A 333,475-nucleotide genomic window follows, 5' to 3' on the forward strand; every position below is an offset into this window, starting at 1 on the left:
CCGCCTGCGCGGGAATGACTAAGGGGAGGCGGGCATATGCCACAACATAGTCATCGCCACGGAGGTGGCGATCTCTAGGCTTACCTCGTACCCTCGTCATCGCCACGCAGGTGGCGATCTTCTTGGTGTACTTTGTCTCTGTTGTTTATTGATCCTTGTTATGCGCTTACAAAGGTTCCCGCCTGCGCGGGAATGACTAAGGGGGCTTTAGGAATGGCTATGGGGGACTTTAGGAATGACTAAGGGGACTTTAGGAATGACTAAGGGGACTTTACGCATGACTAAGGGGGTTTTAGGAATGGCTATGCGCGGGAATGACCAGGGCGGGGGTAAAACTACATAAGTGGCTTTTTACCCGAACGCTTCTCTTAATATTTCGCGGGTAAATTCCTTACGTAAATAAAATCCTCGGGGCCGCGTTCTAATTCTTTCGCCTTCTGGTCCAAATGCATCAGTGAGCACACTGCCATCAGCGGCCTTGGGACGCAATTGCATAACTTTTCCGTGCCGGGCGGTAATGCGTTCTACTTCGCCCAATACAATCATTTCAGTAATTTCTTCCCAGTCTTGTTTAAGGGCCGCATCCTGTTGTGCACTGGGTGTCCACATAACCGGCATGGCTATTCTGCGTTCAGCCACCGGGATTTGGCGTTCACCCTCAACTGGCATCCACAATACCTTGGATAATTTATTGCGTACATTGCAATTTTCCCACGTGGTGCCGGGGGGGATGAGTAAGGGCGCATAGCAGGCATAGGTGGTTTCAAGCGGCTCTCCGGCTGCATTGATAGGAATAGTTTTCAATTCTATACCTAACTCAGGAAAATCCTGAGTGGGTTTAGAGCCAGCACTGGCCCCAAGCCAAGTTTCGATCAATTGACCAGTCCACCCCTTGTGGCGCTTAAAATCAGGCGGAATGTGAATCCCTGCCAAAGTCGCTAACTCGCCAAGTGTCAGCCCTGCGATGCCCTGGCAGCGCGCGAGTAATTCCTCTGCGCTAGCGGGTGAAGTGGTAGGAGGGAGCACGAATATATTGTCCTTTTTCCGTCTGTGAAATATTAATACTTTGAAAGGGCTATAGTTTATGGAAGAATGCAGGAATAGAAAAGTTTATCGTGCCCGGGAGTCTAAGTGATAGATGCCGATGGATTCCGTGCGAATGTGGGTATAGTGATTTGCAACAGAATAGGACAAGTATTTTGGGCAAGGCGTTATGGTCAGCATTCATGGCAGTTTCCACAAGGCGGAATTGATGAAGGGGAAACTGCAGAACAAGCTATGTATCGGGAATTGCACGAAGAGGTAGGGCTAAATCCTGAAGATGTCTCTGTGCTGGGGGTAACACGCAATTGGTTACGTTACAAATTACCAAAGCGGTTAATCAGACAAGGTAGCAACCCTGTTTGTATAGGGCAAAAACAGAAGTGGTTTTTACTACAACTGGAATGTCCGGAAAAAGATGTTGATGTGCTTAAAACCGGTCATCCGGAATTTGATGATTGGCGTTGGGTGAGCTACTGGTATCCCATCCGCAATGTGGTCTCGTTTAAACGCGATGTGTATCGACGGGTGTTAAAAGAGTTCTGTCCTGTGGTAATGGCACCGGGACGAGCGCAGCCTGCCCACCACAAGCGTTCGCGTAAAAAACGCAGAAGCGGTTAGGTTATGTAGTCGGTCAGGCAACACAAGGTGGCAACAATGCAAAGCGGCAGTATGCTGACAACACTCAAGCGCATCGTCCAGGAAATGATTCAAATTCCTGTGCTTGATGAAGCATTGTTCCGCCTTACCACTCGGGTCAAACAGACAACGAGTGTCGATTCCTGTTCAATATATCTGGCTGATTATGACAATCAGGAGTTTGTCCTAAAAGCCACAGACGGCTTAGCCCGCGAGTCTGTGGAATTGGTTCGCATCGGCTTTTCCGAAGGCCTGATTGGCCTGGTGGGGCAAAGAGAAGAACCGCTCAATATTGAAAACGCGCCGGGGCATCCTCGTTTTAAACACTACCCTGAAGTCAAAGAAGAAAATTATCTCGCCTTTCTAGGCACGCCTATTATTCACCAGCGCCGTGTGCTAGGCGTAATCACCATGCAGCAAGGGGAAATGCGTCGCTTCAGCGAGGATGAAGAAGCGTTTTTAGTGACGCTGGCTGCTCAGGTAGCATTGGAAATAACTAATGCAGACATCCGAGGAGCATTGAGTAATACGTCGGTAGATGCGTCACCACGTCAAAAAAATGTGCGGGGCGTGGCAGGATCGCCAGGGCTGGCCGTGGGTAAAGGCTTTGCGTTTGACGCCAAGATTGATTTACGCAACTGGGTCGCGAGAAAAGCGCGCGGCGATATCGATGAAATTAATGCATATCGGACAGGCGTTGAGGCCACTCGAAAAGAAGTGGATAACTTATCAAAAGGGTTGGACGAAGGTATCCCGGAAGACGTGAAGTCGATATTTCAGCTCTATCACCATTTACTGGATGCAAACAGTTTAGGGCGAGAGGTTGAAGCAAAAATTCACCAGGGATGGGATGCCGCATCATCGTTAAAAATGGTAGTAGAGGATTATGCGGCGCGCTTTCAGAACATGGAAGACCCGTATATGCAGGAACGAGCCATCGATATTATTGATCTTTCTAATCGTATATTGACCAACATATTGATTACGGTAAAAGGGCAAAAGGTCGAGCGAAAAACACCACAGGAAGACAGTATTCTCATCGCGGATGAAGTCTCTGCATCCATGTTAGCCGAATTTCCTGCGCAGTATCTGAAGGGCATTGTGTCGGTCCGCGGGTCTAACAATTCACACGCTGCTATATTGGCCAGAGCGATGGGCGTACCAGCCGTTATGGGTTGTCAAAACGTCTCGCCAGGGTTACTTGATGAAAAAGAAATATTACTCGACGGTTATGCAGGCGAAGTAATTGTTGCACCCGCGCCCAGTATTCGGAGTGAGTTTTTACAGCTTATTCAAGAAGAACAGGTGCTGGCGGAGCGTATTGCTGAAGAAGCCGATCGCCCCTCAGAAAGCCCCGATGGCTGGAAAATGTCGCTCTACGTAAATGCAGGGTTATCCACTGAAACAGAAATGGCGGGCAATTCGCTAAGTGTGGGGATAGGCTTATATCGAACTGAAATTCCCTTTATGTTGCGCGAGCGCTTCCCGTCGGAACAAGAACAAGTGGTGCTATACCGACAAATCCTCGAATCTGCTCCCAACCTGCCTATCACCATGCGTACCTTGGATGTGGGTGGAGACAAACCCTTGCCATACTTTCCCATCAGCGAAGAAAATCCATTTTTGGGTTGGCGGGGAATACGTTTAACCTTAGACCATCCGGAGATTTTTCTAGTCCAGGTAAGGGCAATGTTGCGCGCCAGTCTTGGATTGAATAATCTGCAAATCATGTTACCCATGATCACCTCAGTAAGCGAAGTAAAGGAGGCTAACCGGCTCATTGATCAGGCATTTTATGAAATTGGGGATGAAATTAAAGGGCAGCAGCTGGTGCTAAACCGACCACAAATTGGCATTATGTTGGAAGTGCCATCGGTGCTTTACCAATTACCTCAATTGGCTAAGCACGTGGACTTTTTCTCCGTGGGCAGCAACGACCTGACCCAATATTTACTTGCCGTGGATCGCAATAATTCACGGGTGGCTAATTTATACAACTGTTACCATCCGGCCGTACTTAGCGCTTTGTACGATATTGTTAAACAGGCTGACAATTATAAGGTGCCGGTGACAGTGTGCGGTGAGATTGCCGGCGAGCCCGGGGGCGCGATTCTGTTAATGGGAATGGGCTATCGAAAATTGAGCATGAACGCTTACAATTTGAGAAAAGTTAACTGGCTTATTAGAAACGTATCGTTAAAAGAAAGTAAGCGTTTACTATCTTGTGCCTTGACCGCCACCAGTCATGAACAAGTTTTTCAGCACATCAACGAGTTTTTGGAGCAAAAAGGCTTAGGCGGGCTGATCAGGGCAGGGGCGTAATTCCTGCTCAAGGCGCAGGAAAATTGTGATAGGCTAAGTGCAATTTTTTTGGTGGTGGGAATGACATGGATCCGGCAGCAATAATTTTTGCTTGTTGTTTGGTGATGGGCTTAGTGGTCGGATTTCTGGCTGGGATGTTTGGGATAGGTGGGGGATTAATCATTGTTCCTGCGCTCACCTATTTACTCATCAGCGTAGCAGGGTTACAGCTTGAGCAAGTCATGCCTATGGCAGTGGCCACCTCGTTATCGACTATCATCTTCACTGGGTATTCCTCGGCCAGAGCGCATTATAAACTGGGAAACCTTAAGCGGTATATTGTACTCTGGTGTGGTATTGGAATTTCGCTGGGAGCAGTGTTAGGAGCGCAGGTCGCCAGTGCAATTTCCGGCGCGCTGTTAAAGAATGTGTTTGCCACCCTGATGATTGTAATTGCCTTACAGATGATTTTCGGTAAGCGTAATTCATCTTCTCATTATGCCTCCCGCAGTACGCTAAGTGGCATCGGCGCTGGAAGTGGCTTCGTCAGTGCGTTGATGGGAATTGGTGGGGGCGTGTTGTTGGTGCCCGCGCTGGTGTGGTTTCGCGTAAATATGCGCCAAGCTATAGGGTGCGCGGCACTTTGCGGTTTGGTCGTAGCTATTTTTGGTACGGCGAGCTTTGTCATTGCAGGACTGCACCAGACACATTTACCGCCGATGACGTTGGGATACGTGTACCTGCCAGCAACATTTGGTATTGTAACTACATCTATCTTTACGGCTGGTGTCGGCGCGCGTGTGGGGCAGAAAGTAGATACAGGTTTATTAAAAAAGTTGCTGGCAGGATTATTGATATTAGTCAGCATTAGAATGATTGTAGGAATTAATTAAAACATGGTAGAAAGCAGTTATCTGGTATTTCCCAGTATTGACCCGGTTATCTTCAGCGTAGGACCATTAAGTGTGCGCTGGTATGGTCTGATGTATCTTATTGGTTTTGTCGCCGCGTATATTCTGGCGCATAAGCGCTTGGAGCGCACGCCCTGGAGCAAAGACCAGTTAAGTGATCTATTATTCTGGGGGTTTTTAGGGGTAATTTTAGGAGGGCGCATCGGGTATGTGTTGTTCTACCAGTTTGGGTTGTTCTTAGACGACCCGCTTTACTTGTTTAAAATTTGGACAGGCGGCATGTCATTCCACGGTGGATTGGTAGGTGTCATTATTGCCCTGGTTATTCAGGCGCGCCGCATGAATGCGTCGCTTCTACAAGTGGGAGACTTTGTGGCACCGCTGGTTCCTATTGGCTTAGGCGCCGGGCGTATCGGAAATTTCTTAAATGCAGAACTGTGGGGAAGAACCACCGATGTTCCTTGGGCGGTAATATTTCCAGATGCTGGACCGGAACCCCGTCACCCGTCGCAACTGTATGAGTTTGCCCTTGAAGGCGTAGTGCTTTTCGCCATTTTATGGATTTACTCGGCCAAACCACGTCCGGTAGGGGCTGTGGGGGGATTGTTCTTGCTAGGCTATGGGGTATTCCGCTTTATTATTGAATTTTTCCGTGAGCCCGATGCCCATATAGGTTTGTATCAAATGGGATTCAGTCAAGGCCAATTGTTGTGTATACCCATGATCCTGATTGGTTTGTTCCTTATGCTCAGAGCGTATAAAAAGGGTAACTATCCACCCGCTACTGCGCAGGTGAAGTAATTATGAAAGAGTATCTTGCACTGATGCGCCATGTGAAAGAACATGGTTTTAAAAAAGAAGACCGAACCGGCACTGGCACTTTAAGTGTATTTGGTTATCAAATGCGCTTTAATCTGGCGGAGGGCTTTCCCCTTGTCACGACGAAAAAGTGCCATCTTAAATCCATCATTCATGAGCTTCTATGGTTTTTGAAAGGTGAAACCAATATTGCCTATTTGAAAGAGAATGGCGTTTCAATCTGGGATGAATGGGCGACAGAAGCGGGTGAACTGGGCCCTGTGTATGGGAAACAATGGCGCAGTTGGGACGCAGGTGACGGTAACAGTGTGGATCAGATCCAAGCCGTTATTGAAGAGATTAAATTGAATCCCGACTCTCGAAGGTTAATTGTCAGTGCGTGGAATCCGGCCGTGTTGCCTGACACCACGTTTTCACCCAAAGAAAACGCCGCCAGGGGTAAGCAAGCCTTGCCACCGTGCCACACGATGTTTCAGTTTTACGTCTTAGATGGGAAGCTATCCTGCCAGTTGTATCAGCGTAGCGGCGATGTATTTTTAGGAGTGCCCTTTAATATAGCCAGTTATGCATTATTGACCATGATGGTGGCACAAGTGTGTGACTTAAAATTAGGTGACTTTGTTCACACACTGGGTGATGCTCACCTATATTTAAATCATCTTGAGCAAGCGGAAGAACAATTGCGTCGTGAGCCCTATGCGCGGCCGCAAATGAAACTAAATCCAGCGGTGAAAGATATTTTTGGTTTTACCTATGATGACTTTACACTAACCGACTACCAGGCCCATCCTCACATTAAGGCACCGGTAGCGATATAATAAAAAAGGATCAGGAAAACGTTATGAGCACGCCAGTTCTTATATGTGATGACTCAGGATTTGCGCGAAAGCAAATGGCGCGCTCTATTCCTGATGGGTGGGATGTCAGTATTTCCTACGCAGAAAATGGACAAGAGGCACTGGAGTGCATCCGTCAAGGGAAAGGCGACATCATGTTTCTTGATTTGAATATGCCCATCATGGATGGATATCAAACCATGGAAGCGATTCGCAAAGACGATCTGCCGTGTCTGGTGATAGTGGTATCTGGCGATGTGCAACCGGAAGCGCGCGAACGCATGGTAGCGATGGGGGCCTTGGATTTTATCCGCAAACCCATCGATAACGATAAGCTAACCACGTTGCTGAAGCAGTACGGTATCTACGATGGCGAGGCCACAGCATCCAGCCGCCGGGCCGATGCCAGGCTTTCTCATGCTGCATCACAGGATGAACGCTTAGACGCTTACAGAGAGCTGGTCAACGTAGCGATGGGAAGGGCCGGGGAAAATCTGGCTAAATTATTAAACGAATTTATTGATCTACCTATTCCCAACGTCAATGTGATTGAGTCGAATGAATTGCACATGGCCATTGCGGAGATCAATCATAATGACAGCGTTTCAGCCGTTTCGAAGGGATTTGTAAGCGCTGGCATTAATGGGGAAGCCCTGGTTATTTTTAGTGATGCCAACACCGCTGATATGGTAAGGATGTTGCAATACGACGATGAAGGGGATGAGCTGCTACAGCTTGAAGCGCTAATGGATGTGTCTAATATCCTTATCGGCGCATGCCTGAACGCGCTGTCCACCCAACTAAACGTCAGTTTTAGTCATAGCCATCCCATTTTATTAGGACGTAACCGCGGGCTCGACTCCCTGTTGCATGATTCTATCTCCCGCTGGACCAAAATAATGGCGGTGGAAATTGCCTATTCTATCAAGAGTCGTGATATCAGTTTTGATTTACTTCTGCTATTTCCAGACAGTGCAATGGAGAAAGTTTACACTCGTCTGGTCGACATGACGGAGAACAACGCATGATGGACAGTGAAGTAGCCCAGTTGCACTGGCAGTATCATTTATTAAGTTCGATAGAAGTAGGAATTGTTGTACTGGATAACGAATTCAAGGTGGAAGTGTGGAACCAGTTCATGGAGAACCATTCTGATCTACTTCCTGGCACAATCTGCGGCACTTCCCTATTTGCTCACTTTCCGGAAATAGACGAGAAATGGTTCCGTGCCAAAGCCGACCCCGTGTTCACCCTTGAATCACCGGTATTTTTGATATGGGAGCAGCGACCCTATCTATTCAAGTTTGGTAGTAATCGCCCGATTACGTCTGAATCTGAATTTATGTACCAAAATGTCACCATGTTTCCATTGACCTCGCCTTCGGGGAAAGTGGAAAAAATATGTCTGATGATTTATGACGTAACAGACCAGGCAATGAGTAAACAACGCGCTGAACGGTTGAACGAAGAACTGAAAATTATGAGCCGGGTGGATGGCCTGACCGGGTTATATAACCGACGTTACTGGCAAGAACGCTTCGATATGATATTTAAATTGGCGAAACGTCGGGACAAAGCGGTCTCCGCAATGATGTTAGACATTGACCATTTTAAAAAGGTAAATGATACCTATGGTCATCAAGCGGGGGACAAAGTTATTCAGACGCTGGCGCAGGTGATAACCCAATCGGTGCGCGAAACCGATTTGGCGGGCCGCTATGGGGGCGAAGAGTTTGCTATCGTGCTTACCGATACCGACGCCAACAACGCGCGTATCGTCGCAGAACGAATTCGGTCTGCCGCCGAAGCCACCAAAGTTCAGCACGAAGGCAATACGATTACGTTTACCGTCAGCATCGGCTTGTCTGAATACGGTAGTCACTGTCAATCAGCCCTGGGATGGCTGGAAATGGCCGATCAGGCGTTATATGACGCTAAAGTCAGCGGCCGTAACCAGATTATTACTAAAAATACGCCAGACTAGTGCTAATACCAAACCGTACTGAAGTTTGCTCACTCAGCGCTTAAATTTTTATCCGTTTGACAAGCCACTGGCGTGAAGCTTTAGTGGTGCTGAATCGAACGCAGTTAAGGCCGCTGAAATGTGGAAAACGCCGCGCCTAAAGGAAGATAAAGGCGGTTATCTGTTCCGCGTTACCTGGGCGTTAAAGGCTCCAGCCTCATATCACATATCACTTATCACCAAAGCGTCTTTGTTAGATTGCTTTCTCTATCTCTAAGCTGAACCATATCATTGTGGTTTAGTATAACCGTTAACCAACGGCTTGCTTTCAAGCCGTTGAATATCACCTTTGATGGCACGTAAAAAGAGCAGGCTGGGGATCACCATGGCCGCAGTCAACATAAAAAAGAGGCTCCAGTTTCCACCCAAACCATCCACCATGATGCCACTGGAGGAGGCCACTAGTGTTCTGCCCAGATTACTTAAAGACGCCATCAGCGCATATTGAGTCGCACTAAAGGATCGGTTACACAATAACGAAATAAAGGCGACCATGGCCACCGTACTCCACGCAGCGGTGAAGCCATCAATAATTACGGCGGCGGCGAAAAGTGACTTATCCGGCCCCACCTGAGCTATCCATGAAAACATCAAGTTACTGCTCGCCATGGCAATCCCTGCAACCATCAAACCTTTGTAAATCCCGTAGCGGATATTCACCATGCCACCAATGATAGAAAACACGATGGTAACCCACCAGTTGAGTAACTTTGACAGGGTACCAATTTCAGCGTTGGAGAAGCCTATTTCTTTGTAAAATACGATACTCATTCTACCTAAAAATGCTTCACCAATTTTAAAGAGAAAAATAAATAGCAGCAGCGAAAGCGCTAATTTCACGCCATTGCGTTGAAAGAATTCGCGGAAGGGTTCGACTACGGTAGCAAGCAACCATGCGGTCGTCCTCGCCAGCAAGGTGTTGTGGCTATATTGACTCATCTGTGCCTGATAGCGTTTTTCGGCCGCTTCCAAGGCGGCGGTGTTATCCACTTTGGGCTCTTTGGCGAAGAGCGTAGCGATGGTCAGTGCCACCATGATACAAGCAAGAACAGCATATATCTCAGGCCAGGCCCAGCCGTTCATATCTGCCATAAAGAAGGGGATCGCACCCAAACCGCCATACCCGGTCCACCACCCTGCGGTGGCCATGGAAGAGCCAGCAGAAAGCTTTTCTTTTTCGTTTTCGTCAATGACATCGATACGGTAGGCGTCGATAGCGATATCCTGGGTGGCAGAAAATATCGCAATAAATAATCCGGTCAGCGCAATCAGAAACAACTCATTTTGCGCACTATGCAAGGACATCAGGTAACAGCATGCCGCGATAGCTATCTGCATGGAAATAATCCAGCCGCGGCGTAAACCCAACCAGGGTAAATGAATTTTATCCAGGAAAACGGACCATAAAAAATTAATCGAGTAGACGGCGAAAATCGCGCCAAACAAGCCGATTGATGACCGCGATAAGCCCTCGTCTTTTAACCACGCTGATAACACCGAGCCAATCATCACCCAGGGAAAGCCACTGGAGATGCCAAAGATAAACACACTGAATAAGCGACGGTCAAAAAAAGCTTTAAATGATGCGTGCAAGGTTAAGACTTATTTGAAGAGCGATGGTGCTATTGGATCATGAAATACACACGAGTGCAATAAAAGTAGTGTTAGGGGCGGATACCTACACAATCAAATGGGCACATGCCTTTACCCTCAAGAAAGACCATGCAGTTGGCCAGTTCCTCTACCAAATACGTATCGTGGGTGAGTTTATCTTCCGTCCAAAAGTGAATTTGGTGAAGTAAATGCCAAAATACCCGTTCCTTTTGAGAGTAAGGTTGATCCAGGGGGTAATCGACCTGAGACCACTCTTCCATGGTGTCCCAGAAAAACAGCTCTAACTCCGCATGAGGCAGATCACCCTGCCAGAAGGAACGAAGGTAGAAACATAGCTGTTTAGCCTTGGTGTCGATAAAGGAGGTTACTTTCACTGTACTGCCGTATTATTCTAATTCGCCTTAAGTATAGTCTTTTCTTTTTCTTTTTCTCGCGATTCGCCAGAAGATACAGCAGGTACATGAATTTAATCAAAAAATATTTTTGCCTGTGATCTTTTTTGGCGATGACCGCAGCAGTACGCCTTTACCAGCCCAGATAGCTTGTCCAGCCATAAATTTCTTTGCTCAATCGCGTCACCTGAGGTGAGACTGAATCAATATAGGAATGGGAGGGAAAATCGTCAGCCTGAATTGAACGCTGCCGATAGTGTAATTTTAGCGCATTAACTGCATCCTGTTTGCGTTGACGATACGTCTTAGCGTTCCACAGATTGCTCTGTATGAGATTAATGTCTAACACAGGAAATGCCGTTTTCGCCAACGCTTCACCAATCGCCAGATTTTTTCGACGATCGGGCCAAAAGGGCGAGATAACCACCATGCTGTCGGGAGAAGCAATTTGATTGTCGGCAGCCAGCTCTATTAAATGCGCGGCGGTCATACCCTGACTAACAACTATCTTAAATCCTCGATGGCTGGACGCGTGGTTGTATAATGCCGTGATCAGCAGGGACAACTGCGTTTTGGTGCGATCATAGTCAAACCACGCCTGTTGACTGGAGCTACGTGGATGAACCATCGCGTTTTCGGCTTGTTCTGTGGCCACCAGTGAGACATCGAGCAGCGAAGGCGCAATAAGAGTATGCCAACCCCATTGATTAAGCTGCGTGGCTAACTGTTGCGCTGCCGACAACCTTAGCCCCTGATACCCAGAATCAACCAGCAGAATGGCAACCCCGCGGGATAAGGGGATCGCCGACTCTTGCGCGAGCACCGACAGCGTTAACTCCCCGACCAATACCTGCTCTAGTTCTTCGGCATGAAAGCGACGTTCTAAATCTTCCGATAACGTATTCGCCTGACCCCAGACCATCGGCGTCAGGATCGCTAACAACAAACCAAAGATGGGAGTGAACAGCTTCAGCATGGAACACCTCTTACAATGCCGACAATTGATAAATGTTTTATCGGCATAAGAACCAAAATATTAACTATAGAATCAGTATAGATTAAGTAGACGGGTCCATTGAAAAAGGCGCGGGTTGATAGTCACCAAACGGCAGCGCACTTTCAAAAGACTGCCACTGATTGGTCACAGGATGAAACAACTGCAATGTGCAGGCATGTAATTGCAGGCGTCCCGCTGCCTGGCGACTTTCCTCTGAGCCATATAGCCTGTCCCCCAATATGGGATGTCCCAGCGATAACATATGTACCCTCAGTTGATGCGAGCGTCCGGTAACAGGGTACAGGGCGACCAGGCTTTCACGTTGATTTTTACGGATAACCTGATACTGGGTTAACGCAGGCTTGCCTATCTCAAAATCGACTTTTTGTTTGGGTCGGTTTGGCCAGTCGCAGATGAGAGGTAAATTGACCTCGCCCTGTTCTTGCGTGACCTCGCCGTATACCCGGGCAAAATAGCGTTTGCGCGTCTGACGCGTCTCAAATTGGCGCGACAAATGACGATGGGCAGGCTTGTTTTGCGCTAATACCATCACCCCTGAGGTGGCCATATCCAACCGGTGAACAATTGTGGCCGCGGGAAATACCCGGTTAACCCGCGTGATTACGGAGTCGTGATGGGCTGGCGCTTTGCCAGGCACACTGAGTAATCCACTAGGTTTGTTTACCACCAGGATATCATTATCCTGATATAAAAATTCAAGATAGGGATGTTGCGGGGGATCATAGGTAAATGCGGGATTCGCCATCAGGGATTATTCACTACTACTCGCAACGCATCCAGTCTGACATCCGCAGACGTTAAGGCTTTTTCAAGAGCGGTCTTTTGTTGCTCAACAAATGCGATTTCTTCATCGCGAACCGCAGGATTGCGCTTCTGCAGCGAACGTAAACGTTCAGCTTGATCGGACAAACTCTCGCGCATCGTGGCTAATGCGCCTTGCAATACCTTATTGGCTTGCGAATGCGCTAACGCACTGGCTTGACTGATATGCTTTTCCAGTTGGGGTTTTAACGCCCCTACCAGTTGTTGAGCCACTTTTCTGCCAGTGGGGCGCACATCTTCGAAGCTGACTTCAGAAGGTAAGCCTTTTGCATCCATACAGATGCGTAGTGGCGTGGGGGGAAGATAGCGACCGACCTGTAACGATTTTGGCGCACTGCATTCCAGTACAAACAAAGCCTCCAGCCAGTAGATACCAGCAGGTTTGGTGGCATCTGAAATAAAGCCGACACTGCTTTTTCCTAGTACTTCGGTAAGCACCAGCTCTATGGCACTGTGCACGAGAGGATGATCCCAGGTCAAGAAATGGACATGTTCTAACGTCGTGGCAATGCGGCGACGATACGTCACTGTCATTCCTTCGTGATCGAAGCCAGGAAGATGGTTGACCATAGATTCGGTCGGCGTGAGGATAAAGCAGTCGTGGCCTTTTTCTTCCTGATGAATACCAATCGCGTCAAACACCCGGCTCATAAATTTGGGTAACGCCAGTGACGTATCTAATGCCACCATATCTTCAAGAAGTGTATCGACTTTGCCCACGCCCGAGGCATTTAACTCAAGTAAGCGATCGCGACCCTCATCAAGTTGCCTTTTTAAGGTAGCATTTAACTGCTGTGACGTGGCGATGAGAGCTTCGTTTAGCTGTGTATCGGCCGGGGTGTGGCAAGCGGCCAGCAACTGCTCGGCGACCTCTTCGAATACACCAGAGCCAGTAGGGCAGGTCTGACAAAAAGCATCCAGGCCCTGATGATACCAGTCCAGCAATACCTGTTGCGCACTACCGATTAAATAAGGCACATGAATCTGCACATCGCGCGTCTGCCCGATACGATCCAGACGCCCGATACGCTGCTCTAATAAATCAGGAGTTAACGGTAAATCAAATAAAATCAGATGATGGGCAAACTGAAAATTACGCCCTTCACTGCCAATCTCGCTACATAAAAGGACCTGTGCGCCCACGTCAGGATCGGCAAAATAGTGGGCAGCCTTATCGCGGTCAACAATGCTCATGCCCTCGTGAAACACACTATGGCGGATACTGGATTTCGTACGCAATACTTCGGCCAACTGCTGCGCCGTCACGGCACTGGCACAAATTAATAACACTTTTGCCGGTTTAATAGCGGTAAGAAATTCGATTAACCATGCAACCCGTGGATCGAAATCCACCCAGGCCTCAGACACCGCAGGATGACGTTCGGGAAACAGTTTGTCGGTGAGGTCTGCGCTGCTTATTATGTCAGCATACTCGCCTGGTAAGTTCAGTGGGTGGGGATTGAGGGCCCGCGCCGGAAACCCTTCAATACTAGCGCGCCGGTTTCTAAATAGGATTCTGCCTGTGCCATGCAGGTCGATCATCTTGTGGGCCATTTCAAGGCGCTTTGCTTCGCTGGCAAGATCGTCTATGGCTATCTCTACTTCAGGAGCAAGGGCATGTAACGCTGCGAGTTCATCATCAGTTAACGCTCTGTCTTCAAGCAGCGGAGTAACCGTCTCGGCAACTTTAGCGTAGGTGCTTTCTTCAGCAAGGAAGCTTTCATAGCTGACAAAGCGGGCAGGATCGAGCAAGCGTAAACGGGCAAAATGACTTTGATGCCCCAGTTGATCCGGCGTAGCGGTTAATAATAAGACGGAGGGTACGACGTTCGCCAATGCCTCTATACGTTCATATTCGGCAGAGGGCTGGCTCTCAGACCAGCCCAAATGGTGCGCCTCATCTACCACCAGCATGTCCCAGTGGGCATCAAGCGCCTGTTGATGGTGTTGCGGATGCTGGACCAGAAAATCCAGGCTACACAATACCAGCTGTTCATCGTCAAAGGGGTTACCGCCTTCCTGAGCCGCCGCGGCACAGCGGCTTTCATCAAACACCGAAAAGTGTAAATTGACTCTGCGTAACATTTCTACCAGCCACTGGTGGACCAGCGTGTCGGGCACCACGATCAGCACACGCTGTGATCGGCCGGTTTGCAACTGTTGATGAATAATGAGCGCCGCTTCGATGGTTTTACCCAACCCGACTTCATCCGACAGCAGTACCCGTGGTGCATAACGTTTACCCACTTCCGCGGCGATATGCAACTGGTGGGGAATCAGCTCAATACGAGCGCCAGCTAGTCCGATGGTGGATGATTGCTGATAAGCGTAATCATGTTCCAGCGATTGCAGTCTCAGCTCAAACCACTTGGGCAAATCCAGTTGATTGTTAAACAGGCGCTGTTCCGGTTCGTTCAATTGGACGAGCGGGCTCAGTAAGGCTTCAGAAATTGTCACCGTTTCTTTAGTGTCTTCGCGAATGCCTTCATAAATAAGCACGCCTTGTTTTTCTTGGACGTCCGTGACCGTTGCCTGCCATTCTTCGGTATGGGTAATACGGTCACCGACAGCATAAGTTAGACGCGTCAACGGAGCTTCGCTTTTAGCATATCGACGGATTTCGCCGGTAGCGGGAAAAAGAATCTCTACGGTTCGAAAGTCTACGCTGACGATGGCACCCAAGCCCAGTTCAGTTTCCGTGTTGCTCAGCCAGCGTTGTCCAATATGGAACCCGTCGTTTTTCATGTTTTTCCGTCTGCTCATTTTAAAATGGGGGCGGTATTGTACAGACTGGCCGCGAACTTATAAAGTCAGCAGCCGTGGGATGTCCACAGCTTTTTTAATCTTTGGGTTGGAAGCGCTTGATCGTTATACTTTTTAATTTGTCTCAGTACTCTGCAAATTTCCTCTTCAGCCGCCTGAATTTGGCGTTCTTTGGCGGCTTGAGTAGCCGCTTTATCTTTTAGTACCCGAAGAAGATTTTGTTGGTGTGTATAAACTTCAGCACTCAGAGTATGAAGAAGTTCGTCATCGATCACCGCCTCTACTTGTTTAGTGCCTATTTTTAACGGGGTATTGCCACGTTTCTCTGCCGCCCTCACTGTACCGGGAGGAATAGATTTATCTTTATCCTTTGCACTATAGTACGCCTGGATTAACGTGCCCATGGCACTAATACCTGCAATTATAAGCCCTGCTAAGTCCATACTGGTGTCCTGCACTGAGAAGGATTCTACCTTAAATAAAAAAACCTGCTTAGCGCAACATAATCAAAAAAGAATATCATTTCTTTTTTTAAATTAACGCGGCAAACAATAAAGATGTATAGCTAATTGCATGAAATTAATATGGTTATATTAATCTGGTAAATATTTTTAAGTAAACTACAAAAAATTGAGTGATTCTGTTCGCAAACTGGACTAAGGTGAAAGTGTAAGTCGAAGAGATGGAGTGGCAGTCCTGTTCGACCGCCCTCAATGTCATCTTGACTGGTGCTCGCGCATGAGTAGTTGAGCGAGTCTGGTGTACATTACCGGAGCGACGGATGCCAAGAAACAATCCTAAAGAAACCAAAATTTACGTTTTAGATACCAATATTCTGCTTCACGAGCCTCACGCTTTTCTCTCTTTTAAAGAACATGACGTAGTCGTCCCGATGACGGTACTAGAAGAACTCGATTACATTAAAGACAGCAAAAAGGATGTGGCGCGGGACGCGCGCGTGTCTATCCGGTCAATGGAAGATTTACTGCATGATGCCACCCCGGAAGATATGATCAACGGCGTATCCATGGAAGGCCTGGCTGCAGGGGAGAATAAGCCCACGGGCTCGCTTTCTATCTTTACCGATTTGAATATGGCGGAGTCGCAACAGGTCTTTACCAGCAACGAAAATGATAATCGCATTATCAACGTTGCCTTGCAGCTGCAAAAAACCTTTTCCCGTCGTCAGGTAGTGCTGGTTACCAAAGATTTAAATATGCGTCTAAAGGCAAAGGGCGCGGGTTTGGCTCATGTTGAAGACTATCGAACCGACCAGTTGGTTAGCGATATAAAATACTTATCGAAGGGCTATCACACCTTTGAGGGCAATTTCTGGGAAAAAGTAAAGTCGGTAGACAGTCGCACGGAAGGGCGAGACACCATTCATACCGTTTCGCGTGAACTGCTTCCCAATGCCTTTATCAATGAGTTCTTGTTAGACGACACCAGCCAATTTGCCGGTCTTGTAGAAGCCATAAACGTCGAAACGCTGGAAGTTCTTGATCTTGGCTACGAGCGCTTAATGGGGCGACATGCGTGGGGGATTAGCCCGAAAAATATCGGCCAGGCAATGGCACTGCATGCCTTACTCGACCCTCACATTGACCTGGTTATATTAACCGGCCCCGCCGGTAGCGGGAAAACGTTACTCGCGCTGGCTGCAGCCTTGGAGCTGGTGGTTGAAAAGAATATGTACGAGAAAATCATCGTCACCCGGTCAACCCCGGAAATAGCTGAATCTATAGGCTTTTTGCCTGGTACTGAAGAAGAGAAGATGTTGCCCTGGTTGGCGGCTATCACTGATTCGCTGGAGGTATTACACAAGCACGATGAAAATGTAAAAGGCTCAATGAGTTACATTATGGAAAAAGCCAATATTCAATTTAAGTCGGTGAATTTTATGCGCGGCCGCAGTATTCAGAACTCTATTGTAATTTTAGATGAGTCACAAAACCTGACCGCAGCACAATTGAAAACCATTATTACCCGCTGCGGTGAGGGCACAAAGTTAATTTGCAGCGGAAACCTGGCTCAAATTGATAGCAATTATCTGAGTCCGGTCACCTCCGGACTAACGTATCTGGTCGAAAAATTTAAGAATTTTTCTGGTAGCGCCACCATTAATCTCGACGGTGTGGTGCGCTCTCGCTTAGCGGAGTTTGCAGAGGAAAACCTTTAAGGTGGCTGCCTCTCTTAGCCCTAAAGTGCGAAGCGGCTATGGCAAAAGTGGCGTCATTTAACGATCGTAGGCTCGATACCATATTTGGTAGCGAGCCTTACGATCTCACCCGATTCCTTTAAAATGGCGTAACCCCGGTTGAAGGCGTTCAGTTTCTCCTGGGCATTGTCTGCCTTGCGGGATATTACCAGGTGCTGGTTAATTAACGCCAGGCTGGGTTCAATGAAAATAATATCATCTTTGTGTTCAGGGTAGAGGGATAACAGGATATGCCTGCCCACTGCTTTGTCAGTTAAAGCCATGTCAATACGCTGCTTCAGCAATTTCGCGATGTTTTGTTTAAGATACGTAACCTCTTCCACCACTGCACCGGCATCTTCAAGTTCAGGTGGATAAATAACCCCCCTTACGGTACCTACGCGGGCAGAGGCTAAATCATCAACGGAATTAAAGGTGAACGGGGAATCCACATGTTTGTAAAAACCAATTTCATTTGCAGGTAAGGGGTTTGAGAACAAAAACCATTGCTCCCGACGTTGGGAATGCCACATGGTTAGCAGGCCATCGAAGCGACCGTTCTTGGTTTCTTCGACGCTGCGCTGCCACGCCGGTAAATACACGAGTTCCACCTCGTAGCCTGACAAGGCATAGGCTTTCACTACTATTTCGCTGATAAACCCCTCCCGATAAAGTCCGCGACCGTAATAAGGTGGATATTCACCATAGGCCAGGATAACGGTCGGTTGGGTGGAAGCGGTGGAAGGTTCGGCATCGGCGGTGCCTATCCAGGCTATCAGGAAAAGTAAGAAAACAAACGGCACAAGCACTCCTCGACAGTGAGGCCTACTGAATTCGCTCTAACGTATACTCCCCATTGGCGAGAAATTGATAAGTTGTAGGTGCAACCTGACCAAACGGAAGCAGGGCAGGACCAGTAGGCTCCATTAATATATATGTTGTACCCCTATCCATTACCGTTAGTTCATTTCCTTTTGGAGGAAGTGCTACCCCCAGCAGGGCATGTTCCGGTAACAATACCATCACCATCGCAGTGGTCGGTAAAAACGCCCGCACAATAGCTGCGGTAATAACGGTTTTACTATCACAGTCGCCTTTATTCTGTGAAAGAACCTGCGCGGGTGGGGAGAAGCCGGAACCGTTACTTCCCGTTCTATCTTCCAAGGTATCGTATGGGATACTTTGAATCCAGCTGAGAAGCAGATTGAAATATTCCCGGGCATCCGAATCTTCTTCGAGTTTTTCGTAAAATGCTTGTGATAACGGAATCAATGCATCCGTGGTTTCTAATACATATCGTACGTGGTCTGGTTTCACCGCTTGTTCGTTACGTGGGGTGACAAATTGGGTGTAGTAGTGCTCACGCAGATACTCCTGGTAAGCTTCTTCCCGGCGGCGTTGCAATTGTTGCTGAATGATTTCAGCTTGTTGCTGACTTCTGGCACGCACTTTCACCTCAATGGCTTCATTGCGCGGGACAATATTAATGCGCGCACTTTTGGGGTCAATTTCGCGGGCCTCTTTTAACAGGGCTACCGTGACGTACCGTTGTGCTAAAGCCGGTTGAAAAATACGTTGCAGATTCGGCGTTTTGGCTAGTTGCTGGTTTTCCAGCGCAAACTGTAATGCTTGCTCCGTGCCGTTATAGTCTAACCAGCGATAGAGGTAATTAACGTTTTCGGGGGTATGTTCTCTTTTAAACGCGATCTGTTGAGCATGCGAAAGCATGCTTAACAATAAAAAAGTAATGATGACTAACCCACGTACCACGCTGCTTCTGCCTATTTACCAATGCTTATGCTAATTTGCATTGACGGATGTGAATTTCATCGCAAATTAGGATTATTTATCAACCTAGGGTGGTTAACCTACCAACTAACTTTATCAGTAAAGTGGAACACACACTACTATTATGGTTGAAAATTAGACACTTGTGAGTTGTACCAGTTCAAACTGCCGTGCAGGTTTACCACACTGCCAACAATAATAAGAGATGGAGGCTGAATATCAGCATGGTCAGCAAGGTGTTCGATATTACTCAATTTACCCGTGAGGACGCGTTGCTCGGGGAGGGTGGCATTTTCTATCAACGCTATTGGCGTATCGCTGCTCAGTCCATGCTCAACCAGCTTATGACAAATAATAGGTAAGCCAGTTAAGCCCATGTAAAAAACGATGGTCTGATTAACGTGGGCCAAAGCCGGCCAATTTAAATCCACGGTACCATCTTTTAAGTGCCCGGTGGCAAAGACTACCGACTGCGCATGATCCCGATGGGTTAACGGTATGCCTGCATAGCTGCTGGCGCCACTGGCCGCTGTTATTCCCGGCACGACCTGAAAATCTATCCCGGCATCGACCAGAGATGCAATTTCCTCACCGCCACGACCGAATATAAACGGATCTCCGCCTTTTAAGCGAACCACACGTTGACCTTGTTGGGCCCTTTGCACAATTAACGCGTTAATTTCATCCTGCGGCACGCTGTGTAGACTTTTTGCTTTCCCTACATATAATTTTTCTGCATCGCGTCGGACCAACTCAAGAATCTGCGCTGATACCAGACGATCGTAGATGACGACATCTGCTTTTTGCATTAAACGCAAGGCCCGAAATGTGAGGAGATCCGCATCGCCTGGCCCAGCGCCGACCAGATACACCTGACCCGCGTGCTGTTGTTCTGTTGCAGCCAGGCTAAGGGTTTGGTCAAATAACCGTTGCGCCTTTTCGTCCTGATTTTTTTCTATCAGTTCGGCGACATCACCTTCAAAAATCGTTTCCCAAAAGTTCCGCCGGGCTGTTACCCCCCGTAATACCTGCTTCACTTTATCGCGCGCGCGCTGTGCAAAATCCCCTAATTTACTAATGTGCTGTGGAATAACGCTTTCGAGCTTTTGGCGTAGGTGGCGCAGCAAAACAGGGGCCGCTCCCCCGCTACTAAGCGCGATCGTAATGGGCGAACGGTCAATAATTGACGGTGTGATGAACTGGCATAACGGCGTGTTATCCACGACGTTGACCAAAATATTTCGTGGTTTCGCCAATCTATAGATATGTTCGTTGAGCTGGGTGTCCGCGGTGCAAACAAACACCATCCCCACCTCGGCGAGATCGTGCTCGCGAAATTTTCGTTGATGTAGCTTTACGTTAGGGGATTGCGCCAGCTCCGCTACGGCAGGGCTGACGTGGTCGGCTACAACAATGATTTGGGCCTGGGTTTTTAAGACCAATTCCAGTTTACGCGCGGCCACATTACCTGCCCCGACGATGAGACAGGTTAACGAAGTGGTGTCGATAAAAGCGGGGAAGTACTGCATAGCCTTAAAAATTGCTCATAAAAACGCTATTTTGCCAGTACCCGAAGGTAAAATTAAAAAAGAAATAACCATGCGTTATTTCTTTTTGGAATAAAAAAATTACTTCTTACGCTTTTTAGGTGGAGCGTCCTGCCACTCCCGCAACGACAATTTTTGGCCGGCCACGCGGGTATTTTGTAAGATGTTGCGCGTTTCTGGGGGCATACCCGCTGGTAAATCTACCGTACTGAACTTGTCATAGATTTCAATCGCGCCAATGTGCTTACTTTGCATATTCGCCTCGTTAGCGATAGCGCCAACGATATTACCGGGTTTTGCACCGTGGGCATGGCCTACGTCAATTCTAAAGCGTTGCATGCCTGCTTCCGGTTTACGTTGGCCTTTATTGGGGCTCTTGCGCTCTCGTCCTCCGCGACCATCGCGACCATCGCGACTGTCTCTGCCGCCTCGACTATCCCGACGCTCGCCGCGTTCGTTTTTGGGCGGTTTACTATGCAGGTCAGGGCGATCAGATTCTTTCAGCATTAAAGGTTCATCACCCTGCGCAAGTTGTACCAATGCGGCCATTAATACCTCTGGTGCGGCTTCTGTTTCCTTTTGCAGCATTTCTACAATAGGCATCAACTGCTCTAAGCTTTTCCCATCAATGGCTTGCGCAACAGACAGTTTGAATTTACTTAAGCGAGTTTCGTTTAACTCGCTGACCGAAGGAATAGGCATCGGTTCAATCTGTTGTTTAGTGGTTTTCTCAATCGCAAACAACAGTCGTTTTTCGCGGTGAGAAATAAACAAAATGGCATCACCGCTTCTGCCGGCACGGCCGGTTCTGCCGATACGGTGAACGTAGGATTCGGTGTCATAAGGAATATCGAAGTTGATCACGTGACTAACGCGTTCCACATCCAGTCCCCGGGCCACCACGTCAGTTGCCACCAGAATGTCAATGGTTCCATCTTTTAATTTCTCGACGGTACGCTCACGGGCATTTTGTGGGATATCGCCGTTTAACGGCTCAACATCGTAACCGCGAGCAGCCAGTTTATCGGCTAACTCAACTGTGGCGGTCTTGGTACGCACGAAAATAATCATGCCATCAAATGGCTCGACTTCCATGATACGGGTGAGGGCCTCTAATTTATGATGACCGGCCACCTGACAATAACGTTGGCGAATGGTGCTGGCAGTAGAAACTTTTGACGCAATTTTTACATGCTTGGGGTCGTTTAAATAACGCTGGGTTATTTTCTTGATTGGACCAGGCATGGTGGCTGAAAACAGCGCTGTCTGACGCTCTTTCGGGGCGTGCGATAAAATGGTCTCCACATCATCGATAAAACCCATGCGCAACATTTCGTCTGCTTCATCGAGCACAAGAAATTTAAGTTCACTGAGATTCAAAGTCTTACGATTGATGTGATCGATAATACGGCCGGGCGTGCCCACTACCACTTGAACACCACGTTTCAACTGTCTAATTTGGTTGTCATACGACTGACCACCGTAAACAGGTAACACTTTTATGGTTTTTGAAAAACTCGCATAAACCTGAAACGCTTCGGCTACCTGAATGGCCAGTTCGCGCGTGGGGGCTAACACCAGTAGTTGTGGAAGTTTCGACTCAGGTTCAATTTTGGCGAGCATAGGTAAAGCAAACGCAGCTGTCTTGCCTGTGCCGGTTTGAGCTTGACCCAACAGGTCATGTCCTTCCAGTATTAACGGAATACTTTCCGCCTGAATAGGCGAAGGTTTCTCATAGCCAACTTTTTCAAGTGCTTGCAAGATAGGTTGTGGTAAATTAAGGTCTTTAAAAGTCAGCTCGACATTATTGGTCATTCATGATCCTGAGAAGTAGGGGGGCGCGGCTAGGGATAGAAGCCGGCAAATTGTTGCAAAACGCTTATTATATTCCATTAATAAACATGTATCCAATTAAATGGCAAAGGGATTTAACAATTTCCGCCAATAAACATAAAAAAGCCACAAAGAAGTGGCAAAACATTCAAAGGTAGGACGTAAAATGAATAAAGCCAGCGTGGGTTCGTTGATACTACTAGCCGGTCTTACAGGGTTGTACGGATGCGGACAATCCTCAGTTGATGAATATGTGAGTGCTGCTCGTCAGTATCAGGAAGCAAACGATATTGAAGCGGCGATCATCGAGTATAAAAATGCCGTACAACTGGATCCCACTGCGCCCCTGCCAAGATTCGAGCTTGGTCGACTGTATTTGGAAAAGGGGAATTATGCTGGCGCTGAGAAGGAACTTAATCGCGCCATGGAGCTTGGCCACCCTGCTTCCAAAGTATTGCCTCACCTCAGTGTTGCCTATCAGTATACCGGCGCGGAGAACGCGCTGACCGCGCTGGATCATAATGCGCAAGGGATGACGGCGGTTGAGAAAGTGAAGGTGGGTTTTTATAAGGTCGAAGCGCTGATCAAACTGGATAAAAAAGAAGAAGCTCGAAAGCTCATTGATGAACTAACGAAGTTGGACACCTCATCGGTGTATGAGGGTTTGCTTCAATCTTTGCACGATATTCTCGAAGAAAATTATGATGCCGCGCTAACTAATACGCTCGCACTACGCGAGCAATCACCGGCGAATAAGGATGTACTTTTGCAACTGGCAAGGTTGTATCTGGTTAAGGGGCAACAGGCAGAAGCGGCCCAGGTTTACCAGAAGTATGTAGAACATTTTCCAGCAGACTTAACTACCAAGTTCTCGTTAGCCGCGTTACTTATAGAACAGCGTCAATTAGAGCAGGCCGATCCACTCGTCACAGAACTGCTCTCACTCGCGCAGGATAATGGCGTACTAAATCAGTTTAAAGGGATCATCGAAGCTTCAGCAGGAAACTATGAACTCGCGCTGACCCATCTTGAACGCGCTATCCAAAACGGCAGGAACGAGCCGGCAGTGCGCTTGTTAGCGGGGCACAGTGCGTATCAACTTGAGGATTTTCCTGCCGCAAGTCGTCACTTATCAATGATTGCGTCAAAACTTCCGGACAATCATCCGGGGCTAAGAATGCTGGCTGACAGCCTGCTACAACAGGGGTTAAGTGGTGACGCCACAGATGTACTTAACCGGTTGGAGGGGGAAATGCAGGCCGACGCCGCCTTGTTTTCAAAAGCGGGGTTTGAGCTATTGCGAGAAGGCAACGTGGAAGATGCCCGAAAGATGGTGGAAAGAAGTAGCGAGCTGAGCTCGTCCGCAGAAGATTTGGCGCGAGTAGGTTTGCTGCAGTTATCGCTAAATGATGTAGATGGCATCGTTAATCTTGAGGCGGCGGCAGAAAAAGCGCCAGAGTCAGAATTGACGCAACAAACGTTGTTAGCCGCTTACGTTTCAACGGATCAGTTGGATAAAGCCAAAGCGCTGGCCAAAGAGTGGACCACAAAAGATGAAAATGCCCTGCTTCCATGGTTAGCGTTAGTCGATATTGCGATCAAGGAAAAACAATTAGAAGAAGCCCAGCAGGCTATTCAGAAAGCGACTGAAGTTTCGCCTGACGATGTAAGAATAAAGCTGTCACAGGCTCGCCTCTATGTTCAGCAGGAAAACCTCAAGCAGGCCAAAGCCGAGTTGAAGCAAGTGCTCAACGATGATCCGGCAAACATCGCTGCATTATCATTTTTATTTGCCGTAGAGAAAGAACAGGGTAACGAGGAAGCCTCTTTAAAACAGGTCGAAAAGGTACTGCAAGGCAACCAGGAGAATGTGCAATTAAGGCTGTTGTTAGCTCGCATGCAATTTTCTTTGAACAAAGTCGATAGCACATTAAAAACCTTAAAACCTCTTGAGAAAGAAGAAGACTTACCCAAACTGTACTGGCAGTTACGCGGTCAGTCATTGCTGAAAAGTAATCAAATTACCCAGGCCCAGGAGCATTTTGAAAAATGGAACAAAGCTTCACCCTTAAATAAAAATGCTATTCTTGGTTTATTGTTGATTTATGACGCGCAAAATAAGTACGACGATGGCCTCAAAGTGTTAAAACCGTTTTTAAAAACGCGTGATGACAGACAGCTTTCGGTAATAAAGGCGTACTTCCATGCCATGCTGCGCCAAATCAGCGACGCGCGAGCAATTATTGAACCGCTACCTGAAAATGTGCAAGCCGTGCCCTTCGTACGCGGAATAAAAGCGCGTCTGGCTCTGCAGGAGGGCAAAGCAGAACTCGCGGTTGAAGATGCAGTAGCGGCATACAATGCATTACCGAATGCGAAAAATTTGGTGTTGGTGCTGGCGAGTTATGAGGCAACCAATCAACATGAGAAAGGGTTTAGTGTGCTAAAGCAGCATATTGATGAGAACCCAAATGACGTGCGCGCCAATATGCTTTATGCGGAGCGCTTGATTGGGAAAGATGCAAAAGAAGCACAGAAAGCCTATGAAAATATCCTCAAGGTTACCCCCGATAATTTCGTGGTGCTTAACAATTTGGCATATTTGTATTTCGCAGAAGATAAACTTGACCGCGCTGAGCAGTTATCGCGTAAGGCGGTAGAGTTAAAACCTGATAATGCTGACGCTATCGACACGCTAGCCCAGGTATTGATTAAAAAAGACCAACCTGAAGAGGCGCTAGCGCTATACGATGGTGTGATCAATAAGAATACCCGTAACGAAGAAGTTTACTTAAACTACGTGGAGTTGTTGTTTAAGCAGGGTAAAACGGCGTTAGCTGAACGTAAATTGGCCAACCGTGAATACAAACGCCAAAGTGCCAAAGAGCGCCAGCAGGCCCTTAAGGAACAGTACCTTTAAGTGATAATGCACTGATGTGATAGGTTAAAAGTGAAAAGTGAAACGTGAAAAATCAAGAAAGCGGAAGTCTAGTACTTAGTACTTAGTACCTAGTACCTAGTACTTCCCACCTATCACTTTTCATTGTCGTTGATTCACACTAGTCGCATGAGACGTCTTCCATAACCATTCTGCTCTTACGTGAAGAAAGACGTTTTTTTGGTAAAATCGGGCTAAATTAACCTCAACCAAGGGTTATTTTTAGTGGCGCTACGTGATTACAAATTTTTTAGAAACCTACTTTTGACAGATTAAGTTTGCATTAAATTAATCGATCTCGTTAATCCACTACCATTCAAAAAGAGCGAATTGCAGGCTTTTTAAGCAGTTATATGCAACATAAAATGTGCCAGTTACAGCAAAGGTATTCGGCAACAAAAGCGCCAGAATTTCCTATATTCTGAAATGTTCTTTACCGCTTAACGTCAATAAATTAACCGTCTAACCGCTTACTAGCGTAGTGATTTTTTTTCCCTATACTCTCACTATTGTTAAATGCCTGATGACGTTATGGCCTCTGGTGTTAGCAATATAAGTTGTATGATGTTGTTTTGTATTTTTCATTTTTGAGGAAATTTATTATGGCGACAAACCAAGACAAAAATAAGCAGCAACAGCAAAAGGATCAGTATAAGGATTCTCAGCGCAGCCCATCAAAAAATAAACCTTCTGGGCAAGAACCAAATCGTTAAGTCTTAATTTTTTAGTTATCTTTTAATAGGACAAATAAAGGGGAGTACGCTCCCCTTTCTGGTATCTGTGATCAGCGCTGGCCGTTTGATTGTTGTTCTACCTTCTCCCGCAGACGGACTAACTCGTCCATCAGATCATGCATGGTCGGTTCATTACTGGCTTCTTCTTCCAACTTGCGTGCCTTTGCGCTTTCCTGCTCCATAACGTTCACTACGATCCCAATAACCATATTCAAAAAGGCGAATGCGGTAAAAAAGATAAAGGTCAAATAGAAAATCCAGCTTAAGCTATAGACTTCCTGGGTTTCATACATCACATCCGTCCAATCTTCGAATGTCATGATTCTAAACAGGGTAAGCAATGAAATGGTAATATCTCCCCATAAGACGGGGTTGATTTGTTCAAATAAGGTAGAGCCAATGGCCGCGTAGATATAGAAAATAATAAACATCAATAGCATCACGTATCCCAGCTGGGGCAAGGCCTTAACGAGTGATACCAGCAATACGCGCAGTTCGGGAATAATCGAAATCATCCTAAGTACCCTGAAAACCCGCACTAAGCGAGCCACTACCGCAAGTTCAGCATCGTCTGCCGGGATAAGGCTGATCAACACTATCAAGGTATCAAACCAGTTCCAGAAGCTTTTGAAAAAGTAGCGCTTATTCGGTTCGGCTAAAAAACGAATGCTGATTTCAGTAAGGAAAAACAAGCTGATAAACCAGTCAAGAATAAGCGTCACGCTGGCGAAAGAGGGTGGCATATCGTATGTTTTAGCCCCAACCAATAACGCGGATATAACGATGACTGCTATGACAAAGCTCTCGAAAAGCTTGTTAGCGCGAATTTTTTCAAATTTGTCGTGAAGCTGGGTAACGTTCATTGTGCTAAGGTTGGTTACGACTGGGGCGCGGATTATAACAACGGTGAGCCGGATTAGGAAAATGCTTTTGCTATCAGGTTCACTTTTCGCTATCCAGTTAACATTTTTTAGATCGCGTGCGTGAATCTGCCACTCACGTGGGGGCTAACCGTTTTGCTATAGCGCGTTTATAACAGGTGCGCTTCATCGCGCTGCGTCACAAACTGCTTGCGTTTGGTCTTTAGAGTTAGCTAATATACCCGGCTAACTCTCACTCTTTATAAAAAGGCGAGTTCATGGAAGAGAAAATTCAATTGATACAAGGCAAGTGTGTGCAATTATCTAAAGAGCTGGAGCATTACAACATAGCAAAGGGGAACGTGTCAGAACTAAAAGAAAAACTGGCAGGTTTTCTGGAATTGTTGGAACAGTTCGATAACTGCTCAATAAATGACTCATTGTGAATTGAAGTAGCCAAACGTCTAGTCGTCAGACGTTTGGCAGTTCACTTTTCACATTTCACTTTTCGCTGTTTGCTTTTATTCTTCCACTACCGGCTCTAAGCCTTTGTTAATCATTTCAATATCATTTTGCGTTAAGTTTCCTGCCGCCCGTTTCAGATTCACTACAGCCTGAATGAAATCATAACGAGCACTTGAAAGGTTTCGGCGGGCATCAAACAGATTCCGCGTACTGGTCAGTACGTCGACAATGGTACGAGTACCCACATCGAAGCCCGCTTCCGTGGCTTGCAATGCGCTGCGTGCTGACACAACAGCCTGCTCTAACGCGCGGATAGTCGAGATAGATGCTTTGACATCGTTATAGGAGCTGCGCACAGATTGCACCGTTTGGCGGTAGCTGAATTCTAAATCTTCACTCGCTGATACATAAAGGTGACGAGCTTGATCAGCTAAAGCCGACGTTCTGAAGCCAGAAAAGATGGGAACTGAAAGTTGAACCGTTGCGCTGTAGCTATCTTGATAAGGCGTTTCATATGCGTCAACGAATGGCTGGCCAGATTCTGTCACACCTTCCGACTCCACATCATTTTTTGATTTACCTGCATTGGCAACAAACCCTAAAGTAGGTAAATGACCAGCACGCGCATTAGAAATATCTTCTTTGGCGATATCAACCGCTAAGCGATTGGCCAGCAGGGTTAAATTTTTGTCTTCTGCAATGCTTAGCCATTCGTTCACATTTTGTGGCGCGGGGGGCTCAGCTGAGAAGTTTTCGGTATCCAAGCCGTATAATTTATCGTGATATTTTCCGGTTATCACCCGCAACGATTCTAGCGCAAACTCTAACTGGTTCTCGGCCTGGATTTCCTGTGCCACAGTGTTATCAAAGTTGGCCTGTGCTTCGTGCACATCAGTAATCGCGGTAAGACCCACTTCAAAGCGCTGGCGAGTCTGCTCTAACTGGCGCTCAATCGCGCGCTTTTCAGCGCGTACAAAAGTGACATTGTCACGGGCACGCAGCACATCAAAATAGGCAGTCACCACGCGCACAATAAGCTCTTGCATCGTTGCGGCATATTGCGCATCACTTTGTTCCGCTACTTTCTCTGCTCTGTTTAGGCCAACCCAGTTAGCGTGATCGTACAGCGACATCGATAGGTCAAGCCCATATGATGACGTATCGGCGTCAGTGTCGAGAGTAAACGTCTGACTTCCAAGATTCTGTGTACGCTCCCCACCTGACATGGTGTAAGAAACGTAGCCGGACAGTTGCGGAAGTAAATTGGCGCGGCTCACCGCAATACCTTCGAAAGAAGCATCACGCTGTGCCTTTGCCCGGTTAACTAGCGGATCATTCGCTTTGGCCTGTTGATAAACTTGTAATAAATCATCAGCAAATGCAGACGTTGACAGCCCCATCCCAATGATCAGCGTCAGTAAAGTTTTTTTCATGAATGCGCCTTCCAATTTTTAATCTTTGGCCGATTTAGGCCTAACAATGTGCCAAGTGTATGAAATTTTTTTACCTGCAAACAGCAACTTGTAGTAACAGTCAATGTTTATCTGTAACAGAATATGTATTTTCGTTCGCGTTTCTCATTCTGTTATGGCTGCTTTTTACGATACCATGCTACAGTGAATTAGTATTCACGATAAAGATGATAACGGTTTTATCAACGGAAGTGACGGCAGATGAGCAATGAATTTCTAACTTTCACCTCAAAAGACATCGAAATTATTGATAAAAAACGGGTTTATGACGGTTTTTTCAAAATGGTTCGGTACGACTTTAAGCACAAACTTTTTGCGGGAGGCTGGAGCGATGTGGTGCGGCGCGAAATATTCGAGCGTGGTCACGCTGTGGCTGTGTTGCCCTACGATCCCGACCATGACGAGTTTGTGTTAATCGAACAAGTCAGAATTGGCGCGCAAGCCACCGCTGACACACCTTGGTTAATGGAAGTTATTGCGGGCATTATTGATGAAGGCGAAACCGAAGAAAACGTGTGTCACCGTGAAGCGCAGGAAGAAGCGGGTATCCGTTTAACCAAGTTAACCAAGGCACTCAGCTATCTGGTTAGCCCGGGAGGAACGACTGAACGGGTACACATCTTTGTGGCACAGTGTGATGCTTCATTAGCCAAGGGAATACATGGCTTAGATGATGAATCAGAAGACATTAGAGTGCATAGAATAAGTTCGACCCGCGCGCGCGAGTGGTTGGAAAGTGGCATTATCGACAACGCTGCCGCCATAATTGCGCTACAATGGTTTTTTATGAACCGAGAATCTTTACTTCAGAAATGGCGCGAATGTGAGTAGTAAAAGTCGTAAATATGTCCCTCCGTTGGCGAGCATGCAGGCTGTGTGTGAACACAACTACAGTCGTTTTCTGCGCATGCTTCCTGACTGTGATACCGAAGAATTGAGCTATCGTTTTACCATTGCGGAAGGACTTGCGTATTGTATTACTATTCTTGACTCAGCACGTTACACTAGCACGGTTGCCATCGAACAGGTAAATCAGCGCGCTCCCGCATTTATGAAACCCTGTATGGTGGTCAGACTGTATCACGATGCAAAAATGGCGGAAGTGGTAAGCAGTCAGAATACCGGAGCATTAGCTGCGTCTTATCACTATCCAAATGCAAAAATGCATGCCAAGAATGAAAAACAGATGGTCAACGTATTTTTAGCCGAATGGCTGCAATTTTGTATTAAAAGTCGTCCGCAAGTTTTAGATGAGGTGTGATGCGCCTTATTCAGTTATCAGATTGCCATTTGTTTGGTGACTGCAGCCGCACAGGTTATGCCTCGGTTAATCCTTATCAAAGTTTAAAAGCGGTGTTAGACCAAACCGCCTCTTTGCTGCCTGACCTGGTGCTGGTAACCGGTGATATCAGCGGTGACAGCAGCGAACAAAGTTATCAGCACTTTTTAACATTAATTCAACCTATCCTGCCCAACGTCGAGGTCAAAATCATTGCCGGCAACCACGATAGTAATCCTTTCTTTGAAAAATCATTAAGTGAGTATTCACTTGTTGCAAGTCACCCTTGGGTAAAGGATAACTGGGTGATGCATGGGCTGGATAGTCGACATGAGCACACCTTGGGAAAAGTTTCTGACTTACAGCTTGACCTGCTTCAAGCAGCGCTAAACCATCACCCCAGTGCTAATCATTTTATAGCACTGCATCACCATCCTTTGCCTGCAGACAGTTGGATGGATAACCACCCGTTAGTGGATGCTGAAGCGTTTATTAGTCTGGTTAACGCCAACCCGCAGATTAAAGCAGTGGTCCACGGGCATGTTCACTTCCCGCTTCAGCGTCAGATAGGGACGACTCCAGTACTGGGTGTTCCCTCGACGTGTTGGCAATGGGAGATGACGACCGACTTTGCAATTTCATCTGAACGACCCGGCCTGCGGATTTTTGATCTTCAGGACAACGGTTCATGGACAACTCAAATCAGGAGAGTGTAGTGCGAGAGATTTTATACTTGCATGGGTTTTTAAGTTCCCCACAGTCACAGAAGGCCACACAGGTTAGAGAATACTTCGCGAAATATCACCCAGATGTCACCGTCTATTTCCCCACGTTGCCAAACATTCCGAATAAAGTGAGTGAGTATTTACTTCAATATGTGGAGAGAAACCTGAAGTCGGTTGAGAACGGACTGAAGGTGATCGGCAGCTCTATGGGAGGCTATTTAGCCACCTGGCTGGTAGAAAAATACGGCGGTAAGGCGGTATTAATTAATCCCGCGGTTAAACCGTTTGAACTGTTGCAAGACTACCTGGGTGAGCACGTCAACCCGTATAGTCGGGAGACCTTTACCCTCACAGAAGAAGATATTACCTTTCTAAGACAGCTTGATACCCCGACATTAACCCAACCTGATCGTTACCGGGTGATGCTGCAAACCGGCGATGAAACCTTAGACTATAAAGAGGCCAAGGCGAAATATCAGCATAGCTTGTTAGTGGTAGAGGAAGGGGGCGACCATAGTTTTCAAGGGTTTGAGAACCACCTGGATGAAATTGCCAGTTTTCTGGTAGCAAGTACCTAGGATAAGCAATTGCCGGGAACTTACACCCCTGATAACATCCTCTAACGACTTGAACATTTGTAGTAAGTGTGAGCCTGTTTCTGCAGGCTACCCAGCATAAGGCACATAATAAAATGTCAAACCAATACAACGCCGAGGCAATTGAAGTATTAAATGGCCTGGAACCGGTCAAACGTCGACCAGGCATGTATACCGACACCACCCGTCCTAACCATTTAGGGCAAGAAGTCATTGATAACAGTGTGGATGAAGCCTTAGCGGGCCACGCCTCCAACATCAAAGTGATCTTGCACGAGGACCAGTCGCTCGAAGTTATCGATGATGGTCGTGGGATGCCTGTGGATATCCACCCCGAGGAAAGAATTTCCGGCGTTGAACTGATCATGACCAAACTGCATGCGGGTGGCAAATTTTCCAATAAGAACTACGAGTTCTCGGGCGGCTTACACGGTGTGGGAATCTCCGTGGTTAATGCACTTTCTACCAAAGTCGAGGTGGTTATTCGGCGTGATAGCCAGGTCTACCAAATTGATTTCGCCCATGGCGACAGAACCGAAGATTTACGCGTGATTGATAGCTGTGGCCGCAGAAATACCGGCACCAGAGTAAGATTCTGGCCTGATCCTCAGTATTTCGATACGGCAAAGTTTTCTGCCACCAAATTGATGCACAACCTGCGCGCTAAAGCTGTTCTTTGTCCGGGCCTTCGCATTAAATTTGAAGATAAAGTCTCCAAACACAGCGAGGAGTGGTTCTTCGAGGATGGCTTGCAAGATTACCTTTATCAGTCAGTACAACAATATGAAACCCTTCCTCAGGATACGCCATTCGTGGGCGCATTTAGCGGCAATAAAGAAGCGGCTGACTGGGCCGTCATGTGGCTACCTGAAGGGGGCGAACTGACCACCGAAAGTTATGTAAACCTGATCCCAACCGCCCAAGGGGGCACGCACGTTAATGGACTACGCCAGGGATTATTGGAATCAATGCGTGAGTTTTGTGAATTTCGCAATTTGATGCCGCGGGGTATTAAGTTAACCCCAGACGATATCTGGGATCGCTGCGCCTACATTCTTTCGACAAAAATGCAGGATCCCCAGTTTGCCGGACAAACCAAAGAGCGCCTTTCATCGCGTCAGGCCTCGGCCTTCGTCTCAGGAGTGGTTAAAGATGCCTTTAGTTTGTGGCTAAACCAACACACTGATATTGCTGAGGCATTGGCCGAAATGTGTATCAGCAATGCACAGCGTCGCTTAAGGCAAACCAAGAAAGTCGCCCGTAAAAAGGTCACTCAGGGGCCCGCGTTACCCGGTAAGCTTACAGACTGTTCATCGCAGGATATCAGTTATTCCGAGTTGTTCTTAGTCGAAGGGGATTCCGCTGGCGGCTCGGCAAAACAAGCGCGCGACCGCGAGTTTCAGGCCATTATGCCGTTGCGCGGAAAGATCTTAAATAGCTGGGAAGTAGATTCGTCGCAAGTACTAGCCTCACAGGAAATTCACGATATTTCTGTAGCGCTAGGAATCGACCCTGACTCTGATGACCTCAGTGGCTTACGTTACGGAAAAATTTGTATTCTCGCGGATGCCGACTCCGACGGCCTGCACATCGCCACCTTGCTCTGCGCCTTGTTCGTCAAACACTTCAGAACCCTGGTGGACAAAGGGCACGTGTACGTGGCGATGCCTCCGCTATTTCGTATTGATATTGGCAAAGACGTGTATTACGCACTCGATGAAGGCGAAAAACAGGGCATATTGGATCGCATTGAAGCTGAGAAAAAACGCGGCAAAGTAAATGTGCAACGTTTTAAAGGATTAGGTGAAATGAACCCCATGCAGTTACGGGAAACCACCATGGATCCGAATACCCGGCGTCTGGTGCAACTGACCATTGATGATGCAGAAAGCATGCTTGAAATGATGGATATGTTGTTGGCGAAAAAGCGCTCTGGCGACCGTAAAACCTGGCTGGAAAGTAAAGGCAATATGGCTGAGGTGGTGTTATAGCCTCAATCCAGACATTGTAGGAGCACTAGCAATCTCAGATTGTTCACTGGCAGGCGCGGAACACGTATACCGTTCATCGCCTGCTGGCTAAAGTGCTGCTTAATTAGACAAAAACTCCGCCTCGTCACGCATTAGCGCCAGTTGCTGCCTGACATCTTCCAGGTTGGCATTGGCGACTTCATAGAATCGCGGTGATAAGTTAATTGCCCGTTCAAAGAAGTGTTCTGCCTCCTCGTAACGCTTTTCCAACATCAGAAAGTAACCTAGGTCATTGTACGCCTGTGCATCCGACATGACTTGGTTCAGAGTTTGGTAGGCTTTGTTGTATCTGCCCATGCGCGTGTATACCAGCCCCAGATTGGTCCAAGCGCGCTTATAAGCCGGTGTGGAATCAATGGCTTCACGAAAGCGTTGTACGGCAGCTTCATAGTTGCCCGACAGGTATTCGGAGTAGCCAAAGTTTGTCAGTACCACCGGGTTGCGCGGGAACGATTGCAGACACAGCGCATACACTTCTCTGGCCTGCTCATATTTGCCCATTAAATCGTAGGTCACCGCAAGCCCGTTATAGGCAAGGAGAGGGGAGTCGTTATCTAACGCAACATAATGACGGCTAAGTGACGAAGCGTTACCTAAGCGTTCCTGATCCTCAACGGTCGCCTGTAATAGATGGGTAGAGGCCTCCGTGAGTTGTTTGTTTTCCAGAAAAATCAGACCGGCTTCAGTCAGGGCTTTTGAGTGGGCAGGATCAAGTACCAACACCCGTTTCAACATTTGTAGCGCAAAATCGTTCTTACCCAAACGTTTATTAAGATCAGCAATTTGATACAGCAGGTTAATATCGTCAGGGGTATTTTCCAGCGCTTTAAGGTAATAAATCAGCGCTTTTTCCAACTCCATCGCGCGTTCATAGTGTCCGGCCATGGTAAGCATTTGCTCGTCTGAGGCCTGCGCCCTTTCTTCGAGGTCGGCGGTACGGGTAGCACTGCAGCCTGCAAGTAACCCAGTAAGTAAAAATAATACGAGCAAATATTTCATAATCATTCCTTTAAAATGCGAGATCCCACACCTGCACCACTTTTATGACGGCGGGTCCAATTGCGACAATAAAAAATGACGGCCATATACAGACCATCATTGGAAAAACCATTTTCACCGCTACTTTAGCGGCCATTTCTTCGGCAGCCTGTAGCCGCTTATCGCGATACTCTTCTGCATAGACACGGACGGTTTCGGCTACGCCCGTGCCTAACCGGATGCTTTGTACAATGACCGAGTTAAGCCCTCTGATATCATCCAGGCCGGTGCGGTGGCCAAACTCTTCGAGGGCTTGCGCCAAAGGAATGCCCACTTTGACTTTTTTTACTACCAGCGAAAGTTCTTCAGCAAGGTACGGATGTACCGCGCGTAACTCTTTGCTAACGCGCTGGAAAGACTCGAGCAAGCCTAAGCCGGACTCACAGCAAACCACGAGCAGATCGAGCGCATCGGGAAAGCATTTTCGTAACTTGCCCATTCGGCTTGCGGCCAGTTTGCCTAATACGATGCCCGGCAAAATGAAAAATCCACCTATCACCGCCAGAATCAGGTAAAGCGAAATCATCGTGCTGAGATCGGTAAATTGCGTATTGATTAAAAAGGCCACGCCCACGCCCAACAACAATGAGAACAGGCGGATCGCATAATAGACTTTAAGGGCGTTTTCAGAATGAAATCCCGCATGGATCAGCAACGTACGTGTGGCTTTGTCTCTTTTCAGCGCGCTGGCAAATACCTTGCTGTTCCCTACTTTAGTCAGGGTAGATTCCAGATAAGCATGATAATTGGGTTCGCCCGCTGCCGCGGTGGTTTCGTTACGCAGGGTATCCACCTTACGTTTAATTGGCGAGTACATGCCACTGATAATGTAAAACAAGGCGATGGCAAAGGTCAGGCCGGCAAGCAGAGCAATACCCAGTACGGCATAATTGATGAGTTGTTCATCGCGAGTGAAGGTTTGCACAAAGCTAAGCAAGGATTCCATTTTATACCTCCAACTCAAGCAGTTTTTTGATCCAGACAACGCCCGCCAGCATGCCGATCAAGCCCCATTTTAGTAAGTCATGGCCTGCTTCGGTGGTAAACAGTTCACTGATATAGGTGGGAGAGGTCAGGTACAACACGGCAAACAGCACAAAGGGTAACAGCACCAGTATCCAGCCACTCATACGCCCCTCGGCCGACAGGGTTTTTACCCGGCGGCGAAAACGAAAGCGCTGACGAATCAACACTGACAGTTTTTCAATATTTTCAGCCAGATTGCCCCCGGTTTCCTTCTGAATGTTCACCGCACTGGCAAAGGCCATGGCGGAAGTACTGGGGACCCGGCGCACAAAGGTCAGCATCGCAACTTTCATATCCGCGCCAAGGTTAATTTTCTGAAACAACAGCTTAAGTTCGTTACTTAAGTCCCCTTTGAGTTCTTCGAACACCAGCTTTAACGCTTCATTAAAGGCATAACCAGCCTGCAGTCCCCGTTTCAACACATCCAGCGCTTCCGGAAACTGTTCTTCAATGCGCTCCATGCGCTTGGCAATGTTACGCTGTAATTTAAGGTGGAAGCCAGATAGCACCAGCGCAAGCACAACTAATACCACCGTAACATCCCGGGTCAGGGCATAAGTGGGAACGGCGGCAATAATGCTAAAAAGTAAGGCAAGGGCTATATATTCATGCCCTAACATTCGCGAACCGCTTAACTCCAACTTAAAGGTGATGCCTTTTATAAATGGACTTTCTTCTAGCGCTGCTCTAAACGACGACAGCTCGCGCAAGCGGGAATTAATCAGTAACTGCTTAGGAAAATAGGTGTCCTTTTCAATCATCTCATCAAGCTGACGCTTAAGCTCGCGGCTATCGGCTTTTTGTGGACTATTAACCGACACAAACAGCAACTGCGAAAGCAGTAACACCGCCATAAATACCAAACCCAGAAATGCCAGTTGAATACTCATTTTTGACTCCTAAAAAGTCTCGCTGGCATCCACGCCATAGATTCGATGGGGAACTTCCAGCCCCTTTGCGACTAGTTTACGCTGAAACAGCGGCACCACCCCTGTGGCCCTGAACTGACCGCGCACTTTGTGGTGCTCATCCAGCCCTTGACGGTCAAATAAGAAGATTTCCGACATGGTAATGGTTTCACCCTCCATGCCGGTCACTTCCTGAATGCTTATCAACCGTCGACTGCCATCCTCAAGACGTTGAGTCTGGACCACCAAATCAATGGCCGAGGCAATCTGCGCGCGGATGTTACGCAAGGGCATGTCAAAGCCACCCATACAAATCATATTTTCCAGCCGACCCAGTGCATCACGAGGACTATTGGCATGCAAGGTGGCCAACGAGCCTTCATGGCCGGTATTCATCGCCGCCAACATATCGATGGCCTCAGCACCACGCACCTCCCCAATCACGATGCGGTCGGGTCGCATACGCAGGCTGTTTTTCACCAGGTCACGCTGGGTGACCTCCCCCCGACCTTCAATATTCGCCGGGCGTGTCTCCAGCCTTACCGTATGGGGTTGTTGCAGTTGTAATTCGGCCGAATCTTCAATGGTGATGATGCGTTCATCGCTGGGAATGTAGCCTGACAAAATATTAAGCAGTGTGGTTTTACCCGAGCCGGTACCGCCAGAAATCAACACATTCAGCTTGCCTCGTACAGCCGCTTTGATCAGCGTATCCATATCTTCGGTCATAGAGCCATACTCAATGAGCTGGGCGACATCCAGTTTTTCCACGGTAAAGCGGCGAATTGAGATCGATGGACCATCTAATGCGAGCGGGGGAATAATGGCATTCACCCGGCTACCGTCTGCCAACCGTGCGTCTACCATGGGCGAGGATTCATCTACTCGCCGCCCAATTCTGGAAACAATGCGATCAATTATGCTCATCAGGTGTTTGTTGTCGTAAAAGCGTACGGCCGCACGTTCTAACTTGCCGCGGCGTTCCACATAAATATTGTCGTAATTGTTTACCAGGATGTCAGCGATGGTTGGGTCTGCCATCAGCACTTCGAGTGGCCCTAATCCTAAGATTTCATCCAGCACCAGTTTAACAATGATCTGGCGAGTGGGCAGGTTAATTGGCCGCGGATATTCCTCCAGCAGACGGCGGCAACATTCCATAATTTGCTGACGGGCAATATCGTCTTCAATGGTTTCCAGCACTGACGGATCGAGTAAATCCAGCACCTTGTTGAAAATTTCCTGCTTAGTATCTACGTCTTCGGATGTCAGTAACTGGTATGGGTCTTCAAAATGGGCATCATCCAGCATTACCCTCTCCTTAATAATCGATGTAAAAAGCCCGCTTTCGCCGACGAGGCCGGGGGCTTGGCTAATGACGAAGCGAAGCGAAGAATATGCGCTAATTCACTGGCCATGACTTTGTGATTGGCAACAGAAGCAAGGGGCTTACCCAATTCGGTGCGCTGGTTGGCTAATGCAAAGTTATTACTGATGGTGAACAGCGTGTCGACTTCCAGCACTGTTTTGATATCACTGAGTTTTATTTCTTCCTTATCTTTGTGATACCGATTCACCACAATGGCGACTTTACATTGATGAAAATCGATTAGCGTACGCATTTCTTTGAGCATCGCTTTAGTCTCGCGCAGGCAGGCTACGCTCATTTGCATCACAATTAAAATGCAGCTGCTTTGCAGCAATAACGGTAACGTCTGCGATTCCAGTCCCTTGGACATATCCACCAATACCTGATCATAGGTTTGGCGGATTTTCCAGCTCAGACTATTTAGCTGGGTAGGGGTGACTGAGTCTTCATGTAAGCGGGCAAACGGGCTGTTGCCAATAAGATGTAGCTTATTTTTGCCACTCATCATGGTGCGAACCGCCGCTTCATCCAGTTTATCCAGTTCTTTCACCGCTTGATTAATCGAATATCGGTTGTTCAGGCCCAGCCCATAGGCCAGCGATGAGAAATTAAAGTCTGCGTCGATCAAGGCAATATCCGCATCGACCTGTTGGGTGAATAATTCAGCTAACCCGCAGGTAATAAAGGTGGCGCCCGATCCCGCTTTTCCATTCACCACGGTAATCGATTCAGCCATCTTGGCATGCTGTTTCAAATTATCGGCAATGATCGCCAGCGCAGGATACAGGCCGTTGTGAATGTCGCTGCTCAGGATAAGGTCTGACACTTTAAATTGTACCGCCAAACGCGCAATGTCGGCGGTAAGGATGTCAGGCACCAAAATGATATGCGCAAGCGCTTTAGCTATCTTCGCAAGGGTAGCAGCGTGACGTTCAGGCTCATCGTTAATGCCTATAATCGCTGCCTGGAAGGGCGTTAGATCGTCAGGTAAGGTTTGTTTAACCGTGACTTCCAACATTTTGTCACTCGCTAACGTGGTTTCTGCGATAGTGGTAAGGGGTGCTTCATGCGCAATAACCAGTAGGCGTACACGGGTGGATAGCGGCTGTTTTTTTACTGCCGCGGGAACATGACCGGGATAATCAATCACGCAAGATACTTGCTCTGCTTTCATACTGTTATCCTTCTCCATTGACTCGCTCCTTGGCTAAGCGTTCGTACACGCGGTGTAACCCCACCGGGTCACACCCAGACTCTCCCGCGGTAATACTGAGGCAAAGGTGGGCGAGTCTACGGTGAACGAAAACAGTGGCACTAAGAATTGATGTTGATAATTGGTGATTTCCGCCCTGACTAAATCAATATCGCTAAAGGCACTGGCATTGGCACCGGTTTCATCCAGGTACGTGACGCTTATATTGGCGTTGTCCAGATTGGGGATCAGCGGGCGCAAATCCCCCAGGGCGTAAGTGATAGCATTGTTATCGACGATGCGATTGGTCTGGTCAAAATCACATACCACCGCCAGGCGTACCACGCGGCGAGATGCTTCGGTTAACACATTCCAGGTAAAAAATAAGCGGCCGACTTCAAATACGCTGAATAAAAATACAAAGAACAATGCCCCTACAATGGCAAACTCGACTGTATAGACACCTTGTTGTGCTTTCATTATGAGGCCCTCATTGAATAGGAGACCACCATAGGAAAATTTAGTGAAATGGCGGGATTGTTGTAAAAACTGAACAGGGCATCGGCAAATATGGGTGTCCAGTCGTAGCTCACTGTGATGGTGACTATCTCACCGCTTAAGTCGTAGGTAATTGCCGCAGTGGTCAGGCCTGGCAACATTTCCCCTTCATTGGTGGTGCCCCCGGCAATAATCAACTTAGTGGTGTCGGACTTAAGCTTGTCAGACACTTTAGGGATACCGGTATTATCGCTCATCGCCTTATCGCTCATATAACGGCTGGCATCGCGCACAATATTGGTGAGTGCATTGTATTGATACAACAGCCTGCCAAATTCTGCGGTAGCAAAGATAAGCAACAGCATAAAGGGCGCGACCAGAGTGAATTCGATGGCGGCTATCCCACGCGCTTTTGCAAAACTGGGTAGCTTAGGCATCGGTCACCCCCGCATGATAGAGCACGATTTTATAAGGGCCTGGCAAATCATCCGCGGTGCCAGAAGGGGTGCCCTCACTGGTGCAGGCTGCCACATATTCCCCCACCACATAAGCTTCTTTCCCTTTTTGGGTAACGGCCTGAGTAAGAAAGAAGCACGCAGAACCGAAATAACCTAACTGGGATGCACCATTGGTCTGGCCATCACAATCGCCCACCAGTATCTGTAAAATACGGCGTTCAGCGCGCGGGGGCTCGGGCGTGACAATGTCACCACTTAAATTCGTGCTGCTGCAACTGGCACTGCCGCCTGCGGCATTTTGGGTGTCAGTCTCATAAGTGGGATAACGATAAGCCGCGGCATACTCAGGCGACGCTGTGTCCAGCTCGCCCATTGTATTAAGTGGGATGTAATCACCTGCACAATTGTTTAAATCCCGGGGATGGTCGATATTATTCACCTGGCCGCCTTTCCACTCGCCCATGCGGGTGTTGAGCCCCTGTACTACCGGGCCCACGGTATTACCGGGTTCAGTGTCAATCTGGTCATCAGTTGTGCCAGTGGCGCTAAAGCACATTTCGCCGTTGTAATCCTCGCCGGCCATTGCCTTACGTATATCAGCGGCACCGGCGGCGCCTTCCAGGCGAACCAGCTGGAAGTTGCCTGGGCCAATCGGCGAATCAGGTTCAGAGCTGATTTTTAACAATTGCAACTCATTGATAGGTAAGCCAAAGTTGTCATCGGGATCGTTATTTGCGCCGCATACCACCATTGGCACTAAATTGCTGTAACACTCTTCCAACACAGTGCTTGGGCCAGCCACAGAGGTGGCATCGACTTCTTTACTGATGCCCACCACCTGCGCGAGAAAACTGGCCAATGGCAAGTCATTTAACGTCACGCGAATATACTGGGCGGTGGTATCAGCGGTGACCGTGAAGGGGTCGGGTCGCAAGGAAAACTCAATTTTCAGTTGTTCCGTGACATCATTGTTATAGGTATCCGCCATCGACAGATCCAGCTCGTCTGCTAATTCTGAAAATTCTTTGAAGGTCAGGTTCTGATTAATCATGTCGACGGCAGCCTGACGGGCAGCCGGATGGTCGCCTCCTTTTTGCAGCTGCGTGGCCGCGCTTAGCGCGGCGGCATCTACCAGCAACTGTAAACGTGATTTACTTAACAGTAAGTGACCGCCATCTAAAGCCATTGAGGCGGTGGCAATCATCGCAATCAGGCCAACACAAAATAACACCAGTATGTTGCCCTGCTGCTTTTTTTTCGCTGTGTGGTTTAGCCTTGCCATGATGTTTTACCTTTTCATATCCTAATCAATATTACTGGTTGTCTTTTGCTTCGACATTGCGCCCTTCTTTGCCGCTGTATATGCTGTTGCGATAGTTCTCTGCGGCGCGCTTAGCGTAATCACCTTGTAATTCGCGGGTGATGCCGTCGTTATTAACGGGGGCTTCACTATCCAGAATCTGCAGGTTAAATATCTTTTCGGAGGCTTGTGAAAGCCTGTATTCACTGGTTTGTGCGCAGCCTGTCAGCAGAATGAGTGCACTTACTAAATAACTGAACCGCATGCTAGTTCTCCTTATTTGCGAATATCGTGACCGTAGCGCTCGTCAGTACCGCCATTGGTAGGCAATAACATCATGGGTTCTTCCTGATAGGGAGTCCCCGCATGCGCGCTTCTCACCTGGCGGGTGGGTTCACCCATTAAGTAAAAGCGCAAGTCGGATGCCGGAACCAAACCGTCGGTGGGTAACCGCACATTGGCTTTATTAAAGGGTCTGACTAAGCGCGGTGTCACCATGATCACCAACTCTGACTGGCCGTTGATAAAACTCTGACTGCGGAACAACTGGCCTAAAATCGGAATATCGCCTAATCCCGGGAAGCGCTCGATATTTTCACGCAAGGTGTCAGACAACAGTCCACCAATGGCGAGAGTCTGGCCATCACCCATTTCCACGGTGGTTTCTGAGGTGCGTTTAATAATGGATGGGACCACGAGTAGTGAATTGGTACCGGCAGGATTTACCCCCACAGTATTGGCGTTAGAAATTTCACTCACCATCACCTTAAGATTAAGGTTAATTTTACCGCTATCCAGTACCGTAGGAACAAAACCCACGCCTACCCCAAAATCACGAAACTGAATGGCGATGCCATCATCGCGCGGCACCGGAACGGGAAATTCACCACCGGACAGAAATTCCGCTTTTTGCCCGCTGAGCGCAGTAATATTCGGTTCTGCTAGAATTTTCGCCATGCCATTTTCCTTGGCAATATCCAACGCTACGTTGAAAAAGATATTGCTATCCAGATAGCTACCGATAATGCCATTAGAAAATTCGTACGGCGTGCCCTGGGTGACAAAGTTGTAAAAGTCGGCACCACGAATAATGTCAGCATTCCAGTGGTTGTCGTCAAGCAAACCCAGCAGGTTGATATCCACATTAAATGAGCGGCTGACCTCGGTACTCATTTCGGCCACCACCACTTCTAACATCACCTGATGGCCACCCCCTACGCTTAGTAAGTTCAACACCTTACTTGTGCCGTTCTCCCCTCCAGCAGCATCAGCGTAGGCGGTGGCAAGGTCAACGGCTTTGTTCATCTGAATAAGCGAAGACACTTCTCCGCTTAGCACTAACTGGCCTTGCGACGAGTGAACGTCGATGGCTTCTTCAGGCATAAAGGTATGCAAACGCGAACGTAAATTGGCCAGATCGTGGGTAATTTCCACATTCAGCACATCCACCAGGGCGTCTTCTTCATCCCACACCATGACATTGGTGGTACCCAACTGCTTACCCACCACATACAATTCGCGCTGACGTAAAATCAAAATATCGGCAATCGCCGGGTTACCCACCGACACCCGCTGGGCATTGCGGTTCAAATTTAAGTTGCGCGACTGATGAATAGGCACATAAATAATCTTTTCAGTATTGTAAGTGGGCCCGCCAGCATAGGAGTCCGGCGTCACCAGTACCAAATAGGCAATAAACGCAATGACAGGCCAAAGCAGCGACTTGAATCTGAATAATGTGGGTATCATGGTTATTTTCCTCCTGCGCTCTCTGCTTTAATGGCAATCACTTCCTGATGACTGCCGCGGATCAAATGAACTTTGGGTGAGATATAGGCGCGTACAGGGGGGGGCGGAACCACTTCTGCGGCTTTTTGCGCTTCTGCCGCCAGCGCCGCAGAATGTTGGGCAATCTCTACCTCGGCATTATCAATCGGGTTACGCAGGGCCAGCTGTAATCCCCCTCGTGAGCGTGCATTCATCAGTTCCTCGGCCTGCTCTAAGGTAACCTCGACGGTCACCGCACGTACTACCCGCGGACGATTCTCGTTATTCTGCGCGGTTTGATCGATAGCCAGTATTTTTACATTGGCCAGCACAATTTCGGTGAGATTGGTTTCCCCTTTTTTAAAGGTGTTTAAGATGTCCACCTTGTCGCCGGGCAGTAAGAAACCTGCCACTCCCACCACATCGTTAACCCGTATGGTCAGCGCGCGCTTGTTTTCCCCAATCAGGCTGGCTAACGAGCCGCCTTCGCCCTTCGCAATTACCCGTTCAGCGCGAATTACATCGCCGCTATACAGGGTTTCCTTGGTGACTTTACCCACCACTTTTTGCAAATCACTAAAGGTATTTTCCGGAGCCAGGTCGGCGGGATACTGGCGCGTACGAATTTGTTTGGCACTGATGATACTGCCCACCGGAATGGTCTGGGCTGCTTCTACCACGGCCACCTTGTTTTTGTCGGGTTCACTGGCATTGGCATTTAGCCAGTTATTCGCCAGATACACGGCGGCCAGGCCAAAACCGATGGATAACGCCAGAAATAATAATGTGTTCTTAGTCATCGCTAGTCTCCTTAAACGGCGTTAACAAAATAGTGTCGCCATGCATTATCAAGTAAGTCAGTGGTTACCACGTGGGGCAAACTGTTGTAACGCACTGCGTCCCTGACAATCCCGAGCAAATCGCGCGGGTAGCATGGCAAAAAGGGGATAGATCTGGCGGCATGATAGGTAGTGACCAGATAATCGAATTCATCTGTCGCGCAGCGTAAGCCGTATTCGCCACTCACGCGCTGCCATAGCTGCTGATACTGCTGCTGCGAGAGCGGCTGCATTTGAATTTTGTAACCTAACCGGCGTAAAAAGGCATCATCCACCAGTTCGGCAGGGTTTAAATTGGTAGAAAACAGCATGACCAGCTCAAACGGCACCTCAAAGTGCGCGCCGCTGCTTAGGGTTAAAAAGTCTTTACGCTCTTCCAGTGGAATAATCCAGCGGTTGAACAGGGCGGCCGGCGAGACCTGCTGACGCCCTAAGTCATCGAGTAACAAAATGCCGTTATTGGCTTTCATTTGCAGCGGCGCTTTGTAAAGATGACGGATGTTGTCGTAGCTGACTTCGAGCATATCCAAAGTCAGTTCGCCACCGGTGATCACCAGTGGCCGTTTGATCAGTTGATAGCGTGTGTCCTGCAGCGTCTCGGTGGGGTGCAAGACAAGTTGGTGTACTTGGGGGTCGTAAAGCTGAATGATCTGATTATTCACTTCTACGGCATAGGGCTGCATTACTTCATCATCAAACACCTTGATAAGCTGGCGGCATAAGTAGCTTTTACCTGAGCCGGGTAAACCATACAGTAAAACCGGTTTATTCGAATTTAATGCCATGCCCATTGCCTGCAACGCATCGCTTTCAAACGATTCACCGGCTAAGCGTTCTTGCATAAAAGCCTGGGTTACGCGAATATTCTGATGGCTTTGTGCCTGCACCACCTGGGTGTATTGGGACAAGGGCACGGGCACGGGTCCGATATACCCGCTTTGCAATAATAGATGCTCGGCACATTGTCTGCCGCTACCGCTTAAGCTAAACCGGGCTTGCGCGGTACTGGCGCGATTTTCTACCCACATCATCTGCTTGGCTTCGGCTAACAATTCTAAAATAAGCTTGCCCGGTATGCACAGTGTCGCCACCAGGCTTTCCAGGGTCGCCACCTGTTGTTGCAATATATGTTTCAGTAATAAATCCAGCAGTAACGGGCGGCCTATACCAAGGTTGCTCAGGTTAACGGGCTTGGTAATCCCCCCTAGGGCGGTGGACGGGGGTGCCGCATCGGTTTGGCTGGCGCTAAAAAGGTTCAGCTCACTTACGTTGGTGGGCTCAGGCTCGTTGTGGTCGATTTGTACAGAAGACATGGTCATACCCAGTACTCAAGTGAGGTGAACAAAGCCCGCAAAGCGCGACTTAGCTCGGGGGTGGAGTAACAGGTGTAGATAAAGCCTAAGGCCAGCGCAGGCGCATAGGGTACCGAAATGGCGCCTAGTTCATCCGCATCAGGTTTAAAATATGTGCGAATGATCAGGCAGTGGTAATAGCGTTTAAACGTTTTGGCTACGCCACTCACACCTGTTTTAAAAGCACCGAAAAGAATCGCCAGCACACTGCCAAAAATAATACCCCAGACCAGGGTAAGAAAGGTGGGCAGGGTACCCATAATGGCCCCGACGGCCATCATCAGTTTAACGTCGCCGGCGCCAATCAGGCGAAACGCAAATAGGGGAAACATAATTACCAGTACGCCGAAACCGGTGGCAAACGCGATAGCAGCCTGCAGTGCTCCGAACAATACAAAGTTGGCGAAGATGCCAATGCAGAAAAATAGTAAAGTTAACCAGTTAGGAATCGTAAATGCGCGAAAATCCCACCATACCGCGATGGCAAAAAGGAATAATGTAATGAGGGTGAGCGTTAGCATGTTTATTCCCTTTAAAATAGGGGGGGAATCCCCCCTGTTCGCTAGTACATTAATTCTATGGCGTAGTGGTTGTACCGCCTGGAGCTACACAGTCACCCGCACCTGCGGTAGACGCAGTACCGTTGACCGCTTCGCACAAGTCATCGATACGAGCTTCGGCAGAATCACCTAAGGTGATGAACGCGGTGACCATGCCACCTACCACCAAACCACCGGCGATGGCATATTCCACCGCAGTTAAACCGGACTCATCCTCGATGAACTCCTGTAACAAACAAGTTAGTTTTTTCATTCCAATATCCTCTAATGTAAAAGATTACTCGCCAGCCAATCCTGCTAGTCGCAGCAACGTGATTAGTTGGTAGAGGGAGAATAGAAGAGAAGTCACGCATAAGGCTTATACCTAATTGCGAAGGCTTGCCGTTATATGCGTTTTTTATCCATTGCTTGCGTAAAGCTGGTACCTAATTGCGTGGCGTCTAATTGATAGATATCGGGATACCAGACGAGTTGGTCGCGTTCGGCGCGCACGGTCTGATAATTAATATACACGGCCAGCGGCGCAGGCAGTTTAACGGTGCGAGTTGCCGACACGGGGCGCTGCGCGAAACTGCTTAGTAAGGTTTCGGCCAGTTTATCGGCCTCCAGCAGGCGAATACAGCCGTGACTGAGGGCGCGCTGGGAGTGGTCAAACAAATGCTTTACCGGGGTATCATGTAAATAAATCGCCTGATTGTTGGCAATGTTAAAGCGCCAGCGCCCCAGGGCGTTAGCTTCACCCGGGCCCTGCTCGAGACGGTAATCCCGTAATTGTTGCGCAAGTGGCAGGGTGCGCTGATTAAGAGGCATTACGTCGTCGCGGTTAGTGCGACTGCGCCAGTAAAAGCGCTGAGAACTAAGGCGAAGCGGGTAGTCAGTCAGCTGTCGTTGCAGCTCCTTATTAATGATGCTTGCTGGCGGTCGCCACACGGGGTTGGCGGTCACCGAGTCAATTTGGGTGAGCATAATGGGTGTCGGCGTAGTGGGGTGGCCGACGATCACCGGCATACTCAATTGTTCCCGCTGATGGTGATGATACGATAGCCGGTAAGCGGGAATATTTACCATGATATAGTGCGCTGGTGGGTGGGAGGGCAGCGATAACCAGCGTTGTAAATTTAACTGCAATAATCGCAGGCGCTGGGCCGGTGACCGCGTCAGCATGGTGCGTGTGGCTGCATCTATTTTTCCGCTGGCAACGAGCTGATGACGGCGTTGAAAGCGTTTTAACGCTGTTACCACGGCGGGCGAAAAGTCGTAGTAGGCTGGCTGATACGATGAGGTGAAGTCACCCAGCTGCCTGAGCATAAAAACGAGCTTGTTTACTTCTTTATGCCGTTGCCCTAAACGTGGCATAAACTGCGGATCCAGTTTGGGCCAGGGCTGGTAGCTAAGGGTGCGCATACGGGCAATGTGTTGTCTTAATTGGCTCACCTGAGCAAATTTGGGGAGTTGCGCATCAATCAGTGCGGCTAGACGCTGTTCCCAAAAGGCCTGCTGAATTTGCTCTTCACTTAACGCGGGTTGCAAAAGTTGATGATTAATCGCCACGGCACTGATCTCAATCAAGGCTTTGGTAAGCAGCGTGGCGGTTTTATCCTGTTGGGCGAGCTGGTCAGCACTTAGCTCCGCTGAATCCAGGTATCCTAAGTCGGCCAGCAGACTCACCAGCTCTACGGCTGAGTTGGTTAACTGATTGTCAACAAACCATAGGTTTTTATGCGTAAACGTAAAAGGTTCTGCCAAGCCGTGGCCGCTGAACCACAACAGACACCCGCAAAGCAAACTTCTACCGCGCATTGTCTAACCTATGCTGTGCAGCTGCGTACGCTCTACCGGCACCCGTTGACGTGCTGTGGCCTGCATAGCGGGTAAGATATTCAGGCGCAAATTCTGATAGCGTTTATACACATCGTTGAGCACAAATTCCCGGCACCCTTCCATATATGCACGTGGGGTGAGGCCAAACTGTTCTTTAAAACTCCGGCAAAAGTGTGACGGGCTGGAAAATCCCAGCGCAAACCCCACAGAGGTAATATTGGATTTGGGATTGTCCAGTAGCATTTCAGCCGCTTCGAGGCGGCGACAGGTAAGGTATTGGCGAAAACATAAGCCGCAAATATCTTTAAACAGGTGACTTACCCGGCTGGGGCTTAAATTGAGCTCGTTAGCCACTCTGGCCAGCGTTAGTTTGGCGCAGAAATGTTCTTCAATCAGTTGAATAATTTCTTCAATATTAATTGAATTTTGCGCCGAACAGCCCAGCTCCAGTTGCTGTATCTTTGTGATATGCCTGGTGTCGTGAGACGGGGCCAGGCGCGGCAGAATAGAGTCCTGTAAACGTATACAATCTTGCGGATAACAAGGCAGTAATACGACATCATCCACATGCAACCGCAGCAGTTCGCACAAACTGGGCAGGGTAAGATGCTGCGCGATGACGACTAAAAACCGACACCCTTTGGTTTTCAGTGAATCAATGTTATACGCATGTTTTGAATTCAGATTTGACATGACATACGCCACCAGTTCAGGCGCGGGCTGGTCGTTCAGGGTGAACTGGGAAAACGCCGCGGTGCTGACAGGCAATACGTTGTCAAGCGATGAACATACTTCCTTCATCAGTGCGGGTTGCGTTCCAGTGAGCACCAGACACGGTTGTTCAGAGTACATGACGCGATTCATCCTTTGATTACTCAGCGGTGACTCCATTGCAAATGCTACGCATTTTTTCACTGAGTATATTGTTTATTTTGTATTGTCTTTGTTATGCCGCGGAGGGAACGTAAAAAATCGACCGACCACGGTGGAAATTTTTCTTGCTGATAACATTTAGTTGATAAACGCAGGAACTGTCAAATTATAAATAAATTAAATCTAATAAAGTAGATGAATAAGTTTGGTGGTCAAACCACTGAAACTGCGGAGTGGAGGTATCTCATTGATATGTATGCTTTATTATGGGGTTGTGAGTGCTTACTTTCCGTTTCGGTGTCCGTATGCGGTTATTTAAGTTATTGATAATAAACTGACTTTTATTCATAAAATGAATGGGATCCACGATAAATGAAAAAAGTTTAATAAAGTGGCGTGATCTGATTTATCTATTTTACATTTTCATCTGCTTAAAGTAGCTTTTTAAAACCGTGCTCAGCTAAAATGGGTGGGTAGAAACCGGGTAATGTTGATTAGTTAAAGGATACCGATGCAGTGATGTGGATGCGAGGCTTGGCGTTGTTATTATTCAGCATTATCGTCTTTATTGCTGGGTTTGCAGTTCTCGCGATAGACAGCGAACCCTCTGTTAATGTGGACGTTTCCGAACAGATCCGTAACGCGGATGAGGTAAAAAACCTTTTACGCCAGATCAGCGACTCATTACAAAAACGCACCCGTGAACAACAAATTGATGTATCTGAGGAGCAATTATTAAGTATCGTCGGTCTGCTTCAACGCGCGAAGCCCGCTTTTCATGGGGATATCGCGGTGACAGAAGCGCGCACCTTGATTGCAGCCAGCGTGAAATTACCCATTAATCTAGCCTCCCTGTATATCAATGTCGAAATAGAGGTATTACCTGCGGCGGGCTTAGATGTGGGGTATGTCAAAGTGGGCAGTTTGTACCTGGCGGGCAGTGCGGCGGTGTTTTTGGTTGAAAGTATTGTCAATAAATGGACAGATAGCCAGATTGCAACCCAAGCCAGACAACAAATTACCCAGGTAAATATGACCGACGAGAAGGTGGTGGTTCACTTAAAGCCACTAGAGGCATTTCTTAATTATTTAAATGAACTGCAAAGTGGGATCAGTCCGGATACCAATGATGAGCTGAAAGAACTTACCGCCTATTATTTACGCTATGCTTCTTATCAGGATATTGCACTGAGCAACGAGCCTCAGTTGCTGGTGGATTATTTACGCGCGGTGTTCAGACGTGCCGCCCAACGCAGTGAACCGGACTCGGTAGTGCTGCATAACAAAGCTGCCATCCTGGGCCTGGCCATTTTTATCGGCCATCATCGTATCGCCAATTTTGTTGGCGATGTGCACCCCGACGCCCAACGCGCATTGAAGCCCGCTGCTCCCGCTTTGTTAGGAGGACGCAACGATTTGGCGCGACACTTCATTATTTCCGCCGCCCTGAAGGTTTTAAGCGAACAAGGGGTGTCGCTGGCAATCGGCGAATTTAAAGAATTAATGGATCGCGCGATGGGCGGAAGCGGCTATAGTTTTGTCGATTTAATGGCCGATATGGCGGGAGTGAAATTTGCCAATATTGCCACCGAACCGTCCACCGCTACCCAACTGCAGGAAATTATTGCCGACATTGCGGATGATAAAATGCTGCTTCCATCCTATGAGGCGTTGCCTGAAGGACTCAGCAAGAAGCAATTTGAAGCACAGTACCAGCGCGTAGACAGTGAAGCGTATCGCAAACGCGTTAACGAAATCGAGCGTCGGCTCGCTGAATTGTCACTGTACCAGTTAGATCCCGATTTCTCATTTTCGCAGCGTTGACTGAAACTGGTTGATGGTGGTCAGTAACTGTTCAATTTTTTGTACCAATGGAGGGAGCTGCTGCTTAATCGTTTCTTCATCTTTTTGTTGCAGCGTTGTCCACTCATTAGCCACTTCTTCTACATAGGGGCCAAAACGTTTCGCCTGCGTGGTAAAGCCACTTTGCGCGGGGAAAATCGCCTGAAACTTACCTTTTTGTTCACGTTGCAGCGCTTCCAGCGCAGTATCTGCGTCTATGGCTTTGCGATATAAAACTTGCAGGGTTTCCTGCAGGGCATGACTGATATTTTGCATAGGGTATCTATTCTCCAATAAAAACGGCGGCATAGTAGCGTAATTACTGCTGTCTCTCCACTGCTGAGACACGCTCAATCCTCCACCACGATGCGGTACGCCCTCTGCTCAGCAGTAGTGAAAAACATTTCATCTACCTAATTTACCTGAAATGGGCAGCCTTCCTGAAAGTCCTAAGTCTCTGTCTCTGAGCTGATTAACCTTCAATGGGGTGTGCTCTAAACTAAAGATCAGCTGCAGGGAGTCGATAAAGATAAAAGCGGGTAATCCTGCTCGCTTTTGTAATGCTTAAGCAAAGAGGAAATGGTATGGATCTACAAGGTGTAAGTGCCTCGGGAACCGGTGCGGCGCTTGAGTTGGCATCTCTTAAAATGGCTAAAAACCAGCAAAAACAAGAGGGTCAGGCGACGCTTCAACTACTGGAGTCTTCAGCAGTTGACGTACCTAAATCTTCATCCGCAAATCCAGCCGTAGGGGCCAACATTAATACCTACGCGTGATTTGAAACTGGTGAAAGACCAGAGATTACGGATGTAAATGCAAGTCCATAGGCGTTTTGCCAGGCTGGCCTCCAATTTCTCGTACGAGTTTTGGGACCAGAAAACCTGGCTGGCGCTTTATCAATTCTGCCATCAGCTTTCTCGCCTCGTTATCACTCACCGCATAGTGTGCGGCCCCCTGGACTTTATCTAACAGGTGTAAGTAATAAGGTAATACACCCGCAGCAAACAATGCTTCATGCAGGTTTTCAAGTACGTCGGCGTTGTCGTTAATTCCCTTGAGTAAAACGGCTTGGTTTAATAGGGTCACACCGGCTTGTTTCAGGATTAACAATTTATCTTTTAACAATGCACTCACTTCGTTGGGATGATTGGCGTGGATCACCAGTATTTTTTGCAGCGGAGACTGCGTGAACCAGTTAACAAAGTCACTATCTACTCTATTCGGAATAACCACGGGAAGCCGTGTGTGAATGCGTAAGCGTCTGATGTGAGTAATCTGTGCTATTTGCTCTGCCATCCAGGCTAACTGACTGTCCTTTGCCATTAGCGGATCACCACCCGAGAAAATAACTTCGTTAATCTCTGTATGACTTATTAAGTAAGTGAGTACTTGCTCAAAGTCGCGTCTATTGATGGCATTGTCACTGTAAGGGAAGTGGCGACGGAAACAATAGCGACAGTTGACCGCGCATCCGCCACGTACAATTAACAGCACACGACTGCGGTATTTGTGCAGGATCCCCTGACCCGCAGTATCGTGTTCCAGCAGGGGATCGTCACTGAATCCCTCGCTCAAGGTGAATTCCTGCGCCATGGGAAAAACTTGATTCAACAAGGGATCGCCAGGGTCCTGTGGCTTCATCAGCGCGGCAAAAGAGCGCGGCACGCGCATAGGAAAAAGCCGACGTGCTTCAATATGCGCCGCGTAATCCTCGACTGGAAGATTCAGATAGCGGAGTAACTCCACCGGATCGGTAAAGCTGCTGGCTAACTCTTTTTGCCAGTTATGCTCTACACTGGCAATAATTTTAGGTATTATTTGCGCCACTAACTTTTTACACCTTTTATTCTGTCAGAGGAAATATGGCTAATTACAGTACAAACGAGTTCAAGGGCGGCCTGAAAATTATGTTAGACGGCGAACCTTGTAATATCCTTGAAAATGAATATGTCAAACCAGGCAAGGGCCAGGCCTTTAACCGCGTTAGAATTCGTAAGCTTATTTCCGGCAAAGTGCTGGAAAAAACCTTTCGTTCCGGTGAAACGGTTGAAGGTGCCGATGTACTCGACACTGAACTGGCTTACCTGTACACAGACGGTGAATTCTACCACTTTATGAATAATGAAACATTCGAACAAATCGCTGCAGACGAAAAAGCGGTGGGGGATAATGTTAAGTGGTTAAAAGAAAATGATATTTGTACAATTACGCTATGGAATGGTACGCCGATTACCGTGACTCCGCCTAACTTTGTCGAGTTAGAGATAACTGAAACGGACCCTGGACTCAAAGGTGACACCGCCGGTACTGGAGGCAAACCTGCTACGTTAAGCACTGGCGCCGTGGTTCGCGTACCTTTGTTTGTGCAGACCGGTGAAGTCATCAAAGTAGATACCCGTTCTGGGGAATATGTTTCGCGCGCACAAAAGTAGGCATTAATCGCGTCAGTGCCTCACTGGCGCGGGTCTGATCTTATGCACCAAACCTGGCATCCAACCGCTTCAGCCGCCAATATCAGAGCGCGCGCGGACCTATTGCAGTCAATCCGGCGCTTTTTTGCGCAACGTGAAGTGATGGAAGTAGAAACCCCTCTGCTTTCTCACGGTAGCGTGACCGATATTCACCTGAGCGCTTTTTCCACTCAATTTGCGCATGCCTCAGATGGTAAAGTAAAAACATTATACCTGCAGACGTCACCCGAATATGCGATGAAACGCTTGCTGTGCGCGCAGATTGGGGCATGTTATCAAATTAGCAAAGCGTTTCGCCATGAAGCGGAAGGCCGCTGGCACAATCCCGAATTCACTATGCTTGAATGGTATCGTCCGGGGTTTGACCATCATCAGCTTATGGATGAAATGGATGAGCTACTGCAGCTCACGCTGGAAGTGGAAGGTGCTCAGCGTAAGAGTTACCAGCAGGTTTTTGAGGAAGTATTAACGATTGATCCGCTTTGCGCTTCGGATAACACCCTGCGACGAGCGTTAAGCGAACACGATATCGATATTCATGGCGACGCCCCATTAGACAGAGATGCCATGTTGCAGTTGTTATTCAGTTTCAGAATTGAACCTGTTATTGGCCAGAATGTACCGTGTTTCGTTTATGGATTTCCAGCCAGCCAGGCTGCACTAGCCAAATTAAACGAGCAAGACCCGCGGACTGCTGATCGTTTTGAGGTGTACTTTAAGGGAGTGGAACTGGCCAATGGCTTTAATGAACTCAGCGACGCTCGCGAGCAACGGTTACGCTTCAACAATGACATTGAACAACGAGCAGCCTTGCAGCTACCGCCAGTAGAACACGATGAGCGTTTTTTACAGGCACTTGAACACGGCCTGCCCCAGTGTGCTGGGGTGGCGCTTGGCGTAGACCGTCTGCTGATGCTTAAAACGCAATCCGATCATATCAATCAAGTGATCAGTTTTCCCATTTGCCGTGCATAACCCTTTTCTGTGTCAGCATAATGCTGTATGCCTGGTTTCAGGTGGCAGGGTTTACCGATTGAAAAGGATGATGTTAAGCGAGGTAGTAGTGTTTTATTCTGTGCAGCTTATCTCAAGTTTGAACATAGTCAGTAAAGTGAACGCATGACCCCTTCGTTTGTTTTACGAAAACTGCGGCAAGATGATAGCCACTTTATTATCAGGCTATTAAATGATCCTTTGTGGTTACAGTATATTGGCAACAGAGGGGTTTACCGTGAACAAGACGCCCAAGCGTATATTCAGCAGAACCTTGAACATTTTGACAAGTATGGGTATGGATTATGGGTGGTGGAGCTTGCGCTAACCGGGCCGGTTGGTTTGTGCGGGCTGCTAAATCGTAACGTTTTTTGCTGTCCCGATTTAGGCTTTGCTTTTTTACCAGAGGGTAGAGGCAAAGGCCTGGCCTTCGAATCAGTAAGGCACACCATTGAGCGGGCAAAAAATGAATATGGTTTCTCTTTTTTAACAGCCGTAATCGATCCTGATAACTACCGCTCAGTATCTCTTCTGGAAAAACAGGGGTTTACTTACTATGGTCGTTACTTTTTCCCGAAGAAACGTCATCCGGTAAAGTTGTTCTGGCTGGATTTGCGCTCCACTTAAACTGCAAACGCATTTGGTAAGCTTGTATACAAGAGATAAGCTTTAAACCGAGTAAGGCGGATAGATAATATGACGCGGAAGGTCTCAAATGCCTTACGCTGGCTGTCATCCCAAACCATTCACTGTGGGAGGAAATTGGCAGACGCTGGCCGAATTATCGAATGCTGGTCTAATTAGCCGCTGCCTTGAAGCTGGCTGATTCTCGATGCTTCAAAGGCTATCAATGACAAATTGAGCGTGGGATTACCCGTGCAGAAACGAACTGCTTCGGTCCTTACACTGCAGGGTGACTCGCATCCTCTTATACAGCTCTCTGGCTGATGCGCTGCTGTGGACTCCGCATCAATTCGATAAGCGGCCTATGGTCAGACGATAGCGTTGACAATTCTGCTGGCAAAATTGGGAAGCCACACCCGTGACAAGACCGATTGATGCTACTCGTTTATTACTTTACTCACTCCCCCGGACAGTCGCAGATAAACTATTTAAGCTTGTTGATTTTTTAATCAGCAAAGTTCGGCTATTCTTAAAATAAACGCAGGCGTAACCCTTATAAAATATAGAACCTCAAGCAGTTGATCGCATTCCACTGTTTTAAATAAATCTGAGCAAAGGTGTAACCAATGAATAGCGCGGTCGCGGAGAGTCTAAGGGACACTCGATACCGCAGAGAAACGAGGGAAGTACGGCTTAGTCTACTTTGCCTGGTGGGTTTATTTGTGCTGGCTATTAGGGGCTGGGCTGCTGAAGAAGAAGAACCGGACGTCATTCGAATCCCCAAATACGAGATGACCAGCGAACTGTTCGATTACTACCATGGCCTGTTAGTTATGGCGCTGGAAGTCACAGAGGAAACCTACGGCAAAACATTGGTTGAAATTGAAGATATCCCCACGCTGCAAAAACGTCAGCAGCTAGGTTTAAAAAGTGCTACCACCGATGTCATTTGGGGAATTAATACTATCGTGCAGGAAGAGGAGTTCATTGCGGTATCGTTTCCGCTTTCTGCTGACTTGTTCAGCTATCGACTATTGGTAGTTAATGCGGACGACGAACGCTTCAGCAAACCGTTATCCGATGCCCAATTAAAAAAGATGAAAGCAGTGCAGGGACGTGACTGGCGGGATTACGAGGTACTGCAACAAAACGGCTTTAACGTTTCCGGCGCCGATCATCACATGACCTACAGGCTATTAGAAACTGGTTTTGTCGATTACTTTCCCCGGTCAATTATCGAAGTGTGTGAGGAGTTAGATAGTCATCCCAATGTGGTTATTTATCCAGAAGTGGCGTTTTACTATCCAAATGTGATCCGCTTTTACATTAACAAGGAAAGAGCTGAATTAGCGCAGCGATTGCAGGAAGGGCTGGAAAAGGCTTACGCAGATGGCACTGTGTTACATAGGTTGATCTCGCAACCATTCTTTCGTGATTTTTCCGCCCTAATTTATGAAAAGCGCATTATTGAATTAGCCTCGGATACCAGTGAGCAAACTCTCGCTTTGCTCTCCCATCCGTTGATTAACGAAGTTAAGGATGTCATCCACGCGCTCCCAGACGAGTGGTATCAACCGCACCCTAATCAACGATGTGATTGGCGTGAGAGTAATGTACCCCCACCCGAAGACACTAAAACAAAAGCCAAGAAATAGCCGTTAGACTGCTCTAGCAGACGCTATCGGCGGCATCAGTCCTGTTTTGGCTAGCCGCTAAAGCGGCGGCAGGACGCTAGCCTTTTCAAGAATGATCATTTCCTTAGGGGCGTTTTGTTCACCCAAGGCAACTAAGTATTCCGTTTCGACGTCAGCCATCTTATCGGCGATTTCTGATCCTTCTACGATCATACCAAACACAGCATAACCCCAGTTGCGACCTGGGTTAAGGCTTTCATTATCGTTGACGTTGAAGAAGAATTGACGGGTAGCGGAATGGGGATCATTCTGACGCGCCATTGCGATGGTATGCAGATCATTGGTAAGGCCGTTACCCGATTCATTAAAAATGGGGTCATAAGTGACCTTTTCATCCAGGTCAGGGGTGTAGCCACCGCCCTGCACAACGAAGCCGGGTACGGTTCTATGAAAAATCGTGTTGTTATACAGTCCATTTGCCACGTAGCGCAGAAAATTATTCACGGTTATGGGCGCGCGACGTCGATCCAGTTCTACTACAATATCACCCATCGACGTTTCCAACTTTACCCGCGGGTAATAATTATCAGGCTGTACTTTTGCGCCATCATCAATAGGTTTGGCAAGGGTGTGTCCCGCCGTTAAAACACTGAGAATGAGTAAACAGTTAACTATAATGCTTTTCAACATGGGTATTCCTTAGAGGTTAACGCTTTGCAGCACATAAAATGACAAATTTGTGATTACTGGCGATAAGCTTAACGCCCCCGAATAGTCGCTTCAACTTAGCATGATAATCCAGATGACGATTACCAACTACGATCAGGTGTCCGCCCTGAGTTAATAGCCGCTTGGAGTCGTGAAACATCTGCCAGGCGATGTGGTCGGTGATAGCACTTTGTTGATGAAAGGGGGGATTGCACACCACTTTGGTGACGGGAGGCAGGTGTGTCTGTTCAAAAAGTTCTTCTAAACAGTTACTGGCGATGAAGCGACAGTCTGACAGTTGGGCAGGGAAGTTATCCTGCACATTTTTTTCGGCAGATGCCAATGCCATGAAAGATTCGTCTACAAAGCTAACCTTGACGCCTGAGGCAGAAGAGAGGGCGCTGAGGCCTAAAATACCATTGCCGCAACCTAAATCTACCACATGATCTGACGGCTCAACCTGCAAATGCTCGAGCATTATGCGCGCCCCAATATCGAGGGATTGGCCCGAAAATACATTTGCATGATTGCTGACACTAATACGCTGTCCGTCAGGCAGCGAATGGTGCCAGACAATAGGAAACGGCGAGCGCTGAACGGTGGCCAATTTTTCTTGCGTTGGGGTGGCGAAAATTAAACGCGATTTCTTTTTTGCCAACGAGGTAGTCACTGGTCCAACATACTTTTCGAACAGGTTAAGTACATTACGGGTAATGCTTTTCACTTTTCCCGCGGCGATAATGGTGGTGTGTGGAGTGGCGACTTTCATCAATTCAATCAACTGATGTTCGAGTAAGTTGAGAGTACGTGGTATTTTAATCACCACAACTGATGGACTCTCGGGCATGGGGCTCATACCGTTAGTTGCCGTAACCGGTAGCCGAACCAGTTTTTCTTCTGTTTCTTGCACTGCTTGTCCGTTGGCTAGCAGATTCTCTCGTAAAGAACGATGGGCAATCCAGGAGTCTGAAAGCCAATGCGGTGACACCTCTGCAAACCAACAACCTAAGGTGCCAAAATCATCGTTGATAATCACCATATTGTGCAGCCGTGCAGGCGTTATCGATTCCGTGATATAGTCAATCAGTAATTCATCTGCGCTGTCCCATGCCTGCAAACTCACATGTTGCGATTGCGCGGGGTAACGAATTAAATGCAATTCACGTTCGCGGAATAAAAATGTTGTATTCAATTTTTTATCATTCATTTGAGGTGCAAATTTGAAGCAGCAAGGTTTATTTGAAAATTCAACTCATAAGGGCGAAAGTTTACCTCTTCCCGATGCAGATGTAACTTATTATGCAAATTGGCTTGCTGGTAGTGAAGCTGACCTCCTATTGCGAACTCTGCGAAGCCAGATAAAGTGGCAGCAGGAAACTATCAGTTTATATGGTAAACAGCATTTGGTGCCACGACTTCAGGCGTGGCACGGAGACCCCGACTGCATTTACCAATATTCCGGCTTAACCATGCAGCCACAGCCATGGATAGCGCCCTTATTACAGCTTAAGGAGCGCTGCGAAGCCATCGCCGGCAACGCCTTTAACAGCGTTCTGTTAAATTGGTATCGGCATGGTCAAGACAGTATGGGATTACACGCCGATGATGAACCTGAGCTTGGCCGGGAACCGGTGATCGCTTCACTGACGTTAGGCGCTGAAAGGCCATTTATTTTTAAACACCGAACCTTGCCAAAACGCCACACGCTTACACTTCACCATGGCAGTTTGCTTCTCATGGCAGGGCGTACGCAATTAAATTACCTACATGGTATCAGCAAGACCGTAAAGGCCGTTGGTGATAGAATTAATCTTACCTTTCGTTATATATACCCACAGGAATGACAAATGCAGGTGAAATCATTCATTGAGTCGGTGCTTAATGAGCATCTTCAGCCAGTTAGATTAGACGTGCTTGACGAGAGTTATATGCATAATGTGCCCAGTGGTGCACAAAGCCACTGGAAAGTCACCATTGTAAGTGACGCCTTTACGGGGCTTCGGCTTATTCAACGGCATCGCAGAGTAAACGAGTTGCTTAGTGAAGCGCTGGAAGGGCCAGTACACGCCTTGTCGCTGCATACCTTTACCTCTGAAGAATGGGAAAAGCGCGGAGAAAGTGTCGCTGCCTCGCCTGAATGCCGTGGTGGGGAATAGAAGTCGCTTGGTTGCTGATCACTTTGCCGGTGTATGGGGTATTAACCATAAAATAGTGAATTAGAACAAGGCTATGGTGACAGACAGAACAACTTTATTTGCCCCCCGCACATTGCTTGTAGTGTGGCTATTCAGCGGACTTTGCTGGGGCTTCTTGCAGTTAGCAATGGTCATTATGGCTGGAGAAACATTTCAGATCGACTCCACCATCATGTACGCGTTACGCAGTGCTGCAGATTTGTCCGATCCCATCGGACCGAGCTGGTTAGAAGAGATAATGCGAGACGCTACTGCACTGGGGAGCAATTGGTTATTGGTGGTCATCACCTTTGTTGTAGCCTGTTACTTACTGTTAATCGATCGCAGGCGCATGGCCATATTCCTGGTGTTCGCTATCCTTTCCGGCATCGCGGTCAGCTTTGCTTTAAAATTTGGTTTTTCCCGTCCGCGGCCAGATTTAGTGCCCCACCATACCCGAATTTATACCAGTAGTTTTCCCTCCGGCCATGCGATGATGTCTGCGGTGACTTATCTGACGCTAGCCGGTCTATTAGCGCAAGTTCAACATCGCCGTGCGACAAAGGCGTTAGTATTCTTTGTGGCGATATTTACCATGCTGCTAGTGGGAGCTTCTCGCGTTTACCTGGGCGTTCACTGGCCCAGTGATGTGGTGGCAGGCTGGTGTGCGGGCGCCTTTTGGGCAATGATGTGTTTTCATATTGCTAAATTTTACCGTTTACGACGAGCCGATTAGCACTGCGGGTCAGTCGACACCGGTGAATGCTTGCGCAAGACTTCCGGATGCCCATCTACTTTCGCTTCTTGTAGTTGCCGTTCGCAATGCCAGCTGTGGGTGGGACGTTGAACGCAATTTCTGCCCGAGCGCTTGGCCAGATACAGCGCGGCGTCCGCACTTTTCACTAATTCACCACCATCAGACGGGGTGGTCGGATGTAGACAGGATACCCCGAAACTGGCGGTTACCGCGACCTGCTCACCGTTCTCAAGTTTAAACGGTGTATCGCTGATGTGCTGGCGAATTTCTTCTGCTAACTCGAAGGCTGCCTGCTCAGAGGTGTCGGGTAAGAGTACTGCGAACTCCTCCCCCCCATACCGGGCCGCCACGTCAGCCGGGCGGCTAACTACGTGACGTATACTATCAGCGACTTGCACGATACATCTGTCACCTGCTTGATGGCCGTATGAATCATTGAAGGATTTGAAAAAATCAATATCAAGCATGATCAAGCTTAAAGGCTTTCTTTCGCGAATGGCGCGCCTGATTTCCTCGTTAAGTCGTTCGTCAAATTCTCTACGGTTGGAAAGCTGCGATAACTTATCGATAGAAGCGATCTTGCGTAACTCTTTGTTTTGCTCGATCACCTTTAAATAAAGCGCCATGGTGTCCAGCAAGAGCGCTAGAAACACAGCACCAGACGAAATAAGACTAAATATTCTGGCGGCGTACCAGCCGACACTAAAGCGTGAGCCGGAGTAAATGGAGACCAAGCCTTCGCACAATGCCGCAAGCATCGCCACCGCTAACCACGCATAGATATCGGTACGAAAACGGCCCTTGAATACCACCATAAACAGCGCCGTCCCACAGGTAAATGCGACCAGGGGACCGATTATATTTTTGAGAATATTACCAAACTGATTGTCCTGCGACACCATTTCCGGAAGTGTCACCCAACCAAACAGAGAAAGGGTCAAAATAATTGCTACCACGATGATTTCTGCGGTGAATAGATACCAGGCCCAGAACTTCGGTCTGTCGGTTACTATCGGGTTGGCACCATTCAAACCCAATGCGATGGCGATGATGATGGGGAAACCTATATGCCAGAACGTCCACAGCCAGGCGGCTTCAGTACCGCCTGCTTGAAAGGAAGGGGTGAGCGTGATTGTTTCATGCAATAACATGATCTGTACTGGCGAAATAAGAGCAACCCACAAGTAAGCCAGAGAAAGAAATGCGTAAGTAAAGCGTCCCGTACGTAAGAATTGGGCTAACAGCAGCAAAGCGGTGATAACTTCAAAGATGAAAACCGCGGTGCCATAGGAACCCAGGAAAGTGGGGGAGACCGAGCCTTCTTCAGCGCCGTTCACAATGGCCCAGCCACTGCCGACGAGGAGTATTAAGCTGACAATAATAATACTGACGAACTGCTTTTTGCCTGGCTGAATATCAAGTTGTCTTACGGGCATCTGATTTTATTCACGCTTAATTGTTGTTCTAAAGACGGCTAATACATTTTCTTAAAGCAAAATTAAGCAAGAATTCTGCCTAAGACCCTGATAACGAGCGGTTTTTCATAAAGTCGTGGAATTACTACCTATAAATTAGCTACTTAACGCTCTACTTGATACGAAAAACGCCGAGTTTTCGGTTCAGTCGGAAAAGCGTGACTGGTACAAACAACCCAGAAATATACAGAAAAGTGCTAAGGCTTCGAATAAAAGACTCTGGTTGATATGCCAAAACTGATAGTTTCCAGGTTGCCGAGGGGCTGCGGCCGGGAATCTATTTTGATTAACATTCTGTTAAAAGATTTTGCCGCGCTCACGTGATAGTATTAGCGCCGCTAAATTTCGAGAATAATCAAGTGAAAAGACATGTTTGATATCATTACCCGCCGCGATGGCAACGTCAAAAATGATGTACTGTCGGGGATTACTGTTGCCCTGGCATTGGTTCCTGAAGCTGTGGCCTTTGCGTTCGTCGCAGGCGTTGAGCCAATGATAGGCTTATATGCAGCCTTTATGATGGGGCTCATCACGTCTGCCATTGGCGGTAGGCCAGGCATGATTTCCGGTGCCACAGGCGCAATGGCCGTGGTGATGGTGGCGCTGGTTGCCGAGCACGGTGTGCAATATTTGTTTGCCGCAGTTGTGCTGGCTGGTGTACTGCAAATACTGGCAGGGGTATTTCGCCTGGGCAAGTTTATCCGGCTGGTACCCTATCCCGTTATGCTGGGCTTCGTAAACGGCCTGGCAATAGTGATTTTCCTTGCCCAATTGGGTCAGTTTCAAGTGCTCAGTCCTGCTGGCACGGTAGAGTGGATGCAGGGAAGTATGTTAGCGTGGATGGTAGGACTAGTTGCCTTAACGATGGCAATTATCTACTTCTTACCCAAACTCACCACAGCTATACCCGCCTCTCTGGTCGCTATTGTCACCGTTACCTTACTGGTGCATGGTCTTGACCTGGAAGCCCGCACCGTCATCGATTTTGTTCGCGACCTCCTTCCTGCCGAGCAGCGTGAAAGCGCGACGCTGGCCGGTGAGTTACCTAGTTTTGCTATTCCCATGGTGCCACTGACCTGGGAAACCTTTATGATTATTCTGCCTACATCGATCATTTTATGTTTAGTTGGACTTATCGAGTCACTCTTAACGCTTTCCCTGATTGATGACATGACCGATACCCGCGGACGTGGCAACAAGGAGTGTGTGGGGCAAGGTGTGGCCAACACTGTAAACGGATTCTTTGGTGGCATGGGGGGGTGTGCGATGATTGGACAAAGCATGATCAACATCAATTCAGGTGGCAGAGGACGTTTGTCGGGGATTACGGCTGCATTAGTCCTGCTTGGGTTTATCTTGTTCGCGGCGCCTTTGATTGAGATGATTCCGCTGGCTGCTTTAGTCGGGGTGATGTTTGTGGTGGTAATAGGTACCTTTGAATGGGCGTCATTCCGTATTATTCGTGGGGTGAATAAAGAAGACGCGTTTGTACTTTTCCTGGTTACTGCTGTCACCGTTATCGCCGATTTGGCCATTGCTGTAGTGGTGGGGGTTATCGTCTCAGCACTGGTATTTGCCTGGAAACACGCTCGTCATATTGTGGTGCATTCGCATATCGACAATGACGGTTGGAAGGTCTACGAGCTAGACGGCCCGTTGTTTTTCGGTTCGGTCTCGCATTTCCGCGATTTATTTGACATTGAGGGAGATCCGGAACACGTGGTTATCGACTTTAATAAAAGTCGCATCTGGGATTCCTCCGGCATAGATGCCCTTGATTCACTGGCTGACAAATATGAGGCCAAGGGGAAGAAGCTGCATATCCGCCATATCAGTTCCGAATGTCGCGGCTTATTAAATAACGCTGATAAGTTTGTGGAAATCAATGTGCATGAAGATCCCCGTTACCGCATCATGTCTGACGAGCTGGGATAAGTAGAATCCTTTTTAACTTCATTCAGTAAAAGCTGAACAACAAAAAAGGCGCGATTCAATTCAAATCGCGCCTTTTTGATTCCAAAGTAATTTTACTTTTTACTTTTTACTTATTACTTTTTAGAAGATAACCACACCACCAAATCAACCATATCATCAGGTGTCATATTGCGATTAAAAATAGGCTTGTATTTACCATTGATGATAAAGGTAGGTACACCTTTTAAATATTCACGATAGATATCAACTTGCTGATTATTTTTCTTAAGCATACTGTTAACGCCAAAGCTGTTAGCCAGCTTGTCAAACTCTGCTTTATCAACGCCATTTACGACAAAGATATTTTTTAAATCATTCAAGCCAGATACCGTGGCACGTTGTTTGTGAATATACGCGAAAATAGCCTGATTTAATTTGTCTTCCTGTTTCACCGCCTGGGCAATCATCATCGCGCGGGTGGCATCATCCTGAATATCAGAACTGGTGAAACCCATGAAATTAACGTGCACCTTATTGAACTTAACATCTTCGGGTAGTTTTTGCTTCATTTGATCCACTAATGGTTCAAAGCTAAAACATGCCGGACACCAAAATGAGAAAAACTCTTTTACTTCGGGTGAAGCGGTGGCTTCTTCATCCAGCACCTCATAATGTTCCCCTTCTTGCCACTTTGCTTCCTGCGCACATGCCTGCAAAGGAACCATAAACGCCATTAATAGTAATAGTGCAAACTTTTTCATGTTGTATTTACCTTTATACAAAAAACCGTTAAAGACTATCATAGCCAAATTAGCAGGCAAAGCGCCATGCCATTAATTAATCGACACTTTATGCACTTTTAACTGGTCTCATACGATGTCAGTTATTGTCTGCATAGGTAAGTGTGAAGAGTACACTGCGTGATTCACCTGTAAAGCCAACGATATCCTCAAATTCATGATCTAACGCATTTTGTACCCTGAATGATGTTTTCCAGGCCGGCGTTAAGTCGTAGCTAATAGTAAACGACAATAATGAATAAGGCCTTAACAGCACCGTATGTGATGCGAACATGGGGGGAGGGAAAAATGCATCAACCTGGCTGCCGGTATAGCTCCACTTTAGATAGGCAGCGAGCTTGTCAGTAAATGTACCCGCTAGCGTCAGACTCCCAGAGTGACGAGGACGCCGCAGTTCAGCCTGATTCAGCGTATTCGTTTGTTCTGTGGCTTCCAGATAACTATAAGCGCCGCGCCACTGTAAGGTACCCCAATCCCAGGTGAATTCGCTATCCAGCCCTCTGCGTTCACTTTTGGTCTCGGCATTTTCTGCGGTCATCAGTCCGCTTGAAGGATCAAAAACAAAGCCTAGAATTTCATCTTCAAAATCAGACTCATAAATGCTCACTTGTGCGCGCAAGGACGAAGAATAGCGAGCGCGAATACCCCACTCCCATTCCTGAATATGTTCTGGTTGCAAGTCTGGGTTGCCTAAAAAGGTACCGGGAAAATAGCCGAAGCGTTCGGTAAACGATGGATTTTTAATAGCTTTGCCTAAACTGACAAACGTTGTGTAGTTCGGGGTAATTCGCCAACTTAGACCATTGCGGTAGCTCACGGCATGCTCAAACTCACTGTTGCGGTCAAAGCGCGCGCCCAGCGTATACTCGACGGCAGCAGATAAACTTGCTTTCGATTCGAAAAACACACTGGAGGTCTGATCATCCTGGTTTTGATTTGGATCTGCAAAGCTCACCATGCCGCGTTGACGATACCATCGTTGCACATATTCAGCGCCCACCACGGCGCTAAGGTGTTCCCAGTTAATTGAGTGAGTGTTGGTAAGTTGGAAACGCTCTGATTCAGCCGCAGAAAAGAATTCGCCAAACTCATAATTGTGGTTTTCGTGGGCTGACAATGTTGTCGTCAAAGACGTGGCGTAATTGGTCTGGTGAGGGGAGTAGGTAATACTGGCTTTCGCTGACGCTTTTTGGGCGTCAGTAAAATGCGTAGCGTCCACCGGTAGACCAGAAACGAGGTAGTCAATTCCATCGTATTCGTTGGTCAAACTAGCGAAATTTGCGGACACATCTGCCTCTATATCAGAGACAGTGTAGGCGTAGTAAGCATTTACTGCGTTGCGTTTGTAGCCATCTTTTTCGGGGCCACTACGTGCGATATTGTCCCCTTCAGTTTGCATATGTTGAGCGGAAACTCTATATCGATGGCCCAGATACTGGCTGCTAATTCTGGCTGAGGCGTGTTGGGTATTTTTATTTCCAACGGCGATGGAAGCGAATAAATCCGAGGTGTCAGTCCTGGGTGTATACGTTTCGATATGCAAAACACCCCCCACAGCACCACTACCCCAAGCTGCAGCTTGGGGGCCACGATGAAGCTCAATTCGTTTTATCTCGTCAGTGCGAATATGGGCCAGGTCAATGAGCCCGCCCTGACTATCATCGTTAATCACTATACCATCTAAAATGACAAGTAAGTGGTTACTTTCATTTCCCCTTAGCCTGATCTCTGTGAGTGCGCCGCTAGACCCGGAAGTGGAAATTGCCACGCCGGGCAAACCGCGTAGGATGTCTGCTAACTGGTTGGCAGCGGAGAGTTGAATTTCATCCCCACCAATGACCGAAACCGAACCCGAAACATTCTGTAACTGGGTAGGGACACGACTGCCCGTGATGGTTATTTTCTCGATACTTTCTGCTGCGAGTGCGGTAAAAGAATAAAAATGAGCGACTGCAATAACGCTGCATAAGGCTAGCAGCGACTTAGGGGTGTATAAATCCATTATAATTATCCAATAAAACGCTCCCACCGAGCGTAATTGATGGGTAATGTCAGCATGAAACCAACGGCGAAGATCAGGCCGGTATCCGGGCTTACTCATATTGCCAGAGCAATACCATTTTCCTTCCCATCCTTACTGCATAGCAGTTAGTGACAGTGGCCGCGCAATCATGCGCAGATAAATGAAATGTTAACGCAAGGGACGTTAATCTCGAGTTTACCGTTGCGGGGGCAGCGTCAGCATTTCACTGACTTCCCGTTTACCCTGCCGAAGCAGGCACCAAATCTCAGACGAGTATACCTATAACTCCTCATCCGAAAAAGAGGCTTTATATAACGAAGTGATACATGGTAATCCCCAGATTGAAACTAATAAGAGATCAGTTTAAGCGGAGGTTCGTTAAGTACCGAAAGCTGCTCTTTAAGCGCTAGAATTTGCCCTTCCCAGTATTTTTGTTCGGCGAACCAGGGAAAGGCCCGGGGGAACGCAGGGTCCTGCCAGCGGTTGGATAACCATGCCATGTAGTGGATCATCCGCATTGCGCGTAATGGCTCAATCAGTCTGAGTTCGGCAGGATTGAAGTCACTGAATTCTTCATAGGCTTCCACCAGTGTCTCTAACTGCAGTTGTTGTTGATGGCGGTCACCACTTAACATCATCCACAAGTCCTGAATGCCAGGGCCGCTGCGACAGTCGTCTAAATCGACAAAGGTAGGGCCATCTCGCCAAAGTATATTGCCTGCGTGGCAATCACCATGTAGACGGATTGCGCTGGTCGGGGTGTATTGCTTTTTCACGGCATCAATGACCGGTTCCAGAATAGCAAACAGTGCAGTGTGCAGATTCTGGGGGACTAATTCGCTGACCGCAAGTACTTCGCGGGGCCTATCCAGATATTCTGTTACTGAAATAGTGGGGCGATGGGCAAATTCTTTTGCCTGTGCCACTTGGTGTATGCGCCCAATAAACCGTCCCATCCATTCCAGCTGGTCCAGATTATCCGCTTCAAATTGTCGGCCACCGACCGATGGGAAAACACTAAACCGATAGTGCTCGTGGGTTAATAACGTACCTTTCGCAAACGCGATAGGGGCCACTACCGGAATGTCGGCATTAGCAAGTTCGTGTGCAAATGCATGTTCTTCCAGAATGGCTTCGTCACTCCAACGCTGCGGACGATAGAATTTGGTTACCAGGCGCCGCCCATCATCGTCTTGGAACTGATAAACCCGGTTTTCATAACTGTTCAACGCCAGCAAACCAGTGCGAGGAAAGATCCCCACCGTTTCCAGCGCGTTAAGTATGGTATCAGGGTCGAGGCCACTGAAGTCGAAATCTGCCATGCATAGAGCCTATCGGTACAAAAAGTTGGTGGGTTCCAGTACAGTGACCATATCACCTTCTTCGGTTTGCGTAGAAACCTTAAAGTGAATCTCTGTAACAGGCGCGTTGAGGTTGTAAGCGTCAGTGGCGATTGACACGGGTATGCTGAATATTTCTCCCCCTTTTACACTTATCTGTTGTTCACCAGTAAATCGGTAATCAGGCAAGCCCTCAATGTCAATGTGATACTGACGTCGTTGTTGCGATTTATTGAGAATTTTTATGGTATAGACATTTTCGATCAAACCGTCATTGGTTTCCCGATAAAGCGAGTTCCGATCCCGGATAATATCTACTTCCAATGATGAGCGCAGGAGAAAATTAGCAATTAAAATACCGAGCATGACCACTAACACGAACGCATAACCCACCAATTTTGGGCGCAAAATCTTGGTGGTGCCACCCTGTAATTGCGCTTCCGAAGAAAAGCGGATTAACCCTTTAGGGTAATTCATTTTTTCCATTACCCCGTTACATGCATCCACACAAGCCCCACAGTTAATGCACTCATACTGAAGTCCGTTACGAATATCGATGCCAGTAGGGCACACCTGAACACACAAATTACAATCGATACAGTCACCCAATCCTTTACTGGCCAATTCGCTGTGAGGAATTTTACGCGGCCGCGGACCGCGTCTTTCACCACGGCTTACGTCATACGCCACGGTGAGGGTGTCTTTGTCGAACATAACCGACTGAAAGCGAGCGTAAGGACAAATATGAGTGCACATTATTTCGCGCATCCATCCTGCGTTGCCGTAGGTACATGCCGCAAAGAAAATTACCCAGGTAGTCGTCCAGAATCCCGTGTTAAAGGTAAAGAAATTAGTAAACAACGCTGCTATGGGCGTGAAATAACCTACAAAGGTCAGTGCGGTTAGCAGCGCTAATAGCACCCACAATAGATGCTTGAATGTCTTACGGACGAATTTGTCAGTATCCAGCGGCCGTTGATCTAGTGCCATGCGCTGGTGCCTAGAGCCCTCCACTTTTTCTTCTATCCACGTAAACATGTAAGTCCAGGTAGTTTGGGGGCACATAAATCCACACCAGACCCTGCCGGCGAAGGTGGTAACAAAAAATAGCGCGAATGCCGCAACAATAAATATATACGCGAGCAGTGTTAAATCTTGCGGCCACAGCGTTAGCGCGAATAAGTTAAAGCGTTGTTCAGCAAGATCGAACAAAATGGCTTGCTGATTGTTGTAGGAAATCCACGGCAGTAAAGCGAACAACCCCAGAAAAATAAAGCCAAAATAGCGACGGAATGTCTCGAGTGGGCCGGAGACGGAGCGCACGTAAATTCGGTTGTTCGACGAATAGCGAATTGACTGATTAGAGGAGTCGGGTTGGTGGACTTTAACCGGTGTGACGTCTTTTACCGGAATTCTTTCGCTCATTCAAAGGCCTCGACGAACAGGAAAAATGCTTCAAGAGTATACCAGTTGATAACTATCAGGGGTAAATTGAATTCCATTAAAAAACCACCTTTTTAAATTAAAGTAATAATTGCTTAGTTTTTGGATAGTTACTGAAGCAGCAGGGCTGCTGAAGATATAAAAGCTAATATTAAGGTATAGATTGACTTATTTATTTACTGTGCGGGCGCGTCTATTCTCACTATCGGAAAATTGTTTTCGGAGCGTAGTGGAGGTTTTGTTATGTTTCGCTCTTTAATTGTGTTGGCAGAAATAGCGTTGTTGATAACGGTACTACAGACTCCTTTTGCCCAATATTTGTTTAAAGATATTCAAGACACCTTATCAGACTGGTTAGTGGCCTTGGCTGAGATTCCGGAGAAACGCGAGTTGTCGTCCATTCGCCATGACGCAAATAGCCAGTTGTCGGCCCTGCGTCCCTTTCAGTTAGATTATCTAAATGAGATTACGCAAAGTCGTACTTCGCTAAGTCATTTCCATCTTCAATATTGCAAGGGTAAAGAAATCAACCCGTATATCAACGGTCCGCATTTGCATCGGTTCTGCTCGGTGATCCAAAAGTCAACGCTGCTGGACTTGCATACATAGTATTTATTTACACGTGCGTGAAACCAAGTCGTTGCAGAGGGTTCACACTCCTCCTCATTCCCCATTGGGGCGAGCAAGAGGGAAAAAGGTACGGCAACGTTAACTATTCAGGTTTTATTCATTTGTCATTACTATACTCATAATTGAAACTAATCAAAAAGTATTGAGGTGGAAAATGCGTAATATCTGGTTGGGAGCTATTCCCGCTTTAGTCATGCTAGGTGCTTCGCCTGCCCATGCCGCTGAGTTAACGGTTAACTGGGATGCGCCTGAAGATTTCACCGATGTTAAACCCGTCAATGAAGGCCGAAAACACTTTCGTGAACGCACGTTACAAACACTTGAAACGTATTTATCTGAACTGGCTGCCACCCTTCCACCTCAGCAAAAACTAAGCCTGACTGTCACTGATCTGGATCTGGCAGGTGAAGTGTGGCCTTCAAGTTTCGTGGGTTTGGGAAACTCCAGTGCTGATGTTCGGTTGGTAAAACGGTTGTACATCCCCAAGATGACATTTCGATACACGCTTGTAGATGAAACCGGTGCGCTGGTGAAGCAGGCTGATGTACGTCTGAAAGACATGGGATTTATGGACGGGGTGTCTTCACGAATTAAAGAAGAGCCTCTCGGATATGAAAAACATATGATTAAAGAGTGGTTTACAGAAGAATTCGAACCACAGCTTTCAGCAAAATTGTAAACTCGTTTTTACGTATTTCGCTGTCAAATGTCGGTTATTTTAACGCTGACATTTGGTGGCGTTTCTGACTTAGTACTTATTTACTAATAAGTTATCGGTTTCCTCCCGTTTAATAACTGTCAGAATAATTTACAAATCATCCCTTTTATCTACACTTTCAAACACTTTCGCTTCTAAAATCGTTCAAATTTAGAACATATTTTAATGTTGTATAACATTTGACCTGTATTAAAAAAACTGTCACAAAGTACAGGTATTTTAGTACACCCGACACTCACCCATCAGCAGAACTGGGATTACAGGTTAATTACAATGAATATTAAATACCCTGCATTGCTATTAGCAATTACAAGCACATCCACGTTTGCCACGAACATTTTTATCAATGAATTTCATTATGACAATAATGGCACCGATACCGGTGAATTCATTGAAGTCGTTGCACCGGAGAATACCGATCTAAGTGATTACTCATTAGTTCTTTATAATGGTTCTAATGGATTAAGTTATAACACTACCGCGCTCGGTGCGGTGGCCAGCCTGGGCAATGGCTATGGAGCCTATTCCGTCAGTTACCCTTCAAACGGTATTCAGAATGGTTCGCCAGATGGAATCGCTCTGATCGATGGTGGGGGTGCGGTGGTTCAGTTCATTAGTTATGAAGGAACATTTACTGCAAACGATGGTCCAGCTGCTGGTTGGGTAAGTGAAAACATTGGGGTCGCGCAAGAGTCATCAGCGGCAGTGGGAAGTTCGCTGCAATTAGGTGGTGAAGGCCAGTTTTACTCGGATTTTGTCTGGCAAGTCACAGACAGTAACACGCAAGACGCGACCAATACTAACCAAACATTTGTGACTGACGCTGCTCCGTTTATTAATGAAATTCATTATGACAACGCGGGCGCTGATGAAAATGAATTTGTAGAAATTGCGGCGCGCGCAGGGACGGATTTATCCGGTTATAGTCTTGAATTCTATAACGGCAATGGTGGCAGTATTTATGGCACGTTAAATTTATCAGGGGTCGTAGCGGATCAGCAAGGTGGCATGGGCACGATCGCTTACGCTTACGCTGGCATTCAAAACGGTAGCCCAGATGGCGTTGCGCTTATCTCTCCTGACGGGGAGGTGCTGCAATTTTTAAGTTACGAGGGCCAGTTTACGGCTACCAATGGAAGCGCAGAAGGTATCCAGAGCACTGACATTCTGGTATCTGAGGAATACAATTCACCTGTCGGCTATTCACTTCAGCTAGGTGGCCAAGGCGCCAATTATGCAGAGTTTGCCTGGCAAACCAGCAATGAAGCCACGGCGGATGCAGTTAACCTAAACCAGGTTTTTGGTAATGGTAATGATGGCGGAGACGGTGGCGATGGTGGCGACGGCACAGGCCACAGTGCGCTGTTTATCAACGAATTCCATTATGATAACGATGGTTCAGATGTAGACGAAATGGTCGAAATCGCGGGTCCGGCTGGCACAGACCTGACGAACGTCTCTGTTGTATTGTATAACGGTAACGGCAACGCACCGTATCAAACGATTAGTTTATCAGGCACGATTCCTGACCTGCAAAATGGCTTTGGAACTGTAGTTGTGTATCACGCTGGTATCCAAAATGGCGCGCCCGATGGGATTGCGCTGGTAGCGGGCGATGAGGTTATCGAATTTATTAGCTACGAAGGTACCATGACAGCCGAGTCAGGCCCTGCGGCGGGAATGACCAGCGAGGATGTAATTGTCAGTGAAACGGGCAGTACTCCAGTAGGTTTTTCGCTGCAACGCACAGGCGAAGGGAACAAACGTTGTTCGTTTAGCTGGCAGGAACCTGCGCTAGCCACTGCCGGACAAATTAATGGCGGTCAGTCGTTTACCCTTTCTGATTCTGCCACGTGCGGTGGAGACGATAGTGGTGGCGACAATTCTGGTGAATTGGGGCAGTGCGGCGCGCCAGCCACGCTAATAAGTGCCATACAAGGTAGTGGTTTGGTTACACCGATGCCTAACGCTGCAATCATCGCTGAAGCAGTTGTTACGGTACGTACGCCGGGCATGAGCGGCTTTTTTGTGCAGGAAGAAAGTAACCACGAAGATACCAATCCGGCTACTTCGGAAGGGATTTTTGTCTACGCGCCGGCCTTAGTCAATAGTGTCAGCGAGGGCGAAGTGATTCGCTTAGCCGCTACGGCAAAAGAATTTTATGACAAAACTCAACTCACCGATGTGACTGCACACGTAATGTGTGGAACCGCTTCAGTGACGCCCGCTGTGGTAAGCCTGCCAATGGAGTCCGCATCCAGTTTCGAAGCGTACGAAGGTATGTTAGTGACGTCGGACCAGGAATGGGTCATCTCCAGTAATTATAATTACAACCGTTTTGCTGAGTTAGTGGCATCCACAGAACGATTGTACAACCCAACTCAACTTCACCAGCCAGGCTCTGAAGAAGCCATAGCGCAGGCAAATGCAAATAAATTAAATCAAATCCTGGTGGATGATTTGGCCAATGGCTCTAATGCTGAACATTATTTGCCAGCGGGCGGATTTGGCCCCCATAACCCGGTCAGGTCTGGTCAGACGATCGTGGGTGTGACTGGTGTGGTGGATCATGACTTTGGCGCTTATCGTATTCGCGTAGCCCAAGCGCCTGATTTAATTGACACGAATCCTCGCGAAGCCAATCCGGTGGTGGCGGAAGGTAATCTGAAAGTCGCCAGTTTCAATGTATTAAACTTGTTCAATGGAGATGGCGCCGGCACAGGATTTCCAACGTCGCGGGGCGCTGACTCGCCTAGCGAGTATCAACGCCAGCTAAGCAAAATTGTTAATGCCATTGTACGCATTGACGCTGACATCGTGGGCTTAATGGAAATTGAGAACGATGGATTTGGACCTGACAGCGCGATAGCGCAGTTAGTGGACGCCCTGAACACCGAATATGGTGAATCCACTTATGCCTATATTGACCTGGGCGGCCCAGTAGGCACTGATGAAATTACCGTGGGTATTATCTATAAGCCTGCTACCGTGGTACCGGCAGAAGCAGCTAAAATACTAACCGAAACCAACAGCCCTGCAGACGAAAACGGTGTTCTATTTGATACCTCACGAAACCGTCCTTCGGTTGCACAGCTGTTTAGTCATCCGCAAAGTCGTCAACAATTTGTGGTGGATGTGAATCACTTCAAATCGAAAGGCTCCCGTTGCGGCGCAGGTGACGATGACACTTCGACAGGGCAGGGCAACTGCAACCTCACTCGTCTGCGGGCAGCGCAGGGCGTAAGCCAGTGGTTAGCTAATGAATATCCCCAGACTCCGGTTATGTTGATGGGCGATTTAAACAGTTATGCGATGGAAGATCCTATTCGTTCGTTAGCCGATGCCGGTTATGTTGATGCCGCAGGAGTAATGATTGGTGATAAGGCCTATAGCTACACCTTCAGAGGCGAAGCCGGCACGCTGGATTATCTGATGGTGCAGGGTAGCGCGAATGACTGGTTAGTTGACGCAACCGAGTGGCATATTAACACTGATGAGTCGGTGGCGTTTGACTACAACGAAGAGTATAAGCCTGCAGACTGGTTGAATACGCTTGTTTACCGTGCATCTGATCATGATCCTGTCATTGCTAGCTTTAGCCTGCCGCGTCTTTATATGCCGGGTGATATTGACCGCGATGATGATGTAGATGTGGATGATATGGTGCGTTTAATTCTTGCTATCGTATTGCGCCGTGAATTAACCGAAGACTATGATGTAAATAAGGATGGTGAGGTTAATTTTAAGGACGTAAAAGCGCTACGTAGTCTTTGTACTCTTAAAGGATGCAGACGAACCTGATCTATACGCTCGTCACCTATGTGAAAACCAAAGGCCCTGTCTGAACAGGGCCTTTTCATTATTGCTTACTGGTAATCAAACTCTGCGCCTTTTACCGCTAATACCGAGTCAGCGCCGGCTTTGAACGCTAGGCGGTGAGCATCGCGCCGCCCCAGTATGCGTGCTTCATAGAACGCACACGTTTTACGCTTCGATTCCGCGATCGCTTTGTTATCCGCGCGTTGAGCACAATCTGCCATGCTATACCACAATACCCCTAACAGTGAATACGCGGAAAAGGCCAGATAATCACACGCAGCGGCGGCCACATCTGCGGCGCTCATACCTAAGCATTCCGCCGAGCTGGCACGCCAGTCATCGAGTAAAGCCTGGGCGCGGGATTGATGCTCGGCATCCTCAATTTGGGTGACCAGGTCTGTAAAGGCAGCATAGGTTGATTGCAACATTTTTCCGCCGTCGCGGGTAAGCTTACGGCCAATCAAATCAAGCGCCTGAATACCGTTGGTACCTTCGTAAAGCATGGCAATGCGGACATCACGCATTAATTGTTCCATGCCCCACTCACGGATATAGCCGTGACCGCCAAATACCTGAATTCCCAAACTGGTGACTTCCAGCCCCATATCAGTCATAAACGCCTTACAAATAGGAGTCAGGAACTGCAATACGTCTGCGGCTTGTTGGTCAGCAGGGTTGGTACGCTCTTTATCCATATATTTGGCATACAACAAGGAGAGTGCACGACAGCCTTCTGTCAGCGATTTCTGGGTTAACAGCATACGTGCCACATCAGGCTGAAATAGTATTGCATCGGCTTTTTGACCAGGTTGCTGCACGCCTTGGGGCGCACGCGATTGCAAACGCTCACGAGCGTAAGCCAACGCACCCTGATAAGAGGCTTCGGCCGCGCCTAGGCCTTGCAGCCCCACCTGGAAGCGGGCATCGTTCATCATGGTAAACATACAAGCTAAGCCCTGATGCGGTTCGCCCACCAAATAGCCTTTTGCGCCGTCATAATTCATCACGCAAGTCGGGCTGGCTTTGATTCCCATCTTATGTTCAATACTGCCCACGGAAAGAGCGTTCGGGGTAGCAGGATTACCTTCGTCATCTAGCAGCAATTTGGGCACTAAGAATAGACTAATCCCTTTTACACCCTTAGGTGCGTCAGGTAACCGCGCTAACACCATATGAATAATGTTGTCGGTCCAGTCGTGATCGCCCCCAGTAATGAAAATCTTGTTACCCGTGATGGCGTAAGACCCATCTTGCTGAGGCTCGGCTTTCGTATTAAGTAATGCCAGGTCGGTGCCCGCATGGGGCTCTGTCAGGTTCATGGTACCTGTCCACTCGCCACTGACCAGCTTATGCAAATATTTTTGTTGCAGGTCGTCAGAGGCATGTTTACACATGGCAAGCACAGTGCTTTCTGTCAGCATTGTGGTCAACCGCCAGCTTAAATTTGCTGAGTTAAGCATTTCATGAATAGGCACCGCGATGGTGTAGGGCAGCGCTTGGCCCCCAAACTCGTCAGGGCCTAGCATGGCGTTCCAGCCATTCGCTACATATTCCTGATAGGCTGCGGCGAAACCCTTGGGGGTGGTGACTTTACCATCCTGCAATTGACAGCCTGCTTCGTCGCCGTCGCGATTAAGGGGGGCGACCACATCAGTGGCAAATTTAGCCCCTTGCGCAATAATTTCGTTTGCCAGTTCAACATCAAAATCGGTTAACCCGACTTCCTGATAGTGTTTGTCTAATTTAAGCCAGTCACGCAAAAGAAACTGAAAATCAGCAAGAGGGGCATGATAAGAAGGCATGGAAAACTCCTATTTTCAAACGAGCGTTTAAATTTTTTTGTATTATAGGCATAAATTGTTATTCAGGAGTATAGGAGAGCTAAAAAATTGTGGGGTGTGAAGAAGATGAATTTTCTCTGTACAAGATAAAACGGATAAATATAGCGTCGAATGTAAACTGTAAGCGCTTTAAGTAACGTAAAATACAAAACCTTATTAGGTAATTTACTTTTTACTTTTTACTTTTTACTTTTTACTTTCACATATCACTAACCTCCAGCTTAACTTAGGAACTCGTCATGTCCCGATTTGTGCTTTCGCCGCTCGTCATTGTTGTTGTGCTACTAGCGGGGTTATTGGCATATTTATATTACCCATCACAATCGGAAGAACGTAAAGCAACCCCTTCTGCGACCCCGGTAAAAGTGGCGGTTGTTCAGGAACAGCCATTCCCAATTACAGTTGAAGCATTAGGTACTGCTAAGGCGAGCGAATCTATCACCATCACCTCTCAACAAACAGCAGTGGTTAGCAGCATTAATTTTGATGATGGCGACAGAGCCGAAGAGGGACAAGTGCTCGTGCAATTGAATAATAGAGAAGAGCTGGCACGGATCACCGAACTAGAAGGCAATATTGCCGAAGCAGAGCGCCAATTTTCTCGCGTCAAAAATCTGGCCCAATCCAGCTCGGCCTCTGAACAATTGCTGGATGAACAGCAAGCTAGAGTACAAGCTTTGCAAGCCCAGTTGGAAGTGGCGAAGGCCCAATTAAATGAATTGTCGATAAAAGCGCCGTTTGCCGGATGGTTAGGCTTACGCCAGGTCAGTATCGGCGCCTTAGTGCAACCGGGAGATGTGATTACTACCTTAGATGACACCAGCGTGATTAAAGTGGATTTCAGTGTTGCGGAAGCACATCTTGCTTCCCTCGCTAAAGGCCAAATGGTGACGGCTCTGTCTTCAGCTTATCCTGGAGAAACATTTAAGGGGGAAATTGACACTGTCGCTACGCGGGTTGATCCCATCTCACGCTCCGTTCAGGTGCGTGCATTGATAAATAATGCTGACAGAAAATTACGCCCGGGTATGTTACTCCAGATTACTTTACAAAAGCGCGTACTCAACACCTTAATTTTACCTGAAAAAGCACTGGTGCCGGTTGAAGAAAGGCAATACGTGTTTGTCGTTGAAGGGAATAGTGTGCGCCAGCAAGAAGTAAAAATCGGCGTAAGAAAGCCTGGTAAAGTGCAAGTGCTGGAAGGTCTTTCGGCTGGTGATAAGGTTGTGACCGAAGGCACACTTCGCGTGCGGGATAAGTCGGTGGTGAGAATACTGAACGAAACGGCAGGAGAATAACCATGTTACTCTCTGATATTTCAGTTAAACGCCCCGTCTTTGCGTCGGTCATAAATTTATTGCTGATCATTTTCGGGATAGTGGCTTTCACCTCACTCTCATTGCGCGAATATCCTGACATTGATCCACCTATTGTGTCGATCAGCACTAATTACGCCGGGGCCTCCGCCAATATTGTAGAAACGCGCATAACCCAATTGTTAGAAGACAGAATCAGCGGCATAGAAGGGATTAAAAACGTCACCTCTACCAGTAGGAATGGACGTTCTGATATTACCATCGAATTTAAGCTTTCCCGCGATATTGACGCGGCTGCGAATGACGTTCGCGAGCGGGTGAGCAGGGCGCTGAACAATCTACCGGATCAGGCCGATCCCCCCGAAGTCGCCAAGGCCAGTTCCGATGAAAATGTCATCGTCTGGTACAACTTGCGCAGTGACAATTTGGATGTCATGGAACTGACTGATTATGCTGAACGCTTTCTGGTAGACCGTTTGTCGGTAGTAGATGGCGTGGCCCGGGTTCGTATTGGTGGTGGGCGTACCTACGCCATGAAGGTGATGTTAGATCGTAACGCGATGGCGGCCCGTGGGGTTACCGTCACCGATATTGAACAAGTGATCAGGTCAGAAAATATTGAGCTGCCTGCGGGCCAGATTGAGTCTGTGGATCGTAATCTTGAGGTACGTGTAGCCCGCACGTATCTGACTCCCGATGATTTTTCCAAGATCACGGTGGCGGTGGGCAACGATGGCTACTTAGTCAGGTTGGGAGAGGTTGCCGATGTACAGCTGGCTTCTGAAGACGATGAAACTGAATTCAGAGGTGATGGTGCCAATATGATTGGCCTGGGGATCGTTAAGCAATCGAAAGGCAATACGCTGGAAGTAGCGAAAGCCGCGCAAAAACAAATGAAGTTAATTGAGGCGACGCTTCCAGACAACATATTTATTGTTCCCAGTTACGACTCGTCGGTATTTATCGAAGAATCCATCAACGAGGTATACAACACACTCGCCATCGCCATTACCATGGTGGTGATTGTGATTTACTTGTTTCTAGGAAATGTCAGAGCCACCCTCATCCCCGCTCTCACTGTGCCCATTTCGCTTATTTCAGCTTTTATTGTGATGTATGTATTAGGGTTTTCTATCAATTTGCTAACACTGCTGGCGATGGTACTGGCGATAGGCTTGGTTGTGGATGACGCGATTGTGGTGCTGGAGAATATTTACCGCAGAATTGAAATGGGTGAGCCGCCCATTCTTGCCGCTTATCGGGGCGCGAAGGAAGTGGGCTTTGCAGTTATTGCCACTACCCTGGTGTTGGTCTCGGTATTCGTTCCATTGGTTTTTCTGGAGGGGAATATCGGGCGGCTGTTTACTGAGTTCGCGTTAGCCATTGCTGGGGCTGTGGTTTTTTCCAGCTTTACGGCCCTTACGCTGGCGCCAATGCTGGCATCGAAAATACTCACAAAACGCACCAGAAATGGTGGCTTTGGCGCCTGGGTAGATAAACGGTTTGCAGGGATAGAGCGCAGCTATTTCAATAGTTTAAATAAAACACTGCATCAGCCCATTATCATGGCGCTATTACTCATAGGATCGGTGCTGGCTATTATTAAGCTGTCCGAACGTGTACCTGAGGAGTTTGTACCGCAGGAAGACAGAGGTAATTTCTTTATTTTGATGCAGTCACAGGAAGGGGCGAGTTTCGAAAGTAATGCAGAAAACTTACGTCAGCTGGAAGCTATTTTAATGCCTTACAGAGATGAGGGTAAAATAAGCCGTCTGTTGGTGCGAACCCCAGGTTTTGGAGGGAGCGCGGGAATTGCGATAGTAGGTGCGGCGCCCTGGGATGAAAGAGATTACAGTACGTTTGAGCTGATGGAAGAAATCAGCGAAAAACTCAATGAACTGCCAGATGTACGCGCCTTCGCCATTATGCGTAGTGCCCTGGGCGGCGGTGGTTTTGGCCGACCAGTGCAATTCGTGTTACAGGGCGACACCTATGAAAATCTGGTCAGCTGGCGGGATACGGTTATGGAAAAAGCCAGTGAAAATCCCAACCTGGTGCGGATGGATTCTGATTATAAGGAAACTTCTCCTCAACTACTGGTAAAAATTAATCGCGATCGCGCTGCTGACTTAGGTGTGTCCGTCAGCGATATTGGCCGCACCCTGGAAGTCATGCTGGGACAACGCCGCGTTTCAACTTACCTGGATCGCGGTGAAGAATATTATGTGATCATGGAAGGTATTGAAGAGGATTATCGCAGCCCACAAAGTATTGATAACCTCTATGTACGTTCGCAACGCACAGGCGAATTAATCGCTATGGACAATCTGGTTTCGTTTTCTGAACAAGCCACCTCTGCGCAGTTGAATCGATATAATCGCATGCGTGCGATTACGATTGATGCCAATTTAGCCCCTGGCTATACAGTAGGAGAGGCCTTGGCCTATTTGGAAAATATCGTAAAAACTGAGTTACCCGATGCGGTTTCAATTGATTATAAAGGTGAATCGCAATTGTATCAGGAAGCGGGTAACTCATTTATTTTTGTGTTTGTGCTGGCATTGGCCGTTACTTTTCTAATCCTTGCCGCTCAGTTTGAAAGTTGGGTCCATCCCCTGGTGATTATGTTAACGGTGCCGCTGGCCTTATTAGGTGCCTTCATTGGTTTGGATTTAGCAGGAATGAGCATCAATATTTACAGCCAAATTGGATTGGTGATGTTAATTGGACTTGCGGCGAAAAACGGTATTCTAATTGTGGAATTTGCCAACCAGCTGCGTGACGCAGGCTTTGAATTTGAAGAAGCACTCAAGCGCGCTGCGACGCAGCGTTTACGTCCCATCGTAATGACCGGGTTTACTACAGTTTTCAGTGCATTACCTTTAGTGTTAGCGTCTGGCCCGGGCTCAGAAAGCCGCATGGTTATTGGGGTGGTTATTTTCGCCGGGGTGTTAGTCTCAGCGTTCATGACATTGTATGTGATCCCCACGGCCTATGCATGGCTGGCACGCAAAACAGGTTCGCCCCTTGAACGAACAAAACTGGTGGCTGAACTAAGTGAAGAAATTCCGTATAAGAAAGGACAGATGCACTAGGTATCAAGCTAACAGTGTGAGTAGGGCAGGCAGGGATAAACACAGCGCAATTAACCCTCCTGCCCAGCTTATTAGTAACACAGCTTCTACCATCGATAACCCTGTGACAGACGGCAGCGTCGTCCGCTTCGTGGAAGTAATTCGCGAAACAAATACTGCGCTGCAGATACAGGTCAAAAAGCCGGTTACATTCCACCAGAACCAGAATAATTCGCTTCCGCCCAGCCATAATCCCAGGTTTACCGCTACCCCTGTCAACAAGCCTATGTTAACTCCTTTGGCACTAACTCGGCGGCTGTGTACGCCAAGTAAAAAAGTAGCCAGAACAGGGCCGTAAAAAACCGAGCCAATTTTATTTATTGCTTCAATAATAGTGGGTGCAATCTCTCCCGCAAACAATGAAAGAGTAAGGGTAATTATTCCCCAGATGACCCCGGCGATACGCGCCCGTTTGAGGTACTGGCTATCAGAAAGCTTGATTTTTCGTACACGTTGAATATCTTCGGTAGTCACTGCTGCCAGACTGTTAATGGCAGAGCTTAAGGACGACATGGCTGCCGCCATGATGGCTACGACCAGAAGCCCGAGCATCCCGCTCGGTAGATAGTGAACGATGAAGACTGGCATCATCCAATCAGGATTATCCGCGGGAATAAGTTGCCTTAGTTCGGTATTGGTCGTTACCAGTGCACCGATGACAAGCCCCGCCAGACAATAAATGAGCACAATGGGAAAACGCAATACAGCCACAGCAAACAGCATTTTTCGCAGGTTTGCTACAGAGCTATTGGAAAGTGCCCGCTGCGCTTCCGATTGGTCGCAGCCATAGTAAGAAGCATATAAGATAACGCCGCCAAACAACATCGGGAGTAAGCCAAAATCATTCCCCGTTACCCCAAAACTTGACGTGTTAACGGCTTGCAAGCGGGCGGGATCAACTATCGCTAATACGGGATCCCAGCCACCGATAGCATCAAGGCCTAGCCATAAACAGCCAGCTGCGCCCATAACAATCAGAAGCATTTGAATCACGTCCCCATACACCACCGCTTTCATTCCGCCCATCGCTGAATAAATTAATGTGATAAAGCCAATCGCCAGCAACGAAACGTACTGGCCAATGCCCATCGTACTTTGCAACAGAATGGAAACAGCGTAGATCATTATGGCGGTGGCGAACGATCGACTCAACTGGAAGACCGCACTGATGAGTAAACGGGTGAACCGGGAAAATCGCTGTTCTAGGAAATCATACACGCTGACCACGCCAATTCGATGGAGGGTGGGCATGAGCTTCCATAACATGAGTGCGACCGCAACAGGTAAGGCAAGCTCGTAAGAAAGCCAGAGTAAGCCACCCCCTTCGCGAAGCCCCACAAATGCAGGTGCAGAAATAAAACTGACCGCAGAGAGTTGGGTTGCCATGACAGAAAGGGTTAATGCGGGCCAGGCAAGGTCGCGTCCAGCAAGAAAATAGTCTTGTCGATTGCGCTGGTGCCTGAGAACAAACCCTAACAAAAGTAAACCTGTCAGGTAACTCCCTATAATTATGTAATCTAAAGTACTCATTGCTCGCTCACAAAAGCCTTCATTCAGTTGAGCATGAGATCTGGATGTTTTCAAGTCGATGTGGTGTGGTGTAACGCGCGAGTTTGCCTGACCGGGAGCCTACGACTATGCATGGTTTTAATTTTTTAATGGTTGAAAAAGTAATGCGCTGAATGACGACCCAATATTACGAGTTGCTATCACTAGTGGGGGTGACTATAAGTTTCCTGTAAAGGTGTGTTAGCATCGCATACCAATAGTGGTTAATCGTCGAATTATCTTAACCCATGCAAATGATCAATTCTTACAGTGCAGTCTCGCTGCTGCAAATGCAAACAGATACCCTTGAACGACTCGGTGCGGCCCAAACCCTATACATTTATGGTGCGGGGGGAGCGGGTAAAACGTTACTCCATCTGTTGAAGAAAAACGCTATAAAAATATCAGGATTTTTGGATAGTAACGCGGCACGAGATGGAAACGTCGTGGAAGGCGTTGTTGTACAACATGTGAAAAACGTGAATTTGACAGGCTCTGTCGTAATCGTCGCCAGCATGTTTTATCGTGAAATAGTTAAGTCTTTTCAGACAGAGTTGAGTAACGCTAAAGAATTACTATTCTATTTTAATTATATTGAGCATGAGGAACACTTCTTTTTAGCCAAGGAGGAGTTGACAAAGGCTGATACGCTGCTCTCCAGACTGGCCGATGATGAGTCGCGTCAGATACTGAATTCCCTGCTTTCATACCGTGCCACGTTAAATAAATTCTTCCTTGATTCGATTGTATCTGCGCCGCAATATTTCTGTACGCTACCAGCAGCGGTTGATTATTCCATTTTCTATGATGTAGGAGCTTTTACCGGCGATACACTTGAGTCAATGAAGCAACAGTATATATTTCCTCGGCAGGTAATTTGCTTCGAGCCTGATCCCAAAAATTTTGGTGTATTGTCAACCCATGCTGCTGACCAAAATGTTGAATTACACAAGCTTGCCGTGGGAAGCCAGAACGGGGTAATTCAATTTGCCTCGACTTCACTTGGCTATTCATCAAAAGTATCCAATGCTGGCAGCGAATGTGTAAACCAAGTTACCCTTGATACGTTTTGTCAGGGCCAAGCGCCTCTTCCTACTTACCTTAAAATAGATGTGGAGGGGAGTGATTTAGATGTACTGGTGGGTGCTACAGACGTACTATCCCGGTGTCGACCTACCATTGCAGTATCGATTTATCATCTTCCTGAGCATTTATATACTATCCCACTGTGGATAATCGATAATCTGACGGATTACTCGGTATACATTCGCCATCATCGAGATTCAATCTATGAAACAATATGTTATGCCATCCCCAATGAAAACGTAAAAAAATAAAGAGACCATAGATGCGTTGAAAAGGCCTGACTAATTTTTCTTCTGCATCTCACCATCCCTACATACTATGATGAATAAGAGCCCGCGTTCCTTTCCCGCGGTTTGCGCTACCTGATAGGTGACGGTTACATATTTCGCAACAATTTAGTGGTTTACCCTGAAACAATGCCTGCTTATCTTTTATGTTCATAGCAATTTTGAAGGTATGCATATTTTGCAAAGGGCTAGAGTGAAATCTCATATTATTCTTTTTGCGGGAGTGATGGCGCTTACGAGTTTCGGGGCTTACGCGGCCAAACTCACCATTGCGCCTGAGTCTCACTGGTTATCCCATATGGGCGCAGCTATGCTTTTATACGCTCATATTGGTGCTGGGGTAGTAGGGATTCTTACCGGATTCATGACCAGCTTGACTGTAAAGGGGGGCCGCATCCACAAAGTGAGTGGTCGCGTTTTTGTTGTCGCCATGTTTGTTTGCTATTTGCTTGCCGCCCTTGTTGCGCCTTTCCTGGATACGCAACAGAGTACCAATTTTGTCGCAGCCATATTGGCATTATATTTACTTATCACTGGCACCAGCGCCGCAATACGAAAGGAGTTTATAGCCGGCGTAGGTGAAAAGTTTGGCCTAGTGCTAGCAATCCTCATCACTTCCCTGGGCGTTACCTTTATGGTGTTTTCTTATCAGAGTCCGAATGGTTCCTTCGATGGCTCGCCAGCGCAAGCCTACGTACTGTTTGTCGTTGTGGGCAGCTTAGCCGTGGTGGGGGAAATAAATGTACTTGTCAGAAAAACGCTTTCTACCAAAGCGCGGATAAGACGACATTTGTGGCGTATGTGTATGTCGTTGTTTATCGCATCAGGCTCACTTTTTTTCGGCCAAGCACAAATGTTTCCAGAATGGTTTAATGCCAGCCTGTTACCGATGGCTTTCGGTTTCTTCCCCTTTGCAATACTGCTTATCTATATTGTTAAAATGAGTATACCCACTCGCTTGTTGCGACGACGCATAGAAACGGTGTGAAGTCATTATACCAAGTCACATTGATGTTTTATCAGCCAAGAGATAAAGGCGGGTTGCTATACAAGGCGCTTGGATGACAAGTGAAGTAGAACGAGCGTTTTTCAAACCAATGTAACGGGGAATAGATATCCGCTTCTATCTCCCCTTAGGCGCAGCTCTTTACACTCTAGCGGCACTGATTGTGTTCCAATTAAATCTACTAAATCTTCACATAATTGGCTTTCAAAAAGTGCAAAAAGTCACGCGCTGAGGGAACAAAAAATAGTGCGAATTGAAATGATCTCGAGGCTTTTTAAGTCATAAAAAAACCGGCTGAGAAGCCGGTTTTCTAATTAATAAAACATTATTCGTCCAAGAAACTGCGCAATTGCTCTGAGCGACTTGGATGACGAAGCTTACGTAATGCCTTAGCTTCAATCTGACGGATACGTTCGCGGGTTACATCAAACTGTTTACCCACTTCTTCTAAAGTATGGTCAGTGTTCATATCGATACCGAATCGCATACGCAATACTTTTGCCTCGCGCGCCGTAAGGCCTGCTAACACTTCCTGCGTGGCGTCTTTCAAGCTGCCGCCAGTGGCTGAATCGAGGGGCTGGATAATGGTGCTGTCCTCGATAAAGTCGCCAAGATGTGAATCTTCATCATCACCGATAGGGGTTTCCATCGAGATGGGCTCTTTGGCAATTTTAAGCACTTTACGGATCTTGTCTTCCGGCATTAACATGCGTTCTGATAATTCTTCAGGAGTAGGTTCACGGCCCATTTCCTGAAGCATTTGACGAGAAATACGATTTAACTTGTTGATGGTCTCGATCATATGCACGGGGATACGAATAGTCCGAGCCTGATCCGCAATTGAGCGGGTGATCGCCTGACGAATCCACCAGGTTGCATAGGTGGAGAACTTATACCCACGACGATATTCAAACTTATCCACTGCTTTCATCAAACCGATGTTACCTTCCTGAATCAAATCAAGGAATTGTAAGCCACGGTTGGTGTATTTTTTCGCAATAGAGATAACCAATCGTAAGTTGGCTTCCACCATCTCTTTTTTCGCACGACGGGCTTTTGCTTCGCCTATCGACATGCGGCGGTTGATATCTTTAATATCAGCAATTACCAAGCCGGTTTCCTGCTCGACTTGATTCATTTTACTTACGCTTCGTTCAATATCTTCTTGATATGTCTTAAGCGGCTCTGCGTAAGGGGCATTAGATTCGAGAATCTCAAATAACCACTTAGTAGATGTCTCATTGCCCGCAAAGGCTTTAATGAAGTCTTTCTTTGGCATCTTTGCGTTCATCACGCAGTTTTTCATTACCAAGCGTTCCTGAATGCGCACTTTATCCATCATGTCGCGCATGTTTCGAACTAAACGGTCAAACTGTTTAGGCACTAAACGGAACTCTTTAAATACTTCACTTAGTGCTTCAATTTGTTTGCGCGAGTCTTTATGCGCTCGGCCTTTCTTTTCAATTACTGCACGTGTGATGGCGTATTGGTCACGAAGCTTGGCGAATTTTTCACGCGCTTCTTCTGGATCAACACCGCTATCATCTTCGTCACTGGAATCATCGTCGTCATCGTCTTCGTCTTCTTCTTCCAGCTGCTCTTCGGTTAACTCAGAACCAATATGGGTGGCAGTAGGCGCTAAATCCTGCTCATCGTCAGGATTCACAAAGCCAGAAATAATATCACCTAAACGAATTTCTTCCGCTTCGTATAAATCCCACTGCTCAAGCAAATAGGTGATAGCTTCGGGATACTCTGCAACGGAGCACTGAACCTGATTAATGCCATCTTCAATTCGTTTAGCGATTTCGATTTCGCCTTCACGAGTCAGCAGTTCAACCGTACCCATTTCTCGCATATACATGCGTACGGGGTCGGTGGTGCGGCCAATTTCACTTTCTACTGTGGCAAGTGCCTGGGCTGCTGCTTCTGCCGCGTCCTCATCGGCAGTGGCTTCTTGCATGAGTAATTCATCAGCGTCCGGAGCGGATTCGCCAACCTGAATACCCATATCATTAATCATGCGGATGATATCCTCGATTTGATCAGAATCGACGATATCCTGGGGCAAGTGGTCATTTACTTCTGAAAAAGTTAAATAACCTTGCTCTTTACCTTTTGCAATCAGGAGTTTAATCTGAGACTGCTTGCTTTGCGCCATATACCCTACACTTCTCACATTCAATTATTTAGCAAAAAAAAGCACGCCATGCGAAGGATTAACTTGCTATGACATACTTGCTATGATTTATTACTACTCTCATCCGGCTTATATTTTCTTACCAGTATGAAAAATGTGCCGCTATTGCTTCTTTATATCCGAGCTTACTTGTATTTGTAGCGAATTAGCCAGTATAACAGTAAAGGTACTGTTTTGACCAGATAAGCGGTTCACATTTTGCTCAAATTTAATCAGTTCTTCCGTTCTTTCATCAGTAGTGTCAGTTCAGCTTTCTCTTCATCGCTTAACTTTTGAATACGTGCCCGCGACAACAAAGTTTCAATACGACTGTCAAAATGCCAGTCTAATAATTTGGCGAAACTCCCCCGATACACTTTCTTTGCATCGGCATCGCTGACCAGCTGCTCTTTAACCAATAATTTATTGATAACAGAAGAATGGGGGTGATCACGGAAATATTCAATGATCTGAGCAGTACTCTTAACCTGTTGTTGGTGGCAATAATTAAAAACTTCGATTAACAAATCGATACCGGACAAGCCACTTCCCTGAAGAACTACCGGGTTAACATCATTACACTCACGGGAAAAATGCGGGTTTTCCAGCAACAGTCTAAGTAACATCCGCGCTGGAGATTGCTCTGTTTTCGCCACATTTTGAAAGCGACTGCCTTGAGATGGCGCAGCGGATTTACTATTTGCCAGTCTGATATCTTGTTGTAAGCGGAATCGATCGTATTCGCCAGTATGTTTAGCTAGTTCTTCTTCCAGCAGGGCTCGTTGATTATCGCCTAATACCTTTTCTATGTAAGGTTTTACCGCTGTCTTGAGTGCAAGCTTTCCTTCTGGTGTGCCTACCTGATGCTGTTTTAGCATGCTTTCAAAGAAGAAGTGCGAGAGCGGTTGTGCTTGCTCAATTAATGCTTCTAATGCGGTTTTACCTACTTTGCGCACCATCGTATCGGGATCTTCACCGTCAGGAAGAAACAGAAATTTCATGCTAACACCGTCCTTTAACACTGGTAACGCATTTTCTAAGGCGCGCCACGCAGCATCACGGCCAGCCCGATCTCCATCATAGCAACATACTATGGTGGAGGTGCTGCGCATTAATAAAGACAGATGTTCAGGCGTAGTGGCGGTGCCCAACGCCGCAGTGGCATTATTAATCTCAAATTGGCTAAGCGCTACTACGTCCATATAGCCCTCCACCACCATGACATAATCCAGATGGCGAAGCTTATTCTTAGCCTGATAAAAACCAAAAAGTTCCTGGCCTTTGTGGAATATCCGGGTTTCCGGCGAGTTCAAATATTTCGGCCCCCCATCGGAGAGGACCCGACCACCAAATCCCACTACTCTTCCGCGCCGGTCCCGAATGGGAAACATGATGCGGTCACGAAAGAAATCGTAGCGCTTGCCATTGTCATTCTGTGTAATCAGTTTTAGATCCAGTAACTGTTGAATGCGCTCGTTTGACGTCCCGAATTTACTGAGCACACCATCCCACTCAGAAGGGGCATAACCAATTTCCCACTGTTTAACGATTTCTCCGGACAGACCGCGCTGCTTTAGATATTCAATGGCGTTGGGGCTGTTGGTGTGATGTTTAAGCTGGTGCTGGAAAAAGCGGGTGACCTGTTCCATTACCGCAAAGTCATCCTGTTTTTGTTGTTTGGCTTGTTCGCTAACGAATGGACCGGATGATTTTTCTCGGGGAACTTCTACACCATTAATTTTGGCTAGCTCTTCAATGGCTTCGACAAATTCCATGCGGTCGAACTCCATTAAAAAGGAGATTGCATTGCCGTGCGCGCCACAGCCAAAGCAATGATAGAACTGCTTTTCCTGGCTGACTGTAAAAGAAGGAGTTTTTTCGTTGTGAAAGGGGCAGCAGGCCTGATAATTTTTACCCGCTTTTTTTAACTGCACACGACTGTCGACGATGTCTACAACGTCAGTGCGTGATAACAGATCATCAATAAAATCGCGCGGGATCTTTCCTGCCATTTAACTCAACATCTAAGCGAACGAATATATTTTACTGTATCAGGATATGCTGTGGTCAGCGATGCTTTTATGCTTAGCCTGCCAGCTTGGCTTTTATCGCTTTGCTAACGGCACCCATATCGGCACGACCCTGCATTTTAGGCTTCAGTATGCCCATTACTTTGCCCATATCCTGCATAGATTGCGCTTGAGACTGCGCAATAGCATCATCGATCAAAGTATCAATTTCTGCTGCACTTAAGGGCTGAGGAAGGAATGTTTCCAGTTCGACGATTTCAGCGCGTTCATTACTGGCAAGGTCGTCACGACCGGCAGCATCAAACTGGCTGGCAGCGTCCTGGCGCTGTTTGACCATTTTGGTTAAAATGGCCAGTACCGCTGGATCGTCCAGAGTAATCTGCTCGTCAATCTCACGTTGTTTAATTGCAGCCAACGCCATTCTAATGGTGCCTAGACGAACTTTATTTTTAGCTCGCATAGCGTCTTTCTGGGCTTCTTTTAACGTTTCTGTTAACGACATAGTCTGTTCCACAATAACGATACTATTTAATTCTTACCTGACTCCGGGAATGCGTTTTTACTGCACCCAGAAACAACAAAGGTGTCTCAAGGACACCTTTTGCCACGTCAATCTTAGTAGAGTTTTACGCGACGTGCGTTTTCACGAGCAAGCTTCTTAAGATGACGCTTCTTAGCAGCCGCTTTCTTGCGCTTGCGCTCCCAGGTTGGCTTTTCAAAGAATTCGCGACGACGAACTTCTGAAAGGACACCTGCTTTTTCACAAGAACGCTTAAAGCGACGAAGAGCGACATCAAACGGCTCGTTTTCTCTTACTTTAACGATAGGCATTAAATTCTCACCTCAAAATTTTACTGTCTTTCCGGGATAAGATTGCCTGCAAAAACGGCCCCGGGTTAAAAATGGTGCGAAATTCTAATCATATCTGCAGCGAATGTAAAGCCAGAATTGATAAAAAATAACCAGTTCCGGTGAAATTTACCACTTTCAATTCGAGTTTGATCCGCTGGCAGGTAAAAAGTAAACTTGCGGCCATTAATCGGAGCGTATTGACCTTTGTGGTTCGTATAGTGTTCGTGCTGAGTTTGGCCACGCCATAGTGAGATATCAGCAGGGTCGTTGGCTAAGTGAACGGCTAACAACGAATATAAAGAAGCATGCAGCATGGATTTTCTTAGTGCGTTACTAAGAAACGCGTTGGCGCACATTTTTACTCCATCGCACACTGACTATATACCTTGAAGCAGTGCGCTTTTTACCGCTACTAACTGACGTGAAGTCATGCCAGCGCGGTAAAATTGGACTGAAAAGGTCAACACGCTCTAGCATTTCAACTAACGAAAAGAATAGTGGTGTGTAACTATGCGAGTGCTAGGAATTGAAACATCCTGTGACGAAACGGGTGTGGCGGTCTACGACGACAGTCAGGGTCTGCTTTCTCACGAGCTTTATAGTCAAGTGAAATTGCATGCAGACTATGGCGGTGTGGTACCTGAGCTGGCATCCCGAGATCACGTGCGTAAACTTATCCCACTTATCGATAAGGCGCTTGCTGATGCCAACACGCTTCCGCAGGAGTTAGATGGGGTTGCCTTCACCCAAGGCCCGGGGCTGGTGGGCGCATTACTAGTGGGCTCATCAGTGGGACGCTCACTGGCCTATGCCTGGAATCTGCCTGCCGTAGGGGTGCATCACATGGAGGGTCACCTGCTGGCCCCGATGCTGGAGGCCAACGCGCCCGAATTTCCCTTTGTGGCTCTGCTGGTTTCTGGCGGTCACTCTATGTTGGTGGAGGTAAAAGGCATTGGGCAGTACACCGTTTTAGGCGAATCTATCGACGATGCGGCAGGCGAAGCATTTGATAAAACCGCTAAATTGTTAGGGCTGGATTACCCCGGCGGCCCCTTGCTGGCAAAGCTGGCAGAACAGGGCGAGGCTGGCCATTATCAGTTTCCGCGCCCTATGACCGATAGGCCTGGTCTTGATTTTAGCTTCAGTGGGTTGAAAACCTTTGCAGCGAACACCATCCGTGCCTGTGACAATGCCCCCCAGACACATGCCAATATCGCCTATGCGTTTCAGGAAGCGGTGGTGGATACCTTGCTTATTAAATGTCGTCGGGCATTAAAACAAACAGGCTTAAAGCGACTGGTTATTGCAGGTGGTGTTAGTGCTAACACCATGTTACGAACAAAATTGGCAGAACTGATGAAATCGTTAAAAGGCGAAGTGTATTATCCAAACTTAGCCTTCTGCACGGACAACGGTGCGATGATTGCCTATGCCGGTTTACAGCGCTTGAAGGCGGGACATACCTGTGAATTGACCGCGCAAGCTAAGCCCCGGTGGCCTCTAGATTCTCTCGAGCCGGTGTGATCGGTTCATAAGTCAAACCGCACAGAAGTGTAATCAGCTCAGAGATAGAGACGGGTAGCAGTCCACTACTGTTTAAGTTTACCTTTATTCCATACTTTGCTTTCTTCCCCTTTAATGAGTCGCGCAATATTGGCGCGATGGCGAAGAATGATGAGGACTGAAAGCATGGCAACCGGAATGGTGTAAAGCGGTTTGATAAACCAGGTAAAGAGCGGGGCCAATCCCACAGCGATGATGGCACCTAGAGAAGAATAACCCCAGAAGAAAATGACGACTCCCCAGGTCAGTATGAGTAAGCCCGCTAAATCTAAACCAATCGGTAACATCGCCCCAAACGCTGTCGCCACCGCTTTGCCACCCTTAAACCCGAAATATAGCGGGAAGATGTGACCTAAACAGGCGGCAATGGCAATGAAACCCAGCCATAACGGTTCAATACCCATAAAATAGCTGCTATAGACAGGAATCGTACCTTTAAGGATATCGACCACTAACACCAGGACGGCAGGGAAGCGTCCCCCTAATCGATAGACATTAGTGGCACCGGGATTTTTCGATCCGACGGTGGTGGGGTCGGGTAAGCTAAACACACGGCAAACGATGATTGCACTGGAAAGTGAACCGCACAAATACGCCACACAAACCATAAGAATTATTTCTGCAACCATGTATTACTGACACACTTCACGTTAAACTTCTGTCCACACTACTAAAATCTGGCAACATACGCTATAGCTGGCGCAATGTGTTTGTAAAAAAGGCTACTGGTCTGATGTGGCGAAAAGGTTCTCTCCAATGGAAACGATATGTATTCAGGGTTTGCAGGTAAATACACTAATTGGTGTATATGACTGGGAACGCAAGCAAAACACCACATTACTATTCGATATTGAATTGGATGCTGATTTAACAGCCGCAATGTGGTCAGATGATGTTAATGAAACAATTGATTATGCAAAGCTGGCCATGTTTATTCAGCACACCGCAGCCGAATGTAAATTTGAACTATTAGAAGCCTTGGGCAACAAAGTGATGGATGCGGTCTTGGCCAACTATCCTGCGCAGGGCATCCGGCTGACCATCACCAAACCCGATATTTTGCCTGATGCAAAGCACGTGAGCGTGAGAATGAGCAGAGTAAAAGTAAAATGATGCACACCATCCTGATCAGCATAGGAACGAATATCGATCGGGCAAACCATGTCAGGGCTGCCAAACATGCATTAGAAACAGCTTTTGTAGACGTTAAGCTGTCAAAAGTTTACGAAAGTGAGGCGGTAGGGTTTGAAGGGCAGGCCTTCTACAATTTAGTCGCGTCTGCAAAAACGCACTGCGATTTAGAAACGGTGTGCAACATTTTAAAACAAATTGAAACGGACAACGGGCGTCAGCGCAATGAGAAGAAATTTTCCTCGCGTACGCTGGATCTTGATTTGCTTACTTACGACGATGTATGTACAGAAAATCCAACCGTTTTACCCCGAGAAGAGATCCTTTTTAATGCGTTTGTGTTATTACCCTTGGCTGAATTGGTTCCTGACTGGCAACATCCTCAACAAAAGCAATCGTATCAGGCGCTGTGGAAGGCATTCGACCAATCCAGCCAACAGCTTAGGCCGATTAACTTTAACTGGAGTCCATAGTAAGGGATGACACTTTTTGAAATTATAATTCTTGCTGTAATTCAAGGTATTACTGAATTTTTGCCGATCAGTAGCTCTGCACATCTTATCTTACCTTCAGCCCTGTTTGGGTGGCAAAATCAGGGGTTGGCGTTTGATGTCGCCGTGCATGTTGGCAGCTTATTGGCAGTGGTAATTTATTTTCGTGAAGACATTGGCGAAATGACGCAGGCATGGGTCATGCGAGGTTTCACTTCTCAACAAACACCGCAAAGTCGATTAGCCTGGTGGGTTATATTAGCCACAATCCCTGCAGTGATTGTGGGCTTTCTGTTTAAAGACTGGATCGAAGACTACGCAAGAAATGCCCTGATCATTGCCGCTACCACCATTTTCTTTGGTCTGTTGCTATGGGTAGCAGATATTTCAGCCAGCCGTCATAAGCATTTAAATTCCCTTAACTGGTGGCAGGCACTCATTATCGGTCTGGCTCAAATACTGGCCCTGGTGCCGGGCACCTCGCGTTCTGGTATAACCATGACAGCCGGGCTGTTTTTAGGGTTGGATAGAGAAAGTGCCGCCCGTTTTTCATTTTTATTATCGATTCCCGTCATTTTGGGCGCGGGGACACTCGCGACGTTTGATTTATTAGCATTGAACGAAGCGGTTGACTGGCAGGCACTCCTATACGGCGCGGCTTTTTCTTTTGTCAGTGCGTACCTGTGTATTTACCTGTTTTTAAACTGGATAGCCAGAATTGGCATGCTGCCCTTCGTCATCTACCGCTTACTGTTGGGAGCTATCCTTTTAGTATTTGTGCTTTACTAGCTCTATACTCATAGCCTTCAATGAGGCGAAAAAGGAAAATTATGTCTGAAACTATTTTTACCAAGATAATTAATCGGGAGATTCCCGCCGATATTCTTTATGAAGACGATGTGTGTTTGGCATTTAGAGATGTAAATCCTCAAGCACCCATTCATTTTTTGGTTATTCCCAAGAAAGCAATCGCCACTATTAATGATATCAAAGAAGAAGATCGTGAAGTGGTGGGCCACTTGTCAATGATTGCGGCAAAAATAGCTGATGATCTCGGTATTGCGGATGAAGGGTACCGCACGGTTATGAACTGTAACGAGTTTGGGGGGCAATCAGTTTATCATATTCACTTACATGTACTGGGTGGTAAGTTACTGGGATGGCCTCCTTATACCGATAAGCCGAAAAATTTGGAGTAAAAAACGGAAAAAGGAGCGCCTCTAGCGCTACTCTTTTTACACCATTTTGCGCCCTCAAGGATCCAAGAGGGCGCGTTGGCCTTATATCATTGCAGCCCTAATACCTCTTTTCCTTGCTCAAAATGAATATCCACTGGGATGTTTGCTTTTTCCAGTTTGGCCAAGTCTTTGGCAAGTTGAGGCTTGATAACGCCTTTTTCTTCTACCAGCTTTGACACACCTTCATAGTCACCGTCGCCTTGCAGCGTTAGAATGGTCTCTGATAAGGTTTTAATTGCCGTGTCCATTTTTTCCATGTTAACGCTGTACAAGCCATTCTCATCTTTTTCGAATGCCCCCATTTCGGCAAAGACATTAAAGCGTATCATATTGGCTTTACCGTGTGCGCTCGAGGCACCAAAGCGAACCGACCGGAAAATACCCGCCATAAAGGTAACGTAATAATCTTCTAGTGTGCCTTCAGTGATTTCTCCTTTTTCAAGCAGACTTTGCACCATGTATAAACCTAGTATATCTGCTTTACCTTCTTCTAACGCAGAAGCATGTTCTTTCAGCGCCGCCCTAACGGTTCCCGTACCTGACAAGGTGTTTTTAATTCCTAAGCCATGCGCTACTTCATGGAACATCGTGTTAGCAAAGAAGGCATCAAACGTGATGTGGTCACGTTGATCTTCGGCAATCAATACTTCGGCGATGGGTTGCAGAATGTGGTCAAACTTGGCTCGCATGGCATTTTTTAACTGCAATCGACGCGTACCTTTTTCCAGCTGAACTTGTTCGTCATTAGGCAGGTTGATAGCAATAGTTTTACTTCCTGCATTAGAGTGGCCGGCATAATAAATAACATCATAGGCATTTAAATCTGCGTCTGAGCCGGGTATTTCGGCTTTGTATTCTGCTGCAACAGGTAACCCTTTTTGTAATTCTGGTAAAAACTGCGCGTACTTCGCCAGCTTCTCACTCCACTTTAAATCTTTCAGCAGAACATAGGATTCAAACGCCGTACGATAGCCAAACAGTTGATCTTCATAGGTTTCGATAGGACCAATTACCACCTCTACGGGGTTGCTTTTCATATCCATCCAAGCCATATCTGACTTCTGATAGTCATCAGACAATAACGCCTCTGCACGCATCAACAAATAGTTGCCAAACTCGCGGTTCTCAGCTAATTCAGAGGCATGACGGAGGAGTTCAGCAGCCTTGGATAATTGTGCTCTGTAGGCTTCAGAATAGGGAACGGCTTTGAGGTTGCCTTGCTCGTCTCTGCGAATTACAGAATACAGGCCTTTGGCATCATCTAACGCAGCATTCTCTAATTCTTCTTTAGTCATATCATGGGGATAAAATTCTGCCCCAGCAGGTTTATCTGCATAACCTGACAGAAACGGAGCGTCCCCATTTAACCTGTCCCATGGGCCGTAATTGATAGTGGCGAAGTGGCGAATTTCTTCATCTTCGATGGACGCAAGAAACTCATTTTTATCCTGGTAAAATGCTTGTTTCCAGAACAGGTCATCCATAATGACAGAGGCATCAATGAGTAATGCGACCATTTTTTTCTGGTTACTACTTAGTGCAGACAGGTCCGCTTCAAGGGTAACGGGATGATAGATTTTAAGCCTATCCCTATCTACCAGTAACTCATGAGCGCTGTCCTGAGTTATTTGCTCAGATGTCGCTTCATCTTTACGTTCTGTTTGGCTAGAGGTGTTATCACTACATCCCGCTAAGATTGATGAGGCAATCAACGCAACCAGCGTTAGCTGCTTAAATGGTACCGTTATCTTCATATTCTGTATCGTCACTGTTGTTATTCAAATGCCACAATAAGCATCTAATCTTTATTTTGTGTCTGTTAGCATAGCGAAGGAATACGCTAACTTCTATATCTTCGTTAACATACCCAGATAAAAAATCATTGATCGTTTTGTTGATAATTTAAGTTAAAAATCGGCAGGTTACTTGCGAAACCCTAAGTTTTATAACTACTATTTGCAGTAGGTATCAATCTTTAATGCGACTTGTCCGAGACATAAGTATATTTTGTATACGTTGTAGTTTTTTCGGCCAGCCCTTTGAGGCCCTTTTAAGGAAGTATTCATGCTGCATCGGCCAGACACAAATAAGGCCACTAAAGGTATTGTTTGTTGCGGTAAAGTAAAAAATTACTCAGTAGGAAGTTGGTTATGTCTACCCAAAATGCACTATTAACTATTTTAATCGAAAAAATTAATAACGATACGTTGGTCTTACCAACCTTACCTGCCATTGCTTTAAAAGTACGGAAAGCAGCAGACGACCCTGATATTAACTTGAATCAGATGGCCGACGTTGTAGGTAAAGACCCATCGCTGAGTGCCCGCATGATTAAAATTGCCAACAGCGCTTATATGGGGCGAACCGTAAAAGTGAATTCAATTGGCCAGGCTGTAACACGGATCGGACTGGTGCAAATTAAAAACATCGCGACTGCACTGGCAATGGAACAGCTTTTTGTTTCAAAAAATGAGGTGGTAGCCGATTTCATGAGAAGAGAGTGGGACAGAACTGTTCTGGTTGTGGCTAACTCAATGGCGATGCTACAAACTTATACTCAGCGCACCAAAAAGCGCGAAATGAGCCTCGATACGATGACCTTAGCTGCACTGGTTCACAGTATAGGCGTGCTGCCCATATTAACTGAGGCTGAACGACATGAGGAGGTTTTCGCTAGTCCAACGTTTCTGGAGGTGGCGATAGATAAATTGTCAGGGCCCATTGGTGGCAGCATTACCCGTGAGTGGAGCTTCGGACAGCCTTTCGTTGATATTGCTGAATATTGGAATGATTTATCTGTTATACCAGAAAATATCACCTATATAGACTTTGTCAGGGTCGGTGCCGCGCTGGCAGGGAAAATGGAAAGTCAGAAAGATGCGGTGCTCAATTTGGCGATACAGCGTGGCGTACTTGAAGATGTGCATGAGTTGACTTCGGATGAGTTCATTGAGATGCGCGATGCGGCTAAACAAATTTTTGCCTGATCCAATACTCAAGCCTCGGCTTAATTTATCTTCACCTCAGCTAGGAACATCGGGCAGTTACTAGCTGGTTTTCTCTCCCCTATAATAAGCTACTTCAGCATCACCCCATGACATCCATTCTTTTTACATGCTCTTAACGACCCCTTTACAAAATGCCTGAAAGCGCTTACATTTCGTTTATTGATATTTTTATAACCGGCTAAGCGAAGAGGGTTTACTATGAAAAATAAACATCAGCGGGCGACGATGGCAATGCTAGGTGTCGTTGGTGGATTAACGTCGACGGTAGCAGTGGCAGCAACGTGTCAAAATCCCGTTCCAATCTGGCAAGACGAATTCGAGGGAAACTCCCTTGATACCAGCAAGTGGGAAATCATGCTAGGCGATGGTTGCAGCTACGGAATATGTGGCTGGGGGAATAACGAGTTACAAAGCTATCAAGCTGAAAATGTAACAGTAAGCAACGGCAAATTGACGATTACGGCTAAAAAGCAGCGAGTGCGGGGCAGTCAGTACACCTCTGGTCGGATACGCACAGCAAATATGCCTAATGGGGGAGAGTGGACCCATGGTCGTTTCGAAGCCAGTATCAAGTTACCCAAGGGGACCGGCATGTGGCCCGCATTTTGGATGCTGCCCACTAATCCGGATGTGGGTTGGCCAGTGAGTGGTGAAATTGACATTCTGGAAGCCACCGGCCAGGCCGATATGATTGCCTTTGGTACGATTCATTACGGCCAGCCTTATCCGAATAATGAGTGGACGAGTGGAAGGATTATAAAGCAACCTGATCGCTGGTCAGATGGATTTCACGAATATGCCGTAGAGTGGGAGCCAAACGAGATTCGCTGGTATGTGGATGATATTCTGTATTCTGTAAAAACACCTAATGACCTTAGTGATCCCTCGTACTGGACATTCGAAAACTATTCTTATCATTTTTTATTGAACATGGCCGTGGGGGGCAGTATCGGGGGCGTAGTAGATGATAGTCAATTGCCTCAAAAGATGGAGGTAGATTACGTCAGAGTGTACGATTTTGGCCAACCCTCCCTCACCGGACCACATATCGTTGAACCTAATAGTACGGCAACCTATCGCGTTATCGACGAAGCCGGAACTAACAGTAACTACAATTGGAGTGCGCCAACAGGGCAATCTTCTACCACTAATTCTCTTGTGGTTAATTGGCAAGATCAGGGTGGGATTGTAAGCGCTAACATTTCCAATAGTTGTGGTCAGAGCACTGTTTCGATGAATGTACACGTGTTGCCGGAACTTGTTGAAACGACCGTACTGGAAAATTTCGATACCAATGGTGCGTTGGCGATCACTTATTGGGATGGGCAATATACTGAAGTAGCAAACCCGGCAGCCGATGCAGTGAACAGTTCTCCAACTGTATTGGAATATGTGAGAAATAGCGCCTCTCTATATGATGTTATTGCTGGCAACACTTCCGCGATTGCCAGTGCAGCCGAGCTTATCGCAGGTTCGAATGCGTTTTACTTAGATGTGTACATGCCTAGTGCTTCTAAACAGGAAATATTGGTCCAATTGGAAGATGGCTCACGGGCCACCCCTGATAACTATCCCACCGGCAGACATTCAAAATATATTGCTCACACAGAAGCCGTGGCTGGATGGCAGCGATTAAAGTTTACCCTGGAGGATAGAATTGATGGTGGCACTGCAGATACAGACGTCTCCGATATTGTACTGTTGATTGCGCCTAATTCTAACGATGGAAGTACATACTATCTTGACAATTTCAGTCTATATACAGCTACCACTGGGCCTGAAACAAACCCAACCGCTTTAGTCGTTAATAGCGTTTCTACTTCCGTAGTGGGGGCGGGTAAAGGAACGAAAAAGGCGCAAGCAACGGTTACCGTAAACGACAATACCGGCGCTCCAGCCACAAACGCAGTGGTCTCGGGTCAGTTTGGCGGGGATTGGAGCGAGTCAGTGAGTGCTAATACAGACTCGAATGGTGTGGTGACTTTTGAAACCACTAATGCACTGTCGGGTAATGTAAATGCCACCTTTTGCGTAACCGCAGTAAATGGTGCATGGCCCCTGGATACGGCTGAAAGTCAGGGACTGTGTCAGTGAGAGAGAAGAAGCGGTGGCCCAGTTGGCACCGCTTCATTCTGAAATGAAAAACCGAATCGCGTTGCTGTGTTGCTCCTCTACTTACACTGAGTTGACACACATCAATGCATTTTGGAGTTAATCAGCTTGAAGGTTAAGCTTGTCCCGCATATAAGATACAAACTGTGCCAGCTCAGCCGACATCAATGCAAATTCCGCATCTAACCGCGCAGCGACTTGATCTTTTGGTATGTCGTCGGTTTCCTCTTTAATGCGATCAGTAAACTTGACTCGTTTAAATGAGCCATCCTCAGCGATTACTGCGGTCAAGGTATCCTGATACTCAAAGCCTACCTTTTGCACCAATTTACCAGCATCCAGATGCATTTTGATTTCATCACTATCTAAGGGCTGGTTTTTGCATCGAATTACACTTTCCAAATCATCGGTGGATTTAAACTCGGCTTCTTCAAGTAGTGAAATACCTTCGGGGGTGCCGTCAGTTAACCAATGCGTCAATTCTGATTGCAGGCTGCTGCGAGCTAGGGGCACTACTGGTAGCGATCCCAGCGCTTTTCTGATCAGCGCAAGATAGCCTTCTGCTTTGCCATCGGCAGAAGCATCAATAATTACAAGGTTTTCGGGAAGCGAGATAAACCCATGAATGAAGCTGTTTTTTGTAAAGGCTTGCGGCAAAAGTTTATGGATGATTTCCTGTTTAATATCCTGCTGTGCTTTTTTTCCAACCGGCGAACCTGTCTCTTGTTCAATTTGTGCCACTTTACTTGCCAACTCTTCGTTAACCACTGACGAGGGTAATAACTTTTCCTGCTTTTTAACAGTGATCCAGTAACGTTCTCCTACATTGTGGAACATCATTGAACCCTGACCAGTCTGTTCAAAGGGTGAAGAGAAACCCATGGTGGCGGTTTCCTGATTGCCACAGGGACGAAATGCGTTTTCAGTTAATGCCTGCTGCACGTCATCATCACTGAGTGACATAGGCTGGGTGATTTGATACGCCTTAATATTTTTAAACCACATAACTTTTTATTACCTGAATCTTTGAGGGCGGCAAGCGTACCAACCTCTGAGGTATCAGGCAATGCCAGGTGGATAATATCTGTGATTAGTCATCAAGGTTAGCGGGAAAACGAATGCTGTATCGTAAACCATTCCCTGGTTCGCTTTCTGCTTCTATCTGGCCTTTAAGTGTTTGTGTAACAAGGTTATACATAATGTGCGTACCTAAACCGCTGCCTCCTTTACCCTGTTTAGTGGTAAAAAATGCATCGAATAGTCGGTCCAGACTTTCAACGTCCATACCGCGGCCATCATCAGCATAATTAATAAGAACATCGTCGCCTTCTTTTTCGACATTTAGCACGATATGACCACTGTTTTCATTTTCAAACCCGTGCACTATCGAATTCATGATCATGTTGGTGGTGATTTGTGCAATAACACCCGGTGCGCAACGGATGTGTAAATCATCAGGACAACTGATATCCACCCTGAAATCGCCCTTGCGAAAGGTAGGCTGTAACGATTGTAAAATTTCATGCAGATAATTATTCAGGTTAAACACGCGCTCGGCTTCGCTGGTCTGATCCACCGCAACCTGCTTGAAACTCGCCACCAGTTCTGAGGCTCTGTTTAGATTCGTCAATAAGAGCTTGGTGGTCTGCTCGGCTTCATCGACAAAGGATGCCATCGATTTATTGGTCAAACTTTTGTCTTCAAACGCCTGTTTTACAAATTGTAGTCGTTCAGTAAGAAAGCTCGCTGCCGTCACACTCACGCCCAACGGTGTATTCACATCGTGAGCAATGCCCGCAACCAACCCACCCAGGGAAGCCATACGTTCTGACTCAACGAGTTGGTCCGTGGCTAACTTTAACGAATTATTGGATTGTGCCAGTTCCTCATTGCGCTTGCGTAACTCATCTTCAATATACCGCCTGTTCTCGTTTTCTTGTCGTAACTCCCGTTGATTGGTAATCAGTTCATCTTTTTGTTGCTCTAAGTCCAGCATGATCTGAGAAAGCGAAGCGGTTTTTTTAGCGACTTCCTGCTCTAAAATCAGGTTTTGATCATCCAGCTTTTTATTCGCGAGGGTTAATTCTTTTTGGGCGCTATGTAACTTATGTTGAGAAGCGATAAGGTCGTCTATAACCTGATTGTAGGACTGCTGAAGTTGAAGTAATTCGTTGTCGTCTTCAATACTGACATCAATTTTCGAATCTTGCGGATGCTCTGGATCAAACGCGCTCATCTGATTGGTAATTTCAGATAAGGGTTCGGATAACATACGTCTGAAAGCCGTCATGAAGAGGAATACCAAAAAGGCGGTTTTGACGATGGCGTTGCCAATTAAGAAAAATACGCCTACTTCGATACGTCCAAAGATGATGTCAAAACTGGAATACAGCGTGACGTCGCCGACATTCGACGCTCTTCCTGAAAATTCAAAGATAAGTGGAAAGCTATAACCAAATACCCCCCCACTGTGATCTTTCATAATCCCCGTTTCAACAGGCTCACGCGGTTGCTCAATGGTTAAACCCAAATCAGCAATATAGTCGCCGTTTTCATCCCGAATTTGCACTCCCTCAACGATAGGGAGTTCCATCAAACCTTCAGCGATAGAAATTGCCTGTGGGGTGTTCAATTCCCAAATGGCGCGGGTTAGAGAGGTAGAAAAGGTATTCTTCAGAGTACGAAGCTCACCTTCGATGTGACTTTTGGTGCTTAAATATTCTGTGAAAATCTGGCCTATCGTGACAATGAGAGTCAGTACAAAATACACCGAAAGAACGCGAGTTAATAACTTTCTCGACAAACCTGTCTTCACGGTCGTCATCTATACTTAACCTTCTATCACCATGATTTCACATATAATGCCAAGAATATGCGTTATTTGGTTAAGACACAAGCTGATGAAAGAATTGGCCGCACTTTTTGTGACGTTGTCAGCTAATTAAACACGACGCTGAAAAACAAAAGTGATAATTTTAACGCTTCTTTTTGAATAAACTTATGCACTTAGGGCCTAAAATAGGTATTTATATAAATTTTCTCACTATTAATAATGGTAACTGGTCACATTTATGTAATCATTTTAATAAAAGTGTAATAGTCCACATTAATAATAGCGTCGATTCAATTAAAAGCAGGAACCCCCTATGCCTCGAACGGTTTTATTAGTGGAAGATGAAGCGCCGATCCGGGAAATGCTAAAATTTGTTTTAGAGCAGTCTGGATTTGATACGGTGGAAGCGGAAGACATAGATGACGCGCAGCGTAAGATTTGCGAACCCTATCCCGATCTCATCCTGTTAGATTGGATGCTACCAGGCGGTAGTGGTGTTCAGCTTGCGAAAAGCCTTAAGCAACACGAATATACGCGTGACATTCCGGTCATTATGCTCACCGCAAAGGGTGAAGAAGAGGACAAAGTCCGCGGCCTGGAGGCGGGGGCCGATGATTATGTCACCAAACCTTTTTCGCCCAAAGAATTAGTGGCCCGTATTAAAGCTGTCATGCGCAGAGCCAAACCCACCACGAACGAAGACCCTATCGAATTTAATGGTTTAAAATTAGACCCAATCTCGCACCGTGTTACCGCGCACGCAGAACAAGTAGATATTGGACCGACAGAATTTAAATTACTCCATTTTTTTATGACTCATCCCGAGCGGGTGTACACCCGTGAATTGCTCCTGGACAATGTTTGGGGTACCAATGTATACGTAGAAGATCGTACTGTGGATGTGCATATCCGCCGATTGCGTAAAGCTTTATCAAAACACGATCACGCGAAAATGATTCAAACCGTACGCGGGGCGGGCTATCGCTTTTCAACAAAAAATTAAACAGGTGCTATGCGTGCGTGAGCTGACACGCTAGCATAGCTTGTCTAAAATTTAGCAACTGTGCTGTAATTTTTATGTATTATCCTTTTTCCTGGCTTCGTATAGCCGGTACCCTGTTTGTCTATTTAGCGCTGTTTGCCCTAGTAGGTCTGGTTCTTGATAAATTTGCCCTCACCATGTGTTTAGGGATTCTTGCGCTATTATTTTACCATTATTGGCAACTTTTTCGGCTAAATCACTGGCTGTGGCACAGCAAAAAAATGAGCCCTCCTGCGGTTAAAGGCGTTTGGGAGCGAATTTACGAAGGCATTTACTTTTTACAGCGCAGAAATAGAAATAAGCGAAAAGAGCTAGGTGCGCTGGTCAACCGTTTTCGAGAGGGGGCCGAGGCACTCCCAGATGCGGCGGTGGTGATCGATAAAGTGGGCGCAATAATCTGGTGCAACCGGCTGGCTCGAATTGAATTAGGCTTTAAATGGCCCGGGGATGCAGGACAAAGATTGAATAATCTTATTCGACATCCCAAATTTAATAGTTATTTTCACGCGCGCGATTTTACCTTGCCCATAGAAGTACCTTCGCCGGTAAATCCAAATAAGATCCTTGAATATCGCATCATGCCTTATGGCGAGGAGCACCTTTTGTTAATTGTACGCGATGTCACGCGTTTATCGCAGCTTGAAGCAATGCGAAAAGACTTTGTCGCCAACGTCTCCCATGAATTACGCACACCGCTTACTGTGATTAGTGGCTATCTTGAATTAATGACAGGGGTGGACACGACCGACCCGATGGTGAGCAAAGCCGTTACGGAGATGGAAGCGCAGTCTAAGCGGATGAAAAACTTAGTTGAAGATCTGTTGGTACTGTCGCGCATCGAAGCGAGCGCAGAGCGAATTTACGAGCGTGTTGTCAATATGCCTGAAGTGCTCCGCCAGATTGAGACCGAAGCGCAAACCTTGAATAAGGAAAAAGGTCATACTATTCGCTTTCATATAGAGCCTGATCTTCGGGTGTATGGGATTGAAACCGAACTGCGAAGTGCCTGTTCAAACCTTATATTCAATGCCATTCATTACACGCCAGCCAATGGTGCCATAGATGTCTACTGGAAACGTGTCCACAATGGCGTGAAATTCTCCGTAGTCGATAACGGGTGTGGCATAGAGCAGGCGCATATTTCGCGCCTCACCGAACGATTTTATCGGGTTGATAAAGGCCGCTCACGTAGTACCGGTGGCTCTGGTCTCGGCTTGTCAATCGTGAAGCATGTGCTCAGCCACCATAACAGTAAATTAGAGATAAAAAGTAAACTCGGTCAGGGAAGTGAATTCTCTTTCAGACTAGCTGAAGAAATTATAGCTGAGAACAACAAATCATGAACTGCTCTGACAAATTAGCGGGTGCCCTGGTAGTGTTGATGATACGAGTAATCCGTATTGACTAGCTACCTGCCTCTATCTCTAACCAGATAACACACTAAAGCGGTTTAGTGTAAGAAGTACAGAAGTGTCCGTCTCATTCAAGCTTATTGAAAGCAGCGTAGGGGGATTCCGCTATCTCGCTTTGGGGCGACGTTTTCAAATTCTGCACGGCTCCCCCCTATGTTTGGATTAGCCTGCCAACCTTCACAAAATTGGCTTGTCAAAAATAGAAAAAGTTCACGCGCCTCCTGAGCGCATATCATTGCTCAGGGGGGTTACACATGCTTTGTAACAAATGGCATATTGCGATGAAGTTGGTCTCGCCCTACGCTCATATAATACTGACATTATCTTACCATTCATTTGTCTACAGTTCGCTTTATCCCATTGACGACAAAAATAAATTTAACGAAACGAGATTATTAGACTTTTGTATGTTATAAAAAATTAAGCCACGCAGTGCCAGTGGTGCCAAGAAACTAGAACCACCCGATAAAAAATTGGGGAAATCTTAGGGAAACGATATGAAAAACAACAAATATGTGCAGTTAGGATTATGTGCAGTTGCGGTTAATCTTGCTTTAGGCACTTCTTCAGCTTTCGCTCAGGAAGAAGAAAATATTGAAAAGATCCGTGTTACCGGCTCAATGATTAAGCGTACTGATATGGAAGGGCCATCGCCTATCACTTCCATTGATGCGAGCGAAATTGCCAACACGGGTGTCACAGATTTAATCGGTTTATTTGCGAAAATGCCTATCTCCGGCCAGGGTACATTTTCGACCCAAGGTAACAGCAGTGATGACACGGCTAATGGTGGTTCCAGTGTGTCACTTCGCGGGTTAGGTGCCGATTCTACTCTCATCTTGGTAAACGGTCGCCGCGTATCGGTGTCACCTTTTGCTAAGGGTATAGATACCGCCTTCGTTGATATCAACAATATCCCGATATCGGCGATTAAACGTGTGGAAATTTTGAAAGACGGCGCGTCAGCAACTTATGGTTCCGATGCAATTGCTGGCGTAATCAACGTTATTTTAAAGGATGATTTTGAAGGCGTAGAAGTCTCTGCCAAGTACGGTGACACTGCAGATGGTGGCGGCGAAGAGCAGAATGTCAGCCTGGTTTGGGGATCACAGTCTGATCGAGCTAGTCACACGTTCATCCTGGATTATTTTGACCGCGAAGAAATCTTATATGGCGATCGTGACTATTCTCGCTCAGCGAATCAGGCAGCATTGCGTCCAAACGACCCAGATGCAGTAGACTTCCGTAGTTCGTCAGGTATTCCCGGAACTATTGCACTACGCGCAGACCCCACCAACCGTATCATTGATACCTTCGGTAACGACACCTGCCCGCCAGCAGATCGTGATCCAGCGAATGCATTGTGTCGATACGATTATGCACCAGTGATGACCATGTTCCCAGACTCTGAGCGTTTCAGTTTTAATTACATGGGTAAATATGAAATTGCGCACGATCTTCAAGCATTCGTAGAGTTAAACGGACAAAATTCAAAATCTATTATCCGTGGCGCGGGTAGCCCCAGCTTTAACGAGTTGTTTATGGATGGCGATAATCCCAACCATCCCTTCGCTGATATGCCAAGCCATCCGTTTTATCAGCAAGACCTAACCATGCGTCGTCGTACGGTAGATATTGGTAATCGTGAAAAGCGTGTGGATACTGACTACTATCGCACGATTTTAGGTCTGGAAGGTGAGCTGGGGGCATGGAACTGGGAAGCTGCATACAGTTACATTAAGAGTGAATCGGTTGAACGTGGTGCAGATGGTTTCCCTAATTCACGTCGAACCCAGGAAGCGATTGATTCAGGTTTATGGAACCCGTTTGAACCTTCTGCCAACTCACAAGCTGCACTGGATTTCATCGAAACCCAGACAACCCGTGTGGGTAAATCTACTAATAAATCGTTCGACGTGGTTTTCTCTGGTCCGCTTATGCAAATGGGCAGCGGTGACTTAATGCTGGCGGTTGGCGGCGAATATCGCGAAGAGAAAATCTCTGACAACCCGGACGATCAGTTCCTTCGCGGTGAAGTGTTCGGTACCGAAGCCACGCAAGCAAATGGTCAGCGGGATTCAACTTCTGTTTTCGCAGAGTTAGCTATCCCAGTTCTGGATGAGTTAGAAGTTCAGCTTGCGGTAAGACACGAAGATTACAGTGATTTTGGTACTACTACCGATCCTAAAGTGTCGTTCTTATGGACACCTTTGGATAATTTATCGGTACGTGGTTCTTATGGTACGGCATTCCGTGCCCCCTCCTTACACCAGATTGGTCTAGGCCGTACCGACGAGTCGCCAAACCTGGTTGATACTGTACGTTGTAGTGCGGTTGGCCTGGCATGTGATCCGATGGAATACACCGCCGTGTTTGAAGGTAACCCGGATTTAGGACCAGAAGAATCGACCAGTTATAACTTCGGGTTTATCTACGAAATCACAGACGATCTTGATTTCTCACTGGATTACTACTCGTACGATATTGAAAACATTATCACCTCGGATACCCAGTTTGTGTTCAGCACATTCGGTACCGACCCGTCTGTTGTACAACGTATTCCGACTGGCATCAGTGGTGATCCTGGTGAGGTTGTACGAATCTTTGATTCGTTCCAGAACTTAGGTGATCTGGAAACCTCAGGTCTTGATTTAGATGTAGGTTATTTACTGAAAACCGGAGCCGGCGATTTCCGCTTTGGCTACGTCATGAACTATGTGCTTAAGTACGAAGAATTTCGTCCCAATGCGACAGGTGGCAAACGCCTGTTCTTGCAGGAAGGTGAGTTCGAGCAACCTGAACTGCGCTACACCTTGTCAGCCGATTGGATGATGGATGTGTGGTCTGCGGCGGTTGCGCTTAACTACATTGGTGAATTTGATGGCAGTGCAGATGCAGGCTTTGGTGATAAAACGGTAGATTCATTTGTAACCGTTGACGCCACGCTTAACTTCACGGGTATTGAGAACACTACGTTAACACTAGGTGCCACCAACCTGTTTAACGAAGAACCTCCGTACAGCCATCATGACTTCTTTGGTTATGTGAATACGGTACACAGTGGTCAAGGACGTTTTGTGTACGCTAAAGCATCGTACAAGTTCTAAAAATAAACGCGCTTGATATGACGTAAACGGGGCTGAAAAGCCCCGTTTTTATTTCCGTCAATACTGAGGCAAATAAAAAAGCATCAGCGTGCAAACTGAGGACAGTGAAAACCCCTTGATAAAGCGTTGTTGAAAAAGGGGCTTATGCAATCACTTTCAACCGTAGTGAAATACGGCGTCAACGCAGCATCCCCGGCCTTTACACTTAAAATAACTCAGGGAAGGGCCACCAACGAAGCAAAAAGTCGTCAGCTTACTGAATCGAAGGCATCCAGCATAGGTGGTTTTGTGCGGATAAACTGCTCAGGCTGTGGTTTCTTACCCGCTACGTCTTTGCGAACCTTTATAAAATAGCTTCGCGAAGGTTAAGCCACCTATCGCCCCCGACAAGCATTGCAGGGCAAACCCTAACGGCTCCCTGGCCCCGGCAATCAAGGTCACATCCAAGATGGGTTGCATGGTAATGAGTACAGTCAAAACAGCGGTAGCGCCACCAATAAAGGCAAGCAGTTTTGGGGCTATAATAAACTTTGCAAAAAGCACCACCACAAGCATGGCGATAAACAGGGCAAACGCAATAACAGGCGCATACGTGGGTAACAGCCCCCATATATCCTGAAACGACGTGCTTAACCAGTTGGCTACACTTATCTTCACATCAATGTCGAGTAAGCCAATTAACACCATTTGCGTATGCATTATTGAAGCAAGAACAAACGCTACGGTGGAGCCAATGAGCCAGGCTTTAAGAAACTGAATAGAATTAGCCATATCAAGTTTACCAAGCGATAATTGTTCTATCATTCCACGGTGTTTGGGTAATCACAAGTTTTTAAGAAGGGACGAATGAGACGATTTAGCGAAGTGACCAGATCAATGCAAATATTTTTGCTGCTTGCCAGCATGTTTAGCGGAATGCAAGCCTCTGCAGATGGCGTCGTACACATTAGCCCGATTGCAGATAAACTTCACCGCCCCTGGTCGATGGTTCAGCTGCCCGATGAAGGATGGCTGATCACGCTGCGAGGAGGGCAGTTAGTAAAAGTTAGCGCTGAGGGGGAAAAGCAAACAAAAATTGATTTGAATTTGCCCGGCTTATTTGCTGAAAGCCAAGGGGGATTACTGGACTTTGCTTTAGCGCAGGACTACGCGTTATCAGGCACGGTGTTACTTACCTATAGCCAGGGTAATAAAGATGCCAATCGGCTAGTCGTGGCGCGCGCAAAATTTATCAATGACACCCTCTCTGATCTTAAAATTATTCTTAAGGTGACGCCAGACAAAGATACGCCTGTGCATTATGGGGGCAGGTTGCTGGCACTGCCTGATGGAACCTGGCTGGTGACCTCTGGTGACGGATTTGACTATCGAGAACAGGCACAAGTCAAAGACAGTTTGCTGGGTAAAGTGCTGCATTTTAGAGAAGACGGCTCTGCTCCGCAGGATCCCCCTTTTTCCACATCACCGCTGGTGTTCACGTTGGGTCATAGAAATCCTCAGGCACTGATTTATGATGAGCGGACGGGGAATATTGTTTCGCATGAACATGGCCCTGATGGGGGGGACGAAATTAATATTTTAACCAAAGGAAAAAACTATGGGTGGCCTGTCACTACCTATGGTAAGGATTATTCAGGTGCACGAATTTCGCCTTTCGAAACCTATCCTGGGATGGAGCAACCCGCCGTTAATTGGACACCTTCTATTGCCCCGTCCGGCATGGCACTTTACCGAGGAGAGCAGTTTGCTGAATTAGAGGGAAAAATGCTGGTTACCACCCTAAAGGATCAATCTTTATATGCGGTAGATTTAGAGGCTCAACCACCTACCTCTACTAAAATATTTCCGCAGCTTAAACAACGCCTGCGAGATGTAAAGATTGACAATAAAGGGGCTATCGTCATTTTAACGGATGGTGCCAACGCCCAGCTGCTGAAAATTCAGCGGCGCAACCGTAAAAGTGATTAATAAGTAAGCGATACATACGCTGAATAGCGGCTATAAAGCGCATTAAATGGATTCAAATTTAACTTTGGCGGATAACCCGTTATAATTCCGCCGTTTTATTGAATTCCTGTAGCAAGACCGACATTTACACAGGATTAACCATGAGGAAGATATCGTGTTAGAAGATTATCGCAAACACGTTGAAGAACGTGCTGCTGAGGGGATCCCTCCTAAACCATTGAATGCAGAACAGGTCGCAGGTTTAGTTGAGTTGTTGAAAAACCCTCCCGCCGGAGAAGAAGAAACTTTATTAACCCTTCTTTCCGAGCGCGTTCCTCCAGGTGTGGATGAAGCCGCGTACGTTAAAGCTGGTTTCTTAAGTGCTATCGCTAAAGGTGAAGATAGCTGCCCACTGATAAGCAAAGAAAAAGCGATCGAACTGTTAGGCAACATGCACGGTGGTTATAACATTGCCACTATGGTTGAACTGTTGGATGACAAAGAGCTAGCACCATTGGTAGCGAAAGAGCTTAAACATACGTTGCTCATGTTTGATGCGTATCATGATGTGGAAGAAAAGCATAAAGCCGGTAACGAACATGCTACTGACGTAATAAAGTCATGGGCAGAAGCTGAGTGGTTCACTTCACGCAAGAAGATGGACGACAAAATGACCTACACCGTGTTTAAAGTAACCGGTGAAACCAATACTGACGATTTGTCGCCGGCTCCCGATGCATGGTCACGCCCTGACATCCCACTGCATGCGTTGGCCGCATACAAGATGACTCGCGATGGACTCGAGCCAGAAGAGCATGGCGTTAAGGGGCCGATGAAGCAAATTGAAGACATTAAATCTAAAGGCCACCCCGTTGCCTTTGTGGGTGATGTTGTAGGGACAGGTTCATCGCGTAAATCTGCGACGAACTCAGTTTTATGGTTCTTTGGTGAAGACTTACCAGGTGTGCCTAACAAGCGTGGCGGTGGTGTGTGTATTGGTAGCAAAGTTGCGCCAATTTTCTTCAACACCATGGAAGATGCGGGTGCTTTAGTATTTGAAGCAGACGTAGAAAAAATGGAAATGGGCGATGTGATCGACATTTACCCCTACGAAGGCAAAATTACTAACCATGAGACGGGTGAAGTATTAGCTGAGTATAGTTACAAATCAAAAGTTATTCTGGATGAAGTTCGCGCGGGTGGCCGGATTAATCTGATCATCGGACGAGGCCTGACGGATAAGGCGCGCGAAACATTAGGTCTGGGTCCCACAGATTTATTCCGTAAGCCTGAGCAACCCAAAGACACAGGTAAAGGCTTTACCCTGGCCCAGAAAATGGTAGGGAAAGCGTGTGGGGTCGAAGGCATTCGCCCTGGCACTTACTGTGAACCTAAGATGACCACAGTGGGTTCTCAGGATACCACAGGACCAATGACACGTGATGAGTTGAAAGATCTCGCCTGTCTTGGCTTTACCGCTGACTTGACGATGCAGTCTTTCTGTCACACCGCAGCCTATCCTAAGCCGGTGGATATTGAAACTCAGCACACACTACCCGATTTTATTATGAATCGTGGCGGTGTCTCGCTGCGTCCTGGGGACGGTATTATTCACAGCTGGCTAAACCGGATGTTGCTTCCTGACACCGTTGGCACAGGTGGTGATTCGCATACGCGCTTCCCATTAGGTATCTCATTCCCGGCAGGTTCGGGTCTGGTGGCTTTTGCAGCCGCTACGGGTGTTATGCCATTGGATATGCCAGAATCCATCCTGGTTCGCTTTAAAGGTAAAATGCAACCGGGCATTACCTTACGTGACCTGGTCCACGCCATTCCGCTGTATGGCATTAAACAAGGTTTATTGACTGTCGAGAAGAAAGGTAAAATTAACGCCTTCTCTGGCCGTGTACTTGAAATCGAAGGTCTTGAACACTTAACTGTTGAACAGGCATTCGAATTATCAGACGCGTCTGCTGAGCGCTCTGCAGCCGGTTGTACCATTAACTTGTCTGAAGAGTCTATCGCTGAGTACTTAAGATCGAACATCACCATGCTACGCTGGATGATCAACGAAGGTTACGGTGATCCACGTACCCTTGAACGTCGAGCGCAAAAGATGGAAGAGTGGTTAGCAAAACCTGAACTGATGCGTGCTGACGCGGATGCAGAATATGCAGAAGTCATTGAAATTGACCTTGCTGACATAAAAGAACCTATCGTATGTTGTCCGAATGATCCAGATGATGCGAAAACTCTGTCAGAAGTAGCAGGTGATAAGGTTGATGAAGTGTTTATCGGTTCGTGTATGACTAACATTGGACACTTCCGTGCAGCGGGTAAATTGTTAGAGCAATTTAACAAAACCTTACCAACGCGTCTGTGGATTTCTCCTCCTACTAAGATGGATAAAGCACAGTTGATGGAGGAAGGCTATTACAACATATATGGCCGTGTTGGCGTACGCACCGAAATGCCGGGCTGTTCATTATGCATGGGTAACCAGGCGCGAGTAGACGCAGGCACCACGGTATTGTCAACTTCCACGCGTAACTTCCCTAACCGTTTAGGTGACGGAGCCAATGTTTACCTCACATCAGCTGAATTAGCTGCAGTGGGTGCAATTGTTGGTCGTATCCCAACGGCTGAAGAGTACATGGAATATGCGAGTAAAATCGATTCGATGGCGGGTGAGGTGTATCGTTATCTGAACTTTGACAAAATTGAAAGCTTTAAGAAAGCCGAAGATGATGCCAAAGCGAGGATCATTCCCACCCTGAATGTTGCGTAACTAGCCCTATAACGTAGCGCAACAACACATTTAAAGAGCCGGGCCTTAGGGTACCGGCTCTTTTTATATCAGCCGGGGATGATGCTACGCTTATTAAATTGATAGGCTATATAGTAAGTAGAAATCAGAATTCGGACAGGCACTTCACAAAGTCTTAAGCCAGTTGCACCATTAAAAATTGCAACGGTGTTGCGCGGCGTAAGTCTGCTTTAATGCAAAGTCCGATATTGGAAAGCAAAAAACCGATGTGTATCGCTAACTTGGACTCTGTTGGGCGCTGCCACATGATGCTCGCAGGATGACATTCCTAACGCCCGGGTTAAATGGGTGCACTTACAAAACAGTGCGAGCGGCAATGGCTTTTTTCTTTCGACTGCACTGGAAAATACTATGCTGAGGTATTCGATAAAATGAGAAAGAATAATATGGAAAAACGGTCATTTTTCGCTATTGTGCTAGTGGCAATGCTGGCGGTGGGGATCCCACAGGTCGGTGCTGACAATGTTCAGTTTGATACCGCCACAGTGATAATTTTCGGCGAAAGGTTTGCAGTAGAATATGCGCATTCGCCAGCGCAGCGCGCGCAAGGGTTGATGTTTAGAAAATCCTTATGTGAAGATTGCGGGATGTTATTTTATTTTACCCCTCATCGAAAGGTGGGAATGTGGATGAAAAACACTTACATTCCTCTGGATGTGGCGTTTATCGATGAAGAAGGGGTGATCACCGATATAAAAGCAATGCAGCCTCATGATTTAAATACAACCATGTCATCTAAGAAGGTCGCTTATTCACTGGAAATGAATCAGGGATGGTTTAAGCAACATAATGTCAAAGTAGGCGACACGATTAAGATTGATATTTCAGGCGCACAATAGCGTGCACGCATATAGGAGAAAGTGGTGTCAAAAGCATTAACCATAGCGAAATTTGGTGGAACCAGTGTGGCTAATTACGAGGCAATGCAAAATTGTGCACGTATCGTCACCAACAATTTATCTACTCGAATTGTGGTCGTAAGTGCGGCTGCAGGCGTCACCAATTACTTGGTTCAGCTCGCTCATACACCTTTGACTCAGCAGCAAATCGAAGAGGTTTGTGCGGCAATCACTAAAATAGAACTGACTATCCTGGAAAAGTTACCCAACGCGGTGTCTATTCAACCCAAGCTGGATGACTTATTGGCAGAATTACGCATGCTAGCTTTCCATGAAGAGATTTTGAAGCGAGACGATCTAAAAGATCAATTATTGTCGCTTGGTGAACGTATGTCGTCTTTATTGTTTGCCGAAGTGTTATTAGAGCAAGGCAAGCATGCGATTAATTTTGATGTAAGAAAAGTACTAAGAACGGATAGCGAATTTGGCCAAGCCGCACCCAACCTGGAGAAAATTGCTGAGCAAGCAGAAGCGTATCTTCGTCCTGAATTAGATAATGCTATCGTCGTCACCCAAGGCTTTATTGGTGCAGATGAAAAGGGCAGAACGACCACCTTAGGACGGGGTGGATCCGATTTTACCGCGGCTTTACTGGCAGAAGGAATGCGCGCTGAAATCTGTGAAATATGGACCGATGTTAACGGCGTCTTCACTACTGATCCGCGCATCACTGCGGCCGCCAGACCTTTACCAGAATTAAGCTTTGAAGAAGCGGCCGAAATGGCTACCTTCGGTGCCAAAGTACTCCATCCGGCAACAATGGAACCCGCTTTACGTAAAAATGTGCGAGTTTTCGTCGGATCCAGTAAAGAACCTGAGAAAGGTGGCACCTGGTTGGTGAAAGATTGCCAACAGGAGCCGTCATTCAGAGCAATTACCCGCCGCAAAGAGCAGGTGATGGTAACGGTTAAAACACCTAAAATGATGTATGCCCAAGGCTTTCTACAACAGGTGTTTGCGATCATTGCAAAACACAAGTTAAGCGTAGACCTGGTCACCACGTCTGAAATTGCGGTGTCCTTCACACTGGATAATCCGGCCAATTCGGTGGCCCATCGGCTTAACAAAGAAACTATCGCTGAGCTGGAAACAATCTGTGAAGTAAAAGTGGAAGAAGGTTTCGACCTGGTCACTGTGGTGGGTAACCATATGCACTCAGCGAAAGGTGTATCCAGTCAAATCTTCGCAGCGGTTACCGATTTTAATCTGCGCATGATCTGTTTTGGGGCGAATCCTCACAACATTTCATTTCTTGTCAATGAAAATGACAGTTCAGAAATTGTGAAGGTGCTTCACCAGGCGCTGTTTGAAACGGAACGATAAAATACGTAAATGACGCGCGGCTTTTACTCACCCTTGGCTGCGCTATTTTCTTCCATTATAGCCAACCTGCGTTTTCCTGATATGGCTTGTCAAACGTGATCGCTTTCACCACAGTTTAATTCAAAAGTTGGCAGGGCTATGTAAATGCTAGAATTGGGATGAAAGGTTAGATGTGCTTGTTCGCCGGAAGTCAGAAGTTTGTAATCGACGGCCGTTAAGGCGAACTATCTGGGCAAAGTAGTATATGCCACTTTGCCCGGTTTAAATGCTTACACTTTAAATTGGCGAATAGACTGTTGCAGTTCCTCGGCAAGGCGTGCAACTTCGTGGCTGGAATCTGACGTTTGCTGGGCGCCTGCAGTAGTTTCTTCCGCAATCCCGACAATCGTTTCCAGCTTCTCACTGATCTCTTGTGAAACCGTATTCTGTTCGCGTGCCGATTGCTCGATTTGTGAACTGACATCATGAGCTTTATGCACGGCGTCAGAGATGACATCCAATGCCTTGGTTGCGCGTTCCGTTTGCTCAACACACACAGCCGTTTGTTCTTTACCCTGGTTCATTACAGCCACCGCTTTTTCAGCGCCCGCCTGCAATACTTCAATCATGGAGTTGATTTCCTGGGTAGATTCCTGCGTACGGCTGGCCAATGTTCTTACTTCATCAGCAACTACCGCGAAGCCACGACCCTGTTCACCGGCACGAGCAGCCTCAATGGCGGCATTAAGCGCAAGCAGGTTAGTTTGATCGGCAACGCCTCTAATCACATCCAGAATACCCCCGATGCTGGCACTATCTTGATGAAGCTTATTAATCACGTTTGCCGCTTCTTCAACATCTTTGGCCAATATTTCGATAGTATTGCGGTTATCAAGCGAAATCTTACGTACATTTTCTGCTTCTGCATCAGCATGGCGAATTTGATTTAAGGTATCTTCGGCATTATGCATGACCAGTTGTGAGGTTGAATGCATTTCCGTAGTGGCAGTGGCAACTTGGGCAATCTGCGACTTCTGGTCCTGGATGGAATGGGTGGTTTGAGCGGTAACCGCTGAGGTTTGCTCAGACGCTGCCGCTAACTGCTCAGCGCGCGTATTAATACCCGCGATCAGTTCCTTTAAGTTACTGATGAGTTTATTTATATTGAATGCCAGTTGACCAAATTCGTCCTTTGAACGGATATCAAGCTTCTGGGTGAGATCGCCCGATGAGGCGACGTTCAAGAGTTCATTAACGCGGTTAAGCGGTCGCGTAATCGCAATAACCGTAAAGTAACCAATGGCAGCACCAATAGCTAGCGCTATAAGCACTACGATGATGACAAACATGTTGCCCCTGGCTACCTCTGAATTAACCCGCTCTTCAAGCTCCGAGGCTTTTTCTTCTGCTAACGAAAGCAATTTGGCTAATTCAACCACGGCCTGTTGAATATTCTCATCAGACTTGTTCAACGCCACTTCTGAAGCGTTTCTGTTTTCGATACGTTCTACATGAAGCTTCAGTACACCATCAGAGCCGGTTACCGCATCAAGCGCATTGTTCACCAGATCGTTAATCTCAGCTAAGGAACCATCAGCCTCTTCACCCTGCGCAGCGGCATTCATGGTGTTTAAGCGCTCTTTTACATTGTCGACTACAAGATTTACTTCGTTACCCAGCGTTTGTGCTCTGATCAACGTGTCAGTTTTGATATATTCTGTAGTAGCGGTTAACAGTGACAGCAAAGATGTTTCAAGAGTACTACCGATTTCTGCAGCAGCTGAAAGGTTTTCGCTGTTGCGAACGGAGTCCAAATCGCTGAAGTCCAAAATATAGGTGGCAGCATCATCGGCGCCATCTTCGGCATCGCCCATTTTGTCAGTAATTCTATTTCGCAGTGTCATAAAGGCACGACGATTATCGTACATAGTTTCAACATTACTAACGTAGTTGTCATAAGACGCTTTTACATTGGTTAATGTCGCTCTTAGCGCTTCATCATTTGCTACGGCCGTAGCTAACTGGGCATATTCTTCCTCAAACTCTTCTTTCCCCCGGCTGTATGCCTGGTACTTCTCTTCAAGTTTGTCGAGACTTTCTTCAATATAGGCTTCGAAGGTGATTCTGCCCATATTTAAAAAACTGGCCTTTAATGAGTTACTGCCATCCAGGGTGGGAATAGCAAGCGTGTTGACTTCTTCAGTAGCAGAGCCAACCGAGTTGAGGTTATACAATGAAGATATGCTGATAACGATCAACAGCAAACACATGGTAATAAAACCACCGATAATTCGCATTGCAACAGTAACTTTCATCGACACCCCTCTGTGGCCTATTCTTCGTTGGCATTCATAGCCAACGGGCTTCTTAAATTAAGTTCAATTCTGACAAAAAAAGACGAAAACTTCACTACTTCTGTTCGCTTATTTTGACAATTAGGTATGGAACTTGAAAACTCCCACACAATTTATCGACATTCCCACGGCATACTTTACCAATGACTGGATAAAAAAAGTTATCTTTATTGATATCAAATTAAGATTTATTGCTGGTTTCTATACCTACGCTGCATTTATCGCGATAAATTCGGCCGTTTCCAGACGTAGTGCTGTCATTTTTTTGCCCCAAACATAACCCGTGTCTAAACCAATATATTGAGTAGACGAAGTTTGACCGTTTAATGCAGCCCAATGCCCAAACACTATTCTTTCCGTGGTGAGCGAGCGGTTGTTAAGCTTAAACCATGGGGTTAATTCCTCAGGCGCATCACTAGGGTGCCCGCTGTTTTCAAAATCAAGCTGATTTGACGCATTGAGATATCTCATTCGCGTACACGCATTCACGATAAATCGTTGTCGCTCTACGCCAAAGAGAGCAGAGGACCATTTGCGAGGTTCGCAGCCATACATATTCTTTAGCAGTGAACGCCAGTCTTCGCTACACAAAATTTCACTAATCTCGTCACTGTGGTTAAGAAGATCATCCACTGACCAGAATGGGTATAAGCCGGCATGGACCAACACGGTATCGGGGTCCAGTCTGTGTGCTAAGGGAAAATGACGAAACCAATTTACAATAGCGGGCAATTTTGGGCTATTCAGCAACGGCCCAAGTTTGTCACTTTTCCTGGCTTGTTTCAGGCCTTGTGATACGGCTAGAAAATTCAGATCATGATTGCCAAGTACAGCGTGAAAATGGTCGCCCAAACTCATTAAATACTCCGCGGTGCCGAGGGAGTCAGGCCCTCGCCCTATAAGATCCCCTACCGCATAAAGATGATCTCGATGGGGGTTAAAACCCGCTTCGCTGAGTAACTTTTTTAAGCCAGGCAAACATCCCTGAATATCTCCCACTATTAAACTTTGTCTCGTCATAATTAGAGTAAACTTTTAATTTTTACTTTAGTGGATGGATGTATTGTCAATTGAGAATATTCGGCACAGCAAGGCTAAAAACATCAATCGGTACGCGGAATAATGATTTATCTTCCCGTTGCATTTCATAATAACCCTGCATACTACCGACGGGACAATCAATAATAGCTCCGCTGGTGTATTCAAATTGTTCACTGGGTTTTATTAGCGGTTGTTTTCCCACCACCCCAGCGCCTTCTACTTCCATTGACTTGCCGTCAGCATCACAGATTAGCCAATAGCGATTTAATAACTTAACCGGTTCGTTACTTAAATTAGTGATGGTGACGTGGTAAGCGAATGCATATTTTTGCTCATCGCTGGCAGGGTGATCCGGCAGATAATGCGCATGCACCTTCACAATGACCGTGGGCTGAGAGATATCGTCCATTACATCTCCTTGTTGTATACGAAATTAGCTAGCTGACCGAAGTCCGCTAATGAAAGCGTTTCGGCTCTGGCGGTTGGGTCCAGTCCCAATGACAGGATTTCTTCTTCAGTCACAGAGTCCTTCAGACTATTACGGATGGTTTTTCTTCTTTGGTTAAACGCCTGTGCACAAATTCTCTCAAGAATATTGACCGAATTAACTGATATTGGTGGAGTCCGGTGAGGAATAAGTCTCACAATAGCGGAGTCCACTTTCGGTGGAGGAACAAATGCATGGGGTGGAACCTCTAATACCGGCATCACCTGGCAATAATACTGCGCCATTACCGATAAGCGCCCATAGCTTTTAGAGCCGGGCCCCGCTGCTAAACGATTGACGACTTCCTTTTGCAGCATAAAATGCATATCGGCGATGCAATTCGCAAAATCAAAAAGGTGAAACATCAACGGCGTGGAAATGTTATAGGGTAAATTGCCGAAAACTCTTAATGGCACGGATGGCTCAGGGAGACTGGAAAGGAGCGCTTCAAAATCCAGTGTCAGCGCATCTTGCTCCACTACATTCAATTTGTTGGCATGAAAAGGGTGGTGACGTAAGCGTTTGGCGAGATCGCGATCAAGCTCTACTACGGTTAACGCAGAAACCTCTTCACACACTGGTTCGGTGAGTGCACCTAAACCGGGACCTATTTCTACTAAGTTTTCACCTTCTTTGGGAGCAATGGCGGCAACAATTTCGCCAATGACATGCTCATCATTCAGAAAGTTCTGGCCGAATCGTTTGCGGGCGGTATGCCCTAAGTGTGTTTTGTTCATTTTTTCTGATTAGCTAATTCAATTGCTTTGCTTAAAGCTTGTTGGAAACTTCCTGTATCTGCCTTTCCGCTACCCGCTAAGTCTAGCGCTGTACCATGGTCTACAGAAGTGCGAATGAAAGGTAAGCCTAGCGTAATGTTTACCGATGCACCAAATCCTTTAAATTTTAAGACTGGCAGACCTTGGTCATGATACATGGCAAGTACTACATCGGCCTGTTCGAGATACTTAGGTTGGAAAATCGTATCCGCTGGCAAGGGGCCGCTTATCAACATGCCTTGCTCCCTCAACTCATCCAGTGCCGGAGATATGACATCAATCTCTTCCCGCCCCAAGTGCCCATCTTCACCAGCATGGGGGTTTAGGCCGCAAACAAACAAGTGTGGTCGCGGGACACCAAATTTCGTCCTGAAGTCGTGGTCAATAATGCGGATAACATTGTGTAAACGGTCACGGGTAATTGCTTTAGAGACATAGGCAAGGGGTATATGGGTCGTCGCGAGTGCTACATTGAGCCCAGTGGTGGCGAGCATCATAACGACATCAGCCGTGTGCGACTGGTGAGCAAAAAATTCTGTGTGCCCACTAAATGAGATGCCGGATTGGTTAATAATGCCTTTATGTACCGGTCCTGTCACCACCGCATCAAAATGCCCCTGCATATTGGCTTCACAGGCCAGACGCAAAGTTTCGACCACGTAGTGACCATGCTCGGGATTTAATGTACCCGGTTGGACGGTCCCTACGAGGGGAACGTCGTGAATTATAAGCGAACCGGCTGCGGCCGGCGTGACATCATCAGTGTCATAAGGGAGAAGCGTTAAGGGTAGGTCAAGCTGCCTGGCCCGTTCGCGCAGCATAGTGGCATTTGCAAAAATAACAAGCTGTGCGGGCCAGGCTTGCTGCGCTAATGCAATAATAAGATCGGGACCAATTCCTGCTGGTTCGCCAGGGGTGACCGCAATTCTCAATGGTTTCATAAGCCGTTTACGCTCTACTCAACCACTTCAATGTAGGCTTGGTCGCGCATCTCTCTTAACCAGGCTTCGGTTTCTTCCTGGAACTTACGGTTGTAGAGAAGTTGATACGCTTTGTCTTCTTTACGTTTCTCTGTGGCATCATCAATTCGGCGCTCAAGAAGTTCAATCAGGTGCCATCCATGTACTGAACGAATGGGATCACTCATTTCATTCGGTTCAAGCGAAGCAAGCGCATCCCTAAATGCGGGGACGTAAATAGTCGGGTCAGCCCAACCCAAATTACCGCCTTTAAGCGCTGAGCCTGGATCTTCCGAATGCTCTTTGGCAAGGTCGGCAAATGTTGCTTCGTTGTTTTCGATTTGACGTTTGAAATCAATCAACATCTTCTTAGCTTTATCTTCACTTAAAATAATAGAGGGCTTGATAAGAATGTGACGTGCATTGACCTCTTCAACGGTAACCGTCTCTATACCGCGGGTATCCAGAATTTTTAAAATATGAAAACCCGCGCCACTGCGGATAGGCCCTATCAATTCGCCTTTCGCTTTACCTTGTACCGCTTCTGCGAAAAGTGTTGGCATGGCATTAATATTCATCCAGCCCATGTTACCGCCTTCTAAAGCATTCGTGCCTGAAGAAGAGGCAATCGCAATTTTGGCAAAATCAGACCCATTGTTGAGAAGCTCTAACACCCTATCAGCTCGGTCTCTCGCCGCCGCCACATCTTCATCGGTGGGCTGTGATGGGAAACCTATCAATATATGACCAAGTTCATATTCCGCCTGCTCGGCACCTTGTTGATCTATCAGTTTGGTTAATGCTTCAATTTCCTGAGCAGTAATGTAAACCCGACGGCGCACATTCGCACGGCGCACTTCACCCATGATCAACTCTTCGCGTACGTTCTCACGGTAGCTATCATAACTTATTCCATTTTGTTGTAGCTGCTGGCGTAAATCAGCCAACGTGGCATTTTGATCCTTGGCGATGTTTTGAATGGTTTGTTCCAATTGGGGATCACTAATTTGAATACCCATTCGGTCAGCCATCTGCATTTGCAAACTTTTCATGATCAAACGTTCGATTGCCTGGGTGCGTAAAGCCAGATCAGAAGGAAGTGATTGGTTATTGGCTTCGGCATTTCGCTTTACTTCGTTGACCAATGCATTTATTTCACTTTCCAGAATAACTCCCTTATCAACGATAACGGCAACTTTATCCAGCGGCGTTTCCTGTGCTATTGCAGCAGTAATAAAAAACACACCCGCTAAGAGCACTTTACTGATGAACTTCATAATTTCTCTTTTCGTTGGTTAACTTTACAGCGTCCTAACCTGTGCGGAAGCTACGTAAAAACTAATTTAAACTATATGGCTGGCGATAGCCAAACATGCCTTCTTCAAGCATGCTTTTTGAGGACTTCGAAGACCCCATACCTTTAAAAATAAATTGTAAGGAAATTCCAGAATCAAACTCGCCGGTGGTACGGCTCCCATCCACGGTCACGCGATTACTCAAGTGTCGTTGCCCTACCAGTCTGACTGCCCAACAACACGACTCATACTGAAGGCCAAAAAAGCTCTCCACACTTCGATCAAGGGACAAGTCACGGTAGGTTCGTCCTACCCAATGTAATGTATCGGTAATTGGCCAACTGGCCAGTATGCCAACCTGGTCGATTTGCTCGCCAGACAACTGACGTATATATCGATGGGTGAGCTGCACGACACTTTTGGCATCGCGTCGGTACTCAATACTGGTGCTATTGCGTTCAACTTTGTCAGTTTGCGTGGCAATTTGAACATCTGTATGCATAAACCAGCGTGAACCTAATTGCCAATCCAATTCTGCTGCCAGCGCAGAGCGGTTTTTATCTTTCACCGCCGCCAACACTTTATTTTCGTCAAGATAGAATATCTGACCTACGCTAATCACAAATTGTTCCCGGTCAGCCCCATCAAGTATTCGTGAGGTTAACCCTACAGTAAACTGATTATTGTCACTTATCCTGTCAAGGCCGGTGAATTCCTGTCCTCTGAATAAGCCATCCACATCAATCAGAAGAGGAGCGGTATCATATCGACCGATCATCGTTTGATCTTCATAAGACGTGTAAAGATACTGTAATTTTGGTTCGAGCGTCATTGTGGTGTCTTGATCAAACCACTGCTGCTGGCGTTCAAAATACAGCGCCCCAAACATTCTAAATTGCCCCAGCGTACGGTTTACCTCATCCTCTAAATCGGTATTGTCGATATTTTCTTGCTGATAGTAGGTATTAAGCAGCGTTGCTTCCGCACTCAATTCTCCCCACACTTGCCTATATGGCAGGGTCAGGGTAGGAGCCACATGCCACCTGAAAGCTTCAGGTCTTTCCTGAGCCGTACTATCAAAATACGCCAGTTCTGAATCAAATGAAAATTCAAAAAAAGGGCCTAGTTCTCGCATATAGTTAAGACGGAATTCTGGTAAGGCTCGATAACTGTCCCCGCTATCTCCTAGCGTAACAAAATCCAGTACACGGAAATCCATGAGTAAATTATCGGAAAAGTAATCCAAGCTGGCTGTTCGATATAAGTGGGTATCTGCACGGGTATAAAAATCAGAGCCAAGGTCGATAATGTAGTTATCATCGCTCACACCATTGATATCAGCGTTGAGTATCCAGTTTTCGGTTAACTCACCCTGATGATAATAGCGGTAAAACCACCTATCTGCCGGGATGGTCAGCTCATTGTCGTCAGCTAAATATTCAACATTTAGCTGACCATAGCTTTGCGACGTCAAATACCGAAATTCATTTTTTAATTGCACTCCCCTGCGCGTCATGAAGCGTGGAGAAGTGGTCAAATCGTAATTGGGAGCAATGTTCCAATAGAAAGGTTGTTCATAATCAAAACCTGTTCTGGAAGAACTGCTTATCTCGGGAAACAACAATCCGGTTTGGCGCTGATCGCTCACCGGGAAGGCAAAGTAAGGTAAGTAAAGTACAGGTATGCCACCCACATAAAAGCGTGTACTTTTTGCCTGCCCCCATGCAGTGCCTTTTTCAATACTGATTTCTGACGCTTCGATATGCCAGTCGGGGCTTCCCAGAGGACACGTAGTAAAGCTAACGTCGGATAGTATCAGCCCGCGCCCACGGTTTAACTGAATTTGTTGAGCTGCACCGTGACCAGGTTGTCCATTTAGTTGATATTGGCTGTTTTCAATTTGCAAAGATTGCTTGATAGAGTCTATCGATATGGCATCACTGGTTACGTTTAAATCCATATCCTGATAGGTAACATCGCCACTGGCTTCAAGCATCCTGCCATTCTTACTCACCTTGGCTTGCTCTGCATGTATTGCTGCACGATCCGAATAAATACTGACATTGCCAGTGAACTCAGCTAACTGTTTACTAACGATTTGCGCATAGTCCGACTCCACTTTGACATGCCCTTGCGGTTGGAGTATTAGCGGCTCAGAGGGTAAAGTAGAGACAGGACAAAGTGTATATTCCTCGCTATTTTCATCTAAAGACGTATTTGACTGTGCGAATACGGGAGCCTTTAATAAAAAAGTGAGCAAGATTATTGGACGAAGAATATTCATGTAAAGGTGAGTGGCCTGCATTAACGCCGTAACCTGAGTATCAAGTTACATTCTTTTTATTCATTAAACGATACTAAGCGCCAATTCTAAGCACTTCTTTCACAATTACCAACCATCTTTGCTTAAAATTAGGCGTAAATACTGAAATAGTTGGATATTAGTGAAATATTACGATGCAAAGTCTGAAGAATAAGAATTTGGCTTGCTTATCCTGTTTTGGAACTTTATAACAGCTAACTTAAAGAAAGTACGAAATATAGAGTAGGAGAGTTATTGAATGCCGTATTGGGGAAAAATCCTTGGGTTAGTGTTTGGGTTCATGTTCTTAAAAATTCCTGGTGCCATCCTTGGATTACTCATTGGCCATTTTTTTGATCGCGCCTACAGTCAAGATTTCAGTCAATTAGGTGGTTTTGGACGTTTTTTCACTGATCAGAACTCATTAAAACAACAAGCTATTTTTTTTCACAGTCTATTTGCTTCGTTAGGACACTTGGCAAAAGCGGATGGCAAAGTCACCGAGCATGAAATCCAAGTTGCCACTGCCTTAATGGATGAAATGCAATTAACCGGGGAGGCGAGAAAGGAGGCTCAACAAGCCTTTAGAGAAGGTAAGTCAGCCGACTACCCCATCGTCGACACCTTAAAAAGCCTATATGAAAACTGTCACGGCAGACGGGATATTTTGCAGGTTTTTCTGGAAATCCTGATTCAATCGGCTTTTGCCGATGGTAATCTGACCCCACAGGAATACCAGGTATTAGAAAAGGTAGCCAAACCTCTTGGCTTTAAAAGAAGAGATCTGGAGTACCTGGTATCAATGTTTGAGGCTGAAGTCAGATTCAGGCACCGGGGCGAAAAGCGTCAACATCAGCATCAGCCGTATACGGAACAGCAATCGGTGGAGGATGCCTATCGCATTCTAGGGGTGTCTGCCAGCGACGACGAAAAAACCATTAAGCGGGCATATCGTAAACGTATGTCGGAACACCACCCTGATAAGCTGGTTTCCAAGGGATTACCACAACAGGCTTTAGACATTGCAAAACAGAAAACCCAGGATATTCAGCAAGCCTACGAATTAATTAAACAGAAGCGCGGATTTTAACAAGATGCGGGAAAGGTCTTCACTTACAACAGCCAACGAAGCACATATTACTGAATTCATAGATATGTTATGGCTGGAAAAAGGATTAAGCGACCATACTCAGCAAAGTTATCGAACCGACTTAACTCAGCTCGCTTTATTTTGCCAACAAAAGGGATTAGACGATATCACCATCGTTGAACAGCCACACTTGCAGGATTTTTTACACTTTAGAGAGCAGCAGGGCATATCCGCAAGAAGCAGACAAAGAAGTTTGAGTGCGATGAAGGCTTTTTTTGTTTATCTGGTGACTGTGCATAAGCGTGCTGACAATCCCCTGTCCCGAACGCGTGGACCTAAGCTACCGCAAGCATTGCCGCACACCCTAAGCGAGCAGGAAGTTGAGGCGTTGCTGGATGCGCCTGAAACGGAAGATCCCATTCAATGCCGGGATCGTTGTATGCTCGAAGTGCTTTACGCCACAGGGCTTAGGGTAAGTGAGCTGATCGGTCTAAGAATGGGCCAGATCAGTACCCAGCAAGGAGTCGTTCGAGTAACGGGAAAAGGCAACAAAGAGCGTTTGGTTCCGCTTGGGGAGGATGCGGTGGATTGGTTAGCGACTTATTGTAAAACTGCGCGGCCAGAGTTGATTAAACATGCGACAGACTTGTTGTTCGTCAGTTTACGCGGGGGACAGATGACGCGCCAGACATTTTGGCATCGGGTTAAATATTACGCTCAAAAAGCAGGGATCACATCACGCCTTTCACCCCATACGTTAAGACATGCATTTGCCACCCACCTTCTTAATCATGGCGCAGATTTACGAGTGGTGCAGATGTTATTAGGCCATAGCGACTTATCAACCACCCAGATTTACACCCATGTTGCCAAAGAACGCTTACAAAATCTTATCCAACAACATCACCCCAGGGGATGAACGTCATTTAGTGCTGCACGCGACTGTGTTACTATTTGGAAAAGAGCTGAATGAAACATTCATTTAAATATCTGACGTCCCCGTCAATAGGAGAACATGTTTGAAAACGGTAATTAGCTTAATAGCGGCAATGTTTGCATTGGTTAGTTTAGCTTCATTTTCACAAGACGATGGTGTTAACGCTGTAACTGAAAAAGTTAAGAGTATCGGGCTTCAGGTAGAAGCTATTGCGGACGCACCTATCGAAGGGTTACTGCAAGTTACCACTGATCGCGGCCTGTTCTATATCACGCCTGATGGCAAGTATCTCATCCAGGGGCGCATCTTTAATGTCGATGAAGGCATGAAAAATGAAACAGAGGTTGCCCTGGCGCAAATGCGCCTGCAAGGTGTAAAGGAATTATCAGACTCTGTTATTGAGTTTAAGGCGAAAAACGAAAAACACGTGATTTACATTTTCACTGATACGACTTGCAGCTATTGCCGGAAGTTGCACAGTGAAATGGGACAATATAATGATGCGGGTATTACAGTTCGCTATTTAGCGTTCCCTCGAGCTGGATTAAATACCCAAAATCATCAGGATATGGTGTCGGTGTGGTGTGCTAAGAATCCACAAAAGGCCATGACCGATGCTAAGTCGGGCGATCCGGTAGCCAGCAAAAGTTGTGATAACCGGGTTGCGGAACATTTTGAACTTGGCCAGAAACTGGGGGTGACCGGGACACCCGCAATGATCCTGCCGTCAGGCATGTTAGTGCCAGGGTATCAACCAGCAGGCATATTAGCCCAAGCACTTAAGCAAAGTGAAAGTAAAAAGTAAAAAGTAACTCACTCCTTGTTATTGGGCGCAATGAAGTCTGTAGTAAGCGAAACCGAGGCGGCAAGCTTCAACCATTGAACGTGAAAAGTAAAAAAACTATATGAGTTTGTCAGTAGTGCGTCGCGTGAGCGAGCGTAAACCGTTAAGTGCCTCCCTGCACCCTGTCATTGACAGGGTGTATCGCAATCGAAATGTATCTTCCATTGACGAACTTGAAGTGGGTTTAAAGGCGTTAGCGCATTTCAATCTGCTAAAGGGTATTGATGATGCAACCTCGTTACTCAGTGCGGCGTTTAAAAATCAAAAGAAGGTAACGATCGTCGGTGATTTTGATGCAGATGGCGCCACCAGTACCGCTGTTTGTATGCTTGCCTTACGCGACATGGGGCTGGAAAATATTGATTATCTCGTGCCCAATCGCTTCGATTTTGGTTACGGATTGAGTGAGCCACTGGTTGAATTAGCAGCCCAGCAAGGTACCCAAGTCATTCTTACGGTGGATAGCGGAATTGCCTGTCATGCAGGGGTTGCCAAAGCGAACCAGTTGGGTATAGAAGTTGTGATTACTGATCACCATCTACCTGGTGATTCGTTGCCAAACGCTGCTGCCATTGTCAATCCCAATCAGCCTGGGTGTGCATTCCCATCGAAATCATTGGCAGGAGTGGGCGTAGCGTTTTATCTTATGCTGGCGTTGCGAGCCAGACTGGCCGATGACGAATGGTTTAACGGTCAAGGCATCACGCCGCCAAATCTTGCTGCGCTCCTTGATATCGTGGCGGTGGGAACCGTCGCCGATGTAGTGACGCTGGACAGCAACAACAGAATTTTAGTGCATCAGGGGTTACAGCGAATTCGCAGCGGACATTGCCGAGAAGGCATAAAGGCTCTGGTCGAAGTCGCCAATCGACAATTGAAGATATTAAATGCGTCTGATTTAGGGTTTGTGGTAGCACCCAGATTAAACGCTGCTGGCCGCTTAGATGATATGGGGCTTGGCATTGAATGTTTGCTTTGTACTGATGCCACGACCGCACGCATAGCCGCGGCGCGTTTGGATGAATTAAATCATGAGCGCAAGGCCATTGAGCAATCGATGCGTCAGGACGCCGAAAAAATCGTTGCTTCTTTTAGCCTTAATGAACAAATTCAAAAAGATGCGTTGGTTATTTTCCAGGAAGATTTTCACCAAGGTGTCATAGGCATTGTCGCTGGTCGGATAAAAGAACAGTTTGCCCTGCCTACCATTGCCTTTGCTAGACAGGACGAGGAAACCTTAAAAGGTTCGGCACGCTCGGTAAATGGTTTCCATATTCGTGACGTACTGGAAGAAGTCAGTTCGCGTTACCCTAACTTAATCAGCAAGTTTGGCGGCCACGCCATGGCGGCAGGCTTGAGTTTACCCTCCAAACACTTATCAGCATTTACCGAAGCTTTTCAGGCAGTGGCTCGCCCTTATATAGCGGCGCTACCAAAGAAGGACAGCATTTATTCTGATGGTGAATTAAGTGATAACGATTTTGATCTGTTGTTCGCGCATGAGTTAAACCAGGCCGGCCCATTTGGCCAAGGATTCGAAGCGCCACGTTTCGACGGGATCTTTGATTTGGTAGCACAACGACTGGTGGGTCAAAAGCATCTTAAATTTACGATACGTTTATCATCTGGACGGGAAGTGGATGGTATTGCGTTTAATATCGACTCGCAAGTATGGCCCGATAATAAGGTGACCAAAATACAACTGGTTTATCAACTTGATATCAATGTATTTAGAAATCAGGAGACGGTTCAGTTACTCGCGGAGCACATTTTTCCATATGCGTGATCCAGCTGAAAAATTATTAGCAAAACACCAGACACTAAACCATCTTCAAGACGCAAAGGTTAGCTCTCATGTACAACGGCAAGAGGACGACTGGTTTCGTCATACCCTGATGTTGGATGGATACGATGTGCCGTTTGTGTTTAGACGAAAACAAGGCTATGCCAGTTTGAAAGGGGCGAGAGTCAATTTAACTTATTACCGCCACACTGAAACGGTAGCTGGGATGGAATTTGAGATGATGAAAGTGGTACGGGTAAAGCGTAGCTAATGATAATGAGCAAAGATGCCTGCACCCAATTGGCTTAATGCCTGTATTTTACATCGAAGACCGTATCGAGAAACCAGCTACCTGGTTGACTTTTTTACGCTTGAATACGGCAAAATGTCGGCAGTAGCAAAAGGTGTACGCAACTCACGAAATGAGCGCAAAAGCTTACTTCAACCTTTTCAACCGTTACGAATTCAACTGACCGGTAAAAGTGAACTAAAAAACCTCACCCAATTAGAAGGGGCTTCGAAGGCTTTCTCACTTGGTGGATTTAACCTATTTTGTGCAATGTACTTAAATGAGGTGACAAACCGGGTATTGCAGCCCGAGTTGCCGGTCGGGGATTTATTCGAAGCCTATCAAAATGCACTGCAAGCATTGTCGGGCTTAAGTAATACGCCAACTGAAGAAGCGCAAATTATTTTACGAGAGTTTGAGTTTGCGCTACTCACCGAAATGGGTTTGCTAGTAGATTTGAGTGTGACTACCGATTCAGGTTTACCGGTACATTCGGCCGATTTTTACATGTTTGATGCAGAAATGGGCCTTACATTGGCCCCGCTTGGGTACCCTCATCGACTACCCGGTTATCACCTGCTCGCCATTATGCAAAGAAAATGGAGCGCTGATAGCTTGCGCATCGCAAAATATATCAATCGCATCGCTTTGCGTCCGCTATTGGGCGATAAGCCGCTGAAAAGCAGAGAGCTTTTTGTAGTAAACACTTCCTAAAATTGTTCCGCGATAGCCTGTAATAGCACTTCTGTTTTCCCTTTAAGTTGCGGTGAAACGTTAAGATTCTCATTAGGGCCAGCGCTAAATTTCTGATAAACTTTTGCCATTATTTCGTATTGATAGCTTTTTTATGAGTGAACTTTTTTTAGGTGTAAATATAGACCACATCGCCACCTTACGAAATGCGCGAGGCACTCAGTATCCTGATCCTGTGCATGCTGCTGATATTGCAGAGCGAGCGGGAGCTGACGGCATCACCGTGCATTTACGTGAAGACCGCCGACACATCACCGACCGTGATGTGTATTTGTTAGCACAAACCCTCAACACAAGAATGAATCTGGAGATGGCGGTTACCGACGAAATGCTGAGTATTGCAGAAAAAGTGAAACCTGCGTTTTGTTGTCTCGTTCCGGAAAAGCGTCAGGAATTGACCACCGAAGGGGGGTTAGACGTGGTGGCCAACGAACAAAGTATCAAGGAAGCTTGTAAGCGGCTGGCGGATGCAGGGATTCAGGTTTCGCTATTCATTGACGCCAAAGTTGAGCAAATCGATGCAGCCGTGCGCTGCAAAACGCCTTACATTGAAATTCACACCGGGCAATATGCAGAAGCCAAAAGCGAATACGAACAGCGGGAAGAATTAGAAAAATTAAAACATGGAATTGCTTACGCCCATCACGCAGGCTTGAAAGTGAACGCAGGGCACGGCTTACACTATCACAATGTGAAGCCTATAGCTGCCATTCCTCAACTAGTTGAATTGAACATCGGACATGCCATTATCGCCAGAGCGGCGTTTGATGGTTTGGCGAAAGCGGTGACAGATATGCGTACGTTAATGCTTGAAGCCAGGCACGCAACGGTGAATGGATAACCTGTATGGCTATTTTAGGCTTGGGTACTGACATTATAGAAATTGCGCGACTAACAGGAAGTGCGAATCGAACGGAAAAATTAGCGCAACGCGTATTAACGGACACTGAACTTGCAATCTTCAATCAGCATACGCAACCAGAACGCTATCTCGCCAAACGTTTTGCAGCCAAAGAGGCCGCGGTCAAAGCGTTGGGGACGGGCATTGGCCGTGGAGTGGGCTGGCACCAGGTGATTATTAGCAATAACTCGCTTGGTGGTCCAGAGCTAACTTTTATTGGCGAAGCGCTGCAGATTAGTCGAGAAAAAGGGGTCACCCGAATCCACCTTTCAATTTCTGATGAAGCCAGTTATGCGGTGGCTACCGTGATTTTATCTTCCGATTAGAGTAGCGTTTTATGGTTAAGTTTTATTCTCCGAAACAAGCCAGACCCAAATTAACCCAACAGGTTAAATCTTTTCACATTGATGCGATGGATGTCTATGGTCAGGGCGTGTGTCGAACTCATCAACCCGTGGCGTTTGTCGAGGGGGCGCTTCCAGGCGAAACCTGTGAGGCGGTTGTGACTTCAGCGCATAAAAATCATGTTCAGGCGTCAGTAAAAAAAATCCAGCAACCCGTCGCGGCGCGCACACAACCCTTTTGCCCGGTTTACCAGCAATGTGGTGGATGTCAGTTACAGCACGTTGAAACCTCTGCAGCGCTGGACGGACGCCGCCAGGCAATTGAAAGTTATTGGCGCAAACATTTAAAACTATCCCATATTCCTTGGCAAGCTGCCATTGTAGGCGATAAGCCGGCGTATCGTCGCAAAACACGACTGGCAGTGGATGCCAGGGATCCGGACAAATTTAAACTTGGCTTCCGTCAGCAATCCAGCAATAAGGTGATTGCCATCGATGACTGTCCTATTCTGGTAGCGTCGCTTTCTGTATTAATTAAACCCTTAGCAGAGTTATTCAGCACTCAGGTATCGCGCACTAACATTGGACATGTCACCTTGTTGGCAGGGGAACAAATCCAGCTGGTTCAGGTAAAGCTTACGCGTCAGGCTTCGAATGAATTAACCAAGGGATTAATGGCGTTTGCTAAGAATCATCAGGTGAATGTGGCGATAGAATATGCTGATGGTAAGGTGATCCCGCTCGTGACCCATCAACCCCTAAAATGTCAGTTGGAAGACATGAGTTACATAACACCTGAGGCCAATGATTTCGTACAAATTAACGATTCGGTTAATCGAAAAATGATCAATCAGGCGATAAACTGGTTATGTCTAAGTGACACAGATACGGTAGCCGACTTATTTTGTGGCCTGGGTAACTTTACCTTACCTCTGGCACGACGAGTAACCCGTGTGTTGGCGATTGAAGGGGTGGCAGAAATGGTACAGCGCGGTCAATCTAATGCGCTCGAACAGGGCATTAGCAATATTCAATGGCAGCATGGGGATCTTGGTCAGACATCAACAGTGGAGTCGATATTGGTGGAACCGCTTGATGCAGTGGTACTCGATCCTTCGCGAGAGGGAGCGATGGAGGTGTGTAAAGCAATCAGCCAGTCGACCATACCAAAGATTTTGTACGTTTCATGCAATCCCACCACCTTTGCACGTGACGCGGTAATACTGTTGGAACAGGGCTACCGAATGGAAAAAGTCAGCTTGATAGAGATGTTTCCATATACTAAGCATCTGGAGCTTATGGCATTGTTTTCTTTACCAACGAGCGAATAAGGTAAGTACATGGTAACGACCCGGAAAGTGCATGAACCTGAACGCCCCGCCTTCGATAGCTGGCTTGAAAGCCTGGCATTAGCTCAGGAGACTAAACGCAAGCTAAAAAATGTCGCTGCCCATCCGGAAAAACTATTGGTTGGTCAGGAAATGGTGGAAATCCTACACCAGCTTAATATGGATGACACGACCCTACAAGCAGCACTGGTTTTTCCCTATTGTCAGCAGAACGAACTGGCTAATGATGCTATTCAAACCGAATTTGGACAAGACATCGCGCGCCTCATTACTGGCGTAAGACGCATGGATGCGATAAAAGTGCTGCACGGGAGGCGAGGGTCACAATCCCCACTTCAACCTAGTGAAGGTCAAGTGGACAGTATCCGGCGCATGATGCTTTCCATGGTGGAAGATGTACGGGCGGTCATTATCAAAATGGCCGAACGCATTATCGCCTTACAAAAGGTCAAAGAGGCCGACGAAGAAACGCGGGTAATGGTGGCCCGGGAATGTGCAACGATCTATGCGCCGCTGGCAAACCGGCTAGGCATGGGACAGTTGAAATGGGAGCTGGAAGATCTAGCGTTTCGCTATTTGCATCCGGCTACTTATAAACAAATAGCTAAACAACTGGATGGCAAAAGAAAAGAGCGCGCGCAGTACATTGATGATCTGGTGCAGTCGTTGCAAAGTATGCTGGATGAAGAACACATTCAAGCCGAAGTGTATGGCAGACCTAAGCATATTTTCAGCATCTGGAAAAAAATGCAGAAAAAAGGCCTCACCTTTGAGCAATTATTTGATATCCGTGCGCTGAGGATTATTGCCCATCGTTTGCAGGATTGTTATGCCGCTTTAGGCACGGTTCACGCACACTTCAAACATATTCCCAACGAGTTCGACGACTACATTGCTACCCCAAAAGCAAATGGTTACCAATCTATTCATACGGTAATTCTTGGACCGCAGGGCAAGCCCGTGGAAATTCAAATCCGCACCCAGCAAATGCATCAGGATGCGGAACTGGGAATCGCTGCACATTGGAAATATAAGGAAGGAGCCAGTGGCAAGCAATCCAGCTACGACGAACGTATTAACTGGCTTAGAAAAATACTGTTGTGGCAGGAAGAAGTGGCCGAATCAGGTGATTTGGTTGAAGAGCTGCGCAGCCAGGTATTTGATGACAGAGTGTATGTATTTACGCCCAAAGGCGATGTCATCGATTTACCGCAGGGCGCGACACCGCTGGATTTCGCTTATTATATCCATAGTAACGTAGGTCATTCGTGTATTGGTGCAAAAGTAAACGGTCGTATCGTGCCCTTTACCTACCAATTACGAAATGGGGATCAGGTAGAAGTGACCACAGGACGTGAACCTAACCCTAGCCGAGACTGGATGCATCCTGGATTAGGCTACGTGCATTCATCCCGTGCCCGCGCCACTATTCACTCGTTTTTTAAGAAGCAGGATCGTGACAAAAATCTACATGCCGGAAAAGAACTCCTCGAACGGGAGCTGGAGCGAGTTGATTTGCCGTTAAAATCGGCGGTTAAAGCGTGTGAAAAATTTAATTTAAATCAGGTCGATGATTTGTACGCTGCAATAGGTGCTGGTGATGTTCGGGTCATGCAAGTAGTAAACTATCTTGCGCACTTACAGGCTCATGCGCCAGGAAAATCCGCCAAAGAGCCTGAGCCTGATATAGCCTCACTGGTTAAACCGAGAAAATCAGCGGTTAAAGGTAAACAAGACGCGGTGGTGGTGGAAGGAGTTGGTCATCTGCTTAGCCAACTTGCAAACTGTTGTAAACCTGTGCCAGGCGAACCTATCGTAGGGTATATCACGCAGGGCAGAGGCGTGAGTGTGCACCAAGACGGGTGTGAACAATTACTGCACTTGCTCGACCAACATCCTGAGCGCGAAATCGAAGTAAGCTGGGCGAACCAGTTAAATGCAGGCTTTGAAGCCGCGATTGACCTTTTCTGCTCTGATCGCTCAGGCATTTTGCGGGATATTACCACCGTACTGGCCAACGAGAATGTTTCTTTGCTCAGCGTCAACAGCTATAGCGATAAGACCAAGCAGAGTGTCGTTATTGCCATTTCGGTGGAGGTAAGAGACCTCAATACCCTTTCAAAAGTCATCGCTAAGTTACGTCAGTTAAACGGAGTGGTTGATGCCAAACGAAAAACCGGGTGATATCAGTACTCTTTTGCAGATAATGGCACAACTTCGGCATCCACAAACTGGCTGTCCGTGGGATATCAAGCAAACTATGCAATCACTCACTCGCTATACGATCGAAGAAGTCTATGAAGTGGCTGACGCCATAGAGAAAGAGTGTCCAGACGACATCCGTGATGAATTGGGGGACCTCTTATTCCAGATCGTGTTTTACGCCCAGATTGCGCAAGAGCAAGGGACTTTTACGTTTGATTGTGTGGTGGAAACGGTTTGCGCGAAGATGATACGGCGCCATCCTCACGTGTTCGCAGGTAAATCGGTCGCACAGAGTGAACTGGAGCAACAGTGGGCCAGCATTAAACAAGATGAAAAAACGCCATCCCATACAGACACCAGTATTTTAGATGATATAGCCAAAGGGCTGCCGGCGTTAATGTACGCTCAAAAAGTTCAGCAGCGTTGCGCTACCGTGGGCTTTGACTGGGACCACCCTCGCCACGTGCTTGAAAAAGTAAAAGAAGAAGTGGACGAAATCAATCAGGAATTGAATGTCGACGAAGTGGATCAAGCCGCGTTGGAAGAAGAAATCGGCGATGCGTTTTTTGCACTCGTCAATTTAAGTCGTCATTGTAACGTAGATGCGGACACCGCTCTACGCAGAGCAAATCATAAGTTTATTTCGCGCTTTCATAGAGTTGAGCATTTGGCGCGACAACAAAATCGGCAACTCAATGAATTAAATTTAGATCAGCTGGAAGCGCTGTGGCAAATCGCAAAAAAAGGGTAACGTGCCGCTGGGTGGCTAAAAAATAACCATTTCCAATAACCGTTTATACCGCATTACCCGTTTCTCATCACACAAAAGTGTCCGTTTATCCCCTCACTATTATTTATTGCATTAATTCAGTATATTAAAGTTGCGCAATGGATAGGTGTAAGTGCGCGATTTATAAAGAAAATAATATATAAATGGAAACCTCATAGATGAAAAACATGCCTTTTAAACACACGTTATTAAGTACTGCCATTTTCGCCGCAATCAGTTCATTTTCCTTCCAGGCGCATGCTCAGGAAACCGAGGCGGAAATAGCCGCTACTGAAAATTCATCGATCGAAAAAGTCACCGTTACGGCCCGCCGTAAATCTGAAACGCTCGTCGAAATTCCGATGGCCATTTCCAGCGTATCAGCCATGGAAATTGCCGACCGTAATTACACCAGTGCCACAGATTTATTTAGAACTTTAGCGGGTGCAGCGATGCCCAGAGGGCAACTTATTCTGCGGGGCTTAAGTGGCGGCAATGACACAACGCCAGACACCACAGCCACTTTTGTTGATGACATACCATTTGTATTCAATAACTTATCAGACGTAGAACGGGTGGAGGTTTTACGCGGTCCACAAGGGACGCTATACGGCTCTAATGCAATTGGGGGGACCGTACGAATTATTACGAAAAAGCCTGTGCTTGACGAATTTGAGCTTTTCGGATCAATGCAAGCCGGCGCTGAACAGGATGTAGATGGCTATGATAGCAATATTTCATTAGGCGTAAATATACCGCTGGTGGATGAAACCTTAGCACTGCGGGTGAATGGTAATTTAGAACATGATGTATTGCCTTTTGTTAATATGAATAGCGGCCTGCAGTCGGATATTGACAGAGGCTTTTTGCGCAGCCAATTGTTATGGCAGGTCGCCGATGACCTAAACGTTATTTTCGGATTCGCCAGAACCGAATATCGGGACAGAGGCGCAGCACTGGGAGATAGGTCTAAACCGGGCTATTATTATGATTACAATTTAACTGAAAATGTCGATGCACCACATGGGTATGATGTTGAATTTTTCACTGTCGATTGTGATCCCAATGCAGAGAGACCTGCATGTATGTCTGGGTCGGCCCCTATCGCAAAGTCAGGAGTACCTGAGAAGTATCAGATTTGGGAGCGCCTGGATCCGTGGTACGAATCTTCGAATAACCTTTATACTTTAAATATCAACGACGATAACTTCTTTAATTTTGCGTCGCTTGCGTACGCGGGTTCGTTTCGGAAATTTAAAACTGACTCATTGGACAACTGGACTCGCTTAGACGCTGACGACATGTTCCTTACCTGGATCATTAATGATGATTACTATGAAGAAACAACGCACGAGTTACGTTTTCAGAATATTGATGCCACAGATCCTCTTAGCTGGACAGTAGGCGTATTTTACGATGAAGTTGAGTCCGAAAATAAACCTAATTTGCAAAATCAGTATCATGAAGGCGGCGACCGTGCAGCAGCTATCGCTTACAACTGGTGGTGGGGAATTGACGTGGCTGCTTTGGGGCAAGAAACGTTCGGAAATCCTCAGCATAATTGGAACTATGGCGTAATCAGAGACTATTACCGCGAACTGGCGTTATTTGCCGATGTGGCGTATACCTTCGATTTAGGTGCTGGCGGCGAACTGGAGTTAAATGGTGGGGTACGACGTTTTGATTTAGAAGACGAATTTGTCGACACGGATGCGGGTATCTGGACAACATTTTATGGTCCATGGGAACGTCAGACTTCCACCACTGGCGGACAAGAAGACGGAAACCGATATAAATTAAGCGCTTCCTGGCGTCCGCAAGACAATCTTTCCGTATACGGTTTATATTCTGAGGGTTATCGTCCAGGGGGGAACAACGGGCCGCTAGCTGGATCTTGTGTTGATGACCCTAAAGCCGGTGAACGAAAAGCACGTTATACCTCTGATTCGATAGAAAACTACGAGCTGGGATTAAAGGCTTCTGTGTTAGACAGAAAATTTGACTTTGCTGCTGCGGTTTATCAAATCGATTGGACTGATATAAAAACCAGTATTTACATGGATACCTGTGGATTCTCTTATACTGCTAATGCGGGAGAGGCGGTGTCACGCGGTTTTGAATTTGAGTCCACGGCATATATCACTTCAGATTTGAAGGCAACGCTAAACACCTCCTACACGCGTTCGACAATTGAAAAAGATAACCCAGCTATCGGTGCGGAAAAAGGTGATGACATGACCATGGTTCCAGAATGGAACGCGTATCTGGCCCTCGATCAAGGATTCGAAGTGTTTGGTAAGCAAGCCAGCGTTCGAGCTGACTGGACCTACTATGGAGAATACAAAACGCACTTCAATACTCGTCCGGAAGACGTGGTCCCATCGTACAATTATTTTAATGTTTCAGGCCGTTATGAGGTGTCAGATGACGTTCGTCTGAGTGTGCACTTAAATAACGTGTTTGATAAAGAAGCGGTTAAATACAAAAATGCGCGTAGCCGTAGCGTAGACAATACCACGGCTCAACAGTACATTGAGTACCTCGAAGGACGCAATATTACCATCAGAATGGATTACACCTTCTATTAAACTTTCCCGTAATGTCAGCCCAGTCACTTTAGCCTGGCTGGGCTTTTTCACATTGACGCCCACCGCCGATAATATTCAAGTGGTTGAAAAAAAGGTTCGCTTTTTGTGCAAATGCTGTATAATTCGCGCCCTGCCCAGTTACGCCCACCTGTGGGAAGGTGGAAGAATCAATGAACTCGAAGGGGTTAATAAATTGATTTTCGATGGCTTTCAGGGGTTCTGAAAGTAAGTAACGACGAATTATTTCGGGTGATATTAAATGAAAACTTTTGTTGCTAAGCCAGAAACGGTACAACGTGACTGGTACGTGGTAGACGCCACAAACAAAACACTTGGCCGTTTGGCTGTTGAAATCGCAAGACGCTTACGTGGTAAGCATAAGCCAGAGTATACGCCTCACGTAGACACTGGTGATTACATTGTTGTTATCAATGCTGAAAAAGTAGCGGTAACAGGTAATAAGTCGAAAGACAAAATGTATTATGCTCACACTGGCTATCCAGGTGGTCTTAAAGAGACTACCTTTGAAAAGCTGATTGCGCACAAGCCAGAAATGGTGATTGAAAAAGCAGTTAAAGGCATGTTGCCAAAAGGTCCTTTGGGCCGCGCAATGTTCCGCAAGATGAAAGTGTATGCGGGTGCAGAGCACAAACATGCTGCGCAACAACCACAAGTTTTGGACATTTAAGGAGCAATTGACATGGCAGATACTCAATATTACGGCACTGGCCGTCGCAAAAGTTCTACTGCTCGCGTGTTCCTGCGTCCAGGCTCAGGTAAAATCACAGTAAACCAACGTCCTCTTGACGAGTACTTTGGACGTGAAACTGAGTGCATGGTAGTGCGTCAACCGCTAGAACTAGTAGAAATGACTGAAAAGTTTGACCTGTACGTTACTGTTAAAGGTGGCGGTTCAAATGGTCAAGCGGGTGCAATCCGTCACGGCCTGACTCGTGCCTTGATGGAATACGATGAAGCGTTGCGTTCTTCGCTACGTAAAGCCGGCTTTGTTACTCGTGACGCACGTCGCGTTGAACGTAAGAAAGTGGGTCTTCATAAAGCACGTAAGCGTCCACAATTCTCAAAGCGTTAATTTTATACGCTTTATATTTCAAAAACCCGGCTTCGAGCCGGGTTTTTTATTGGCCCGAATTTTTAGTTGTGCAAACGTATCCCGTTCAGTAGCCATTGAGATGGCGTCGTGCTGACACGTACACTAACGCTATGCCACAAATCTAACCGTCGTGCCAGCAATAACAGTATTGTGATGTATGGTTACACAGCACAACGATATCGAGTCGATTGCTTTGCGTCTGTCTCATTGCAGCATCAATTTTTACTGGTTCCAGAGAGCCCAATGGCGATTCTTAAGCCGCTAACTACTTATCTGATTGAGATATTACAGCTGTATCTCTCATCCGCGGATGAACCCATATCAGTGCGGACGAGGATAATATTTTCGCAAATTTACTATGTGATTGAATAATTCGTGATTAAATTGAGTAAAACCTTGTGTTTTTAAGGGCTTTTCCCTTATCATTTCTGGTCGAAAAATATAAGAATCGTGAATTTCGTCCAAAAGACCGTTCGCTATTGGCGGAAATTCTAAAAATACGATTGTGGTATCAGGTCAAAAACAAACATAACGATTAATTTTTACCCGTTACCATCAGTATCCAAACCTGGAGAAATGTGGATGAGCAATGTATCAGTAGATGCAAACCAATCTGCACCAAATGACAATCAGCCGCAAGATAATACTCGACGTCGCTTTCTTACTGTAGCGACTTCTGTAGTAGGTGGTGTAGGTGTAGTTGGCGCAGCGGTACCTTTTATCGCGTCGTGGAATCCCAGCGCTAAAGCCAAAGCGGCCGGTGCCGATGTCGAAGTTGATATCAGTGGTATTCAACCTGGGCAGTTGATCCGAGTCATGTGGCGTAGTAAGCCGGTGTGGATTGTACGCAGGACCCCCGCAACCCTAGAAGCTCTGGCAACACATGAAGATAAGTTAAAAGATCCTAACTCTGAAGCCGAGCAACAGCCAGGATTTGCCCAGAATCGTTATCGCTCTTTAAAAGAGGAATACTTGATACTGGTAGGTATTTGTACTCACTTGGGCTGCTCTCCCCAACATCTTAAAGATGGTGCGTTTGAAGAGATCGTCGAAGGCGTGCCAGATGGCTTCTTCTGTCCTTGTCACGGCTCAAAATTTGATATGGCAGGTCGGGTGTTTGAAAATGTACCCGCGCCATTAAACTTAGTGGTGCCGCCGTACCAGTTTGTAGATGATAATACCGTTATTATCGGCTCAGAAGGGGAGGCAGTATAATGCAAGGTTTCTTAGCCTGGATTGAAGAACGTATCCCTATGATGCGGGTGGCAAATATGCATGCCATCCAGTACCCCGCCCCCAGAAATATGAACTTCTGGTATGTGTTTGGCTTTTTGGCCACCATAGTATTGGTCAATCAGATTATTACTGGCATCTGGTTAACCATGAATTTTGAACCTTCAGCTGAGCGTGCTTTTGCTTCAGTTGAATTTATCATGCGGGAAATCGATTACGGATGGATCATCCGTTATATGCATAGTACTGGTGCTTCCGCTTTCTTTGTGGTTGTTTACCTGCATATGTTTCGCGGCATGATATACGGTTCTTACCAAAAACCACGCGAACTGCTGTGGGTATTTGGTATGTTCATATACCTGGCGCTAATGGCTGAAGCGTTTATGGGCTATGTTCTCCCGTGGGGACAAATGTCATACTGGGGCGCGCAGGTAATTGTTTCGCTATTCGGAGCCATTCCAGTCATCGGTCCGGACCTGGTAGTATGGATTCAGGGTGATTACGTGATCTCTGGTGCCACACTTAACCGCTTCTTCGCGTTACACGTTATTGCATTACCACTGGTTATCGTGATTTTAGTCTTCTTACACATTGTGGCGTTACACGAGGTGGGTTCTAACAACCCAGATGGGGTAGCAATTAAACACAAAAAAGGCAGCTTACCGGAATCTGAGAAGACGCCTTACGAGATTCACGAATACTACACAAGCAAGTACGATATCGCGGATGATGTAGTACCGTTCTTCCCTCACATCGTATTAAAGGATCTGGTCGCGTTTTGTGTGTTCCTATTTGCGTTTTGCTACATCATGTTCTTTGCGCCAGAAATGGGTGGTAAGTTCCTGGAGCATCCCAACTTTGAGATCGCTAACCCATTGAAGACGCCTGAACACATTTTCCCAGTGTGGTACTTCACTCCATTCTACGCAATCCTTAAAGCGGTTCCGGATAAGCTATTCGGCGTTATCGCTATGTTTGGGGCCATTGCTGCCCTCTTTGCCTTGCCTTGGATTGATCGCGGCCGTGTTAAATCCTGGCGTTACCGCAGCGGGTTGCATAAATGGAACCTGATTATTTTTGCTATTGTGTTCATTTTCCTAGGTTACTTAGGCGGAACGCCGCAGGAAAACTGGAAAATCGTGGCATCTCAAATCGCAACAGTAATGTATTTCGCATTCTTTGTAGCCATGTTCTTGTACAGTAAAAACGAAACAACAAAACCTGTACCAGCGAGGATTCCGAAATGAAAAAATTGATGTGCATAGTAGCGTTGCTGCTACCAGGGATAGTTTTTGCTGCAGGTAGTAACGTCCCTCTGGACAAAGCTGAGTACGATTTAACTGACAAGGCTTCGCTCCAACGCGGTGCGCAACTCTTCATGAATTACTGTTTAGGCTGTCATTCAATGAAGTACCAGCGCTATCAGCGTACGTTTGCTGATTTAGGTATACCTGATGAACTGGGTGAAGAGAACTTGCAATTTACCGGTGAAAAAGTCACTGATTATATTACGGGTTCTATGCCAGAAGAGTCTGCAGCTACCTGGTTTGGTGCTGCGCCTCCTGATTTAACCTTGGTAGCGCGGGTGCGCGGGGCTGACTGGTTATACACCTATTTAAGAAGTTTTTATGTGGATGAAAGCCGCCCCTTTGGTGTGAACAATAAGGTTTTCCCCGATGTTGGCATGCCACACGTGTTACAACCATTGCAAGGAACGCCTCGCGAAACGAATGAACGCGTGATGATAGATGGTGAGATGACCGAACGTTATGTGGGTATTCGCACTGACGGTAACGGTAAACTATCTCCAGAGGAATACGACCAGGCTGTGCTTGATCTGGTTAACTTTCTTGAATACACAGGTGAGCCTGCACGCTTAGAATCTGAGAAGATTGGTAAGTGGGTATTGGTGTTTATTATCGTTCTGTTTATCTTTGTTTACTTATTGAAGAAAGATTATTGGCGAGAAGTGCACTAATCGAACAGATTTATGTATAATACTCCAAGGGGGCGTTCCGCCCCCTTTTTTAGCAATGAAATTCCCGATTTGTAATTTCTAATGTGATTGTCAGTCGCTCGACGGAGGAAATTTAATGGCCGTAGCCGCGAATAAGCGCTCTATCATGACGTTGTTCTCAGATACAATTGATATTTATAGTCACCAGGTACGTATAGTTCTGGCTGAAAAAGGGGTGGGTGTAGAGATCAGCTATACTGACCCTCAAAATTTACCTGAGGATCTGATTGATCTGAATCCCTATGGCACAGTTCCTACACTGGTTGATCGTGAACTGGTTCTTTACCATTCCCATATTATTATGGAATATTTGGATGAACGATTCCCTCATCCACCACTAATGCCGGTTTACCCTGTTTCACGTGGCCAAAGTCGCCTGATGATGCATCGTGTTGAACAAGACTGGTATTCGTTGGCTGCAAAGATTTTCCGTGGAGAAGGTGACGTGGATGCTGCTCGCCAGGAACTAAAAGAAGCATTATTGGCGCTGGCGCCAGTGTTTTCAGAAATGCCTTACTTCATGAGTGAGGAATTCAGTTTAGTAGATTGCTATCTGGCTCCACTTCTTTGGCGTTTACCCGCCCTTGGAATTGAGCTTACAGGTACTGGCAGTAAAGAAGTAAATGCTTACATGAAGCGCATATTTTCACGGGCTTCATTTAAAGCGTCATTGACTGATCAGGAACGTGAAATTCACAATCCACTATGAATCAAATAATGACTTCTAATCAACCTTATCTGCTCAGGGCTTTTTTTGACTGGATAGTTGATAACAACTTGACCCCTTATATCGTAGTGGATGCCACCAAGGAATCGGTGGACGTTCCGCAGGAGTTTGTTAAAGACGGCCAAATTGTACTTAACATTTCTCCCTCTGCATGTGTTAATTTCTCATTAGATAATGAAATGTTAGCATTCCAAGCGCGCTTCGGTGGTCAACCCAGAAGGCTTTCCATGCCCTGTCATGCGATATTGGCTATCTATGCCCGTGAAAATGGCGCTGGTACCGTTTTCGCTACAGAAGAAGAGCTTTCTACCCCAGCAGAACCTGGAAGTCAGCCTGCGGTGCAGGATGCGGATAAAGCGTCAGTGGATACGCAAAAGAAACCACCTAAGAAGGGTAAGCCCACCCTGAAGGTAATAAAATAAGAGAACCCGCAAATATGCGGGTTTTTTTATAGTCAATTGTATTATCCAGTTTTGTACAAACAGTATATTTTCTTGAATTTTCTTGCGCCGCTCTAGCCATTCCTTTATGTTGTGCCCGCTCGAGGTTTTGAGTAATTTTATTAAGGATAAGAAATGATTAAAAAGAGAGTTCTTTTCGCACTTGTTGGTCTTGTGGGAACAAGTGCTACGGCAGTGGCTGATGTGGAACCCGATTTCAGCTTTGTAGACGTAGGTTTCACAAAGATGAATATTGATGACACTGACTTCTCGCCCTCAGGTTTCACGGTGGGCACTAGCGTAGTTTTTACTGACATGCTGTTCGGGGTGGCTAAATTTACCTCCACTTCTGATGATATTGCTAATAATGATGTTGATTTGACACAGGCCACTATCGGTTTGGGCGCTCGCTACACGCTTTCTAACTCAACCGCAGCGTATGCAGTGTTGGGTTATGAAAATGCAGAAATTAAAGTGAGTGGTTTTTCTGAAGAGTTCGATGAAGATGGGTACTCATTGGCAGTAGGGCTGCGCTCTAACCTCTCCGAAGCTTTCGAGTTAGATGGAACAATCGGCTATATGAAACTTGGCGACGAGAGCGATACTGAATTTAAAGTAACCGCAAACTATTACTTTATGTCTACCTTCGCAGTGAATGCGAGCTATTCAATGGTTGATGACATTGATTCTTTTACTGTAGGGGCTAGATACTCTTTCTAGTGTCTGACAGCAGCCTGGCATCGCCAGGCTGACTGACAGGAAATCCTTTACAATAAAAATAATGTGGCGGTGCCTAAGAAAGCAAATATCCCGACCACGTCAGTGATGGTAGTCAATATGACACTACCCGCTAGCGCGGGGTCTATTTTCAGCTTCTTCATCACAATAGGTAGGGTGGCGCCAGAGAGGGCAGCCGCAATCATGTTTACCATCATCGCAAACGCAATAATGATCCCCAACAACAGGTCTTGTTTCCACAGCGCGATGACGGAAGCGATGAGTACCGCCCAAATTACGCCATTAAAAAAACCCACTGCCAGCTCTTTGCTAATCAGCCACCGCGAGTTACTCGAAGTTACATGGCCCAGCGCCATCCCGCGTATTACCAACGTCAGTGTCTGGTTACCCGCCACCCCTCCCATACTCGGCACGATGGTATTTAAAATGGCAAGTACGGCTAATTGGCTGAGTGTCGCTTCAAACAAATCACTCACAGCCGCTGCCATAAGGGCAGTTAGTAAATTGACCCCCAACCATATGGAGCGACGTTTGGTACTTTTTAAAACAGGAGCAAACGTATCCTCTTCATCATCTAAACCAGCCATACTCATCATGGAATGCTCAGCATCTTCACGGATGATATCTACCACATCGTCAATGGTGATGCGGCCAACAAGACGATGTTTTTCGTCAACAACAGGCGCAGATAACCAGTTATAGCGTTCAAACAAGCTCGCCACTTCGTCGTCTGGCATGTTAACAGGAATCGCCTCGGATTCTTCATCCATTACCTCAGCCACTTTGTCTTCAGGCGCAGCGGTAAGTAATCGCGCTACCGGTACTAATCCCACCAGGTTATCTGTCCTGTTTACCACGTAAAAGGTATCGGTATTTTCTGGGAGGTCACCTTTAAGCCGCAGATATCGCAGCACTACATCAACCGTCACATCTGGGCGAAGGGTGATGGTATCCGTGTTCATTATGAAGCCGGCAGTTTCTTCGCCGTAAGACAATGCTTGTTCTGCCCGTAACCGATCCTGTGAGTCCATCGATTGCAGGATGTCTTGTAAGACCTGATCTGGAAGACTGCTGAGCGTTTCGGCTAAATCATCGGTATCCATCTCTTCCAATGCATCGACAACATTGGCGGGTATCATCTTACCTATAATACCGTTACGGACATCTTCTGAAAGCTCCTCGAGCACGTCACCATGAAAGTCTGCATCCAGCAGTTCCCACAAATCATCTCGTGTTTTGACCGGACTAGATTCCAGGATGAGAGCGGTATCACTGGGCGGAAGCTCGTGAAGGAGCTTTCGCACAGATACGAAGCGGCCATCTGCTAAAGCAGCATTCAGTTGTTTTAACTGACTTTGAGCAAATTTGCTTTTAAGGGCTTCGGCCACGGCAAGGAAACTTTTTTGGTTAGATTAGTTAACCCAAATTATCGCATACACATGCGTAAAAGCGCTAATACCAATTCTATTAATATCAATGATTAATGTTGAGGAACACGCATCAATCATCTATTAAGAAAGATATCGAAAGGGTTTTACCGGTCCCTGACTGTAGTGTCTTACCCAACCAGTAGTGTATTTTAAATTTGATATTGGTAAACCCGTCACAAATGATAATTATGACTCACATATTCACTTTGAAAATCCGCCTGAATGGCGAGTGATTGTTTAAAAACTTCTTTAGCTTTATCTTTTTGGTCATTGCTAAAATATGCATACGCAAGGCTGTCATACACTTGGGGTGCATCCGGGAACAGGTGGACTAGATACGCAAAGATAGCAAAGGCCTCCTCCCATTTACGCGCTTTTATCAGCTGCATACCCAAAACGTTAATCGTTTTGCCAATAAATTGGGTGTACCCGTGATGGTTATATTCTGCATCAAAGTCGTTATAAAAATTTGCGCTGTCGAGCTGTTTAAAGCGGCTATAAGCGAAATTTTCCGGTGGAAGCATGATGTCAGCGTAGTCAGTGGATTGAATAAACTGTTTAATTCTGCCGGATATACGCTCTGCGACTAATTGGTCTGTGTTTGCCAGAACGATGACTTCGACCTGATTTTTTAAGTCGATTTCAGCCGCAGCACTCACACCCAAACCTCCTCCATAAGATGCCCACGCTTCACCATTCATTGCAAATGCTGCGCGTACTTGCGGATTCTCTGGATTGAGTAACTGATTAGTGTAAAAAAGTGCGCGATAAAAAGTCCGCAGATCAAATATATTCGATTGAATGCCACCATCTGGGCCGGGATGTTCTGTTACGCCCACATGTTCTAGCGTGTTGTTATAGAGAAATGTGTAGGGGATAGATTGCGTCTTATCCTCTTTGCTGGCATATAAAGATGTAGCCCGTAATTTTAGCGGTTGAAAAATGTTGTGCTTTAGTAATGTTTCGTATGATTGCCCGGTGACTTTCTCGAGTACTGCGCCCAGCACAATGTAACCATAATTAGAATAACGCTGCTTGGTTCCTGGTTTGAAGAGTAAGGGGTCATCTAATAAGAGTTGCAATTTTTTTTGCAGGGAATCAAATTTAAGCGGGTTCTGTCGGTATTCTGCATTAAAAATGTCTGCAAAACCTGAGCGGTGATTCAGCAAATGGCGAAGTGAAATTTGCGAGGCAATACTGTGCGGGAAGCCCAACTTAAATTTTGCCAGCTTGTCATCCAGACTTAGGTTTCCTCTTTCAATCTGTTGGAAAACAAGAACTTTTGTAAAATCTTTCGCAATAGAACCCAAGTTGTATTTCGTTTCGGGAGTATTAGGTTGGCTTGCCTGAATATCCTGATAGCCCAAAGCATCCTGATAAATGACCTTGTTATGGATTGATACGAGTAAACTGCCTGAAAACCAACCCATTTTCGCATAGCGAGAAGCAATGGATTGTGCTTCTTGCGCAATCGCTTTTTCCATTTGGAGAGTGGGATCTGGTGGCGAGGCCTGGCTTAAATCACCAATAAAAAACATCAGTAGGGTGAATATTATAAGCGGTTGTTTTGCCACAGTAGCGTCCTTATATATCCAAAACCCGGTAATCTTAACTATTCGTCTTCGTTGAATCGCTCAGCAATCAGAGCGGCGATGGCATCCACCGCTTGCTGGGCATCTACTCCTTCACCCACCACTTGCACCTGTTCACCCTTGTGGCTTTCCAGCATCATCAGGCCCAGCACACTGTTGGCATTAGCCGCTTTATCGCTTTTCTGCAACGTCACCGTGGCTTTGAAATTGTTAGCCAGTTGCACCAACTGCGTAGCCGCGCGAGCGTGCAGACCGAGTTTATTTTCGATGGTGACGGTCTTTTCTACCCGTTGATTCATTGATTCAGTTCTCGATGTCGAATTTGCACATCAGGGTGTATGTCGCCGAAAACTTTAGCTAATGACTCGGCAACATATACTGAGCGATGTTGACCGCCAGTACAGCCAATCGCGATAGTAACATAGCTGCGATTGTTTCGTTCAAGGTGCGGTAACCAAGTGGTTATCAGGTTCTGAATTTGCCAGATAAACTTTGTCACAATAGGTTGTGAACCCAGAAAAATTTCTACCGGTGTGTCTAATCCGGTCAGATGTTTTAAGTCAGGTTCCCAGTGCGGATTAGGTAAAAAACGGGCGTCAAACACATAGTCGGCGTCTTTTGGAATGCCATGCTTAAAACCAAAGGATTCAAATACCAGAACTAACCTGGAACTCTTTTTCCCCAGAATTCTTTCACGAATCAGTTCTGCCAGTTGGTGCACCGACAAAGAGTCTGTATCGATATATAAATCCGCCCGTTCGGCAATAGGAGCAAGGAGGTCGGATTCAGCCCGAATGGCTTCTGACAGCGATTTATTTAATTTGGTTAATGGATGCAGACGTCGCGTCTCGCTAAAGCGCTTTACCAATATATCGTCACTGGCATCGATATAAACTATCGTCATCGACCAGGAGGAGGGGAGATAATCCAGTATTTCTACTAACTCTGCAGGATCTCGAGGTAGGTTTCGAACATCGATACTGACTGCGACTTGATCATACTCATCCACAACTGTGTGAGTGAGGGTGGGAAGCAGATTAACGGGGATATTATCTACACAATAGTATCCCAAATCCTCGAGCGCACGCAAAGCAATGGATTTGCCGGAGCCGGATCGGCCGCTGATAATAATAAGCTTCAATGCGTTTCTCCCACGTACGCGATTATTTTTAAATCATTATTTTTTACGCTAACGCAGTTAAGATATCATCACTGCTGGTGGCATTGCGAATGGCTTTTACCGTTTCTTTATCATTAAGCTTACTCGCGACCATTGCCAAGGTTTGCAAATGTCCGTCCGTTTGCTCCTCAGGAACAAGTAGCGCGAAAAAAATATCTACCGGCTTATTGTCAATGGCATCAAAATCTATTGGAGGCTCACTGGTTACGACAATTGCAATAACTTTTTCAAGACCGGGTAACCTGCCATGAGGAAGTGCGATGCCGTTGCCGATACCGGTGCTTCCCATCTTTTCCCGCGAAAGAAGACTGTTGAGGACCTCGTCTTCTTCAATAGACGAGTTCTGCTCGGCCGCAGTTCTGCTGATGATTTCCAGAATTCGCTTTTTACTATTACATTGAACCGCACATTTCGTGCGGTCCAAACTAATTATGGTTTGAATATCCATCGCGGGCATTAATGTCTCTTCAGTTTTTCCTTGTGCTTCAACACCTGCCTGTCTAATTTATCTACCATGCTATCTATCGCTGCATACATATCCGTGTCTTCAGAGGAGGCAAACACATCTGCGCCACTAAGGTGAACGGTCGCCTCGGCCTTTTGAGTCAACTTCTCCACGTTCAGTATTACGTGAACGTTCGAAATATGATCGAAATGTCTTTCCAGTTTACTAAATTTAGTATCGACATAATTACGCAACGATTCAGTAATTTCGACGTGATGACCAGTAAGGTTTATTTGCATATTTCGTCTTCCTTATGTTTTACCGCCTTAATTATTTGTCTTAAATAAGGCTTTTGCGTTGGTTAGACGGTGGGATCGATAGAGACTCCCGGTATTTTGCTATTGTCCGCCGAGCAACTTGTATGCCTTGTTCGGCCAACAACTGAGCAATTTTGCTATCACTTAATGGTTTACTTGGCGTTTCAGCGGCAACCAATTTCTTGATCAAGGCTCTGATAGCGGTTGATGAGCATTCTCCACCGGAATCTGTCGAAACATGGCTGGAGAAAAAGTATTTTAGTTCAAAGATGCCGCGTGGCGTATGCATATATTTCTGGGTGGTGACCCGCGAAATAGTGGACTCGTGCATATCAACCATTTCTGCTACATCGTTAAGTACCATCGGTTTCATCATTTCTGGACCATGCTCAAAAAAGCCCATTTGCTGCTGTACAATACAGTTTGCGACTTTTAAGAGTGTGTCATTACGTGATTCAAGGCTCTTTATAAACCACTTTGCCTCTTGCATATGCGAACGAATAAACTGGGAATCGCTACTGTTTTTAGCACGCCTGCTCATCGCGGCATATTGCTGGTTCAAGCTTAGCTTCGGAAGGCTATCGGGGTTGAGCTCTACCACCCAGCGACCATTCTTTTTCGCTACCGAAACGTCTGGAATGACGTATTCAGGCTCTTTGGTGATCAGGGCACTACCAGGCCTTGGATTCAGGGTTTGCAGCAATTTCATTGCCTGACGGAGTTGATCTTCTTTCAGACGAGATTTGCGCATTAGCGTGCGATAGTCTTTGCTGCCGAGTAAGTCAGCGTAATCTTGAATTAACAACTTAGCTTCTTCTAACCAGGGGGTGCTAGGGTCAAACTGCTTCAGCTGTACCATCAAACATTCCTGGGGCGAACGGGAGCCAGAACCGATGGGGTCAAATAGCTGAATACGCTTTAATACACATTCAACTTCGTCCTCTTCAATTGGTTCTTCCATGTCTTCATCGTTCACTGACTGCAATATATCTTCAACCGTGACAGTGAGATAGCCCGATTCGTCGATTGAATCAATAATCGCCGTTGCAATCATGCGGTCTATTTCAGAAAAGTGGGTGAGACGCATTTGCCACAACAAATGATCCTGAATATTTTCTGTGGTTTCACCTTGGAAAATTTGTTCGTCATCATTTGTCGACGACATGGGGGCAGGTGCAGAAGAGGCTGAGTAATATTCATCCCATGTACTGTCAATGGGCAGCTCATCAGGCAAACCGTTGCTTTCAAGCGCTTCGCCGGAATCTAAATTATCACCAGTGGCCGTGGCTGATTGATTAGAATCGTCATTGTCGAGGTTGTTTTTTTCCGCACCATCAGCCTCTGAACCTTCATCGATCTCTAAAAGCGGGTTGGAATCCAGTGCTTCCTGAATCTCTTGTTGAAGGTCAAGTGTAGACAATTGCAGCAATTTGATTGCCTGCTGCAATTGTGGAGTCATGGTTAACTGTTGACTAAATTTTAATTGTAAAGATGGTTTCATCTACGTCTTATAAATGCTCTTGTACCGTTGCAACTCAAAGATGAAGCGTTAGTGAAAAAATGTTCATGCTTTAACTATAGCCTGAATTGTTCACCAAGGTATACATCGCGTACTTTTTGATTACTTAATACTTGCTGTGCGTCGCCTTGCGCAATGAGCTCGCCGTGACTGACGATATACGCCTTTTCACACACATCAAGCGTTTCCCGGACATTGTGGTCAGTAATAAGTATTCCTATACCACGGTCTCGTAAATGTTGAATAATCTTTTTTATATCGTTTACCGAAATTGGATCAACCCCGGCGAACGGCTCATCAAGCAGAATGAACTGCGGATTAGCCGCCAGCGCCCTGGCAATCTCGACCCGACGCCTTTCCCCACCCGATAAACTCATGCCTGTACTATTACGTATATGGTTAATATTAAATTCATCAAGTAGTGCATCTGCTTCTTCTTCCTGTTGAGCAGTAGTTAAATCTTTACGCGTTTGCAGTATCGCCATAATATTTTCATGTACGGTAAGTTTGCGGAATATGGAAGCCTCCTGCGGTAGGTAACCAATTCCTTTACGAGCGCGTTCATGCATGGGTAAATGCGTAAGTTCAACATCATCAATATGAATTTTTCCTTTATTTGAGGATACTAAACCCACAATCATGTAAAAAGTGGTGGTTTTGCCTGCACCATTTGGACCTAATAAACCCACAATTTGTCCGGTTGAAACACTCAAGCTGACGTCCAATACCACTTTCCTGGATTTATAAGCCTTAGCCAAGTGTTGCGCTCTTAATGTCGCCATAAATTATGGTTGTTCCTTATCTTGCTTTGACGCTTCTTCTTCGTTTTCTTCATCCTTTTTTGTCACCGTCTCGGGTCGGAATACGGTGGTTACACGTCCTTGCGAATTTTCCTCGTTACTGGTGGCTAACAATTGTTCTTTATTCATGTCATAGCTAATCGTATCACCCTTAACCGAACTGGTATCCTGCTGCAGTTCCGCATTACCCGTTAACGATATCGTGCGCTTGTTCACTTCGTAACGAATTTCATTGGCTTGCGCTTTCACCAGGGTGCCATCTTCCATTTTTTGCTGGTAATGGGCAGGATTTCCACGAGCTATAAATACTTCTTTTCCTTCACCTTTAGACGCGTTTACTTCCACTTCGCTGGCGTCGATTTGTAGTGTTCCCTGAGTAATTCGAACTTCGTCTTTAAATAGCGAAATTTTGTTCTTACCATCTACAAACTGCGATTTGGCGTCAACCTTAATTGGCTGTCGGAAATCCTTTGGACCTGCCAGACAGATGCTGGAAAGCAGGCTCAGGCTAATCAGTAACAGTAGCTTGTGGGGCAAACGTAGTTTGGACATGATCAATCAACTCATAATGTTTAGTACGTAAATTAGCATTTAATCCATTGCTTTCAATAATATAATCAATACCTTGAATAGTAACAGGCTGGTCTGAAACCATTTGCCGCGTCTCAAGATTAAGCTGGATAAACTCAGTAGTAACAGATTTGATAAATTCATCAGGACCCTGGCTGGTTAACTCCACATTCTTATCGAGTTGAATAACATTGCCATTATAAAGGGTTCCTTCCGCCGCTTTAAGCTGCCACGGTGTTTGATCGGCATCACCGTAGATGGAATACTCAGGCTCTGCAAACGTTACAAAGCCTAACAAATCATAGTGTTCCATTGTTTTAGCAAATACCTGATGGTGAATGTTGCCGTTATCATCATACAGGGTGGTGGTAATATTTTTGGCACGATAAGCCGGTTTATGCGCATTTTCTTTTTGCAGGTTTGCACTTTGCGGTTTCTCATTCATCCACGTAGGAAGATAGACCAATAGCGCTAAACCGAACAATGCACAAATGCTGAGCGTCAGGCGGCTCATACACTCGCCCCATGGATAGCGTGCAGCTTATCATTGGCTTGTAATAACGTATCACACACTTCACGCACTGCACCAAAGCCGCCGCGAATGCTGGTTACCCAATTTGCGTTGTGTTTGACGAGGGGATGGGCATCTGCCACCGCTATTCTAACGGCCGCATTGGCAAACATACCTAAGTCTGGCATATCGTCACCGATGGCTGCGACTTCGTTTTGCGAAAGGTTTAACTGCGAAACGAGGGTGTGTGCTGCCGATTCTTTTTCTTCGCACCCTTGAATAATGTGGGGGACGTTTAATGCTTCCATACGGTGTTGGACGATTGCTGACTGCCTTCCAGTAATTACAGCAACACTTATGCCAATTTTTCCAAGCGCTTTAATCCCGTAACCGTCACGGGTGTGAAACGCTTTTAACTCTTCCCCCTTATTGCCCAGGTATATGCGCCCATCCGAAAATACGCCATCGACGTCACACAATAGCAATTTAATGTTTTTCAATTGCTCGAATAAGCCTCTATCAATAGGGTCATATAGGGTTTTAACCTTTTCCATTAGAGCACCCCTGCCTTTAATAGCATATGCATATTGAAGGCGCCGACCGGTTGTTGGGAGTCATTGACCACCATCAGCGCGCTAATTTTATGTGCTTCCATCAGATTTAGTGCCTCAACCGCCAAATCGTCAGGATGCACCGTTTGCCCCCCTGAAGTCATTACTTTTTGTACTTCAGTATGATGAATATCTATTTGGGCATCCAAGATTCGTCGCAAATCCCCGTCAGTGAATATTCCGATAAGCTGGTTTTTTTCGTCAACCACACCAGTCATGCCCAGGCCTTTTTTCGATATTTCAAGCAAGGCATCAGTTACCTTGTCGCTAGGAGAGACAAGTGGCAACTCATTACCACTAAGCATAATGTCACTGACTTTCAATAATAGCTTGCGGCCCAGACTGCCCCCTGGGTGAGAAAGTGCAAAATCATCTGAGGTGAACCCTTTTGCATCAAGGAGAGCAATCGCGAGGGCGTCCCCCAAAACCAGGGTGACCGTGGTACTAGAGGTAGGGGCGAGTCCTAAAGAACATGCTTCCTGTTCAACAGAGATATCCAGTACGACATCCGCATGACTTCCCAGCGAACTTGAGGGGCTGTTGGTCATCGCCACTACTGGCACCCCTAAGCGTTTGACGACGGGTAATATATTGAGTAATTCGGCCGTTTCACCACTATTTGATATGGCCAGCAGTACATCTTCGTCGCCCAGCATCCCAAGATCACCATGATTCGCTTCACCCGGGTGCATAAAAAAGGCAGGCGTACCTGTGCTGGCAAGCGTGGCAGCGATTTTATTGCCAATGTGGCCTGACTTACCCATGCCACTTACCACTACTTTTCCCTTGCAATTTAACAGTAGTTGACAGGCACGTTCGAAGGCTTCACCCAGCCGTGATCCCAATTGCTCGATGGCCTGTTGTTCTATCTGAATGACTTTTTTTGCCGACGAAATAAAAGAAAGTTCTGTCATCGTTTATCCAAACAACCAGTATTGATACAACAAAAAGCTTAACAGTAATATAGAGCCTTCTACTCGATTGATTTGCCGGCGACCTTTTAAGTCGAAACTGAATAAAAACAGCATTAAGGTCAATCCTAGCATCACGTACATATCACGCTGGTATGCCCCTTCTTCAAGAAGTCCCGGCGCAATTAAACCAGGCATTCCCAGTACGGCTAATAAGTTAAAGATATTTGAGCCGATAATATTGCCCAATGCCAAATCGTCTTCGCCTTTTCTCACCCCTGCAATACAGGTGGCCAATTCGGGTAAGCTTGTACCCAGAGCGATGATAGTCAGGCCGATCACCAAGTCACTTATACCAAAATGACGCGCAATGAAAACAGCTGAGTCTACTAAGAATTGTGCGCTCAATGGTAATAATATGAGGCCCACGCCAATCCATAACACCGCAGCACCGGTATTCACATCTTTAGGGATTTCATCGGCGGTTTCCGCCATCAGGGGGTCACTCTTATCGACTTGCAAAGAGAGCCAGGCCATGCCGGCTAACACAAACACAAACAAGCCGATAAGTACCATACCTTCAAAGCGTGCTAGTTCACCATCATACATAAACACCATGGCAATCAGCGTAATCAAAATGAGTACGGGCATCTCACGTTTCAAGGTAATCGATGAAACCACCAATGGTTTTACCAATGCGGTAATACCTAGCACCAACGCAACGTTAGTAATATTAGACCCCAACGCGTTGCCCACCGCAGTGTTCATGTTGCCGTTAGCTGAAGCGATAGCGGATACGACAATTTCAGGGGCGGAAGACCCCATAGCTACAATTGTCAAACCTATCATCATAGGCGATACGCCGATGTTGCGGGCTAAGGCAGAGGCTCCGTATACGAAGCGGTCGGCACTCCAACCTAACACGATCAATCCAAGAACGAAGATAGTTATTTGTAAAAGCACTCTATTTCACTTCTCACGTATTACAGCATGTGATTTTGTTAAGATTGTCGCAAAAACATAGGCTTTTGCCTAATTTAATTAACCAATCCATGTTTTATTACATTAATTTTACATTCGAAAAAGTAGAACATACCTTGTAACTTTTTGCTTTTGCCACATCCACTTGAAAAAGCGTACAATAAGCCATACTTACCCAACTGCATTTCTTTAGCTGTTGAAGCGTAGCATAAAATCGGCTCGTCAATTGCTTACCATGCGGTTGTTTTTTGTTCTCGTTGAAGAGGGTATCTCGCTCAGCGCTTTTTTTATTTTTGCACACGTCAAGGATCGTATTGGTAAAAATGGATAATCTGGTAGAAATTGATAACATTACCTTTAGTCGGGCAGACCGTGTCATATATGATGGGATCACCATCAACGTTCCTAAAGGCAAAATCACAGCGGTGATGGGCCCCAGCGGTATCGGGAAAACCACGCTGCTACGCTTAATTGGAGGACAGTTGCTGCCGGATAAAGGTGACATTCGTTTCGACAATAATTCGATTGTTAAGATGAGTCGCGGACAGCTGTATGAAACGCGCAGACGCATGAGCATGCTTTTTCAAAGTGGTGCCCTGTTCACTGATATGAGCGTGTTTGACAACGTCGCTTTCCCATTACGTGAGCACACCAAGTTAAATGAAGATCTTATTGCGACAATTGTTGCTTTGAAGCTACAGGCCGTGGGATTGCGAGGCGCGGCCTCCCTCATGCCCTCAGAACTGTCGGGGGGAATGGCGAGGAGAGCCGCACTGGCTCGCGCCATAGCGCTTGATCCCGATTTAATCATGTTTGACGAACCCTTTGCCGGGCAAGATCCCATTTCTATGGGCGTGTTAGTGAAACTTATCCGCGAATTAAATGATGCTCTTAATTTGACCAGCGTGGTGGTTACCCACGACGTGACAGAAGTGCTTACCATAGCTGATTATATTTATATTCTGGCGGATAAGCGGGTAATAGGTGAGGGCACCGCCCAGCAGATCCGCGAAAGTGATTCAGAATTAGTCCAGCAGTTTTTGAAAGGCAAGGCGGACGGCCCTGTTCCTTTCCATTATCCAGCGCAGAAGCTGGAAGACGCGATGTTTGGAGCAATCTCATGAATGCTATCCACGCCTTAGGCGTAAAAACCATCTCGCGTTTTGCAGCAGCGGGGCGCGCGGCCTTGATGTTGTTCGGGGCTTTGTTTGCCATTCCGCGCATGAAGAACGTTTATCTAACGGTAAAACAGATTTATGTGGTGGGGGTTCAGTCCCTGTTAATTATTCTGGTGTCAGGCTTATTCATTGGCATGGTAATGGCACTTCAAGGCTATACTATCTTGGTGGACTATGGCGCTGAAGCCAGTCTTGGACCGATGGTTGCTTTATCTTTGCTAAGAGAACTAGGGCCGGTAGTCACTGCTTTGTTATTTGCAGGCAGAGCGGGCTCAGCGTTGACCGCTGAGATTGGCTTGATGAAGGCCACTGAACAATTGAGTAGTTTAGAAATGATGGCAGTTGACCCGCTCAGGCGAGTGGTGGCGCCCCGTTTCTGGGCGGGATTAATTTCCATGCCTATGCTCGCATTATTGTTTAGCGCGATAGGTATCCTAGGTGGTCATCTGGTGGGGGTAGACTGGTTAGGAGTGGACAGCGGGAGTTACTGGTCAATCATGCAGTCAACCGTTGATTTTGATAAAGATGTGATAAACGGCGTAATCAAAAGCCTTGTTTTTGCCATAGTGGTAACCTGGATTGCCATTTTTAAGGGGTATGATTGTATCCCTACCTCTGAAGGGATAAGCAAAGCGACCACCGAAACCGTGGTGTTTTCGTCGTTAGCAGTATTGGGTTTAGATTTTGTTTTGACCGCACTGATGTTCGGGATTGAGTAAGGAGTAGCAATGAACAAGTACAGAGTGGAACTGATGGTGGGTGTGTTTGTCCTGTTAACTATAGGGGCAGTGCTCTTGCTAGCGCTAAAGGTGGCTAATCAGACTATTACCAACCAGGGTGATACATATACCTTGTTTGCAAAGTTCGATAACATCGGTGGTTTAAAAACGCGTTCGGCGGTCAAGGTGGGGGGCGTTATTATCGGGCGAGTGGCATCAATTAAACTCGATCAAGAGGACTTTACCCCGGTAGTTGAGCTGAGCATTCTGCAGGAATACAATGAATTTCCAGAAACCAGCTCAGTGTCTATCTTGACGTCGGGTTTGCTTGGTGAGCAGTACGTTGGCTTTCAACCTGGCTTCGCCATTGATGGCGTGGAAGATTTAAAAGATGGCGATTATTTACAGGACACGAAATCAGCCCTTGTCCTCGAAGATTTAATTGGTCAGTTCTTATTTAATAGAGGTAAAAGTGAGTAGTGGGCGCTCACTTTACACTTTTTATCGTAGTTTAGATTCTTAGGAGCACAAGAGTGAAAAAGTTAACGGTGATCATTGGCCTGTGGGTATGTGCCCTGTTTGGCGCAAACGCAGCACAAGGGATAAACGAAGATAACCCGTATGAATTGGTGCAAGACGTGGCCATGAAAACCTTCGACAGAATGAAGGCTAACCAACAACAAATTAAAAATGATCCTGAAGTATTACGCACTATAATGGAAGAGGAACTTCTGCCTCATATTGATTATCAATTTGCCGCTTTTATGGTGCTTGGCAAGCATTTTAAATCAGTTCCGAAAGCTAAATTATCTGAGTATGTCAGTGTGTTCAGACAATATTTGATTACCACGTACGCAGTGGCAATGGGCTACTACGATAATCAGGAGGTGGAATTTGAACCTGCCGGTTCGTTTGCTGATAAGAAGAGTGTCACCGTCAGAGCGATTGTAAAAGACCCGCAAAGACCGGAAATTAACATTGCGTTCAAAGTAAGAAAAGACACACGTACTAATGAATGGAAAGCGTATGATATGGTTGCTGAAGGTATCAGTATGCTCAATAGTAAACGCAGCGAATTTGAGTCAATATTACGCCAACAGGGGATAGATGAAGTCATCCGGTTAATGAATGAAAAAATTTCCCAGCCCGTTGAGCTTAAAGAACGCGAAAAAAGCGCAGAATAATTGTGAATCCCATTTTTCAAGTAAACGGCGATGGAACGGTAGCGGTTAAAGGAAACCTTGATCGCGATGTGTTAAATAAAAATTGGTGGGAGATGCTTGACGCCAAGCAGCGTGAAAATCTTATCACCTCTAGCCAGTGTGAGTTTGACTTGAGTAGTGTTGAGCGGGTAGATAGCGCTGGCCTTGCTTGGCTGGTAAATGCAGTAAGAGATGGCCGCACTCATGGAGTGAAGCTAACGCTTACCGATGTACCCACAAAACTCGTTAAGCTGGCAAAAATTAGCGGTTTGGACACACTGTTACCCTTGTCTAACAGTGAAACCGCCTAAACGAAATAATGTAAAGGTTATTAATGGAAGCAAAAGAAATTGAAGCAGTATTGTCAGCAGCTCTGAATTTGGCTGAAGTGCACGTTAAGCAAGATGGCTCACATTACACCATAATTGCTGTGAGCGACGAACTCAGTGAGTTAAGTCGGGTGAAACGGCAACAAGCCATTTATGCCCCGCTTTCAGATAAAATTGCAGATGGCACTATGCATGCCATTTCGATTAAAACTTTCTCTGAAAAAGATTGGCAGCGTGAGCGTCAATTCCATTTACCTTCTTAAGTAACAGGGTATATTTGTGGAAAAACTCATTATAACTAAAAGTCCTCCTCTACGAGGTGAAGTCTCAATTTCGGGCGCAAAAAATGCTGCGCTGCCACTTTTAATGACCACACTGCTGACAGACCAGCCGTGTCATTATGCAAACGTACCGGCACTACGCGATATTAATACCACTGTTGCGTTACTAAAAGAGCTGGGTGTGCGGGTGGATAAACACGAAAATAACCACGTCCATCTGTGTTCCGACGCACTGACCAGTGTCACCGCTTCCTACGATTTAGTTCGCACTATGCGGGCATCTATTTTAGTACTCGGTCCCTTGCTGGCCAAACAGGGAAAAGCGAATGTCTCTTTACCGGGAGGCTGCGCGATAGGGGCCCGACCGGTAAATCTTCACTTATCCGGGCTGGAAAAAATGGGCGCTAAAATTGAGGTGGAAGAAGGGTATATTCGCGCCAAGGTGGATGGCCGACTTAAAGGTGCCAGAATCTTTATGGATATGGTCAGCGTTGGGGCTACCGAAAATTTGATGATGGCGGCCACCCTGGCGCAAGGTACCACAATTCTTGAAAACGCCGCTAGAGAGCCTGAGATTGTCGATTTGGCAGCGTGTTTAACCAGTATGGGGGCCAAGATTACCGGTGCCGGTACTGACAACATCACAATCCACGGCGTAGATGCACTGTCGGGCTGTGACTATAGTGTGTTACCTGACCGTATCGAGACAGGCACATTTCTTGTTGCTGCTGCCGTAACAGGGGGCAAGATAAAGTGCGTGAATGCTGCACCGCACACGCTGGATGCAGTGCTGGATAAGCTTGAGCAAGCTGGTGCTCATGTCGCTGTCGGCGACGATTGGATTGAACTTGATATGGAAGGTCGCACACTGAAAGCGGTGCATGTTAAGACCGCGCCCCATCCAGCCTTTCCTACCGATATGCAGGCACAGTTTGTCACCTTAAATTGCGCGGCTGGGGGCACTGGGGTAGTCACTGAGACCATCTTCGAAAATCGATTCATGCATGTGCCCGAACTACAGAGGATGGGTGCAAGTATTTCTTTAGAAGCCAACAGCGCGGTGACCAATGGTAGCTCGAAACTAAAAGGCGCTCCAGTAATGGCTACCGATCTGCGTGCATCGGCGAGTTTGGTGATAGCGGGATTAGTGGCTGAAGGGGAAACCCATGTCAATCGTATCTATCATCTTGATCGGGGCTATGAACGCATCGAAGAAAAACTAAACAATCTTGGGGCGAGTATTCGGCGGGTGAGTGTTTAAAGGATATAAGCTAACTCGCGGTAGCTTAATAAAGTCATTTGGAGAAATTGAGCTGCACGCAAGTCAGCTCTAACTGCACATCTAACCATTTGGTTGGCTACCACGACAACCCTTTAGTTCTAATGGTGTATTGGCAGTCGATAGCCCCAGTTGATAGCCCACTGAAAATCGAACCTCAAGTTATCCCAACGTTACATTAACTAATGGGTAAAGTTTTTACATAATATGGGTAATCTACACTCTCATCTGTGGATAAATCCGCAGTTAGTTAGTATTAAAATAATTTAACTTTTTCATTCCGCTTCTTAATCCTTGCCTATCTTACTGAAAATTATATTTTTTTCTAATTTGACGTGTGCAAGTGTTTAAACTTTAAAATGACGCACGAGCAAACTGGTTCATCCATTGCACCCTTGATGAAGCGATTATAATTTTTCAAAGGAGGCAGGAATGCTTATCGCGAAAAAGAGTAGTTTAAGAACCTCTCTCATTGCCGCGCTAGGATTAACGACCCTGGTGGGTTGTGCGGGCAACGGAGATAATACAGACCGGTATGCCGCGCAGTGTGATGCTAACACTATCAACGAACTCAAAGAGCTAAACGAAACGTTGACCGAAGCCATTCACAAAGAAGTAGTGATATGGGAGCCAGCGGAAGCTATCGTTATCCAAAATGAGTTAGAAACCGCAATAAACAATTGTGATCCTAACTCGTCGCCAGCCTTAATCGCTAAGGCTGAAAAAGAAGTGGAAACGTACGAACGTAAGGTTAAAGAAGCCGAACAAGAACGTCTTGCTAAAGAGCGTGAGCAGAAGGAAAACGAGCGCTATTTAGAGATGGCCAAAAAAGAATGGAACAAAGTTGAAGAGTACGACAACTTAAGCGACGATCATCAGGAAATGAAGGCCGAAGGAAAGACTGCCTTAGAAAATGACAAAGGCCGGGAATCGTATAATATTCTCACCAGTCTTCATAATGAGTTACGTGATCGTATGGAAGAATACGTTGTTAAAGAAGGTGATACGTTATGGGATATCGCAGCCCGTAACCAAACGTATGGAAACCCTTGGCAGTGGCCAGCTATTCACGATGAGAATCGTGAGAAAATTGACGATCCCAATCTGATCTATCCCGGTCAAAAATTAATGATCGATAAAAATGCTGGACCAACACAATTAACTGCAAAAGCAAAACGGAATAATCTGATGTAGGGTTTGACGGAACCTGAACATTCACGTTTATTGACTCTAAGAGGCCTGAATACGTATTCAGGCCTTTTTGTATTTATTGTCACGTCCTAAATTACGGTGACATAAAGAGGAATTCTTTATGGCAACTTATCGAAGGGGGGCATATTAATTTAGCAGAGATGCGATAGGACAAGAATCTGGTTATGCGCCCCGCATTCATTGTCACTTACCAAAGGCATACAAACTAGGGAGAAAAAGTAACTTAACAAATAAGGAATACCGCAGTTCGCTTATGCCCCAAGCTCGGCTACCACCACTTTAAAGGTGATCAGCTCCTCGCCGCGGCTAATTTCCAGTTCTAACTCCGTGCCTGGTGCCGTTTCTGCAATCATATCCAGTGTTTTCGATGCACTCTCCAAACGCACACCATCAATGGCCAGGATCATATCGCCGGCTTTTAAGCCCGCCTTACCCACAGGACTATTATTGGATACTGCTGTGACCACAATCCCTGGGCCGCCACGATATTCCTGACCTATAAAGCCTAATTGACCACGGGTCACTTTACCTTCAGTAATGATTTCATCCATTACCCGCTTCGCTAGCTCATACGGCACTGCAAAGTTAATTCCGTCTACATTTCTGACCCGGCGGGAAGAATCGCGAACCTGAAAATTGGCATTGGTGATGCCGACCAGGTAACCATTACTATCAACCAGCGCGCCACCGGAATTACCTTGGTTTAATACGGCATCGGTTTGAATAAAATCGACATAGTTTGAAAGTCCATTGCGTCCTGCCCGACTGACAATACCATGCGTAATGGTTTGACCCAGGTCGTACGGATTGCCTATGGCCATGACCAGATCGCCAACCCTGAGGTTAGGCTCTTTTAGTTGCGGAATAACATGTAAGTTATCAGCGTTAACCTTTAACACAGCCAAATCTGTAAGGGGGTCGTTACCGATAATCTGTGCTTCTAATACGCGTCCATCCTGTACGGCGACGAAAATGCTGTCAGCGTTTTGCACCACATGGTGACAGGTCAACAAATAGCCGTTTTCGGTCATAATGACGCCCGAGCCCAGGCTAGTGCGCTCGCGGGGTTGATTCCTGAATAAACCGGTGTCGTTTTCGATACTAACGCTATAAATGTTGACGACGGCTGGAGCAGCCTGGCTTAACGAACTGAAATAAGACTCGCGCACAGGCGACAGTGGAGATTCACTGAAGAAATTTTCTGAAAAGCCGCTGCCTTTACGCAAGTCGGGTACCAGCAACAAAATCAATACAGCAACGATTAACCCTAAAAGGACTGCTTTAAATAAATAGGTAAGAAATCGAGTACTGGACACGTTAGCGCATTCTCTGTCTTGGTAAACTTAGCGTGATGTAAATATCATTCTAAACTTTGAAAGTTAAGTCAAAACAAAGAATAACACTGTTGAAAGTGATCGCCAACGGAAATGAAAAGAGGGCAGCAACAGCAGTGCCGCCCAGATTGCAGATTATCGGATAACTAAATAGAGAGTAGAGTTACCGCGTCTTACATTCAGTGCGATGACACCTGTGGCGGAATCTAACGCTTCACGAAATTCGCTAACGGTGGTGACACGGTTACGATTAACCCCGATGATGACATCATCTTCTTGCAAGCCGATACGCGCTGCCGGACTATTTCGTTGTAATTCACTAACCTGAACACCTGCATTCCCTGCTCCATCGTCACCGTTCATTAGGGTAGCACCTTCTAAAGCAGGATGAATCTGCGCAGCGGTGACTTCTGACTGGGTGGCATCATCTAACACCACTTCTACGTTCTTCTTGTCGCCCTTACGCAATATCGTTAACTGCACTTCTGCGCCGGCACCCATACTGGCGATTTTGGCGCGCAGTTCGGCAAAACTATGTAAATTTCTACCATTGATCGCGGTGATAATATCACCAGCTTGCAACCCTGCTTTTTCAGCGGCAGAGTCGGGCTGGACCTCGCTGACAAACGCACCAATATTAACTTTGGCGTTCATCGCTTCGGCCAAACCGGCATCAACATCGCTGCCTAATATACCCAGAAGGCCACGGCGTACTTCACCAAATTCCGCGATTTGATCAACAAGACTTTTCATCATATTACTGGGAATCGCAAAGCCAATCCCCACGTTGCCGCCATTGGGGCCGAAGATAGCGGTATTTATGCCAACTAACTCACCTTTTAGATTTACCAAGGCGCCACCCGAGTTACCACGGTTAATCGCGGCATCGGTTTGGATGTAGTCTTCGTAGCCACCAATATTTAAGCCTGAACGGCCTAACGCACTTACAATGCCTGAGGTGACAGTTTGGGATAGACCGAAGGGATTACCCACCGCAACCACAAAATCACCCACGCGTATTTTGTCGGAATTGGCGATAGGCAGGTCAGTCAGGTCATTGGCGTCTATTTTAAGTAAGGCAATATCACTCTGTTGGTCTTCACCGAGCTTTTTGGCTTTAAAAACTCTGCCGCCCGTGAGCTTCACAGTGATTTCATCCGCATTGTGGACCACGTGAGCATTGGTGACCACGTATCCTTTCTCAGCGTCGATAATCACGCCAGAGCCCAATCCTCTGAAAGGTCGCTCTTGCACTTGTTCCTGAGGGCCGCCAAAGAAGTAGCGGAACATTTCCGGTACTTGCTGACGCGCAGTTTGGGTACCTTCGACGGCGATACTCACAACAGCAGGGGTGGCCTTTTCTAGCATGGGAGCCAGCGAAGGCACTTCGCTGTCTTTATCATTGCTAAAAAACGGTAATGCTGCCGAAGCATGCAACTGAAGACCAAAGGTGCCAACAACGAGACCGGACACCATCAACATCTGGCGAAAACGCTTATTCATACTCGCTCACACTCCTTACAAAATTATGCGATATATGTGGTTAACTCAGAGACTGAAGGGAAGAGTATAAAGTTCCCTTAGCGAGGCTTTTCCTCGGTAGACTGCCCAGCAGAACCGACGAACAACCCGGAACCTGTGTTAGCAAAATCAAGGGGCTGTGCTCCAGCAACCTTAGATGCTTTACTCTTTTCTTTACCTTTTAGATTATTTCTTAAATATGAAGTTGCCTGTTCCCCATAAAAAGGAACGCGAGGCGAATCATCGTCATCATTTTGCTTCAACAACATTTCATATTCTTCTAATTGCTGTTTTAGCGCGTAACACTGATTTTCAATGTCTTCAATGGTGTGACGCGTTTGGTGAATATGGTGTTCAGCCTGTTGCGCCATCAAATCTTTGACTGATTGCTCAGCACGTTGTTCAGCAATGCTGTTATCCGACCCTGTATACATATGACGAGCCACAAAAAATCCTATAATCAGGCCTGTAGCCAGTAATGCTAGAGGAATTAATACATCCATCGACATCTCCAATCAGTTTCTTGGGTAATAAGGGTGGTCATTATAAATACGTTTAATAGCGACATTAAGTGCGGTTGTTACGTTGACTATAGCAAGTAACCGTCACCAATGCGCGCGAAATTATGCTACAGTCAGCAGGGTATAGCGCACCGTGGTTTCACTAAATTTACTATTCACCGTGATTTCCCCTTAGATTAGGGTCATAATGACATATTTCAAGCGGTCAACAAGAAAATCAATTTATTACCATGAGTTCAGTAGTAACAACGGCGATTACCCCCTGGCAAAAATATCAAGATGACCTGACCTTAGCAGATTTTCATTACGATGCCGCGCAGGAAAATGCGGTAAAAGAGTTACAACGTTTATATGATGATCTAACCCGCACTCAGCCGGAAAAAAAATGGTCCAGCAAATTTAAGTCCTGGTTTGGAAAGCCTGATGTCGCGCCTGACGTTCAGGGGATTTATTTTTATGGGGGCGTGGGAAGGGGGAAAACGTATCTGGTAGACACCTTTTACGAATGCCTTCCTTTTGACAACAAAATGCGGGTGCACTTTCACCGTTTTATGCACCGCATTCACGATGAACTAAAGCAGTTAAAAGATGTATCTGACCCGCTGCAAACCATCGCCGCAAAAATTGCCAAAGAAGCGCGCGTTATCTGTTTTGATGAATTTTTTGTCTCTGATATTACCGATGCCATGATATTGGGCACCCTAATGGAGGCGCTTTTTAAGCATCGTATTGTGCTGGTGGCTACCTCTAATATTGTGCCAGATGATTTATACAAAAATGGCCTGCAGCGGGCTCGTTTCGTGCCAGCGATAAGGTTGATAAATGAGCATACTCGCGTGGTCAACGTAGATAGTGGTATTGATTATCGTTTGCGCACACTCGAACAGGCTGAAATCTATCATCATCCGCTGGACGAAGCGGCCACCAGGAATCTACATGAATATTTTATGCAGTTGGCACCTGAAGTCGGTACTGAACACGAAACCATTGAGATAAATCATCGCCCCCTTATCACCACACGCAATGCTGACGGCGTGATGATGATTGATTTTAAGACACTGTGTGAAGGTCCTCGCAGCCAAAGTGATTACATTGAAATTAGTCGCCTATATCACTCTGTTTTGCTTGCAAATGTAAAAGAGATGGGCCACCACAATGACGATACGGCGCGGCGCTTTATCGCCATGGTAGATGAATTTTACGAACGAAATGTGAAGTTAATCATGTCGGCGACGGTCCCGTTGGCTGCGCTGTATAGTGATGGAAAACTTAGTTTTGAATTCAAACGGTGTTTAAGTCGGTTGAAAGAAATGCAGTCTCACGAGTACCTGGCACTTCAGCATTTGCCTTAGGGGCTGTTATCGCACCAATTATCGGGTAGAATCGGGCTAATTTTTTATCCCTGTATCAGGGGTAGTCTGTGAATCAATACAGTTAAAGCAACGAGAACGTTAAGATGGGAAGAGCATTTGAAGTAAGAAAGGCGGCGATGGCTAAAACCGCTGGCGCAAAAACCAAGGTTTATTCTAAATACGGCAAAGAAATATACGTGTGCGCGAAAAACGGCGGCACAGATCCAGACACGAATCTGTCGCTCAAACGCCTGATGGAAAAAGCTAAAAAGGATCAGGTGCCCGGCCATGTTATCGATAAAGCCATCGACAAAGCTGCGGGTGGGGCTGGGGAAGATTTCGTACCAGCACGCTACGAAGGTTTTGGCCCAGGAAACTGCATGGTGATCGTTGACTGTCTAACTGACAATAACAATCGTACCATTACCGATGTGCGCAACTGCTTTACTAAAACCGGCGCTAAGATTGGCGCCCCTGGCGCGGTGTCCCATATGTTTGACCATCAGGCTGTTTTTGTCTTTGCCGGTGAAGATGAAGATGCCGTGTTAGAAGTATTGATGGAAGCTGACGTGGATGTGACAGAAGTAGAAGAAGAAGACGGAAAAATCACCGTGTACGCACCGAACACCGAGTTTTTTAAAGTAAAAACGGCGCTCACGGATGCCTATCCCGACATCAACTTCGAGGCAGAAGAAATCAGTTGGATCCCGCAAACGGAAACAGATATCAGCGAAGACGATTTACCCATGTTTGAGAAATTCATGGAAATGTTAAACGACTGTGATGATGTGCAGGATGTTTATCATAATGCGAATCTGCCTGGGTAAATATTTGTTATAAAAAGGTAGTTTATCCCTACCGATTGAACGTTGAGAAGCTCTGCCTTGTGGCGGGGCTTTTTTTTGCACAGACGAATGGTAAGCAGTTGAGTAACCTTACGGCGTAAAGCCGTGAAGTGGACATTCATACTGTTAAAATACGTCAGGCTAGATTCGATAAAGCGGACGACTAACCCCCCTGAGCACCTTAACGAAGTCCATGCGTATAGATTTGGGTTGTGATCACATCACTAGGGCTTAGTTGAGTTTAACCAGTTGGGTTATCTGCTCGCCCCTGTAGTAAATGGGTGGTGAATGAACTTCGGAATGTATGCGGGCCTACTTGTGTTTATCTGAGCAAATCATCAAGGAGTAGGGTGCTATATACATTTTACTAAAGTCGCCGCAATACGGTGCAGAAGAGTTTCCAAATTATACAAATTCCATTAGCATCATTAGTATTAAATTAGCGGACTGGGCAAAGGCACCGTCCAACATGGTATTTACCGGCATGAGAAGCATGCCGGCAACATTCTAAGACGTTAGGTGAACAAGGAAGTCCTTTGGTTAATAGGTTTTTAACAATATTCGCGGCGCTCTTTTTATTGTCAGCTTGCACAACAGGACAACTGTATTACACGGAAGCTTCTGGCGCACGAGTTTTAGCTTGTGATGTTGAGTTTGTCGGTTTACCGAGCGTGGACAAATTTGCGGTTGAGTATGCGCTAAGCCTTTGCGCGAAGAGTTCTGTGAAAAAAGGGCATTCTCTAGATAAAGAAATGGAATACCTCCTTACCCTAGACCTTCAAATTCCCAAGTCAAAATGTGGTGAATCATGGAACCATGAATCTGTTAAAGAACAGTACAAAACTGGCAATTTATCGAAAAAAGAATATGGGTATATCGTGGCTCACATCGACTTGGGCTTAGCGATTGTTAACGAATGTTCCCCTATCAAGGTAAGTGAAGGAATTTGAATTTTTGGCATGATGTCAGTTATGCGGGTATGAACTGGTTCTGGATTAAGGAGTACTCATGAAATTTGAAGATGCACAACAAGATATGAACTTTTCGTACTTTGGTGGTGGAACAGGAGTGTTGGTTTCTGGCTTAATTTGGTGTACCGCAGGCCTGGTGGCGCTGCTATATTCAAACCAATCGAGTATGTTGACTCTTTTCCTTGGTGGTATGTTTATCCATCCGCTAGCTATGTTGCTATCGAAAGTCCTCAACAGATCCGGCCATCATGCTCCCGACAACCCTCTAGGTAGACTTGCTTTAGAAAGTACAATTATCTTATTCGTTGGTTTGTTTATAGCTTTCTATGTAGCTAAGTTACAAGTGGGGTGGTTTTATCCAATCATGCTAATGATCATCGGTGTACGTTACTTAATTTTTAATACACTATATGGGGTAAAAATTTATTGGGTGTTAGGCGCTACGCTTATGTTTTCTGGCATGTTATGTATTTTACTCGGCGCCAATTTTGTCATCGGTGCATTTATTGGTGGGGTAACAGAAATTGTATTCTCGCTAGTAATTCTTAATCAATCTAAAGGCATGGTTGTAAAAACCGCATAACAAGAGTGATGGCGCAACTACTCAGCTAAACCTCCGCAGCGCTGCTCTGCGCCTGTACTTCAGCCAATATTTGGGGGTGGTAAATGTTTGCTTCGCGATAACGGTAACTTCTCTATTCAACAAGCATCACCGTTTGGTTCTGGCACGACAGCGTCACACGCTATTAATAAAAGGTGCTCGAAATATCGTCTCTAAATTAACCAGCAATTTGTTTAAACGACCTGTTTCTCAAAGATCCATGACGAAGTATCAAAAAATTATTCGCGGTTACTTCACTTATTTATCGCAAACAGTTGCTGTTTTTCCGGTTGGAGGTAACGCTCTCTATTGAAAGGCTATTTTTTCTGTGGAAAAGTCGTCTTTGGGTGTACGCAAAAATTTAGCCAGCCTAAAGTCAGAATTTCACTACACGCAAACTGGCGGATTGGGTTGGCAGGTCCATTTTCTTTAAGATGACGTATAACGAAGAATATATGGCGGTTTACAGGGCGATCTTCACTCCACTGAAAGGACTATCGCTGATTAATTGAAGCCTGCATTATCATATTAGAAGGAATAGAAAAGTAATTGGCGAATAACAACAATCAGATGAACACGTCCTCCGAACCTGGCGATAGCCTGGAAAAGCAGGCAGGGATTTCACTTCGTGAAGCAAGGCAGACACAACTGCTAAAAGTGTTTTTGGTGATGTCAGTCATCTATACCCTCTATTTGGCGAAAACGCTATTTATTCCACTCGTCTTTTCTGCATTCGTCGCTTTACTACTTAGCCCGTTGGTGGCATTAGGCAGAAAGATTTATATCCCTCGCACCATTTCAGCGTTTGTGCTTATTGGGTTACTGATTGCACCGTTTTCGTTTCTAGGGGTGGAACTAGTAAAGCCAGCCGAACGGTGGATGGAAACGTTGCCCAAAATTTCTGCCCAGATAACCGAACAGATCAATGAAATCAGTGAAAAGTTTGAGCAGGAGCAGAACCAGGCCGAAATACAAGCCGAAGCAGAAAGGAAGCAAAAAGAGGCGGAAGAGGCTTCTTTTTTTGATAATTGGTTTAAAGACGATGAGCCTGAAGCCAAAGTAGAAGAAGTAAAAGAAGTAAAAGAAAATGTGGTCACAGGACAAATCAAGCAAGGCAGTATTGAAATCTTCTTGTCTTTGCTAGCCAGTGCCCCGTTTCTCATCGCACAGATGTTTGGCAGCGTTATTCTAATTTTGTTTTTGCTTATCTTCGGGCCAGTCCTTTTTAAAATTTTTATTCAGGATTTCCCGGTGGTGGTAGATAAGGAGCGCACAGTTCAATTGGTGGGGCAGATTCAAAAACGTCTTTCGAATTACATCATCACCATCAGCATGATAAACGGATTGTTAGGCATAGCGACCGCCACTGCATTTTACTTTCTTGGCGTGGAAGACGCTATCCTATGGGGCGCGCTGGTGGGAATGCTGAATTTTGTGCCTTACCTAGGAGGGCTAATAAGCTGTACGATTTTACTGATGGTGGGGGTGGTGCAGTATGGTTTAGTCTCTGCAGCGTTTCTGCCGCCCGCGGTATTTTTGGGTATCAACATCCTCGAATCGCAATTTATTACTCCCGCTGTACTGGGGCAGAGCTTTAGACTTAATCCGCTAATTATCATTCTTTGGCTGGCAGTAATGGGTTGGCTGTGGGGGGTAATAGGGGTCTTACTTGCCGTGCCAATTCTGGTGTGCATCAAAATTATTCTGGAGCATTTAGATGTTTTACCGCACTGGGTGAAATTACTGGAATCTGAGGGCTGAGAATAACATCAGGAAAATTTGCAAAATAATGAATAGTCTGTAAGCGCAATCTGCTGGGATTAGGGAACGATGAACTTTAATGGGTGAACCACGCTAAATGTATGGTTAAATTACAAACAGCGGGTTGTTGGCACTAAGAACGGGATAGCTCACCCAACACAGTTAGCCATCAGGCTAAAACGGTTTAAAACATATTCCACAACTCCCACAAACGGGTAACAGGATGCGAATTAAGCATCGCATCTCTGTACTATCTCATGTAAAATCCCCCGCGGAGTTGGCCAGGCAATCGCTGCCCTCGCAAGAGGGGGGAGGAAAGTCCGGGCTCCACAGGGCAGAGTGCCAGATAACATCTGGGCGGCGTGAGCCGACGACAAGTGCAGCAGAGAGTAGACCGCCTAAGTATACCGTAAGGTATGCCGGTAAGGGTGAAAGGGTGCGGTAAGAGCGCACCGCGCAACTGGTAACAGTGTGTGGCACGGTAAACTCCACTCGGAGCAAGACCAAATAGGATCCCGCTATATGTGGCCCGCGTTGGGATCGGGTAGGTTGCTTGACCTATTTAGCAATGAATAGGCTAGAGGAATGATTGTCCTAGACAGAACCCGGCTTATCGGCCAACTCCACTCCCCACTTTCTGATTTGACGAACCGGTGATCCGGGCTGATGTCAGTCTGTTTCCTATTGCGAGTAATACCACAAAAAATGCCGGTAAATAGAAGGCCGAAATATTGACGTCAAAACTGGACTGCACCAGATAAGCCAGCAGCCCGGTGTGGACACCGTACCTAACCAAACTGATTTTATCGTCTCTTCTACGTACTGTTCCATAGGCCAGTGAAAGTAGGATGCAAAGCAAGAAGAATGCGCCGATATATCCCTGCGTAGCAATCGTTTCCAGATAATCATTGTGTGCGCGTTTAGACATCGCACTGTTGCCAAGTCGAGGGTCTTTAAAATGATGCTGCACAAAGGGGTAAGTGCCGGGGCCAGTACCTGCAGGCCCAAACTCTGATATTACTTCTAACGCGGTTTGGTGCAACATAATCCGACCATTGTCCGCAAACCGGCTTTCAGTAAAACGCTTAAACACCGATGTTTGACTAAATACTGCCATTGCTACGCACAATGCTAATGCGCCCATCCCGATAATCTTAGGTTTGAAAACCAGGCGGCGAAAACGTTTATTGATCAGAAACGCTACTCCTACTATACAGCTGGTGGCAAGCACCATTGAAACCAGCGCCCCGCGCGAACTGGTATTGAGCAAGGTAAAAAGAAGAATGGCTATACAAATTAACAGGCTCAAATTTTTCGGCTTGATGAAAATAAATGCGTTTGATCTTTTACCGTGATGCTGGTGCGCCCGCCGACCAAAATCAACAAGCAGGCCAACTGCTATGGATAGCGACATCACCAGGTACAACGCGTACTGGTTCTTATAACTGAAAGTCCCCCTTACTCCTTCATCCCACCCTAAATTCCACGGGGGGATCGCTTTGCTTAACTCAAACGCTCCGCCGCTGGCGAAGTTGAGTAAAGAATATAGGGCCGTAACGGTGGCGCTGAGTACCAATATGAAAAGGAGGGCTCTTACTTTTTGTAATGAATCACATACGCGGTAAACACTGACAAAAAGTGCAGCAAGACTGGCATACTTGATTACCTCAATTAACGAGATTTGCGGATACAGCGATAAAGGCAGATACGTTCGTCCACCGTTAATTGCATGCCACTGGAACGTCGCTGGCGCAATATGCTCAACCCAATGGGCGGGCAGCGGAATAAGGTATAGCGACATCAGTACTAACCAGATAAATAGACAGGTGCTTGCGATTTTGAGGGGGAGAGTGGTGTTAAGTTGAGGCTGCCAGGTCACCACGCTCAATAATAAGGTCGCAAAAATAACTCCACAAAAAAAGAGTTGCTCCCATAGCAGCTCTGCGCCATGTAACCAGGGAAACAAGCAGAGTGAGGCAGCCAGCGTAATGAATGCAATGCGATGAACAGGGTGTCGAAATTGTTTAGCGTTATCAGAATTCAAACGTATTACCCCCTTTCCTTTTGCAGCTTTTTGAGCAGCGTGGAGGTTTTGCGGTTGGGTGAAAATTTTGCGAAAGGCCGATAAAGTTTTGCTTTATGCATTGCATTAAATAGCACCTCTCTAACATCCGCTTCAGACAGCATGCTTTTGATCATCGGCCCCGCGAGCTGTTGAAGTTCCTGCGGCAACTGTTTCCAACTTTCGACAACAACGGGACCGAGGATTAGTTGACTCGTTTGCTCCAGTCCACCTGACTTTAGCGCACGATGTAGATAATATTCGAAATGCTGGGATAAGGCAGGTTGCCGTTGTGCCAGCACCACCATTAACGTATCCGCTTCAAAATGTGTAGGTTGTAATGCTTTGACCGTTCGCACCAAATTATGCGCGGTTTGCAAATAAGCGCCAGAGTTATGCGTTTGCGCCAGCAAGATATACAATTTGGCGAGGGAAAGCTTAGTCCGAGCATCAGATAGCAATATATCATCTGCTTGCTGCAATGCGGCGAGAGGCTCCACCACATCTGTATGGAGCGGTATATTGCCCTCAGCAAACCAGGTATCTACCTTTTCCTGCGCCTGCTGACTGGAAAAATACGCGGCACCATAGTGAAAAGAAAACAACAGCAGGAAAGCAGCCAAAAAGATGACCATCGCTCGCATTGTGGCAAATGCCCACAACCTTTGTTTTACGTCAGAAACCTGTCCGTCCATCATGCCATCATATGTTGTCATTTTTTCCAAAGCCGCACCCTAATTGCCACACCAGCAGCAAGAATCAGGATTGATTTTAAAGTGAAATACGGTTTAAGCAATTATTAGCTAAAGAGATTGTAGCGTCTTTACTAAATTCTTTTAGTGTAGAAGGAATTAAATGGTATTCCCCCTGCTTTTTCTTACTTAAGCAACTAAGCTTACTTTTATTTGGCAAGTTAAGATCCGTTATAGTATGGTCCCTACGATTTTAGATATCGAAGCGAGCGGTTTTGGTGCGCATAGCTATCCTATTGAAATAGGGGTGGTTACCGGAGAGGGCGAAAGATATTGCAGTCTCATTAAACCCTTTAGCGAATGGCAGCATTGGGATGAAGAAGCAGAGCAAATTCATGGAATTCCACGAAGCGAGTTGATACATAATGGTCAGCAGGGCAGAGAGGTCTGCTTGACATTGAATAGGTTGCTGATGGGACAAACGGTTTATTCTGATGGTTGGGCTGTGGACTATTCCTGGTTGAGAAAGCTGTATGCAGCATCGGGTTTAGCTATGGGATTCTCGTTATCTCCCATCGAAATGATATTGAATGAAAAACAGCTTGAAGGTTGGTCTATTATCAAACAGGGTGTGCTCGCTAAAATGAAAACACCGCGTCACCGCGCCAGTGCTGACGCACAAATGATCCAGACTACCTATGCACTTACCGTGCGCGCCGTGCTTTAACCCTCATCTGGTCTTGATTAAAATGCATACTGCACACCCATCATCAATGTATTGATATCGACTTCACCCACTTCCCTATACTCGAATTCTAACGCCATACTTAAAGACTCAGGCTCACCTAACTGCCAGCCAAAGCTTGCTGCATTGCCTGCGTTAGTTGGCAGCAATAAAAATGTATCATCTACATCAGAATGGTTGCTGCTTTGTACGGCGGCAAAGAGGCGTTGCGATGAGTTAGATGAGATTAATCTGCTGGCAGAAATTCTCACCGACTCGATGGGCGAGCGTTGGTCAATGGTGTCCAGCCAAATACTCTGATCCGGCAGCTGTCGGTCAAACTTTAAATCGAATGACCATTTTGGCAGAAACTCTGTTTGATAAGAAATCACCGACTCGACAGGGTTCGCCGCGTTGGTACTTGGTCGTTCATCAGCAATATAATCAGCAGCCATTGCGTAGCAGGGACACATCAACAAACAGATTAACGTTGTTTTATGTAGTGCATACTTCATTGTGTATTCCAAAAAACGAAAAGTGAGAGCGTTACTCTGCTTTTTAAAAAAGCAATGTTGTTTTAGTTAAAGTGTAGACCTCAGATTGAAAGAAAAATAATTTTTTGAAGAATTATTTTATCTTCCCTATCTTTTCAGATAATTACGTAACGGAGGGGATAATGATCAGGTGTGAAAGGATAAATATAGGCCAGTATGCTATGCAAAACTGGCCTTTATAATATTAAATGGCGCTTCTTAACACCTCGGCCTTGTCGGTTTTTTCCCACGGAAAGGGATCCCGTCCAAAATGCCCGTAAGCAGCCGTGGCGCGGTATATTGGCCGTTCAAGATCGAGCATCTTAATCAGACCATAAGGACGCAAATCAAAATGTTCGCGCACCAACTCTACCAGGGTGCTTTCTTTTACGGTACTGGTACCGAACGTCTCAATACTGATAGAGGTAGGCTCGGCTACCCCTATGGCATAAGAAATTTGTATTTCACAGCGTTTTGCTAATCCTGCCGCCACAATATTTTTGGCCACATAACGTCCGGCATAAGCAGCAGAACGATCCACTTTCGAAGGATCTTTTCCTGAAAACGCACCGCCGCCGTGGCGCGCCATTCCGCCGTAGGTGTCGACAATGATTTTACGCCCAGTCAAGCCACAATCACCCATGGGGCCACCAATTACAAATCTTCCCGTGGGGTTGATGTGCATGCGGGTATTTTTGGTGATCCATTCTGCGGGTAGCACAGGCTTGATAATCTCTTCCATTACCGCTTCACGGACCGTATCCGTACTGACGCTATCGCAGTGTTGCGTCGATAACACCACAGCATCAATACCTACAGGCTTGTCGTTTTCGTAAATAAAGGTCACCTGACTTTTTGCATCGGGGCGTAACCACGCTAACTGACCTGTCTTACGCACTTCTGCCTGACGGTGAACTAATCGGTGTGCATACGTGACAGGAGCCGGCATCAATACATCTGTTTCATCACTGGCATAGCCAAACATCAGTCCCTGATCACCCGCGCCCTGTTCTTCTGGAATGGTACGATCCACGCCCTGATTGATATCGGGTGACTGCTTGCCAATGGCATTCAGCACAGCACAGGAATTTGCATCAAAACCCATGTCCGAATGTACGTATCCGATTTCTTTGATGGTCTGGCGGGTAAGCTCTTCAATATCTACCCATGCTGTGGTGGTAATTTCACCGCCCACTAAAACCATGCCTGTTTTAACATACGTTTCGCACGCAACGCGTGCTTTAGGATCCTGTTCCAGGATGGCGTCAAGCACTGCATCTGAGATCTGGTCGGCTATTTTGTCCGGATGTCCTTCGGACACAGATTCAGAAGTAAATAAATGCGTAGCCATAGTTTCTCCAACTAATCATTAATCTGTCGTAATAACGCGGATTGTACTTTATCCAAATAAAAAAGCCAGCTTTACGTCTGGACGTCTAAAGTAAAACTGTTTCGTTTAATTGACATAAACCTTGCACGAGCTTTAAGCCGTTAAAATACACAAAACACATTGAACTGATATTTCGCATGGGGGAGAATACCCGTCTCAATTTTACTGACACCCAGAGTCCGCAATCAAAGCAAGCTTAGGTGCTTACTTGTCGATATGCAAAATTGATGCTCTGACGCTACTCAAAATTCAGGAGATAACATGCCCACTCGTCGTGAACTTGCCAATGCTATACGCGCTTTAAGTATGGATGCTGTCCAACAAGCTAATTCCGGTCACCCCGGAGCGCCGATGGGTATGGCTGATATTGCACAGGTGCTATGGTGCGATTATATGTCACACAACCCGGTCAACCCTGAATGGGCTAACCGAGACCGTTTCGTTTTATCGAATGGGCATGGTTCGATGCTGCTTTATTCGTTGCTGCACCTAACGGGTTACGATCTGGCGTTAGAAGAATTAAAGAATTTCCGTCAGTTGCATTCAAAAACCCCAGGGCACCCTGAATATGGCTACGCACCCGGCATCGAAACCACGACCGGCCCGCTTGGGCAGGGCATTAGCAATGCGGTAGGGATGGCAATAGCTGAAAAAGTACTGGCGGCACAATTTAATCGCCAAGGCCATGATATTATTGATCATTACACCTATGCCTTTATGGGCGATGGGTGTTTGATGGAAGGGATCTCCCATGAAAGTTGTTCATTAGCGGGAACCCTAGGTTTAGGAAAATTGATCGCATTTTGGGATGACAATGGCATCTCAATAGATGGGGAAGTGGAAGGATGGTTTACTGACGATACACCTAAGCGGTTTGAATCCTATGGCTGGCAGGTAATTCGTCATGTGGACGGACATGATCCAGAACAAATTCGTAACGCCATAGACGAAGCTCGCGCCAATACTAGCCAACCTACCTTGATCTGCACTAAAACCATTATCGGTTTCGGGGCCCCGAATAAACAGGGTACGGAATCTTGTCACGGCGCTCCTTTAGGTGACGATGAAATTAAAGCTGCGCGCGAAGAGCTGGGATGGACATATGGTAAATTCGAAGTTCCTCAGGATGTCTATGCAGAATGGAGTGCAAAAGAAAAGGGCCAGCACGCTGAACAAAACTGGAATGAGGCATTTTCTGCCTATGAAAAAGAGCATCCAGCGTTAGCCAAAGAGTTAAGCCGCCGCTTAAGCGGGGAGCTGCCGGTTGATTTTGCTGAGAAAGCAGATGAATTTATAGCCAAACTACAAAGCAACCCTGAAAAAGTGGCCACGCGTAAAGCCTCACAAAATGCCTTAAATGCGTATGGCCCCATTTTGCCAGAATTGTTAGGGGGGTCTGCTGATTTGGCCGGGTCTAACCTGACTATCTGGTCAGATAGCAAAGGCGTGACAGCCGAGGATGCCAGCGGCAACTATGTGTATTATGGTGTGCGTGAATTTGGTATGTCCGCCATAATGAATGGCATTATGCTACATGGTGGCTTCCGACCTTATGGCGCCACCTTTTTGATGTTTATGGAATATGCGCGCAACGCGGTGCGAATGGCTGCGCTGATGCGTATTCCGGTGTTATTTGTGTATACCCATGATTCCATCGGTTTGGGTGAAGATGGGCCTACGCACCAGGCAGTTGAGCAACTTGTGGCCTTACGGTCAACGCCTAATCTGGACAACTGGCGTCCCTGTGATCAGGTTGAATCCGCCGTCGCATGGAAAGCGTCGCTTGAACGTAAAGATGGCCCCTCAACATTAATTTTCACCCGCCAAGGAGTGCCTCAGCAAGAGCGAACGACAGCACAACTGAAGCTGATTGAACGTGGCGGTTACATTCTAAAAGACTGTAGCGCCACGCCTGACATCATTTTGTTAGCCACCGGTTCTGAAGTATCCCTGGCCGTTGAAGCCGCTGAGACACTTAGTGCGAAAGGGAAAAATGTGCGCGTAGTTTCGATGCCGTCCACTGACGTATTTGACCGACAGGACGCTGAATATAAAGAGTCTGTATTACCGCTTGCGGTAACTAAACGCGTGGCTGTGGAAGCTTTGGCGAAAGACAGCTGGTATAAGTATGTGGGATTGCAAGGGGCAGTCATCGGCATGGACACCTTCGGTGAATCCGCTCCAGCGGGAGACTTATTTAAACATTTTAATATCACTGCAGATGCCGTGGTTGCCGCTGCACTTGATCTGTAATTACTAAGTAGTAGTCAAAAAATGGTAAAAATAGCCATTAATGGCTTCGGCCGCATCGGTCGAAATGTTCTGCGGGCGCTTTTTGAAAGCGGCCGCAGTGATGAAATTGAGATCGTCGCCATTAACGATATTGCCAAGCCAGAAGGTATTGCACATTTATTGAAATACGATACCGCCCATGGCCGGTTCGGTTACGAAGTGCGCTTAGATAAGGGTGATCTGCTAGTCGATGGCAAACCTATAAGGTTGTTAGCTCAGCCACATATTGAATTGTTACCTTGGGATGAGTTGGCAGTCGATATTGTTCTGGAGTGCACAGGCGTGCATAGCGATCGCGCGGCAGGGTTAGCCCATTTGGCAGCTGGAGCGGGCAAAGTGCTTTATTCACAGCCCGGTAGCAATGATCTGGATAACACTATCATTTTTGGCAGCAACGAACATACCTTGACGGCAGCGCATAAACTGGTATCAAACGGCTCGTGCACGACCAATTGCATTGTACCTGTCATTCAGGCGTTAGACGATGCCTTTGGTGTGCTAAGCGGCACTATCACGACGATTCATGCGTCAATGCATGATCAGCAGGTTATTGATGCTTACCATGATGATTTGCGCCTGACCCGTGCAGCCAGCCAATCCATTATTCCAGTGGATACTAGGTTAGCCAGAGGCATTGAGCGGATTCTGCCTAAGTTCGCTGGAAAGTTTGAGGCCATCGCGGTACGCGTGCCGACTATTAATGTTACCGCAATGGATTTAAGCGTTTCTCTGGCCACTGAAGTGACAATTAAAGAGATTAATAGTGCATTAAAGGCCGTTCGTAAAGGGCGACTAGCGGGCATCTTAGATTACACCGAAGAACCTTTGGTATCGGTCGATTTTAATCACAATCCACATTCGTGCATTGTGGATGGTACCCAAACCCGGGTCAGTCACCGCCAGTTGGTTAAAACGCTGGTGTGGTGTGACAATGAGTGGGGCTTTGCTAATCGTATGCTTGATACCGCATTAGCAATGCATACCGCAAGCTAACAAGTTTGAGAAAATAAGGAATTAACATGGCAATACCCAGCATGCATGAATTTTCACTTGAAGGAAAACGGGTTCTTATCCGTCAGGATCTCAACGTGCCCGTGAAGAATGGTAAAGTCACGTCCGATGCACGTATCGAGGCATCTATTCCTACTATTAAAGCGGCCTTGGATGCGAATGCTGCGGTTATGATCATGTCCCATCTTGGCCGCCCTGAAGAAGGTCAGCCTGAGGATGAGTACTCACTGCAACCGGTAGTAGATTATTTAATTGAAGCGCTGGATGTGCCGGTAAAACTGGTTAAAGATTATCTGGGTGGATTATCAGTCTCCCCTGGCGAATTGGTCGTATTAGAAAATGTTCGTTTCAATAAAGGCGAGAAAAAAGACGACGAAGGTCTGGCAAAACAATATGCGTCGCTGTGCGATATTTTTGTTATGGATGCATTTGGCACCGCCCATCGCGCGCAAGCCTCAACACATGGGGTAGCCAAGTTTGCACCCAAAGCTTGCGCTGGGCCGCTACTTGCGGCCGAATTAGATGCCCTGTCAAAAGCACTGGATAATCCTGCTCGACCTATGGTTGCGATCGTGGGCGGTTCTAAGGTGTCCACCAAATTAACCGTGCTAAAAACCCTGGCCACTAAGGTTGACCAACTCATTGTTGGGGGCGGTATCGCCAACACGTTTATCGCAGCCAAGGGTCACAATGTGGGCAACTCGTTGGTGGAAATGGATTTAATCGACGAAGCAAAACGCCTGATGGACGAAGCGAAAGCCAACAATGCGGATATCCCCGTGCCGACGGACGTAGTAGTAGGGAAAAAATTTGCAGAAGATGCAGAGGCAACTTTAAAATCTGTAGAGGATATTGCTAGCGATGATATGGTGTTTGATATTGGACCTGATTCTGCCTCCAGCCTGGTAGAGATACTGAAAAATGCAGGCACCATCGTCTGGAACGGTCCGGTAGGCGTATTCGAATTCGACCAGTTCGCAGACGGAACCAAGGCAATTGCTAATGCTATTGCCGAAAGTGCTGCATTCTCTATTGCGGGAGGGGGAGATACGTTAGCGGCGGTGGATAAGTATAATATTGCTGATAAAGTGTCGTATATCTCCACCGGAGGCGGTGCTTTTTTAGAGTTTTTGGAAGGTAAAACCTTGCCCGCAGTAGCCATATTAGAAGAAAAAAATAAATAAGGTTGCCGCGAAAGTTATACTCTGACTCAACATCAAAAAGGGGTCGGAGTCATTTAAATCCCTACATCTGCACATATGGCAGAATATTAAAATCGAAAGGAGTGATGCACATGGCTTCACAAGCTCAACAAGCTATGCTGGATAAAATGAAAACGCAGAAAGGCTTTATCGCTGCGTTAGATCAAAGTGGTGGTAGTACACCAAAAGCACTTCGTTTGTACGGTATCGATGAATCAGCTTATAGTGGTGATGAAGAGATGTTTAACATGGTGCATCAAATGCGCACCAGAATTATCACCAGCGACGCATTTAGCGGTGAACGTGTATTAGGCGCTATTTTATTTGAAAATACCCTAGATCGAGAAATCGAAGGCATGCCATCAGCGCAATATCTTTGGCAGAAAAAGCGTGTTGTGCCTTTCTTAAAAGTAGACAAGGGGCTGGCTGATGAAGCGAATGGCGTACAGTTGATGAAGCCTATGCCAGGATTAGCTGAATTGCTTAAAAAGGCCAACGCGCAAGACGTGTTCGGTACTAAAATGCGTTCTGTTGTTAAGACGGCAAACCACCAAGGTATCAAAGCCGTGGTTGAGCAGCAGTTTGAAGTAGGTAAACAGATTATTGCCGCTGGTCTGGTGCCGATAATTGAACCTGAGGTGGATATCAACAGCCCCCAAAAAGCCGAAGCCGAAGCGCTGTTAAAAATCGAAATTTTGACTCAGCTTAATTTATTACAAGAAGGGCAGGAGGTGATGTTAAAACTGACCCTTCCTAATGAAGCTAATTTTTATAAAGAGCTTATTGATCATCCTCGTGTGATCAAGGTAGTTGCACTTTCTGGAGGCTACAGCCGTGATGAGGCGAATGAAAAACTTGCCCAAAACAAAGACATGATCGCGAGCTTCTCACGTGCGTTGACCGAAGGTATTTCTGCTCAGCAATCCAAAGAAGAGTTTGAATCGACGCTAGATACCTCTATCGAAAACATCTATCAAGCATCGATTGCCTAGAAGAAGCTATCTACTCACAGAATCACTGTAAATCTTTTCAGGTCGACACCTTGGTGTCGATCTTTAAGATGTCTGACCAGTTAGTTGAACCCCTATGGACTTTCCATTATAATTTGCCCGCACATTTCCAATAATGCACGAGCGGATCTTGTGGAATAAAGGTCCTAGTATTTACTTCATACCACACGTAGTTACCCAAAGCGCCAAGCGAGGCACTTTGCAGAAGTGGTCGGGGTACTCTCGGTGAGCAGTTTCCAGTTACACATTTTTCAAATTTCCCTATTGGGATTGATGACCCTCGTAGGCATGTTGTTTACCTTCATGCTTCCCATGCCATCACAAAAGCATAAGGCACGTTCTGCCTACTATGCACGATTATTTTTAATTACGATGTGGGCGGGCCAAGCCAGCCTGTCACTTCATTATTTACAACTTCCCCTTGTCGGGATAGTAGGCCACGCTTTTTTTATCACCTTAAGCGCGTATTTACTCTTTATTACTGTAGTTAAACGTTACGGTCATGCGCTGCGCATTCAAATGTTGTCAGGTATCGTCGCGCACCTGTTGGCGATAGTTATTTTGAGCCTTACTACTCACCTATTCAAACTCAATTCAATGCTGGGAGATGCGATACTATTAGCCAGTGTTGCCACACCCCTGGTATTCACTTTCCGTTATATTCAACTACAGGGCGGCGTGAAAAATCCCGGTGACCGCGTGCTGATTGCTGTGGTACTTTCTGCCTTATCCGCCATACTGGTGGGGGCTCCCTTATATTGGATGTGGTTTACCCCCAACGAATTGCAACAAACGTTAGTGAGTTTTAGTCTCTATATAGTCATGATGTTGACATTTATGCTGGGCTTTGCGGTAAGTATCATGCATTCGTTGGTGTCGCGATTGAAATATAAGATTTACCAGGATCCCCTTACTAACTGTAAAAACCGCCATTTTTTTTATGAAATGGCGCCTAAGCTCCTCGCCCATGCGAAACGTAATAACGAGCAGATGTCGGTGGTTATTTGTGACATAGATCATTTTAAGTCTATTAACGATAAATTCGGTCATATGGCCGGGGACCGTGCTCTTCAACAGATTGCAAAAACACTATCCACTGAGCTACGTGATGAAGATTCACTCATTAGAATGGGGGGAGAGGAGTTTCTAATTCTGTCCCCTAAGTGCGATTTAGACCAGGCTGAAGCGTTTGCAGAGCGGCTGCGGCATAGCATTGAAGCCCAACCCTTAGACTTGAGTGGGGCAAATATTTCGCTTACGGCTTCGTTCGGAGTTGTAGAGATTCACTCAGACAAAGATATTTATCATGGCTTAAAAGCAGCGGATTCAGCCATGTATAAAGCCAAGTCAGCAGGGCGGAATCAGGTTATTACGGTTAACGCGTAAAGGATAAAGCGCTATTTAATCATTAAGGTGAGATCAAGCACCTGCCAATACTGTTGCTCTTGTTCAAGGTCCGCAGCGATGATAGGGCGATGTACAAACCAGTGCTGGGGAAACTGTAACGTACAGCTTGTTTTTCCAGCGCTAATATCGATTTCAGGCAGGTAGTTCAGCTGTCGTTTTATATTTAAAATAACGGCCAGACGCAGCAGCACAATAAGCTTGCAAACTAGCTCGCTGTCATATTGATTAAATTCCCCGAAATCTTGTGCGCGTATTTTTTTTCTATGATTGCCTACGAGGGTGGCTAGAAGTTCCTGTTGCTCCTGGGTAAAACCTGGCATATCAGCGTTGGCGAGGATATACGCGGAGTGTCGTTGTACTCCGCGCGAATTTATTTGCAAGCCTACTTCATGTAACAACGCAGCCCATCCCAACATACTTTTATATTCAGACCCTTTTAATTTCCAGCTGTTTGCGCAGGCGTCAAATAACGTCATCGCCGTATTGAAAACCAGGTTTGCCTGTGCGGTATCGACGTCGTAACGGGATGCCAGACTCGTCGCGGTTCGCGCGCGGATATCCTGGTGATGCATGGTATCTTCCATTTCGTAAATAACACCTTCACGGAGCGCAGCAGATGAATACAGCAAATTTTCTATTTTCAACGTTTTAAAAATACCGATAAGTATCGCTAAGCCGGCGGCAATCACAGGTTTTCTATCTTCACTTAAACCGGCAAACGATAACTTGTCGGCCTGCCCACACTCAACAAACCGCTTCATCAGGTTTTTTAAACTTTTTAACGTTACCGGGATATCGTGTCCATTTGGACGCTCAATCTGGGCCAGCCGAAACAGTGTTTTGATCGTGCCGGACGTGCCAATACATAATTCCCAGCCCATTGCCTGATATTTCCCTTCAATTAACTCCAGTTCCTGTTCAGCACTGGTGATAGCCTTTTCAAAAGCCTTTCCATTAAGTTCTCCATTAGCAAAAAAACGTCGCGTGTAGCTGACACACCCCATTTGAATACTACGACAAAGCTTTGGTTCAAACCCTTCACCAATCACAAATTCGGTAGAGCCGCCCCCAATATCGATAACCAGCCTTTTACCTTCATGGTGATGAGTATGCGCCACGCCCGAATAAATCAAGCGCGCCTCTTCGGTACCAGAAATTACTTCGATGGGGTAGGGGATGACGGCTTTGGCTGCTTTAATAAATTGTTTAGCGTTAGCGGCCTTGCGCAGAGTATGGGTAGCGACAATCCTTACACTATCAGGTTCAAAACCTTGCAGCGTATCGGCAGCAATGCGCAGCATTGCCAGACCCCGCTCGATAGCTTCAGGCGACAGCACGTCGTTTTCATCTAATCCCTGCGCCAGCCGTACTTTCTGTTTCACTGTATGTAAGATTTGTACTGAACCTGCCACAATGCGAGCGACGACTAAGTGAAAACTATTCGAACCAATATCTAATGCGGCCACTTTAGTGACTTCTCTTAATTCCGCCTCTTCAAAGGCAGTACTTTGCGAAACCTTTTGTTTGTTCACTCAGAGCCTTCTTCACCGGTTTTCAGGTAGTCATAAATGGCTTCCTGAGAACGGATTTTCTTGCGGTTACCGCGGTGCACATATTGGTTAACCTGGTCTTTGTCAATGATGCGTGCTTTGAGGGTGTCTTTGAACTGCAGCTCAATAATATCTACCAGTTGTTGTTGTAGCCGTTTGTCATAGATTGGACAACCCACTTCTATTCGATTATCCATATTACGAGTCATCCAGTCAGCGGAAGAAATAAAAACTTTGCGCTCGCCTCCTCCTGCAAAAATCATCACCCGCGGGTGTTCAAGAAAACGATCGACGATAGAGATAATTTGTATGTTATCGCTCAAGCCTTTGATACCGGGTACTAACGAACACATTCCACGAATGATCGCGCGAATTTTAACCCCCGCCTGACTGGCGCGGTAGAGATCATCAATTAACGCTTTATCCACCAGATTATTTATCTTAATCGTTATCCCAGCTTTAGCACCCTCCTTCACGTGCTGAATTTCCTGACGAATAAGCGACTGGATTTTAGTGCGCGCGTTTAAAGGCGAAATTTGCAGGTGTTGAAACTTATAGCGCCGATATGGGTATTGAATTAAATCAAACACACCTACCGCTTCTTCGGCTAAATCCTGATTACGCGTGAACAGGCTAAAGTCAGTGTAAATTTTAGCAGTTTTCTCGTTAAAGTTTCCGGTGCCAAAATGGGCGTAATGTACCATCGAACCCCGCTCTTCTCGTGAAACCACGCACACCTTACTGTGTATTTTTAACGTCGGTACGCCCAAAATAACGCGAATGCCCGCATCCGTCATTTGTTTAGACCACTCGATATTGGCCTCTTCGTCAAAGCGTGCGCGAAGTTCGACCACTACGGTCACTTTTTTGCCATTATCTACGGCATCTATTAATGAGTTGATAATGCGTGAGTTGGAGGCCACTCGATAAATATTGATCCGAATCGTCTTCACGTTGGGGTCAAAAGCCGCCTGGCGGACAAATTCGGTGAAATGTAAAAAGCGATGGTAAGGGTAGTATAACAGTACATCGTGGGCGGTAATCGCATCAAAAATAGTATTAAAACGGGAAAAAATACGACTGTTCAGTGCAGGGATCGGGGGGTGTTCAAGATACTGTCTGCCGACGTTAGGAAACCCGATAAAATCTTTAAAGTTGCGATAATGACCTGCGGCGTGCATGGTATCCAGCGAAGTGATTTTGAGTCGTTTGCGCAGGTCTGACACCATATCTTTGGGCATCGATTGGTCGTGGATCACGCGTACGGGTTCTGCAATGAGTCGTTGCTTCATACTCTCCGACATTTTTTCGACGTAACTTTCATCGATTTCATCGTTTATGTAATACTCAGCATCGCGGGTCATCTTAAAAGAAAAGGCTTCCAGGGAGTCAAATTTGACGAAGCCTCTGAATATCTCAGCCAGACACAACTGGATGATGTCATCGAGCAAAATAATGTGTTTTTTCTTGCGGCTTTTTTCAGGGGGAATGAGCACAAAACGTGACATTTCCGTTGTGGGTACCTGCACCGCAGCAAAGCGCGGATTCCTGCCTTTACGCCTGATTGCCACGTACAGGTAAACAGCGGTGCCGTTTAAGCGACTTAAGAGATCCGTTTTTTTATCTATCAGGATGGGCGCAATATGTCGCAGTACCTTATTGACAAAAAAATTGCGCACCCAGGTTTTTTGATAATCGTTTAAATCATCTTTGCGTAATATGTGAATATGATAACGTGCCAGAGATTTTAAAACATCTTTGTGAATGTCATTAAATTTAGCCGATAACTCAACGACCTTGGTTTGAATCTGCTCCATCAGCAATATTTTCTGTTCAGCTTCCATGTCATTGCCATCGTTTTGCGCGATGGTAATTTGGCGTTTCACATCGGCTGCTCTGACTCGGAAAAATTCGTCCAGGTTATTTGAATAAATCCCCAAAAAACGTAGTCGTTCTACCGCGGGAGTGCTCCGATCAGCTGCTTCCTGCAGGACGCGCTCGTTAAAAGATAACCAGCTAAGCTCTTTGGGATAATATAATTCGATGGGGTCCATATTTTCTTATAATGTGTTGATGAAACGAATATCAACAAAACCAAGCCCCTGCCGCTGGCATGACTTCTTTGTGACACTGCTAGTTTCCACTCAGTTGGCGTTAGCAATATCTACGACCAGATCGTTAGAGCGGTTCTCTAACGCCGCTTGCAGCGCCGCTTCATCAAAGTTATCCGGAACCGAAATGACTGCGCGAGCTTTAAACATTAAACTCCCCCAGGCAGGAGCGCTTTCGCAGCGGGATTCGAAAGATATAATATTCAAATTGAATTGATTAAATACGCTGGTCAACTCTTGTACAATTCCCTGCTTATCATTCCCCATTACATCTACGGTGAGTGTATTGGCAAATTCTGTCGGGGCACTAGCCACAGAGATAGAATGGACATCCAGCTCAGGAATTTTACTCACCGATGAAACCAGTTCATCGACATTTTCTTCACTAACCTGAACCTCGACAAAACCTGTGAACATGCCAGCCATATGTGCAAAACTACTTGAAAGCCAATTTCCATTGCGCTGGTATACGTTTTTGGCTATGGAATCAACAATGCCTGGCTTGTCTTTTCCAATTACCGTAATAATGAGTGACTGCATAGTTTTCCTTTGATAACAAGTAACCTAAGTGATATTTCAAAGATAGATGGGTTATGCCTAATTTTAAAGATGCGTTATTGATTTGATAGCAGAAAAAATTTTTTTGGTGCACAATATTTGTTCAGCCTTGGTTCGAAAATGTCACCACATTTAGGAAGGGAATAAAAATGAAGAACTTGCCAGCTGTTTCAGACGAAAACTGTATGAAGGATTACCCTGAGATCCGGGCAAATGAACGAGATAGGTTGCTGCAGTACGTACGCATACGTCCTCACTCGAATGTGTTGGATATTCAAGCTGCTGGTGGTTATTTGTCTGACAAGGTTTACCGTAATCTGCAAGGGCAGGTAACCTGTTATTGTCTTGAGCCAAGTGATATTCATCGGGCGCGCTTAAAGTCATACCATGTTGCCGTAAACGATGAAGTAGAATGCTTTCCGCAAATTGCTACTGAATCGATGGACGTTGCAATCGGTCTGGCTGGTTTACACCATAGCGATTGTCATCAATCTACTCTAAACGAGGCGTACCGCTCGTTAAAATCAGGGGGCCAACTGGCTATCTGTGATGTGGTAGTTGGTTCAAATATAGCGCGCTGGTTAAACGAATATGTAGATGCCCATTCGGCCTCTGGCCATAAGGGCGTGTTTATAGAGGAAACCAGCCTGCGAGCCCAGTTAGTGAAAGCGGGTTTTAGCAACGTTCGTTTATCTCACGATGATGTTCCCTGGGTTTTCCCATCTATGTCGGTATTTGTAAACTTTTTTAAAGGACTCTTTGGCTTAGAGACCTCACTACACGAAATCGAAAACGCAATTTTTGATTATTTCACTCCCCAAATTCATGCCGAACAGGTTATATTGCCGTGGCGTCTGCTCTATGCAACCGGCCTGAAAACGTAAAAACTATCGTCTTTAGAATTTCGAATAGTCAGCTATTCGTGTTAGTCTGTTTCGCATTTTATTTCGTTTAATATAAGTCGCAGCTGGCGCAGCACTCGCTGCTTAATAGACATCACAATATGACATTGACCAGGATATAATGAATGCAGCAGGAACAACCGCAATTTGCTTTTGATAAATGTGAAAACGAGCCGATCCACATTCCAGAAAGCATTCAGAGCTACGGCTTTTTAATTGCGTTCAATATCACGGATAAACGTGTCGCTATCATCAGCGAAAATGTTGACAGTTTATTTAAGGCTGACGAATCCATTATAGGAGAGGACTTCTTAAGCTTACTGCGTCCAGAAACGGAAGAAAAATCATTTTTGGAACTTACCCTTAAGCGGGTCCAGGAAAATAAAATTCGCCTGCCAATTCGCCTGACTCTTAATGAATCCTTGCTGGCCCCTGATGCAGATATAGAATACCTGGCCGTTGTTTACAGCAGTGGTGAACACTTTGTGGTGGAGTTAGAGCCTTCGACTGAGTTTCGCGATACTTACAGTGCAGAACAATTCATCAAGCTTTACGCGATGAGTATTGCCCCGCGCTTTAAACACCTTACCTCCCTGAAAGAAATGGCGCAGGAGATGGTGGCGACGATCCGCTTTCTCACTAATATGGACAGAGTGGTTCTGTACAAATTCAATGAAGATTTTTCAGGTAAAGTCATTGCTGAGGCCAAAGCGGATGATATTGATTCTTATCAGGATCTGTACTTTCCGGCATCCGACATACCCGCACAAGCTCGGGAACTGTATAAAACCAACTGGGTTCGTTTAACGCCAGACACCGAACTCGATGCATCGCGGTTGATACCCTCCATTGAAAAAACCGGCCGCGAGCCACTTGATCTGACACGTTCCCTGTTACGCCGTTTTTCACCTATCCACTTGCAATATATTCGTAACCAGGGGCTTCGCGCATCGTTTAGCGTTTCTTTGGTAACTGATGGCGAGCTTTACGGCATGATTTCCTGCCATCACCGAGAACCATGTTACATTCCACAGGATGTACGTTTGCAGTGTGAGAATTTAAGCCAGTTATTTTCCTGGCACTTATTAGCGAAAGAACAGGAAATTGCGAAAGCAAAAAAAACAAACATTGAGCGCGCGGTTGACGAAATGCTGGATAAGATTGGACCGTCAAATCCAATCGGTCGGGTAGTCAAAAGTGGTGAAAAAGCGTTTCTAGATGCCATGAATTGTGATGGGTTCATTTACTTTTCGCAGTACGAAACCATTACGCTGGGTAAAACCCTGCCAATTGATTTAGTTAAAACAATTTTTTCTGCAGCCAGTCGTGCAGATGCCTTCCCCTATACCAATGATAATCTTTCAGAAACCTGGCCGGAAGTGAAGGAACATGGTTTAGCAGGGATTATGATAATTCCTTTATTTGAGAAAAAGCGCTATTTCACAGCCTGGTTTCGTAAAGAATCCGTGAGGGTTCAAAAGTGGATTGGGGCCGAAAACGAGAAATCCGAAGATGCGCCTAAAGAAGAGCGTTTAAAACCGCGCACCTCCTTTGCCATTCATGAAAGGAAAATAATTAACCACTCAGCGCCCTTTGATAGTGCTGATATCGACACTGCCTACCGATTAAACCGGATGTTTTTAGTGTACGCATTGGATGTGCAGGAGCGCATGCACATCAGCATTCAGGAGCTGGAAAAACAAGACCAGTATCGAAACGAATTTTTAGCCACGCTTGCTCACGAATTGCGTAACCCGCTAGGACCGATTATGTCGGGCGCCAGTATTTTAGAATCCACTGATGATGAGGCAACCAAAAAAAGGGTCAGTGCGATCATCAGTCGCCAGGCAGAGTATATGTCTAAGCTGGTCAATGACCTGATGGACGTATCTCGCATCACCCAAGGCAAAGTGAAGTTGGAGTTCGAACGGCTGAATATACAAGATATCATCGCCGAATCACTGGAAATGGTCAATCAGCATATTAAGTCAAAAAATCACGATGTGAGTGTAAAGTATCTTGAAGACGGGGTGCCCGTTTTTGGTGATCGAGCTCGCTTAAGTCAGATTTTTTCAAATATTATTCACAACGCGGCGAAATATACTGACGAAAACGGAAAAATCTCTATTAGCGTCAAACAGGAAGCCAGTTTAGTCGTCGTCCGCATTACCGATAGTGGACTGGGAATTCCCCACGAGCGATTGTCTGATGTATTTAATATGTTTACCCAGATTGAAGCACATTCAACCCATACCAAAGGTGGGCTGGGTATTGGATTAACATTAGTTAGTAAACTAGTCGCCCTTCATCACGGAAGCATTTCTGTAGAAAGTGAAGGGGAAGGAAAGGGCAGTACCTTTGAAATTCGTCTGCCTGTTTCGCAATCTGCCTATGAGCAGACAACATACACGGTGGGGGAGCACAAAACGGTGGCACAAAAAAAAGTAATGTTTGTTGATGATAACGCAGACCTGGTGGATACCTATTGTTTATTGTGCGAAGCCATTGGTTTTGAAACCTGCGGGGTATCCGAGCCAAAAGAAGCGGTTGCTGCCTTTAAAACGTTTAAACCAGACTGCGTGTTCCTCGATATTGGCATGCCAGAACTGGATGGTTATGAACTATGTAAGCTGTTAAAGGTATTACCCGAAGCCCAAGGCGTAAAATTTTATTCGCAAAGCGGCTGGGGGAGTGACAAATACATTGAAGAATCTAAAGCTGCAGGATTTGATGCACATTATGTAAAGCCACTTACCAAAGACACTTTGGAATCGATATTAGCGAAATAAAGGGACGAGCAAGATAAGGTTATTGAGGTTTTTAATCTGTATGCTAGATTAAAAAGGTCTTTTCTAATCATAAGAATTAACTATGAAATGGCCTAACCTCAAACACCTGCATTATTTGGTAACCCTGCACCAAGAACAAAACTTTCATAAGGCCGCTCAACGTTGTAACGTAAGCCAGTCAACGCTGAGCACGGCAATTCAAAACTTAGAAGATCATTTTGGCTCGCAGTTGTTGGAACGCGAGCATAAAACCTTTGTATTTACTTCGTTAGGACTCGACGTAGTCGATAAAAGTAAAATGCTGTTGCAGGACGCAAGTGAACTGATTGATTTTGCCCAAAACGCAGGCCAATGGGACAGTGGTGCCGTCAAGTTAGGCGTTATTCCTACCATCGCCCCATTTCTCTTTGAGGGTATGCTGGGTGGCTTCAAAACTTTCCTTCCCAAACTTAGCGTAGAGTTGCAGGAGGACACCACCGACAACTTGTTGCAACAGCTGACCGATGGCGAATTGGATTTGCTGATCTTAGCGCTTCCTATAGAAACACCTGGGTGCAAACAGATGATTCTCGGCCATGATCCTTTTCACCTTATCGCCCACCGCGAATTAGCCGCCACCTTACCTGACCCTCTGGATATACAACTATTACCAAAGCGCAGTATTTTTTTATTACAACAAGAACATTGCATGACGGGTCATGCTGTGAGTGCCTGTGGCTTGCAGCATCGAGAGCAAGTCAGTAATTTGGCGGCAAGCAGTCTGTATACATTGGTAAAGTTAGCTAACAGCAAACTGGGCTATACTTTTTTACCAGAATTAGCGCTAAACCAACAAATTCTCGATAATACCAAGCTAGTCGCAATGCCAGCCGAACAAGGCGCATGGCGCGAAATCGGGCTGGTATGGCGTGCAGGCACAACGCGCATGCAACTGTTCCGCCGAATTGGTGAAATTGTAGCCCCCTTATTACCTCTCCCCATCCTGGGATAAAATTTTTTAATTTATAGCAAACTTTTTTATGCAATGGCTCGACATTAATCGGTAAGCAGTGACAACTCAATAACAATAATGAAGAGGACACAAGGTGTTCGAAAAACGGGACGAACAACTGGTTGCAAAAGCGCGTAATGGCGATAAAAAAGCGTGGTTTACATTAATCCAGCGTTACGAGCAGCCAATTTATCAATATGGCATAAGAATGACCGGCAATACGCATGACGCCGCCGATCTTATGCAGGACATTTTCGTGTCGGTGTTTAAAAGTCTTTCGAACTATCGGGGAGAAGGGGCCTTTAGAGGATGGTTGTTCAAGATTGCGCATTATCGTTGTATGGAATTTTATCGCCGTAAACGTCCGCAGCAATCTTTGGATGAATGTCCAGAGCAGATATCCGAAGAGGATACACCAGAAATTGGAATGTTATCAGATGAATCGAGCAAACAGGTGTTAAAAGCAATGCAAAAGTTATCCGTGGCTCAAAAGGCGGTGGTAGAGCTTAAATTTTTTCATCATTTCACGTTTGATGAAATTGCCCAGCAGCTAGGACTTTCTTCCAATACGGTTAAATCCAGACTGTATAGCGCGTTAAACAAGTTAAAACTGGATTTGGAGGTGGAAAATGCATAATCCCGAGTACGAATCACTTATCACTAAATGGTTGGATGGTGAGCTGTCTGTCGAGGAAAGACAACGCTTTGAACAACTTTGCTTAGAGGATGATGAGTTTGCCGCACAAGTGGAAACAGCCAATCAGTTTACTTTAGCTGCCGAGCAATTTGAGCAGGCTCCTGTCCCTGCCTGGAACAAAGAAGCAACGTATTTTGATTTACAATCTAACGCACCATGGTGGCAGTTCCAATGGCTGCCGGTCGCTTCAATGGCTATGTCTGCAGCGGCCATGGTGATGGTGTTATCCGGGTTTCATGTGCAAGTGAATGATGGCCAGATGACGCTAGGCTTCAATCGAGGGATAAGTGAAAAAGACATTAATCAAATGGTGGCGAGTCGTTTGGATGAATATAAAGAGTCCAATCAATTACTGCTAACCCAATACATGGACGCCATGGCCAAACAGCAGCAGGAAAATGGCGCTCAGCTAACCCAATATCTACTGTCTTCAAGCAGACAGGAACGAAGAGAAGATTTTGCCGAGTTGGTTAAATTTATCAACCAACAACGTAGTGACGATCAGCACTTTTATGCTCGTCAAATTAATAACCTTGAACAGGAAATTGATGCAATAGGCAGTACCTATTCTGGCCTGGGCAGACCTTTGGAGACAACTCATGAATAAGTTAAAACGTAATTCAATCGCCGCCCTTATGCTGGCCACCAGTTTCGGCTTTGTAGGGGCGAGCCAAGCGGCTTCAAAAAATTATGTTGAATTAAACAAAGAAATAGAAATTATGACGGGGGTTTTGGATACCGCTTTAAAACAAAGCAGTGGCGAACGCAGCATTCGTTACCGTTCACTTGATGCTACCTATTTGGCTGAGCAGGGGGTGGTGTACACCGTCTCGACTCGTAGTACTGGGATAGGCTTACTAAGTGGGTTGAGGGATATTTTTATCAGCGTACCTGACGCGCCTGCGCCACCAGATGTATTTATTTCAGGAGAGGATGGGATAGAAATCGATTTTGATCACGATTGGGAAAGTTTTGCCGAAGAAACCGTTCACCATTTTGAAGAAGCCTTCCGAGAGCAACGCGAAGAGATGCGCGAGTTGCGCAGTAAAGAGAGAGAACTGGCGTGGGAGCAGCGAGAACTAGAACGTGAGCACCGAGATTTGAAATTTGAATTGCGGCAGGCTGATCGCGAAAGAGAACAGGAGCTAAAAGAAGAGCTGCAAGGCGTGGAACAGAAAATGAAACAATTTGAGCAGCGAAAACAGGAGTTAACGAAACAAGCGCAGGAAATTGAACAGGAACAAAAACAAAAGCTTAACAAGCGAAAAGAAGCACAGCAAAAAGCTTACAAGCAATTTTTGGCAAACTTTGAATCGAATATAGGTGATGCATTATGTCGCTTCGGAAATGGTTTACGTGGATTACCAGAGAGTGAAAATGTTAGCTTTGTTCTGAAGGACTTCAGCCGCAACGATAATAATCAGTTATTGGATCGTGTGTACGTCTTCTCACAGGATAAAATTAAAAGTTGCGTCAGGGAAAAGATTAACTCCTCACAGTTGCTTTCGTCTGCTTCTGTGTATGATTTTTAACAACTCGTTTGATGCTTAAAAGCTCCAGCTTAAATCATCGACTGACCTTAGGATAAGGTCAGTCAAAACACCCTCATCATTTCCAGACTCGTAGCAGAACTAAAAAACCGTCATTTCTACGCAAGTGGGAATCTCCACACTAGAGAGGACAGTATGAAAGTGGCGTGTAATTTTATGTGGTGAGAAATGAGCTCCTTCGCCTCTGCGGAGGATGACGAATGAGGCGGAGGATGATGGATGGGGCGGAGGATGACGACTTGGCGCGGAGGTTTCCCCCTGTAAGAACCATCACATAGGTAACATTTAAATGTCACCACATAGGTAACACATTAGGTTGGCCGTATCACTCGGCCAACACGCTCATCCACGATACCTAATGGATGGTTGTAGAAGTATAGTTGCCATTGGTCGTTGCCCACCGGTTTCTCGAATGCGCTAGTCTAGTGAAAACAAAAAAAGCCACAGTTGCTCGCGCAAATGTGGCTTTAAAAAAGATTATACTAAGTCAGTTGTTAACTGTTTGCCCCAGAAAAATCACCGCCGCTATGCAACCAGTCGGCATGTTTTGGTGCTTGTTTGGTCTTAGACCACTCTTCAAGCATATCGGGTGCCACCCGCTTTAATTCTTCCAGCATGCCAGGTTTCGCAGTATTCGCTGCTAACTCAATGCGATGCCCATTGGGGTCGAAGAAATAAATAGACTTGAAAATTGTGTGATCCGTAGGCCCCAATACTTTAATGCCATTGCTTTCTAACTTTTCTTTAGCAGCCAGCAATTCGTCCATGCTTTCTACTTCAAAGGCAATATGTTGAACCCACGCTGGGGTATTGGTATCACGACCCATTTCAGGAGAGTTAGGAATTTCGAAGAACGCCAACACATTTCCCATCCCCGCATCTAAAAATACATGCATGTAAGGATCCGGCTCCTTCGTAGAAGGAACTTCGTTTTCCGCAATCGCTAACTGAAAGTCCATTCCTAACAGATCACGATAGAAAGTGACCGTCTCTTTGGCATCTTTACAGCGATATGCCACATGATGAATACGTTTAATCGCCATTAAGCAACCTCGTCTTTTTTCTTGATAACACCACGGTTTAACTGATCGCGCTCAATTGACTCGAACAACGCTTTAAAGTTACCTTCGCCAAAGCCTTCGTCTTCTTTACGCTGGATGAATTCAAAGAAAACCGGCCCCAGCATATTTTCAGAAAAAATCTGTAGCAATAGACGTGGTTTGCCACCTTCGGTCGTGCCATCAAGCAGAATGCCGCGCGATTTTAGTTCTTCGGTGGGTTCACCATGGCCCGGTAAACGTTCTTCCAGCATGTCATAATAGGTTTCTGGCGGAGCTGTCATGAACTTCATGCCGCGTTTTTTCAGGCGATCCCAGCACTCGAGGAGGTTATCACATGAAAACGCGATATGCTGAATGCCTTCCCCGTTGTACTTCATTAAATATTCTTCAATCTGACCACCACCACCGGCGGCTTCTTCATTCAGAGGAATGCGGATCTTTCCGTCTGGTGCAGTCATTGCTTTGGATAACAAACCAGTATATTCACCTTTGATATCAAAATAGCGAATTTCACGGAAATTAAATAGTTTGGTGTAATAGTCTGCCCAGTAGTCCATGCGTCCGCGATAGACATTATGGGTAAGATGATCAAGGGTATGGAAACCACAGCCTTCTGGTTTACGATCCACTCCTTCAATCCATTCAAAATCGATATCGTAAATGGTCTCGCCTTCCTTGTAACGGTCTATTAAGTAAAGGGTTGCACCACCGATTCCTTTGATAGCAGGCAAGCGAAGTTCCATTGGACCCGTGTGCACTTCAACAGGCTGAGCACCTTTTTTTAATACTTCTTGATAGGCATAATGGGCATTCTTCACGCGGAAAGCCATTCCACATGCGCCAGCGCCATGTTCCTCAGCATAATAAGCGGCATGACTTTTAGGCTCATAGTTGGTCACAAAATTGATGTCACCTTGACGCCACAATTCCACTTGCTTAGATTTATGCACAGCAACTTTAGTGAAACCCATTGCATCAAATACAGGTTCTAAAATGCCTTTCTCTGGAGCAGAGAACTCCACAAATTCAAATCCATCCAGTCCCATTGGGTTTTCAAATAAATCGGCCATACCGCTCCCCTTTATGTAATTATATGTGTTCACCATAGCCGCCACTGAATAAAAAAGTGTAAGAGTGGCTTATAGCTAATAGTTGCAATACCAACCAATTTAGTTGCAACACCAACTATTGTCAAATATGCTCATCTCCAGGTGTAAAGCGAGTGGAAACATAATAGGACACTGCATGTCTACCGATACTAATGCTTCGATTTTGAAACTTGAGCGTTTTTTGCCTTACCGTTTGTCTATTTTATCAAATAAGGTCAGTAGCTTAGTGGCCGATATTTATAAAGACAAATTTGCCATATCAATAACGGAATGGCGGATAATGGCCGTATTAGGTGAATACCCAGACATCTCTGCCGACGAAATCAGTACCAAAACACAAATTGAAAAATCGATTCTAAGTCGTTCCGTCAGTAGGCTGCTTAAACGAAAGCTTATAGAAAGGGAGTTGGCAGAAGATGACCGGCGACGGTCGGTGATCCGCCTTTCTGCGACGGGAAAATCCGTTTACGATGAGATTGTCCCGCTGTCATATGAGTATGAACGAGCGTTACTTCAATGTTTCAGTCAGCAGGAACAAGCACAGTTCAGCGCGTTAATAGACCAACTTTATGAACATGCTAATTCTCTGCAAGTATAACCGTTCAAAAAATCCGAACGAATATTACGATATTTCAAGATGCTCGGGTATCACTCCTTAACCTAAAATTCTCTCGCATTAACGCAGAAGAATTTTATGCGCAATATTGTGCTTACCTAGAAGTGCAGGAGCACGCAGCGTTCAGTCACTTTTCCGTTAGCGATGGGAATGTATCGGTAAGCACATCTTCAGCATTTACTTGCCAAGAGCATTTGCAGACACTCACAGAGAGTACTGAACTTGAAAACCCTATCGTTTTTACCAGCACAAAGCTCACCTTCGCAATGTCTCAGTTATTTACTCGACTCTCCTAAGTCGGGTATTAATAATTGATGACTGGCTGACAGCAGAATCAGCTCTATACTCGGCGTTCAGTGCAAAAAAAAGGCCCCAAAACTGGGGCCTGAAGAGTGAGAGATAATTAGTACACGTGTTTGCCAGAGAAGCCACCCACAACGGTCTTAAGAATGATTTTCAAATCAAACCACACCGACCATCTGTGCATGTAATCCAAATCGTATTCCACGCGCTTAGCCATTTTGTTAACCGTTTCCGTTTCACCACGCAGGCCGTTGATCTGCGCCCAACCCGTTATCCCAGGGCGAACCTTATGACGTAGCATATAGCCTGTAATCAATTTACGATATTGCTCATTGTGAGCAACCGCGTGTGGGCGTGGTCCTACAATGGACATTCTGCCTTGAAGTACATTAATAAACTGCGGCAACTCATCTAGCGACGTGCGACGTAAGAATGCACCCAATTTGGTAACCCGTGGGTCATTTTTCGTTGCTTGTTTAACTTCCGCGCCATTTTCCTGGGTAGTCATAGAGCGGAATTTATAAACCGTGATTTCCTTACCATCCAATCCGTATCTTTTCTGCTTAAAAATAGCTGGTCCCGGTGAGGTTAATTTAACTGCCGCCGCAATAATCAGCATAGGGATGGCTAAAACTGTCAAAATTGCTGTGCTCACTACCACATCTTCGATACGTTTGAACACGTCGTTAGCACCCTGAAACGGGGTATCATATACACTTAGTGCCTGCACGTTACCCACTGTTTGCCAGCGTGAATTCAATAGTGAATACATGAAGAAGTTAGGGATTAAATACACATTGGCAGTCGTATCGCTGCACTTCTCCAATATGGCCTTAATTCTGTCTTCAGCTGACGTAGGTAACGCGATATAAATATAATCAACTTTATGATTCTTAGCCATTTCAATCGCTTGTTCGATATTACCCTTGATCTGATCCTGGAAGTTTTGCGCGTCGCGGTCTTCAATGCGGTCATCGTAAACCCCTTTGAAGTGAATACCTAACTGGTCGTTTTCGACCATTTGCATCGCCATATTGTAACCCACCTGGTTAGCACCGATAATTATGGCTGTACGAGTATTCATACCACTCTTGCGAACCTTAAACAGAATCTGGCGCATGCCGATTCTCCAGGTTAATAGCAGAATTAGGGACGTTCCAAACCACACCGATACCATTTCAGGAGAAAGTGTTAGGCTGTAGGCGAGGAAATAACCAATAGTCAATGTTGCCACACAACTTACTAACCAAGTCATTGCGCTACAACGAAGCATTGAGGTGGTGTGGCTACTACGCCAGGAACGGTATAAGTCGAATCCTTCAGCAGTTAACTGGAATGTCACCACATTCACAAACAGCAAAATAAGCGCTGTTGTGCTGATACCTAGCTCATAGTAGAACATCGCCAAATAGAAGCAGAAGGTGATCAGGGATAGATCAATCAACCGATATAAAGTAGAAAAACTACTTTGGTAGTAACCCTTAACACCCTTGTCATCGACTTTTTTTGCCATTGTGTTGCTAATTAGCGTCTGACTATTAAGTAAGTTAAATTTCATTTCTCAAGTGCTCCGCGTGGATAAACCAGATAATCCGTGGTCTGGAAAGAAACAAGCATTATTTCCGAAGACTTCCAATTTCATGCTTGGCTTATATGCACGCAACAACTATTCCAATTTTTCAAAGAAACAGATAAAACGCTAAAAATAGGTGTTTGGCAATCAAATTTTTTCATTGAAATTTCAATAGTTACCATTTCATTGCAGAAAATTAATTTTTCAACAACGAAAAACAGCAGCTTTCTATGCGACGTAATGCAGCGAATTTCACTGTACGAAAATTACCCGGCCCTGTAACTTTGGTGTCTGGCATATTATTCGCATGCTTCTTTAAAAATAAACATATAAAAACGTTTCATTCCACATGGCATATTTGTGATAGGCCGTGGAATTAAATGCTTCCAGCTATTAATTGAAATGTGCGGAGATAACATGATAAGACGGACTTCCGGCGTAGTCGCCCTTTCCTTTGTAATTGCTTCACCCGTTATGGCTCAGGATGAGGGTCGTATTCAGCTTGGGAAAGTTGATTTACTTCCTGAACTCAACTCACAGTTCTTGTATATTGATAATGTGACTTATGCGAGTGACGCTGATCCTAACATTTCAAGTTGGGCCAGTATCATTGCTCCGCAATTAAAAGCAGTTACGCGCTTTAGTACGCATGAAATTGGGTTGGCTTACCGCGTCGAGCGTGGTGACTATTTCGATAGTAGTGCTGATAATTACACCGATCACCTGCTGCACTTACAGGGTGATTTCGAATTCGGTAGCCGCCATCGCCTTGATGCTAATGCCACCTATGAAGCAGGTCATGACGAACGTGGACGCAGATATTCAAATGGAAGTGGGAGCTCACTTACCGAAGTGGATACCTGGAAAGAGTCTGGTGTAAACGGTACTTACTCCTTTGGCGCGCTGTCCGCGCGCGGTCGACTGGACCTTAGTGCAGGACATGCTGCTCTGGACTACGACCACAACCTTGGAGCGTATCTTTTTAGAGACAGGGAATACTCCGACCTAAGGGCTGCATTCGCGTATAAAATAGGTGGACAAACACATGCCGTTATTGAAGTGGAATCTACCGATATCACATACGATTTGGCGGCCGATCCCACCAACCCGTTAGATAGCGTTGAGAACAGTATATTGGCAGGAGTAACCTGGCGCTCAAGTGCCACGACCAAAGGCTTCGCCAAAGCGGGTTACAAGCAGAAAAATTTTGACTCTGCTGAGCGAGAAGACTTTTCCGGCGCAGAGTGGGAGGTGGGTATGGTATGGAGTCCGCTTACCTATTCTCACTTCGAAGTCGCGACCAGTGCCGATACGCGTGAAACTAATTCTGATGCCGACTTTATCGAAACCCGGGATTATCGTGCAAGCTGGACCCATGAGTGGGTTGAACGTTTTTCTACCGAAGCGGCGGTAGTTTATTTTCAGGACGAATACATCGGCAGCCCCACTGAACAGCGCACCGATGATGTCAAACGCTTCGATTTATCTGCAGATTATCAATTCAGACGTTGGCTGGCATTGGGTATTTTCTACCAGTTTAGTGATCGCGATAGTGATCGTCAGGAGGTTACTTTCGATAGAAACGTATATGGTGTAAGTGCAAAGGTCACCCTGTAATGCAAATTGTAAAACCTTGTCTGGTGTGGTGCGTTGTGATGCTCTGGGCGTTCGGAGCATTCGCACAGCAAGGTAATCTAAACATGAGTCAATATCGGCTTGGGGTCGGCGATAAAATCTCGATTAGTGTGTTTGGTCAGCCGGATCTTTCCATGGAGACCCGTTTGCCAGACATAGGAAAAATCAATTATCCCTTTTTAGGGGAACTCGAACTAGTTGGATTGACCCTGTCTGAGGTGGAAAATCTGATTTATCAGGGATTAAAAGGAGACTATCTGGTTAACCCGTCGGTAGCGGTTACGATTGTGGAATATCGTCCGTTTTTTATAGATGGAGAAGTCAAGCAACCAGGTGGATACCCGTACCAACCTGGATTATCAGTGAATAAAGCCGCAGCGCTGGCGGGAGGCTACACAGAACGGGCCTCACGGTCAGATATCCAAATCGTTCGTTACCAGAATGGACGGCAAGTCACACTGGAAGTGAGTGTGAGTGAGCTTATTCAACCCGGCGATGTGATCACCGTTCAGCAACGTTTTTTCTAGCCCTGCTTAACATTAGCGGGGCCGCGCAGGCATTCGCAAAATGACGAGGATAAATTGAGTATGTCAATAAAAATGAGGGATCAGATTCAAGCTACGATTCTTGATGATGAGACCATAGATTTTGCTCACTATTGGCAAGTCTTTAAGCGCTATGCCGGACGTATTATATTACTGGCAATATTATTTACGATACTGGTGGGATTGATCGTGATGAGGATGACGCCGCAATATACCGCTTCAGCGTCGCTGCTGATCGAGTCCCAACAAGCCAATGTGATGTCGATAGAAGAAGTTTATCGCACAGATACTACGCGCAAAGAGTACATGCAAACCCAGTACGAGATCCTGCAGTCACGTCAAGTGGCCGAACGTGCTGTGGAAGAACTGGACTTAGCCAATAATCCCGAGTTTTTACCGATTGAGAAGGAGCGATCCGTTCTGCTTGACCAGCTTAAGGCGTGGGTAAAAAAGAATATTCCTTTTATCCCTCAACGGGAAAAGCCCAAATTGTCTGATGATGCTCGCGCGCTGAAACGCAAAAATGCGGCGATAAATAAGTTGATGAATTCCGTGTCCTTGTCGTTAGTGGAAAATACCCAGGTTATCGAAATTCGCGCTATCAGTTCTTCACCAACCCTTGCGGCACAAATTGCCAATACCATGGGAGACGTATACGTCGAAAACTATCTGCAAGCAAAAGTGGATATGACAGCGAAGGCAACGTCCTTCTTAAATGAAAGCATGGAAGGGTTGCGCGACAAACTTACCGCCGCAGAAAAGAAGTTGGCAGATTTTTATGAGAAAAACCAGTTGGTTAATCTTTCAAACGGGGTTGTAGGGCTTGCTGCGACAGAGTTGGAAGAGTTGAGTAACCAGCTGATTATTGCACAAGATACCCTTAAGAAGAACCGTACGATCTACAACCAAACGCAGCGCAATGGAACAGATTACAATGCGCTCGCACGCCTGCCAGAAGTGCTTAACCATGCCAATATACAAAATGTTCGCAAGCAGGAAGCGGAAGCACTGCGACGTGTGTCCGAATTGAATAATGTGTATGGGCCAAAACACCCGAAAATGGCGGCCGCTAATGCTGAGTTAAAATCGGTGCGTGATACGTTGCAAAGCCAGATCCACGATTTAATTTCAAGTATCACAACCCAGTATCAGGCCTCGCAGGATAGAGTGGCAAGCCTGCAAGAAGAAGTGGCAAATGCCAAAGCAGAATATCGTCGCTTATCCACCCTGGAAAATAGGCGTCGTTCGTTGCAGCGGGATGTGGATATCAACCAGCAACTTTATGAATCCATGTTTCAACGCTTAAAAGAAACCAGTGAGTTAAGCGGGTTCAAGTCAGTGAATGCGCGCATTCTTGACCCGGCTATTCCCCCAAACAATCCGACCAAGCCGAATAAAAAATTACTAATCAGCGCAGCCTTTATTATTAGTTTTGGCTTCGGCATATTGCTGGCGTTCATGCTCGAAGCCCTTAACAGTGGGGTGCGCTCGGTAGACGATGTAGAGAAGAAGCTTGGACAGCGCATGCTTGGACTGATCCCGCTTATTAGCCGCCGGCGGAAGCAGGACATTCCGTTACGCTCCTACTTCGACAACAAATTTCATCAATTTTCAGAAGCTGTCCGCACGTTGCGTACCAGCCTGTCGTTGATGAATATTGAAAAACAGAATCAGGCCATATTGATCACGTCAAGCGTGCCCAAAGAAGGTAAAACGACGGTTTCTGTCAATTTATCTTTTGCATTAGGGCAACTGGACAAGACCATCCTCATCGACGCTGACTTACGTCGCCCAGCGATTGGCAAACGCTTTGGAGTACCTAATTATCAGCCTGGCTTATCAAATTTGATTATGAAAACTCACTCATTTAAGGAGTGTCTGGTGCACGATGAACAATCTGGTGTAGATTTAATCTGTGCCGGTACTATTCCGTCGAATCCACAGGAACTTTTGGCGGGGGATGGCTTTCGTGCTCTGATAAATTACCTTAAAAAACACTATAAATATGTTGTGGTGGATACTGCGCCTACCCAAGCGGTAAGTGACGCGATGGTGGTATCAAAAGCATGCGATTCGGTTATATACGTCGTGCGTGCTGACAGTACCAGCGAAAAAATGATCACCAATGGATTGGGACGATTCCTGCAAGTCGGGCACAGGGTGGATGGTGTGGTGCTTAACCAGGTGGATCTACGTAAATCTGACGTATCTGAGCGCTACGGTGGTTTCTATGATCAGTATGGATACAACAACAGTCAATAATAGGGAGGACGCGTGATAGATGTTCACAGCCATATAATTCCCGGCATCGACGATGGGGCCAGAGACATGGAAATGTCACTGGCGATGGCCCGCCAGACTGTCCAGGCGGGCGTAACGCATTTGGTTTGTACCCCTCATATCCACTGGGGTTACTTCAATAACACAAAAGATATTATTCATTCTGGTTTCATTCAGTTGGAACAGGAGCTTGCCAAAGCGGGGATCGCTCTCAGTCTTTCTTTCGCTGGAGAGGTGAGGGTAAATGAAATGATCCCTCTTTGGCTTCATGAGGACAAATTACCCTTTATCGGGCAGTGGAACGAGCGCAACGTATTATTGCTAGAAATGCCTCATAGTCACGTTCCCGGCGGCTTAGACCAATTGGTAAGATGGCTGTTAAGTGAAAATGTGCAGCCCCTGATCCCTCATCCGGAACGCAATCGTGATATCTTAAATTCTCCTGAAAAAATCCAGTGGTTGAGAAATCTAGGATGTTTGGTGCAAGTTACCGCAGGCGCTTTAACGGGAAGGTTCGGTGAGAGAGTAGAAAATCTGGCGTTCAAAATGTTAGACAATAACCAAATAGACCTGGTGGCGTCTGATACCCATGATACTACCCGGCGTCCGAATGAGATGGGTGAAGCCCGAAGGCTGGTAAAGCAACATCTTGGGGAGGATATTGCGCAACGATTGTTTTGCGACACGCCGGCGGCAATTGTATTTTCGCATTAAAGTTCGAAACAAACTGTCCTGCTTTAAGTCACCTTGAAGACGGTCTCATTCTTCTCACTTTCAACGCCATAAAGACACCATTATCATCATAGCGAAATGTTACTCGAGCTAGTAGGACTTACCTAGAATACAGTTCATCAGTAAGACGGGAACTATTAAGTGAGTAATCATCAAATAAACAATTACAATGGCTAGCAATGTCGAATAATTGATACATTCGTCATTGCCTTGGGAACAAAAGACAAAGCAGATACAAGCAACGTCAGTGGTTGGCTTTTGGCCCGCTCTGGAAGGAGACGGGTGAGCAGGTGAATAGAGATTTCACTTCGGGAATCAGTAGGGAAGAATTTTCGTTTAGACAAGCTTCCAGCCTTTCCACCAGACACCGTCAAGTAACAGGTATTAAGTATTTGGGAAATATGTTCTCGCCTCTGTTAAAAAAGTTACCGCACAATCCCAATTCCCACCGCTGGTGCCAGTTAACAAGGTAGCTAGCAGCGTGTTATGTGTAGCGCATTTAACACAAAAATCGATTTCATTATTGATTAAAGCTAGACTAAGATAAACATGTATACATGTCTATGTTAGCGTGGATACCTGACTCATTGAAGATGTCGCCATCATTTACGCTTTTTTGGCACAAAACATGAATAGGTTTCAATGTAGTAAAATTGTTTACGCACGGTGGTTAAGCTGTTTGGAACACATTCTAATGCAGCTTTACGTCCCCAACCGCCACCGTTTGCGTATTCAATCTTGATGTAGCAAGTCTGATAGGGAAAGTCTTCATGCCTCACACTTCCAACCGCGTCGCGTTTATTATCAATTCATTGGAGGGTGGGGGAGCTGAGGGAGTAATGTGTCGACTGCTAGGCATCATGGCGTCCTATTTTCAGCGCCACCAGACGAAAGTATTTTTAGTGTTGCTCGATGACGTCCCACAGGATCATCATGCACCTGACTATGTTGAAAAAGTGGTGTTAGATTCACAGGGTAGTTTGCTAAAAGGATACACACTTTTACAGTCCACTCTGAAAAAAATACAACCTCAATTTTGTTTTAGTTTTCTCACTCGTGCGAATGCCCTCAATGTGATGTTATCCAGCCAAATCGGTTATCAGGCTTTTATATCTGAACGGGTGGCAACCAGTAGTCATTTTGCTCATGGACTAAAAAGTATCATCAGTAAAGCATTGGTGCGCTTTATCTACCCAAGAGCGGATAAAATTGTTGCGTGTTCGGCCGGCGTAGAGGCAGATTTAGTCGCAAATTTTAATGTGCCCAAACATAAAATGGTCATCTTGTACAATCCCTACGATATGGATGCTATTCAGGCAAAAGCCGCAGAACAGGTTGCGGGGCTACCTCAAAATCCTTATATAGTCGCCACGGGAAGACTGGTTGAAATTAAAAATTTTGCTTTACTAATTTCGTCTTTTGCCAACTCAGCCACGCCGTATGATTTGGTCATACTGGGACAAGGGGAATTAGAAGGGAGACTGAAAGCGCAAGCTGCAAAGCTAGGTGTAAAAGAGCGCGTGCATTTTCCGGGCTTTAAAAAAAATCCTTATCCCTATATCAAACAAGCGCAATTTTTTGTGGCAACGTCGAATGCAGAAGGCTTTCCAAACGCAATTGTAGAAGCAATGTGTTTAGGTAAAGCAATTTTGGCCACCAATTGTGATTCCGGACCTGCGGAAATTATCGCTGATCAATACCCGCTAACTTTAACCGGTTTCACCCCGCAAAAATTTGGCTGTCTAAGCCCAGTTAATGATATACCCAGCTTCACACAAGGCCTCAACTTCTTAAGCAGTGAGGATAAACAAGCCCACTATGGCGCTTTAAGCCAAATACGTGCAAAGGAGTTTAGTAACGCGGTATTTGAGCGTAAGATAATAAGTATTATTGAAAATCATAATGCGAAAGAGGCTACAGCTAATGTTCGCGCTGGTTAAAATCCTGTTTGCGCTCATCAGCGCATTTTTTGTATATAAAACCATATCAAAGCAGTGTAATAAATATTTAGCATTTGTGATCATCGCGCTGTGGTTACGTTTTACGTTATCTGCGTTTCACAATCTAACCTACGACCCCATTTTCGCAGGGTTTTCAATCAACGCGCTAGCTTCCATCGGCATTGCGTTTGCCGGTTTATTGTTGCTTCCACCTAAAGTCATTGCACTGCGCTCACTGCTTTGGTTGTATATCTTTCTAGCGTGCATTGTGATTAGCGGGCTAGTGAATATGCGCCTTATGGGTCTGATAAACGTCATGGTTAAATGGTGTGTGTTCCTGGCCATTGCAGGTGCGCTTTTCATGGCAATCAGAAAAATGGGCAAAGATCTGGTACTGCGCAAAGTATTGGTTGCTTTTTTGTTACCGGTTTCACTGCAGATTATGTCGGTGATAATGGGCGAAGTAAAAGCCACCGAGGCTGATGGTTCAGCGAGCTATATTGGTGGCTACAATCATGAGGCCGCTTTCTCAATGATCATTGCCAGCTTTACCCTGGTAGTGGGACTGGTATCCTCGAAGGTGATTCGTTTCCGTGCAGCCCTTTTCGCATTAGGATGCGTGCTAGTGATTTTAGCTAATTACCGCACGTCAATTCTGGCTATTTTGCCTATGGCGGCGATGTTTGCTTTTTCGCTGGTGGAAGGAAAAGTGGCAACAAGACATAAACCCGTTTTCTACGTGCTGTCTCTTTTTAGTATCGGATTAGCCTTTTTAGGGTTGTCTTACACCATGCAGGATCGGTTTGCAGATATATTTGTTTTTTTAAGTAGCTGGCAGGATTTGATAAAAGCGCCTGAATATTATTCTGAAGCAGAAAAAGATATTTTTTCAGCCAGGGTTTACATATGGAGTTTGTATATTCACGCTTATGTGTTAGCCGATCCAATTAATCAGATATTTGGCATGGGGCCTGAAGCGTGGAATGGCGTTTTCAAAAAATATGCTCACAATACGTATGTTTCCTATTTATACGAGTATGGCATCGTAGGCGTGCTGGCGTTTTTCACGGCGGTGGGAAGTTTTCTCGTGCAGGCATTTAAAACTAACGATCGTAAATTTGCCTGGCTACTCTTCTCATCCATGATTGGCTTTTTAATTATGAATCTTGCCACTATGCCATTATGGAATATTGAAGGACTGCTACTGTACGCAGTATTAATTGGCGTCACCATCTCCCCTGTACATGATGCTAAAGAAGTGTCATTAAAAACTTCACCCGTGTCCTCAAATCTGGCGCGGAATTAGCAAGCATCTATAAATATGAAAAAAAGTTAAGACTAGTCGAAGTCGGGTAGTTGAGCGGGGTCAAAATATGAAATTGTGCGCAGTGGGTCTAAGAGGTATTCCGAATGTGATGGGCGGGATCGAGTCTCATTGTCAGCAACTCTATTCACGAATGGTCGATGAAGGGTTTCAGATTACCGTGATAGGACGCTCACCGTATTTACCGCCCCAGCCTGAACCCTTTCAAGGCATTGAGGTGCGTTCAGTGTGGGCGGTTAAAAGTAAATTTCTTGAGACCATTTTGCATACGTTGCTGGCAATCGTATACGCACGTTTGTTCGTTAAGCCCGACATTTTACATATACACGGAATTGGACCAGCACTTTATACCCCATTGGCAAAGTTATTAGGTTTTACTGTGATCGTTACGCATCACGGGGCTGACTATGATCGGCAAAAGTGGAATGGATTTGCCAAAACCATGTTAAAACTGGGTGAGTCACTGGCAGTACGCTTTGCGGATAAAACGCTGGTGGTAGGCCGCTCACTCACCTATAAACTGAAACGACGCTTCAACAAGCACGCCGCTAAAATCGTGTTTGTTCCTAACGGGGCCCTTACAGGAGTTGATCAAACACTCAGCGAAGATAAATTGCCGCGTGATTTGGGCGTCAAAGCAGGGAATTACATACTGGCGGTTGGGCGTCTTGTGCCAGAGAAAGGGTTTCACGATTTGATCGATGGCTATCGCAAAAGCAAATCACCACTTAAGTTAGTGATTGTGGGCAATGCGGATCATGAAGATGAATACTCCACTAGTCTAATGGAACAGCGTTCAGGTAATGTGATATTTGCTGGCAGACGACAGGGAGACGAACTCCATGCGCTATACAAGTTTGCGCGGGTGTTTGTGCTTCCCTCTTACCACGAAGGGCTGCCCATCGTCGCTTTAGAAGCCATCAGTGCAGGTACTCAGGTATTAGCCTCTGACATTGATCCAAACCTGGATATCGGTTTGCCTTCTGATTGTTATTTCCCCGTCGGAGACATTCATGCATTAGCCGACAAACTGACCAGGCTTGACAGGTTAAAATTAAAATTAGCCAAGGATGCCTTTCTTGCGCGCTTTAACTGGGATGATATTGCGCAGGAAACCAAGCAGTTAATTGAGCAAACGCTGGCAAGACCCAAAACCCAAAAACAAGCGGTGAATGAATGAGTGACAAGCGTCATCTGTATCTGTATCCGTTCGAACACAGCAATGCCTTCGTGGCCCGTACTAAACAGGCATTTTGTGAACTGGGCTATACTCCCCATTCATTTAAGAAATTGTTTTCTTTACGTAACCTGAGTACGCGCAAACATAATGCGGTGGTACTTAACTGGTATGAAGATCAACCGTTCAGAAAAGGGTTGAATGCGTTTACGCGTCCATTGTTTATCATAAAATTTTTTATCACATTAATAGGTATGCGTTTATTTAGCAGTAACGTGGTGTGGGTACGGCATAACTTTAAGCCACACAATGTACCTAAAGCCTCCTGGTTGTATCGCTTAGTAATCAGTCTGTTACAGGTGGTTGCAAACAAAGTGGTGACATTGGAATCTACACCCGAAATCAGTGCTGCGGTAGTGAAGCATCCTCTCTATAAGGATGATGCACAATTATTGTCTACTATCCATGCCCCCCAACCCCAGCCTAAATCGATTGACTATCTGTATTTTGGCTCCATCAAACCCTACAAGCGTCTCGATTCGCTTTTGGCTGTATGGCCACAAGATAAAGCGCTCGTCATCGCTGGCTATTGTGCTGACCATAATCACGCTGCAGAATTACGCCAACTTATTCGCGCCCGCCACTTACAAGTGACATGGAGAAACGAATTTATCAGTGACGAAGAGCTGGAAAATACGGTGGTCAGCAGTCGCTTTGTTATCTTGCCTCACGATGATAACGCAATGATTTCATCGGGAACGTTTTATTATGCTTTAGGGCTGGGAGCGAATATCATTTGTTTTGATTCAGCGTTCGCTAGAGAGAAAGCCCGTGCGTTTCCTTTCGTGAAAATTATTCAGCGTGAAAAGCTTGCTGCACAGTTAGATGCAATTGACTATGTCAACGCCAGCGATGTGTTAACAAGCGCATATCATCATTATAACGAGAAGGCGGTCGCCGATTCTTGGCGACCAGTATTAACTTAGCGCATTGAAAATATCGTAATCAATTTTACACAGTAAACGAATACGTTCCATGGCCTCAGGATTCGAAGTGATGTCGCGGTAAGCTTGTTGATTAGGACTGGTATTCTGACTGGCAATGTTAATTTTTGTAGTAAATGTTTGATTAAACTTCTGCTGCCAGCGCGGCATGTCTTCAAGTGTCCCACACACCGAAAAATTACGTAAATTGGCTATGGCAGCGTCCACCACAGATTGCGGATTAGCGCGTATAGCATGGCTATCTTTTTCTCCGGAAAAATAGCGAGCGTAGGTCAGAGCAGACGAAACCGCTTTGTCAGATGCAAGGTACTGCTCCAGATCATCTTCATGTTTTTGCCATTCGGAAGCTTTAAAACGGTTATAGACGTATTCTGAAATAAACCGTTTTACTGGATCGCGCAAGATCGTGATAAAGTGCCAGTCGTTGCAAAATTTACTGACCACCTGGGGATGGGCTACACAATGACCGTTGGTGTAACGCATTTGCGGATCATTAAGTTGAAACACCAGCTGTGTCTCGCGAGCGGTCATCATATCAACACCCAGTAATTCTGCCGCGGTTTGACTACTTTTTAAATCAATGTAGCCGGTAAATCGGGTGGCTTTTAACCACATAGGATAGGTTGAGGAGAAAATTGCTTTGGAAAGGGAAACTCCTGCACATTTGGGAACATGACAAAAGAAAATTCTGGGATAACGCGCTAAATAACTTTCTGCTCGGCGTTTCAACATTTCTTGCATGATTCTTGCTCCATTTTCTTATTATTTCCAATATGATGTGTCGAAGTCGACCGTAATGTAAGCTAACAAATTAGGGATGCTATGAGTTTTACCGTTAGCGTTGTAATAACTACCTTCAATCGTCCAGCTGAACTGAAAGAAGCATTGGATGGTGTCTTCACTCAAATCGAACAGCCAAAAGAAGTGATTGTCGTTAATGATGCATCTTCCTTGCCATATAAGGATATTATCAGCGAATACGGTGAGCGGCCGGAATTTGTTTATAAATTTTTATCGACGTCCTCTGGAGCCAATAAAGCGCGTAATATTGGCGTTGATGCAGCCACAGGCGACATCATTGCCTTTTTGGATGATGATGATATTTGGATGCCAGACTATTTGCTTGAACATATAAAAGCGTATGAGAATGGCGCCGACGCAGTAGTTAGCGGCTATCAAAATTTAGGTTCTGAACGCGATGTATATGTGCAACCCACAGAAATTGTGGACGAAAATATTCTACGCACAGGCAATCAATATTGTGGCATGAGTGGCTTTAGCATGAAACGCGAACTGGCGTTAAAAGAGCGCTTCGATGAAAGCCTGCCTAATGGCCAGGATTGGGACATGTACGTCAGGCTGCATCAGGCAGGGTATAAGCTAATGAATATTCCCAAAGCCATCTTCTATTACCGCTTTCAGAATATGGACGGCATTGGCGCCAAGGTAGCCAAAATGACGCCGGATGAAGCCGTAGTGCGTTTACGTTCGGCCGACAAGCATCGGCAGTTTTTAGGCGACGAGTATTACCGGCGGCGGGTGGCGGCACAGTTGTTAGTTTATCTGCCGCTGAAAAAGCAAAAACTCAAGTGGGTACTAAAATCAGTCCATTTAGCCGGCTTAAAAGTGACCCTTTCTCACTTGTTAAAGGTAACCACTAAGAAAATGCGGCAGCGCGCTTCTTCCTGAAAATTAATTTAAGGATTTGAATGAATTATTACGAAGAGCAGTTTCAGGAAAAGTTTCACTATCCGGTCGAAACAGACATCACTAAAACTCTGATTATCGCTTCTACCGTGCGTTCAGGGAGCCACATGTTAGGGCATGCACTGCACGAGACGGGAGCCTTCGGCTTCCCATTGGAATATGTAAACGAAAAAAACCTAACACGTTGGAAGCAAATTTTTAATACGCGAACGGTTGGCGATACGTTAGCGCAGTTGCAAAAACACCGTACCTCTCCTAACGGTGTGTTTGGGATTAAAATTCACTATTCTCACCTGCATCAGTTCGGTGGTTTCGACAAGCTGTCATCGTATTTCGTTAACCCTTCCTTCATCTGGCTTACCCGCGAAGACATAATCGCCCAAGCAGTTTCCTTATCCATCGCTAAACAAACGGGTGCATGGATATCTCAACAGAATGTAGAAAACGAGGATGTCACATACGATGCCAAGCAAATTGATGAGGGATTACGACGGATTATTTTCGAAAATGCGTCATGGCAATACGTGTTAAATGCGTCCGGAAGTCACTTTATGCACGTTAACTTTACCGATGTAATATCCAATACAGCAAACGTCATTCGCAAAATAGCCGATTTCATGCAAGTAGAGGTAGATATTTCTAACGTGCCTGATAAACCTGTTACCAAAAAACAAAGTAAACACATCAATCAGCAATGGATAAAAAAATTTCAGCAGCAATTTGATGGTACTACGCCGCTAATCAGTCTGAAAAATGAAAGTATTTTTCAAAAACTTTCTCGAAAACTTACGTAAACCCTTTGTCTTATCCGCAGAACTGTATTTTTACAAGGAATAACTATGCTATACCAATGGGCAGAAAACATCATACGCAAGCACCGAAAAGAGCGAGTGTTCTGGTGGGAGCCTAAGGACCAACGTCCTAACATTGGGGATTATGTGGCTTACGACCTGGTATCTCGCATTTTATCGATGAAGGGCCAGTTCATAAAAGATAAGAAAGACAGTAAACATAAATTAGTGACGGTGGGCTCAGTTCTACACTTTGCTAATACGGGGGATACGGTATGGGGAACCGGGCTGAACAAAAAAATGGCCGATGAACGTAATCGCTTTAATGACCTGGATGTGCGTGCTGTCCGCGGCCCGCTCACCAGAGATTACCTTATTAAGCGTGGGATTGAGGTGCCCGAAATATATGGTGATCCGGCTATTTTGTTGCCCTCATTCTACCCCAAGTCCTTGATGCGAAACAGTAAGCTCAAGCGTGACTTTATCGTTATCAATCATATGAATGATGATATGGACAAATACCGAGGGTATGAAAAACATCTGGTTACGCCTATGCAGTACCCGGGTTCGTTTATCGAACAAATAGTCAATGCCGGACGGGTGATTTCCAGTAGTTTACACGGCGTTATCATCGCGGAAGCGTACGGCATACCTGCAGTTTTTTATGACTCAAATAGCGGCGAGTCCATGTTTAAATATCAGGATTATTATCTTGGGACAGGCAGAACGACTGTCCCTAAAGTGAGCAGTATTGCCGAAGGGTTGAGCTTACCGGTAATGGCCCCCCCTGACTTTACCCCTATCGCGAAGAAACTCTACTCCGCCTTTCCTTTTGATTTATGGTTGTAATGGTGTCCTCGACGACCCTACTCATCGCTTCAACGTAAATGGATAGACAGGGTAAGTCATGCTTTTAATATAGGTAAGTCAAGCGGTTATTGATTTCTCTAAACAAAGCATAATAGGTGCGTGCGCGCCGCTACTATCGCGCTCTGAGCTCTGTGTGGTAGCGCATTCTCTTCGATTGGCTATCGCATAACCCTCTGCGACGTAACTTCGCACCCAGTGAATAATTGTCAAGCCAGGCCGTCTTATCACATTATGGCTGTTCAGGATAAACAGGTTTTGGCGTTTTTAGCTTCGTGCCTTTTAATTCGTTTAATGTTGCCAGAGTCGGCTTGCGGTAAAAAATTAACAGCAGACCCGCGTAAATCACGGTACCTATCACTACCAAGGCAACTAATTCTAAAAATACGTTATCAAGGGCTAGTGAATTGAAGCGTTCAAGATAGAGTACACTGGCAAACATAACAAAACCTGCAATCGAAAAAGGCCAGGTGGGCTTCAGTGCAGCCATCAGTCCGATACCCATGTGCTTTTTTACCACAGCGAACTTCATTATTACGGTGACATAGTTAGCAATGACCCAGCCAATGATGACGGCCACCAGGCCCCAAGGAACCATGATTAGCGGTATGAGTAAGTTGACCACCAGGTTGATAATGTTCAAAGTAAATGCCTGTTCTGGCAAGCCTCTTGAAATGAGCAAGTTCGGCAGATAATACGCCATAACCTGAGTAGGCGCGATGAGCGCCAATATGGAAAGTAAGTACGCACTTTGCTCCCACTTTTCACCAAACACAATTTCGATAAAGGGATGTGCGACCGCTCCAATACCAAAATAGACTGGAATAACAAACAGTGCTGTCAGGCTGACAATTCGATGAAACGCTAAATTTAGGCGGTTTTCTTGCACCCGAGCAAGGCTCGCCAGTGCGATGCGGTTTAATGGCTGAAAAGTCAGATTGTTGATCACCGAGAAACCCTGCTTAGCTACCGAGGCATAGGCGAACGTTGCTGCGCCTAAGAAGGAAGCAATGATGATGTTAGACGAGCGTGCTGAGAAAAAGTTAATAAATGACATGGCAATAAGCGGCTTAGCAAACCGAATGATTTCCGGCAAGTGGCGCGTGTCATGTACTTTATGCGGTGAAAAAGAAGACTTGTAGCAGGTGAGGGCAGTGGAGATAACACTCTGAATAACCTTACCGAAAATGATGGCCCACGCGCCAAACCCCTGCAATGCTGTCACCACCGACACCACCCCGCCAATCAATACCCCCGCCATGTCGTAAGCTGCTAATTTTTTATTTTCGAACTCCCGCTCAAGCTTAGCTTTATGGACTAACCGAAAGCCATTCGCGACAGGGATGATCGCAAGCGCAGCAATTAGCTGTGCGGCCAGTTCCGAATAGCTGAAATAGGCAATGGGAACAGCAATTAAAAAAATTAATACGGCGATAGCCCCCGACACGGCTATCAATATCCAAAAAGACAGGCTGGCAAATTCATCATCCCATTTGTCTCGTTGAATAAGGTTCTGGCTGATGCCCACGGTCACAAACAGATTACAAAAATCGACCACCATCAAACAAATGGCGACAAGACCGAATTCTTCCACACCCAGCAATCTTGCCATAATGGCATAGACCACGAAATTGATGAGCTGCGCAAAGCCATTGGCGGAAAGGTTAAAAAAAGCACCCGTGACAGATTTAGCTTTTAAGGACATTGAAACCGACGTTCCTTGTATACTTCATTAAGCGAGAGCAGGCATGCAGCCTGCCATTCTTTGTAGCTATTGTTGCATTAAGTGATAAGTGAGTACATTGATACTCATTACGAAAACTAACGGCAACAGATTATACTAATCCTTTACAGGAATTATCCCATGTATAAATTGGGCACCCCTACGTTGGCTGAAGTTGTCAATTTCGTACCTATCACACTTTGGTAAGGTAACCGTAGTGCTGCTGCTTTTATAAATATCAGAAGCGCGCGGCCTGTTGAGCTGTTCGCTAAATTGGTAAGGCTGGGTGATACTCCCTTTGACTTTAGCCTTGCCTGCATTCAGGTTGAACAGGTAATCATTGAATGACTGATTGCCTGAAAATCCCTGCGGATCATAGATGTTAAAGCCCACCTTGTTGGCATTCTTGTGCGTAATAATAACGTTATTTTGGGAGTGCATCCAAAACGTCTCGTCGTCTTTAAATCGAGAAGCTGTAATACCGTTGCGGGAGACCGTGATCAAGTTGTGATAAAGGTTCACCTGTCCTAACGGCTTACTAATGAGGCCTCCCACTTTTATCGCTGCCCACTGTTTGCCCCGTTGATCGCCTAAATTATGGATATAGTTGTTGAAAATAAAGCTGGGCCCCACCCGCACAGGGGCCGCACTTATTCCTGAATAGGTATGGGAGATATCATTGTTGTATACCAATACATTATGCTGTCCCCCATCTATCTCAATAGCATCATCATTCGCATAGGCTAAAGTGTTGTTATAAATGGCCGAGTCTCTGACAAACCCGCCGAGGGATTCCGCATTTTTGCGCCCCTCAATAACATCGTTGAAACGATGCTCAGCGCTCGCTTTAAATGTATTATTGCGTAAAATGATTTGCCCCTTAAAGGCGGGGTCGGGGTGGTTGGCATACGCTAGAAACGCATTGGCTCCGTTCGGGTGGCCGTCTGACCAATCATTGGCAAAGGGGGTAGGATCGTGTACATAGCAGTTCTCAATGGTAATAACGCCAGATTGTTTAAAGTACAGGGCTGAATCGTAATTGATGGGTTGCGCGTCTTGTAATTCATACGCTTTTCCATTTTTAATAATATTCGGTTGTCGGCCCCACTTGGCAATATCACATTGATTTATCCAGATATGATGAGCATTTTCCGCATAAACAGCGTGGGTGCGACCGCCCCTCACCGTAATATTTTCAAAATAAACATAACTGTTATCGCCGATGAAAATAGAGTTTTTATCCCCTTTCCTCGCTTCTATTACGATCGATGGATCGCCTACTATTTTGGCCCATCCCGTGGCGGTTCCTTCAATCCCGAGGGCTTCTAAATCTAATGTTCCGCCTGTATAGATATCGCTCAGCTGATATATTTTATCTGGGTCGATAGGGGGCTTATTCGGGCGCGTTTCAAATTGAGTTTGCATCACTTCCGTAGCTTGGTTCGTATCCGTCAGGGTTACTTTTACCTCGTACGAGGTCTGGGGTTGCAGAAATACAATGGGGCCGGTAAGTATTCCCTGCACGGGTTCCCAGCTTAATTGGCGTGCTTGGTGCCAGCATTCATCGCCATGTGTTTTACGATACTCAACGGTCGCTTTGACGTTTTTATTTTGATTGAACACACTGATATTGGCCGATTCTATTAAAGGAACAACATCAATAGTGCGCTGTGCATCATTGGCTACAGAATGGTTCACAGCCTGCGGCACATATAAATCAGTTTGCTTAGCCCAAGTGTCCAGAGACTGTAAATTTATATCCGGTAGTTTTTTCAGATACCGGTATAAATCGTATCGTTCTATAGGGAAGAGCACTAGCGCAGCTTTGACGTAGCCCTTCGTGTTTTCTGAAGAACGGGCAATGAGTTTTTCCACCGCATAATTCAACCCAGCTCCCTGGCGCAGTTCAATAAGTAATTCAGCTGCTGGCTTAAACGCACTATCAGGTAGCGCTTTTAATTGACGACGATATTTATTGGCATCGGCCATCCGCTGCACCAATGCGGCGATTTCTACTACGGTTGAAAGATTCTGCTCTTCTATTTTAGTTAACGCAGCAGAGCCCGGCTGACCTAAAATCGGGGAGGCGGTAGGCGGATCTTCTGACTCCACCTTGGTGCAGCCAGCAAGGGATAACCACAGCGCAAAAGTTAATATTTCAAACGTCCGTTGTAAAAGAGTAACAAAATAGTGTGTTCTCAAAACCACTCACCTTAATATTCGAGAGTTTGCTGCAAACCGAATACTTGATAAGGCAACATTAATGCCATGCTGCAAAGAGGTGGTTTAGTGGTGAATGCAAACAAATTGCGCCTGTTGATGTCGCTTTTGAAAGACGCAAGCCGCATGTTTATATCAACACGGGTTGGTATTTTTCAAAGCTGGCGTGACAATTTAGCCGATTCACCGAGTTGCTCAGCCCAGCGCCGCTCGGATTGGGTGAGATGTCGACATCGGGGAGCATCTAGTCGATGAATAAGGCGGTAACTATCACCGGCAGACAGCCCTTGATAGTGACAAAAAGCCAGGACTAACAGTAAAGAACGTTTACAGTTGCTATCGCAATGAACATATAAGAAAGATGACTGATTAAGGATTTTTTTAAAGGAAATTAAATATTGTTGTAAATAGGCCTGTTCTGCTTCGGCGAGCGGGGTGCGTATGTGAAGAGGCATCCATAACCACTTTAACGATGCGTCTAGCATCGCGGTTTGTAATCCAGCCTCCATCTCGTCTTCAGTTTGTAATGTGACTAAATGAGTAACGCCGCACGAGGTGAGGCTATTAAGATCGCTAAGGGCAGGCAGTGGACCTAAGCCTACTTTACCATTTAATAGTGAAACAACAGAATGGTGAACAGATGCTTTGACATCATCATTGGTTTCAGACATGTATCTTGCTACACCACATTAAACTACGTAGAAGTAAATAGAAAAATAATGACAACTGCAACCGCCAAGCACGAAAAGATGCCAGATTGCATGGGTGTATTTTACTTTCTTAGCCACGTAAAAAAACACCCCGAAACTATAACATAAACCACCGGCTACGATAAGCCACAAACCCGCACCCGGTAACGCCATATAAAGAGGATAGATAAGACCTAAGGCTATCCACCCCATCATCAGGTAAGTTAACAGCGACACCTTCGGAAACCGATGTTGGGCGATAAGTTTAAATACAATACCACCCATAGCCAGCGCCCACACCACCGCAGTCATCGTAATACCTAACCATCCACCCACGGCAACCAATAAAAGCGGCGTGTAGGTACCCGCGATTAACAGGTAAATTGCGCTGTGATCGAATAACTTTAGCCAACCCTTGGCTTTTTGGTGAGAAATGGCGTGATAAAGGGTGGAACTCAAAAACATCAGAATAAGTGTGGCACCATAGACGGCCCCAGCGGTAATGGCCAGTGGATCTTCGGCGCGAATCATCATTAGAACCAGACCTACCACTGCCGCGACAAACCCAATACCATGAGTAACGCTGTTGAGCCTCTCTTCCACTAGCGAATATGCTTTTCCTTTGATTGAATCCACTTAAGATCCTCCTGCCACTATATTCACTATAGTAACGTTTCAGCGTACACGTGTACACTTAAAAACACTTCACTATACTGATGCATACAGATTCAATAACTATTTAACCACAGTCAGCAGTTTATAAAAAAATAATCCACAGGGGAGCAACGAGATACACCTATCTTATTAAACGGCCTGCGAAAAATTATACGTAAGTGTGTAGAAATAGACTTGAGCTAAGCCGAATATATGGTAGTTTGAAAGTTAAAATGCCCAGTAGACAGGTTGTTGTATGTCTCGTTGCCATGGCTAGCGGAAAAATAACAAATATAATGCGTACGTTGAAACTTTTTTATTTACTTATTCTTTGCACCTCCATTCCAAGCATGGCAGAGCCTTCTGTTAATGTTTCAGGTTTTGGGGCGTTGGGGATCGTTGTCAACGATTCTGATCAATTCGGCTACCGCAGCGACTTCTCTAAACCAGAAGTGGTCACTGCTGATGACATCGATATCAAACAAACCAGTAAATTAGGTGTGCAAATAGATTTTATTGCCTCCCCCACTGTTGATGCTGTGTTTCAGGCGATTTATCGGGATCAACATGATGTATCGGTCGATAACCTGGTTAATCTGGCATTTGTTCGATATTCACCCAATGCGGATTGGTCATTTCGGCTTGGGCGAACGGCCTATGATTTATTTTTATTGACTGAATACCGAGATATTGATTTTGCGTTGCCTTGGGCGCACGTCCCCAGCGAAATTTATGCAATGATTCCTCACCGCTTTATCGATGGCGCCGATATCACCCATAGTCGCAGATGGGGAAACATGACCTTGTCAGGCAAGATTTTTGCTGGTGAGAGTGAGTACGGCGTAGCGGCATATGATACTGACGACGTAGTTGACTTAAATCTGGATAATATTATTGGTCTCGCTTTGGATGCACAAACCATCGACTGGGATTTAGCGCTCAATCATACCCGGGTAAAATTTGACTCATCTTTGATTTCACCCTTATCCAATGGTCTTTTATTGCTGAATCAACAAGTACCTATGGCTTCAATGCTTTGGCCCACCATAACCGCTGTTGCTCAAGGTCTTGAAATTAACAATAGCGAAGGTCGCTATACGTCAATTGGTGGTCAATACCGCTTCGATACAGTTACGCTCATGTCTGAGCTGGCTCACACAGAATCTGATAATTTGGTAGTAGACAATATAAGAAGTGGCTATTTTAGTGCTATTTATCATGCGGGCAACCATAACTGGTTTGCTACGATCGCTGCGAGCAGGGCAGGTAAATTCCATTTCGGCATGGTCAATGAAGCGGCACTGAGTCAAATACCCGGAGCTGCTGAAGCCTTAGCTAACGCACGTTTTTTCCTGAACTTTTATTGTGTTAATCAGACTACACTTAGCTTAGGGTGGCGCTGGGATTTTGCTGAAAATGTCTCATTGAAAATGCAGTGGGACCATACAAAAATAGTGGAAGGGGGAAGTTCATTAAGACACTCACCGGTCATCGGCGCTCACTCAAATGCACCACGTGGCCATGTTAATACGTTTTTTTCAAATGTGAGTGTGGCTTTCTGATGTTGGGATTATCACTTTTAAAAACCATGGTATTGGTTGGCAGCCTAAGCGCTTCGAGCTTGGTTCACAGTTCTGAGTTGGTAGTGGTAGTGCATAAAGACAACCCAACTGAACACCTGACACGTTCTCAACTCATCGATCTTTATATGGGTAAATACGTGGCCTTTCCAGATGGCAGTAAAGCTCAACCACTCGATATAGATAATGATGAAACCACTAAAGAACAGTTTTATCAGGCTCTTGTCGGAATGCCACTGAACCGGGTGAATGCGTACTGGTCCCGGGTTAAATTTTCTGGGCGTGCCAGACCCCCAGTGGTGCAACAAGATCAACAGGCCGTGTTAGCGTATATCGAGTCGACTGGCTCGGCTATCGCTTACATCCATAAAAATAACCTCACTGACAAAGTGAAAGTGGTCTATCGGTTCGATGAATAAGAGTGGCCTCCTCGTCAGACTCGCTGTAGTTATTGGATTTGCCTCCGTAGCCATAGGTTTTTTGTCCACCCAGCTTTTTTATCGTCTTACGGTAAATCAAGAGATTGAGATTGCCAACCAGAGCATCGAGAGCTTGTTTAAAACGGTTCAGGCCACCGCTGCCACCGCAGCCTACTTAGCGGAACAAGATTTAGCTCAGGAGGTAGTAGACGGTCTGAGCACCAATGAAGTGGTTAAAAATGTGGTAATGACCTTTGAAGGAAAATCCGTCAAAGCGAATAGCGAGCCCATGCACAATTCCATGATATTTCCCATTGCTTCATTATTTGACCCCGATCAATCCATCGGCCAGATAGCGATAACCCCCAATATTGACTACATCAAGACGCGGGCAGAGCAGTTGGCAAGAGAAAATTCCAAAGCGATGATTATGCAAGCTTTCATCGTGACGCTGGTGGCAATTTTTGTCGCCTTTTACCTAATCACCAAACCCATGATATCGATTGCGAAGGCATTACATAGAACCACGCCGGGAGATGGGAGCAGGTTAAGGGTACCTGAGTTTCATGGTAATAGTGAGTTAGGCGTGTTAGTTCACGATATTAATAAACTATTGGATAAAACAGAAAGTCAGTTTTCCGAAGAGCGTAAGTTGCGGGAAGAAATAGAAGCTTTGGAAAAAAGGTTCCGTATGCTTTTTGAAAAGTCCATTTCGCCTATTATCTTGATGGAGCCACGCGGCAACATCCTGCTTTATAACAGCGCCTTTGAGCAAACATTGAATAAACTGGGCCGTAATTTTCAAAAAAGTTTTGGTCCACTGTTGAGTGAATTATTTGTCGAGCCAGAAACACTGGCCAACGCGGTGGAAGTAGCCTTCGCCAATGACGAAATTGCCACGGGAGAATTTCGACTATCCAGCATTAACGATGCTGAATCTGTGTGGGTGCAAGTCATTGTGACGTCTATCGTTAGTGAAGATTTGCGTGAATATTATCAGGTTACTCTTCACGACATATCAAAGAGAAAGCGCGAACTGGATATGCTCGCCTATCAGGCTGATTTTGACAAACTGACGAAACTTAACAACCGACAGGGCCTGGAAAAATACTTACATAATCTTATTGAAGCCGAGAGCCCTTTTACCCTGGTGTTGATGGATTTGAATTGGTTTAAGCAGGTTAATGATATTTATGGCCACAAATCCGGCGATGAAATACTTATTTTCGTCGCGGATAAGATAAAGAAAGCGATTCGCCCCACCGATGTGGCGGGCCGTTGGGGAGGCGACGAATTTGTGTTGATCCTTAACAATGCTGATCAAACTCAAACTACCCAGGTAGTTGAAAGGCTGGTCCATCTTATTTCTAAACCTTATTATTTACGTAAATACGACCAGAACGTTACCATTGGCGCGAGTGCCGGTGCAGCCTCGTTTCCTACCGATTCCAGCGAACTGCAGGCATTATTGCATTTAGCCGACCAGGCGATGTACCAAGCCAAAAAAGTGAAAGAAAGTAACCCTAGCGATTTCTTACGTTTTGCTGAGTCTCTTATTGAGGAAGATAATGCCTAGTTCGCTCAGCTTATGGCATGCTATAAGCGCGTTATTGTCATTAGAGGATATCAAGTCACGGGTGGTGCAGGTTAAAGCTGTGATCGTTGTGTTCATTTGCCTGTTTCTTCTGATGGGAATAAGCAGTGCGCTGCATTTACAGGGCGAATGGGTAATTGAAAGCCTCGCTATGGTCGCTATTTTACTGGGACTGAATTGGTTTTTAACCACGGATACCACCAACATTGTGGCAGGAATGATGTTGTGGACCGTAACGATATTTGCTGTGTCGAAAGCTTTCTATTTTGACGGCCTATACGATACCGCATTGCTGCTTTATCCCTTTGTGGTTATTTTCGCGGTGTTTTTAGGCAGTCGCGTAATGGTTGTCCCTCTGGTTGGCTTCATGTTATCCAGTTATTACTTTATCGCCTACGCTGTTTCCACGGGCATGATTCCTCACAACGTGTCTTCCACTTATTCCGCCTGGGCCAAAGCCAATGATATGGCGATTTTAATGCTTATCTACGGTTTAGGTATCGTGGTCATCGGAAAATTTATACGCACCCTGATAGCCAAGTTGTCACTGCAAAAAGAAGCCAATCGGCTGGCCAAGGAAGAGTCAGAAAAACGCGTGTTATATAACGATCTAACCGGGCTTCCAAATGCAGCTAAATGTCAGCAGGATATCGAATTTTTTCTGCAGAAAAATTCTAAAGATGGCAGTCTGTTGGGGTTTATTAGCCTGCATTTAAATAACTTTAATTGGATTAATTCAACCCTAGGTCACACCTATGGTAATCAGTTACTTCAGATGTTAGCAAAGCGATTAAAAAACTTAGAAGATGAACAAACGGTGGTGTATCACACTTCCAGTATTGAATTTTCGTTTATTAAGCGGGTTCCAGATTACGAGAGTTTGAATGACTTTTGTAACCAAATTATCCGCTTGACCATTATGCCCGACGCCATGCCTGATTATGGCTACGAGATAAGTTGTTCGATCGGCGTAGCCGCGGCGCCATTTGATGGCAACAACTACACCGATTTGCACCGTAACGCGAGCTTTGCGGTATATCGAGCAAAAGAAGACGAACCTAATTCGTACCACTTTTATGATAACGAAATGGAACAATCTATTGTCCGCAGATTAAATATGATCAGCGACCTTAAACATGCGATCGAGCATGACCAATTTGAACTGTTCTACCAACCCAAGGTTCATCTTGCCTCGAATACTATTGTCGGGGCTGAAGCACTTATACGGTGGCATAAAGACGGCTCGCTGATCCCGCCAAATGAGTTTATCCCTGTAGCCGAAGAATCGGGTCTAATCAACGAAATTGGTAAATGGGTCATTGAAACAGCGTGTAAAGAATGCGCAAAATGGCAAAAAATAGGGATGAAAGGTCTCACCGTCGCAGTGAATCTATCCCCGGTGCAATTTAAACGAGGCAATTTACCCACGCATATTTTTAGAGCCTTACAAAAGTATAATCTCGATCCCAATTTACTTGAGCTCGAAATCACTGAATCCCTGTTTATTGATAATGCAGACCACGTAAAGCAGCAAATTCATATCATGGCAGAAAAGGGAATTAACTTTGCTATTGATGACTTTGGTACCGGTTATTCAAACTTGAATTACCTGACTACGTTCAACGCTTCTACCCTTAAAATTGATATGTCGTTCGTCCGCCATATGTTAAATAATCCCCAACAGCAACATATCGTAAATGCCATCATAAAAATGAGTCGCGTAATGGATTTGGAAAATGTAGCAGAAGGGGTAGAAGATGAACAAACTGCCCAGGAGTTGCTGGCTAAAGGCTGTGTTTACGGGCAGGGTTATTTTTGGTCCCCCCCTGTTCCCAGTGACAAGTTTTTACGCTTACTTAAACAGTATGCGAACGCGGCCTGAGATTTGACCGCAATGCCAATATATTAAACATTAGCACCCTGACTTCAGCGCAAAACTGGGCGTATTTGCCACCCGATATTAAAAATTTTCCGAGCGGGAAAATTCAAAAGTTGCGTCGTTAAGTGTTCATGTTACTCTTTGCTATAGACACATTTACAAATAGAGCGCAATGACATCGCAACAACCTCTCACTGTTAACCAGAATCTGACGATTAGACTGTTAAGAGTATTGCGCTATAACAAGGCTAGAATTGAGCGTTCAGTGTCATTGCTGTCGGAAGAACACCGTCCACTGTTTCACGTTTTGCCCTTTCTACTGCATGTGAATCATCCCAGCCTACCTGGCTATATTGACAATGATAAGACTCCGTACGGATTAAATAATTATTCCTATCGCGACCAGATAAAAGCTGCTTTGCTTGAAGTGTTCCCTGATTTACACGGATTATTCAGTGAAATCAGGCAGCTATGGCCTCGCTCACGTTCCATAGATGCGCTGGTGCTTATGGGCAGTATTGGCACCATCGCACAGTCAGCTGACTCGGATTTTGATTATTGGGTATGTATTAATGGTCGTGCATTATCTACGGAAGCCCAAAATCTGCTGCAAAAGAAGTTAACCGCGATTGAGCAGTGGGCAGAACAAGAGTATGGAATTGAAATACACTTTTTCCTGTCAGATATCGAAAAGGTTAAAGCATGTGATTTTGGTGTGGCAGAAGGGGAAAGTGCCGGGTCGGCGCAAGCTGTTCTGCTGAAGGCTGAATTTTATACCACCAATATAGTCGTAGCGGGTAAAGCGCCATTCTGGTGGTTGGTACCGGAGACATTTACGGAGCAACAGTATTATTCGGTGATGGAGCAGCTAAATGAAGGGCACTCACCTGATCCAAAATGGTTTATGGACCTTGGTCATCTAGACAAGCTCGATCCGAATGAGTTGTTTGGTGCCGCTATTTGGCAATTGGGTAAAGCCATGGACTCACCCTTTAAGTCAGTACTTAAAATGGCTAAATTGGAAGTTTTCCTGGAGAACCTTGATCATGAGCAACCTCTCTGTAATTTGTTAAAAAAACGCGTGCATAATGGAGACGAGGCGCCCGGTTCAGTAGCGATTATCGATCCTTACGCACTGATGTTTGACCAACTGATACAGCATTATGAAGCGCAAGAGCAATACGAGGTGGTTAACCTGCTTAGAGAGTGTCTGTACATTAAATGTGCGCCACGCTTGAGTTATCCGGTAAGAGAAGGGCAGGCGACCTTTAAACGTCGAATTCTGGCGGGCTATGCAAAACAATGGGGATGGATAAAATCGGAAATACGACACTTGGACGAATTAGATAACTGGTCATTCCAGGAGTTGGTTCAACTGTCTCGCCGAATACACCGCTTTCTGATTCAATGTTATCGCCGGATGTCGCGGAAATTGGATACAAGCCATCAGCTGGTTAGTAAAGAAGACATGACGGTTCTAGGAAGGCGACTTGATACCTTTTATTCGAAAAAAGAGAACAAAGTTGTTTTTTTACGAAGTGGTTTTGACAACCGGGTATATTGCCCGAAGGTGACCCTTAAATTAACCAAAAAGAAAAACAATAAAAAGATCTGGAGTGCGTATTCTGGCGATTTATTAGGTCAGCACGGGGAAGCTTTGGCAGAGACTAAAATGATTCAATTTTCGTCTCCCGTTCGCTTTGTCATGTGGGGAGTGAGCAATCGCATTGTGAACGAGAATACCCAAATCTTTTTGGATTATGATACTGATCCCATCAGCGAAGCTGACATGCACGACTTGATAAAACACACGTTGGCGTTATTCCCGCCGGTAAAAATTAACGCGCTGCCCAGAGACCATTTACTTGCACCACAACAAATCAAAACCTGTCTGGTGATAGTGAATTTCACCACGCCGCGTTCAAGAGCTTCCCTTGAAGAAGTGCTGGTAGCCTACTCGACTACCTGGGGTGAAATGTTTGTGGTAGAGGGCATAGAGGCACTAGATAATTTATGGTTTGAGCTGCAGGAAGCGGTTCCACGCCCTCCTTGCTACGCTTTTATTCCACAGTGCAAACATAAGAAACATATTTTTGATACGTTTTTGGAAAAAACAGAGTTACCGTTCACGCTGTTGGAGTAATAGTTAATGATTCAGCCGTAAACTTTTATTCATCTACAAAAAAAGGCGCTAATGCGCCTTTTTTTGTGGGGATAGTGTTTAGAACTTATGTTCCATGCCTACTGCCAACCAGTTTTTATCTTCGCTATTGTCTAGTGCTCTATCAGTGTACCAGACAAATGCTTTAGTGTTCTTGCCAAGCTTATAATCAGCACCGATTGATGTACTTGAGTCATCTTCAAGCGTTTGGTGCTGAGCTTTAAATTTCCAGTCGTTAAAGCTGTAAGATGTGCTGAGGGTGAAACCATTTTCACTCTTACCATCAACTACGGCTTCCTGGTGGTGCAGGATACCGCCTACTGTCCACTCCTCAAACTTGGCAAGTACGATGGCACGCTGTGCGTCGTAACCTTTCACTTCGCTATCGATAGCGATTGCAGCATAGAGGTTGGTTTTCTTTAACTTTTTGTCGCCAAATGAAAGGGCGGCTGATACTGCATCTGTGCCATTCACTTCGTCTTCGGCAATATAGGTAATCGCGCCGGTAAACCCTGAGATGGTCGGACTAATATAAGTAACAGAGTCACTCATACGGTTCTCACCCTTCCACAGTCCTTTCAGATCTGCTTCATAGTCATTAAATAAGTCTACTGGCTTACTCAAGTCTTTTAACACGGTATCTTTGCGGCCCACCAAAACGGTACCGAATTCACCCTTTAGGCCCACATATTGATTACGAGACTTAAGGTTGTCTGAATCTGATGCGTCTGTCACATCAACCTGCCATTCTAATAAGTAAACGGCTTCAAGGTTTTCAGTTAATTTGTAATCCCCTTCAATTCCCACGCGAGAAGCATTACTTTTAAGCTCAGTGAAACTCCCTTCGCCTTCATCCGCCATTTGGCCGGATACATTTACTTTGCCATAAACGGTTAACGGATCGGCTGCAACCGAAGAGATTCCCAGCGCTGACAAAACAGCGAATGAAAGAGGTTTAATTAAACGCATAATACTAATTTTCCTAAAAAGGCCTCAACATGGCGTGTACGATATGCCATGTATATTACAGTTTTGTGACAGTGTGAAACTTTTAGCATGGTTTTGTTATTTAAACGCTGGCCATGCGATGTAGTGCCGCAATCAATAGTTGTTTTAGCTAAGTTTCAATATCCACTTTTTAAATGGATAAATCTAACGTATTGCTTAAATACCAACATTACAGGCTATTAGCAAGAAAAGAAGAAAAGGGGTCGGAGTCATTAAATCTTTAATTAAATGACTCCGACCCCTTTTTCTGCCCCTTCATATGGTTAGAGAACCCGTGCTAGGAAGCCCAAAAATAATAGCAGTACCAAAACTGCAGTCATACGTTTAGTTAACTGGGTAATGGAGTAGCTGCTTGACGATCGGTTATCAGGCAGCTTGGCATACCAACTTGAGAATAATTCAGCTGACTGTGCGTTAAGACGGCTAAGCTTCACCGCAATTCTCGCACTGAGTGCCGGCATTGCCTTACGGTAAAGCCAATCCACGTCCAAGTTCACCGAGCGTAGCTCAGGTGGGTACAGGCCCTGTTTGTTCAACCATACAAATGCAAGAGCCGAGAAGAACAGCAGCTGCAATTGTGTCAGAGTATGGGTGATATCATAAGGTTGATAGTCATGCTCCCAAGGTAGCAATGAGTACAAGATGGCTGGATAGCTGCCTATAACAATACACAACACAGATGCAATAAACATTGCTGCCAACATATTTACCGGCGCTTCTTTGGGGCGTAACCCCGAATCGTGGGCGAAAAATGCAAAAAACGGTATTTTTATCCCGGCATGATGAAATACCCCAGCGGAAGCAAAAAGCAACATTAACCAAAGGTATTCATGGCCCGCTTCAATCATGGCAGCCATCACCATGCTTTTCGAAACGAACCCGCTAAATAGAGGGAATGCGGAAATTGACGCTGCACCCACGATACAGAACCAGGTCGTTTTCGGCATGGTCTTATATAGTCCGCCCAAGTCAGAGCCATTCACATGGCCCACACGGTGGAGCACCGCGCCCATCGTCATGAATAACAACCCTTTGAAAATTACATCGTTAAATGCATGAGCCACCGCGCCGTTTAACGCCAGAGCGGTACCAATGCCAATGCCGCAGACCATAAACCCAAGCTGGTTAATTAAGCTATATGCCAGCACCCGACGTAAATCGTTTTCGATTACGGCATAAAAAATTGGGAAACAGGTCATTGCTGCCCCAATGTAAACCAACAATTCGGTACCCGGAAAACAACGGGCTAACGCGAACACCGCCATTTTAGTTGTGAAAGCGGATAAAAAGACCGTACCGGTTGGGGTCGCTTCCGGGTAAGCGTCGGTGAGCCAGGTGTGTAAAAACGGAAAAGCGCACTTGATCCCGAAAGCCAGGAACAGTAGCCACGAGGCCAACCCATCGAGACCAACATAATCAAACGCAAGACTCTGGGTTTGCTGGTAATGAAGCGCTGTACCTGCAAGTAAAAGTACACCAGAAAGGACTTGATAAATAAGGTAACGTAAACCGGCGGAAGATGCTTGCGGGGTGCGTCTTGCCCAAATTAACCATACCGAAGTAAGAGCCAGCATTTCCCAGAATAAAAAGAGGGTAATCAAATCTCCCGCAAAGCACGCGCCTAATGCGCTGCCTGCATACACCAGACCGGATACTTGTTGCAGCAGATCTTTCACATGTAGACAAAACAGTAAAGCCAGGAAGGCCGCAATATGAAAAAGATAGCCAAACATGAGGCTTAAGCGGTCAATGCGCATCAGTTCAAGTTCGAACTCCATGAACGTAACTTGAATAGCGTGAAAACTTTCATTGTTGAGATAAAGATTCAACCCGCTGATAACTGGCACAAACAGGACCAGCCAACGCGCCTTTACAGGCAGTAAAGGTAATAGCAACGCTGCCGCGTAAAACGGGATGAAAGGGGGCAACTCAGCCAGCCACATCAATGTTCACTCTCCTTATTATCTGGATTTGGTGAAGGGGAGTGGGACGTTTCTGCAAAATAATCTTCGTTACGCATCAACACTTTTCTCATCAATTTGGCAATCAATACTAAAACCACACACGCTACAAACCCATACAGCGCATAGAAAGTGGGAACCGATTCAAAATAGACATAAATATGTCGATGTACAAAAAAATCCAAGATAAACAAGACCACACACAAAAAGTAAAAAACACGCAGGATCAAGCGAACGTTTTCTGGCTTATCGAAAAAGTAGACTCGATCTTCGGTGTCCGGGGGAGTGACTTTTTTCATTCGTTTTGCGCTCCACTGGATCCTGGTTCCAAGCCGCCCTGCGAACCGATCTGGGCGAGGCTATAAAATGGTTCTGGATGGAAAAAAAGATATATACAAAGCGCCGCAGGTATGGCTAAACCCACCAAACAAGGTAAAGGGGCTTCTTTAATACCAACACTGGGCTGAGTATCTTGCGAGGTACCGAAATAACCCTTCAATGGGATAATACCCAAATAATAAATGTTTAGCAGTGAGCTTATCAGTAACGTGCTCACGATAGACCAGCGAATAAACTCTGCACCGGTAAATTCAATACCGCCCATTATCAAGTACCATTTACTCCAAAAACCAGCTAACGGCGGCAACCCAATTATACTTAATGTTCCTATCGTGAAGACGCCGAACGTGAAGGGCATTTGTCTGCCCAATCCAGCAAGCTGACTTATCTGGGTTTTATGTGCAGTAATTAAGATGGCGCCGGCAGCAAAAAACAAACTGATTTTTGCAAATGCATGCATGGCAATATGTAACGCGCCCCCAAACATGCCGATAGAATTGACCATCATAATCCCTAAAACGATATAACTAAGCTGACTGATGGTGGAATATGCTAGTCGTTCTTTTAAGTTATCTCTGGTTAGCGCCACCAATGAAGCCAGTAAAATGGTAAGCAAGGGCAGAAAAATCAACCATTGGTACCAGAACGAGCCTTGCAAAAGTTCTGGGCCGAAAATAAATAACGTCACCTTTAGAAGGGCAAATACCCCTGCTTTTACGACCGCCACCGCATGTAAGAGGGCGCTAACGGGCGTGGGTGCTACCATAGCTGCGGGTAACCAGCGGTGTATGGGCATGACGGCAGCTTTACCTATGCCAAACAGGAACAATAAATACAACCCAGCTATCCATCCAGAAGAAATATGCCCCTGCAGAACGCCACCTTCGGTAAAGGTGAGGCTACCGCTAAGTTGCCAGACAATAAGTATTCCAAATAGGAACAAACCTATAGAGGTGCCCATTAAAATACCGAGATAGACGCGCCCACTGCGTTTGGATTTTTCATCTCCCTTGTGTGTCACTAGCGGATAAGTAGATAAGGTCAGCACTTCATAAAATATAAACAGGGTAAATAAATTATCTGAAAAGGCTATTGCCATTACCGCCGCTATAGCAATGGCAAACATGACATAAAAACGGGTCTGGTTCTGTTCCTCATGACTACGCATATAGCCAATGGCGTAGATTGAGGTAACCAGCCATAAACTACTGGCAATTAACGCGAACATTAAGCCAAGCTTGTTTATCACAAATGTCACCGCTAACCCTTCAGCAGGCTCCGCCAGTGTCCAGGGTATAATGCTTGATCCCTCAAAATTTAAATAAAGGTTAAGCACAACCACGAATAGGCTGGTCGCGGTGGCGATGGTGACCAATTCCCTTACATTGGGATGATTATCCAGTCGAGAGATAATGATTGCCCCGAAAAAGGGGATAAGGAAGGTGAGTAGCATTAACATTTGGTCTGTCATGGCAGCACTTCCCGTGTGGCAAACAAGGCATCTACGGCAAGTTGTGCACCTTGCAGCGTCAACTCGGTGTTAAAACCAAAATAGATGCACAGCAGTGCCATACTCCACAAAGCTACAATCATACCGACAGGCATTCTCGCTACACTGTCACCGCCTTGCTCAACCTTACTTATTCGTGATTTAGTGGCAGGTTGAAAATAAAGTATCTCTATCAATTTCCAGCAGTAAATCACCGCCATCAGAGAGCCAACAAGTAAAGCAACTACCACTATCCATTGTTGCTGAGCAAGCGCGGCCTGAGCTAAATTCCATTTACTGATAAAGCCCACGGTCCCCGGTACACCGATCAGACTTAATGCTCCAATAATAAGCGCTCCAAACGTAATAGGCATACGTTTACCCATCCCGCTTATCGATTGATATCTCGTGCTGTTGAGGCGATACACTAAGATACCGGCTACCATGAACAGCATTCCTTTCATCAGCGCATGATTGAAAATGTGCACCAGACTGGCTCGCAAGCCCGCATCACTTAACAAACCGATACCGATAACGATATATCCAATTTGCGCTACGCTGGAATAGGCCAGCATTTTCTTAACTTCACTTTGTCCAATTGCCAGCCACGAACCATAGATAACGGCAACCGTTCCGACCAATAGCAGTGCCTGGGGCAGCCAGCTATCGAGCATATAGTTAAATGAAAAGACATCGTAAAGGCAGCGAATCAGTGCATATAACGCTACCTTAGTAGAAGTCGCTGAAAGAAAAATGCTGACTGTGCTGGGTGCATAGGTATAAGCGTTAGGTAACCACAAGTGTAGAGGAAAGACAGCTGCTTTCAGTGCCAGCCCTACCACGATCAATGCGAAGGCAGTATGTAACAGTGGACGGTTTTCCACCGCAGGCAGTAGCATTGACAAATCTTGCATGTTCAGTGTGCCCGTAGCGGCTAGCAGCATGCCAATGCCTAATAAAAAGAAGGTTGCGCCCAGTGTGCCTAAAATTAGATAGTGAAAAGAGGCAGTCAGTGCTCGGCGATTTTTACCCATTCCAATCAAGGCATAGGAGGAAAGTGAGGATATCTCTAAAAAAACAAACATATTGAATATGTCGCCGGTTAAACAGATACCCACTAAACCTAAGAAACAGAGTAAAAAAGCGGCATAGAAGAGGGGGATCACATGCGAATCAATTTCCCGTTCCACACTTTTGCGGGCGAAAATAATCGTGGACAGTGCAATAAGACTAACTATAAAGGTAACCAGTCCATTGAGTGGATCAATCAAGTAGGCTATGCCCCAGGGGGGTGCCCACCCCCCCATCGCGTAGTGTACCTCGCTGCCACGCTGTATATCCGTCATCAAGATGTAAGCTAAATAGGTACAGACGAGGGTGACTCCTAAACTCACCAGCCAGCTGAATTTAGGGCTATTGATGATTACCATCAATGGTGCTGCAAGGAGAGGAATAATGATGAGTAAAACGCTTATATGCTCAGTCATCCTTATGATCCATAGTGGTTATTTCGTCCTCTTCAATTGAGCTATACGCTTCTCTTATTCTGACAATCAACGCAAACCCTAACGCGGTAGTTGCCACACCGACTACAATGGCCGTGAGCATAAGAACCTGGGGCAGGGGGTTGGAATAAATGGAATACCCTTCGGCAACGATAGGGATGGTCCCGCCCTCAACCTTCCCTAAACTGACATAAAATAATATTGCGCCGGTTTGAAAAACACTCAGACCGGCAATTTTTTTTAATAAATTACTACAGCTCATTAACGTGTATAGCCCTACCATCATTAAACAGATGATAAGCCAGTAACTAATATGGCCGGCGACAAACGTCATCATCGGATAACCATCCTGCGTGCAAAAGTAAAGAAAATCAATAACATGGTTGACGCCACCGTCATCCCTACACCGAGCTCGATAAGAATGATTCCGATATGCTGACCGGCTACAGGGTCGTCAGCCAAGACATTGTAATCCAGATAATTCCCACCAAGTAGCAGCGACGCTACGCCTACACCGGCATAGAGAAGAACACCGCCACTTGCCAGTGCAATTAACACCCGATCAGAAAGTACATCAGCGGCTTTGTCCATCCCAAAGACCAATGCATACAGCAAAATAGCAGTACTGAAGATAACCCCTGCCTGAAAGCCTCCACCTGGACTAAAGTCGCCGTGAAACTGCACGTAAAAGGCATATAGAAGGATTACTGGGATTAATGCTTTTGCAATAACCCGCAATATCAAGTTATCGCGCATGGGATTTTCCTCTTACCACAGGTTTTCTTCGGCGCTTCAATAGCAATAACACCCCCACCCCAGCAGTAAACACAACGGTTACCTCACCAAGCGTATCAAAACCTCGATAGCTGGCTAATACCGCCGTTACCAGGTTCGGTACGCCCGTGTCCTGTTGACCTTGTTCAATAAATCTTCCTGCCATCTCGGTATGCAGAGGCGCTTGAGGATCACCGAAATTGGGAAGATCTAAGGTTCCGTAAAACAATAATGCGGTGGTGGATAACGTTATAATAAGGGCGCTGGGGGAGAATCGCTGACGGGGCTTTTCACTACTCCTCCTGGTTGCAGCCAGAGTTGCGAGCATCAGAACGGTCGCTATGCCAGTACCGACTGCGGCTTCTGTAAAGGCAACATCAGGGGCATCCATCAGCAGGAACAAGCTGGCCACCAACAAACTGTATAAACCGAACATCATTGCCATGGCAAAGAGGTGTCGAGTCCTTAGTATGCCTATGGCAGTGGCGATTAAAAACAGTAAGAGGAAAATATCAATTGTCAGTGCCATCGTATTATTCCCTCACCTTTATTTTTGCGGATGGCGCGTGGTCTTCCACTCCTTTAGGGTTAAGTCCCCATTTCCATGCACTATGAGAGAGGGAGTAGGAGGCGGTTGGACTTGTAAACAATAGGAATACAAAGATTAAAAATAATTTTACGCTGGCAAGGGACAGGCCCGCCTGAAACGACAACCCGCCTAAGATAAGAAAGCTGCATAAGGTATCGGTAATGCCCACCGCGTGTAAGCGGCAGTAGAAATCGGGCATCCGGTGAAGTCCAATTCCGCCAATAACGCTTAGCAGTGCTCCAGCTGCGATGAGGGCCGCGCTTAACCAGTCCAATATCACAGTTTTTCTCCTGGTTTAGTTTTCACATGTACTCGTTCGGTAGCATAAAAACTACCTCGCTCGACCAACCTGAGTGCCGCCGCCACCCCTACAAAATTAAGTAACGAATAAAGCAGCGCGATATCAAGTACATCAGTGCGACCCGATATAAATGCAACTACTGCCACTAATAACACGGCTTTGGTTCCAAACATATTTACCGCTAAAATTCGATCAAATACGGTTGGGCCAGCAAGCGCTCTGGCTAGGGCCAGCGCCATGGTAACCAGTATGGAAAAGCCAATAACGTACAAAAAAATAGTCATTGCGTTTCCTCTTTTTTTACGCCACTCGTGACTGGAAATATATTGGCTATGTCACCTTCAATAAGTGCTTGAGCGCCTTCTTTGCTCAAGGTGTGAACCAAAACTGAGTCAGGATAAATTTCAATGCTAGCTGAGCCCGGGGTAAGCGTTACCGAATTAGCGTAAATGACTTTGCTTAAATCATCTTGCTCAGGGAAGGGAATGCGGATCAGCTGAGGTTCAATTGGACGTACTCCCACTATCCGCAAAACCACATCGACATTGGCTTGAAAGATTTTGTACGCTAAGGCGAACCAATACTTAACAAGATTACCGGAAAGGTGGATGGGATGACTTTCCGCATCAATAATATTCATTCGGAAAGAGAGCCACAGGGTTAACGCTACTGAGATAACGCCAAACCCAATCATGAGTGGATTATAGTGTCCTGAAAGCAACAACCACACAATCATTAATAAGCTGGCTAAACTAATATAGTGCTTCATCCTTTATTCTTCTCCAGCTCGATGCCTCTTTCAGTTAGAAAATTACTCGAAAGTGATATCTACCTTAGTCTACCTGTTTAGTCTTTGGCAAGAGAAGAGTGTTCTAACTGGTTAAAATAGATACAAAATAAAGACGGTTTATGCACCCAACTGTGCCGTTACGACTGCTTGTGAAGATGTTTAGCGGTGATTATGAGTGAGGGAAAATGATAGAAAGCAACGAAGCGCAGGACCTGGTTGAAAATTATTCTGTATGTGGGGATGTCCACTTAGGGAATGAAACTGCAACCTTAATCCCCCTGCGTGGGGGCGGTTTGCGATACAATAACCAGTGTCAGCGGAACCAGCGCGACAGTTATGCCGCTTCCCCTTAGTAAGCTATTCAAGGAGCTGTAATAAACCTTCTCCCTATGTATGATTTTAAAATCATACCATTGTAGCCCGACCATTTTACTCACACGAACTGGGTAGTGGCATTCGTGCATCTGCAAACGAATGGCATTAATGGCGATAAGTAATACGTGCTCGAGTCTCGCTGTACACGCTTTAATGCCATTTTTGTTAAGCAGTTCGGCCTCTAAATGAAATGGCGTGAAGATAAGTAAGTAACTGATTAGAAAGGCTAAAGCCTCCTCGCTTCGAGGAGGCGATTTCCATATTTACGCGATCAGTAGAGCATAATAGACCCGCTACCCTGTGAACTGGAAAAATATAACCGGGTGCGAACAATATATTCCCTTCCTCTGTGCAGGTGCGCTTTAATTTTTGAATTAAAGTCAAACCCACTATCATCATCACCGTCTATATATTCTTCGAAACCGTCTCTTAACTCAAACAGGACCATTACCGTATCCATGCGGCCAAAGGTTTGGATGGTATACTTTCTTGATAATGTCGGTTTAATGACAAAATCTACCTGCTCACCCGGCCCGATAGTAATTCGCTGTGATTCATACTCGAATAAAGTGGGAATGGAGGGAGCTAACGGGGGATACAAGGTCTGGATAGTTTGAATATCAGTTTGGGACAACCCTGGAGATGGAATAAGGGGCGCATTTTGATATTCAGGTGGGTTTAAAATAAGTCCTGCTTCAAATTGGTAGTGCATGATGGAATCTTTATCCCACTCGGAGCCGTCTACCGTACTCGCTGGGATTTTTCGGATAATATTCCAGTGAGTCTGTTCCCGAGACCAATAATTGGGATAGCCGCCTAGGCTCTCATATACTTTTTCTTCATCCCAGACGATTCCCGCGCGTGGGTTTTGATGCTCGTGGGGAAAACCTAATACGTGCCCAAGTTCATGCAAAGCGGTATCTTTTCCATATTCGGTGGTCAAATCCCAGCCAAAATTGGTGGTTCTTTCGGAAGGGCTACTGGCGTAATCTATACAGTCTCGTCCAACATACGACCATGAACCTTCAGCATGATCAAATCCGATACGAATGGTAGCTTCTTCTGGTGAATCAACCTCTCTAAAAATTAAACCAATGCCAATATTTTTCCAAATGGCAAAAGCATCTCTGACCGCCTGTTCCTGTTCACTTCCTCCTCGCCACTGAGCAGGCTGCTTGAAAAAATAGTAGGTTAACTGGGTGCCATTCACCCACATCCGGTCTAATTTTGCGATGAGCCTAAGGCGGTATCGGTCGGCAATGTGACTTAAGTCTCTACCTTGCACTTCCGGTAAAGAACAATAGTGATTGGGAACGTTTTTCGTTGCAGTGGATTTTTTGGGCTTGGCCATAATTAATCTCCCTAATAAAGTAAAATATCAACTACATATGTTTAACTCCTAAGCTACTTAATAAGCGACCCGTTTTATGTCACTTTTGACTATAATTTAAGCAGTGCGTTTCTGCGAATATCCTGCGAAGGTTTAATAAAAGAGGGCATGGCGATTACGTTGGCAGGCATAAGATATTTTTTAGGGGCCCGAACCGTTTCCATCTCTGTCTTTGTTATGAAAAATTCAAGCGTGCTACAGGGGGAGGCAATAAATTTCGCGGCAGTATTAAGCCTCAGACTGTATGCTGGCAAAGGGAAAAAAAGGAGCTCAGGGCTCCTTTTTTGGGGGGGTTATTGGGTCAAATATTGCTGATCCTACGTTCAATCTCTTGCAGACTGGTATGTCGCACGTCCAATCCTTTCACCAGGAAAATAACATGTTCAGCGATGTTACGCGCGTGATCGCCAATTCGCTCTATCGCTCGTAAGGTCCATAAAATGTTCATGGATCGAGTGATAGCGCGCGGATCTTCCATCATGTAGGTGACAATTTCGCGCATTGCTGATTTATATTCGCGGTCGACTTCTTTATCAGTGCGGGCAACTTCCAGCGCCTGTTCCACGTCAAAACGGGCAAAGGCATCCAATACAGTATTCACCATTTTTTGTACCAGTGCGCCTATGTGACGGGCCTCTTCGTAACCTTTCGAACCTGACTCTTGCAATGCAATCGCCATTTTGGCCACTTTTTGAGCCTCATCGCCCATGCGTTCGAGATCTCGGGTCATCTTGGTAATCGCCAAGACCATACGCAAATCTGACGCTGCAGGTTGACGACAAGCCAATACGCTAGTGCAGGCTTCGTCTAATTCGACTTCTTTTAAATCGACTTCATCTTCCACTCGGATGACTTTTTCAGCCAAATCACTGTCTGCGGTTTCGACGGCTTTCACTGCATCGGCAATTTGCTGTTCGACCACACCACCCATCTTAAGCACCATGTTTTTGATCTGCTCAAGATCTTCATCAAATTTGTGCGAAATATGTTTTTCCATACTCTTTTTCTCCATTGCTTACCTACGCAATTAACCGAACCGACCTGTAATATAAGCTTCAGTAAGCTTATGCTGAGGGTTGGTGAATACTCTTTTAGTATCGTTCACTTCTACTAATTTACCCATATGAAAATAGGCAGTACGATGAGATACCCGCGCGGCCTGTTGCATGGAGTGGGTAACAATAGCGATAGTGAACTTTTTGCTTAATTCAGCAATTAACTCTTCAATTTTTGCTGTCGCGATAGGGTCCAGTGCCGAACACGGTTCGTCCATCAGGATCACCTCCGGACTGACTGCAATCGTTCTTGCTATGCATAACCGCTGCTGCTGACCACCCGACAGCCCTGTACCGGGAGAGTGCAGGCGATCTTTAACTTCTTCCCATAGACTGGCGCGGCGCAAACTGTTCTCAACGATTTCATCTAAATCAGTTTTACGTTCAAACAAGCCGTGAATACGCGGACCATAAGCGACATTGTCATAAATCGACTTCGGAAATGGATTGGGTTTTTGGAATACCATTCCTACCCGCGCACGAAGTGGCACCACGTCTTGCTTGGGATGATAAACATCCAGTTCTTCAAGCTTAATCTCGCCCTTCACTTTGCAGATATCGATAGTGTCATTCATCCGGTTCAGACAACGCAAAAACGTTGATTTTCCACAACCAGACGGGCCAATCATAGCAACAACTTCGTGCTTTCCAATGTCCAGACTAACATCATAAATTGCCTGCTTGTCACCATAAAAAACATCTACATTACGCATGGTCATTTTAGGGTGCTTCGCAAAAGGTTTACCCACCGTCTCTCCTACGTTTGCATGAGAGCCATTTATCGGGTCAGTTTTGGGTTTTTCCCGTGCCACTTTATCACTTTTGGCGTTTAACTTTTCATTCTCTTGAATGGGGGTATTGACTACTTGCATATTATTACTCCTATTAGCTTACCAACGACGTTCTAAACGTCGACGAAGCCAAATGGCGAGGGTATTCATGGAAATTAAGAAGGCCAAAAGCACCATAATGGCCGCTGAAGTTCGTTCAACGAACGCGCGTTCAGGACTATCTGACCAAAGAAATATTTGTACCGGCAATGCCGTTGCTGGGTCGGTAATGGCACCCGGGATATCTACCACAAAGGCGACCATACCTATCATTAGCAATGGTGCGGTTTCACCTAATGCCTGCGCAAAGCCTATTATCGCTCCCGTGAGCATGCCGGGCATAGCTAGCGGGAGAACATGATGAAGTACCATTTGCATCTTCGATGCACCTAACCCCAGTGCCGCATCACGTACCGAGGGTGGTACCGCTTTTATGGCGGCGCGACTTGAAATGATAATTGTCGGTAAGGTCATCAGCGTTAATACTAACCCTCCAACCAGGGGCAATGAACGTTGCATTTCGAAAAAGCCAATAAATATCGCTAAGCCTAACAGTCCAAAGATTATTGACGGCACCGCAGCTAAATTATTGATATTAACTTCGATAAAATCGGTGAACTTGTTCTGCGGTGCGTATTCCTCCAGGTAAACAGCGGCTGCGACCCCTATAGGAAACGACAGCAGGATGGTGACTACCAGTGTCAGAAGTGAGCCCACCAATGCACCCAATATACCGGCTTGCTCCGGTTCCCGGGAATCCCCAGAGGTGAAAAATGTAGTATTAAAACGGCTTTCAACCTGGTTGTTGTCAATGAGGGTATCGACCCATCCCATTTGTTTCTCGCTAATCCGCCCAGCAAAGGTATCGCCTTGGGCATCGTCACGATGTTTGACATAGGTATCGATGTCGTCATCAGCGAGCATCCACATAGGGACAGTCTGATTAAGTAATTGAGGATTTTCTTTCAGCTGTTCACGCAAGGTAAACGCCGCGCCGTTACTCACCACCGCATATAATGCTCTGCGGTCACGACGACCAGAGGCTTCAGGAAATTGCTCTTTCAGCGCATTCCTGATCAAACTGTCATAATCCGCCGTCGCCAATTGATTGGCATCTGTGGGGTCATCCACTCCCATTTCTGTGGGATCAAAGGTAATATCTAACTTTACGTATGTTTGAAAAAACGCACTATGCCCTTTGGAAATAATATCGGTAAATAACACCACCAGACATAAAAGACCAAAGGCAATGGCACTGATCCCATACGCTCTGAAGCGCTTCTCCGCACGGTAACGTTTTTGCAAACTTTTATTCACTTTCTCTGCTGTAGACAGAGTTCCATTCGAATTGGTCACTGTATTTCTTCCCATTTCACTTATTCGTACTGTTCGCGATATTTTTTCACTACTAACAGTGCAACGTAATTAAGCACCAGGGTGATAGTGAATAGCATTAAGCCCAAGGCAAATGCGGAGAGAGTTTTCGGACTATTGAATTCCTGGTCTCCGACCAGCAGGGTGACAATTTGAACCGTCACGGTAGTCACCGATTCAAGAGGATTAGCGGTAAGATTCGCTGCAAGGCCGGCCGCCATCACTACAATCATGGTCTCACCGATAGCGCGCGACACCGCTAACAAAATGCCCCCTACGATACCAGGCAATGCCGCTGGAATAACCACTTGTTTGATGGTTTCTGAACGGGTGGCCCCAAGACCGTAGGCGCCATCTCGCAACGACTGCGGCACCGCGTTGATTACGTCGTCCGATAGCGAGGAAACAAAAGGGATAATCATAATCCCCATTACCAAGCCTGCTGCCAGCGCACTTTCCGATGATACACTCAAACCTATCAGGCCACCGGTATCACGAATAAAGGGGGCCACTGTTAATGCTGCAAAGAAGCCGTAAACCACGGTCGGAATACCGGCGAGGACTTCCAGTAGGGGTTTTACCGCACTGCGAACAGCGGGGCGCGCATATTCAGATAAGTAAATCGCCGCCATCAAGCCGGCAGGGACCGCAATTACCATGGCGATAGCAGAGATTAATAATGTTCCCGCGAATAAGGGCACTGCACCAAAGGCTCCGCTGCCGCCAACCTGATCGGAACGAATAGCCATTTGCGGGCTCCATTCCAAGCCGAATAAAAACTCTGTTAAAGGAACTGATTGAAAGAAACGGATAGACTCAAAGAGTACTGAAAAGACAATTCCTGCCGTAGTGAAAATAGCAATAGAAGCACATATCAGTAATAGCCATTTAAAGCCTTTTTCTACCTGGCTGCGGGCGCGTGTCTTAGCTGACATTTTGGCCCAGACGACCAGCATAATAACTAAAAACAAGGACGCCAGACAGGCAATAAGCGTTAGCTGACTGGTCTCACGTAAGCTTTGCAGTCGTTCAGCCGCGGCCACCATGTATGGTTCCGCCCCAGCTCGGGCCCCATTTTCAGCGGTGTTACTGATCATATTAAAGATCAGGCCACGCTCATTCGTTGGAAGCTCCAGCACCGCTTGAGGTAATTCCTGCATTATCGCCTGGCTTATGATGACATCGTCAAACATCATCCACAGGGCAAGTAGAATAAAGCATGGGATACCACACCACATCGCCATTAGTGAGCCATAATAGGTGGGCAGTGAGTTAAGTGACTTTCTTCCGCCCGTGGCCTGGCCAAGCTTTAAAGCACGGTATCGACCCAGAAAAAAAGTCATGGCAATTGTCGCAGCCATCACCATAAATATCTGCGAAAAATCCATAGTACCTCTAATATATCTAGCGTATTTCTGAAACAGCCGCTGTCTTAGTGAAAGCGTCTCATTGTTTATAGCGCTCAAAAGCCAGTCTGTGAAGACTGGCTTTTACCAATACCAAATCACCTGAATTTGGTAGGGCGTATTGCAAAATTCTGTTAAAGGGTGGTTAGTGATTCAACCTTTTCTCTTACTGCGTCGAGTTTATCCTCGCTAAGGGGGATCATTCCTTTATCGGTAAGATAACCTTCTTCACCTGCTGTCTTTTTGCTGGTAAATTCGGCCAAATATTCGCGAATACCAGGGATCATACCCACGTGGGCTTTCTTTACATAAAAATAAAGAGGCCGGGAAACAGGATATGCTCCATCCGCAATCGACTCGAAAGTAGGGGCCTGCCCATCAATGGCTGAGCCTTGAATCTGATCGATATTTTGATCCAGGAAACTAAAGCCAAAAATGCCTAATGCGTTGGGGTTTGCATTTAATTTTTGGACGATAAGATTATCGTTCTCGCCCGCTTCAACAAAGGCGCCGTCTTCGCGAACAGTATGGCAAATACCTTTAAACTTGTTTTTAAGTTGTTTGGACTTTGTAGCATCGCTTTCAGCTTTGGATTGTTTCTCAATATTTGCGATCCAATCGATTTCCTTACAGCCTTCTTCCATTACCAGTTCTACAAATGCATCGCGCGTTCCCGACGTAGGAGGGGGTCCCAACACTTCGATTTTACGCTTTGGAAGCGAAGGGTTTACCTCGCTCCACATCTTATATGGATTTTCAATTAATGTTTCGCCGCCTTTAGGGTCCGGAACCTCTTTAGCCAGCGCCAGAAATAAATCTTTTCGGCTTAAATCCAACTGCTTTGCGTTGGCCGAATTACCAATGACGATGCCGTCGTAGCCAATCAAGACTTCAACTATGCCCTTCACACCGTTCTCTTTACACATGTCGACTTCGCTGGACTTAATTGCACGAGATGCATTGGTGATATCAGGGAACTGTACTCCGATACCCTGACAGAAAAGCTTAATGCCGCCACCCGAACCGGTAGCTTCTACCTTCGGTGTTTTAAACTGTGTGGATTTACCAAAACGCTCTGCAACCACGGTGGAAAAAGGGTACACCGTAGATGAGCCTACAATGTTGATGTAATCACGGCTTTGAGCGTGAGCCTGCATACCAATGGCCGATGTAGCGGCAAGCATAGTAATAGTAGAAATCAATTTTTTCATAACGTCCTCACAAAATCCTTAGCGGTAGCTTTAAGTGATGCGTGGAGTATAAATGCCCAATGTGACACTTTTATGACAAATATGACAGTGAAGTGTAGTACAGATTAGTGAGAAAAGAAGTTCAGGCTGGAAACGGTCCAGCCTGAACGGATAGTGCAGAATTAAGCGCCGAAGGCCGCTTTGATAAGATAGAAAAAGATAATTGAAAGACACGCACCAGCAGGCAAGGTGATCACCCACGACACAACGATATTGCGTACCACGCCTAAGTTTAATGCAGCAATACCGCGCGCCATACCTACACCTAAAACGGCTCCCACCAACGTCTGCGTTGTTGAAATGGGCAAGCCGGTGCCCGAAGCAATGACCACTGTACAGGCCGCAGCGAGTTCAGCAGCAAAACCACGACTTGGGGTCAAATGAGTTATGCCTTTACCAATGGTTCGAATGACTCGATGACCAAATAGTGCCAGACCCGCGACAATACCCAGGCCACCTAATGGCAGGATCCACCAGACCAGCGAAGCCTTAGCCGCAATTTCACCCCCACTGGATACTATGCTGACCACTGCCGCTAGCGGGCCAATGGCGTTAGCCACGTCATTCGAGCCGTGGGCAAATGCCATACAGCAAGCGGTGACAACCATCAATATTGCAAATACCTTTTCTACATTGGCAAACTGTGTGCCTTTATCTGCGGTCACTTCAAATTTGATTCGTCTAATCGCAAAATAACCCACTATGCCTATTAGAATGGCAATAGCGATAGCAATCATATATCCCTGATCAGCAGGAAGATCTAAACCAACGTGTTTTAAACCTTTCTTGATGGTTACCAACGCCATCACGAAGCCCGCTAGCGCCATATAAAAGGGCACATATTTTTTGGCATTTTCAAAAGGTCTGTCGGTATCGAAAATGAGCTTCTGCGCGCTTTGGAAAATCAGGTAGGCAATGAAGCCGGATATAGCCGGGGTAATAATCCAGCTGCCGACGATGCCGCCAACCTTACCCCATGAGACTGCGTCCATACTCACGCCTACTGCCGCAAAGCCTACGATCGCGCCTACGATTGAGTGTGTGGTGGACACGGGCCAACCTAAGTATGAAGCAAAAGCCAGCCAGATACCCGCAGCCAGGAGGGCGGAAATCATGCCAAACACAAGCAGTTCTGGTGTATCGACAAAATAACCGGAATCAATAATGCCTTTTCGAATGGTAGAGGTCACTTCACCACCCGCTAGATAGGCACCGGCGAATTCAAACACCATGGCGATTAAAATAGCTTGTTTAATGGTGAGGGCTTTTGAGCCCACCGAGGTTCCCATTGCATTGGCAACATCGTTTGCACCTATACCCCAGGCCATTAAGAAGCCCACGCCGGCAGCGATTAGAATGAGTAGCGTGCCGTAATTCGTTAAAATATCCATCAAATATTACTCTTTAATTCGCTAACATTAGTTCTAGACGCGAACCAACGCGCTCTGAAGTGTCGGCTAATCCGCCAACCCATTCGATAATGTTGTACAAGAATACGACATCAACCGGGTTAAGTTCGGACTCGATTGCCCGCAGCTTGCGTCGAATTGCGACCTGCATACCATCGGTTTCATCTTCGATACGATCAAGGTGTTCAATCATATTTTCCACCAGGCGGACTTCACGACCTTTGAAGCCCGTCTCTAACAAATCATCAAGCTCATTGATAACCTTTCTGGCCTGTTCGGTGGCGTCGAGGCAACGCACCAAATAGGTCATGAAGTCATCTTGAAGTTGCGAAGGAATAGGCAGTTCACGCCCTAAAACACGCCCAGAAATATCTTTGGCTTTGTTTGCGATCTTGTCCTGCTGGGTCAGCAGGTCGAGCAAATCCTGACGCTGAATAGGCATGAAAATGCCACTAGGTAAACTAATGCGTAACTCGCGTTTGATTACATCCGCTTTTTTTTCTAGTTGGGATATCGACTTTTGTAACCTTTCCGCTTCCTGCCAATCTTGTTTAAAAACGGCTTCAAAAAACGGTAACAATTGCTGGCTACAATCGTGCACCACGTTGATGTGGTCTTCGAGTGGCTTAAGGGGAGACTTTGCAAACACCCCTAAAAATGAATTTCCAGGCATAATGTCATTCACTTTGTTAGTTAAAATTTATCTGACAGAAGGATAGTGTAGTCTTTTACACTTGGATTTAGCTTATCCTGTCTGAATCGAAATTCTCTCGCTCGATCCATCGAAACGGCGCGCATCATACACTAACCTTTCGAAGGTTTCGAAGTTTTCAATTCCATTCTGCCGATTGAAAAATGAACTATCCGCTTTTTGCATATAAAACGCAAACCTTAACTGTAGATAAAGTCTCACTTTTTTCCTAGCTCAACTCAAAGCCAGATAAGACCTTAGGGTATATATTTTTTACAGTTTGAGTGTTTTTTAAGCTATGGAAGGGCTGCCTAGCTAGGGCAAACCCTACCTTATTAAACCACGACTCGCATAAATCATACTCGGCAGGACTACCTATTACACAGTGAACTTTCATTTTTTATGAATAACGACACCTGCCCGCATCTTTCGGCGTGAGCTTAAATAGCAACGAATACATCACCGGCACCACGCCTAATGTCAACAGCGTTCCAATCGCTAATCCAAAAGCAATAGCCGCTGCCATCCCGTAAAACAGCACATCGCCGCTAAGCATTAGCGGCACAAGACCTAAGATTGTGGTGAAAGCCGACATAAGTATCGGTCTTAAACGCCTGACACTGGCTGAAACAATCGCTTCTGATTCAGCGGGGGGGGGGTGGTTGCCGGAACGAAGCTCTTCTCTTTCCGTATCAATTCGTTCGATTAGAACAATGCCGTTGTTAACGATTATTCCAGCTAGCGCATACAACCCTAAAATGACCATAAAGCCCAAATCGGCCCGCATAATCAATAATCCAAGGGCTGCCCCGATGACAATAAGCGGGATCGTGAAAACAATAATTAATGTTTTTCGATACGAACGAAATTGCGCGATGAGCAATAACACAATCAGTCCCAAGCATAGGGGCAAATACTTATTGAGGGATTGCTGGGAATTTTGGGATTCCTCGATGACGCCGTCATATTCAATTTCATAACCATAGGGTAAGCTGGCCCGCAGCTCGTTGATTTCTTTTGCCAGGATGGGTTTTAGCTCCTCTGCATTATGCACGTGACTTTTCCCCTCCACCGTGATGGTGCGAAACAAGTTCTCGCGGGCAATACGTGCGAACCCTGTTTCGAACCGAATCTCGGCTACCTGAGTAAGGGGGACGCTGACTTGTCTGGATTGTGAGTAAATATTCACGCTCTTAATGCGCGCCAAATTATAGCGTTCATCTTCTGCCGCTTGCACCACAATCGGCAAAATGTCATCGCCTTCATAAAACTGGGTGATGATCCGGCCGGAAAAATAGGTGTTCAAGGTTTGTGCGATATCGCTTGAACTCACCCCGGCGCGTCTGGCTTTTTGTTGGTTGATATCCAATTTGATTTGGGTGACACGGTTTTCCCAATCATTTCTGATATCGTATGCCCCAGGCTGACTGGCCAACAGTTGCTCAATTTTTTGCGCCGTTGCGAACAACAAATCTTTGTCTGGTCCTTTAACTTGGATATCTATTTTACTGGAGTCGGAAGGGCCTAAAAACATTTTTGAAACCCGGGCGAAGACCGCTGGGAAATCATCGGCAAACATTTTGCGTAATGCATCAATGGTGGGCGTGGTATGTTCCCTTTTTTCCACATCGATCATGATAAAGCCTTTCGATGGTTCCGGATCAATCGGGGTGAGCGAGAGCACAAAGCGCGGCCCGCCAAACCCGCCATAGCCCACATGTTTTTTCACAAAGGGAAACTGTTCCTTATTATCCAGGCGCGCAAAAATCTCTTGCATCGTTGCTTCGGTGTCTTTAATCGAACTTCCTGCGGGCATGTCTAAATAAATCAGAATCTGGGAGCGGTCAGAGTCGGGGAAAAACTTTGTCGGAACTTGCATCATCGCAAATACCCCCAACCCGAACAGGACGAGCATTCCCAACATAAACAACCCGCGACTATGGAGCACCTTACGTAACAGGGTCTCATAAAAAGGGTTTAAGCGGTTAAACAGACGGCTTAAATTAAATGACTCACGTTGCGGCGCTTTTTTAACGGTGTCAAGAATAAAGTGATAACACAGATAAGGGGTAATGGTTTGCGACAATATCCACGAAATGATCAGTGAGATTAGAATAATCAGGGATACTGAGCGGGTATACTCCCCAGAGGGACTCTCTGCCAGCATCAATGGCAGAAATACCAAAATCGTTGTCAGCGAAGAGGTTAATAAGGGGAATGCCAGTTGTCGACTACAGTCATGCATGGCTTGATCGCGGGTTTCGCCCAGTTCCAATCGTCGTTTGAAATCTTCAGCTACGACAATACCGTTGTCTACCAGAATACCCAGAGAAATAATTAAGGTTGCCAGTGACATCCGCTCTAAGACCATGCCGGTTAATGCCATCACGGCAATGGTTAGTAAAATCACGCCAGGAACGATAGCGCCCACAATCAAACCTGCACGCACCCCAAGAAAAAGTATTACTATGGCGCACACAATGGCCAGGGTTTCCAGTACATTTATGCTCACCCCGTTCACTGCCAATTCCACGACATCGGCTTGACGAGTAATGGTTTCTAGCGCAATTCCTGCTGGTAATGTATCGTTCAGTTCAGCCATAAGCTGTTCCATGGCGGGGGTAAATTCGAGCACATCGGTAGTATCATTTTTGGCAATGGCAAAGATGATCGCGCGCTCCCCTTTGTAGAAGGCGGTTTGACTGGGGGGATCCACTAAGCGTCGGCTGATTGACGCTATATCTTTTAGTGGAACTGTCTCTTCTTGTCCCGGGACGGCAACCAGCGCCTCGGCCACAGCTTGTACCGACTCGAAATACCCAGAAGGTTGAATAGTATAATTGGTGCCGTTAGCCTCTACGGTCCCCCCCGGCTGAATCACATTTTGTTGTTGTAGATTCTCGACTAACTGAGCCGGCGAGAGCCCCATCTGGGCCAGCTTACCGTTGTTAAATTCAATGGTGATTTGCTCAGGGATGACGCCAAGTAAATCAATCCGTTTAACTCCATCCACTTTAAACATGGTGTCGCGAATATGCTGAGCCATATCAAAGCGTTCGCCAAGGGGGTAACTTTTATCTGCTACCAGTGCCACCGTTAGTACGGCCACATCACCAAAGTTATCGTTTACTAACGGCGTTGAAGTACCTTCTGGAAGCTGGTTTCTGACCTGCTCTAATTCATCGCGCAGGTCGTCCCAGATCTGCTCTAACTCAAAAAAACGGTCCTGAATCTGCACATGTAAAATTGACTGGCCGGTCATTGATACAGAACGAATTTCTTTTACCTCGGGTAACTTACGCGCCGCTTCTTCAAGGGTTTTTGTTATCAACAACTCTACTTTATCAGCCGGTAAGCCAGGGTATTGCGTTTTAACCACCGCTTCGCGAATGGTAATGCTGGGGTCTTCCTGGGCCGGTAAGTTAAAGTAACTGAACAGACCATACAACATCATCGTAACGATCACGGCCAACATTAAACGATTGTGAACCAGACTAAGCTCAGATAAAGACTTCATCGCTTAGCTCCTTATTCGTTAAATAATCGCGGTTTGCCAGTGTCAACGTTTACCCTCTGGCCTTCTTTTAAGAACTCTACGCCGGCGCGAACAACTTCCAGTCCGGCTTGGAGCTCCCCTTGCACCAACGCCGTATTAGTATTCAATTCAAGTAACCTGACCTGTTTTTGCCTGACTATCTGGTGTTCGTCTGTGGTGTGAAGGGTCCATACAAAATGGGTATGTTTATCACCTGCTCCTAAAGCGGTAAGCGGAATGATAAACGTATTGGCGGGTTGAGACTGCTCACCATAGGAAAAGGTGACTTCTGCACTCATGCCAGGCTGTAATGATTCAATCTGCGTGTTGAGTCTTACTGTGACAGGAAATGCATTCGCACTTTGTGCCTGACTGCCAATTTCGAATATGGTGCCTGGGATTTCAGTGTCGGTAACCGCAAACACTTTCACCTTCGTGGCATCACCGGTATGTAGATGGTTAACTAAGTTTTCGGGTACCAGCACGGAGACTTCGATACCCGCCGTCCCCTGGATGGTAAATATAGGCTGAGAAGGGGTTATACGCTGCGAGGGCTCGATATGTTGTTCAGCTATCTGACCGGGGTACGGGGCAATTAATTGTGTGTCGGCTAAATCTTCCTCAGCCAATTCCAGCTGGGCTTTCGCAATTTCAACCTGGTCTTTTAACGAATTAACCTGAGTTTTTGCTACGTCTAAAGTTGCTTCGGATACCGAGCCTGACGAGAGTAATTGTGCCTTACGCTTAAGATCCGTTTCCGCTTCACTTAAACGAGCTTGCACTTCAGATAGCTGGCCTTTACGCTGTTTAACTGCCAACTGGAAGACTTTGGGTTCGATGGTGGCAAGTACATCACCTTTTTGAAAACGATCGCCCAGGTTCACTTTTACGCTGTCGACTACTCCTGGAATTTCGAAGCTCAACTGGCTGGTTTCAGCGGGTTGCGTCACTCCTGACAGGACGTGGTGATACGTACCATCAAATTTTTCCACGGGCGCGGTAACGACCGTTCTAATCAGTTCAGGTTTTTGTACCTGCTTTTGGCAGCCAGAAGCGATGAAAAGGACGCAGAAAAAAAGGCTGACAAAGCCGAGTGTATGCATAGCTCGCGTTTTCCTGATAGTGACTGGTAAGACCTTATTACGTCATCTGACCAGATTGAGATTGAAGAATTGTACCTCCAATGGGACCCAGAATTGCAGCTAACGCATCTCGCGCGGCAGTTGGAATCGTCACAGTTAAGGTTACCTCATTGGAGTAAGCAACATTATTAACTACCCCGGCGTGCTGCTCAAGCCAATGACGAATATACTGCTCTTGAGCAAAGTCGACCACCACCACAACATTCCAGACAGGAACGTCGTGTTTCAAGCTCAGTTCGTTCATTCCGGCTTGAGCCGCGGCGGAGTAAGCTCGTACCAAGCCGCCTGCGCCTAACTTGATTCCCCCGAAGTAGCGTACGACAACCATCATTATGTGCCCCACCTGTTTATGTTGCAGTACATTCAAAATAGGCCTACCAGCAGTACCACTGGGTTCACCATCGTCAGCCATCGCTGCCAATTCAGGGGAAGCCGGATGGCCGATAATATAGGCCCAGCAATGGTGACGTGCATCAGGATACGTAATTTTAGCCTGTTCAAGGAGGTCCATCGCCTCTTGGCGAGACGACGCAAAGCCGGCGAGGGTGATAAATCGACTTTTTTTGACTTCAAACTGGGTGTGTACAGAATTCGCTGGGACAGGAAAACTCATTGCAAACCAAATTATACAAAGTGGATTTTTATATTGTAACAAGGATTAGATTTACCCCGCAAAAAAGTTGCGAACACCTACATAGTGGGCGATATTTAATCATTAAAAGCAACGGGGAGCCCCCCCCAACTATAAGGATGTAGCTATGCGAAATTTAATTGTTTGTTGCGATGGCACTTGGAATGATCCCGCCAATGTAGATGAGGGCGTCCCCGCCCCCACTAACGTGCGAAAACTGTTCGAGGCCATCGATCTGAATAGCGATCAGCCGGCTCAGTTAAGCCGCTATCAGTCGGGTGTGGGCACAGGTGGTCCCATCGATCGGGTGGTGGGGGGATTAATGGGGGTAGGGCTCAGTCAGGATATATGCGATACCTATCAATGGCTGGCGGATAAGTACCAAAGTGGCGATAAAGTATTTCTATTTGGTTTCAGTCGGGGCGCGTTTACCGCTCGAAGCCTGGCTGGCATGATCGGTAAATTTGGCCTGGTGGATTTTTCCAGGCACGCCGATGAGAGTCGCCAACAGTTGGTGAAGAAAATTTACATGCAAGGATATCGCGAAGGTATCAAACTCGCTGATGTACGTTTTCATAAAGATTCAGCTTCAGTTTACTTCATTGGTGTATGGGATACTGTGGGAGCACTTGGCATCCCCGATGATAAGGTTATTCTGGACTTATTTGATAACCCGGCACGTTATCAATTTCATGACACGCGCCTAGGAGCGTATGTTAACTATGCACGGCATGGGGTGGCAATGAATGAAAAACGCGGAAGCTTTTCGCCCACCTTGTGGAAACGTCCCCCTGCTGGGGTAGATATGAAACAAATCTGGTTTCCAGGGGTGCATTCAGATGTGGGAGGGGGATACAAAGAAACAGGGTTGTCAGATGGCGCGCTGAAATGGATGATTGATGAGGCATCCCAAGTACCTGATGGAATCCGGTTTCATGAAAAAATGGTGACCCAGATAAGACCGAACGCACAAGACAGATTGCATGATTCCTACACCGGCATTATGAAAGTCTTGCAAACTGCGCCACGCGCGATCCCTAACTTAGATGGCAGCTCAACTGATTTACATACCTCCGTGCAGGAACGTCGAGACCTCCCTCCGATTAATCAGGGGCGTTATTTCCCCACTCGCACATTCGTGCAAAATAAAGTAGAGGTAGATATCTACGCCAAACACCACTGGTATTGGACGGGTGTTTATTTGCAAAAAGGCAAAGAATATACCTTCAAAGCCCAAGGAGAATGGAACGATGGGGAGGTAAGTACTGGGCCCAAAGGTGCCGATGACGGTAACTTTCAAATCGGCGAGATAGCGCACTTGGCAGGAAATTTGATGGGCTATGTGGAGAAAGGCTGGAAATTTCTGAGTAAAAAAGAAATGGCGGACTTCTGGGGCTCAAAACGGGTGGAGGAAGCTGAGTGGTTTTCACTCATCGCCGCCGTGTCATTTAATGGAAATCCACAGCGGGATGGAACTCATCAGCCATTGGATATGTATATTATTGGTGCCGAGGCAAAAATCAAAGTGAAACATTCGGGGTATTTATATTGTTTTGCAAATGATGCATGGGGCTTTTACCACAACAACAGGGGTTATGTATCGGCCACAATCACGGCGCATTAGATGGTTTAACATGGTGAGAGCCTGGCCATAAGAATTTATATGCAGAGCTATCTCTGCCTGCAAGTGTAGCGGGAGTGCAGGGAATGAAAACGAAAGAATGTGCGGCTTATTTAAAGGCAAATAAAGAAGCAATTTTTTCCGAATGGGAACAGATTACTAACGAAAAGGTACGTGCAGCTGCGAAAACACCTGATTTGGTGGTACGTAATTATTTGCCTTATTTTATGGACAACTTGATTAATACATTACAGGAATATGATGGGTTGGCAGATGAGCAGGAATTTGCTTATATCAATTTTAACGCCAAATACAGCCATGAACATGGCCGCTCCAGAGCGTCGGTAAATCACTACAATTTACGTCAGGTGATACACGAATACTCGCTCCTCAGACAGGTGCTGCGTAATCGGTTATTGAACAACAATATTCTTTGTTTTACTTCACTGGAAATCATTGACCGTTTCGTTGAATGCAGCAGCATGGAGGCGGGACAGCATTTTGTCGATTCAATTAGAGAGGTTCAAGATAAACTCACCGGGATTATTGCCCACGATTTACGTAATCCAATTTCTGTTTCCTTGTCCTATTTGGAAGTGGGGGAGCTGGGTATTTTACCATCTGAAACTGTGTATGCGGCCTTGAAAAAAAGCCTGAACCGCTCCATTGGGCTGATACAGGATCTGCTTGATACCGCCCAGGTGAAGGCTGGCAGTGGTATGACCTTTCGCTTCGAGCGCACGGATATTATTCAACAAGTACGCTCTGCCACCGAAGACGCTGATGAAATTTATGAAAATCCTATTTCATTTTCGGCGCAAATTCCCAATGCGGAAGGCATCTTCGACCACACTGCTATCCAGCGCGCGGTGGAAAACCTCATTTCTAATGCTATCAAATATGGAAAGGTGAGAGCCCCTATTACGGTGGTTATGGAGGGGAGCAAAGACAGCGTTTTGCTAAGTGTTCACAACGAAGGGTCGTTCATTGAAAAACAAAAACAGGAATCAATTTTTAATTATCTTTGCCGGGATGAGGATAAATCAACCAAACAAAAAGTAGGCTGGGGGCTAGGTTTATTCCTGGTCAAAATGGTGGCGAAAGCGCATAAGGGCAGAGCGTGGGTAGAAAGTGATGAAAACCACGGGACCACCTTTTATATTGAACTGAATCGTTATTCGCAGGATGAAAATACTGCGTTTTCTCAAGTGATGATGTAGAAACTTTCACAAATGTAATGCACTTCCACCTCAGAGCAGGTTATATAATTTAATGGTGCCGCGAACCTCCCCAGCCAAAATTATAATCCAACTCAGCCCCCTTCGAGCTCCTAGAGAATTAACCGAACCTGATAATGCTATTCTATTAGTGGTATGACTCAAACTGTATGCGACTCTACTATCCTTACACAGTACAGACCAGTAACAAATAAGATTATCCTCGTGCAGGCATGTTTCTTGTTCCCTTTGCATTGTCCAATCTCCATATCATTACGTGTCTACCATCTAAAAAATAGATAAAGTTTCCTGCTGTATGCTCTAAACTAATTTTTAAAGGGTAATGACGCCACGCGTTTGGGGGTTAAGGTTTGAGCGATGTAGAGTGCCAAAAATGAAGATATTATTATCCACCGCGTCTGTAGCACGAGGATACCGTCTTCTTGCCGTGATCCTTGTATGCGGTTTAGTGGCTTGTAATGATGAAAATAGCGCTGTACCTTTTCCTACTCATGATGATGTAGAACCCGCTAAAACTAAACACGTCATTCTGATGATTGCTGACGGAGCGAGTGATGGAACATGGGATGTCGCCAGTTATTGGTCGCATGGGCAGGCCCTCAATAAGGTGAAACCCTACAGTGAGTTTCCTACCCGTTTAGCCATGACCACCTACGCGCTCTGGCAACGTTCCACTCCCGTTTCCTGTACCCAAAAAAAAGTCCAGGAAGATGGCTACGAAGCAGAGAAGGCTTGGGATACTAGCCCCATATACGAATCGCAACCGCGCGAGGGTAGCGGCCCCGACTCCCCTCCCTATATCAGGCCCTTCGCCGGCTACAGTTATTTAAATCGCAACTATACCGATTCTGCAGCGGCAGCCACTGCTTTCGCAACGGGCCAGAAAACGTATATAGGTGCTTTGGGGGGCGATTATTGTGGCAAAGCACTCACCAACATTGTGTCAATCGCAAGCGCTGAAAATTGGGGGACAGGACTGGTGTCCTCGGTTCCATTTAATCATGCTACCCCTGCAGGATTTACTTCTCACAATATTTCCCGGACCAACTATCACGACATTGCTCACGAAATTTTATCAAAGGGGGAGCTCGATATTATTATCGGAGCAGGCCACCCTTTTTATACAAACGACAATGAGGTTCGCGAGACTCCCGTATTTAACTACATTAGTCCAGACGATTTTGCGCCTTTAGCAAGGGGTGAGTTTGTCGCCCACAAGCGGTCTCATCCCTGGCTGTTAATAGAGCATTTACACGACTTTGCTGCGTTGGCAGCTGGGGACGTCTCTTCTATCGAGGTTGGACAACCCGTCTTGGGATTGGTGCAAGTCAGCTCCACGCTGCAAGCAAGGCGTGCTTGCAGTATGACTAACCCTGTCGCATTCGCCTGCCCGTTCAATACAGACGTGCCCTCGCTATCCACCTTGGCAAAGGGGGCGCTAAACGTGCTGAGTCGACATGACAAGGGGTTCTTTGTCATGATAGAAGGAGGCGCTGTCGATTGGGCTGCACACGCAAACAACCTTAGCGGAATTATTGAAGAGCAAATCGCATTTAATGAAGCTGTCGCCACCGTCGTTAAATGGGTGGAAGACAACAGCAATTGGCAGGAAACGTTGTTAATAGTCACCACCGATCATGGCAATGCGTTTGTTTTGGGTGAAGATTCTGCTCTGGTACCTTTCGCTAACGTGCGTAACCCGGGTATCTATGCTATGCCAAGAGTGAAATTCTATAGTCAAAATCACACTAATGAACTGGTTAGACTGTATGCGAAAGGGAGCGCCCGAGCTGAATTTGAACAGTACATAGACGGCGTAGATCTATTGTACAAAGAAAACTACAACCACCTAGGGACGACGGGTGAATTTATTGACAACACTGCCATTTTTAAAATTTTACGGGATATTATTGAACAACGTTAATTGCGTCCAGTTTTAACGATTACTCGCTCGCACACCGATGTGAATTCGCGTTTCCATTTTTTAATTACGAGATGCTGACGTGCTAGCGAGAAGTAGGCGAAAAAGGTTGGCATTGTAAATGCTAGGCGAGTTCATAACACATTTTGAGACTACGTATGTTAGGTTGGGAAGGCTGGGCTGCATCTATTATCACACTTAGTGTGTTGATTTTACTTATCACCTCGAAAATAGCGCCACATTTGATCTTAATGGGGGCATTGGTGATGTTGAGTGTGAGTGGGATCCTGACTCCTGAGGAAACCCTGATCGGATTTAGTAATTCAGGGCTGATTACTGTCGCTGCCATGTTTATTGTCGCAGCAGGGATACAAGCCTCAGGCGGGGTAGACTGGCTGGTTAATCGAGTGATGGGTAAACCAGCAAGTGTACCTGGCGCCATGGTGAGGCTTTTTCTCCCTGTAACATCACTAAGCGCATTTTTAAACAATACCCCTGTGGTGGCAACCATGATCCCTGCCGTTAACGCATGGTGCAAAAAAATCAATGTTAGTCCATCCAAGTTGATGATACCGCTGAGCTACGCCTCCATCCTTGGTGGAACGCTGACATTAATTGGAACCAGCACTAATCTCGTAGTCAATGGGCAGTATCAGCAGCTTACCGGCAGCCCCGGTTTTTCTTTATTTGCCATTACGGCGGTAGGATTACCAGCAGCGGCTGTGGGACTTCTCTTTTTATACTTGTTTGGACCAAAGTTGCTCCCTGATAGTAAGCGCGAGTCACCGTTCGATAATATTCGAGAATTTACTTTTGCCCTGGTCGTAGAAGCGAATGGACCTCTGGTGGGCAAATCAATCAAACAAGCTGGCCTGCGTGAGCTTAAACGTCTGTTTCTGGTAGAAATCACGCGTGGCGAACGCACCTTGCCTGCCGTGGCGTCAGATGAAGTTCTGCAGCCCAATGATGTATTGATATTTGCGGGTGCCACCGATGCTATCGCTGATGTGCTCAATATCGCTGGGCTAAAAAGTACGCCGATTAGCGACGAAATGGCAGGAAGTGCTAATCTTCAACGCTTAGTGGAGGTAGTGGTTTCTCCCCATTGTGCTGCCGTGGGTAGTGCACTTAGAGAAGTCAATTTTCGCAAACTCTACGGCGCCGCCGTGGTGGCAGTCGCGCGAAATGCAGAGCGAGTATCAGGTAATTTAGGCGACACGGTACTGGCGCCAGGTGATACATTATTGCTTGACGCCAGGCCCTCTTTTATCGCGCGCCAACAATACAGTAAAGATTTCTTGCTGATCCACGAGATACCCTTCGAAAAAATGCATCACGAGAAAGCCCCTTTAGCATGGGGGATCCTTATCGTGGCTGTCGTTGCCGCAGGCTTAACGATTATTTCCATGCTGAACGCGGCCCTTTTAGCCGCCGCCGCCATGTTGCTGACGCGATGTTTATCGCCGGCGCAGGCTGAGAGAAGCCTGGATTTACCGGTTATCATCACCATCGCGGCTTCATTTGCTTTGGGCATGGCATTGCAGCAAACGGGGGTCGCCTTAGTGTTAGCGAACCAGATTGTCGCCTTTAGTGCGGGTGAAGCACTGTTATTACTTATATTGACTTATATTACCGTCTCGTTGTTAACCGAAATCATCACCAATAACGCTGCTGCCCTTTTGATGATGCCCATTGTTATCGAAATAACCAATAGTGCCGCACTCAATCCCATTCCTTTCGTATTCGCCATTATGATGGCGGCGTCGGCGAGCTTTGCCACGCCGATTGGTTATCAGACCAATCTTATGGTGTACGGCCCTGGGAACTATCGTTTTAGCGACTTTCTCAAGATCGGTATCCCGATGAATATTCTGGTTGGCGCGGTTACAGTGGTTACGCTGGTGTGCCTATATCCATTAACCGCATAAGCAAAATGCTTTGTATTGCGACTTTTCTTCTGCTCACACTGAACTAATCTGTAATCAGGAGGTAAAGGTAGTGATGGCAAAATCCGATCCGACAAAATTAATTGTGCCTATTTTTTCAGGAGGCGGTACACGTTTTCCTGCGCATATTGGATGTTTAAAAGCACTTGAGGAAATGGCGCTACAGTTTCCCGCCCTGGTCGGTGTGTCAGGGGGCTCCATAATTGCGGCCCTGTATGCCTGTGGTAAAACGGTGCCAGAAATGAAAACACTGGCCGAACAGACTGATTTTAAACAGTTTGCTGATTTCTCGATTATTCGACTTATCCGAGAAGGTGGGTTGTCTAACGGTAACAAATTTGAACGCTGGTTTGACGAACACCTCAATGGCATCACCTTTGAACAAGTTCCTGTCCCACTACATATTTTAGCTACCGACATTAATGGTGGGGGACCGGTATTATTTAATAACCAACGTACACCGAGGCTAAAAGTGGCTACTGCAGTACGTTACTCGATGTCTATTCCATTAGTTTTTTCGTTTAAGGAATTTGAAGACCAGGTGTTGGTAGATGGTGCGATTTTGTCAGAGGATGAATTGTTTAAAGACTGGCTACAAGATGGTACTCCTTCAGTTTGCTTCCGGTTAAAAAGTGAAACGCGAAAACAGGTTCAGAAAAAACGGTCCCGTTTTCCCCTCCCCATATACTTACTGATGTTGATTCGCACGTTTATGAACGCACTAAGCCGGGAGTATGTACATGCAGAATATTGGCAGCACACTGTAATTATTAATACAGGGAATATTTCTGCAATTGACTTTAAGTCCAATCATCAGGCCAAGGAACAACTTTTTAACGTTGGCTACAATACTACCCGAACGATACTGCCTAGAAAGCTGGAGCAGATGCTCCAACCCAACCACTAGGCTGACCTGTGATTGTTTTCAACACTGTTTTGTTGAGGAATTTTCACATCCATAGAAGTTAGCAGTAACGTGCTTAACTCGTATGCTTTTCGCTCTTCTTCGGTAGGGAGACGTAAAATATGTATGGCTGATGATTGAAAATCCTCATTGATTAAACCCAAATCCGCGAAGCGGAACAACACATCCTGGCACGGATAATATCCCCACTTTTGATAGAACAGCTCAGCGTTGCGGACAAAATCAACCAAATGATTGATGGGACACTGATAATGTTCGCGGTTAGGAATAAAAGTCACGACATCTACATTTTCAACGGTCAAGTCAGCATCAAGACACGTTTGAAAAAAATCTTCATCGTTAATTCCAAAGCCACTGTAATTTTCGTCAAAGCCACCAATGGTATCGACATCGTGTTTGGCGATAAAAAACATTGAAGGGTTATGATTAACGCTGAAGGTTTTGCGCTCCCCTATACAGCCAACGCGATGATAGTGAGTTTCAATCTCAGCAAAAGGTAAATCGAGTAACGATTTTTCCACACAAAACACGCGGCTGGTTAACACGTAACTTTGTGTCCAGGCTTTCGCGAATTGTTCAAGTAACAATGGGGAAATAACGCTTTCTACATTTAAGTAGAGACAATGGGTGCTGGTAGCAGCAGTCAGGCCCTTGTTACGGGCGCGCGCTATTTCCAAGCCACCGCTTGATTCGAACTTATGTAGAACCGGGAAGTGATCACTTTTGAGTAACGAAAATTCGGATGGAGAGCCCATCCACACGACTACCATTTCATCAGGACGAAGCGAACTTTCTTCCAACTGTTTTATTAACCTTACAAGCTGCTGCGTTCTGGTCTTAACGATCACCACCACGCTAATGGATAGCTCGCTTTTCATTTAGTCACTCCGCTATACGTATATTGTTATAAACAAATACTAATGAGCAAGAACGGAACCACTTTGTTAAAAGGGTAAGTCAATGATTGTTAGCACTAACTGTGGGGTGGTGGGCAACACTATGCTGCCCAGCGAATTGCCATCGAGTAGCTTCTACATAAGCTAGAAAAAAGTTACATTTATTAGAATTACCTCACGTTTTTGTTAAAGAGGCTTTAACGCTAATAATGCCAGGTGTTTTTGCATAATCATATCTGCCAGGATGGACGCGCCATGGACAGACGGATGGTTATCATCCAGATAGAGAGACTTGCCAGCGTCCACCGCATAACACGCTTTACGTCCGCAAAATGCGTCGCGGGAATTGATAAACACCACATTATCCGGATATTCTGCGTTTTTAAAGTGTTCTAAAATCACTTGGTTGCGGCGCTCATAATACTCAGTGTCCGTGCCTTTTACCTGGGTCATATCCGCACTATCCGCATGAGCCTGAGTAAGTAACGTACGCAGCTCTTTGCGAATTTCTGGCACAGGTAGCATCACATAAACTGTCTCTTTCTTTTTTGCCAGTTGGATGATAGCTGCATCCAGTGAATTTAGAATGCGATTAACCCGCTCCATATTTTCCTGCGGAGGCACGTCCGGATAGGTCTCTGTATGATCACCAAAAAGTGTCCATGAAAATCGGTGAGACATCACCACATGCTCAATGTTGGTATCATTTTGAATATCGGCAAACGCTTCCTGATACCAGCGCGTGCACTTACTCATGCCAATTTCCTGTAACAGGGAGGGAGGGCAGCCGGAGAAACTATATTGGCGTAATCCTTCGTTATGTTTTTTTAATCGCTGTGCCAATGCGTACGATAATTCCACCGAATGGCTATCACCTAATACTGCCCATTTGGCCTTTTTATCGACAAAATCACAGGCTGAATTAGCGGGCGGCTTATATTCGTGCAAGTGGCACTGATCGCGATACGGGCTATGTTGCGCGGTTTTGATAGTTTCAATCGTGGCGGGATCAAACCGGCTTATCAGGCCATTTTGGGCTAATACCACTATTCCAACAGCGCTGAGTGACGCAGCAATCCACAACGGTTTAGCTTTCCATAGATGTTTAAACTGGCGGATCGAAGGCCAGTCAAACTGTTCGATATACCTGAAACTGAGCCAACCCAATAGGATCGATAAAGGGATACCTATTGTCCACCAGTGTGAAATTTCGTACTGATAACCGAACACAGCAATAGGCCAGTGCCACAGATAAATCGAATAAGACCATCTTCCTACTGCCTGAAAAATCCTGTTGTTAGTGAGAAAAGTAGACTGAACATTGGCCCATATCACCAACATCGTCCCCCCTACGGGAAGCAGTGCTGCATAGCCAGGCCAGGCCATTTTGCTATCTACAATAGCGTACCCCATCGCGATACAAATCAAACCAGCGTAGTTCACCCAGCGTGCGGACGAGTGAGAAAGCGGTTTGGCATAAAGCGCCACCACACCACCGATGGTAAGTTCCCAAGCCCGTGCAGAAATGAGGAAGTAAGAGGCGTTTGGCCATTGGTAAGATGAGTAAACACTAAATATAAAAAAAACCAGAGTAAGCAGAACAACCAGTTGCTTTAATCGCTCAAACGATAAAATCGGTTTAAGTGCTAGTAAAATTAATGGATAAAAAATATAGAACTGCCACTCTACTGCCAGCGACCAGGTGTGCAATAACCATTTTGAATGAGAGGAGCTATCAAAGTAACCCGACTCCAGCCAATACATGAAGTTAGAGATAAACGTTACACTACCAGCGGCATGTTTTCCTAACGCAGTGTAGGCGGTTGGCAACAAATAAAACCAGCCAAAAATCATTAATACGGCACACAGCAACGCCAGCGCGGGTATAATTCTATTGGCTCTGGCAATGTAGAATTTGGTCAGACTGAATGTATCTTTTTCCATTCCACGAAAAATGATACTGGTCATTAAAAAGCCTGATATAACGAAAAATACATCAACACCAGCGAAACCCCCGGGGAGTAGTGCCGGGGCGAAATGGAAGATTACCACCGCGATCACGGCGATGGCGCGCAGGCCATTGATGTCATATCTAAAATTCACAGGCGTCACTTTGCTTAATAAACCGCAAAAATATAAGCAATAAGCGCACCGAGGCTAAATTTAGGCCGAGGGGGGGATGGTGCTAAGGCAGAAACGAGTATTGACACCGCCGCCATTACCCTTGTACATGCTGAGTTTGAACCGCGTTAATCACGCGATAATTTCACTCGCGCTGCGGATAGTTTATTGTGAAGCGTTGCGTCGAACTAAAAAGTTAATATTTTGCATCGGCGAGGGGCAGCATAATTTCTTCAAAAATGTGAATGATAAAGAGAAATTAGTCAGGTTTGCAAAGACGAAGATTGGCCATCGTTGCACTTCTTTGTGAAGTTAACTTATTGGGATGATTAAACAATAAGCTCAGCGCGATGTTAATATTCTCATCGGTGCATGTGAGTGTGTACAAAGCAATTCAAAACTCTTTGTGGTGCGTCAAAAGAATAAGAATGGAGTTGAGTGAGGCTAGTGCACTGGTCATACGTTATAAGCCAAGTAGGCGGCTTACTCAATCTCCAATTTCAGGCCGTAGTGGTGCATCTGCCATCACAGACTGACATTATGCACAATGTTTCTACCAGCAACAGACTCACTTTGCTATCCATCGGTCAGGAAAAGAGAGACAAAGTGAGTATGAGGGTAGTTTCCTACAGGGCAGGGGAGGCTATAAATGGTTTAACCCCAATTGCCTGATAGATTTCTTCAGGCTTGAAAACCTGCTGACCTTTGGTAACCAGTGCAGCATTGCGCAATGCGTGGATATCTTTGATCGGGTCACCGTCTACCAATACTAAGTCGGCCACTTTTCCTTCTTTAATGGAGCCTGTCTTGTGCGCTACTCCCATTAACTTGGCGCTATCAATGGTAGCCATATTGAGCACATCGGCAGCGGGAATGCCCGCATCCACGTATAAGGCTAGTTCTCTTATTAAGGTAAAGCCGGCAATGCTGTCGGTGCCGGGTACAATGGGAACGCCGGCATCGTAAAGCTTTTTAAGCATCTTTTGCATCGCTTCGCCAGATTGCTGATAACTGGTTTTAAAATTCTCTTCAATATGCATCTGGGCTCCCTTCAAAGCACGGGTAAAGTTAACCGGCATATGAGGGGCAATATCTGCAAATTCCCCATCAACTTTTTGGTTTTCGGCCATTAGCAGGCTTCTAAATGTTGATACTGTAGGGTCGACCACCACCCGCTCATCAGCAAGTAACTTGATGAACTGGTTCATCTCGGGACTATCCATAGACAATTGTGAGGCTTGCTCCCCCATTAGTGAGAAACGTTTTTTGGTGCGCGTATCAACTTCATCACCGGCTAAAAAGTTAAGAAATAGCATATTGATATGCTGAATTTCGTCATAGCCATTTTTTACTGCCTGTTCAGCTGTCATGAAAGCGGGTACGTGTCCGCTTAATCGCAAGCCTCGACTGTGCGCCCGTTCAGCAATTGGCTTAACCCATGACGGGTCGATAGATGAATAAAGTTTAACCTGCACGTAGCCGTTGTCGGCGAAAAAATCGACGGTATCCAAGGCTTCTTCAAGAGACTTGACACTTAATCCCGCTGAATTGTCACTGTACTGGTCCATAAACCCCGCCCGATATACACGAGAACCCAGCACTTTGTTCGAATCAAACAGCGCTTGAATTTCCATGATGTTATCGTGCTTGTTTCCCATATCCCGCACACTGGTCACCCCGTTTGCAATGTTGAGAATGCCGTTATTTTTTGACAGGTGGCCGTGCATATCCCAGAGACCAGGAATTAGCGTTTTACCTTTCCCATCAACCCGCGTGTGTTCAGAGGATTCGTTTATTTGCTGCGCAACTTTTGCGATCCTGCCATTTTCTATTAACACATCCCGGTTTGGCAGAAGTGATTTCGTTTCACTATCAAAAACGGCTACATTTTCAATAAGCAAAGAAGTGGGGGAGTGGGTTAATTTTTTTGCCAATCCCTCTAAAAATGTCTGCTCGGCTTCTTCCTGAATTTCTTTTAGTTGGTCAAACTGCTCTTTTGCATAGCCGTCACGAAGCACATACATTGCTCCAAAGTTTTTAGCGAAAAAGTTACCATCCTCGTCATACCATGCAAAATTTGGCGTTAATCCTAGGCCACTTGTTGCCACCAAATGGACCGTTTGATTCTTCACCTTTCGGGTATCTAATTTTTCTATCAACATCTGCCCTTGCGGGTACACGTCTAATGTGGTTTGGCCGTTGTGAAACGCATAGCGCATGGTGGCGTTATCCAGGGCAAAATTGATTGACGAAGGAGAATAAAAATCAACTGACTCATCCTTTTTCTGACCAGCTTCGTTCAAGCTTTGCCATTTCGCGACACCCTCCTCATACTTAAACATTTCATCTATGGGCGCGCCGAAGGGCGAGATACCCTTAAGCGTTATTTCAACGGGCACTCCCTCTGCGTTAAGGGTAAGATTTTCGTCTACAGCAACCCGTCGATTATTCCAGCCAAATTCAATGGTCGCTGTATAATTTTGCTCGTCAATTTTATGCTGGGTAAGTGTACCTGCCAGTCCCTTTTCAGAATAAATGTTGTTGGTGATTGTTTGCGCCTGAAGGAGAGGGGCGTGCAAGCTTACCGCCCCAATAAACAGTGCTGATTTCAGAATATTCTGTTTGGTCATTGTCTATACTCTATTTTTGTCTTGTGTGCGTTGATATTACAGTAATTTTTTGGTCGACATAGTAAAAAGCGGGTTATAAGCAAGCTACTTTGTTTCAAAATATGTACTTGTCGAAATACCAAAAGTTAGACTAAAGTATAATAAAATTTCGCTAAATGCGATTTGATGAGTATACTCCGTGGCGGGTTCATATAGCGGGTTGGTAACGGTGAAGTTGTTAAAAGTTTTACTCCTTTTAAGTTGCGTAGTCACCACATCGGTGGTTGCTGATGAATGCACTGAGATGCTCGAACTATATATTCAGGAGCTCAAAGAAAGCCTTGATGAACGCGTCGATTATTCTCAGCCTCAGGCCGTTACGAATTCAGTCATCGAATTAGCGTTCATTGAAAAGAACCGTCACCTGATTTCCGACTGTGAACTGGCGAACGGTATTTTAGTCATCGAACCTAAAAATGAAGACAATCCAGACTCTTCCACAATCAGTCGGTCGCGTTAAAGAGGACTGACACGGAACTTAGCCGCATTTACCCTATATGGGATAAACCTCATCCATAGCGTCAGAATGTCGTACAAAGAATTAATATTCATTCTTTATGGAGACATTCCATGCGTACCTCCGGCGAATTGAGTAATCGTAGCGAATACGATCAGGTTATTCAGGATATCGCAGATTATGTAATAAATTATGAAGTATCCTCGGATGAAGCATTAAGTACCGCGCGTTATTGTCTGATGGACACCTTAGGCTGTGGCTTGCTGGCACTTCGATTTCCTGAATGTACCAAGCACCTAGGGCCATTGGTTCCAGGCACGGTGGTACCTAATGGTGCGCGTGTTCCTGGCACCCAGTTTTCTCTCGATCCAGTTAAAGCTGCATGGGACATTGGTTGTATAATACGCTGGCTAGATTACAACGATACCTGGTTGGCGGCAGAATGGGGACACCCTTCTGACAACTTAGGGGGTATCTTGGCGGTCGCTGACTATCTTGCACAGACGCAACTTTCACAAAATCAGTCTCCACTAACTATGCGAGATGTACTGGTCGCTATGGTTAAAGCGCATGAAATTCAAGGTGTGATAGCACTTGAAAATAGTTTTAACCGCGTGGGGTTGTGTCACGTACTACTTGTTCGCATTGCTTCTGTGGCGGTTATTACCCACATGATGGGAGGCACGCGGGAGCAAATAATGGCAGCCCTCTCTCAAGCCTGGGTAGATGGGTCGGCGCTACGAACCTATCGGCACGCCCCCAATGCTGGCTCGCGTAAATCCTGGGCAGCCGGCGATGCAACTTCCCGCGCGGTGCGTTTGGCGGATATAACGATGCGGGGAGAGATGGGGATTCCCAGTGTATTGACCACACGCCAATGGGGATTTTACGATGTGGCGTTTAGTCATACCAATCACGATCTCAAACTAAAGCCCGAAGCACAGCGCAAATTCTCTTTTAACCGCGACTACGCAACTTACGTGATGGAGAATATTTTGTTTAAGCTTAGCTTTCCGGCAGAATTTCATGCACAGACAGCGTGTGAGGCGGCGGTTCAGCTTCATCCCAGTGTAAAGGAACGTATTGACGAAATTGAGCGCATCGAAATAACCACACATGAATCTGCCATTCGAATTATTTCCAAGCACGGCGAACTGGCTAATCCTGCTGACCGCGACCATTGTCTGCAATATATGACTGCGGTGTCATTACTGCTTGGTAAATTAGAAGCAGAGCATTACGAAGATAATTTTCATGCCAGTCATCCTCAAATCGACAGCTTGCGTGACAAAATGGAAGTGATAGAGGAAAAACGCTACAGCGAAGAATATCTTGCACCTGACAAACGCTCAATCGCGAATGCCGTGCAAGTATTTTTTGAAGATGGCACAAGTACTTCCAAGGTAGAGGTAGAGTATCCAGTAGGGCATCGCCGCCGTCGTCACGAAGGCATTCCTTTGCTTCAAGAAAAATTTGAGCGTAATTTAGCCACACGATTTCCTCCACAGCGTTGTAAGAAAATCATCGATTTGTGCAATGATCAACGATGGTTGGAGTCAACTTCGGTTAAACACTTTATGGATTTATTCGTCATTTGACGGCGAAAAACTCAGACCATTTTTTCGTGAAATATTTTGTGAAAATCTATTTTTAGCTGACTATCTTTAATTTGCCGAACGATTTTTATACCGCTTACCTTGGCAAGGTCGATTTCTTTTACCGACAGGTAGTGCTTGGATTTTAGCGAATAGAACGGCTTTATTTTTGGGCGTAGCGGGTTGGCTCTATTTTCCTGACACACCATAGCGACATGTCCATTGGATAATTCGACCAGTGTACCTTCGGGAAAGATGCCCGTACATTTGATAAATTGTTGAACCAGCGTGCTATCCAGCCTCGATTGACTATCAGAAAGTAAAATCTTTAAGGCTTGCTGGTGGGTCATGCCCGCTCTATAGGGGCGATCTGCTGTAACCGCATCGTACACGTCAGCAATGGCGACCATCCGTCCAAACTGATGAATATCGTCGCCGACAAGTTTTCTTGGATAGCCGGAACCGTCCAGTCGTTCATGATGCTGAGCTACAATGCTGATAATTCTTTTTGAATATCCTTGCTGGGCTAAATATTCTTCGCCAAGTCTTACATGCCCTTTAATGATATCCATTTCTTTTTGGGTCACCTTGCCCGGTTTAAACAAGATTTCATCGGGTAAACAAACTTTGCCCACATCAATTAAAAAGCCGCCGAGCCCTAAATCCTGAACATCGTTAATGGATAGTTTCATATGTTGACCCAATTGGATCAGATGAATTGACACATTAAGTGCATGTTCCAAGAGATAACTGTTTTTCTTTCGGATCCGGGCCGCGCACGCAAGAGCAGTAGGATTGGATTCCATCATATCCACCATTAAGGCGGTAAATTCTTCGGCGTATTTTGGGTCCAGGGGACGTTGTTTTTTTACGCTGTCCTGAATCAGCTTCTGTAATGAGACGCCTCTACTATGAATCTGCAGTGCATCGGAGAGCTCCATCTTTGAGGGCTTGGGCGTCCCTGAGGAGTTTTCATCCAACTTCTGCTTTTTCACTCCAGTATTATGATGGGCCTGGGAACGGAGCGGATCAATGATTAACCGCTTTACACCACTCTTGGCAAGATGTTTGATGGTAGAGGTATTTGGAATGGTACCTGAGCTTTTGACCGCAATTTCACCTTCCTGACGGACAAATTCAACAACGTACATTCCTACTTTTAGCTCATCTATATCAATTGCTTGTAAACTCGACATGATAATTTCCCTGATAGACACCTTTACTCTTTCGGTGTGCGTAAATAGGATTAGTGAGTCGACCTAGTGTCAGTCCGTTACAACGAATAACCCTAATATAAGCTCAACTTCATCCCTTTATTATTTAGCCCGCTCGCTATTTCTCAAAACACTATTGAAAGTGGTGCCTCGTTATCTATAAATTCCGGCAAAGCGCCAGTGAAATAAGATGGACAACTTTTTTAGATCAGTAAAGCATAACATATGCGTATAGGTAACAAAGCGGGGCAAATGCTACCGTAAATTGATTAAATCGTACATCTTTAACAAAGAAAATTTGTTATCTGAAATGCTAGGTAAGAGGAGTAGTATCTTTTTCTACAGCGTTTACGCCCTCACATTAATGCGTATATTTAACTTTTACCATTAATCGTTGATTGCGGCAAAAGTCGGCCAAACCCAAACAGTGCTTTATCAGTAGCATTTATATCACATACGCAAATCGTAATATTACCACATTACGTTTATTTCATACGGTAGCAATAGAATAGAGGAAAGACCAGGTGATCGTGGGTGGTGCCTAGGTTATTCCATTCTCCAACCTAGTTAGTATTGCCAGCGTAAACTTTTCACTATATTGAAGATACAAAGTGAAAGAATTTGTCCGTACCTTTAATTAGACATGAACTATGCTTGTTCCAGACTCAAAAAACAATATAGAGGCTATCAGCGTGGTTGCCGGTGGCGGAGGGCACGGCCAGCTCCACTTTAACTTTTAACTAAGTAAGGCCTTCCCACTTCGAAATTGCATAGATGAGGTCCGTTTGCTGGATAGTTAGTATTTACTACAGTTGAGGTGTGATAACAGAACAGTCAATGGTGTAGCGCCAATCAGATTACGATCACTAAGTGAGGGATACATGAAATTACTGGATGAATTCAAAGAGTTTGCCATTAAAGGAAATATGATTGACATTGCTATAGGGGTCATCATTGGTGCCGCCTTTAATAAGGTTATTGATGTATTGGTAAAAGGTATTTTTCTACCTCCGCTTGCTTACATTACAGACGGACAAAAATGGGAAAACCGTAAATTTGTGCTTCGGAAGGCATCAGAGTCAGGTACCACGAAGATAGATGAGATAGCGTTGGAATATGGGAAGTTATTGGAAACAACGGTCGATTTTATTGTGATCAGTATCACCGTATTTATCATCGTTAAGATGATGAACTCACTTAGAAAACGGGCTCAAGATGTTAAAGACACGTCGGTTTCGACCCCAAAGGAAATTGAACTTTTGAGCGACATAAAGTCGTTGTTGGAAAAACAGAATAGAAGTTAATTCTTTACGAGTGCGCAAGATAATAGGGCAAAAAAAGTTCGCGATTTCACTGCAGTGATAACTGGCCGTAAACATCGGTTGTACAGAGCTGCTCTATCAATGAACCTGACGCAAAATTTCGGTGTCTGCTTGGCAATCTTTTTCTTGATATGGAAATTTTTCTATAAAAGGCATATCGTGGGCATAAGAATGGGGAATTATCACGTGACGTATAGGCGCACGTAATGAATATGGATATATAAATATGTATAAAATGCTCAGACAGAAAATCACCGCGAGTCGATTCAAACGGCATGACTTAGGAATTATCGAAAATATTCCGGCCGATGTTTTTCAGCAAATTATTGATAAGCATATTGCTGAAGGATGGGAAATAAGCGGTTCCTTTCACCAGTTTGATTGGACCAAAAGATGGGAAGTTAAATTAAGAAAAGGAACCAGCGAGCTTCAGATGCAATGGTATCCAGCGTTACAGGGAAACATGGTGGGGCTACGGCGAATTATGACCGGAGTGGCAAAACAATTTAGCCTTACTGTGCTCACTTGTCCTTCCCGTCAGTAGAGCGTATCGATGAAATTTACTGTGTCACGTAATTGGCTCAGGAAACCAGATTAGCAGTTACCAAACCACTTTCACAACGAAAGCTAGCGGCCAACGCTACTTTGCCCCGTGTCGCAACACGTCCTTCCTGTTATCTTCCTTAAATAAAAAGGCCTGAACGCTGGTTCAGGCCTTATGCGGTTGAGATCAACACTTAGCAGCTATTAATCTCATTAAGTAGTCAATGCGCTTACGGTTGATAAGACGTATTTAAGGTAACTCCGGAAAAAGTACTGTATGCACGAATTCCGATGTGCCAAGTCCCCGCTTGCGGATTATTGAAAGAACAGGTTTCTTCGTTCCCTGTTTCGTACGGGCGGCAATCGTACGTGCTGGTAGTGGGCTGGCTACCGTAACGGATGTATAAATCAGCATCACCTGACCCACCTGTGATGGTAAAGTCCAGGGTCGCCATTCCTGCCGGCACATCCCATGTGTAATACTTCCAATTGTTAGTGGTTGCAGAAATATTGGTTACCTGTGCTGTTGAACCCTGCCCACTGCTCGCTGTATCGTAATCAGCCACAAGCTGCACGCCGGAGAACGCTGAATAGCCGATCACTTTTACATAGTAGGTGCCGGTTGAGGGCGATGCAAAGTCACAATTTTCGACATTCCCTGATTCCCAAGGACGGCAATCATAAGTGGTGGTAGTGGGTGCACTAGCAAATCTAACATATAAATCTGCATCACCGGTCCCGCCAGACATGGCAAAAGATAGGTTCGATGCGCCTGCCGGAACATCGATAGCAAATTCAAGTTCCTCGTCTTTTGCGCCAGCAAGGTTGGTTTGTGCCACGCCCTTAGTCAATGCTACAGGACCAGTGCCTGTGCCAGAACCACAATTCGCAGCCATGTAGTCAGAGGCTGCTTGTGTTTGAACCATACCGTAACCGGTACGGTCATCACGACCTGCGACGTCCAGATCATCGGCGGTTGCCGTCAGAGCAGTACGTACTTCTGCTGCTGTACACGTTGGATTTTTACTCCATGCTAGCGCGGCGACACCGGCCACATGAGGCGTCGCCATCGACGTACCATTGTAGTAGGCGTAATCAGTATTAGCGGCTACCTGTAACGTAGCAGACGTACCCGCGGAAGCTGCAATTTGTTGACCTAGCGTACGGTTAACCGACACAGTCGGTACCGACACGGCACCTGTTCCATCCACCAGGAATGGGTTTTGTAGCCCGGGGCGTGCCGCGTTACTGTAAACAACGACACCTGCCGCACCCGCATCAGCACAGGCTTTAGCTGGATCCACTTCAGGGTAGGTGCTACCAACCTGGTTGGCATGACGTTCTGCGACACAGATTTTACCACTCATGTTGCCGCAGCTGTAGGTGCTGCCTGAGCGTGAACACGCACCGATTACGCCAGATACAGTGCCATTGACGTTGGTAACCACATAATCCGCACCACTTTGAACATAACGTGTTTGCGGTAATACGCGGTCGTCGCCTGTGGTGCTGCCGTTAAATGTTATATAACCCTGTCTACCGTCGTTCACACCCACGGGAGACAGTATGGCTTCACCCGGACCAGCGATTTCCACTTGATTGGTGAATTGAGAAAATTCAGCGTGCTGACCTGATTCATCGACCGCTGCAACTGACATCACTGAATCGTATGAGGCTGGGTAAGAGTGAGTTGAGTCACCTGCGTTACCGGCAGCAGCAACCAGTAGGATACCGCTGTCATAAAAACCCTGCAGTGCATTTTGTTCGGTAACTGACGAGCCCGCACCACCTAATGACATATTCACCACGTTTGCGCCGGCGTTATCACAGTTTTGAATGGCTGTAACCAGGTCACTACTGTAACCCCAGCCTGATTCGTTAAATACTTTAATGATATGCAGGTTGACGTTTTGATTAGGCAATACGCCCACCACACCTTGTGTGTTATTAATTGCTGCAATGGTACCGGCTACGTGGGTACCGTGCGACCCTCCTGGTGTAGACCAGGAGCCAGTACCACTGTCGCTGGTACCGCTAACCATATTGCCACTTAGATCAGGGTTGTTGATATCGTAACCTGAGTCAATGATACACACGGTCATATTGGCCGCTTCATTGTCTGATACTAAATCAGCCTGGACTGCGCTTATCCCCCAAGGCTGCGTCTCTGCCATCAGATAACGAATAGGATCGATCTCAGCAAACTTAACCTTTTTATTCTTTTTCAGTTTTTTTACAATAGCGTTGGCCGCTTTGTGGTCTAATTTTTCATCAAGCTTCAGGGTCATCTTAGCCTTGCCAAGCGCTTTGCCCACTTTTAAATTTTTGCCTGCCGCGACTTCCAGCTCTGCTAAAACAGAACGAGATTTCCCACGTGCCTTGCTATTGGAATGAGCTGAATTTTCTGAAGCATTAAGTGCCTCTTTGGCATCCGTTTCGTTCGCAAATTCTACGATTATTTGGTCAGTGACTGCGGCATAGTCACGTTGTTTTTTTGCCTTATACCATGAAGCGAATTCCGGGGTGGTATTGCTGGCTGATGAGGTGTTTTGAGCTTTTACTTCTTTAATGGGTGAAGTTTCTGCTGCAGAGACACTGGACAAACAGGCCAGCGCAATCGCACTGGCACATGCAGTGAATTTGAATTTCATATTGTTTGATTCCTTCGAAAACAACTGCCTATGTTGGATTTAGATCCAATCTTGTAAGGCGATAGCGTTGTTTATTTTTACTTGTTGAGTTGAGTGCTGAGCTCGTGTGAACTTCCTACTACTGCTTGGAATGTCAGTGACGACTAGTAACATAAGGTTGCTAACACAGTACTGATTAATATTAGAAAAACTTTATCTAACATCTAATCCTTGAGAAGAGAAAAGCATTTTTCAGGTCGATTTTTAGTCGACGCTGCCTACTATTACGTGAATGAAATTAAATTTCAACATTATTTTAACTTATGTGAAGGGGAGGGGTTTTTAAGCAGTGGAATGACAATGGGTATATTAAAAAAAATGCATTTTTATGTGTACAGTGTCGGTAGGGCGTGAAAGCGTTTTCATATTGGTTGAGGGTTATAGGATAGCTTAATCTGTAAAAAAATTCTGTCATGACGTAAATCAATATATAAAATCTGATAGGCCTATAGCTTTCTTATATGCACCGTTTATGCAAATCCGTGATCTAACACCGCAACGCAGCGTGCGCTGGTTAGCAGTCAATTGTGCACATTCCAACCCAGCTTTGTTTGCGAGAAAAACGCGACCCCACCATTTTAATAAAGCGGGCAGGATTTATCAGCAAAACTGCCCACAGAATTGAAAAGTGAGATGTAAGAAACGTAACGTGAAACGCCCTCACATCACCTCACAAATTAGTCGTTTTTACTCCACTTAAAATCCTTAAAAGGGTCATCAAGTGGCGTTTTCGCGAGATTGTTAATGTAGTTGCTCATGATTTTCTGACACATCACACAGACGATTTCTAAAAGGTGCTGATGGGTAAAGCCTGCCTTGTAGAAATTTTCACGTTCGCTATCCGAAATATTAGAACGGTTTAATAAAATCGAACGCGTGGTTTGTCTTAACGTTTCTAACTTTTCGTCCGGTAACTTCTTTTCCTCTCGCAAGGCGGTAATGATTTCGTCATCTACGTCCATCTTCTTGGCAATAGCAGTATGGGCGGGGACGCAATAACCGCAGCCATGTTCCACGCTAACGCTTAGCCAAACGACGGTGAGCTCTGCTTTACTGAATGCGGTTTCCTGAGCCAGCCTATGAAGCGTTTGATATGCCTCCAGCGTGGCTGGAGATTCAGCCATTATGCCGTGAAGATTCGGGATCATTCCCATCTCATCTTCAGATTTTTTGAGTAAAGGCTTGGAATCTTCTGGCGCAGAATCTTTTGTATGTATGGTAAAGGTAGTCATTAATCGTATCCTTTTTGACGTGTTTTTTGTAAACATCGAGTAACGATGTGGAAAAAGTAGATACGGCGTAAATTTCAATAAAGGTGTTAAATTATTTTAAGAAAACCATAACTAATAATCGTTTATTTGACATAAGAATGGGCTAGAAAAAAGCTGGGTAAGGGGGAAGTATCCGGCCATTTAGCCATGCATTAGTACATCCTGTGTAGGGACTGTTTAAATAGCCGCTGTTCCCTTTGGTCCTTAACCTGCTATTGCGTTCCCCATGGAGCTGGAGGTGTTTCCACAGGCTGCGTCAGGTCAAAATCTACTCTAAATTCCCGTCCTTCACGAACGAGTTGATAGCTGAAACTGTCAGGGTAAACGAACATTTTCCAAATGTTGCCTATGGATTGTGGCAATCCTTTTTCAGCAAACATCCACTGCGTATAACTATCGGCGGGGAACGCCTGCACCTGCTCGAATCCAGGCCCGCTGGTGATACCGCCATACATAGTAACCTCATCTTCACTACCATCTTTATGCCGATGATCATGTTTTAAACTTAAGCCACTACCGGTTCGGGTAATAATCCAGGTACGAGAATGATCTTTACCCACATGGAAAGGAATGAAAATCTGACGATCGTTACACTTGCTCACATGCATGATTAATGTTTTATTCTGAAAAGCAGCGGAGGGGGCGGTATCCGTTACGATGCGACCTGCAAATGCTTTTCCACACAGCGAGGAGAGCGCATCATAAAAAGCTTGTTGATTAGGGTGAGAATTCAGTGAAGGAAGCGCGGCGAGGCTTTGCATCGAGGCCAGCGTTAATCCAGCGAAAAGGGCATAAAACTTCATTGTGTTTATTCTTCATGGACACGTGATTTCGTTACTATACCTTAACAGGTGAAGATCAATAGTGGTTTTTAGCACAGCTTACAAAGTGAAAGCTCATATATAAAGGACACGCCATCAGATCGCGGCGAAAGTTAAAAAGGCGCGCCCCCGGACAGCCCCTTCCGTAGACTTTCTGCGCAAAGCGGCAAGGACATCCCAACCCCTGACATCTAGACGTCCTATGATTTCCTAATCCATGCAATACGTTTTCTCAGGAGTCAGTCGTTGCTATGCACATAAGAATCTTTCGCGGCTTCAAGATAAGGTAACGCAGAGACGCGTTCAAATTCGGGAGACGCATCAAACAGATAATTCAGTATATTCAGGTGGCCCGCACCATAGATAAGAATAATTTTGTCTCCTGGTTGGTAAGGCAATCGTTGTAAGTTTCTGAAGATACGCAGGTTTCGATTAAACCAGCGTCCGCTTTCGAAGTCGGCGCCAAAATAGGGCTGTGATGCAGTCTCGTACTTAAAGTGACCCACCAAGTAATTCCCGAGGGATTGACGGATTCTGTCAGCTTGGTTCAGCCTGATTAATTCCTCGGCAATACCTTGCTCCTTATAAACCGGCGTCCCGGCGGATATTTTCAATGCCTTGTCGGGTGGGTGAGTATAGAACCGGCTAAAACTACTTTTAGTTTCATCGACAGCCAGATATTCAGCGGTTGTATCGTATAATTTTCCCCATGTATCCACACCGTAAACCGTGCTTAATGACAATGATTTTGCGATCCTGAATCCTAACTGATAAGTCTCAGAACGGCCGGGAAGTTGGTTAGTGTTGAGATAACTGCGATAGGCCTCGTGCAATTCCTTCGCGTGGTCGATTTTGTGCTCCACCACCACGTAATCGGCGTTAAACCCACGCAAACTTTCAACTATCTTTTCGATCTGCTTTTGATAAGCCGGATCTAACACATCAATTTGATCGCTGCTTGCAACTTGCTGAGTGTCAAGATTAGGGAATTCGAAATGAAAGGTTCCCACCGGCAGTATTTTTACCGAGGCGTCAATGGGTAACGACGCTGCTAACATTGTCCAAAATATCAACGCTTTTTTCATCAGTCTCACCTTTATTATGATGACGGGCAGGCTAGCAAAATTTGTGGTGTCCTTCAGTTCCTATTTGTAACAGCCAGTTAATGGGGAAAATACAGCAACCACCGCACTCTTCCATCCGCCGTTCTAACGGAAACGAGAAAGAAGGAACAGCATAGCGTGAGAGCCGCGAATATCTCAGGCAAAACCAATCTGTGCAGTTCTGATCCATTCTGACCATTCTTAGCAATACACTTAATATCCGATAGCTACGCGCAATGCTAACCTATAAAAACAAATAAGTTGCGACCAGGCTCTTTAATTTGAACACTCATCCAGGGCTCACTGAAGATGGACAATGACAATCAGGTGTTAGGGGTAATTTTCCACACCCAGCGTGAGCAAGTATGGGCAGCAAGTTTTTATCCATGCAGTAGAAGGTTAACCTGCATTCCCCGCCAGTCGTGGTAATGATTATGATGAGTTAAACATGACGATACTTACTTCCATCGCAGTGTTTCTGGCTGCAGCTGTGATTGCTGTCCCTCTTTTCAAACGTCTGAGACTGGGGGGCATCCTAGGTTATCTAGTTGCCGGGGTGATTATTGGTCCCTTTGCATTAAATATTATTGGGCACCCTGAGACAATTTTACATTTTGCTGAACTAGGCGTGGTGCTCTTATTGTTTATCATTGGCCTGGAGCTTGAGCCACAAAAACTTTGGCGGATGCGTTATCACATTTGTTTAAGTGGAGGAGGGCAGTTAATCACAAGCGCCGCCGTCCTTGGCGTAGCCTGCTTTGCACTTTTATCTTTGTCCTCTCCGCATGCCTTAGTTATCGGACTGGCAGTGGCTCTTTCGTCTACCGCCTTTGCAATTCAGCTTATGAAAGAACAACGCATCTTCACTTCCCCCCCAGGCCAACTGGGTTTCGCGATGTTGCTGATGCAGGACCTGGCTGTCATTCCTATCTTGTTGCTGGTAGCGGGACTGGCCAAAGGAACAAGCGCTACAGATTCGCCCTGGTGGCTCAGCGTTATGGGCATAGTGAGCGTGTTAATCGCTGGACGTTATTTATTAAACCCGTTTCTTCGTGTCATCGCTCGCTACGGTAGTGAGGAAATTATGACGGCAGCATCTTTACTCATTGTCGCCGCCACCGCACTCGCAATGCAGCAAGCAGGACTCTCGATGGGCATGGGCGCTTTCGTGGCCGGCATGTTACTGGCAAATTCTAATTTCAAACACCAGCTGGAAGCTGAAATTGAACCGTTCAAAGGCTTATTGCTAGGTTTATTTTTTATCGCGATTGGCATGAATTTAGATATGGGCTTGTTGATAGAAAAACCCGCTTTTATTGTTGCGTGCAGTATTGCGCTGATTGTGATTAAGACATCAATCATTTTCGTAATTTTAAAATTTAACAAGCAAACGTCCACCGACGCACTGCGAATTGGGTTGATGTTGTCTCAAGGCGGTGAGTTTGCGTTTGTGGTTATGACGCAAGCCACCGGGAACGGGTTGTTGGATGCAACCATTGCTAATCAGGTGACCCTCGTTGTGGGCATATCCATGGCATTGACGTCTCCTATGGTCATTCTCTACAGTAACTTATTTCATAGTAAGCACTGTCCCAGAGTGTATGACGATCATCGTGCGGAAGAAGAGCCTCGAGTCATCATCGCCGGTTTCGGCCGCTTCGGCCAAATTTCTGCCAGAATATTAGCAGCCAATCATATTCCGTTCACTGCCTTGGACATCAATGCTGAACATATCGAGTTCGTCAATAAATTTGGCAACAAAGTGTTCTACGGAGACGCCACCAAACGCGACCTCCTTAAAAAAGCCGGCATAGAAGAAGCGCGGGTATTGCTTATAGCGGTGGATGATCAAGACGCTGCCATCACCATAGCTAAAATGGTCAAGGAGCAATTTCCGGATATTCACATTGTTGCTCGCGCGCGAAACCGAACCATGGCGATAGAGCTGCACCGATTAGAGGTGAGCTATATTGTTCGTGAGTTATGGGCAGGTAGTCTGGAGGCGGCAGATTTCCTTTTGCAGGCATACGGATATAGCGAAAACGAAGCCGACAGAATGATCTCAATATTTTCACGGCATGATCAGGAACTTTTGGACACGGCGAAAAAGCAACAAATGGGTGAGCGGGAGTTAATTAAACTAAGTGGCAAAGGACGTGCCCAGCTGGAGTCATTGTTTAATGAGGACGCGGAAAATCTGAAGTAGCTGCATTAGCACATCATCGATTCAACTTCTTAAATTGTCGTCTGTTTGCTTAGGCGTTTAAATTCGGTAAACAATGTCATCAGATCAGAACGTTCTTCAGCACGAATGGTCTCTATCACTTAATATGTTTTAAGATCTCTTTGAAGTGCACGTTATCGCTGCTCTGCATCATTTCAAACAAACACATTTCTAAGCCCGTGATATTCGCCCCAGCTAGTCTCATATTTTCAATGGCCAGATTAACATTTGCCGGCAACCTGGACGCAATACAATCAGCTACTACTTCAACCGTCAAACCTTTGGCCAATAACCCTTTAACCGTCTGATACACACAAATGTGTGCTTCAATACCGGCAACCAACCAAGTGGGTTTATTAAGCTGGGAAATGTGGGTATTAATATGTTGTTCATTTAACCCATTAAAGTGCGACTTTTCGAATGGTTCATAACTGAGTAAGCTGTTCAGGATTATCGGGTGGGTTGCACCTAAACCATCTGGATTTTGTTCCAGTACCACCACCGGAATCGAAAGCACCTGACAGCATTGGATCAGCGCGCGTATATTGAATAGCATGGTTTGGCTATTGCACACCAAGTTTGCCAGTTTTCCCTGAACATCCACCACCAATAAACCACAGTTTTCAGCTTTAATCATTTCATCAATCCGATAAGTAAGGGGGGCTTATCCAGCAAATTTCTTCTTATACGTGATCCGGCTTAAGTCCCTCAATGAAAATATCCTTCTTTGCCAGGCTTTGCAATTAACGGTGCCTTGTGCTTTGCCTCGCTGCTGTTGTTTGCGGGTAAGAATGTAATAGCAGACAGAGACTAATCATTCCCATACCAACCCAACCTAACATATCAAACTTTTCGCCCAGCAAGAGAATAGCCAATAAGGTTGCCACCACCGGTTCGAATAATGTGATCAAGGTAGCATTGCTGGCATCTACCGAGGTCAAGCCATAGCCGAACAGCAAATATCCTGCATACATAGGAACAAGTGCCATGTAAACTGAGACAGTGATATGTATAGGCGTTGCAAACAGATTGTCTCCGGTCAGCAACAGCGAAGGAACAAGAAGGCTGGCGGCGCCACCAAACAATGCCGCCATGGACGATTGCGCCTTTACCCCTCGATTTATTAGTTGCTTCCCTACCCAGGAATACCCTGCATAGGTTAATCCGGCAACCAGTCCCAGCAGGATCCCCAACTCTTGCACATGCCCCTGACTTATTGTTAATGGTCCAGGCATCTTTCCGTGCGCCAATAAGGTTATTCCAATAGCGCCGATAAGAAATCGAAACCACCAACGAGACGAAATGCGCGTTTTACTATAAAGACACTCTATTACGGCAGCAAAAAACGGCGCGCTGGCAAGGGAAATCACAGTGCCAATCGCTACTCCTGAAAGACGCATGGAAGAATAAAAAGCAAGCGGATAAATTGCCACACATGCGCTTCCTACTATAAAAAGAAATGGGTAAGCCAGCAATTTAGCTTTATCTTTTTTCAGCCCAGGCCACGCCGTTATCAGCATCAATATGCCACCAAATCCCGTTGCGAAAGCGCCAATAGCAAGCGGGCTGACATCGGCTGAGTAACTTGCCGCAGTCCCTGTGGTGCCCCATAGTACGCTTGCCAAAACAATGGCAAATATTCCTTTCCTCTCAACGGTATGTAATGACATAGACAGCTCTTCAAAATGCATCCTTAAGAGATGCTATAGTAAAGCTTTGTTTTTCGTATGACTTGACAAAAAGGCCGGTTTATTTGTCAGGTGAGGCGAACATTAACGGTTGAATTTAGTGGGCGCGAAGCCACAATATTGGGAAAACTTCCGACTGAATGTGGAAAGGGTTGGGTAGCCCACCTGCTCCCCAATTTGTTGTAGGGGATAATCGGTATGTGTCAACAAAGCCTGAGCCTTTTCCATACGCACTTTCGTCACATATCGCATCGGTGTTAACCCGGTGTGCTGCTTAAATAACGATTTAAACTGTGTAGGACTTAAACACGCCTGCTGCGCTAGCTGCGTGATACTGAGCTTGTCAGCGAGGTGCTGGGCGATAAACAAAATAGATTTTGCGATACGACTGTCAATCCTTGGCAGTAGTGTCTGTCCATCGAGCAACTGATAAAAGGTGCTACACATTGACTGCTCTAAAGCAGGATTAATTTGCTGCTCCAATTGCTGTTCGACAAAGCTCAAATAATAGCTTAGCGGGGCACTGAGAGAAAAGACCACCCCCGGGTAGGCTAGAATATTATCAGGAAGGGTAGGCAAATCAGCGACCACAAATTTCGCCAAGGAGTCTGCTGTAAACAAGTGGGTTGCGGTCCGTCTTACCACCACACATTCGCCAGGGGAAACTTTGCCGTTAAAGCATTCTACCTGAATGGAAATAACGCCCCGCAGCGGCATGACCAACTGATGAAACTCGTGCGAATGTTGAGTCGGCTTGGTGCTGTAAGAACGAATGGATAAGCTGGCTTTCATGAAATGCGATTGAGGTATCAGAAGAAACATTATTATTATGCATGAGGGGCATCTTAGCTTAAAGTGCTAATCATTACAGCCTCAGGAATTCCCGCCCTTAGAAAGGCTTTGCCTTAACCAGGCATCGACAAATAAGTCATTAGCAAGGTAAACAAGCGCGCCTCTCCACCAGCACGGTGAATGTAGACGTATTACCCAGCGAAGAGGTGGAGCATATCGGTGCGGTCAGCGGGTAAACGTTGTTTCTCGCTGAGGGCTCGGCAAGATACAACGTGGCGGCCCTGTCAATTGTCGTCCAGACACACTCCCTTACTCTCTTTCTCCTATTTACCATGAGACATGATTTGTTATGCAAACTAGTCGGCGTTAATCGTCGGTCGGCCAAAACTGTGATAAGTGTCTTTCCGCAGTTTGTGTTACCACATCTTGGTTAAGCGCAAACTGTTCCCCCAAAAACACATGGGCCAGTTCATTGTCGGCAAGCGCTGTACACACAATATCCAGCGCATCATCGATATTTTTACCTCCTTCGCAGTAACGCACATGATGTTCCACCTTGCCGTAACATTCTGTTTGTTGGGTAAACCACTTTTTGATGATCATCTTTCCCAGTTGTTTATAGCGTGCCTGGTGCGACCCAAAAATAATAAAAAAGGTTTTATCTAACGGTAAACTAGCCTGAGAGTTGATTTTATTTAACACCGCCACCGTTTTCTCAATTTCTTCCTTAGCCACGGTATCCATGGCCCTAGCGAAAAGAGGAGCCAAAGTGGACTTCAAGGTCGTCAAATCGATAAACTCATTGTGCTGGGGGTTGACTGCCCACTCCTCAACCACACAAAACAATTCCCGAATAACTGACATATGCGCTTCATCTTTGTGCGCGCGAATAAAATCGAGAATCTCGCCATAGTTGTCTGCGTACATCAATAGTAAAGGTAAGTGGGCTGCGGCTTTAATGTCATGATAATGTGGGCCCACTACCTCATGCTCATCCACCTCTTTTCCACACTGGGCGATAATACGGTCATCCATGCGGATAACGAGCTGATACTCGCCTCCTAGAATCTGTTCCCTGAAGACGTGCTTCCTTTTTGCATAGCGCTCATGAAAGGTAAGATTAACGTGATGCAATGTGCCTTGTGAAGGGAGCTGCTGGGTATCTTTTAGAGAAGTCATTGGCATCCTTTTGGCTAAGGAAAGTATTGTCTATACCTGAAAATTAGTACTTTTGTTCAATGGTAATACTGCAAAATAGATATTTAATAATATGTAGGAATAGATAATCTATGCTTGAGATATAAAATGACGAAAAACGAGCAAAAAAACGTGGTTTCCAGCAGACACCAGTATCGTTTATTCACCGTTGACAACGTGTTATTTGATATACCCAGTAATGTATACGACGAAAACGCTGTGAATGGGTGGTTTGAAGCGATAATCCAAGAAGGAAGAAAATTCGATAAATGGGTGATCTTTTCGATCCCTGATAGCAGTTTAACCATATCCGCCAGTGCTGCAACAAATCTTGGGGAACGCTTACCCCAGTTACGCCAGCACGGTTGTATCGGGATACTGTTGCTGGCGACTCATACCAATGCAAAAATTTTCCATCATAGTGTGAAAGCCACTCCTGCCGACTTTGATTTCATCGTAAGTGAATCCATGGAATTTCTGTGTCAGCAAGCTGAACAGCTATTGGGTGAGCAAGGTAGGCTAAACATTTTTAATGTTCATCAGCGATAGATGGGGAGTATTGGAATCGAACGTTTTCACAAGTTTACTGGCGATTTGACGGTTTAAGCGATCGCATACATCCAAACCGGGCAGCGCTGCGTGGTGAGAACGCTGATGAGGGGAGCCGACGTAAAGATGCTCATGCGAGGTCAGTGATCCCTCACTAAGGGGGGGCAGTCTGGGCGTTCGCTGCTTTAGTGGAGGAGGGCTAATACCCCTGCAATCTATTGTAAACGTGTCGCTACTATCCTGAGAGCGGCTTGGTGGTATGAAGCATCCTCGCTCTACGCGCAGAACTTCGCTTTCTAAAAGCGCCCACAACTTGTATGCATTTTCCAGCGGCAAAGCGCCGAGCGCTTTAGCCACAAGCGAATGCGGAAAATCTTTAAACTCACTATGCCATGCATAAGCGACATTAGCGTAAAGCGTTTCAACCAGGCTAAGGAAGGCGTCCAATATTTCCTGCCAATGCCAATGCCAATACTGATCATGTTTGGCCCGGCTGTATGCAACCAGTTCACACTGTAACTTGCGTTTGGCGTCACACTGTGAAGAGGTATTAGTCAAAAAAGCCAGGGCTTGTTTGAACTTCATTGATGCAATTTGTTTGTATACCTGTGGGCAATAATGAGCGAAGGCGGGCTCACATACGGCTTCATAGAGCGCTTCAAAGTGCTCGAATTTAGCAGGCAGCTTTGATTTCATGAATGCCATAATGCGCGCCTGATGGGAGCTGGGATACCATAAGCTGGGGAATACGCCTGACGGAGAAAGTACCTTGATAGTGTATTCCCGATGAGGGGAATAAATTACCTGTTTTGAGTTGTCTGTAAAGTACCCATTGAGGTGAGCGATGGTCAAAATGGAATCCACCGCCGTTAGCGAACTGCCGAAGATAGTATAGTGAGACTTGCCCGTGAGGCATGCGGGCTTCAACGGATAAGGTGATTGGCTCATGGAATTAGTTAACCCCGCGTTATTGACGATGGCCCTATATCCAATGTACCAAACTCCACCAGTTTGTAGCTGACACCCTTTCTCTGATTCAGAAATACGCGTGACAGGGTTGTCCAAATGTACGGTGACACGCACATTGCGCTGCCACAGTATTTCTATCAACGCATTAAAATTAGCCTCTAAAAATTTCCCCACTAAGGCTCGGGGTAATACAGTAAGAAGAGGGTAATTCCGATGGTCACCGCATGTATGGTTCCATTCACCAAAGTCTAGCAATAGAGGAGGTATGTCATCTGGGTGCAAATTAGAAAGTAAGCCCGGAAAACTGGTTTCGTGACTAAACGCATGCCCGCATCCTACCTGCGATGACGCTTCAAAAATGTCGAGTTCCACATCTGAAAGCGCCAGCATGTGCAAATGATAAAGCAAATAGACGGTGGCAGGGCCCGCGCCTATTACTGCTATCTTGGGTTGTCCTGCCGCGTGAAGTGAAATGCTACCCATGGGAGTGTATACCGCAATGTGCCCTTATGGTAAATGCTCCCCACCTGTCACGCCAATAATTTCAGCGGTCATGTAACTGGACTCTTGCGACGCCAAAAAGACGTAAGCAGGGGCAAGTTCAATCGGTTGCCCGGGTCGTCCCATCGGGACATGTTCACCAAACCCATCTAATTTCTTAGCCGGCTGACCACCGCTTTGCTGTATCGGCGTCCACACTGGGCCCGGCGCCACACCGTTCACCCGTATGCCTTTTTCAATCAGCATTTTGGCAAGACCTTGGGTAAACGCAGTAATTGCTCCTTTCGTCGACGCGTAATCCAGCAGACCGGCGGAAGGCTGATACGACTGGATTGAAGTAGAATTAATAATAGTTGCCCCTGGTGGCATATGCTTCACTGCGGCCTTGGTAATATAAAACATCGAGAAAATATTGGTTTCGAAGGTGGTGCGAAACTGCTCGGAAGATAATTCTTCAAACGACTCTGTATGTTGCTGTTTGCCCGCATTGTTCACCAGAATATCTATTCCGCCTAGAAAGTCGACAGCTTGCTTCACCAGCGTTTGGCAAAACGTTTCATCTTTAATATCGCCGGGTATCCCTTTTATTTTTTTTCCTTCAGAGGTAAGTAATTCAATAAGGGTATGAGCGTCCTTTTCTTCACTGGGGAGATAATTGATCACCACATCGGCCCCCTCCCGAGAATACGCAATGGCAACCGCGCGGCCTATTCCGGAATCGCCTCCCGTGATCAGCGCTTTTCGTCCGCTGAGCCTATCTTTACCTCGATACAGGCTATCGCCATGCTCAGCTTGTGGTTGAAGTATTTCGTCTAGGGCGGGATCGGGCTGGTTAGAATTTTTGCCAGTATCCCCTGGAGGATATTGATAGCGGGGATCTTGCATCGTAAATTGATTGTTTTCACTCATGCCAGTGTCCTTTTGCGAAAGTAATGCAGATATCATTCATGTCTACACAAATGGGATCGCGCCGGTTTAGTGTCTATAAGCATTTAATGTTTATTTAATATGCAGAAACAGTTGCCGTGAGCTGACGACTATTACTGTTTTTTCGTCATGACTAACCTTAAGAGCTTTTTTTGATAGCTCGCTACTACCGCCGAGATGGCAATCGAAAAACCTGAAGGAAGTACAAAGTTAAACCCTATTTGGGACAACCCACGCGCATAGCAGGAGTGCGGGTTAACTTTGTTCTAGCATCATTCCAATGACACCAACAGTGAATCCGATGATGGCCCCCATAGGAGGGAACCAATGGTTTTTCATAGCTACCTGAGGGGCCATGTCCTGAAACAACGTGTATAAAATACCGCCTGAGGCGATTAACATTATCGCGGCCACAAAGAGCGGCGAATCGACCGACCATAAATAACCTATAATCCCCCAAGTAAACTTAAGTACAGTGCTGAGGCCCACCCCAGAGATTCTCATTACATGGCGGGTTGTATGGCATTGGCTCACTGGACGCGCTGTCCCTTGTCACTTTTCACTTCTTACTTGTCATCTGCTATCTATCATGTGGTTCGTCAACGCGTGTACCGTTGCAGCCATATTAAAATTAGTGAACACTATCTGTCTCTCCTCACACCCTGCAGTCATTCACTCTGAACAATCCCGCCTGAGCCGTTTTTCGATATTTACTGAGTGATCATCAGCTTTAATCACACTAAGCTCACCGCACGCTTCCAGCACGACCGCGTCCACATCTTTCTCGTCACAATAGCCTCTTTGGCGAATCGCACAACGCACTTCCGCCGGCGTAACCCGATGGCGTACCAACGCCGAATCAATTAATTCACCATTTAACGCTAAAACAGAAGGTGCATGTTGAGTGTATTTTCTAAAAACGCGCGAGTGGACAGATAAGAAGGTAAATACATACTGGAGGACGAACAAACAGCATATTGCCGTGGCGCCTTCCCAGATCGACACGGATCTATTTAATGCCGTCGTGCCCAATAATGCGCCCATGGCAACGGTGACGATCCAGTCAAAATTATTAAGCTTTGCACTGGCTCTTTTGCCCACGATTAATATCAGCAACACCACCACAAAATATGCCAAAGAGGTCGCAGTGACTACTTCCAGAATAGATACACTCTTTTCCATACGGTCTATAATTACCAAGGTTTTGATAAGTCGAAGATAAAGTATAGTCAAACTCACCCAAGATAGTTCATTAAAGGAAGTGATCTAAAATCTCACTTACTGCTATATATGATGAAACCAACTTATTGAACTCTAGGCTTTTCTCTGTGGAGCTTTCCAGGTTCAAAGGTGCTGTAGCACATGTTTGCGTAGTCTGTGTTTCCTCTCTGGTTAGATAGAAAAAGGCGCTATGAGTTAGCTTATGAAAAAGGATTAACTTATGCGTAGAATATTTCTTTCAGCAACAGCCATGGCCACGCTTTTGTGCTCCAATAGCGTGTTCGCACAAACAAATTTTGAACTGAGTAATTCCCTGGCAGGGCACTTTTTCATTAGCCTTATCGCTGGAGTAATGATTGCCGTAGGGATTCAGTTTTTATTAAGCAACTTAGCTATTGCCCTGGGAATTACCGCGATAGGAGATGTGAGGGACTATGAAAATACTTCAGGTTCATCCTCATCCTCTTCGTCATCATCTAATTCTGATAGCTCCAGTTCCACTAAGTCTATGGGCCGAAAGGTAACAGCGGGATTAGGCCTGTTTACCACCATTACCATGTCTATCTCGCTTTTTGTGGCAGTGTGGCTGGCAACTGACCTCAGTATGGTGAGCAGCGCATTAAACGGCGCTATTTTGGGGTTAGTGGTATGGGCATTTTTCTTTTTGTTGGCACTGATGGTGGATGTGAAACTAACCACTGCAATTTGCGGCAACCTGGTTTCGTTGATCCAAAAAGGGTTGGCCGGTACCTCCAGCGCGGTAGCGGGTGTATTTTCTACCAGCGATGAATCAAAAGCCCGTTCATTTGCCAAAGAAACGGTTAAAGCCATTCACGATGAGGTGAAAAAAGAATTCGATACCAGCGACCTGGATAGCAAAATTAAGCAGTATATTGACCGTGCTACATCTGATAGCTTTTCAGCCAAAGATTTTAGGAAAGAATTAGAAAAGCTTATAGATGAAATTGAAGTAGAAGAACAGTATGTAACTGATGATCCCAATACAACCAAAAAGTTGATTTTGGATATAGCAAGTAATCGCCCTTCTTTAAATGAAGAGCAGAAGAAGCAATTGTCCAGTTCGTTAGACGACATAAAAGCCTCTATTCGCGAAAACGACTCCCATCAGGCTAGAGCTACCGCTGCATTTGATAAATTGTCGCCGGGCGATGAAGAGCAGGGGCGTAAATACCGTGAACAAGTCCGTGCCTATCTTGATAAAACAGGGAGGGAAGAACTTTCTTCCGAAGAAATCGAACGCGATCTGGAAACCATCTTTGATAATCCAGCCAGTGCTCAGCGCATATTAAGTAATCGTCTAAGTCAGCTAGATCGTGACTCGATAAAAGCGATGTTGGCAGCGCATGACAGTATGGATGAATCGAAAGCGGAAAAAGTCCTCTCAGCGTATGACAAAATTTTGTCAAAGTTTGCCAACAATACGTCAGATTCAAGTTCAGGTAGCGCTACCCCGAATCTGCCAGCGAGAAGAAGTAAGGCCGAACAGCGGGTACAGCAATGGTTCGACCGCATGCAGCGTCCTGAGCTCAGATATCGCGACCTCAAGAATGATTTCATGGCCATTCTTAACGATCCTTCCATGGCACCTCAGGTCCTATCAAAACGGTTGAGCAGAATGGATGAGAAAACCGTTAGAGCATTGTTAACCAACAATGATCAAATCGACGAAAAAGATATTGACCAATATATGGCAAAATTTGAGGAAGCCAAAGCTGATCTCCTTGATCGGATTAACAAGATGCAGGCAGAGGCTGAGAAGCGTATTAACGAACTTAAACATATGGCGTTTGAAGAAGCAGAGGCGGTACGAGCTACCGCTGCGTCTGCGGCCTGGTGGTTGTTTGTCAGTGCGTTAGCCAGTGCTGGTGCCGCCGCACTGGCCGGCGCCCTTGCCAGTAATTTAATTTAATCGCTAACCTACAAAGCACGCATGTACGCATGCGTGCTTCCTCACCGGAGGGCTCATGTTCATTGCAATCGCCGGTAGTTTTATCATGACCCTGATGGTAATCGCCTTTCACTATTATACCCTACGAGCTGTTACTTCTTTGTCCGAGCAATTCAGTAAGGGCTTTAAACGGAATGTGACGGTGGTGAGTTGTATCTTTTGTATCCATTGCGTTGAAATTGTCTGGTTTGCGTTTGATCTCTTTATCGCTTATGAAGTAGTAGGCCTAAGGGGATTTGAGGAAGATTTTAGCGGCTCCGTTCAGGCGTATCTGCACCTCTCCGCAAGCAGCTTTACTACCTTAGGCGCGTTTGTCTCAACACCTAAAGAAAACATCGCACTTGTACTCGATATGATTTCGTTAACAGGCTTTACGATGCTTACCTGGTCGGCCACTCATTATTACAGTATATTCTCTCGTTGATTTGTTATAGACCCATAGGTGTAAAATAAGGAAATTTTTCGTTGCCAGCTTAATGGTAAAAAGGGATATTCGACTCCTGTTTGAAATGGTTATAACCTCGGAGACGACCCTCCCTAAGTGGTCTTCACTTGAGAACACGCGGTGGTCGGTTGATTCGTATTTCAAATGAAAGAATGACTTTGTAATTTTTACTCTAATTATTACCAAAACCCCCTATCGCATCTCCAAGTCGCCTCGGTTCTAATCGAAATTAACGCCTTACAAAAGTTTAATTTTTCGCCAGCCTAATTTCGTACTTCCATTTTTCCAAGTTAATTTTTTGATTTTTATACATAAATTGAATTTTGTAACTGGTGAAAATTGATTGTATTTCTTCGCAGCTGTCAAACCAGCAAGTACGTCGGTTTGCATATTGCTGTGAATAAATGAATTTTTCTTAAACCATCCATAAGGAGGCGTTATGAAAATTAACCAAGACAAACAGGCCCTGAAACACGTTGGACGTACTCACAGTGTCGCCTGTGCAGTAACTCTCGCGCTTGGATTGGCATTTCCGACTGTCGGATTGGCACAATCTGAAGTGGAATCAGAGAAGGCTGAAATAGAAGTCATAAAGGGTGAGACAGATGTAAAAGTTAAGCAACCAGCACCGAAGGTGGACGTAGCACAGAAAGATCCCCAGGTAGATGTAGAAGTCGGGGAAGCAACGGTAGATGTGGCCTACGAAGAACCTGAAATTGATATTGAACAGCAAGAGCCGGAGGTGAATGTTGTTCAGGCTGAGCCACAAGTTACAGTAAAAGCTGCGGAGCCCGAAGTAACCGTCAATAAGGCAGAGCCTGAAATTCATATCGAAAAAAGCGAGCCTGAGATTGCAGTAGTGAGAAAGGATGAACAAGGTGAGTTGCGCGAAGATAGCGATATAGCCTCAATTAATCATCTGACCCTCGAAGAACTTGAAGGTAAAGACGTGAAAAACCATCAAGGAGATGAGATAGGTAGTATCGAGGAAATTGTTAAATCGAATGATGGCGAGCTCTCTCTGGTCATCGAGTCGGGAGGAGTGCTAGGCCTCGGTTCAGAAAAAACCATTCTGTCTCTAAATGAGGTGGAGCTTCAAGGCGAAGAGGTGGTATGGATGACCAATAAAACCGCCGATAGTTTACCACCATTTAATGAAGAGCTTTACATTGAGCTGTCACGAAAAGACCAGCGAGTAGATGAGTTGATCAGTATGAATCGATAGCCACTGTCAATCTGATAATCTTGAATTAGAAGGAGACATTATGAAAAGTTTTACGTTAACTTCACTTAGCATGGCTGCGCTAGCCTTTGGGGTGGTGGCCGCCGACGATAAACTTTCCACGGGAAAGAATGATTCTACAGTGTTGTCACCAAAGTCTGACTACGAAGCAGTGTTAGATAAATATGACATCAACCGAAACGGTGAGCTCGATAAAACAGAATTAGCGCGCTATTTTGAAGCGAATCAGGGCAAAGATGTCGCCGCCAGTGATGCCCCGAAAGGGGATAAAATAACGGTAACTCAAAAGCCTGCGCAAGTCACCGTTAATCAGAAACCGGCGCAAATTACTGTGCGTCAGCCAAAACCTGAGGTCACCATTAGCACACAGGATCCCGATATTACTATCGATCAACCTGAGCCTGAAGTCGAAGTCACTCAGACAGAACCGCGGGTAAAGGTTAAACCTGGAAAGCCAGCTGTGGATGTCGCCCAGGAGCAACCGAAGGTTGATATAGACCAGCCTGATCCAGAAGTAGAAGTGGAAGAAGCAGACATGGAAGTAGCGGTGAATAAGAAACGCTAATTTTAAAAAGAGATTGGTAGGCGGTGTGAATTTTTCATCGCCCGCCACTCCCTTTAAGCCAGCTCAGAAAACTATTAATTTCACCTATCCGTATTATGGGAAGGAAATAATTATGCGATAGCTTCAAACAATACCGAAAAATCTTCCTCGCCCTTTCCCAAGCACAATGTCGGGTGGGGATATTTACTTACCGCAGCATACCAGATCCGAGCAGACACACAACGGGCGTTTAGCCCCATAAATTCACAACCTTTGCGCTCAAACTCACACAGCGAATCAGCGAATAACCTTGCTACGCCAGGCGTTACCCCGAAACACGGGCGAGGGTTAAGCAATAGTTGCCATTTTTGCCAGTTGTTAGTCTGAGAAAGAATTTGGGCGTGCCATTGATTATGGTCACGCTGCGCCCAGCTTCCGGCTGGAGAATCAATGATCGTATAACCTTTAGTTTCTAAGTAAAACCGTTTATCACTAGGGTTCATCTTAATTGTAACCTAATAGTTATCTTTTACTCGTTCACTATAGCGCTAAACCCTACCTATCCGCTATTAGACAAACGGATGAAATTTGTACAGCACTCAATTTGTGAACGATTTTTAATGCGCGAAGTATCAAAATAGAAGGAAGCGGTAAACCGAATAAGCTCATCGTTAACGATCATAATACACCTCGTTAAAAGGAATGAGGTGAGAGAGCGTTCTGCCAAAAACCAGTTTGACATATGGATGGTTAAACGCTTTATTTTATTAAAGTATTTAGAGGAAGCACCTTGTGGCTAATGTATTACGTACCTTTCACGATATTGTCACCAATCAATCGTTAGACTTCGAAGGTAAAGCGAGAGCCCTGCTTCAATATGGGCTGAAATTATTTGCGCTTGATATGGCGATCATTAGCTGGATCCATGATGGTATTTATACTGTCACCGTGTTTGAGTCAGAGGGGAACGAAATTGAGGAAGGAACTGAGTTTCCTTTGGGGAATACTTACTGTGTTCATGCACTTGACGCTAACAAAGCGATAGCATTTCATCACACCGGTAAGTCGTCAATTAAATCTCATCCTTGTTATCAAAATTTTAAATTAGAAGCCTATATTGGCGCACCCATTTATTGTAACGGGCTAATTTACGGAACGGTAAATTTTTCCTCTACACGGCCCACAAGTCCTTTTTCCAAAGAACAACTCGATTACATTGAACTATTTGCCCAGTGGGTAGGCTCGGAGATAAGCCGTGAAGTGACGGTTAAACAGCTCAACAATAACAACCAAATGCTCGCCCGTCTTGAACAAGTGGCCAAAATAGGTACGTGGGAGCTGGATATGCGTACTAACGAGCTAAGCTGGAGCGATCAGACCAAAGTGATTCATGAAGTTCCCCAGAATCATAAACCAGTGTTGGAAAAAGCGATCAGTTTTTACAAAGAAGGGGAAAGCAGGGACAAAATTGTCAATGCGGTAGAGCATGCGATAGCCACGGGAGAGAGCTATAGCGTCGAAACCCAATTGGTTACCGCGAAAAATAATGTGGTGTGGGTTAAGGCTATAGGAAGCGCTGACATTGTTGAAAATGAATGTCGCCGTTTGTATGGCACCATTCAGGATATTACCGACACGGTATTACAAAGACGCCAAATAGAAGAAGAACGAGAAGCTGCAAAACGGTTACTTCATCAGCGCAGCCAGCTTTTTGCCAAGATAAGTCATGAACTTCGCACCCCTTTAAACGGCATTATCGGTATGCTAAACGCGGCGCTCGACAATAAAAATGATAGTGAACGGATGGAAAATTTGAAAGTGGCTTTGCGATGTTCAGATGTGCTGCTGGACATAATTAACGAAGTGTTGGATTACACAAAGCTTAATCACGGCGAGATGAAACTGGAACCCTCCGCTTTTTCTCTTTCGTCACTCCTTGCAGACCTTGTTTCGCTTTATCATCCGGTGTGTGACGCCAAGTCTATTACGCTTACTAACGAAAGTAATATTGCGTCCGATATCTGGGTATATTTTGATGCTACCCGCTTGCGTCAGGTTGTCTCCAATATCCTGGCTAACGCCATTAAGTTTACCGAGCAGGGCGGTGTGACCCTGAAAGCCAATGCCGTAAGTAAAGGGGACGCTACCTATTTGTTAAAAGTCATCATCCGTGACACGGGTATTGGCATGACCGATGAAACTCTGGATTCCTTATTTTCGCCCTTTTCCCAAGGGCCAAAAGGCATTGCATCCAAATTTGGCGGCACAGGTTTAGGGCTGGCTATTGTCAAAGAGCTGCTCGACCTGATGGACGGGAAGATTGAATTTTCGAGCGAAAAAGGGGAAGGGACGACAGTGATAATAACGCTGACGCTACCTCGCGGCAATGCTCAGCTCGTTACTGATGAAGATAAATCGTTACCCGACTTTTCCCAAGCTAAACTGAAGGTGCTGGTTGTCGATGATGTTGAAGTTAACCGCATGGTGATGGATTCAATTTTACAACGAGTTGGGGTTCACGCAGACTTTGCCATTGATGGCAAAGACGCGGTATTTAAATGTCAGCGCGATAAATATGATCTTATTTTCATGGATTGTGTCATGCCAGAAATGGATGGTATGACCGCATCCAGAACCTTGATCAACGAGTCGATCATTTCGCCAGACTGTAAAATTATCGCGCTAACTGCCAATACCTCCGATTTAGATAAAGTAGAGTGCAAAGAAGCGGGTATGCACGGGTTTCTCGCCAAGCCGGTAAGTGCCCATGAAGTGTTTAAAGTGATGAAATTGGTAGCAGAACCGGAATACAACATCTAAAAGATGTTACCTATTTTTTATACGCTCCCTAAGTTTATCCAACCATCCACTGGGCTATTCTCCTTACACAAAAACCAATCATCTATAAGGCACTTCTGAAAAATCTACACGTTGTGAGCAGGATTGCCACAACCTAACGTCTCTAAGAATTTTAACCTATTGATTATTTTAGTTTAATTATTGGTGGCGCACTCTTTGCACTTTTCAGACACTTGAAATTTTTAACAGCGACATGGCCTTTAGCAGACTAAATGAATGAGACGCAATCTGGTAGCGTAATCAGGGTGATTAATGGGGAAATGGGTGCACGTCATCCCCTCGCACACTCCCTTCTGATTCGAGGAGCGTGTCTATACGATTTGTGGTTACGGCAAATAGTCCTCGCTGTGAAAGCACTGCTTTACCGAGCGACAATGATTTTTAATTTGCACCGCCTTTGCTCATGTAATGGGGAAACTCCTTCTATAGAACGGACAAGGTGGAACGGCGCGATGAGGTGTCATTGTTGTGAATTATCAAAGCGATAAATGGTTGGCGATAGGGCCAGCTTAATCCAGATGACATGAGTGTATATGAAACTGACGCAGGTATAAGTAGTTCTGCCTTGCCCTTCACGGACAATATTGATGAGTTGCAGAAAACCGTTTATTGAAGATGAATTGATAGATTTTGTTAACGAAGATGCGTTTCCCTGTGTCGGAGCGAAGACCGCGTTAACTAAAGAGAATATCCACATCAATTGCTATGGTGATATCTGCGCAGAGGATAACACCGGTGATATATTAGGGGACCTGTATCACTTTATTGATGAGTTCGACATTTCCCGCTCCATGTATTCTTCATTTATCAGTGTTTTTGAAACCACGGATTATCTTGATGAGATTGAATTTGAACAGGCGCTCTGGAAGAAATTACAGGCGATGCATAATTTAGATAGTGCACTATGCAAATGGGATCCTGATGTTGCGAAGGATCCTGACCACGCACACTTTAGTTTTTCCATCGGCGAACACGGGTTTTTTATAATTGGTCTTAATCCAAATAGTTCCCGTAAAAGCAGACGGTTTGGATATCCCGCCATCGTATTTAACTTACATGCGCAATTTGAACACCTACGTGAAATGGGACGGTTTGACCGGCTGCGGGATACTATTCGTCAACGGGATGAGAAGTATTCTGGTTCGCCGAACCCCATGTTGGCCACACACGGGGAAAGCTCTGAAGTTTATCAGTATAGTGGCCGACAGATTGAAGCAGGGTGGAAGTGCCCGTTTAAACATAAGGAATAATATGGAAACCACAATTAAACCTCGCAGTGGAACAGCATTTATTTTAAGGAAAGGTCAACGCCTGAAGGTTATCGATCCCGAAGGTGAGCAGGTTTCGGACATTTATTGTTTTAATTTGGACAACAAAGAAGAGTTTTTATCTTCAGGGCGTTCCCTTGACTACAATGAAAGCGTGGCCTTCGGAAAGGGGTCAAAGCTCTATTCTAACCAAAGTAATATTATGCTGGAAATTGTGGAAGATACCGTAGAGCGACACGATTTCTTACTCACACCCTGCAGTAAAGATACGTTCAGACACTTTTATCCCGATGAAGAGCCAGTGCCAGGATGTTATGGCAATTTAGTCCATGCATTTAGTGAATTTAATATCCCGGAGCATTATGTGGGGACCACCTTTAACATTTTTATGAACGTCGAGATAGATAAAAACGGTGGAATTTCAGTCTTACCGCCAACGAGTAAGGCGGGCGACTACACCACCTTTGAAGCGAAGATGGACCTTATCGTGGGTCTTACTGCATGTTCAGCGGGAGAATCCAACAATTTTAAGTATAAACCTATCCATTATTCGGTATTAGATCCCCTCTGAAGGAAAAGGCGTGGCAACCCTCCTAGGCATAGTACGCCTCTTTACGGATGTGTCCGTAAAACCTGGGGAGAACCCCTAAAGGGTTAGACAGCCGGCGTAGGCTCGCTTATTAAACTTGGCTGTGGCAAACCGATAGTGACTATGAATTTTTTATTTATCGCAGAGGCCCAGTCGGCAACTCCTTATCAATAAGAGAGTTATTCGGTATGGTAGAGAAACTCACAGCACATAATGCTTTTGTATGAACAGCGAAGGTGCAATCGGATGCACGCAGACCTCACAGGCTCGAATCATGGCCATACTAGAACATGCGCAGAAATAATCGTTTTTAATGTTGCACAAATAGCTGTCATTTTTTAGCATTTTACCTCTTTAAAATTACGAAAATGTATCTATATTTTGGGATAAAGGCATGGAATTTGAATCACATTTTTAGGGACGTAAGGGTTAAGATTTAATTTATTTAACTGATGTAATATTGCTTTGAATGGGGAGGGTAAGGTGAATACTTTAGTTACTCAAGGCTATTTAAACCCAGGCTCCCACGGTACCTTTCAAAATTACGTGGGCTACATTCAATCTATTCCCTTTCTCACTGCAGAAGAAGAAAAAGTTCTGTTTAAAAAATATCATGAAGAAAATGATATGCAGGCAGTTAAAGCCATCATTCTTTCCCATTTACGCTTTGTATACACCATAGCCAAAGGGTATAAAGGCTACGGATTACCTCTTGAAGATATGGTGCAAGAGGGCAATATTGGCTTAATGAAATCGGTCAAAAAGTTTGACCTTTCCTTTGAATGTCGTTTAGCAACCTACGCTGTACACTTTATCAAAGCGGAAATTCATGAGTATATTTTAAACAACTGGAAGCTGGTAAAGGTCGCCACTTCAAAAGCAAAGCGAAAACTATTTTTTAATTTACGCAAATTCAAACAATCCTGGAATTGGTTAACCCACGATGAAGCCAGCGCCATCGCGGACGAACTTAATGTGGATAAAGCTACCGTACTAGAAATGGAATCACGGTTACATTCGCAGGATCATTATCTGGGCGTGCAGATCTATGACGAAGACGAAGAAGGGTATTCGCTTAACAAGACAACCGCACTCGCTTTAACCGATCACCGCATGGAGCCGGCACGTCAAAATGAAAGTGATGACTGGTTATCCAAGCAATCCACGCAGCTACATTCTGCCTTACGCCGCCTCGATCAGCGCAGCCAGGAGATCATTCGTCAGCGTTATTTGGTGGATAGTGATCAACAGGCCAAACTGCAAGAATTAGGTGATCACTATGGCATTTCTGCCGAGCGAGTTCGCCAAATAGAAACGCGCGCGCTGCAAAAGTTAAAATCAATGCTAGATACAGAAATAGTGTTCGACGCTTAGAAAAGAAGGCTGGCCAGAGGGATAGATGGGCAAAGAGAGAAGGGGCGCGAGCATTACTTTTTGAGGTTTTACTGCCTCTATAGCCCCATCAATAAATGTATGTGTGGTGGCAAAAAAGGTTTGGGTTATATTGTTCAAAGCCGCTAGAATCAGATGAGATGCTCGCATTAAGTGTACACCTTAATTTCATCACCATTCTAAAACCCTTTTATTTTTTAACAGAAATTAGGGCTAAACTCTTTTGCCAATGTTGATAAACAAAGCAAGCGCAGCGGCCAAAAAAAAACAGTAAGGACGGGTTTATTTTTTAGAGCGGTGAGACCGCTAGCAGGCAAGCAAAAGAAACAAGTAGCAAAAAAGTGTATTGGTCTAACCTCGAGCTATAATAGGGAAATTCAGCCACATCCTGTAGCGCAAAAAAGCGCACCACCTGGTTTATAATGTAAGTAATTGAATAGTGAGAATGTACATGTTTGTATCCGATACAATAGTAGAAGTCCTTTTGCGCGGCACGGTGTTAACTACCCTCGCCATGCTGTGGGTTGTGTTACTGGTGCGGGTCAACGGTTTACGTTCGTTTTCAAAAATGACGAATTTCGACTTTGTGATGACCATAGCCGTGGGATCGCTGCTTGCCAACACTAGTCAGTCCACTTCTTGGGAAAGTTTTTTCCAATCACTCATTGCGTTAGCCAGTCTCTTTTTAGTGCAGTATTGTTCGGCTAGGTTGCGCAAGTCGTCAGATACCGCAGAATCGATTATGCAGAATCAGCCTGTTATATTGATGCTCGATGGAGAAATTCTTTACCCCGCACTGGAGAAGACGCGTGTCGCCGAGAGCGACCTATACGCTAAGCTCAGGGAAGCCAATGTTCTGGATGAAAAAGATGTCAGGGCGGTGGTATTGGAAACTACCGGAGACATTTCAGTCTTGCACGGCAGTACCTGTTCTAAAACGATCTTAAAAGGAACTAAGGTCGTTGGTTAGGTAAGCGAATTTGCATTGAAATTATCACCCATTAAAGTAACCGCTTAAACTGCACGGCACCTTTTTGTTGAGCTGAACCTCTGCTCGTTTCTATCTTCACCTCTGCATGATTGACTACCCCCTTACCGCATTCACAGGGCGACCTTACTGGTGTAAGAAATCGGTTGTTTTCCTGTTGTGGGTATCCCCTTCCAGCTCGCTGAGAGATATAGCAAACTAGGCATTATAGTTATCGTTTCCGCGCCGAACCTTTTTGGCGCGCACACTCCAGACTTATAATTGATCAGGGATATTTTTAATGTCTTCCAGCCACACAGTTGCCTCGGCATCACTTGGCGCACGCCAGTCACCCCGTGGCGATAGTGAACCCCCGGAGCCAACTTTGGGGCCATCAGGAAGGGCAGAGCGCTTAAACTGACTTATTTTGAAAAAGCGATAACAAAATACTTCCAGCCAGTGCTTGATATCCGCCAAGGTGTATTGATTACGATTTTCCGCTGGTACGGTACTAGGCCACTTACCTTCGCTCGCATCATGCCAAGCATGATAGGCTAAAAAGGCGACTTTAGAGGGACGAACGCCAAAGCGGGTTATCCAGTATAGGTTGAAGTCCTGTAACTCGTATGGGCCTACTTTATCTTCGGTTTTTTGAGACGGCTCTTCAGTATCGGATTTACCCGGGACTAATTCAGGTGAAATCTCGGTGTTGACGATATCTGTTAACACATCCCTTGTTGCCTGTGAAAATTCATCTCGCTCTGCAATCCAGCGAATAAGGTGTTGGATCAGGGTTTTTGGTACGCTGCAATTTACATTGTAGTGCGACATATGATCCCCCACACCATAGGTCATCCACCCTAACGCAATTTCTGATAAATCGCCCGTCCCCAATACTAATGCGTGGTTCTGTCCCGCTAATCTGAATAGATGCGATGTACGCTCGCCAGCCTGTACATTTTCGAAATTGACATCAAACACTTCCTTTCCTTCTGCATAGGGATGCTGAATATCCTTAAGCATTTGATCGCACGAGGGCTGAATATCGATTTCTCTGGATGTGACCCCTAAGCTCTCCATCAGGATATGAGCATTGTCCTTAGTTTTTTTGCTCGTCGCGTATGCCGGCATGGTATACGCCAATATATTCGCCCGTGGTAACCCCAATTGGTCCATGGTCTTTGCCGCCACGATTAACGCATGGGTGGAATCTAATCCACCCGATACGCCAATTACCAGCTTTTCAAAGCCTGAAGCTTTGAGGCGTTTGGCCAACCCATGAATTTGGATATTAAACGTTTCGTAACACCGCACATCTAAGTCCTCTGTCTTAGCTGGAACAAAAGGAAAGCGATTCGCCTGCCGCTGCAGGGGGAGGGCGGCGGTGGGGGGATTTAGGGTGAAATCAATCCGGCGTACTTGTGCCACTAAGTCTCGATAGGCAGTGACCGAATCGTGAAAGCTGGTCAATCGCATACGATCCTGGGCAAGGCGTTCAAGATCGACATCGGCAAGGAGTAAATCTGCCTGCGGCGTGAAACGGCCAGATTCAATCAATAATTCATCATTTTCGAAAATCATTCCATGACCGTCCCAGGCCAAGTCAGTAGTCGACTCTCCGGGGCCTGCGGCGGCATAAAGATAAGCGGCAACACAAGCGCCTGACTGGCGTGCACAAAGGTCGCGGCGATAACGCGCTTTATCCACCGTGATGTTGCTCGCAGACAGGTTCGTCAATATTGTCGCCCCAGCGAGTGCGGCATAAGTACTGGGCGGAATGGGTGTCCATAAATCTTCGCAAATTTCGGTGTGAATGCGTAAGTGTTCTACATCGGACGCGTTGAAAATGATATTGGCACCAAACGGCACCTTTTCACCCAACAGCGCAATTTCTTCTAATAAACAATCGCGACCGGAGCAAAACTGCCTTTTTTCATAAAATTCTCTATAGTTTGGCAGAAATGACTTAGGGATAACGCCTAATATACTCCCGTTATGAATAGCCAAGGCGCAATTGTAGAGGGCTCCTTCGATTTTCAAGGGCGCACCCACCAACAAAAATGAGGGGATTTTTTTCGAAGCCGACTTAATCTTATTAATCGCCGCTAAGCAATTGTCCAGCAACGCATCTTGATGAAACAGGTCGCCACAGGAGTAGGCGCTTATACAAAGTTCAGGAAATAAGCAAACCGCTGCATTATTCTTACCTGCCGATTTGGCCAGCGCAATTATCTGGTCACTGTTGTAATCGGGGGCGGCCACTTTAACTTCTGGAATACATACGGCCACCCGTACAAATCCGTGCGAATAAATATTATTAAAGGTTTGATCTTTCTTCACAATAAGCTTTCCAAATCTATTTCATCAGAACAGGGCGTTTTAGCCTTGCAGGTCTGCGTCAGCTGTTTAAGGGCGGTTTGTTTAGTTTCCTCGTCTTTACATACGATCAGGTCAGGAGGAATGATGAGATTAAACCGTCTCATGTACGCGTCCTGGGCGGTAAATTGAACACAAATGTCACCTGTCATCCCCGCTAAGATAAGCGTCTGCGCTTCCAGATGGTGTAATAAAATCTCCAGGGTGGTGCCATAAAACCCAGAGTGACGGGTTTTGATAACAAAATAGTCCTCTTCACCGGGTTTTAAAAGTTTAGCCACCGGCTCACCACGCACATTATCGTGCAAGGTGTGGTCGACTAACTGGCGAAAGTCAGATCGCCACTTACCGAAATTATCATTGACGTAGATGGTGGGAATAGCATTATCGGCCAGACGTTGTTTGAATCGTTTAAGGTTTCGCGCAGCATCCAGGGCTGGCTTGAGCATTCGCTCACCGTCGTCAAATTCTAAATCGTTAATCATGTCGATAATTAACAACACAAGTTTGCTTTTATCTGGAAAATCATCGGGTTTGTTAATTGGTTCTTCCCCCCTGTGCAGACGCCGATTGTTATCGAGGAGCTAACAAACAATTGCGTTTTTCAATGGCCCAAAAGCGTGTGAAATTGGTTATGACGCTTGAAGATAATCGGATCAGTATTGAGTTTGCTCCTGCGCTAATTTATTCACTTGGGGAGCGTATCGTATGGGGAGAATTGACCAATGCGAGTGAAAATTAAATTTTTGATAGATGTAAACATTTTGAAAATCGGCAGCATATGAACAGTTGGCAACCATTAAAACATGACGAGGAATAACACTATGCCCAGCAAAACCACAGTACTGTCAGAACTTTGCCATCTTGATTATGACGCAGTGGCGGCGTACGAAGCGACCTTAGAGAGAATAGAAGATGACACTCTAAAAAGAACGATTGCAGAATTTTGTAAGGATCACCGCGATCACATTACCAAATTGAACGAATTATTGCTTCAAAATGGCGAGAAAGAAGTTAACGGCACTGACCTTAAAAAATTTCTTACCAAGGGAAAAGTGGTGATTGCAGGGCTTATTAACGATAAAGCTATTCTTGAAGCCATGAATATGAACGAAAAAGTGACCGAAGAAGCCTATGAAAAAGCGTTGAAAAACGATGAGTTAACGGTGAGTGAACGGTCAGTGTTAGAAAAGCATTATGCTGATGAAAGACGTCATAAGCAATGGTTCTCAGAGATGGCTGATAAGAAGTAGCGGGTGGGTAAATTACTCGCCCCTAATTTTATAGTACTTTATTCAGGGGACACAGTGCGGGCTTTACTTTATAACATTGCATGGAGCTGTATTTGCTCATCTACGAATGCCATGTTTGATAGTAATGCCCCGTAGTGTGATAGTAAATGCCAGCGCTCCCTGCTGGCATCGTACTTTATTCAATTACAATAAACAGTGAGCCGCCTTGGCGTTCCACTCGCAAAAGAACAGTAGAACGACTCCTTGCCAGCGCTTGATTCAACTCTTTCAAATTTTTCACCCGTTGCTGGTTTACCGAAACAATTAAATCGCCTGGCCTCAAACCACTGTAAGCGGCCGTACTGTTGGGCGCGACGTGAATAACCCGAACCCCGGAATTATCCCCTTCAGCCTGAAGTTGGACCCCACTCAATAACTTATGCTGTGTCTTTGAGGTGACGGAAACCTCGTCAGGAGACTGGACTTTGACGTCAACGTTCAATTCACGCCCGTCACGTAACAGCGCCACTCTAGCTTTCTGACCGATAGCTTTCATCCCTATCTGACTACGCAGGATGCCCGTGGAAGTGGTGGGCTTGCCATCTATCGCAATGATCACATCCCCTGTTCTTAGCCCTGCTCTAAAGGCAGGGGAATCTTCTACTACTTGGGTAATTAACACGCCGGTACGTCCGTTCTCCAATTTGAAGGCTTCACGTAAATTTGGGGTGATATCCTGAATGCCTATACCAATCTGGCCGCGTTTTACCTCCCCGCTATCAACAATCTGTAACATACTGGCATACGCCATGTTAGCGGGTATGGCGAAGCCTATGCCCACATTGCCTCCAGCAGGCGAGATAATGGCGGTATTGATGCCCACCAATTCGCCAGCTAGGTTGACTAATGCGCCGCCTGAATTTCCGGGGTTGATGGAGGCGTCTGTTTGAATAAAGTTTTCATACCCTTCGATGCCTAATCCTGTTCTGCCCAGAGCACTAATGACCCCGGTAGTGACGGTTTGGCCAAGCCCAAAGGGATTGCCGATCGCTACCACAAAGTCCCCCACTTCCATCACATCAGAATCGGCAAACTTGACCGCCTTCAGATTGGACGCCTCTACCTCTAAAATGGCAATATCCAGCTCGCTGTCAACACCCAACACTTCAGCGATAAAATCACGCCCGTCAGAAAGGGAGACCAATACTTCATCCGCTCCCTTTATGACATGATGGTTGGTCATAATATAGCCATGTTCAGCATCTACAATGACCCCTGATCCCGCGCTTTGTTGTCTTTTTAGCGGGCGTTGTTCATAGTATCTGGGATCAGGAAGATTAAAGAAACGGCGAAAAAACGGATCGTTCAGCAATGGATTTTGGGTATATTTTTGTTTTGAATAGGTGGATATATTGACCACAGCCGGATTGACTTCCTTTATCATGGGCGATAGCGAAGGAAAAGGTTTGCCGTCAGGGGTTATATTAGGCAGTGCCGCCAGAGCTGTACTTATTGTTAGAGCATATAAAAAGATGGTGATGAATAGTTGTCTGTTCATGGCTGATCCCTCTTACCGGGTATACAACATGTACCTACCTGAGCTGCAAAAATTGAATAAGAAAGGGGCGAATACCTACATTCGCCCCCGAAGCTTAGTTACGCAACTTTTTCAGCTTTCTCCTTGCCCTTCTCATTTTCCTTGTCCTTATCGGACTTATGTTGAAGGATATTACTACCACCGTTAATCGAGATAGTTCTAGGCTTCATCGCCTCAGGGATTTCCTTGACTAGTTCAATAGTAAGCAAGCCGTTAGATAAGTCGGCACCGGTTACTTCTACGTAGTCTGCCAGGTTAAATTTGCGCTCGAAAGAACGGTTAGCAATACCTTGATATAGATATTTACTTTCGTCTTTAGCCTCCTTATTACCTTTAACTGTGAGGACGCCTTTTTCAACTTGTAACTCAAGGTCGTCCTGAGAGAATCCAGCTACCGCCACGGTAATAGCGTACTTATTTTCATCTAACACTTCGATGTTGTAGGGGGGGTAGCCACCAGAAGTTGAATCGCCGGTCAACGCACTGTTAATTAGCGATGCAAAACGGTCAAATCCCACACTGTTTCGATATAGTGGTGATAAATCAATTGTATTCATGGTTATATCCTCCATTGAAGCAATATAAATAAAAAACAATTAATTTCGAAAGGCTCTGGATAGACATCCTTTCACTGTATTTTTTAGGGTTTGGAAAAAGAGATTTCAAGAGCAAAAAAATAAAATTTTTTTATAATTTTATTACTACCAGGAATAAAAAAGAGCACGTGCTGTTCACGGTGCTCTTTGAGTAATCCATCGCTTCCTCTATTCGTTTTCGCTAGACATCTGTGAAAGATATAGGATGTGCTTGCGTACCGAAATGAGGCTAAGGAATATGCGCAAGTGAAGCTTTAATTTCTTCTGCAGTAGGTTTAAGTTGGGCTTTTCCCTTTTTCTGACGCTGCATACCTAACCAATACATCAAAGAAGAGGTGATAAACAAAGTAGATGAGGTGCCAATCACCACAGCAAACACCATAGGCAACGCGAAGCTTTCCACAGCAGTACCGCCAAGCCATGCCATCGGCAGCAACGCCAGTAAAGTAGTTAGCGATGTAAACACGGTGCGACTGAGGGTGCTGTTAACTGCTTGATTAATGATAACAGACAAAGGTTTACTTGCATCCAGCCGCAGAAGTTCCCGAATACGATCAAGTACCACCACTTTGTCGTTAATGGAATAGCCGATAAGTGCCAATAAGGCGGCCACTGCGGTCAGATTAAACTCTACCCCACTCACGACAAAAAATCCGATGGTTTTGGTTAAATCCAGGATCACTGTCAATAAAGCGGCCATGGCAAAATGGGTCTCGAATCTTATCCATAGATAAACTAGCATTCCAGCGCCCGCAATCAGCAAGGCGAGAATAGACAACTCGGTAAAACCATCGCTGACTTTGGGCCCCACCATGTCGACTTTTAAAAATGTAACTTCATTATCTGTCAGTGAAATAACTTGTTTCAGCTGTTCAATTTGTGCAGCGTTATTATGTTTGGCTCCTTGCGCAGCATTATCAGCACTAATAGGAGCGCGCAACAGATAACGATGTTGATCGCCGTATTCCTGAATCGCTATATGACTAAAACCCTCGTCTTGGGTGACCTGTCTAAGTTCGTCGATGGACAAGTTGGGGGCTGTGACTTCGATTATTGTGCCGCCGGTAAAGTCGACGCCGTACTCTAATCCCGGCTTGATAAACAGCGCGATGGATACCACTGTGAGCACCACTGAAATAAAAAATGCGATCTTACGTTTTGCTATAAAGTTGAAACCAACGAGCTTGTCACTGAGTCGTAGCAAAGGCGAGGTAAAATCTAATGGCGTGTATTCGCGTGCGGACACCTGTTTAGCCTTGGCGACCTTAAGCATTATCATTTTGGTAAGCGCCACGGCGGTAAATACCGATGACACGATCCCAAGTGCAATGGTAATGGCGAAGCCTTTAACCGGCCCGCTACCAAACATAAACAGTAAGCTTACCGCAATCAGAGTGGTAAAGTTAGAATCGACAATGGTGGCTAACGCTTTGGCAAAACCGACTTCAATAGCACTGACGGGCGGCCGGCCTTTTTTGCTTTCTTCGCGAATACGTTCATTTACAAGGATATTGGCATCGACGGCCATCCCCATGGTTAGAATTAATCCTGCTATACCGGGTAAGGTTAGGGTGGCATCAAATAGGGTCAGCGCTCCAAACAATAGCGCCATATTGATACACAGCGCAAAACTGGCAATGGCCCCCCATCTACCATAAATAGCTACCATACACATTAATACCAGAACCGCGCCCGCCACACCACTTTGGATACCTGCTTGAATAGCGTCACCGCCTAAATCGGGCCCAACTGTGCGTTCTTCAATAATGGAAAGTGGGATTGGCAAGGCACCGGTGCGCAGCATCAATGCGGTATTACTCGCTTCAGGCAATGTGAAATTACCCGTGATCTCACCGCGGCCCCCAGGAATTGTGCTATTAATAACGGGGGCTGTAATCACCTTATCGTCTAGCACAATGGCTAATACCCGGCCGATGTTGTCGCGAGTCATGGCGGCAAACTGCTTGGCGCCAGCACTATCCAGTCTAAAGGTGACCACGGGCTGGCCGGTTTCACTACTTAGTTCGCCCGCCGCATCGGTAATATGTTCACCTTTTAAAGCGACTTTTTGTTCAAGACGGTAAAGGTTGCCAGCTTCGTCTATTCTGGTCATCGACGGGCCTGAGCGACTGTCAGCCTGCCAATGGAAAGTCATCTGCGCAGTAGTTCCCAACAAACGTTTTACAGACGCAGGATCAGACACGCCAGGCATCTGCACTAAAATAGCCTCTTTCCCCTGCAAGGTGACGGTGGGCTCCGTCAGTCCGGTTTCGTTTAGTCGTTTACGAACAATCTCTACACTTCTTCCCAGCGCATCCTTAAGCAATTGTTTAGTGTATTGCTCGTCCAATGTCAGCGTCACTGTGTGCTGCTTTATCTTGACATCAAGTGCACTGCCACCAGAGGGCTGCGCAGAGACAGAGAAGGCGGCTGCGGCGATCTTTCTGGCATCTATTTCATCGCGGAATGTAAACACCCGCTGGTGCTCGCCATCCTTGTTATTCACTATGTGGCTGTCGGAATAGCGGATATTTTGGGCGCGCAATTCGCTGAATAAGTCGGCTGCCAAACTGTCTAATTGTTTAGCAAGGAGTTCGTGAGTGTCGGCGGCCAGCAAAAGATGGGAGCCGCCTTGTAAATCTAACCCTAACAATAAGGTATTGGAGGTATACCAGTCAGGTAGCTGTTGTTTCAGCGATTGAGGCAAAATATTGGGAGCAGCGCTAAACAGCCCCAGTAATACAATGAGTACGTATACAAAACCACGCAATGAAAATCGCGCCATTTTTTTAATTCCTAAACAAAGAAGGGGTAAGGCGAAAATATGCACCTGCACATTGACACCGATTAATTGTGCTTAGGGCAGAAGAATGGGTGGGCCGCGAGGGATAGGACGATAGTGTTTTTGTATATGGCCGTGGAGCAATGCCTCCAACGCGAGTGTTGAAACCACGGTAGTCGCTTGTACTAAAGCCCACGGAGGTATTAGATCGGGTGTATCGGCCTGTTCAATCCCATCCAGCGTGGTGCCCGTCCAACGAAGGGAGTGACTTTTACTTGTGTAGTTATACTGGACTACCGGAGAAGATTTAGAAAATGCTGGCTGCTCAGACACATTATCAGTGGCAAAACTGGCATTCATAATAAGACACGAGAACACCCACGCCATAAATACTGGCATAAAACACGACATTTTCTCACGCAAATTCATCGGGTTCACAGTAGTCATTCTATCATCAGGCCAGGTGCAGGACAGAAGTGATCTCATAGGGGGCGACACTACAAATATGATGCTGAAACGGTAAAATAACAAGCGCCTGAGCAAGAATATTTTTTATTGATTTGGTTTAGCTTTTGGGTACAAAAAATAAAGTACATCCAGCCATATATAGAGCTGTGTAAAGGGCTTTTAAAAGCTTACAGAAAAGGTGATGGCAGCGTTGCGTTCTCTGAGATGGTAACGAGTCCGAACGCTTTATACTTGTTCGCTATCTCATGTAGCTGTTCCGTCTGGTTAATCGACTTCAAGCCGGCTAACCTTATAGCCAGTTGTGAATTAGAAGTAGATAGCTTCATTTTCAATATTTTGGTTGGCAAATAGACTGTTCAATATGAACAGAAAAGGACAAAACATGAGAGCAATGATTGTTGAGCAGTACGGTGATAACGGTGAATTTGTGCAGGCCGACGTGCCCAAACCAGAGGTAACTGCTAACCACATATTGGTGCGTATTGCAGCCTCGAGTGTGAACCCAGTGGATACCAAGATTCGAGCAAATGGTGCTAGCCTGCCTTTTGCGCCAAAGCTTCCGGCGATATTGGGCATGGACTTTGCCGGCACAGTGGAAGCCGTAGGCGAAGGAGTAACAGAGTTTAGCGTGGGCGATGCAGTCTACGGTTGCGCCGGTGGCCTGGGTGATTTGCAAGGCACGCTCGCAGAATTCATTAATGCGGATGTGCGTCTGGTGGCAAAAAAGCCAGCCAATTTAAGTATGCGCGAAGCGGCCGCACTACCGTTAGTAAGTATCACCGCATACGAAGGCTTAACGCGCGCAGGCATGACCGCAGGGCAAAAGGTGCTGGTACATGGCGGCAGTGGCGGTGTCGGCCATATCGCATTACAGCTCGCGAAAGCATGGGGGGCAGAAGTGTATGCCAGCGCAGGCAGCCAGGAAAAACTCGACCTGATCCGCGAACTGGGTGCTTCCCCAATAAACTATAAAACCGAGTCGGTATCGGATTACGTGGATGCCCACACCGATGGAAAAGGGTTTGACGTGGTATTTGACTCGGTAGGCAGTGAAAACATTGCACCATCGCTGGAGGCGGCAACGCTCAATGGTCAAATTGCTACCACAGTGTCAACGGTCGAAGTCGACCTGTCTCAAGCACATCTGAAGGGCTTATCCCTCCATGTGGTATTTATGCTGATCCCCATGATCCACAATGTGGGCCGAGAAGCCCACGCCATCATCCTAGAAGAAGTAGCTAAACTCGCTGAAAGCGGCAAGCTCAAGCCCGTGCTGGATGAAAACCGCTATTCATTGGCTGAAGTGGGCAAGGCGCATTCACGTTTGTTAAGTGGCGAAGGTATGGGTAAGGTGGTGATTGATAATGAGTAATTGAAAACCCAGTTGTCTTTGAAAGGTGACTCGATAGCATTACCGCAAGATATGTATTACTTGGTTGAGAAAAGGCTGACTCAGCTTAAATCTAGTCATGAATATTCTAACATTTACTCCTATCTACGAGGTGAGGAACAGGTCATCGAACACACTTTGATGGACATTGGGTTGTATTGCATCAAAACAGAGAAGCGACGATGAACTATGTTATAAAAAATGGGGAGTTTTTTAGGTACTTTACTTGTAGACGAATACTACATTATTCTGACTTTTTTCAGCTCTCATGGCTTAAAAAAACAACGAGCAGTCCACCAATAATTTATCATCAAACCATTCAAAAGTGGATAAGACAAGGTCAAAATTGGAGAGCTAAATAACCTAATGTTCTCCTCATTATAGGGCCATTAAACCCCAATAGTGGAGGGTAGTAAATTTAAAAAAATTTCGTAAAAAAGGAAGTGGTGGCCCCACCCTGACTTGAACAGGGGACCTGCCGATTCTGGGCTTCCACCGCTTTCGCGGAGGCATGGACTATATCATCACCTTCGACTTATTTCGTTAAGGTGCCGGGCGCTAATAGTGTATTACACAGCAGGAACGTGCTGAACCACTTAGTCTCTGAACCTTCTCCTCACGCCTGAAGAGCTTGGCTGCTGATTGGCTTACGATCACTCGCTTAGCTTTCCAGCAATTCACCCGGTTTTCCATCAAACATTTCTGCTTGTGGTCACAATTTCAGTTTATGAGTCGGATGCTCTAACCAACTGAGCTATGGGGCCTTCCTTTTTTGATTTACTTGCGCGGCTGCACAACTTTATGTAAATCGGGCGGTATTATATGGGCATTTTTTTAAGATGTCATTACTTCTATTGACTCAAACGTTTTAACTGGCTGCTTTTTAACCCAATAGCTAAAAATGAGAAGTTATTTATGAGGCAAGTGCCAGTATCCAGTTGAATAATCTTAGTGAAGAAAGCTGATATTGTTGCGAGTCACAGGTACAGCGTGCAATCAATCTTGTGAAAAAAATTGCATAACGTGCTTTAAAATTTGCTGACATTTCAACAAAAAAGACTGGATATGCTTCGATAAATCCGAAAACCACGGCAAAATAATCCTGCGCGTCTGGTATCGTTAAAAGGTCATAATTCGTAGATATCTCTGGCCCACGAAACGAGGTGCCGGCAAAATAATTTCTATTAAAACCGGAAATTTCCGATAACCACGCTTTTCAAAATTTTCCTGATAATCCTTCCCGAATTTAAAATTATTAGGAAATATACAGATGAAAAAGAACACAATTACTATCGCATTAGCACTTACCACTACCACCACTTTTGCTACAGATTTACAACCTAATGGTGCGCGCTTTGCTGCGCAAGGCAGTACCATGGTCAGCGCTGCCAAAGACAGCTTCGCGGTGATGGTTAATCCCGCCAATTTGCTAACACATTCTGACTCAGAGTGGGTAGGCGAGGCTGCATTAAACTTCATTCAGCGGGATAGCAGTTCGGCTGTTGAACAAGACCCAATTAATATGCTTGGTGGGTTCGTTGCGAAAGGCAACTTGATGGCAGGATTGGTCTACAGTGGAACCGCTGGTTCTGAAAGTGCACCTTACGATCCTGCCAATCAGCTGGGGTTAGAAACTTCACAAAGCGCTATCGCAATAGCTTATGGAAATGAACTTAAAGAGGGAGATGTATTCACCTATGGTGCAGGAGTCGTACTTAATATAATTGACCTGAAGCCTTCGCAAAGCCCTGCATTCTTTGGCTCAGGTTACACCGCTTCATTAAAAGCTGGGTTAAATCAGGATATATCCCTTGCGCAGCAGGCAATATTGTTTTCGGTTGATTTCGGTGCTGCGTACAGTAATGAAATCGAACCAGATGACGTCAAACAACCCGAGTTCACACTAAGGCCGGAGATTATCCGTTATGGTATTACTACTCATATTACGCACCTAAACAGTTCGTTAAGTTGGGATTTAGCGCTAACCGCTGAACGGGTATCTATTACACAGACAAAGGACACTATTTTTCCTATCTATTCGGCCGGTTCTGAAACTCGGCTGGGGAGTGAGCTGTTATTGATCAATCCAATGTCACTCTCGGGCGATTTTGCACTCAGGGCAGGGATGCGTTATTTCGATGAAGAACAAACCCGTGAATTATTCAGCGGTGGATTAGGCTGGACTTCTGGTAGCTGGTCGTTGGATTTCTCAGCCGCAGAAGACGCGTTTACGGAAAACGCAATGATATACAACGCCTCTGTTACTTATTTGTTTTAATCGGAGGTAAGAATGATAAGAGCCATTTGTTTTGTTTTACTATTCGCTTATCTGCCAGCATCAAGCGCCTCCTCGGGTGACGAGAAGGCGCTTGCGCTGTATTTAAACGCTGAGGAAGCTTTTAATAGTGGAAATTTAGTCGAGGCAAGAGAATTTGCCACAGCAGCAATCGAGTTAAAGCAAACAGATGGTATTGCGCAAATTAATGTACGTAAAACATTTAAAATTAATCGGGTTGGTCGTCAACGTCACACCACCGAGCAGGTTGTTTTTGATAAAGAAGAATATTATCCAAATAAGTTACTTTCAGAGATCGAGCGCACACGTATTCAACGCGTCGCAAGAGCGCAACTATTAGAAAAAAGAAGTGCTCCACCAAAGCTCGCGCTTACCTATTCGCATATTGTTGATGAAGATAACGACAATACCTTGTCTGGGCTAGAAAAAGTTCGTTTAACATTTGAGCTTACCAATGTCGGGCAAGGTGTGGCTGAAGATGTCACAACGGTAATCAGCCTTCCAGGAATCGAAATCGAGCAAAAAGAACTAACGATGCGTATCGGTGAACTGTTGCCGGGCCAACGCACCCAATTTACTCACAAAATGCAGTTGCCTCAAAAGGTGTCATCGCGTTTTCAGGCATTTTTTGTATCCGCTTCTGAAAAAGATGGGTTAGGAGAGCTTGATAACGTACGCATTCCTGTAAACGCACAAAATTGGTTGGCCCCCGTTTTAAAAACCCAACTACTCGCAGAGCACAGCGATCCCTTACAACCACAAAGGCCATCTGTATTGCGTTACAGGGTTACCAACGTTGGAAAGGGAACGGCCAGAGATGTCAATCTGTCACTCAATTTCGGTAACGTACAAAGCTTCCATATATTGGATGATATCGACCTGAAATCTATCAGCCAGTTAAAAGTGGGGGAAAGCCGAGATATCACCTTCAAAGTGCAAGCTGAAAAAGATATTTTTAGCCAACTTGAATCACTACTTTTTTTGGATTACGCCACCAGAGGCATTGCGCGCTCAAGTATTCCGTTAGAGCTTACCGACAAATCGCTCACATCGTCATCATCGGCATTAACTCAATGGCTGGCGAAACGTGCTTCTCGAAAAACAAAGCGTGCAAAATTACAAAACAGAGCAGAAGCCGCTGTGCTTACTACTATGCAAAAACCAGCCACAGGGCGGCTCAATAATACATTGATAGCCAGTCAAATATTTACTGACGCAATGGGTGTCAGTGAAACAAACGTGCAGCAAAGAACGATCACCGGCAAATCTCAATGGTATGCCTATTTTACTCAGGAACTCACAAACAGGCTTGTCAACAAGGGCAGCGAACAGTTTTATTTGCATTTGAGTGTGGAAAAGGTAGTTAACACAAAAAACCGTATTCATTTGCAAATGCGGAATAGCACCGGCAGTGAGTACCAAATTCCACTGACCGACCTTTACGCGCATCTGGCGCAATTGCCGGTAGCAAATGTGGTGTTGTTCCTTGAAGCGCCATTTTTACAGTCTGAGGCAAGTCCTGTCTTGATCATACAAACATTTCCGATGCCACCGCCAAAAGTGCGCGTGTTTGCATCTGCTATGAAAGGGAGCGACGCTCTTGCTGATAGCTTTACTGGCGCAGGTCTTTTTACCGCAATGATTTTGGAAGGGTTGCAAGGTGAGGCCGATCAAAACAATGACGCGGTCACAACAACTGAAGAACTTCACCAATGGCTGTCAAATAGCATCCCCTATGCGACATCACTTAATAATCAGCAAGCGCAATACCCAGTTTATTCTGGAAGCCATGCCCTGCTAAACACATTTGATAAATAGGAAAATAATTAATGAAATATCTGTTCGCTGCAACCATCAGCATGTTTGTTATTTATGGTCAATCTGCAAGGGCCGAGGATTGTGCAAAAAGCCCTTATACACCTGCAGCAGGGCAGGTGATGGTTTCTGCGTTTGCAAAAACAGAAGCGGAGTCCGTTGAACTAGCAAGAATGAATTTAAGTGCGCAAATCGCAGATAGCCATGTCACAGCGCAATATATTTCTACGCAAACTAATGATGCGCTACAACTATATGATTCAGCAGCCATCGCTTACCAAAAAACGCTGGTAAAGCAACGGCTCTCAATTCACTCAACGGTTTGTCGTGGTGGCGTTAAAACGTGGGCGATTTACGATACGCGAAGCGCTTCCAGCAAGATTGCCAATTACCTTGCTGCCACAAAGCAGCGCTTAAGCATACCCCATTATCTTGGCGGACTTGCCAGCATCGCCCTCCCAGCGCACTACGCGCAATCAAGTCCAGTGTTAAGTGCTAATGCCGATGCGTTACTTGTACAAATTAACCATGAGCAATTCGTTCTGAGTGAAACAGATGTAGCGGAAATTGTTACCCCACCCGAACTTAATGGGTTAGGTATTACGGCCCGACATACGGCAAAGCCCTTTATTTTGAAACAATTAACGACGCTACATTCTACTGATATCGATGCATTTTATTGCACCGACACCGGACGATGTTTTCTTCTTTATTCAGGCGCCATTAATGCAGACAAGCCACTTGAGGTTGCAAAAGCACGGTTTGATCAACCAACCCGAGGGCACATTGTTATGGTTACAAGAGATACATTAGCCGATGCTAGTACCAACACTCCCTATCAGCTTTATATCGCGCTTCTGCGCCAAAGCGAAAGCATACCAGAACAAATATCCTGGCTACCAATAAACAGTTAATAACTTCACGAATGATTTTTCAAATTAGCGGAAATTTCCGTAAAGCATCAAATTCAATTTTTCCTGCATCATAAGCACGTAAACTAATTAAAGGAAAAATATTGATGAAAAATACAAATACTAAATTAACCATTGCAGCAGTTGTCACCACATTTTTAGGCGCGGGGTGTGCGAGTAACCCTGAAATTGTCACTAAGTTTGAACCCGGGAGCTGCCGCTTCGACCAAGGGCAAGAGCAAGCGCCAGATTGGTACTGTGCACCAGACAGGTTATTCGATCAGGACTTCGTGTATAAACGAGGGGTAGGCGATGGCACCATTCAAGATCTAAATCTACGCTACACTGCCGCCATACAAAACGCGCGCGTGTCGCTGGCGCGATCAGTCAATCAACACGTTCTGGATGATTTTAACCAGCGTGCAGAGTCGGTAATAACAGACGGTAACCGGCGGGAAAAAATAGCAACCGAAGTGGTGTCAAACATCAAGACTGACATCGATTTGCCGCCAACTGAAAAAGAAGCGGAGGTATACGATGCGAAGGGAAATCTGCATGTATTAATGCGCGTAAACGCAGGCGAATTGAACGAGCGCATGGAAGAAAAGCGCAAACAACTTATGCAACATTTCTACGCCAAGCTTGAAGCTATGGAAAAACAACCAGCGAACAATACCGCTGAACACGATAAGGAGCCGGTGACGATGCTTGAAATGCTAGACCAGTCAATCGCTAAATAACAAGTTTATAAACGGTAGCTACGGATAGCTAGCCGGTTCATAGAAAAGGATTTCGCTCTCACCCTAAGTTAAAACCATATTGACTAAGTAGCGTAAAGCCGTATGCTTTGCTGCTCAAAAATAACAACAATACATACAGACAATTGCTCACACAGCGGTAGGCAAGTAAGGAACCACAATGAATCAAAATACCCCTAAGCAAGCCCAGTTTTGGTTTGTCAGTCGACATCAAGGAGCGGCGGATTGGATCAAGCAACAAGGGGTTCACATTGATCATTTTGTTCAGCACCTGCCAGACAATTCATCGCTTCACGCAGGTGATGTGGTCATCGGCTCTTTACCGCCAGCCAAAATAAACGAACTAAACCGCAATGGCATACGTTTTTTCCAGCTCGATGTGGACCTGCAAGAAAATGAACGAGGAAATGAGCTCAATGCGGATGACTTAATTCTTAACAATGCTCGATTAACGGAATATACATCACAACGTTTCAGTTCAACAAACGGTTGCGAAGTGATAAAAGGTTTACAACAGCAACAACGGCAAAGTGCACCTGCTACCCATTGCTTTATTGTTGTTTCAACCTTTCAAAATGCCGCCAATTTACCGTTAATTTTAGAGCATGCTTCGACGAACGATGAACTGTTACTCTTGTTTACTCAACAAGTGAAAGTGCAAACAGAGCGTTTACAAGAAGTGTTAGCCAGGCACGGCTATAGTAATGTACACACTTTGCCTGTGCCCGACTCCTATAAAATGCTTCGAGAGCATCTACTCAATAAGTTAGCGCAAATTAATGCGCGACAACTCTGCTTTATTGGCAATGGTGGGCCAAAGCCTTTATCACAAGCCATAGAAGACAGTGTTCGACACTTACCCCACACCACGTATTACTGTGAGCAACAACCCTATTACCAAACATATAACGGTTCTATTTTTGAAGCAGCGGGGCCACAGTATTTTGCCGCTGAAAAATTAAGTCTGGAAGACATTCTGCGTCTGCAGGGCTTCACCATGGAGGGGGTAAAAGATAAAGGTGTACAAATCTGGCCGGCAAATGCCGCACCCTCGGTTAAAAGCCAGTATGGCATCGATAAAAATGTGACTGGCAACGCACATAGCGTAAATTTTATAAAAAATCACATAAAAGAACAAAAAGCCTTACCCTGGTATGAAACAAAAACGTTGTCACCAAGTTTTTATCAGCAGTGGCAGGCTAAGGTGCAAAGCCTGCTGGACTTTTTAATACAAGCAATAAATGAATATCAAAACTTCACTATTACCGCCTTGCCTGTGTCCGAAGCCTTTGATAAATATCTGTTTGACGCGTTCAGCCGGGTCGGTTTGCATAAACCGGAGTATGCTTACTTCACTCTTGATGAGTGGATGAAAAAATCAAAGCACCAGTTAGATTTATTAACCAAAGCGATCATCAGTCAGCTCAGTACACAGTTTCATGAATTGGGGCTTGAACACCTTGTGCAAACCGTTAACTCTAATAGAGCTGAACTTTTAAAAAAACTGCAGTCTTGTGATCAACTCACTCAGCTTCTTGGCAGTTACCAAAATGAATTAAAAAAGCGCAGAAAAAAAGGTTATCCCGAACATAAGCTAACATTCAGTATGGGGTTTGCCATGGAAGACATTGTCACGCAACGGGTATATCACTTTTTAAAAGCCAACGAAGCGTTAGCAAAAAAAGTACTTAACTCTGCATGGGTTGGTGTACGTTCCATGCCTTCATCGCCAGATGCCCGTAAACTGGTTACGGCTGAATTTGATATTCTGTTAGTTACCAAACACGCATCGCTGATTCATCTGGAATGTAAAGCCGCCGCATCTACGGTTAAGGATTTATCAGCAAGGCTTACTACCATACAGCAAGCCTCGTCTTCATTGGCAAAAATGTATGTGGTCGCGCCGCATTATACCGACTTTCCAGACGCTTCCTGGACAGCGATGCATCAACGTCTTGCCGAGCAGCAGCGGCAAACTCGAGGGCAGGACTTTATACCGTTCACCTTACCGGACCAGCCCGAGCGCTTTGCAGAACATGACGAAGCAGCGGTGCCAACATTTGAGCTAAGTCTCGAAAAACTACTTAAATCAATGCTGATTAACTAAAGGCGGAAATTTCCGTAAGCTAGTAAAAAAGTAAAAGTGCTTACACTGATTAGGTATTTAAAAATTAACTAATCAGGAGCACTTATGCTTAATACACTATTTAAAAAAATTCGTTCTACCTTCTTTCGTTCAGCGGCCCAGAGCGCCCCAAAAGCTGAACACATTTTTACCCCCGTTCTGCGGGCTGTTAGCCAAAGCCGCGGTCAGCTGGTGGCTGTGCCAAAACAACATAGCCTTAACGCAAAGCAGGTTCACTCGCTTTTTACCTGGCTGGGGTACGCAGTATCGCCCGCTAAGTATTGCAATGGCTTTCTGATCCAAAAAAACGGCGACACGGCACTGGTGTGTCTGGCACTTAACCCTACAAATAGCGCAAGAAGAAAAGGGCTCGGTGAAAACGATATTAAGGCCGCAAGTGAAATAGCAAAACTGGAAGGAATAGGGCAAATACTGTTAGCAACAGGCGGCAGTTACCATCAAAATGCCGTAAAACAGGCAAGAGGCGTGGGCATGGTGCTACTGGATGGGATCAGTTTGACCAGAATGTTGATGGCACATCGCCCACAAGGGGCTGTTGCAGCGACAGGAGCAAAAGTTTATGCATGTTGATATTGCAGGCAACGACATGTGCTTAACATTAACACAGCATAATGTGATGAAAATTGCGCAAACTACCGGGGGATCGAGAACGCTGCCAGTAGACAGTATCTCTGGCTTGCAAATAAGCCAGAACACATTAGTGGACATACAATTAATCACGGTATTACTGAGTAACCAATGCGATATTGTTGTGCAAAATAAAAAATCCCACCCCATAACGCTATCGGCTTTTAATCCAATGGGCGGTAGTGCAAAACTACGGGTAGTTTGGATGAACTGCCTTGCTGATAATGCATGTAAAATGGCCATAGCGAAAAAACTCGTTGCAGCGAAATGGCATAGCCAGCGTCACACCATTGCCAGGCTCAATGGCAATAACGTTACAATGGATACATTAGCAGTATTATCACCAACGAACCCATTTGATAACACCGAGCTTTCCATCACCTCATTGCTGGGTATAGAAGGGGCGCTCAGCGTTAAATATTTTGCAGCGTTAAAACAGTATTTGCCGCCATGGTGTCACTTCGACAAGCGCCGGCGACGCCCTGCCACCGACCCATTTAATGCACTGATTAGTCTCACTTACACATTGGCAACGGATGTGATCACCCGAACACTTATTGAAGCTGGGTTTGACCCTATTTTTGGCGCGCTACACACACCAGATGGTTATAGACCTTCACTTTCATGTGACCTTATCGAGCCCTATCGAGCATATTTGGATTACTGGGTAATCACGCAGTGTTTACCGCAGTTAACAGAGTCTCATTTTAATTATGTAAATGAAGACGGCAGCTGCAAACTCACTAAAGAAGGCAAACAAATCTATTACCAACAATGGGGAAAAAAACGAAAAACATTTAAGCAAGGGCTTGCAGCAAAAATTCTCATGCTTAAAAAACGGATGATAAACAATGCATAAAGCGACCTATTTAATTGCATACGACATCGCATCAACCCCAATACGGAATAAAGTATTTAAGCTTCTGAGTACCTCAGGGTTTGCTCTTCAGGCTTCAGTGTTCGTGATGTGGGATTATCGCCAAAATATGGTAGCAACAATAAATAAAATTAGTGAGGTGATTAACGAAAACGAAGATAAATGTTTGTGTGTTACGCTGAACAGTGCAGGCTATACACATAGTCAGGTGCCTGAATTTGCTGGCATTACCCTAACGCACTCCCAAGCGTTGGTTGATGTGTTACTTAATGGCTCGAACAAGAGCAATGAGAAAGTTGATCAGTGATTAAATGGGTGGTAAATTTGCCCGACATAGTGAGAAAATAGTCAACCATGCATAGATACTCAGAAAGTCAACGCGAATCAGAAAAATATTTTCTGTTCAATGAGTTTTTCAACTCTTTGAAAATATGGCTTTATTATTTGTTGTTGACGGTCAGAGGCTATGTGCCCCGACAGAGGGGATTAAGACTTATTGAGCCAGTGCGTCAGCCTGAGTATTCACGTCAGAGGCTATGTGCCCCGACAGAGGGGATTAAGACTTTGCCCATCCTTAGTAACAGTAGGCAGCGATATAGTCAGAGGCTATGTGCCCCGACAGAGGGGATTAAGACGCGCACTGATAGCGTCTCCCAGTGCGCCTAAACCGTCAGAGGCTATGTGCCCCGACAGAGGGGATTAAGACTCAGCGGCCTTCCACGTGCCATTTTGCTGATAGGTCAGAGGCTATGTGCCCCGACAGAGGGGATTAAGACTGTTAGGCATTTTAACTGGGTCGAAGGTGACTTTGTCAGAGGCTATGTGCCCCGACAGAGGGGATTAAGACGTAGACCGATGTATAAGGTTAATCTTATTTGCTGGGTCAGAGGCTATGTGCCCCGACAGAGGGGATTAAGACTTACGCATCTGTTCGAGTTGTTCACAGGTGTAAGTCAGAGGCTATGTGCCCCGACAGAGGGGATTAAGACGCAGGGTATCGGATATGAACAGCGCGAGTACGTTAGTCAGAGGCTATGTGCCCCGACAGAGGGGATTAAGACTCTTCGATAAAGATACCTTGTTTTTTCGTACTCAGTCAGAGGCTATGTGCCCCGACAGAGGGGATTAAGACCCAATAGATAAATTCAGGCAACACTATTGGCAATGTCAGAGGCTATGTGCCCCGACAGAGGGGATTAAGACTTCAACGCACGGATTGTGCGCAACGGCCAACAACGTCAGAGGCTATGTGCCCCGACAGAGGGGATTAAGACTAATAGCTATAGACGCTTTATTTTTTATGGCAAAGTCAGAGGCTATGTGCCCCGACAGAGGGGATTAAGACCAAGGTAACCCGCGCAACCTACGCGCGGTGCCTGCGTCAGAGGCTATGTGCCCCGACAGAGGGGATTAAGACCCACTGCCTTTGTGACCGTGGAAGCCAAGTAATAGTCAGAGGCTATGTGCCCCGACAGAGGGGATTAAGACGATAAACGCTATGCCACACTTTAATAAAGTTAACGTCAGAGGCTATGTGCCCCGACAGAGGGGATTAAGACTTACGCCGCGTGAATCTGGTTTTAGTATCTAGGTCAGAGGCTATGTGCCCCGACAGAGGGGATTAAGACTAGTTGCGGTTGTTTACCTGCATCCAGTATCTCTGTCAGAGGCTATGTGCCCCGACAGAGGGGATTAAGACGAAACGGGGCAGATGGTGCGCGTCGAGCGTGACCGTCAGAGGCTATGTGCCCCGACAGAGGGGATTAAGACTAACGGACAAAAAGTAACCAGCAAATAAGCTTAAGTCAGAGGCTATGTGCCCCGACAGAGGGGATTAAGACAAATTGGTCAACAGTATTTATCAAGCGACCGCTAGGTCAGAGGCTATGTGCCCCGACAGAGGGGATTAAGACTTCAAGCGGTTCATTGTTGACCGTGCCAAAAAAGTCAGAGGCTATGTGCCCCGACAGAGGGGATTAAGACGGTTAGCATGTGCTGCAGTTTACGTTGTGCATAGGTCAGAGGCTATGTGCCCCGACAGAGGGGATTAAGACAAATCTTGGTCATCTAGTACATTTTCCAACCTCAGTCAGAAGCTATGTGCCCCGACAGAGGGGATTAAGACAGTAGGCTTTAATCGAGGCGGGGAACCGCATATGGTCAGAGGCTATGTGCCCCGACAGAGGGGATTAAGACCGAATAAATTCAGCATCATTTTCAATAGCGTTAAGTCAGAGGCTATGTGCCCCGACAGAGGGGATTAAGACATATGGGTTATATGTAGCGCAAATGAAGCTATCGTCAGAGGCTATGTGCCCCGACAGAGGGGATTAAGACCAACATAATCCTCAACATATTCCAGAATCGGCGTCAGAGGCTATGTGCCCTGACAGAGGGGATTAAGACTCATCCTCGTCCACTTTTGCTCGTTGGTGGCTTTGTCAGAGGCTATGTGCCCCGACAGAGGGGATTAAGACTTTATTATCTTTACGTTTGTCTTCGCATACTTAAGTCAGAGGCTATGTGCCCCGACAGAGGGGATTAAGACTTAATTTTTCTACGATACTCTCGCTTAAGGTTTCGTCAGAGGCTATGTGCCCCGACAGAGGGGATTAAGACACTGTTGAAACGTCTTTATGGTAGATAACATAAGTCAGAGGCTATGTGCCCCGATAGAGGGGATTAAGACGAGACGCTTTCAGTATTCTGCCAATCTCGCTCAGGGCCTAAGACTATGTGCCCCGACAGAGGGGATTAGGACACAAAAATCAGCATTACATAAAGTGCTTGTAAAAGTCAGAGGCTATGTGCCCCGACCGAGGGGATTAAGACTCAGAGCCAGGCACTTTTAACTCAATTGTCTCGGTCAGAGACTATGTGCCCCGGCAGAGGGGATTAAGACTATTGATCTCGAAGTCCGATAGTTCGTTGTAGGTCAGAGGCTATGTGCCCCGACTGAGGGGGTTAATGCAATCGCCTGCAAGCGTTATACATAGTTCTTAATGTCAGAGGCTTAGTGCTTCAAACGAGAAATAGAATTGAGAAACGTTTGTCTCGACGACGCTAATAGCTCATTGGTTATATTCTTCGCTAAGTGTCGGTGGCGGTAGCGCAAAAAGTAAATACTGCTATGTAATAGCAGGGTGGGGATAGGATTCAATGTTTAGTAACTTTAGTCATTCTTCGCGTAGATTTTGAGATCTTTAACAGCACCATTCCGCAGGACTTTTTCTATATTTTTATGCATAGGATACATATAGAGAACTGCCAACCAGTCAGCATGTTTAGTGGTTTCTATTCTATCCCCTCCAATTTCTGTTTAACCGAATACCGCGCAAAATAAAAGCTGATAACGAGCGATAATTTCAGTAGTTGAAGAATATGGGCGGGGCAATCTAAGCTGAAAAACACTAAATAGGCACAACAGAGATACACATAGATTAATGTGGTAACGTTTGAAGTGGTTAACTGCATCTAATCTTCCTTGCAAAATGATTGGTCGCCGACAGTGCTTTCATGCCTGACACTTCTTGTTTAGAGTGAATGCTAAGTAAGCAAGTGATCAAATTTCTTTATCCAGCTTTGAAAATTTGCGTCTTATGAATTGCTTTGCAAGCCAATAGCTAATAGCGAATGATAGTGCCAGGTTGCCCAGAATCATCATTGTAAAGTCCAGTGTTAAATAAAGTATATATACGCCAGCAAGGTACAGGCACAGCGCTGTAGCCACAGACAAAACAGTTAAATACATGTCGCTGCTTCCGAACCAAAATTGTGTTGGTGTCTGTTGGCATAAATGCTTTTGTAGAGGTCGTAGTAACACAGACCAAACAGGTCATTCTCTCTGATATAGGCTTTGTCAGCAGAGCATATCTTGCCCACGCATATAAAAATGCCGATGTCGGCACGCAATGCCCGTACATCGCCGGTTAGTTGTTTGAGCTGGCTCTCACAGTTTGTCTCTTCGCCGTATAGCACACTTTCACCGTTCTCAATCACCCGAATTAGTATGTTTTGTTTGTCCCTGACTGCATAAATGTCAGTCTCATTTTTGTTACTTTTAACAACATCGTAACCAAGCTCAGCGAAGAAGGTGATGACTTCCTGACGAAACCGCGTTTGGCCAAGCGCTTCTGTCCACGCAGCAAACTTGTTTAAGTCGCTCCGGTAAACGCGTTGACTGTGATAGCGTTTACTCAGATTCATCAACGGATAACAGGCCCGCATGAATGACGAATAGTTTGATTTGTTCGGGGTAAATAAGCCTTTAATGTTACTAACTAGAATATTAATCATATTTTGTATCTCCTCAATAATGTGAGGATGTAGCATACGTAAAAATTTGCCATTGATATGAAGTGGAAATTTCCAGTTAAGGTATGCACCCAATCTGGCTGTTTAAATAGCGTTTTTAATTGATGGAAGTGTTATGTTTTATATTATGTTAGTAGCAACAATGTGTTATTTAGCTTTGATTGCCACCCTTTATACCAAATTATGCCAATGGGCGGATAAAAGAAGCAAGTTGACACGTATTGTATGCAAGTTAGCCGGGTTAAGTGTAAGTGCTGGTGGCCCCGTATTTTGGAGTATCCTGCGACCTACACGAATTGATGAGCAGATGAACATCTTTATATTGGCTGCAGGGCTTCTGGGGATTGCGCTGATAATTGCAATAGCCATGCAGATCAGAAAGGATATGCTCAGTCAAAAACTGACGTTCAAACAGTGGTTACGGCAAGAGTTTTAAATTAGTAGCATGAAAATTGATCCGCTAAATAATGAGTAGTACATTTGCCCAGCATAGCGAGAAAATAGTCAACATGCATAGATACTCAGAAAGTCAACGCGGATCAGGGAAATATTCTGCATTAAACGAGTTTTTCAACTCGTTGAAAGTATTGCTTTATTTTTGGTGTTGAGGTCAGAGGCTATGTGCCTCCGATGGAAGGGATTAAAGCACGTATATTTCAATTTCAGCTTTGCTTAGCATTGGTCAGAGGCTATGCCCCGACAGAGGGGATTAATACGTTGTTTGTTCATGCGGCTTGCTCCTTCTTAACGTCAGAGGCTATGTGCCCCGACAGTGGGATTTGAGACTCAAAATCACTAATGTCGGCGCAAATCTTATTAACAGCAGAAGCTATACGCTCCGTTTTCAAGGAGACGTGTTCGTCACTTTTTACTTTTAAATAAAAATTTTTCTTTGATATGAGGTGGAAATTTCCTGTTAAGGTATGCACGCTATCGGGATGATTTAATAGCTTTTTAAGTTGAAGGAAGTATTATGTTTTATCTTACGTTAGTGGCAACATTTTGTTATTTAGCTTTGGTGGTAACCCTTTTTGCCAAATTACGCCAATGGACTGATGAAGGGAGTAAGTTGACTCGTATCCTGTACAACCTGGCCGGATTATGTGTATGTGCCAGTGGCCCCGTATTCTGGGGTATTCTACAACCCACGCAAATTGATGATCAAATAATCAGCTTTTTAATAGCAATGCCGCTTTTGATGATAGTGTTGGCGATTCTAGTAGCCATAAAAATCAGAAAGGACATGCTCAGTCAAAAATTGACGTTGAAACAGTGGATCCGGCAATAGCTTTAAAACAGTAGTGTGAAAATTGATCCGTTCAATAATGGATGGTAAATTTACTCGGCATAGTGAGAGAATAGTCGACCATACATAGATACTTAGAAAGTCAACGCGGATCAGAGAAATATTTTGCACTAAACGAATTTTTCAACTCGTTGAAAATATTGCTTTATTTTACGATGTTGAGTCAGAGGCCATTTGCCCCGACAGAGGGGATTAAGACGTTTTTCTCCTATTTGTTTACGATGTTAGTTAAAGTCAGAGGCTATGTGCCCCGACAGATGGGATTAAGACAAAGACGCCAAACTGTGGATAACTGTAACTTATTAGGCCTGAGGCTATGTGCCCCCATAGAGGAAATAAAGACAACACACCCAGTTCATTAAATAACTCAGTTTGCGTCAAAGGCTATATGCCTCGACAGAGAGGATTAAGACTTGACGCGTAGTGTTCTGCTAAATCTTTCATTACGTCAGAGGCTATGTGCCCCGACAGAGGGGATTAAGACGGCACTTTTAGTTCTATTGTTTCGTAGGTAAAATGTCAGAGGCTGTGTGCCCCGACCGAGGGGATTAAGACGTAGGAGAGGCTTCGGTAGAATACCCTGTTAAGTCAGAGGCTATGTGCCCCGACAGAGGGGATTAAGACTTCCACATCTGCGTCTAAAGCATTCATCCGACCGTCAGAAGCAATGTGCCCCGACCGAGGGGATTAAGACGCTGTTCATTCTCTGCTAGTAGGTGGGATAGTGGTTGAAGGCCTGCACCCTGATAATGGGGATTAAGACTCATGTTCACTTTCCAAGCTGTTTGCGTAAACTGATAAACTGTCAGAGGCTATGTGCCTTGATAATAGGGATTGGGAAAGAGGCTCCCGCTTTCGCGGGAGTGACAAGTTAAGTGAGCACGTGATAGAAAAACTTCTGCTTAGCTTCTTAATCGAGAGTTTTCACGCCTATACGTTGCGAACCCCAATAGGCTAAAAGCCAGCAATACCATAGCACTTGGTTGCGGCACATCACTTTCCACCACCGTATCGGTGGATAGGTGGCGCGTTCAAGTTTCACCTATTTCGCCCAATAACAGAGGGGTGTTGTTGGTGCATTTATCAAAATGCAGAAAGCTGCAAAGCCGTTAATTGAGCCTGCTCGCATGATAAATGCTGATGAGAGTTGGCCAGTGCCGGCGCCTACGTTTTCATAGTTTACTTGAATATTATTTGAGTCTTCGAAGAAAACGAGCTGCGCGCTACCCGCCACGTTTCCAACCGTGTCGAGTAAGAAATCGCTCCACTGCACGATGGTATAACGGTCTCCTTCGCTACCGAAGTTCTCGACGAATATGCCTCAATTGTTGTAATCGTTAAGCATGGAATAATTCGTTTCATATCTAAACGGCATGAGTGACACGTTTTCAACCGTCTTATCGCTGTATGCGCGTGTATATCCTTCTGAGTGTAATTCGAATTTATCCAGCGTTGTACCCTGATAGACAAAGTCGAACCCGAGATCAATAAACGCAGGGATTCTGTAGAAGCTTGTGTCTGCATAAAATTGCAAACCTAAGCTGGAATTATCCTGAAATGCGAAGTCCATTTCATAAGATAGGTAACAGCCATTGCTTTTAATTAGATCCGCCGATGCCGAAAACGCACCATGGATTACTTCACTCCCTAAAATAAGTCTCTTCATTCTTTCTTACTTCAATAATGTAAAAATCTTTGGTCAAGCGTGATTGGCTCAAGCTTTTGCCATGACGGGCTTGACGGCGTGAATAATATTGAGTGGAAGAAAAGTGATGAGAAGTGGAAATTTCCAGTAACCTTAAATCAGTTTGTGTTCTTCATAATGCACCGCATCGGCAAAGCCTGCACTGATGAATACCTTGAAAGTTGTGAGGTTGGGCTTTGCGCTATGAGTTTAATTTTGGAGAAACATATGAAAATTGTGAATAAAGTAATTTGTGGTGCAGTATTGTCTGGCGTATTTTTGGCAAATCTTGAGGCTAAGGAGTACCTTTCATTTGATATTGGTAAGGTAAATAAACAAGAGGTGGAAGCGCAACTTACCTCAGGAGAGGCAGCGTTTGAAACTGGCTATGGTTACAAAGGATATCGGGACTTGCCGATGTTCAAAGTGAGTCGTTACAGCACGTTTGGTCAGTATGGAGAGGTTGAGTCTGCGTGGTTAAAGTTTACGCCAGATAATACGCTGTATCACCTTGAAGTGAGTTATTTTGATGCGGGTAAAACGTACACAATGTTCCGGGACGCACTAGGCAGCAAATATACATTGATAGAGAACAACAGTTTTGGTTTTAATTCGTCGCACACTTACCAAGACGGAGAATTCGTCATCACCTTACAGCGAAACGAATTTGGGTTTGGTAGAGATAAAAAAACAACCTTGATCTATCAGTACCAGCCAGCATTGAGCGATGTAAATATAATGCAGGAAATTATTGAGCAAGATATTCGCGATAAAAATGCGGCCAAAGCGGGTGATCTGTAATGGATAAAGTAAAAATCATATCGCCGACCAATCGCTTTTGGTTTGTTGGGCGGCACAAGGGGTCGGCTGATTGGGTAAAACTGCAAGGCATACACATAGATTATTATGTTGAGCATATAGATGTCGATAATGGCCCGCAACCGGGTGATACGGTAATCGGCACATTACCCGTGCATCTTATTGCTCAACTAAATGCTATGGGAGTAAGGTTTGTTCATCTACAACTCTCATTATCTAATGAAGACAGAGGAAAAGAATTGTGTGCGCGGCGTTTACTGAGTTTAAGACCTAAATTAGTTGAGTATTTAGCGTTAAAAATTCAACAGGTTAAGTCAGAAAATGTATAGTATTAAGTTTGTAATTTTTAATCAGGTATAAGGTTATGCAGTTTTACTCCCCTGAGCCACTTTTAATCGCCGTAATTGGTACTTCACCAGCGGTTATTACTGAAACACTGTTCGGGCTACATCAGGCCAAAAGAGCGCATCCAAAACACATCAGAGTGATTACCACATCTGTAGGGAAAAGCGCGTTTATTAACAGTGATATGTTAGGAGAAGACGGAAAAGTCAATCAATTTTGCCGTGATTATGGTTTACCTGAAGTTGATATGTCTGAAGACGATATTTGGGTAGTTAAAGATGACGACAATGTGGCATTGGCTGATGTAAATACTATGGCGCAACATGCTGCGCTAGCAGATTTAATTATAGAGAGTGTGCGGTCGCTGACAACTGCTGTTACTGAAACTGAGATGGTTGCCAAACTTCCTGACGAGTTATTGGCTTCATTAGAGGATGAATTGTCTGAAGATGAATTTACCCCAGAATTAGTGAGAGAAGCGCTCGAAACTTTGCATGCAAATAGACCTGGGTTTTTATCACTTCGTGAACAAAAGCGTGACGGATTGAGCTACTTTTCAGCGGAATATGAAAAATACCAAATTCATGCTTCTATTGCAGGAGGCAGAAAATCCATGACGTTTTTGCTTGGCTACGCGATGAGCTTATTTGGTCGTGAAAACGATACCTTAAGCCATGTATTGGTCAGCGATCCCGACGTTGAGCGGAGTGCCGAATTTTTCTATCCCACCATTTCATCACAAAAACATAGGATTGCCGATAAAGAAGTTGACTTTGCTAATGTGGAAGTGATGCTGGCTGATATTCCTTTGGTGAAAATGTCGATGAATATGCCCGATGATATCAGGCAATCAAAAATGACGTATTCAGAAACCATCAAGCAGTTCGAGAAGAGTCGCAACGTTGCCGACATCCGCTTCTATCCTGATTGCTCTCGCCCTGGGCCGCGCGCGCAAACAGAGTTTAAAGTGGTGTGTTCAGGCGAGGAAGTCTGGTTAAAAACTACCTATTTCGCCACGTTCTGGGGCTGGGCAGAGTTTCATAGGCCGGTGGGAAGGAATGTGAGTAGTGGTTTAGCGTTAAAGATTGTTGAATGTTATTTGTATTTGCTCGGTGCAAAGCCTGAAGGACAATTTGCAGACTTAGCTTCAGCTGCGCGATTTATTATGTCGCAAGATATGCTGGACTATGACGAAGATTTCTTATTTGGTAAGGCCAAAAATTTAACCATGAACGAAATTGTGGCAAAACTGGAAGTCTTAAATCCTACAGAGCGATTAAGAGGTGGCGTGATGGGTAAAAACACTGATCGTCAGCGCCATCGATTAGTTGATGCGCTTAAAAAAGCTTTTGGGAAAAACTTTGCTGAACAACATGCGCCCAGTAAACCTAAAGGCGAACAGCATTATGTCTTCCCTGTTGGAAAGGATAGCATTAAAGTTATTTATGACAAATAGTGAGCGGTGTCGTCGTTATTAAAAGCCGAAGGGTCTTGAAGTTAATAGGTTTTTAACCTTAATGCTTCAGGACTCGGAACAAGCTAACGACCATTTAAATTGACCAAAGCCAAACGTAGTTTTATTGCCCACACCAACAATTTCGCCAAGGGCTAGCCAAGGAATGAAATTTGCCATATCGCCTTGATAACACCACTGGCCATTTAACGTTGGGAAATGGATTTTCCTCGCATTTGACTTTGAGAAGCGCGGCAGTTTATCGAACGTGGTAAACTCTTTAATCAGTTTCGTTTCCCTATCTAATACAGGTTCAGCTAATGGCATGCTCACTGAAGAATGCAACTGTGCCAATGTGTTGATGCGGCCATGGATAAGGTTCATGAGCTTGCAAGCAGCTGGCGCGTGTTCTATTGCCACTCCCTTTTCTTTGACGTGCCAGGGGCTTGTGCACTCTATCCACACACAATCCGCGGGCTCATTGCCCGCTCTTTGCTGAGCATGAAGTAACTGGTCTTCTAAAGTAGACGGCAAGGGTACTTGGTATTGTCGCTTATAAGCATAAATACCGCGCGACTGTATGCCAATTAAACTAATTGTTTCAATGTTGAACTTTGCCCGGGCACTGCCTAAGCCAAGCTCTTGCCAAATTAATAATGCTGCCACTATTTGCGGTAAGCTGGCAGTCGCATTGCCCAATAGGGTTAATCCAAATTGCCAGGTGTCACCCGGTTCGAACTGTCTCTTAATTAAAGGGGAAACCTCGAAAAGATAGGGCTTGATTAATTTAGTACCTGCTGTATCTGTCGGGTCGAATACGCTGGCAAACGTATTTTCATCAGCAGCCATCAAAGCATGACCAAAGCCACCATGTAAGGTAGAGCCGGCAAATTGAGGCAGCTCACTGCGCTGGGTGAAGCGAATAGCGATTTTGAGCCGATAAAAAGGGAGCAGCAGCGCGTTTTGCGCACTGCTGCTTCCTAACTCAGTTATCTCTTCTTGCACCAAATTACCTCATCTTAAGAGCAGTGAAAGCCGGAAGGGCAAAGCCATTAGATTTATTGTATTTACTGTCATTGGCTTTTGATTGAGCATGTGCTTTCAATGGCATGTACTGATTGTGCGCAGCTTTTGCATCTGTACCTTTTGCCATTGCACATAACTCTTTAAGATACGGCCCTTTACGCCAGCCGCCGGGAGAATTCAGTTTGGGATTTTTAGCTACGGTTTCCATCATCGAAACGAATTGCTCTTGAAACTCACCACTTTTGCTGGTGACATTATTCCAAGCGCCAGGATGAGTATTTTCTTCAACCATCAAGCGATCAATTTTGCATTTAAACCTTCCGTAACCATAGGGTTTGGCCATACCAATATTGTGTGAAAGTGTCTCATCTTCACCCCACGTCAAAATCCACAAGATTAACCCTAGTTCCTTTGGCGTGACATTATGCAGGCGGATCTTCCCGCTAAACTTCGCGCCCTGTTCCATGGGTTGTATCTTTGTCGACACATTCGCGTATTCTTCAATAGGTTTTTCTAATTGTGACATGGTCGGTTGTAATGGCACATTGGTTTGAATGGGATAGCGTTTGTAACCGCGTAACTGTGGAGCTTCACTGTCGTGAAATCCCTTTTGGCGGCTGCTTAGCTGACTTTCTGTGTTACCTTCTGACTGAACCAAATAGGCCGGATTAAAACTTGGACTTGGTTGTCCCAATATTACTGTAATGGGATCTTTTACAAGATGTCCGGATTGGCAATAAAAGTCAGCAACACTAATTCTGGACTTCAAGCTAGGGTACTCGTGTATCGCCTCATCAGTAGTGCGTCCAAATAGATTCTCGACAATATCCACTCTTTTGTTCGTTGTCTTATTGCTTTGCGGATGCAAATCGCCAATTGAAAAATTCGGGGGAATTTTCATCATTTGTGTTAAGCCGAGATATTCTATTTCTCGCGAACTATTTCGAGTAAAGAAAACAGGTATACCGGGAACGCGGTTTTTAGATTGACGTTGTAATCGTTTTAATTCAGCAAGTGGAGATTTGTCAGCAACGTCTTTGTCATAAATAGCCAGAAAAGCCGACATTACTTTTTCAGGTATTTGCTCTTTATTGCCTTCGTTATAAAAGATAAATTCTTTCTTTTTGTTAAACGCATGACCAGTCATGACTGGGTAGCCAGTAAACTCATGCCCTGTTTGTGCAATATTCTCACCTGTGCCTGAGCGTCCTGAGACGGCAAATTCGATGGACTGGCCTAACCCTCCAATTGCATGGTACTTTTCTGAAAACGACCCCATTTTCGCCAGATTTCTCGTTCTAAACGCTTGCTCAAGCATAGAATAGCTTGCTCTGGCATATTGACAGGTTTGAAGGATATAGCGATTAGAGTCAGGATCAAATACAAGCCAGCCCGCCTCTACTTTAACTTTGTTATCTTCTATTAAAGTGTTTTTGTAATTGTCACTTCTTATATCACGTAATGTCGGATATCTGTTGTTTAATTCAGGCATTTTAGAGAAGGTAATGATCTCAGCTAAATTTCTAATCATGCCTCTTAATGAACTTCCTGGGATCACAGGCTGGTCACTAATGGTAAAGAAGGGGACAACGCCATTGGACAATTTTTCTGCCCCGATCATCATGGGTGACAGGCTATCAATGGTAACTTCTATCTCCGCGCATAAGCCAATTTCCATTGGCACGTCAATTGATGTTTTTGGCGCCCAACCAGGAGGAACGTATGCACTGGAAACGGGCACAAAATTATAGGGAGCATGTACGCCATTAAATGCAGGGGTATCTTTTTTGTTCCTGCCCGCATTTCTCTGATTAACGTTTCTATTTTGCATGAGTGTCTCCCTTAGTCTTCTCAATTCCTTTTAAAAATTGTGCGACAGGCCGCAGCTGGTCATTTTTTTGTTGCCACACAACCCAATAACTCACTTTATGATTTGTATGTTTTGGAAACCGAAGTGCATCTATGGCAAATTCATGCGGCAGTGCTATTGCGTCACTCTGGTTTGAGTTTGCAAGCGAAGTAAGTGAAACTTGCCAGGCGTTATCTTCATAATAAACGTTTATACAGTTGTTCTGATGAGTTAACTCGGCTGCGAGTAAATATTTATCATTTAACGCAGTGGCTAAACTTTCAGTGCCGTCCATCAGTAATTGTTCAGACTGACAGGTTATCCAACCAACAGGATTCTCGGTTTCTAGCTTCTCAGAAAGTAGCGATATAAGTGCCGCTAAAGATGTAACGGTTTCACTTGGTTCCTGATTAATTGCTACAGGGATCGCTTTGGGTAAGTAACGAGAGAATTTTGACTGTAAGGTTTCGTAATTAGTTAAAACTGACATTTTAATTTACCTCGTAAAAATAGCCGCAGCCGTTATTTTGCCCTGCACCCAAAGCCAGACGGCCGGATTTGAGGTCACGCAGCGTAAGTTCGAATGCCTGATTAAGATCGCGTATTGTTTTTTCGTCCATTTGCTCAGAAAAGGCAGGGTCGATAACGATCTTTACGCTTATCTCATCTAAATAAATCCGCTCTTCTGAGAACAACGCTTTGTCTATCGTGCCTCCCGTCAGGCGATCAATTTTATTTCGCGTGCGTGATTTGGCTTGATACTTGTCTTCAACATAACTATTGTAAAAGTGAATAAAACCGCGCTTTGACGAAGTATCATCAGCCCATCCGAATAGATGTTTTATGTCAGTATCCCTGTAATCATATGACTCATCCTTTTCATGCCATATTTGCACTAATCTGCGGTAATGAAATTCCATTCGGTGCGAGAAAGCGCCCTTCACTGATGAACCTGGCAGTACTAGCGTGTGAGGCTTCAATGTGGCGACATCGTTAGCCCATTTAATGGTAAACTCAGTATAGGGTAGGATATCCGAAGCCTTTGCCGCCCCTGAAAGACTTGCTGAACCGCCGCCAATACGCCAGCCATTTTCTGGTTTTAAGCGCATTGTGTGGGCATCACTGGCAATGAGTTTTAACGCTTTGTTTTTTAGCTCATCGATATCCATCGTTCGCGCATCAGGCATAGCCTTAGTTAGCGTTTTTGGTAGTGCTTTAAATTGTTTTATTTGGTCGTTCAGAGTTAAGTCTAAGCTGCATGTTTCAACCTTGACAACGTCAAACGTACCCTGCCCAGAGGTTCTTCCGCCACCCAAATGAAAGAGGGGATGACAAAATAACGCTACTATTTCATGCCATTGGTCTGACATTTGTGTTGATGACCATAGCGATAGTTCGAAAGTAAAGCGTGTGCCTTTTGGAACCATCGTTTTATCAAATTTTGCGCCACCTTTGGCTACACCGTAGATATCGATGGCCACGCCATTGCGTTGAACGGGAGCTGTCTCAGCTAGTAAGTTAAGCACGGCATCATCTACTTCCGACTTGTGTGCTTCCATGACCCTGTCATCTTGATTATGGACCAAGCCACAGGAAATAAGTAAATCAGAAAGCATGCTTTCTTCTGAAGTAGCTCTTCCAAACACGCTAGTTAAATCACGATTACTTCTAGCCACCAGTTCTCTAAGAGCGCCAGCGATACTGGTACCGGGTATCATCGGCCAGCCGTTCTCGTCACGAACAATATCGTTATCTAGCTGATTGTTGGCTTGGCCAGTAGCAATCATCATAGGCGCTGTTAGCTCAATTTTAACTCTGGCTCGGTTCAAAATATGGTTATCTAAAATCATGCTTGCGCTACCCCATATTCAAATTTTTCGGACATCATTATGCGTGACACTCGCTGCAGGAAAGGGGATAAAGGAACAGTGCTTTTTTCAACATGGTTTGTAAGTTCAACTTTGAACCACTGCGCGATGGAGATGAAATTTCCATTCTCGTCAAGCACTTCACTCTGCCACGCGTCGCCCGCTTTCGCTTTTTGGATGCTTTCGTTGACATATATGAGTGGCTGGTTGCCTGAAAACAACTTATTCATCAGAGTAGGTGTATCTTCTATTTGTTTAGCCTGTTCAAGGATGGCCGCCCAGGCATGTGTGTTAGGTCCCCAAGTATCGTCGTTACCCACTGAGGCCAATGTTCTACCTGTCTGATACTGTTTTTTAAGCTCGCTGACTAATTGCTCTGCAAGTGTTGGTAGAATCGCTTTCCAAGCTGATGCGCTCGCTTTTTTGACCAACCAGTTAATCAGTTCACTAGGCTCACTTTGTGTGGACTGTTCTGCAATTAAATTGCTCTGCTTCGTTTCGATAGGATAAGTGTCTAGTGATATTTCACCCAAACCCGACTCTCGAAATAGCCCAATACCACTGTTCAATTTACGCTGAATTGAGACAAGTTTTTCCGAAGATAAATTATTGCAAGAAAAGGTGAATACACTGCCTTTTTCAATCACTAATCTCTCTTGATCGTAGGTTTGCCTGGCTCCGTTGTACGCTGAATACTGGCGCGTTCTGACAAAACTTTTTTCTGGTATAGGAAGTAGATCGTGCTCATCTAATCCTAAATGATGCCAACGAATGTCGTAACACGGTTGACCGAATTGGTCTTTTAACGCGATGTCAGAAATGCATTGAATGCTAAATGTGTCACTGATGTTTGGCTGATTACTATCTGGCAGTTCAGCTAATTGAATGCTTAAACGTCCAAACTCAGCACCTTTCGCACGGCCCACTCGCAAGGTTTCATCAGTTAAAATCTTGAGCACTTTTGTTACTAATTCAGGCGCTGTTTGTTCGAGATCGTCATCCCAACTAATTTTGCCTGTAAATACTTGACCTTTTGCTAGTGTTTCATATCCAAAAAGTTGACCTGATTTGACAGAGCCCGTGGAATAATCAATAGCGGACTTCATTTGATAACTTTTTTCACATTGTGTCACCGTGCCGTCAGAACTGACATAGCCGGAACGCATTTGTGAAAATTGTATATGTTGAGGCGCATCATTGGCGCGCATATCTACAACAACAGAATGATCTAATTTAGATCCCATCACAGGTGATGAGTTTTTAGGGAAGTGAAAGCTAATGGGCAGCGGCCAACTGAGTTGTTGAGCATTTGTCGATGGATAGCAATTACCAAAGCGAAATTTACCGCTATGAAATACTTGCCATTGCTCATGTGAATCACCTAGTTTGGCATAAAGTTTTGCTGCTATGGCACCTAGCAGCACGCTTCCAGGAATATAATCCAGACTGTGGTGTTCACCGGTAGTGTTTGTGCTACCGCTCAAAACTACTTTATCTTTAGTCGTTATGCTTATTAGTCTAGTTGGCATGACGAACCTCCATATTCAACGCTACTCTGCCTAAACCTCTTGAGCGCTTCGCACCAATATTCTCAATAAGGCTTAATGACTCTTTAAGGACTGAATAAATATGCTCAGCGTTGCCATCAACTTGTTGCTCATCAATTTCCAAGGACGCGTGTAAACGCAGTGGAATGGTAACTTCCATCGCGCGCAAACTGCCATCGATTGCTGTGCCAGATTCTTCACTGATTGCAGTAGAGCTAAGTGTTCGGTAAAGGTTGTTTCGGGCTTCAGCAAACTCTGGCTGCGCCAGCGTTTTAGCGTCTTGGTCGTTTAGTGTTGCACTTGAAACATACAGGCAGCCTGCTTTGGTTAAGCGATTTTCTTGCGAGTCTAAATGAGACGTTCCAAAGATTGTTTCGAGAATGCTGGGCTCTTGTTCAAACCAACCCAATTGCAACGCCTTTTGCGTTGCATTGCGTAGTAAGCCCTTAAGCGCTTTACCGGGAAAATAGGGCAAACCGTTTTCATCTTTTTGTACTGATGCATCATGTGCTGCACCCTCTCCTAAACCTGTACCCACATGCCAATAAGAGAGAAAGTTTACAGTGAGATCAATTTGCATCGATTTGCTCCTTTTCATCGGATAACGTCGCCAAAGATACAATATCTAGAAGTGGTGATACTGCGTAGTCTTCAAACATGAATTCGATACCGTAGCTGACTGAACCAGACTTGGCTTGCCACAGTTTTTTAAGTTGACCGCTCATTTCATGAATGAAGGAATGATCAGTTTCCTCCATTCGTTCAATCAGCATTTGAGCCTGATGAGGTACAGTTTTAAGCTCGCCAGCATACTTCCTAAGCTTTCCTGTTTTCTTAGCTTGCTTAACAAAATTGACGGTATTGAGAAGCTGAGTAAGTTTTGGTAAGTGCCCTGAAGCTTCGTTTACAGCGTACGCTCCAAGGCTCAGCGTCATAGATTTTCCACTAACTTCAGTTGCAAGCTCTTTGTTATAAATTGCGTCAGCTGTAGCAATTGAAGATGTAGTCACTTTATGCCAAGAGAGTGAACTTGGCTTGGGTTGCGCTTTATCTGAACGGTGTTCGGAAGCTTGTTTTGAACGCTGACACAATTCTTCGGCTAGCTTTGCAGCGGACGAAAAGGGGTAGGAGGATTTAACAAATGCAATCCCACCGCACGCGGTAAGTTTTTTAGGAAGCGCATTGCACAATGAAGAGTGATGCGAAAATTGCTGTTTCAAACTTTCTAGTTTTTCAGCTGAATGACTTTCAAAAGCGTTAATAAATGCGATTGAAAATTCCATCGCTTTTGATGCCGCAACGATAATTGTGAGGTCATCACCACCCAGGATTAAGGGACGGGCAGCGACGGTAGCGTTGCTTGCAGGAGCAAGTACTTTATCAACCGCCTCTCTGGCAGCAGTTTGGGTTGCTTGCGTTATTGCTTCAGAGAAAGATAAATATAGTTTGGAATAATCTTCGCTAGCTCTACTTGCTATTTCAGATAATGCAATGAGTAATTGACCAAGCCCATTTCCATCTATGTGAATGACAGCCATAAATCTGTTGTCATCTAAAGGAAGTACTTTTTCTGCTTTGATGCCATCCTCAGCGGTTAACGCTGTGGGCCAAACTAATGTGGTGCCATGTGGAGTAAACTTTTCAGCTAAATTATCTTTTAAGGTATTCCCTTCGAGACCATGAATAGCGAATTTTCTTTTTTGCTCTGTAGCCAAATCAACGATTTCAGTGGTATCGCCGTTAATCGAATACTTACCAAAAATCGCCCCGCCGCCCGTTCTTTGCGCGCGTTGAGCAATAGGTGGGATAGTGGGCAACTGGGGGGCCGGATAGTTACGCTTGATTTTTAATTCTGCAAGCGCAGCTCTCACGGCTAAATAATCATTTTCGCCATGATTTAAGCTGGTGAGAATTTCTAAATTGGGCGCAAAACCATTTACAACCAATGGCCAAACACTGGCCAAATTCTTGATGGATGTTTCGTTATTGCTAATAGCATAAAATGCGCCACCCGCTCGGCGAGAGAAGCGTATGTCGTCAGTAATTCCTAATTCATCTAAAGTGGTTAAAAGAATTTGATCAGTGAGTTGGTCGACCAAATTACTCGCTGCAACGATGTCGCGTAGCTTGCCACCTGCGAACACATAATTTTGGATAGACCTTGCCTCAAATGCATAGGCATATGTTGTCATTATTTATCCCTGCTTAGTTATTATCAGATTTCCATTATGATTGAATGCAATTAGAAATGTTTTAACTGGAAATTTCCAGTAAAGAATGGGTGAAAAGCAGCGAAATGTTTATATCTTTATAATTTTAATGGCTAACAAAAAATTGCAATATCAGCTACAAGCGAATCTTAAACGGCTTCTTCCAATTTCTAGAATCAGAAATTTCCATCAAGCTTAACGAAATTTAGATGTGTGAAAATTAGTCCAGTTACACATTACCTGAAAAGACAGCAAACAAAATTAGTAACTGAATAGCAAACTAATTTATGCATTGGAGAAGTATATGCAGTTAACACAATTTGAATTTTTTTATGAAGATATTACCGCCAACTTTTTTTGGGCATTAGTTCCAGCGGCAGCACACCTTATATTGATGGTGATGTACTATCCGGCAATTGTAAGACTGCTGACCACAGAGGCTAATGCAGCAATGAAAATACTATTTGGTGGCCTGGCAATCTCATTAATTTTAAGCTTCAGTATCATTGGTTTCGTTGACCATCAGGTAGATGCAAATTATGCAAAGGCTATAAAGGATTACAAAATCTGGCTATCGACCCTTAATGCTGACACCGTTAAAAAATTAGCCAAGAGCGCGGAATTAAGTCAGAAGTCGAAAGAGGTTGTTATCGAATATCTGAATGAAAACCATCCGGGCTGGTCATTGGAGTAAACTTCCCCGCATAGTCTCTAGTAATTTGTCAGGCATTAGCTGGTCATCGCTCTTTCTTCTTTGACAATAAGGATGAGTTGCATGACCTTTTCCCTCCTTTTTCGATGCCTAATAAATATGCTGTAAATAGCTGTTAACGCCAAGCCATCTCTGATTATTGTGATAGACAGCCACTTACAAAAAATAGCTTATAGTCTGTGATTGGAAAATTTTAGCAGAATCCTCCTACTTACTCATTTCTCTAGGAGGAATTTTCATGGTTAGTTCATAGAATTCGTCAATCTCAATCGAATTTATAGGGTCTATCTCTGAATCAAACCGGGTTTGTCGGAGGCTAATTATCTTGAGAGAATTAGCCAATGAACAAGAGAGTAACGTATTCCCCA

The 333,475-nt window shown here is 45.7% G+C and carries 288 protein-coding genes, 1 other RNA gene, 1 pseudogene, 1 CRISPR repeat array and 1 riboswitch; of the genes and pseudogenes, 147 read left to right on the top strand and 143 right to left on the bottom strand.

From position 1 onward, the window contains the following. Nucleotides 1–351: 351 nt before the first annotated feature. Complete coding sequence (gene mutH, locus OPS25_RS12515; RefSeq protein ID WP_265618074.1) at nt 352–1,026, bottom strand: DNA mismatch repair endonuclease MutH; 675 nt, start codon at nt 1,024–1,026, stop codon at nt 352–354. Nucleotides 1,027–1,131: 105 nt separating this feature from the next. Between mutH and rppH the strand changes: the two genes are divergently transcribed. The 7 genes from rppH (at nt 1,132) to OPS25_RS12550 (ending at nt 8,531) form a co-directional block, all read left to right on the top strand. Further along, the gene (rppH, locus tag OPS25_RS12520; RefSeq protein ID WP_265618076.1) at nt 1,132–1,662 is read left to right on the top strand and encodes an RNA pyrophosphohydrolase; all 531 of its coding nucleotides are present in this window, start codon (nt 1,132–1,134) and stop codon (nt 1,660–1,662) included. A gap of 51 nt (nt 1,663–1,713) precedes the next feature. Beyond that, on the top strand, nt 1,714–4,002 hold the full coding sequence (ptsP, locus tag OPS25_RS12525; RefSeq protein WP_265618429.1) for a phosphoenolpyruvate--protein phosphotransferase: 2,289 nt from the start codon (nt 1,714–1,716) through the stop codon (nt 4,000–4,002). Nucleotides 4,003–4,067: 65 nt separating this feature from the next. Further along, complete coding sequence (locus tag OPS25_RS12530; protein WP_265618077.1) at nt 4,068–4,874, top strand: sulfite exporter TauE/SafE family protein; 807 nt, start codon at nt 4,068–4,070, stop codon at nt 4,872–4,874. A 3-nt stretch (nt 4,875–4,877) separates the two neighbouring features. Further along, nucleotides 4,878–5,693, top strand: coding sequence for a prolipoprotein diacylglyceryl transferase (lgt, locus tag OPS25_RS12535; protein WP_265618078.1), 816 nt, complete (start codon nt 4,878–4,880; stop codon nt 5,691–5,693). Between the two features lie 2 nt (nt 5,694–5,695). Then, on the top strand, nt 5,696–6,529 hold the full coding sequence (locus tag OPS25_RS12540) for a thymidylate synthase (protein WP_265618079.1): 834 nt from the start codon (nt 5,696–5,698) through the stop codon (nt 6,527–6,529). Nucleotides 6,530–6,552: 23 nt separating this feature from the next. Then, on the top strand, nt 6,553–7,575 hold the full coding sequence (locus OPS25_RS12545; protein ID WP_265618080.1) for a response regulator: 1,023 nt from the start codon (nt 6,553–6,555) through the stop codon (nt 7,573–7,575). Then, complete coding sequence (locus OPS25_RS12550) at nt 7,572–8,531, top strand: sensor domain-containing diguanylate cyclase (protein WP_265618081.1); 960 nt, start codon at nt 7,572–7,574, stop codon at nt 8,529–8,531. The genes OPS25_RS12545 and OPS25_RS12550 overlap by 4 nt, the downstream gene beginning before the upstream one ends. Nucleotides 8,532–8,798: 267 nt before the next feature. On the opposite strand, the gene OPS25_RS12555 is transcribed toward OPS25_RS12550, so the two are convergent. The 6 genes from OPS25_RS12555 to OPS25_RS12580 form a co-directional block, all read right to left on the bottom strand. After that, complete coding sequence (locus OPS25_RS12555) at nt 8,799–10,163, bottom strand: AmpG family muropeptide MFS transporter (protein ID WP_265618082.1); 1,365 nt, start codon at nt 10,161–10,163, stop codon at nt 8,799–8,801. A 71-nt stretch (nt 10,164–10,234) separates the two neighbouring features. Beyond that, the gene (locus OPS25_RS12560) at nt 10,235–10,558 is read right to left on the bottom strand and encodes a hypothetical protein (protein ID WP_265618083.1); all 324 of its coding nucleotides are present in this window, start codon (nt 10,556–10,558) and stop codon (nt 10,235–10,237) included. 151 nt (nt 10,559–10,709) lie between these two features. After that, nucleotides 10,710–11,552, bottom strand: a complete 843-nt coding sequence (locus OPS25_RS12565; RefSeq protein WP_265618084.1) for a DUF3530 family protein — start codon at nt 11,550–11,552, stop codon at nt 10,710–10,712. Between the two features lie 82 nt (nt 11,553–11,634). Then, nucleotides 11,635–12,339 carry a bifunctional tRNA pseudouridine(32) synthase/23S rRNA pseudouridine(746) synthase RluA gene (rluA, locus tag OPS25_RS12570; RefSeq protein ID WP_265618085.1) on the bottom strand — a complete coding sequence of 235 codons (705 nt, stop codon included), beginning with the start codon at nt 12,337–12,339 and terminating at the stop codon, nt 11,635–11,637. Then, nucleotides 12,339–15,161, bottom strand: a complete 2,823-nt coding sequence (gene rapA, locus OPS25_RS12575; RefSeq protein ID WP_265618086.1) for an RNA polymerase-associated protein RapA — start codon at nt 15,159–15,161, stop codon at nt 12,339–12,341. Before rapA ends, rluA begins: the two co-directional genes overlap by 1 nt. Nucleotides 15,162–15,226: 65 nt before the next feature. Then, the gene (locus OPS25_RS12580; protein WP_265618087.1) at nt 15,227–15,622 is read right to left on the bottom strand and encodes a hypothetical protein; all 396 of its coding nucleotides are present in this window, start codon (nt 15,620–15,622) and stop codon (nt 15,227–15,229) included. A gap of 338 nt (nt 15,623–15,960) precedes the next feature. Here OPS25_RS12580 and OPS25_RS12585 point away from each other — a divergent pair, with 338 nt between their 5' ends. Further along, complete coding sequence (locus OPS25_RS12585) at nt 15,961–17,358, top strand: PhoH family protein (protein ID WP_265618088.1); 1,398 nt, start codon at nt 15,961–15,963, stop codon at nt 17,356–17,358. 53 nt (nt 17,359–17,411) lie between these two features. On the opposite strand, the gene OPS25_RS12590 is transcribed toward OPS25_RS12585, so the two are convergent. The 4 genes from OPS25_RS12590 to OPS25_RS12605 all read right to left on the bottom strand — a co-directional run bounded on the left by OPS25_RS12590 (nt 17,412) and on the right by OPS25_RS12605 (nt 22,526). Further along, on the bottom strand, nt 17,412–18,179 hold the full coding sequence (locus OPS25_RS12590; protein ID WP_265618089.1) for a substrate-binding periplasmic protein: 768 nt from the start codon (nt 18,177–18,179) through the stop codon (nt 17,412–17,414). Between the two features lie 22 nt (nt 18,180–18,201). Next, a complete protein-coding gene (locus tag OPS25_RS12595; protein WP_265618090.1) occupies nt 18,202–19,146 on the bottom strand; it encodes a hypothetical protein in 945 nt (314 codons plus the stop codon). 140 nt (nt 19,147–19,286) lie between these two features. Beyond that, the gene (gene cysG / locus OPS25_RS12600; protein ID WP_265618091.1) at nt 19,287–20,693 is read right to left on the bottom strand and encodes a siroheme synthase CysG; all 1,407 of its coding nucleotides are present in this window, start codon (nt 20,691–20,693) and stop codon (nt 19,287–19,289) included. Between the two features lie 99 nt (nt 20,694–20,792). Further along, nucleotides 20,793–22,526, bottom strand: a complete 1,734-nt coding sequence (locus OPS25_RS12605; protein WP_265618092.1) for a DEAD/DEAH box helicase — start codon at nt 22,524–22,526, stop codon at nt 20,793–20,795. A 184-nt stretch (nt 22,527–22,710) separates the two neighbouring features. Here OPS25_RS12605 and prsT point away from each other — a divergent pair, with 184 nt between their 5' ends. Further along, the gene (prsT, locus tag OPS25_RS12610; RefSeq protein WP_265618095.1) at nt 22,711–25,464 is read left to right on the top strand and encodes an XrtA/PEP-CTERM system TPR-repeat protein PrsT; all 2,754 of its coding nucleotides are present in this window, start codon (nt 22,711–22,713) and stop codon (nt 25,462–25,464) included. A gap of 802 nt (nt 25,465–26,266) precedes the next feature. On the opposite strand, the gene OPS25_RS12615 is transcribed toward prsT, so the two are convergent. Then, a complete protein-coding gene (locus OPS25_RS12615; protein ID WP_265618096.1) occupies nt 26,267–27,079 on the bottom strand; it encodes an ion transporter in 813 nt (270 codons plus the stop codon). Between the two features lie 275 nt (nt 27,080–27,354). Between OPS25_RS12615 and OPS25_RS12620 the strand changes: the two genes are divergently transcribed. Further along, entirely contained in the window at nt 27,355–27,522 is a 168-nt protein-coding gene (locus OPS25_RS12620; protein WP_265618097.1) for a hypothetical protein, read from the top strand. A 75-nt stretch (nt 27,523–27,597) separates the two neighbouring features. Here the strand turns inward: OPS25_RS12620 and tolC are convergent, their stop codons facing one another. Further along, nucleotides 27,598–28,974 (bottom strand): outer membrane channel protein TolC, encoded by a 1,377-nt coding sequence (gene tolC / locus OPS25_RS12625; RefSeq protein WP_265618098.1) that lies wholly within the window; start codon nt 28,972–28,974, stop codon nt 27,598–27,600. Nucleotides 28,975–29,214: 240 nt separating this feature from the next. Here tolC and nudF point away from each other — a divergent pair, with 240 nt between their 5' ends. From nudF to parE, 5 genes are all read left to right on the top strand, one after another. Then, nucleotides 29,215–29,844, top strand: coding sequence for an ADP-ribose diphosphatase (gene nudF / locus OPS25_RS12630; RefSeq protein ID WP_265618100.1), 630 nt, complete (start codon nt 29,215–29,217; stop codon nt 29,842–29,844). Nucleotides 29,845–29,878: 34 nt separating this feature from the next. Further along, entirely contained in the window at nt 29,879–30,274 is a 396-nt protein-coding gene (locus OPS25_RS12635) for a DUF1249 domain-containing protein (RefSeq protein WP_265618430.1), read from the top strand. Next, entirely contained in the window at nt 30,274–31,008 is a 735-nt protein-coding gene (locus tag OPS25_RS12640; protein WP_265618101.1) for a metallophosphoesterase, read from the top strand. The genes OPS25_RS12635 and OPS25_RS12640 overlap by 1 nt, the downstream gene beginning before the upstream one ends. Continuing rightward, a complete protein-coding gene (locus OPS25_RS12645) occupies nt 31,008–31,595 on the top strand; it encodes a YqiA/YcfP family alpha/beta fold hydrolase (protein WP_265618102.1) in 588 nt (195 codons plus the stop codon). The genes OPS25_RS12640 and OPS25_RS12645 overlap by 1 nt, the downstream gene beginning before the upstream one ends. 113 nt (nt 31,596–31,708) lie before the next feature. Further along, nucleotides 31,709–33,604: a DNA topoisomerase IV subunit B gene (gene parE, locus OPS25_RS12650; RefSeq protein WP_265618103.1), complete on the top strand. Its 1,896-nt coding sequence runs from the start codon at nt 31,709–31,711 to the stop codon at nt 33,602–33,604. A gap of 99 nt (nt 33,605–33,703) precedes the next feature. Here the strand turns inward: parE and OPS25_RS12655 are convergent, their stop codons facing one another. The 16 genes from OPS25_RS12655 to OPS25_RS12730 all read right to left on the bottom strand — a co-directional run bounded on the left by OPS25_RS12655 (nt 33,704) and on the right by OPS25_RS12730 (nt 48,623). Next, entirely contained in the window at nt 33,704–34,642 is a 939-nt protein-coding gene (locus OPS25_RS12655; protein ID WP_265618104.1) for a tetratricopeptide repeat protein, read from the bottom strand. A gap of 10 nt (nt 34,643–34,652) precedes the next feature. Then, complete coding sequence (locus OPS25_RS12660) at nt 34,653–35,627, bottom strand: type II secretion system F family protein (protein WP_265618105.1); 975 nt, start codon at nt 35,625–35,627, stop codon at nt 34,653–34,655. Nucleotide 35,628: 1 nt separating this feature from the next. Further along, nucleotides 35,629–36,597 (bottom strand): type II secretion system F family protein, encoded by a 969-nt coding sequence (locus OPS25_RS12665; protein WP_265618107.1) that lies wholly within the window; start codon nt 36,595–36,597, stop codon nt 35,629–35,631. Nucleotides 36,598–36,606: 9 nt separating this feature from the next. After that, nucleotides 36,607–37,926 (bottom strand): CpaF family protein, encoded by a 1,320-nt coding sequence (locus OPS25_RS12670; RefSeq protein WP_265618108.1) that lies wholly within the window; start codon nt 37,924–37,926, stop codon nt 36,607–36,609. After that, entirely contained in the window at nt 37,926–39,158 is a 1,233-nt protein-coding gene (locus OPS25_RS12675; RefSeq protein ID WP_265618109.1) for an AAA family ATPase, read from the bottom strand. The genes OPS25_RS12670 and OPS25_RS12675 overlap by 1 nt, the downstream gene beginning before the upstream one ends. 33 nt (nt 39,159–39,191) lie before the next feature. Next, a complete protein-coding gene (locus tag OPS25_RS12680; RefSeq protein WP_265618110.1) occupies nt 39,192–39,656 on the bottom strand; it encodes a TadE/TadG family type IV pilus assembly protein in 465 nt (154 codons plus the stop codon). Further along, entirely contained in the window at nt 39,656–40,111 is a 456-nt protein-coding gene (locus OPS25_RS12685) for a TadE/TadG family type IV pilus assembly protein (RefSeq protein WP_265618111.1), read from the bottom strand. The genes OPS25_RS12680 and OPS25_RS12685 overlap by 1 nt, the downstream gene beginning before the upstream one ends. Further along, nucleotides 40,104–41,414: a TadE/TadG family type IV pilus assembly protein gene (locus OPS25_RS12690; protein WP_265618112.1), complete on the bottom strand. Its 1,311-nt coding sequence runs from the start codon at nt 41,412–41,414 to the stop codon at nt 40,104–40,106. The genes OPS25_RS12685 and OPS25_RS12690 overlap by 8 nt, the downstream gene beginning before the upstream one ends. A 31-nt stretch (nt 41,415–41,445) precedes the next feature. Beyond that, nucleotides 41,446–41,697, bottom strand: coding sequence for a hypothetical protein (locus tag OPS25_RS12695; RefSeq protein WP_265618113.1), 252 nt, complete (start codon nt 41,695–41,697; stop codon nt 41,446–41,448). 11 nt (nt 41,698–41,708) lie between these two features. Then, entirely contained in the window at nt 41,709–43,181 is a 1,473-nt protein-coding gene (locus OPS25_RS12700; protein WP_265618114.1) for a type II and III secretion system protein family protein, read from the bottom strand. 2 nt (nt 43,182–43,183) lie between these two features. After that, entirely contained in the window at nt 43,184–43,999 is an 816-nt protein-coding gene (gene cpaB / locus OPS25_RS12705) for a Flp pilus assembly protein CpaB (protein ID WP_265618115.1), read from the bottom strand. Nucleotides 44,000–44,010: 11 nt separating this feature from the next. Beyond that, entirely contained in the window at nt 44,011–45,351 is a 1,341-nt protein-coding gene (locus OPS25_RS12710) for a P-loop NTPase family protein (protein ID WP_265618116.1), read from the bottom strand. 2 nt (nt 45,352–45,353) lie between these two features. Continuing rightward, entirely contained in the window at nt 45,354–45,911 is a 558-nt protein-coding gene (locus OPS25_RS12715; RefSeq protein ID WP_265618117.1) for an A24 family peptidase, read from the bottom strand. 55 nt (nt 45,912–45,966) lie between these two features. Continuing rightward, nucleotides 45,967–46,203 carry a Flp family type IVb pilin gene (locus OPS25_RS12720; protein WP_265618118.1) on the bottom strand — a complete coding sequence of 79 codons (237 nt, stop codon included), beginning with the start codon at nt 46,201–46,203 and terminating at the stop codon, nt 45,967–45,969. Nucleotides 46,204–46,334: 131 nt separating this feature from the next. Then, the gene (locus OPS25_RS12725; RefSeq protein WP_265618119.1) at nt 46,335–47,750 is read right to left on the bottom strand and encodes a L,D-transpeptidase family protein; all 1,416 of its coding nucleotides are present in this window, start codon (nt 47,748–47,750) and stop codon (nt 46,335–46,337) included. A gap of 3 nt (nt 47,751–47,753) precedes the next feature. Continuing rightward, complete coding sequence (locus OPS25_RS12730) at nt 47,754–48,623, bottom strand: helix-turn-helix transcriptional regulator (RefSeq protein ID WP_265618121.1); 870 nt, start codon at nt 48,621–48,623, stop codon at nt 47,754–47,756. Between the two features lie 537 nt (nt 48,624–49,160). Between OPS25_RS12730 and OPS25_RS12735 the strand changes: the two genes are divergently transcribed. Next, complete coding sequence (locus OPS25_RS12735) at nt 49,161–50,468, top strand: hypothetical protein (protein WP_265618122.1); 1,308 nt, start codon at nt 49,161–49,163, stop codon at nt 50,466–50,468. On the opposite strand, the gene OPS25_RS12740 is transcribed toward OPS25_RS12735, so the two are convergent. Further along, the gene (locus OPS25_RS12740) at nt 50,451–50,762 is read right to left on the bottom strand and encodes a hypothetical protein (RefSeq protein WP_265618431.1); all 312 of its coding nucleotides are present in this window, start codon (nt 50,760–50,762) and stop codon (nt 50,451–50,453) included. The two genes, OPS25_RS12735 and OPS25_RS12740, sit on opposite strands and share 18 nt — an antisense overlap. A 308-nt stretch (nt 50,763–51,070) precedes the next feature. On the opposite strand from OPS25_RS12740, the gene OPS25_RS12745 reads away from it, so the two are divergent. After that, nucleotides 51,071–51,262 (top strand): putative motility protein, encoded by a 192-nt coding sequence (locus OPS25_RS12745; protein ID WP_169210929.1) that lies wholly within the window; start codon nt 51,071–51,073, stop codon nt 51,260–51,262. 25 nt (nt 51,263–51,287) lie between these two features. On the opposite strand, the gene epmB is transcribed toward OPS25_RS12745, so the two are convergent. After that, nucleotides 51,288–52,313 carry an EF-P beta-lysylation protein EpmB gene (epmB, locus tag OPS25_RS12750; protein ID WP_265618123.1) on the bottom strand — a complete coding sequence of 342 codons (1,026 nt, stop codon included), beginning with the start codon at nt 52,311–52,313 and terminating at the stop codon, nt 51,288–51,290. A gap of 35 nt (nt 52,314–52,348) precedes the next feature. Here epmB and efp point away from each other — a divergent pair, with 35 nt between their 5' ends. The 4 genes from efp to OPS25_RS12770 all read left to right on the top strand — a co-directional run bounded on the left by efp (nt 52,349) and on the right by OPS25_RS12770 (nt 56,229). Next, nucleotides 52,349–52,918: an elongation factor P gene (gene efp, locus OPS25_RS12755; RefSeq protein ID WP_265618125.1), complete on the top strand. Its 570-nt coding sequence runs from the start codon at nt 52,349–52,351 to the stop codon at nt 52,916–52,918. Nucleotides 52,919–52,960: 42 nt separating this feature from the next. Next, entirely contained in the window at nt 52,961–53,932 is a 972-nt protein-coding gene (epmA, locus tag OPS25_RS12760; RefSeq protein ID WP_265618127.1) for an elongation factor P--(R)-beta-lysine ligase, read from the top strand. Nucleotides 53,933–54,076: 144 nt separating this feature from the next. Beyond that, on the top strand, nt 54,077–54,577 hold the full coding sequence (locus OPS25_RS12765) for a GNAT family N-acetyltransferase (RefSeq protein ID WP_265618128.1): 501 nt from the start codon (nt 54,077–54,079) through the stop codon (nt 54,575–54,577). Nucleotides 54,578–55,200: 623 nt separating this feature from the next. Continuing rightward, complete coding sequence (locus tag OPS25_RS12770; protein WP_265618130.1) at nt 55,201–56,229, top strand: type 2 periplasmic-binding domain-containing protein; 1,029 nt, start codon at nt 55,201–55,203, stop codon at nt 56,227–56,229. Between the two features lie 57 nt (nt 56,230–56,286). Here OPS25_RS12770 and OPS25_RS12775 read toward each other — a convergent pair whose 3' ends face one another. Together OPS25_RS12775 and OPS25_RS12780 are read right to left on the bottom strand one after the other, a co-directional pair. After that, nucleotides 56,287–56,898 carry a peptidylprolyl isomerase gene (locus OPS25_RS12775; RefSeq protein WP_265618131.1) on the bottom strand — a complete coding sequence of 204 codons (612 nt, stop codon included), beginning with the start codon at nt 56,896–56,898 and terminating at the stop codon, nt 56,287–56,289. A 16-nt stretch (nt 56,899–56,914) separates the two neighbouring features. Beyond that, nucleotides 56,915–58,108 (bottom strand): methyltransferase, encoded by a 1,194-nt coding sequence (locus OPS25_RS12780; protein WP_265618132.1) that lies wholly within the window; start codon nt 58,106–58,108, stop codon nt 56,915–56,917. A 28-nt stretch (nt 58,109–58,136) separates the two neighbouring features. On the opposite strand from OPS25_RS12780, the gene OPS25_RS12785 reads away from it, so the two are divergent. The 3 genes from OPS25_RS12785 to OPS25_RS12795 all read left to right on the top strand — a co-directional run bounded on the left by OPS25_RS12785 (nt 58,137) and on the right by OPS25_RS12795 (nt 59,826). Next, nucleotides 58,137–58,760, top strand: coding sequence for an alpha-ketoglutarate-dependent dioxygenase AlkB family protein (locus OPS25_RS12785; RefSeq protein WP_265618133.1), 624 nt, complete (start codon nt 58,137–58,139; stop codon nt 58,758–58,760). Nucleotides 58,761–58,763: 3 nt separating this feature from the next. Continuing rightward, nucleotides 58,764–59,072 (top strand): BolA family protein, encoded by a 309-nt coding sequence (locus OPS25_RS12790; RefSeq protein ID WP_265618135.1) that lies wholly within the window; start codon nt 58,764–58,766, stop codon nt 59,070–59,072. A gap of 73 nt (nt 59,073–59,145) precedes the next feature. Continuing rightward, entirely contained in the window at nt 59,146–59,826 is a 681-nt protein-coding gene (locus OPS25_RS12795; RefSeq protein WP_265618136.1) for a phosphatase PAP2 family protein, read from the top strand. Here OPS25_RS12795 and OPS25_RS12800 read toward each other — a convergent pair. Continuing rightward, entirely contained in the window at nt 59,823–61,283 is a 1,461-nt protein-coding gene (locus tag OPS25_RS12800) for a sensor domain-containing diguanylate cyclase (RefSeq protein WP_265618137.1), read from the bottom strand. The two genes, OPS25_RS12795 and OPS25_RS12800, sit on opposite strands and share 4 nt — an antisense overlap. 408 nt (nt 61,284–61,691) lie before the next feature. On the opposite strand from OPS25_RS12800, the gene OPS25_RS12805 reads away from it, so the two are divergent. After that, a complete protein-coding gene (locus OPS25_RS12805) occupies nt 61,692–63,257 on the top strand; it encodes a SulP family inorganic anion transporter (RefSeq protein WP_265618138.1) in 1,566 nt (521 codons plus the stop codon). Nucleotides 63,258–63,370: 113 nt separating this feature from the next. On the opposite strand, the gene OPS25_RS12810 is transcribed toward OPS25_RS12805, so the two are convergent. The 4 genes from OPS25_RS12810 to ccoG all read right to left on the bottom strand — a co-directional run bounded on the left by OPS25_RS12810 (nt 63,371) and on the right by ccoG (nt 68,824). Beyond that, a complete protein-coding gene (locus tag OPS25_RS12810) occupies nt 63,371–63,997 on the bottom strand; it encodes a thiol:disulfide interchange protein DsbA/DsbL (RefSeq protein ID WP_265618139.1) in 627 nt (208 codons plus the stop codon). A gap of 118 nt (nt 63,998–64,115) precedes the next feature. After that, nucleotides 64,116–66,137: a TonB-dependent receptor plug domain-containing protein gene (locus OPS25_RS12815; protein WP_265618141.1), complete on the bottom strand. Its 2,022-nt coding sequence runs from the start codon at nt 66,135–66,137 to the stop codon at nt 64,116–64,118. After that, nucleotides 66,098–66,337: riboswitch (cobalamin riboswitch) on the bottom strand. It overlaps the preceding gene by 40 nt. A 69-nt stretch (nt 66,338–66,406) precedes the next feature. After that, nucleotides 66,407–67,381: a serine/threonine protein kinase gene (locus OPS25_RS12820; RefSeq protein ID WP_265618142.1), complete on the bottom strand. Its 975-nt coding sequence runs from the start codon at nt 67,379–67,381 to the stop codon at nt 66,407–66,409. Between the two features lie 9 nt (nt 67,382–67,390). Beyond that, complete coding sequence (gene ccoG, locus OPS25_RS12825) at nt 67,391–68,824, bottom strand: cytochrome c oxidase accessory protein CcoG (RefSeq protein ID WP_265618143.1); 1,434 nt, start codon at nt 68,822–68,824, stop codon at nt 67,391–67,393. A gap of 261 nt (nt 68,825–69,085) precedes the next feature. Between ccoG and OPS25_RS12830 the strand changes: the two genes are divergently transcribed. The 3 genes from OPS25_RS12830 to OPS25_RS12840 all read left to right on the top strand — a co-directional run bounded on the left by OPS25_RS12830 (nt 69,086) and on the right by OPS25_RS12840 (nt 73,991). After that, the gene (locus OPS25_RS12830) at nt 69,086–69,451 is read left to right on the top strand and encodes a hypothetical protein (RefSeq protein ID WP_265618145.1); all 366 of its coding nucleotides are present in this window, start codon (nt 69,086–69,088) and stop codon (nt 69,449–69,451) included. Between the two features lie 175 nt (nt 69,452–69,626). Then, the gene (locus tag OPS25_RS12835) at nt 69,627–70,151 is read left to right on the top strand and encodes a DUF3016 domain-containing protein (RefSeq protein WP_265618146.1); all 525 of its coding nucleotides are present in this window, start codon (nt 69,627–69,629) and stop codon (nt 70,149–70,151) included. 312 nt (nt 70,152–70,463) lie between these two features. Continuing rightward, nucleotides 70,464–73,991 (top strand): ExeM/NucH family extracellular endonuclease, encoded by a 3,528-nt coding sequence (locus OPS25_RS12840; RefSeq protein WP_265618147.1) that lies wholly within the window; start codon nt 70,464–70,466, stop codon nt 73,989–73,991. 65 nt (nt 73,992–74,056) lie between these two features. Here the strand turns inward: OPS25_RS12840 and OPS25_RS12845 are convergent, their stop codons facing one another. Next, nucleotides 74,057–75,811: an acyl-CoA dehydrogenase family protein gene (locus OPS25_RS12845; RefSeq protein WP_265618148.1), complete on the bottom strand. Its 1,755-nt coding sequence runs from the start codon at nt 75,809–75,811 to the stop codon at nt 74,057–74,059. Nucleotides 75,812–76,089: 278 nt separating this feature from the next. On the opposite strand from OPS25_RS12845, the gene OPS25_RS12850 reads away from it, so the two are divergent. Then, nucleotides 76,090–77,148: an efflux RND transporter periplasmic adaptor subunit gene (locus OPS25_RS12850; protein WP_265618149.1), complete on the top strand. Its 1,059-nt coding sequence runs from the start codon at nt 76,090–76,092 to the stop codon at nt 77,146–77,148. A gap of 2 nt (nt 77,149–77,150) precedes the next feature. Next, a complete protein-coding gene (locus OPS25_RS12855; protein ID WP_265618150.1) occupies nt 77,151–80,261 on the top strand; it encodes an efflux RND transporter permease subunit in 3,111 nt (1,036 codons plus the stop codon). Between the two features lie 3 nt (nt 80,262–80,264). Here the strand turns inward: OPS25_RS12855 and OPS25_RS12860 are convergent, their stop codons facing one another. Continuing rightward, complete coding sequence (locus OPS25_RS12860; RefSeq protein ID WP_265618151.1) at nt 80,265–81,830, bottom strand: sodium:solute symporter family transporter; 1,566 nt, start codon at nt 81,828–81,830, stop codon at nt 80,265–80,267. Nucleotides 81,831–82,096: 266 nt separating this feature from the next. On the opposite strand from OPS25_RS12860, the gene OPS25_RS12865 reads away from it, so the two are divergent. Next, nucleotides 82,097–83,185, top strand: a complete 1,089-nt coding sequence (locus tag OPS25_RS12865) for an FkbM family methyltransferase (protein WP_265618152.1) — start codon at nt 82,097–82,099, stop codon at nt 83,183–83,185. Between the two features lie 229 nt (nt 83,186–83,414). Further along, nucleotides 83,415–84,209, top strand: coding sequence for a hypothetical protein (locus tag OPS25_RS12870; protein WP_265618154.1), 795 nt, complete (start codon nt 83,415–83,417; stop codon nt 84,207–84,209). Nucleotides 84,210–84,552: 343 nt separating this feature from the next. On the opposite strand, the gene rpoD is transcribed toward OPS25_RS12870, so the two are convergent. From rpoD to OPS25_RS12895, 5 genes are all read right to left on the bottom strand, one after another. After that, nucleotides 84,553–86,388, bottom strand: a complete 1,836-nt coding sequence (rpoD, locus tag OPS25_RS12875) for an RNA polymerase sigma factor RpoD (protein ID WP_265618155.1) — start codon at nt 86,386–86,388, stop codon at nt 84,553–84,555. 251 nt (nt 86,389–86,639) lie between these two features. Continuing rightward, nucleotides 86,640–88,418 carry a DNA primase gene (gene dnaG, locus OPS25_RS12880; RefSeq protein ID WP_265618156.1) on the bottom strand — a complete coding sequence of 593 codons (1,779 nt, stop codon included), beginning with the start codon at nt 88,416–88,418 and terminating at the stop codon, nt 86,640–86,642. Between the two features lie 73 nt (nt 88,419–88,491). After that, a complete protein-coding gene (locus OPS25_RS12885) occupies nt 88,492–88,938 on the bottom strand; it encodes a GatB/YqeY domain-containing protein (RefSeq protein WP_265618158.1) in 447 nt (148 codons plus the stop codon). Between the two features lie 113 nt (nt 88,939–89,051). Beyond that, nucleotides 89,052–89,267, bottom strand: a complete 216-nt coding sequence (rpsU, locus tag OPS25_RS12890) for a 30S ribosomal protein S21 (RefSeq protein WP_012517258.1) — start codon at nt 89,265–89,267, stop codon at nt 89,052–89,054. 65 nt (nt 89,268–89,332) lie between these two features. Further along, nucleotides 89,333–89,644 carry a hypothetical protein gene (locus tag OPS25_RS12895; protein ID WP_265618159.1) on the bottom strand — a complete coding sequence of 104 codons (312 nt, stop codon included), beginning with the start codon at nt 89,642–89,644 and terminating at the stop codon, nt 89,333–89,335. Nucleotides 89,645–89,798: 154 nt separating this feature from the next. Here OPS25_RS12895 and tsaD point away from each other — a divergent pair, with 154 nt between their 5' ends. Beyond that, complete coding sequence (gene tsaD, locus OPS25_RS12900; RefSeq protein WP_265618160.1) at nt 89,799–90,812, top strand: tRNA (adenosine(37)-N6)-threonylcarbamoyltransferase complex transferase subunit TsaD; 1,014 nt, start codon at nt 89,799–89,801, stop codon at nt 90,810–90,812. A 65-nt stretch (nt 90,813–90,877) separates the two neighbouring features. On the opposite strand, the gene plsY is transcribed toward tsaD, so the two are convergent. Further along, nucleotides 90,878–91,480 (bottom strand): glycerol-3-phosphate 1-O-acyltransferase PlsY, encoded by a 603-nt coding sequence (gene plsY / locus OPS25_RS12905; protein ID WP_265618161.1) that lies wholly within the window; start codon nt 91,478–91,480, stop codon nt 90,878–90,880. A 127-nt stretch (nt 91,481–91,607) separates the two neighbouring features. Here plsY and folB point away from each other — a divergent pair, with 127 nt between their 5' ends. Genes folB through OPS25_RS12925 form a run of 4 tightly spaced genes read left to right on the top strand, consistent with a single transcriptional unit; the run spans nt 91,608 to nt 93,672 of the window. Beyond that, nucleotides 91,608–91,964, top strand: coding sequence for a dihydroneopterin aldolase (gene folB, locus OPS25_RS12910; protein ID WP_265618162.1), 357 nt, complete (start codon nt 91,608–91,610; stop codon nt 91,962–91,964). Beyond that, nucleotides 91,961–92,455 carry a 2-amino-4-hydroxy-6-hydroxymethyldihydropteridine diphosphokinase gene (folK, locus tag OPS25_RS12915; RefSeq protein ID WP_265618163.1) on the top strand — a complete coding sequence of 165 codons (495 nt, stop codon included), beginning with the start codon at nt 91,961–91,963 and terminating at the stop codon, nt 92,453–92,455. The genes folB and folK overlap by 4 nt, the downstream gene beginning before the upstream one ends. A gap of 6 nt (nt 92,456–92,461) precedes the next feature. Next, the gene (locus OPS25_RS12920; RefSeq protein WP_265618165.1) at nt 92,462–93,262 is read left to right on the top strand and encodes an undecaprenyl-diphosphate phosphatase; all 801 of its coding nucleotides are present in this window, start codon (nt 92,462–92,464) and stop codon (nt 93,260–93,262) included. A 41-nt stretch (nt 93,263–93,303) separates the two neighbouring features. Continuing rightward, a complete protein-coding gene (locus OPS25_RS12925; RefSeq protein WP_265618166.1) occupies nt 93,304–93,672 on the top strand; it encodes a histidine triad nucleotide-binding protein in 369 nt (122 codons plus the stop codon). 86 nt (nt 93,673–93,758) lie between these two features. Here OPS25_RS12925 and OPS25_RS12930 read toward each other — a convergent pair whose 3' ends face one another. Then, a complete protein-coding gene (locus OPS25_RS12930; RefSeq protein ID WP_265618167.1) occupies nt 93,759–95,465 on the bottom strand; it encodes a dipeptidyl-peptidase 3 family protein in 1,707 nt (568 codons plus the stop codon). 396 nt (nt 95,466–95,861) lie between these two features. Here OPS25_RS12930 and OPS25_RS12935 point away from each other — a divergent pair, with 396 nt between their 5' ends. Next, nucleotides 95,862–96,698 (top strand): HDOD domain-containing protein, encoded by an 837-nt coding sequence (locus OPS25_RS12935; RefSeq protein ID WP_265618168.1) that lies wholly within the window; start codon nt 95,862–95,864, stop codon nt 96,696–96,698. A gap of 219 nt (nt 96,699–96,917) precedes the next feature. After that, nucleotides 96,918–98,813 carry a family 16 glycosylhydrolase gene (locus OPS25_RS12940; RefSeq protein ID WP_265618169.1) on the top strand — a complete coding sequence of 632 codons (1,896 nt, stop codon included), beginning with the start codon at nt 96,918–96,920 and terminating at the stop codon, nt 98,811–98,813. A 117-nt stretch (nt 98,814–98,930) separates the two neighbouring features. Here OPS25_RS12940 and rdgC read toward each other — a convergent pair whose 3' ends face one another. Next, nucleotides 98,931–99,836 carry a recombination-associated protein RdgC gene (gene rdgC, locus OPS25_RS12945; RefSeq protein ID WP_265618174.1) on the bottom strand — a complete coding sequence of 302 codons (906 nt, stop codon included), beginning with the start codon at nt 99,834–99,836 and terminating at the stop codon, nt 98,931–98,933. Between the two features lie 85 nt (nt 99,837–99,921). Further along, nucleotides 99,922–101,655 carry a sensor histidine kinase gene (locus OPS25_RS12950; protein WP_265618175.1) on the bottom strand — a complete coding sequence of 578 codons (1,734 nt, stop codon included), beginning with the start codon at nt 101,653–101,655 and terminating at the stop codon, nt 99,922–99,924. Nucleotides 101,656–101,977: 322 nt separating this feature from the next. On the opposite strand from OPS25_RS12950, the gene phoB reads away from it, so the two are divergent. The 3 genes from phoB (at nt 101,978) to OPS25_RS12965 (ending at nt 107,225) form a co-directional block, all read left to right on the top strand. Then, complete coding sequence (gene phoB, locus OPS25_RS12955) at nt 101,978–102,667, top strand: phosphate regulon transcriptional regulator PhoB (protein ID WP_265618176.1); 690 nt, start codon at nt 101,978–101,980, stop codon at nt 102,665–102,667. Nucleotides 102,668–102,741: 74 nt separating this feature from the next. Beyond that, nucleotides 102,742–104,049 carry a phosphate regulon sensor histidine kinase PhoR gene (phoR, locus tag OPS25_RS12960; protein WP_265618177.1) on the top strand — a complete coding sequence of 436 codons (1,308 nt, stop codon included), beginning with the start codon at nt 102,742–102,744 and terminating at the stop codon, nt 104,047–104,049. Nucleotides 104,050–104,615: 566 nt separating this feature from the next. After that, complete coding sequence (locus tag OPS25_RS12965; protein WP_265618179.1) at nt 104,616–107,225, top strand: TonB-dependent receptor plug domain-containing protein; 2,610 nt, start codon at nt 104,616–104,618, stop codon at nt 107,223–107,225. 318 nt (nt 107,226–107,543) lie between these two features. Here the strand turns inward: OPS25_RS12965 and OPS25_RS12970 are convergent, their stop codons facing one another. Continuing rightward, nucleotides 107,544–107,996 (bottom strand): hypothetical protein, encoded by a 453-nt coding sequence (locus OPS25_RS12970; RefSeq protein WP_265618180.1) that lies wholly within the window; start codon nt 107,994–107,996, stop codon nt 107,544–107,546. A gap of 75 nt (nt 107,997–108,071) precedes the next feature. On the opposite strand from OPS25_RS12970, the gene OPS25_RS12975 reads away from it, so the two are divergent. The 4 genes from OPS25_RS12975 (at nt 108,072) to lysC (ending at nt 114,221) form a co-directional block, all read left to right on the top strand. Next, nucleotides 108,072–109,193 (top strand): PQQ-dependent sugar dehydrogenase, encoded by a 1,122-nt coding sequence (locus OPS25_RS12975; RefSeq protein WP_265618181.1) that lies wholly within the window; start codon nt 108,072–108,074, stop codon nt 109,191–109,193. 154 nt (nt 109,194–109,347) lie between these two features. Next, nucleotides 109,348–111,960, top strand: a complete 2,613-nt coding sequence (acnB, locus tag OPS25_RS12980) for a bifunctional aconitate hydratase 2/2-methylisocitrate dehydratase (RefSeq protein WP_265618182.1) — start codon at nt 109,348–109,350, stop codon at nt 111,958–111,960. Nucleotides 111,961–112,370: 410 nt separating this feature from the next. After that, nucleotides 112,371–112,838 carry a DUF192 domain-containing protein gene (locus OPS25_RS12985; protein ID WP_407080237.1) on the top strand — a complete coding sequence of 156 codons (468 nt, stop codon included), beginning with the start codon at nt 112,371–112,373 and terminating at the stop codon, nt 112,836–112,838. Between the two features lie 24 nt (nt 112,839–112,862). Beyond that, complete coding sequence (lysC, locus tag OPS25_RS12990; protein ID WP_265618184.1) at nt 112,863–114,221, top strand: lysine-sensitive aspartokinase 3; 1,359 nt, start codon at nt 112,863–112,865, stop codon at nt 114,219–114,221. 269 nt (nt 114,222–114,490) lie between these two features. Here the strand turns inward: lysC and OPS25_RS12995 are convergent, their stop codons facing one another. The 7 genes from OPS25_RS12995 to OPS25_RS13025 all read right to left on the bottom strand — a co-directional run bounded on the left by OPS25_RS12995 (nt 114,491) and on the right by OPS25_RS13025 (nt 123,417). Next, entirely contained in the window at nt 114,491–116,515 is a 2,025-nt protein-coding gene (locus OPS25_RS12995) for a HAMP domain-containing methyl-accepting chemotaxis protein (RefSeq protein ID WP_265618185.1), read from the bottom strand. Nucleotides 116,516–116,761: 246 nt separating this feature from the next. Next, on the bottom strand, nt 116,762–117,574 hold the full coding sequence (locus OPS25_RS13000) for a symmetrical bis(5'-nucleosyl)-tetraphosphatase (RefSeq protein WP_265618187.1): 813 nt from the start codon (nt 117,572–117,574) through the stop codon (nt 116,762–116,764). Nucleotides 117,575–117,620: 46 nt separating this feature from the next. After that, the gene (gene apaG / locus OPS25_RS13005) at nt 117,621–118,004 is read right to left on the bottom strand and encodes a Co2+/Mg2+ efflux protein ApaG (protein WP_265618188.1); all 384 of its coding nucleotides are present in this window, start codon (nt 118,002–118,004) and stop codon (nt 117,621–117,623) included. Further along, the gene (gene rsmA, locus OPS25_RS13010) at nt 118,004–118,819 is read right to left on the bottom strand and encodes a 16S rRNA (adenine(1518)-N(6)/adenine(1519)-N(6))-dimethyltransferase RsmA (protein WP_265618189.1); all 816 of its coding nucleotides are present in this window, start codon (nt 118,817–118,819) and stop codon (nt 118,004–118,006) included. Before rsmA ends, apaG begins: the two co-directional genes overlap by 1 nt. After that, nucleotides 118,816–119,799, bottom strand: a complete 984-nt coding sequence (gene pdxA, locus OPS25_RS13015) for a 4-hydroxythreonine-4-phosphate dehydrogenase PdxA (RefSeq protein ID WP_265618190.1) — start codon at nt 119,797–119,799, stop codon at nt 118,816–118,818. The genes rsmA and pdxA overlap by 4 nt, the downstream gene beginning before the upstream one ends. A 14-nt stretch (nt 119,800–119,813) precedes the next feature. Then, nucleotides 119,814–121,094 (bottom strand): peptidylprolyl isomerase SurA, encoded by a 1,281-nt coding sequence (gene surA, locus OPS25_RS13020; RefSeq protein ID WP_265618191.1) that lies wholly within the window; start codon nt 121,092–121,094, stop codon nt 119,814–119,816. Nucleotides 121,095–121,155: 61 nt separating this feature from the next. Continuing rightward, a complete protein-coding gene (locus tag OPS25_RS13025; protein ID WP_265618192.1) occupies nt 121,156–123,417 on the bottom strand; it encodes an LPS-assembly protein LptD in 2,262 nt (753 codons plus the stop codon). A gap of 256 nt (nt 123,418–123,673) precedes the next feature. On the opposite strand from OPS25_RS13025, the gene djlA reads away from it, so the two are divergent. From djlA to OPS25_RS13125, 20 genes are all read left to right on the top strand, one after another. After that, on the top strand, nt 123,674–124,504 hold the full coding sequence (gene djlA, locus OPS25_RS13030) for a co-chaperone DjlA (RefSeq protein ID WP_265618193.1): 831 nt from the start codon (nt 123,674–123,676) through the stop codon (nt 124,502–124,504). Nucleotides 124,505–124,508: 4 nt separating this feature from the next. Further along, nucleotides 124,509–125,423: a site-specific tyrosine recombinase XerD gene (xerD, locus tag OPS25_RS13035; RefSeq protein WP_265618195.1), complete on the top strand. Its 915-nt coding sequence runs from the start codon at nt 124,509–124,511 to the stop codon at nt 125,421–125,423. Between the two features lie 100 nt (nt 125,424–125,523). Continuing rightward, a complete protein-coding gene (dsbC, locus tag OPS25_RS13040; RefSeq protein WP_265618197.1) occupies nt 125,524–126,246 on the top strand; it encodes a bifunctional protein-disulfide isomerase/oxidoreductase DsbC in 723 nt (240 codons plus the stop codon). A gap of 100 nt (nt 126,247–126,346) precedes the next feature. Continuing rightward, nucleotides 126,347–128,071, top strand: coding sequence for a single-stranded-DNA-specific exonuclease RecJ (gene recJ, locus OPS25_RS13045; RefSeq protein WP_265618199.1), 1,725 nt, complete (start codon nt 126,347–126,349; stop codon nt 128,069–128,071). Next, entirely contained in the window at nt 128,064–128,339 is a 276-nt protein-coding gene (locus OPS25_RS13050; protein ID WP_265618202.1) for a hypothetical protein, read from the top strand. Before recJ ends, OPS25_RS13050 begins: the two co-directional genes overlap by 8 nt. A 15-nt stretch (nt 128,340–128,354) precedes the next feature. Next, entirely contained in the window at nt 128,355–129,071 is a 717-nt protein-coding gene (gene recO / locus OPS25_RS13055) for a DNA repair protein RecO (protein WP_265618205.1), read from the top strand. A gap of 133 nt (nt 129,072–129,204) precedes the next feature. Beyond that, entirely contained in the window at nt 129,205–129,951 is a 747-nt protein-coding gene (pdxJ, locus tag OPS25_RS13060; protein WP_265618208.1) for a pyridoxine 5'-phosphate synthase, read from the top strand. A gap of 5 nt (nt 129,952–129,956) precedes the next feature. Beyond that, nucleotides 129,957–130,337, top strand: a complete 381-nt coding sequence (gene acpS, locus OPS25_RS13065) for a holo-ACP synthase (RefSeq protein WP_265618210.1) — start codon at nt 129,957–129,959, stop codon at nt 130,335–130,337. A gap of 11 nt (nt 130,338–130,348) precedes the next feature. Further along, nucleotides 130,349–131,686: a 23S rRNA (uracil(1939)-C(5))-methyltransferase RlmD gene (rlmD, locus tag OPS25_RS13070; RefSeq protein WP_265618211.1), complete on the top strand. Its 1,338-nt coding sequence runs from the start codon at nt 130,349–130,351 to the stop codon at nt 131,684–131,686. A gap of 9 nt (nt 131,687–131,695) precedes the next feature. Next, nucleotides 131,696–133,888, top strand: coding sequence for a GTP diphosphokinase (relA, locus tag OPS25_RS13075; protein WP_265618212.1), 2,193 nt, complete (start codon nt 131,696–131,698; stop codon nt 133,886–133,888). Continuing rightward, entirely contained in the window at nt 133,866–134,660 is a 795-nt protein-coding gene (mazG, locus tag OPS25_RS13080; RefSeq protein ID WP_265618213.1) for a nucleoside triphosphate pyrophosphohydrolase, read from the top strand. Before relA ends, mazG begins: the two co-directional genes overlap by 23 nt. 197 nt (nt 134,661–134,857) lie before the next feature. Continuing rightward, on the top strand, nt 134,858–137,266 hold the full coding sequence (locus OPS25_RS13085) for a TonB-dependent receptor (protein ID WP_265618214.1): 2,409 nt from the start codon (nt 134,858–134,860) through the stop codon (nt 137,264–137,266). Between the two features lie 259 nt (nt 137,267–137,525). Continuing rightward, nucleotides 137,526–137,954 (top strand): 50S ribosomal protein L13, encoded by a 429-nt coding sequence (rplM, locus tag OPS25_RS13090; RefSeq protein ID WP_265618215.1) that lies wholly within the window; start codon nt 137,526–137,528, stop codon nt 137,952–137,954. Between the two features lie 12 nt (nt 137,955–137,966). Continuing rightward, nucleotides 137,967–138,359, top strand: a complete 393-nt coding sequence (gene rpsI / locus OPS25_RS13095; protein ID WP_169210995.1) for a 30S ribosomal protein S9 — start codon at nt 137,967–137,969, stop codon at nt 138,357–138,359. Between the two features lie 603 nt (nt 138,360–138,962). Beyond that, nucleotides 138,963–139,595: a ubiquinol-cytochrome c reductase iron-sulfur subunit gene (petA, locus tag OPS25_RS13100; RefSeq protein ID WP_265618216.1), complete on the top strand. Its 633-nt coding sequence runs from the start codon at nt 138,963–138,965 to the stop codon at nt 139,593–139,595. Then, a complete protein-coding gene (locus OPS25_RS13105; RefSeq protein WP_265618220.1) occupies nt 139,595–140,860 on the top strand; it encodes a cytochrome b in 1,266 nt (421 codons plus the stop codon). Before petA ends, OPS25_RS13105 begins: the two co-directional genes overlap by 1 nt. After that, entirely contained in the window at nt 140,857–141,591 is a 735-nt protein-coding gene (locus OPS25_RS13110; RefSeq protein ID WP_265618221.1) for a cytochrome c1, read from the top strand. Before OPS25_RS13105 ends, OPS25_RS13110 begins: the two co-directional genes overlap by 4 nt. Nucleotides 141,592–141,706: 115 nt before the next feature. Further along, nucleotides 141,707–142,339 (top strand): stringent starvation protein SspA, encoded by a 633-nt coding sequence (gene sspA / locus OPS25_RS13115; protein WP_169210999.1) that lies wholly within the window; start codon nt 141,707–141,709, stop codon nt 142,337–142,339. A gap of 8 nt (nt 142,340–142,347) precedes the next feature. Then, complete coding sequence (locus OPS25_RS13120; RefSeq protein WP_265618222.1) at nt 142,348–142,779, top strand: ClpXP protease specificity-enhancing factor; 432 nt, start codon at nt 142,348–142,350, stop codon at nt 142,777–142,779. A gap of 153 nt (nt 142,780–142,932) precedes the next feature. Next, the gene (locus OPS25_RS13125) at nt 142,933–143,517 is read left to right on the top strand and encodes an outer membrane beta-barrel protein (RefSeq protein ID WP_265618223.1); all 585 of its coding nucleotides are present in this window, start codon (nt 142,933–142,935) and stop codon (nt 143,515–143,517) included. Nucleotides 143,518–143,564: 47 nt separating this feature from the next. Here OPS25_RS13125 and mgtE read toward each other — a convergent pair whose 3' ends face one another. The 13 genes from mgtE to OPS25_RS13190 form a co-directional block, all read right to left on the bottom strand. Beyond that, on the bottom strand, nt 143,565–144,923 hold the full coding sequence (gene mgtE / locus OPS25_RS13130) for a magnesium transporter (protein ID WP_265618224.1): 1,359 nt from the start codon (nt 144,921–144,923) through the stop codon (nt 143,565–143,567). Between the two features lie 215 nt (nt 144,924–145,138). Continuing rightward, on the bottom strand, nt 145,139–146,539 hold the full coding sequence (locus OPS25_RS13135; protein ID WP_265618225.1) for a serine hydrolase: 1,401 nt from the start codon (nt 146,537–146,539) through the stop codon (nt 145,139–145,141). A gap of 38 nt (nt 146,540–146,577) precedes the next feature. Next, nucleotides 146,578–146,856, bottom strand: a complete 279-nt coding sequence (locus OPS25_RS13140) for an HPr family phosphocarrier protein (RefSeq protein ID WP_265618226.1) — start codon at nt 146,854–146,856, stop codon at nt 146,578–146,580. After that, entirely contained in the window at nt 146,853–147,698 is an 846-nt protein-coding gene (gene rapZ / locus OPS25_RS13145) for an RNase adapter RapZ (protein ID WP_265618227.1), read from the bottom strand. The genes OPS25_RS13140 and rapZ overlap by 4 nt, the downstream gene beginning before the upstream one ends. 43 nt (nt 147,699–147,741) lie before the next feature. Then, nucleotides 147,742–148,185 (bottom strand): PTS IIA-like nitrogen regulatory protein PtsN, encoded by a 444-nt coding sequence (ptsN, locus tag OPS25_RS13150; RefSeq protein WP_265618433.1) that lies wholly within the window; start codon nt 148,183–148,185, stop codon nt 147,742–147,744. An 8-nt stretch (nt 148,186–148,193) separates the two neighbouring features. Further along, nucleotides 148,194–148,481 carry a ribosome hibernation promoting factor gene (hpf, locus tag OPS25_RS13155; protein WP_265607620.1) on the bottom strand — a complete coding sequence of 96 codons (288 nt, stop codon included), beginning with the start codon at nt 148,479–148,481 and terminating at the stop codon, nt 148,194–148,196. 40 nt (nt 148,482–148,521) lie between these two features. Then, on the bottom strand, nt 148,522–150,000 hold the full coding sequence (locus OPS25_RS13160; RefSeq protein WP_265618228.1) for an RNA polymerase factor sigma-54: 1,479 nt from the start codon (nt 149,998–150,000) through the stop codon (nt 148,522–148,524). Between the two features lie 74 nt (nt 150,001–150,074). After that, on the bottom strand, nt 150,075–150,800 hold the full coding sequence (gene lptB, locus OPS25_RS13165; RefSeq protein ID WP_265618229.1) for an LPS export ABC transporter ATP-binding protein: 726 nt from the start codon (nt 150,798–150,800) through the stop codon (nt 150,075–150,077). A gap of 3 nt (nt 150,801–150,803) precedes the next feature. Next, a complete protein-coding gene (gene lptA, locus OPS25_RS13170; RefSeq protein WP_265618230.1) occupies nt 150,804–151,370 on the bottom strand; it encodes a lipopolysaccharide transport periplasmic protein LptA in 567 nt (188 codons plus the stop codon). Continuing rightward, complete coding sequence (gene lptC, locus OPS25_RS13175) at nt 151,327–151,902, bottom strand: LPS export ABC transporter periplasmic protein LptC (RefSeq protein WP_265618231.1); 576 nt, start codon at nt 151,900–151,902, stop codon at nt 151,327–151,329. The genes lptA and lptC overlap by 44 nt, the downstream gene beginning before the upstream one ends. Then, the gene (kdsC, locus tag OPS25_RS13180; RefSeq protein ID WP_265618232.1) at nt 151,899–152,453 is read right to left on the bottom strand and encodes a 3-deoxy-manno-octulosonate-8-phosphatase KdsC; all 555 of its coding nucleotides are present in this window, start codon (nt 152,451–152,453) and stop codon (nt 151,899–151,901) included. The genes lptC and kdsC overlap by 4 nt, the downstream gene beginning before the upstream one ends. After that, nucleotides 152,453–153,424 (bottom strand): KpsF/GutQ family sugar-phosphate isomerase, encoded by a 972-nt coding sequence (locus tag OPS25_RS13185; protein ID WP_265618234.1) that lies wholly within the window; start codon nt 153,422–153,424, stop codon nt 152,453–152,455. The genes kdsC and OPS25_RS13185 overlap by 1 nt, the downstream gene beginning before the upstream one ends. 3 nt (nt 153,425–153,427) lie before the next feature. Beyond that, nucleotides 153,428–154,384, bottom strand: coding sequence for a calcium/sodium antiporter (locus tag OPS25_RS13190; protein WP_265618235.1), 957 nt, complete (start codon nt 154,382–154,384; stop codon nt 153,428–153,430). 341 nt (nt 154,385–154,725) lie between these two features. Here OPS25_RS13190 and OPS25_RS13195 point away from each other — a divergent pair, with 341 nt between their 5' ends. From OPS25_RS13195 to OPS25_RS13230, 8 genes are all read left to right on the top strand, one after another. Beyond that, entirely contained in the window at nt 154,726–155,526 is an 801-nt protein-coding gene (locus tag OPS25_RS13195; protein WP_265618236.1) for an ATP-binding cassette domain-containing protein, read from the top strand. Beyond that, complete coding sequence (gene mlaE / locus OPS25_RS13200; RefSeq protein ID WP_265618237.1) at nt 155,523–156,299, top strand: lipid asymmetry maintenance ABC transporter permease subunit MlaE; 777 nt, start codon at nt 155,523–155,525, stop codon at nt 156,297–156,299. The genes OPS25_RS13195 and mlaE overlap by 4 nt, the downstream gene beginning before the upstream one ends. Before the next feature lie 9 nt (nt 156,300–156,308). Further along, complete coding sequence (gene mlaD, locus OPS25_RS13205; protein ID WP_265618238.1) at nt 156,309–156,779, top strand: outer membrane lipid asymmetry maintenance protein MlaD; 471 nt, start codon at nt 156,309–156,311, stop codon at nt 156,777–156,779. A 53-nt stretch (nt 156,780–156,832) separates the two neighbouring features. After that, complete coding sequence (locus OPS25_RS13210) at nt 156,833–157,483, top strand: MlaC/ttg2D family ABC transporter substrate-binding protein (RefSeq protein ID WP_265618239.1); 651 nt, start codon at nt 156,833–156,835, stop codon at nt 157,481–157,483. A gap of 2 nt (nt 157,484–157,485) precedes the next feature. Beyond that, complete coding sequence (locus OPS25_RS13215) at nt 157,486–157,812, top strand: STAS domain-containing protein (protein WP_265618240.1); 327 nt, start codon at nt 157,486–157,488, stop codon at nt 157,810–157,812. A gap of 23 nt (nt 157,813–157,835) precedes the next feature. Then, nucleotides 157,836–158,093, top strand: coding sequence for a BolA family protein (locus tag OPS25_RS13220; RefSeq protein WP_265618242.1), 258 nt, complete (start codon nt 157,836–157,838; stop codon nt 158,091–158,093). 16 nt (nt 158,094–158,109) lie between these two features. After that, nucleotides 158,110–159,372 carry a UDP-N-acetylglucosamine 1-carboxyvinyltransferase gene (gene murA, locus OPS25_RS13225; protein ID WP_265618243.1) on the top strand — a complete coding sequence of 421 codons (1,263 nt, stop codon included), beginning with the start codon at nt 158,110–158,112 and terminating at the stop codon, nt 159,370–159,372. Between the two features lie 450 nt (nt 159,373–159,822). Next, nucleotides 159,823–160,584, top strand: a complete 762-nt coding sequence (locus OPS25_RS13230; RefSeq protein WP_265618244.1) for a LysM peptidoglycan-binding domain-containing protein — start codon at nt 159,823–159,825, stop codon at nt 160,582–160,584. Between the two features lie 269 nt (nt 160,585–160,853). Here OPS25_RS13230 and OPS25_RS13235 read toward each other — a convergent pair whose 3' ends face one another. The 3 genes from OPS25_RS13235 to OPS25_RS13245 form a co-directional block, all read right to left on the bottom strand. Next, nucleotides 160,854–161,918: a trypsin-like peptidase domain-containing protein gene (locus OPS25_RS13235; protein ID WP_265618245.1), complete on the bottom strand. Its 1,065-nt coding sequence runs from the start codon at nt 161,916–161,918 to the stop codon at nt 160,854–160,856. Nucleotides 161,919–162,071: 153 nt separating this feature from the next. Continuing rightward, nucleotides 162,072–163,418, bottom strand: coding sequence for a DegQ family serine endoprotease (locus OPS25_RS13240; protein ID WP_407080242.1), 1,347 nt, complete (start codon nt 163,416–163,418; stop codon nt 162,072–162,074). Between the two features lie 98 nt (nt 163,419–163,516). Then, nucleotides 163,517–163,960, bottom strand: a complete 444-nt coding sequence (locus OPS25_RS13245; RefSeq protein WP_265618247.1) for a ZapG family protein — start codon at nt 163,958–163,960, stop codon at nt 163,517–163,519. Nucleotides 163,961–164,232: 272 nt separating this feature from the next. Between OPS25_RS13245 and zapE the strand changes: the two genes are divergently transcribed. From zapE to rnpB, 6 genes are all read left to right on the top strand, one after another. Beyond that, nucleotides 164,233–165,330: a cell division protein ZapE gene (gene zapE / locus OPS25_RS13250; protein ID WP_265618434.1), complete on the top strand. Its 1,098-nt coding sequence runs from the start codon at nt 164,233–164,235 to the stop codon at nt 165,328–165,330. A gap of 104 nt (nt 165,331–165,434) precedes the next feature. After that, the gene (locus OPS25_RS13255; protein ID WP_265618249.1) at nt 165,435–166,157 is read left to right on the top strand and encodes a YebC/PmpR family DNA-binding transcriptional regulator; all 723 of its coding nucleotides are present in this window, start codon (nt 165,435–165,437) and stop codon (nt 166,155–166,157) included. Nucleotides 166,158–166,711: 554 nt separating this feature from the next. Further along, a complete protein-coding gene (locus tag OPS25_RS13260; RefSeq protein ID WP_265618251.1) occupies nt 166,712–167,125 on the top strand; it encodes a hypothetical protein in 414 nt (137 codons plus the stop codon). Between the two features lie 58 nt (nt 167,126–167,183). Next, nucleotides 167,184–167,729, top strand: a complete 546-nt coding sequence (locus OPS25_RS13265) for a DUF7010 family protein (protein ID WP_265618252.1) — start codon at nt 167,184–167,186, stop codon at nt 167,727–167,729. A 567-nt stretch (nt 167,730–168,296) separates the two neighbouring features. After that, nucleotides 168,297–169,508 (top strand): AI-2E family transporter, encoded by a 1,212-nt coding sequence (locus OPS25_RS13270; protein WP_320411960.1) that lies wholly within the window; start codon nt 168,297–168,299, stop codon nt 169,506–169,508. A 273-nt stretch (nt 169,509–169,781) separates the two neighbouring features. Further along, nucleotides 169,782–170,137, top strand: an RNA gene (gene rnpB / locus OPS25_RS13275) — RNase P RNA component class A. A 236-nt stretch (nt 170,138–170,373) separates the two neighbouring features. Here rnpB and OPS25_RS15985 read toward each other — a convergent pair. After that, a pseudogene (locus OPS25_RS15985) lies at nt 170,374–171,309 on the bottom strand (O-antigen ligase family protein); the annotation flags it as partial. A 248-nt stretch (nt 171,310–171,557) separates the two neighbouring features. Continuing rightward, entirely contained in the window at nt 171,558–172,286 is a 729-nt protein-coding gene (locus OPS25_RS13280) for a hypothetical protein (protein WP_265618253.1), read from the bottom strand. A 214-nt stretch (nt 172,287–172,500) separates the two neighbouring features. Between OPS25_RS13280 and OPS25_RS13285 the strand changes: the two genes are divergently transcribed. Next, nucleotides 172,501–172,989 (top strand): hypothetical protein, encoded by a 489-nt coding sequence (locus OPS25_RS13285; RefSeq protein ID WP_265618254.1) that lies wholly within the window; start codon nt 172,501–172,503, stop codon nt 172,987–172,989. A 17-nt stretch (nt 172,990–173,006) separates the two neighbouring features. Here OPS25_RS13285 and OPS25_RS13290 read toward each other — a convergent pair whose 3' ends face one another. Together OPS25_RS13290 and metK are read right to left on the bottom strand one after the other, a co-directional pair. After that, nucleotides 173,007–173,501: a hypothetical protein gene (locus tag OPS25_RS13290; RefSeq protein ID WP_265618255.1), complete on the bottom strand. Its 495-nt coding sequence runs from the start codon at nt 173,499–173,501 to the stop codon at nt 173,007–173,009. Between the two features lie 223 nt (nt 173,502–173,724). Next, nucleotides 173,725–174,870 (bottom strand): methionine adenosyltransferase, encoded by a 1,146-nt coding sequence (metK, locus tag OPS25_RS13295; protein ID WP_265618256.1) that lies wholly within the window; start codon nt 174,868–174,870, stop codon nt 173,725–173,727. Between the two features lie 300 nt (nt 174,871–175,170). Here metK and tkt point away from each other — a divergent pair, with 300 nt between their 5' ends. The 5 genes from tkt (at nt 175,171) to OPS25_RS15950 (ending at nt 181,810) form a co-directional block, all read left to right on the top strand. Then, on the top strand, nt 175,171–177,162 hold the full coding sequence (gene tkt, locus OPS25_RS13300; protein ID WP_265618257.1) for a transketolase: 1,992 nt from the start codon (nt 175,171–175,173) through the stop codon (nt 177,160–177,162). A 21-nt stretch (nt 177,163–177,183) separates the two neighbouring features. Then, complete coding sequence (gene epd, locus OPS25_RS13305) at nt 177,184–178,194, top strand: erythrose-4-phosphate dehydrogenase (RefSeq protein ID WP_265618259.1); 1,011 nt, start codon at nt 177,184–177,186, stop codon at nt 178,192–178,194. A gap of 26 nt (nt 178,195–178,220) precedes the next feature. After that, entirely contained in the window at nt 178,221–179,396 is a 1,176-nt protein-coding gene (locus tag OPS25_RS13310) for a phosphoglycerate kinase (protein WP_265618260.1), read from the top strand. A gap of 110 nt (nt 179,397–179,506) precedes the next feature. Further along, a complete protein-coding gene (locus OPS25_RS13315) occupies nt 179,507–180,406 on the top strand; it encodes a fructose bisphosphate aldolase (RefSeq protein ID WP_265618262.1) in 900 nt (299 codons plus the stop codon). Nucleotides 180,407–180,649: 243 nt separating this feature from the next. After that, complete coding sequence (locus tag OPS25_RS15950) at nt 180,650–181,810, top strand: GGDEF domain-containing protein (RefSeq protein ID WP_265618263.1); 1,161 nt, start codon at nt 180,650–180,652, stop codon at nt 181,808–181,810. An 11-nt stretch (nt 181,811–181,821) separates the two neighbouring features. On the opposite strand, the gene ppx is transcribed toward OPS25_RS15950, so the two are convergent. The 3 genes from ppx to OPS25_RS13335 form a co-directional block, all read right to left on the bottom strand. Next, nucleotides 181,822–183,363, bottom strand: coding sequence for an exopolyphosphatase (gene ppx / locus OPS25_RS13325; RefSeq protein WP_265618265.1), 1,542 nt, complete (start codon nt 183,361–183,363; stop codon nt 181,822–181,824). Continuing rightward, entirely contained in the window at nt 183,360–185,435 is a 2,076-nt protein-coding gene (gene ppk1, locus OPS25_RS13330; RefSeq protein WP_265618266.1) for a polyphosphate kinase 1, read from the bottom strand. Before ppk1 ends, ppx begins: the two co-directional genes overlap by 4 nt. A gap of 90 nt (nt 185,436–185,525) precedes the next feature. Then, nucleotides 185,526–186,032 (bottom strand): glycine cleavage system protein R, encoded by a 507-nt coding sequence (locus OPS25_RS13335; protein WP_265618267.1) that lies wholly within the window; start codon nt 186,030–186,032, stop codon nt 185,526–185,528. A 167-nt stretch (nt 186,033–186,199) separates the two neighbouring features. Here OPS25_RS13335 and OPS25_RS13340 point away from each other — a divergent pair, with 167 nt between their 5' ends. From OPS25_RS13340 to OPS25_RS13365, 6 genes are all read left to right on the top strand, one after another. Beyond that, nucleotides 186,200–186,934, top strand: a complete 735-nt coding sequence (locus OPS25_RS13340; protein WP_265618268.1) for a class I SAM-dependent methyltransferase — start codon at nt 186,200–186,202, stop codon at nt 186,932–186,934. 143 nt (nt 186,935–187,077) lie between these two features. After that, nucleotides 187,078–189,741, top strand: coding sequence for an ATP-binding protein (locus OPS25_RS13345; RefSeq protein WP_265618269.1), 2,664 nt, complete (start codon nt 187,078–187,080; stop codon nt 189,739–189,741). An 82-nt stretch (nt 189,742–189,823) separates the two neighbouring features. Then, the gene (locus OPS25_RS13350; RefSeq protein WP_265618270.1) at nt 189,824–190,732 is read left to right on the top strand and encodes a hydrogen peroxide-inducible genes activator; all 909 of its coding nucleotides are present in this window, start codon (nt 189,824–189,826) and stop codon (nt 190,730–190,732) included. A gap of 94 nt (nt 190,733–190,826) precedes the next feature. Beyond that, a complete protein-coding gene (locus tag OPS25_RS13355; protein WP_265618271.1) occupies nt 190,827–191,369 on the top strand; it encodes an RNA polymerase sigma factor in 543 nt (180 codons plus the stop codon). Then, nucleotides 191,362–192,036: an anti-sigma factor family protein gene (locus OPS25_RS13360; RefSeq protein ID WP_265618273.1), complete on the top strand. Its 675-nt coding sequence runs from the start codon at nt 191,362–191,364 to the stop codon at nt 192,034–192,036. The genes OPS25_RS13355 and OPS25_RS13360 overlap by 8 nt, the downstream gene beginning before the upstream one ends. Continuing rightward, nucleotides 192,029–192,961, top strand: coding sequence for a hypothetical protein (locus OPS25_RS13365; RefSeq protein ID WP_265618274.1), 933 nt, complete (start codon nt 192,029–192,031; stop codon nt 192,959–192,961). Before OPS25_RS13360 ends, OPS25_RS13365 begins: the two co-directional genes overlap by 8 nt. Before the next feature lie 512 nt (nt 192,962–193,473). On the opposite strand, the gene OPS25_RS13370 is transcribed toward OPS25_RS13365, so the two are convergent. Both OPS25_RS13370 and hppD read right to left on the bottom strand, forming a co-directional pair. After that, nucleotides 193,474–194,022 carry a VOC family protein gene (locus OPS25_RS13370; protein ID WP_265618276.1) on the bottom strand — a complete coding sequence of 183 codons (549 nt, stop codon included), beginning with the start codon at nt 194,020–194,022 and terminating at the stop codon, nt 193,474–193,476. Then, complete coding sequence (gene hppD, locus OPS25_RS13375) at nt 194,022–195,110, bottom strand: 4-hydroxyphenylpyruvate dioxygenase (RefSeq protein ID WP_265618277.1); 1,089 nt, start codon at nt 195,108–195,110, stop codon at nt 194,022–194,024. Before hppD ends, OPS25_RS13370 begins: the two co-directional genes overlap by 1 nt. Before the next feature lie 175 nt (nt 195,111–195,285). Here hppD and OPS25_RS13380 point away from each other — a divergent pair, with 175 nt between their 5' ends. Further along, nucleotides 195,286–195,747, top strand: a complete 462-nt coding sequence (locus OPS25_RS13380) for a MarR family winged helix-turn-helix transcriptional regulator (RefSeq protein WP_265618278.1) — start codon at nt 195,286–195,288, stop codon at nt 195,745–195,747. Between the two features lie 421 nt (nt 195,748–196,168). On the opposite strand, the gene OPS25_RS13385 is transcribed toward OPS25_RS13380, so the two are convergent. Beyond that, nucleotides 196,169–197,581, bottom strand: a complete 1,413-nt coding sequence (locus tag OPS25_RS13385; protein WP_407080243.1) for an undecaprenyl-phosphate glucose phosphotransferase — start codon at nt 197,579–197,581, stop codon at nt 196,169–196,171. Nucleotides 197,582–198,058: 477 nt separating this feature from the next. Between OPS25_RS13385 and OPS25_RS13390 the strand changes: the two genes are divergently transcribed. The 8 genes from OPS25_RS13390 (at nt 198,059) to OPS25_RS13425 (ending at nt 208,260) form a co-directional block, all read left to right on the top strand. Continuing rightward, nucleotides 198,059–199,258 carry an outer membrane beta-barrel protein gene (locus OPS25_RS13390; RefSeq protein WP_265618280.1) on the top strand — a complete coding sequence of 400 codons (1,200 nt, stop codon included), beginning with the start codon at nt 198,059–198,061 and terminating at the stop codon, nt 199,256–199,258. Nucleotides 199,259–199,296: 38 nt separating this feature from the next. After that, nucleotides 199,297–199,803, top strand: a complete 507-nt coding sequence (locus OPS25_RS13395; RefSeq protein WP_407080244.1) for a polysaccharide biosynthesis/export family protein — start codon at nt 199,297–199,299, stop codon at nt 199,801–199,803. A 60-nt stretch (nt 199,804–199,863) separates the two neighbouring features. Continuing rightward, complete coding sequence (locus OPS25_RS13400) at nt 199,864–202,083, top strand: GumC family protein (protein WP_265618282.1); 2,220 nt, start codon at nt 199,864–199,866, stop codon at nt 202,081–202,083. A 12-nt stretch (nt 202,084–202,095) separates the two neighbouring features. Then, nucleotides 202,096–202,815, top strand: coding sequence for a tyrosine-protein phosphatase (locus tag OPS25_RS13405; protein WP_265618283.1), 720 nt, complete (start codon nt 202,096–202,098; stop codon nt 202,813–202,815). Nucleotides 202,816–203,603: 788 nt separating this feature from the next. Next, nucleotides 203,604–204,773 carry a glycosyltransferase gene (locus tag OPS25_RS13410; protein ID WP_265618284.1) on the top strand — a complete coding sequence of 390 codons (1,170 nt, stop codon included), beginning with the start codon at nt 203,604–203,606 and terminating at the stop codon, nt 204,771–204,773. Next, nucleotides 204,757–206,079 (top strand): O-antigen ligase family protein, encoded by a 1,323-nt coding sequence (locus tag OPS25_RS13415; RefSeq protein WP_265618285.1) that lies wholly within the window; start codon nt 204,757–204,759, stop codon nt 206,077–206,079. Before OPS25_RS13410 ends, OPS25_RS13415 begins: the two co-directional genes overlap by 17 nt. A gap of 67 nt (nt 206,080–206,146) precedes the next feature. Next, complete coding sequence (locus OPS25_RS13420; RefSeq protein ID WP_265618286.1) at nt 206,147–207,277, top strand: glycosyltransferase family 4 protein; 1,131 nt, start codon at nt 206,147–206,149, stop codon at nt 207,275–207,277. After that, nucleotides 207,274–208,260, top strand: coding sequence for a glycosyltransferase family protein (locus tag OPS25_RS13425; RefSeq protein WP_265618287.1), 987 nt, complete (start codon nt 207,274–207,276; stop codon nt 208,258–208,260). Before OPS25_RS13420 ends, OPS25_RS13425 begins: the two co-directional genes overlap by 4 nt. Here the strand turns inward: OPS25_RS13425 and OPS25_RS13430 are convergent. Continuing rightward, complete coding sequence (locus tag OPS25_RS13430) at nt 208,252–209,019, bottom strand: sulfotransferase family 2 domain-containing protein (protein ID WP_265618289.1); 768 nt, start codon at nt 209,017–209,019, stop codon at nt 208,252–208,254. The genes OPS25_RS13425 and OPS25_RS13430 overlap by 9 nt on opposite strands. 81 nt (nt 209,020–209,100) lie before the next feature. Here OPS25_RS13430 and OPS25_RS13435 point away from each other — a divergent pair, with 81 nt between their 5' ends. From OPS25_RS13435 to OPS25_RS13445, 3 genes are read left to right on the top strand one after another with little or no spacing between them, the layout of a single operon-like run. Then, nucleotides 209,101–209,967: a glycosyltransferase family 2 protein gene (locus tag OPS25_RS13435; RefSeq protein ID WP_265618290.1), complete on the top strand. Its 867-nt coding sequence runs from the start codon at nt 209,101–209,103 to the stop codon at nt 209,965–209,967. A 20-nt stretch (nt 209,968–209,987) separates the two neighbouring features. Further along, nucleotides 209,988–210,779, top strand: a complete 792-nt coding sequence (locus OPS25_RS13440) for a Stf0 family sulfotransferase (protein WP_265618291.1) — start codon at nt 209,988–209,990, stop codon at nt 210,777–210,779. Between the two features lie 45 nt (nt 210,780–210,824). Further along, nucleotides 210,825–211,625, top strand: a complete 801-nt coding sequence (locus OPS25_RS13445) for a polysaccharide pyruvyl transferase family protein (RefSeq protein WP_265618292.1) — start codon at nt 210,825–210,827, stop codon at nt 211,623–211,625. Nucleotides 211,626–211,875: 250 nt separating this feature from the next. On the opposite strand, the gene OPS25_RS13450 is transcribed toward OPS25_RS13445, so the two are convergent. The 4 genes from OPS25_RS13450 to trhA all read right to left on the bottom strand — a co-directional run bounded on the left by OPS25_RS13450 (nt 211,876) and on the right by trhA (nt 216,911). Continuing rightward, nucleotides 211,876–213,348 (bottom strand): lipopolysaccharide biosynthesis protein, encoded by a 1,473-nt coding sequence (locus OPS25_RS13450; protein WP_265618293.1) that lies wholly within the window; start codon nt 213,346–213,348, stop codon nt 211,876–211,878. 135 nt (nt 213,349–213,483) lie between these two features. Then, on the bottom strand, nt 213,484–215,568 hold the full coding sequence (locus OPS25_RS13455; protein ID WP_265618295.1) for a right-handed parallel beta-helix repeat-containing protein: 2,085 nt from the start codon (nt 215,566–215,568) through the stop codon (nt 213,484–213,486). A 173-nt stretch (nt 215,569–215,741) separates the two neighbouring features. Next, entirely contained in the window at nt 215,742–216,257 is a 516-nt protein-coding gene (locus OPS25_RS13460) for a hypothetical protein (RefSeq protein WP_265618296.1), read from the bottom strand. A gap of 18 nt (nt 216,258–216,275) precedes the next feature. Continuing rightward, nucleotides 216,276–216,911, bottom strand: a complete 636-nt coding sequence (trhA, locus tag OPS25_RS13465; RefSeq protein WP_265618297.1) for a PAQR family membrane homeostasis protein TrhA — start codon at nt 216,909–216,911, stop codon at nt 216,276–216,278. 314 nt (nt 216,912–217,225) lie between these two features. Here trhA and OPS25_RS13470 point away from each other — a divergent pair, with 314 nt between their 5' ends. The 5 genes from OPS25_RS13470 to OPS25_RS13490 all read left to right on the top strand — a co-directional run bounded on the left by OPS25_RS13470 (nt 217,226) and on the right by OPS25_RS13490 (nt 224,544). After that, nucleotides 217,226–218,491, top strand: a complete 1,266-nt coding sequence (locus tag OPS25_RS13470; protein WP_265618298.1) for a hypothetical protein — start codon at nt 217,226–217,228, stop codon at nt 218,489–218,491. Then, on the top strand, nt 218,491–218,928 hold the full coding sequence (locus OPS25_RS13475; protein ID WP_265618299.1) for a type 2 periplasmic-binding domain-containing protein: 438 nt from the start codon (nt 218,491–218,493) through the stop codon (nt 218,926–218,928). Before OPS25_RS13470 ends, OPS25_RS13475 begins: the two co-directional genes overlap by 1 nt. Then, the gene (locus OPS25_RS13480) at nt 218,921–220,504 is read left to right on the top strand and encodes a sensor domain-containing diguanylate cyclase (protein ID WP_265618300.1); all 1,584 of its coding nucleotides are present in this window, start codon (nt 218,921–218,923) and stop codon (nt 220,502–220,504) included. Before OPS25_RS13475 ends, OPS25_RS13480 begins: the two co-directional genes overlap by 8 nt. Beyond that, nucleotides 220,497–222,404, top strand: a complete 1,908-nt coding sequence (locus tag OPS25_RS13485; RefSeq protein WP_265618301.1) for a putative bifunctional diguanylate cyclase/phosphodiesterase — start codon at nt 220,497–220,499, stop codon at nt 222,402–222,404. The genes OPS25_RS13480 and OPS25_RS13485 overlap by 8 nt, the downstream gene beginning before the upstream one ends. A 169-nt stretch (nt 222,405–222,573) precedes the next feature. Continuing rightward, the gene (locus OPS25_RS13490; RefSeq protein WP_265618302.1) at nt 222,574–224,544 is read left to right on the top strand and encodes a class I adenylate cyclase; all 1,971 of its coding nucleotides are present in this window, start codon (nt 222,574–222,576) and stop codon (nt 224,542–224,544) included. A gap of 78 nt (nt 224,545–224,622) precedes the next feature. On the opposite strand, the gene OPS25_RS13495 is transcribed toward OPS25_RS13490, so the two are convergent. The 11 genes from OPS25_RS13495 to OPS25_RS13545 all read right to left on the bottom strand — a co-directional run bounded on the left by OPS25_RS13495 (nt 224,623) and on the right by OPS25_RS13545 (nt 233,297). Beyond that, nucleotides 224,623–225,531: a porin gene (locus tag OPS25_RS13495; protein ID WP_265618303.1), complete on the bottom strand. Its 909-nt coding sequence runs from the start codon at nt 225,529–225,531 to the stop codon at nt 224,623–224,625. Nucleotides 225,532–225,833: 302 nt separating this feature from the next. After that, on the bottom strand, nt 225,834–227,513 hold the full coding sequence (locus tag OPS25_RS13500; RefSeq protein WP_265618436.1) for a Na(+)/H(+) antiporter subunit D: 1,680 nt from the start codon (nt 227,511–227,513) through the stop codon (nt 225,834–225,836). Next, nucleotides 227,513–227,830: a hypothetical protein gene (locus tag OPS25_RS13505; protein WP_265618304.1), complete on the bottom strand. Its 318-nt coding sequence runs from the start codon at nt 227,828–227,830 to the stop codon at nt 227,513–227,515. The genes OPS25_RS13500 and OPS25_RS13505 overlap by 1 nt, the downstream gene beginning before the upstream one ends. Beyond that, the gene (locus OPS25_RS13510; protein WP_265618305.1) at nt 227,827–229,341 is read right to left on the bottom strand and encodes a proton-conducting transporter transmembrane domain-containing protein; all 1,515 of its coding nucleotides are present in this window, start codon (nt 229,339–229,341) and stop codon (nt 227,827–227,829) included. The genes OPS25_RS13505 and OPS25_RS13510 overlap by 4 nt, the downstream gene beginning before the upstream one ends. Beyond that, nucleotides 229,338–230,846 (bottom strand): monovalent cation/H+ antiporter subunit D family protein, encoded by a 1,509-nt coding sequence (locus tag OPS25_RS13515; RefSeq protein ID WP_265618306.1) that lies wholly within the window; start codon nt 230,844–230,846, stop codon nt 229,338–229,340. Before OPS25_RS13515 ends, OPS25_RS13510 begins: the two co-directional genes overlap by 4 nt. Then, nucleotides 230,839–231,201 (bottom strand): cation:proton antiporter subunit C, encoded by a 363-nt coding sequence (locus OPS25_RS13520; RefSeq protein WP_265618307.1) that lies wholly within the window; start codon nt 231,199–231,201, stop codon nt 230,839–230,841. Before OPS25_RS13520 ends, OPS25_RS13515 begins: the two co-directional genes overlap by 8 nt. Then, complete coding sequence (locus OPS25_RS13525; RefSeq protein WP_265618308.1) at nt 231,198–231,620, bottom strand: Na(+)/H(+) antiporter subunit B; 423 nt, start codon at nt 231,618–231,620, stop codon at nt 231,198–231,200. The genes OPS25_RS13520 and OPS25_RS13525 overlap by 4 nt, the downstream gene beginning before the upstream one ends. Further along, a complete protein-coding gene (locus OPS25_RS13530) occupies nt 231,610–232,167 on the bottom strand; it encodes a DUF4040 domain-containing protein (RefSeq protein ID WP_265618309.1) in 558 nt (185 codons plus the stop codon). The genes OPS25_RS13525 and OPS25_RS13530 overlap by 11 nt, the downstream gene beginning before the upstream one ends. A gap of 4 nt (nt 232,168–232,171) precedes the next feature. After that, nucleotides 232,172–232,507, bottom strand: a complete 336-nt coding sequence (gene mnhG, locus OPS25_RS13535; RefSeq protein ID WP_265618310.1) for a monovalent cation/H(+) antiporter subunit G — start codon at nt 232,505–232,507, stop codon at nt 232,172–232,174. Continuing rightward, a complete protein-coding gene (locus tag OPS25_RS13540; protein ID WP_265618311.1) occupies nt 232,504–232,812 on the bottom strand; it encodes an MrpF/PhaF family protein in 309 nt (102 codons plus the stop codon). Before OPS25_RS13540 ends, mnhG begins: the two co-directional genes overlap by 4 nt. After that, complete coding sequence (locus OPS25_RS13545) at nt 232,809–233,297, bottom strand: Na+/H+ antiporter subunit E (protein ID WP_265618312.1); 489 nt, start codon at nt 233,295–233,297, stop codon at nt 232,809–232,811. The genes OPS25_RS13540 and OPS25_RS13545 overlap by 4 nt, the downstream gene beginning before the upstream one ends. A 206-nt stretch (nt 233,298–233,503) precedes the next feature. Here OPS25_RS13545 and OPS25_RS13550 point away from each other — a divergent pair, with 206 nt between their 5' ends. Then, on the top strand, nt 233,504–233,671 hold the full coding sequence (locus tag OPS25_RS13550) for a hypothetical protein (RefSeq protein ID WP_265618313.1): 168 nt from the start codon (nt 233,504–233,506) through the stop codon (nt 233,669–233,671). 293 nt (nt 233,672–233,964) lie between these two features. On the opposite strand, the gene OPS25_RS13555 is transcribed toward OPS25_RS13550, so the two are convergent. From OPS25_RS13555 to OPS25_RS13605, 11 genes are all read right to left on the bottom strand, one after another. Continuing rightward, nucleotides 233,965–235,044, bottom strand: coding sequence for a matrixin family metalloprotease (locus OPS25_RS13555; protein WP_265618314.1), 1,080 nt, complete (start codon nt 235,042–235,044; stop codon nt 233,965–233,967). Nucleotides 235,045–235,384: 340 nt separating this feature from the next. Then, nucleotides 235,385–236,080 carry a phosphate signaling complex protein PhoU gene (phoU, locus tag OPS25_RS13560; protein WP_265618315.1) on the bottom strand — a complete coding sequence of 232 codons (696 nt, stop codon included), beginning with the start codon at nt 236,078–236,080 and terminating at the stop codon, nt 235,385–235,387. A 30-nt stretch (nt 236,081–236,110) separates the two neighbouring features. After that, the gene (gene pstB / locus OPS25_RS13565) at nt 236,111–236,857 is read right to left on the bottom strand and encodes a phosphate ABC transporter ATP-binding protein PstB (RefSeq protein WP_265618437.1); all 747 of its coding nucleotides are present in this window, start codon (nt 236,855–236,857) and stop codon (nt 236,111–236,113) included. Nucleotides 236,858–237,028: 171 nt separating this feature from the next. Next, on the bottom strand, nt 237,029–238,339 hold the full coding sequence (gene pstA / locus OPS25_RS13570) for a phosphate ABC transporter permease PstA (protein WP_265618316.1): 1,311 nt from the start codon (nt 238,337–238,339) through the stop codon (nt 237,029–237,031). Nucleotides 238,340–238,344: 5 nt separating this feature from the next. Next, nucleotides 238,345–239,730 carry a phosphate ABC transporter permease subunit PstC gene (gene pstC / locus OPS25_RS13575; protein WP_265618317.1) on the bottom strand — a complete coding sequence of 462 codons (1,386 nt, stop codon included), beginning with the start codon at nt 239,728–239,730 and terminating at the stop codon, nt 238,345–238,347. A gap of 152 nt (nt 239,731–239,882) precedes the next feature. Beyond that, on the bottom strand, nt 239,883–240,959 hold the full coding sequence (locus OPS25_RS13580; protein WP_407080238.1) for a PstS family phosphate ABC transporter substrate-binding protein: 1,077 nt from the start codon (nt 240,957–240,959) through the stop codon (nt 239,883–239,885). Between the two features lie 161 nt (nt 240,960–241,120). Further along, on the bottom strand, nt 241,121–242,389 hold the full coding sequence (locus tag OPS25_RS13585) for an inorganic phosphate transporter (protein WP_265618318.1): 1,269 nt from the start codon (nt 242,387–242,389) through the stop codon (nt 241,121–241,123). Nucleotides 242,390–242,402: 13 nt separating this feature from the next. Next, entirely contained in the window at nt 242,403–243,080 is a 678-nt protein-coding gene (locus OPS25_RS13590; protein ID WP_265618320.1) for a TIGR00153 family protein, read from the bottom strand. 418 nt (nt 243,081–243,498) lie between these two features. Further along, a complete protein-coding gene (locus OPS25_RS13595; RefSeq protein ID WP_265618322.1) occupies nt 243,499–246,615 on the bottom strand; it encodes an efflux RND transporter permease subunit in 3,117 nt (1,038 codons plus the stop codon). An 11-nt stretch (nt 246,616–246,626) separates the two neighbouring features. Then, entirely contained in the window at nt 246,627–247,736 is a 1,110-nt protein-coding gene (locus OPS25_RS13600; RefSeq protein WP_265618323.1) for an efflux RND transporter periplasmic adaptor subunit, read from the bottom strand. 37 nt (nt 247,737–247,773) lie between these two features. Further along, nucleotides 247,774–248,388, bottom strand: coding sequence for a YigZ family protein (locus OPS25_RS13605; RefSeq protein WP_265618324.1), 615 nt, complete (start codon nt 248,386–248,388; stop codon nt 247,774–247,776). A gap of 145 nt (nt 248,389–248,533) precedes the next feature. Here OPS25_RS13605 and OPS25_RS13610 point away from each other — a divergent pair, with 145 nt between their 5' ends. The 5 genes from OPS25_RS13610 to OPS25_RS13630 all read left to right on the top strand — a co-directional run bounded on the left by OPS25_RS13610 (nt 248,534) and on the right by OPS25_RS13630 (nt 256,039). Continuing rightward, the gene (locus OPS25_RS13610; protein ID WP_265618325.1) at nt 248,534–250,030 is read left to right on the top strand and encodes a DUF2235 domain-containing protein; all 1,497 of its coding nucleotides are present in this window, start codon (nt 248,534–248,536) and stop codon (nt 250,028–250,030) included. 83 nt (nt 250,031–250,113) lie between these two features. Further along, nucleotides 250,114–251,247: a sensor histidine kinase gene (locus tag OPS25_RS13615; RefSeq protein ID WP_265618326.1), complete on the top strand. Its 1,134-nt coding sequence runs from the start codon at nt 250,114–250,116 to the stop codon at nt 251,245–251,247. Nucleotides 251,248–251,638: 391 nt separating this feature from the next. Continuing rightward, nucleotides 251,639–253,189 (top strand): alkaline phosphatase, encoded by a 1,551-nt coding sequence (locus tag OPS25_RS13620; RefSeq protein WP_265618327.1) that lies wholly within the window; start codon nt 251,639–251,641, stop codon nt 253,187–253,189. A gap of 155 nt (nt 253,190–253,344) precedes the next feature. Then, nucleotides 253,345–255,114 carry an SLC13 family permease gene (locus tag OPS25_RS13625; protein ID WP_265618329.1) on the top strand — a complete coding sequence of 590 codons (1,770 nt, stop codon included), beginning with the start codon at nt 253,345–253,347 and terminating at the stop codon, nt 255,112–255,114. A gap of 73 nt (nt 255,115–255,187) precedes the next feature. Further along, nucleotides 255,188–256,039 carry a patatin-like phospholipase family protein gene (locus tag OPS25_RS13630; RefSeq protein ID WP_265618330.1) on the top strand — a complete coding sequence of 284 codons (852 nt, stop codon included), beginning with the start codon at nt 255,188–255,190 and terminating at the stop codon, nt 256,037–256,039. Here OPS25_RS13630 and OPS25_RS13635 read toward each other — a convergent pair. From OPS25_RS13635 to OPS25_RS13645, 3 genes are all read right to left on the bottom strand, one after another. After that, nucleotides 256,036–256,935, bottom strand: a complete 900-nt coding sequence (locus OPS25_RS13635) for a glycosyltransferase family 2 protein (RefSeq protein ID WP_265618331.1) — start codon at nt 256,933–256,935, stop codon at nt 256,036–256,038. The genes OPS25_RS13630 and OPS25_RS13635 overlap by 4 nt on opposite strands. 204 nt (nt 256,936–257,139) lie before the next feature. Further along, nucleotides 257,140–259,056: an acyltransferase family protein gene (locus OPS25_RS15955; RefSeq protein ID WP_265618332.1), complete on the bottom strand. Its 1,917-nt coding sequence runs from the start codon at nt 259,054–259,056 to the stop codon at nt 257,140–257,142. Nucleotides 259,057–259,700: 644 nt separating this feature from the next. Then, complete coding sequence (locus tag OPS25_RS13645) at nt 259,701–261,704, bottom strand: amidohydrolase family protein (RefSeq protein ID WP_265618333.1); 2,004 nt, start codon at nt 261,702–261,704, stop codon at nt 259,701–259,703. Between the two features lie 178 nt (nt 261,705–261,882). Here OPS25_RS13645 and OPS25_RS13650 point away from each other — a divergent pair, with 178 nt between their 5' ends. Then, nucleotides 261,883–262,203 carry a hypothetical protein gene (locus tag OPS25_RS13650; protein ID WP_265618334.1) on the top strand — a complete coding sequence of 107 codons (321 nt, stop codon included), beginning with the start codon at nt 261,883–261,885 and terminating at the stop codon, nt 262,201–262,203. 110 nt (nt 262,204–262,313) lie between these two features. Next, nucleotides 262,314–263,798, top strand: a complete 1,485-nt coding sequence (locus OPS25_RS13655; protein WP_265618335.1) for a bifunctional 2-methylcitrate dehydratase/aconitate hydratase — start codon at nt 262,314–262,316, stop codon at nt 263,796–263,798. An 11-nt stretch (nt 263,799–263,809) separates the two neighbouring features. Here OPS25_RS13655 and OPS25_RS13660 read toward each other — a convergent pair whose 3' ends face one another. Then, the gene (locus OPS25_RS13660; protein WP_265618336.1) at nt 263,810–264,991 is read right to left on the bottom strand and encodes an HD-GYP domain-containing protein; all 1,182 of its coding nucleotides are present in this window, start codon (nt 264,989–264,991) and stop codon (nt 263,810–263,812) included. An 899-nt stretch (nt 264,992–265,890) separates the two neighbouring features. Between OPS25_RS13660 and mscL the strand changes: the two genes are divergently transcribed. Then, nucleotides 265,891–266,313, top strand: a complete 423-nt coding sequence (gene mscL / locus OPS25_RS13665; protein ID WP_265618337.1) for a large conductance mechanosensitive channel protein MscL — start codon at nt 265,891–265,893, stop codon at nt 266,311–266,313. 244 nt (nt 266,314–266,557) lie between these two features. Continuing rightward, the gene (locus tag OPS25_RS13670; protein ID WP_265618338.1) at nt 266,558–266,875 is read left to right on the top strand and encodes a hypothetical protein; all 318 of its coding nucleotides are present in this window, start codon (nt 266,558–266,560) and stop codon (nt 266,873–266,875) included. Nucleotides 266,876–267,104: 229 nt separating this feature from the next. Here OPS25_RS13670 and OPS25_RS15960 read toward each other — a convergent pair whose 3' ends face one another. From OPS25_RS15960 to OPS25_RS13700, 4 genes are all read right to left on the bottom strand, one after another. Further along, entirely contained in the window at nt 267,105–269,525 is a 2,421-nt protein-coding gene (locus OPS25_RS15960) for a S8 family serine peptidase (RefSeq protein ID WP_320411961.1), read from the bottom strand. A 716-nt stretch (nt 269,526–270,241) separates the two neighbouring features. Continuing rightward, nucleotides 270,242–270,796 (bottom strand): carboxymuconolactone decarboxylase family protein, encoded by a 555-nt coding sequence (locus tag OPS25_RS13690; protein ID WP_265618339.1) that lies wholly within the window; start codon nt 270,794–270,796, stop codon nt 270,242–270,244. 251 nt (nt 270,797–271,047) lie between these two features. Then, nucleotides 271,048–271,638 carry a hypothetical protein gene (locus OPS25_RS13695; protein WP_265618340.1) on the bottom strand — a complete coding sequence of 197 codons (591 nt, stop codon included), beginning with the start codon at nt 271,636–271,638 and terminating at the stop codon, nt 271,048–271,050. Between the two features lie 257 nt (nt 271,639–271,895). Continuing rightward, on the bottom strand, nt 271,896–272,741 hold the full coding sequence (locus tag OPS25_RS13700) for a DUF5694 domain-containing protein (protein ID WP_265618341.1): 846 nt from the start codon (nt 272,739–272,741) through the stop codon (nt 271,896–271,898). A gap of 466 nt (nt 272,742–273,207) precedes the next feature. Here OPS25_RS13700 and OPS25_RS13705 point away from each other — a divergent pair, with 466 nt between their 5' ends. Continuing rightward, complete coding sequence (locus OPS25_RS13705; protein ID WP_265618342.1) at nt 273,208–274,965, top strand: monovalent cation:proton antiporter-2 (CPA2) family protein; 1,758 nt, start codon at nt 273,208–273,210, stop codon at nt 274,963–274,965. Between the two features lie 115 nt (nt 274,966–275,080). Here OPS25_RS13705 and OPS25_RS13710 read toward each other — a convergent pair whose 3' ends face one another. From OPS25_RS13710 to OPS25_RS13725, 4 genes are all read right to left on the bottom strand, one after another. Beyond that, on the bottom strand, nt 275,081–275,620 hold the full coding sequence (locus OPS25_RS13710) for an isochorismatase family protein (protein WP_265618343.1): 540 nt from the start codon (nt 275,618–275,620) through the stop codon (nt 275,081–275,083). A 106-nt stretch (nt 275,621–275,726) separates the two neighbouring features. Further along, entirely contained in the window at nt 275,727–276,653 is a 927-nt protein-coding gene (locus OPS25_RS13715) for a DMT family transporter (RefSeq protein WP_265618344.1), read from the bottom strand. 102 nt (nt 276,654–276,755) lie between these two features. Then, nucleotides 276,756–277,493, bottom strand: coding sequence for an AraC family transcriptional regulator (locus OPS25_RS13720; protein WP_265618345.1), 738 nt, complete (start codon nt 277,491–277,493; stop codon nt 276,756–276,758). Between the two features lie 336 nt (nt 277,494–277,829). Continuing rightward, nucleotides 277,830–278,642, bottom strand: a complete 813-nt coding sequence (locus OPS25_RS13725; RefSeq protein ID WP_265618346.1) for a hypothetical protein — start codon at nt 278,640–278,642, stop codon at nt 277,830–277,832. Nucleotides 278,643–278,768: 126 nt separating this feature from the next. Here OPS25_RS13725 and OPS25_RS13730 point away from each other — a divergent pair, with 126 nt between their 5' ends. Further along, entirely contained in the window at nt 278,769–279,209 is a 441-nt protein-coding gene (locus OPS25_RS13730) for a hypothetical protein (RefSeq protein WP_265618347.1), read from the top strand. On the opposite strand, the gene OPS25_RS13735 is transcribed toward OPS25_RS13730, so the two are convergent. The 4 genes from OPS25_RS13735 to OPS25_RS13750 all read right to left on the bottom strand — a co-directional run bounded on the left by OPS25_RS13735 (nt 279,180) and on the right by OPS25_RS13750 (nt 282,788). Then, complete coding sequence (locus OPS25_RS13735; protein WP_265618348.1) at nt 279,180–280,661, bottom strand: FAD/NAD(P)-binding protein; 1,482 nt, start codon at nt 280,659–280,661, stop codon at nt 279,180–279,182. The two genes, OPS25_RS13730 and OPS25_RS13735, sit on opposite strands and share 30 nt — an antisense overlap. Nucleotides 280,662–280,685: 24 nt before the next feature. Continuing rightward, the gene (locus OPS25_RS13740) at nt 280,686–281,588 is read right to left on the bottom strand and encodes an SDR family oxidoreductase (protein WP_265618349.1); all 903 of its coding nucleotides are present in this window, start codon (nt 281,586–281,588) and stop codon (nt 280,686–280,688) included. Between the two features lie 273 nt (nt 281,589–281,861). Then, complete coding sequence (locus OPS25_RS13745) at nt 281,862–282,140, bottom strand: ZIP family metal transporter (protein ID WP_265618350.1); 279 nt, start codon at nt 282,138–282,140, stop codon at nt 281,862–281,864. A 138-nt stretch (nt 282,141–282,278) separates the two neighbouring features. Continuing rightward, nucleotides 282,279–282,788, bottom strand: a complete 510-nt coding sequence (locus tag OPS25_RS13750) for a DUF421 domain-containing protein (protein WP_265618351.1) — start codon at nt 282,786–282,788, stop codon at nt 282,279–282,281. A gap of 259 nt (nt 282,789–283,047) precedes the next feature. Here OPS25_RS13750 and OPS25_RS13755 point away from each other — a divergent pair, with 259 nt between their 5' ends. From OPS25_RS13755 to OPS25_RS13770, 4 genes are all read left to right on the top strand, one after another. Then, on the top strand, nt 283,048–284,757 hold the full coding sequence (locus OPS25_RS13755) for a coiled-coil domain-containing protein (RefSeq protein ID WP_265618352.1): 1,710 nt from the start codon (nt 283,048–283,050) through the stop codon (nt 284,755–284,757). A 55-nt stretch (nt 284,758–284,812) separates the two neighbouring features. Continuing rightward, the gene (locus OPS25_RS13760) at nt 284,813–285,220 is read left to right on the top strand and encodes a hypothetical protein (protein WP_265618354.1); all 408 of its coding nucleotides are present in this window, start codon (nt 284,813–284,815) and stop codon (nt 285,218–285,220) included. A 460-nt stretch (nt 285,221–285,680) separates the two neighbouring features. Continuing rightward, nucleotides 285,681–286,466, top strand: coding sequence for a PRC-barrel domain-containing protein (locus OPS25_RS13765; RefSeq protein ID WP_265618355.1), 786 nt, complete (start codon nt 285,681–285,683; stop codon nt 286,464–286,466). Between the two features lie 40 nt (nt 286,467–286,506). Continuing rightward, the gene (locus tag OPS25_RS13770; RefSeq protein WP_265618356.1) at nt 286,507–287,049 is read left to right on the top strand and encodes a DUF6470 family protein; all 543 of its coding nucleotides are present in this window, start codon (nt 286,507–286,509) and stop codon (nt 287,047–287,049) included. 110 nt (nt 287,050–287,159) lie between these two features. On the opposite strand, the gene OPS25_RS13775 is transcribed toward OPS25_RS13770, so the two are convergent. Further along, complete coding sequence (locus OPS25_RS13775; RefSeq protein WP_265618357.1) at nt 287,160–287,531, bottom strand: hypothetical protein; 372 nt, start codon at nt 287,529–287,531, stop codon at nt 287,160–287,162. 289 nt (nt 287,532–287,820) lie between these two features. Between OPS25_RS13775 and OPS25_RS13780 the strand changes: the two genes are divergently transcribed. The 5 genes from OPS25_RS13780 (at nt 287,821) to OPS25_RS13800 (ending at nt 294,106) form a co-directional block, all read left to right on the top strand. Next, on the top strand, nt 287,821–289,848 hold the full coding sequence (locus OPS25_RS13780; RefSeq protein ID WP_265618359.1) for a hybrid sensor histidine kinase/response regulator: 2,028 nt from the start codon (nt 287,821–287,823) through the stop codon (nt 289,846–289,848). Nucleotides 289,849–290,474: 626 nt separating this feature from the next. Next, nucleotides 290,475–291,137: a guanitoxin biosynthesis heme-dependent pre-guanitoxin N-hydroxylase GntA gene (gene gntA, locus OPS25_RS13785; RefSeq protein WP_265618360.1), complete on the top strand. Its 663-nt coding sequence runs from the start codon at nt 290,475–290,477 to the stop codon at nt 291,135–291,137. A gap of 1 nt (nt 291,138) precedes the next feature. Then, nucleotides 291,139–291,726 (top strand): urea carboxylase-associated family protein, encoded by a 588-nt coding sequence (locus OPS25_RS13790; RefSeq protein ID WP_265618361.1) that lies wholly within the window; start codon nt 291,139–291,141, stop codon nt 291,724–291,726. A gap of 501 nt (nt 291,727–292,227) precedes the next feature. Then, complete coding sequence (gene rpoH, locus OPS25_RS13795; protein ID WP_265618362.1) at nt 292,228–293,118, top strand: RNA polymerase sigma factor RpoH; 891 nt, start codon at nt 292,228–292,230, stop codon at nt 293,116–293,118. Between the two features lie 469 nt (nt 293,119–293,587). Beyond that, the gene (locus OPS25_RS13800; protein ID WP_265618363.1) at nt 293,588–294,106 is read left to right on the top strand and encodes a DUF421 domain-containing protein; all 519 of its coding nucleotides are present in this window, start codon (nt 293,588–293,590) and stop codon (nt 294,104–294,106) included. Between the two features lie 273 nt (nt 294,107–294,379). Here the strand turns inward: OPS25_RS13800 and OPS25_RS13805 are convergent, their stop codons facing one another. Together OPS25_RS13805 and OPS25_RS13810 are read right to left on the bottom strand one after the other, a co-directional pair. Next, on the bottom strand, nt 294,380–296,443 hold the full coding sequence (locus OPS25_RS13805) for an NAD(+) synthase (RefSeq protein WP_265618364.1): 2,064 nt from the start codon (nt 296,441–296,443) through the stop codon (nt 294,380–294,382). Beyond that, entirely contained in the window at nt 296,440–296,982 is a 543-nt protein-coding gene (locus OPS25_RS13810; RefSeq protein ID WP_265618365.1) for a cysteine hydrolase family protein, read from the bottom strand. The genes OPS25_RS13805 and OPS25_RS13810 overlap by 4 nt, the downstream gene beginning before the upstream one ends. A gap of 92 nt (nt 296,983–297,074) precedes the next feature. On the opposite strand from OPS25_RS13810, the gene OPS25_RS13815 reads away from it, so the two are divergent. Beyond that, a complete protein-coding gene (locus OPS25_RS13815; RefSeq protein ID WP_265618367.1) occupies nt 297,075–297,221 on the top strand; it encodes a hypothetical protein in 147 nt (48 codons plus the stop codon). Nucleotides 297,222–297,303: 82 nt separating this feature from the next. Then, nucleotides 297,304–297,732: a DUF2383 domain-containing protein gene (locus OPS25_RS13820; RefSeq protein ID WP_265618368.1), complete on the top strand. Its 429-nt coding sequence runs from the start codon at nt 297,304–297,306 to the stop codon at nt 297,730–297,732. Nucleotides 297,733–297,907: 175 nt separating this feature from the next. Here OPS25_RS13820 and OPS25_RS13825 read toward each other — a convergent pair whose 3' ends face one another. The 4 genes from OPS25_RS13825 to OPS25_RS13840 form a co-directional block, all read right to left on the bottom strand. Then, nucleotides 297,908–299,269, bottom strand: a complete 1,362-nt coding sequence (locus OPS25_RS13825; protein WP_265618369.1) for a DegQ family serine endoprotease — start codon at nt 299,267–299,269, stop codon at nt 297,908–297,910. Between the two features lie 98 nt (nt 299,270–299,367). Continuing rightward, the gene (locus tag OPS25_RS13830) at nt 299,368–299,865 is read right to left on the bottom strand and encodes an Hsp20 family protein (RefSeq protein ID WP_265618370.1); all 498 of its coding nucleotides are present in this window, start codon (nt 299,863–299,865) and stop codon (nt 299,368–299,370) included. Between the two features lie 268 nt (nt 299,866–300,133). Then, entirely contained in the window at nt 300,134–302,689 is a 2,556-nt protein-coding gene (secD, locus tag OPS25_RS13835) for a protein translocase subunit SecD (RefSeq protein ID WP_265618372.1), read from the bottom strand. A 72-nt stretch (nt 302,690–302,761) separates the two neighbouring features. Then, nucleotides 302,762–303,172, bottom strand: coding sequence for a hypothetical protein (locus OPS25_RS13840; protein WP_265618373.1), 411 nt, complete (start codon nt 303,170–303,172; stop codon nt 302,762–302,764). Between the two features lie 364 nt (nt 303,173–303,536). Here OPS25_RS13840 and OPS25_RS13845 point away from each other — a divergent pair, with 364 nt between their 5' ends. From OPS25_RS13845 to OPS25_RS13885, 9 genes are all read left to right on the top strand, one after another. Next, a complete protein-coding gene (locus OPS25_RS13845) occupies nt 303,537–304,526 on the top strand; it encodes a zinc-dependent alcohol dehydrogenase family protein (protein WP_265618375.1) in 990 nt (329 codons plus the stop codon). A 1,288-nt stretch (nt 304,527–305,814) separates the two neighbouring features. Next, entirely contained in the window at nt 305,815–306,822 is a 1,008-nt protein-coding gene (locus tag OPS25_RS13850) for a hypothetical protein (protein WP_265618376.1), read from the top strand. 12 nt (nt 306,823–306,834) lie between these two features. Beyond that, nucleotides 306,835–308,658, top strand: a complete 1,824-nt coding sequence (locus OPS25_RS13855; protein ID WP_265618377.1) for a COG1361 family protein — start codon at nt 306,835–306,837, stop codon at nt 308,656–308,658. 11 nt (nt 308,659–308,669) lie between these two features. Beyond that, entirely contained in the window at nt 308,670–309,569 is a 900-nt protein-coding gene (locus OPS25_RS13860) for a hypothetical protein (protein ID WP_265618378.1), read from the top strand. 104 nt (nt 309,570–309,673) lie between these two features. Further along, nucleotides 309,674–310,306, top strand: coding sequence for a hypothetical protein (locus tag OPS25_RS13865; RefSeq protein ID WP_265618379.1), 633 nt, complete (start codon nt 309,674–309,676; stop codon nt 310,304–310,306). A gap of 178 nt (nt 310,307–310,484) precedes the next feature. Further along, nucleotides 310,485–312,431 carry a CRISPR-associated protein Csx16 gene (csx16, locus tag OPS25_RS13870; RefSeq protein ID WP_265618381.1) on the top strand — a complete coding sequence of 649 codons (1,947 nt, stop codon included), beginning with the start codon at nt 310,485–310,487 and terminating at the stop codon, nt 312,429–312,431. 84 nt (nt 312,432–312,515) lie between these two features. Continuing rightward, nucleotides 312,516–313,040 carry a hypothetical protein gene (locus tag OPS25_RS13875; protein WP_265618382.1) on the top strand — a complete coding sequence of 175 codons (525 nt, stop codon included), beginning with the start codon at nt 312,516–312,518 and terminating at the stop codon, nt 313,038–313,040. Further along, entirely contained in the window at nt 313,030–313,956 is a 927-nt protein-coding gene (gene cas1 / locus OPS25_RS13880) for a CRISPR-associated endonuclease Cas1 (protein WP_265618383.1), read from the top strand. The genes OPS25_RS13875 and cas1 overlap by 11 nt, the downstream gene beginning before the upstream one ends. Next, nucleotides 313,949–314,281, top strand: a complete 333-nt coding sequence (locus OPS25_RS13885) for a CRISPR-associated endonuclease Cas2 (RefSeq protein WP_265618384.1) — start codon at nt 313,949–313,951, stop codon at nt 314,279–314,281. Before cas1 ends, OPS25_RS13885 begins: the two co-directional genes overlap by 8 nt. Nucleotides 314,282–314,430: 149 nt before the next feature. Next, nucleotides 314,431–316,945: a CRISPR direct-repeat array (repeat unit 37 nt; unit sequence GTCAGAGGCTATGTGCCCCGACAGAGGGGATTAAGAC). A gap of 770 nt (nt 316,946–317,715) precedes the next feature. Here OPS25_RS13885 and OPS25_RS13890 read toward each other — a convergent pair. Further along, the gene (locus OPS25_RS13890; RefSeq protein ID WP_265618385.1) at nt 317,716–318,270 is read right to left on the bottom strand and encodes a hypothetical protein; all 555 of its coding nucleotides are present in this window, start codon (nt 318,268–318,270) and stop codon (nt 317,716–317,718) included. Between the two features lie 133 nt (nt 318,271–318,403). Between OPS25_RS13890 and OPS25_RS13895 the strand changes: the two genes are divergently transcribed. After that, entirely contained in the window at nt 318,404–318,724 is a 321-nt protein-coding gene (locus OPS25_RS13895; protein WP_265618386.1) for a hypothetical protein, read from the top strand. Nucleotides 318,725–319,261: 537 nt separating this feature from the next. After that, complete coding sequence (locus OPS25_RS13900) at nt 319,262–319,576, top strand: hypothetical protein (RefSeq protein WP_265618387.1); 315 nt, start codon at nt 319,262–319,264, stop codon at nt 319,574–319,576. A 920-nt stretch (nt 319,577–320,496) separates the two neighbouring features. On the opposite strand, the gene OPS25_RS15990 is transcribed toward OPS25_RS13900, so the two are convergent. Both OPS25_RS15990 and OPS25_RS13905 read right to left on the bottom strand, forming a co-directional pair. Then, entirely contained in the window at nt 320,497–320,601 is a 105-nt protein-coding gene (locus OPS25_RS15990) for a PEP-CTERM sorting domain-containing protein (RefSeq protein ID WP_407080239.1), read from the bottom strand. 314 nt (nt 320,602–320,915) lie between these two features. Continuing rightward, on the bottom strand, nt 320,916–321,260 hold the full coding sequence (locus tag OPS25_RS13905; protein WP_265618388.1) for a hypothetical protein: 345 nt from the start codon (nt 321,258–321,260) through the stop codon (nt 320,916–320,918). A gap of 246 nt (nt 321,261–321,506) precedes the next feature. Here OPS25_RS13905 and OPS25_RS13910 point away from each other — a divergent pair, with 246 nt between their 5' ends. From OPS25_RS13910 to csm6, 3 genes are read left to right on the top strand one after another with little or no spacing between them, the layout of a single operon-like run. After that, entirely contained in the window at nt 321,507–322,079 is a 573-nt protein-coding gene (locus tag OPS25_RS13910) for a hypothetical protein (protein ID WP_265618389.1), read from the top strand. Then, complete coding sequence (csx16, locus tag OPS25_RS13915; protein WP_265618390.1) at nt 322,079–322,426, top strand: CRISPR-associated protein Csx16; 348 nt, start codon at nt 322,079–322,081, stop codon at nt 322,424–322,426. The genes OPS25_RS13910 and csx16 (OPS25_RS13915) overlap by 1 nt, the downstream gene beginning before the upstream one ends. A gap of 35 nt (nt 322,427–322,461) precedes the next feature. Next, on the top strand, nt 322,462–323,898 hold the full coding sequence (gene csm6 / locus OPS25_RS13920) for a CRISPR-associated ring nuclease Csm6 (protein WP_265618391.1): 1,437 nt from the start codon (nt 322,462–322,464) through the stop codon (nt 323,896–323,898). Nucleotides 323,899–323,964: 66 nt separating this feature from the next. Here the strand turns inward: csm6 and cas6 are convergent, their stop codons facing one another. From cas6 to OPS25_RS13955, 7 genes are read right to left on the bottom strand one after another with little or no spacing between them, the layout of a single operon-like run. Further along, on the bottom strand, nt 323,965–324,900 hold the full coding sequence (gene cas6, locus OPS25_RS13925) for a CRISPR system precrRNA processing endoribonuclease RAMP protein Cas6 (RefSeq protein ID WP_265618393.1): 936 nt from the start codon (nt 324,898–324,900) through the stop codon (nt 323,965–323,967). 4 nt (nt 324,901–324,904) lie between these two features. Next, nucleotides 324,905–326,752: a TIGR03986 family type III CRISPR-associated RAMP protein gene (locus OPS25_RS13930; RefSeq protein WP_265618394.1), complete on the bottom strand. Its 1,848-nt coding sequence runs from the start codon at nt 326,750–326,752 to the stop codon at nt 324,905–324,907. Next, nucleotides 326,742–327,260 (bottom strand): hypothetical protein, encoded by a 519-nt coding sequence (locus tag OPS25_RS13935; RefSeq protein ID WP_265618395.1) that lies wholly within the window; start codon nt 327,258–327,260, stop codon nt 326,742–326,744. Before OPS25_RS13935 ends, OPS25_RS13930 begins: the two co-directional genes overlap by 11 nt. Nucleotide 327,261: 1 nt before the next feature. After that, entirely contained in the window at nt 327,262–328,620 is a 1,359-nt protein-coding gene (locus tag OPS25_RS13940; protein WP_265618397.1) for an RAMP superfamily CRISPR-associated protein, read from the bottom strand. Continuing rightward, the gene (locus OPS25_RS13945; protein WP_265618398.1) at nt 328,617–330,122 is read right to left on the bottom strand and encodes a hypothetical protein; all 1,506 of its coding nucleotides are present in this window, start codon (nt 330,120–330,122) and stop codon (nt 328,617–328,619) included. Before OPS25_RS13945 ends, OPS25_RS13940 begins: the two co-directional genes overlap by 4 nt. A 34-nt stretch (nt 330,123–330,156) precedes the next feature. Beyond that, the gene (locus OPS25_RS13950; RefSeq protein WP_265618400.1) at nt 330,157–330,765 is read right to left on the bottom strand and encodes an RAMP superfamily CRISPR-associated protein; all 609 of its coding nucleotides are present in this window, start codon (nt 330,763–330,765) and stop codon (nt 330,157–330,159) included. Then, nucleotides 330,755–332,377, bottom strand: a complete 1,623-nt coding sequence (locus OPS25_RS13955; protein ID WP_265618401.1) for a Cas10/Cmr2 second palm domain-containing protein — start codon at nt 332,375–332,377, stop codon at nt 330,755–330,757. Before OPS25_RS13955 ends, OPS25_RS13950 begins: the two co-directional genes overlap by 11 nt. A 322-nt stretch (nt 332,378–332,699) precedes the next feature. On the opposite strand from OPS25_RS13955, the gene OPS25_RS13960 reads away from it, so the two are divergent. Beyond that, nucleotides 332,700–333,089, top strand: coding sequence for a hypothetical protein (locus OPS25_RS13960; protein ID WP_265618402.1), 390 nt, complete (start codon nt 332,700–332,702; stop codon nt 333,087–333,089). Nucleotides 333,090–333,475 lie beyond the last annotated feature (386 nt).

It is taken from the genome of Alteromonas aquimaris (assembly GCF_026183695.1).
Classification (GTDB): domain Bacteria; phylum Pseudomonadota; class Gammaproteobacteria; order Enterobacterales; family Alteromonadaceae; genus Alteromonas; species Alteromonas aquimaris.

Coding starts and splice junctions, on each gene's coding strand:
- ptsP (WP_265618429.1), top strand. CDS start 1,714: ATGCTGACAACACTCAAGCGCATCGTCCAGGAAATGATTCAAATTCCT.
- OPS25_RS12530 (WP_265618077.1), top strand. CDS start 4,068: ATGGATCCGGCAGCAATAATTTTTGCTTGTTGTTTGGTGATGGGCTTA.
- lgt (WP_265618078.1), top strand. CDS start 4,878: ATGGTAGAAAGCAGTTATCTGGTATTTCCCAGTATTGACCCGGTTATC.
- OPS25_RS12540 (WP_265618079.1), top strand. CDS start 5,696: ATGAAAGAGTATCTTGCACTGATGCGCCATGTGAAAGAACATGGTTTT.
- OPS25_RS12545 (WP_265618080.1), top strand. CDS start 6,553: ATGAGCACGCCAGTTCTTATATGTGATGACTCAGGATTTGCGCGAAAG.
- OPS25_RS12550 (WP_265618081.1), top strand. CDS start 7,572: ATGATGGACAGTGAAGTAGCCCAGTTGCACTGGCAGTATCATTTATTA.
- OPS25_RS12565 (WP_265618084.1), bottom strand. CDS start 11,552: ATGCTGAAGCTGTTCACTCCCATCTTTGGTTTGTTGTTAGCGATCCTG.
- rluA (WP_265618085.1), bottom strand. CDS start 12,339: ATGGCGAATCCCGCATTTACCTATGATCCCCCGCAACATCCCTATCTT.
- rapA (WP_265618086.1), bottom strand. CDS start 15,161: ATGAAAAACGACGGGTTCCATATTGGACAACGCTGGCTGAGCAACACG.
- OPS25_RS12580 (WP_265618087.1), bottom strand. CDS start 15,622: ATGGACTTAGCAGGGCTTATAATTGCAGGTATTAGTGCCATGGGCACG.
- OPS25_RS12585 (WP_265618088.1), top strand. CDS start 15,961: ATGCCAAGAAACAATCCTAAAGAAACCAAAATTTACGTTTTAGATACC.
- cysG (WP_265618091.1), bottom strand. CDS start 20,693: ATGCAGTACTTCCCCGCTTTTATCGACACCACTTCGTTAACCTGTCTC.
- OPS25_RS12605 (WP_265618092.1), bottom strand. CDS start 22,526: ATGACCAATAATGTCGAGCTGACTTTTAAAGACCTTAATTTACCACAA.
- prsT (WP_265618095.1), top strand. CDS start 22,711: ATGAATAAAGCCAGCGTGGGTTCGTTGATACTACTAGCCGGTCTTACA.
- OPS25_RS12615 (WP_265618096.1), bottom strand. CDS start 27,079: ATGAACGTTACCCAGCTTCACGACAAATTTGAAAAAATTCGCGCTAAC.
- OPS25_RS12620 (WP_265618097.1), top strand. CDS start 27,355: ATGGAAGAGAAAATTCAATTGATACAAGGCAAGTGTGTGCAATTATCT.
- tolC (WP_265618098.1), bottom strand. CDS start 28,974: ATGAAAAAAACTTTACTGACGCTGATCATTGGGATGGGGCTGTCAACG.
- nudF (WP_265618100.1), top strand. CDS start 29,215: ATGAGCAATGAATTTCTAACTTTCACCTCAAAAGACATCGAAATTATT.
- OPS25_RS12635 (WP_265618430.1), top strand. CDS start 29,879: ATGCAGGCTGTGTGTGAACACAACTACAGTCGTTTTCTGCGCATGCTT.
- OPS25_RS12640 (WP_265618101.1), top strand. CDS start 30,274: ATGCGCCTTATTCAGTTATCAGATTGCCATTTGTTTGGTGACTGCAGC.
- parE (WP_265618103.1), top strand. CDS start 31,709: ATGTCAAACCAATACAACGCCGAGGCAATTGAAGTATTAAATGGCCTG.
- OPS25_RS12655 (WP_265618104.1), bottom strand. CDS start 34,642: ATGAAATATTTGCTCGTATTATTTTTACTTACTGGGTTACTTGCAGGC.
- OPS25_RS12660 (WP_265618105.1), bottom strand. CDS start 35,627: ATGGAATCCTTGCTTAGCTTTGTGCAAACCTTCACTCGCGATGAACAA.
- OPS25_RS12665 (WP_265618107.1), bottom strand. CDS start 36,597: ATGAGTATTCAACTGGCATTTCTGGGTTTGGTATTTATGGCGGTGTTA.
- OPS25_RS12670 (WP_265618108.1), bottom strand. CDS start 37,926: ATGCTGGATGATGCCCATTTTGAAGACCCATACCAGTTACTGACATCC.
- OPS25_RS12675 (WP_265618109.1), bottom strand. CDS start 39,158: ATGAAAGCAGAGCAAGTATCTTGCGTGATTGATTATCCCGGTCATGTT.
- OPS25_RS12680 (WP_265618110.1), bottom strand. CDS start 39,656: ATGAAAGCACAACAAGGTGTCTATACAGTCGAGTTTGCCATTGTAGGG.
- OPS25_RS12685 (WP_265618111.1), bottom strand. CDS start 40,111: ATGCCTAAGCTACCCAGTTTTGCAAAAGCGCGTGGGATAGCCGCCATC.
- OPS25_RS12690 (WP_265618112.1), bottom strand. CDS start 41,414: ATGGCAAGGCTAAACCACACAGCGAAAAAAAAGCAGCAGGGCAACATA.
- OPS25_RS12695 (WP_265618113.1), bottom strand. CDS start 41,697: ATGCGGTTCAGTTATTTAGTAAGTGCACTCATTCTGCTGACAGGCTGC.
- OPS25_RS12700 (WP_265618114.1), bottom strand. CDS start 43,181: ATGATACCCACATTATTCAGATTCAAGTCGCTGCTTTGGCCTGTCATT.
- cpaB (WP_265618115.1), bottom strand. CDS start 43,999: ATGACTAAGAACACATTATTATTTCTGGCGTTATCCATCGGTTTTGGC.
- OPS25_RS12710 (WP_265618116.1), bottom strand. CDS start 45,351: ATGTCTTCTGTACAAATCGACCACAACGAGCCTGAGCCCACCAACGTA.
- OPS25_RS12715 (WP_265618117.1), bottom strand. CDS start 45,911: ATGCTAACGCTCACCCTCATTACATTATTCCTTTTTGCCATCGCGGTA.
- OPS25_RS12720 (WP_265618118.1), bottom strand. CDS start 46,203: ATGAAAAAACTAACTTGTTTGTTACAGGAGTTCATCGAGGATGAGTCC.
- OPS25_RS12725 (WP_265618119.1), bottom strand. CDS start 47,750: ATGCGCGGTAGAAGTTTGCTTTGCGGGTGTCTGTTGTGGTTCAGCGGC.
- OPS25_RS12730 (WP_265618121.1), bottom strand. CDS start 48,623: ATGTACTCTGAACAACCGTGTCTGGTGCTCACTGGAACGCAACCCGCA.
- OPS25_RS12740 (WP_265618431.1), bottom strand. CDS start 50,762: ATGCAAAATATCAGTCATGCCCTGCAGGAAACCCTGCAAGTTTTATAT.
- OPS25_RS12745 (WP_169210929.1), top strand. CDS start 51,071: ATGGATCTACAAGGTGTAAGTGCCTCGGGAACCGGTGCGGCGCTTGAG.
- efp (WP_265618125.1), top strand. CDS start 52,349: ATGGCTAATTACAGTACAAACGAGTTCAAGGGCGGCCTGAAAATTATG.
- epmA (WP_265618127.1), top strand. CDS start 52,961: ATGCACCAAACCTGGCATCCAACCGCTTCAGCCGCCAATATCAGAGCG.
- OPS25_RS12765 (WP_265618128.1), top strand. CDS start 54,077: ATGACCCCTTCGTTTGTTTTACGAAAACTGCGGCAAGATGATAGCCAC.
- OPS25_RS12770 (WP_265618130.1), top strand. CDS start 55,201: ATGAATAGCGCGGTCGCGGAGAGTCTAAGGGACACTCGATACCGCAGA.
- OPS25_RS12775 (WP_265618131.1), bottom strand. CDS start 56,898: ATGTTGAAAAGCATTATAGTTAACTGTTTACTCATTCTCAGTGTTTTA.
- OPS25_RS12790 (WP_265618135.1), top strand. CDS start 58,764: ATGCAGGTGAAATCATTCATTGAGTCGGTGCTTAATGAGCATCTTCAG.
- OPS25_RS12795 (WP_265618136.1), top strand. CDS start 59,146: ATGGTGACAGACAGAACAACTTTATTTGCCCCCCGCACATTGCTTGTA.
- OPS25_RS12800 (WP_265618137.1), bottom strand. CDS start 61,283: ATGCCCGTAAGACAACTTGATATTCAGCCAGGCAAAAAGCAGTTCGTC.
- OPS25_RS12805 (WP_265618138.1), top strand. CDS start 61,692: ATGTTTGATATCATTACCCGCCGCGATGGCAACGTCAAAAATGATGTA.
- OPS25_RS12810 (WP_265618139.1), bottom strand. CDS start 63,997: ATGAAAAAGTTTGCACTATTACTATTAATGGCGTTTATGGTTCCTTTG.
- OPS25_RS12815 (WP_265618141.1), bottom strand. CDS start 66,137: ATGAGTAAGCCCGGATACCGGCCTGATCTTCGCCGTTGGTTTCATGCT.
- OPS25_RS12820 (WP_265618142.1), bottom strand. CDS start 67,381: ATGGCAGATTTCGACTTCAGTGGCCTCGACCCTGATACCATACTTAAC.
- ccoG (WP_265618143.1), bottom strand. CDS start 68,824: ATGAGCGAAAGAATTCCGGTAAAAGACGTCACACCGGTTAAAGTCCAC.
- OPS25_RS12830 (WP_265618145.1), top strand. CDS start 69,086: ATGTTTCGCTCTTTAATTGTGTTGGCAGAAATAGCGTTGTTGATAACG.
- OPS25_RS12835 (WP_265618146.1), top strand. CDS start 69,627: ATGCGTAATATCTGGTTGGGAGCTATTCCCGCTTTAGTCATGCTAGGT.
- OPS25_RS12840 (WP_265618147.1), top strand. CDS start 70,464: ATGAATATTAAATACCCTGCATTGCTATTAGCAATTACAAGCACATCC.
- OPS25_RS12845 (WP_265618148.1), bottom strand. CDS start 75,811: ATGCCTTCTTATCATGCCCCTCTTGCTGATTTTCAGTTTCTTTTGCGT.
- OPS25_RS12850 (WP_265618149.1), top strand. CDS start 76,090: ATGTCCCGATTTGTGCTTTCGCCGCTCGTCATTGTTGTTGTGCTACTA.
- OPS25_RS12855 (WP_265618150.1), top strand. CDS start 77,151: ATGTTACTCTCTGATATTTCAGTTAAACGCCCCGTCTTTGCGTCGGTC.
- OPS25_RS12860 (WP_265618151.1), bottom strand. CDS start 81,830: ATGAGTACTTTAGATTACATAATTATAGGGAGTTACCTGACAGGTTTA.
- OPS25_RS12865 (WP_265618152.1), top strand. CDS start 82,097: ATGCAAATGATCAATTCTTACAGTGCAGTCTCGCTGCTGCAAATGCAA.
- rpoD (WP_265618155.1), bottom strand. CDS start 86,388: ATGGCGCAAAGCAAGCAGTCTCAGATTAAACTCCTGATTGCAAAAGGT.
- dnaG (WP_265618156.1), bottom strand. CDS start 88,418: ATGGCAGGAAAGATCCCGCGCGATTTTATTGATGATCTGTTATCACGC.
- OPS25_RS12885 (WP_265618158.1), bottom strand. CDS start 88,938: ATGTCGTTAACAGAAACGTTAAAAGAAGCCCAGAAAGACGCTATGCGA.
- rpsU (WP_012517258.1), bottom strand. CDS start 89,267: ATGCCTATCGTTAAAGTAAGAGAAAACGAGCCGTTTGATGTCGCTCTT.
- OPS25_RS12895 (WP_265618159.1), bottom strand. CDS start 89,644: ATGTGCGCCAACGCGTTTCTTAGTAACGCACTAAGAAAATCCATGCTG.
- tsaD (WP_265618160.1), top strand. CDS start 89,799: ATGCGAGTGCTAGGAATTGAAACATCCTGTGACGAAACGGGTGTGGCG.
- plsY (WP_265618161.1), bottom strand. CDS start 91,480: ATGGTTGCAGAAATAATTCTTATGGTTTGTGTGGCGTATTTGTGCGGT.
- folB (WP_265618162.1), top strand. CDS start 91,608: ATGGAAACGATATGTATTCAGGGTTTGCAGGTAAATACACTAATTGGT.
- folK (WP_265618163.1), top strand. CDS start 91,961: ATGATGCACACCATCCTGATCAGCATAGGAACGAATATCGATCGGGCA.
- OPS25_RS12920 (WP_265618165.1), top strand. CDS start 92,462: ATGACACTTTTTGAAATTATAATTCTTGCTGTAATTCAAGGTATTACT.
- OPS25_RS12925 (WP_265618166.1), top strand. CDS start 93,304: ATGTCTGAAACTATTTTTACCAAGATAATTAATCGGGAGATTCCCGCC.
- OPS25_RS12930 (WP_265618167.1), bottom strand. CDS start 95,465: ATGAAGATAACGGTACCATTTAAGCAGCTAACGCTGGTTGCGTTGATT.
- OPS25_RS12935 (WP_265618168.1), top strand. CDS start 95,862: ATGTCTACCCAAAATGCACTATTAACTATTTTAATCGAAAAAATTAAT.
- OPS25_RS12940 (WP_265618169.1), top strand. CDS start 96,918: ATGAAAAATAAACATCAGCGGGCGACGATGGCAATGCTAGGTGTCGTT.
- rdgC (WP_265618174.1), bottom strand. CDS start 99,836: ATGTGGTTTAAAAATATTAAGGCGTATCAAATCACCCAGCCTATGTCA.
- OPS25_RS12950 (WP_265618175.1), bottom strand. CDS start 101,655: ATGACGACCGTGAAGACAGGTTTGTCGAGAAAGTTATTAACTCGCGTT.
- phoB (WP_265618176.1), top strand. CDS start 101,978: ATGCCTCGAACGGTTTTATTAGTGGAAGATGAAGCGCCGATCCGGGAA.
- phoR (WP_265618177.1), top strand. CDS start 102,742: ATGTATTATCCTTTTTCCTGGCTTCGTATAGCCGGTACCCTGTTTGTC.
- OPS25_RS12965 (WP_265618179.1), top strand. CDS start 104,616: ATGAAAAACAACAAATATGTGCAGTTAGGATTATGTGCAGTTGCGGTT.
- OPS25_RS12970 (WP_265618180.1), bottom strand. CDS start 107,996: ATGGCTAATTCTATTCAGTTTCTTAAAGCCTGGCTCATTGGCTCCACC.
- OPS25_RS12975 (WP_265618181.1), top strand. CDS start 108,072: ATGAGACGATTTAGCGAAGTGACCAGATCAATGCAAATATTTTTGCTG.
- OPS25_RS12985 (WP_407080237.1), top strand. CDS start 112,371: ATGAGAAAGAATAATATGGAAAAACGGTCATTTTTCGCTATTGTGCTA.
- OPS25_RS12995 (WP_265618185.1), bottom strand. CDS start 116,515: ATGAAAGTTACTGTTGCAATGCGAATTATCGGTGGTTTTATTACCATG.
- OPS25_RS13000 (WP_265618187.1), bottom strand. CDS start 117,574: ATGACGAGACAAAGTTTAATAGTGGGAGATATTCAGGGATGTTTGCCT.
- apaG (WP_265618188.1), bottom strand. CDS start 118,004: ATGGACGATATCTCTCAGCCCACGGTCATTGTGAAGGTGCATGCGCAT.
- rsmA (WP_265618189.1), bottom strand. CDS start 118,819: ATGAACAAAACACACTTAGGGCATACCGCCCGCAAACGATTCGGCCAG.
- pdxA (WP_265618190.1), bottom strand. CDS start 119,799: ATGAAACCATTGAGAATTGCGGTCACCCCTGGCGAACCAGCAGGAATT.
- surA (WP_265618191.1), bottom strand. CDS start 121,094: ATGAAGTTCATCAGTAAAGTGCTCTTAGCGGGTGTGTTTTTTATTACT.
- OPS25_RS13025 (WP_265618192.1), bottom strand. CDS start 123,417: ATGCAGGCCACTCACCTTTACATGAATATTCTTCGTCCAATAATCTTG.
- djlA (WP_265618193.1), top strand. CDS start 123,674: ATGCCGTATTGGGGAAAAATCCTTGGGTTAGTGTTTGGGTTCATGTTC.
- xerD (WP_265618195.1), top strand. CDS start 124,509: ATGCGGGAAAGGTCTTCACTTACAACAGCCAACGAAGCACATATTACT.
- recJ (WP_265618199.1), top strand. CDS start 126,347: ATGAGTTTGTCAGTAGTGCGTCGCGTGAGCGAGCGTAAACCGTTAAGT.
- OPS25_RS13050 (WP_265618202.1), top strand. CDS start 128,064: ATGCGTGATCCAGCTGAAAAATTATTAGCAAAACACCAGACACTAAAC.
- recO (WP_265618205.1), top strand. CDS start 128,355: ATGCCTGCACCCAATTGGCTTAATGCCTGTATTTTACATCGAAGACCG.
- pdxJ (WP_265618208.1), top strand. CDS start 129,205: ATGAGTGAACTTTTTTTAGGTGTAAATATAGACCACATCGCCACCTTA.
- acpS (WP_265618210.1), top strand. CDS start 129,957: ATGGCTATTTTAGGCTTGGGTACTGACATTATAGAAATTGCGCGACTA.
- rlmD (WP_265618211.1), top strand. CDS start 130,349: ATGGTTAAGTTTTATTCTCCGAAACAAGCCAGACCCAAATTAACCCAA.
- relA (WP_265618212.1), top strand. CDS start 131,696: ATGGTAACGACCCGGAAAGTGCATGAACCTGAACGCCCCGCCTTCGAT.
- mazG (WP_265618213.1), top strand. CDS start 133,866: ATGCCAAACGAAAAACCGGGTGATATCAGTACTCTTTTGCAGATAATG.
- OPS25_RS13085 (WP_265618214.1), top strand. CDS start 134,858: ATGAAAAACATGCCTTTTAAACACACGTTATTAAGTACTGCCATTTTC.
- rplM (WP_265618215.1), top strand. CDS start 137,526: ATGAAAACTTTTGTTGCTAAGCCAGAAACGGTACAACGTGACTGGTAC.
- rpsI (WP_169210995.1), top strand. CDS start 137,967: ATGGCAGATACTCAATATTACGGCACTGGCCGTCGCAAAAGTTCTACT.
- petA (WP_265618216.1), top strand. CDS start 138,963: ATGAGCAATGTATCAGTAGATGCAAACCAATCTGCACCAAATGACAAT.
- OPS25_RS13105 (WP_265618220.1), top strand. CDS start 139,595: ATGCAAGGTTTCTTAGCCTGGATTGAAGAACGTATCCCTATGATGCGG.
- OPS25_RS13110 (WP_265618221.1), top strand. CDS start 140,857: ATGAAAAAATTGATGTGCATAGTAGCGTTGCTGCTACCAGGGATAGTT.
- sspA (WP_169210999.1), top strand. CDS start 141,707: ATGGCCGTAGCCGCGAATAAGCGCTCTATCATGACGTTGTTCTCAGAT.
- OPS25_RS13120 (WP_265618222.1), top strand. CDS start 142,348: ATGACTTCTAATCAACCTTATCTGCTCAGGGCTTTTTTTGACTGGATA.
- OPS25_RS13125 (WP_265618223.1), top strand. CDS start 142,933: ATGATTAAAAAGAGAGTTCTTTTCGCACTTGTTGGTCTTGTGGGAACA.
- OPS25_RS13140 (WP_265618226.1), bottom strand. CDS start 146,856: ATGAATCAACGGGTAGAAAAGACCGTCACCATCGAAAATAAACTCGGT.
- ptsN (WP_265618433.1), bottom strand. CDS start 148,185: ATGGATATTCAAACCATAATTAGTTTGGACCGCACGAAATGTGCGGTT.
- hpf (WP_265607620.1), bottom strand. CDS start 148,481: ATGCAAATAAACCTTACTGGTCATCACGTCGAAATTACTGAATCGTTG.
- OPS25_RS13160 (WP_265618228.1), bottom strand. CDS start 150,000: ATGAAACCATCTTTACAATTAAAATTTAGTCAACAGTTAACCATGACT.
- lptB (WP_265618229.1), bottom strand. CDS start 150,800: ATGGCGACATTAAGAGCGCAACACTTGGCTAAGGCTTATAAATCCAGG.
- lptA (WP_265618230.1), bottom strand. CDS start 151,370: ATGTCCAAACTACGTTTGCCCCACAAGCTACTGTTACTGATTAGCCTG.
- lptC (WP_265618231.1), bottom strand. CDS start 151,902: ATGAGCCGCCTGACGCTCAGCATTTGTGCATTGTTCGGTTTAGCGCTA.
- kdsC (WP_265618232.1), bottom strand. CDS start 152,453: ATGGAAAAGGTTAAAACCCTATATGACCCTATTGATAGAGGCTTATTC.
- OPS25_RS13185 (WP_265618234.1), bottom strand. CDS start 153,424: ATGACAGAACTTTCTTTTATTTCGTCGGCAAAAAAAGTCATTCAGATA.
- OPS25_RS13195 (WP_265618236.1), top strand. CDS start 154,726: ATGGATAATCTGGTAGAAATTGATAACATTACCTTTAGTCGGGCAGAC.
- mlaE (WP_265618237.1), top strand. CDS start 155,523: ATGAATGCTATCCACGCCTTAGGCGTAAAAACCATCTCGCGTTTTGCA.
- mlaD (WP_265618238.1), top strand. CDS start 156,309: ATGAACAAGTACAGAGTGGAACTGATGGTGGGTGTGTTTGTCCTGTTA.
- OPS25_RS13220 (WP_265618242.1), top strand. CDS start 157,836: ATGGAAGCAAAAGAAATTGAAGCAGTATTGTCAGCAGCTCTGAATTTG.
- OPS25_RS13230 (WP_265618244.1), top strand. CDS start 159,823: ATGCTTATCGCGAAAAAGAGTAGTTTAAGAACCTCTCTCATTGCCGCG.
- OPS25_RS13240 (WP_407080242.1), bottom strand. CDS start 163,418: ATGTTGATGGTGTCCGGTCTCGTTGTTGGCACCTTTGGTCTTCAGTTG.
- OPS25_RS13245 (WP_265618247.1), bottom strand. CDS start 163,960: ATGGATGTATTAATTCCTCTAGCATTACTGGCTACAGGCCTGATTATA.
- OPS25_RS13255 (WP_265618249.1), top strand. CDS start 165,435: ATGGGAAGAGCATTTGAAGTAAGAAAGGCGGCGATGGCTAAAACCGCT.
- OPS25_RS13265 (WP_265618252.1), top strand. CDS start 167,184: ATGAAATTTGAAGATGCACAACAAGATATGAACTTTTCGTACTTTGGT.
- OPS25_RS13280 (WP_265618253.1), bottom strand. CDS start 172,286: ATGACAACATATGATGGCATGATGGACGGACAGGTTTCTGACGTAAAA.
- OPS25_RS13285 (WP_265618254.1), top strand. CDS start 172,501: ATGGTCCCTACGATTTTAGATATCGAAGCGAGCGGTTTTGGTGCGCAT.
- OPS25_RS13290 (WP_265618255.1), bottom strand. CDS start 173,501: ATGAAGTATGCACTACATAAAACAACGTTAATCTGTTTGTTGATGTGT.
- metK (WP_265618256.1), bottom strand. CDS start 174,870: ATGGCTACGCATTTATTTACTTCTGAATCTGTGTCCGAAGGACATCCG.
- tkt (WP_265618257.1), top strand. CDS start 175,171: ATGCCCACTCGTCGTGAACTTGCCAATGCTATACGCGCTTTAAGTATG.
- epd (WP_265618259.1), top strand. CDS start 177,184: ATGGTAAAAATAGCCATTAATGGCTTCGGCCGCATCGGTCGAAATGTT.
- OPS25_RS13310 (WP_265618260.1), top strand. CDS start 178,221: ATGGCAATACCCAGCATGCATGAATTTTCACTTGAAGGAAAACGGGTT.
- OPS25_RS13315 (WP_265618262.1), top strand. CDS start 179,507: ATGGCTTCACAAGCTCAACAAGCTATGCTGGATAAAATGAAAACGCAG.
- ppk1 (WP_265618266.1), bottom strand. CDS start 185,435: ATGGACCCCATCGAATTATATTATCCCAAAGAGCTTAGCTGGTTATCT.
- OPS25_RS13335 (WP_265618267.1), bottom strand. CDS start 186,032: ATGCAGTCACTCATTATTACGGTAATTGGAAAAGACAAGCCAGGCATT.
- OPS25_RS13340 (WP_265618268.1), top strand. CDS start 186,200: ATGAAGAACTTGCCAGCTGTTTCAGACGAAAACTGTATGAAGGATTAC.
- OPS25_RS13345 (WP_265618269.1), top strand. CDS start 187,078: ATGCAGCAGGAACAACCGCAATTTGCTTTTGATAAATGTGAAAACGAG.
- OPS25_RS13350 (WP_265618270.1), top strand. CDS start 189,824: ATGAAATGGCCTAACCTCAAACACCTGCATTATTTGGTAACCCTGCAC.
- OPS25_RS13360 (WP_265618273.1), top strand. CDS start 191,362: ATGCATAATCCCGAGTACGAATCACTTATCACTAAATGGTTGGATGGT.
- OPS25_RS13365 (WP_265618274.1), top strand. CDS start 192,029: ATGAATAAGTTAAAACGTAATTCAATCGCCGCCCTTATGCTGGCCACC.
- OPS25_RS13370 (WP_265618276.1), bottom strand. CDS start 194,022: ATGGCGATTAAACGTATTCATCATGTGGCATATCGCTGTAAAGATGCC.
- hppD (WP_265618277.1), bottom strand. CDS start 195,110: ATGGCCGATTTATTTGAAAACCCAATGGGACTGGATGGATTTGAATTT.
- OPS25_RS13380 (WP_265618278.1), top strand. CDS start 195,286: ATGTCTACCGATACTAATGCTTCGATTTTGAAACTTGAGCGTTTTTTG.
- OPS25_RS13385 (WP_407080243.1), bottom strand. CDS start 197,581: ATGGCAAAAAAAGTCGATGACAAGGGTGTTAAGGGTTACTACCAAAGT.
- OPS25_RS13390 (WP_265618280.1), top strand. CDS start 198,059: ATGATAAGACGGACTTCCGGCGTAGTCGCCCTTTCCTTTGTAATTGCT.
- OPS25_RS13395 (WP_407080244.1), top strand. CDS start 199,297: ATGCTCTGGGCGTTCGGAGCATTCGCACAGCAAGGTAATCTAAACATG.
- OPS25_RS13400 (WP_265618282.1), top strand. CDS start 199,864: ATGTCAATAAAAATGAGGGATCAGATTCAAGCTACGATTCTTGATGAT.
- OPS25_RS13410 (WP_265618284.1), top strand. CDS start 203,604: ATGCCTCACACTTCCAACCGCGTCGCGTTTATTATCAATTCATTGGAG.
- OPS25_RS13415 (WP_265618285.1), top strand. CDS start 204,757: ATGTTCGCGCTGGTTAAAATCCTGTTTGCGCTCATCAGCGCATTTTTT.
- OPS25_RS13420 (WP_265618286.1), top strand. CDS start 206,147: ATGAAATTGTGCGCAGTGGGTCTAAGAGGTATTCCGAATGTGATGGGC.
- OPS25_RS13425 (WP_265618287.1), top strand. CDS start 207,274: ATGAGTGACAAGCGTCATCTGTATCTGTATCCGTTCGAACACAGCAAT.
- OPS25_RS13430 (WP_265618289.1), bottom strand. CDS start 209,019: ATGCAAGAAATGTTGAAACGCCGAGCAGAAAGTTATTTAGCGCGTTAT.
- OPS25_RS13435 (WP_265618290.1), top strand. CDS start 209,101: ATGAGTTTTACCGTTAGCGTTGTAATAACTACCTTCAATCGTCCAGCT.
- OPS25_RS13440 (WP_265618291.1), top strand. CDS start 209,988: ATGAATTATTACGAAGAGCAGTTTCAGGAAAAGTTTCACTATCCGGTC.
- OPS25_RS13445 (WP_265618292.1), top strand. CDS start 210,825: ATGCTATACCAATGGGCAGAAAACATCATACGCAAGCACCGAAAAGAG.
- OPS25_RS13450 (WP_265618293.1), bottom strand. CDS start 213,348: ATGTCCTTAAAAGCTAAATCTGTCACGGGTGCTTTTTTTAACCTTTCC.
- OPS25_RS13460 (WP_265618296.1), bottom strand. CDS start 216,257: ATGTCTGAAACCAATGATGATGTCAAAGCATCTGTTCACCATTCTGTT.
- OPS25_RS13470 (WP_265618298.1), top strand. CDS start 217,226: ATGCGTACGTTGAAACTTTTTTATTTACTTATTCTTTGCACCTCCATT.
- OPS25_RS13475 (WP_265618299.1), top strand. CDS start 218,491: ATGTTGGGATTATCACTTTTAAAAACCATGGTATTGGTTGGCAGCCTA.
- OPS25_RS13480 (WP_265618300.1), top strand. CDS start 218,921: ATGAATAAGAGTGGCCTCCTCGTCAGACTCGCTGTAGTTATTGGATTT.
- OPS25_RS13485 (WP_265618301.1), top strand. CDS start 220,497: ATGCCTAGTTCGCTCAGCTTATGGCATGCTATAAGCGCGTTATTGTCA.
- OPS25_RS13490 (WP_265618302.1), top strand. CDS start 222,574: ATGACATCGCAACAACCTCTCACTGTTAACCAGAATCTGACGATTAGA.
- OPS25_RS13495 (WP_265618303.1), bottom strand. CDS start 225,531: ATGCGTTTAATTAAACCTCTTTCATTCGCTGTTTTGTCAGCGCTGGGA.
- OPS25_RS13500 (WP_265618436.1), bottom strand. CDS start 227,513: ATGTGGCTGGCTGAGTTGCCCCCTTTCATCCCGTTTTACGCGGCAGCG.
- OPS25_RS13505 (WP_265618304.1), bottom strand. CDS start 227,830: ATGAAAAAAGTCACTCCCCCGGACACCGAAGATCGAGTCTACTTTTTC.
- OPS25_RS13510 (WP_265618305.1), bottom strand. CDS start 229,341: ATGACAGACCAAATGTTAATGCTACTCACCTTCCTTATCCCCTTTTTC.
- OPS25_RS13515 (WP_265618306.1), bottom strand. CDS start 230,846: ATGACTGAGCATATAAGCGTTTTACTCATCATTATTCCTCTCCTTGCA.
- OPS25_RS13520 (WP_265618307.1), bottom strand. CDS start 231,201: ATGATGACGTTTGTCGCCGGCCATATTAGTTACTGGCTTATCATCTGT.
- OPS25_RS13525 (WP_265618308.1), bottom strand. CDS start 231,620: ATGCGCGATAACTTGATATTGCGGGTTATTGCAAAAGCATTAATCCCA.
- OPS25_RS13530 (WP_265618309.1), bottom strand. CDS start 232,167: ATGGCACTGACAATTGATATTTTCCTCTTACTGTTTTTAATCGCCACT.
- OPS25_RS13540 (WP_265618311.1), bottom strand. CDS start 232,812: ATGACTATTTTTTTGTACGTTATTGGCTTTTCCATACTGGTTACCATG.
- OPS25_RS13545 (WP_265618312.1), bottom strand. CDS start 233,297: ATGAAGCACTATATTAGTTTAGCCAGCTTATTAATGATTGTGTGGTTG.
- OPS25_RS13550 (WP_265618313.1), top strand. CDS start 233,504: ATGATAGAAAGCAACGAAGCGCAGGACCTGGTTGAAAATTATTCTGTA.
- OPS25_RS13555 (WP_265618314.1), bottom strand. CDS start 235,044: ATGGCCAAGCCCAAAAAATCCACTGCAACGAAAAACGTTCCCAATCAC.
- phoU (WP_265618315.1), bottom strand. CDS start 236,080: ATGGAAAAACATATTTCGCACAAATTTGATGAAGATCTTGAGCAGATC.
- pstB (WP_265618437.1), bottom strand. CDS start 236,857: ATGACCATGCGTAATGTAGATGTTTTTTATGGTGACAAGCAGGCAATT.
- pstA (WP_265618316.1), bottom strand. CDS start 238,339: ATGGGAAGAAATACAGTGACCAATTCGAATGGAACTCTGTCTACAGCA.
- pstC (WP_265618317.1), bottom strand. CDS start 239,730: ATGGATTTTTCGCAGATATTTATGGTGATGGCTGCGACAATTGCCATG.
- OPS25_RS13580 (WP_407080238.1), bottom strand. CDS start 240,959: ATGAAAAAATTGATTTCTACTATTACTATGCTTGCCGCTACATCGGCC.
- OPS25_RS13585 (WP_265618318.1), bottom strand. CDS start 242,389: ATGGATATTTTAACGAATTACGGCACGCTACTCATTCTAATCGCTGCC.
- OPS25_RS13590 (WP_265618320.1), bottom strand. CDS start 243,080: ATGCCTGGAAATTCATTTTTAGGGGTGTTTGCAAAGTCTCCCCTTAAG.
- OPS25_RS13595 (WP_265618322.1), bottom strand. CDS start 246,615: ATGAAGTCTTTATCTGAGCTTAGTCTGGTTCACAATCGTTTAATGTTG.
- OPS25_RS13600 (WP_265618323.1), bottom strand. CDS start 247,736: ATGCATACACTCGGCTTTGTCAGCCTTTTTTTCTGCGTCCTTTTCATC.
- OPS25_RS13605 (WP_265618324.1), bottom strand. CDS start 248,388: ATGAGTTTTCCTGTCCCAGCGAATTCTGTACACACCCAGTTTGAAGTC.
- OPS25_RS13610 (WP_265618325.1), top strand. CDS start 248,534: ATGCGAAATTTAATTGTTTGTTGCGATGGCACTTGGAATGATCCCGCC.
- OPS25_RS13615 (WP_265618326.1), top strand. CDS start 250,114: ATGAAAACGAAAGAATGTGCGGCTTATTTAAAGGCAAATAAAGAAGCA.
- OPS25_RS13620 (WP_265618327.1), top strand. CDS start 251,639: ATGAAGATATTATTATCCACCGCGTCTGTAGCACGAGGATACCGTCTT.
- OPS25_RS13625 (WP_265618329.1), top strand. CDS start 253,345: ATGTTAGGTTGGGAAGGCTGGGCTGCATCTATTATCACACTTAGTGTG.
- OPS25_RS13630 (WP_265618330.1), top strand. CDS start 255,188: ATGGCAAAATCCGATCCGACAAAATTAATTGTGCCTATTTTTTCAGGA.
- OPS25_RS13635 (WP_265618331.1), bottom strand. CDS start 256,935: ATGAAAAGCGAGCTATCCATTAGCGTGGTGGTGATCGTTAAGACCAGA.
- OPS25_RS13645 (WP_265618333.1), bottom strand. CDS start 261,704: ATGACCAAACAGAATATTCTGAAATCAGCACTGTTTATTGGGGCGGTA.
- OPS25_RS13655 (WP_265618335.1), top strand. CDS start 262,314: ATGCGTACCTCCGGCGAATTGAGTAATCGTAGCGAATACGATCAGGTT.
- OPS25_RS13660 (WP_265618336.1), bottom strand. CDS start 264,991: ATGTCGAGTTTACAAGCAATTGATATAGATGAGCTAAAAGTAGGAATG.
- mscL (WP_265618337.1), top strand. CDS start 265,891: ATGAAATTACTGGATGAATTCAAAGAGTTTGCCATTAAAGGAAATATG.
- OPS25_RS13670 (WP_265618338.1), top strand. CDS start 266,558: ATGTATAAAATGCTCAGACAGAAAATCACCGCGAGTCGATTCAAACGG.
- OPS25_RS15960 (WP_320411961.1), bottom strand. CDS start 269,525: ATGAAATTCAAATTCACTGCATGTGCCAGTGCGATTGCGCTGGCCTGT.
- OPS25_RS13690 (WP_265618339.1), bottom strand. CDS start 270,796: ATGACTACCTTTACCATACATACAAAAGATTCTGCGCCAGAAGATTCC.
- OPS25_RS13695 (WP_265618340.1), bottom strand. CDS start 271,638: ATGAAGTTTTATGCCCTTTTCGCTGGATTAACGCTGGCCTCGATGCAA.
- OPS25_RS13700 (WP_265618341.1), bottom strand. CDS start 272,741: ATGAAAAAAGCGTTGATATTTTGGACAATGTTAGCAGCGTCGTTACCC.
- OPS25_RS13705 (WP_265618342.1), top strand. CDS start 273,208: ATGACGATACTTACTTCCATCGCAGTGTTTCTGGCTGCAGCTGTGATT.
- OPS25_RS13710 (WP_265618343.1), bottom strand. CDS start 275,620: ATGATTAAAGCTGAAAACTGTGGTTTATTGGTGGTGGATGTTCAGGGA.
- OPS25_RS13715 (WP_265618344.1), bottom strand. CDS start 276,653: ATGTCATTACATACCGTTGAGAGGAAAGGAATATTTGCCATTGTTTTG.
- OPS25_RS13720 (WP_265618345.1), bottom strand. CDS start 277,493: ATGTTTCTTCTGATACCTCAATCGCATTTCATGAAAGCCAGCTTATCC.
- OPS25_RS13725 (WP_265618346.1), bottom strand. CDS start 278,642: ATGACTTCTCTAAAAGATACCCAGCAGCTCCCTTCACAAGGCACATTG.
- OPS25_RS13730 (WP_265618347.1), top strand. CDS start 278,769: ATGACGAAAAACGAGCAAAAAAACGTGGTTTCCAGCAGACACCAGTAT.
- OPS25_RS13735 (WP_265618348.1), bottom strand. CDS start 280,661: ATGGGTAGCATTTCACTTCACGCGGCAGGACAACCCAAGATAGCAGTA.
- OPS25_RS13740 (WP_265618349.1), bottom strand. CDS start 281,588: ATGAGTGAAAACAATCAATTTACGATGCAAGATCCCCGCTATCAATAT.
- OPS25_RS13750 (WP_265618351.1), bottom strand. CDS start 282,788: ATGGAAAAGAGTGTATCTATTCTGGAAGTAGTCACTGCGACCTCTTTG.
- OPS25_RS13755 (WP_265618352.1), top strand. CDS start 283,048: ATGCGTAGAATATTTCTTTCAGCAACAGCCATGGCCACGCTTTTGTGC.
- OPS25_RS13760 (WP_265618354.1), top strand. CDS start 284,813: ATGTTCATTGCAATCGCCGGTAGTTTTATCATGACCCTGATGGTAATC.
- OPS25_RS13765 (WP_265618355.1), top strand. CDS start 285,681: ATGAAAATTAACCAAGACAAACAGGCCCTGAAACACGTTGGACGTACT.
- OPS25_RS13770 (WP_265618356.1), top strand. CDS start 286,507: ATGAAAAGTTTTACGTTAACTTCACTTAGCATGGCTGCGCTAGCCTTT.
- OPS25_RS13775 (WP_265618357.1), bottom strand. CDS start 287,531: ATGAACCCTAGTGATAAACGGTTTTACTTAGAAACTAAAGGTTATACG.
- gntA (WP_265618360.1), top strand. CDS start 290,475: ATGAGTTGCAGAAAACCGTTTATTGAAGATGAATTGATAGATTTTGTT.
- OPS25_RS13790 (WP_265618361.1), top strand. CDS start 291,139: ATGGAAACCACAATTAAACCTCGCAGTGGAACAGCATTTATTTTAAGG.
- OPS25_RS13800 (WP_265618363.1), top strand. CDS start 293,588: ATGTTTGTATCCGATACAATAGTAGAAGTCCTTTTGCGCGGCACGGTG.
- OPS25_RS13820 (WP_265618368.1), top strand. CDS start 297,304: ATGCCCAGCAAAACCACAGTACTGTCAGAACTTTGCCATCTTGATTAT.
- OPS25_RS13825 (WP_265618369.1), bottom strand. CDS start 299,269: ATGAACAGACAACTATTCATCACCATCTTTTTATATGCTCTAACAATA.
- OPS25_RS13830 (WP_265618370.1), bottom strand. CDS start 299,865: ATGAATACAATTGATTTATCACCACTATATCGAAACAGTGTGGGATTT.
- secD (WP_265618372.1), bottom strand. CDS start 302,689: ATGGCGCGATTTTCATTGCGTGGTTTTGTATACGTACTCATTGTATTA.
- OPS25_RS13840 (WP_265618373.1), bottom strand. CDS start 303,172: ATGAGATCACTTCTGTCCTGCACCTGGCCTGATGATAGAATGACTACT.
- OPS25_RS13845 (WP_265618375.1), top strand. CDS start 303,537: ATGAGAGCAATGATTGTTGAGCAGTACGGTGATAACGGTGAATTTGTG.
- OPS25_RS13850 (WP_265618376.1), top strand. CDS start 305,815: ATGAAAAAGAACACAATTACTATCGCATTAGCACTTACCACTACCACC.
- OPS25_RS13855 (WP_265618377.1), top strand. CDS start 306,835: ATGATAAGAGCCATTTGTTTTGTTTTACTATTCGCTTATCTGCCAGCA.
- OPS25_RS13860 (WP_265618378.1), top strand. CDS start 308,670: ATGAAATATCTGTTCGCTGCAACCATCAGCATGTTTGTTATTTATGGT.
- OPS25_RS13865 (WP_265618379.1), top strand. CDS start 309,674: ATGAAAAATACAAATACTAAATTAACCATTGCAGCAGTTGTCACCACA.
- csx16 (WP_265618381.1), top strand. CDS start 310,485: ATGAATCAAAATACCCCTAAGCAAGCCCAGTTTTGGTTTGTCAGTCGA.
- OPS25_RS13875 (WP_265618382.1), top strand. CDS start 312,516: ATGCTTAATACACTATTTAAAAAAATTCGTTCTACCTTCTTTCGTTCA.
- cas1 (WP_265618383.1), top strand. CDS start 313,030: ATGCATGTTGATATTGCAGGCAACGACATGTGCTTAACATTAACACAG.
- OPS25_RS13885 (WP_265618384.1), top strand. CDS start 313,949: ATGCATAAAGCGACCTATTTAATTGCATACGACATCGCATCAACCCCA.
- OPS25_RS13890 (WP_265618385.1), bottom strand. CDS start 318,270: ATGATTAATATTCTAGTTAGTAACATTAAAGGCTTATTTACCCCGAAC.
- OPS25_RS13895 (WP_265618386.1), top strand. CDS start 318,404: ATGTTTTATATTATGTTAGTAGCAACAATGTGTTATTTAGCTTTGATT.
- OPS25_RS13900 (WP_265618387.1), top strand. CDS start 319,262: ATGTTTTATCTTACGTTAGTGGCAACATTTTGTTATTTAGCTTTGGTG.
- OPS25_RS13905 (WP_265618388.1), bottom strand. CDS start 321,260: ATGAAGAGACTTATTTTAGGGAGTGAAGTAATCCATGGTGCGTTTTCG.
- OPS25_RS13910 (WP_265618389.1), top strand. CDS start 321,507: ATGAAAATTGTGAATAAAGTAATTTGTGGTGCAGTATTGTCTGGCGTA.
- csx16 (WP_265618390.1), top strand. CDS start 322,079: ATGGATAAAGTAAAAATCATATCGCCGACCAATCGCTTTTGGTTTGTT.
- csm6 (WP_265618391.1), top strand. CDS start 322,462: ATGCAGTTTTACTCCCCTGAGCCACTTTTAATCGCCGTAATTGGTACT.
- OPS25_RS13930 (WP_265618394.1), bottom strand. CDS start 326,752: ATGCAAAATAGAAACGTTAATCAGAGAAATGCGGGCAGGAACAAAAAA.
- OPS25_RS13935 (WP_265618395.1), bottom strand. CDS start 327,260: ATGTCAGTTTTAACTAATTACGAAACCTTACAGTCAAAATTCTCTCGT.
- OPS25_RS13940 (WP_265618397.1), bottom strand. CDS start 328,620: ATGATTTTAGATAACCATATTTTGAACCGAGCCAGAGTTAAAATTGAG.
- OPS25_RS13950 (WP_265618400.1), bottom strand. CDS start 330,765: ATGCAAATTGATCTCACTGTAAACTTTCTCTCTTATTGGCATGTGGGT.
- OPS25_RS13955 (WP_265618401.1), bottom strand. CDS start 332,377: ATGACAACATATGCCTATGCATTTGAGGCAAGGTCTATCCAAAATTAT.
- OPS25_RS13960 (WP_265618402.1), top strand. CDS start 332,700: ATGCAGTTAACACAATTTGAATTTTTTTATGAAGATATTACCGCCAAC.